Raw genomic sequence first — 445539 nt, 5'->3', positions numbered from 1 at the left:
GGGCGGGCGGTTGACGTACGCCGTCCGGGCCGATGATGGGCTGCGCTCGCTGCCGTTTCCGCCCTCGCTGCTGATCACCCTGGTTGAGAACGCGATCAAGCACGGCATCGAACCACGCCCAGGCGCCGGCCACGTCGCGGTGATGGCGGAGCGTGTCGACGAGCGCCTGCGTGTCCGTGTCATCGACGACGGCGCAGGCCTGCAGCCGGGACTGAGCACGGGTGTTGGCCTGGCGAACGTGCGCGAACAACTGGCGGCGCGCCATGGTGCCCAGGCAACGTTCTCGTTGATCACGCGTGCGGAAGGACGCGGCGTTTGCGCCGAGATCCGGCTGCCGATAGGGTCGCCGGCATGAATCCGGTCACCGCGCTGATCGCCGAAGACGAAGCCCCGCAGCGGCGTGCGCTGCAGCAGCAGCTGCGCGCGGCGTGGCCGGAGCTGGACGTGGTGGCCGTCTGCGAGGACGGCGTGTCCGCGCTGGAAGCCGTCGCGGAACATCGTCCGCAGGTCGCCTTCCTCGATATCCGCATGCCGGGCGTCAGTGGCTTGGACGTGGCGCGCCAGGTCGTCGCGCAGGGCGGGCTGGTCGTCTTCACCACGGCCTACGAGGACTACGCGATCCGTGCGTTCGAGGCCGGCGCCGCCGACTACCTGCTCAAGCCGGTGCAGGATGCGCGCCTCGAACAGGCGGTGGCGCGTGTGCGCGAACGCCTGGCCGACGCGCGTGCGCCGGACCTGCGCACATTGATCGACGATCTGGAAGCACGCCTGCGTCCGCAGGGCGACCGGCTGATCCGCTGGATCACCGCGAGTGTCGGCGACAGCGTGCGCATGATCGCCATCGACGATGTGCTGTTCTTCCAGGCGCAGGACAAGTACGTGCGCGTAGTCACCGCCGTCGACGAGGCGATCATCCGCATGCCGCTGAAAGAACTGCTGGGCGGGCTGGATCCGGACGTGTTCTGGCAGGTGCATCGTGGCGTGCTGGTGCGTGTGCAGGCGATCGACCGCGTGCGCAAGGACGAACTCGGCCGCCACCAGCTCAGCGTGAAGGGGCGCGACGATGTGCTGCCGGTCAGTGGCGCGTTCCAGCAGCGCTTCCGCGGCATGTAGGGGCGTCAGCCGAACAGGTCGTCCGCTTTTGCCAGCGCGCCTTCCAGTTCCAGCAGGAACCGCTTGGTCGGCAGGCCGCCGCCGAAACCGGTCAATGAGCCGTCCGCGCCGATCACGCGATGGCAGGGCAGCACGATCGGCAGCGGATTGCGCCCGTTCGCCGCACCGACCGCGCGCATCGCGGTCGGCTTGCCGACCCGCTGCGCCAGTTGTGCATAGCTGATCGTTTCGCCGTAGCCGATGCGGGCCAACGTCATCCACACCGTGCGCTGGAAGTCGGTGCCGCGCGGCGCCAGCGGCAGGTCGAACACCTGGCGTTCCGCTGCGAAGTATTCGTCCAGTTGCCGGGCCGCCAGGTCGATCAACGCGTGGTCGCCTTCGGTCCATCCGTGCCGGTCGGCAGGATGCCGGTTGCGCGGGAACTCGATCGCATGCAGGCCGGCATCGGTCGCGGCGACGGTGAGCAGGCCGACGGGGCTGTCGAGGTGGCGGTAGAGGATCATGATCGAGAGGATAGAGGAGCAACGTGAGGTTGCGTGGGAGCGACGTAAGTCGCGATGGGGTGTCGGTAAAGCCTCATCGCGACTTACGTCGCTCCCACGGCCTTCAGGGATTTTGGTGGCGGCATGCTGCCCTTCCACACATGGATCACCGCATACGCCCGCCACGGGCGCCAGGCTTCCGCGCGCGCGGTCAGCGCCTTCGCGGTCATGCGTACGCCATCGGTCGGTACGGCCTTCTGCAGCACCAGGTCGTCGGCAGGGAACGCGTCCGGATGGCCGAGCGCACGCAGCGCCATGTAGTGCGCGGTCCATGGGCCGATGCCGGGCAGTGCGACCCAACGCGAGGTGAAATCCTCCAGTGTCCGTTCGGGAAGGAAATCGACGCGGCCTTCCAGCAGGGCGCGCGACAGTCCCCGGATCGTGTCGGCGCGCGCGCGGGTCAGGCCGATCTCGGTCAGGTCGACATCGACCAGCCGGTCCGGCGTCGGAAACAGGTGCGTCAGTCCCTCCGCTCCCAGCGCCAGCGGCGTGCCATGCCGCTGCGCCAAGCGTGCGGTCAACGTGCGCGCGGCTGCGACGCTGACCTGCTGGCCGATCACCGCCCGTACCGCGATCTCGAAACCGTCCCAGCCGCTCGGCAGTCGCAGGCCCGGGCGAGCTTCCAGCAGCGGGCGCAGGCGTGCATCGTCGCCGAGTGCCTGTGCGATGACATGCGGATCCGCATCCAGGTCGAACATGCGGCGCAGCCGATGCACGATGCCCAGCAACTGCGCAGGTGCGGCGCCATGCAGTTCCAGCCTGAGCGCGTGCGCATCGCCGCCCCATGCGCTGACACGCAGCCAGCCCGGCGCATCGGCGGTGCCGATCACGCGCCGGTAGCTGCGTTCGTCCACGACTTCCACGCCGGGCAGCGCACGTCCGCGCAGGAAATCCAGCATCGCCGCGAGGTCGTAGGGCGGGCGATACCCCAGTCGCAGCGTCACTCCGTCGTGCGCCGGTGGCACGTCGCGCTTGCGCAGCTCGCGCGGCGCCATGCGGTACTCCTCGCGGAACGCGGTGTTGAAGCGGGTCAGGCTGCCGAAGCCGGACGCCAGCGCGACCTGCGTGATCGGCAACGTGGTTTCGGTCAGCAGCTGCTTGGCGAACAGCAGCCGGCGCGTGCCGTGCACTTCGTTCGGCGTCGCGCCAAGCCGTTCGCTGAAAAGGCGACGCAACTGCCGTTCGCCCAGGCCGACCTTGCCCGCCAAGTCCGCGAGCGGCGCGTCGACCAGCGCGCCCTGGTCGATCATCTTCAATGCGCGAGCGACGACATCGTCGCCACGCCGCCATGCGCCGTCGCCTGGCGCGAGTTCCGGGCGACAGCGCAGGCAGGGGCGGAAGCCCGCTGCTTCCGCGGCCGCCGCATGGCGGTAATAGACGATGTTCGTCGGCTTCGGCGCAGGGGCCGGGCAGACCGGCCGGCAGTAGATCCGCGTGCTGGTGACGGCGGTGAAGAACAGCCCGTCGAAGCGTGCGTCGCGGCTCAGTCGCGCCTGTTCGCAGACGCGCGGATCGGGCAGGGCGGAGGTGTCGACGGCGGGCATATGCGCAGGCTAGCACCGGCCCCGTGCACGGACTCGCCGTTTCCGGACATCAATGCGCGGGGGCCGTCCGCGGCGTCAGTACGGGCGTGAACACGTCGGCCGAACCGTCATTGCGTGCCGGCGTGACGCCCAGCAGCTTCGCCAGCAGCGGATAGACATCGACGTTGTCGAACGCAGGCAGCGTGGCGCCGAGACGGAAGCTCGGGCCGGCGGCCACGAACACCGCGCGCATCGACGGCAGCGCATTGTCGTAACCGTGCGAACCCCGGTTCAGGCGATCCTTGGGCGTGCGCGCCAGCTGTTCGGCGGGCAGCGCGTTCCAGCCCTCGTCGAACTGGCAGACGATCGCCGGCACGCGCGGATGCGCGCCGTAATGCCAGCGGGCCGGCAGGTCCTGCTTGCGCCAGCATTCGTAGTGGTCTTGGCGGCCGAGCAGGCGCTGCGCAGTGGACGCTTCATGGCCCGCGCGCGGATTGAAGCCGATCACCTGACCCGTGCTCACCGCTTCGGCCTGTTCGATCGTGGCCATGTCCTCGATCGCGATGTACTGGTCCGGTTGCACCGGCGCCATGCCGTGATCCGAGACCACGACGATGTCGGTCGATGCCCGCAGTCCACGCGCGTCCAGTGCCTGCACGATGCGCCCGATGGCGGCGTCCACTTCGCGGATCGCGGCCTGCGTCTCCGGCGCGTCCGGGCCCTTTTCGTGGCCGACGTTGTCGACGCGTTCGATGTACAGCGCTGCCAGGTGCGGGCGCGTGGCCGGCGGTTCGGTCATCCAGGCCGCGACCTGGTCGGCGCGCGCGGCGGAATCGATCTCCGGCGAGTACGGCTTCCAGCGCGTGGGTCGCAGGCCTTCGATCGGCGCGGCATTGCCCGGCCACGCCCAGACGGCGGTGCGCAGACCGGCCTTGCCGGCGGTGTTCCAGATCGGCTCGCCCTGCCACCAGCGCGCATCCGCGCCGGCGGCCTTGTCGGCCACCTTGAAACCGCCCACGGTCTCGTCGCGCATGCTGTTGTGGATGATGCCGTGGCGGTCCGGGCGCAGGCCGGTGACCAGGGTGAAGTGGTTCGGGAATGTCAGCACCGGGTAGGAGGGATTCATCCACGCGGCCCGCACGCCGTCGCGCGCGAGCGCATCCAGAACGGGGGTGTTGCCGCGGCCCAGGGCGCTGGCCGGCAGGCCGTCGACGGAGATCAGGACGACGCTGTGCGGTGCGGGCGGCGTCGTGGAGGGAGCGGAGGGGGTGGTGGTGCAGCCGGCCGTCCACAGCAGGGCGGCCAGCACCGTCACCCTGACCAATGGCAGGCGCATGCGGTACGGACAGAAGCTGAAATCGCGTACAGCTTGGCAGACTCCGGGAACATCCGCATGACACGGTCGCTTCGACTTTCGTCCGCCCTGCTGCTGGTCTGCGTCATCGCCCCGGTCCATGCGGTCGCACCCGAGGATATCCGCAAGGCCGAATGCGCCGTCTGGCAGCGTGAACTGGACTTCGCCCGCTCGGTCGCCGACCACGATGCCGTCGCGTTCGCCGAACACCTGCATCCGGACGCCGCGTTCGGCGTCAGCGGCAAGCCGACCCGCGGCCGTGAGGCGATCACCCGCGAATGGGCCGGCCTGATCGATGGCTCCGCGCTGGTCCTGCGCTGGTATCCCGCCGTCGTCACCCTGGGTGGCGACGGCCGCACCGCCTATTCCAGCGGGCCGGCGCTGTACGAGGACCCGAAGACCGGGGCCACGCGACTGGGCCGCTTCGGCTCGGTCTGGCAGCGCGGCGATGACGGCATCTGGCGCGTGCTGTTCGACGACGGCATCCCGCCGCAACCGGCCGACGCCGCGGCCGTGCAACGCTTCCGCGACGGCGAAGGCGACGCCTGTCCCGCTGCCTGAGGCCGGCCTAAACGCAGGGCGTTGCCAGGGTGCCGCCCGCAGGCGGGAGGCGTATCGTGAAGTCACATTCACACCCGGGAGCCGCCCATGAAACGCCTTCCCCTGATGCTGGCCCTGGCGGTCAGCCTGGCCGCCGCGACTGCGCAGGCGCAGACCACCGCCGAACCGGCCCCGACCCCCGCGCCGGCCGTTGCAGAGCAAACGCAGGGGGCGGCCTCTGACGCGCAGACGCCCGTGGCGGCCGTCGAAAAGAAGCGCCTGTCCGACGAAAATTGCCTGCGCCACACCGGCAGCCGCATCACCCAGCGCGACGGCAAGCCACGCTGCACCGGTCAGCCGGGCCGCGTCTACAGCAAGGACGACATCGACAGCACCGGTCACACCAACCTGGCCGATGCGTTGCGTGCGCTCGACCCGGCGCTGAACTGATCCCTGTCGTGTGAGCCGCCTCGCGCGCGATGCGCGGGAGGCGGGCGACTCAGCAATCGTCGGAGCGACCTGCGGCGTAGCGCAGCCCGCGCGCCAGTTGGGCGAGGACGTTCTCGTTCGCGTAGACCTTCGCGTCGTGCCCGAGCCCGGTGTACCAGCTGCGGCCACCGTCGAAGGCATGGCACCACGTGATCGGGTGATCGTCGCCCATCTCTCCGCCGTCGTAGTCGCGCTCGTCCACCGTGGCGACGACGTGCACGCGAGGTCGCGGATTCGCACGGTAGTTGTAGAGCTCATCGGTGATCGGCCAGCGTGCACCGACGGGTTTTCCGTCGTGTTCCGGCTGCACGTGCGTCGACTGCAGTCCCGGCGGATGGTGCCTGAAGTAGGCACCGACCAGTCGCCCGTACCACGGCCAGTCGTACTCGGTATCCGCTGCGGCATGCACGCCGAGGAAGCCGCCGCCGTCGCGCACGAAGCCTTCCATCGCCGCCTGCTGCGCTTCGTCCAGCACGTCGCCGGTGGTACTGGCGAACACCACCACGCGGTAGCGTGCCAGGTTGCCGACGGTGAAGACCTTCGCATCCTCGGTATGGTCGGCCACCATGCCGGCCTCACCCGCCAGCGTCTTCAACGTCGCCACGGCGGTGGGAATGGCGTCGTGGCGGAAGCCTGCCGTCTTGGTGAAGACCAGCACGCGCTCGGGTGGCGCGGCGGATGCCGGCGGCATCAGCAGCAGGCTGGCGAGCGCCAGGGCGGCGGCGACGGTGCGGAAGGCATTCATGGCCGGATTCTGCCACGCGGGCCATCGCGCACCGCAGCATGGCCATCGCTCGCGCCGGATGGGGCCTGGCGCCGATAATGGCGGCCAATCTGCATCTGGAACCCGCCATGTCCGATCCTCGCCACGATCCGTCCCGCGTCATCCGCGCCCCGCGCGGCGCCACGCTCACCTGCAAGTCCTGGCTCAGCGAAGCGCCGTACCGGATGCTGCAGAACAACCTGGATGCGGAAGTGGCGGAAGATCCCACGTCGCTCGTGGTCTACGGCGGCATCGGCCGTGCCGCGCGCGACTGGGCCTGCTACGACGCCATCCTGAAATCGCTGCGCGAACTCGACGACAACGAGACGCTGCTGGTGCAGTCGGGCAAGCCGGTCGGCGTGTTCCCCACGCACGCCGATGCCCCGCGCGTGCTGATCGCCAACTCCAACCTGGTGCCGCACTGGGCCACGTGGGAGCACTTCAACGAACTCGACAGGAAGGGCCTGGCGATGTACGGCCAGATGACGGCCGGGTCGTGGATCTACATCGGCAGCCAGGGCATCGTGCAGGGCACCTACGAGACCTTCGTCGAGATGGGGCGCCAGCACTACGGCGGCGACCTCACCGGCAAGTGGATCCTCACCGCCGGCCTCGGCGGCATGGGCGGCGCGCAGCCGCTGGCCGCGGCGCTGGCCGGCGCCAGCTCGCTCAACATCGAATGCCGCCAGTCCAGCATCGACATGCGCCTGCGCACGCGTTACGTGGACGAACAGGCCACCGATCTCGACGACGCGCTTGCCCGCATCGCGAAATACACGGCGACCGGCGAAGCGAAGTCCATCGCGCTGCTCGGCAACGCCGCCGAGATCCTGCCGGAACTGGTGAAGCGCGGCGTGCGTCCGGATGCGGTCACCGACCAGACCAGCGCGCACGATCCCGTGCACGGCTACCTGCCGATCGGCTGGACGGTCGAGCAGTGGCTGGCCGAACAGAAGGCCAATCCCGAACGCGTGCGCGATGCCGCCAAGCAGGCGATGCGCGTGCACGTCGAAGCGATGCTCGCGTTCCAGCAGATGGGCGTGCCGACGTTCGACTACGGCAACAACATCCGCCAGATGGCGTTCGATGAAGGGCTGAAGAACGCGTTCGATTTCCCGGGCTTCGTGCCGGCCTACGTGCGTCCGCTGTTCTGCCGCGGTGTGGGGCCGTTCCGCTGGGTCGCGTTGAGCGGCGATCCGGAGGACATCTACAAGACCGATGCCAAGGTGAAGGAACTGATTCCCGACGACGCGCACCTGCACCGCTGGCTGGACATGGCGCGCGAGCGCATCAGCTTCCAGGGCCTGCCGGCGCGCATCTGCTGGGTCGGCCTGGGCCTGCGCCACAAGCTCGGCCTGGCGTTCAACGAGATGGTGCGCAACGGCGAGCTGAAGGCGCCGGTGGTGATCGGCCGCGATCATCTGGACAGCGGCAGCGTGGCTTCGCCCAATCGCGAGACCGAGGCGATGAAGGACGGCAGCGATGCGGTGTCCGACTGGCCGCTGTTGAACGCGATGTTGAACGTCGCCGGCGGCGCCACCTGGGTGTCGCTGCACCACGGCGGCGGCGTGGGCATGGGCTACTCGCAGCACTCGGGCGTGGTCATCGTCTGCGATGGCAGCGAGGAGGCGGACAAGCGCATCGCCCGCGTGCTGTGGAACGATCCCGGCACCGGCGTCATGCGCCATGCCGATGCCGGCTACGACATCGCCGTGCAGTGCGCGAAGGAGCAGGGGCTGAAGCTGCCTATGGTGTGAGCGGCGCCGCTCGACGCAGCGTGGACCCGCGCGCGGGACGGCTGCCGCCGCCGTGATCGACCGCGCCCAAGCGGTCCGCAGGCCGTCTGGAAAAGAGCGAACTACGCGTTACACTCCCGGCGTCGATACGCGCTGGGGAGCGCCATGACGGAATGCAAGAGAAGCCGGCCGGTCTTCGCATGGCTGCTGGTGGCGGTGTTGTCGCTGTCCTTGCCTGCGACGGTGACGGCGCAGCCTGCGGCCGATCCGGCGGTATGGGGCATTTACGCGCGCCTGGTGGATACCGAATTCGCGGGCAACGGGGACTGGGCGTCGTGGCGATGGGGGCCGGACGACACGATCGTCGAGGGTCGCGCGATCCTGGCCAAGACCGTGATCCGCCCCGGTGCACGTGCGGGCGAGCTGGTCTCGGTCTACGGCGGCGGCCTGCACACGTTCGATGGACGCATCGGCCCCGACGGATCGGTCACCTGGATCCGTCGGGGTTCGTTCCTCAAGATGCCCTCGCGGGTGTCGATCGTCGATGGCCAGTACGTCGAGGAGGCGCTCAAGCTCGACAAGGACGACCAGATCGTCCGGGTGACCAAGACCCTGCGCTTCGAGCAGAAGCGAGGCCCCAGCGTGGCGACGGCAGGGGGGGAGCCCGTCCTGGCGTCGGTCGTGCCGTCGGCGGCGGCGCCTGCTGTTGCACTCCCGGAGCCGGCACCGAATCCCCCGCCACCCGCGGCGCCGCCTGCGCCGGCACCCGCGCCCGTCGCGAGCCCGACGCCGCCCAAATCCGGCCCGCGAACGCTGTCGCAGGCGGAGTTGGCCACGCTGCAGCAGCGTATCCAGGCCGACAGGGCGCGCCGTGCGCAGGCGCTCAGCCAGGAACAGGCTGCCGCCGAACAGCAGCGCCAACAGCTCAAACAGATGCAGCAGATGGCCGCGCTGGAAGAGGAATACTGGGAAGAGGAGGCGCCTGCACCGGCCCCGAACCTGGCGGCGGTCTTCCTCAATACCCTCGGCAGCGAAATGGCCAAGAACCAGGCCGAGCGCGACGCGCAGGATGCATTCATCCGCGATGTCCAGCGCCAGCAGGCCATGGCGATCGAGCGTCGCCAGCGCGAGGAGGAGCGCCAGCGCCGCGAGGCCGAGCGCGTCCGCCAGCAGGCCTCCGCACAGGCGGCCGCCCCGGCGCAGCGCGCGCCCAGCGCGGCGGAGGTCGCGCAGAAGGCGGAGCGGACGCAGGCCGCCGAGGCGCGCGAGCGCCAACTCGCCGAGCAGGCGGCGGCAGAGCGCGCGCGGCAGCAGCAACTGCGTGCGCAGCGTCAGCCAGCGGTGGCGTCCACGCCGGTCGTGCCGGGCCCACCCTCCACCGAAGCCGCCGCCAAACCGCTGCGCTTCGTCCTCAGCATCGGCCTGCTCAACAAGCCGGGCGATACCGTCAATCCCATGTGCTACTCGAACGTCATCACCCGTCCCGGACCACCGGGATGGGGCGCTCCCGGCTTCCTGCCACCCGGTTCGGGGCAGCAGGCGCACGACATCGTCCAGTCGTTCAAGGCGGCCTTCATCGCACGTTGTCGCGCCAGCGGCCGCGAGATCACCAGCGAAGGCAACTTCAACTATTCGTGGAACCAGAGCCAGGGCTCAGAGGCCGGCATGCAGGACGTGCGTCCGCGGCACCGGGAAGACGTGCTGGTGTCGTTGTGAAGAAGCGAGCCCATCATCGGAACATGCCAGGAAACGCCATGCCCAAGATCTCTGCCTTCGGCGTCGTGCTGGTCGCCACAACCCTGTGTCTCGTGTCGACGAACGCCGGGGCGCAGGGCGCCCAGACGGCCGAAGGCGCCCAGGCGTTCCTCGCCACGATGGCCAAGCGAGGCTTCGCCCGCGCCACCTTCCTCGACACGCTGGGCCGTCCCAATTACGTGGCGGGCACGCATACCGTCGAGATCAGCCGCATCAAGCTCTCCATCAAGGAAGAGAAGAGCACCAACGCGGTGGAGAAATCGCTGGGCGAGTTCGCGCTCACGGACCTCGCCTATGGCGATGCGCAGGGCACCGCCGATGCCTGCACGACCCGCATCGACGGCATCCAGATGCCCGCCAGCGCCTACGAACACAGCAGCACCTCATGGGAGGAGCCCGGTTTCATGGTGTCGGTGACGGTGATGAAGAACGAGTCGTGGAACTATACGGAAGGCTTCCGGAAGTTCGCCGGTCCCCACTTCATCGACTGGAGGCAGGCGCAGGTCGTGCGCAGCAACGATGGCGGCCGCATCGACGTGCGCGTGAAAGGCCAGGCGTTCGCCACGAACATCCTGTCGTTCGTGCCCGGCGACCCCGAGCTGGCCGATCGCATCGAGTACGCCGCCAAGTTCCTGCGGATGAGTTGCGACGAGGCGGCGGCCACCGGGTTCTGATGCCGGGCATCCGGCGAACCCTCGTGGCGCGCATGTCCGGAACAGGCGAAACGCCACGCGCGCTGCAGGGCGCCGCGTGCCGGCGCCACTCACTCACCGCGCGTCGATGCCCGGGTCGATGCGGGCCAGCTGTTCTTCCAGTTCCACCTGGCGCGAGATGTCGGTGAACACGCCGAACCACCCGCGACCTCCGTCGGCGGTCGTCCTGAGGACGGCGCGACTGGACACCCAGCGCCAGCGGTCGTCGAACCAGCGCAGGCGGAAGCGTGTCTCGAACGCATCCTGCGTCGGGATGGCCGCCAGCCACTCGGCATGCACGCGCATGCTGTCGTCCGGGTCCATGCGCGCGTACCAGGCGGCCATGCGCGCGTCCATCGTGCCGCCCTCGGGCTCGTGCGGCGCGGGGCTGATGTAGGTCAGCTTGCCGTCGCCGTCGCTGACCCAGGCCACGTTCGGCCCGAGTTCGACGGCGCCGCGGTAGATCGCTTCGCGCGCGCGCATCTCTTCCTCCGCATGCTTGCGGTCGGTGATGTCGATCGCGACGACCGACACGCCGATCGCCTGCGCCGTCTCGTCGGTGACGCAGGTGCCGACGACCAGGAAGGTCTCGTCGCGGTCCGGGAAGCGGAACTCGACGGTGGAGGTGGTGCCGTCGCCGAGGATCTGGCGCGACTCGCGCAGGATCCACTCGGCGATGCCCGGCGCATAGACCTGGGACACGTGCGCATCCACGATCTCGGACAGCGGCCGGCCCACCATGCGCGCGAACTCGGTGTTCGCCGCCGAGTACCGCATGTCCGGGCTGAGGAAGGCCAGGCCCACCGGCGCGCCCGTGTACAGCGATGACAGCTGGTGCTGGCGGAGATAGGGCGACAGCGGGGCGAGGCCCGTCGACAGCGTGCTTGCCGGCGTCGCGGCCAGCAGGGCGGTCACATCGTGGCTGGACATGGGCCGCCCGGTCAGCCAGCCCTGGGCGAAATCGCAGCCCAGCTCGCGCAGCACCGAGGCCTGCGCTTCGGTCTCCACGCCTTCGGCCACGACCGCGACCTCCAGGCTGTGCCCCAGGCCGATGACGGCCGACACGACCTTGCGGCTCTCGCGGTCGGTCGCCAAGCGCTGGATCAGGCTGCCGTCGATCTTCAGTTCGTCGAAGCCGAAGCGGCTCAACCGGACCAGGTTCGAGAAGCCGGTCCCGAAGTCGTCGAGCGCCACGCGGATACCGTGCGACTTCAGGTAACCCAGGGCCTTTTCCGCGGCCGCATCGTCCTCGATCAGCTCATCTTCGGTCATCTCGATGCAGACCCGCTCCTGCGGGAACGCCGAGCCGGAAATCGCTTCGACCAGCAGGCGCACGGCGGGCGCATCCTGCAGCAGCGAGGGAGGCACGTTGAACACCAGTCGCGGGACGCCGGGCCATGTGCTGGCTTCGGCGCAGGCGCGCCGGACCAGGTTCAGGGTCAGCAGTGGCAGCAGCGAGGCTTCCAGCGCGATCGGGATGAAGTCGCCCGGCGGCACCGGACCCAGCTCGGGATCGGTCCAGCGCGCCAGCACCTCCAGGCTGTGCACCGCACCGCTGCGCAGGCAGACGATGGGCTGGTACACGGGAAAGATCTTCTCGTGGCACACCGCATCCACGATCCGCTGCCTGAGTGCGTCGGCCTGTCGAGATCCTCGCATTTCCACGCAGTTCTCCCTTGCAGTCCGAACGCTGCCCGCCACGAACGACCGGCCCCTGGACAGGCATCGGCACGCGCCGCGCCGACGTGAGGCGCCGGAATCCCTTTCCTGCCGCCGGCAGGGCATCACCGTAACGTGTACGCCGGCGCGCAGGAAGCGTGGTCGGACGGACGGCGCAGGCACGCCACCGGGCCGGCACGGCCGTGCATTCCTCCCTGCGACCGCTGTTCGCCGAACGCCACCTCCACCAGCCCGCGCGGGTCGCGGTGGTCTGCTAGCGCTTGGCAGCGCCATGCCGGCCTTGTTCGTAGCGCCGTCCCAGCCAGAGCGCGAGCAGTGCCCATGCGAGCCCGAGCGGAATGGCCACGGCGGCCATGCCTCCCCAACCCGGCAGGGCGCGGCCGCCGAACGCGTCCAGCTGCGCACCGACGACATCACCCATCCGGTAGACGAACGTATCGATGAACGCCTTGGCCTTGTACTTGCCATCGCGTGCGACCCGCGTGAAAAGCAGCTCCCGGGCCGGACGCGCGACGCCGCGGTGCATCGTCCGGTTGATGGCCTCAAGCGCGAACAGGACGGCGATGCCGCCCTGCCATGCCAGCCCCGCGAACCCGAAGGCCGTGGCCAACGGCAGCGCGGCCAGCGCGGTCCCCGTGCGCAGGCGACGCCCCAGCCGGGTCGCCATGGCGCATTGCAGGACCAGGAACACGATCTGCGTCCACATGTCGATGCTCGCCAACATCGCCGCCATCGCATCCGCTCCGGCCGCGACCGTGCCGACCATCCGAAGCCGGGTGAGGTAGACCAGCGTGGCCATGACCGCCATCAGCAGCACGTAGCCCGCGATGCCCGCCAGATACCGCGACCGCATCACGGCACGCATGCCGTCCCATGCACCGCCGCTGATCGGTGCTGCATCGTCCGGTGGCCATGCCTCCGCTGGCCCGTTCGCCGCCACGCGCGCGGGCATGACGCGATCCAGCCGCCACGCGGCCAGCATGGCCAGTGCCAGGAACGCAGCCGACACCGGAAGCAGGTGGAGCGCGCCGAGCGGTTGCGCCAGCCGTGACGTCAGCCAGGATCCGAAGACCGCGCCCAGTGTGCCGCCCATTGCGACGAGCGCGAACAGGCGCGTCCCCTGTTCGCGGGTGAAGCGATCGACCACCAGCGCCCAGAACACCATGGTGCCGAACACATTGAGCACACTGAACCACACATAGAACGCCTGGCCGCCGCGTCCTTCCATGCCCGAGCCCGCAACCAGCAGCGCCCAGAACGCGATCAGCGTCGCCCCGAAAAAGCCGTAGGTCGTGGTGATGGCCCGCGCCCGCCGGACGCGGCCCACCAGCAGACCGAAGACGGGGTTGAGCGCCAGCGTCACCAGTGCGGTCACCATGAAAAGCAGGCGGACGCTTTCCATGCCTCCCGCCATGCCGGCGGCATCGCGCACGGGCCGCAGCAGCATCAAGGCCGACAGCACGAAGAAGAATCCGCAGGCCGCGGTCAGCAACGGGCCGCGCTCGTCGCGACGGACTTCGAAGACCGTCGTGATCCACCGCGCCACTATCGAGGGATGTCCAGCCAGCCACGACGATTGCTTCATGGGGGAATCGGATGAATGGGCGCGCCGCCGGCGCCGCGGCGTCTCCGCGCGGATGCAGGCGTTTGCCGGACGACGCGGCGTCAGGAGGACATCGTCAGCAGGCCGCTGGCGATGCGGCGGCCCCAGGCCCCCTGGATGAAGAGCCAGGTCACCAGCGCAACGAAGCTGCTCGCGAACAGCATCAGTGCGCCGGATCCGATGCTGGCCAGCGGGGTCGGTCGCGACCGCGTGGAGCGGATGACCCATTCGGCGACGACCAGATTGGGCAGGTAGAAGAAGAACGCCATGACGGCGTCGAACCAGCCCGTGAATCCCCGGCCGGTACCCACACCGCCGGCAACCAGGAACCAGGCGCCGTATTCCATCCGGTAGAGCCACGAGCCGATGGTCAGCGCGAACAGTCGAATGGCCCAGGCGCGGTGCTGCCCGAAACGGCCCGCACGCGCGTGGACGAACGCCAGCGCGGCACACACCACCATCAGGATGCCGTAGAGACCGAACCCGATGTCCATCACCGTGCCGCCCACGGTGCCCTTGGCGACGATGAAGAACAGGCCGCCGATGCCGGCCAGTGCGGCCGACGCCACGTAGAGGCGGCCGAGCCCGCGGTGCAGTGCGGGAACGCGGCGCCGCAGGTGACCGATGAACTGGATCGGGCCCAGCAGAAGCAGCACCGCGCCCGTCAGGAAGTGCACACCGATGGCGACGATGGCCATCGGTGTGGCGGGGTCGTGCAGTCCGGGCAGGGACTCGTTCCATCGTTCGCCGGCGCCTGCGAGCAGGGTGCCGCCGAAGAACGCCGCAATGTAGGTGGCGAAGACGACGCCACTGATCCAGCTGGTGGCGAACAGCAGGCCGCTGCCCCAGCGCGACACGGCATGCGCGGTCGCGCCATCGGCGGAGGCAGCGGGTGGTTCACCTCGATGTGCCGGGTCGATGCGGTCGTTCCGGTTGCGCGTCATGGCCTGCGATCAGTGGCCGGTCGTCGGAAAGTGCGCGCCAGTGAGCGTTTCGCTCAGTTCCCACAGGCGTGCGGCGGTCGCCGCATCGCGGGCGATGGCGGGAACAGTGGCCAGGCCCAGCGGGCCCGCCACTTCGTTCGGGCCGGTCGGACCGTAGTAGATGCCGCCCTGCGCGGTGGCTGCCGTCGCCGCGTACAGCGTGGGAATGGCGCCTTGTGCGGCGGTCTGGAAGTTCGCCCGGTTGCTGGACCACTGGCGCCCCTGCGGGCTGTCCAGGCCGGGACCTCGCGCTACCAGTTCGGTGACCGCCACGCCCGGATGCGCGGCCATGCTCTGGATGCCCCAGCCACCGGCCTCGCTGCGGCGCTGCAGTTCGAAGGCGAACATCAGGCAGGCCAGCTTCGACTGCGCATAGGTGGCCATGGGCTCGTATGCACCGGTCGACTGCAGGTCGTCGAGATCCAGCGTGCCGCGATGCACCGCGATGCTGGACAGCGTCACCACGCGCGGCGCGTCGCTCTTGCGCAGCAAAGGCAGCAGCTCGGCGGTCAGCAGGAAGTGGCCGGCGTAGTTGGTGGCGAACTGCATTTCCATGCCGTCGCCCGACACGCTGCGCGTCGGCGGCGCCATGATGGCTGCGTTGTTGATCAGGCCGTCCAGGCGGGGCAGGGAGGCGCGCAGGCGCTCGCCCAGGTCGCGGACCGACGACAGGCTGGACAGGTCGACAGCTTCGAACTCCACCCGCGCTGCAGGAACGTCCTGGCGGATCTTGTCGATCGCTTCCTGCCCGCGCTGCGCATTGCGCGCGGCGATCACCACGCGCGCACCGGCGGAAGCGAGCGCCTTGGCGTCCTCGAAGCCCATGCCGCTGGTGCCGCCGGTGACCACGAAGATGCGCCCCTGCTGCGATGGCATGTCGTCCGCGCTCCAGGCCGGTGGCGGCGGTGTCTGCGCAAACGCGTCGATGGTGACCACGCTGCCCAGCAGCAGGCCGAGGGCGGCGAGGCGACCCCGCCAGGAGGCCGGGACGGAGACGGGCGATGCGGTGCGTTGGTGGATCATGATCGATTCCTCAGGGGGAGTTGGAATGGGCCGTGCGCGAACATCGGGTGCAACGGCTCGAGCGCGGCGCCACGCGTATCTGCTGGCGACGCCGGTCGTCGTGTCGGCAAGGCGGCGACATCAAGCGCTGCCAGGCATCGACGTGGTGCGGTCATGGTCCGTCCCGCGTCGGCGACGGGCCGGGCATGCGCGACGCATGCGCGGGAGGAACAGGTAAACGGGACGGCGTTCCACGTGCTGCGGCAGCCCGGCGCGCCTGCGCATGCCCGAGCCATAGCGCCAGCGCCGCCCAGGCCAGCGCGAGCGGCACGACCACGCTGGCCAGTCCGCCAAGGGCCAGCCCGAGTCGTCCAAGTCCGCCTTCCGCCTGCGCACCGACGACATCGCCGGCGCGGTACATGAAGGTGTCCACAAAGGCCTTGGCCTTGTATTTCTCTTCGCGGCTGACCACGGTGAACAGCGCCTCGCGCGCCGGTCGGGTGATGCCGCGCTGCACGGCGCGGTTGGTGGCCTCCAGCAGCACCAGCACGACGAACGAGCCGTAGATCGCCAGCCCGACGAAGCCGAGCACCGTGGCGACGGGCAGGATGGCCAGCGCCACGCCCAGGCCGAACCGCTGGATCAGCTTGCCGGTCAGGGTGACCTGCAGCACCAGCACGGCAACCTGCGTCCACATGTCGATGTTGCCCAGGATCGCGGCGCGCGCATCCATGTCGTCGGCCACCGCCGCGACCATCTGCAGGCGCGTGAAGTAGATGAACGTGGCGAGCACGGTCATCAGCACGACATAGCCGGCGATCGCGGTGAGGTAGCGCGAGCGGAACACGGCTGCCAGGCCGGCCCAGGCGCTGCCGCCGATGCGTTCGTTTGCGACCGTAGCGTCCACGGGAGAGGCCGTCGCGCCGACCGTCGCGTTCCGGTCCGGCACCACGCGCACCAGCAGCGCCGCCATGGCCAGTGCCGCGAGCAGGAAGCCGCCCGCGACCAGCAACAGGCTCGGGGTTCCGAGTGGCACGGCCAGGCGCGATGTCAGCCACGGGCCGAAGATCGCGCCCAGCGTCCCGCCGACCGAGATCAGTGCGAAGAAGCGCTTGCCCTGGTCGCTGGTGAACCGGTCCGCCAGCAGCGCCCAGAACACCATGGTCACGAACAGGTTGAAGACGCTGAACCAGACGTAGAACACCTGGCCACTACGCTGGCCGACGGCCCCCGGCGCGAACACCAGCAACGCCCAGAATCCCACCAGGCTCAGCACGAAGAAGCCGTACGTGGCGCCGATGAACTGCAGCCGCCGCAAGCGTGCGACCAGCCAGCCGAACACCGGGTTCACCGCCAGCGTCGCCAAGGCGGTGCCGATGAACAGCCAGCGGATACTCTCGATGCCGCGCTCCATGCCCAGCGCGTCGCGCGCCGGCCGCAGCAGCATCAGCGCGGTCAGCACGCAGAAGAAGAACAGCGCGGCGATCAGGACCGGCGCGACTTCTTCGCGCCGGAGATTGAACGCGCGATAAGGCAAGCGTTGTCGGTGCGAGGGTGGCATCGCACTCCCGTTCATCGGCCGAGGTCCCGGACTGCGCTGTCTTGGCCACTCATTCGGCTGCGGCCGATGGGTAGTGCACGCCTGCCAGCGTCTCGCTGACGTTCCACAGGCGTGATGCGGCTTCGGTATCGGTCGCAGCCTCGGGAACACGGGCATGACCCAGCTCGCCACGTGCTTCCAGCAGGCCGGTCGGCCCGTAGTAGCGTCCGCCCTGCGCGTCCGGCGCCGTCGCGGCGTACAGCGTCGGCAACGCACCTTGTTCTGCCGTCTGGAAGAAACGCCACAGCACCGTGCTGCGGCCCTGCGACGGCAGCAGGTTGGTACGCGACAGGCCCGGGTGGCTTGCGATGCTGGCGATGCCCCAGCCCTGTGCGTCGCTGCGCCGCTGCAGCTCCTGCGCGAACATCAGGCATGCCAGCTTCGATTGCCGATAGGCCTGCGCCGTATCCCATTCGTGTTCGAACTGCAGGTCGTCGAAGTGGATTGCGCCTCGTCGTGCCGCGATGCTGGACAGGGTGACGACACGCGGAGCATCCGACTTGCGCAGCAGCGGCAACAGATCGGCCGTCAATGCGAAGTGGCCAAGATAGTTGGTCGCGAACTGCATCTCGAACCCGTCAGGTGTCGTGTCGCGCTGCGGCGGCTCCATGATGCCGGCGTTGTTGATCAGGCCATCCAGCCGTGGCAACGACAGGGCGAGGCGGCTTCCCAGTGCATGCACCGACGCCAGGTCGCCGAGGTCGAGTGCTTCGAAGCGCACGTTGGCGCCGGGCGCAGCCTGGCGGATGCTGGCGACCGCTTCTTCGCCGCGCTGCGGATTGCGTGCGGCAATGATGACCTCCGCACCGGCGGCGGCCAGCGCCTTGGCGCTTTCGAAGCCGATGCCGCTCGTACCGCCGGTGACCACGAAGATGCGTCCGGCCTGGGAAGGCATGTCGGCGGTGCTCCAGTCCGGCTTCGGCGCTGGCTGTCCGACGGTGCCGCTGGCGGCGCACGCGGAAAGCAGCAAGGCGCCGACGCTGGCGAGTATTGCGCTCCAATGGACGCGTCGACGCTGCCTCGCATGGGTAGGGGACGATGAAGGAACGGGATTCGCAAGCACTTCGGATACGAGCCGGTAGACCACGGTCGTTACCTCGCGGGAAAAGTGGTGGGGAGCCTGCAGGCCTTCAGCAGGTGAAGCACTGTGGGCCGCGGACTTTAAGAAGCGTTTAAGGCGGAAGCAGCCGAGTAATCAGTGCGTGCGATGCGCATGTCGATCAGTATTGGTAGGGACCAGCCATTGGCGTTCGTACGCCAAAGAGCGAGTCGCCCTGTCCTGGTGCCGCGTAGTCGCGCGGAGAAGATGCGACATCGCCCGGGAGCGTGGCGATGCAGCGGGCGAGTACGCTGCCCATGCTTCACCCGCAACGCTCACTCCAGCGGAATACGCCGGAGCACGTCGTCGTACGGCACCAGGTCGAGGAACGCGGTCACCTCCGCCGCACGAAGATTCTCCATCCGGAAGATCCAGACGTAGCTGTTCCGGTACGGCTGGCCATCGGCCGCGGTGGCCGCGCCGTCCCAATGGACGACGACATGATCGTCTTCGGCCCAGATGTGCTTCACCGTCGGTCGCATGGGCGACGACAGGCGCGCAGCGAACGGCGTGACCGCCTTGGCCAAGAACGCGTCGCGTCCTTCATAACGGCCGGCCATCGGACTGGTGCCCTTGATCGTCCACACCATGTCTCGCGCCAGCACGTCATCGAAGAAGGTCGCTCCGCCTGCGGCCCAGCGTGCGAATGCCTGTGTGATGAACTGCCTGTTGCGTTCGGTCATGGGGGTGTCCGTCGCGTGCGCCGGTGCAAGGCCGGATGCAAGCAGGATGATGGCGAGTACGGCGGGCGCCGCGACGTGTCGGAATTTCATCGTGAGGTCTCCTTCGGCGGTGGACGGTGTCGAACAGGATGGTTCTGCCGCCATAGCGGGTCAGTGCGCGGTGCTGGCGGTCGTTCGCGAGAATCGCGAGGCCAGCGTGTGGGACACCAGGCCGGCCGTGGTGCCGACGGTGCCCGCGCCGAACAGCTTTCCGACGCTTTCGAGCGAGGGCTCCAGGTGCGCGGCGAACCACGCCACCAAGCCGAGGAAGTAGCCCAGCAGATTGCTCATCACCGGCAGGCCGCGCAACGACACCACCAGGATCGCCACGCAGAAGACGATGATGGGCAGTGCCACGTCGGGCGTTGTCGCGCCCGACAGCGCCTGCAGGCCCAGTGTGGCCATCAGGCCAAGCACCAGGCCCGCGCCGACGCATGCGAGGTTCTCGATCGCGGCGCGCAAGGTCAGGCCGCGCGTGTAGAACGCGATCCAGCCGATGAACATCGCCCACACCGGCAGGGCCAGCGACAGGCTGATGGCGGCCGCGCCTGCGGCCGTCACTGCTGCGATCAGGGTTGTCAGGACATAGGTATTCCGCGGCATCGTCGTGTTCATGCTTCACTCCGGAATGGATGGGGAGGTGGGGCGGGCGTCGGCAACGACGGTGTCGTCGCCGATCGCGGCTCGGGTCATCCGTGGCGTTGCGGCCTGAGCAGGCTCTCCAGGCCCAGGTTGCGGTACATCTCGCGGCGCACGTGGTCGCCGACCGCATTCACTGCTTCGGCACCGTCCTGCGACGGATCGACATGCACGCGGAACGGGCGTTCTCCGTGCGGCAAGCCGACCACGCGGACGATGGCGGCCGCCACGTCGGCCACATCCGCATCCGCCGGTTCCAGCGACTTCAGACCTTCGAGGATCCGATCCGGCAGATCGGCATACGGACCGGTGTCGTACTCCGCCGCACGCGCGGCGTCCGCGGGCTTTCCCGAATGCGCGAAGTGGTTGGTGCCGGACGTGTAGGCCCCTGGCAGCACGATGGACGTCTCGATGCCCCAGCGCGACAACTCGGTGGAATAGGAGACCGCGACCGAATCCATCGCGGCCTTGGCGGCGAAGTACGGCGCGAGGTACGGCGGCGTTCCGCCGCGCGTGCTGCTGGAACCGACCCAGACCAGCAGGCCGTTGCGCTGCTGGCGCAGGTGCGGCAACACGGCGCGGTTCACGCGTTGCGTGCCGACGACGTTGACGTCGTACTGTTCGATGAACTGCTCGGGTGTGAACGCTTCGGTCGGGCCGAACACCATGTGCCCGGCGTTGTGCACGACCACGTCGATGCGGGAGGCTTCGCGCAGGATGTGCGCGATGGCGTGCCCGGTGGATATGTCGGACAGCACGTCCAGCTCCACCGTGCGCAGGTTTACGCCGTGCTCGTTGGCGTAACGTGTGGCGTCTTCCACCTGCGGCGCATTGCGGCCCTGCGTGTCGCGCATGCTGGCGTACACCGTGTGGCCCGCATCGGCGAGGCGGCGCGCGGTCAGCGCGCCGAAACCGGACGATGCGCCCGTGACCAGGATGATCTTCTTCATGTCGATGTCTCCAACGGGATGAGGGGGCTCAGACCATGCCGCCGTTGGCGCGCACGACCTGGCCGTTGATCCAGCCGCCGTCGGAGCCGACGAGGAACGACACGGCCGCGGCGATGTCGGCTGGCGTACCGAGGCGCTCGAGCGGATTCATCTTCGCCATGCGCTCGATCAGGTCGGGCGACTTGCCATCCAGGAACAGGTCGGTGGCCGTCGGCCCCGGTGCGATGGCATTGACGGTGATCGAACGGCCGCGCAGTTCCTTCGACAGGATCGCGGTCAGGGTCTCCACTGCCGCCTTGGTCGCGGCATACACGCCGTAGCTCTCCAGCTTCAGGCCGACCACGCTGGTGGACAGGTTGACGATGCGGCCACCGTCGCGCAGCCGGCGCGACGCCTGGCGAAGCGTGTTGAACGTACCCTTGAGGTTGATGGCGATCTGGCGGTCGAACAGCGCGTCGTCGCTGTCGGCCAACGTCGCCAGCTTCATGATGCCGGCGTTGTTGACCAGCACGTCCACACCGCCGAAGCGCGCTTCGGCCGCGTCGAACAGGCGCTGCACGGCGTCCGGGTCGGCGATGTCGGCCTGCAGGGCCACGGCATCGCCGCCGCTGGCGGCGATGCGTTCGACGATGGCGTCGGCATCCTGCCGGCGGCCGGCATAGTTGATGACCACGGCGTGGCCGTCGCGCGCCAGGCGTTCGGCGATGGCCGCGCCGATGCCGCGGGAGCTGCCGGTGACGATGGCGACCGGACGGGAGGGTTCGTTCATGGGGGGTCTCCACTTCGCGCCGGATTGGCGTGGGACCACCTTATTGGCGTTCTACTTCCGGATAATCAGGCACAATCCGGCATCACCATTCGGAAGTTCGGATAATGGATCGTTTCGATGCGATGAAGGTGTTCGCGCGGATCGTGGAGCGTCGCAGCTTCACGCGCGCCGCCGACGATCTGGCGTTGCCGCGGGCCACGGTCACCGATGCCATCAAGGCACTGGAGGCCCGGCTTGGCGTGCGGCTGCTGCAACGCACGACCCGGACGGTGACGCCGACGCTGGAGGGGGAGGCGTTCTATGGTCGCTGCCTGCGCCTGATCGCCGACGTCGAGGATGCCGAGAGCGCGTTCCGCGATGCGCGGCCGCACGGGCCGCTGCGCATCGACGTGCACGGCACGCTGGCACGTCATCTTCTGTTTCCCCGGCTGCCGGATTTTCTGGAGCGCTATCCGGAGATCGAACTCGACGTCGGCGAAGGCGACCGGTATGTCGACCTGGTACGCGAGGGCGTGGACTGTGCCGTGCGCGTGGGTGAGCTGCGCGACAGCGATCTCATCGCGCGGCGGCTGACGCAACTGCCCGAAGCGACAGCAGCGTCGCCGGCCTACTGCGAGCGTCTGGGCACGCCGGACACCATCGAATCGCTGGAGGCGGGCGGCCACGTCATGGTCGGTTTCAAGTCGTCTTCGCTGGGCGGACTGCTGCCGCTGGAGTTCCAGCGGCATGGGCGGGTCGAACTCGTGACCCTGCCGACGCGGGTGCGCGTGAGCGGCGCCGACTCCTACGTGGGTGCCGCGTTCGCGGGGTTCGGCATCATCCAGGCGCCGCGCTACCGGCTGGATGCCTATTTCTCCGAAGGCCGGCTGCTTCCGCTGCTCGAGGCTTACCCGCCGCTTCCCAGTCCGGTGTCGATCGTGTATCCGCGTACCCGGCTGCCATCGCCCCGGCTTCGGGCCTTCATCGGCTGGGCACAGGAGCTGTTCCTCCCGGCATGATGCGCCGGGATGCCGTGCGTTCCGTTACTGCGGCACGCGCCGCAGCTTCGACACGTCGTAGCCCAGCGCTTCGATCTGCTTCACCCGGGCCTGGTAGTCGGCTTCCGGAATCCGCGGCGTGCGCGCCATCAGCCACACGTAGTCGCGCTTGCTGCGGCCGACGATGGTCTGCTGGTAATCGGCATCGACCCAGGCGATGACGTACTCGGCCTGGATCGGCCAGACGAACTGCATGTCCCACACCGCGCCGCCGCCATCGGGCTTCACCGTGCCGACGGGGTGCATGGTCTTCTCCGGGCCATCCAGCGCGCCCTTGCGGAAGCGGAACGTGGTCTGGATGCGGCCGTCGGGCATGCGGGCGTAGGACTCCACCGCTTTGTAGGCCTCGCGCTCCGGGAATGACGGGATGTGGGCGATGACGTACCAGTCGCCCATGAAACGGTCCACGTCCACCGGTGCGGCGGTCGGGATGGAAGGCTTGACGTTGCCCGAGCGGCAGGCGGCGGTGGTCGCCACGACCAGGGCGAGCAGCACGAAGGGCAGGGTGCGCATGTCAGTGCTCCCTGGCCGGACGCTGGAAACGGTAGTGCGCCACCAGCCATTCCTGGCCATCGCGGTAGCCGAACAGTTCGGCGCAGGCCATCCAGAACATACGCCAGCGCTGGTTCCACAGCGCCGCGGCCTCGCCGTAGGCCTCGCGCAGCACCGCCATCACCGCGTCGCGGTTGGCGTCGTGCTGCGCCAGCCAGTGGTTGGCGGTGCGCTGGTAGTGGGTGCCGTCGAGCAGCCAGCGTTCCTGCAGTTTCAGGTGCTCCTGGAAGAACAGCAGCAGGTCGGCGGACGGCATCATGCCGCCGGTGAAGAAATGCCGGCCCATCCAGTTGTCCTCGCCCTGCGTCTCGAACGGGTACATCAGGTCGCGGTGGACGAAGATGTGCACGAACAGCGCGCCACCCGGTCGCAGCGCATCGTGGATGCGCCGCATCAGCGTCGCATGGTTGCTGACGTGTTCGAACATCTCCACCGACACGCAGCGGTCGAATGCCTGCGCCTCGAGCTGCAGCTGGTTGACGTCGCAGGTGATGACGCGCACGTTGCCCAGGCCGCGTTCGGCGCAGCGCGCTTCGATGAACTGGCGTTGCGAGTGCGAATTGGACACCGCGGTGATGCGTGCGTTCGGGTAGCGCTCGGCCATCCACAGCGTCAGCGACCCCCAGCCGCAACCCAGTTCCAGGATGTCCTGCCCGTCGGCCAGCGCGGCACGCTCGCCGTACAGGGACAGCATCGCCTCTTCGGCCTGATCCAGTGTTTCGGTTCCCGTCGGGTAGTAGCAACTGCTGTACTTGAGCCGGTGGCCCAGGCAGTGACGGAAGAAATCCGCCGGCAGTTCGTAATGCTGGCGGTTCGCGGCATCGGTATGCACGGCCAGCGCGCCCTGCCGGAGCGCGCGCAGGCGATGCGCGAGCAGCGCGGACTGCGCTTCCTGTCCGCCGTGGCGCTCGTCGCGCAGCCGCTGTGCGCACAGCTGACGGATGCCGTGGCGGACGAGTGCGTCGGGTAGCAGCCCGCGTTCGGCCAGGCCAAGCAGGCCGTGAGCGGCACGGTCGGCCGCCAGTTCTTCCACCATCGCGTTCATCGTGTCGCCTCCTTGGTGGCGGATTTGGGAAACCAGGGGAACAGCATCGGCGTGGTGCGCTGGTACTCGCGGTATGCCTCGCCCCGCGTGCGCAGTGCCTGCGCTTCGGTGTACGGAATGCCGCTGATCCAGCGAAGGAACACGTACATCACCACCGGCCCGCACCACGACAGCCACGCCCATGGCGAGCCGACGGCCAGGGCGATGTAGGCGAACCAGTGCAGCCATTCGAAGAAATAGTTGGGATGCCGGGAGTAGCGCCACAACCCTTCGCGGCAGGTGCTGCCGCGATTGGCCGGATCGGCGCGGAAGCGGGCCAGCTGGCGGTCGGCGATGGCCTCGCCGGCCACGCTGCCGATCCAGATCGCCGCTGCCAGCACGATCCACGGCCATGCGGTGTCGACCGGGCTGCGCGCGGCGGCGGCGAAAGGCAGGGCGAACAGCAGCACCAGCAACGCCTGCGCCATGAAGAACAGGAAGAACTTGCCCTGGTGCCCGTGCCAGTGTTCGCGCAGGTAGCGGTAGCGACCGTCTTCCGGTTCGCTGCGCACGCGATGCCACAGGTGCAGCGCCAGCCGCGCACCCCACAGGCCGCCGAGCACGGCCAGGGCGATGCGTGCGGGCACCGCGCCGTCGCCCAGCACGGCCAGCAGTACCGCGCTGCCGCCTACGCAGGCCGACCACAGCACATCGACTATGCCGGCGTTGTCGTGGCGCTTCTGCCACCACCAGCCGAGCGTCATCACGCCGGCGGCGAGCGCGGCGGCGAGGCCGAGGGCGCCAAGCGGGTTCATGCCGTCGCCCCGTGCGTGGGTCGCGCCATCAGCAGGTGCGACACGCCGATGGAACGTTCCAGGAATCCACCCTCGCAGTACGCCAGGTAGAACTCCCACAGGCGGATGAAGCGTTCGTCGAACCCCTGCGCGCGCACCTCCGGCAGGCGGGTCATGAAGCGGCGCCGCCACGCGCGCAGCGTGTAGGCGTACGACAAACCGAAGTCTTCCTGGTGGACGACCTGCAGGTCGCTGGCGCGGGTCTTGGCGCCGTACATCGCCTCCAGCGACGGAATGAAACTGCCCGGGAACACGAAGCGCTTGATGTAGTCCACCGAATCGCGCGCCTGCACGTAACGGTGGTCCTCGATGGTGATCGCCTGGAGCAAGGCCTGACCCCCGGGCCGCAGCAGGCTGCCGAGTTTTCCGAAGAAGGTGTCGAGGTACTGTGCGCCGATCGCCTCGATCATCTCGATCGACACCAGCTTGTCGTACGTACCCTGCAGGTCGCGGTAGTCCTGCAGCAGCAGGGTGACGTGGTCCTGCAGGCCGGCGGCGGCCACGCGCTGGCTGGCCAGCGCGTGCTGTTCGCGCGAGATCGTGGTGGTGGTGACGTGCGCGCCGTAGTGGCGCGCGGCGTGCAGGGCGAAACCGCCCCAACCGGTGCCGATCTCGATGACACGATCGTCGGGCCCCAGCGCCAGCTTGCGGCAGACGGCGTCCAGCTTGCGGTACGACGCCGTATCCAGATCGTCGTCCGGCGAAGCGAACATCGCCGACGAGTACATCAGGTCCGGCGACAGGAACAGCGCGAAGAAGTCGTTGCCCAGGTCGTAGTGCGCGGCGATGTTGCGGCGGCTGCCCTCGCGCGTGTTGCGGCGCAGTGCGTGCCAGCTGCGCAGCGCCCAGCCGCCCAGTCGCGCCAGCCCGCCTTCCATGCCGTCCAGCAGCGCCCGGTTGCGCACCAGCAGGCGCACCAGGCCCACCAGGTCGTCGCAGCGCCACTGGCCCTCTATCCACGACTCGCCCGCGCCGACGCTGCCCTGTGCCGCGACCGCGCGATAGAAGGCCGGATCGTCGATCCACAGGTGGACGGTCGGCAGCGCACCTTCGCCGGGCGTGCCGAAACGGTGCTCGCCCAGCGCGTCGCTGACCACCAGGACGCCATGGTCCAGCGCATCCAGGCGCGCCAGCAGCTGCGAGCGCAGCAGCCGGTCGAGCGCGCCATAGGACGGTGCAGCGGAAACGTCGACGATCTGGTTCATGGGGTCTCGCGGGCAAGAGGGGAGTGGTCGTAAACGGGCGTGCGTTTCAGCCACAGGCGCAGCGCCTGCCAGTGGATGCCGCCGATCACCTGCGCGGTCATCAGCGGGTAGCGCCACAGCACGCGTGCCAGCGAGGCGCCGTCCAAGGGTCGCCGCAGCAGCGTCAGCGTGGCGTCGAAGGCGCGCTGACCGCCGCGATCTACCTGCATGTGCACGCGCAGCGCCTCGTCGGGCGTGCCGAAGCGCCACTGGTAGGCACAGTCCATCGGCAGGAACGGCGAGACATGGAAGGCCTTGTCGAAGCCCCATTGCCAGCCGTCGCCGTACGGCACGCCATCGCGTACCGGCAGCACATAACTGTGGCGTTCGCGCCACGGCGTGTTGGTGATCTCCGCGACCACCGCCTCCAGCGTGGTGCCATCGGGCTGGAAGCAGTAGTAGAAGCTCACCGGATTGAAGACGTAGCCGCCGTAACGCAGGTGCGTGAGCAGGCGCACGGGGCCACGCGGGCGATGGCCTACGTCGCGTTCGACACGGTCGCGCACGGCGTCGGCCAGTGGCTGGTCGTGCGGTGCGAGGTAGTCGCTGCGGCGGAACTCGGCCAGGTTGCGGCGATCGACCGACCACAGCCAGCGCCGGTCGAACACGCGGTCCAGTTCGTCCAGGTCAAGATACAGCTGCGCCATGCGGTAGCGGAACGCGTGCGGCCGCGGCGTGTGGCGCCGGTGGCGCACCATGCCTTCGTAGACCGCGCTGGCCAGGGGTGTACTCACGCCGTCACCGCGTCCGCCGCGTATCGCGCGTCGGCATCGGCCGGCATCGCTTCCAGCGCGTCGACCACCTCGCGCGCACTGCGGATACCGTCTTCGTGGAAGCCCCATCCCCAGTAGGCACCCGCGAACCACGTGCGCCGGTGCCCCTGGATCTCTGCCTTGCGGCGCCGCGCCGCCACCATCGCATGGTCGTACACGGGGTGGCGGTAATGCATGCGGCGCAGGATCCGCGCGGGATCGATGGCGTCGCTGCGGTTGAGGGTCACCACGAACGGCTCGGGCGACTCCACGCCCTGCAGCAGGTTCATGCAATAGCTGACCGTACAGGGCGCGGATGGATCTCGCGGCACGTGCGCGTTCCATGCGGCCCACGCCTTGCGTCGGCGCGGCAGCAGGCGAGCGTCGGTATGCAGCACGGTGTCGTTGGACTGATAGCGGATGGCGCCCAGCACGCCGCGTTCGCGCGCGTCGGCATCGTGCAGCAGACGCAGCGCATCGTCGCTGTGGCAGGCCATCAGCACGTGATCGAAGCGTTCGGTGCCGGTGGCCGTGACGACGCCGACCTTGTCTTCGCATCGCAGCACGGCGTGCACCGGCGTGGCCACGCGCTCCTGCACGCGCCAGCGCTCGCGCAGCGCTGCGACGTATGTCGCCGAGCCGCCGGCGACCACGCGCCAGGGCGACCGCTCGCCCAGCGTCAGCATGTGGTGGTTGGCCATGAACTGCACCAGATACCGTGCCGGGAAGGCCAGGATGCCCTGCGGCGGCGAGGACCACAGCGCCGAGGCCATCGGCACCAGATGTTCATCGCGGAACGCATCGCCGTAGCCGCCCGCGCGCAGGTATTCCCCGAGCGTAGGGCCGGTGTCGTTGCCCTCCAGCAACGCGGGCGCTTCGCGATAGAAGCGTGCGAGATCGCGCAACATGCCCCAGAAGCGTGGCGACACCAGGTTGCGGCGCTGGCAGAACAGCGTGTCCAGCGAGGTCGCGTTGTACTCCATGCCGCTGCGTTCGCTGTGTACGGAGAAGCTCATCGTGGTCGGCTGCGACGCCACGCCCAGTTCGTCGAACAGGCCGCACAGCAACGGATAGTGGTCCGGGTTGAAGACGATGAAGCCGCTGTCGATCCGGTAGTCGCGTCCGGCCTGGTGGACCGTGTGCGTGTGGGTGTGTCCGCCCAGATAGTCGTTGGCCTCGAACAGCACCACGTCGTGCCGCTGCGACAGCCACCAGGCCGATGCCAGCCCGGCGATGCCCGATCCGATCACCGCGATCCGCATGCTCAGCGCCTCGCCTTGGCCAGCACCCAGGCGGGTACGGGCTTGAGATCGCGCACCAGCCCGAGCAGCGCCATCGCGCGCAGGCCATACCAGGTCAGGTCGATTTCCCACCAGCGGAAGCCCTGGCGCGCGGTGCCCGGGAAGAAGTGATGATTGTTGTGCCAGCCCTCGCCGAAGGTCAGCAGTGCCAGCCACAGGTTGTTGCGGCTGTCGTCGCGGGTATCGAAGCGACGCTTGCCGAAGCGGTGCGCCAGCGAGTTGATGGTGACCGTGGCATGGAACAGCACGACGGTCGAGATGAAGAAGCCCCAGACCAGCAGTTGCGGGCCGCTGGTATCGAGCGAAGGTGCGACCCGTTCCAGCAACGCGCCGAGCGCGTAGAGGCTGGCGGCAAGTACGACCGGCACGACGGTGTCGTATCGGTCCAGCCAGCGCAGCTCCGGATAGCGCGCCAGGTCAGGAATGCGCGACCAGTCGGTCCGGAAGCCTTCCCGGGTGAGGAACCAGCCGGCATGGCTGCGCCAGAACCCGTGCACGGTCGGGGAATGCGGGTCGGCGACCGTATCCGCATGGCGATGATGGTTGCGGTGGTGCGCGGCCCACCACAGCGGACCACGCTGCACGCTGGAGGCGCCGATCAGCGCGAACACGAACTGCAGCACGCGCGAGGTCTGGAACGTGCGGTGCGAAAAGTAGCGATGGTAGAAGCCGGTGATGGCGAACATCCGCACCGCGTACAGCGCCACCGCCACGATCACCGCCACCGGCGACACGCCCACCCAGAACACGGCGAGGCAGGCGAGGTGCAGCCCGACGAACGGCACCGCACGCAGCCAGTCGATCCGGTCGCCGCCGCCCTGGTCCTCGTCCGGCGACTGGGTGTCGAACCAGCGCCGCAGCGCCGCGATCCTGCGTGGCGCCGGCGGAAGAGGGGAGGAATCGCTGGCCGGCATCATGGAGTCTCGATCACTTGAACCCTTACTACGGACGAACGCCCGCATCGGATGCGTGAAGGACGCTCATGCCTGGCATTGGCGCACCAGCGGCGTGGCCAGCGCCTGCTGCAGCGCGCGCGCCTCCGCCGGCGCGGCCGGCTGCGGAAACACGATGCGCACGTCCTGATGCCGGCCCTTCGCATCGCGGATCGTGGCGATGCCGGCGAATTCGAGCAGGCGTTGGTCGGTCTCGGCATACGTCAGCTGCATCGTCGGTGCGACGAAGCCGTACCAGCGGTCCAGTTTCATCGACAGGCGCCGGGCCGCGACGCCGTTCCAGCGCACCTCGGGTCCCGGATCCAGGCGTACTGGCACGAAGTCGAAGCGGCTGGGCAGCAGGAACGGTTGCGTTACCGGCCGTCCCGCATTCAAGGCATCCCAGTGCAGGCGCACGCTGGCGTCGAACCCGGCATCGATCACCGCGCCGGTCGGTGCCGTCACGGTGCGCTCCTTCGCGCGGCCGCCCGCAGCCTCCTGGACGTAGACCACCCGCCCGCCCGCGGTGCTGCGGACCCCTTCGCGATAGCCGTCGCGCGCGTCCTCGAAGGCGAAGTCCGGCGCCTGGGCGGTGGGTCGTTCCACCACCATCTTGCGGGCGAACGCCCGACCGTCCGCACACCGGTACAGCACCAGGCGGCGCGCCGCGCCGTCCTGCCGGTAGCGCCAGTGCGACTCGCGGTAGAGCACGGCCTGCCCCTTGCGGGCGTAAGCGGTGGCCTCCTGGCGGGTTACCTCGGTCGTGGCGATTGCCCGAGGGACGGGCAGCAGCAGAACGGCCAGGGCAATCGGGAGGGCGGCGGGACGACAGGACATGGGCAGGATCCGTGGAAACATCGGCGGGTTGTACGCAGCCGCGCTCCCGCTGGATGCCTGGCGCCGTTCAGGCCGGCTGCATCCGAAGCCCGGTCATCTTCGTAGAGAGCGTCATCACGAACGCAGCGGGACCTGGCATACCATGCCCACCGACCTCACAAGGAGACCGTCGCCCCCTCGGGCGGCACGTCCGGTGTCCACCCCCACGCCCGTTCCGCGCGATGCCCACGACTGGACCGGCGACATGCTCGCCGTCGCCCGCGTGCGCTGCCGTGCCAGCTTCCTGCGCATCTACGACCACTTCATGCCGCGTCTTTGCCTCTACCTGCGCGGTCTGGGCTGTCCTGAAGCGGTCGCCGAAGAGTTGGGGCAGGAGGCGCTGCTGCGCCTGTGGCAGCGCGCCGACCGGTACGACCCGCAGCAGGGCGCGGTGTCGACCTGGCTGTTCCGGATCGGACGCAACCTGCATATCGACCGCATCCGGCGCGAACCGGGCTGGGTGCAGATCCTGGAGGATGCCGGTCCGGCGGCCGACGAGGAAGTGGCGCGTCCCTTCTCCTCCGCAGAGGACCACGCGGAGCATGCGCACCTGCAACGTCGCATCGACGACCTGCCGGCCGTGCAGGCACGGCTCATGCGCATGTCCTACTTCGAGGCCAAGAGCCACCAGGAAATCGCCGACGAGCTGCAGATGCCGCTGGGCACCGTGAAATCCCACCTGCGCCGTGCGTTCCTGCGGCTGCAGGGTCAAGTACGAGGTCAGTCGTGAACCCGCACCATCATCTCGATCCGTCCACCGTGGTCAGTTACGCCGCCGGCGCGCTGGCGGTGGAGGTGGCGATCGTGGCCGCCACCCATCTTGAGACCTGCGCGCACTGCCGCGCGCGCGTGGACGAAGCCGAGCGTGTCGGCGGACAGCTGGTCGAACAGCAGCAGCCCGCTGCCGTCGACGCTGCGCGCCTGGCCGGCCTGCGCGCGTCGATCCTCGAACGCCTCGACGAACCCCCGGCACCGGCCGCCGCCGCGCCGTCGCGTGCCGCGCCCTACGAGGACGACGATCGCCTGCCCACGCCGCTGCATGCCTACTTCGGCACCTCCTACCGCGCCCTCAAGTGGCGCTGGATGGCGCCGGGCGTGCACTGCATCCGCGCGCCTAACACCGGGAAGGGATCGCTGCTGCTGCTGAAGATCGGTCCGGGCCGCAGCATGCCCGTGCACAGCCACGGCGGCACCGAGCTGACCCAGATCCTGCGCGGCGCCTACCACGACGCACTCGGCCACTTCGCCCCCGGCGACGTCGCCGACCTGGACAGCGATGTCGAGCACCAGCCGGTCACGGTTCCAGGCACTGCCTGCATCTGCGTCTCCGCCCTGGATGCACCGCTGCGGTTCCCCGGTTGGTTCGCGCGCAAGCTGCAGCCGCTGTTCAAGCTGTGACGGCAGGCCGCGGCGCAACGTCGAGGGCAGCCGTCGCCACCTGCTGCCCTCGGTGTGAAAGATGAGGGCCGCTCGCGGGAACAGAGGCGTTGCGCCGTCTCACGCCGTGCACTGCGCGATGGCTAGACTCTCCGCATGCAACTGAAAGACAAGCTTGCGATCCTCGCCGATGCGGCCAAGTACGACGCGTCGTGCGCGTCGAGCGGCGCGGGCAAGCGACACTCGCTGGGCAAGGGTGGGATCGGCAGCACCGAGGGCATGGGCATCTGCCATTCGTACACGCCGGACGGGCGCTGCGTATCGCTGCTGAAGATCCTGCTGACCAATTTCTGCATCTACGACTGCGCCTACTGCGTCAATCGCGTCTCCAGCAACGTGCCGCGCGCGCGCTTTGCCACCGCCGAGGTGGTGCGGCTGACGCTGGAGTTCTACAAGCGCAACTACATCGAGGGCCTGTTCCTTTCCAGCGGCATCATCCGCAACGGCGACTACACGATGGAGCAGATGGTGGAAGTTGCGCGCAGCCTGCGCGAGGACCATCGCTTCGCCGGCTACATCCACCTGAAGACCATTCCCGAAGCGTCGCCGGAACTGCTCGCCGCTGCCGGTCGCTACGCCGACCGTCTGAGCATCAACGTCGAACTGCCGACCGAAGCCGGCCTGAAGCAGTTGGCGCCGCAGAAGGAGGCGCAGGGCATCCGCGATGCGATGGGCGAACTGCACTGGCGCATCCAGGCGGCGAAGCCGGACAGGAAAGAGGTGCAGCCGAAGCGGAAACGTCCGCCGAAGTTCGCGCCGGCCGGGCAGAGCACGCAGATGATCGTCGGTGCCGATGCCGCCGATGATCGCGCCATCCTGACCAGCAGCGATGCGCTGTATCGCCAGTTCCGCATGCGGCGCGTGTACTACTCCGCGTTCAGTCCGATCCCGGATGCCTCCACACAGCTGCCGCTGCGCGCTCCGCCGCTGCAGCGCGAACACCGCCTGTACCAGGCCGACTGGCTGCTGCGCTTCTACGGTTTCGACGTGAAGGAGATCGTCGACGACACCGCGACGCAGGGCGGCATGCTGGACCTGGACATCGATCCGAAGCTGGCGTGGGCGCTGCGCCACCCGGACCGGTTTCCGGTCGACCTCAACACGGCGCCACGCGAGATGTTGTTGCGTGTGCCGGGGCTTGGTGCGCGCAACGTGCAGCGCATCGTCGATTCGCGCCGGCAGGGCAGGCTGCGCGTGGCCGATCTGGCGCGCCTGCGGGCGCCGCTGCAGAAGGTGCTGCCGTTCGTCGTGCTGCTGGACCACCACCCGCGCCAGCGCCTGGACGATCCGGTGCGGCTGCGGCGCGAACTGGCGCCGGCGCCGCGCCAGGCCGACCTGTTCGGCTGAGGCGCACGATGTTCCGCGCCACCGTGATGCCTGCCTGGGACCTGGATGCCTGGCGCGCGCAGGCGCGACACGCGTGGGAAGCGGAATTGCCGCCCGACGCGGTCGAGTGGCAGGCCGATGCGCAGGGCGAACTGCTCGCGGCCGCGGGCGTGATCGAGCAGCCGGTGCAGCGGAAAGGCCTGTCGGTGCCGGCAGACTTCATGCCGTTCGCGGCCTCGGTGCTGTGCCACCGGGATGTGGGCCGGCACGCACTGCTGTATCGCCTGTTGTGGCGGATCGGCAACGGCGAACGCGCGCTGCTCGACCGTGCCACCGACGCCGACGTACACCGTGCGACGCGCTGGGCGCAGGCCGTGCGCCGCGACACGCACAAGATGAAGGCCTTCGTGCGGTTCCGTCAGATCGACGGCGAGGACGATGCCTATATCGCCTGGTTCGAACCCGACCATTACATCGTCGACCGGGTCGCGCCGTTCTTCATGCGACGCTTCGCCGGCATGCGCTGGGCGATCCTCACCCCGTATCGCAGCGTGCAATGGGATGGCGAGCAATTGTGGGCCGGCGAGGGCGCGCAGCGTTCCGACGCGCCTGCCGACGATGCCGAGGACGCGCTGTGGCGCACCTACTACGCCAACATCTTCAATCCCGCGCGCCTCAACACGCGGATGATGCGGCAGGAGATGCCGCAGAAGTACTGGAGACACCTGCCGGAAGCGCACCTGCTGCCGGACCTGATCCGTGAGGCCGGACGCCGCGTCCGCGAGATGGACGAGCGCGAAGCGCAAGCGCCGCGCCGACGGATTCCGGAGCGCAAACCGCCCTCGCGTTGACGAGGGCGGTCGCGCGTCTCCGGATCAGCCGTCGCTTGGCAGCGGCGCGTCGGGATGCACCAGGCCCGCACTGCGCAGGTCGTGCCAGAAGCCGGCAGGCACCACTTCCTTCAGCGCCGCGCTGTCCTCGGCGATGCGATCGGGCCGGCTGGCACCGGGAATGACCGCGGCGACGGCCGGATTCGCCAGCGCGAACTGCAGGCCGGCGGCCTTCATGCTGATGCCGTACCGGTCGGCGAGCGCCTTGATGCGCGCGACCTTGTCGAGGATCTGCGGCGTGGCCGGCGCGTATTCGAAGTTCGGACCGCCGACCAGCGCACCGGAACTGTAGGGGCCGCCGACGACGATGCCGAGACTGCGTTCGGCGACCTTCGGCATCACCCGCTGCAGGGCACGCCCATGGTCGAGCAGGGTATAGCGGCCGGCGAGCAGGAAGCCGTCCGGACGCGGCCCTTCCAGATCCAGCAGCAGTTCGATCGGCTCGACCCGGTTCACGCCCAGGCCCCAGGCCTTGAGGGTGCCTTCATCGCGCAGGCGATCCAGTGCCCGGAACGCGCCGGTGCGCGCCTGCTCGAACATCGACAGCCACTCGTCGCCGTAGAAGTCCTGCGCGACGTCGTGCACCCAGGCGATCTCGATGCGGTCGGTCTTCAGGCGTGTCAGGCTGTCATCGATCGAGCGCAGGGTGGCGTCGTAGGAATAGTCGTTGACGATGCGGTTCGGGCGTCCGTACTTGAACACCTCGCCTTTCTCGCCGAGGTCGCGCGCGCTGACGTCTTCGACGTCATCCAGGATCAGTCGGCCGACCTTGGTGCTGATGACGTAGGCGTCGCGTGGTTTGTCGGCAAGCGCCTCGCCCATGCGGATCTCGGCCAGGCCGGCGCCATAAAAGGGCGCATTGTCGAAATAGCGGATGCCATCGTGCCAGGCGGCGTCGACCGTGGCGCGCGCTTCGGCTTCCGGGATGTCGCGGAACATGTTGCCGAGCGGCGCGGTGCCGAAGCCGAGCTTGCCGGGGAGCAGGTCGTGGAGGGACATGGTGGACTCCTGAGGTTCTGGGTTGAGGGTGGAGGGCGGCGATCAGGCGACGTCCGCCTGCGGTGCGGTGAACTGCGTATAGCCTTCCGCGCCGCCGCCGAAGTAGCCGGCCGTCGGCGCATCGAACAGCGGCGTGTCCGTACGCAGGCGTTCGACCAGATCCGAATTGCCGATGAAGGGCTTGCCGAACGCGACCATGTCGGCGTGGCCGCCGGCCGTGGCGTCGAGCGCGCGCTGGCGGTCGTAGCCGTTGTTGGCGAGATAGGCGCCACCGAAGGCTTCGCGCAGCGCCTTCACGTCGAAGTCGTCGGCGCCGTTGCCCGCGTGCAACTGGCCTTCGACCACGTGCAGGTAGGCCAGTCCCAGCTCGCCGAGGCGACGCGCGACGTACAGGTGCGTCTCCATCGTGCGACTGTCCAGTGGCGTGTCGCCGATCGCGGTGGACAGCGGCGACAGGCGCAGGCCGACGCGGTCGGCGCCCCAGACCTCGGCCACCGCCGCGGTCGCTTCCAGCAGCAGGCGCGCGCAGTTCTCGACCGAACCGCCGTAGCGGTCGTCGCGGTGGTTGGTGCTGTCGCGCAGGAACTGCTCCAGCAGATAGCCGTTGGCGGCGTGCACTTCCACGCCATCGAAACCGGCGTCCTTCGCTCGCCGTGCGGCCTGGTGGTAATCGTCGACAATGCCGGCGATCTCCTCGGTGGCGAGGGCGCGCGGCATGGATGGCGGGGCGTAGCCGGCTTCGGTGAAGACATGGCCGCCGGCCTGGATCGCCGAGGGCGCGACCGGTGCAGCGCCGTCTTCCTGCAGACTGGTGTGCGACATGCGGCCCACGTGCCACAGCTGCACCACGATGCGACCGCCGGCGGCATGCACGGCATCGGTGACCGGCTTCCATGCCGCGACATGGGCATCGGTATACAGGCCCGGCGTGTAGGCGTAGCCGCGGCCCTGGCGGGAGATGTTGGTGGCCTCGGTGATGATCAGCCCGGCCGACGCGCGCTGGCCGTAGTAGTCCACGGCCAGCGGCGTCTGCACGCCGTCCATGCCGGCGCGCGAGCGGGTAAGCGGCGCCATGGCGATGCGGTTGCGGACCTCGATGGCGCCGAGGCGGGTCGGGGAAAACAGGGCGGCGGTGGACATGGGGCGGCTCCAGCGTGGGGTGGGTGGGAGGCGCCTTCGGTGGCTGGGCCTCGCCGGGATGGACGCAGGATGCGCGCCGGCAAGGCATACGGCAAATTTATCTGTTGAATTCCAGATATATGAAATTCAATATGACTGCATGCGCTACGACCTCAACCTGTTGCCCGTCTTCCTGGCGCTCATGGACGAACGCAGCGTGACCCGTGCCGCCGCACGCCTGGGCATCACCCAGCCCGCACTGTCGAATGCGCTGGTGCGGCTGCGCGAGATGCTGCAGGACCCGTTGTTCATCCGCGAGCGCTACGGGATGCAGCCGACGCAGAAGGCGGTGGAACTGGCGCCGGCCATCGCCGCCGCGCTGTCGCAGGTGGATGCGCTGGTGCTGGGCCAGCGGCAGTTCGATCCGGCGAAGGAGGAGCGTCTGTTCACGCTGGCACCGAACAGTTATTTCGAGTTCGTGCTGGTGCCGGCCATTGTGGCGCGACTGCGCGAGCGCGCTCCCGGCATCCGGCTGCGGCTGGTTCCGTTCGGCACCGACTTGGCGGAGACGGGCGCCATCTCCGGCGAAACCGCGATGGTGCTGGGCCGGTTTGTCGAGCCGCCGGACAATCTGGTGGTGCAGCACCTGGCCGACGACGGTCTGGCATGCGTGGTGCGCGCTAACCATCCCATGATCAACAAGCGTCTGTCGAAGGCGCAGTACGAGCAGTTGCGGCACGTCAACGTGGTGCCGCCGGGCAAGCTGCGCGCCGGCCTGTTCCAGGCGTTGGAGAGGCAGGGACTGCGGCGCGAGGTCGCCGTGTCGGTGACGCACTTCCTGTCGATCCCGGAGCTGGTGGCCGCGACCGACTACTGCGCCACGCTGCCGAAACTGATCTGCGCGCGACTCGCGCGCGATCCGCGTCTGAAGGTGCTGCCTACGCCGGTGGACCTGGGCACGTTCCCGCTGGAGATGGCATGGCACGTGCGCTACCGCCACGATCCGGCGCACCAGTGGCTGCGTGCGCTGGTCGCGGAGGCGGCGAAGGATGTCGCGCGAGGCGCGGCATCCCGTTGAACGGAATGCCGGCGCCCGTGCAGGACGACGGCCTCCGTCGATCGATCAGAACTTCCAGCCCACGCGGGCGTAGTAGAAGCCGCCGTTGAAGCCGTACGGCGAATGCACCGGATACGCCGCACCGGCGACCGACGCGCCCCACGGATTGTCGTCCGGCGTCTCGTCGAACAGGTTCTGCGCACCGACGTTGACGTACAGACCGGAGGGGAAGGTCCAGCCCACTTCGGCATCGACGATCAGCTTGCTGTCCTCGTAGATCGGCAGGCCACCGTCTTCAATGGTGATCGCGCCGCTGTCCAGGTGATCCTCGTACCACGAGCCGTAGTAGCCCAGGCGCAGGTTGGCGTGGAAGACCTCGCGCTGGTGGTTGACGCTGAAGTAGCCCTTGGTCTTCGGCAGCGATTCCTCGATCTTGTAGACGCGGGCTTCGTTGATGAAGTTGGGGTCGTAGCGGTCCACTTCGGTCTTGTTCCAGTTCACCGCGAGCGAATACGTGGTCTTGCCGCCGAAGTGCGCCGTCTCCACGCTGGTCACCAGGTCGACGCCGGTGGTGGTGGTGTCGAAGGCGTTGCCGAAGTAGGTCACCGAACTGAGCGATGCGGCTTCCGGATTGCCCGAGGCGACCAGGGCGTCGCGCTCGGCCGGTGTCAGCGCGAAGCTGGTGCTCAACGCGATGCGGTCTTCCACCTCGATGCGATAGCCGTCCACGGTCACCAGCCAGTCGCCGCTGCTCCACACCATGCCCAGCGACAGGTTCTTCGACTCCTCGGGCGTCAGGGCGCGTGCGCCCTTGAGGATCGCGATGGGGTTGGTCGGCGGCAGCGTCGCGATGTCCTCCAGCACGCTGCCGTTGAACGCCGTGCTGATCTGGCTGATGTTCGCCTGGCCGGGCGTGGGGGCGCGGAAGCCGGTGTTGTATGCGCCACGCAAGGCGAAGGTGTCGGACACGTCGAAACGCGCGGTCAGCTTGCCGTTGGTGGTGCTGCCGAAATCGTCGAAGTCTTCATGACGTACTGCGGCGGCCAGCAGCAACTGTTCGGTGAACTGCGCCTCCAGGTCCAGGTAGACCGCCCAGTTCTTGCGATCCCACTCGCCGGCCGTGCGCGGACTGAACCCGTTGAAGCCGTTCGAGCCCAGTGCGAAGCCCTGTTGCGTCAGCGGGCCGACCGCAGTGGAAGGACCGTCGCCGGCTTTCACCTCGAAACTCTCCTCGCGCCACTCCGCACCGGCCGACAGGCGCAGGGGCTGCGCGGTGAACGAGGTCTCGAAGTCGGTGCCGACGTCGAAATTCACGCCCTTCTCCATCTGCGTGTTGCCGCCGGGACTGAAGCGCAGGCCTTCCGGCTGCGCCGCACCGAGCGATGCGTTGACCGTGTTGTAGATGGTGAAGTCGATGTCGTTGCGGCCGTAGGTCACGCTGGCATCCCAATGCCAGCCGTTGCCCCACATGCCCTTGATGCCACCGACCACCGACAGGTCCTCCAGGCTGCCGCCGAAGCGCGGCGTGAAGCCGCCGGGCAGCGTCGAGAGGAAGGTGAAGCAGTTCGACGGCAGCGCCGAGACGGCCGAGCTGACCGTGCTGTACGGAATCAGGTTGCCGTTGGCGTCGCGCAACGCGATGGTCGGGCAGGTGCCGACGCCCGTGGTGTTGCCGATCAGCAGTGTTTCGCCGCCATCGTTGGAGTACACGCCGGAACGCGCGGTGGGATCGCGGAAGTAGAAACCGCCATCGACGTCGCGCTTCGCGTAGTTGCCGAACAGGTAGAGGTCGACGCTCTCGCCGGTGATGCCGAGGTTGCCGACGAACTTGAGGTCGTCGTTCACCTCCGGCGAACCCCAGATCTGCGCCGGGACGGGCACGCCGGGATAACCGGCGGCGATCGCGGCCGCCGCATCGTCGCGCTGCACGCTGCGCGAGGTGGCATCGGCATTGCGCCATTCGGCAGTGAACGTGGCGTAGCCGTTCGCGGTCAACGGCAGGCCGATCTGCGCCGAGTACTGGGTGGTGAAGCCGTCGCCTTCGTAGTACTGGCCGGCGAACGCTTCGAACGCGCCGCCTTCGCTGATCTTCTTCAGGCCGAAGTTGACCACGCCGGCGATGGCATCGGAGCCGTACTGGGCCGCCGCGCCGTCACGCAGCACTTCCACCTGCTCCAGTGCCATCGACGGGAACACCGAAAGATCCGGGCCTTGGGAGCCATCGGACAGCCCATGGCCGAGGAAGGTGATGACGGCCGAGCGATGGAAGCGCTTGCCGTTGACCAGCACCAGTGTGTTGTCCGGCGGCAGGCCACGCAGGTTGGCGGGACGCACCAGGCTGGCGGCGTCGTCGATCGGAATGGTGCTGACGTTGAACGAAGGCACGAGCACGCGCAGCTGGTCGAGTGCGTCGGTGGCGCCCTGGTTGCGGAATTCCTCGGCGCTGATGATGTCGATCGGCACGGCCGACGACGAGACGGTGCGGGGTTGGCCGCGACTGCCGAGGACCGACACCGTATCGAGCGTGGTGGCGTCCTCGGTGGATTGCGTGGTGGCCGGCGCGGCCGGCTCCGCGGTCTGCGCGATGGCGGTGCCGCTGCCCGCCAGCGTGGCGGCGATCAAGGCCCATCTGACGGCGGACGCCAGCGGCGTCCTGGAAACACGTGGGTACGGCTGCTCTCTCTTGCCCATGCGATGCGCCCCTGAATAGTGCGTTGGAAGTGGTGGATCCCTCTCGTGTGCGGGATGCAACGAATGAAGCGTTGTCCCAGGCACATCGGTAACCGGCGTAACGCTGTTGCGCAACAGCATCGGGTTACTCGAATCACCTTAGGCGGCGGCGAAGTGTGCGAAGTGAGGTGGCGATCACATGGCGACGCGCGACGACGCGAAAGTAATCGACGTTATTTCCAAAACACCCGTGTTTCCATACGGTTTTTCGACGACGCACTCGCGTGGTGCGCAACGCATCATTCCCGTGCGTGCACTGCTGAACGCGTGAATGAGGCGGATAAACAGATGCGGTCGCCGTGTTCGTACGGCGACGTGCGGCATGCCGTCTTCACGACGTACATCCGCGTCTCCGGTCGATGGTGTCGGCGCCGGAGCGGAACGTGTTCCGCTCCGGATGCCGCGATCAGGCGCGCAGGTCGACCACCGGCGTGAAGCCGCCATAGACCATGCGCTGGCCGTCGAACGGCATCGGCGTGTCGCCCTGGCTGGCGGGGTCCATGCGCGGGTCGTCCATCACCTGCTTGGTGCCGGCATCGCGAGAAGCCTTGTCGGGCCATTCGATCCACGAGAAGGCGACGTTCTCGCTCTCCTTGGCCTGCACGGCGCGGAAGAAGTCGGTCTGCGTGCCGTGCGGTACGTCGTCGCCCCAGGCCTCGATGATGCGCGCCGCGCCGTACTCCATGAAGATCGCGTCGAACGTGGCGGCGAAGTCGGTAAACGCCTCCTTGCCGTCCGCGGGTGCGGCAAGGATGAAGCCGTCCACGTACGACGACGGCGCGCCTTCCGGTCCCAACGTCACCGTGGGGACGAAGCCGCCGTAGATCAGCCGCTTGCCGTCGAACGGCATCGGATTGTTCTCGGGCGACATGCGCGGGTCGTCCATCATCTTCTTCATGCCGACATCGCGCGTGGCCTTGTCGGGCCATTCGATCCACGAGAACACCACGCTCTCATCCGCCTTCGCCTGCACGGTTCTGCGGAAATCGGTGACCTTGCCGTCGGGTACGTCGTCCTCCCAGCATTCGACCACGCGCGTCGCGCCCTGCTCGATGAAGACGGGATCGCCTAGGTTGGCGTGGTCGATGAACTTCTGCTTGTTGGCGGTGGGCACGGCGGCCACGAAACCATCGATGTACGGCATGGAAACCTCCGGGGATGCGGCACCGGCATGGCGCCTTCCTGAACGCGACGAGCGGGCCGGGCCGATTTCGACATCCCGCCCTCGCATCCCGTGCCCAACCTGCACGAGAGGGCGGAACAGTGGCGTGACGATCTCCGTGCACGCCGGCGGAGGGAACGGCTCAGCGCTGCAGGCAGTTCCGGTAGCGCTCGTCCACGCGGGTGGCGAACCAGGCGGTGGTCAGTTCGCGGGTGATCTTGGGGCTTTCCAGCCGGATGCCCGGAATCATGGCGCGTGGCAGGGGTTTCCCCGCACGCGCTTCGGCCAGGGCATAGACGCGTGCGTACAACTCGGTATCGCCGAAGTCGAGCCGGTTGCCGCGCTCCAGTGCATCGCGGATGGCGCGGTCGTCCATGCGCAACTCGGCCGCCAGCGTCCGCACCGCGCGCTCGGTCTGGCCGGGCCTGGTCAGTGGCGCCCCCGGAGTCAGCAGATCGCCATCGAGCGCGAGCGTGGCACCGGTCGCGATGCCGACCGCGCTCTGGAACGCCGCGTTGCGGCTGGCATACCAGCCGGCGTTGTAATCGGCGAAGCGGTGCACCTTGCGGGTGTAGGGCGTGTCGTAGCCCAGCAGATGGGCGATGCCGAAGTACAGGCCACCGCGTCGGGTGAACACTTCGTCGCGGATGCTGCCGTCGACCGGATAGGGATAGCCGGCGGCTTTCGATTCGGCGAACGGAATGCCGACCTGCATCGGGCCGCCGGTCTGCACCGGGTTGTAGTCCGCGAACAGGCGCTTGCCCAGCGGCACGCTGCCGATCATGTCCTGGTAGATGTCGCTGAGGTCGCGCTCGGTGCGCACCACGCGCAGGCGTTCGGCGTACGTGCGTCCGTCCGGTGAACGCAACGCCAGCGCGGCGTCGACAAGGAACGTCGGCACGTGCATGGCCGCGGCGCGACGGTCGATCTCGCCACGCGCGATCTTCGGCAGGTTGGCGACGGCAGGATTGGCGACGTAGCCCGATTCCTGTTCGGTGACGGCCAGCACCGCGCAGATGTTCTCGCTGTTCGGGGCGATGCGCTGTGCGGCGAATGCGGTTTCGATGTCGGCCGCCCAACGTTCCCGGTCGGCCACGGTGGCCGGCATCCGTCGCACGATCTCGCTGCGCGTGTCGGCGGGCGGTCGGGTCGGCGCGGGTGGTGCGGTGACGCAGCCGGCGAGCAGCAACGCGAGCCACGGTGCGATGTGGCGCAATGGACGACAGGTGGCAGGCAGGGTCATGCGCGCAGCATACGAAGCGCGCCGTCCGGATGCACCCGCGTGCAGCGCAGCGGTGGGCCGCCATGGATAATCGGGGCTCCCCCGATAGCCGCCGCCATGGACACTGCCCTCGACAATCCCTTCTGGTCGGCGCTGGATTCGATCCATCGCGAGGTCGCCCTGCGCTCCGGCGACGTGGCGCGCTACCCCGCGGCGTTCGCCCCGTTCCTGGGCGTCGCGTCCGTCGACACGGCGCCGGGGGACGCCTTCGACCTGCTGGTCGCGCCCGGCGAATCCGTCTACCTGCTCGGCATCGCGCCGGTATCGCCCGTGGGTTGGCGGCTGCAGGCCTTCCGTCCGCTGGCGCAGATGGTGTGCGACGCGCCGTTGCCGATGGCCGACGGCCCCGACATCGTGCCGCTCGGCGATGCGCAGCGCGAGGACGTGCTGGCGCTGACCGCGCTGGTGTACCCGCATTACTTCCGCGCACGCACGATGGACCTGGGTCGCTACTTCGACATCTACGAACAAGGCCGGCTCGCCGCGATGATCGGCGAGCGTCTGGGCAGCGCCGGTAGCCGCGAGATGAGCGCCATCTGCACGCATCCGGATTTCACCGGCCTTGGCTACGCACGGCATCTCACCGCATGGCTGACCAACGCGACGCTGGCGCGCGGCGTGCAGCCGTTCCTCCACGTCAGCCATGAGAATGCGCGCGCGAAAGCCCTGTACGAGCAACTCGGCTACCGGGTGCGGCGCGATATCGAGTTCTGGTCGCTCACGCGCGAGGGGCAGCAGCACACGCGCGGGAACGGTGCAGCTTCGTGAAGCGGATTTGACGCACCGTGCTGCCGGCAGGGGCTAAGGTCGCCGCTGGTTTTCAAGGAGCGCGCGCATGATCGAGATCCTGGCGAGCCCGCCGCACGTCGCGGCGTATCGCTTTACCGATGAACTCACCGGCGCCGACTACGACGCCTGCATCGCCGACCTCGAATCTCGGCTGGCGCGCTTCGAGCGCATCGCCGTGGTCAGCGACATCAGCGACCTGCATGGACAGGCACTGGAGGTGGTCGGCAAGGACCTGCGCTATGCGCTGTCCAGGCGTGGCGAGTACGACCGCTTCGCGCGCGCTGCGGTGGTCACCGACAAGCGCTGGTTGGTGACGGTCACCGGACTGGTGGACAGGGTGATGCCGCGGACGGAAATGCGCACCTTCGCACCCGAGGAACGGACCGTGGCCTTGGCGTGGGCGACAAACCTGGAGCCGGCGCCGCCGATGTCCTGATCGCTCAGGGGAACAGCGCCGCGCTGAGCACCGCGAGCGTCATCCCCAGGCCCATGAAGGCCAGGCGATGCAGCAGCGAGAACGGGGCAGGTGCGCGGTGCATGGCGGTATCCAAACCTGAGTGGCGCGAACGCGCCGTGAAGCCCCTGTATCCGATCAAACGCTGCGACCGGTGAGGACCGGCCAGCGTGCGTCAGGCAGGCATCGGACCGTCGTCCAGGTCGCCGTCGCTGCCTGACCCCGGCCAGTGTTGCGTCTCTTCCCAGGCTGCGATGGCTTCCAGCGCATCGTCACCACCGCATCATCGGCAGCGGCGAGAAGGGATGCCGATACAGGCGTTGCAGGGTGAACTGCAGCAGGCGGCGATGGAATCCCGCATCGGGAAACCTCACCCTGACCTCGTGCACCACGTCGCGGCTCAGGCCGAAGCGCAACACGCCGTTGCTGACGTCGATCCAGTCGGCACGCCGGAATGTCTCCACGCTCGCATGCGTGTCCGCTGGCATGCGCCGGATCCGGTGGTGATGGTCGATCATCGCGTCCACGTCCTCCTGCCACGCCGGCTTGCCGATCGCCTGCAGGTGGTTCCGGGCGAGCAGGCGCGACGGCGGCAGATAGTCGAAAGTGCGTGCCGTCCAGATGCCGAGGTCGTGGAATGCCACGGCGATGCAGAGCTTCTCCAGCGCCTCCGCATCGCCGGGCGCCAGCAGCCAGTAGAAATTCGCGACCCGGTATGCGTGATGGCGGTAGCCGGACGCATCGCTGCCGAGGTGCGGGACGTGCGCATGGAGCAGGGCATCCAGCGTGGGCAGCGACGTCAGCATGGCCGCTGCACGCCAGCGCTCAGGTCGCAGGATGGGCCAGCTGCACCCGCCCGCGGCGCAGTGCGCGTACCTGCAGGATCATGCCCACGAGGAACACGAGGAACGTCGCGCCTACCAGCTTCTGCAGCAGCGGATCCTGCGGACCCGACACCAGCGGTGCGCCGATCGGCACGCGCGTCAGCGTTTCGGTGAAGCCGGGGATGAAGTGGAAGTACACGGTCAGCGTGAAGGCCAGCGATGCCGCGACATGCCGCCACGAACCGAGCACGGCGTTGCGGCCCAGCAGCACCGCGACGGCGAGCACGATCAGGGTCAGTACGGTCAGGCCATGCGCTTCGCTCAGCTTGCCGGTGCGCATCAGGAAGAAGCTGGTCAGGCAGGTGGCGACGGTGAACCAGGTATAGGTCTTGCCCAGCGTGGTCGCATAGCGGATGTCGTGGTAGCGCAGCAGCGCGTACAGGCCGCCGAACAGCGACACGAGGCTGATGGCGGTGTGGAACCAGCCGAACGGCGTGATGTTGAGCATGGGATGTTCCTCAGGGAGCAGGCGGTGGCGGATCGGGAAGGTCGAACTGCATGAGGTTCCAGCGAGTGACGTCCTCCTCCCATTCGTCCCCCGCGACAGGCGTGAGCGGCAGGACGAGGTTGGCGACGATCATCCGCCGCCCCTGCACGACGGATGCGGCAGGGAACAGCAGCCCAAGCGGCGCGCCATTGGTCGCCACGCCGAGGAAGTCGCCGGCGCGATGGCGCACGCGGCCTCGCTCGTCCAGCGCCACGAGGGTGTCGATCTGGTTCGCCGCCACCCACAGCAGTCCCTGGCCGACGTAGACCTCGCCGCTGGCCGGGTCGACCGCGAGGCTCTCCGGATGACGGACCTCGCCAGGCAGCACGGCGAACGGCGTCACCCGCAGCCGCTCCGTCCCCGTCGCTGATGCCACGGTCGCGCAGGCGACCAGGCCTGCGAGACACAGGAGGGGAAGGAAGCGGCCGGGCATGCTGGACTCCAGCGGCGGGGGCAGCCTGCACGCTCGCATACCCCCGCCGGTGGGGCTTGTACCGACGTGCGGGCCGCACCCGTCGCGGACACGGAAACGCCGGCGCGAGGCCGGCGTCCGTGCTGTCGCAGGGCTGCGATGGATCAGCGGTTGTCGACGCTCCAGCCGCCGGCGCCGCGCGCCACCAGCGTGATGAAGCCGCCGGCGATGGCGATGTTCTTGAGGAACATGATCTGCTGGATCTGGTCGCCGAGGTTGCTGTGGAAGATCACCGCGCTGGCGATCGAGAACGCGGCAAGCAGGCTGGCGACGATGCGCGTGCGGTAGCCGGCGACGATGGCCACGCCGCCGACCACTTCCAGCGCGATGACCAGCGGCAGCAGGGCGCCGGGGACGCCGACCGATTCCATGTAGCCGGCGGTGCCGGCATAGGCGGCCAGCTTGCCGAGGCCGGAGATGACGAACAGTGATGCGAGCAGGGTGCGGCCGGCCAGGTCGGCGGCGCCGCGAAGGGCAGGGGTATGGGTGAGCGGGGCGGTAACGGTGGACATGATGGACTCCGGGGAACGAGGTAGGTGCAGCGGGTACGGGGCGCAGGTTAGGCCGTCGCCATGCATCCCGGAAGCCTATATATTTCGATGAAATCCATCGTCTGGAGCGATACATGCTCGACGCCGTTACCCTCGACCAGCTGCGCACCTTCGTCGCGGCGGCCGAGCAGGGCAGTTTTTCCGCCGCCGGACGCAAGCTGCGGCGTGCGCAATCCGTCGTCAGCCAGACGCTGGCCAACCTGGAGCTGCAACTCGGCGTCACCCTGTTCGACCGCAGCGCCCGCTATCCGCAGCTCACCGATGCCGGCCGCGCACTGCTGGTGGAAGCGCGCGCGGTCGCCGAGCGCATGGACACGTTCAAGGCCCGCGCACGGAGCGTCGCCGAGGGGCTGGAACCGGAACTGTCGGTGGCGATGGACGTCATGTTCCCGATGCAGGCGCTGACGCGCGCGGCCGCCCACAGCGGTACCGCCTTCCCGCACACGCCGTTGCGGTTGTATGTGGAAGTGCTGGGTGGCGTCATCCAGCCCGTGCTGGAGGGCGTCTGCGGGCTGGGCGTCGTCGGGTCGCTGCCCGAACTGCCCGACGCGCTGGCGGTTGAGCCGTTGCTGTCGGTTCCGCTGGTCACGGTGGTCGCACCCTCGCACGCGATGGCGGCCGTGCGCGGTGCAGTGCCGACGAAAACGCTGGTCGGGCACGTGCAGCTGGTGCTCACCGATCGCACGCCGTTGACCGCCGGCCGCGATTTCGCGGTGCAGTCGCCGCTGACGTGGCGTCTGGCGGACCTGGGCGCGAAGCATGCGTTCCTGCGCGCCGGGCTGGGCTGGGGCAACATGCCGCTGCATATCGTCGAAGAAGACCTCGCCGCGGGACGCCTGAAGCGCCTGCGCCTCGCCGACGCCGATCCGCGCTATGCGCAGATGCCGATGCGTGCGGTCTGGCGCAAGGACGCGCCGCCGGGCCCCGCGGGTCGCGCCTTCCTCGCGCAGCTGCGCGGAGAAGCTCGCTAACCACCCTTGTTCACGCGAGTGAATCCGCGACGACATCGCTGAAGCTGGTCGGCGCGATGTCAACGCGTGCGCGTACGGCGCGTTGAAACTCCTGTCGTACCCACGGAGCCCCAGCATGATCCGACGTGAAGCCGTCAGCGCCGCCAACCGGTTCGGGCTGGGTGCACGACCGGGGACGCTCGAACGCATCGACGATCCGCGCGCCTGGTTGCAGTCTCAGCTGGGCACGCCACCTGCGACGTCCCCGGCGGCACTGTCGTCCAGCGCGGACTACTTGCAGGCGGAGTACGACTATCTGCGCGAACGGCGCGAACGGCGCGAGATGCGTGAGGAAGGCAAGCCAGGCGAGGCGGCGATGGGATTCCGCGAACGCTTCGGCAGACAGCAGCAGGCGGAACTCGGATGGCGCTATCGCCAGGCGGTCGTGACCGAACAGGATTTCGTCGAACGGCTGGTACGGTTCTGGTCGAACCATTTCGCCGTTTCCGTCGACAAGCGCACGGCGACGCTCTACGCCGCACCGATGGAGCGCGAAGCGATCCGTCCGCATGCGACCGGCGATTTCGCCGACCTGCTGCTGGCGGTCGAGCGGCATCCGGCGATGCTGCGCTACCTCGACAACGTACGCTCGGTCGGCGAGCAGTCGCGGCTGGCCGAGCGGCAGCGGCGGCGCGCGCAGGACGATGCGGCGCCACGCGCCGGCCTGAACGAGAACCTCGCGCGCGAGATCCTGGAACTGCACACGCTCGGCGTCGACGGTGGCTACGCGCAGGACGACGTGCGCGAACTCGCGCGCGCGATCACCGGCTGGAGCGTGCCGGCGGCGCGAGGCCGCCAGGCCGGCGACGGCAATGCGAGCTTCCAGTTCCGTCCCAATGCGCACGAGGCCGGCACGCGCCAGGTGCTCGGCCGCCGCTACGCCGCCGACGGCGAGGCGCAGGGACGCGCGATCCTGCGCGACCTGGCCGTGCATCCGGCGACCGCACGCCACGTCTGCGGCAAGCTGGCGCGGCATTTCATCAGCGACACGCCGCCGCCGGCGGTGATCGAGCGCATGGCCGCCGCATGGCAGCGGCACGGCGGTGCGTTGCGGCCGGTGTACGCCGCATTGATCGACAGCGACGAGGCGTGGTCCGGCGATGCGCGGAAACTGAAGACGCCGGACGACTTCGTCGTGTCGACGCTGCGCAGTACCGGCACGGCGACGATCGCACAGCCGCGCGTGCTGGCCGGCCTGCTGGGCCGGCTGGGGCAACCGCCGTTCACGCCGCGCTCGCCGGAAGGCTTTGCCGATGCGGCCGCCGACTGGAGCGGCGCCGATGCGGTGTGGAAGCGCATCCAGGCCGCGCAGTCACTGGCGGAAACCGCTGCAGGCGAAGATCCCGATCCGCTGCGCACCGCGGCGGTCGTGTTCGGCGATGCGCCCGATGCCGACACGCTGACCGCCCTGCGGCGCGCGGAATCTCCTCGCGAGGGACTCGCCCTGCTGTTCGCCAGCCCCGCCTTCCAGTGGAGGACCTGACCATGTCGATCACCCGACGCCATTTCCTCACCGCCGGTGCGGCCGCCACCACGCTCAGCCTGTGGCCGCGTTTCGCGCAGGCGAGCGGACGCGGCGATACGCGCCTGCTGGTCGTGCTGTTGCGCGGTGGACTGGACGGCCTGCATGCGGTCGTCCCCACCGGCGATCCGCAGCACGCGACCTTGCGCGGTCGCCTGGCCGTGGCCGATGCGCGGCGGCTGGATGCGGATTTCGCTCTGCATCCGGCGCTGGCCTTCAGCCATGAGCTGTATGCGCGTCGCGAATGGATGCCCGTGCTCGCGGTGGCGCCGCCCTACCGGCAGCGCTCGCACTTCGAAGCGCAGGACAACCTGGAGAGCGGCACGGCCGCCACCGGCGGCGCGTCCGGCGGCTGGCTCAACCGCTGCGTGGCCGCGCTGCCGTCATCGCGTGCGCTGTCGGTCAGCACGGTGATGCCGCTGATCCTGCGTGGTCCGGCCGAGGCGACGACGTGGTCGCCGCCCTTGCCCGACGACGTCAATCCGATCCTGCTGCAGCGTCTGCAGACGCTCTATGCCGCCGATCCGAAGCTCGCGCATCCGTTCGAACAGGCGGTCGCCGCGCAGGGCATGCAGGCCGGCGGCAGCGTCGCGCGCCTGCCGCAGGCGATGGCCGCGGCGGCACGCTTCATGGCGGCGAACGGCGGGCCGCGCGTTGGTTTCGTCGAGAACACCGGCTGGGACACGCACGCGCAGCAGGGGCCGGTGCTGGCGCGCAAGCTGGCCGAACTCGACCAGGGCCTGCGCCAGTTCCATGACGGCATCGGCGAGGCGTGGTCGCGCACGGTGGTGGTGGTGGCCACGGAGTTCGGTCGTACCGCGGCGGTGAACGGCACCGGCGGTACCGACCACGGCACCGGCACGCTGGCGATGCTGGCCGGTGGCGCCGTCGCCGGCGGACGGGTCGCCGGCGATTGGCCTGGCCTGTCGCCATCGCAACTCAACGAAGGGCGCGACCTTCGCGCGACCGCTGACTTGCGCAGCGTGTTCAAGGGCGTGGTGGGCGATCACCTCGGCATCGCTCGCGCGACGCTCGACGGCCGCGTGTTCCCCGACAGCGGCGGCACGGCCGCGATGAACGGCCTGCTGCGCGGCTGAGCGTCAGCCCGCAGCGTGGCGCAGTTCGCCGCGCGCCAGCGTGGTGGCCTCGTCGACCTCCATCGGTCGGCCGAAGAAGTAGCCCTGCATCTCGTCGCAGCCCATCTGCTGCAATGCCTGCATCTGTTCGGACGTTTCCACGCCTTCGGCGATCGTGCGCATGCCCATCTCATGTGCGAGCACGAGGATGGTGCGCGCGATGGCGCGGTCGGTGCTTTCGGTGGCGATGCCGTCCACGAAGCTGCGGTCGATCTTGATGATGTCCAGCGGCAGGCGCTGCAGGTAGGACATGCTGGAATACCCCGTGCCGAAATCGTCCAGCGCCAGCCGCACGCCCAGCGCGTGCAGCGCCTGCAGCATGTCCTGCGCGGCGCCCATGTCTTCCACCAGCACGCTTTCGGTGAGTTCCAGCGTCAGCGCGTCGGCCGGCAGGTCATGGCGCTGAAGGCAGTCGGCGATCCACGGTGCCAGCGTGGGCTGGCCGAGCTGGCTGGGCGACAGGTTCACCGCCATGCCCAGCGTGCGCAGGCCCATGGCGCGCCAGCGCGCCAGCTGTTGGCACGCCTGCTCCAGCACGAAGTGGCCGATGTCCTCCATCAGCCCCGCGCTTTCCGCGAGCGGGATGAAGACCGACGGCGGCACGTCGCCCCAGGCGGGATGGCGCCAGCGCGCCAGTGCTTCGAACCCGGTGAGCTGCGACGAATCGCCGGCGACCACGGGCTGGTAGACCAGCCTCAACTGGCCCCGGGCGACGGCCTCGCGCAGTGCCGTAACGCGGCTCAGGCGGTCGCTGGTCTCCTGCTGCGTGGTGGCCGACGGCAGGCGCACCTGGTTGCGCCCCGCGCGCTTGGCCAGGTGGCGGGCGTCGTCGGCGCAGCGCAACAGCGTCTGCAGGTCGGCACCGTGCTCGGGTGCGTGCGCCAGGCCGATGCTGGCGGTGACCGTGAACGACGGGTGGGTGGAATACAGCGCGACCGGCTGTCCTACGGCGCGACGGATCTCTTCCGCGCACCGGTTGATCTGGTCGATGTCCATGTCGGGGAACAGCACCAGGAAGCCTTCGCCGCCGTAGCGGTACACGCCGCCCTGGCCCTCGCAGGCCGCGGAGATCCGCTGGCCCATCCTGCGCAGCACTTCGTCGCCGCCGTCGTGTCCGAACGAGTCGTTGACCATGCCGAAGCCGTCGAGATCGACGATCGCCAGGCCGTGCCCGTGCGCCGCCGGCGCGGCGATCCGCTCGGCGATGAGGCTGGCCTGCGCCGAGAATCGCGGCAGGCCGGTGGCGCTGTCCATCGCGGCCGCATCGTTGAGGCGACGCTGCGCATCGAGGCGGCGTTCGGTTTCCAGCAGCAGCGAGCGTGCGGTTTCCGCCGCTTCCGACGAGCGTCGGCGCGAGATGTCCAGCAGGAACAGCACGAAGGCGATCAGCAGGCCGCTGCTGAGGCCGCCGACCACCAGCGCGCGTGGCAGCGTGAACGAGGTCAGCGATGGCGGCGCCCACAGTTCCAGCTGCACGTCGTGACCCGGCAGCGAAACGCGTTCGATGGACAGCGGCGTGCCCTGCGGCTGCCCCTGTTCCACCGCCGGCATGCCCACGGCGGTAGCGCGCACCGGCCGGTCCGACAGCACCGCCTTGCTCAACGTCCTGACGAAATCGTCCAGCGCGATGAAGCCCTGCGTGCGGCGCCCTGCGGTGTCGACGGTGAGCCACCAGCCGCCCGCGACCGGCAGCAGGTGGCCCGCGTCCGCAACCGGCACGGGCGGCGAAGGGGCCACCGGCGCCTCGAACCCCGGCTGCACCCAGCGGAACTCGCGACCGTCGTCGCCCACGCTGCGGACCACGCGGAAGCCGGCGAAGGCACCGACCATGTCATGGACGTAGTGGTCGAACAGGGTCTCGGCGGCCTCCGGCGTGGCCGCGCTCAGGGACGCGGACAACTGGCGCAGCGCGCTGCGGCGCAGTTCGATGCCGCGCACGAACGTCGGCGTGGTGGTGGCCGTCTGCGTCTTCATGACGTTGCGCGCCATCGCATCGCGATCGCCGGACGCGGCCGTCCAGTACAGTCCGCCCAGCATCAGCGCCGCCGCCATCGGCAGCACGCCGAACATGCGTTCGCGCAGCGAGTTCTCGCCCGCCACCGCCAGCGCCAGGCCCAGCGCCACGATCTGGGCGGAGGCTGTCAGCGATATCTGGTAGATCGACAGGCCTTCCTGGTGATACGGCAACTGGATCAGCAGTCCCAGCGTCGCCATGCCTGCGACCGACGCCATCGCGATGCCGAGGCCGCGGGTGATGCCCCAGCGCACGCTTTCCCACCGCTGCAACGGCGATGGCAGCACGGCGACCGCCAGCCAGGCGGTCAGCACGCCGTAGTCGGTATAGCCACCGATCAGGGGCAGCGTCGGCCTCGGCAGCCAGCCCAACCGGTGCAGCAGCGTGTTGACGGGTGTGGTGATGCCGCCCAGCGTCTGCAACAGGGTGAACAGCAAAGGCACCGTGACCAGGGCCAGCACGATCCACGCGGCGCGCTCCTGTTCGCGCTGCCGCAGCAGCAGCGCGAAGGCGACGCCGGCGACGCACAGGGTGGAGATCGGTCGCATCGGCGGAAAGTCCACGCCCATCTTGCCGACCAGGCTGCCGGGCACGTGCCAGCCGATCAGCGCGATCACCGCGAACGCCAGGACGAAGGCGACCAGTTCGGTACTGATGTCCAGCGTGCGCCCTTCGCGCAGCGACGGCGTGTACACCAGCAGGAACATCGCCAGAGCCGACAGCGACAGCGCCCAGCCGATTTCCGGCACGCGGCTGCCGGCCTGCAGCGCGCCCAGTACCGGCTGCATCGCGAGCAGCAGCAGGGCGGCGGCGAAGACGCGCATGACGAATTCCGGCCAGAAACCGCGCCAGACCCGTGCCCAGGCGATCACCGTCGCCGCAATGAGCACCAGGCACGTACCCAGTGCGTGGAACTGCCACGCGTGCAGCAGGAGCAGGATGCTCAGCAGGCCCGCCACGGCCAGGCGGACAGGACGTTGTGTGTTGCGCCACGTGGCGATGGCCACCAGCACGCCGACCACCGGCACGCTGTCGTCGAGGAAATGGCCGCTGCCTGCATCCACCAGGGTCAGCGTGGCGGCCAGCAGCCACGCGAACGCGGCCGCAAAGCGCTGTGCCCATTGGACAGGCCGCCAAAGGTCCTGGTGTATTGCCAATGCATTCCCCTGCGGAGCCGACGCTCCGTGGCACTGTGATACCCAAATCACCTGCTGGCCGCAAGCGCGACCGTCCTCGTTCAGGAAGGGCAGGGCCCTTCGCCCGCAGGCGAGGCGCCGGTGTGGAAGAAATGCGTGTAGTGCAGGCCGGAAGTTCGTGGAAAGCGGCATTGTCATGCGGATGCGCACGTGTGACCTGCGTCAATCTTTGGCTGGCTGCGGTGTGCGATCGGGCGCCGCGTCCCATCGACCGGAGATGCCGCCCCCGGGCAGCGGCGCATTCAGCGACGTGCCGTCGAGGTTCGATTCATGCAGATCACGCCGCGTCGCACGCGTGCCGCATCCATGATCCGGTGGCTGCGATGTCGCGCGCTGCATGAACACGCGAATGACGTTGCGCCGGCCGCTTCCAGCGGGATACCGGTGGTCAGTTCGCCACCCTGTGCGAACAGGCCACACGGCTGCTGGCCGACGTCGTCCGCCTGGTCCGCGCCAACGCCGTATCCGGCGGGTCATCGATTGCGCCGGTGCGAAGCGCAGCGTGGTGAGGGGAGGCGAGCGGGACATCGTCTCCATGCCGCCGGTCGGTACGGCACGCAGGCCGCGGGCTGCGCTAGAGTGGCGGCCCTTCGCCCAGGAATGCGCTGCCATGCCGATCGAACTGAAAATGCTGGCCTGGTCCGTCGCCCTGGGCCTGGTGCACGTGTTGCTGGGCGCGGCGCTGACCACCCACCAGCGCGGGCTGAAGTGGAATGTCGGCGCACGCGATGCCGTGCTTCCGCCGCTGACCGGCGTGGCGGCCCGCACGGACCGCGCGCTGCGCAACTTCCTGGAGACGTTCCCGTTCTTCGCTGCCGCCGTCCTCGCGGTGGTGGTGCTCGACCGTGGCGATGCCACGACCGCCCTGGGTGCGCAGTGCTACTTCTGGGCGCGACTCCTTTATGTTCCTGTGTATGCGGCGGGCATTCCCTACGTGCGCACCGTGATCTGGGCCGTCTCGCTGTGGGGGCTGCTGCAGGTGCTGTGGGCGCTGTTGTGAGGCGAACCTGCGGTCCCGGGTTCATCGCACGGTGGGCCGGCGCGCGCGATTTGACCCTAGACTAGGTCGCCCCCCTCCATGCCAGGCCCTCGCGGCCTGGCGTCGCGCCGTGATCGACCGGATGCTGTCCCGCAAGCCCCATCTCGCCCTCGCTTCGCTGCTGATCGCTGTCCTGTTGGCCGCCTGTGGTCCGTCGGCTACCGAGGGTGCGCCCGATGCCGTGGCCGAGGCGCCGCCCGCATCGACCACCGATACGCCGGCCAGGCAGGCCGAGCGCGGCGACGGCGCGGTGTCGACCGGGCCGGTGGTGTCTGCGCCGGCAGACGCCCCGAACGCGGGCACGACGACCGACTGGCCGCTTTCGAAAGTGACTTCAGGCAAGGCCTGGATCAGCTGCCAGGCCGAATACAACACCGACGAGGGCGACGGCACCCCGCTGGAGTCGCTGGCGTTCTTCAGCGTGGTCGATGCGCTGTCGCCGTGCCAGAAGGGCGGGGTGCTGCGGCTGCGCTACCAGGGCAAGATCGCCGCCGATTTCACCGATCTGGTCACGCGGGTCGCCGACATCGCCGGCCGCATGGGCATCCACAAGCGCATCCTGGACCTCGATTCCGCCGGCGGACAGGTCGAGGATGCGATCCGGGCAGGCGACGCCATCGGCGCTGGCGGCTGGACCATCTGGGTGCGCGAGGGCTCGGTCTGCCACAGCGCCTGCGTGTTCGTGCTGGGCGCGGGCGACAACCGGATGATCTCCGGCAAGGTCGGCGTGCACCGCATCATCCGCATGAGCTCCACCGCCACCACCCGCGCCGAACTCAACGAGGAGCTGCGCGGCGTCTATGACCGCGTCAAGGACTACCTGTCCCGCAACGGCGTCGCGGTCGCGGTGGCCGACCTGATGATGACCGTGCCCAACCGCCGCCTGCGCCTGCTGAGCAAGGACGAACTGCAGGAGTACGGCCTGGACGGCACCAACGCCGCGCAGGACGACCTGGACCGCCTGCAGCTGATGCGCCGCTGCGGCGACGACTTCGTGATGCGCCGCGATGCCTTCATGCGCAGCTTCGACAGCACCTGCAAGAAGTCGGGCGCCGGGCTGGACGACATGCAGGCGTGCGGCCTGGAACTGCGTACGCAATTCGGCTTTCCGGATACCAGGTGCCCGGCGGACAGCCCGCTGTCCGAGTTCGACCGTATGGCCGATAGCGGTGATGAAGCGCCGGGCGAGCCGTCCGCTGCCGAGTCGCAGGATGCCTCTGGCTAGGTGAGCGCCCCGTATTCCTGCCGCACCCGCCACGGTCCCTGCGCGCATTGCTCGATGAGGGTGATGATGCGAAAGGTGGCGGTGAGGCCAGTCAGCAGGGGCGCGATCTCCGACAGGTCGAAGGTGGAGTCGGTGGCGTGGCGGGGATGCAGCAACGTGATGTGCGCGCCATGGACCTTGGCCGATGACCCCAGGATGGATTGCCTGACGCGCTGATAGCTATCCGTGCCGAGCGTCGGACGCAGCAGGATGGCACCATCGGCAAGGCGTTGCGGTCCGCTGAAGCGCATGGTGAAGGCGAACGCGCCGAGGTCCGCCAGGCGACGATCCACTACGTCCAGAGAAGGCAGCTCGTCATCCCGGCACAACGTGACGTGCGCGGGGACAAGAGCGTGTTGTCGCGGATCGAGTCGTTGCCTGATCGGCTCGACGATGGCTTGCTGTGCCGGCGGCAGGAACAGAGTGAGTTGGCGTCTGGTGGGTCTAGGCACGGTAGCTCCTGTCATCCAATGCGCGAATCGGGCCGCGCAGCGAAGCTGATCTCGACTGCCGGACGGCGCCGGGTGGACGGGAGTCCTACGGTCGTCCAGTAGACGGTGCGTGGGCATCCAATCGTGCCTGCAGCGCCGAGGACAGATCGCCCTCACCCGCGGGCAAGGCGCGTTCGCACTGCACCTCGGCCATGCCTCCGATCCACTGCTCGTAAGGCGACGTCTTGATCGTTGCGAAGTGCGTCCAGCCCGTGCTGGCGGGGTTGGCGGGCATGAACTCCCCGCACAGCAGGTAAGTCCGTTCGCCGGTGTCCTGCTCGGCGTAACGCACATGCACGTTCCGCACCTTGTCCAGCTTATGGCCTTGCGCCGCAAAGTCGGAGGCGGCCCATGTCAGCAGGGATGCTTGCACGTCGGGGGGAATGCGGTCGTTATTCGCCGCGTGTGCCGCAGTAGCAGCGCCGACGAGCGCGGCGCATGCGAGCGCCATCATCAATCCGGAACTGGACATGGTCTCTTCCTGGCGGGTGGGGACGAACGTAAGGATGGGTATCAGCAAGGATCGCCGGCGCACGGCAGGTTGCTGAAAGCTGCTTCTTGCACGCGCCAATGCTGCGCGCGGATTTCTCGGCACGTATGCCGCGGCGCCCCCTTCAGGGCGCGGCAACCACCCGGATTTCCACTGCGCCGACACGCACCACTTGGCCGGCACGGATCTTGGCGGTCTTGCGCAGTTCCACCGCACCATCCACCGCCACCGCACCGCTGGCCACGATCGCCTTGCCCTGGCCGCCGCTGTCGGCGATGCCGACCAGTTTCAGCAGCTGGTTGAGTTCCACGAAGTCGTGGCCGGCGTCCAGGTCGAAGTCGATGCGTTGCATGCACGCCAGTCTACGCGAGGGCCGCTCAGTCGGCTTCGAAGCGTGCAACCTCGTCGATCCGCGCCTGCGCACGCCGCAGGCTGCCGCCGGTGACGCTGTCCTCCATCGCCCTGGCCAGCCGCGGCCGCGAAGGATCGCGCGACCAGCGATGGAACCAGGCCGTCGCGGCCAGGCCCGCCACGCCCACGCCCAGGCCGATCCACACCAGCCCCGGCGCCTTCGCATACAGGTCGTTCCCACCCAGCCCGGCCAGCACCATCAGTAGCGGTACCCACAGGAACCACCACGGCAGCCCGGCGAGCATGCCGTTGACAAGGTAGGTGCGGCGTACGGTGGCGAGCCGCTTCTGGATGTCGACGACAGGCTGCGTGCAGTCGATCTCGCGGATGCGCAGCAGGGTCTGGCCGGCCATCGCGATCGTGGCGATACCGTACAACTGCACCACGATGCCGGCCGCGATCGTCGTCCATGGCAGTCCGCCGGACTGCCCGCCGCGGATCCACAGCAACGCCGCCAGCAGGAGGAAGGGAATGCCGAACAGCGTCTGCACCACCTGGCCCCAGAACAGCGGGCGCAGGCTGGACAGCGCCTTCTGCTTGCGTTGCTCCAGCAGCACATGGGTCTGCAGGGCGTCGTGGCGTTCCAGGCGGCGCGACAGCGTCTGCCAGGCGAGTTTCAGGTCATCGGGTTCCATGGCGGCGTTTCCGTGGGAAGAAGTCATCGGTCAGAGTTCCTGGCGCAGCCGCTGTTTCAGCCGGCCGATCTTGGTGGCGACGTTGGTTTCGCTCAGGCCGAGCACGTCGGCCATCTCGCGGTAGCTGCGGTCTTCCAGGTAGAGCAGCAGCAACGCACGGTCCAGCGGCGGCTGCGCCTGGATGAAGCGGTACAGCAGATCGACGTGCTGGCGGCCTTCGTGGTCGTGCGCCCGCGGGTCGGCCAGGTCGTGATGGTCCTCGTGCCAGGCCTCCGGCTGCATGCCGCGGGTACGGCTGCGGACGTGGGAGATGGCCACGTTCAGCGCGATCCGGTACATCCAGGTGGAGAACGGCCGCGCCGGGTCGTAGTCCGGCCAGGCGCGCCACAGCTGGGTGGCGATCTCCTGCACCAGGTCGTCGCGGTCGTCGGGGTGCCAGGCGTAGGTGCCGGCCACCTTCATCAGCACGCCGCGGTGCCGCTGCAGCAGCTGCGGGAAGTCCGTGGCGGCGTCCATGTCGGTCAGGCGGTTCATGATCGTGATCGTTCCCATCCCGGCACCCGGTGGATTGTGCGGTCTGGAAGGTGATTCGCCGGGGCCACGGAAAAATCACGGTCGGGACGCCCGGTTCGTGCTGCAGCGCGACAGGAGGCCCCCGAAGGCGCACAATACGCGGCTCGGCGTGCGGCTCCGCGACGCCACCGGAGTTCCCGCATGTCTACCGAATCCCCTTCGCCCGCCCCCCTCCTGTTCGCCGATCTCGGCCTGCCCGCGCCCGTCATGGCGGCGGTCACCGAGGTGGGCTACGAGACCCCGTCGCCGATCCAGGCGGCCACCATCCCCGCCATGCTGGCCGGCCGCGACGTGCTGGGCACGGCGCAGACCGGTACCGGCAAGACCGCCGCGTTCGCGCTGCCGGTGCTGGCCAACATCAAGCCCAACGCCACCAGCCCGCAGGCGCTGGTGCTGGCGCCGACGCGCGAGCTGGCGATCCAGGTGGCCGAGGCGTTCCAGAAGTACGCCGGCAAGATCCCCGGCTTCCACGTGCTGCCGATCTACGGCGGCCAGAGCTATTACCCGCAGCTGCAGGCGCTGAAGCGCGGCGTGCACGTCGTGGTCGGCACGCCCGGCCGCGTGATCGACCATCTCGAGCGCGGCTCGCTGGACCTGTCCGGCCTGACCACGCTGGTGCTGGACGAAGCCGACGAAATGCTGCGCATGGGCTTCATCGACGACGTCGAGACCGTGCTGAAGAAGACGCCGGAGACGCGCCAGGTGGCGCTGTTCTCGGCGACGATGCCGCCGGCCATCCGCCGCATCGCGCAGACCTACCTGAAGGAACCGGTCGAGGTGAACATCGCCTCGAAAACCACCACCTCGGCCAACATCCGCCAGCGCTACTGGTGGGTCAGCGGCATGCACAAGCTGGATGCGCTGACCCGCATCCTGGAAGTGGAACCGTTCGACGGCATGATCGTGTTCGCCCGCACCAAGGCGGCCACCGAAGAGCTCGCCGACAAGCTGCAGGCGCGCGGCCTGGCCGCCGCCGCCATCAACGGCGACATGCAGCAGGCGGCGCGCGAGAAGACCATCCAGCAGCTCAAGGACGGCAAGCTCGACATCCTCGTCGCCACCGACGTGGCCGCGCGCGGCCTGGACGTGGAGCGCATCAGCCACGTGCTGAACTACGACATCCCGTACGACACCGAAAGCTACGTGCACCGCATCGGCCGCACCGGCCGTGCCGGACGCGCCGGTGACGCCATCCTGTTCGTCACCCCGCGCGAGAAGGGCATGCTGCGCTCGATCGAGCGCGCCACCCGCCAGCCGATCGAAGAGATGCAGCTGCCCAGCGTGGAAGCGGTGAACGATCGCCGCGTGGAGAAGTTCCTGGCGCGCATCACCGACACGCTGGCGTCGGGCAAGGCCGGCGAATTCCGCGCGCTGATCGAGCGCTACGAGCGCGAGCAGAACGTGCCGGCGGTGGACATCGCCGCCGCGCTGGCGCAGCTGGTACAGGGCGACACGCCGCTGCTGCTGTCGCAGGAACGCACGCCGCGCGAACAGCGCCCGGTGCGCAGCGAGACCTACGGCAATGCGCCGCGCCGCGAGCGCGACGAGCGTCCGCGCCGCGACGACAGCCAGGGCGAACGCCCGGCACGCAGCTTCGACAAGCCGGAGCGCTCGAAGATCGAACGCCCCAACACCGACCGCCCGCGCGCCGACAAGGCACCGCGCAGTGCGCCCGAGGTCGGCATGGAGACCTACCGGATCGAAGTGGGTCATGCCCACGGCGTGAAGCCGGCCAACATCGTCGGCGCGATCGCCAACGAGGCCGGGCTGGAAAGCCGCTACATCGGCCGCATCGACATCCAGCACGACCACACCACGCTGGACCTGCCCGAAGGCATGCCGCGCGAGGTGCTGATGCACCTGAAGAAGGTCTGGGTGTCCGGCCAGCAGCTCCGCATCCACAAGCCGGGCGAGGGTGGTGGTGCCGGCGCGGGCGCTGCGCCGCCGCGCAAGTTCGGCGGGCCGGGCAAGGGCAAGCCGCGCGGCGACAAGCCGTTCGGCGCAGGCAAGCCGCACCGCAAGGGTCCGCCGCGCGAGTGACCGTTGATGTCCACCGGCGCGGACGTGCCGGGGAACGGAGCTGGGCCAGCGTGCCGGCATCGGGACATCCAGTGACGGCGCAGCCATCGCGTCGGCCGTGGCATGGAAATTGCATTTCGTAGGCGCACGCCAGCGCACCGGAGGTCGGTAAGCGGCGACGTACCGGAGTGTCAGTGAAGCGGAGCAGGGGGCGAATCGTCGGAATCACGGGGTGGCTGTGGCTGCTCGTGGCCCTGTCGTGCCCGGCGCTGGCCGCCCCCCAGGTCGGCCGCGACTACCTGGTCACCGGCGCACCCACGTCCGAACAGGCCCCGCAGCGTCACTGCACGCCCGAAATGCAGGCGGAACTGACCGAACGCGTCGAGATTCCCGCGCCGCCCGGCGGCTGGTCGGGCGCGCCGCAGGCGATCAACGTCTTCAACATCTTCGCCGGCGAGGTGCGCGTGCACCACGGCGACCGCGAGATCTGCGGGCGCATGCACGACGCGCGCACGCGCGACTCGCGCTTCCGTGCCGGCGTCGGCATGGTGGTGGTGCCCCCGGCCGGCAACCATGAGCCGATCCAGGTGGCCTGGGAAAAGCCGCTCAAACCCGGCTGGATCCCGACCGTGCGCATCGGCGCACCCAGCCCCGTGCAGCAGTTCGACACCGCGCGCCTGCTGGTGCGCACCGCCTGCGTGGCCATCGCCATCGCGCTGGCCTTCATGGCGTTGATGGGCTTCCTGAGCACGCGCGACCGCGTCTTCTTCGGTTACGCGCTGCTGTGCGCGTTGAGCGTGCTGGGGCAGTCGGTGCTGAGCGGCCTGAGCGGCTATCCCGAACCGTGGCTGCCGGTCGACGGGCAGGAAACCCGCTGGCTGGTGGCGTTCTCCTGCGTGGGCCTGCCGATCCTGCTGTACGTGATGTGGCTGCTGGTCGGCGGTGCACGCCTCTGGCCGAAAACCCAGCGCTGGCTGCCATGGTTTACCGCCGGCCTGTGTGCGCTGGCCGTGGCGGCGGCGTGGCTGCCGACCGCGGGCCTGTCGCGGCTGGCGACGGCGATGGACAGCGGCTTCGTGATGGGGGGCGTGGTGGTGTTCGCGCTGGGCGTTGCGCTGCTGCGCCGCCATCGTGCAGACGCCGTGCCGGCGATCGCCGCGGTGCTGCCGTTCCTGGCGATGGCGGCGATGGACCTGGCCGACAACTGCCTGCTGATCGAATACCGTGTCGAAGCCATCCAGCTCTCGATCACCTGGTTCCTGACCGTCAGCGCGTACGTGCTGAACCTGCGCCTGGGCCAGTTGCGCCGCCAGCGCGACGAGATGCGTGCGCTCGCCGACACCGACGAACTGACCGGCCTGCCCAACCGGCGCGCCGGCCTGAAGCGGCTGGAACAGCACATGCGCGACGCGCGCGCCAGCGACGACACGCTGGCGGTGGGTTTCCTGGACATCGACCTGTTCAAGCGCATCAACGACGTGCACGGGCACGAAGCCGGCGACCGCGTGCTGGTCGCGGTCGCGGCGACGCTGACCGCGGCGGTGCGCGATCCGGCGGACGTGATCCGCATGGGCGGCGAGGAGTTCCTGGTACTGCTGCCGGGCATCGGCGGCGCGACCGCGCGTGCACGGCTGGAGGCGATGCGGAGCCAGGTCAGCGCCGCAGGCGCGAGCCTGGGCGTCGACGGACTGGCCGTCACCGCCAGCATCGGCCTGGCCACGCTGATCACCGAAGATGCCGATGCCGCCTCGCTGCTGCGGCGCGCCGATGGCGCCATGTACCGTGCCAAGCACGCGGGGCGCGACCGCGTGGTCGATGCCGAGGCCGCGCGCGACGGCGAGGACTGATGCCGCGCAACCGCTGGTCGGCGCGACCTCCCCGGATCCGGCCTGGGTCCTCAAGCCATGCAGACAGCGGCCGATGAACGACGGCAGGGTCCGGCGCGGGAGCCTTCCTGCCGCGCGGACCAAGGGGAGCCATCAGTGGACAACGCAATAGCCAGGGACCGGGGACGACCCGGCCGTCAGGGCGACGATCGCGGGCTGCAGCGGCTGCCTGCACGCGTGGCGGCCCTGATCCTGCTGTCCGCGCTCGGCGCCCTGCTGACGGCCGCCGTGCTGGAGACGCAGGCAGGCGCGACGGCCTACATCATCGGCGAGAGCCACTGGTCCAAGGCCCAGCAGCGCGCCGTGCATGGCCTGTACCGCTATACCAGCCATGCGCAGCCCGCCGACCTCGCCGATGCACGCGCTGCGCTGCGCATCCCCCTCGGCGATCGCGACGGCCGGCTTGCGCTGGAGCGCGATCCCGTCGACCTCGCCGCCGCGCGTGCCGGGTTCCTGCAAGGCAACAATGCACCGGACGACATCGGGCGCCTGATCTGGATGTACCGCGTGCTGGGCGACGCACCATATTTCCGCGATTCGGTGCGCCTGTGGCGCGAAGCCGAGGTGGAACTGCAGCATCTCGTCACGCTCGCCGACGCTCTGGAAGCGGAGCAGGCGCGGGGTGCGCTCGATCCCGCCAGCATCCAGGCCTACCAGCGCCAGCTGATGGTGATCGACGCACGCGTGCGCCCCAAGGAACTGGCGTTCTCGCGTTCGCTCGCCGATGGCGCCAACTTCATGCGACGTGTGCTGCTGGCGCTGAGCGCGCTGGTGTTCGTCGTCCTGTGCGCCTATGCCCTGTATGTCGTGCGCAGCACCCTGCGTCGCGTGCGCGAGACGGAGAGCGAGTTCCGCATGGCCTTCCACCAGTCGATGGTGGGCATGCTCAAGCTGGACCGCGAGGGCCGCCTGACCCAGGCCAACGAAGCGCTCGCGCAGATCCTGGCACGACCGTTGCCGGAACTGCGCGGGCTGGGCCTGGCAGACGTGCTGCACGCCGACGACCTGCCGCGCGATACGGCGGGCGGCATCGACTGGGACCGCGTGTGCGAGCCGGGTGAGCGCCGTTTCCTGCGGCCCGGCGGCGACGTGCGCTGGGTGCGCTGGACCGCGTCCGTGGTGGACGCGCGCACGGGATGCGGCGAAGGCGTGTTCGTGCTGGCGGAAGACGTGTCCGAGGCGCACGAACTGGCCTGCGAGATCGCGCACCAGGCCAGCCACGACGAGCTGACCGGCCTGATCAACCGCCGCGAGATCGCGAGGCGGCTGGGCAGTGCCCTCGGCAGCGCACGCGGCTGCCGCCGGCGGCACACGCTGTGCTTCATCGACCTCGACCAGTTCAAGCTGGTCAACGACACCTGCGGCCACGAGGCCGGTGACCGCTTCCTGTGCCAGTTCGCCCAGCGCGTGGCCGCGCAACTGCGCCGCGACGACTGGGTGGGGCGGCTGGGCGGCGACGAGTTCGCCGTGCTGCTGCACGACACCACGCTGGAAGAAGCGGAGACGGCGATGGCGCGGATCCATGCCGCGCTCGGCGAGGACGCCTTCCGCTGGAACGGCCGCATGTTCGGCCTGAACTGCAGCATCGGCGTGGCCGAGATCAACGACGACGCGGTGGATGTCGACTGGTTGCTGCGCGCCGCCGACGCGGCGTGCTACGTGGCAAAGGAAGAGGGCCGCAACCGCATCCGCTGCTACCGCGATTCCGATCCCAGCCTGTCGCGCCGACGGCGCGAACTGGAGTGGGTCGCCCACACGCAGCTCGCCATCGCCGAACAGCGCCTGCTGCTGTACGCGCAGCGGATCGTTCCGCTGGCTGGCGAGGGACGCCTGCAGTACGAGGTGCTGGTGCGCCTGCGCGATCGCGAGGGCGAGGTGCATGCGCCGGGCGTCTTCCTGCCGGCGATGGAGCGTTATGGCCAGGGCATGGCGGTGGACCGCTTCGTGGTGGATGCGGTGTGCGGGTTCCTTTCACGGCATCCCGGCCATCTCGCTCAGGTGGAGCTGTGCCACGTGAACGTGTCCGCGCAGTCCATCGCGATCCGGCGTTCCTGGAACACGTCGGCCTGCTGCTGGACCGGCATCCGGGCGTCGCGATGCGGCTGTGCTTCGAGATCACCGAGACCGCGGTGATCGCCAATCTGGACGATGCCTGCCGCTTCATCGATGCGATGCGCGCGCGCGGTTGCCGGATCGCGCTGGACGACTTCGGCAGCGGCCTGTCGTCGTTCGCCTATCTCAAGCGCCTGCCGGTGGACATCCTGAAGATCGACGGCGCCTTCATCCGCGATCTCGCCCGCGGCGAGTCCGACCTGGCGCTGGTCCGTTCCATGAGCCAGATGGGCCAGGCGCTGGGCAAGGTCACGGTGGCGGAGTGGGTGGAAAGCGAGGCCGTGCTCGCGCAGCTGCGCGAGGTGGGCATCGGCTACGCGCAGGGCTATGCCGTCCATGTCCCGTGCCCGATCGGCGAACTCGTGGTCGACGAAACCGTGGACGCGGTGCCCGCCGGGGCGCTGGCCGAACCCGCCTGAGGCCCCCGCCGGGCGGCCGATCCCGGATAATGGCGGCATGACCACCCGCCTCAACAAACACATCGCCGAGACCGGCTTCTGTTCCCGCCGCGAGGCCGACCGCCTGATCGCCGAGCGCCGCGTGACCGTCAACGGCCTCGCGGCCGGCATGGGCGCGGTGGTGGGCGAGGGCGACGAAGTGCGTGTCGACGGCCAGTCGATCAAGCAGCGCGCCGCCAAGGCCGGCAAGCGCAAGCACGTGTACATCGTGCTCAACAAGCCGGTCGGCGTGACCTGCACCACCGAGTCGTCGGTGAAGGACAACATCGTCGACTTCATCGGCCACGAGCAGCGCATCTTCCCGATCGGCCGCCTCGACAAGGATTCGGAAGGACTGATCCTGCTGACCAGCAACGGCGACATCGTCAACCAGATCCTGCGCGCGGAGAACCGCCACGAGAAGGAATACCTGGTCGCGGTCAACAAGCCGGTGACCGACGAGTTCCTGCGCGGCATGGCGCGCGGCGTGCGCGTGCACGGGCAGATGACGCTGCCGTGCCGCACCAGCCGGATCGCCAAGTTCGGCTTCCGCATCACGCTGACGCAGGGCCTGAACCGGCAGATCCGGCTGATGGCGGCCGCGTTCGACTACCGCGTCACCCAGCTTCGGCGCGTGCGCATCGACAACGTGAAGCTCGGCGACCTGAAGGCCGGACGCTGGCGCAACCTCACCGACCAGGAACTGCGCGGCCTGCTGCCGCAGCAGGACACGTGGTGACGCGATAGCGTGACGACGGTCGCGTCAGTGCGGCTTACCTCGGCAGCACCCGCAGGCATACTGCGGCCGTCTTCTTTCCGGTAGACGGCATGAGCCGACCCCCCAAGCCCGACAACGAGGAAGCGCGCCTGGCGGCGCTGCACGGTTTCGACATCCTCGACAGCGAGCCCGAGCGCGCGTTCGACGACTTGGTCCGCATCGCCGCCGGCATCTGCGGCGTGCCGATGGCCGCGGTCACCCTGATCGACCGCGACCGCCAGTGGTTCAAGGCGCAGGTCGGCATGGGAAGCCCGGATCCCTCGCTCGACACCTCGTTCTGCGCGCACACGGTGCTGGATCCGACGGCCGCGACGGTGGTCCCTGACGCGACCCGCGACCACCGCTTCGCCGACAACCCGCTCGTGGCCACCGCCAACGGCATCCGTTTCTATGCGGGGGCACCGCTGGTGACGCAGGAGGGATTCGCGCTCGGCGCGTTGTGCGTGGTGGACGATCAACCGCATGAGCTCGCGCCGTTCCAGCTGCAGGCGCTGGATGCGCTGTCGCGGCAGATCGTGCAGTTGCTGGAACTGCGCCGCGTCAGCAAGCAGCTGCGACACCAGTTGCAGGAGCGCGCGTGGTACGAGCAGCAGATGCAGCATTACCAGGACCAGTTGGAACAGCAGAACGCCGACCTGTCCGAGCAGACGAAGACCGATCCGCTGACCGGGCTGCCGAACCGCCGCGCGTTCGCCGCCGCACTGGACGGCGCCATGCGGAAAGCCGCGCAGAGCGGCGATCCGCTCGCCGTCGCGGTGCTCGACGTGGACCACTTCAAGACCGTCAACGACCTCCATGGCCACGACGAGGGCGACCGCGTGCTGGTCGCGCTGGCCGACATGTTGAAGGCGCAGGCCGCGGGCCGCGGGATGGCGGCCCGCCACGGCGGCGAGGAGTTCGTGATCCTGATGCCGGGCGCCTCGCTGGAAGAGGCCCGCCTGCAGTGCGAGTTCATGCGCCAGGGCGTGGGCCTGCTGCCGATCGGCCTGCCGGTGTCGGTCAGCATCGGTCTGGCGGCACGCTCGCGCGACGATACGTCGGAGACGCTGTTCCGCCGCGCCGACCAGGCGCTGTACGAAGCCAAGCGCAGCGGCCGCGACCGGGTGGTGGCCGCCGCCTGATTTGATCCCGATCAATGCGGGCTGCGACCGGCGGCCGCATCGTGCCGGTGTCGGCGGCGCATCGTGCGCTCGCCCTGCATGCGGAGCACGACGATGAAGATCCTGTTGGCCGTGGATGGAAGCGAAGTGGGCCTGGCGGCGGTGCGTCAGCTGGTCGAGTTCGGCAAATCGCTGGCCGAGCCGCCGGAAGTGACCCTGTTCTATGCCGATCCGCCGCTGCTGCGTTCGGTTGCCCTGAACCTGGGCAAGGATGGCGTGGCGAGTTACCACGCGGAGAACGCCGCCTACGCGATGAGGAAGGCCCGCACGGCGCTCAAGCGCGCGCGGCTGCCGTTCCGTGAGACGTACCTGGTCGGGGAACCTGCCGAAAGCATCGTCAAGCAGGCGAAGGCATCGAAGGCCGACCTGATCGTCGTCGGCACGCATGGCCGCGGTGCGCTGAAGCAGTTGTTCGTCGGTTCGGTCGCCTTGAAGGTCATCGCGCTGAGCCCGGTGCCGGTGCTGGTCGCGCGCTGAGCGTCCGACGTCGACGACGGTTCAGTCGACGATGTTCTTGGCCTCGGAGGTGCCCAGCACTTCCGGGTGTTCGATGCGCTTCGGTCGCTGCACGAGCGGGTGCAGGAATACGGCGGCCAGGATGATGCCCACGCCCAGGTAGAACAGCGGCGTCAGTTCGCGCTGTTCGCCCAGCAGCACGATGGCCAGCAGGATGGCGTAGACCGGCTCCAGGTTGGTCACCAGTTGCACGCCGTACGCGCTCAGGTGCTTCAGCGCGACCAGCGACAGGGCGAAGGGCAGCAGCGTGCAGGCCAGCGAGAGCACGATCAGCAACGCGCCGTCCTTCAGGCCGGGCAACACGAACAGGTCGCCGGCGAAGGCGGGGAACAGCAGCGGCATCAGCGGCGCCAGCAGGGTCAGCAGCACCGTGCCAGCGCCCAGTTCCAGCCCGGTGATCGTCAGCGGCTCGCCGTGGTCGATCAGCCGCTTGTTGAGCGGGCCGAACACCGCCACCAGCAGCGCCGATAGCGCACCGACCAGCACGCCCAGGCGCATGCCGTCGGGAATCCCGCCGACCACCAGCGCCACGCCGGGCAGCACCGCAACACCGAACAGCAGTTCGCGCCAGGAGAACGGCCGCCGCGTCAGCCAGGGTTCGATCACCGAGGTGAAGGCCGGGGCCAGCGCGATGCAGGTCACCGCCACCGATGCGTTGGAGAGCTTGATGGCGCCATAGAAGGTCAGCCAGTGCAGCGCCACGATCAGGCCGATGCCGCAGTAGGCGAGGATCAGCTTCGGCGACATCGCGCGCAGCCCGCGCCAGACCCGCGGCAGGAAGGCGAGGGCGACCACCACGATCAGCATGCGCCACCACACCAGCGGCAGGGCGGACAGGCTGATCAGCTTGCCCAGGATCGGAGTGAAGCCCCACAGCAGCACGCACAGGTGGATCTGCAGTTGGGCTTTGGCGGTCGGGGTCATCGGCATGCGTGCATTGTCGCCGACGCCCGCATGGCTGGCGATGGCCGGCCGTGCACGGAACGTCCGTGGCTTGGGGACAGGCCCCTGCGGAATGACCATGCACGATCCCGCCCCGCTTACCCCCTTCGCACGCCGCGCACTGCTGGCGCTGGCACTGCTGGTGGCCGGCTCGCTGGCGGTGGAGTACCTGCTGCTGTTGCGCGCCACCTGGACGGAGCTGGGGCCGGTGTTGGGCAGCGTGCGCTACGTCAGCTACTTCACCATCCTCAGCAACCTCGCCGTGCTGCTGGTCTGCGTCTCGGCGCTCACCGGGTGGCCGGCGTTCTTCGCCCGCCCGGCCGTGCGGGGCGCGGTGACGCTCTACATCGCCCTCACCGGCGTGATCTATGCGCTGCTCCTGCGCGACACCTGGGAGCTGGAAGGTATCCTGCGCCTGACGGATGCCAGCCTGCACTACGTGGTGCCCGCGGTGTCCGTGCTGGCCTGGCTGGCGTCGCCCGGCCACGGCACCCTGCGGTGGCGGCTTGTGGTCTCGTGGCTGGCGTTCCCGGTCGTCTACCTGACCTGGGTACTGCTGCGCGGCGCGAGGTCGGGCGAGTACCCCTACCCCTTCCTGGATGTGGCGGAGCTCGGCCTGTCCGTCGTGCTGTTCAACGCACTCGTGCTGCTGGGGGTGTTCCTGGCTTCCGGCGGGATGCTGGTGGCCGTGGACAAGGTCGCCGCGCGCCGCCTGGCGTCTGCGCGCGCACCCACCTGACACCGGCTGGACGGCGTGCGCGTCGCGTGCGATGGTCGCGCGCCGCGCCTCGTGCGCCCGAGGACGCAGCACCGATGTCTGGCGAGGATTCCGTGTCGCTCCGCCCGTTCAACCGCCATGACGCGAGGACCCTGGGCCTGTCCGCGCTGGGCGGGGCGCTGGAGTTCTACGACTTCGTCGTCTTCGTGTTCTTCGCCAAGGCGCTGGGCGCGCTGTTCTTCCCGCCGGGGACCGAGCCGTGGCTGGCGCAGCTGCAGGTGTACGGCATCTTCGCCGCGGGGTATGTGGCGCGGCCGCTGGGCGGGATCGTGATGGCGCACTTCGGCGACCGGCTGGGACGCAAGCGCATGTTCACGCTGAGCGTCTTCATGATGTCGGTGCCGACGCTGCTGATCGGCCTGCTGCCGACGTATGCGCAGGTCGGGGTACTGGCACCACTCCTGCTGCTGGCGATGCGGCTGGTGCAGGGCATCGCGGTGGGCGGCGAGGTGCCGGGCGCGTGGGTCTTCGTCGCCGAGCACGTGCCGCGCCGTCGGGTTGGCATCGCCTGCGCCACCCTCACCGCGGGACTGACGGCCGGCATCCTGATCGGCTCGCTGCTGGCGGCATGGATCAACACGAGCTACACCCCGGACGAGGTGCGGGCCGGGATCTGGCGCGTGCCGTTCGTGCTGGGTGGCGTGTTCGGCTTCATCGCCGTGTGGCTGCGTCGCTGGCTGGAGGAAACGCCGGTGTTCGTGGAGATGCGCGAACGCAAACTTCTCGCGCGCCAGTTGCCGGTGAAGCAGGTGCTGGCCGCGCACCGTCCGGCTGTGCTGCTGTCGATGCTGGCGTCGTGGCAGCTGACGGCGGCCATCGTGGTCATCGTGCTGCTGACACCGACGCTGGTGCAAACCAGTTTCGGCATCGGTGCCGCTACCGCGTTCCATGGCAACAGCGTGGCGACACTGGCACTGATCGCCGGCTGCCTGGCGGCAGGCTGGACGGTGGATCGCTTCGGCGTGGGCCGCGCGCTGCTCGCCGGCTCGCTGGGATTGGGCGTGTCCGCGTATGCGCTCTACGGCGCACTGGTGTCGGGTCACCACGATCAGTTCGTGGCCTGGTACGCGCTGGCCGGCTTCTGCTGCGGCGTGACCGGGGTGACGCCGGCGTTGATGGTGGCCGCATTCCCGCCGGAAGTGCGCTTCACCGGCCTGTCGTTCTCGTACAACGTCGCCTACGCGGTGTTCGGCGGACTGACGCCGCCGATGATCGCGTGGCTGTCGACGGCGTGGGGCCCGATGGCGCCGGCGCACTACGTGGCCTTCACCTGTCTTGTCGGTATGGGTGTCGCGCTGCGGTGGCTCAGGCAGCCTGTGTCGCGATGAACCCGCTTTTGCAGGAGCGCCCATGGGGCGCGATGCGCTCTATTGGTGCGGCGCCAAGCGCAGAAGCATCGCGCCCATGGGACGCTCCTACAAAGAAGGGGGCTCCAGCTCGTGCGCGCGGCGCTGCTACAGCCGCCGGATCAGTTCCATCGCGGCGGCCGGATTGCGCTCCTTTGCACTGCTGATGAAGTAGACGAACACGTCGCGCCGCGGCAGCGCCGGTGCACGCTCGCCCACGTGCGGCAACTCGGCGATGTCTTCGCCGCGCGACCAGGCGCGTGCGCGCTCGGCCCACAGGTCCAGTTCCTTCGACGGATAACCGGTGTCGATCGGCTGCGAGCGCATCAGCCGCGCGTAGACGAAGTCGGCGGTGAGGTCGGCGAACGAGGGATAGTCGGTGGAATCGGTGAACACGGTCGCGACCTGATGGCGGCGCGCAAGCTCGATGAACTCCGCGTCCACCGCGGCAGGATCGCGGACCTCCAATGCATGCCGCAACGGTCGTCCGTCCATCGCGCGCGGCAGCAGCGTGAGGAAGCCATCGAGTTCCTCGGCATCGACGCGGCGTCCGGCTTCGAACTGCCAGACCAGCGGTCCGAGCTTTGCGCCGAGCTCGGCGATGCCGCCGACGAAGTCCTCCACCTGCGTCTGCATCGACGCCAGCGAGCGCGACTGCATGATGCGCTTGGGCGCCTTGGCGGAGAACACGAAACCGTCGGGCGTCTGGTCGCGCCAGTTCGCATAGGTCGCCGGCTTCTGCACCCCGTAGTACGTGCCGTTGATCTCGATGGCGGTCAGCTGGCGGCTGGCGTATTCCAGCTCGCGCCGCTGCACCAGCCCGGCCGGGTAGAAGTTGCTGCGCCAGGGCGCGAAGGTCCAGCCGCCGATGCCGACGCGGATGCCTTCGGTCGCGGTGGGCGGTGCGGAAGCGAAGAGGTCGGCCATGCGCGCCAGCATAGCCCGGCGCGTGTCGCGCCCGCGTTACCATGCGGTCAACCCGCGCCCTCGGAGATGCCGCATGACCTGGACCACGCCCGACCTCTGCGACCAGTTCCCCGACGTGCAGGTGGCCGAGCCGGTGTTCCGCAGCTTCGGCGGCCAGGCGCGTTTCGCCGGGCCGGCGGTGACGGTGCATTGCCTCAACGACAATTCGCGTGTGCGCGAACTGGCGGCGACGCCGGGCGAGGGCAGGGTGATCGTCGTCGATGGCGGTGGATCGCTGCGACGCGCGCTGCTGGGCGACATGATCGCGGCGAATGCGGTGAAGCACGGCTGGGCCGGCTTCCTGATCTTCGGCTGCGTGCGTGACGTGGAGATCCTGTCGACGCTGCCGCTGGGCGTGCTGGCGCTGGCCGCACACCCGATGAAGACGGATCGTCGCGACCTGGGCGAGATCGATGTGCCGGTCGCGTTCGCCGGCGTGTCGATCGCGCCAGGGGACTGGATCTATGCGGATGCCAATGGCGTGATCGTGGCGAGAACCCGGCTTCTGTAGGAGCGGGCCATGCCCGCGACGCCTTTCGCTGTTCCGGCATCGCGCCAAGCCGGGCAAGCTAGGCTTGGCGCAGAGCCGTACAAGCGCCAGGATCCGTAGAGCGGAGCTTGCTCCGCTGTTTTTGCTTCGGTGTTCGTGCGGAGCCGGGCAAGCTCGGCTTTACGGGATAGCGGTGCAGGCACGGGGCCGACGTAGAGCGGAGCTTGCTCTGCTGCTTTTGCTTCGGTGTTCGTGCGGAGCCGGGCAAGCTCGGCTTTACGGGATAGCGGTGCAGGCGCGGGACCGACGTAGAGCGGAGCTTGCTCCGCTGCTTTTGCTTCGGTGTTCGTGCGGAGCCGGGCAAGCTCGGCTCTACGGGGGTGTCGGCGGTGCGGTGAAGGCGCTGGACCCCCGCGTGCGCGGGGGTGACGTCGCGGCACAGGCGCGCTGGCGCGCGCGCCGCGACGTCACTTGATCGGTTCGTCCAGCATCAGCTGGCGCACGAAGCGCACCGGCGGCGCGCCGTACGACAGCACCTGGTCGTGGTACGCCTTCAGGTTGAACTGTGCGCCCTGCTTGGCCTCTGCGGCCTTGCGCAGGTCGAAGTGCTCCTGCACGCCGACGAAGTAGGTCGGCAGCTGCGCCGAGGTCAGCTGCGCGCGCGTCCACTTGCCCGCGGCTTCGCGTTCCTGCTGGAAGGTCTGGCGTACCATCAGGTCCATCGCCTGCTCGCGCGTCCAGCCGTCCACCTGCACGCCCTGGTCCAAGATCGCGTTGGCGATCGTGCGCAGGTAGAACTTCATCTGCACCAGGTGGAACAGCGGATCGTTGTCCAGGTAACCGGCGTCGGACATCATCTTCTCGGTGTACACCGCCCAACCCTCGGCGAACATGCCGGAGCGCAGCACCGCGCGCAGCGTCGACGGGAACTTGGCCGAGTGCCAGCCTTCCAGGTAGTGGCCCGGCGTGCCTTCGTGGATGCTCAGCAGGTGGATCATCCGGCTGTTGTATTCGCGCAGGAAGGAATCGACCTGCGTCTTGTCCCAGTCTTCCGGGATCGGCGACACGGCGTAGAAGGTCTTCAGATGCTTGTCGAGCGGGCCGGGCGAATCGCAATAGGCCACCGCGACGCCACGCTGGAATTCCGGCATCTCGATGATTTCCACCGGCGCGTCGGGCAGGGTGACCAGATCGTGCTTGCGCACGAACTCGGTGGCCTGCGCGAGTGCTGCTTCCGCGTCCGGCACGACCTTGTCGCGCGCGGGACGTTCGGCGTACGCCAGCTCGAGCGCGGCTTCGATGGCCTTCTGCTGTTCGTCGGCGGTCGGCGCTTCCGGCAGCGCGGGTGCGCCCGGCTTTTCCTTCAGCACGGTGCGCGCGATGCCGTACATCGCTTCGCGCACGCGCTTGAGTTCGCCTTCGGCGCGTTGCTTGATGTCGGCGCGCGACAGCGACGACAGCAGCGCGAACTGCAGCTTCTGGTCGTACAGCGTCTGGCCGATGCGGAAGTCGCCCTTCGCGTTCGGCACCAGCGTCTTGTCCAGCCAGGCCTGGTGCTCGGCGACCGCCTTCTTCAGAGCATCAATGGCGGTCTGCGCCTGCTGGCGGTCGGCCTCGGGCAGGTCCTTGAGGTTCGGCGTGATGAACGTATCGACGATGCTGAGGATGCCGGCGTTCTGCTTGGCGACGGTCTCGGCATGGATCTTCGGCACGCGCGCGGGGTCGAGGTTCTCGCGCGCCTGCGCGAGCAGCGCGGGAATCTTCTGCATGCGCGCGGTCGCCGACTTCAGGCGGTCCGGCAGCGGTGCGAATTCACGCGCCATCAGGCCGTAGATCGCGCCGCCGGCGACGTTGTTGTAGACCTGTGGGTCCCACGCCCAGCTCTCCAGCGTTTCCGCCGTCCAGATGTCGTACTGCAGCTGGTTGCGCAGGATGGCCGCATCGACCTGGTTCTCGCGCGACAGTGCGGTGACATCCATCGCATCCAGTTCGCCGAGGGTCTTCTTGCTGAAAGCGAGGCTCTTCTGCCGGCCGTCCGCGCTGAGGTCGTCCAGCTCTCCGTCGTACTTGTGCTCGCCGATCTGGGTGGCGCTGACCGGCGAGAGCTGCAGCCAGCCCTCGAGCGCACGCTTGGACAGGTCGGCGAAGGCGGCGTCGGCCTTGGCGGTATCCGTGGCCGTGGCGGCGGTATCCGCACCGGAGGCGGCGACGGGAGCTTCACTCTTCTGGCAGGCGGACAGCGAGGCCAGCAGGGCGGCGGCGAGCAGGGTCTTGCGCATGGGAATCCTGTTGCGGTGCAGGGTGGGTCGGGACCGACAGCATAGGCCGAAGGTCATGCCCGGACCCGTGCCATTCGATATACGCTGGCGCCCCCGGGCCAGGAGTCGCTGTCATGAAGCATGAAGGAAGCTGCCACTGCGGTCGTATCGCGTTTGAGGTCGAGGGCGATATCGGCGACGTGATCGATTGCAACTGCTCGCTGTGCCGTCGCCGTGGCGGCCTGCTGTGGTTCGTGCCGCGCGAGGCGCTGGTACTGAAGACGCCGGAAGGCGACCTGTCCACCTACACGTTCAACAAGCACCACATCCGTCACCACTTCTGCGCCGTGTGCGGCATCGCACCGTTCGGTGAAGCGGCGCATCCGAAGACCGGCATGCAGATGGCGGCGGTGAACGTGCGTTGCCTGCCCGACGTGGACCTGGCCGGTCTCAGGGTGAACCCGTTCGACGGGGCCGCGCTCTGACGGGGAAGGACCGGCGCAAGGAGAACATCATGCCTTCGTTGATATCGCTGGTACTGGCAGGAATGCTGCTCCCATCGTCCGCCCAGGCGGCGTGCCCGCCGGCAGGCACCGACGCGGCATCGCTGCGGTTGCTGCGCGAGCAGCGGTTCGTTGTCCCCGACGACGTGCGCGCCGCGTTGGTGGAGACGCTTCCCGCCTGCCTGTCCGATCCCGACCCGACGCTGCGCGACGGCGTCGCCTACGAGGCACTCAGTGCGTGGCTGCGTGCGGGACTGCTGGATGCCACCCAGCGGCGCACGCTGCGTGACCGCCTGTATGCCGTGCTGGAGGAAGACGATGCGAACGGCTTCGGTCGGCCCTTCGCCGCGTTGGTGTTGTCGGAGATCGCACGGACGGACCGTGTGGAACCCTGGATGTCGCCCAGCGAGCGCGATGGCATGGTGATGCATGCATCCGCGTATCTGTCGTCGGTGCGCGATTACCGTGGCTTCGACGCGACCGAAGGATGGCGGCACGGCGTGCCGCATGGTGCGGACTGGCTGATGCAGCTGGCGCTCAACGACCGCCTGGGTCCCGCCCAACTGGAGGCCTTGTTGCAGGCGGTCGCCGAGCAGGCGGTGCCTGAGAGTGCGCATGCCTATGTATTCGGCGAACCCGGGAGGCTGGCACGCCCCGTGCTTTATGCCGCCAGGCGCGGCGTGCTGGGCGAGGACGCGTGGATGCGCTGGTTCGCGGCATTGCCGCTCCGGCTGGGCAATCCGGATCACGCCTACGCGGATGCCGCCTGGCTGGCGCGCAGACACGACCTGATGGCCTTCCTGATGAGCGTCCATCTGGAGGCCGACCAGTCCAGCGACCCCAACATCCGTGCGCTGAAGCCGGCGGTGATCGCGGCGCTCAAGGCCGTGCCGTGACCGCTGGCCGCGTCATTCGCGGCCGCGTCCCAGGAAATCGTCCGGCATCGGTGGCAGCGGCGTGCGTTCGTCGCGCGCCTCTTCCTTCAGCCAGTCGATGAACACCTGCGCAGCGGCACTCGGCGGCCGATGCGCGGGATGCACCGCGTAATACGCGAACCGTGCCTTCAGCGCGGGACCCGGCAGCCGGACGAGTTCGTAGCGTTGCAGGTAAGGCTGCGCCACATGGCGACGTGCCAGTGCCGCGCCCACGCCATACACCGCGGCGCGCATCGCATCGGTGCTGTCGTTGAAGCTGTGCATCGGCGGCAGCCGCAGGCCGCGCACGCCGGCCGCGCGGAACCAGTCGCGCCAGCCCTGCAGCGCCAGGTCGGTGACCAGCGGCAACTGCGCGATGTGGCGCGGCTCCTGCACCGCATCGAGTCCGGGCAGGGCGGGCGAGGCGACCGGGAACAGCTCGTCGTCCATCAGGTGATGCGACGTCAGCCCGGCCCACTGCCCCGGACCATGGCGGATGCCGAGTTCAGGGCCGTCGTCGTCGAAACGCGTCAACGCAATGCCGGTGTCCACGTGCAGGCGCACATGCGGGTGGCGCGCGCAGAAGCGCGGCAGCCGCGGCAGCAGCCAGCAGTACGCCAGCGAGTGCAGCGTGGTGATGCGCAGGGTCGCGGTCTTGCCGGCCAACCGCAGGTGCGAGGCGACGGCGTCGATGTCGCCGAGCGCCGCATTGGCCGCGTCGGCCAACTGCCGGCCTTCGGCGGTGAGCTTCACCCCGCGTGCATGGCGCTGGAACAGCACCACCCCGAGCAGCCCCTCCAGCTTGCGTACGTGGTGGCTGACCGCGCTCGCGGTGAGGTGCAGTTCGTCGGCCGCGTGGGCGAAGTTCTGGTGGCGCGCGGCGGCCGCGAACACGCCGAGGGCGGGCAACAGGGCAGGGCGCAGGCTCATGGTCGCTCCAGGCACGAGCCAGATTTGTGGCTCGCCCGCATGCTACGCGCTTGTGGGCGCCTACGGGTGATCCAGAATGGTCCCAGTCACGAACGAGGGCTGCCGCGATGGCACAGGGAGACAGCATGGCCATGACCCCGCCGCAGGCACTGGAGCGCGACTGGCGTACCCCGCTGGAACTGCTGGTGCTGGGCGCGATCTGGGGCAGTTCGTTCCTCTTCATGCGCATCGCGGCCAACCCGTTCGGTCCGTTCGCGCTGGTGGAAGTGCGGCTCGCGCTCGGCGCGCTGGTCCTGCTGCCGTTCCTGTGGCGCGAGCGCGCGCACTTCCGCGCCGGCCTGTGGCCGAAGCTCGCGATCATTGGTGCGATCAACTCGGCCATTCCGTTCCTCCTGTTCGCCTGGGCCGCACAGCGCTCGCCGGCGGCGATCGGCGCCATCTGCAACGCGATGACGGTGCTGTTCGCCGCGATGGTCGGCTTCCTGTTCTTCGGCCAGAAGATCGGCCTGCGCCGCTCGCTGGCGTTGCTGGTCGGTTTCATCGGCGTGGTGGTGCTGGCGACCAGCAAGGCCGGCGGCCTGAGTGTCGGCGGTGCCGTCATGGCGGGCGCGACGGCGGCGCTGCTTTACGGTGTCGGCGTGAACCTGGTGCGCAAGCACCTGGCCGGTATTCCGCCCGCGGCCGCGGCGGCGGCGACATTGAGTTGCGCGGCGCTGTTGGTGCTGCCATTCGCGGCGACGCACTGGCCCACGCATGCGATCGGCGCCGGCCCATGGGGTGCGGCGATCGCCATCGGCGTTGTCTGCACCGGCTACGCCTTCCTGCTGTACTACCGGCTGATCCACCGCATCGGTCCCGCGCGCGCGGCGACGGTGACCTACCTGGTGCCGCTGTTCGGCGCCGGCTTCGCCTGGCTGTTCCTCAATGAGCCGGTGACGCCGGCGATGCTCGCGGCCGGCGCGCTGATCCTCGGGAGCGTGGCGGTGAGCCAGCGGGCGGCCTGAGCGTGTCGGCGGCTGTGATGGATGTTGTGGGAGCGACGTCAGTCGCGATCGCGTGCGATCGATCCGAGACCAACCCGTCGTAGGTCAGGCATCGCTTCTGCTGTATCGCGACTTACGTCGCTCCCACACCAAACACGATCAACGCTTCACTGCTTGGCCTCACGCACCGGCAGCGGCACGTTGCACAGGTCGATGTGGCCGGCGGTGCGTACGTACCAGTCGTCGCGGCGGTTGCGGCGCGCTTCGGTGGCGGCGGCGAAGGTCTTCGAGTCCGTGCGCAGCACCTGCAGCGGGACGCGTTCGTTCTCCGGCACGTCGCTGGCCAGGCGCACGGCGGTGATCGGCGTGCGCTCTTCGGCCTTCTCGTAGAAGCCCATCGGCTCGGGGCCGCGCGGGGTCGCGCTGAGCAGCTCCATGCCCTTCACCACGCGGCCGACCAGGGTGATGTTGCGGTCGAGCTGGCGCGGCGACTGGCCGGTGACCACATACAGCTCGCTGCCATTGCTGCTGTCCGGCGGGCCGCCGCGGCCGGCGCCGAGCGCGCCGTAGCAATGCGTCAGCCACGCCTCGCCTGCCTTCGGGTCGCGCGCGGCTGGAAAACCATCGACGAAACCCACCTGCGGCGCCCAGCCATCCACGTCGGGCAGTCGGGTGAACTCCAGTCCCGCCGACTTGCGCGCGAACTCGGCCGGCAGCTTCGTCTTCGCCGTGCCCAGCGATTTGGCCTTGGCGGTGTCGTCCGCGTCGGCATCGCCGAACTGGACGACGAAGTTGTCGTGCGAGCGGTAGATGGCCAAGCCGTTCCAGAATCCTTCGTGCGCCAGCGTGCGGATGTTGGCCACGTGTTCGGGTGCGAAGGCCGGCGCCAGTTCGATCACCACGCGGCCGCCGGGCACGTCCATGTACAGCGTGTTGGCCGGATCCAGCGTGCGCCAGTCCGCGTCGGGCGAGGCGTCGAGGATTTCCTTCGACGTCAGCGGCTTCGGTGGTTCGGCCGCCTGCAGCGTGGGCAGGGCGAGCAGGCAGGCGAGCAGCAACGGGAGACGGCGCATGGGCATTCCTGGGCACGGGATGCCCGGATTGTAGTGCGCCCGGCGCGCAGTCTGTCGTCCCGGTGACGAGAGATCAGGACTTGTAGTTCTTCGCGCGGTTGATGCCGAGCGCGATCAGCGTGCCCAGCGCACCCGACAGCAGGTAGGCGCCCAGCCACGACAGGCCGAAGTTGGCGCACAGACCCAACGCGACCAGGGGGGCGAAGCCGGCACCGATCAGCCAGGCCAGGTCGGAGGTCAGCGCGGCGCCGGTGTAGCGGTAGCGGCGACCGAAGTTGGCGGTGACCGCACCCGCGGCCTGGCCGTACGACAGACCGAGCAGGGCGAAGCCGATCAGGATGAAGGCGCCCTGGCCGACCGGGCCGCCCTCCATCAGCGTCGGGGCGAAGCCACTGAACATCGCGATGCCGACTGCCAGTCCGCCCAGCGTGCGCGCGCGACCGACACGGTCGGCGATCAGGCCCGAGACCACGATCGCGCCGGCGGCGATGAAGGCGCCGAGGATCTGCACCAGCAGGAAGCTGACGACCGATTGCTGCGAGTACAGCAGGATCCAAGACAGCGGGAAGATGGTGACGATGTGGAACAGCGCATAGCTGGCGAGTGCGGCGAACGCGCCGATCACCACGTGGCGGCCCTTGGCCTGGAACAGCTCGCGTATCGGCGTGGGTTCCAGTTCCAGCTCGCCCATCTTGTCCTGGTATTCGTCCGCGACCACGATGCGCAGGCGCGCGAACAGCGCCACCACGTTGATGGCGAACGCGACGAAGAACGGATAGCGCCAGCCCCAGGTCAGCAGGTCGGTTTCTTCCAGGTTGGCGTAGAGGAACGCGAACACGCCGGCGGCGACGATGAATCCGACCGGCGCACCCAGCTGGCCGAGCATGGCGTACCAGCCGCGGCGCTCCTTCGGTGCATTAAGTGCGAGCAGCGACGGCAGGCCATCCCACGAACCACCCAGCGCCAGGCCCTGCAGCACGCGCAGGAAGGCCAGCAGTGCGATCGAAGCGGCACCGAGTGAGGCGTAGCCCGGCAGGAACGCGATACCGGCCGTTGCGGTGCCCAGCAGGAACAGCGCGACGGTCAGCTTGAGTCCGCGACCCCAGCGATCCTGGATCTTCATCGACAGCATGGTGCCGAACGGACGCGCGACGAACGCCAGCGCGAACAGCGCGAACGACCATAGCGTTCCCTCCAGGCGGTCCACGAACGGGAAGAACACCGACGGGAAGATCAGCGCCGAGGCGATGCCGAAGACGAAGAAGTCGAAGTACTCGGACGCGCGCCCGATCACCACGCCGACGGCGATCTCGCCCGGGGCGACATCGGCATGGGCCTTGGTGCCATGGTCGTGGGTGGAAGTCGTGGGGCTGATGGACGCCATGGGAACGGGGCTGCCGGGTCGGACCAGGGGAAAGGTACGCCCATAGGGTCGCAGACCGCACCCGCCGTCGCGATAGGACAAAACGTCCAATACTCCGCGCAGGGCCGGCGCACTACATTGATCCAGATCAATCCGTAAGCCCCACGCCCATGTCCCTCATGCGCAGAGCCCTGCAGGCCGCCGTGGCGATGTCCGCCGCCGCCGTGCTGTCGGGGTGCAACCTGCAGGTCCTCAACCCCGCCGGCGACATCGCCGCCCGCCAGGGCCACCTGATCCTGGTGGCGACGGCGCTGATGCTGATCGTGATCATCCCGGTGATCGCGCTGACGTTCTGGTTCGCCTGGCGTTACCGCGCGTCGAACACGCAGGCCACCTACAAGCCCGACTGGGACCACTCCACGCAGCTGGAGCTGGTCATCTGGGGCGTGCCGCTGCTGATCATCATCGCGCTGGGTGCGGTGACGTGGATTGGCACGCACCTGCTGGATCCTTACCGTCCGCTGGGCCGTATCGCCGAAGGGCGGCCGGTGCCGGAAGCGGTCAAGCCGCTGGAAGTGCAGGTGGTCGCGCTGGATTGGAAATGGCTGTTCGTCTATCCGGAATACGGCGTCGCCTCGGTCAACCAGATGGCCGCGCCGGTCGACCGTCCGATCACCTTCCGCCTGACCTCGTCGTCGACGATGAATGCGTTCTACGTGCCGGCGCTGGCGGGCATGATCTACACGATGCCGGCGATGGAGACCAAGCTCCACGCGGTGATGAACAAGGCAGGCGACTACGAGGGCTTCTCGTCGCACTACAGCGGCGCAGGCTTCTCGCACATGCGCTTCCGTTTCCATGCGTTGTCCGATGAAGGCTTCGACCGCTGGATCGAAGAAACCCGTGCCGGCGGCCAGGCGCTGACCCGCGCCGAGTACCTGCAGCTCGAAGTGCCCAGTTCGCGCGAGCCATCGCGCCTGTATGCGTCCGTCGATGCCGGCCTGTTCGACGCGGTGGTGAACCGCTGCGTCGATACCGATCGCCTGTGCATGGATCAGATGATGGCCTACGACGCGATGGGCGGGCGCGGACTGGACAGCACCGATCCGCTGCAGCGGCCGCGTCGCGGCAACCTTGCCAGTGGCCCCTTCGTCCGTTCCGATCTCTGCACGGTCGAGACCGCGCAGGCCGCGGCCCGCATGTCGCCCATTACCACCGCTGGCGGTTTGAAGGCGCCCTGACGCGCTTCGCCGCCGCACCCCTGGATTCACCGGATTCGCCCGATGGCTTTTGATACCAGCACCGTCACGCACTCCCCGATCACCGGTCGCCTGGCCTGGGATGCGATTCCCATGCTGCACGACCCGATCATCGCCGCGACCTTCATCGGTACCTGCCTGGGTGGCCTGGCGCTGGTCGCGGTGATCACCCGGTACAAGCTGTGGGGCTGGCTGTGGCGCGAGTGGTTCACCAGCATCGACCACAAGAAGATCGGCATCATGTACATGGTGCTGGGCCTGGTGATGCTGCTGCGCGGTTTCGCCGACGCGATCATGATGCGCCTGCACCAGGCGATGGCCTTCGGCGACAACATGGGCTATCTGCCGCCGCACCACTACGACCAGATCTTCACCGCCCACGGCGTGATCATGATCTTCTTCGTGGCCATGCCGCTGGTCACCGGTCTGATGAACTACCTGGTGCCGCTGCAGATCGGCGCGCGCGACGTGGCGTTCCCGTTCCTCAACAACTTCAGCTTCTGGATGACCACCGCCGGCGCGGTGCTGGTCATGCTGTCGCTGTTCCTCGGCGAGTTCTCGACATCGGGCTGGCTGGCGCTGTCCAACCTGGGCAACCAGGATCCCGGGGTGGGACTCGACTACTACATCTGGGCGTTGCAGATCGCCGGCGTCGGTACGTTGTTATCAGGCGTCAACCTGCTGGTGACCATCCTCAAGATGCGTGCGCCCGGCATGGGCCTGATGAAGATGCCGGTGTTCACCTGGACGGCGCTGTGCACCAACGTGCTGATCGTGGTGTCGTTCCCGGTGCTGACCGCCGTGCTGGTGCTGATGACGCTGGACCGCTACGTCGGCACCAACTTCTTCACCACGGACCTTGGCGGCAACGCCATGCTGTACGTCAACCTGATCTGGATCTGGGGCCACCCGGAGGTCTACATCCTGATCCTGCCGCTGTTCGGCGTGTTCTCCGAGATCGTGTCCACGTATTCCGGCAAGCGCCTGTTCGGCTACTCGTCGATGGTCTACGCCACGGTCTGCATCACCGTGCTGTCGTACCTGGTGTGGCTGCACCACTTCTTCACCATGGGCTCGGGCGCCAGCGTCAACTCGTTCTTCGGCATCACCACGATGATCATCTCGATCCCGACGGGCGCGAAGATCTTCAACTGGCTGTTCACCATGTACCGCGGCCGCATCCGCTTCGAAGTGCCGATGCTGTGGACGATGGGCTTCATGGTGACTTTCGTGATCGGTGGCATGACCGGCGTGCTGCTGGCGGTGCCGCCGGCGGATTTCGTGCTGCACAACTCGCTGTTCCTGGTGGCGCACTTCCACAACGTCATCATCGGCGGCGTGGTGTTCGGCCTGTTCGCGGCGATGACGCACTGGTTCCCGAAGGCCTTCGGCTTCAAGCTCGACGACTTCTGGGGCAAGGTGTCGTTCTGGTTCTGGCTGGCCGGCTACTGGTTCGCGTTCACGCCGCTGTACGTGCTGGGGCTGATGGGCGTGACGCGCCGCATGAGCCACTTCGACGACCCGTCGCTGCAGATCTGGTTCCAGATCGCCGCCTTCGGCGCGGTGCTGGTGGCCATCGGCATCGCCGCGTTCCTGTTCTGCATCTACATCAGCTTCCGCCGCCGCGAACAACTGCGCGACCACACCGGCGATCCGTGGGGTGGTCGCACACTGGAGTGGTCCACGTCGTCGCCGCCGCCGGACTACAACTTCGCCTTTACCCCGGTCGTGCACGACACCGATGCGTGGACGGACATGAAGCAGCGCGGTTTCCAGCGTCCGCGTGACGGGTTCAAGGCGATCCACATGCCGCGCAATACCGGGGCCGGCGTCATCCTGTCGGTGCTGAGCACGCTGCTCGGCTTCGCGATGATCTGGCATGTGTGGTGGCTGGCGGGCGTGTCGCTGCTGGCGACGATCGTCTATGCGATCTGGCACAGCTTCGACCGAGACCGCGACTACTACATCCCGGCCGACGAGGTCGCGCGAACCGAGGCGGCGCGTACCGGACAGCTGGAACGCGCCCTGTTGAACCAAGGCCTTGCGGATCACGCCCATGTCTGAGTCCATCGCCCTCAATCGACCCGACGGCTCGCCGGTGTTCCTGGACACCGACGGCAGGCATCATCCGGAGAACGGCACGCTGCTGGGCTTCTGGATCTACCTGCTCAGCGACCTGATGATCTTCGGCAGCCTGTTCGCCACGTTCGGCGTGTTCTCCGGCAGCTACGCCGCCGGCCCGTCCGGTCGCGACCTGTTCCTGCCGAACCTGCACCTGATCGCGATCAACACCGGCATCCTCCTGGTGTCGTCGATCACCTACGGCTTCGCCATGCTGGCGATGTTCAAGCGCAACGCCCGCGCGACCATCGGCTGGCTGCTGGTCACCGGCCTGCTGGGCCTGGGCTTCCTGTCGATCGAGATCTACGAGTTCCACCACCTGATCCATCTCGGCGCGGGTCCGCAGCGCAGCGCGTTCCTGTCGGCGTTCTTCACCCTGGTCGGCACGCACGGCCTGCACGTGCTGTTCGGCGTCGTCTGGCTGGTCGTGCTGTGCATCCAGGTGTACAAGTGGGGTTTGAACCGGACCACCACGCGCCGCATCGCCTGCCTGTCGATGTTCTGGCATTTCCTGGACGTCGTCTGGATCGGCGTCTTCACCTTCGTCTACCTGATGGGCGTGCAGTGATGAGCCATCCTTCCTCCGATTCGCACCACGACGACGATTTCCTCGAGGACGGCATCCCGCACGCCAACCTCAAGGAATACGCGACAGGCTTCGTGCTGTCGGTCATCCTGACCGCGATCCCGTTCTGGCTGGTCATGGCCAAGGTACTGCCCACGCCCGCCATCACCACGCTGGTGATCCTGGCGTTCGCGATGGTCCAGGTCGTCGTGCACATGGTCTATTTCCTGCACATGAATCCGAAGTCGGAAGGCGGCTGGAACCTGTTCGCGCTGATCTTCACCGCGGTGCTGCTGGTGATCGTGCTGAGCGGTACCTTGTGGGTCATGCACAACATGAACACCAACATGATGCCGGGCACTCACGACATGCATCGGATGCAGGAAGCGGCCCAGAGCCTGCCGTGACCGCTTCGGCCACCGCGACACCGGTTCCGCCGCGCAGGCGGTGGCTGGTCGCGTTCGCCGTGTTGCTGGCGGGCGCGTTCTGCGGATTCATTGCGCTGGGCGTGTGGCAGGTGCAGCGGCTGGCGTGGAAGCACGAGTTGATCGCCCGCGTCGATGCGCGCATCCATGCGGCACCGGTGCCTGCGCCTTCGCGCGCGCAGTGGCCTGCCGTCAGCGACGCGAACGACAGTTACCGACGCGTGTCGGTCAGCGGGCGCTTCGTTCCCGGCAGCGAAACGCGCACGCAGGCCGTCACCGAGCTCGGCGGAGGGTTCTGGCTATTGCAGCCGTTGCACACCGACGGCGGCGATTACGTGCTGGTGAACCGCGGCTTCGTGCCGACCGGTGCGCCATCAGCGCCGGCGCCGGCAGGCCGGGTGTCGGTGCAGGGCCTGTTGCGCATCAGCGAACCGGAAGGCGGCTTCCTGCGCCACAACGTCCCGGGACAGGACCGCTGGTACTCGCGTGACGTCGCCGCCATCGTGCGGAAGCACGGCTTGCCTGCGGAACAGGTCGCGCCGTTCTTCATCGATGCGGACCGCGATGCGGCGTCGCGCGACTGGCCGCGCGGCGGCATGACGGTGGTGAAATTCCGCGACTCGCACCTGTCCTACGCGTTGACCTGGTTCGGACTGGCGCTGCTGACACTGCTGGCCGGCGGCCATCTGGTCGCGTCGGAGCGCCGATTGCGCCATGATCGGCGGCGAAACGACTCGCGCCCCGATCATGCACGCACCCACGAGCCAGGATGAGGTCGGCACCGCACGCAGGGCCTCCAACGTGAGCAGCTCCCGCGACCGGGCGGGGCTGCGCAACATGCAGCAGCTCATCCAGCTGCGCTGGATCGCCGTGGTGGGGCAGGTGGCCACCATTTTCGTGGTGCATCATGGCCTCGGCATCGCGCTGCCGCTGGGCCTGATGTGCGGCGTGCTGGCCGCGTTGGCCGTCTTCAACCTGGTAAGCCAGTTGTGGTGGCGACGGCGCGAGCACGTGTCGAGCACCGCTCTGCTGGTCGGCCTGCTGGTCGACGTTGCGTCGCTGACCATCCAGTTGTACCTGTCCGGGGGCATCACCAATCCGTTCGTCTTCCTCTACCTGCTGCAGGTCGTGCTGGGCACGGTGCTGCTGCGCGCCACCCTGAGCTGGGTGATCGCCGCCGCCGCCGCGCTGTGCATCACCGGACTGACGCTGGTGCGCACGCCGCTGGAACTGACGGTGGCACCGGCACGCGGGCTGGCCGATCACTATGTGCAGGGACTGCTGATCTGCTTCCTGCTGATCGCCGGCCTGCTGGTCGTGTTCATCACCCGCATCGGCCGCATCCTGCGCGAGCGCGATGCGCGCCTGGCGGAACTGCGCCAGCGCGCCGCCGAGGAAGATCACATCGTCCGCATGGGCCTGCTGGCCTCGGGCGCGGCGCATGAGCTCGGCACGCCGCTGTCCACGCTGTCGGTGATCCTGGGTGACTGGCAGCACCTGCCGACGATGGCCTCCGATGGCGAACTGCACAACGACGTGCTGGAAATGCAGGCGCAGGTGGCGCGCTGCAAGTCGATCGTCACCAACATCCTGCTCGCCGCCGGCGGACCTCGCGCCGAGGCGCCGACCGAGACCACGCTGCATGCCATGCTGGACGACCTGGCGGCCGAATGGCGCGACGCGCGCAATCCGCCGTCCTTCCGTTACAGCAACCGCTGCGACACGGATCCGGCCATCGTCTCGGATGTCGGCCTGCGGCAGATGGTCTTCAACGTGCTGGACAACGCGCTGGAATCGTCGCCGGAATGGGTGGCGATGGAGGCGCGCTGCGACGGCGACACGCTGGTGATCGAGATTAGCGACGCGGGCACGGGCTTCGTCGCCGACGTGCTGCAGCGGCTGGGTACCCCCTACAACACCAGCAAGGGGCGGCCGGGCGGCGGCCTGGGCCTGTTCCTGTCGGTGAATGTCGCGCGCACGCTGGGTGGTAGCCTGACGGCGAAGAACCGGCCGCAGGGCGGCGCCGTGGTCACGCTGTCGCTGCCGCTGGCCGCCATCGCCATCGAGGAGGACGACGATGATGAGCAAGACTGATCGCCGCCTGCTGATCGTCGAGGACGACGCAGCGTTCGCGCGCACGCTGGTCCGTTCGTTCGAGCGCCGTGGCTACCAGGTGCGCCATCTGGCCGGCGAGGATGGCATGCCGGCGCTGCTGGAGGACTTCGCGCCCACGCATGCGGTCGTCGACCTCAAGCTCGCCGCAGGTGCATCGGGCCTGTCCAGCGTGAAGCATCTGCATGCCTTCGACCCGGACATGGTCATCATCGTGCTGACCGGTTATGCCAGCATTGCCACCGCCGTGGAGGCGATCAAGCTGGGTGCGCGACATTACCTAGCCAAGCCGTCCAACACCGACGACATCGAGGCCGCCTTCCAGCGCGCCGCCGGCGACACCGAGGTGGAACTGACCGAGCGCACGACGTCGATCAAGACGCTCGAGTGGGAGCACATCCATGAAGCGCTGGCCGCCAGCGACTTCAACATCTCCGAGGCCGCGCGCCGGCTGGGACTGCACCGGCGCACGCTGGCACGCAAGCTCGAGAAGCGGCGGGTCAAATAGCAGGCCGCGGGTGCGTGCCCGCATCCACCCGCCACGGCGTCGCGTACCGGCATCAGTTCCCTCTGGTACGACGCGATGCGTCCCGAATCGAAACGGCTGATCTTCAACCTGCTGGGAAACCAGATCGTCTGGTTCATTGCTGTCATCGCCGCCGGACGCGGCCATGCCTGGCCCGGCGTGCTGGCGGCGGCGGTGTTCGTCTGCCTGCACCTGTGGAGCGTCGCTCGGCCCGCGGACGAGGTCCGTCTGGTGATGCTTGCCTTGCTGTGCGGACTGGTTATCGACGGCGTGGCGTCGGCGCAGGGCTGGGTGGTCTACCGCGCCGCGACCTTCGGTGGCTCGCTGGCGCCGCCATGGATCCTGGCCTTGTGGGCATCCCTGGCGGTCACGCTCAACACCGGCATGCGGGCGCTGCAGTCGCGGCTGTGGGCGGGCGTATTGCTCGGCGGCATCGGCGGACCGCTGGCCTATCTCGCGGCGGCGCGGGGATGGCAGGCCGCGGAGTTCGCCATGCCTGCGTGGCGGGGATGGACGTGGCTCGCGACCGCGTGGGCACTGGCCTTGCCGACGCTGCTGTGGGCGGCGCGGAGGTTGGCGGCACGAACGGCAGTGCGCTGAAGTCGAGCGCCTGCCGGTCGGGTGGATGACTACTGGCACATTCGCTATATCAAAGTTCGCAATAGCATCGTCTCCAACCTAGCGGGGGTCCCGCAGAGGGGGAGCGATGAACGAACCCGACATCCACCTGAAGAAGTTCCAGAAGGAGCTCAGCGCCGGCACCGTGTCGCTGGCCCTGCTGGCGGTCCTGGCCCGCGCTGGCGAGCCGCTGTACGGCTACCTGATCGCCAAGCAGCTGGAGCGCGTCGGCGACGGTGTGCTCAGCGGCAAGCAAAGCGCGCTGTACCCGGTACTGCGCAACCTGGAAGGCGGCGGGCTGCTGGACAGCTTCGTCGAACCCTCGGTGGCGGGGCCGCCCCGCCGCTACTACCGCATCACCGAAGCAGGGCGGCAGACCCTGCAGTCCTGGGCTGCCGCCTGGCGCGCCACCCGCGATTCCGTCGATTCCGTGCTTGAGGGGATTCCCGCATGAACACCACCACCGCCCCGGGCAGCCGCCTGCCCACCACCATTCCGGAATACCTCGATCAGCTGCGCGCCGCGCTGGCCGGTGCCGACAAGGCCATGATCCAGGACGCCGTCTACGACGCGGAGGAATACCTTCGCTCTGAGCTGGCGGAGAACCCCGGCAAGTCCGAAGCCGAGGTGATCGCCTCGGTCGCCGGCAGCTATGGCGCGCCTGAGGAAGTCGCCGACATCTATCGGGAAACCGAGGTAACGGTCGCCCGGGCGCTGCGCCCGCCGGTGCCGCCGAAGCGCAAGTCCGTGTTTGGTCGATTCTTCGGTGTCGCCGCCGATCCGCGCACGTACGGCGCGCTGTTCTACATGCTGCTGTCGGTCGTCACGGGTACGTTCTATTTCACCTGGGTCGTCACCGGCGCCAGCCTGTCGGTCGGCCTGTTGATCCTGATCATCGGCATTCCGCTGCTGCTGCTGTTCCTGATGTCGGTGCGGCTGCTGTCGCTGGTGGAAGGCCGCGTGGTGGAAGTGCTGCTCGGCGAGCGCATGCCGCGCCGGCCGCTGTACACGCAGCGCGACAAGCCATGGATGACACGCCTGAAGGAACTGTTCACCGATGGCCGCACGTGGACGGCGGCGCTGTACCTGCTGCTGATGCATCCGCTGGGCATCCTGTACTTCTCGGTGGCGATCACCTTGCTGGCGCTGTCGCTGGGCCTGATCGCGGCACCGGTGGCCTTCTTCCTGCCGCACGGCTACGCCTTCAGCTTCGGTGACTGGAACCTGGTGACGGAAGCGCCCTGGCTGCTGCCGCTGTTCTCCGTCGTCGGCTTCGTCCTGCTGTTCGCCACGCTGCATCTGGCACGCGTCGTCGGCCTCTTCCATGGCTGGCTGGCCAAGCATCTGCTGGTACGCACGCCGGTGGTGTGAGGATGCGACGTGGGAGCGACGTGAGTCGCGAATGAAAAAGGCCGCCCGGAAGGGCGGCCTTTTCTTGTGCCTTCACGGAGGCGGCGCTCCTGCGAAGGCTTCGCGACTGATGTCGCTCCCACAGGAGGGAATGCGTCAACCCGCGTACTTCGCGATGAAGTCGCGCACCTGCGGATACACCTGCTCGCGCCAGCGGCGGCCGCTGAAGATGCCGTAATGGCCGGCGCCCTCGACGGTCAGGTGCTTGTGGTGCGCCTTCGCGATGCCGGTGCAGAGGTCGTGCGCCGCGGCGGTCTGGCCCTGGCCCGAGATGTCGTCGAGTTCGCCCTCGATACTCATCAGTGCCGTCTTTTTGATGGCGCCGGGCGTAACCAGCTCGCCGTTGACCGTCCACTTGCCTCGCGGCAGCAGGAACTCCTGGAAGACCGTGCGGATGGTGTCCAGGTAGTACTCGGCCGGCATGTCGAGCACGGCGTTGTACTCGTCGTAGAACTTGCGGTGCGATTCGGCGTCCTGCTGGTCGCCCTTCACCAGGTCGGCATAGAAATCCCAGTGCGACATGAAGTGGCGGCTGGGGTTCATCGCGATGAAGCCGGCATGCTGCAGGAAGCCCGGATACACGCGGCGGCCCTCGCCCGGGTACGGCGACGGCACGGTATGGATCACGTTGTTCTCGAACCACGACAGCGGGTTGCGCGTGGCCAGGCTGTTGACCTCGGTGGGGCTGCTGCGCGCATCGATCGGGCCGCCCATCATTACCAGCGAGCGCGGCGTGGCTTCGCCGCGTGCGGCCATGAGCGACACCGCCGCCAACACCGGCACCGTCGGCTGGCAGACGCTGATCACGTGCAGGTTGTCCGCACCGATATGGCGGATGAACTCCTCCACGTAGGCGACGTAGTCGTCCAGGCTGAAGCTGCCCTCGGACTCGGGCACCATGCGCGCGTCCACCCAGTCGGTCACGTAGACCTTGTGGTCGCGCAGCAGCGTGCGCACCGTATCGCGCAGCAGGGTGGCGTGGTGGCCGGACAGCGGCGCGACCACCAGCACGATCGGGTCGTCCTTCAGTGCGGTGATGGTCGCGGCGTCGTCGGTGTAGCGCTTGAAGCGGAGCAGTCGGCAGAACGGCTTCCTGACGATCTCCTGTTCCACCACCGGCACGGTGCGGCCTTCGACTTCGACCTCGTGGATCTCCCAGGCCGGCTTCTCGTAGTCCTTGCCGATGCGGTAGATCAGCTCGTTGCCGGCGGCGATGCGCTCGGCACCCGGCACGTTGGACAGCCAACTGGTCGGGGCGGAGAAGATGCGCGCGTTCGCTTCGGCCATGTAGGCCAGCGGCGCCATCCATGCGCGTCCGAGTTCGTGCAGTTGGTACAGGGTCATGGCGGTCCGGAATCCCGATTTTGGTGCACAGTGCTGCGTCGCAGCATACCCCAAAGGCAGGGTCGCCGCGCGTGGCCTGTTCAGATTATCGGCCGATAATCCGCGGCCTCCAGTACCGCCACATCGCCTGCCAGGCGCGGCCCCAGCCAGCAGTGGTTGCCGATGGACTGAAACCCCTCGCCATTGAAGGCCTGCCGGTACCAGGCGGCCTTGCGCGGTTGGAAGCCGTCGTGGTCGCCTTCGAATTCGTCTTCCTTCGCGAACGTCTCCAGGAACGCCACGCCACCGCACAACTCCGCCAGCCCGGGCAGGCCGCGTTTCAGTTCGCGTGTCGGCACGTAGTGCAGCACGTCGGAACACACCAGCAGGTCGGCCGGCTCGCAGGGACGCAGGTACTGGAAGTCCTCGAAGCGTGCGTAGTGCAGGTTGCGCGTGCGCCCGAATCGCCGGACAGCGTACTCGCTGGCATCGAAGCCGAGGTACTGCAGCTTCGGCCGCAGCTTCAGCAGCGGCGCGCGCCACGCGCCTTCGCCGCAGCCGATGTCGAGCACGGTGCGGATCGGACGCTCCAGGTGGTACTCGGCCACCGCCACGGCCAGCGCCACCTTGCGCGCGAGGCGTGGCGCGCCACCGATGTCGCCGTCGCGGTACCAGCGCTGGAAGTAGTCGGCGTCGTAATGTTTGGTCATCGGGCACACGAGATTCGGGATGTGGGAGAGTGAGGCAGAAGGCGTTCGCTCGTCATCCCAGCGGTTTTCAACAGCCGAATGGCTGGTCACACTGGGATCCATTGTGCTGGTGCTCTTTCTGACCCGCATGGCGACAGCAGGATCAAGATGGGTTCCAGCTTACGCTGGAACGACGGGTCGCGATCCTCGACTCGAGCGGAGGCGCACCACGCCTCGATGCTGCAGCCGCGTATTTGCTCGTCATCCTGGCGAATGCCGGATCCGTCTGGCCGTTGCTTCCGTGGACGCGTGAGCGCAGCGCCAGAGTCGAGATGGGTTCCAGCGTGCGCTGGAACGACGGGACGGGGTCCTGCCCCGGCGTTCGCGTGCAGGCGTTGAAGTGTCCTTGCATCGGGCCGGCGCGTGTCTGCTCGTCATCCCGGCGAATGCCGGGATCCAGGTTGCCGTTGCTTCGGGGATGGGTAAGCGCAGCGGGAGAATCAAGATGGGCTCCGGCGTGCGTCGGAATGCCGGGGTCCCGGCATCCCTTCGGTTGGACAGCGCTCGTGGCAGTAGCGGAGAATTCCGCCTCATCCTTCCGAGCGACGGAGTCGGCCAGCGTGGACAAAGCCAGCCTTTACCTGTGGGTCAAGACCTTCCATCTCGTCTTTGTCATCGCCTGGATGGCGACGGTGTTCTACCTGCCACGCATCCTGGTCAACCTGGCCGAAACGACGGGGCAGGCCGACGTGCAGGCGCGCCTGCTGCTGATGGGGCGCCGGCTGTACGGCTTCGGCCACAGCATGTTCGGTATCGCGGTGATCCTGGGTGGCGTGCTCTGGCTTTACTTCGGTATCAGCGGCGGCTGGCTGCACGCCAAGCTGACGCTGGTCGCGCTGATGCTCGCGCACTTCATCGTCACCGGCCGCTGGCTGAAGGGCGTGGCGAAAGGAAAGTCGCTGCCTTCGCCGACGGCGCTGCGCTGGTTCAACGAACTGCCGCTGTTCGCGTTGATCGCTGTCGTCTGGCTGGTGCTGGCTAAGCCGTTCTGACATGGATCTTTCAGGCGGAAGGATTTCGGCGCGTTGTGATCTGGCGCCTGATCTCTCGCTGAGTCCATCTCTCCGCTCCATGTAGGAGCGCCCCATGGGCGCGATGCTCCCGTCGGATAGCCGGAAAGCATCGCGGGCATGGCGCGCTCCTACAGAAACGTTTCTGATCCCGTCGGGATCACTTCTTCTCGAAATCCCGCGGCTTCGGCAGTTCCACCGGCACGCCGTTCGCATCGCACGTCCCGGCCGCGCACAGGCGCGCGCGCAGCGCCGGCGCGGCCTGCACGATGAAGTGGTAGATGGTGTTCTGTTCGACGGTGCCGCGTACGGCCCCGCTGCCGGGGCCGATGGCCCAGATGCCGACGTCTTCGCCGCCGTGCGATTCCGACTTCAGCGGCACCAGCGCTTCCTGCAGGTAATCGGGGTGTTCCGTGTCGACATGGCTGAGGTCGGGGCGACCCTCAGACGGTTCGACGCTGCTCGGCGCATGCAGGAAGTGCTTCGGCCCGGCGGGCTGGCGATTGCTGGCGCCGGTGTAGCCGGGGCCGTTGGCATAGGTCAGCGTGGTGAAGGTCATGCCGGTCTGGTCACGGGCGAGATCACCCGGCGTGTCGTCTTCGCCGCCCTGGCCGCGCACCTTGCCGAGGATCGGATTGCCGCGCACCGGATAGCCGACGAAGTTGAGCGTGTGCGAGTGGTCGGCGGTGACCAGGATCAGCGTGTCGTCGCGCGACGTCGCATCCACCGCGGCCTGCACGGCATCCGACATCGCGACGGTTTCGTCGAGGGCGCGGTAGGCGTTGCCGTAGTGGTTGGCGTGGTCGATGCGTGCGCCTTCGACAAGCAGCACGAAGCCCTCGCGGTTGCGCGACAGAGTGCGGATGGCGACGCGCGTCAGGTCGGCCAGCGAAGGTTCGCCTTGGGCATCCTTGCGGCGGTCGTGCTCGAACTGCATGTGGTCGTACTCGAACAGGCCGAGCAGTTGCGGCGCGTCGGCGGCCGCTTCCAACTGCTGCGTGTTGGTGACGTAGGCGCCCTGCGGGTGCGCCTGCTGCCATTCGGCGATCAGGTTGCGGCCATCCAGGCGCTGGCCGACCTTGTCGTCCTCCTCGGGATCGCGCACGTCGACCGGCAGGAATTCGCCGCGCCCGCCGCCCAGCGCGACGGTGGGGCCTTTGCCGAAGCGTGCGGCAGCGAGCAACTGCTGTGCGATGTCCTTGCAGCCGGCCGCGATGGCTTCGGGCGGCAGGTCGGTGTCGTTTTCCCAGTCGCGGTGCGAGACGTGCGCATACGTCGCGGCCGGTGTCGCATGGGTGATGCGCGCGGTGGTGACGATGCCCGTGGACAGCCCGGCGCTGTCGGCGAGCGTCAGCCAGCTGAGCAGATCCTTGCTGCCGTCCGGCGTGCATTCGCCCTTGTGTCCGGCGGAGACGCCGATGGCGCCCATGTGCGATTTCACGCCGGTGGCGACGGCGGTCATGGTGCCGGCGGAGTCGGGCGTCTGCGAATTGGTGTTGTAGGTCTTGCTGAAGGCGGTATGCGGAAACCGCTCCCAGCTCAGCAGATTCTCTTCGCCGGGCGTGCCCTTGCGCTGGCCCTCGAAGATGCGCGCGGCGGCCACGGTGGTCAGGCTCATGCCGTCGCCGAGGAAGACGATGACGTTCTTCGCGCGACCCTGCATCGCGCCGTTCGACGCGGCCTTCGCCGCACCATTCCGATACCACCACTGCGGTGTCTCGCCCTGCGGGTGCGCGACGGCGGGGACATCGACGTGTGGCGCGTTGGTGCGGGAAGCCGGGGAGGACGACGTGCTGGCGCAGCCAGCCAGCGATACGGCCAGGAGCGCAGTCAGGAACGGGGGAAGCCGGTGCATCGAGTTTCCTTGTGGGACAGGGTGGTGCTTATCTTCATGACGCTGGAGCGGGTGGCGTCCTCAGTCGTCCGATCACGGACGCCATGGGCCACCCACGGCGGGTGGTGCGGTTCTTCGGGCGCCACCGCAGACAAGGTGCGCAATTATGCCGTCCAGGCAGTGTCCTGTTCATGACACCCGCCATTCCGCGCGCAGGGTCGCCGGCCGCGGGGCCTTGGGCTAAGGTGGCGCGTCCACCCGTGTGAGTCCCCCGGATGAAGCTGGTCTCGGCCTGGTTGAAGATCCCGTTCTGGCAGCGCGTCGTCGCCGGCTTCGTGCTGGGCGCGCTGGTGGGCTGGCTGATGGGGGCCGACGCGGAAACCTGGCTCAAGCCGCTGGGCGACCTCTACGTCACGCTGATCAAGATGATCGCGGTGCCGCTGGTGTTCTTTGCCGTGATCAATGCGGTCTCCAGCCTGCATGGACAGAAGTCTGTCGCGGCGCTCGGCGGGCGCACCTTCCTGTGGTTCGCGATCACCGCCGCGCTGGCCGTATGCGTGGGCCTTGCGGTGGGTTGGATCGTGCAGCCGGGCAAGGGGCTCACGGGTCTGATGACGGCACCCGACTACCAGGTGCGCGAAGTCCCCACGCCGGTGCAGGTGCTGTTGGACATCGTGCCGGCCAATCCGTTCAAGGCGCTGACCGACGGCAAGATCCTGCAGGTGATTTTCTTTGCGGGCCTGCTCGGCTTTGCGCTGGTCAAGCTGGGTGAGCGCAGTGCCGGCCTGCGCAAGCTGGCCGGCGAGGCCAGCGACACGATGGTGCAGGTCACGCGCTTCGTGCTGGAAATGACCCCGATCGGCACGTTCGGCCTGATCGGCAGCCTGGTCGGAACCTACGGTTTCGAGAAGCTGCTGCCGCTGGGCAGCTATATCGGCGCGCTGTATGTCGCGTGCGCGCTGCACATCGTCGTGGTGTACGGCAGCCTGTTGCTGGCGCATGGGCTGAACCCGTGGAAGTTCTTCCGCGGCGCCGCGCCCGGCATGCAGGTGGCGTTCGCCAGTTCGTCGAGCTTCGCGTCGATGCCGGTGGCGCTGCGCAGCGTCACCCACAACCTCGGCGTGGACAAGGACTATGCCGCGTTCGCCGTGCCGCTGGGCGCGAGCATCAAGATGGACGGCTGCGGCGCGATCTATCCGGCGCTGACGTCGGTCTTTGTGGCGCAGTACTTCGGCCTGGACCTGTCGGTCAACCAGTACTTCCTGATCCTGCTGGCCTCGGTGCTGGGCAGCTTCGGCACCGCCGGCGTGCCCGGTACCGCAACGGTGATGGTCACCGTAGTGCTGAGCGCGGCCAATCTGCCGCTGGAAGGCATCGGCCTGCTGGTGGCGATCGACCGCATCCTCGACATGATGCGCACGATGACCAACGTCACCGGCCAGATGCTGGTGCCCGTGCTGGTCGCGAAGGAGACCGGCCTGCTGGATCGCGAAGTCTACGAGCGTGCGTCCAGCAATGTGGGGCTCGCGGACGAAACCGCCCCGGCGCCATGAGTGACGCCGGGACGATCACGCTGGTCGAGTCGTTCCCCGATGTTGCGACGTATCGCCGTCTCCGCGTCGAGACTGGCCTGTCGCCCAAATCGCACGAAGCTGCCGAGCGTGGCCTGGCGAACACGCTGTATGGCGTCAGCCTGGTGAAGGCGGACGAGGTGATCGGCATGGGGCGCGTGGTCGGCGACAACGGCACGGTGTTCGCCATCGTCGACATCGCGGTGCTTCGCGACCACCAGGGGCAGGGGCTGGGCAAGCGGATCATGGCGGCGCTCGATGCCTGGCTGCGTGCCAACGCGCCCGCGTCTGCCTACGTCATGCTGATCGCGGATGGCGAAGCCAAACATCTGTACGCGCAGTTCGGCTTCGCCGACACCGCGCCGGCGTCCATCAGCATGGCCTACGTGGCGCGCGGACCCGTCGCTGACAGTTAGGCGTTGGACTCACGCGTGCCGCGCGACACCCACCAGGCGAACATCGCCGCCGTGATGAACATCAACAGGCTGTAGACCGCCGCCGGTACCGAGATGGTCGGGTTCTGCAGCACGTTGAGGGCGATGAAGATCGCCAGCGTGCCGTTGTGGATGCCGATCTCCATCGCGATGGCGATGGCCTGCTTTTTCGGCAGCCGCAACGCCAGCGGTGCGGCGTAACCGAAGCCCATGCTGGCGAGGTTGAACAGCAGGCAGGCCAGGCCGACGATGGCGAAGTAGCTGGTCAGCGTTGTCCATTCCTGTGCGACCGCGGCCACCACCAGCAGGGCGAGCACCAGCACGGAGAGCAGGCGGATCGGCTTCTCGGCCTTCGCCGCAAAGCCGGGCGCCTTCGCGCGCAGCAGCATGCCGATGGCCACCGGCAGCAGGATGATCGCGGCGACCTCGACCACTTTCTTCGTGGGCGGCGGCACGTACTGGCCGGCACCGAGGAAGTACTCCAGCGACAGGTTGAGGATCACCGGCAGCGTCAGCAGGCACAGCAGGCTGTTGATCGCGGTGAGCGTGATGTTCAGGGCCACGTCGCCGCGGGCGAGGTGGCTGTAGATGTTGGCGGTGGCGCCACCGGGCGAAGCGGCCAGCAGCATCAGGCCGACGGCGAGTTCGGCAGGCAGGCCGAAGCCTAGCGCCAGGCCGAACGCGACCCATGGCAACACCAGCGTCTGCAGCGCCAGACCGATCAGGACGGCACGCGGATAGCGCGCGACGCGGCGGAAGTCCTCGAGCGTCAGGCCAAGGCCGAGCCCGAGCATGATGATGCCCAGGGCCAGCGGCAGCAGAACATTGGTCAACAGTGAAGCCTGCATCGCGTACGACTCCCCTTCGGCGCAACGGACAGGTGGTGCGCGACGATCGACGCGCCTCCGGAGGATGGCGGCAACGTGTGATCGGGCGCAAGCTGCGGCGCACCGCGATCGTCGAACAGCATGAAGGCCGCACGGGGCGGCCTCCTGTCGACGCTGATCGGCGGTGGCGCGTTACATGGCGACGCGACGGCCGCTCAGGTAGCGATTCGCCCAGTAGCCGGTGATCAGGCTGTCCACGCGCACATCCTTGCCGCTGCTCGGCGAATGCAGGAAGCGGCCTTCACCGACATAGATGCCGACATGGTTGATGCGGCCCTTCAGACCGAAGAACACCAGGTCGCCCTGGCGCAGTTCGTCGCGTGCGGCGACCAGTTCCGCATCGGCCTTGGAGGCCATGTCGCGCGACACGCGCGGCAGTTCGATGCCCAGCGCGGTGCGGAAGACGTAGCCGACCAGCCCGCTGCAGTCGAAGCCGCTGTCGGGCGAGGTGCCGCCCCAGCGGTACGGCGTACCCATCAGCGCGAGCGCGCGCTGCAGGACGGCCTGGACCTTGCCCCCCTGCTGTTCCTGAGAAACCACGCCTTCCTTGCTCAGGTCGTACGCGGCCAGCAGCTTGCTGATGTCGCCTGCCACCATGGCGGAACGATCGACCAGCGGCAGCGTGTCGCTGGCGGCCAGGCGCGGGAGCAGGGCGGAGAGCGTGGCGGTGGCGGCTTCGGCCGCTTTTTCCTTGACGCTGGTGATGACGGGTTTGCTGGACGGTGCCGGGGTGGCCGCCACGACGTCGGGAGAAGCCTGGATTGACGCGGCGTCGACGTCGGCAGGCGCAGTCTGTGCCTGTGCAACGGATGCCATGGCGCACAGGCCAAGGCTGATGAGGAGTCGGGAAGCCCGCCGCGGCTTGCGGTGGGTGGCGGCTGGCTGGCCTGTCGGCAGGTCGTCGGTCGTCACGCGCGGGTCGGGTTTAACAAGTCAGGGGCGATAATGCCGGCTGATCGGCCCGATTTGGTTCATAAATCGTTATTTATTCGTTAAGCGTGAACGCTGCGCGTCACAGAGTTGACCGAATCCTAACGAAGCACGCGTTTCGCGCCGCTGTAGTGGTCCCGCCAGTAGGGCCCATCCAGGTGATCGAGCCGGACGGTGCCGCCCGTGCTGGGGGCGTGGACGAACCGGCCTTCCCCCACGTAGATGCCCACATGCGTCACGTTGCCCTTGCTGCCGAAGAAGACGAGGTCGGCCGGGGCGAGACGGCGCGGCTCGATCTTCGGGCCCTGTACCTGCGCCAGCTCACGCGAGGTGCGCGGCAGGCGCAGGTCCAGCATGTCCCGGTACACATAGGTCACCAGGCCACTGCAGTCGAAGCCTGACTCCGGGGTGTTTCCGCCATACCGGTAAGGGGTGCCGACCAGACCGATAGCACGCATCAGCACCGACGTCGCGGCCGCCGGGTCGTCGGCCTCCACTGCGGGCCACGCGCGCTGGGTCGGAGGCGGGGCGGGCTTGTGGGCCTGCGGTTTCGAGCCCCCGCAGCCGGCGAGGGCCAGCAGTACCGCGCAGAGCAGAGCGGTGGGCCACGGCCGAAGTGGCGCGGGCGTGGGCAAGCCGGGATAATGTCGGGCCTTCATCGCGGCGCATCTTCGCCGCATTCCCTTGCGGCCGACAAGCCGCCCCCGTCCTGCCCGTCGGCAGGCCCCGTCCAGAGTCCCGCATGAAAATCGCAAAAGACAGCGTCGTCCGTTTCCATTACACCGTGTCCGAAGCCGGCCAGGAGCCGATCGAAAGCTCCAAGGACCGTGAGCCGCTGGCGATCCTGATCGGTCACGGCAACATCATCCCGGGCTTGGAAAATGCCATGCAGGACCGCGAAGCCGGCGAGAGCTTCGGCGTGGACGTGGCGGCGGCCGATGCCTACGGCGAGCGCCGCGATGGCCTCAGCCAGCGCGTGCCCAAGAAGCACTTCGGCAACCAGCGCCTGGTGCCGGGCCAGCAGGTCGTGCTGCAGACCAACTTCGGTCCGCGCGCCGTGACCATCCAGAAGGTCGGCATGAGCGTGGTGGACGTGGACCTCAACCATCCGATGGCCGGCAAGGACCTGCACTTCGATGTGGAGATCGTGGAAGTCCGCGAAGCCAGCGCGGAAGAGATCGAGCACGGCCACGTGCACGGCGACGGCGGCCACCACCACTGAGTGGCGCGACATCGCGTGATCGACGGCCCGCGCATGCGGGCCGTTTCTTTTTGCGCGCCGGATGCAGCGGGACGCATGGTCTAATCGGTGCGACCAACAAGGGGAAGGGAATGACGGCGGCGATCACGGAGAACCTGGCACCGATCGCGGTGACCGAACGCATCGAGGCGATGGACGTGCTGCGCGGCTTCGCGCTGCTGGGCATCCTGCTGATGAACCTGGAAGGCTTCGTGGGACCGGTGATGGCGTCCGGCACGGGACTGGATCCCGCGCTCACCGGCATGGACCGCACCGTCGACCTGATGGTCTACGTGCTGGTGCAGGGCAAGTTCTACACGTTGTTCTCGCTGCTGTTCGGCATGGGCTTCGCGGTGATGTCGCAGCGCGCCGAGCAGGCAGGCAGGCCGTTCGCCGGCGCGTATTGGCGGCGCGGGCTGGTGCTGCTGGCCTTCGGCGTGTTCCACGGGGTCTTCATCTGGGCCGGCGACATCCTGGTGATGTACGCGCTGTGCTCCTTCCTGTTGCTGGCGCTGCGGCCGCTGCCTCCCCGCTGGTGCGTCTGGCTGGGACTGGCCGCGTATACCGTACCGATCGGCCTGATGTACCTGATGGGCGCGATGGGGTCGCTGCTCGGCGGCACCGAGGGCTGGGACACATTCGTTTCCGGGGCGGGCGAGAAGATGCGGGCGCTCATCGAGAGCGAGCGAGCGGCCTACGGCAGCGGTACCTATGCCGAGGCCACGTGGCAGCGCATGAAGAGCACCGTCATGGCGCTCAGCAACATCACCATGTTCGGCTTCATCGTGATCTGCATGTTCCTGCTGGGTGCATGGTTCGTGCGCAGCGGCGCCATCGTGCGGCCACGCGACTTCCCCCGTCTTTATGCCGGCCTGCGCTGGGTTGCCCTGCCGGTGGGCCTGGTCGCGATGCTGGGCTCGGTGGCGCTGGCGCCGACCATGGACGGCGTGACGTTCGATCTCCGCACCTCCACCGCCTTCGCACTGCAGATGCTCGCCAACCTGCTCATGTGCCTGGGCTATGTGGCGTGGATGGTGCGGGCGCTGGACACGCCGGCGTGGCGCCGTCCGCTGGGCTGGCTGGCACCGGCGGGCCGCATGGCGTTGACCAATTACCTGATGCAGTCGCTGGTGTGCACCTGGATTTTCTATGGCTATGGCCTGGGCTATTTCGAACAGTTGCCGCGCGCCTGGCAGCCGGTGTTCGGCCTGGCGCTGTTCGGCCTGCAGGTGCTGGTGAGCCACCTGTGGCTGTCGCGGTTCCGGTTCGGCCCGATGGAGTGGCTGTGGCGGTCCGCGACCTACCTGAAACCGCAGCCACTGAAGCTTCGAGCCGGCTGATTGCGACTAGACTGTGGGGGTGAATTCCCCCCACGACGACGTCCTCATCATCGGCGGCGGCGCCATCGGCCTGGCGACCGCGGCGGCGCTGCTGGAGGCCGGCCGCAGCGTGCGCATTCTCGACGCCGCCACGGTCGGCGGCGGTGCCTCGCACGGCAACTGCGGCACCATCACGCCCAGCCACGCCCCGCCACTGGCGGCGCCCGGCGTGGTGGCGCAGGCGCTGCGCTGGATGTTCACGCCGGATGCGCCGCTCTATCTCAAGCCCCGCATTGATCCCGCGCTGTGGCACTGGCTGCTGCGGTTCGCCGCGCGTTGCAACGTGCGCGACTGGCGGCAGAGCACGCAGGCGCGTGCGGCTTTGCTCAACGATTCGCGGACACGGCTTGTCGACTGGGCGGAGCGTTATCGCCTTGACTGCGAGTTTGAAGAGGAAGGCCTCGACTACGTCTTCCGCGATCCGCGCAAGTTCCAGCAGTACGTGGACGAGGCGGCGGTGCTGGCGGAGTTCGGCATCGCGACCGAGATGTTCGACGGCGCCGCTTACGAACGCGAGGAACCCGCCATGCTGCCCGGCGTCAGGGGCGCGATCCGTTTTCCCGGCGATGGACGCCTGCGACCGGACCGCTATGTCGCGGAGCTGGCGCGCGTGGTGCGCGAGCGTGGCGGGCTCATCGAGGAGCACTGCCGCGTCGAACGGCTGGAAGCGACGGCATCGGGCGTGCGCCTGACGACCTCGCAGGGGCGGCGCGAGGGGCGCGACGCGGTGATCGCACTCGGTGCCTGGACGCCCGCATTCGCGCGTACGCTGGGACTGAAGGCGCCCATCCAGCCAGGCAAGGGCTACTCGATCACCTACTCGCGTCCGTCGCTCGTGCCGCGCCATCCCATGGTGCTGAAGGACCGTTCGGTATGCGTGACAGTCTGGGACAGCGGGTTCCGGCTGGGCAGCACGATGGAGTTTTCCGGCCACGACGATACGCTCAACGAAACCCGGCTGGCAGCGCTGGAGCGCGGTGCAAGCGAGTTCCTGCGCGAACCGGTCGGCCCAGACGTGCAAGAGCGCTGGTGCGGCTGGCGGCCGATGACCTGGGACGACCTGCCGCTGCTGGGTCGCGCGCCGCGGTACGACCATGTCTGGATGGCCGCCGGCCACGGCATGCTGGGCATCAGCATGAGCGCGGCGACTGGCCAGTTGATGGCCGACCTGATGACCGGCCGCACACCGGCCTTCGACCCTTCGCCTTACCGACCGGAGCGATTCGCATGAAAGCCCAGGCATTCGACCTGATCGTGATCGGTGGTGGCTCGGGCGGGCTGGCCGGTGCATTCCGCGCGGCGTCCTACGGCGCGAAGGTCGCGCTGCTGGAGCCGAAGGAGCTTGGCGGCACCTGCGTCAACGTGGGCTGCGTGCCGAAGAAGGCGATGTGGCTGGCCGCCGAGCTGTCGCAGAAGATCGCGATGGCGTCGTCGCTCGGTTTCGACACCTCGACGCCCACGCTGGACTGGAAGGAATTCATCGTCCATCGCCAGCGCTACATCGCCGGTATCCACGCCAGCTACATGAAGCGGCTGGACGAGAGCGGCGTGGTGGTGATGCCGTGCCGTGGACGTCTGCTGGACGCGAACACCGTGGTCAACGCCGACGGCGTGCCGCTCAGCGCGAAGCACCTGCTGATCGCGACCGGTGGCCACCCGGTGCGGCCGGCCATCCCGGGCGCTGGCCTGGGCAAGGTATCCGACGACTTCTTCAGCCTGTGCGCCGCGCCGCCGCGCGTGGCGATCATCGGCGGGGGGTACGTGGCGGTCGAACTGGCCGGCGTGCTGCAGGCGCTGGGCAGCCAGGTGGAAGTGTTCGTGCGCGGGCCGCGCCTGCTGGACGGTTTCGATACGCAGATCACCGACGAGCTGGCCGCCGACATGCGCCAGCATGGCGTGCGACTGCATTTCGGCTATTCCGTCGCGGCGTTGGAGCGTGCGCCGGAGGATGGCGTCGTGTTGCTGGCCGAGGATGGCACGCGCACGGAGCGGTTCGACGAGGTGCTCTTCGCCACGGGCCGTCGCGCGACCACGCAAGGCATGGGGCTGGAGGCGGCCGGCGTGGCAGTCGATGCCAAGGCGTTCGTGCAGGTGGACGAGCGCCAGGACACGAACGTCGCCGGCATCCACGCGGTCGGCGACGTCACCGGGCAGGCGGCGCTGACGCCCGTCGCGATCGCGGCGGCGCGCAGGCTGATGGATCGCCTGTTCGGCGGACAGTCCGATGCGCGGCTGGATTACACGCGGATTCCCACCGTGGTGTTCTCGCATCCGCCGGTGGGGCAAGTGGGCCTGACCGAAGCGGCGGCGCGCGCGCAGCATGGCGACGACGTCACGGTGCTGACCACGCGCTTCCGTCCGATGCTGCATGCGCTGGCCGATTCGCCGCAGCGCAGCCTGTTCAAGCTGGTGCTGGTCGGCGCGGACAAGCGCGTCGTCGGCCTGCACCTGCTGGGCGAAGGTGCGGACGAGATGCTGCAGGGTTTCGCGGTGGCGCTGAAGAAGGGCATCACCCTGGCGGACCTGCACGACACCATGGCGATTCATCCCACCAGCGCCGAGGAAGTGGTGCTGATGCGGTGACCCGGGCTCTCCAGGCGCGGCGATACAATGGTGGCATGGACACCTTCACCCTGCATCGCGGCACCGCGCCGCTGTTCATCAGCCTGCCGCACAACGGCACGGCGCTTCCTGACGACATCGCGGCGCGCCTGACGCCGGAAGCGCGCCGTGTGCCGGACACCGACTGGCACGTGGCCGAGCTCTATGCGTTCGCGCGCGAGCTGGGTGCGTCCATCATCGTGCCGGCGTATTCGCGCTACGTGGTCGACCTGAACCGTCCCGAAGACGACGTCTCGCTCTATCCGGGCCAGAACACCACCGGCCTGTGCCCGATCGTGCGTTTCAGCGGCGATCCGGTCTATCTGCCCAAGCAGGAGCCGACGCCGGACGACATCGGCTCGCGTGTCGACGCCTACTGGAGGCCTTACCACGGTGCGCTGCGGGAAGAACTCACGCGCATCCGCGACGCGCATGGCCGCGCGGTGCTGTGGGAGGGCCACTCGATCCGCAGCGTGGCGCCGTTCCTGTTCGATGGCCGCCTGCCGGATTTCAATCTCGGCACGGCCGGCGGCACGAGCTGCTCGCCCGCCTTGCAGCAGGTGCTGGAAGCCGAACTGGCGGCGCAGTCGGACTTCAGCTTCGTCGTCAACGGGCGCTTCCGTGGCGGTTACATCACCCGCCACTATGCCGACGTCGCCCGCGGCATCCAGACCGTGCAGCTCGAGCTGGCGCAGCTCAACTACATGGACGAAGACACCTTCGCCTATCTGCCCGAGTGCGCGGCGCGGACGCAGGCGCTGATCCGGCGGTTGCTGGAACGCACGCTGGCGTGATGCGCTCGCGATGACGCGACCGAAGGCGGAAGACGAACTGGCGCAACCGCTCGACGTGGCGCCGGCGGAAGCGCTGGAGGCGCCGCATCCGCGGCCGGGCCTGCATGCCGTCAGCCGCGCCGGCCTGGTGCTCGCGGCGCTCGGCGCCATCGCGTTCTCGGGCAAGGCGATCATCGTCAAGCTGGGTTACCGCTATGGTGCGGACGCGGTAACGCTGCTCGCGTTGCGCATGCTGGTGGCGTTCCCGTTCTTCCTGATGATGGGGTTCTGGGCCGCCCGCCGCAGTGCGCGGCTGTCGAACGGGGATCGTCGGAAGATCGTGCTGCTGGGTTTCCTCGGTTACTACCTGGCCAGCTTCCTCGATTTTGCCGGCCTGGCCTATATCACCGCCACGCTGGAACGGCTGATTCTCTACCTGACCCCGACGCTGGTGGCGCTGATCGGCTGGCTGGCGTTCGGCAAACGGATCTCGCGGCGGCAGGCGCTGGCGCTGCTGGTCAGCTACGCGGGCGTGGCACTGGCGTTCGGGCACGACCTGCAGGCCGGTGGCTCCAACATCATGCTGGGTGGTGCGCTGGTGTTCGGCAGTGCGCTGGCCTATGCGTTGTACCTGGTCGGCAGCGGCGAACTGGTCGCGCGCGTCGGCGCGGTGCGGCTGACGGCCTATGCCAGCAGCGTGGCCAGCGTGCTGTGCCTTGCGCAGTTCGTCGTGCTGCGCCCGATGCAGGCCCTGGTGCTGCCGTGGGAGGTCTATGTGCTGTCGCTGGTCAACGGCACGCTGTGCACGGTGCTGCCGGTGCTTGCAGTGATGATGGCGGTGGCACGCATCGGTTCCGCCCTGGCCGCGCAGGTCGGCATGATAGGTCCGGTCTCGACCATCGTGCTGAGTCTGCTGTTGCTGGGGGAACCGATGGGTCCCTGGCAGGTAGCCGGCACCGTGCTGGTGATGGCGGGCGTGTTCGTGGTCTCGCAGCAGAAGACCGTCGCCCGCTGACCGGGCGCGCTAGGCGACGACGCTCGCGTCGGCCAGCCACTGGACCACGTGCGACAGCGCGTCGGCGTGGCTGTCGCCGGCCTGTCTTCGCTCGCGGTACCGTTCCAGCTGCGCATGCGCGCTGGTGCCGTTTTCCAGGATATGCCAGACGCGTTCGACCTGCGGCGCACAGCCCAGCGCGTCGATGTCATCGTCCAGCGCCTCCAGCGTGTTCTCCAGCATCTCGCGCGCCGATACCAGGCGATGGCTGCTGAGATCGATGAGGCCGGCGTCGAAGCCGTAACGCTGGGCGCGCCAGAGGTTCTCGGCGACGATCGCCTGGTCGCCCGCGTGCAGCCCGGCGTGCAGGGTGGGCCGACGTTCAAGGTGCCGCACGAGGCAGCGATACACCTGTGCGATGGCCAGTGCATCGCACAGGTCGGTACAGGCATCGGTGATGCGCAGCTCCAGCGTGGGAAACGCGAGCGACGGTCGCAGCGCCCACCAGAGGAAGCGCGCATCCTGGATCGCGCGGCCGTCGGTCATGCGCTGCACATAGTGCTCGTACTCGGCCTGGTTGCGGAACAGCGGCGGCAATCCCGTCCGCGGGATTTCCTGGTACGCGGTCTGCCGGTAGCCCATCAGGCCGGTGGCATGCCCCATCCAGAAAGGCGAGGAGGTGCTGAGCGCCAGCAGCAGGGGCAGGAAGGGTTGCATGCGCGCCATCAGTTCCACACGGCGGCCCGGATCCATCGGCTGCACATGCACGTGCAGGCCGCACAGCAGGTTGCGTTGCCCCAGCATCTGCAGTTCGCCCATCACCTGGTCGTAGTGGGGCTTGTCGGTGCTGCGTTGTCCGCGCCATTGCGCGGAGGGATGCGTGCCCGCCGCCAGGATGCCAAGCCCATGCCGGCGTGCGATGTCGCCCACGGTACGGCGCAGCGTACGCAGGTCCTGCTCGGCGGCATGCGGATCGTCGTGCACGGCGGTCTGCACTTCCACCTGGGTCTGCAGCATTTCGCTGCCGAAACGCGCGCCGAGCGCGTCGCGGCACTCGCTGAAGAAGCGTCGCGGCATGTGCCGCAGGCGGCGTCCGTTGCGGCGGATGAGGAAGTACTCCTCCTCCAGCCCGAACGTATAGGGATGTGCGTAGCGTTCCGCCGACATGGCCCGGTTATCGCATCGGAGGAGTGAACGCGGTGTTCAACGCCGCCGACGCTGCCCGGGCCGCCACAACGGCCCGGGTCGGTCACGGGCGGCGATCAGACTTCCAGCGACGCCAGATCGCCCTTCGCTTCAAGCCACGACTTGCGATCGCTGGCGCGCTTCTTCGCCAGCAGCATGTCCATCAGGCCGCGCGTCTGCAGGTCGTCGTCGACGGTCAGCTGCACCAGGCGGCGCGTGTCCGGGTGGATGGTGGACTCGCGCAGCTGCGAGGGATTCATCTCGCCCAGGCCCTTGAAGCGGGTGACGTTGACCTGGCCGCGGATCTTCTCGCGCTCGATCTTCTCCAGCAGCAGGCGCTTTTCTTCCTCGTCCAGCGCGTAGAACACCTGCTTGCCCACGTCGACGCGGAACAGCGGCGGCATCGCCACGAACACGTGGCCCGACGCGACCAGCGTGGGGAAGTGGCGCAGGAACAGCGCGGTCAGCAGGGTGGCGATGTGCAGGCCGTCCGAATCGGCGTCGGCCAGGATCACCACCTTGCCGTAGCGCAGCCCGCTGATGTCGTCCTTGCCGGGATCGCAGCCGATGGCCACGGCCAGGTCGTGCACTTCCTGCGAGGCCAGCACGCTGCCGGAGGCGACTTCCCACGTGTTGAGGATCTTGCCGCGCAGCGGCAGGATCGCCTGGAAATCCTTGTCGCGCGCCTGCTTGGCCGAGCCGCCGGCCGAATCGCCTTCCACCAGGAACAGCTCGGTGCGCGACAGGTCCTGGCTGATGCAGTCGGCGAGCTTGCCGGGCAGGGCAGGGCCCTGGGTGACCTTCTTGCGGACGACCTGCTTCTCGGTCTTCAGGCGCGCGCTGGCGCGCTCGATGGCGATCTGCGCGATCTTCTCGCCGAGGTCGACGTGCTGGTTCAGCCACAGGCTGAAGGCATCGTGCGCGGCGCCTTCGATGAAGCCGGCGGCCTGGCGCGAGGACAGGCGTTCCTTGGTCTGGCCGCTGAACTGCGGGTCGGTCATCTTCAGCGACAGCACGAAGGTCACGCGGTCCCACACGTCTTCCGGTGCGAGCTTGACGCCGCGCGGCAGCAGGTTGCGGAAGTCGCAGAACTCGCGCAGCGCATCGGTCAGGCCGCTGCGCAGGCCATTGACGTGCGTGCCGTGCTGCGCGGTGGGAATCAGGTTGACGTAGCTTTCCTGCACCAGCTCGCCTTCCGGCACCCAGGCCACGGCCCAGTCGACGACCTCGCTGTCCTTCTTCAGCTGGCCGACGAACAGTTCCGGCGGCAGCAGCTCGCGGCCGGCCATCTCGCCGCGCAGGTAGTCGCGCAGGCCGTCCTCGTAGTGCCAGCTGTCGCGCTCGCCGGTGGCTTCGTCGAACAGCGTGACGTTCAGCCCCGGGCACAGCACGGCCTTGGCGCGCAGCAGGTGCCGGAGCGCGCGCACGTTGAATTTCGGTGTGTCGAAATACTTCGGGTCGGCCCAGAAGCGGACGCGCGTACCCGTGTTCTTCTTGCCGACACTGCCGACCACTTCCAGCGGCGTGGCGCGGTCGCCGTTGCGGAAGGTGATGCGGTGTTCGCTGCCTTCGCGCTTGATATGGACTTCCACCAACGTGGACAGCGCGTTGACCACGCTGACGCCCACGCCGTGCAGGCCGCCGGAGAACGTGTAGTTCTTGTTGCTGAACTTGCCGCCGGCGTGCAGGCGGGTGAGGATCAGTTCCACGCCCGGAATCTTCTCCTCCGGGTGGATGTCCACGGGCATGCCGCGGCCGTCGTCGCTGACTTCGCAGCTGCCATCCTTGTACAGCGTGACCTCGATGCTGCCGGCGTGGCCGGCCAGCGCTTCGTCCACGGCGTTGTCGATGACTTCCTGCGCCAGGTGGTTCGGACGCGCGGTGTCGGTATACATGCCCGGCCGGCGCTTGACCGGGTCAAGGCCGGAAAGGACTTCGATGTCGGCGGCGTTGTAACGACTGCTCATGGGTCTTCAGGTTCTCGATACGGCGCGGCGCCCCGGGGCGCCGCAGGATGACGAAGGGCGGGAACAGTCGGCCACGGGGCCGTCGCAGGGCGCGCGACGCGCCGGGTGTCCTGTCTGGCCTTTCGGACCGGGCGGCAGTGTGCGGCCAGCACGGCTTTTTTTCCATGTTCAGTCGAGGGCCGGGCAGCGGACGCTAGGCTTGCGCCGTGGACATGGATGCCCTTGGGAACGCCATCCGGCGCCCCCAGATTCCCGCCATCCACGAGGAGCATTGCCATGAAGTCCCGCAACCTGTTGCTGCTGTCCGCCGCTGCCATCGGCGCGCTGTTCGCGGTCCAGGCGTTTGCCCAGTCCCGTACCGGTACGGAGGCCGACAAGCCGAAGCAGGACCAGTCCCAGACCAGTGACCCGTCCGATCCGGAGGCGAAGGCTCGCCGCCGTGCCGCCAACGAAGCCGCCGCCAAGCAGCGCAAGGCTGCCGAAGGCCAGCAGAAGAAGGCCGGCGAAGAAGACGAAGAGCGCAAGCCCTGACCATCGTCGTTACGCCCTGACCCTTGCTGCACAAGGGTTTCAGGCGCGCAGTCGACTCATTGACACCCCGCTTCGGCGGGGTGTCGCGCTTCCGGGCGACACGCGTTGCCTGTAGACTATGGCTTTCCGGAGCCCCGCCCATGACTCCCCTGATTTTCGTTACCGGCGGCGTTGTGTCCTCGCTAGGCAAGGGCATCGCCGCCGCTTCGCTTGCGTCCATTCTCGAAGCGCGTGGCCTGAAGGTCACGATGATGAAGCTGGACCCCTACATCAACGTCGACCCGGGCACCATGAGCCCGTTCCAGCACGGCGAGGTGTACGTCACCGACGACGGCGCCGAGACCGACCTGGACCTGGGCCACTACGAGCGCTTCGTGCGCACGCGCCTGAGCCGCAAGAATTCCGTCACCACCGGCCGGATCTACGAGAACGTGATCCGCAAGGAGCGCCGCGGCGACTACCTGGGCGCGACCGTCCAGGTCATTCCGCACATCACCGACGAGATCCGCCGCTGCATCGACGAGGCCACCGAGGGCTTCGACGTGGCGCTGGTGGAGATCGGCGGCACGGTCGGCGATATCGAATCGCTGCCGTTCCTCGAAGCCATCCGCCAGATCCGCACCGAGCGCGGTCCGGAGAAGGCGCTGTTCATGCACCTGACGCTGGTGCCGTACGTCGCTGCCGCGGGTGAGCTGAAGACCAAGCCGACCCAGCATTCGGTGAAGGAACTGCGTTCGATCGGTATCCAGCCCGACGTGCTGCTGTGCCGCTCGGAGCAGCCGATTCCGGATTCCGAGCGTCGCAAGATCTCGCTGTTCACCAACGTGCCCGAGCGCGCCGTCATCAGCGTGCCGGACGTGGACGTGCTGTACCGCATCCCGATGGGCCTGCACCGTCAGGGGCTGGACGAGATCGTGCTGCGCCAGTTCCGCATCGAGAACGCGCAGGCGGCCGATCTGTCCGAGTGGGAAGCTGCGGTCGATGCCACGCTGAACCCGCTGGACGAGGTGACCATCGCCGTCGTCGGCAAGTATGTCGACCACCAGGATGCGTACAAATCCGTCGGCGAGGCGTTGAAGCACGGCGGCCTGCGCCAGCGCACGCGCGTCAACCTGAAATGGATCGAGGCGCAGGAACTGGAAGGCACCGACATGGCCCTGCTGCAGGGCGTGGATGGCGTGCTGGTGCCCGGCGGCTTCGGCGACCGCGGTTTCGAAGGCAAGGTGCTGACCTCGCGTTTCGCACGCGAACAGAAGCTGCCGTACTTCGGCATCTGCTACGGCATGCAGGCGGCAGTGGTCGATTACGCCCGCCATGTTGCCGGGCTGGAGAACGCCAACAGCACCGAGAACGACAAGCAGTCGCCGCATCCGGTGATCGGCCTGATCACCGAGTGGCGCACGGCCGCCGGCGACGTCGAGAAGCGCGACGAGCGCTCCGACCTCGGCGGCACCATGCGCCTAGGTCTGCAGGAACAGCGTCTGAAGCCCGGAACGCTGGCGCGTGAGTTGTACGGCAAGGACGTGGTGGCCGAACGTCATCGCCACCGCTACGAATTCAACAACCGCTACCGCACGCAGCTGGAGGACGCCGGCCTGGTCATTTCCGCCAAGTCCATGGATGACCTGCTGGTGGAAATGGTGGAACTGCCGCGCACAGTGCATCCGTGGTTCCTGGCGTGCCAGGCGCATCCGGAGTTCCTGTCCACGCCGCGCGATGGCCATCCGCTGTTCGTCGGCTTCATCCGCGCCGCGCGCGAGAAGAAGGCGGGTGGCAAGCTGCTGAAGGAAGCGCGTGCTTGAATGATTGTTCCTTCTCCCTCCGGGAGAAGGTGCCCCGAAGGGGCGGATGAGGGTTCGGCGAAGTTCCAGATGTTCCAGCCTTCCTGATTCCGCCGTACCCTCACCCCAACCCCTCTCCCGGTGGGAGAGGGGCCCTGACCAAAGGTGAAGCAATGAAACTCTGTGGATTCGACGTCGGCCTCGACCAGCCCCTATTCCTGATCGCCGGTCCGTGCGTGATCGAGTCGATGCAGTTGCAGATCGATGTCGCCGGCCGTCTCAAGGAGATCACCGGCAAGCTGGGGATGAACTTCATCTTCAAGTCCAGCTTCGACAAGGCCAACCGCACCTCCGGCACCAGCTTCCGCGGCCCGGGCCTGGAAGAAGGTCTGAAGGTCCTCGACGCGGTGAAGAAGCAGGTCGGCGTGCCGGTCCTCACCGACGTGCACGAGTACACGCCGATGGACGAAGTCGCCGCCGTCGTCGACGTGCTGCAGACGCCTGCCTTCCTCGTGCGCCAGACCGACTTCATCAGGAAGGTCTGCTCGGCCGGCAAGCCGGTCAACATCAAGAAGGGCCAGTTCCTGTCGCCGTGGGACATGAAACCCGTGGTCGAGAAGGCCAAGTCCACCGGCAACCAGGACATCATGGTCTGCGAGCGTGGTGCGTCGTTCGGCTACAACAACCTGGTCAGCGACATGCGCTCGCTGAGCGTGATGCGCGACACCGGCTGCCCGGTGGTGTTCGATGCGACGCATTCGGTGCAGCTGCCGGGTGGGCAGGGCACCAGTTCCGGTGGCCAGCGCGAATTCGTGCCGGTGCTGGCGCGCGCGGCCGTCGCCGTCGGCGTGGCCGGCCTGTTCGCCGAGACGCATCCGGATCCGGCCAAGGCGCTGTCCGATGGCCCGAACGCCTGGCCGCTGGACAAGATGGAAGCGCTGCTGGAGACGCTGCTGGCGCTGGATTCGATCACCAAGAAGAACGGGTTCCTGGAGAGCTCGGTCTGATGGGATCGGCGAGCGGTCTATCCTGGGCGGTGCGGACGGCATCCTTAGGCCTGTTGCTGACCTTCGCAGGGGTTCCGCTTCGCGCGGAAGCATGCACGACGATCCCGCCCATGCGCGCGCCGCCGATCACCGAGCTGGTGCAGACGTCGGACGTGGTCGCCATCATCCATGTGGATCGCATCCATCCACTGACGGCCGAGGAAGCCGCCTTCACTGAGCGCGTCTTCAGTGATCCGCCGTTGAACGTACCGATCCGTCTGCCGAGCCAGTCCGCCGATGTCACCGTGATGCGCAGCCTGAAGGGAACGATCCCGAAAGGTGCGCCCATTGGTAGTGGCACCACCAGCTGCGATGTCGTGCTGATGGAAGGGCGCGATTACCTTATCTTTGCCCGGACGACGGCTGAGTCCGGCGACAAGATCGAGCCTCGTCACGGCACGTTGATGATCGACCAGGGCCCCGAAAGCCTTGCCGCCCTGGCGGAAGTCGAGCATTCCCTTTCATCCTCCAAACCGACCCCACCATGACCAACATCGCCAAGATCCACGCCCGCGAAATCCTCGATTCCCGCGGCAATCCCACCCTCGAAGCCGAGGTTACGCTGGAAGACGGCTCCTTCGGCCGCGCCATGGTGCCGTCCGGCGCCTCGACCGGCACCAAGGAAGCCGTCGAACTGCGCGATGGCGACAAGACCCGCTACCTGGGCAAGGGCGTGCGCAAGGCGGTGGAGAACGTCAACACGACGATCGCCACGGCGCTGAAGGGCTTCGATGCCATCGACCAGGAAGGCCTGGATCGCCGCCTGATCGACATCGATGGCACCGAAAACAAGGGCCGCCTGGGCGCGAACGCGCTGCTCGGCGTGTCGATGGCCAACGCCCATGCGGTGGCTGCCTCAAAGAAGCTTCCGCTGTGGCAGTACCTCGCCAACGGCAACGACGTCACCCTTCCGGTGCCGATGATGAACATCATCAACGGCGGCGCGCATGCAGACAACAACGTCGACTTCCAGGAGTTCATGGTGCTGCCGGTCGGCTTCGATTCGTTCGCCGAATCGCTGCGTGCCGGCACCGAGATCTTCCACTCGCTGAAGTCGGTGCTGAAGGGTCACGGCCTGAGTACGGCGGTCGGCGACGAGGGCGGTTTCGCTCCGGACTTCCGCAGCAATGTCGAAGCCTTGGACACCATTCTCGAGGCCATCGGCAAGGCCGGCTACACCGCCGGTGAGGACGTGCTGCTGGGCCTGGACGTGGCCTCCAGCGAGTTCTTCGACAACGGCAAGTACCACCTGGTCGGCGAGAACAAGCGCCTGACCAGCGAACAGTTCGTCGACTTCCTCGCCGACTGGGCCGCGCAGTACCCGATCATCACCATCGAGGACGGCCTGGCCGAGGACGACTGGGCGGGCTGGAAGCTGCTGACCGACCGCATCGGCAAGAAGGTGCAGCTGGTCGGCGACGACCTGTTCGTCACCAATCCGAAGATCTTCAAGGAAGGCATCGAGTCCGGCACCGCCAACGCGATCCTGATCAAGGTCAACCAGATCGGTACGCTGACCGAGACGCTGGAAGCCATCGCCATGGCGCACCATGCGAACTACGCGGCCGTCGTCTCGCACCGTTCGGGCGAAACCGAGGATACGACCATTGCCGATATCGCGGTCGCCACCACGGCGACGCAGATCAAGACCGGCTCGCTCTGCCGCAGTGACCGCGTCGCCAAGTACAACCAGCTGCTGCGCATCGAAGAGGCGCTCGGCGCCAAGGCGCGCTATGCCGGTCGCAACGCCTTCGTCTCGCTGAAGCAGTAATCCATGCGCAAGGCGCCCTGGCTCCTGCTGGTACTGGTACTGCTGCTGGGATGGCTCCAGTACAAGTTCTGGTTCGGTGTCGGCAGTTCGGGTCAGGTCGTCGCGCTGGAGCAGCAGGTCGAATCGCAGAAGCGCGAGAACGCCGGTTTGCAGGAACGCAACGACGCCCTGGCCGCCGAAGTCGAGGACCTCAAGTCCGGCGAGTCGGCGGTCGAGGAGCGGGCGCGCAGCGAACTGGGCATGATCAAGCCGGGCGAGAAGTTCTACCGGGTGGTCGAACCGGTGCCACCACCGCCCGTGACCGGCGGTGAAGGCAGCGATGGCGACGCCGCGGAGCCCTCGCCCTGATGGCCCGCATCTGGGCCGTCGTGCCCGCGGCCGGGCGCGGTACCCGCTTCGGTGGAGAACTCCCCAAGCAGTATCTGGTGGTGGACGGGCTGCCCTTGATCGCGCACACGCTGGCAGCGCTGTTCGCGCACGACGCCGTGGAAGGTGCGGTCGTGCCGGTGTCGGAGAACGATCCCGACTGGCCGCGTTGGACGGAGTTCGCCGGCAAGCCGGTGCACGCGTGCACTGGCGGTGCGAGCCGTGCCGCGTCCGTACTGGCGGGGTTGCGCGCCTTGCCGGACGACGTGCGCGCGGACGATTTCGTGCTGGTGCACGACGCCGCGCGCCCGAACCTGTCGCTGACCGACCTGTCCCAACTGCTGGAGCGTGGCCGCAACGATCCTGTCGGTGCGATCCTCGCCGCGCCCGTGCGCGATACCCTGAAGCGCGCCGGCGACGATGGCGGTATCGACGGCACGGAGCCGCGCGAGCGGTTGTGGCGAGCCTTCACCCCGCAACTGTTCCGTCGCCTGCAGCTGACACGGGCCTTGGAAGCCGCCACGGCCGACGGCATCGAGGTCACCGACGAGGCGATGGCGATGGAACGCCTCGGCCTGCGCCCGCTGTTGGTGGAAGGCTCCGAAAGCAACTTCAAGATCACCACGCCGGCGGACCTGGCCAGGTTCGCCTACGAACGGGCGCAGCGCGACCGCTGACGCGCCATCGGAAACAACATGTCCGACTCATTGAATATCCGCATCGGCCAGGGCTTCGATGTGCATGCCTTCGGCGACGGCGACCACGTCATGCTGGGTGGCGTCCGCGTCCCGCACGATCGCGGCGTGCTGGCGCACAGCGACGGCGATGTCGTGCTGCACGCGCTGTGCGACGCGATGCTCGGCGCGCTGGCGCTGGGCGATATCGGTCGGCATTTCCCGCCGTCGGACGATCGCTGGAAGGGCGCCGACAGCCGCGCCTTCGTCCGTCATTGCGACGCGCTGATCGGCGCGCGCGGCTGGCGCGTCGGCAATATCGACGTCACCGTGATCTGCGAGCGACCGAAGGTCGGTCCGCATGCCGATGCGATGCGCGCCTGCGTGGCGGAGGATCTGCGCCTCGATCTGGATGCGGTCAGCATCAAGGCGACCACCACGGAGAAGCTCGGCTTCACCGGACGCGGCGAAGGCATCGCGGCACAGGCCGTGGTACTGCTGGTGCGCGCATGAGCGAGGCGTTGCCGCGTGCGTTCGGCATGCCGGTACTGAGCGCGCGCATGCGTAGCGCGCCGGAAGATTTCGTCGTCGAAGAGCTGCCCGGTTTCGAACCCTCGGGCGAGGGAGAGCACCTGCTGCTGACCGTCGAGAAGCGCGGCATGAACACGGCGTTCGCCGCCAAGCGCATCGCCGCGTGGGCGGGGATCGCCGAGATGGGCGTGGGCTATGCCGGCCTCAAGGATCGCCACGCCGTCACCCGGCAGCGTTTCAGCGTGCACCTGCCGCGCAAGGTGGCGCCGGATCTGGCGACGCTCGGTTCCGACGAGCTGAAGGTGCTGGAATCGACCTGGCATTCGCGCAAGCTGCCGCGCGGCGCGCTTGCCGGCAACCGGTTCGAACTGGTGTTGCGCGATGTATCCGGCGACAACGAAGCCATCGAGGCGCGGCTGCGCGATGTCGCCGCGCATGGCCTGCCGAACTGGTTCGGCGAACAGCGCTTCGGGCGCGACGGTGGCAACGTGGCAGCGGCGCTGGCGATGTTCGCGGGGCGCCGGGTCAGGCGCGAACAGCGCTCGATCCTGATCTCGGCGGCGCGTTCCGAGCTGTTCAACCGCGTGCTGGCCGCGCGGCTGGCCGATGGCAGCTGGAATCGTGGCCTCGACGGCGAGGTCTGGATGCTGGCGGGCAGCCGCAGCGTGTTCGGGCCCGAAGCGTGGAGCGAGCCACTGGCGCAGCGACTCGAGGACTTCGACATCCATCCGACCGGGCCTCTGTGGGGCGCCGGCGAGCCGCGCACGCAGGCGGACGCCCGTGAACGCGAGGTGCTCGCGCTGCAGGGCGACGATGCGCTGGCGTTGCGGCAGGGGCTCGAGCGGGAAGGACTGCGACAGGAGCGTCGCGCGTTGCGCCTGCGGCCTGAAGGTCTGGCGTGGTCGTGGCCATCGCCCGATACGCTGCGCCTGTCGTTCTCGCTGCCGCCGGGAAGCTACGCCACCGCAGTGCTGCACGAGCTGGGAGAGGTTGTCGACGCAACGCAGGGCGACCGTCCGTCGGAACACGGCCGACGGCACTGGAAGCGTCCCAGCGCAGGCGTATAAGCGGGATCAGGTCCGCCGCGCGGCATATCTTCGACGTGCATCGGCGGGCCGGACCATCTTCCCCTGTGTCGGAGGGATCGCCATGAACGCCATGCTTCGCCTTGCCGTTGTCGTATCCACGTGTGGTCTGCTGGCCGCCTGCGCCAGTTCCGGAGGGACCGCATCCGCGCCACCGCCGGAGCAGCGAACGATGACCGCCGAACAGCAATACATCGCCTACGTGGAGCGCATCGCCAAGCGGCGCGGCATCCAGCTGACGTGGGTCAATCCGCCCCGCATCGAAGACAAGGCGGCGAGCAAACAGTAAGCAGTCAGGCATCCGGACACGGCTGCACGAGCCGCGTCCGGTCAGCGGTGCGCCAGCAGTACCAGTACCGCGCCTGTACCGCCCTGCGTGGGCGGCGCCGAGTGGAACGCCATCACGTCGGCACGCTGGCGCAGCATCCGGTCGACCAGGTTCTTCAGCACCGGCGCCTCACTGTCCGAGCGCTGCCCCTTGCCGTGGATCACCCGTACGCAGCCATGATCGTGCGCATGTGCGTCCGCGAGGAACCGGCGCAGCAATCCTTCCGCCTGCAGGGCGGTGGCGCCATGCAGGTCCAGTTCGTCCTGCACCGAGAACTGTCCGCGCTTGAGGCGCTGGAAGGCGCGCGGCGACAGCGCGTCGCGACGATAGCTCAGCACATCACCGGCCGCATGCGGATCCAGTGCCTTCAGGCCGCGCTGGAATTCGCTGCGCGCAGCGTGTTCGTCGCGGTCGGCCATGCGCGCGGCCGGTCGGGGCGGCGCCTTGCGCGGCGGTGGAGGCGCTTCCTGCAACCTGCGCACGTCGCCTATCGCGTCGCGGAACAACGCGGCGTCATCGTCATCGGGCGGCGTGGAGCGGGACATGCCATCAGCGTAGCGGCATTGCGACGTGACGCAAGCGCGGGAAGCCGTCGCGCGGTTCCGGTATCATGGGGCCGTCCCCGAGGAAACCCATGCGCGTACTGGTCAGCAACGACGACGGCGTCGACGCCCCCGGCATCCGAATCCTGGCAGAGGGCCTGCGCAGTGCGGGCCACGAAGTGTACGTGGTCGCTCCCGACCGCGACCGCTCCGGTGCCAGCAACTCGCTGACGCTCGACCTGCCGATCCGGCTGAAGCGCATCGACCACTACACCTGCAGCATCGCCGGCACGCCGACCGACTGCGTGCACCTTGCGCTGACAGGCATGCTGGAGTTCGAGCCGGACATCGTGGTGTCGGGCATCAACAACACCGCCAATCTGGGCGACGACGTCATCTACTCCGGCACCGTGTCGGCGGCGATGGAAGGCCGCTTCCTCGGCCTGCCGGCGGTGGCCATGTCGCTGGCCACCAAGAACCACGATGCGAAGCACTACGAGACCGCGGCGCGTGCCGCCGTGGAGATCGTGGCGCGCCTGAAGGCCGATCCGCTGCCCGCCGACACCATCCTCAACGTCAACGTGCCGGATCTGGCATGGAGCGACGTGCGCGGCTTCGAGGTCACGCGCCTGGGCAACCGGCACCGGTCCGAGGCTTGCGTTCCGCAACCGGATCCGCGCGGGCATACCGTGTACTGGATCGGTCCGGCCGGACGCGAGCAGGATGCGGGTCCAGGTACCGACTTCCATGCGGTGCGCACGGGCCACATCTCGATCACGCCCATCCACGTCGACCTGACCCGCTACCAGGCGCTGGAAAAGGTGGCGGGCTGGGTCGGTGGCCTGACCGCCGCGCTCGAGGGCTCGGCATGACGCCACGGTTGCGGTTGCAGCCCGAAGCGGTGGGCATGGGCATGACCTCGCAGCGTGTGCGCGACCGGCTGGTCGAGCGGCTGCGTGAGGCCGGCATCGCCGACGAGCGCGTGCTCAATGCCATCCGCACGCTGCCGCGCCATCTGTTCGTCGACGAGGCGCTCGCCACGCGCGCGTACGAAGACACCGCGCTGCCGATCGGGCACAGCCAGACCATCTCGCAGCCGTGGGTGGTGGCGAGGATGACCGAGGTGCTGCTGGAGACCGAGCCGAAGAAGGTCCTGGAAATCGGCACGGGCTCGGGCTACCAGGCGGCGGTGCTGGCCGTGCTGGGGCTGGAGGTCTACACCGTCGAGCGCATCGGCGACCTGCTTCGCCAGGCTCGCAAGCGCCTGCGCCAGATGGGCATGAACGTGCGCAGCAAGCACGACGACGGCCGCATCGGCTGGGCCGAGCACGGCCCCTACGACGCCATCATCGTCACCGCCGCGGCACCGGCGCTGGTGCCGGTACTGGTGGAACAGCTCGCCGTCGGCGGGCAACTCGTCGCCCCGGTCGGCGGCAGCGGTTCCCAGTCGCTGGTGCGGCTGGTGAAGCGCGCCGATGGCGGCGTCGAGGAAACCACGCTGGCGCCGGTGGTGTTCGTGCCGCTGTTGTCGGGCACCCTGGATTGAATGAAGTGACGAATTCTCCGCAGCACGATGGACTTCCTAACAGCCCGGCCTCGCTGGGCGAACAGGTGGCCGGCATCATCGAACGCCTGCCACCCGACAAGCTCAGCCTGGGCGAACTGCTGGATGTCTTCAGCGATGAAGGCCTGTTGCTGCTGACCATCCTGCTGACGCTGGTGTTCCTGATTCCGGTGTCGATCCCCGGCGTCAGTACCGTGTTCGGTGCGGCCATCCTGCTGGTCGGCGTGAGTCGCCTGTTCAATCGTCCGCTCTGGTTACCGCAACGGATCAAGGACAAGGCGTTGCCGGCCGACCGCCTGCGTCCCGGCCTGACCGCGGGCCTGGTGTGGGTGCGCCGCATGGAAAAGATCAGCCGCCCGCACCGGCTCCGTTTCTTCGTCGATGGGCCGGGGCAGGGCGTCATCAACAACCTCGCTTTCATCCTGGCCGCGCTGCTGCTGATGGCGCCCTTCGGATTCGTGCCATTCAGCAACACCCTGCCAGCCTTGGCGCTGCTGCTGTATGCCATCGGCTTCATCCAGCGCGACGGGGGCGCGATCCTGCTGGGCCATCTGGCCAACATCGGCACGATCGTCTACTTCAGCGTGCTGATCGGGGGCGGTGGCGTGGCGGCACGTGAACTGTTCCAGCGATTGACCGGCTGAGCCGTGCGGCTTCCGCCCTGTGAGGAAACGAACGAACGCATGACCACGACGCTCCGCTCCGGCCATCGCACCACGCGCGCCCTCGTGATCGGCATCGCCATGGCCGTGCTGGCCGCCTGTTCCACGACGGTGGTGCGCGAGCCCTCCGCTTCGTCGCCGGCGCGGCAGACCTCGCAGGGCAAGCCTGGCGCCACGGTCCGCGTGCAGCGGGGCGACACGCTGTACGGCATCGCGTTCCGCAATGGCGTGGACGTCAACGATCTTGCGCGCTGGAACAGCCTGTCGGCGCCGTACACGATCTATCCTGGCCAGTCGCTCAAGCTGTTCCCGGGCAGCGGCGTCAGCCGTCCTCCGGCGACGACCGCCACGACCACGCCGACGAAGCCGGCCACCGGCACGACAACGCGGCCGGTCCCGCCGCCCGCGCCGGTCACCCGACCCACAGCGCCGCCGGCTCCCGCGAGCAGTGGCTTCTCCTGGCGCTGGCCTGCTGATGGCCACCTGATCGGTCGCTTCGTGGCGGGCGACGCCAGCAAGCAGGGCGTGGACATCGCAGGCAGCAGCGGGCAGGCGGTGCGCGCCGCCGCGGACGGGGTGGTGGTGTATTCCGGTGCGGGCCTGGTGGGCTATGGCGAGTTGATCATCGTCAAGCACAGCGAGGCCTGGCTTTCGGCGTATGGCCACAACCGCAAGCGGCTCGTCAACGAAGGCCAGAGCGTCAAGGCCGGGCAGCAGATCGCGGAAATGGGCAGCAGTGGCGCGTCGCGCGAGATGCTGCACTTCGAGATCCGCCACAACGGCAAGCCGGTCGACCCGCTGCAGTACCTGCCGCCACGCTGAGCGGCATCACGTGCGCGCGGGTCGCCAGGGGAGCCGCCCGCTGGCGGCTGCTCCGGTTCGGCCAGGAGACCTGACGCACAACGACGTCCCCCGGCGGTAGTCCGTGCCCCATGTGCGGTGCCCGGCGGTGTCGATGTGGATCCTCGTCGGCGTGTAGAAGCCCAGGCCAATCCGCAGCGAAGGGCCTTGCCTGCGCCAGAATTCGCACAGCGCTTCGGTGCGGGTGTCGTCGGTCAGGTCGAAATCGAGGGCGTTGTTGCGAAGATGGCGGCTGCGTGTACTCCCGCCCGCGCACCGGTTCACCTCGGCGGAGCGGTAGCCAGAGCGGACGTTGCCGCCCTCGACGATTCCCATGCGCTCCAACTGTGCCACTACGCGTAGCGTCGGCACGATCTTGTCCGCATGCTCGCGTGGTGGCAGCAGGAACTCCGGGCCGCAGGTGCGCCAGCGGCGACTGGACCGCAACAGGGTGGACATCGGAACCACCTTGCCAACGCCGGCGCGGGCCAGGGTGCCTTCGTAGTCGGCCAGCGCCGTGGCGTCGGTGCTGCGTCGCCACGCCTCGTAACGCTGGGTGGCATCCGGCAGAAGGGGCGCACAGCCGGTGGTGGACAGGACGATGAGCAGCAGGAGCAGGCGCTGCAGCGTCACGCCGTGGTCAGCGTGGCGCCAACAGGAATCCGGCCACGACCTTGCGCGACTCACTGGCCAGCACGTTGAAGGTGCGGGCGGCCGCGGCGTTGGTCATGACTTCGAGTCCCACACCCTGGCGCAGGCAGGCGGCCATGACGGCGGCGGGCGGGAAGACCTGGCGTTCGCCCGTGCCCAACAGGACCACTTCCGGTTGCAGCGCGAGCAGCGGAAGCAGATCGTCCGGCGCCAGCGCAGCGCTGTCCTGGACCGGCCAGGCTTCGATGAGCTGCTGCGGCGAGAGGATGAAGCTGGATGACAGGGTGCGGTCGTTCACCCGGGCGACTTGGCCGTCGGCGGATCGCAGGGTGAAGGCGTAATCGGGAAGTTCGTGGCTGAGCTGCATGGCGGGCGGCCTGCGTGGCGGGCTCAGCCGCGCGGCAGCACGATCTGCCGGCGTTCCTTGCTGGGGCGGTACAGCACGGCGGTATGGCCGATCCGCTGCACCAGGGCAGCATCGGCCTGGTCGGCCAGCTCCCCGATCATGGCGTCGCGTGCCTCGCGGTCTTCACCGGCGACCTTGACCTTGACCAGTTCATGCTGCTCAAGCACCGCGTCCAGTTCGGCGATGAAGGCCGGCGTGATGCCCTTGTTCCCGATCTGCAGCAGCGCCTTCAGGTCGTGGGCCTGGCCGCGCAGGAAACGGGTCTGGGCAGCGGTCAGGACTACAGGCATGCGGCACGGTACGGGTCGAAAAGGGGGATCAGGGTATCATGGCGACCCCCACGAACGGCTCCGGCGGCTCCCGTCGCAGCGTGCCCGGAGACCTTGCCGACATGGCCACCCGCAGCAAGAGCAGCCAGCGCTGGCTCAAGGAACACTTCTCCGATCCCTACGTGAAGAAGGCCCAGGCCGAGGGCCTGCGTTCGCGTGCTGCCTACAAGCTGGAAGAACTGCTGGAGCGCGACAGCCTGCTCAAGCCCGGCATGGTGGTCGTCGACCTGGGCGCCGCGCCGGGCGGCTGGTCGCAGTTCGTCCGTCAGGCGATGGGTAACAGCGGCCGGGTGGTGGCCATGGACATCCTGGACATGCCCCCGCTGGCGGGCGTGGACTTCCTTCATGGGGATTTCAGGGAAGGCAGCGTCCTATCCCAGTTGGAAGCCATGCTGGACGGCGCGCCCGTGGACCTTGTGCTGTCCGATATGGCCCCCAATAAGAGTGGTGTGGATGCGGTGGACCAGCCGCGGATGATGCATCTGGCGGAGTTGGCGATGGAATTCGCCGACAGCCACCTGAAGCCGGGCGGGGCGTTCCTGATCAAGCTGTTCCAGGGCACCGGCTCCGACGACTACATCCGCGAGCTTCGCCGCCGCTATGACAAGGTGGCGATCCGCAAACCGGACGCGTCCCGCAAGCGTTCCCCCGAGGTGTACGCCCTGGGACAGGGCAAGCGGGCCCAGATCAAGTAAGGTGGCTTAACGTGCGAATGAGCAAAGAGGAACAGCGGAGCCGATGCGGATGAACGACCTGACCAAGAATCTGCTGCTGTGGGTAGTCGTCGCCGTCGTGCTGATGGTCGTCTTCCAGAGCTTCTCGCCCAAGGGTGCCAGCACCGCGGCCATGACCGGCGGTACCACCTATTCCACCTTCCTCGACCAGGTCGATGGCGGCAACGTCCAGCGCGTCGAATTCGGCGGCGATGCCCGCAGCGGCGTGGGCGAGATCACCTACACCCTGCGCAATGGCGACACCAAGACGATCAATGCGCCGTTCGACCGCGACCTGATCAACGTGCTGCGCAACAAGCAGGTCGAGATCATCCAGAAGGACCCGCCGAGCGGCCTGAGCCTGACGACCATCCTGCTGAACTTCCTGCCGGTGCTGCTGATCATCGGCTTCTGGATCTTCATCATGCGGCAGATGCAGGGCGGTGGCGGCGGCGCGAAGGGCGCGATGTCCTTCGGCAAGTCGCGCGCCAAGCTGCAGGGCGAGGACCAGGTGAAGGTCACCTTCGCCGACGTCGCCGGCTGCGATGAAGCGAAGGAGGAAGTCGGCGAACTCGTCGAGTTCCTGCGCGACCCCGGCAAGTTCCAGAAGCTCGGCGGCAAGATCCCGCGCGGCGTGCTGATGGTCGGCCAGCCCGGCACCGGCAAGACGCTGCTGGCCAAGGCCATCGCCGGCGAAGCCAAGGTGCCGTTCTTCAGCATCTCCGGTTCCGACTTCGTCGAGATGTTCGTCGGCGTCGGCGCCAGCCGCGTGCGCGACATGTTCGAGCAGGCCAAGAAGCACGCGCCCTGCATCATCTTCATCGACGAGATCGACGCCGTCGGCCGCCATCGTGGTGCCGGCCTGGGCGGCGGTCACGACGAGCGCGAGCAGACGCTGAACCAGTTGCTGGTCGAGATGGACGGCTTCGAGGGCGGCGAAGGCGTCATCGTGATCGCCGCGACCAACCGTCCCGACGTGCTGGATCCGGCGCTGCTGCGTCCGGGCCGCTTCGACCGCCAGGTCGTCGTGGGCCTGCCCGACGTGAAGGGCCGCGAGCAGATCCTGCGCGTGCACATGCGCAAGCTGCCGCTGGCCGACGACGTCGAGCCGATGGTGATCGCGCGCGGTACCCCGGGCTTCAGCGGTGCCGACCTGGCCAACCTCTGCAACGAGGCGGCGCTGTTCGCCGCGCGCGAGAACGCGAAGGAAGTCCGCATGGACCACTTCGACCGCGCCCGCGACAAGATCCTGATGGGCGCCGAGCGTCGTTCGATGGCGATGAGCGAAGACGAAAAGACGCTGACCGCCTACCACGAGGCTGGCCACGCCATCGTCGGCCGCCTGGTGCCGGAGCACGACCCGGTCTACAAGGTCACCATCATTCCGCGCGGTCGCGCGCTGGGCGTGACGATGTACCTGCCGGAAGGCGACAAGTACTCGCTGAACCGCGTGGCCATCGAATCGCAGCTGTGCTCGCTGTACGGCGGCCGCGTGGCCGAGGAACTGATCTTCGGTGCCGACAAGGTCACCACCGGTGCGTCCAACGACATCGAGCGCGCCACCAAGATGGCCCGCAACATGGTCACCAAGTGGGGCCTGAGCGACGAGATGGGCCCGATTGCCTATGGCGAGGAAGAGGACGAGGTGTTCCTAGGCCGCTCGGTCACCCAGCACAAGAACGTCTCCAACGAGACCGCGCGCAAGATCGACGAAGTCGTGCGCCTCATCCTGGACCGCGCGTACGCTCGGACCAAGACGATCCTCACCGACAACCTCGACAAGCTGCACACGATGTCCAACCTGCTGCTGCAGTACGAGACCATCGATGCGCCGCAGATCGACGCCATCATGGAAGGCCGCGATCCGCCGCCGCCGATGGGCTGGGGCAAGAACGGCAAGGACGACGACAAGTCCGAGTCGCGCCCGCTGCCGCCGATCGGCGGGCCCGCCGCGCAGACCTGATTCGCGGCGTTGCCAGCGTGATGACGAAAGGCCAGACTGGTGTCTGGCCTTTCTTTTTGGCCATGGCCATCGTCGGCAGGGGTGCCGAAGGGCCAACACGCCGACCACGGGGAGATGTCGTGAAAGGGGATGCCATGAAAGCGATCCGGAAGGGAGTCATGCTGCTCGGGTCCGTGTCGATGATGCCGTTTGCGCACGCCGCGGATTTCACTGCGCAGCGCTCCGTGCCATTCGCAGAGGATTCGATCGTCGCCGGAAACATCAAGCGGGAGTGCCCCATCGGCACCCAGCTGACCGATGCGCTGGTGCGCTTCGCCTCCGCCGGGGGCCATCGCGTTGAACTGGTGGAGACGCTGGACACCGCGTCGGGGCAGGCACTCAAGCTGGAATTCCATGACGCGCAGAGTGCGGGCAACGCCTGGATGGGCCATCGCAAGTCGGTCACCGTGAAAGGCTGGCTCTACCGCGATGGACAGCAGGTCGCGAAGTTCGTCGCGCGCCGGAACTCCGGAGGCGGATTCGCCGGCGGATTCAAGGGCTCATGTGCGGTGCTGGAACGGACCGTCAATGCCATCGGCAAGGACGTGGCGGGGTGGTTGAACAACCCGGTCGACGGTGGCCAACTCGGCGACCTTCGCTGACGCGACCTGCGCATCACAACGGGACCACGCTCATGTTCGACACCATACCTCAACTGGACTGCGCCGGCCGCATCCTCAAGCTGGACCGCCCGCAGGTGATGGGCATCGTCAACGTCACGCCGGATTCCTTCTCCGATGGCGGCGCGCACGACACCACCGACGCAGCCGTGGCGCATGCGCTTTCGCTGGTGGAGCAGGGCGCGGACCTGCTCGACATCGGTGGCGAGTCCACGCGGCCGGGCGCCGGCGAGGTGCCGCTGGAGGAGGAACTCCGTCGCGTGGTGCCGGTGATCGAGCAACTCGCCGCGCGCGTGGACGTGCCGATCAGCGTCGACACGTCCAAACCCGAGGTGATGCGTGCAGCCGTGCAGGCGGGCGCGGGCATGATCAACGACGTCTATGCGCTGCGCCGTGAGGGTGCACTCGACGCGGCGGCCGCGCTCGGCGTACCGGTGGTGCTGATGCATATGCAGGGGGAGCCGCGTTCCATGCAGGCCGCACCCGGGTACGACGATGTCGTCGGCGAGGTGCATCGCTTCCTCGCCGAGCGCATCTTCGCGGCCGAGATGTCGGGCATCGCGAAGCAGCGCATCGTCGTCGACCCGGGCTTCGGCTTCGGCAAGGACACCGCGCACAACCTGCAGCTGCTCGCACAGCTGCAGCGCTTCGTCGAACTCGGGGTGCCGGTGCTGGCCGGCCTGTCGCGCAAGCGCAGCATCGGCCAGCTCACCGGCCGCGACGTGCCGGCGGAGCGCGTGGCCGGATCGGTCGCCGCGCACCTGATCGCCGCGCAGCGCGGCGCGGCCATCGTGCGTGTGCACGATGTGGCGGCCACCGTGGATGCGCTGAAGGTCTGGAACGCCGTGGCCGCGGTACCGCTGCCGCGGCAGGCCGCCGTCGCACCGTCCATCCGCTGGCCCGACGACGACTGACGGAGGCCCAACAAAAAACCGCCAGGGGCATGCGCCGCTGGCGGTCAGGGTCGTGCATCGCCGGCGCCACGCGCCGGATCCTGCTCAACGGGTCAGGCTTGCGCGGGCCGTGCGCGGCGTCGTGGCGGTGCCGCGGGTCAGCGGACGCGTCTGCTCGATCACCGCCGAGGACAGCGTCTGGGTACTGGGAGCGCTGCCGGCGACGACCGGCTGCGACGTCGCGCTCGTGTTGCGGGTCGGCGTCAGTGGCTGCGAACCGTTGACGAGCGTCGGGCCGCCGCCGGTGGCCTGCTTCCACTGCCGCAGCAGCGCGCGCAGGGCTTCAGGCTTGTTGGTGGACTCCGCGCGGCTGACCTGGTTGACGCTGTTTTCGCCATGGCAGCCCGCACAGGTACGGATCTCGCCGGGCTGCATCGTCACCCACACGCGTTCGCGCACGACCGGTTCGCCGCTGGCGTCGGTGGTCTGCCAGGCAAGCGCGCGGTTGGCGGGAACGAACACCGCGGTCGAGCCGTCGGCGGCAATCTTGGTACTGCCCGCCGGCCCGCCCGTATTGGCCACGTTGTACTGGCTGCTGGCCATCGGCTGGGCGAGGACGCGGCGTCCTGCTTCCACGCCGGGATAGCCGCGGACCTGGTTGCCCTGCAGGATCTGGTAGTGGCTGATCTGGTAGACCTTGCCGGTGGCCTTCGCGGTTTTCACCCCACCCGGGACTTCCAGGTTGAAGGGCTGCTGCAGGTCACCGCGGTCGCGGCTGGTCTGGTTGCGGGTGACGAGCAACGACAGGTTGTTGGTCTTAAGCCAGTTGCGCAACGCCGCTTCGTCGACCTGCTCCTCGGCCAGCACGGCCCGCTCGGGGGCTTCCAGGGCCCAACTGCCGGCCGTGGGACGCTGGCGCGCGAGGACTTCCACCGGTTCGATTTCCCACAACAGGCCGTCGAAGCTCTGCAGGGTGTCCGGGCTCCACCACGAGAGCGTCTTGCGGACGCCCGAGGTCAGCGCACTGCCGGCGACCAGCATGTTCGATGCGTCGGTCCGCAACTGGTACAGCCGGAACTGGGTGGAGGTCTGCACCATCGGGCTGGTCGTGTAACTCGCCAGCAGCTGGCCGGTGCTGATCGGCAGCGGGTTGCGGAAGCGGCCCGCGGACAGGCTGTTGCTGACCGCCGCGGGCGACGCGTCCTCGAACACCATCTGCTCGGCGTTGAGCGTCGGCGCGCCGGTGAAGCGCACGATCTGGTCGCTGGTCATCGAACCGAACTCGCGCGCGTAGATGCCGTAGTACGTACCCGGCGTGCGGGGATCCTCGCGGATCTGGAAGATGCCGCCGTCGTTGCGGATGTACTTCTTGTTGGCGATGATCGAGGTGTTGGTGTTGTCCGACATCGCGCTATCGGTGGCGAACGAACGCTCGATGTAGCCGAACATCAGCTCGTGCCGGCCGATGTGGTTGAGCGTCAGCTCCTCGGTGCCGTCCTGGTTCATCTGCCACGGCGTGAACAGGTTGAAGGTGAACGCGTTGACGCGACCGTACGCCGCCGACGTCTGGCCCAGTCGCGATTCGGGGAAGTTCTCCGCCTGGCGCCCGATGTTGGCCGCGCCCGCTGCCTCGCTGGCGTAGTTGGTCGCGCCGAAGGTGCCGGCGTCGGCCTGCTGGTCGCGCTGCAGGTGGTCCCAGCGGGTGAAGATCACGCGTCCGTAGCTGTCGATCGTCGGCGAGAAGGCGCCGCTCGGCGTGTGGTTGAGCAGCCGCAGCTCGCCGGTGGAAGGCGTCAGGCTGTACAGGCCCACCAGCGTCGGCGTGCTCTCGTACTCGTCCAGCTGCGGATACAGGTGGGCTTCGCCGGTACGCGGGCGGTCCGATGCGAACAGGATGCGGTCGTCGCTGGCGTACAGGGGGGACACGTTGTTGTAGGTCGTCGGCTGGCCGGCGACCTTGGTGATCACCGCGGTCTGGCCCTGCGCCAGGTTGGCGACTTCATAGAGCTGCCAGCGCGTGTTGACGCTCTCGTACTGCTTGGTCGGCGCGCCGATCAGCATGCTGAAGACGGCCTTCTTGCCGTCCCAGTGCACCGTGGGCTCGCGCACGGCGATCGCATTCGCGCCCTGGCGGCCTTCCATGCCGAAGCCGGCTTCCCGGGTGAGGTTGCGCAGGGACCCATCGGGATAGCGGATCATCAGATCGCCGCCGCGCGGTACCGCGGCCATGTCGGTCATGTGGTTCGCGAACGCGGACAGCCGCCCGGCAAAAATGTCGCCGGCAGTAGGCACCTGGGCGACGAACATGATCGGCGTGGTGGGTGCCGAGGTCGCGACCGCGGCGCTGGCGGCGACGCGTGCCTCCGCGGCCTGCGCCGTGGCTTGGGCTGGCGCGCTGGCGGCGGTTGCCGTTTCCTCGACAAGGGGTTCGGAGCCGGTGCAGGCGGTCAGCAGGGTGCCGAGGGCCAGGATCAGCGCGGTGTTGCGCAGGACAACGAGCGTGTTTCGGATCATGCAGGCAAAGGTCTTCACGGGGGTGGCGTACACACCCCCAGGCATCGAGGATCCGTGTCGGCACGGATCCCTGGCGCATGGCAGCGGGTGCAGGTCTACGCTTCAGTCCGTCCTGCTTCCACATGTGGAAGCCCCCGTCGGACCGGATGAGCCGTAAAAAAGCGGCCCATCACGCGCCATCGCAGGATAAAGGGGTTTCTTCAAATAGCCAGCCCGGGTTTTCCATAACGCGGACTGCGCCACAAATCATCGGGACGCATTGCCCGCAGTGTGTGGGCCATCGCGATTGCCACGTGCGCCAGGTACGCGCTTGCCGACGTGCACTGACGTGGCGTGCGGCGTGTTGCCGATGCCGCGTCGGCGGTGGTGGCGTGCGACGGTTCCCTGCAGGCCTTGGCGGACCCGTGCGACCACATGTCGCTCCTCCGATGAAGCGCGGCCCGGCCCGGGAGTGGACCGTCCTCCCCGGATACCCCGTCGCGTGGGTTCGTCGCAGGGGGGCCTGCGCAGGGGTGCGACAATGACCACATGCCACTCGACGCCCGCCCGCTCGCCATCGCCATCATGGGCCCGACCGCGTCGGGCAAGACGGCGTTCGCGCTGGACGTGGCCGAGCGTTTCGGCGGGGAGATCGTCAGTGTCGACTCCGCGCTGGTCTATCGCGGCCTCGACATCGGGGCGGCCAAGCCGACGGCGGACGAACAGGCGCGCGTGCCACACCACCTGCTGGATGTGCGCGATCCCTGGCAGACGTATTCCGCCGCCGAGTTCGCGCAGGATGCACGACGCGCGATGGACGACATCGTCGCGCGCGGCCGCCTGCCGGTGCTGGCGGGCGGCACCGGCCTGTACTTCCAGGCCCTGCTCGAAGGCCTGGCCGAGATGCCCGCCGCCGACGCCGCACTGCGCGCCGACATCGCCGCGCAGGCGCAGGCCCGCGGCTGGCCCGCGCTGCATGCCGAACTGGCCCAGGTCGACCCCGCGGCGGCGGCCCGCATCCACGCCACCGACCCCCAGCGCATCCAGCGGGCGCTGGAGGTGTACCGCCTGACCGGCAGGCCGATCAGCCAGTGGCAGCAGGACACCCGCCGTGTGCGGCTGCCATTCCGGGTGCTGAAGCTGATCCTGGCGCCGAGCGACCGCGCCGTCCTGCACGACCGCATCGCGCGACGCTTCGACCTGATGCTGCAGCAGGGTTTCCTCGACGAAGTCCATCGCCTGCGCGCGCTGCCCGCCATGCAGGCGGTGGCCGCGCCGTTGGATCTGCCGGCGGTACGTGCCGTCGGCTATCGCCAGGCCTGGGAGTATCTGGACGGGCAGGGCAGTGCGGCGGAATTCCGCGAACGCGCCATCGCCGCCACGCGCCAGCTCGCCAAGCGCCAGCTGACCTGGCTGCGCGGGGAACTGGACGCGCGCTGGTTCGGTCCCGCCACCGATCGCGCCGGCCTGGACACGGCATTGCGGCTGTTCCTGCCCACTTCGTGAGCCGTTCGGCTCGCATTCTCCGGAATTGGGACCAGTTGCCGGACTCGGCAACGCCCCATCGGGTCGATGTTGTGTAACATCGGGGCTTCCGGGCGGCAGGGGAGCAGTTCGCCGGCCCGGTACGGCAGCACATACCTAACTATAAGAACGCAAGGCGGGAGTACGTCATGTCCAAGGGGCAATCCCTGCAGGATCCTTTCCTGAATGCACTGCGGCGCGAGCGCGTCCCGGTGTCGGTCTACCTGGTCAACGGCATCAAGCTGCAGGGCACCATCGAATCCTTCGACCAGTTCGTGGTCCTGCTGCGCAACACCGTCAGCCAGATGGTCTACAAGCACGCCATCTCCACCGTGGTGCCGGCGCGCAACGTGCGCGTGGGCCCGGGCGGCGGCTACGTGCAGCAGGGTGACGAGGACGCGGAAGGCGTCGACGACGAAACCGCGTGATAATGCGTGCCTCGATTGAAGAGGCACGACCCCATTGTTTGAAAGATCCCGCAAGGGCGAGCATGCGCTGCTGATCCAGCCGCATGCCGGCGGCCGTCCCGACGACGGCCTCACCGAAGAGTTCAGCGACCTGGCGCGCTCGGCCGGCGCCACCATCGCCGCGCTGCTCACCGCGCGCATCGACCGGCCCAATCCGTCCACGCTGATCGGCAGCGGCAAGCTGGAGGAAGTGAAGGCGGCCGCGGATGCCACCGGCGCCGACCTGATCCTGGTCAACTTCCCGCTGTCGCCGGGCCAGGAACGCAACCTGGAAAAGTTCCTGGAGCGCCGCGTGCTGGACCGCACCGGGCTGATCCTCGACATCTTCGCCCAGCGTGCGCGCAGCCACGAAGGCAAGCTGCAGGTGGAACTGGCGCAGCTGCGCCACATGGCCACGCGCCTGGTGCGCGGCTGGACCCACCTGGAACGCCAGCGCGGCGGTTCCATCGGCCTGCGCGGCCCCGGCGAAACCCAGCTGGAAACCGACCGCCGCCTGCTGCAGAAGCGCGTCGAGCAGTTGCAGAAGCGGCTGGAAAAAGTCGAAGTGCAGCGCACCCAGATGCGTCGCGCCCGCGTGCGCAGCGAACTGCCGCGCGTGGCGCTGGTGGGCTATACCAATGCCGGCAAGTCCACGCTGTTCAACGTGCTGACCGGTGCCGAGGCCTATGCGGCCGACCAGTTGTTCGCCACGCTGGACCCCACCGTCCGCCGCATCGACCTGCCCGGCGGTGCGGTGGTGCTGGCCGACACCGTCGGCTTCGTGCGCGACCTGCCGCACGAACTGGTCGCGGCATTCCGTTCCACGTTGAGCGAAGCGCGCGAGGCCGACCTGCTGCTGCATGTCATCGACGCCGCCGATCCGCACCGCGAGGAACGCATCGCGCAGGTCGACGAAGTGCTGCAGGAGATCGGCGCCGGCGACCTGCCGCAGATGCTGGTGTTCAACAAGATCGACCGCATCGAAGGCGCCGCACCGCGCCACGACCAGCCCGATCCCGGCGTCGAGGAAGGCGAGGCGCCCAGCGCCGGCATGGGCCGCGAACGCGTGTGGCTGTCCGCGCGCGACGGGCAGGGCATCGACCTGCTGCGCGGTGCACTGGCGCAGCGGCTGGGTTTCCAGCGGGTGCGCGGCGAACTGCACCTGCCGGCCAACTCCGCGCGCCTGCGCTCGCGCCTGCATGCGCTGGGCGCGGTGCTGGCCGAGGACTTCGAAGAGAACGGCTGGCGCGTCACCGTCGACCTCGCCCTGGCCGATGCCCAGCGGCTGGCTTCGCAGGCGGGCGGGCACCCGCTGGAAGCGTTGCTGCCGCAGGTGGAAAGGGAAGACTGGCAGTAGGGGTGCCTGCATCGGTTGTCGTGGGAGCGACGTAAGTCGCGAATGGGACGTGCATGGACTCGGCTGGGTCGGTAAAGCCATCGCGACTTACGTCGCTCCCACGACGGGTTGCTCGCTCCATGACCATCCGGCCTTGCCTCCCGGCCGGGCCGTCCCTATCTAGTAGAATCGAAACCTGCGCCGGCCCCGGCCGCGCGAATCTTTCAGAATGGAGTGGGCATGGCCTGGAACACCCCTGGCAGCGGCAGCGGCGGATCTGGCAACAACGGCAACCGGAACAACAACTGGAAGCCGCGCACCCCGCAGGGAGGCGGCGGCATCGGTGACGTGGTCGAACGCCTGCGTGGCCTGTTCGGCGGTGTCGGCGGCGGTGGCAATCCGCTGCGCTGGGTCCTGCTGGGCATCGGCCTGCTGGTGCTGTTCTCCAGCTTCCAGCTGATCGGCGAACAGGACCGCGGCGTCGTGCTGCGCTTCGGCCAGTACACGCGCACCATGCAGCCGGGCCCGAACTTCAAGTTCCCCTGGCCCATCGAGAGCGTCACCAAGGTCAACGCCACCGGCGTGCGCACCTTCAGCAACAGCCTGCCGGTGCTGACGCGCGACGAGAACATCATCACCGTGTCGTTCAACGTGCAGTACCGCGTCGGCGATCCCAAGCTCTTCCTGTTCGGCACCACCGACGCCACCCGCGTGCTGGAGCAGACCGCCCAGAGCGCCGTGCGCGAAGTGATCGGCCGCTCCGACCTGGACGCCGCCCTGAACAACCGTGGCCCGCTGTCCGCCACCGCCGGCACCGCGCTGCAGGCCTCGCTCGAGGCCTACCGCACCGGCCTGGTCGTCACCGAGCTGAGCCTGCAGGACGCGCGTCCGCCGGAAGCCGTCAAGCCGGCCTTCGACGAGGTCAACAGCGCGCAGCAGGAAAACGAACGCGTGGTCAGCCAGGCCCGCGCCTACGCCGCCAAGATCGTGCCCGAGGCGCGCGGCGACGCGCAGCAGATCCGCACCCAGGCCGAAGGCTACAAGACCGCCGCCATCGCCAAGGCGACCGGTGACGCCACCCGTTTCAGCCTGCTGCTGGACGAGTACCGCAACGCCCCGGAAGTCACCCGCAAGCGCCTGTGGCTGGATACCGTGCAGCAGGTGCTCGCCGGCAACCGCAAGGTGGTCGGCGGCGACAGCCGCCAGCTGATCTACGTGCCGATGGGCAACAGCGCCCAGGCCACGGCGCAGCCGCCGGCCGGCGTGATTCCCACCGAAGTGCTGCCGCAGGTCGAAAGCACTCCGTCCAGTTCCCGCAATTCGGCACGCAGCCCACGCCCGGCCGGCCGTGAGGAGGCGCAGCCATGAGGAATTCCCTGATCGTCGGCATCCTGGTGGCCGTGCTGCTGGGCCTGATGGGCTCGGTGTACGTGGTGCGCGAAGGGCAGGTCGGCCTGGTGCTCAACCTCGGCCGCGTGGTGCGCAGCGAGATCGGCCCCGGCCTGCACTTCAAGCTGCCGCTGGTGGAAACCGCGCGCGTCTTCGACCGCCGCTTCACCGCCAACGAGTTCCCGCCGGAGCGTTCGCTGACCTCCGAGCGCAAGGACGTCAGCGTCGACTTCATCGCCATCGGCTTCATCGTGAACGCGGCGGACTTCTACCGTGCCACCGGCGGCCAGGCCGAACTGGCCACCGAGCGCCTGGCGCCGATCATCAAGGAGTCGCTGCGCAACGAGATCAACTCGCGCACGCTGACCCAGCTGGTGTCGGGCAACCGCAACGAACTGATCGAGAAGCAGCTCCCCGCCATCAACGCCGGCGCCAAGAACCTGGGCATGCAGGTGGTGGACATCCGCTTCAAGCAGATCGATCTGCCCACTGACAGTGAAGTCATCGACCAGGTCTACAACCGCATGCGCGCCGAGCGCTCGCAGGTGGCCAGCGCCTTGCGTGCGCAGGGCGCCGAGCAGGCGCGGATCGTCGAGGCGCAGGCCAACCGCGATGTCGCGGTGCTGCTGGCCGAGGCCGAGCGCGACGCGCAGAAGCTGCGCGGTGAAGGCGATGCCGAAGCCGCCCGCATCTACGGCGAGGCCGCCGGTCGCGACGCCTCGTTCTACGCCTTCCAGCGCAGCCTCGAGGCCTACCGCGCCTCGTTCAAGGACGGGCAAGGCGTGATCGTGCTGGACAAGAACGACCCGTTCCTCCAGTACATGCGCAGCGATCGCTGAGCAGTCCTGCACCGGCCGCCCAAGGGCGGCCGGTTCCGTTCCACCGTCCGTAACGCCCGCCGCCATCGCCCGCCGCCGCGATGAAGGAAGCCTCCATGTCCGAACTCTGGTCCGCCCTCTGCCTGGTCGCCATCCTCGAAGGCCTGGTGCTGTTCGCCATTCCCGCCAGCTGGAAGCGCGCCGCGGTGCAGCTGCTGCGCATGTCCGACGGCCAGGTGCGCGCGGTGGGCGGGTTCATCGTGATCTTCGGGCTGACGTTGCTGTGGGTGGTGAAGCGCTGAGGGGGGCGTTTGCTGAGGGAAGAGCGCCCCTCATCCGGCCTTCGGCCACCTTCTCCCCGCTTCGCAGGGAGAAGGGAGCAATCAGGGCTTCGCTTTTCCTTCTTCCGCTTCGTGAAGAGGGAGCAATCAGGGCTTCGCTTTTTCCTTCTTCCTGCTTCGTAAGGAGGAGGAAGCGATCAGGGTTTCGCTGTTTCCTTCTCCCTGCGAAGCGGGGAGAAGGTGCCCGGAGGGCGGACGAGGGGCGAGCGCGGTGAGGATCGCCGTCAGCACCGCGTCCGTCTCGCGCAGCACGGTGTCGTTCCAGAAGCGTAGAACGCTGAAGCCTACGCGTTGCAGATAAGCGGTGCGAAACGCATCGTGCGCAATGCGCTCGAGATGCTGGCTCCCGTCCAGTTCGATCACCAGTCCAGCTTCCACGCAGGCGAAGTCGGCGAAGTAGGGGCCGATCCGGTGCTGGCGGCGGAATTTCCATCCCTGCAGGCGACGGTTGCGCAATCGCCACCACAGTCGCCGCTCGGCTTCGGTCTGCTCGCGGCGGAGGTGGCGTTCGCGTTCGTGGTCCAGGGTGCTGCGCATGGGCGGTCTCCGGTGGGTTGGAGACAGCGTCGTTGGCTGGGACCGTGCTGAGCATCGGGAAAGGGCGCGGGATCGGATAGGAAAGCGCCCCTCATCCGGCCTTCGGCCACCTTCTCCCCGCTTCGCAGGGAGAAGGGGAACCGGTGCTTGGTGTTTCCTTCTCCCCGCCTGCGGGGAGAAGGTGCCCGGAGGGCGGATGAGGGGCAGCGTTTCGCGCCGTTCCTGAACACGCCTGCTTTCCCCCGCCAGGGTAGCCCCCGTCCCCCTAAACCCGGATAATGCACAAAAGCCGGACGGGCTCCCTGCGTGGGAAGACCGCCGGCTTTTTCCGTGTCTGGACCTGGCGTGGCGGGCGGTTCCCCGATGGAGCCTGCCGGCATCAGTGGCGCCACCACCCAGCGCGACCCTTCCGGCGGCCCCGATGGCCGCCACCAATCGAGGAGTTACCCGTCATGGGTCAGTCAGTCGTCGTTCTCGGCGCCCAGTGGGGCGATGAAGGCAAGGGCAAGATCGTCGATCTGCTCACCGAGGAAATCGGGGCCGTCGTCCGTTTCCAGGGCGGCCACAATGCCGGCCACACGCTCGTCATCGGCGGCAAGAAGACCGTCCTGCACCTGATCCCGTCCGGCATCCTGCGCCCCGACGCGCTGTGCCTGATCGGCAACGGCGTGGTGCTGTCGCCGGCCGCGCTGATCAAGGAGATCGACGAACTGGAATCGGCCGGCGTGGAAGTGCGCTCGCGCCTGAAGATCTCCCCGGCCACGCCGCTGATCATGCCGTACCACATCGCCCTCGATCAGGCCCGCGAGAAGGCCGCCGGCGGCAAGGCCATCGGTACCACCGGCCGCGGCATCGGCCCGGCGTACGAAGACAAGGTGGCGCGTCGCGGCATCCGCGTGGCCGACCTGCATTACCCCAAGCAGCTGGAAGAACTGCTGCGCACGGCGCTGGATTACCACAACTTCGTGCTCACCAAGTACCTGGGTGTCGAGGCAGTCGACTTCCAGAAGACCTACGACGAAGCGCTCGCCTTCGGCGAGTACGTGCAGCCGATGAAGTCCGACGTGGCCGGCATCCTGCACGACCTGCGCAAGCAGGGTAAGCGCGTGCTGTTCGAAGGCGCGCAGGGTGCGCTGCTCGACATCGACCACGGCACCTATCCCTACGTCACCAGCTCCAACACCACCGTCGGCGGTGCGTTCGCCGGCACCGGCGTGGGTGCGGACGCGATCGACTACGTGCTGGGCATCTGCAAGGCCTACGCCACGCGCGTCGGCGGCGGTCCGTTCCCGACCGAACTGGACGACGACGTCGGTCAGGGCATCCGCGACCGCGGCCAGGAATACGGCGCCTCCACCGGCCGTCCGCGCCGCTGCGGCTGGATGGACATCGTCGCGCTGAAGCGCGCCGTCGCCATCAACGGCATCTCCGGCCTGTGCATCACCAAGCTCGACGTGCTGGACGGCATGAAGACGCTGAAGATCTGCATCGCGTACGAGTACCGCGGCAAGCGCACCGAATACGCGCCGCTGGATGCGGGCGGCTGGGAAGAGTGCACGCCGGTCTACCTGGAATTCCCGGGTTGGGACGAGAACACCCACGGCATCACCGAGTGGGACAAGCTGCCGCCGGCCGCGCGTGCCTACCTGCGCGCGCTGGAGGAACTGTCCGGCTGCCCGCTGGCCATCGTCAGCACCGGCCCGGACCGCGACCACACCATGGTGCTGCAGGATCCGTTCGCGTAACCGGTCATTCGTTCCGGCGCGCGTTGTCCTGTGACGCGACGCCGGCGCGACATATCAGGGGTGCACGGATGCACGCCGCAGTGAAAGGAAGCCCCGCGAGCGCGGGGCTTTTTTTGTGCGACGAGGGCTGGCCGCTTGGTGCGGCGTCCCGCTTGCAGATGTCCTCCTTCCCCTGGTTGCGACCGCGTCGGCCATTCCGTGCCGTCCGTGCGCGTGCGCGCCTGTTCCGCCGAGACGCTTCCCATGTACGAGCCCAACGACCCTGCGCACTACCACGACCTGGACGCGGACGACGCCGCGTCGGCCGCCACGCTTCTCGACCGTCGCGACCCCACGCCCGCGGACGATCCCGTCGCCTTGCGCTCGGGCCTGTCGCGCGCGCAGCTCGATACGCTGGAAACGATGGAGAGCTTCCACTGGCGGTTGGGCTTCGTGCGCTGGCCGGTGTTCAAGGCCGCCATCCCGGTGTTGTTCAACCGCGACGGCACGCGCTACGTGGTGATCCGCGAAGACGGCAGCATCGACGAGCGTCCCACGCTGCAGTTGCGGCAGTGACGCAGGCCCCGCGCCGCGGCGGCAGCGCGTTGGCGGCACAGGTCTTGCAACGTCATCACGCCCCTCAATGGCGGCCGTTCGCGGCCGTTACGGAGAGCAGGTGTCGCTGGTAACCGCTGGAGTCCCCCCATGTACCGTTCTGCCGCCCGAGCCGCCGTCATCACCGGGCCCTGGCCTTCCCCCGCGCCGACGAAGGCGCCCACCACGACCGAGCGCCGCCAGGCCGTGCCGGCGACGGACGCCGAGGCGCTGCGCGCGGGCCTGACGCCGGCGCAGCTGACGACGCTGGAAGCGCTGGAAATCTTCCAGTGGCGGCTCGCCTTCGTGCGGCGCCCGCTGTTCCAGGCGCCCATCCCCGTGCTGTTCGACCGCGGGGACACGCGCTACGTGGTCATCGAGGAAGACGGCACGCTCAACGAGCAGCCCACGCTGACCTTGCGCGCCTGAGCGGGCAGGGCGCGTCGACATGGCTGAACCGGCGCTACATCCGCCGGATCCATCCTCACGTTTTGTTCCTGTCGGCCGATACAGGGTGTAGCCCTGCGCGCGTCGACGGCGCGCGTGTACTTCCACGCCATCAGGAGCCCCCACCGGATGACGGACCCGCACCGCCCCCGCAACCCCACCGAGCCGGACGCCCCCGGCGCCGCTCCCCGCAGTCCCGAGCGCCGCAAGGGCGCGCCGAAGATGGACGACGCCACGCTGCTGGCCGGCCTCACCCCGGCACAGCAGGCGACCATCGAGACCATGGAAACCTTCCACTGGCGCCTGAAGTTCGTCCGCCGCCCGCTGTTCAAGACCCCCATCCCTGTGCTGTTCAACCGCGAGGGGGATCGCTATGTGGTGGTGAACGAGGATGGGACGATTGATGAGCAGCCGACGCTGACGTTGCGCGATTGAGGTCGTCGTAACGCATTCGAGCATCGCCCGTCACAGGCGTCCTCGCTGTTCGCGAATGGCGAACGCCACCACGACACAAGGCAGCGCCCGGCGCGCGCGATCCCCGCGTTCCCTTCTCTCCGTGTAACGGGAAGAAGGTGCCGAAGGCGGATGAGGGGCGCTCTTCAGTGAGCCACGCCTGGGCCGAAGAAGTTGGCCGTCAAGCGCATGTTCGCTCCGATTTCCGGGCGTTTTCGTTGAGCGGATGTGAACGTCGGCGTACAGTTCCCCGACCACGTAGGAGGGGAGCGCTGTGGCGGACGTCACCAAGGCCAGGACTGGCCAGCTGATTCGCAAGCTATTCGAGATTCTGATCGCCCAGCCAGATGGCATGAAGGCCGCGGATGCGCTGAAAGCGCTGGAGCAGGCAGTCAAGCTGACAGATTACGAGGCCGGGGACTATTCCTCGGGCGGGCGCCGCTTCGAGCGCATCGTCCGCTTTGCCACGGTCGCGTGCGTCAAAGCCGGCTGGTTGATCAAGCACAAGGGTGTCTGGTCGGTCAGTGATGAGGGTAGGACTGCATTCGCCGCCATCAAGGATGCGGAAGCGTTCTACCGTCAAGCCGAGAAGCTCTACTGGAAGTGGCGCAAGGCACAGCCTGCTGCGCTGGAAGAGGACCAAGCGGAGGAGGCGGCGGAGAAGTCCGCGGTCATCACGCTGGAGCAGGCGGAGGAAATGGCCTGGAAGGAGATCGAGGATTTCCTGGCCGAGATGCCGCCCTACGAGTTCCAGGATCTGGTCGCCGAACTGCTCAAGGCGATGGATTACCACGTGGCCTGGGTAGCGCCGTCAGGCAAGGATGGCGGAGTGGATGTTATCGCCTACAACGACCCGTTGGGCACGCGCCCGCCGCGCATCAAAGTGCAGGTCAAGCGCAACGCCAATTCGCCGCGGATCGATGTCATCGGCCTGCGCAGCTTCATGGCGGTGCTGGGAGAGGGCGATGTCGGCCTCTTCGTGGCGCTGTCCGGCTTCACCAAGGATGCGGAACTGGAAGCGCGCCAGTCGCACCGCCGCATCACCCTGCTCGATACCACCAAGCTGGTGGAGCTGTGGACCACGCATTACGCCAAGTTGGATGACGGCGCGCGGCGCAGGTTGCCGCTCAAGCCGGTGTGGTTTCTTGCCGGTGAAGACTAGGGCTTAAGCGACAGTCGTTGCCGTTGATCCATTTTCGATGCCGCGTACTGCGCATCGATACCAGAACTACAAGAATGAATATCAAGAACCACGAAGAGCTAAAAAGCACCATTTGGGAAATCGCCAATCGCCTGCGCGGCCCTTATCGTCCGCCTCAGTACCGTCTCGTCATGCTGCCGATGGTCGTGTTGCGTAGGCTTGACTGCGTGCTTGAGCCCACCAAGGACAAGGTGTTGAAGCAGCATGAAAAGCTTCTGGCGAAAGACACTCCCGAGAAAGCCTTGCACAGGCTGTTGGGAAAGGCGGCGGATCCCGACCGGCAGTATCCCTTGTACAACGTCAGTCAGTACACATTCGCCAAGCTACTGGGTGATGCGGAGAACATCGCGCCAAACCTGATCAACTACATCAACGGCTTCTCTCCGGATGCGCGTCGCATCTTTGAGCGGTTCAAGTTCACCGATCAGATCGAGAAATTGGATGCCAGCAATCGACTCTTCACCATCGTCAAGGCGATGGCGGAGGTCGACCTGCACCCCGATCGCATCGACAACTTGCAGATGGGGTACCTGTTCGAGCACTTGATCATGCGGTTCAACGAGCAGGCGAACGAAGAGGCTGGCGACCATTTCACGCCGCGCGAGGTCATTCGTTTGATGGCGAATCTGATCTACACCGGAGAGAAAGACGTTTACAAGTCGGGCATCTACCGGACCATCTATGACCCCACCTGTGGCACCGGCGGCATGCTGTCGGAATCGGAGAAGTTCATTCTCGCCCAGAATGCGCAGGCGAATCTGGCGTTGTACGGACAGGAATACAACGACGAATCCTGGGCCATCTGTTGTTCGGACATGCTGATCAAGGACGAGGACACCAGCAGCATCGTGCTCGGTGATACCTTGGGTGATGGCAAGACCAGGGACGGATTCGAGGGCGAGCGGTTCCACTACATGATGGCCAACCCTCCGTTCGGTGTGGAGTGGAAGGATCAGAAGGCGGTCGTCGAGAGGGAGCATGGCACCCATGGCTTCGGGGGGCGCTTCGGTGCCGGCCTGCCGGCCATCAATGACGGCTCGTTGCTGTTTCTGCAGCACATGATCCACAAGATGCATCCATACGCTGAAGATAGCGAAGACAAGCCGGGGTCCAAGATCGCCATCGTCTTCAACGGTTCGCCGCTGTTCTCTGGTGATGCAGGTTCCGGCCCGTCCAACATCCGTCGTTGGATCATCGAGAACGATTGGCTGGACGCCATCGTCGCCCTGCCGGATCAGTTGTTCTACAACACCGGCATCTACACTTACGTGTGGCTGGTGAGCAATCGCAAGCCCGTTGAGCGACGTGGCAAGGTGCAGCTGATCGACGGGACCCGCTTCTCCCGCAAGATGAAGAAGAGCCTCAACAACAAGCGCAACGAGATCGCGGATGAGCAGATCGAAGCGCTTACCCGACTGTACGGTAGCTACCGCGACGGGGAGACCGCTGAGGTGATCGTCGACCACAAGACCGGCGAGAAGGAGACCCGCGTGGTGTCCCGCATCTTCGAGAACCGCGACTTCGGCTTTCTCAAGGTGACGGTGGAGCGCCCGTTGCGCATGAATTTTGAAGCCAGCCCGGAGCGTATCGCGCGGCTCGATGAGCAGTCCGCATTCGCCGGTCTCACGACGTCGAAGAAGCGCAAGGATGAGAAGGCCGCGAAGCGGGAGATCGCAGAAGGGGAGGCTATGCAGCAGGCCATTCGAGACCTGCTTGCCGCGCTCGGTCGAAAAGGGCGTTACATGGATCGCGCTGTATTCGAGGCTGACCTTGCCAAGGCAGCGAAGAAGGCAAACATCAGTGTGCCGACCCCTATTCGCAAGGCCATCTTCAGCGCGCTGGGCGAGCGTGACTCCAAAGCCGAGATCTGTCGCAGCAAGGGTCTACCGGAAGCCGACAGCGAACTGCGCGACACGGAGAACATCCCGTTGCCAAAGGGCACGGCACTGCCTTTGCCGATGGCCTTCGGCCCAGACAAGCCCAACGACGCGCTGGTGGAGGCATTTCGCGACACGATCGAAGACTACATGGCGCGCGAAGTACTGCCGCATGTGGACGATGCCTGGGTGGACTACGGCAAGACCAAGGTCGGCTACGAGATTCCCGTCAACCGCCATTTCTATGTGTACAAACCGCCGCGTCCGCTGCCGGAGATCGAATCCGATATCCGTAAGCTGGAGGGCGAGATCGCCGGTCTGCTGAAAGGATTGCTGGCATGAGCAAGGATGTAACCATCACCGCGGAAGGTGAACTGCTGATCTATCCCGCTGGAGAGGGCCGTATCCGCGTGCTGTTGGCGGGCGAGACGGTCTGGCTGACCCAAGCCCAGATCGCGGCGTTGTACCAGACCACGCCGCAGAACATCACCCAGCACCTGAAGGCCCTCTACGCCGAGGGAGAATTGGATGAGTCGGCAACCTGTAAGGATTACTTACAAGTTCGTCAGGAGGGTGCTCGCACCGTCTCACGCCGACCCAAGCACTACAGCCTGGACGCCATCCTGGCCGTGGGCTACCGGGTTCGGTCGGCGCGCGGCACCGAGTTTCGCCAGTGGGCCACGGCGCGCTTGTCGGAATACCTGGTCAAGGGCTTCGTGCTGGACGACGAGCGGCTGAAGGGCCATGCGGGTCCGGTGGATCACTTCGACGAGCTGCTGGCGCGCATCCGCGAGATCCGCGCCAGCGAGTCCCGGGTATACCAGCGCATCCGGGAGATCTTCGCCATGGCGGTGGACTACCGCGAGGGCGAGGAGGACACGCAGCGGTTCTTTGCAATCATGCAGAACAAGATGCACTACGCGGCCACCGGTCTGACGGCGGCAGAAATCGTGCGCCAGCGCGCGGACGCGGCGCAGCCCAATATGGGGCTGAGCACCTGGAAGGGTGGGCGGGTGTTGAAGCAGGACGTATGCACCGCGAAGAACTATCTGGATGCGCGGGAGGTCGACACCCTCAATCGCATCACGGTGATGTTCCTGGATCAGGCAGAGTTCCGGGCGATGCGGCGGCAGGACATCCGGCTGGCGGACTGGGATGGTTTTCTGGACAAGTTCCTGCGCGACACAGAACTTCCCGTATTGGCGAACGCAGGCAAGGTCAGCCAGTCGCAGGCGAAGGATTGGGCCGAGCGTCAGTACGACGCTTTCTCCGAAAGGCGGAGGATGGAGGCAGAGCAGGTCGCAGAAGCCAGATACCTGGCTGACCTGCGGAGCGCAGCGGAGACGTTGAAGGCTGGCAGCGCAAATAAAACCAAGAAGAGATCGAGTAAGCCGCTCTCTGGAGGCGAGTCGTGATCTTCAATCCAGGCATGCCGGGGACGCGCCTTAAGTGGGCCTTCGAAAGCTGCAGGAATGGTGCGTGGGGTAGCGAGCCCGACGGTGAAAACGATGTTGTCTGTATCCGGGCGGCGGACTTCGATGGGCAGTCTGGCCGTTTGAACGCGGGTGAGCGTACGCTGCGGTCCGTTGACAAGACTGCGTTTGACAAAATTTCGCTGCAGCCCGGCGACCTGGTGATGGAGAAGTCTGGCGGCGGCGAGAAGCAATTGGTGGGTCGAACGGCGTTGTTCGATGATGATCGGCCCAGCGTGACGTCCAACTTTCTTGCCCGCTGTCGCCCTGCCGAAGAAGTCGATCCTGCTTTTCTCAACTATCTGATGCTGGCGATCTATGTGGGGCGGGGCACCTACCCGCATATCAAGCAGAGCACAGGAATCCAGAATCTTGACCTGGGTAGCTACCTGGATATGCGCGTCCGAATCCCGGGGCTGACCGTCCAGCAGCGCGTAGTCCGATTCCTTGACGAAAAGACCGCGCGCATTGATGCCCTGATCGAGAAGAAAAGGGTGCTACTGGATCGGCTGGCGGAAAAGCGTCAGACCATGATCACCCATGCTGTTACCAGCGGTCTGAATCCTGGTGTTCAGATGAAGCCATCCGGTGTCGAATGGCTTGGCGAGATACCTGCGCATTGGAATGTGCGAGGGCTTACGAAGTGCACCTGGCGCGTGGACTATCGGGGCGCGACGCCAGAAAAAGCGACTATTGGTGTTTTTCTTGTAACCGCCAAGAACATTAAGGGTGGGCGTATCGACTACGAGGCTTCGCAGGAGTTCGTCTCCGAGGACATCTACGAGCACGCAATGCGTCGCGGATTGCCGGCGATTGGCGATGTTCTCTTCACTACCGAAGCGCCATTGGGCGAAATCGCTCAGGTCGATAGGACGGATATTGCGCTTGCTCAACGAGTCATCAAGTTCTCGTCCTCCACGCGAGATCTGCACAATGATTACTTGGCATATTGGATGATGTGTTCACCGTTTCAGGCGCAGATACACAGTCGGTCAACTGGCTCAACTGCAATCGGACTGAAGGCCAGCAAGATCGTGGATCTGCCGTGTTTGCTGCCGCCGGTTGATGAGCAAATCGCCATCGCGAACGAGATCAAGGCTGGATTGGAAAGATTTAGGGAGGCTGAGGCTATGGTCGAAAGATCGCTAGACCAGCAAATCGAATACAGATCTTCCCTAGTCTCCGCCGCCGTCACCGGTAAGCTCCCCGAACTCAACGGATAAGGATTCCGCGCATGTCCGGCCACTCTGAACACGCCTTCGAAACTGCCATCGAAATCGGCTTACTAGCCAGCGGCGGCTACCAGAAACGTGTGCCGTCCGAGTATGACGAGGCGCTGGCGCTGTTCCCGGCGGATGTGATCGACTTTCTCAAGGACAGCCAGCCTGCGCGCTGGCAACAGTTGGAGGCGCTCCTCGGGGCTCGCACCGAAGCCATCGTGCTGGACGCTCTGGCCAAGGAACTGGAGATCAAGGGCGCGCTGCATGTGCTGCGCCACGGTTTCAAGTGCTACGGCAAAACCCTGCGCCTGGCCTACTTCCGCCCCAACTCCGGCATGAACCCCGAAGCGGCCGCCAAGTACGCGCACAACCGCCTGACCATCACCCGGCAGGTGGCTTTCACGTCCGTGCTCAAGCGACCGGACGGCAAGCCCCGGCGCTGCATCATCGACGTGACGCTGGCGGTCAACGGTCTGCCGGTGGTGACGGTGGAACTGAAGAACCCCCTGACCGGCCAGCGCGCCCGTGATGCCATCCATCAGTACCAGCATGACCGCGACGAGCGCGACCTGCTGTTCGCGTTCAAGCAGCGCGCACTGGTGCATTTTGCGGTGGACCCGGACGAAGCCTGGATGAGCACACGACTCAAGGGCAGGGAAACCGTGTTCCTGCCCTTCAATCGTGGCGACCAGCACGGCGCGGGCAATCCTCCGGTGCAAGGCAACTGGAAGACCCACTACCTGTGGGACGAAGTGCTGACGGCAGATAGCCTGCTCGACATCCTCCAGCGCTTCATGCACCTGGAGGTCAAGGAGCGTCAGATCAAGACCGACAAGGGGGTGCGCAGCGTCCGCAAGGAGGCCATGATCTTCCCGCGTTATCACCAGTTGGAAGCCGTGCGGCGACTGGTAGGACACGCGCGCGAGAAGGGAGCGGGACACAACTATCTGGTGCAGCATTCGGCCGGGTCCGGCAAGTCAAACTCCATCGCCTGGCTCGCGCATCGGCTGGCCAGCCTGCACGACGCCCAGGAAGAGAAGGTCTTCCATTCGGTGGTGGTGGTCACTGATCGCCGCGTACTTGACCAGCAGTTGCAGAACACCATCTACCAGTTCGAGCACAAAACGGGCGTGGTGGAAAAGATCGACGAGGACACCCGCCAGCTCGCCCGCGCGCTGTCGGCTGGCACGCCCATCATCATCAGTACGATCCAGAAGTTTCCGTTCATCGCCCGCGCGCTGGCGAGGCTCGAGGCCGATGGCGAGGAGGTCAGGATCGATACTGCCGGCAAGCGCTTTGCCGTGATCGTGGACGAAGCGCATTCCTCGCAGAGCGGTGAGACCGCCATGGCGCTGCGCGGCATGCTTAACCGGGATGGCATCGAGGCCGCGGTAGCCGCCCAGCTGTCCGACGAAGAAGATGACGATCTGGACGAGTCCACTCGTGCGGCCATCCTGCGCGAGGCCCAAAAGCGTGCGCGGCAACCCAATCTCAGCTTCTTCGCCTTCACCGCCACACCCAAGTTCAAGACCAAGGTGTTGTTCGATACGCCGGGGCCATCGGGAGAATCGCCGTTCCACGAATACAGCATGCGCCAAGCCATCGAAGAGGGCTTCATCATGGACGTGCTGGCCAACTACACCACCTACAAGCGCTTCTTCGGCCTGATCAAACAGGTTGAGGACGACCCGGAAGTGTCGCGAAAGCAGGCGGCGAAGGCGCTGACCCGTTACATGGAACTGCATCCGGTCAACATCGGGCAGGTCGTGTCGGTTATCGTCGAGCACTTCCGCGTGCATGTGATGCATGAGCTGGGCGGGCGCGCCAAGGCGATGGTGGTCACGGGTTCGCGATTGGCGGCGGTCAAATACAAGCTGGCCTTTGATCAGTACATCAAGGACAACGGCTACGAGGGTATCCGTTCGCTGGTGGCGTTCTCCGGCTCCGTAGAGGATCCGGAGGACCCCGGAGCGTCCTACACCGAAGTGTCGATGAATGACGGTTTGGCGGAAAGCGAACTGCCGGAAATGTTTGAGCGTGACGACTACCGCGTGCTGTTGGTGGCGGAGAAGTACCAGACAGGCTTCGACCAGCCGCTGTTGCAGACCATGTACGTGGTCAAGAAGCTCGCGGGTGTGCAGGCGGTGCAGACGTTGTCGCGCCTCAATCGCATGGCGCCGGGCAAGAAGCGGACGTTTGTACTGGACTTTGCCAACAAGGAAGAAGACATTCACAAAGCTTTCAAGCCCTACTACGAAAGCACGCCGATCAGCGATAACGCGGGTCCGGGGAAGCTGTCCGAACTGCAGCACAAGCTGCTGGCGCCCGCGATCTTTACGCCGGCGGACGTAGACGCCTTCGCGCAGGCTTGGTACCGGCCCAAACGCGAGCATTCGGGCAGCGACCACAAGCAGATGAATGCCGTGCTGGATGGCGTGGTGCAGCGTTTCAAGGCTCAGCCCGAGGAGAAGCGGGATGAGTTTCGAGGGCTCCTGACGGCCTACCGTAATCTCTATGCCTTCCTGTCGCAGATCGTCCCATATCAGGACACCGATCTGGAGAAGCTCTACACCTTCGTTCGCAATCTGGTGACCAAGCTGCCGTTGCAGGATGAAGGCAACGCGTTTGTATTGGATGATGAGGTAAGCCTGCGCTACTACCGGATGCAGCAGCTTACCGACGGTTCCATTGACCTGAGCAAAGGCGAATCGTATCCACTGAAAGGTCCAACCGATGTGGGAACTTCGCGCGTGGCGGATGAAGAGGTGCCACTGTCTAGTCTGGTGGAAAAGCTCAATGTGCGTTTCGGGACCGACTTCACCGAAGCCGATCAGTTGTTCTTCGATCAGATCAGAGTTTCGGCCGAAGCGAGCGATCAGGTCAGAGAGGCAGCCAAGGCGAACAACCTGGGTGATTTCACGTCGTATCTCGAACGAATGCTGGACGAGCTCTTCATCGAGCGGATGGAGGGTAACGAGGAGATTTTCTCGCGCGTGATGACGGATCGGGCATTCCGGCTCGCCGCTAGCGAGCATCTGGCATTTGATCTGTTCGAGAAGATTCGAGCGTCTCAACAGGACGGTGGCCCTCATTCGGGGATCTGATCAAAGATGTTGCGAGTTTTGCTTGCGATACCTACTAGTGGGGCACCAAGAAGCCTATACGCCTCTCAAGTAGTAGGCGCTGTCCTGAAAGGACGGGGTGAGACTAGATTTCTCTTGATCCCGTTCCCTAGCCAAGGAAGGAAACTCCAGTGAAAGCGAACCTCATCATGATCGCCGCCTTTACCGTCTCGCTGGCATGCAGCGCGGCCACCGTGTTCGGCGTGTTGATCTGGAAAGAGCGCATCCAACGTCGGTCGCCCCTGCATGGGCGACAGGTCGGGCATGTGCCTGGTCAACAACTCGTCAAACGGCACGGCGAAGCCGGTGACGGCATGCTGACCTCCGGTTTGCTGATGTATTTCTCCGCCCCCAGCATGCTGATGGCTTGGGCGCTGTTGCGCGTGCCTCCCGAGCGCCTGCGTCCGGATGGCACGACGTGGATCTACGCGCTCGGCGCCATCGTGATGTTCGCGTGGGGCGCTTATGGCTTCGTCAAGCACTTCAAGCACGCGCAGAACGCCAAGGATGGCTTGCTCGCTGAGCGAGTGACCGGCATGCAGTTGAATCGGCTGGTGGCAGAAGGATGTGTCGTGATGCACGACATGCCCGCCGAAAACTTCAATATCGACCACATCGTCATCGGCCCGCGAGCTGTGTATGCCGTGGAGACCAAATCGTTCCGGCGCCCGAAGGGGCAGGGCGAGAGAGAGGTCCACCGCGTCAGCTACGACGGCAAGGCGCTGCGCTTTGCCGACTTCGTCAACACGGATGCGGTGGTGCAGGCTGCGCGGCAAGCGCAATGGTTGAAGCGAAAGCTGCACGAGTCGCTGGGGATGGATATCCCCGTCGTGCCCGCGCTCGCTTTGCCAGGCTGGTTCATCGAACGCACCGACGTCGGCAAGGCGGCCGAAGTGGTTGTGTTCACTCCGATGGGCAAGGGGGCGGATTTCCTCGCGAGGGGCCAGGAACGTCTGGCGCCCGAGCACCGCAAGCTGATCGCGCAAGCGTTGGCGGTCAGGTATCCCGCGCTGTAGTCCATTGACTCAAGCCGCCAAGGGGGTAGCACGGCGCACTTGAGTCCGCTCTACGTCGTTGATGCCGAAAGGGTCGGAACGGGGCAGAACGCCCCACTTTCTCCAGCCCCTCAAGGACGACCATGCCCAGCTTCCACGACCCCCACTTCCAGTTCTCCATCGACATTCCCGACCACTGGCATTTCATGGCGGCCGCGTGGTCGCCGATCGAGCAGGCCAAGCGCGATGCTGGACCGGACGACTGGGTCCAGCTCGCGAACAAGCCGTTCTGCTGCGCCACGGCGGATCACCACATCGAAGGGCAGGAGCGTCCCAGGCTGCAGGTGACGGCACGCCCCTCTCGGATACCCGGCGACGCGGAGGCCAAGGCGCTGTCGGCATTCCAGGTGGAGCTGCTGCGCGACGAGCCGGAGAACTTCGTAGTCGAGCGGGCTACGCATGAAGCCGTGGTCGGCGGGCACCGCGCCAACTTCCTGCAGACCACCCACATCGCGCGCGCGGAGGCCGAGGACGTCGTGGTCGAGATCGGCGTGAGATGCCAGACCTACCTGGTGTTCACGCCGCGCTTCGCCCTGACCCTCTTCCTGTCCACCAGCGACGACCCCGCCTTCCCCGACGAAGCCGACTTCGACCGGATCATCGCGTCGGTACGCGTGGGCGGCTGACACCGCCAACCGGCGCGGACGCGTGCCTCAGCCCAGGCGGGCAGGGCGGAAGGGCGAGTATCGCCAGCGGACGGAGCGGCTTCTTCCCTCTCACAGTCGGCGCAGCGGCTCTCGCCGTCGGCGCTTACCCTCGCCCTAGACACTTCAAGCCTCTCCCGAGCGACTTTTTCCTTGCTGCGGTTCGCATGAAGCGTCGTTCGAGAGACTTCCTTGCCTCTCGCGAGACACTTCGAGCCGCTCGATAGCGGCGTTGAGCCGCTTGCCTCACACAAGAAGTCTCTTTCGAGAGGCTTCGCACCCTCTCGCAGTTCGAGAAAAGTCTCTCGCAAGAGGCTTCTCCGCCTCTCGCAGTTCGCATGAAGCCGCTCGAGAGAGACTTCGCCCCGCTTGCAGTTCGCGCAAAGCCTCTCGAATGAGGCTTGAACCCGCGCGATCCACGCTGTCTGCCTCTCTCACATTCATTAGTGTGACTAAACAGACATTAGCGTTCGACGCGTCGAAACGCGTGTGTGCCGCGCTAGGCTGCGGATGCCGGCCGGACCCGGCCGGTATCACAGAAAGGAATCGAGAGAGCACCATGAGCAAGAACCGCATCAGCATGAGTTTCGCGCCCGACACCCTGGAACGCATCGTCGGGTCGTTGACTGCCCTGGAACTGGATTTCGAAGCCCTGATCTCCCTCAGCAAGGAGGAGCGGCGCGACATCTTCCGCATGGGTGCCAAGTCGCAAGCGTTCTGCACCACCGCCCTCAACGTTGCCGAACAGCACTCCGGCATCATGCCGCGCGACTTCGACATCGCCGCGTTCCGCCAGGACCATGACGCACTGGAGGTCCTGCGTCCGATCTCCCTGCGGATCAGTCAGCTGAGCCAGCGCATCGCCGACAGCGAACTCGCGCTCGGCAGCGACCTGATGTCGGCCGCATTGGAGGTCTACGGCCTGGTGAAGGGCTCCGCCAAGGACAAGGGATTGGATGAAGCCCGTCGTCAGCTGGGCGAGCGATTCGAACGCAATGGACGCCGCCGCCCGACCGACGGAACGCAGCCCCCGAAGGTCTGAGACTCCCTGTTCCGAACGACGAAGGCCCCGCATCGCGGGGCCTTTTTGTTGGCCGTCGCCCGGCCACAGCCGCGCCCCAACGTCCGCCGCCGCGCCGTGCGTTACCCACCCGCGTGATCATCGTCCGCGCCCGTAACCGGGCCGAAGCGCATTACCCGCGGCGCGACCCGCGTACCGTTCGGCCAGCTGGCCGTCCAGGCAGACGACGTAGGTGTCGCCGGGCGCGGCGACGGGATCCGTGCCGCCGGTGAAGCGGGAGAACGCGGGCAGCACGGTCAGGCCCGGACGCATCAGGAAGGCGGGCCATCGGCCGGGCAGGCCGGGATAGCGCACGCGCGGATGGAGGTGGCCGGCGATCACATGCCCCGCATCGATCCTCGGCAGATGGCAGAGCCGGAACGGGCTGCGCGGGGTGTTCTCGTCCAGCAGCGCGAGGTGCCACGCCTCGGCCTGCCGGTGCAGCCGGCGGTCGTGGTTGCCCGCCACCACGGAAATGGGCAACGCCGCATGCGCCGCGCGCCAGGCCTGCCATTCCTGCTGCCACGCGCCACCGTCGGCGGCGCCGTGCAGGAAGTCGCCGAGCACGCACAGCTCGCGTGCGCCCGTCGCGTCGAGCAGCGCATGCAGCCGCGCCAGGTCCTCGCGCGTGCCGCCGCGGGGCACGGCAATGCCGCCACGCCGCAAGGCCTCGCCCTTGCCCAGGTGCAGGTCGGCGATGAACAGCACCGCCTCTGCGGGCCAGAACAGCGCCCGGTCCGCGAGCAGTTGCATCGGCTCGCCTGCCAGTTCGCGCACCAGGCTAGCGGCCATGCCGGCGCTCCAGCTGCTCCGCCGCCCGGCGCACGCGCACCTGCCAGTCCTCCGTGCTCAGGTGGCCGCGCATGCCGTCCGCCCACAGCGGGAACGCCAACGGCGTGAGGCTCTCGGGCTGTTCCACCACGATCGCCTGCGTCTGCAGCCGCCGCAGGGCCTCGTCGATGCCGGCCACCTGCAGGTCGTCTTCCAGCGCTTCGCGCCGCGCCAGCGCCAGCAGCAGGTGGCCGGGATCGTGCTGGGCCAGCACGTCGAACAGCAGGCCGCTCGACGCCTGCAACTGGCGCAGGCTGCGCGGCGCGCGGCCGGGCAGGGAGGGCGGCAGCAGGCCGGCCACGCGCGCGATGCCGCGGAACTGCCGGCGCGCCAGTTCGCCCAGGTTGGCGCCCTGCGTGAGGTCGTCGAGCAGGCCGTCCGGCGTCAGCAGGTCGCGCAGCGTATCGGCGTCCAGCGCCAGCGGCCGTTGCGGCGACAGCATGAAGCCCAGGTCGTTGGCCGACATGGCGAACGTGTTGGGCGCGCGACGGCCCAGCCGCCACGCCAGCAGCGCGGCGAGGCCCTCGTGCGTGCGCCGGCCGGCGAACGGGAAGACGAATAAGTGCTGCCCGTCGCGCCGGCGCACCGTTTCCACCAGCAGCAGGTCGGGCGACGGCATCCGGCTCAGCCGTGCCTGCACCTCCAGCAACGGCTGCAGCGCGCGCATCTCCGGCGATGTGCGGTCGTTGGCCAGCGTGGCGCAGACCTGCCCGGCCAGGCGCGTGGACAGCGGCATGCGCCCGCCCATCCAGCGCGGCACCACGCCGTCGCCCTGTTTCACCAGGCGCACGTAGGCGGTCATGTCCTGCAGCCGCACCAGTTCCAGCAGGCGGCCGGCGAAGCGGAACCGGTCGCCGGGCCGCAGCCGGCCCACGAACGCTTCCTCCACCGCACCCAGCCCACCGCCGCGCAGGAACTTGACCGAGACGTTGCCGTCGCTGGCGATGGTGCCGATGGCCAGGCGGTGGCGCAGGGCGACGGTGCGGTCGTGCACGCGGTACACGCCATCGTCGTCGCGCACCACGCGGCGGTACTCCGGATAGTGCTCGAGCGCGTCGCCGCCACGCACGACGAAATCGAGCACCCGCTGCCAGGTCGCGGCGTCGAGCGCGGCGAACGCCCCGGTCGTGCGGACCTCGTCGAACAGCGCCTCCGCCACGAAGCCGCCGCCCAGCGCGACGGTGACGCAGTGCTGCGCCAGCACGTCCAGCGGCAGGCGCGGCGGGTGGCGCACTTCCACCACGCCGTCGGCCATGGCGGTGCGGGTGGCGGCGTACTCCGCCAGTTCCAGCGCGTGCGTCGGCACACAGAGCACGTGGCCGGTTTCGCCCGGCCGGTGGCGCGCGCGCCCGGCACGCTGCAGCAGGCGCGCCACGCCCTTGGGACTGCCGATCTGGATCACCTGGTCCACGGACGGGAAGTCCACGCCCAGGTCGAGGCTGGAGGTCGCGACCACGCAGCGCAGGGTCGCCTCGCGCAAGCCCGCTTCCGCCAGCTGCCGTACGGCGGGGTTCAGCGACCCGTGGTGCAGCGCCAGCGTGCCGGCATCCTCCGGCCACACGGCGGCCAGCGCCTGGTGCCACAGCTCGGCATGCGCGCGCGTGTTGGTGAACAGCAGCGTCGTGCGCACGGCCATCACGCGCGCCATCACGCCGGCCAGCTGGCTCAGGCCGAGATGGCCGCTCCACGGGAAGCGGACGATGTCCCGCGGCAGCAGGGTCTCCAGGGTCATCGGCCGCGGCCGTGCGGCCGACAGCACCTGCGGCGGCACGCCCGGGGGCAGCAGCGCGCGGCAGGCATCGTCCAGGTTGCCCAGCGTCGCCGACAGCCCCCAGGTGCGCACCTGCGGCGACCACTGCCGCAGGCGCGCCAGTGCGAGCTGCGTCTGCACACCGCGCTTGCTGCCCATCAGCTCGTGCCATTCGTCGACCACGATGCAGCGCAGCGCGGCGAACATCGGCGCGGTGTCGGGATAACTCAGCAGCAGCGACAGCGACTCGGGCGTGGTGACCAGCACGTCCAGCTTGCCGCTGCGCGCCAGCCGCTTGTCGCGCGCACTGGCGTCGCCGGTGCGTTGCGCCACCGCCCACGGCAGGCCGAGCGCGTGCGCGGTGTCCGTCAGCGCGCGCGTGGTGTCCGATGCCAGCGCGCGCAGGGGCGTGATCCACAGCACGCGCAGCGGTCGCGGTGGATTGCGCTTCCGGCCCGTCGGGACAGGCGGCTCCGCCAGCGCCTCCAGCAACGGACCGCCGAAGGCCGCCAAGGTCTTGCCGCTGCCGGTGGGCGTGTGGATAAGGCCCGATTCGCCGGCCAGGTAGTGCCGCCACGCCTGCCGCTGGAACGGCAAGGGCGTCCAGCCACGCGCGGCGAACCAGTCCCGCAGGCGCGCGAGCGGCGTCACCGCGCCAGCGCCTTCAGCGTCGCCAGCCGGTCCGCCTCCGCGGCCGGCTTGTCGCGCCGCCAGCGCAGGATGCGCGGAAAGCGCACCGCGATGCCGGACTTGTGGCGGCTGCTGACGTTGACGCCTTCGAAGCCCAGCTCGAACACCTGTTCGGCCACCACCGAACGCACCGGGCCGAAGCGCTCGCGCGTGTGGGTGCGGATCCACTGGTCGAGCGCGAGGATCTCGGTGTCGTCCAGGCCGGAGTACGCCTTGGCGACCGGCACCAGCTCGCCGGCCTCGTCCCACACGCCGAACGTGTAGTCCGTGTACAGCGTGCTGCGCCGTCCGTGGCCGGCCTGCGCGTACAGCAGCACCGCATCGAGGGTGAGCGGATCGATCTTCCACTTCCACCAGTCGCCGCGCCGGCGTCCGCTGCGGTACGGCGAGTCGCGCCGCTTCACCATCAGGCCTTCCACGCCACGGCCACGCGAGGTCTCGCGCATCGCGGCGGCGTCGTCCCAGCTCGCGGCGCCCGCGTCCGGCGACAGCACCAGCCGCGGATCGCCGGTGGCCTCGAGCAGCTCGCGCAGGCGCTGCCGGCGCGCGTGCAGCGGCCACTCGCGCAGGTCGTCGCCGTCCAGCTCGAGCAGGTCGTAGGCGAGCACGCGCGCGGGGGCCGCCGCCAGATGCTTGGTGCCGGGACGCTTGCGCTGGATGCGCGTCTGCAACGCGGAGAAGGGCAGCGGCGCGTCGCCCTGCTGCCATGCGAGCAGTTCGCCATCGATCACCGCATCGCGCGGCAAGGCGCCGGCGGCGGCTTCGATCTCGGGGAAGCGGCCATCCAGCCGCTCTTCGCCGCGCGACCACAGCGCGACCTCGCCGCGGCGGCGGATGATCTGCAGGCGGATGCCGTCCCACTTCCACTCCAGCAGCCAGTCGCCGATGTCGCCCAGCTGCTCGACGGTGCCGTCCAGCGGCGAGGCCAGGAAGAACGGGTAGGGCTGTTCGCGGTCGCTGTCCTGCGCCTCGGTGGACAGCAGCGCGTCGAGGAACGCCGGTGTCGGCGGCCAGTCGCCGAGCATGCGCTGCGCGAGCAGGGCGATGGGAACCCCGGAGAGATCGGCCAGCGCCTGCTGCACCAGCCGCAGCGACACGCCGATGCGCAGCGCGCCGGTCAGCAGCTTGGTGAACACCAGGCGTTCGCCCTCGGGCAGCTGCATCCAGGCGTCGACCACCATGCGCCGTCGCGTGTCCGCGTCGGCGCCCGCCACCGGCAGCAGCCGCTGTTCGATCCAGGCATGCAGCGGCACGTCGGCCGCGGGCGACGGGGTCGGTGGAAGCAGCCACGCCAGCGTCTCGGCAAGATCGCCCACGTGCGAATAGCTGTCGTCGACCAGCCAGGCAGGCAAGCCTGCCACCTCGCCGCACCAGCTCCGCAGTTCGCCGCTGGCGGCGATGCGGCGCAGCTTGTTGCCGGCCAGCAGCCACAGGCCCCACGCGGCATCGGCGCGTGGCGTGGTCCGCACGTACGCGGCGATGGCGGCGCGCTTGTCCAGCGTGCCGGTGCTGTGCTCCAGCGTCTGGTAGAGCGCGGCGAAGGCTTTCATTCCTCGCCGCCGAAATCGGTGGAGAACGCGTGCGCGTCGTGGCCGCGCTCGCGCAGGTAGCGGATCAGTGCATCGGTGCTGCCATGGGTGGCGATCACCCGCCGCGCACCGGTCTGTTCGATGGTGTCCAGCAGCGCCGGCCAGTCGGCGTGGTCGGACAGCACGAAGCCGCGGTCGTAGTTGCGCCGCCGCCGGTTGCCGCGCAGGCGCATCCAGCCGGAGGCGAAGCCGTGCTCGGCATCGCGGAAGCGGCGTATCCACGTCGAGCCGGCCGCCGACGGCGGCGCGATGACCAACCGGCCGGCGTAATCCTTGCCCTTGGGCTGCTCGCCGACGGGCTCGGTCGCGATCAGGTCGATGCCGGCCTGGCGGTACACCTGCACGCCGGTATCGACCGCGCCATGCAGGAAGACCGGCGGTTCGTCGAAGCGCGCGAGCTCGGCCAGGATCCGCTGCGCCTTGCCCAGCGCATACGCGTACAGCACGGCGGTGCGTCCGCGTGCCGCGCAGGCGCGACGCCAGTCGACGATGCGTGCGACTTCCGCGCCGGTGTCGGGCCAGCGGTAGACGGGCAGGGCGAAGGTCGCTTCGGTGATGAAGACATCGCAGGGCACCACCTCGAAGGGCGCGCAGGTGGGGTCGGCTTGGCGCTTGTAGTCGCCGGAGGCGACCCAGACTCTGCCGTCCACCTCGATCCGCACCTGTGCCGAGCCCAGCACATGGCCGGCCGAATGCAGCGACACACGCGCCGAGCCCAGCTTGAAGGACTCGCCGTAGGCGTGCGGATGGAACGTCTGCTCGCCCAGCCGCCAGCGCAGCACCGGCATGCACTCGTGGACGGCGTGGTAACACCCCATGCCGATGCGGGCATGGTCGCCATGGCCATGGGTGATGACCGCCGTCGCGACCGGCCGCCAGGGGTCGATATGGAAATCGCCCGCCGGGCAATACAGGCCCTCGGGGCGAAGCTGGACGATGTCGCGGTCATGCACTGCCATCGGTCGGCATTCCAGGGCGAAGCGGGTGATGCGGACGTGATGCGGAGCGCCGCGCATTCATGCCGGCGCGACGGCCGCCGACACGGTGTTCACCAACATGACCCGCGGTGCACATCGCGGTCACGCGTCGCATGGAAGATCCGGTGCATGCCGTGCATCGCAGCGACGCGCCGTCATCGCGCTGCGTCGATCGCATGCCTCCCTTCGCCGACGTCCACCCTGGAGTTCCGATGGCCAGCCAGAAGAAGCCCGCCAAGTCCGCCCGCACGCCACGACCCGCCGCACGAGGCGCGGGCGACGAACGCCACGACAGCGCGGGCGGCAAGCATCCCGCGCTGACGACCAACCAGGGCATCCCGGTCGCGGACAACCAGAACTCGCTGCGCGCGGGTCCGCGCGGCCCCACCTTGCTGGAGGACTTCATCCTCCGCGAGAAGATCACCCACTTCGACCACGAGCGCATTCCGGAGCGGATCGTGCATGCGCGCGGCACGGCGGCGCATGGCTATTTCGAACTGAAGAAGTCGCTGGCCAAATTCACCACCGCGAAGGTGCTGACCGAGGTCGGCGTGCGCACGCCGGTGTTCACCCGCTTCTCCACCGTCGCCGGCGGTGCGGGCTCTGTCGACACGCCACGCGACGTGCGCGGCTTTGCGGTCAAGTTCTACACCGGCGAGGGCAACTGGGACCTGGTGGGCAACAACATCCCGGTGTTCTTCATCCAGGACGCGATGAAGTTCCCGGACGTGGTGCACTCGGTGAAGATGGAGCCCGACCGCGGCTTTCCGCAGGCGGGCAGCGCCCACGACACGTTCTGGGATTTCGTGTCGCTGACGCCCGAGACCATGCACATGATCATGTGGGCGATGAGCGACCGCACGATCCCGCGCTCGCTGCGCACCATCGAGGGCTTCGGCGTGCACAGCTTCCGGCTGCTGGATGCGCAGGGACGCTCGACCTTCGTGAAGTTCCACTGGCGGCCCGTGCTCGGCATCCAGTCCACGGTCTGGGACGAGGCGGTGAAGCTGCAGGCGGCCGACAACGACTTCCATCGCCGCGACCTGTTCGAGGCGATCCAGGCCGGCGCGTATCCGGCCTGGGATCTCGCCGTGCAGCTGTTCACCGAGGAACAGGCGGCAGAACTCCCGTTCGACCATCTCGACCCGACCAAGCTGATTCCCGAGGAAACCATTCCGCTGACCGTCATCGGTCGCATGGTGCTGGACCGCTGGCCGGACAACTTCTTCGCCGAGACCGAGCAGGTGGCGTACTGCCCCGCGAACATCGTGCCCGGCATCGATTTCAGCGACGACCCGCTGCTGCAGGGACGGCTGTTCTCCTACCTCGACACGCAGCTCTCGCGCCTGGGCGGCCCGAACTTCCACCAGATTCCGGTCAACGCGCCCAAGTGCCCGTTCGCCAACCTGCAGCGCGACGGGCACATGCAGATGGCGGTGCCGAAAGGCCGCGTCAACTACGAGCCGAGTTCGCTGCAGGCCGACGCGCCGCGCGAGACGCCCGCGGGGTTCCGCAGCCATGCCACGCCGGTGGAGCCGGGCGGCAAACAGCGGCTGCGCCCCGAATCGTTCGCCGACCACTACAGCCAGGCGCGCCTGTTCTTCCGCAGCCAGAGCGCGCACGAGCAGGCGCATCTCGCCTCGGCGCTGGTGTTCGAACTGTCGAAGGTGGAGACGCCGCATGTCCGCGAGGCGGTCGTCGGCCACCTGCGCCACATCGAGCAGGCGCTGGCCGAACGCGTGGCCCAGGGCCTGGGCATGGACGAGTTGCCGGAAGCGCCCGATGCCGCGGTGCCGCCCAAGGACATGCCGCCATCGCCGGCGCTGCGCATCATCGACCGCATGCGCGACACGCTGGAAGGACGCGCGGTCGGCCTGCTGGTCGACGACGGCTCCGACGCGAAGCGGGTCAAGGCGCTGCGCAAGGCGATCGAGCGCGAAGGCGCCACCGTGAAGATCGTCGCGCCGCGCCTCGGTGGCGCGACACTCGACGACGGCACGCGGTTGCCGGCCGACGGCCAGCTGGCCGGCACGCCGTCGGTGCTGTTCGACGCCGTGGCGCTGGTGCTCGATGCAGAGGCCGGCAAGCGCCTGGCGAAGGAAGCCGCCGCCGTGGACTTCGTGCGCGACGCCTTCGGCCACCTGAAGGCGATCGGTGTCGATGCCGGTGCGCAGGCGCTGCTCAAGGCCGCGGGCGCCGGCCGCGATGCGGGCGTGGTCGATGCCGACCTGACCGAGGCATTCCTCGCCGCGGCGCGGACACGCCAGTGGAGCCGCGAGAAAAAGGTCCGCACGCTGGCGTGATGGCGTCGCGCGCGTCGAGCCCGTCTACATGATTCCATCCACACGGAGATCCCCATGGACCACCTGACCGCCGGTTACACCTTCCTCGGCTTTTTCCTGCTCGCGCTCGGGCTGGTGCTCTCGATCCTCTGGATCCTGGTGCCGTTCGCGGTCTTCGGCATCAAGGGGCTGCTGCGGCGGCAGATCGAGGAGCAGCGCAGGACCAACGAGCTGCTGGCAACGGTCGCGCAGCGCCAGCAGATCGTCGCCGACACGTATGCGGCGGCGCCGGGCACGGTGGTGCGCGAACGGCCCGTCGTGCCGCCGCTCTGACGCGGCGCCTGCGTCAGCGCGGCACGCTGTCGCGCGCGTCCTGATAGTCCTGGTCGGGATCGGGACGACCGGTCCGCGGCGCGTCGGGCTGGTCGTGGTCCTTCCAGCGCGCCTTGTAGTTGCGATGCTTGTCGGGCGTATTGGCCTTCTCGCCGTCACTGTGCGGGTTGGGCTTCTGCGTCATCGGTCGGCTCATGGGGTCGGCTCCAGCGTGGACAGTGACGATTCCAGCGCCCGCGCAGTGATCATCGCGTGAGACAGGCGCGCCGCGGTTCACTCCCCGATCACGGGACGCGCGCGAAAAACAGGGTCATGACCGATGCCGCTTCCCCGTCCACACCGTCCACGTCCACCTCGCCCGGCGAACACCGCCTGACGCGTCGCGCCGCGATCCTGGGCTTCCTGTTCCGTTACCGCAAATCCGGCGTGTTCAACGGCCTGTCGCTGGAACCGGCGATGCTCGACGAGGATCTCGCCGACGACGGCAGTCCGGACAAGTTCGCCGACGAGCTGGAAGCGCTGGGTCCCACCTTCGTCAAGCTGGGGCAGATGCTGTCGACACGGCCGGACCTGGTGCCTGCGCCCTATGCGACGGCACTCGAGCGCATGCAGGAGAAGGTCACACCGGTGTCGTTCGACGTGATCCGCGAGCAGGTCGAGGACGCGCTCGGCGTGCGCATCAGCAAGGCCTACGCCAGCTTCGACGAGACGCCGCTCGGCTGCGCCTCGCTGGCGCAGGTCCATCGCGCGACGCTGCGCGACGGCCGCGAGGTGGCGGTGAAGGTGCAGCGGCCCGGCGTGGCGCAGCAGCTGATGGCCGATCTCGACCTGCTGCGCGGCATCACCAGCACCGCCGACCGCTTCACCGACGTGGGACGTCATGTGCGCTTCTCCGAATGGCTGGGCGAGTTCTCGCGCTCGCTCACCGCCGAACTCGACTACGTGGCGGAAGCGGAGAACCTGGAACGCTTCCGCGAACACCTGGCGCCGTTCCGCCAGCTGTGGGTGCCGGCGCCCGTCTGGGACTACACCGCCAAGCGCGTGCTGACGATGGAACTGGCCGACGGCCGCCGCGTAGACCAGATTTCCGGCCTGCGCCGTACCGAACAGGGCATGACGCCGCTGGCGGAAGACCTGCTGCGCGGCTACCTGGACCAGGTGTTCGTGCATGGCGAGATCCATGCCGATCCGCATCCCGGCAACCTGCGGGTGACGGAAGACGGACGCCTGGCGATCTTCGACCTGGGCATGGTCGCCAACGTGCCGCCGCGCCAGCGCGATCGCCTGCTCAAGCTGCTGTTCGCCGCCGTCGACGGGCGCGGCGAGCAGGTGGCGGAAGAGTGCATCGCCTTGGGCATCCGGCTGGAGGACTACGACGAGCCGCGCTTCCTGCGCGAGGTGGGGCAGCTGATCGCGCGCTATGGCGCGCACCAGGCGTCGATGTCGGAGGGCAGGGTGGTGCTGGACCTGGTGCGCATCGCCACCCAGTGCGGCCTGCGTCCGCCGCCGGAACTCAGCCTGCTCGGCAAGACGCTGCTCAACCTGGACACCGCCTGCCACCTGCTGGCACCCGATCTCGATACCAAGCGCGTGGTCGAGGACCAGCTGCAGCACGTGATGCGTGCGCGCCTGCGCAAGTCGCTGTCCTCGCCCAACCTGGCCAGCGAGATGATGGAAGTGCAGGCGCTGCTGCGCGACGGCCCGCGCAAGCTGTCCGACATCCTCTCGCTGGTCGCCGAGAACCGCTTCCAGATGCGGGTCACCGGCCTGGAGGAATCCCGACTGATGGAGAACCTGCAGAAGATCGCCAACCGCATCTCGGTCGGCGTCATCACCGCCGCGCTGATCCTGGCCTCGGCGATGATGATGCGCGTGCCGTCCTCGCACACGCTGTGGGGCTATCCCGTGGTGGCGCTGGTGCTGTTCCTGCTGGGCGTGGCGCTGGGCGGCGGCATCATCGTCAGTTCGCTGCTCAGCGATCATCGCGCCCGCTCGCGCGAGGAGCGCGGGCCGCGCTGAGGCCGTCGCCGAAAGCGATCAGCCCGTGGGGCCGCCCATCACCGGCAGCACGATGCCGTTGACGTACGAGGACATCACCGGCGAGGCGAGGAAGACGAAGGCCGGCGACAGTTCCTCCGGCTGCGCCGGGCGGCCCATCGCGCTGTCCTGGCCGAATTCCGCGACTTCTGCCCGAATCGGCGCCGGTGACGATCTTTGCGAACACGCGTCGGCATCGCGTGATCGCGACGGGCCTTCACGCCGACTCGACACCGGGTCGGGCAACTTCACCAAACTGAACTCCAACAGGTACTGCCATGTCCATGTCGGCTGTCGTCCTCATCATCGAAGACAACCGGAGCCTCGCCGAATCGGTGGGCTTCTACCTGGAAAGCCGCGGCATGGAGGTCGACTACGCGGCCGACGGCGCCGAGGGCTACCGGTTGGCCGTGGAGAACCGCTACGACGCCATCATCCTCGACGGCCATCTGCCGCGCATGGATGGCCTGGACGTGGTGCGGGCGCTGCGGCGCGAGGCGCGCATTTCCACGCCGATCATCATGGCGACCGGACGCGACACGCTCGACGACAAGCTCGCGGGCCTGGAGGACGGCGTGGACGACTACCTCACCAAGCCCTTCGCCACGCAGGAACTGGAAGCGCGGCTGCGCGCGGTGATCCGCCGCAACCGCAAGGAAGTGGCCAGGCAGGTGCTCAAGGTCGGCGATCTGTCGTTCGATCCCACCTGCCACCGCGTGCGGCGCGGCGACCGCGAACTCGAGCTGTCGCCGGTGTCGGCGAAGCTGCTGACCATCCTGATGCGGGAGTCGCCGCGCGTCGTATCCCGCCGCGAGATCGAGCGCGAACTGTGGGGCGACGATCTGCCCGATTCGGACGCCCTGCGCAGCCATCTCTACAACGTGCGCAAGGCCATCGACCGCGGGTTCGATACCCCGCTGCTGCATACGGTGCAGAGCGCGGGCTATCGCATCGCCGACCTGCCGCCGGGGCAGCGTCCGCCGCGCGTGGCGGCCGCGGTCGTCTAGTCGCTGCGCGGCGGTTCCGTTCGCCGAACCGATCGTCATTGGCATCGTGTGGCGTGCGTGGGTGGTTGCCTTCGTCGTTTGTTTTCCGCGCGGAGTGACGCCGTGCGATGGCGGGCTTGAGCCCGCCCTACGCGAACGCGCATGCGCCAACCGGGTATCGATCATTAACCGCAGGTGTGCGGCGCGCGCGTTTTCACGGCATTGCCACGCGCGCCGACGATAAGCTGAATGCGTCGCTGCTGGGTAGGAATACGCGTGGACAACTCGATGACGGCAGCCGGACCGGGCGATCCCCTGGAACAGCGCGTCCGCTTGTACGAGACGCTGCTGCAGGTCACGCCCGACCTGGTCTACATGTGGGATCTGCAACACCGCTTCACCTATGCCAATGCCGCCCTGCTCGCGATGTGGGGCATGACCTGGGACGAGGCCATCGGCAAGAACTGCCTGGAGATCGGCTACGAGCCGTGGCATGCGGCCATGCACGACCGCGAGATCGAGCAGGTCGTCGCCACCCGTCAGCCCGTGCGCGGCGACGTGCCGTTCAATGGCACCAACGGGCGCCGCATCTACGACTACCTGCTGATGCCGGTGATCGGCCCGGACGGCGAGGTGGAAGCGGTCGCCGGCACCACCCGCGACGTCACCGAGCGCAAGCTGCACGAGGATGCACGCCGTCGCAGCGAGGAGCGGCTGGCCGCGATGGTCGACGCCACCACAGACCTGGTCTACCGCACCAACGAGGACTGGAGCGAGGTGGACATCGTCGGCGGCAGCCTGCTGCTGGGCCGGCACGGCTCGCTGACCCCCGACTGGCTGGAGGTGCTGGTGCACCCCGACGACCGCGAACAGGTCCGCCATGCCATCGCCCATGCGCGCGCTACGCAGACGCCCTATGCGGCCGAGCACCGCATCCGCAACGACCGCGGCGACTGGTCGTGGGTATCCTCGCGCGCGGTACCCATCCGCCCGATCGGCGGCCAGGTCACCGAATGGTTCGGCGCGGCCACCGACATCAGCGAGCGCAAGCGCCACGAGGAACACCAGCGCCTGCTGCTCGCCGAACTCAACCACCGGGTCAAGAACACGCTGGCCATCGTTCAGTCGATCGCCCTGCAGACGCTGGGCACCAACGGCGACGCGTCGCCCGGGTACGACCGCTTCGAGGCCCGCCTGCACGCCTTGAGCCAGGCGCACGACATGCTGACCGTCAAGCAGTGGGTGCACGCGCCGCTGGAGGCGATCGTGCGCACGGCCATCGCGCCCTGCGCGGACGATCCCGGCCGTTTCACGCTGCAGGGCTTCCCCGTGGAACTGGAACCGCAACGCGCGCTGGCGCTGACCATGGCGCTGCACGAGCTGTTCACCAACGCGATGAAGTTCGGCGCACTGTCCACCGAAGGCGGGCACGTGGATATCCGCTGGACGCGCGAAACGCGCGACGGCGGAGAGTGCCTGGTGTTGCGCTGGGAGGAGCGCGGCGGACCGCCCGTGGTCGCCCCCACCCGGCGCGGCTTCGGCTCGCGCCTGATCGAACGCGGCCTGCGCCATGACCTGGGCGGCGATGTATCGCTCGATTTCCTGCCCACCGGCGTGACCTGCCGGATCACCGCCCCGCTTGCCACCGAAGGAGCCGCTGCATGACGCCGGAAGCCGACGCCAACCGTGTCTTCATTGTCGAAGACGAATTCATGCTGGTGATGCTGCTGGAGGACCTGCTGCCGACGCTGGGCTACGCGGTGGCCGGCAGCGCCGGGTCGGTGGAACAGGCACTGACGGACCTGGAGGCGAACGAGATCGACCTCGCGGTGGTGGACGTGAACCTGGCGGGCACCGAATCCTTCCCCGTCGCCGATGCGTTGCGCGAGCGTGGCATCCCGTTCCTCTTCACCACCGGTTACGGGCAGCAGGGCATGCCGGCGCGCTTCGCCGATACGCCGGTGCTGGCCAAGCCTTATCGCCGGCACGACATCCAGGCCGCACTGGAGCAGCTGCAGGCGACGCAATGAGGCATGCGCGCTACGACGACGCGATCGTCGTGGCGCTGCCGTGCTCGTAATTGATGCCCATCCGGCGCCCGAGCGCATGCAGGCGGCGCAGTACCGCCGAGCGCAGATGCATGGGCGCCTGCTCGTAGACCTGCATCCACAGGCTGCGAAGGAAGGCATGGGGATCGCCGATATCGGCGCCGGAGCGGATCAGGTTTTCGGCGTCGGACAGACGCGCATCGATGCGTTCTTGGCAGAGCATGTCGGGATGCTGGCGTCGCGTTCGTAAAGACACCGTAGGCATGGCGTGAGTGCGTTCAGCCGCCAGTCGTGCAAGCGCCCGAGCGTGACCGTGCGCTGAAAACGGCGGCCGCGCCGTCACGGATCGTCAACGTGCCGATGCACACGCTGGTCGCATGCCAGATGCGAGGACATCCCCCATGCAACGTACTCCCCGCGAGGTTCCGCCGCGCGCACCGACGGCCGTGGAGCGGCAACGCCGCCCCGCTGGACCGGTGGTGTCCGGCGAGTCGACCGGCAAGCGCACCAGCGACGAACGCAACGATCCGGCGGTGGAGCCGGACGCTGCGCAAGGCCGGCTCCACGACGATCGTTTCCCCCATGAACAGGATGCTCCATGACTCCCCTCGACAAGGCGCTGCGGCGCGAACTCACCATCGGTGACCAGGTGTACACGCTGACCATCGACCCCGCCGGCCTGAAACTGGTCGAGAAGGGCCGTCGCAACGGCGTGGAAGTGCGCTGGGCGGACTTCGTATCGGGCGACGCCGCACTTGCGGCGGCGTTGCAGGCGTCGACGTCGAAGACGTGAGCGCACGGCCGTGCCGTGCGCGGGAGAACATCATGCACGTTCCCGTCATCGCCCAAGGCACGCCGCAACCCAGCGAGCCGGGCAAACCCACGCAACCGGGCACGCCGACGCCGCCAGGCCAGCCGTCCGAACCCGGCAAGCCGAGCGAGCCGGGACGGCCGAGCGATCCGTATCGGCCCGAGGATCCCGCGGTACCACCCGTGCCGCGCGATCCCCGCGATCCGGACGACGTGCCGGGCGGCCCGGACCAGCCGCCTGACACCGGGATCCCTGTCGACGATCCGCGCGATCCGCGCAGCATCGCCGACTGACGCCACCGTGCGACGCGGCGAATCCTGGAGTATCCAATGACGTCACGCGTCGCGACATTCCGTGAGCAGAAAGGAGCGCGCATGCGACTTGCCGACTTCATAGAAGCGAACACCGGACGCATCCTCGATGACGCGGTGGAGTTCGCGATCACGCAGGCACCGGCGGGCGCCGGGCTGAACCTGAAACGCCTGCGCAACGATATTCCGCTGATCCTGCGTGCGATCGTGCTGGATCTGCGTACCGCGCAGAGTCCTGCGCAGCAGCGCGACAAGGCCGAGGGTCGTGCGCCCGCGGCGGTCGGGCCGGAATCGGCGGCGACCAGCCATGGCCGCAGCCGCGCGGACGACGGGTTCGGCGTCAACCAGATGATCGCCGAGTACCGCGCGTTGCGTGCGTCGGTGCTGCGCCTGTGGTCCGCCGACGAGGCGTTGGCCGCCCGTTCGGTCGAGGACATGATCCGCTTCAACGAAGCGATCGACCAGGCGGTGGCCGAATCGCTGGCGGAGTTCTCGCGCACGGTGGACTCGTGGCGCCATGTCTTTCTCGGTGCGCTGGGCCACGATCTGCGCGGACCGCTCAGTGCGGTCGTGGGCACCGCGGATCTGCTGGTGGACAGCACGAAGGGCACGCCCCATGCGCGCCAGGCCGAACGCATCCTCAGCGGTGGCATCCAACTGGGCCGCCTGGTGGACGGGCTGCTGGACTACAGCAAGAGCACGCTGGGCGGCGGCATGAATCTCCAGCGGTCCGCCTGCGATCTGGGTTCCGCACTCGCGGAAGAAATCGACCTCCTGCGCGTCTCGTTGCCCGATGCGCCCATCTCGCTGCAGGTCGAGGGCGACACGTGCGGCCACGTCGATGACGCGCGCATCCGCGAAGCGGTCCACAACCTGGTGACCAACGCGGCCAAGTACGGCGACGAAGGCGGCGCGATCGACGTGTCGCTGGTGGGTGCTGGCGACGGCATGGCGATCTCGGTCAGCAATGTCGGCGAGCCCGTGTCCGGCGATGCGCTCAACGACCTGTTCGATCCGTTGCGCCGTGGATCGAAAACGGCCCATAAGGGCGAGCACTCGAGCCTGGGGCTGGGGCTTTTCATCGTGCGCGAGATCGCACTCGCGCATGGCGGCGATGTGGCCGCGCGCTCGCACGATGGCAGGACGACGTTCGTCATCACGTTGCCGCGCAACGCAGGCGACGCGCGCTAGCGCAGGTCATCGTGCACGCGGCACGGTGAGGGTGTGGAACCGCCGGTTCATGTCGCATTGTCGTAATCGAGGTGTTTCGATCACGGTGCGCTCACCAACATGAGCCGAGTGCACATCGCGATCACTCCGGATGCGGAGTATCGGTACGACCCCGCGCATGCATGCTCACGCAGGTCCATGCGCGGAATGACGCGATGCACGTCGCATCTTCTTTCCTATCCAATACGGAGACAGTCCAGATGACACGCGATACTTCACAGCGGGATGCCAACCGCGATCCGATCAGTGGTGCACCCGGTTCGCACCCGGTCGGCGTGGGCGTCGGTGGCGCCGCCGGTGGCCTGGCGGCCGGTGCGGTGGCCGGCACGGTGTTCGGTCCCATCGGCACGCTGATCGGCGCCGCCGCCGGCACCGTCATCGGCGCGGCGGCAGGCAAGGGCGTGGCCGAACGCATCGATCCGACCGGCGAAGCCGACTACTGGCGCGAAACCGCACCCACGCGTCCGTACTATTCCGGCGAGCACGACTTCCAGCGCGACTATGCAGGCGTCTACCACGCCGGCGCAGTGGCACGCGGCGAGTATCCCGAGCAGTCGTGGGAAGAAACCGAGCGCCGCCTGCAGGCGGGCTGGGAAGCGCGCCGCGGCGAGTCCCGCCTGGACTGGGAGCGCGCGCGTCCCGCACTGCAGGACGCATGGGAACGCGCCGACCGTACGTACGATGCGTACGCGCGCACCGACGACACCTTCGCCCAGCGCTTCCAGACGGCGCCGTACCGGCAGGACGGCGACGCGTTCGACGACTACCGCTCGGCCTACCGTTACGGCACCTACGCGCGCAGCCAGTATGCGGATCGTCCCTGGGACGACAGCCTGTCGACCGATCTCGAGCGCGGCTGGGGCCGCTTCCGGGGCGGCTCGCGCCTGACCTGGGAACGCGCCAGGCATGCCGTAGCCGATGCCTTCACCCTGGACCGGCAGAAGCCGCACTGACGTTCCGCGCGCTGCGCTCCGTCGCATCACGGCGGAGTGCAGCGCCGTGTTCTTCCCTGCACAGGAGATCGATATGAGTGACTTACCCGTGGATGCACTGGTCGTCGTCGCCGACGGCGAGGGCGCGCGCATCTTCCGCAACCGCGGCGAAGACGGCGCGGTGTCGTTGCACCAGTACGACCTGCTCGAACTGATGAACGCGAACGATGAGGGGCCATCGGGCAGCGTGCCCGGCGAATCCACCAGCCGCCAGATCGACGAGGCGACCTTCGCCAAGCAGTTGGCGCGCGGATTGAACGACAGTGCGCTGAAGCAGCAGTACGAACACCTGGTGCTGGTCGCCGATCCGGCTACGCTGGGACGCGTGCGCCCATTGCTGCACAAGGAGGCCACGCAGCGGATCGTCGCGGAGATCGGCAAGGATCTGACCAACAGCCGGCTCGACGACATCGAACGGCTGCTCGCCCGGGACGCGTGACGTACCGCGCCGACTACGCGGCGGTCGAGCCTGCGCGGAGCACCGTCGATGCCATGGAGGGCATCGTGGTGCTCGAGTTCGGCGCGCCGTGGTGCGGGCATTGCCGGCTCGCCCAGCCCCTGCTGCGCGATTGGCTGGGCGATATGGCCGGCGTGACCCACCTCAAGATCGAGGACGGCAAGGGACGGGTGCTGGGACGCTCGTTCCGGGTAACGCGTTGGCCGACGGTGATCGTGCTGGACGGCGGGCGCGAGCTGGCGCGCGTGGTACGGCCGACGCGGGCGTCGGACCTCGCTCCGCTGCGAGAGGCGCTCGACGCGTAGCTGCACGGACATGCTCGGCGCACATCGGGAGTTCCGGTGACGGTGCCTGCCGGATGACGCGTGGACGTGTCAGCCTGTCAGCGGGCGTAGCGCGCGGGGGGTTCCTGCACCTTGCCGGTCGCCGACATCGTGATGCGCGGACGCAGCCATTCGGCGAATTCGGCTTCGCTGATGGTGCCTTCCGCAAGGCCCAGTGTCATCGCGTATTTCTCCTCATCACTGGCTGCAAGATCGCCTCCGTTGAGCCGGAGGAAAACGCGGTAGCAGACATGCGCGGTGCGCTTGTTGCCGTCGATGAAGGGATGGTTGCGAGCAATGCCGAACGCGAGTCCCGCCGCCAGATCGGCAAGGTCCGCAGGCGGATCGGCATAGGCATGGCGTTGTTGTGGGCGTGCCAGGGCGGCCTCCAGCAATCCTTCGTCGCGCACACCGCTGCCGCCGCCATGCTCGGCGAGTTGGCGGTCGTGGATGGCCAGTGCCAGCGTCCTGCTGATCCAGATGATCATCGTGTCCGCCTCTACTGTGCCAGCTTGTGCAGGACCTGACGGTCTTCGCGCATCACCTGCTCGGCGATGTCCATCTGCTCGGCCAGCGTGGGGTCGTAGACGGTCAGGCGGATGCCGTCGGGGGTTTCCAGCGCGTGCAGTTCGTCGCCCTTGTCCAGGCGCAGCCGCGCCAGCAGTTCGCGGGGCAGGATGACGCCGGCGGAATTGCCGATGGTGGTGATCTTGAGCTTCACGGAAGGTCTCCAGGCGTTATAACGGGTGTTATACGCGGGTGGAGGGGCGCCGGCAAGGACGCCACCATCACGCCGCACATCGAGCCCGCCGCGCAATGGGTCGGGTAGGAATGTGACAGCATCGGCACAATGGACCATGCTGGCGCCGGTGGTCGGCGTACCGCTTCATTCTTCAGGCGTCCGCGCCGTTAACCGGTCAGGAGACGAGCGGCAGGAACGTTCCATGGAATCAGGACTCATCGCGACCTATGTGCCGGAACTGGTGGCCACGTCGTTCGTCGTGGCCGTCGTGGCGTCGTATGCCGCGCTGAAGACCACCGGACGCATCCGCGCCAGCGATCCGGTCGCCCGCCGCTGGTGGCTGGCCGGCGGTGCGCTGGCGATGGGCATCGGCGTGTGGTCGATGCACTTCATCGGCATGCTGGCGCTGCGCCTGCCGATCCGGCTGGGCTATGACATCGGCATCACCCTGTTGTCGTTGCTGATGGCGGTGGCCGCCAGCGGCTATGCGCTGTGGCTGGTCACGCGCGACCACGTCACCCGCTTGCGGATGGTGAGCGGCGCCGTGGTGATGGGGTTGGGGATCGCTGCGATGCATTACGTCGGCATGGCGGCGATGCGGATGGATCCGGCCATCATCTACCGGCCGCTGTGGTTCAGCGCGTCGTTGCTGATCGCCATCGTCGCCGCCGGCGCGGCGCTGGTCATCGCGTACCGCCTGCGCGACAACGCGCACCACGAACGCCTGCATCGCCTGCTCGCCGCCGGCGTGATGGGCGTGGCGATCGTCGGCATGCACTACACCGGCATGGCGGCGGCGTATTTCCCCGCCGGTTCGATCTGCAGCGCGGCGCTGCGCGACGGGCTGTCGCCGGATTCGCTGGCCTGGCTGGTGGTGGTGGTGAACACCGCGGTGCTGGGCACGGCGATCGGTGCGAGCGCGCTGGACCGCCTGCTGCACGAGCGCACCGCGCGGCTGTCGGATTCGCTGCAGCTGGCCAACCGCCAGCTGACCCACCTGGCGATGCACGACGCGCTCACCGGACTGCCCAACCGGATGATGCTGACCGACCAATTGCAGGAGCGCATCGTGCGTGCGCAGCTGGCGGGCGAGCGGTTCGCGCTGCTGTTCATCGACCTGGATGGTTTCAAGGGGGTCAACGACGCCTTCGGCCACCATGTGGGCGATGCGCTGCTGGTGCGCGTGGCCGATACGCTGAGGCGCGTGGCGTCCGCCGACGACACGGTGGCGCGGCTGGGCGGCGACGAGTTCGTCATGGTCACGCGCGTGACGGAGGTCGGCGAGGCCACCGCGCGCGGCGAGCGTCTGCTGGCGGCGCTGGTGGAGTCGACGCGCCTGAAGGAGAACGACGACGTCGCGGTCAGCGCCAGCATCGGCATCGCGCACTATCCCGGCGACGGCGAGGACGCGCAGGCGATGATCGCGCACGCGGACGTGGCGATGTATTACATCAAGCAGGCCGGCCGCAACGGACTGGCGTTGTACGCGCCATCGATGGGCGAGGAAGTGCAGGGGCAGCTGCAGCTGACCTACGAACTGCGCAAGGCGCTGGAACGTGGGCAGCTGGTGCTGCACTACCAGCCGCAGGTGCGCGCGCTGGACAACGGCATGGCCGGCATGGAGGCGCTGGTGCGCTGGCAGCATCCGCGGCTGGGCCTGGTGATGCCGGACCGCTTCATCGCCCTGGCCGAGCGCGTGGGCCTGATCGTCGACCTGGGCCAGTGGGTGCTGGATGAAGCCTGCCGCCAGTGGGCCGTGTGGCGTCGTGCCGGCGCACGCGTGCCGACGGTGTCGGTGAACCTGTCGCCGGTGCAGGTGCGCGGCGACTGCCTGGTGGCGCAGGTCGCCTCGGCGATGCGCCGGCACGGCCTGCCGCCGGGCGCGCTGACGCTGGAGATCACCGAATCGATGGCGATGCTGGAGCCCGAGCGCACGGTGGCGGTCCTCACGCAGCTGGAAGCGGTAGGTGCGCGCATTTCGCTGGACGACTTCGGCACCGGCTACTCCAGCCTGTCCTATCTCGCCTACCTGCCTGCGCACGAGCTGAAGATCGACCGCCAGTTCGTGCGCCAGATGACCACCGGTTCGCGCCACGCCGCCATCGTGCAATCGGTGGTGATGCTGGGCCAGCAACTCGGCCTGGACGTGGTGGCCGAAGGCGTGGAGACGCCGGAACAGAAGCAGATGCTGGTGGCGATGGGCTGCAGCCGCCTGCAGGGCTACTACATCGGCAAGCCGCGCGCGGTCGAGGACATGCCCGCGCAGGTGCTGCAGGCGCAGCCGCCCGCGGCGTCGGGGACGCACGGGTAGGCGCGCCGCGGGGCGGGTTGAACACGCACATGCGCGCCGTTATGGTGCGGAAAGCCGGGACGGGGGTGCCGGTATACAGGGGGAACGACGTGGCGGACGACGCCGCAATCCAGAGCCGGCAGGCGACACGCGCCGCTGCGCACACGGGCGATGGCGTGGGAACGGCTGCGTTCCTGGCCGGGTTGGCGGAAGCCTGGCCATGCTTGCGCCGGATGCCCGGCGGACTGCTGTGCCGGGCACGCAAGTGCGGCCTGGTGGACGCGGGATGGCGCCGCGCGGGCACGTGCTGGCGGATGCATGGCCCCGGGGCGTGGACCTGGCCGCCGCTGCGAGCGCTCGTGCGCTGGGTGGACGCCAGCCTGCCCGTGTTCGCCGGCGTGTTCCTGCTGGCGCTGCTGTTCGACGTGGTCGAACCGTTCGGACTGGACAACGCAAGCAAGGCGCAGTCGCAACGCATCACCGCCCGCGTGCTGGCCCCGTTCTACCGCAGCGATGCGCAGGACCACATCGCAGTGGTGATGATCGACGACCACACGCTGGAGGCGCGTGGCGTGGGCTGGCCGCCGCAATACACGTATTACGACGAGGTGGTGAGGCGAATCCTGGCGCAGCGTCCGCGCGCGGTGTACCTGGATATCCTGATGCAGCAACGTCGCGACTACGACGACAGCTACGAGGATGCGCGCCTGGGCATCGGTGAGGAGGTCATGGCAGCAGGCATTCCGGTGTACTTCGGAGTGGCTGCGCCAGGCGGGCGCTCCCTCTTCTCCCAGGCCGGCGGCGCCCGCGACGTGGTGACGAGCTGGCAGGGCGCGGGCGGCGACTACCCCCTCAGCATCTACGGCGACTACATCAACGCGCAGGGGGCGGCGCTGGGTGCGCCGGGAGTGGCCGGCGCCGGCGCCGATGAGCGCAGCGTCGCATTGGCGCTGTACGAGGCCGCTTGCGGCGGGGCGCGCGCCGGTTGTACGGAGCCTGCGGCGGCCCTGTCGGCGCCTGCGCGCGCGCAACCCATGGCGGTGCAATGGGGCAGCACGCGCCCGCGCGGGCCGGCAGCCGTCGCCTGCACGCGCAGGGACGAGGTGGGCAACGGCGCGCGGATGGCGGTGTCGCTGCGGCTCCTGTGGGACAGCTTCAACAGTGGCCGCGACGAGCAGGTGGAAGATCGCAACCGGGAACGGTGCGCCTATACGTTCACCGTGTTCGAAGAGCAGTTGGACGAAGACGCGATGCGCGACGCGCTGGCCGATCGCGTGGTGCTGGTCGGTACCCACCTGACGGGGCTCAACGACCGCGTGCTGTCGCCGGTGCACCAGCAGATTCCCGGGGTGTACCTCCACGCGATGGCGCTGGACAACCTGATGACGTGGGGCGAGCGGCGCGCGCATCGCACCGAGGGCGCGAATCTGGCGTTGGCGCTGCTCAACGCCGTGCTGCTGTCGCTGGCGGCGGGCATGGTCCTGCTGGCCGTTCGCGGTACGACAAAGCGCATGGTGCTGATCGCCGTGCTGTCGGCGCTGCTGGGGATGGGCGTGGCGGTGTTTGCACAGTTGGCATGGCGGCAGCCGCCGCAGGACTGGATCGGCCTGCTGGGCCTCGCGCTGGCCGTGACGTACTACGTGGTGAACCTGGGGCAGCAACGCCCCCAAGGACAGGAGCAGGACGATGGGCAGGGCGAACAAGAAGGTGCGCGGTACGTGGGTGATGCTGGCGGTGCTGGTGGTGGCAACGACGGCATGGGCGTGGACGGAACCGTCCCCGTTGAAGGCCCGGGTGATCCAGGCCACCAGTGACCAGGTCGCCACCTTCGAACGGGACGGCGAACGCTTCAAGCGCACGGGCCTGCACGTGGCCGGTGTGGCGTTGGCCAATGCCGCCGTACTGGACGTCTCGCGCAAGGGATATGTACAGGTGCAGACCGCTGGCGGGGCGGTATGGGTGGACAAGCTGAAGCTGCGCATCGAGGGCGACCTGAGCCTGGCGCCGGGTGTGCGATGTGCGCCCCCGCGCACGGCCAGTGGCGTGACCGCCAGCCGCGACGCCGCCACCGCGGGGGTACGCGGCGCGGGCGAGGGCTGCCCGTGAAGACGCCACCGTCGAGCAGCCTGCTGCTCGCCTGCGTGCTGGGGCTGGCGATGCCCGCGCAAGCGGGCAAGCCGCTGATCAGCGACAAGGACATGGAACGCCTCAACCGCAACGCGCAACTGCTAGGCGGCGTGCTGCAGTCGTTCCGGCAGAACCGCACGATGACGCCGGTGGAGCGGCAGCGCTGGGCCTACGGCGTGATGCGCCACCCGCAACTGGATGGCGCGCTGGACCAGATGGTGCAGGAGCTTCGTCGCGCCGCCGGGTCCCGTGCGCCCGTCGCACGGGTGTACGTGATCCCTGACCCCACGTTCCAGGCCTATGCCGCCGAGGACGGCTCCATCTTCGTGGCGGCGGGCATGCTGCGGAGCCTGGAGAGCCGCGACGAGGTCGTCGCGCTGCTGGCCCACGAATATGCGCACGTACTGCGCAGGCATCCCGGCAAGAGCGCGCTGGAGACCGCCAAGGGTGTCGGCGCGGGCCTGACGTCGCTGTACCTGGACCGGCAGTACGCGAACGTCAGCGCCTCGCGACCTTCCACCGATTACATGCGCCACGCGCTGATGCGCGAGACCGCCATGCAGTCGGTGCAGGCCGGCATCGTGCCTACGCGCGCGCGCTCGCAGGAAGACGAAGCCGACCTGATGGGCACGGATCTGATGGTCGCGGCCGGCTACAACCCGATCGGCATGATGGACCTGCTGGGCCGGATGGCGCTGTGGGAACGGCAGCGCACACGCGCCGGCACCTCCGCCGCGCCTGCCGGGCAAGCGGGCGTTGCCGCCACCTTGGGGCGATACCTGCAGAACAGCGAGCAGGCACGCTCGGCGAAGCGCCGCCTCGACGACGGCAAGAGCGTGGACAACCTGATTGCTGCGCTGGTCGGCAGCACCCAGCAACGCGTGCAGCAGGCCAGCGGCAATACGCATCGCGATTCAGCGCTTCGGATCGAACGTGTGCGGGCGCATATCGAATCCCGGCACGCGGACCTTGAGCGCCCCGACATGCGTTCGCTGCCGTGGTCGGGGGACGCGGAGGTGGCCGCGGTGTTCGAGGCCACGCAATTGGCGCACGACGTGCTCGCCGCTGATACGACGCGCATGCCCCGCTCACAGCAGGATGCCGTGCTGCAGGCACTGGTGCGCGGGCCGGCGTCGGATACGCCGCTGGTGCGTTACACCGCGATGCGCCTCATGGAGCCGCAGATGGATCGCGACAAGGCGCTCCCCGCGCTGCAGGGAGAGCTCGGGCGGAGTGATTCGCTGTTCGCCCTTCACCAGCTGACGCTCGACATGGCCAGCCGCAGCAGCAACCGCGAGCAGGCATTGCAGGTGCTCGAGGTCAGCCGGAAGAGCCTGGGCGATCCTCCGGAGCTGTTGCCTTACGGCGTGCGCTTGAACCGGCGCGCCGGCAAGGCGGACGCCGCGCGGGTCTACGCGGCGCGGTGCGCAGGAAGTGGCGACGACCTGCTCAAGCGCGCCTGCCAGGACGAGATGTGATCCGGAAGCCCGCGTTGCCGTCCTGGGTGTGCATCGGCTCGCGTCAGCGATAGACGCGCTCGCAGCGACGCTCGACGATGCGGTCGCCCTTGTTCTCCTGGCTGTTGCCCTGCACCTTGCGGCCGATCGCGCCGCCGGCGACGGCACCACCCACGGTGGCGACCTTCTTGCCGTTGCCGCTGCCGACCTGGTTGCCGAGCAGGCCGCCGACGACGGCGCCGATCGCGGTACCGGCGACGCGGTTGGGATCGCGGCTGTTCTTCTGCACTTCGACGTTGCGGCATTCGACCTTGCTGCCGTCGCTGAAACGGCGGCCCTCGTCTTTCGGACCGTAGGTCTGCGCCGCGGCTGCGGACATCAGCGACATCAGGCCCAGCGACAGCAGGATGGGAGAAGTTTTCATGGCGTATCTCCTGGTGGGAATCGCCGTGCCAGCGTGGGCGGGCGCTCGCGAACGCGCGGTGAAATCGGCGGGCGTCGTTCACCTGCGGGTACGGCTGCCGTGACGCCTGCGCGACAAAGATGACGCACGGCTGACGGCGGCGGTGGTCGTTGACGGCGCGGCGACGCCCGTCGGCCTAGCGTGCGGCTATTCCAGACGAGGAAGCACGCCATGCATACGCCCGAGGAACTCGAGAAGAAACTGTGGAAGGCGATCAAGTCCGATCGCACGATGATGCTGGGCCTGGACGGCGTGGAGGACGGGCATACCCGCCCGATGACGGCGCTGCTCGAACACGAAGGGCGCGGACCGCTATGGATCTTCACCGCCACCGACAACCTGCTTGCACAGCGCACGCGGGAACCGCAGCGCGCCATCGCGACGTTCGCGTCCATGGGTCATGACGTCTTCGCCAGCCTGCAGGGCTCGCTGGTACGCGACGACGATCGCGCTGTGATCGAGCGTCTGTGGAATCCCTTCATCGCCGCCTGGTACGAGGACGGCAAGGACGATCCCAAGCTCGCGCTGCTGCGTTTCGACGCCGAGCACGCGGAAATCTGGCTCAACGAACACAGCCTGCTCGCCGGCGTGAAGATGCTGCTGGGTGTGGATCCCAAGGAAGATTACGGAGACAAGGTCGCTGAAGTGAACCTGCGCGGATAGGCCAAACGTCACGCCTTCCCCAACGCCACATGACTCGCGCGGGTGCGGAGGTGTCCGCACCCGCGCACCGGACGCGTGATCGGGGGAAACCGCAGCCGGAACAGGGGCCAGGATGCGGCGATCACCGACCGGATGTCATGCCCCATGTTGCTTTACTCGCAAGCCCATCTGCATACGTTGCTGGACCGCCTGGAAACCAGCGATGCCCGCGCCACCGGGCAGCTCGAAGCCCTTACCGTCTGGATCGCGGCCCTGGTCCAGAGCCACCCCGACGGCGAGCGCCTGCGCGCCGCCGCGCAGGCGCTCTCGGCGCGCAGTCCGTTCCGCGCGCTGTGCCAGTACCAGGAAGAAGTCGCCGCCTACGATGCCACGTTCTGCCAGCTGCAGTCGCTGGCGGCACCGGTCGATACCGGTCCCCGCACGTGTGCCCCGTTGCCGCCGAACGTATGAAGCGCGGCTCTCCCGATGCGGGGCGCCGTCGCGCACGCCGCCGTGATGACGGCACGGGGGCCGAGGTGGCGCCGCTGTGTGCGGCCAGCGTATTCGCCGCGGCAACGCTCGCCATCGCAACCCTCGGCGTACCCGATACATTGCGCACGATGACCGATACGGTGCCGAAGGATGCGGCATGCCATCCTGCTGCCATGCATCTAAACGACGACGACAACGCCCGCGGCTGACGCCACGCACGGGGATCGCGACGCAATGGTGAAGAGGGTACCGCGCCAGCGATCCGTTCACGGGGACGCACTTGCAGCCAAGCTGGACGAAGCTGAGGCTTCGCACAACGGTACCCTTGTGGTCGCCGTGGCTGTTTCACCTGGATCCGGCACGCCGCGGTTGCGGCATCGACCACGCCTGCAGTGTCGTGTTCCTTGTGCAAAGACGGCGTCAACGCATCGACCACGCAGCGCTGGAAGTGCGGGCCGAATCACAGGATGGCGTGAACCCGCGCTTTCCCGCGATCGGCATCGACGCCTGAAAGGACGGTTGAGGAGAGGAAGGCCTACTTCGCCTCCAGCTCCTTGCGCATGCGCGCGTAGTCGCGCCGGTACCGGCGCGCCAGTTGCGCCTTCTTCGTCGCGCTGAGGATGCGGCCGGAGACCTGGAAGAACTTCTTCTCCTCCTCGCGCAGGTGGTGATGCACCTTCTCCGACAGTTCGCGCGCCTTCTTCAGCCAGGCGGCTCGGCGGGGGTCGAGCGCCTGGATGTCCTCGACCAGTTCGTCGATCTCGTGGTGCTCGTGCAGCGCATGGCGCGAGGAGTTCAGGCCGCGGTCGTCCATCAGGATGGGCACGTAGAGGAAGCGCTCCTCGGCGGCGGCGTGCGCGGCCAGTTCGATGCGCAGTGCGGTGAACAGGTCCAGCCGTTCGCGCGTACCGGGCTTGGACCGCAGCAGGCGGCGGCACAGCGAGCGCTGCGTTTCGTGGCTTTCGTGCAGGGCATCGTAGATGGACTCGGGCATGGCACGCTCGCGGTGGCTGGCGGAGCGCCAGCGTCCGTCACCCGGTGTCGAGACCGCGTTAACGGCGCCTCGCGGACACTGGCTGTCCACAATCGGCAGGAATACTGCCGCGACCATCACCGGAGAAGGCTCCATGGAAACCAACGAACTGCATCGCGGTCGCCTGATCGACCATATCCAGCTGGTCGTGCGCGACCTGGAGGCCAGCCGTACCTTCTACGCCGCGGTGTTCGACGTGCTCGGCATTCCGATGGCCGGCGAGGGTGGCAACTACTTCTGGGCCGACGAGTTGTTCGTTTCCACCGCCGACAGCGAGGCGGCGGACGGCAAGCTCACCGGTCGCCATCACCTGGCGTTCCAGGCGCAGGACCGCGCGATGGTGGACCGCTTCCACGAGGTCGCACTGGCGCATGGCGGCAAGGACAACGGCGCGCCTGGCCTGCGCGACTACCACCCGGGTTACTACGGTGCGTTCGTGCTGGATCCGGACGGCAACAACATCGAAGCCGTCTACCACGGTGAAGCGAAACGCAGCGCGCCGTCGGTGAAGGTGGAGTTCTGACGCTTTCCGATGCCTTCTCCCCGCGAGGCGGAGAGAAAGGTGCCCGAATAGCCTGCGCCGTACCCGATACGGGGGCGGATGAGGGGCAAGCGCCGGTCGCGGGCCTGTGCACGCTGATGGAGCAGGGGTTGCTGGTGGAAGTCCTGCCACAGCACGTCGCCGAGCCGATGCCGGTGACGCTGCTGTATGCGCACCGCCGCCACTTGCCGCAGCGCGTGCAGGCGTTCATGGCGTGGCTGACGGAGACGACGAGGCCTTATCTGGATGCATGATCTCGACGCGTAGCCGTGATCTACACCGGTTGCCGGACCTGCGCGTCGGCGATGGCGCGGCGGTTCACCCGCACCGAAGAACGGGCCGTGAGCAGCGTCGACAACGGCCAGTTCCGTCGTGGCGCGATGTCAGCTGCGCATTGCGCTGGGTGTCGCCGCGTGCTGACGGGCGTAGCGACGCGGCGGCAGGCCGGTATGGCGGAGGAAAGCGGTGCTGAACGTGGCGGGCGAGCGGTAGCCGACCTGGTCGGCGGCGTCGGCCACGCTGACGCGACCCTCGCGCAACAACTCGCGGGCGCGCGCCATCCGCCAGTTCAGCAGATAGGCCATCGGCGCGACGCCGACCGCGCGACTGAAGCGTTCGAAGTACGCCGAGCGCGAAAGCGCGGCATGCCGGGCGAGTTCGGCGACGGTCCATGCATGCGCGGGCCGTGCGTGCAGTGCGCGCAGCGACGGCGCCAGGCGCGGATCGGCGAGGCCGCGCAGCAGGCCTGGCGGCGTGGTGGCGGCAGGCATGGCGCGAAGCGCTTCCACCAGCAGCAGGTCCACCAGTCTTGACAGCACCACGTCGCGCCCGGGACGGTCGTCATCGGCTTCATCGCCGAGCAGTGTCACCAGTTGCGAGAACCTCGGTACGCCACGCACATGCACCAGTGCGGGCAACAGCGCGGCCAGCAGGTCCGGCTCGTTCGCAGCGAAGCGGAACCAGCCGCCGAGCAGGCGTACGTCAGGCGGCCCGTCCTGGCGACCGTGGCGGATCGCCTGGTCCGGGGGCGGGTCGCGGACCGGGTCGATGTGGTGGGGCAACTGCGTGCGCCCGTCCGACAGCAGGAACCCCGGCGTCGCCGGCAGCAGGACGAAGTCGCCGGTTTCCAGCACCACCGGGGCCTGGCCATCTACCGCCAGCACGCACCGGCCTGCCTGGACAATGCAGAAGCTGGGCTCGCCGAACGGGCTGTACCGCACCGCCCAGGCACCGGCGGCGGTGATGCCCTTGGAGAACGCCGCCTGCGGGCGGAGCAGGCGGACGATGTCGGACAGTGGGTCGGACATATGGACGATCCAATAAGAAAAGTGGACGCAGGGCGATAGAGCGTCCGGCGATGCTCGCCTATCGTGGCCTCCCGATCAACGACCACGGACCCCTCCCATGAAGACTGTCCTCATCACCGGCTGTTCCTCCGGCTACGGCCTGGAGAGCGCCCGCCACTTCCACGCCCAGGGCTGGCACGTCATCGCCACCATGCGCACGCCGCGCCCGGAACTGCTGCCCAACGACGAACGCCTGCGCGTGCTGCCGCTGGATGTCACGCGGGCCGACAGCATCGCCGCCGCGCTGGAGGCGGCCGGGCCACTGGACGTGCTGGTCAACAACGCCGGGCTGGGGTTGTTCGGCGCGTTCGAGGCCACGCCGATGGCCACGGTGCGCGAGATCTTCGAGACCAACACCTTCGGCACGATGGCGATGACGCAGGCGGTGATCCCGCAGTTCCGCGCGCGCCGTGCGGGCACCCTCGTCAACGTCACCTCCAGCGCCACGCTGGCGCCGATGCCGCTGGTGGCGGCCTATACCGCCAGCAAGACGGCGATCGAAGGCTTCACCGCGTCGCTGGCGCACGAGCTGGGCGCGTTCGACGTGGCGGTGCGGCTGGTCGAACCGGGCTACGCACCCACCACGCGCTTCGCGGCCAATGGCGAAGAGCGCATGCGCGGCCTCGTGCCCGACGCGTATGCGCGCTACGCGCAGGAGGTGTTCGCCGGCTTCGCCGATGCGGATGCCTTCACGCTGGAAACCGATGTCGCGCAGGCCGTGTGGAATGCGGTCCACGACGCCAGCGGACTATGGCGTTTCCCCGCCGGCGCCGATGCGGTGGCGCTGGCCGCGGCCAGGCGCTGATCGGCGCTAAAAAAAGAAGCCCCGCATGGCGGGGCTTCTTGCTCACCCGTGGCGCGGCACTCAGGCCTCCACGTCTTCCTTGTACGCATCCACCGGGATGCAGGCGCACATGACGTTCTTGTCGCCGTAGACGTTGTCCACGCGCGAGACCGGCGGCCAGTACTTCTGCAGCTTCAGCGTGGCCAGCGGGAACGCGGCCAGTTCGCGCGGATAGGCGTGGGTCCATTCGCTGGCCATCACCATCGTCGCGGTATGCGGCGCATTGCGCAGCGGGTTGTCCTCGCGGTCCAGGCGGCCGTCCTCGACCGCGCGGATCTCCTCGCGGATCTCGATCATCGCGTCGATGAAGCGGTCCAGCTCGTGCTGCGATTCGCTTTCGGTCGGCTCGACCATCAGCGTGCCGGCCACCGGGAAGCTCAGCGTGGGCGCGTGGAAGCCGAAATCGATCAGGCGCTTGGCCACGTCCTCGGCGCTGATGCCGGTGCGGTCCTTGATCGGGCGCAGGTCGAGGATGCACTCGTGCGCTACCAGTCCGTTGCGGCCGGTGTAGAGCGTCTCGAAGTGCGGTTCCAGCCGCTTGGCGATGTAGTTGGCGTTGAGCAGCGCCACCTGGGTGGCCTTGCGCAGGCCGGCCGCGCCCATCAGCGTGATGTACATCCAGCTGATCGGCAGGATGCTGGCGCTGCCGAAGCTGGCCGCCGACACCATGCCCACGTCGCCTTCGCCACCCAGCTTCTTCGGCAGGTACGGCGCCAGGTGCGCCTTCACTGCGCACGGGCCCACGCCGGGACCGCCGCCACCGTGCGGAATGCAGAAGGTCTTGTGCAGGTTGAGGTGCGACACGTCCGAGCCCCACTTGCCGGGCTTGGCCACGCCGACCAGAGCGTTCATGTTGGCACCGTCGGTGTACACCTGGCCGCCGTGCTGGTGGACGATGTCGCAGATGGCGACCACGTCTTCCTCGAACACGCCGTGCGTGGACGGGTAGGTGATCATGATCGCGGCCAGGCGCTCGCTGTACTTCTCGGCGGCGCGGCGGATGTCCTCGACGTCGACGTTGCCGTTGGCGTCGCACTTGGTCACCACCACCTGCATGCCGCACATCTGCGCGCTCGCCGGGTTGGTGCCGTGCGCGGATTCGGGAATCAGGCAGATGTCGCGGTGGCCTTCGCCGCGCGCGCGGTGGTAGGCGCGGATCGCCAGCAGGCCGGCGTATTCGCCCTGTGCGCCGGAATTCGGCTGCAGGCTGACGGCGTCGTAGCCGGTGCATTCCACCAGCATGGCTTCCAGCTCGTCGATCAGCTGTGTGTAGCCCTGCGACTGGTCGGCCGGCGCGAGCGGATGGATGTTTCCGAACTCCGGCCAGGTCACCGGGATCATCTCGGCCGTGGCGTTGAGCTTCATGGTGCAGCTGCCCAGCGGGATCATGGTGCGGTCCAGCGCCAGGTCCTTGTCCGACAGCGCGCGCATGTAGCGCAGCAGTTCGTGTTCGCTGTGGTGCGTGTTGAACACCGGGTGGGTCAGGAAGTCGCTGGTGCGGCGCAGGGCGTCAGGAATCAGCGACGGCGCGCTGGCATCCAGCGCATCGACCGACGGCAGCGTGGCGCCTTCGCCGGCGAACACGCCCCACAACGCGTCGATGTCGGCGCGGGTGGTGGTTTCGTCCAGCGAGATGCACAGCGAACCGTTGTTGCGCACGCGCAGGTTGATGCGGGCGTCGCGGGCGCGCGCCAGGATCGCATCGCGCGCGTCGCCAGGTTCGATGCAGAGCGTGTCGAAGGCGCTGGCGTGCACGGCCGGATAGCCGAGCGTGCGCAGGCCGGCGGCGAGGATGGCGGTCAGGCGGGCGACGCGGCCGGCGATGCGCGCCAGGCCTTCGGGGCCGTGGTAGACGGCGTACATGCTGGCCATCACCGCCAGCAGCACCTGCGCGGTGCAGATGTTGGAGGTGGCCTTCTCGCGGCGGATGTGCTGCTCGCGCGTCTGCAGCGTCAGGCGGTAGGCCGGCTTGCCCTCGGCATCGACCGACACGCCGATCAGGCGGCCCGGCATGCTGCGCTTGTAGGCGTCGCGGCAGGCCATGAACGCGGCGTGCGGGCCGCCGAAACCGAACGGTACGCCGAAGCGCTGCGAGTTGCCGATGACGATGTCGGCGCCCATCTCGCCCGGCGGCTTCAGCAGGGTCAGCGCCAGCAGGTCGGTGGCGACGACGAACAGCGCGTTGTGCGCATGGATGGTGTCGGCGTCCTTGGACCATTCCTCCACCCAGCCGCTGGAGGCGGGGTACTGCACCAGCACGCCGAAGTAATCGCCGGCGGCCAGCTTCTCGTGGAAGGCATCGGTGGAACGCACGACGTCGACGGTGATGCCCAGCGGCTCGGCGCGGGTGGCCAGTACTTCGAGCGTCTGCGGGTGGGTGTCGCCGGCGACCAGGAACGTGTTCGACTTCGACTTGGCGGAGCGCTTGGCCAGCGTCATCGCTTCGGCGGCGGCGGTGGCTTCGTCCAGCAGCGAGGCGCTGGCGATCTCCATGCCGGTCAGGTCGGTGACCAGGGTCTGGAAGTTGATCAGGGCTTCCATGCGGCCCTGCGAGATTTCCGCCTGGTAAGGCGTGTAGGCGGTGTACCAGGCCGGATTCTCGAGGATGTTGCGCAGGATGACCTTCGGCGTGTGCGTGCCGTAGTAGCCCTGGCCGATGAAGCTGCGGAACACTTGGTTGCGGTCGGCGACGGCGCGGATCTTGGCCAGGGCCTCTTCCTCGTCGATCGGGGCGGGCAGGGCCAGCGGCTGCGCGGACTTGATGCTGCCGGGCACGATGGCGTCGGTCATCGCATCAAGCGACTCGTGGCCGACCACGCGCAGCATGTGCGCGATCTCGGCGTCGTTGGGGCCGATGTGGCGTTCGAGGAACGCGCCGTGGTGCTCGAGCTCGCGCAGGGAGGGGGTATTCGACATGGAAGGCATCCGGGAAGGGCAATGAGGACCGGGCGCGCGGAAACCGCGCGTGGTGTGCCCCTCTGTCCTTTTGCCTGAGAGTTTGGAAGCGCGCCGACGAGGAGGTCGCGTGCTTCGTGCCCCTTCGGCGCCGGCGCTGCCGCGTGGGCGGCCGGTCTCTCCAGAGTGTCGTTGCAGTGGTGGTATCGGGCCTGAGCGATTACGGGCGTTTGCGCCTTCGGCAGCACGTCGCGGGCGACGGGCTTCTCCCACCGGGTCTTGCCCGCGGAGTATAGCCCGGCGGGAGGGCCGGCCGGCGGTTTGGGCTTACCATGTGCGGCCCGGCGCGGCCTGTTCATGAAGCCCCGCCGCGCCCGTCCGGAGTTTTCCCGCAATGAGTGCCCCCCACACGATCTCGAACCGCCGCCTGGCCCTGCTGCTGGGTGGGCTGGCGATGTTCGGCCCGTTCTCCATCGACACCATCTTCCCGGCCTTCCCGGCCATCGGCGCGCAGCTGGGTGCCGACAAGGTGGCGATGCAGCAGACCATCAGCGTCTACCTGCTGACGTATGCGCTGATGAGCCTGGTGCACGGCCCGCTGTCGGACACCTTCGGCCGCCGGCGGGTGATCCTGGGTGGCCTGTTCGTCTTCCTGCTGGCCTCGGTGGGCTGCGCGCTGGCCACCGACATGGGCACGCTGCTGCTGTTCCGCGGCGTGCAGGGCCTGTCCGCCGGCGTCGGCTTCATCGTCGGACGCGCGGTGATCCGCGATGCGCGCGACGGGGACGACGCGCAACGGCTGATGAGCCAAGTGTCGATGATCTTCGGCATCGCGCCGGCGATCGCGCCGATCGTGGGTGGCTGGATACTCGGCTGGAGCGCGTGGCCGATGATCTTCTGGTTCCTGGCCGGGTTCTCGCTGCTGCTGATCGTCGCGGTGGTCGGCTGGCTGCCGGAGACGCATCCGCCAGAGGCGCGCCAGCCGGCATCGCCGCGCCACCTGCTGCGCGACTACGTGGGCATCGTGCGCAATCCGCGCTTCCTGCGGCTGGCGCTGGCCGGGTCGCTGAGCTTCGCCGGCCTGTTCCTGTACATCGCCTCGGCGCCGGCGTTCGTCATGGATCTGCTGCACCTGGACGAACAGCAGTTCGCCTGGCTGTTCCTGCCGACCATCGGTGGCATGGTGCTGGGCGCGTTCCTGTCCGGGCGCGCCGCCGGGCGCGTCGAAGGCACGCGGCTGGTGAAGCTCGGCTATGCCTGCATGGCGCTCGCGATGGTGGCCAACGTGGGCTACAGCGCCTGGGCCGGCGAGGACATCAAGGTGCCGTGGGCGGTGCTGCCGATGATGCTCGCCGCGCTCGGCGTGGCGCTGGTGTTCCCGATCCTGACGCTGGCCATCCTCGACATGTACCCGCGGCAGCGCGGTGCCGCTTCATCGCTGCAGGCGTTCAGCAACCTGATCGTCAATGCGGTGGTCGCCGGTGTGCTGTCGCCGCTGTTGAGCCATCATGGTCTGCACCTGGCGCTCGGCATGGCGGCCTTCACGCTGCTGGGCTGGCTGATGTGGCAATGGGAAGCGCGAGCGCACCGGCGTCGCCTGGCCTGTCCGCAGAATGCCGCTGCGCTGGAACCCACCGATCAACTCTGACCTTCCGCGAGAACTCCCATGTCGATCCAGTCCAAGGCCCGCCGCGAAGCGAAGAAGCGCAAGGCGATCAAGGCGCACAACCAGGCGCGCGCGAATGCGCCTGCCATCGAGCCGCATGCCGAACTGCGCAATCCGCAGGGCGACCTGCTGGCGGGCGTGGTGCGCCAGGCAGGGGTGTGGGTGCTGGGCATGGACGGCCGCATCGCCGGCAGTTCCGACAGCGCCGCCGAAGTGCTGGCGATGATCAAGCAGGCCGCCGCGCTGCACGAGGCGCAGGGCAATGCGGTGCGGCTGGTGTATTCCGACGAACTGCGCGACACCGCGGTGATTGAGGCCGCGGCGCAGGGCCTGACGCTGGAGCAGTTCGAGGAACAGCTGGCCGAGCAGATGAAGGACCGCAAGGCGGAGCCGGCGCCGGACGTGAACTGACGTTCCTGTTGATGTCAATGTGGGAGCGACGTAAGTCGCGATCATTTGATGTAATGCACCCGCTGACGTTGATTCGGCAATGACGCTGACCGACGATGCGGTTCCGCGTAGCTTCGTTCTTGCGATCGCGACTTACGTCGCCCCCACGCGCATGCTTCGACGCAACCAAGCGGTGAAGCAAGCGAGTGCCAACACCGGCACCCACACCCAGCGGAACTCCGACAGCAGCACGTCCACGCCGCGCGCGCTGAAGAAGCGGTTCGCGAGCGGCGACACCTCGATCACCCGCCACGGTGCGAAGTGGCGCGCCTCCGACCAGGGCCACAGCAGCGCGACGCCGAGGCCGCCGTCGGTCAGCATGTCGAGCAGCGGATGCGATGCGGCCGACAGCGCGATGAACAGGAATGCCTTCATGGCCGAAGTCCGGAGGCAGCGCGCACCGGTGGCGGCGAATGCACCGCAGGCCAGCGCGAACACCAGGGAATGGCTGGCGCCGCGATGGCCGAGTGCATGTGCGTATTCGATGCCGAGCTTGAAGGCGACGACGTCGGCGTCCGGCAGCATCGCGGCCAGCATGCCGGCACCGACCAGGCGGGGCGGGAGTCGTCTGCTGCCGAGCGCGAAGCCGGCCGCCAGGGGAATCAGCGCGTGGGTGAGGATGGTCGGCATGGGCTGGTCCGCAGGATGTCGCGCGCAGGTTCGCTGCGTTCCGTGTGCGCACGATGAAGCGGATGCGTGCGCAGAAAAAAGGCCGGCATGGGCCGGCCTTGTCTCCTTCGCGCGTGGGCTTCGCCTCAGCGCTCGAGCGTGCCTGCGCGCAGCGGTGTTGCCTGACCCGGGCGCTCACGGACGGCCGGAATCGTCGCGGTCGCAGGCACGGTTGCGGGCGTGGCCGGCGATGTCCGCGCGCCCTGACCCTGCGCGACGGCGCCGGCCGAGCGGACCAACGGCTGCGATGTGTTCTCGCGGACCGGATCGGCGGCGATCCATTGCTTGATCTGCGGGAAGACCAGGTCGAGGCGTGAATAGAGATCGCGATTGCCGGGCGTGGCGACACTGCCGCTGTTCGCGCAGGTCGCGCTGCCCTGGTGCAGGCCGCCGCGCAGCCGATAGCTGCCATCCCGGTAGATCGTGAACAGGCCGGATCCGCTGCTGCCGCGTTCGGTAGAGCCCGTCAGCCACGCGACGGCGTGGGAGTTGGGATATCCGGACACACTGGCCTGCCGCCCTTGCGACACTTTCTTGGCATCGCCGGCGGGATGGTGGATGGCAATCACCGGTGAGCTGGCCGCCAAGGGGCTGGCGTCCCAGCCGGCGAACGTCGCCGAGGCCGGCGGGGATCTGCGCAGCCGCAGCAGCATGGCGTCGGTAGCGACATCGTGGAACATCAGGTCGGCACCGCCTGTCAACGGAGCGCCCTTGACGGCATCGAGGGCGCCCCGGCACGTCGAGTTCTCGTAGCCCCAGTAGGTATTGAGGCTGGCGGCCACCTTTGCGCGATCCTGCAGGGGAACGCCGTCTTCACCGCCGGCAAAGCAATGATCGGCCGAGAAGAACCAGGGGACCTGCGTGGCGGGAGAGGTATCGTTGAGCAGCGTACCCGTGCACAGGTAGCTGGCCTGGATGCCGCCCGCCGTGTTGTAGACGTTGAACACCATGTGGGCGACGGCATTCTTCGCGTCGACATAGGCGGGGCCGAGCTCGTTGACGCGGCAGACCGTATCGAAGTTGCAGCTTTCCGATTCCCCGACCTTCCTGATGATTTTGAAGCCGGTCGTACTGTCGGCCATCAGGTGGGAAGCCTGCGGCGCCTGTACGGCCGCCTGCATCGCCGTGACATGGGCGGGACGATAGACCTCGATGATCTGCGTGGCGCCATCGGTCGCAGGCGACCAGTACATGCCTTGCGCATCGGCGAAGCGCTGTGCTTCGGCTGCCGTAACGGAGGTGATCACGTCGGCCGCGCGGGCGGACCCTCCGAAACGCAACTCGACCTGCGGGTGCAGGCGGTTGACCTGCAGCCCGACGCGAAGCGCTACGGCATCCGGCGAAGTGACGTGCAGGCGCGCGACGCTGCCGCCATCCCGGAGCGCGATCCAGCGCAGCGAGGGTGTCGTGCGCGCTACGCCTTCAGCGGACAGTTCGCGGCCGATGCCGATCTGGGTCGCCTTCGCGTGGGGCATGGCGTTGTACTGCTGCATCCTCAGCAGGCGCTGCAGTGCCATGTCGCGGTAGCTCAGGGAAACGGCGCTGCGCACCGGGAACGCATCCAGCTTCCATCGCGGCGCTGTCTGTGGGGATGTACGGCTGACTTCGGAGCCGGCCTGCATGTCCGTTGCGCTCACCAGACAAGGCAGTACGACGAGGAGGCACGTGAGCATGCCAAGAGAGAGCGTGTTCTTCATTCGCGTTACGTCCTTGTCTGGCATGGGATGCGTGGACGGGCGCCAGTAGCCCGTCCACGAGAGGCGCTCAGGACTTTGCGGGCGCAGCCGGTGCAGGTGCGGCGGGCACCTGCCAGCCGCACGTCTGGCCCTCGTTCTGCTGCTTCAGCCAGTCCTGCAGCGGGGCGAAGTACTCCAGCACCGCGCCGGCATCCATCTTCTCGCCGCCGGTGAGTTCCTTCAGCGTGGCCTGCCACGGCTGGCTGGCGCCCTTCTCCAGCATTGCCCAGAACTTCTGGCCCGCCGCCTTGTTGCCGTAGAAGCTGCAGTTGTACAGCGGACCCTGGTAGCCGGCCGCATCGCACAGGCCCTTGTAGAACTGGAACTGCAGCACGTGCGAGAGGAAGTAGCGCGTGTACGGCGTGTTGCCCGGCACGTGGTACTTCGCGCCCGGGTCGAAGAAGTCCTCGCCGCGCGCGGTCGCCGGCGCCACGCCCTGGTACTTGGCCTTCAGTTCCCACCAGGCCTTGTTGTAGTCGGCCGGCTTGATGCTGCCGTCGAACACGCCCCAGCGCCAGCGGTCGATCATCAGGCCGAACGGCATGAACGACACCTTCGCCAGCGCCATGCGCATCTGCGCGTTGATCAGCGCTTCGTTGCTCTGCGCGGTGGCATCGACCATGCCGATCGACTTCAGGTAGTCAGGCGTCATCGCCAGCACCATGGTGTCGCCGATGGCTTCGTGGAAGCCGTCGTGCGCGCCGGTCTGGAACAGCGGCGGCAGCTTGTTGTAGGCCAGGTAGTAATAGACGTGGCCCAACTCGTGGTAGATGGTGGTGAAGTCTTCCTCGTTCGGCTTGATGCACATCTTGGTGCGCACATCGCCGCTCATGTTCATGTCCCAGGCGCTGGCGTGGCAGACCACGTCGCGGTCCATCGGCTTGATGAACTGCGTCTTGGTCCAGTAGCTCTCCGGCAGCTTGGGCATGCCGAGGCTGGTGTAGAAGTCCTGCGCGCGTTCGGTCATCTGCCTGGCGACCTGCAGCTGCGCATCGCGCTCGGCCTTGAACAGCGCGTCCGTGCCCGGGCCGGGACCGGCCTTGGCCAGCGCGGCCTGGTAATCCGCCTGGTATTGCTTCTCCAGCGCGCCGGTGATGTCGAGGCTGCCGGCGTTCTTGTACGGTTCCAGCACGTCCCACAGGTTGCCCCAGTCCTGCTGCCACATGTTGCCCATCAGGTGCGCGGGCAGCAGGCCATTGACCTGGCCCTTCTCCACGCCGTACGTCGCCTGCAGCTTGGTGCGGGTGTAGCAGTGCAGCTGTTCGTACAGCGGCTTGACCTGGCCCCACAGGCGGTCGGTTTCGGCGGCGATCTCGGCAGGCGTCATGTCGTAGCCGCTGCGCCACATCTCGCCGGCGTCGGCGAAGCCCATTTCCTTCGAGCCCTCGTTCACCAGTTCGACGAAGCGTGTGTAGTCCTTGCGCATCGGCTGGGCGATCGTGTGCCAGCCCTGCCAGGCGTCGAGCTGCGCGTCGTAGTCGCGGCTGCTGCGCAGCACGTCCTCGAGCTCGCCCAGCTGGCGGCACTTCTTCGCATCGCCTTCGCCGGTGCAGTACGTGCCCGCGCCGTAGGTGCCTTCCATCTTCGTTGCGATCTGCGTCAGCTCGGCGAGCTTGGCGGGGTCCTTCGGCGCCGGCATCGCGGTGCCCAGCTTGAGCAACTGGATGGCGCGCGCGGTTTCCGGCGACATCGGCTGGCCTTCGAACTTCTTCGCCTGCTCGATCCAGTGGTTGAGCTGGGTCAGGTAACGCTCGTTGCCCTTGGCGGCCAGCAGCTGGCTGTCGTCGTTGATGTAGGTACTGGACAGCCATTGCGCGGCGGTCAGTTCCGGATACATCTTCTTGAGCTCGTCGTTGACGCGCGCGATGAACTGGTCGGCGGTCTCGCCCTTCGGCGCGGCCGGCGCAGCGGCCGTATCGGCGGCCGGCTCGTCCTTCTTGCAGGCGGCGAGCGTGGCGATGCCCACGCCGACGGCGAGGGCGAGCAGGAGGTGGCGATGCTTCACGGGACGTCCTTCAGGGCGCGGGCGCAGGAACCGGAAGGGTAGTGAGGGCAGGGCAGGGGGTGCAAGTGCGGTCGCCTGCTTCCCTGCAGGAGCGACGTCAGTCGCGACCGTCCACCTTCCGACGACGTGAAGGCCGGTGGATGCAGTTACGAAAGGCCTATGGGCGCCGATATCATGCGGTCGCGACTGACGTCGCTCCTGCAAGGTGCGCCCTCAGCGGTACGGCAGACCCCGTTCCCGCAGGAAGGTCCGCGCGTCCTCGGCGTCCTGCTCGAACCACGCCTGCGTGGAGCCCAGCCGGTAGGTGTATCCCCAGGCATCCATGTCGGCCATCAGGCGCGCGCGCCCTACACCGGGCAGTTCGCCGGCCAGGATGATCTGCAGGCAGCAGGTGGCGTCTTCCTCGATCACCGAGTCGGTGGCATCGGTATGCACCTGCGCGCGCCGTTCCGGCGGCAGGACGATCAGGTGGCAGGCCTCGTGCAGCATCGAATGCACGGGCGTATCACTGCGCACGAAGACGTTGTGGGCGATGACGCCGGCTTCGGGCTCGCCCCAGTAGCTGCCGGGGATCGGAGCATCATCATCGACGCGATGCAGTTGCAGGCCATGGGACGCGAGCAACGCATCGGCCGCGCCGGGCGGCAGGTCGCGTACCCGCATCACCCCGGCGTTCTCGGCGTTGGCAGCAGCGTCGTCGGGCATCATGGGTAGAGCGGAGCTCGCTCCGCTGCCTTTCGTCACGAACCGGGTCGTTCCGAGCGGAGCACGCTCCGCTCTGCGGCGCCTGTCAGGTCAGGCATTGCCTTCCGGCAGCGCCACCGAGATATCCAGCACGTCGTGGTCGCCGTCCTTGATCAGGTCGACCTTCACCGCGTCGACGTCGACGTTGACGTACTTCTTGATAACTTCCAGCAGCTCGCGGCGCAGCAGCGGCAGGTAGTCGGGAGCGCCACGCGAATTGCGTTCCTGCGCAATGATGATCTGCAGGCGGTTCTTGGCGGTCTCGGCGGTGTTCTTCTTGGTCTTGAGGAAATCGAACAGGCCCATGTTCAACCTCCGAACAACTTGGTGAAGAAACCCTTCTTCTCAAGGGTGATGAAGCGCATCGGGCGGTCTTCGCCCAGCAGACGGCCGACGGTGTCGTCGTAGGCCTGGCCGGCCGGCGACTCCAGGTCGAGGATGACCGGCTCGCCCTTGTTGGAGGCGTTGAGCACGTCGCCCGACTCGGGGATCACGCCCAGGGTCTTCAGCCCCAGCACGTCTTCCACGTCCTTGATGCTGAGCATCTCGCCGCCTTCCACGCGCGCGGGGTTGTAGCGGGTCAGCAGCAGGTTGGCCTTCAGCGGCTCGCCGTTCTCGGCGCGGCGGGTCTTGGAGTCCAGCAGGCCGAGGATGCGGTCGGAATCGCGCACCGAAGACACTTCCGGATTGACCACCACGATGGCCTGGTCGGCGAAGTACATGGCCAGGAACGCGCCCTTCTCGATGCCGGCCGGCGAGTCGCACACGACGTAGTCGAAGCCGTCGTCGGACAGGTCCTTCAGCACCTTCTCCACGCCTTCCTTGGTCAGTGCATCCTTGTCGCGCGTCTGCGAGGCGGCCAGCACGTACAGCGTCTCGAACCGCTTGTCCTTGATCAGCGCCTGCTTCAGCGTCGCCTCGCCCTGGGTGACGTTGACGAAGTCGTACACCACGCGGCGCTCGCAGCCCATGATGAGGTCGAGGTTGCGCAGGCCGACGTCGAAGTCGATGACCGCGACCTTCTTGCCGCGGCGCGCCAGGCCGCAGGCGATGCTGGCGCTGGTGGTGGTCTTGCCGACGCCGCCCTTGCCGGACGTGACTACGATGATTTCAGCCAACGGTGTTCTCCTTGGTCGTTCTTATGTTCGGTCGGCGCCGCGCGTCAGTCCTGCGCGACGATCTTGAGCTGGTCCTGGTCGAGCCAGATCTGCACGGCCTTGCCGCGCAGTTCCTTGGGTACTTCCTCCATCACCTTGTAGTGGCCGGCGATCGCGACCAGTTCGGCATGGAATTCACGGCAGAAGATGCGGGCGTCGGCGTTGCCGCGCGCGCCGGCGAGCGCACGGCCGCGCAGGGCGCCGTAGATGTGGATGGAGCCGTCGGAAATCACTTCGGCGCCGGCGCCCACGGTGCTCAGCACGGTCAGGTCGCGGTTCTCGGCATACAGCTGCTGGCCCGAGCGCACCGGCGTCTTCTGGACCAGGCCCGGCTTCGCGTCGGCGGCTTTCGCTGCCGGCGCGGGGGCGGCCTTGGCCGGGGCAGGTTCGGGTGCCGCACGTGCGGGGGCCGGCGCAGCTTGCGCCACCGGCTCGTATTGCGCGCGGAACTTGGCCAGCAGCGGCAGGCCGAGCTGTTCGGCCAGGGTTTCGGTCTCGCGGGTGCCGTAGGCCAGCGCCACCGGAATGACGCCTGCGCCGCGCAGGCCATCGATCAGCGCACGTGCGGTGTCCGCATCGGGTAGCCGGGTCAGGCCGCCGAAATCGACGATCACGGCGGCACGGCCGAACAGCTTGGGTGCGCGCTCGACACGCTCGCGCATTTCGCGGATCAGCTGGTCGACGTCGAGGGTGCGGATGCGGAGGTTGGCGATGCCGACCTGGCCGATCTTCAGTTCGCCGGCCTGTTCGTAGTCCATGGAAGCCCGGGTCACGCTCATGTACCGGTCGGCCGTTGCGCGCTGGCGTCGGCCAGCAGGCGGGTGCGGGCCCACGCGACGTCGGGCAGGGCATCACCGTAGGTCTCGCGCACCCACGGGTAACTGCAGAGTTCCTTCATCAGCATGCTCGCGCGCACTTCCGCCTCGGCCATGACGTTCTGGCCCACTTCGCGGAAGCCGAAGCTGCCATGGAACAGCAGGGCCGGATCGGCACCGTGGTCGAGGAAGACTTCACAGGCCAGTTGCGGATAGCGCAGCTCGGCGAAGCTCTGCACGTCGGCGTAGAACGCGCGGCCGACGCCGCCGCCGCGACGGCGGCTGGCCACGACGATGCGGTCGATGTAGAAGAACTGCGGGTAGCGCTCGCCGAACCAGGCGAAGTTGCTGCTGTCGTGCGCGGCGCCGGAGCCGAAGCCGACGAGGAAACCGGCGAGGTTGCCGTCGCGCTCGGCGACGCGGAAGTATTCGGCCGTCTCGTAGAAGCGGCGGACCTTGGCCGAATCCAGCGGCAGGATCGCCAGTCCGGCATTGTTGTTGAGGGCTAGGACGGAATCCAGCTCGTGCTCGCGCACGTCGCGGATGACAATCGACATTACCTGACTCCGAACGGGTCTTGCGGGGCGGCACGTGGCCGAGCGCGGATTATCGCATGCGGTCGCCGCCACCGGCGAGGCGCGGGTGAGCCGGGGATGAACCCGGCCACCTCACGTTCCAACGTCGGCATGACTTTAGTTGGGCCATGGATCCGGACGATTCCGCCTAAGATGCCCGGATGCTGGGACGACTGAGCCATACCCGCCTGCTGCGCGCCGCAGGCCTCTACACTTGGGCCCTGGTGGGAATTCCCATCATCCTGAACGTATGGGTGCTGCCGCCGTCCAGCGGAACGGACGGGCAGGGCGTGAACCTGCCGCTGACGGCCCTGTGCTACTTCAGTTTCGGCGGTGTCTACTGGCTTGCCACACGGGCCCTAGACGGCCGTCGCGACAGCCTGCCGGTGGCGTGGAACGTTCCGCTGGCGATGGTGCTGACGGCGACCGCCATCGGCGTGGGCTTCTATACCCAGACTGGCCTGGGCGCAGTGCTGCTGCTGATCATGGCCGGCGTGCTGCCCTGGCTGCTGGAATTGCGCTTCGCCGTGGCCTGGCTGCTCGCCGCGCACGTGCTGCTGGTGCCATCGTTCATGGCGCGCGACGACTTCAATTTCTGGGAAGCACTCTTCCAGTCCATGTTCTACGTGGGCTTCGCCGCTTTCGTGCTCATCACCACCTATGTGGCGCGCCAGCAGGCCCAGGCGCGCGAAGAACAGCGTCGGCTCAACGCGGAGCTGCGCGCCACGCGGGTGCTGCTGGCCGAAAGCGCCCGCGTCAACGAGCGCACCCGCATTTCGCGGGAGCTGCACGACCTGCTGGGCCACCACCTGACCGCGCTCAGCCTTAACCTGGAAGTCGCCGGGCACATGACCGAAGGGCGGGCGCAGGAGCATGTACGCCAGGCGCATACGCTGGCCCGGCTGCTCCTGACCGACGTGCGCGAGGCGGTCAGCCAGCTGCGCGACAGCGGATCGATCGACCTCGGCGCGGCGCTGCTGCCGCTGGCCGAGAAGGTGCCGTCGCTGGCCATCCACATGGACATCGAGGAGCCGCTGACCCTCGAGGACCCGCACCGCGCCCATGTGTTGCTCCGCTGCACCCAGGAGATCATCACCAACGCCGTGCGCCACGCCGGCGCCCGGCATCTCTGGCTGCACTGCCGGCGCGACGGCGCCCGGATACTGATCGACGCCCGCGACGACGGCGCCGGCAGCCAGCAGGTGGTGGCCGGCAACGGCCTGACCGGCATGCGCGAGCGCCTGGTCCAGTATGGCGGCGAGTTGCGCATCGAAACGCGGCCGGGGCATGGCTTCTGCCTGCATATCGCCTTGCCCGTCACCGAGGCGGCCCCCGCGCTCGCTCCCCTTTCCATTCCCCAACCCGAACCCACACCCGAGCTCAGCTCCGGAGGAACCCCGTGATCCGTGTCTGTCTGGTCGACGATCAAACCCTGGTGCGCCAGGGCATCCGCTCCCTGCTGGCGCTGGACGACGGCATCGAGGTCGTGGCCGAGGCCGCCGACGGCAAGCAGGCGGTGGACCTGGTCCCGCAGGTCAAGCCCGACGTGGTGTTGATGGACATGCGCATGCCGGTCATGTCGGGTCTCGAGGCCCTGCAGGCGCTGGCCCGCGCGGGCCAGCTGCCACCCACCATCATCCTGACCACCTTCGACGACGACCAGCTGGTGCTGGCCGGGCTGAAGGCGGGCGCCAAGGGCTACCTGCTGAAGGACGTCTCGCTGGAGCAACTGGTCGGCGCGATCCGTACGGTGGCCGACGGGGGCTCGCTGGTGCAGCCCGCCGTCACCCAGCGCCTGCTGTCCGGGCTGGAGCATATGCGCAACGAGTTCGTCAGCCTGGACCGCCCCGACCCGTTGACCGACCGCGAGACCGAAATCCTCCGCCTCATGGCCAGCGGCTTCTCCAACAAGGAGATCGCCAACTCGCTGGGCGTGGCCGAAGGCACCATCAAGAACCACGTCTCCAACATCCTTTCCAAGCTGGGCGTGCGCGACCGCACCCGGGCGGTGCTGAAGGCCTTCGAACTGCAGCTGGTCTGAGGAGAAGACGCTCTGCCTGACGTGGTGCTCGCGGCGACGCCGGGGCCGTAGCGAAGGCGTCCGGCCGCATTGCGGAAACGCCCGCCGTTGCAGCGCAGCAGGACTCCGGAGGCCGGCGCAGCATGCGCCCGCGTACGTCCCGGAGGAGGGCGGCCAACCGGTGTCAGATGGGCTGCCCGAAGCCCTGCAACCCTGCTAGGATGCGCGGTGCATTTTTTTCACGGCCGAGGCACCGGCCCCCGGAGACTCCTGAATGACCCGTTTGATCGAGTTCGTGATTGCGTTGGCGCTGGTTCTGGCGCTGTTTCTGGTGATCGGCCTGGTCCTGCCGTCCTCGCGCCAGCTGCAGGAAAGCATCGAGACCAACCGTCGCATGACCATCGTGTTCGACACGCTGAACAACGTGCGTCGTCTGAAGGACTGGAACCCGCTGATTCCGGGCGCGGCCAACGAGCTGAGCTACTCCGGCGGCGAAGACAACACGGGCGTCGGCGCCAAGGTGGACTTCAATTCCGCCAATGCGGCCTGGGGCCAGGGCAGCTGGGAAATCGTCGAGAGCGAGCGCCCCGCGCCGACCGGCGGCCCGGGCAAGATCGTCTACGCGATCGTCGACAAGCGCATGGGCACCGACAAGCGCAGCACCTTCGCGCTGGAGCCGAGCGGCAAGAACAACCGTAACGTCAAAGTTACGCAGAGCTATGAAGTCTCCTACGGCTTCAACCTGATCGGCCGTTATGCCGGCATGTACGTCAGCCGCCACGTCGGCGATGCCGTCAAGGCCGGCCTGGGCAAGCTGAGCAACATGCTGGCCACCGTGCCGAACATCGATTACCGCGAAGCGGGCAGTACGCTGACCGACCTCAAGATCGTCGACGTCCCGGCCGAGGACCTGCTGGTCGTCAACGCCGGCAACATCGACCGCAACAACGACGCCATCAAGGCCTCGATCAAGTCGAACCAGGAATGGATCAAGCGCGTGATGGACGCCAATGGCCTGGTCGCCGCCGGCCCGCTGCGCATCATCACCACCGACTTCGGCACCGAGAAGTACGCGTTCGACGTCGCCCAGCCGGTCCGCAAGGGCAGCGCCGCGCCGAAGGCCGACGCCGCCGCCGATGCCGCTCCGGTCACGCCGCCGTCGGCACCGGTCGCGTCCACGGGCGAACTGAAGGTCACCATTCCGTCCGGCGCGCCGGTGGAATACGTCCGCACGCAGGCCCGCAAGTCGGCTTACGGCAGCTACACCGGTTACATGTCGCAGCTGGACAACCAGCGCAATGCGCTGCGTGCCTGGGCGGTCACCGCCGGCCACGAAGTCGTCGACCGTCCGTACGAGTCCTGGAAGTCCGGCGTCGATGGCGCGTTCCTGGAAGACGGCAAGTTCGACGTCTACTGGGCGGTCAAGCAGTAAACCCTCCCGGACGCCTGTCCCGGATGATCCGCTCCATCCCAACGCGCCGCTTCATGCGGCGCGTTGCGTTTGTGGGGTGGCGGTTTCCGGGACGCGCGTCCTGTCGCTGGCAGGATGCCCGCCCGATCCCGGGACCACCAAGCCGATGAACTACGACCGACGCCAACGCAAACCCTCGTTCCTGGCCCTGACCGGTGGCCTGTTGGCGGCCGTCGCGGTGGGTCTGTCCGCCTACGCCTCGCACGGGGTCGCGACCGCACAGGCGCAATCGCACGTGCAGATGGCCGCGCTGTTCGCGTTCGGTCACGGACTGGCGCTCGCGGCGCTGGCGCCAGGCACCACGCGACGCCTTGGAACGGCGGCGCTCTGCCTGCTGCTGCTGGGCACGCTGTTGTTCGCGGGCAGCCTGGTGGGTGGGGCCCTCTTCGGCCTGCCGACGCGGCTGGCGCCCACCGGCGGCACGATGCTGATGCTGGGCTGGGTACTGTGGGCGGTCGACGCCATCCGGCGCTGAGGTCATGCCCCGGCATGCACGCGGCTTCGACACGGAGCACGCCTGGGACCACCTGACCCGGCGCGACCGCAAGCTGGGTGCGTGGATGAAGCGGATCGGCTACCTCGCGCCGCAGCCCACCTGGAAGAAGACCTTCGATCCGGTCGACGCACTGGCCAGGGCGATCCTGTACCAGCAACTGAGCGGCAAGGCGGCGGCGACCATCGTCGGTCGCGTCGAAACCGCCATCGCCAGCGCGCGCCTCCACGTCGACACCCTGGATCGCATCGACGACGCGGCACTGCGCGCCTGCGGCGTGTCCGGCAACAAGACGCTGGCGCTGCGTGATCTGGCGGCGCGCGAGCGGCGGGGCGAGATCCCCACGTTGCGGCAGATGTCGACGATGCACCAGGACGAGATCGTCGCCGCCCTGGTGCCCGTGCGCGGCATCGGCCGCTGGACGGTGGAAATGATGCTGATGTTCCGCCTCGGCCGCCCGGACGTGCTGCCGATCGATGATCTCGGCGTGCGCAAGGGCGCGCAGTTCGTCGACAGGCTCGACGCCATGCCCACGCCGAAGGAACTGGCGGCGCGTGGCGAGGCGTGGGGCCCGTACCGCACCTACGCCGCACAGTACCTGTGGCGCATCGCCGATGCCGGCATCGAGGCGAAGACGCCCACAAAGCGTTCGCAGGACTGATGCGACGCTAGGGGCTGGCGAGGTAACGATCCCACAGCAGGTTGCGGAACCGGTTGTCGGGATCGACGTCCCGCTTGATCGCCGCGAACCGGTCCGCTTGTGGGTAGGCGCGCGCGAACTGCTTTCGCGTGGCATGCAGCCGGTAAGGCAGGTAGTAGCGTCCGCCGTGGTCCAGTGCTGCGTCGATCAGCGCCCGCGTCCAGCCGACGGCGCGCGCATCCTGCCACGAGCGCTGCTTGTGGTAGAGCACGAAGCAGAACATGTCCTGGTCCGCCCAGCGCATCAGCGAGGTCGTATCCTCGGCCGCGTGCCGGATGGACACGTTGAGCACGTCGGCATCGGCGGCGCGCAGGATGGCACGCATCCGCGCGATGAACGGATGGAATGCGCCCGTCGGCACGAAGTATTCCTGCAGCAGGTAGGTCGACACCCGGCGTGTGCGCGGCTCGATCGAGGCTACGTCAAGGCTAGCCTCGCAGTTGCGCATGATCACGCGAGGCTCGGTCAGCAGGCGGCGCGTCATGTAGCGCTCGCGGAGCGCATCGCCGCCAGGCAGTTCGGTGGCCGACCAGATGAGGTTCTGTTCCCGGCTGTAGTCCAGGCCTTCCGGCACCAGGCGGCGCGTATCGGTCAGGGGTGCCGAGGTGCGCGACCACGTGATGGCCAGTGGCGCGTCGAAGTCGGGAGGTACCAGGTCGGCGTTGTGCATGACGACATCGCCCTTGCCCAGCACGTTCGCCCGGAACCAGTCCGGATACGCGTCGAGCGGCACCGCCGACACCGTTCGCGCGATACGCGTGTTGTGCGCGAGGTCCAGTTCGACTTCGGTGATCACGCCGAGGCCGCCGTAACCGCCGAGCGCCGCTGAGAACAGGGCCGGCTCGCGGTCACGGGACAGTTCATGCGTGCTTCCATCCGCCGTGACGAGTTGCAGGGCGCGGACCGTGCCGGCGATCGCGCTTTCCCCGATGTAGCGGCCATGGCAGTTCACCGATACCGAGCCGCCGACAGTGAAGTTGCTGTAGCTCTGCATGACCTTGACGGACAGGTCGTGCGGATCCAGCAGCGTCTGCAGGCGACGCCAGCGCATGCCGGCCTGCACGCGCACGATGCGCGCCACCGGGTCCATCCGGAGCAGCCGGTCCATGCCGGCCAGATCGAACTGCAGCGCCTCGGGCTCGCGTGTCTGCCCGCCCATGCTGAAGCGTGCGCCCGCGATGCAGACCGCGCCGCGCCAGGCGCGCATGGCGGCCACGACACCGGCGGTGGTCGTGGGTCGGACAATGCCGGCAAGACGGGTACTGTCCAGCCGGGCGATATCGCTGGCCGATCGCGCGGCGGAGTCCTCGACATCGCTGCAGGCCGGCAACCACGCGGCCGTGCCGGCGACGAGCGCGCAACGCAGCGCGTCGCGACGGTGCACGCCGGTCAGGCCGCCGGCCGATGGCACCAGTGCCACGGTTCGTAGACGATGCCGTGCGGATTGTCGCGCGGATAACTCATGGTGTAGCCGAAGTCGCCGGCGTGCCGCGTGAGCCAGGCGAAGGCGGGCGTGTTCTCGAAGGTGGTTTCGGCCGGCGGCTCGCCGGGCGTGCCGATATCGAGCGCGCAACCACCGTGGTGTTCGCTGTAGCCGGGTGCGGCGTTGACGGTGAGGATCTCTTCGACCGTCTGCCCGCGCGCCAGCTTGCGGTTAAAGATGCCGAGCTGGTAGTCGTGGCTGCGGTAGCCGGAGATCGCGTCGAGAACGATGCCTTCCCCGTAAGCCGCGCGCTGCATGGCGAGCCACCCGCGTGCAGCGGCGGTGGTCAGCCACAACGGCCTGCGATAGCGGTCGCGTCCGGCGAACGCCAGCGCGGCGGGTTCGGCGACCAGCGCCAGACCGCTGCGCTCGCCGTAGCGGTCGTCCAGTCCCAACGCGTGCAGCCGCTCCTGCAGCGCATGCAGCGGCAGCGTGCCCTGCGCATCCGCATCGAAGCCGCGCGTGGCGCCTTCAAGCCGGTCCAGCGCATCCCAGGCGTCGTCGAGTCCCGGTTCACGAATCAGGCCCGGCACCAGCGGATGAACCGCGTGCGTCGATACCGCAGCCAGGTAGCGGCCATCCTGCTTGCGGCGCAGCACGGTGTGCGCGCCGGCCAGCGCACGCGCATCGGCATTGCCGCGTGCGCGCAGCACGTCGGCAGGCCACAGCTCGATCTGCGCGGTATTGAGCAGCAGCGTCTTCAGCGGTCGGGTGGGCAGGCGTCGCATGCCCGCAGCTTAGCGATGCGGCGCGGGCGTCGCCAGTTCGCGCAGGCGCGCCAGCAGGTCGGCCGGGCGCGCCGGGCTCAACAGCACCATGTCGCCTCCACGCAGCGGCAGGGTGAGGACGCGGGTGCGATCGGTGACCAGGCAGAACGCCTTGGTGAGGTTGCGCAGGCGGAAATGACCGGCCTTGAAGCCCGGCAGGCTGAAGCCGTTGGTCTTCAGCATCGGCGCCAGGTCGGTGTGTTCCTCCAGACTCAGTACGCGCGCCTTGTCCAGGTCGATGGCTTCGACGGGCAGCTTCTTCGTATAGAACGTGGCGCGCACCTGCAGCTCGCGGTTGTCCAGCACGATCTGCCTGCGCCGCAGGGCGAGTGTCAACACAGCGCAGATGGCCATAACGAACGGAACCGCGAGCCATCCAGCGGCCGGTGGCGACGTGCGCGACTCCATCGTCATCGCGACGATGACGCCGCCGGTCGCGACGAGCATCGGCAGCCACAGCCACCAGGCAGCGTGGGATGCCAGTGGGGCGACGGGAAACTCCTGCGGATGCTGCATGGATGGGCTCCGTAAGCGGGGATCAGGCCGACTTCTTGAAGAACAGCCGCACCGAGATCTCGTGCTCGATGAAGAGCGTGCTGACCAGTTCCCAGCCCTGCTGGCTCATCTTGTCCAGCTCCTGCTGGATGCGGTCGGTGAGCTTGCCCGCGAACATCCGGTAGGGAACTTCGACGACCTTGTGGCTCCAGCGGTGGTTCATGGCGATTCCTTCTTGTCGGTGTCGTGGGCGCCGCCCTTCGGCAGCCGCCCGGCCTTGCGCAGCGCATCACGCAGCACGTATTCGATCTGGGCATTGAGCGAGCGCAGTTCGTCGTCCGCCCAGCGCTGCGCCGCCGCCAGCACTTCGGCGTTGATACGCAGCGGATAGGCCTTCTTGTCCGGCTTCTCGCTCACGGTTGCTTCCTGTTGCGGCGCAGCTGCAGCACCATCGAGACGATCAGCGCATTCACCATCACCACCATCGCGATCACGATGCCCTGCGCCCGACGGCCATCGTCACCGGCGAAGTAGACGCCGACCGCGCCGGCCTGGATCGCCAGGCCGACCAGCAGCCAGTGCAAGGCCTGCCCGCGCGAGCGGATGTCGTTCGCGCGGCTCATCCATGCGGCGACCAGCAGAGCGGGCAGGCCGGAGACGGCGAGGACCAGCGGGACCAGGGCATGCATGCCGGCGCGCCCGCGTCAGTAGATGGAGCCGGTGTTGACGATGGGCTGGGTGCCGCGCTCGCCGCACAGCACGACCAGCAGGTTGCTGACCATCTGCGCCTTGCGCTCTTCATCCAGCTTCACCACGTCGTTCTTCTGCAGCTCGGCCAGCGCCATCTCCACCATGCCGACCGCACCTGCGACGATGCGCGTGCGTGCCGCGATCACCGCGTTGGCCTGCTGGCGCTGCAGCATGGCCTGGGCGATTTCCGGTGCGTAGGCGAGGTGGCTGATGCGCGCCTCGATCACGTCCACGCCGGCCTTGCCCAGGCGCTCGGCGATCTGCTCCTGCAGGTGCTGGGAGATCTCCTGCGGGTGGCTGCGCAGGGCGATCTGGCCTTCCTCATGCTGGTCGTACGGATAGCTGGAGGCCATCGCGCGCAGCGCGGCTTCGGACTGGATGTGCACGAAGCTCTCGTAATCGTCGACGTTGAACACGGCCTCGGCCGAGTCGACCACCTGCCACACGATCACCGCGGCGATCTCGATCGGACTGCCATCCAGCTCGTTGACCTTCAGGCGGCTGCTTTCGAAGTTGCGGATGCGCAGCGACACCTTGCGCTTGCTGAAGAAGGGGTTGTTCCAGCGCAGGCCGTTGTCCTTCACCGTGCCGACGTACTTGCCGAACAGGCTGAGCACGGCCGACTGGTTGGGTTCCAGCTTGTACAGCCCGGCCATCAGGAACATCAGCACGAAGCCGAGCAGGGCGGCCACGCCCATGTAGGCGGGCTGCTTGTCGGCCGCGCCCGTGATGAAAATGGCGATGACCCCCAGGCCCAGCACCAGCAGGCCCAGCAGGGTCGGGATTCCGGGCAACGACGACTTGGCGTTCTCTTTCATGGTCTTGGTCTCAGGCGAGGATCACAGCAGCGACAGGCCGGCGCCTGCGGCAAGCAGGGCAGCGGAGAGAAGGAGCAGGCCGGGGACGACCCGGTGCGCCTGGGAGGGCCAGCGGCGCTGGATCTGGTGGATCACATGGAGCATGGCGGTTCCCCGGGTTGGCTTGCGATGATGTGAAAGATATCAATTTGATATCAAATGTCAATGCGTGTCTGCCGCCGCTCGTCGGCGCTCCCGTTACACTGGCGCCCCCTTTCAGGACCCGTGCGCATGACCACTCTTGGAACCCCGCTGTCCCCGTCCGCCACCCGCGTCCTGCTGCTGGGATCGGGCGAACTGGGCAAGGAAGTGGCCATCGAGCTGCAGCGCCTGGGCGTGGAAGTCATCGCCGCCGACCGCTACGCGGACGCGCCCGCCATGCAGGTGGCACATCGTTCCCATGTGCTGGACATGCTGGACCCGGCCGCGATCCGCGCGCTGATCGCGCAGGAGCAGCCCCACCTGGTGGTGCCGGAAATCGAGGCGATCCACACCGAAACCCTCGTCGCGCTGGAAGCCGAAGGCGCCGCGCGCGTCATCCCCACCGCGCGCGCCGCGCGACTGACGATGGACCGCGAAGGCATCCGCCGCCTGGCCGCCGAAACACTGGGCCTGCCGACGTCGCCGTACCGCTTCGTCGATACGCGCGAGGAATACGTCGAGGCGGTGCAGTCGATCGGCCTGCCCTGCGTGGTGAAGCCGGTGATGTCGTCCTCCGGCAAGGGCCAGAGCACGCTGCGCGGCGAGGCCGACATCGATGCGGCCTGGGACTACGCGCAGACCGGCGGTCGCGCCGGCGCGGGCCGCTGCATCGTCGAAGGCTTCATCGACTTCGACTACGAGATCACCCTGCTGACCGTGCGCCACGCCGGCGGCACTTCATTCTGCGATCCCATCGGCCACTGGCAGAAGGACGGCGACTACCGCGAAAGCTGGCAGCCACAGCCGATGTCGCCGCGCGCGCTGGAACGCGCGCAGCAGATCGCACGCGCGGTCACCGACGACCTGGGTGGCTGGGGCCTGTTCGGGGTGGAGCTGTTCGTGAAAGGCGACGAGGTGTGGTTCAGCGAAGTCTCGCCGCGCCCGCACGACACGGGACTGGTCACGCTGGTGTCGCAGGAGCTGTCGGAATTCGCGCTGCATGCGCGCGCCATCCTCGGTCTGCCGATCCCGGCGATCCGGCAGAGCGGTCCCTCCGCCTCCTGCGCGATGCTGGCGCACGGTCACGGCGTGCCGGTGTTCGGCAACGTCGAAGGCGCGTTGGCCGCGCCGGATACCGCCCTGCGGTTGTTCGGCAAGCCGCGCGTGGAAGGCCATCGCCGCGTTGGCGTGACGCTCGCGCGTGCGAACGAAGTCGACACCGCACGCGCCGTGGCGCGCGATGCGGCTGCGGCCATCACCATCGACCTGGCCTGAGGCGCACACCATGAACGGAGCGACGCCATGAATGGCAATACCGGCTATGCCGTCTTTTTCTTTCCGCAGGCGCTGGAAGCGCTGGGCGAAGCGATCAAGCCCTACCTCACCAGCCAGCCCGACGGTCCCCATATCTTCTGCAAGGAAATCGACACCGGCGGCGCCTTCACCGAGATGACGCTGGTCGGCAAGAACGCCGAAGGCCATGAGGTGCAGGTGGAACTGATGGTGCCCGGCAGCATGATCCGCATGATCGTGTCGGCACAGAACGAATCGCTGTTCGGGTTCGGTCCGCGTGTCGCCAACCCCGTCGTGGGAGCGACGTAAGTCGCGACGGCCCGCCGGTAGCGGGCTGAGGTTCGCGACGGGCGTAGCCCCGCCGGGCGCAAGCATGCCGCGCTAGAGGGTAAGGTCCACCCAGACCAGATGATGATCGCTGCCGTCGGCGATGGCGGCGTCGGCATGATCCTTCTTGGGCCAGAACACGCCGCTGCCTGTCAGGCTGAAACCGGTCGATGGCAGCACGTAGTCCAGCCGCAGCGCACCGTTGCGGCGGCCGAAGTCGCCGGTGACATGCGCAGGCGCACCGCGGCGCTCAAGCCCCTTGGCGGCGTATGCCAGCGCGGTCTCTTCACCGCCCTCGCTGCGTGGCGTGGCCATGCGCATGACGCGCGGGTGTTCAAGCAGCTCGACGATGGCCTCGTGCTGCCCGTCGCCATCGGCGGGATCGTTGTTGAGATCGCCGGCGATGACGAAGCGCGCATCGGCTGCCAGACCTCCGCAGTGTCCCTGGTCGTCGCAAAGCCAGGGCGCGTCGCCCGGCGTCAGGTATTCGCGCCACAGGCGGATCTCGTCGGCATTGCGCAGGCCGTTGCGGTTTTCCGGTCCGTCGAACACGGGAGGCGTGGGGTGCGAGACGAGGAAATGCACCACGCCGCCTGGCGTGCGCACCGGAACGTCCCAGTGCGACTTGGACGACAGGCGCAGCTGCTTCCAGATCGCGTCGGGATAGAACGCTTCGTGCGTGGTCGGATCCACGGGATTGGTGGCGCCCGGCACCGTGCTCCAGCGCAGCAACTGGAACGTGCGCACCTTCGTTTCGTCGATCGGGAAGCGCGACAGCACCAGCATGCCGTACTGGCCGGGATGCAGGCCGTAACCCCAGGCATCGTTGCCGCGTGCGCGGCCTTCGGTACCGACCTGGCCGTCGCGATCCAGGTCCAGGCCGCTCGGCACGCCGGTGTTCACCGGTGCGAGATAGCGGTACGGGTACCGCAGCGGCTCGCCGCCGCCCGGCTGGGCGATGCCGAGATAGCGCTGCTGGAACAGGTCGGCGGCACGATGCGCATCGTCGTAGTCGAACTCGTTCAACAGCACCAGGTCCGGCCGCACCTTTTGCAGCACCGCGGCGATCTTGCGTGCATGCGTGCTGTCGCCTTCGAGTTGCCGGATCACGCCGCCGGCATCATCGGAAAAGAGCGACGTGTTGTAGGTCGCCACGCGCATTGCCGCGAGCTGTCCGGCGGCAGGGGCCTCCAGCGTGGCGGGCGAACTGCAGGCGGCGAGGGTCATCGTGAGCAGGAGGGCAAGGGTACGCATGCGCGGATTCTGTCACGCCACCGTGACAGACGTAAAAACGGCGCCCCGGAAACCCGGGGCGCCGCAGGCTAACGACGAGTCGGCCCGGTGGAACGCTTAGAACGAGCAGCCCATCGCGGCGTACGCCGTCTTGGCCTGGTCCATCGCGGTCTTGCACTGCGCGGCCAGCGCCGTCTTGTCGGTCAGCGCAGCCCAGCCGGCCTTCGACTGCTCGATACCCTGCTTCATCATCTCGCGCTGGGCTTCCGGCACCTTGTCGCTGATGCAGGCGTAGACCTTTTCCAGGTACTGGTCGCACTCGGGCACGCCGGTGCCGGCTTCGACGGTATCCGTGGTGGCGGCAACGGCCTCGGTGGCGGCCGGGGCTTCGACGGCCGGTGCGTCGGCGACCGGAGTCGCTTCCTCGGCGGGCTTGCAGGCGGCCAGCGCGAGGGTGGTCAGCGCCGCGAGGGCAAGAATGTTGAACTTCATGACAACTCCAGACGATTGAGTGGATGTTCCAGGGCCGGCGCGCAGGGCGCGCCGGTGGCACATTCTGTGCAGCCGATCACGAAGTTGCTATTTACATTTACGTCTCACACTGGGCGCGTGGACGTGTTTCGACTCACAGATCCGCGCGGACCCAGCTACGCCCGTCGAAGCACTCGAGCGGTGAGAAGCGGCGCTTGTAATCCATCTTGCGGTGGCCGTCGATCCAGTAGCCGAGATACAGATGTGTATAGCCGTCGCGTCGCGCCCATTCGATCTGTCGCAGGATCGCCAGCGTGCCCAGGCTGCGCGATTCCAGTGCGGGATCGTAGAAGGTGTAGACGGCCGACAGCGCACCCGGAATGACGTCGGTCACCGCGACCGCCAGCAACTGTCCATCCTCGCGCAGTTCCACGAAGCGTCCGCGCGACCAGCTGCCCACCAGGAACTGGTCGAACTCCGTGGCGCCGTGGTCGTCCATGCCGCCGAGCGGATGCCGGGCCGCGAGATACCGCTGGTAGAGCGCCAGATGCTCCTCGTCGCGCAAGGCGGCGACGATCCGTGTTTCGACGCGCGCGTTGCGCGCCGCGCAGCGCCGCTGGCTGCGGTCGGGCGTGAAGTCGGCGACGGGAATGCGCACGGCCACGCAGGCGCGGCATTGCCGGCAGTGCGGCCGGTAGACGATGTCGCCCGAGCGGCGGAAGCCCCAGCCCAGCGCATCGGGATACAGCTGTGGCAAGCGCGGATCGCGCGGATCCAGCACCAGGTCGCGCGCAACGCGGTCGGGCCAGTAGCCGCAGGGATGCTCGCCGGTGTGGAACAGGCGCAGGTCGTCGAGCGATTGCGTGTTCTCGCCCATGTCACCCGGTCCAACGCGTGGCCAGCGGCCAGAACGCGAGTCCCGCCAGCGCACCGGCCACCGCGCCGGCGACCAGGTCGCGCGGCGTATGGCGTTGCAGCGCGAGGCGCGACCAGGCGACCGTGGCAGCGAAAAGCAACGCCACGAGCATCCACACCAGGCCCAGTTCGCGCAGCAGGCACGCGGCGAACACGACGAATGCCAGGTGCAACGACAGCTTGCACCAGCGTGCCGTCAGCATCGCCGCCAGGATCATGGCCGCGGACAGCGCGAGTCCCAGCGCGAACAGCGGTTGCCCGCCGCGCCAGGCGACCAGGATTGCGCCGCTGGCCAGCGCGATCAGCAGGAAGCGGTTCAACGTGCTGCGTTCGTGCGTCGCGCTGGCATCCACGTGCGCCCAGCGGCCGCGACGTACCTGCCACCACGAATAACCCATCACCAGCGCGGCGAATGCGCCGAAGCCGGCCGCCGACCACATCGCGGTGCGCGCATCTCCCTGCGCCAGCGCGATCGCCAGCACGGCCATCGGCAGCACCAGCATCGGGTGGCCGAAGATCGACAGCGCGCGGGCGAGGGGAATCGACATGCGGCCAGCATACTGCGACCCCGCCGTCGCGTGGATCGCGACCATCCGCTGCCTGAACGCGTCCGTCCGCGCGTCAACCCCGGGGATGCCGAGGCGTTTTCCCTGTCAGTGGCGCATCTGGCGCCGCGACCTCAGGAGAACACGATGAACCGCAAGACCCTGCTTTTCGTGGCCGTGCTGGCCGCCCTCGGCGCCGGATCCGCGTTCGCCGCCACGCAGGCCGGCGACGCCGCGAAGCCGGCGCGCGCGAGCCTCGACAAGAACAACGACGGCGCAATCGACAAGACCGAAGCCGCCGCGCATCCGCGCTTGGCCGAACGCTTTGCCGCCCTGGACAAGAACGGCGACGGCAAGCTGACGGCTGACGAGCGCCTGCAGCACAAGGGCATGCGTGGTCACGGTCGCCACGGTGGCCAGCGCCATGGCGACGGGTTCAAGAAGCTCGATACCGACGGCGATGGCCGCATCAGCAAGGCGGAAGCTGCCGCCGATCCGCGCTTCGCCGCCCGCTTCGATGCGATGGACGCCAACAAGGACGGCGTGATCGACCGCGCCGACCGTGAACTGCGCAGCAAGCAGCGCCGTGACGAATGGTTCGCCAAGGCCGACACCGACAAGGACGGCAAGCTCACCCGCGCCGAGATCGACCAGGCCGACGTCGCGCGCCGTGCCGAGTTCCAGCAGCGCATGCGGGCGCGCATGGACGAGCGTTTCGCGGCGATGGACGCGAACAAGGACGGCCGCCTGTCGCGCGACGAGATGAAGGACAAGGGCCGCTTCGCCGAGCGCTTCGATGCGCTGGACACCAACAAGGATGGGTTCCTGTCGAAGGAAGAACTGGCGGCGGGCCGTCCGACCCGACGCTGAGCTACGCGTCATCGCGCACCGGTCCTACGGGGCCGGTGCGCGCGCTGGCTAAAACGCCAAACGCCCGGTGCGCACCAGCACGAACAGGACCGCCCCCACTGCAAGCACACTGCTGAGCATGATTGCCTGCTTGCCGAAGACGTAACCGTAGCCGCGACGCCGGCTATGGTTCACAGGGTTGGCGAGCATTGGATCCATGATCCTCGGCAGGATGGCGAGATACTGGTAGTTGACTGCTGCCAACCCCACAACCGTGATGATCGCGACGGCTTGCCAGCCGGTGGTCAGCAGCGACGCCAACATCAGGCAGAACAGCCAGACAGAACCCGTTGTGGCGTTCAGCGCCATAAAGCGGCGCACCTGCAGGCGCTCCTGCGCGGTCTGGCAGAAACGCGCCAGGTACCACCAGGTGAAGGCGTAGCCGATGAGTCCGCCGATCACACCGCCTACCAGGCCACTGAGCGAAGCCGGATGCTGGGTGACCTGTTCGAAGATCACGCTCAGCGAGCCGCCCGCGACGCCACCGGTCACGCCGCCGGTGGTCAGTCCACCGGTGCTGATCTTCCCGATGAGGCCACTGCCCAGCACGCCGGATCCGATCGCCGTCGCCGCGCTGGCGGCCGGCATCGCACCGACCAGCCCACCCAGCACGATCATGGTGAAGGCCGCCGTCGGCGCCGTGGCGCGCGCGAATTCGCCGAACCTCTGCAGCAACTCGTCGCGGACCATCGCACGGGCACGCGACAGGCGCTTGCGGACGGCGGCGTCGCTCAGCCCGAGCAGGTCGGCGACCTGTTGCGAACTCTGGCCTTCGCGGTAGAACAGCAGCAGGGTCTCGCGGCTGTCCTCCGGCAGCGACGAGATGATCTCGGTGGCGACGAGTTCCTCTTCCGTCTGCAGCAGGCGTTCGGCAGGTGTGGGACCGGGATCGGCCGCCATGCCGATGGCGATCTCGGCCACTTCACCTGACATCGGACGGCCATGCTGCGCACGCAGCCAGTCGCGCGCCAGGTTGCGGGTGATCTGCCGCAGCCACGGCAGGAAGCTGGCGCTGTTCTTCAGCCGGTCCAGCTGTTGCCAGGCTTTGAGGAAGGCTTCCTGCGCGATGTCCTCGCTGGCCTGCACGTCGCGCGTGATCGCCAGCGCGATGGCGGTGACCGTGTTCTGGCAGGCATGCACGATGCGGCCATAGGCTTCCTGGCTGCCGCGCGTGGCGGCGGGAAGCTCGGTCTGCAGCATCAGGTCGAGGGCGAGTGCGTTCATGGCATCGGGGTCATCGAGGGAACCGATGACCCTGACGGGCCGGCGCGCAGGATGTGACCGGGCTCGGCGGCACCGCCCTCCAGGTCATGCGGGGCTCAGCCGCCACTGACGGGCTGGATGCGGATGCGTTCTTCCTCTTCTTCCGCCGGGGCGGGTTGGGCAGGCGGCGCCTGCTCCAGCTGAGGCTGCGGCACGGCGGCGGGTGGCGGCACCGGACGACGCAACCACATCACCACGGCCGCCAGTGCGATCAGCGCCAGCAGGATCAGGCGGATGCGCCAGGCCCACGAGCGCTGGGGCGTCGTCGCGTCCTGCGGGCTGGTGAACGTCAGCGTGGACGCGTAGCCGGGCCGTGTGGTTTCCAGCAGGCCGGCCTCGCGCAGCAGTTCGCGCGCGCGCGGCTGGTCGTCGGCGTGCCGCACCCACACTGCCGGCTGCAGCTGGGCCTTCACCGGCTCGGTATAGCTGAACTGCCCGCCACGCTTGCTGTGGTACGAGCGACCGTTGCTGATGTGCACGGGAATGCCGGCGTCGGTCAGCAGCTTGGCCACGCCTTCGACGGTTTCGATCCGCTGGCTGGAAAACACCTGCCGCATGCTTGTTCCTCAGTCTTTTGCCGGAACGGCGGAGGCCGCTTCGGCATCGGGCACCACGCGGATCAGGCCTTCCTGCGCGGTGCTGGCGACCAGCCGACCCTGGCGGTCGAAAATCTGCCCGCGCGCCAGCCCGCGCGAACCACTCGCGCTTGGGCTGTCGATGGAGTAGAGCAGCCAGTCGTCGGCGCGGAACGGGCGGTGGAACCACAGCGCGTGGTCCAGCGAGGCCATCTGCACGTTGGGCTGGTAGTAGCTGATGCCATGCGGATAGGTCGCCGTGCCCAGCAACTGGAAGTCGGAGGCGTAGGCGAGCAGGGCGCGGTGCAGTTCCGGCGAGTCGCCGACCGGTTCGCTCAACCGGAACCAGACCTGCTGGAACGGCGGACGCTTGGGCGGATTCAGCTCGTCGCGCGGATACACGTGGCGGAACTCGAACGGGCCGCGGCGCGACATCCAGCGCTGCACCTTGGGTGGCAGTGAGGCCATTACCTCGGCGGGGACTGGTGGCGCAGGCGCGATGTCTTCCGGCTGCGGCACTTCCGGCATCGACAACTGGTGTTCGGCGCCGTCCTCTTCGGCCTGGAACGAGGCCGCGCAGAAGAAGATCACGCGACCGTGCTGGATCGCGGTGACCCGGCGCACCGAGAAGCTGCCGCCGTCGCGCGTGCGGTCCACTTCGTAGACGATCGGCGCCTCGATGTTGCCCGCGCGCAGGAAGTAGGCATGCAGCGAGTGCGCGCGCCGGCTGCCGGAGCCGCCTTCCACCGTGGCCTGCGCGGCCGACAGGGCCTGGCCCAGCACCTGGCCGCCGAACACGTACTTGGTGCCGATATCGCGGCTCTGGCCACGGAACAGGTTGTCTTCCAGCCGCTCCAGCGACAGCAGTTCGATCAGCTCGGAGACGACGGGTTCGGGGGCTGGCACGGGAGGGCCTGGGATGCGTGGCGAGCGGCGATTATAGCCGCCGCCTGTGCGTGGACCCGTCAGGGCAGCAGGCGTCGCAGAGTGGTGGTGCGCAGGACCGCATCCCAGGGGAACAGCGGCCCCGGATCCATCTTGCGGTGGACGAGCACGTCCGGATCGTCGCTGGCGGGCTCGCAGGCAGTGTCGAGGTCTTCGTGGCCGGCGATGAAGCGCAGCGCGGGCAGTTCGCGCTGCAGGTCCGCCAGCAACACGCCCAGCGAGGCGAGCTGCGCGGCGGTGTAGGGCTCTTCCATCGTCTGGCTGCCGGTGGCGAGCCAGTGGGGATAACGGCCGGTGTTGACCAGTTCGATGCCGACCGAGCGCGGGTTGTAGCCGCGCACGTGGTGGGCGACACGCTCCGGACGCACGTAGACGTGTACGCTGCCGTCGCGATCGACGTAGTAATGACCGCTGTTGCCGGTGCCCGAGGCATGCAGGATACGCTCGCCGTACTCGCGCGCCATCGCCAGGTCAGGCAGCTCGGTGCAATGGATGACCACCAGGTCGATCCGGTCGAGCGGGCGCACCTCCAGCTTGTCCTCGTAGGGCAGGGGATCGACGATGCGGGCGAACATGGGAAGCTCGGTGCTCATGACCGGATGCTAGCAGGACCGGGCCGCAGCCCGGTCCGGTAAACTGGTGGCCTTCAATGTCCACGACGCGCGGGTTTCCCATGCCGCTCAATCCCGACTCTCCCTTGGCCAAACTGATGGCCACCCTGCCGCGCGCCGGCAAGGTGGAGTGGATCGGCCTGCGCCCGGCGCGCGACGAGGTGATGGTCGCCACCGAGGTCGTCGACGCCGAGACCGGCGCGGGTCTGGTCGGCGACCGTTACAAGGGCGGCAGCGGCAAGCGCGGCATCACCCTGATCCAGGCCGAACACCTGCCGGTCATCGCGGCGCTGGCGCAGCGTCCGGACCTGGCGCCTTCGCTGTTGCGCAGGAACGTGGTGGTCTCGGGCATTCCCCTGGTCGCGCTGAAAGGGCGTCGCTTCCGCATCGGCGACGCGGTGTTCGAAGGCACCGAGGACTGCGACCCCTGCTCGCGCATGGAGGACGCGCTCGGCGCCGGCGGCTACAACGCGATGCGCGGCCACGGTGGCCTGTGCGCGCGTATTGTCGAAGGCGGCACGTTCCGCCTCGGCGACGCAGTGGAGGCGCTGTGATGCGCGGTCACTGCATCCTGTCGCACGGGTTCGAGAGCGGTCCGGACGCGACCAAGGTCGCCGCCCTGGCCGACGTGGCCGAACGGCTGGGCTGGACACACGAGCGTCCCGACTACACCGACCTCGATGCGCGTCGCGACGTCAGTTCGCTGGGCGACGTGGTGGCGCGGTTGGAGCGGCTGCACCGTCTGGCGCAGGCGGCCGCCGCACGCGGTCCCGTGGTGCTGGCTGGTTCCAGTCTGGGCGGCTACATCGCCGGGCGGATTTCGCTGGAGGTGCCAGTGCGCGGCCTGTTCCTGATGGCGCCGGCAATCGCCATGGGGCCATTGCCGGCGCTGGATGCCGCGACCGTACCCATATCGATCATCCATGGCTGGGACGACGAACTGATCCCGGCGCAGGCGGTCGTCGACTGGGCGCTTCCACGCCGCGCGCGCCTGCTGCTGGTCAACGATTCGCATCGCCTGTCCGATCACGTGGCTGCTTCGGCGGAGGCGTTCGGGCAGTTACTCGCCCATCTTTGAAGGCCGTCATCCCGGCGAAGGCCGGGACCCAGCGACGCTGATCGCGGCGGGCAAAGTCACTGGGTCCCGGCCTTCGCCGGGGTGACGTTCATTACGAGGTTCCATCGTGAAATTTTTCGTCTCCTGCGCCAAGGGCCTGGAATACCTGCTTGCCGACGAGCTGCTCGCGCTCGGCGTGCCCAAGGCCACCGCGACCGTCGCCGGCGTCAATGCCGACGGCGAGCCGGTCGACGCGCAGCGTGCAGTGCTGTGGTCGCGGTTGGCCAGTCGCGTGCTGTGGCCGATCGCCGAGTTCGAGTGCCTCAACGAGCAGGCGCTGTACGACGGCGTGATGGCGCTGCCGTGGGAACAGCACACGCGGCCGGAACTGACGCTGGCGGTGGACGCCCACGTGTCCGGTGAAGCCATCACGCATGCGCGTTTCGCTGCGCAGCGCGTCAAGGATGCGGTGGTGGATCGCCTGCGCCAGCAGGGCATGGAACGGCCGTCGGTGGACGTGGAGCAGCCGGACGTCCGCATCAACCTGTCGTTGCGCAGGAACCGCGCGACGATCTCGATCGACCTGGGCGGCGGACCGATGCATCGCCGCGGCTGGCGGCAGGCGCAGAACGACGCGCCGCTGAAGGAGAACCTCGCCGCCGCGGTGCTGATGCGCGGCGGCTGGCCGGCGCTGTACCACGACGGTGGTGCACTGCTCGACCCGATGTGCGGCAGCGGCACGCTGCTGATCGAAGGCGCGCTGATGGCGGCCGACGTGGCGCCCGGCCTGCAACGGCACGGCAACGTACTGCCATCGCGCTGGCTGGGATTCGACGTGGAGGCGTGGCGCGCGCTGTTCGCCGAGGCGGTGCAGCGCGAAACGGAAGGACGCAAGGCGTTGCGGGCGGCGTTCTTCGGCAGCGACATCGACCTGGGCGCGATCCGCGCCGCCCGTGACAATGCGGTGCTCGCTGGGCTGGCCGGCCAGCTGCACTTCGAAGCACGCGACGTGGCGCAGTTGCCGGTGCAGGAGACGGCACGTGGCCTGGTGGTCTGCAATCCGCCCTACGACGAACGCCTCGCTGCCGATGCCGATCTCTACCGCGCACTGGGCGATGCCTTGCAACGGGCGGTGCCGCAGTGGCGCGCCAGCCTGCTGTGCGGCAATGCCGACCTGGGCTATGCGACCGGCCTGCGCGCGGGCAAGAAGTACCAGCTGTTCAATGGCGCGATCGAGTGTGCATTGATCGTCTGCGATCCGGTCGCCACGCCGGCGCGCGAGCCGCGCGAAGCGAAGCCGCTGTCGGACGGCGCGCAGATGGTCGCCAACCGGCTGCGCAAGAACCAGAAGAAGTTCAAGAACTGGCGCGCGCGTGACGGCGTCACCTGCTATCGCGTCTACGACGCCGATCTCCCCGAGTATGCCGCCGCCATCGACGTGTACCAGGAGGAGGGCGGCCAGGCGCGGACCTTCCTGCATGTGCAGGAATACGCCGCACCGGCCACCATTCCCGAACACGACGTGCGTCGTCGTTTCAGCGAGCTGCTGGCCGCCACCCGCGAGGTGTTCGGCGTGCCGCAGGAGCAGATCGCGGTGAAGTCGCGCGAGCGCGGCAAGGGCGGCTCCAAGTACGGCCGCATGCAGCAGCGCGACGAGTTCATCGTCGTGCGCGAATCCGGCGCGCTGCTGCGGGTCAACCTGTTCGACTATTTGGATACGGGGCTGTTCCTCGATCACCGCCCGCTGCGCCGTCGCATGGCGCAGGAAGCGCGCGGCAAGCGCTTCCTCAACCTGTTCTGCTACACCGGCGTGGCCAGCGTGCAGGCGGCGGTGGCCGGCGCTGCGACGACGACCAGTGTCGACCTGTCCGCGACCTACCTGCAGTGGTGCGCCGACAACCTGGCCGAGAACGGCCTGGGCGGTGCGAAGCACCGGCTGGTGCAGGCCGATGCGGTGCGCTGGCTGGAAGCGGAGCAGGCCGAGTACGACCTGGTGTTCTGCGATCCGCCGACGTTCTCCAATTCCGCGCGTGCCGATGATTTCGACGTGCAGAAGGAACAGGTGCGCCTGCTGCGCGCCGCGGTGGCCCGGCTGGCGCCGGGCGGCGTGCTGTACTTCAGCAACAACTTCCGCCGATTCAAGCTCGACGAGAATGCGGTGGCCGAGTTCGCGCGCTGCGAGGAGATCAGCGCGGGCACGATCCCGCCGGACTTCGAGCGCAACGCCCGCATCCACCGCGCGTGGCGGCTGACGCGGGCGTAGCGCGCAGCCCTGAGGGTCAGCCGACGATCAGGACGAAATCGCCGCGCTGAGAGGCCATCGACAGCGCCAGCGTGCTGTCGCGTGCGGCCAGGTCGGCGGCAGAGAGCGCCGTGCTCGGCGGATGCGCGCGGTAGCTGGCGTCGTCGGCCAGGGTGTCGCGCACCACGTAGCCCATCAGCACGTTGACCAGTTCGCCCAGCGCATCCACGGCGAGTTCGTCGTCGCACTGTTCGGGAGCGATGGACAGCAGTGAACAGGCGATCGCCTGCATCGTCGCACGACCGCAGCCGATCCCGATCAGCATGGACTGGCTGCCGGCTTCGATGCGCACATGCGCGGTGACCTCGCAGGCCTCCAGCGTGGCGGCATCGGCGATACCCGAGGCCTGGCACTGGCTGCCGACCAGGCGCGGGAACAGGCGGTTGCATACGCGGATCGCGCTGGTGGCCATGTCCGCCAGCGCGTGGCCGGCGATGCCGAGGGCGAGAGCATGGTTGGCTTCGTCCAGGTCGCGGCGATGCGCGACCAGTTCGCTTTCAAGCTGCTCCGCCGTCAACGTGCCCTGTTCGACGAGGATCTGCCCGAACAGCTTGCGGCCCTTCTTCTGCGCCGCCAGCAGCACGTCGAGCTGGCCGGCGTCGAGCAGGCCCATCTCCAGGGCGATGTCGCCGAAGCGGCGGTCCTCGGCGCGCTGGCGGTCGTTGATGCGGCGCGCCTGCGCGGCATCCAGCATCCGGTGGTGCACGGCGAGCTCACCGAGCAGGGGGTTGGAGGCTCGCTGCGCGTCGAGCGCGGCCAGCAGTTGCGCCGAGGTGATGGTGCCGCGTTCCAGCAGGAACTGGCCCAGGAATTTCGCTGCCATGGTGTGGTCTCGTACTGAAGAGGAAGGAGAACGTGCGCGCGGTCAGGCGACCGCTTCGTGCAGCACGCGATCCATCACCTCCGGATCGATGGGCTTCTGCAGGTAGGACTTCGCGCCCAGCTTAAGGCATTCCTCGATGTCCGCCTGCCCGCCCAGCGAGCTGAGGATCACTACCCGGGCAGCCGGGTCGAGCGACAGGATCTTGCCGAGCGCCTGTTTGCCGTCGCACTCCGGCATCACCAGGTCCATCAGCACCACGTCGGGCTTGAGGGCCTGGTACTGGCTGACGGCCTCGTTGCCGTTGCCGGCTTCGCCGACGACGTTGAAGCCGCAGTCTTCCAACTGGCGTGCCGCCAGCATGCGCAAGGCGCGCGAATCGTCGCACAGCAGGACGGTAGGACGTGACGACATGATGGTGGATCCCCCTGTTGGATCATGGAAAACCCCGCGTCGTCGTTCGACGCGGGTCGACATGTAGGCGTATCGGCCGGTCAGGGGAGATCTTGAGGTGCAGCGTACAGCGGCGGCGCGCCGCGGTCGGCCCGGGGGAGGACAGCCCGCCCGCGGCGCGCTCCGGTCAGAAGTCGAAACGTGCGGCGATCGACACGGGCACCGACACGCGCTTGCCGGTGTCGTTGATCGAACCCAGGCCCAGGCCACCGATGGCGCTGTCGTCGCCGCTCAGATCGGCCACGTAACGCACGCCGGCCTGCGCGGTGATGCTGAAGCTGTCGTTCACCGGAATCAGCACGCCGACATCGACGCCGGCGCTGGCGGCCCACTTCTTTTCGGTGAACGGCGCGTTGGCGATGGTGATGCCGGCATCCGGGATCTCGAACGTGGCGCGGATATCGTCGGTCTGCGTGGCGCCGAGGCGACCGGCGATGAACGGGCGCGTGTAGCCCGGCTCCATGAAGTAGTGGCGGTAGCCGGCTTCCACGGTCAGCGCCTTGTAGTCGCTGAAGGTGCCGTAGACGGGCAACGTGGTGTTGAGGGCGGGAACGAAGGCGCCACCGACCTGCACGGTACCCGGGTCGGTCTCGGTGCGGCGCACCTGGCCGAAGATCTCCGCGTTCTGGTTCAATCCATAGGCGAACTCGAGGCCGTAGCCCATCGCGTTGTCGTAGATGTCGGCATGCGAGCGCGACTGGATGCGCAACTCGGCACTGACGCCGGCGAGTGCGGGATTCAGCGGGCCGAGATCCGGCACCGGTGCGATCGCGCCGTCGTGCACGTCGCCGCTGACGGGCGTGTCGGTACCACCGAAGACGGACATGGACAGCTTGCCCTGTTCGGGGCCGGCGGCGTACGCGGGCGCGGCGAGCGCGAACGAAACGGCCAAGGCAAAGAGCGACTTCTTCATCGGGGGACTCCTCCAGGGGAAAGGCCGACACCATGCGTGTCGGATGCCGGCGATACGCAGGCGGAGTCGCGATGGATGCGTTGCGATGCATGCAACGTAAGTGCGCTTTTCTTCACGCCGCGTCGACACGGCGCGCGGCGTTCGCAGATTTCACGTGTCGTTCACTGCTCCGGACGCGCTTGGCCATCTTCCGGTTGCGCGACGCCGCGTGCGAGACGTTCCTCGACCCGGGTGAAGACCGATTGCTCGCCTGGAGGCGACGCGCCTGCATCGGTGGCGAAGTACGCCACGCCCGTTCCGTGCGTGCGATCCATCCACAGGCCAGAGCGCAGTGCGTAGGCATCGCCGGAATGGCCGACACGCGCCACGCCATCGCCGAAGAGATCGTCGCCGCAGCCGTCATGCGCGGTGGCGAGCGTCTGTACGGCAAGACCATAGCGGCAGAAAAACGCGCGCGGCTGGCCACCGCCGGTGTCTTCCTCGTGCGTGACGCCGTTGCCGCCGTCGAACGTCCACTGCGGGGCCGTCATCGCATCGACGCTGGCGGACGACAGCAGCCTCACGCCGTCGACCTCGCCATTGCCGAGGAACAGGCGGCCGATCTTCGCCAGCCCGTTCGCCGAGATGCGCAGCCCGCCCTGCGGCGAGAACAGGGCGCCGTTGTCGCCGGCTTTCCAGCGGGCGAGGTCGCAGTCCGCGCCTTCCTCGGTCACCACGGCACAGGCGGGTTTGCCGGCCCGGTTCTCGTCGCGCACCGGTGCGCCGTCGCGGTACAGCACGACCGCACGTGTGGCGGTGGCGGCGTCGCAGCTTTCCCAGTTGAAGCAGGCATCGAGCTTCAATGGTTCCAGCACCAGTCGGCGCATCAGCAGGTCGAAACGCTCACCGGTGACGTTCTCCATCGCCATCGCCACCAGCGGGAAGTTGAGGTTGGTGTAGCGAAAGTGCGTACCGGGCGCGTGCGTGTCGTCCCAGGCCTTGGGATCGTCGAGGATGCCTTTCAGCGGCTGGCCCAGGGGCGTGGCGTAGTAGCCGGCCGCATCGGTCAGGCTGGAACGGTGCGAGAGCAGCAGGCGCAGCGTGATCGGCGTGTCGGGGAACTGCGGGTGACGCAGCGTCCATCCCAGGTATGTCGAGACGTCGGTATCGAGATCGAGTTTGCCGGCCTCGACCAGGCGCATCACGCCGATCGTGGTCACCAGCTTGGAGATCGAGGCGACGCGCACCGGATCGTCGGCGGCGAGCTTGCGGCCGGTAGTCAGGTCCGCCATGCCTTCCACCTGCGTGCTTACGATGCCGTTGCGGTCGAAGGCGACGCGTACCTGCGCGACGGGCTCGCCTGCGGAAGCCGCCACCGACACGACCAGGCAGGCCAGGGGAAGCAGGATGCGGATACGACGGAAGGACATGCGCCAGCGCCTTGCGGGGACCGGCCCCGACTTTACTTCATCGTCGGCATCACGAACTCGGCCGCGTGCGTCTCCGGCCAGCGGGCGGTGATCGTCTTCAGCCGCGTATAGAAGCGCACGCCATCCGGGCCGTGCACGTGCAGCGGGCCGAAGATCGAGCGCTTCCAGCCGCCGAAGCTGTGGAAGGCCATCGGCACCGGGATCGGCACGTTGATGCCGACCATGCCGGCCTGCACACGGTGGGCGAACTCGCGCGCTGCACCGCCGTCGCGGGTGAACACGGCAGTGCCGTTGCCGTATTCGTGCTCGTTGACCAGGCGCAGCGCGGCATCGAGATCCGGTACGCGCATGACGCACAGTACCGGTCCGAAAATCTCTTCGCGATAGATCGTCATGTCGGGCGTGACGCGGTCGAACAGGCAGCCACCGAGGAAGAAGCCGTCCGCATGGCCGTCGACCACATGGCCGCGTCCATCGACGACGAGATCCGCGCCTTCCGCCACGCCGGCGTCGACATAACCACGCACCTTGTCGCGGTGTGCGCCGGTGACCAGCGGGCCCATTTCGGGGTCGAGGCAGCCGGGCCCTATCTTCAATGCGGCGACCTTCGGTGCGAGGTTCGCCACCAGCGCATCCGCGGTGGCGTCGCCCACGCAGACCGCCACGGAGATCGCCATGCAGCGCTCGCCGGCCGAGCCATAGCCGGCTCCCAGCAGTGCGGAGACCGCGCCGTCGAGATCGGCATCGGGCAGCACGACCATGTGGTTCTTCGCGCCGCCCAGCGCCTGCACGCGCTTGCCGTTGGCGGATCCGCGCGCGTAGATGTATTCGGCGATCGGGGTGGAGCCGACGAAACTCAACGCCTGCACGCGCGGCTCGTCCAGCAGCGCGTCCACCGCCACCTTGTCGCCGTGCACGACGTTGAACACGCCGTCCGGCAGACCCGCCTGCTTCAGCAGGTCGGCCATGAACAGCGCGGCGGATGGATCGCGTTCCGACGGCTTCAGTACGAAGGTGTTGCCACAGGCCAGGGCCACCGGGAACATCCACAGCGGCACCATCGCGGGGAAATTGAACGGGGTGATGCCGGCGACGACGCCGAGCGGCGCGTATTCGCTCCACGAATCGACATCGCGCCCGACGTTCATCGAGTGCTCGCCCTTGAGCAGGTGCGGAATGCCGCAGGCGAACTCGACCACTTCCAGCCCGCGCGTCACTTCGCCGCGGGCGTCGGAGAGCACCTTGCCGTGTTCGGAGGTGATGATCTTCGCGAGGTCGCCGGCGTGCCTCTCCAGCAGCTCCTTGAAGCGGAACATCACCCGCGCACGGTTCAGTGGCGTGGTGGCGGCCCAAGCAGGGAAAGCGGCGGACGCGGCGTCCACCGCCTGCTTCACGTCATCGACCGAGGCCAACGGCACGCGTGCGGTGACGGTGCCGGTGGCGGGGTCGTAGACATCGCCGAAGCGGCCGCCCGTGCCGGCGGCAGCGTGTCCGTTGATGAAGTGGGAAGTCGCTTCGGCCATGACGGACTACCTGGTGGAATCCCTCGCCCCGCGTGCGGGGAGAGGGTGCCCAAAGGGCGGGTGAGGGGCGACGGAGCCCGTGTCTTCAAAGGTGGCGCGGTGTTTCGAGTGTTCTGCTTTCCGGATGTTCGATCAGTCGGCTGCCACTGAGGCAACGAGTGCTCCGGCTGCCCCTCATCCGCCCTTCGGGCACCTTCTCCCCGCTTGCGCAGGGAGAAGGAACAGCGGGTTACGCCAGCGCTTCGCGCGCCGGCACGTAGGTGTAGCCGAGGTCGTCGGCGACGGCCTTGTAGGTCACCTTGCCGGCGTGCACGTTCAGGCCGTTGAGCAGGTGTTCGTCGTCCAACAGCGCCTGCTTCGCGCCCTTGTTCGCCAGTTGCACGGCGAAGGGCAGGGTGGCATTGGTCAGCGCGAACGTGGACGTGCGGGCGACGCCGCCCGGCATGTTGGCCACGCAGTAGTGGATGATGCCGTCCACTTCGTACGTCGGGTTCTGGTGGGTGGTGGCCTTCGAGGTCTCGAAGCAGCCGCCCTGGTCGATCGCCACGTCCACCAGCACCGAGCCGGGACGCATCAGCTTCAGCTGATCGCGCGAGACCAGCTTCGGCGCGGCGGCACCGGGAATCAGTACCGCACCGATCACCAGGTCGGTGTCGGGCAGGCGCTCTTCGATGGCGTCGCGGGTCGAGTAGATCGTGGTCAGCTGGTGGCCGTACAGCTCGTCCAAGTACTTCAGGCGGTCGAGCGAGCGGTCGAGGATGGTGACGTGCGCGTTCATACCCATCGCCATGCGCGCGGCATTGATGCCGACCACGCCGCCGCCGATCACCAGCACTTCCGCCGGCTTCACGCCGGGCACGCCGCCGAGCAGCACGCCGGAGCCGCCCTGCGCCTTCTCCAGTGCATGCGCGCCGGCCTGGATCGACATGCGGCCGGCCACTTCCGACATCGGCGCCAGCAGCGGCAGGCCGCCCTTGCGGTCGGTGACGGTTTCGTAGGCGATGCAGGTGGCGCCGGAGGCGACCAGCGCCTTGGTCTGTTCCGGATCGGGTGCGAGGTGCAGGTAGGTGTAGAGCACTTGGCCGGGGCGCAGCATGGCGCACTCGTTCGGCTGCGGCTCCTTGACCTTGATGATCATGTCGGCGCGGGCAAAGATCTCCGCGGCCGTGTCGACGATTTCCGCGCCGGCCTTGACGTACTGCTCATCGGTCAGGCCGATGGCCTTGCCGCCGTCGCGCTGGACGATGACCTGGTGGCCGTTGGCCACCAGCTCGCGGGCGCCGGACGGGGTAAGTCCGATGCGGTATTCGTGGTTTTTGATTTCCTTGGGGACGCCGATCAGCATGGTGCTCTCCAGTAGCGGGAAGGGGCTTCGCGCGAGGGGGAGCGCTGGTGCCGTTGATCCGTAATTTTACGCGGTTGCCCGTATGGTGTCCGCCAGGACATTCACGATCCGGTCGATGTGATCCTTTTCCACGATCAGCGGCGGCGACAGGGCGATGACGTCGCCGGTCACCCGGGTCAGGAGATGGCCTTCATGGAAGGCGCGGGCGAAGACGTCGTAGGCACGGGTGCCGGGCGCGCCGGCGCGCGGGGCGAGTTCGATGGCGCCGACCAGGCCGATGTTGCGGATGTCGATGATGTTCGGCAGTCCCTTCAGCGAGTGCAGCGCTTCCTGCCAGTAGTCGCCCAGCGACAAGGCCTTGTCGAACAGGCGTTCCTCTTCGTACGTATCCAGCGTGGCGAGCGCGGCGGCGCAGGCCAGCGGATGGCCGGAGTAGGTATAGCCATGGAACATGTCGATGGCATTGTCCGGCCCGTTCATGAAGGCGTCGAACAGCCGCTCGGACACGAAAGTGGCGCCCATCGGCACGCAGCCGTTGGTGATGCCCTTGGCCGCGGTGATCATGTCCGGGGTGACGCCGAAACGCTGCGCGCCGAAGGCGTGGCCGACGCGGCCGAAGCCGGTGATCACTTCGTCGAAGATCAGCAGGATCCCGTGCTTGTCGCAGATCTCGCGTAGGCGCTGCAGGTAGCCTTCCGGCGGGATGACGACGCCGGCCGAGCCCGAGACCGGCTCGACGATGACGGCAGCAATCGTCGAGGCGTCGTACAGCGCAATCTGGCGCTCGAGGTCCTCCGCCAGTTCGATGCCGTGCGGCGGCAGGCCCTTCGAGAACGCGTTGCGCGCCACGTCCAGCGTGTGGCGGATGTGCGAGACGGCCGGCAGGCCCGGACCGAACCATTTGCGGTTGTTCGGCAGGCCGCCGACGGACATGCCGCCGAAGCCGACGCCGTGGTAGCCCTTCTCGCGGCCGATGAAGCGCGTGCGCTGGCCTTCGCCACGCACGCGGTGGTAGGCCAGCGCGATCTTCAGTGCGCTGTCGACAGCTTCCGAGCCGGAGTTGCTGAAGAACACCTTGTTCAGATCGCCCGGCGCCAGTGCGGCCAGGCGCTCGGCCAGCTTGAACGGCAGCGGCGAGCTCATCGAGAAATTGGGCGCGAAGTCGAGCGTGCCGATCTGCTGCCTCACCGCCTCGACGATGCGCGGCCGCGCGTGTCCTGCATTGCAGCACCACAGGCCGGCGGTGGCGTCGAGCACCTCGTTGCCGTCGACGTCCTTGTAGTACATGCCGGACGCGCTGGCGAGCAGGCGCGGCTTGGCCTTGAACTGCTTGTTCGCTGTGAACGGCATCCAGAAATGGTCCAGCGAACCGGGCGCGTCCAGGTTCTGGCGCGCGTAGTGCTCGGCCAGGGCGGAGGGGGTGTCGTCAGCGCTCATCACGGCTCCGGGGCAAGGACTGGGCGCAGCTTAGCGCGTTGAAAAAACTTTACAACCGTGCCGAAGGTCGGATCTGACGTGTTTCGCCCATCCCGGCCGTCGTTGTTCATCGGGCTGAAGAATTGCCCGCGTGCCACGGATTGACCGGCCTGTCGCGGGGTGTAAAGTATCCCGCAACACTTCGGTCTTCCGGCAAGGATGGTGATGGACATCGGCGCACGCCTGCAACTGGTCCGCAAATCCAAAGACCTCAGCCAGCGCGAGCTGGCCAAACGCGTGGGCGTCACCAACAGCACCATCTCGCTGATCGAGCAGAACAAGGTCAGTCCGTCGGTCAGTTCGCTGAAGAAGGTGCTGGACGGCATCCCGATCTCCCTCGCCGACTTCTTCACCCTCGACCTCGAGAAGGGGCTGCCCGACAGCCCGTTCTACGTGGCCGACGAGCTGCCGGACGTGGGCAGCAACGGCATCCATTATTTCCTCGTCGGCCAGCATCGCCCGCAGCGGCAGATGTGCATCCTGCGCGAGGTGATGCCGCCGGGCAGCGACACCGGCGACAGCATGCTGGCGCACGACGGCGAGGAAGGCGGCGTGGTGATCGCCGGCGAGGTCGAGGTCACCGTCGGCGAGCAGGTCCGCGTGCTGAAGGCCGGCGAAGGCTATTACTTCGAGAGCCGCGTGCCGCACCGGTTCCGCAATGTCGGCGAGGTGGACGCGGTGATCGTCAGCGCGAATACGCCGGCGACGTTCTGAATGATTCAAGCCCCTCTCCCATCGGCGACCGGAGGAAGTCCCGTGGGAGAGAGGGGTTGGGGTGAGGGTCCGGCGAAGCCTGTGAGTTACCGGCGTCGTGGACTCCGCCGAACCCTCATCCGGCGCTTCGCGCCACCTTCTCCCGGTGGGAGAAGGGAAACCCAGCCAGGAGTTCCCATGACCGCACCCCGCACGCAACAGGACTGGCAGGCGATGGCCGCCGGTCTGTCGATCCGTACGCAGGCCTTCATCGACGGCAAGTACGTGGATGCCGCCAGCGGCAAGACCTTCGACTGCATCAGCCCGATCGACGGGCGCGTGCTGGGCCAGGTGGCCGACGGGCAGGAAGAGGACATCAACCGCGCCGTCGCCGCGGCGCGCCGCAGCTTCGAGGCGGGTGTCTGGTCGAACGCGCGCCCGACGCACCGCAAGAAGGTGCTGCTGAAGTTCACCCAGCTGATCGAGCGTTATGCGGACGAACTGGCACTGCTGGAATCGCTCGACATGGGCAAGCCGGTCAGCGATGCGCGCAGCGTCGATCTTGCCGCGACGATCCGCTGCATGGGCTGGACCGCCGAGGCGCTGGACAAGGTCTACGGCGAAGTTGCCGCCACCGGTCCGGACGAACTCGGCCTGATCACGCGCGAACCGCTGGGCGTGGTCGGCGCCATCGTGCCGTGGAACTTCCCGCTGCTGATGGCGTCGTGGAAGCTGGCGCCGGCGCTGGCGACGGGCAATTCCATCGTGCTGAAGCCGTCGGAGAAATCGCCGCTCACCGCGATCCGCCTGGCCGAGATCGCCATCGAGGCCGGTATCCCGGCCGGCGTGCTCAACGTGGTGCCGGGCTTCGGCAAGACCGCTGGCGAGCCGCTCGCGCTGCACATGGACGTGGACGGGTTGGTGTTCACCGGATCCACCGCGGTCGGCAAGCGGCTGCTGCAATGCGCCGGTCTGTCGAACATGAAACGCGCCTACATGGAGTGCGGCGGCAAAAGCCCGAACATCGTGTTCGCCGATGCGCACGATCTCGACGTCGCAGCGAAGGCGGCGGCGGGCGGCATCTTCTACAACCAGGGCGAGGTCTGCACCGCGGCGTCGCGGTTGCTGGTCGAACGCTCGATCAAGGACGAGTTCGTGGCCCGCGTGGTCGAGGCCGGCAAGGCGATGCGCCCGCGCCATCCGCTCGATCCCGGCGCGCCGATGGGTGCGATGGTCGACGAAGGGCAGACGCAGCGCGTGCTGGACTACATCGAGAAGGGCAAGGCCGAAGGTGCGCGCCTGGCGCTGGGCGGTACGCGCGCCGAGGTGGAAGCCGGCGGCTGCTACATCGAGCCGACCGTGTTCGACGACGTGGCGCACGAGCACACCATCAGCCGCGAGGAGATCTTCGGCCCGGTGCTGTCGGTGATCGCATTCGACAGCGAGGAAGAGGCGCTGCGGATGGCCAACGACAGCGAATACGGCCTGGCCGCCGGCGTGTGGACGCGGGACATCAGCCGCGCGCACCGCGTGGCGCGCAAGCTGCGTGCGGGCAGTGTGTGGGTGAACTACTGGGATGGCGGCGACATGACCGCCCCGTTCGGCGGCTACAAGCAGTCCGGCAACGGCCGCGACAAGTCGTTGCACGCCTTCGACAAGTACACCGAGATGAAGGCGACCTGGATCAACCTGGGTAGCTGAGCTACGGCGTTCCTTCTCCCCGCGAGGCGGGGACATGCTGTTCCTTCTCCCCGCGAGGCGGGGAGAAGGTGCCCAACGGGCGGATGAGGGGCGAGCGCGGTAACGAATCGGGCGCGCAGCTCTCGCATCTCCGTTCGCCCCTCACCCGCCCCCGTATCAAGTACGGGGCAGGCTCTTCGGGCACCCTTATCTCTTGCCGATCTGCCAGATTAGGTGCCGAGAGCCGGCGTGGTTGAGCGTCACACCTTGGGTGCTACGACCGCGGGAGAGCAAGCTCGCCACGCCGGAATCTCCCTGCACACGCCCGAACAGTTGCTCGAGTAGGCGCTCGTAACGATAAGGCTGGGCCGCAAGGGAGGACTCTCGACCCTGGCAGCTTACCGGAGATGGGCAATGGGATACGGCATAGGTCTTGATGTGTGCAAGGCATGGATCGACGCGCATGTGCACGGCATGGAGCGTCGGGCTCGATTTCCCAACACCGACACCGGGCTTGAGGCCCTGCGTCACTGGTTGGCCGAGGTGCCGGTACGCCAATGTGTGCTGGAAGCCACGGGAGGCTACGAGCAGCAGGCGCTGGATCGCCTGCATGCGGCCGGCGTGCCGATGGTGCGCATCAATCCCCGTCAGGGGCGTGACTTTGCCAAGGCCACCGGCCAGTTGGCCAAGACCGACGCGCTCGATGCCCAGATCCTGGCGCACATGGCGGCGGTGCTGGAACTGACGCCGTATCGCCCTGCACCGGCCTGGCAGCGCCGTCTGGCGCAATACCACCAGCGCCGCCTGGACGTGCAGCAGACCGTACAGCAGGAGCGCCAGCGACTGGAGCAGCTCACCGATCCCTGGCTGCGTCGGCAGACCTTGCTGGCCCTGGGTCGTAGTGAAGCCATGCTCAAGGCGCTGGACGCTCGCATCGCTCAGCAGGTAGCCGAGCAGCCCGGCCTGGCCGTGCTGGGCCAGATCAAGGGCGTTGGGCCTGTGCTGCGCTCTGCACTGGCCACGCAATTGCCCGAGCTGGGCCACCTCAGTGGCAAGGCCATCGCCAAGCTGGTGGGCGTGGCACCGCTGGCCTGCGACAGTGGCAACCTGCGCGGCGCACGCCGCATCTGGGGCGGCCGGGCAGGCCTTCGGGCCACGCTGTACATGGGCACGCTGACCGCCGTGCGCTACGAACCGACGCTGCGGTCCTTCTACCAATCGCTGCGCGATCGCGGCAAACCGGCCAAGGTCGCCTTGGTGGCCTCCATGCGAAAACTGCTGGTCATCCTTAACGCCCGCATGCGGGACCATCTGAACGCGTCCTGCTGCGCCTGAATCAAGACAGTTGCTCTCCCCGCAAGCAGGGAGAGGGACTTCCCATTGCGTACCAAAGGGTAATGGTTCTGCCAGAATCGCCCCGACCCACCGACCGGCCCGTCCATGAATGCCACCGCCGCTGCCTCCACGCCCACCAACTCGCCGGGGCGCGTGCTGTTCGCCAGTCTGATCGGCACCACCATCGAGTTCTTCGATTTCTACATCTACGCAACGGCGGCGGTGCTGGTGTTCCCGCACCTGTTCTTCCCGCAGGGCGACCCGACCACCGCGACGCTGCAGTCGTTCGCCACCTTCGCGCTGGCCTTCATCGCACGACCGGTGGGTTCGGCGCTGTTCGGCCACTTCGGCGACCGCATCGGCCGCAAGGCGACGTTGGTGGCGGCGTTGCTGACGATGGGCATTTCCACCGTGCTGATCGGCCTGCTGCCGACCTATGCGCAGGTCGGCATCGTGGCGCCGCTGCTGCTGGCGCTGTGCCGGCTGGGGCAGGGCATCGGCCTGGGCGGCGAATGGGGCGGGGCGGTGCTGCTGGCGACCGAGAACGCGCCGCCAGGAAAGCGCGCGTGGTACGGCATGTTTCCGCAGCTGGGCGCACCGCTCGGCTTCCTCTGCTCGACCGGCATCTTCCTGCTGCTGACCGAGGTGATGAGCGACGCGCAGTTCCTCGCCTGGGGCTGGCGCATCCCGTTCGTCGCCAGCGCAGTGCTGGTGTTCGTCGGCCTGTGGGTGCGGCTGAGCATCGCCGAGACGCCGGATTTCCAGAAGACGCTGGACCAGGAAGAGCGCGTCAAGGTGCCGATGCTGACCGCCGTGCGCGAGCATCCGTTCGCCCTGGTGACCGGCACGTTCGCGCTGGTCGCCACCTTCGTGCTGTTCTACCTGATGACGGTGTTCGCGCTGAGCTGGGGGACGTCGAAGCTGGGCTACACGCGCGAGCATTTCCTGATACTGCAGATGGTCGGCGTGCTGTTCTTCGCGCTGACCATCCCGGTATCGGCGCTGTACGCGGACCGGTTCGGCCGGCGCAACGCGATGATCGTTGCGACCCTGCTGATCATCGGCTTCGGTTTCGTGTTCGCGCCGCTGCTGGAATCGGGCAGCGATCTGGGCGTGCTGGCGTTCCTGGCATTGGGCCTGGGCGCGATGGGCCTGACCTACGGGCCGTGCGGCACGATCCTGGCGGAGATGTTTCCCACGGCCGTGCGCTACACGGGCGCATCGCTGGCGTTCAACCTGGCGGGCATCCTGGGCGCCTCGCCGGCACCGTACATCGCCACGCGACTCGGTGAGCGCTACGGGCTGGCGTCGGTGGGCTGGTATCTGGCGGCGATGGCCGCGATGACGCTGGTGGCGTTGCTGGTCATGCCGCGACGCAGTACGTCCCGTTAACCGAACAGGCGCTTCACGGTGCGGCTGAGCCAGCCGCCCTGCTGGTGGTCGCGGACGAACTGGTTGAGGTGGCGCTTCACCGAGTCCGCATAGGCCTTGTCGTCGTTGCGGATGTGGTTGAACAGCCAGCGCGACAGCATGCTGCGCAGCTCGTCCACGATGTCCTCGCCGGCCTCGAAGCGCAGGCGGTACTCGGACACGCGCTTGGTGAACACCTCGTGCACACGCTTGTGCGCGGCGCTGAACGGGTAGCCGGCTTCCTCCATCAGCTCTTCCTCGAAGGCGAAGTGCGACAGCGTGTAGTCGACCAGTTCGTCGATCACCTCGCCGACGGCGAAGCGTTCCATCGACTTCTGGGTCACGTGGAGGTGATTGATCATCTCCACGATGCGGCGATGCTGGCCATCGATGATGTCGATGCCCGTGTCCATGTCGTCCTGCCAGATCAGCAGTGTCATGTGCGGATTCCCCCTGCCGGCGGATGCCGGAATGCAGGGGGAATCTAGGTGCGCGCTCCCGTCGCGGCATTGATTCCGATCAATGTCGCATGCGGCCGACAGTCGCAGGGACCGGAATCGCAGGTGTGGGAGCGACGTAAGTCGCGAGCTTTTGTCTCAAAGACTGCAAAGCTCGCGACTTACGTCGCTCCCACAGGGATCGCAGTGGCGGCTTAGCCGCTCGATACCACCCGGTTCCGTCCACCCGCCTTGGCCAGGTACAGGCGCCGGTCGGCTTCGCTGATCAGGTGGTTGAGCGTCTGGCCGGGGAAGCGGGTACGGAACACGCCGATGCTGACGGTCATGCGCAGCTTGTGGCTGCCGACGTCGACTTCCAGGGCCTCGATGGCCGCGCGCAGCGACTCGAAGTACTCCACCGACTCGTGTTCGCCCAGGTACGGCACCAGCGCGCAGAACTCCTCGCCGCCGAAGCGGGCGATCAGGTCCTGCGTGCCGGCGTGGCGCGCGATGGCCTGGGCAGCCGCCTTCAGCGCGACGTCGCCGGCCTCGTGGCCGTAGCTGTCGTTGATGTGCTTGAAGTGGTCGATGTCGATGATCGCCGCCGTGACGGCCTGCTGGCGCCCCAGCGTGTTCGGCAGCAGCGCGTGGCATTCGGCGAGGAAGTGGCGGCGGTTCGGCAGGCCGGTCAGGAAGTCGCGGGTGGCGAGGTCCTGCAGCGTACCGATCAGTTCCAGCTGGTCGATGTTCTGCGACACGCGGCAGAAGAATTCCTCGCGCGAAAAGGGTTTATGCAGGAAGTCGTTGGCGCCGCTCTTCAGGAAACGCGGTACCAGGCTGCCGTCGCTGGTGCCGGAAATGCCGATGATCGCCAGGTGGTCGCGCGCATGCCGCGCACGCAGGCGGCGGGTGAATTCGTGGCCCTTCATGCCGGGCATTTCCTGGTCGACGATGGCCAGGCGGATGTCGGGATTCGCGTCCAGCATCGCCAGGCCGGCTTCACCGTCGGCCGCTTCCACCACGCGGAAGCCGTACATCGACAGCAGCGCCGCCGCATGCTGGCGGGCGGAACGGGAGTCGTCGACGATCAGCGCGGCGATGCGCCGGTTGCGCTCCAGGCGCTGCACCAGCCAGACCAGGTAGTCGATGCTGCCGGGCGTATTCTTGAGCACGTAGTCCACGACCTGCCGGCGCAGGACCTGTTCGCGCATCGCGTCGTCGTAGACGCCGCTGACCACGACCGTCGGCAACTGGCGCGACAGGAAGAACTCGACCACCTCGTCGTGGCTGCCATCGGCCAGCACCAGGCTGGTGACGACCATGAACCAGTCCGGATGCTTCTCCAGCGCCGTGCGTGCCTCGCCCAGCGTGGCCGCGTAGACCACGGGCAGGTTGAGCTTCTGCTCGATGGCCTCGCCGATCAGCCGCGCGTGCGTGCGCGAGTTCTCCACCACCAGGATGCGCTGGGGGAGAGGGGCGGCGTTGGCGATGGTGGGTGCGACGCGTTGCGGACTGGACATGCTCGGGGAGGCCGAGGAAGGTTTCCTGTCACGTCTATCGGCGCCTGCGGGCGGAACTTGAGAGCGGCGTCACGGAACAGGGCGCCGCGGTGGACGCCCTACCAGAGCGCGTCGCGCAGCTTGTACCAGGCCATGGCCGCAACCAGCAGCGGCGTGCGCAGGGCGCGGCCGCCGGGGAACGGGTGGTGGCGGATCTTCTCGAACAGGTCCAGCCGCTCCGACTGGCCGCGGATGGCCTCGGCCATCACCGTGCCCGCCAGTCCCGCCGCGATCAGGCCATGGCCGGAGAAGCCCTGCGCGAAATACAGGTTCGGCGACAACCGCCCCCAGTGCGGGGCGCGGTTGAGCGAGATGTCGATCATGCCACCCCACAGGTACTCGATGCCGACGTCGCGCAGCTGCGGGAAGACGCGGTGCATGCGCCGCGTCATCACGCCGCGCAGGTTGGGCGGGGTCATCGTCGAATAGCTGGCGCGCCCGCCGAACAGCAGGCGGTGGTCGCGGCCCAGGCGGAAGTAGTCCAGCGCCCAGTTGGTGTCGGCGACCGCCATGTCGTTGCGGATCAGGTCGCGCGCGCGCGCCTCGCCCAGCGGCGGCGTGGCGGCGATGTAGGTGCCCACCGGCATCATCCGGGACTCGAGTTCGGGCGCGATGCCGCGCAGCAAGGCATTGCCGGCCAGTATCGCGGTGTCGCAGACGACTTCGCCGTGTGCGGTCTTCAATACCGGGCGCGTTCCCCGCACGAGCTCCGTCACGCGGGAGCCCTCGAAGATGCGCACGCCGGCCGCCAGCGCCGCGCGCCCCAGCCCCAGCGCATAGGCGAGCGGGTGCAGGTGGCCGCTGACCGGATCGTACATCGCGCCCAGGTAACGGTCGCTGGCGAGTTCGCTGCGCAGGCGCTCGCGGTCCCACCACTGAACCGGATGGCCGTAGCGGGTGTTGAAGTCCTCGACGGCCTCTTCCACGTCGCGCTGCTGGCGCGGCTTGATCGGCACGGTGGCGTGGCCATCGCGCCAGTCGCAGTCGATGCCGTGCCGGTCGATGCGACCGCGCAGCCAGCGCAGGCCGTCCACCGACATGTCGAACATCTTCTTCGCGTCGTCGAAGCCGACCAGCGCTTCCAGCTTGGCCTCGCCACAGCCGAAGCCGGCGATGGCCTGGCCGCCGTTGCGGCCCGACGCGCCCCAGCCGATGCGCTCGGCCTCCAGCACGATGACCTTGTAGCCGGCTTCGGCCAGTTCCAGCGCTGCAGACAGGCCGGTATAGCCGGCGCCGAGGACGCAGACATCGGCGTCGATCCGGCCCTGCAGCACGGGTTGTGCGGGCAGCGGCGTGGCGCTGGCGGCGTACCAGCTGTCGGGATAAGTCAGCCTATCCTGAGTCGGGCTCATGACCGATCGATCCCGTCATTCCTGCGAAAGCAGGAATCCATCTTGCTGTTGATTTGTCGCTGTTGGGGCGCAAAAGCAACATGGATTCCGGCATGCGCCGGAATGACGATGGAAGGTGTGCATGCCATCCCCCTCACACCGACCGCAGATACCACGCGTACTCCAGATCCGTCACCTCGGTATAGAAGCTATGCATCTCCTTGAGCTTCTGCTGGCCGTAGATGTGCTGGAACGAGGTGCCGAACTGTTCGCGGATGAACTCGCTGCCCATGAACGACCCGATCGCCTCGCGCCAGAACGGCGTGCGGATCTCGGTCTGGTCGTAGGCGTTGCCGGTGATCGGCGGGCCGGGGTCGAAGCCCTGTTCGATGCCGTGCAGCATGCCGGCGAGCACCGCAGCGGTGACCAGGTAGATATTGGCGTCGGCGCCGGCGATGCGGTGCTCGATGCGCGTATTGGCTTCGTCGCTGTGCGGGATGCGCATGGCGACGGTGCGGTTGTTGTAGCCCCATACGTCGTTGAGCGGGACGAACGCATTCAGTACGAAGCGCCGGTAGCTGTTGGCGTGCGGCGCGAACAGCAGCAGCGCATCCTGGTCGCTGCGCTGCAGGCCACCGATGGCATGCTTCAGCGCGTCGGCCGGTGCTGAGGGCGGCGAGGCGAAGATGTTGCGGCCGTCGGCATCCAGCACGCTGGCGTGGATATGCATGCCGCTGCCCGCCTGTTCCGCGAAGGGCTTGGCCATGAAACTGGCCATCAGGCCCTGCTGCTGCGCGACCGCCTTGATCGCGCGCTTCAGGTAGATGGCGTCGTCGCAGGCGAGTAGCGCGTCGTCGCGGTGCTTGAGGTTGATCTCGAACTGGCCCGGCGCGTACTCCGCCACCGCGGTGTCGGCCGGGATGCGTTGCGCACGGCACGCCGCAGCGACCGCGTCGGTGAAGCCGCGGTAATCGTTGAGGTCTTCCATGTAGTAGACCTGCGTGCTGGTGTTGCGCTGGCCCGTCGCCGGGTTGATCGAGGTGCGCGGGCGCCCCGCATCGTCCATCCGCTGGTCGAACAGGTAGAACTCCAGTTCCACCGCGACCACCGGCTTCAGGCCGCGGGCGGCGTAGCGCGCCAGTACGCGCTTGAGCACTTCGCGCGGGTTCGCTTCGAACATGCCGCCCTGTGCGTCTTCCATGCTCAGCAGCAACTGCGCCGCGGGGCGGGGCGACCACGGCACCGGCCGCAGCGAGCCGGCTACGGGACGGCAGATGCGGTCCTCGTCGCCGATGTCGTAGCCCAACCCGGTTTCCTCCACCGTGTTGCCGGTGATGTCGGTGGCGATCAGCGACATCGGCAGGCACACGCCGTCGCGGTAGACCTTCTCCAGTGCGTCGCGGGTGATGCGCTTGCCGCGCAGCAGCCCGTTCATGTCCGGCAGCAGCAGGTCGACCTGCTCGCAATCGGGAAGCGCGGCCAGCGTGGCGGCGTCGTCATCGGGCAGGGAAGGCGCAGCGGAATCGGGGCGCATGGTGGTCATCCAGGAGGCTGCGGGGCAGCTTAGCAGAGCGGTCGATGCGTCAAGAATACTCAACGGAAGAATTTCAGTAACCGGTAGAAATGCCCGAAATTGGTGCCGCAGCGCACCATATCAGCGCCGAAAACGTCATTCGGCGGCGTCGTGTTGTAAAAATAAAACGGCCGGGTTAACTTGCAGACAAGCCACTTCGGGCTTCCTGCATGACCCCGCTGCCGCGGGTCGGTCTGCCGACCGACCACAAGCAAATCGGTGCGCATCCCTTTCTTGCCGTCGGCGAGAAGTACGTCCGCGCCGTGGTCGACGGGGCCGGTTGCCTGCCACTGCTGGTGCCCACGCTGGATCCCGTCCTACCGCTGCGCCAACTGCTCGATGGCCTCGACGGCTTGTTGCTGACCGGCGCGGTGAGCAACATCGAGCCGCATCACTACAGCGACGAATCCAGCTATGAGGGCAACCTGCTGGACCCGCGCCGCGATGCGACCAACCTGCCGCTGATTCCGCTCGCGATCGAGATGGGCGTGCCGGTGCTGGCGATCTGCCGGGGCTTCCAGGAAGTGAACGTGGCCTTCGGCGGCAGCCTGTACCAGAAGGTGCACGAGCAGCCCGGCTTCATGGATCACCGCGAGAACAAGGACGATCCGCTCGACGTGCAGTACGGGCCGGCGCACGACGTCGCACTGGTGCCCGGCGGGCTGCTTGCCACGCTGGTCGGCGATACGCAGGTCACCGTCAATTCGCTGCATGGCCAGGGCGTGCGCCGTCTGGGCGAAGGATTGGTGGTGGAAGCACAGGCGCCGGACGGGCTGATCGAGGCGTTCCGCCACGACGGATCGGCATTCATGCTGGCCGTGCAATGGCATCCGGAATGGAAGGTCACGGAAAATCCGTTCTACCTGGCCATCTTCCGCGCGTTCGGCGACGCGTGCCGCGCCCGCGCGGCAGGGAGGAAAGCGTGAAGCGGCGGCACCCGCCGCCATGGGAGGGCGGGCGCTGACGCGCCCGTACTGCAGGCGACCGGTATTCCACGCCGGCCTTTTCCTCCCAGGACCGTCATTCCCATGAGCCAGAAACAAGCGCAACGAAAAAAGAAGCAGGCCGACACCGCCGAACTGTCCGAAAGCTCGCTGCGGCGCTGGTTGAAGGAACGCAGCATCACCGAGGTCGAGTGCCTGGTGCCGGACATCACCGGCAATGCGCGCGGCAAGATCATCCCGGCCGACAAGTTCAGTCACGACTACGGCACGCGCCTGCCGGAAGGCATCTTCGCCACGACCGTCACCGGCGACTATCCGGACGATTACTACGAACTGACCTCGCCGTCGGACTCGGACATGTTCCTGCGTCCCGACCCGGACACGGTGCGGATGGTGCCGTGGGCCGCCGATCCCACCGCACAGGTCATCCACGACTGCTATACGAAGGAAGGCAAGCCGCACGAACTGGCGCCGCGCAACGTGTTGCGCCGCGTGCTGGCCGCCTACGAGAAGGAAGGCCTGCGCCCGGTCGTGGCGCCGGAGCTGGAATTCTTCTTGGTGCAGAAGAACACCGACCCCGACTTTCCGCTGCTGCCGCCGGCCGGCCGGTCCGGGCGACCCGAAACGGCGCGTCAGTCGTACTCGATCGACGCGGTGAACGAGTTCGACCCGATCCTCGACCTGATGTACGACTACTGCGAGGCGATGGAGCTGGACGTGGACACGCTGATCCACGAATCCGGTGCCGCGCAGCTCGAAGTCAACTTCACCCATGACGATGCGCTGTCGCGCGCCGACCAGGTATTCCTGTTCAAGCGCACCATGCGCGAGGCGGCGCTGCGCCACGGCGTGTACGCCACCTTCCTGGCCAAGCCGATGGAGAACGAGCCCGGCAGCGCCATGCATATCCACCAGAGCCTGCTGGACATCAGGACCGGCCGCAACGTGTTCACCGGAAAGTCGGAAGGCAAGGGCAGCAAGCTGTTCGGGCACTACCTGGCGGGCCTGCAGAAGTACGTGCCGATGGCGATGGCGTTCTTCGGCCCCAACGTCAATTCCTACCGCCGGCTGGCGCTTGGCCAGGTGGCGCCGATCAACGTGCAGTGGGGCTACGACAACCGCACCTGCGGCCTGCGCGTGCCGATGGACACGCCGGAGAACATGCGCGTGGAGAGTCGCTTCGCCGGTTCCGACGCCAACCCGTATCTCGCCATGGCCGGCACGCTGGCCTGCGGCCTGCTCGGCATCCGCGAGCAGCTCAAGCCGACCGAACCGCTGGCCAGCAGCGCGCAGGACGTCGGCTTCGAACTGCCACGTTCGCTGGGCGAGGCGCTGGACGAACTGGAGGGCTGCAAGCCGCTGCAGGAACTGATGGGCGCCCGCTTCGTGCGTGCGTACGTCTCGGTGAAGCGCAAGGAATACGAGACCTTCTTCCGCGTGATCAGTTCGTGGGAGCGGGAATTCCTGTTGTTGAACGTTTGACTGTTGTTTCCTTCTCCCGCCGGGAGAAGGTGGCGCGAAGCGCCGGATGAGGGTGCGGCGGAATCGGGATGGTTCACCACCGATGATTCCGCCGGACCCTCATCCCAACCCCTCTCCCGAAGGGAGAGGGGCTCAATAATTGGAGCTCACATGACCCAACTCGACACCCGCACCCTGCAGAAGCTCGACGCCGAGCACCACCTGCATCCGTTCAACGACAACGCAGCGCTGGCGAAGCGGGGCACGCGCATCCTGACCAGGGGAGAGGGGTGTTATGTCTGGGACGCCGACGGCAACCAGCTGCTCGATGCGTTCGCCGGCCTGTGGTGCGTCAACATCGGCTACGGGCGCAAGGAGCTGGGCGAGGTGGCGTCGAAGCAGATGACGCAGCTGGCGTACTACAACAGCTTCTTCCAGTGCACGACCGAGCCGACCATCGCGCTCGCGGCGAAGCTGGCGGAGCTCGCGCCAGGCGACCTCAACCATTCCTTCTTCGTCAATTCCGGCTCGGAAGCCAACGACACCATCCTGCGCATGGTCCGCCACTTCTGGGCGGTGCAGGATCAGCCGCAGAAGAACATCTTCATCGGCCGCCACGACGGCTACCACGGTACCACCATGGCCGGCGCCAGCCTCGGCGGCATGAAGGGCATGCACAAGCAGGGCGGTCTTCCGATTCCGGACATCCACCACATCGATCCGCCGTTCTGGTTCGCCGATGGCGGCGACCTGTCCGAGGACGAGTACGGCCTGGTCGCGGCGCGCCGGCTGGAACAGAAGATCCTCGAACTCGGCCCGGACCGCGTGGCGGCCTTCATCGGCGAGCCCATCATGGGCGCGATCGGCGTCTACATCCCGCCGAAGACCTACTGGCCCGAGATCGAGCGCATCTGCCGGCAGTACGACGTGCTGCTGGTGGCCGACGAAGTCATCTGCGGCTTCGGTCGTACCGGCGAGTGGTTCGGTTCGCAGTACTTCGGCTTCCAGCCGGACATCATGCCGATCGCCAAGGGCATCACCTCGGGCTACATCCCGCTGGGTGCGGCCATGTTCAACGACCGCGTGGCGAAGGTGCTGAAGGAGCAGGGCGGCGAACTGGCGCACGGCGCCACGTATTCCGGCCATCCGGTCTGCGCGGCGGTGGCGCTGGAGAACATCCGCATCCTGCAGGACGAGAAGATCGTCGAGACGGCGAAGAACGACATCGCGCCCTACCTGGCGCAGCGCTGGGCCGAACTGGGCGAGCACCGGCTGGTCGGACAGGCGCGCATCGCCGGCATGGTCGGTGCCCTGGAACTGGTGCCGGACAAGGGCAAGCGCGCGTTCTTCCCCGAGCGCGGCACGGTGGGCCCGCGCTGCCGCGATCACGCGCTGAAGCACGGGTTGATCCTGCGCGCGACCTGGGACGCCATGCTGCTCTCGCCGCCGCTGATCATCACCCGTGAGCAGGTCGACGAACTGTTCGACAAGACGTGGAGGGCGCTCAACGACACCGCGACGGACCTGGGCATGTGAGGTCACGGCATGGTCCGTGCGCTGCGTCACAGCGTCGCAGCCCCGGCGTATGATGGTTCCATCCCCCGATCCTGTTCCATGGAGACCCCGATGAAGCTCAAGACCCTCACCGTCATGCTGGCCGCCGCCGTGCTGGCCGCCTGTGGCGGCAATGACGACAAGGCCGCCGACGGCGCATCGTCGAAGACGCTCAACGTCTACAACTGGTCCGACTACATCGCCGAGGACACCATCCCGAACTTCGAGCAGCAGTCGGGCGTCAAGGTCACCTACGACGTGTTCGACAGCGACGAGATGGTCGAGACCAAGCTGCTGGCCGGCAGCAGCGGCTACGACGTGGTGGTGCCCTCGCTGAGCTTCCTCGGCCGGCAGATCCAGGCGGGCGTGTTCCTGCCGCTGGACAAGTCCAAGATCCCCAACCTGAAGAACGTCGACCCGAAGATGCTGGAGCGCATCGCGCTGCAGGATCCGGGCAACCAGTTCGCCGTGCCCTACCTGTGGGGCACCAGCGGCATCGGCTACAACGTCGACAAGATCAAGGCCATCTTCGGCGACACCACCGTGACCGGCAGCTGGGACGTGGTGTTCAAGCCGGAGAACGCGGCCAAGCTGAAGGACTGCGGCATCACCGTGCTGGACACGCCGTCGGAACTGATCCCGATCGCGCTGAACTACCTGGGCGAGGATCCGCACAGTTTCGACCCGGCCGTCATCGACAAGGCCGCGACGCTGCTGAAGACGATCCGTCCGTACATCCGCAACTTCCACTCGTCCTCGTACATCAACGATCTGGCCAACGGCGACGTGTGCCTCGTGGTCGGCTGGTCGGGCGACATCATCCAGGCGCGCGACCGCGCCGCCGAGTCGGGCAATGGCGTGAACGTGGCGTACTCCATTCCGAAGGAAGGCGCGCCGCAGTGGTTCGACATGCTGGCCATCCCGAAGGACGCCAAGCACGTCGACAACGCCTACGCCTTCATCAACTACCTGCTGGACCCGAAGGTCGCGGCGGCCAACACCAACTATGTGACCTATCCGAACCCGGTGCCGTCGTCGAAGCCGATGGTCGACAAGGCCATCGCGGATGATCCGACGATCTATCCGCCGGCGGACGTGGACGCGAAACTGTTCACCTTCGCGGTGCTGCCGCCGGAAGTGGATCGCCAGTACACCCGCATCTGGACGGAGCTGAAGACCGGGCGCTGAAACACACAAGGGCGCGTGCCGTGACGGACGCGCCCTTCGTCATCGTGGCATCGCCCGAGGGAGCGGGTGGCGCCACCGGGGAGGGGTGGGGAGCACGACGGCACGGAACCGGCCACAGCAATGACAGCACGCCCGCGGCGGCCCAGGCCGGTCCGGGACCACATCAAGGCGCCCTCGCGGGCCGAACGGAGAGAGATTGATGAAACTGCGCGTACTGGCAACCACCCTGGCCCTCTGTACCCTCGCCGCCTGCGGCGGGAAATCCGGCACTGAAGGCGGCACCGACACCGGTGGCGCCAAGCAGGTCAACGTCTACAACTGGTCGGACTACATCGCCGAAGACACCATCCCGAACTTCGAGAAGGCCACCGGCATCAAGGTGACCTACGACGTGTTCGACAGCAACGAGGTGCTGGAGACAAAGCTGCTGGCCGGCAGCAGCGGCTACGACGTGGTGGTGCCGACGATGAACTTCCTCGGCCGCCAGATCCAGGCCGGCGTGTTCCTGCCGCTGGACAAGAGCAAGATCCCCAACTACGCCAACCTGGACCCCGCCGTCATGAAGCGGCTGGAGAACCAGGACCCGGGCAACCAGTACGCCATTCCCTACATGTGGGGCACCACCGGCATCGGCTACAACGTCGACAAGGTCAAGGCCGCGTTCGGCAACACCGACATCGCCAACAGCCTGGACATCGTGTTCAAGCCGGAGAACATCAGCAAGCTCAAGGACTGCGGCGTGACGTTTCTCGATACGCCGTCCGAGATCATCCCGATCGCGCTGAACTACCTGGGCGAGGATCCGAACAGCCACGATCCGGCGGTGATCGACAAGGCGGCCGCGCTGCTGAAGACGATCCGCCCGTACATCACCAACTTCCATTCCTCGCAGTACATCGACGCGATGGCCAACGGCGACACCTGCCTGGTGGTCGGCTGGTCCGGCGACATCATCCAGGCGCGCGACCGCGCCGCCGACGCCAAGAACGGCGTCAACATCGCCTATGCCATCCCGAAGGAGGGCGCACCGCAGTGGTTCGACATGCTGGCCATCCCGAAGGACGCCAAGCACCTGGACGAGGCGTACGCCTTCATCAACAACCTGCTCGATCCGCAGGTGATGGCCAACAACTCCAACTTCATCAGCTATCCGAATGCCATTCCCAAGGCCAAGGCGCTGATGGACAAGTCGATCACCGACGATCCGACCATCTACCCGACGCCCGAGGTGGAAGCCAAGCTGTTCACCTTCGCCATCATTCCGCCGGAAGTGGACCGCCAGTACACCCGCATCTGGACCGAACTGAAGACCGGCAAGTAAGCGCCGCGACCGGGACGGACGGGGTCCGTCCTGGGACCGGCGATCGCATCCACCCACATCCACGCCGGCGCCCATGCAGCCCGGCGACCAGGGGATTTCCATGGCGGCAGAACAGGGCAACGGCGCGGCACAGAACGGCAAGGCGAATGCGCAGGAGTACCTGCGCATCGTCGACGTGCGCAAGGAGTTCGACGGGTTCGTCGCGGTGGACGACACCAACCTGACCATCCGCAAGGGCGAGATCTTCGCGCTGCTGGGCGGCTCGGGCAGCGGCAAGTCCACGCTGCTGCGCTGCCTGGCGGGGTTCGAGAAGCCCTCGTCGGGCAAGATCTACCTGGACGGGCAACTGCTCAACGACCTGCCGCCGTACGAGCGTCCGCTCAACATGATGTTCCAGTCGTACGCGCTGTTCCCGCACATGACGGTGGAACAGAACATCGCCTTCGGCCTGAAGCAGGACGGGCTGTCCAAGGACGCCATCAAGAAGCGGGTGGAAGAAATGCTGGCGCTGGTGCAGCTGGGCAAGCTGGCCAGGCGCAAGCCGCACCAGCTCTCTGGCGGCCAGCAGCAGCGCGTGGCGCTGGCGCGGTCGCTGGCCAAGGGGCCGAAGTTGCTGCTGCTCGACGAGCCGATGGGTGCGCTGGACAAGAAGCTGCGCTCGCAGATGCAGCTGGAACTGGTCAGCATCATCGAGAAGTCCGGCGTGACCTGCGTGATGGTCACCCACGACCAGGAAGAGGCCATGACCATGGCCACCCGCATCGCGCTGATGGACCAGGGCTGGATCCGCCAGGTCGGCACGCCGGACGAGATCTACGAGCAGCCGACCAGCCGCTTCGCCGCCGAGTTCATCGGGTCGGTCAATCTGATCGAGGGCGCGGTGGAGGAAGATGAAGCGAACTACGTCACCATCCGCTCGCCGCAGCTGCCGGACCCGATCTACATCGGCCATGGCATCTCCGGCTTCGAAGGCCAGGAGGTCGGCTTCGCGGTGCGTCCGGAGAAGCTGGGCATCGGCAAGAACGAACCGGCCCAGCCGCACAACAAGGCCAAGGGCGTGATCGAGGACATCGCCTACTTCGGCAGCCACTCGGTCTACCACGTGCGCCTGCCCAGCGGGTACAAGTTCATGGCCAACTTCGCCAACGTGCAGCGCTGGGCCAGCGAAGGGCTCACCTGGAACGACGAGGTCTGGGTGTGGTGGGGCGACAACGACGGCGTGGTGCTGACCTCATGAACATCCTCCGTTCCCTGGGCAAGCGCCTGCCGGGGCCGCGCTGGGGCGTGATCTCGGTGCCCTATGTCTGGCTGCTGCTGTTCTTCGCCATCCCGTTCCTGATCGTGCTGAAGATCTCGTTCGCCAAGCTGGCGATCGCGATGCCGCCGTATACGCCCATCCTCGAGTACATCGACGAAGCGCTGACGCTCAAGCTCAACCTGGGCAACTACGCGGCGCTGTTCACCGATTCGCAGTACGTGGCGGCCTACCTCAGCTCGATCAAGATCGCGGCCATCTCGACCTTCCTGGCCCTGCTGGTCGCCTATCCGATCGCCTACGTGATCGCGCGGCTGCCGCCCTCCACGCGAAACATCGCGATGATGCTGGTGGTGTTGCCGTCGTGGACCTCGTTCCTGATCCGCGTCTATGCCTGGATCGGCATCCTCAAGAACAACGGCCTGCTCAACAACCTGCTGATGAAGATCGGCCTCATCGACGAGCCGTTGCAGATCCTGTACACGCCGCTGGCGGCGTACATCGGCATCGTCTATTGCTACCTGCCGTTCATGGTGTTGCCGCTGTACACCAACCTGGTGAAGCACGACCAGCGCCTGCTGGAAGCGGCCTACGACCTCGGCGCCAAACCGTGGAAGGCGTTCTTCACCATCACGCTGCCGCTGTCCAAGGCCGGCATCATCGCCGGCTGCATGCTGGTGATGATTCCGGCGGTGGGCGAGTTCGTCATTCCCGAACTGCTCGGTGGTCCGGACACGCTGATGATCGGCCGCGTGCTGTGGGGCGAGTTCTTCAATAACCGCGACTGGCCGGCGGCATCGGCGGTGGCCATCGTCATGCTGATCCTGCTGCTGATCCCGATCCTGATCTTCAACCGGGTGCAGCAGCGCGAGATGGAAGGGAGGCTGACATGAGCCGCGCCGGACAACGCGCCGTCAACTGGACGGTGCTGGGGTTGGGATTCGCCTTCCTCTACATCCCGGTCTTCATCCTGATGGTGTATTCCTTCAACGAGTCCCGGCTGGCCACGGTGTGGTCCGGCTTCTCGTTCAAGTGGTACGTCGAACTGTTCCGCGACAAGCAGATGCTGGATGCCGCCTGGGTCAGCATCAAGGTGGCGTTCTGGACCGCGAGCGCCGCCGTGGTGTTGGGCACGATGGCCGCGCTGGTGATGACGCGCATGCGCCGGTTTCCGGGCAAGACGCTGTTCGGCGCGCTGATCACGGCGCCGCTGGTGATGCCCGAGGTGATCATCGGCCTGTCGATCCTGCTGATGTTCGTCTCGCTGGGGCAGGTGGTCGGCCTGCAGCCGCGCGGCATCCTGTCGATCTGGATCGCGCACGTGACCTTCACCCTGGCCTTCGTTACGGTGGTGGTGTCCTCGCGCCTGTCCGAACTGGACAAATCGCTGGAGGAAGCCGCGATGGACCTGGGGGCGAACCGGATCAAGGTGTTCTTCCTGATCACGCTGCCGATCATCGCGCCCGCGCTGGTGTCCGGCTGGCTGCTCGCCTTCACGCTGTCGCTCGACGACGTGGTGATCGCCAGCTTCGTCGCCGGTCCCAGTTCGACCACGCTGCCGATGAAGGTGTTCTCGTCGGTGCGCCTGGGCCTGAGCCCGAAGATCAACGCGCTCGCGACCCTGATGATCCTGGTGGTCAGCGTGGCGGCCTTCGTCGGCTGGTGGTTCATGGCGCGCGAGGAGAAGCGACGCCAGCGCGACATGCAGCTGGCGTTGCAGGACAACGGGTAGTCGGCGTCGTTGCCAGTGTCCGTCATCCCGGCGAACGCCGGGATCCTTGTTCCGTCATCCCAGCGAAAGCTGGGATCCACTTTGATTGTCGTGTGCACGTCCCGTAAATCAGGGGCAGAAGCAGGATGGATCCCAGCTTTCTCTGGGATGACGGTGGAACCTTTGGCGGCGGAGGAGCTGTCCCGCCACGGCGCCATAACGTCGCCGCCTCCAGAATCGTTTTCCTCTTCCGGCAGACCACGACCCAGAAGCCGCCATGACCGTCGAAACCGTCAATCCCGCGACCGGACAGGTCGAATATCGCCACGAACTGATGACCGCCGCACAGGTGGATGCCGTACTCGCGGCATCCTCGCAGGCCTTCCCCGCGTGGTCCGCGCTGTCGCTCGCCGAACGCGGCAAGGTGATGCGCGCGGTCGGCGCCGAACTGCGCCGTCGCCGCGATGACATCCAGCGCATCATGACCGCCGAGATGGGCAAGCTGCGCAAGGAAGCCCTGGCCGAAGTGGACAAGTGCGCGGGTGCCTGCGATTACTACGCCGACCATGCGGCCGACTACCTGCAGGACCAGCCGGTCGCGACCGATGGCCAGCGCAGCTACGTGCGCTACGAGCCGATCGGCTGCGTGCTGGCGGTGATGCCGTGGAACTTCCCGATCTGGCAGGTGTTCCGCTTCCTCGCGCCAGCCTTCATGGCCGGCAACGTCGCCGTGCTCAAGCACGCGAGCAACGTGCCGCGCTGCGCGGACGTGATCGCCGAGGTGCTGATGGCGGCGGGCCTGCCTGAAGGCGTGTTCGGTGTGCTGCACATCGACAACGACCAGGCCGCCGAGGTGATCCGCGATGCGCGCGTCGCCGCGGTGACGCTGACCGGCAGCGAGCGGGCGGGGCGTTCGGTCGCCTCCAATGCCGGCGGCCAGCTGAAGAAGAGCGTGATGGAACTGGGTGGCAGCGATGCCTTCATCGTGCTCGACGACGCGGATCTGGACAAGACGGTGGCCGGCGCAGTGGCCTCGCGCTTCGGCAATGCCGGGCAGACCTGCATCGCCGCCAAGCGCTTCATCGTGCAGGACGGCATCGCCGACGAGTTCGTGAAGCGCTTCGTCGAAGCCGCGGCGAAGCTGCAGCTCGGCGATCCGCAGGACGATGCGACCACGCTGGCGCCGATGGCGCGGCAGGACCTGCGCGACGAACTGCACAGGCAGGTGCAGGCCAGCGTCGCGAAAGGCGCGAGGGTGTTGCTGGGTGGCGAACCCGATCCGTCGCACGCGGGCTATCCGGCGTCGATCCTCGATGCCGTGGCCCCGGGTATGCCGGCCTACGACGAGGAGCTGTTCGGCCCCGTCGCCAGCATCCTGCGGGTGAAGGACGATGCCGAGGCCGTGCGCGTGGCCAACGACACCACGTTCGGTCTGGGCGGCAGCGTGTGGACGAAGGATGTCGAGCGCGGCAACCGCATCGCGCGCGAGTTGCAGGTCGGCGCCGCGTTCGTCAACGCGATCGTGCGCAGCGACGTGCGCCTGCCGTTCGGCGGCACCAAGCGCTCCGGCTTCGGGCGCGAACTGGCCGAACACGGCATCCACGAATTCATGAACATCAAGTCGGTCTATATCGCCTGATCGTTTGTAGGAGCGCCCTCGGGCGCGATGCTTCTGCCTTAGATCGTTGCCGAAGCAAGAGCATCGCGCCCAAGGGCGCTCCTACAACGATTGCCCGCTTCGATGGAACGGATGGTTACGGTGATTGCCGTTCCTAAGCGGTCGTGCCGGTGCCATCTTGTCGGCAGTTGAACTGGAGGCACCATGAGCACCCCGACCGATACCACGCCCGCCCGCGTGATCCGCACGATCCGCGGCCGCCCCACGTCCGACGGCGCCGGCGTCAAGCTGACGCGCGTCATCGGTGGCCCCGACCTGCCGGACCTGGATCCGTTCCTGCTGCTCGACGAGTTCGGTACCGACAAGGCCGAGGACTACCTCGCCGGCTTTCCCGAGCATCCGCACCGGGGCTTCGAGACCGTCACCTACATGCTCGACGGCCGCATGCGCCATCGCGACAACCATGGCAACGAAGGCCTGCTGACACCGGGCGCGGTGCAGTGGATGACCGCTGGCCGCGGGCTGGTGCATTCGGAGATGCCGGAGCAGGAGTCCGGCCGCATGCGCGGCTTCCAGCTGTGGGTGAACCTGCCGGCGCGCGACAAGATGACCGACCCGAAGTACCAGGAGTTCGACCCGGAGAAGATTCCGGTCGCGCATCCGGCCAAGGGTGTGGAGGTGAAGGTCATTGCCGGTCGCGTCGGCGACACGCAGGGTCCGATCTCGCAGCCGGCCACCGATCCGGTGTACCTCGACATCGCGCTGCAGCCCGGACATGCGTGGGACTACGTGCTGCCCGCGGGGCACAACGCGTTCGCCTACGTGTTCGAGGGCGCGGTGACGGTGGGCGAGGGTGACGAGGCGCGTCCGCTGGACACGCACGAGATGGGCGTGCTCGGTGGCGGCGATACGCTGCAGGTGCGGGCGGGAAGCCAGCCTGCGCGGCTGATCCTGGTGGCGGGGCGTCCGCTGCGCGAGCCGGTGATGCGCCACGGCCCGTTCGTCATGAACACGCGGCAGGAACTGATGCAGGCCTTCGTCGATTTCCAGGAAGGCCGGTTCTGAAGCAGAGGCGGCGGGAGAGCCTCCCGCCGCGGTGCGCGGTCGTCAGTTGCCGGCGGACAGCTGCGCGCCGGCACTGTGCACGTCGAGTTGGCGTGCCAGCGAGATCAGCGAACCGAGTTCTTCGGGCGACGCGGCATTGATCCACACCTGGGCGTAGCGGTCGTCGTCGTACTCGACCACGGCGATGCGCCGTGACGCCATCGCCGGCAGCGTCTCCTGCCCACCCAGGTTGGGCCGGTACCAGTACATTTTTTCGCCGGAGAACGTGCTTTCCTCCTCACGCAGGCGCCGTTCCAGGCTGATCCTGGGGTCGCGCGCGGTCAGCATCACGTTGAGCACCTGCCGGCCATCGTCGGTGGCCGCTTTGCAGGTGATGAAGCTCGCATCGACGCGCTGTTCCCAGGTGAGGCCGGCATTGGCCGGCAACGTCGGGCACGCCGGCGCGGTCTGCGCCCATGCGGCAACGGAAAAGAGGCTGAGGCCAACGGCAATCACGGTTTTCATGTCATCCCCTGGATCGGACGCCCGGGCGTGGGCGGTGCCGCGTCATTCGCGCACCGCAGCGGGCCGCACTGGCCCAGCATCCCCTTGCATGCCACGGTGACGACTGCCGTTTTCCCCCGGCAGTCGTCCCGACCTTAGCCCATGCTGCGTCGCAAAACAACGCGGCACGCGTGCGAACGGCGACCCCAGTCACATCGATCGCGCCGTCGGCGCCCGGCCAGGCCGGGCGCCGGACGCGTGGGTCAGTCGCGGTCGCGGCCCAGCCAGCCGTAGAGCATGCCGCCGATCAGGCCACCCAGGATGGGCGCCAGCCAGAACAGCCACAGCTGGCCGACAGCCGCGGGACCGGCGAACATCGCCACCGCCGTGGAGCGGGCCGGGTTCACCGAGGTATTGGTGACCGGGATGCTGATCAGGTGGATCAGGGTCAGCGCCAGGCCGATGGCGATGGGCGCGAAGCCCACCGGCGCGCGGCCATGGGTGGAGCCCATGATGACGATCAGGAAGAAGGCCGTGAGCACCACTTCGGTGAGGAAGGCGGCCGCGACCGAGAAGCCACCCGGCGACATCGCGCCGTAGCCGTTGCTGGCGAATGCGCCGGCCGCGTTCGGATCGACCGCGAAGCCGGGATGGCCGCTGGCGATCTGCCACAGGATGAAGCCTGCCGCCAGGCCGCCGATCACCTGCGCCACGATGTACGGCAGCAGGTCCTTCGCCGGGAATCGCCCGCCTGCCCACAGGCCGAGGCTGACCGCCGGATTGAAATGGCCGCCCGAGATGTGGCCGAACGCATAGGCGCCGGTCAGCACCGTCAGGCCGAACGCGAGCGCCACGCCCAGCAGGCCGATACCCAGCGGATTCCCGTCGCCCCCGAAGTTGGCGGCCAGCACCGCGCTGCCGCAACCGCCCAGGACCAGCCAGAACGTCCCCAGGAATTCCGCCGCGAGTCTCTTCGCCATCGCCATGTCAGCCCCCAATTTGTGTGCGCCCCGTCACATGACGGTGCGCGCACGATAGCCGAAGCGGCGCGCGGCAGATGTTTGCTTTGCGTTACGCCGCGCGCATTCGAACGCCAATGAAGTGCGTCTCACATTTGCGCGCCGACGGGCGGCGGACTCAGCGCTCCGGCAGCGGAATGAACTCGGTCTCGCCGGGGACGTGGCCGAAGCGGCCTTCCTGCCAGTCCTGCTTGGCCTGCTCGATCCGCTCCCTGGAACTGGAGACGAAGTTCCACCACAGGTGGCGCGGCGCATCCAGCGGTTCGCCGCCGAGCAGCATCGCCTTCACCGGCGTCTTCGCACGCAGGACCGGGCGGCTTCCGCGGTCGAAGACCACTAGGTGCTTCTCCGGCACGTCGGCACCGTCCACCTGCGCGTCGCCCTCCAGGATGTAGAGCGCGCGCTCGACGTGGCCACTGTCTATCTCGAACTCGGCATCCGGCTGCAGGTCGACGGCGACATTGAACGTGCCGCTGAACACCTTCACCGGCGACTCCTCGCCGTAGGCGCGTCCGGCGATCACGCGCAGTCGCGCACCGGCGCGTTCGATCACCGGCAGTAGCGCCGCGGTGTGGTGATGGAACTCGGGAGCGACCTCTTCGGCCGACTTCGGCAGCGCCACCCATGTCTGCATGCCGTGTACGTCGTGGCGGCCGGTACGGACATCGCCGGGCGTGCGCTCGGAATGCGCGATGCCGCGGCCGGCGGTCATCCAGTTGACGTCGCCCGGCGAGATCACCTGCTCGGACCCCAGCGTGTCCCGGTGGTGGATCGCGCCGGCCCACAGGAAGGTCACGGTGGCCAGGCCGATGTGCGGATGCGGGCGCACGTCGATGCCCAGGCCGGGCTCGAACACGGCCGGCCCCATGTGGTCGACGAACACGAACGGGCCGACGCTGCGGGCCTGCAGCGTGGGAACGGCGCGACGTACGTTGAAGCCGCCGCCGAGGTCGTGCACGCGGGGCGCGATGATCGTGGTCATGGGCAGGTCCTCCGGGAGAGGCGTGCAGGATCGCACGGGACGTCGGCCACGCCCGCGCCAGCGGAGAAACGGATTGTTGCGCGTGGATCAGCCGCGACGCGAGGCCAGCCGGTCGGCCAGCCTAGTCGGCTCGGGCAGGCGGTAGCCGCGCAGCGTGCGCAGCACCCGGTCCAGTGCGCCTTGCATCGAGACGCGATGGCCGGGCGAGACGATCAGCGGATTGCAGCGCGGCTTGCTGCGCAGCACCCAGCCGATATGGTCGCCGCGATGGACCAATGGCGTGTGTTCGCCCGCCGAAGGGCCGGGCGCTTCATGCTTGCCGCACAGCACGTTCTTCGCCACGCCGATGCTGGGCAGGCCGGTGGCCACGCCGAAGTGCGCGGCGATGCCGAGCCGGCGCGGATGGGCGATGCCCTGGCCGTCGACGAAGGCGAGATCGGGTGGGTGCGGCAGCCGTGCCAGCACGGCGACCAGCGCCGGCAGCTCGCGGAAACTCAGCAGCCCGGGCACGTAGGGCATGGAGGTCGGCATCCGCACGATCTCCGACGCGACCGGCTGCAGGGTGTCGGCCGCCAGCAGGATGGCGGCGGCGCGGGTGGTGGCTCCCTCGTCCTCGAAGCCGACATCGAAGCCCGCCAGCCAGCGCGGCGTCTCCCGTACGTCGTCGCGCAGGGACACCTCCGCCGCCAACCTTTCCTGCATCCGGCGCGCCTCGACGATGCTGCCGTCCCAGTCGCCGAACGCCGTACTCATGGCGACGATGGGGCACCGTAGCGCCCGACCTCCAGCGTCGCGCGGCCGTCGCTGCCGATGCGGACGATCGACAGGCGGTCGTACTCGCGGTCGTCCATCGGTGCCGTTTCGCAACCGCACAGCGCCGCCACCAGGTCCGGCACCGTGTTGCTGTGGCCGACCACGAGTACCGTGCCGCCACGATGCGACTGCTTCCATTGTGCGGCGATCTCGCTGGCCGGACCGCGCGCGTAGTACGCCGTGACCGGCAGCGCGCGGGCGTCGGCGCTGGGCTGCGCGGTCTGCTGCGTGCGGCGGTATTCGGTGGCGTACGCGGCCACCAGCGGCGCACCGCGCAGGCGCTCAGCCAGTGCGACGGCGCGCGCCTGGCCGACGGCGGAGAGGCTGGGATTCTCGGGATCGTCGGTCGCCTTTTCCGCATGGCGCACCACGATGAAGGTCAGCGGTGCCGACGCATCCTGCGTGGGCGCGGTGCTGCAGGCAGCCGCCAGCGAGGCCAGCAGCAGCGCGAAGGGAAGGCGGAACCGGTGCGGCAGGCGCATGGTGATCCTGGTGGCGGAGGGACGGAAGCCGAGCGTGCAACGGCCGCCATGGCGGCGCAAGCGGCGTCCTCACGGGGCGGCCGCTACGATAGGCGCCGATCCGTGAAGAGGGAGAGACCATGCGCAAGTGGCTGCGGCGACTGGGCATCGCCGTGCTCGTGCTGGGGGTAGCCTCCGGCGTGGCGCTGTACAGCTACGGCCGCTTCGCCGAGGGCGCGCGTGGCCCGGCATCGCAGGCGCTGCCGACCGCGGCCGATGCCACCACGCTCGACCGTGCCATCGCGCCGCTGCTGCGCGAGCGCGGCGGGCAGAGCGGCATGGCGCTGCTGTCGGACAACCTCGACGCGTTTACCGTGCGCGCCGCCACCGCGCGCGCCGCGGGCCGCAGCCTGGACCTGCAGTACTACATCTGGAACCACGACTTCACCGGCAACCTGCTGAGCTATGAAGTGCTGCGCGCTGCCGATCGCGGCGTGCGGGTCCGCCTGCTGCTGGACGACATGACCGCGCACGGCAAGGACTCGCACCTGGCGGCGCTGGACGCGCACGCGAACATCGAGGTGCGGCTGTTCAATCCTTCGCGCAGCCGCGCCGGCGTGCTCGGCCGCGCCACGGAGATGCTGCTGCGGCCGATGGCGATGAACCGCCGCATGCACAACAAGGCGTGGATCGCCGATGGCCGCGTGGCGGTGGTGGGCGGTCGCAATGTGGGTGACGAGTACTTCGATGCCGCCGCGCAGACCAACTTCATGGACCTGGATGCCGTGCTGATCGGGCCCGCTGTCGCGCAGACGTCGGCGATCTTCGACGACTTCTGGAACAGCGCCTCGGTGATCCCGTTGTCGGCCCTGACGACGGCAGAGCCCGATGCGCTGGAAAAACTGCGCGAGAATGGCGACGCCGGTTACCGGTCTGCCCAGGCGGCGGACTACGTCGCGCGGCTGCGCGGCACGCCCGGCGTGCGCGCGCTGGTCGGTGGCAACGCACTGCACTGGCTGGACGAAGTGGGCGTGTATTCCGACCCGGCCTCGAAGGGACAGGGCGAGGGACAGGGCCAGTGGCTGGTGCACCGGCTGGGCAGGGCGATGGGCGAGGCCAAGCGCGAGTTGCGCGTGATCTCGCCGTACTTCGTGCCGGGAACGGAGGGCACGCGCTGGCTGGTCGGCAAGCGCGCGGAAGGCGTCGATGTCAGCGTGCTGACCAACTCGCTGGCGGCCAACGACGTGATGGCGGTCCACGGTGGCTACGCCCCGTACCGCATGCCGTTGCTGGAGGGCGGCGTGGACCTGTTCGAACTGATGCCGCATGGGCAACAGGACAGCAGCCTGTTCGGTTCCAGCGGCGCCAGCCTGCACACCAAGGCATTCGCGGTGGATGGCGAAGGCGGCTTCATCGGGTCGTTCAATCTGGACCCGCGCTCGGTCAACCTCAACACCGAGATGGGCGTACTGTTCCGCGACCGCAGCGCGGCCGCGGCCCTGCTGCGCAGCTACGAGGCGAAGATCGCCGCCGACAGGAGCTATCGCGTGCGCCTGCAGGACGGCGCACTGCGCTGGGAGGATGCCTCGACGCAACCGCCGCGTGTCTGGGACCGCGAGCCGGAAGCCAGTGTCTGGCGTCGCTGGACCGCGCGCGCCGTAGGTTGGCTGCCGGTCGAATCGCAGCTGTAGCGCTCAGGCCTCGCGCAGCGCGGTATCGCGCATCAGGCGTTCGAACACGCGGAACACGTCCGCATCGATCTTCTCGTCCTGCTCCGCATGCAGGATGCGCATCGCCGCGTCGTGCGCGCGTCCTTCGGCATACGGACGCCGCGTCGTCATGGCATCGTAGCTGTCGGCCACGCGCAGGATGCGCGCGCCCAGCGGGATGGCGGCCCCGGAAAGGCCGTCGGGATAGCCGCTGCCGTCGATGGCTTCGTGGTGATGGCGGATCAGCGTGGCGACCGCATTCGCATGGGGATGCCCGCTTGCCAGGAAGATCCGTTCGCCGAGTTCGCTGTGTGCCTGGATCGACGGCCAGTCCTCGTCGGCGACCGGCCCGGTATGCAGCAACACGCGGTCCGGCACGCCGATCTTGCCGACGTCGTGGAAATGCGCGGCGAGCTCCAGCTGTTCGAGCTGGTCCGCATCCAGGTCGAAGCACTGTCCCAGCGTCCGCGCGATGCGACCGGTACGGTCGCAGTGGCCGCGCGTGTAGGCATCGCGCACTTCGATGGCCAGGGCCAGCGCTTCCAGGGAACAGGCAATGTCGCTGAAGTCCGGGGCGGGGTCGAAGGTCACGGGCTTTCTCGGAAGGAAAGGGGAGGGGAGGTGCTCGTCGTGCGTGGGCTCAACCCGGCGCCAACGTCATCAGCAGCGCCTTCGCCGCATTGAAGCGGTCGGGCGCGTCCGGCAGCGGCACCTTGATGCGCAGCTTGTCGGGTCCGTCCATGGTGTACAGCTTGGGTTGCTTCTGGATCAGCTGGATCACCGCCATCGGGTCGATCTTCGGCTTGGCCTCGAACACGATGCGGCCCCCGTGCTCGCCGAGCTCCAGCTTGCGGATGCCCATGTCGTTCGCGGCCAGTTTCAGTTCCGCGGTGGCGAACAGGTACTTGGCCGGATCCGGCAGCAAACCGAAGCGGTCGATCATCTCCACTTGCAGGTCGCGCAGTTCCTCCTTGTCGCGCGCGCTGCTGATGCGCTTGTACAGCGTCAGGCGCGTGTGCACGTCGGGCAGGTAGTCGTCGGGAATCAGCGACGGCACGTTCAGTTCGACCTCGGCGCCGCGTCGCTCCTGGCCCAGGTCGACGTCGGGCAGGTGGCCGGCCTTGATCGAGCGCACCGCGCGTTCCAGCAGTTCGGTGTACAGGCTGAAGCCGACCTCGGCCATCTGCCCGCTCTGGTCTTCGCCCAGCAGTTCGCCGGCGCCACGGATCTCCAGGTCGTGCGTGGCGAGGGTGAAGCCTGCGCCCAACTCGTCCATCGACGCGATCGCTTCCAGCCGGCGTTGCGCGTCGGCGGTGATGCTGCGCTTGTCCGGCACCACCAGGTAGGCATAGCTGCGATGGTGCGAACGGCCGACGCGGCCGCGCAGCTGGTGCAGCTGCGCCAGGCCGAACTTGTCGGCGCGGTTCATGATGATGGTGTTGGCGTTGGGGATGTCGATGCCCGACTCGATGATGGTCGTGCACAGCAGCACGTTGAAGCGCTGCTTCTGGAAATCCAGCATCACCTGTTCCAGCTCGCGCTCCGGCATCTGTCCGTGCGCCACGCCGATGCGCGCTTCCGGCACCAGCTCCTGCAGCTCGCGCTGCATGCGGCCGATGCTCTCGACGTCGTTGTGCAGGAAGTACACCTGGCCGCCACGCGACAGCTCGCGCTGGAAGGCTTCCTTCAGCAGCGCCGCATCCCACGGGGTCACGAAGGTCTGCACCGCCATGCGGTTGGCCGGCGGCGTGGCGATGATGGACAGGTCACGCAGACCGGCCATCGCCATGTTGAGCGTGCGCGGGATCGGCGTGGCGGTCAGCGTCAGCAGATGCACGTTGGCGCGCAGCGCCTTCAGGGCTTCCTTCTGGCGCACGCCGAAGCGCTGCTCTTCGTCCACTATCACCAGGCCGAGGTCCTTGAACTTCACGTCCGGCTGCAGCAGGCGGTGCGTGCCGACGATGACGTCCAGCGTGCCCTCGGCCAGCTTCTCCAGTTCCGCCTTGATCTCCTTGGCGGTCTTGAAGCGCGACAGCACCTCGACCTTCAACGGCCAGTCGGCGAAGCGGTCGCGGAAGTTGCGGTAGTGCTGCTCGGCCAGCAGCGTGGTCGGCACCAGCACGGCGACCTGCTTGCCGGCGCTGGCAGCGGCGAAGGCGGCGCGCACGGCGACTTCCGTCTTGCCGAAGCCGACGTCGCCGCACACCACGCGGTCCATCGGCTGGCTGCTGGCCAGGTCGCGGATCACCGATTCGATCGCGTGATGCTGGTCGGGCGTCTCCTCGAACGGGAAGCCGGCGGCGAACGGTTCGTACATCGCGCGGTCCAGGTGCAGGGCGAGGCCGGCACGGGCCTGCCGGCGCGCCTGGATCTCCAGCAGTTCGGCGGCAACGTCGCGGACTTTTTCCGCTGCCTTCTTCTTGGCCTTCGCCCAGGCTTCGCCGCCGAGCGAATGCAGCGGCGCGGTTTCCACCGACGCGCCCGAGTAGCGGCTGATCAGGTGCAGTTGCGCGACCGGCACATACAGGCGGTCGCCCTTGGCGTATTCGATCTCGAGGAACTCGCCCGGCATGCCGCCCACGTCCATCGCGATCAGGCCGCGATAACGGCCGACACCGTGATCCTCGTGGACGATGGGCGCGCCCTCGGTCAGTTCACCGAGGTCGCGGATGATCGCTTCCGGCTCGCGGCCGGTGCGCTTGCGGCGGTGCGCCTGCGTGGCGCGCTCCGGGAACAGCTGGCGCTCGGTGAGTACCGCGATGCGCGGATCGTCCAGCGCGAAGCCGTCGGCCAACGGGGCGACAGCGATGGCGAATCTGACCGCGTCATTCCCGCGCAGGCGGGAACCCAGTGCCTTTGCGCTTTCGTCGGTACCGCCCAACGTCGCTGGGTCCCCGCCTGCGCGGGGATGACGATCTGAAACAAACTCGGTGAAACTTCCGATCACCTCCGGCTTCAACTCCGCCGCCTGCAGCACTTCCAGCAAGGCCTCGCGACGACCGGGCGAGTCGGCGGCGATCAGCACGCGCCCGGGGTAGTGGCCGAGGAACGACTTCAGCGCCTCGCCGGCGGGTGCATCCTTCGCCGCCACCGGCAGCGGCGGCAACGGCTGTTCGCCCAGCGGCAGTGCATCGGCGTGACGGCTGTGCTGCGCACCGCAGACTTCGATGCGGGCGCGCTGGTTGAGCTGCTCGCGCAGGCCGTCCGGCGACAGGTACAGCTCGTCCGGCGGCAGCAGCGGACGTTCGATGTCGTGGCGGCGCTGCTCGTAGCGGTTGCGCGTCTGTGCCCAGAACGCCTCGGCCGCCTCACCGAAGCCCTCGGTCAGCACGGGCAACGCGGTCTGCTGCAGGTAGTCGAACAGGGTCGAGGTCTGGTCGAAGAACAGCGGCAGGTAGTACTCCACGCCGGCCGGCGCCAGGCCGGACTTCAGGTCCTGGTACAGCGCGCTGCGACGCGTGTCGACATCGAAGCGGTCGCGCAGCAGCGTCATCGCGCGCTCGACCGAGCGTTCGTCCAGCGGCACTTCGCGGCCGGGCAGCAGCTGCACGGCATCCGTCTTGTCGAGCGAGCGCTGGCTTTCCGGGTCGAAGTGACGGATCGAGTCGATGGTGTCGTCCAGCAGTTCGATGCGCAGCGGCGCCTCGGCGCCCATCGGGTAGACATCCAGCAGGCCGCCACGCACGGCGAAGTCGCCTGGGTCCAGTACCTGCGGCACGTGACGGTAGCTTGCCGCTTCCAGCCGGCGCTTCTCGGCGTCGAAGTCCAGCCGCTGGCCAACGCGGTAGTCGAAGCTGCCGCCGACGATGTGGCGCAGCGGCGACAGCCGTTGCATCAGGGTCTGCACCGGCACGATCACGATGCCGCGCACCAGCGTGGGCAGGCGGTGCAAGGCGGCCAGGCGCTGCGAGACGATGTCCGGATGCGGACTGAACTGGTCGTAGGGCAGGGTTTCCCAGTCGGGAAACGGCACCACGGGCAGGTCGGCGTCCGTGCCGAGCAGCGTATGCAGGTCGGCTTCCAACTGGTGCGCTTCGTGGTTGTCGCGCGCTACAACCAGCAGTGGGCCGTCGTGCGCATGGGCGGCAGCGGCGATGGACCACGCCAGCGCGGTCGGCGAGGCAGGTGCGCGCCACCAGGCGCGGGACTGGCCGCCACGGGGCAGCGGGGGAACGGGCAGGGGGCTTTTCTGGGCGTCGGTCATGGGTACACGGAACAACGGCAGCGCCGGACACCGTGGGGTGCCCAGCGCGAAGGGATGCGCAGTTTACCAAGCAGGCCCGTGCAAGCCGCTCACACGCCGCAACGGATCATTCCGCCGTCAGCGGGTCGATCACCTCGGCGACGACGGAAATACGGTCGACGGGGAAACCGCCACGGCGCGAATGCTCCAGCACAAGGTCTTCGTTCGGCGCGCGGTATACGCAATAGATCCTGTCGTCGGTAACGTAGCTGTGTTCCCACTGCACCCGCGGGCCCAGTTCGTCCAGGGCGCGGCATGACGCCTGCGAGACGGCCTTCAGTTCGTCCGGCGTCATCAGGCCTGCGCCTTCGACGTCGCGTTCGATCAGGTAACGGGGCATGCGGCCTCCCGGTGGCGCATCGCGAACAGCGCCCTCACCGGGAAACACGCGGGAAACAGCTGGTTTGGGCCGACCGCCGGTCGGCGCGGCTCAGGGACCGTCGTTCAGATCCAGCACCACGCGGACCAGGCCGGAGCCGTCGTTCTCGCGTACGCGCTTGAAGCCCAGCGATTCGGCCAGCGCAAGCATCGGCAGGTTGGTGTCGAGCACATCGCCGTACAGGCGGTCGAGCTTCTTCGAGCGTGCCCACTTGGCCAGTTTGCGCATCAGGTGGCGGCCCAGGCCCTGGCCGGCGATGAAGTGGCTGACCAGGATCGCGAACTCCGCATCGCGGGTGCGCGAGACCAGGGCCGCGCGCGCCACCGCGCCGACCAGCGCCTCGCCGGGCGGCAGCGCTTCGGCGGCGACCAGCGCGAACTCCGTGTTGGGGTCGGGGTGGGTCAGGCGCTGCGCCATTTCCGGCGTCAGCTCCTTCAGCGCGTACATGAAGCGGTGCCGGATCTCTTCCGGCCCCAGCAGCCCGAACGCGCCCTGGATGGGACCGGCGTCCTCGGGCCGGATCGGCCGGATCAGCAGTTCGCGCCCACTGGGCAGGCGGAAGTGTTCATGCCAGGGAGGAAGGCGTTTTGGCGCAGTCATGGCGTGATGCTCGCATGAAATCCGGAAAGGCCGCGAGGGCCGGGGCGCCGCCGGTTCAGGCCCCGTGGCGTTTGCCGCGCAGGCGCGAGACCGCCGTGACGACAGCCACCACCACCGCACCGGTGAGCACGCCGACGGCCGCGTTGAACAGGCTGCCCCACAGCCAGCCGAGTTCGCCCTCGGCATACGGCTGGATGAAATGATGCAGCGCCGGGATGCTGTGGACGAGGATGCCGCCGCCGACCAGGAACATCGCGGCGGTGCCGGCGATGGACAGGAACTTCATCAGGTACGGCGCGCTGTACAGGATGCCGCGGCCGAACGCGCGCTTGAACCGCGCCCAGCCGCTCTCGCGCTTGTCCGCGGCCAGCGCCAGGCCGGCGTCGTCCAGCTTCACGATGCCGCCGACCAGGCCGTACACGCCCACGGTCATGATGGCCGAGATCGCCACCAGCGTGAGCACCTGCTCGAGGAAGGTGCGGCCGGCCAGCGTGCCCAGCGAAATGACGATGATCTCCGCGGACAGGATGAAGTCGGTGCGGATCGCGCCGCGCACCTTGTCCTTCTCGAACGCCACCATGTCGACGTTGCCGTCCTGGATCGCGGCCACGCGCTCGGCATGGCGCTGTTCATCCTCGCCCTTGTGCAGGAACTTGTGCGCCAGCTTCTCCACGCCCTCGAAGCAGAGGAACGCGCCGCCCAGCATCATCAGCGGCGTCACCAGCGGGACGTTGTAGCCCTTGCCGTGCAGCCAGGTCTCCAGCGCGCTGATCGCCAGCGCGGCCGGCACCAGGATGGCCTTGTTGACCACCGAGCCCTTGGCCACCGCCCACACCACCGGCAGTTCGCGGTCGGCCTTGACGCCGGTGACCTGCTGTGCATTGAGCGCCAGGTCGTCGCCCAGCACGCCGGCCGTTTTCTTCGCCGCCACCTTGGTCATCACCGACACGTCGTCGAGCAGCGTGGCGATGTCGTCGATCAGGGCGAACAGGCTGGATCCGGCCATGGAAAGGTGTCGTGCAGGGAAAGGAGGGGGCGATTCTCGCACAGCCTTCCGGCGGTGCTGTGTGAGCGCGACGCGAGCGTCAGGTCGGCTGCCGCAGCCACTCGAGCCGATGGCTCGCGCCGGCTTCGCCCAGCGTGGAGGCGAGCACCGGCAGGACCGGGGCCAACGCCTGGTCCAGCTGCCACGGCGGATTGATCACCAGCATGCCGCTGCCGTTGAGGCGCAGGGGAGAGTCGTCGGGGCGCACCTGCAGTTCGGCGACGAACGCGCCCTTGGTCGGCAACGCGGCGGCCTTGCGGAAGAACGGTAGCAGGCTGCGCCGCTGCTTGATGGGGTACCACACCATGTAGGTGGCGGCCGGCCAGCGCTCCAGCGCATCGCGCAGCGATGCCAGGATCTGCGGGTACTCGGCGTCCTGCACTTCGTACGGCGGGTCGATCAGCACCAGCCCGCGGGCGATGCGCTGTTCGCCCACGCGCGGCGGCAGCAGTGCCTTCATCGCGGCGTAGCCATCGCGGGCATGCACGACGACGCGGTCGTCGTCGGCGAATACCTCGCGCAGCGCCTGCGCCTCTTCGGGCTGCAACTCGCACGCCGCCAGCCGGTCCTGCGCGCGCAACGCCTGCGCGACCAGCAGGGGTGAGCCGGGATAGGTGATCAGGGCGCCGACCGGATTGTTGGCGACTACTGCGCGCAGATAGCGCTCGGCCGGGTCGGGCAGCCGGGTGGCCCCCATCAGCTTGAACACGCCACCAGCGGCTTCCGAGGTCTTGCGGCTTTCCGCGCCGCCAAGCAGGTAGCGGCCGCGCCCGGCGTGGGTGTCGAGTACGAAGCACGGCGTGTCCTTGCGCTTCAGCGCATCGATGCAGGCCAGCACGACGATGTGCTTGAGGACGTCGGCATGGTTGCCGGCGTGGTAGGCATGGCGGTAATTCATGGCGCGCAGCATATATGCTTGCGCCATGCCCCGTGTACTGATTGCCGAAGACGAAACCGCCATCGCCGACGCCGTGCTGTATGCGCTGCGCAGTGAAGGCATCGAGGCCGACCACTGCCTGCTGGCGCGCGAGGTGGTGCCGCGCGTGCGCGCCGGCGGTGTCGACGTGGTGGTGCTGGACGTGGGCCTTCCCGATGCCAGCGGCTTCGATGTGTGCCGCGAACTGCGGGGCTTCAGCGACGTCCCGGTGATCTTCCTGACCGCACGCAACGACGAGATCGACCGCGTGCTCGGCCTGGAACTCGGCGCCGACGACTACGTCACCAAGCCGTTCTCGCCGCGCGAACTGGTGGCGCGCGTGCGTGCCCGCCTGCGTCGTGCCGGTGCCAGCGCGGCGCAGGCGAGCGCTGGCGACTGGGTCGCGCGCGGCGAGTTCGCGGTGGACCGAGACGGCCACCGTATCCGCTACCGCCAGCAGCTGCTGGACCTGACCCGCTACGAGTACGCCTTGCTGGACGCGCTGCTGCAGCGGCCCGGCGCCATCCTCAGCCGGGCCCAGCTGATGGACCGCGGCTGGGACAGCGATGCCGACAGCGCCGACCGTACCGTCGATACCCACGTGAAGACCCTGCGCGCCAAGCTGCGCGCCGCCGGTGCCGACCCCGACCCGATCCGCACGCACCGCGGGCTGGGTTACGCCATCGAGGCCTGAGATGCGGCTCGGGCTGAAGCTCGTCCTCGGCTTCTTCCTGATCGTCGGCATCGCCGCGTTCTTCGTGATGCGCGTGTTCGTCAACGAGGTGAAACCGGGCGTGCGCCAGGCGATGGAGTCGACGCTGGTCGACGCCGCCAACATGCTGGCCGAGATGGCCGCCGACGACCTGAAGGCAGGCCATATCGCCGACGGCGCCTTCGCCGGCAACGTCGCCGAAGCGCAGCAGCGCGACCCCAAGGCCTGGGTATGGCGCTTCCAGAAGCGCAGCGTGGATTACCGCGTCACCGTCACCGATGCGAAAGGCACGGTGGTATTCGATTCGCAGGGCCGCGACGTCGGCCGCGACAATTCGCGCTGGAACGACGTGTACCGCACCCTGCGTGGCGAGTACGGCGCGCGTTCCAGTGCGGAAGCGCCGGGCGACACGGCCAATACCGTCATGCATGTGGCGGCGCCCATCTACGATCCCGCCGACCGCGCCACGCTGATCGGCGTGCTGACGCTGTCGCAGCCGAACCGCAGCATCGAACCCTTCATCGTCGCCAGCCAGCGCAGCATCCTGCTGCGCGGCGCCTGGCTGATCGGCATTTCCGCATTGATCGGCGTGCTGATGACGTGGTGGCTGATGCGCGGCATCGGCGGCCTGAACCGCTATGCGCAGGCGGTCAGTGCCGGCGAGCCGGTCCCGCCGCCGCGACCGCGCACCGACGAGATCGGCGATCTCGGCCGCGCGCTGGAGACGATGCGCCGCAAGCTCGAGGGCAAGGCCTACGTCGAGCAGTACGTGCAGTCGCTGACGCACGAGATGAAGAGCCCGCTCGCCGCCATCCGCGGCGCGGCGGAACTGCTGCAGGAACCGCTGCCGGAGGCCGAGCGCCAGCGCTTCGCGCGCAACATCCAGACCCAGGAGCAGCGGCTGACCGAGACCATCGACAAGCTGCTGGCGCTGGCCGAGGTGGAGCAGCACGGCTGGTTGCAGCGGCGCGAACGCATCGACGTGGGTGCGCTCGCCGACGACGTGGTGCAGGACCTCGACGCGAAGCTGACGCCGCGGGACGTGACGGTCGAGCGCCTTCCGCAGGCCGGTACCTGGACGGTGGAAGGCGACGCCTTCCTGCTGCGCCGCGCGCTGACCAACCTGCTCGACAATGCCATCGCGTTCTCGCCGCGGGGCGGCAAGGTGGAACTGGCGGTCGTCGAGCATGACGGGCAGGTGCGTTTCGTCGTGCGGGACCGCGGTCCGGGTGTGCCCGATTACGCGCAGGAGCGGGTGTTCGAGCGCTTCTATTCGCTGCCACGCCCCGATGGCGGGCAGCGGAGTTCCGGCCTGGGCCTGCCGTTCGTACGTGAGGTGATGCGCCTGCACGGCGGCGAGGCCTCGCTGGCCAATCGCCCCGACGGCGGTGCGGAAGCGGTGATGTCGCTGCCGATGATCTGACGCGCTCATGTGTTCCCTTCTCCCCGCGAGCGGGGAGAAGGTGCCCGAAGGGCGGATGAGGGGCGCTTTCCCGTCGGATACCACAGCGCTGCCAGTGAGTTGAACGTTGGTCGTGCTCTGCAGTCACCGTCCACGGACTCCGTTCGTCCCTCACCCGCCGTTGGCACCCTCTCCCCGTAGAACGGGGAGAGGGACCATGACGAGCGTTAGCGCCACTTCACACAGCCTTCAAACACGCTCCCTGCCGGTTGCACCGAGCCACTGGACGATGCGTCCCGTATCCAACCGGGGCATCGACATGAAGTCATTGAAGTTGCTGTTGCGTTCCCTCACCGTCGGCGGGCTGGTCCTGCTGCTGCTCATTCCGCTGATGATGATCCGCGGCGTCATCCAGGACCGCGAGCTGTACCGTGCGCAGGCCGAGCATCGCGTCTCCCAGAGCATGGCCGGTCCCCAGCAGGTGGTCGGTCCCTTGCGTGTCGTGCCATGGCGCGAGGAGCGCGTCGTCAATGCCGTCAACGAGAACGGCAAGCCGGAGGTCCGCCGCGACGTGAAGGAAGGCTATCTGGTGCAGATGCCGACCAGCCTTGTGGTCGACGGCCGCCTGCAGCCGGGCGAGCGGCGCATCGGGCTGTACACCGTCAACGTCTACGAGTGGAAAGCCGCGATGAAGGCCGACTTCGCGCCGCTGCAGGTGCCGGCCGCGGACGGACGCAGCTACGGCCAGCCCTACGTCGTCGTCGGCATGGCCGACGTGCGCGGGCTGGTGGGGACGCCATCGCTGAAGGTGGATGGCGTGCCGCGCACGCTGGCGGCCGGCACGGGGGCGATGTCCTCGCGCATGGACGGCATCCATGCCCTGATCGGCACGCCCGGCGCGTCGCTGCCGGCCAGCAGGGCGCAACTCGAGATGACGCTGGCCGGTACCCAGTCGATCGGCATCGCACCGATCGCGGACAGCAACGACATCACGATGAGCTCGCCCTGGCGGCAGCCGTTGTTCGGCGGCCGCTTCCTGCCCAACAGCAAGACATTGGACGGTACCGGCTTCACCGCCCGCTGGCAGGTGTCGTCGCTGGCCAGTGCCGCGCAGAGCCAGCTCGAATCGGCGTCGGGCAAGCTGACGCAGCCGCCGTCGCTGGGCGCCACGCCATCGGAGTACGTCGCCGATGACGGCAGCGCGTCCGCCATCGACAGCGCCGTGGTCAGCCTGGTGGATACGGTGGACGTCTACACGCAGGTCGATCGCGCCAGCAAGTACGGCATCCTGTTCGTGGTGCTGACGTTCGTCGGTTTTGCCCTGTTCGAACTGATCAAGCGGCTGCCGATCCATCCGCTGCAATACCTGCTGGTCGGCCTGGCACTGGCGGTGTTCTTCCTGCTGCTGCTCAGCCTGTCCGAGCACATCGCGTTCTGGCAGGCCTACCTGGTCTCCGCCGCCGCATGCATCGGGTTGCAGTTCTTCTACCTGTCCGGCGTGCTGCAGAGCTGGCTGCGCGCCGCGGGCTTCGCCACGATGCTCACCGCGCTGTATGGCGTGCTCTACCTCCTGCTGAAGTCGGAGAACAACGCGCTGCTGATGGGCTCGCTGCTGCTGTTCGGTATCCTGGCCGTCATCATGTGGGTCACCCGCAAGGTCGACTGGTACGCGCTGGGCACCGAACTGCGCTGAGGCAGCAACGATGCTGGATCTCGCCACCCTGCACCGGCGCGCCTGCCGCGTGCTGCCGCCCCGGATCGACACCTGCCGCGTCGTGCTCGACGTGGCAGGCGAGGCGGGACTGACGGCGTTGCTGCTGCCGCTGCGCCACCGGCATCGCGGCACCATCGCATTCGAACTGTCATCCTCGACGCGGCAGGCGCTGGACGCGTGTCCACTGGTGTTCCTGCAGGACGCGTGCGTGGCCAGGGAAGGCCTCGCGCGCCACGGCGCGCCGCTTGCCTACGAAGCCTGGCGGCCGTTGCCGCAAGGGTCGTCGAACGGTTTCATCACCCGCAGTCGTGATGGCCGCGTGCGCCTGCAGCTCGATCCCGCACGGGGACTCGCGCTGTATGCGTGGGACGACCATCGCGGCGACACCTTCATCCACTGAGTTCGCCCCGGCCGGCGGCGTGCCCGGATCTCCACGGAGGGAGCCGGGCACGTCGCCGGCCTCTTTGCTTGTGCGGCATAAGCACATGAGCGCTGGTTATCAGTCCGAAGGTATAAGCAGCGATGAACCACGAACGGCGGCGCGTAAGCTCGTGATGATCTTTTGCCGGAGCCTGCGCATGCGTGTCCTCTCCCGTCTTCTGCTCCTCGGCCTGTCGTGCCTGGCCACGCCCGTGTTCGCCGCGGAGGTCGCTGCACCCCGCATCACCGTGATCTACGACGCCTTCGGCGACGATCCCGCGCTGGAGAAGGATTGGGGGTTCGCCGCGCTGGTCGAGGCCGGTGGCAAGCGCATCCTCTTCGACACCGGCAACGACGCGGCGATCTTCACGCGTAACGTGAAGTCGAAGAACATCGACCTGTCCAAGCTGGATGCCGTGGTGATGTCGCACCGCCACGCCGATCACATGGCGGGGCTGGCCGAGGTGTTGAAGGTCAATCCGCAGGTGCCGGTGTACGCGCCGCAGGAAGGCTTCGGCATCTACGGCTCGTCGCTGCCGTCCAGCTTCTACCGTAAGGATGCCGCGCTGCCGGCGCGCATGCGCTACTACGACGGCGAACCCGCCGAACGCCTGCAGTTCGGCCGTGCCTGGCCGACCGGCAACTTCAAGCCGCTGGCCGAGACCACCGAGATCGCGCCCGGTGTCTGGACGATCGCTGCTGTTTCCGATGCGCCGGGCACGCGCGAATTGCGCGAGCTGTCGCTGGCCATCCGTACCGACCAGGGCCTGGTGCTCGTGGTCGGCTGCTCGCACCCCGGCATTGCCCACATCGTCGATGCAGCGGCGAAGATCGATCCGCAGATCCACCTGGTGATCGGCGGCTTCCACTTCGTCAACGCAGACGACACCGCCATCGCCGGCCTGGTCGACGCCCTGAAGGCGCACGACATCCAGTACATCGCGCCCGGCCACTGCACCGGCGAGCCGACCTTCGCCGCATTGTTGAAAGCCTTCGGCGACCGCTACCTGTACGCAGGCGTCGGCGCGGTGCTCGACTTCGGCAAGGAGGGCGTGGCCTCGCGTCCGCGCGGCGTGGATCTGGGTGATGCCGACCGCGTGCAGTACCGGCTGCTGGCGCAGGACGGCGAACCCGCGCACCGGCACGTCGCGCACGCGCACTGAGGATGCGTCGCCGGCGCGGGAGGCATGCCGCTACACTGGCGGCATGACGCCTGCCTACACCATTGGCCTGTTCCGCGGGCCAGAGATCACCCCCTGGCTGGACGATGTCGCGCGCCTGCGCGTGGCGGTGTTCCGCGACTGGCCGTACCTGTACGACGGCGACCTCGACTTCGAACGCGATTATCTCGACGCCTATGCGCGTTCGGCCGAAAGCGTGTTCGTGCTGGCGATGGATGCCGGGCAGGTGGTCGGTGCGTCCACCGGCCTGCCGCTCGCCGACGATACCGAGGCCTTCCGTCAGCCCTTCGTCGACAGCGGCATGGACCCGGAAGACATCTTCTACTTTGGCGAATCCGTATTGCTGCCGGCCTACCGCGGCAACGGTATCGGCCACACGTTCTTCGACCTGCGCGAGGCGCATGCGCGTGCGTTGGGGCGGTTCGGCTGGACGGCGTTCTGCGCGGTGGACCGCGAATCGGACGATCCGCGCCGGCCCGACGGGCATCGCGGCAACGACGTGTTCTGGGACAAGCGCGGCTATACGCGCCAGCCCGGGATGACCATGCGGTTGGCGTGGAACGAGATCGGCCGCGGCGAGGTCGACCATGCGCTGACGTTCTGGCTACGCGGCCTGGAACCGATGCGGTGAAAGTCGCCGTCGCCAAGTACGCCATCCAGGCGCCCGCCGATTTCGCCGCGTTCGCCGACCGGCAGGCGCAGGTGCTGGGCGAGGCGGTCGCGCAGGGTGCGCGCATCGCGGTGCTGCCGGAATACCTGGCGCTGGAACTGGCTGCCACGTTCGATGCCGCCACCCAGGCCGATCTGCACGCCTCACTCCTCGCGATCCAGCGTTATCGTGACGACTGGCTCGCGCTGTACGCGCGGCTGGCGAAGGAACTCGACCTCCATATCGTCGCCGGCAGCTTTCTGCTGGCGCAGGGCGATGGCCGCTACCGTAACCGCAGCGACGTGTTCACGCCGCAGGGCGTGCACGCATGGCAGGACAAGCTGCAGCTGACCGGCTTCGAGAAGGGGCTGGGCGTCATCGACGGCGGCGATGCGGTGAAGGTGTTCGATCTGGCCGGCGTGCGCAGCGGCGTGTCCGTTTGTTACGACAGCGAATTCCCGCTGCCGGTGCGTGCGCAGGCGGAGGGCGGTGCGCGCCTGCTGCTGGTGCCGAGTTGCACCGATACCGAGGCCGGTGCGACCCGCGTGCGCGTCGGTTGCCTGGCGCGCGCGCTGGAGAACCGCCTCTTCGTCGCGCAGTCGGTGACCGCAGGGGAAGCGCCATGGAGTCCGGCACTCGACATCAACACCGGTGAGGCGGCGATCTTCGCCCCGATGGACCGCGGCCTGCCCGCCGATGGTGTGGTGGTGCAGACCGTCGGCGACCAGCCGTGGGCCATTGCCGATCTCGACCTCGAGGCGCTGGAGCGCAGTCGCACCGACGCGCAGGTGGCGAATGATCGCGACTGGGCGGGCCAGTTGCAGCCCGCCCTGGTGCGTGCCCGCGTCGAACGGCTGGACTGAGCGGCTGCGCCGCTCAGCGTTCCCAGCCGAACACCTCGGCCAGCGGCTTGTCGAACACGTCCGCGATGCGGAAGGCGCATTCCAGCGTGGGCGAATACTTGCCGGCCTCGATCGCGGCGATGGTCTGCCGCGTCACGCCGACACGCTTGCCCAGGTCGGCCTGCGTCATCTCGCCGGCCAGGAAACGCAGCGTGCGGATCTGGTTGGTGACGCGGGCCTCAGACACGCAGGCCTCGACGGTAGCCGTGGATCACCAAGCCGGCGTGCACGAGTTCGGCCGCGGCGATCGCCAGCAGCGTGGCGTGCACGATGGTCCAGCCACCGGTGGTGAACGGCATGACACAGCCCACCACGATGATGCCGGCCATCAGCACGTAGTAGGCGTAGACCGAGGCGCGCGAATCGATCCGGCGGTCGCGCTCGTCGATCGGCGTAGGCGTGCCGTCCTCCTCACGATGGCGGCCGAACACGGCGGTCAGCAGGGCGATCACGCCCAGCGACCCCAGCGCGATGGCGAGCAGGCCGATCCGCTGCCCCATGTGCATGGCGGCGACCGCGTCGGCATTGACCGAGACGTAGGTGAAGTAAATGGCGAAGACGACGACCAGCGCCGTCAGCCAGACCCAGGCGAAACGTTCCTTCGACAGCATTGCCGTACTCCCCGTTAGTGGATGGACGGGGGCAAGGTAAGCCTGCGCTTACTCAATGTCAATAATATATAACATTGAGTTACTAAAACGTAACTGAAGGTTCGCTCCGCTTGCCGCATCAGCCCAGCAGGCTGACGCCCGGCACCAGCCAGATCGACAGACCCGCCAGTGCCGACCCGATCACCGTCGCCGCCAGCACATCGCTCGGATAGTGCAGCCCCAGCACCACGCGCGAGGCCGCCACGCAGGCCGCGAACGGAATCAGCAGCGGCGCCAGCGCCGGGTAGTGCGCCAGCGCGACCACGGTGAAGGCCACCGCATGCAGGGTGTGCCCGGAGGGGAAGCTGAATTCGTCCAGCGGCGCGATCCAGGCGCGGATGCGCACGTCCGAGGCGAACGGCCGCGGCCGGCGCGTCCAGCGCTTCAAGGCCTTGTAGAGCGTCAGCGCGATCACGCCGGTGCCGGCAAGGTGCGCGGATGCCGCCAGTCCATCCAGGCCGTCGGCCACGATCAGCGCGGCCATCAGCACGTACCAGAACACTCCGTCGCCCAACCGGCTGACGATGGCGAAGAAGCGGCGTACGCCACTCCATTCGCCCCAGCGGTTGGCACGCAGGCACCAGCCGGTGTCCCGGCCCATGAAAGCATTACGCGGCGGCAGCGGACGCATGGTGGCTTCTCCGTGTCAGGGCGAGGTCGGTCAGCAACGCATCGAAGTCGGCGGCCACGCGGTCGGGGTGCAGGTCGCGCATCGCCGCGCTGGCGGCGTCACCCTGGGTCCGTCGCAGTGCGGCGTCGGCGGCCAGCCGCAATGCGGCGGCGACGAAGTCGTCGTCGTTCTCCACCGCCGCGCCGTGCTTCCCGTCGATCAGGTGCTCGCGCGCCGCGCCGTAGTTGAACGCGACCGTCGGCACGCCGCTGGCCATCGCTTCAAGGGTGACGTTGCCGAAGGTTTCGCTGTGGCTGGAGAACAGGAACAGGTCGCCGCTGGCGAAGTGCCGCGCCAGCGCTTCGCCGCGCTGCACACCGCAGAAGACGAAGTCGGGATGCTCCTGCGCCAGCCCTTCGCGCACCGGACCGTCGCCGACCCAGACGAACGTCGCGTTCGGCTGCACCTGCTGGATCGCGCGGAACGCGCGGACCGACAGCTCCAGGTTCTTTTCCGCGGCGATGCGACCGACGTAGATCACCGCGAGGTCGTCCGGACCGAGTCCCCACTCGGCGCGCAATGCGTCGTCGCGTTGCGAGGGATTGAAATGGCGCGCATCGACCGCGCGCGCCAACCGCACCACGCGATGGAATCCCTGCGACTGCAGGAACTCCGCCAGTTCGCGCGTCGGCACCAGCGTCGCATCGGCACCGTTGTGGAAGTGGCGCATCCAGCGCAGTGCGGTGTGCTGCAGGAAGCGCACGCCGTAGTCGCGCATGTAGTCATCGAAGCGGGTGTGGAAGCCGGTGGCCACCGGGATGCCCAGCCGACGCGCCGCGCGCAGCGCCGACCAGCCGAGGGGGCCTTCCGTGGCCACGTAGACGGCATCCGGTGGTGAAGCCTTCCATTGCGCAAGCAAGCGTCGCGTCGCGGGCAGGCCGAACTTCAGCCCCGGATAGCGGGGCAGGCTGGCACCGCGGACCAGCAGGGTGTCGTCGATCGCTGCTTCGTCGCCGGCCTGGCGTGGGCGGACGACGGGAACGTCGTGGCCGCGCTGGCGCAGGCCGGCCTCCAGTCCCTGCACGGTCAGGGCCACCCCGTTCACTTCCGGCGGATAGGTCTCGGTGACGATGGCAAAGCGCATGCGCGACTCCACGTTTTGCGCATGCTGGGCGTGCGAGGTGTCGCACGTGTGTCGATTGGGTGACCGCAGGATGACGGTGTGTAAGGCGACACGGTTCTGTTCATGCCCACCAGCCGAGGGCGGTCATCAGGCGCGAGACATCAGCCGTTCTTCGCTCGCAGGTAGGCGACCAGCGCGTTCGCATGGCCGTGGCCCAGCTTGTGTTCGTTCTTGAGGAAGGCGACCTGCTCCATGTGCTTCAGGTCCTTCACCGTCTCCAGCACGGCGAACCAGTGTGCGACGGGCTTGCCGTAGGTCTTTTCGATGGATGGGAAGTAGGAGGCGGGGCCTTTGACAGGCGGCGGGGTGGTCATGGCCTGTGCTCCGGTGCCGTCGGCAAATGCAGGTTGAAGGTGTTGCGGAAGACCACCACGCCCTCGTGCGAGCAGGTCATCGTGTCGACGACCACCTCATCGTCCGGTTCCCGCACCGCGAACACGTAGTACATCGGATTGAAGAAATGCCCTTGTTTTCCTTCCAGCGGGATGTCGAACGTGCTGGAGGTGACGTTCTCCGCGATGATTTCGCGGGGGTTTCCGGGCGAGGTAGGCCTGGAGTTCTCCGCTACGCAGTGCAGCACCGTTCGATCGGTGTCGGCGCGGTAATCGAACGAGAATCCGAACCAGCTGCAGTGCCGGGGCACGCCGTTGTAGGTGCAGCGTCCCTGATCGGTGACCAGGATGTCCTGCGTCTCGTGGCACACCCATCCTTCCGGTTTCCCGTCCGCTGCGGGGTTCATGCAGACGAGTCCTGCTTTCACCTTCGTGATGTCTACGGCCTGGCTCGGCAGGGCCAGCAAGAAAAGGCTGAAGATCAGGATGAAGCGCATGCAAGGTCCTTTTGCGGTGTGGATATGGAAGCGGGTTACGTGTGCTTGGACGCGGTGGTCGGTTTCCCGGCCACCAACCGATGTCCCAGCCAGGCCATCGGCAGGTAAGCGAGGACCAGGTCCGCGGCGGTGAACCACACCGGCGACGACAGCAGGGCGACGGCGGCGATGCCGCCCAGCAGGAAGCAGGCCCCGACCACCCACGCGGGTCCGCGGGTCCACCCGGGTGTGATCAGCGTGGCGACGAGGGCGCCGACCAGCGTGCCCACCGCGTGCGCCAGGAAGGGGAACAGGAAATGTCGGGGCTCGAACAGCGGCATCGCCGCCTTCAGGCCCTCGGTCGTCGTGGTGTCGACGCCGGCGGGCGGTGGGATGACATGTCCGCCGAGCGTGATCAGCGCCATGTTGGCGACGCTGCCGACGACTACGCCGACGACGACCGCCAGGATCAGACGGAACACGCGCTTCATGACAACCTCCGGCAAGGATGCGAGGGACTGCCCGTCGGCGTGGGGCCGGCCGTGACGGGAGGCGACTATAGCCGGATGGGCGGCCATGGCGGGCGATGCCGGGAATGCCGGCGTCGATACCACTGCCTGTGGCGTGCCATGGCGCCGGGTATGGCGCGGCATAGGCGGGCCTATGGACGCTGATACCGGTTGGTATCGATGCCGACAGACGGTGGTATCGACGCCCCGTCTCCAGGCATCGACGGCGGATGGTCCGGCGTGGTCCCGCCATGTCGATGGATGTCTCCCGCGATACGGAACGTGTGGCGGGTGATGCCATGCGGTATCGCCGATGAGACCGGTTGGTATCACCGCTTATGACCAATCCCATGACGCGCCATATCGCGCGCTGTCGCTGGCGACACCGCCGCGCTGTTCGGCGGGACATGCGGCGTGTCACACCCTGATGTCGCCTGTCGCAACGCGGTGCCGACGGGAGGTTCGCGGTCTGCGATGGGGTCACGGGTGATGCGCCGCTGCATCAAGGGCGGGAAAGCCTCTGTCGTCGCCGTGTCGCGGGCGTCGATGGACGCTGTCGCCGAGTATGCCGTGCGAAGCCGCGGGAATGGCGCGCGTAGCGCATGGCATCGCCGACGTGCGCCTCAGGGCGCAGCGTTGCGCCGGAACAGCGGTGCGACCAGCATCGCGCTGACGCCGCCCGTGAGTACGCCCATCACCGGGCCGGCGAAGATCGACAAGCCCATTGCGACGTATGCGGGCGCATCGCACGGCGACGCGCAGCCGGACGATGGCGCCATCGCGTGGGTGAGGACGACCAGTGTCAGCGCCCAGCCGCCGACGAAGCCGAGCAGGGCGGCGATGACGAGGGCGAGGATCTTCACCAGGTGCATGGTGGCGTGGTCCCGGTGGCGGAATGACGGTTGGCCGTTGCGAGCGTCAGTCGCCCGACGGCTCCACGACCACCGCGGTGCCGTAGCACAGCACCTCGGTCAGGCCGGCCATCACGTCGGTGGCGTCGTAGCGCACGGCGATGATGGCGTTGCCGCCGAGCATCCTCGCATGCTGCATCATGTCGAGGTATGTCGCGCTGCGCGCCTGTTCGCACAGTTCCGTGTAGATGGTGATGTTGCCGCCCAGCATGGTCTGCAGGCCGCCGAGGAAGTTGCCGATGATCGACCGCGACCGCACGGTGATGCCGCGCACCAGTCCCAGGCTGCGGACGATCCGGTAGCCGGGCAGCTCCATGGCGGTGGTCACCATCGCATCGTTCAAGGGCGGCGCGGCAGTGCGCGAGGCCGCATGGCCGTGGGTGTAGGAGGAAGAGGAGTTGTAGGGATCGGCCATGAGGTCTCGTCGGGTCGTGCGAGGCGCGGGGGGGATATCAGGGCGACATCGTACGGTCAGGGATGCAACTGCTGCTCGAGGTCCGTCACCGTCGCCTTCCAGTTCTGGAAATCCTCGGTGTCTTCCCAGAGCTCCCTGAGCTCTGAATTCTCGGCGAGGATGCGGCGCAGGGCGTTCACTGCCTGCTGACGCAGGTCGTCGTCGATCGTCGGACGGATGCGTGCCAGCCAGTCGGCCAGTCCATCCTCCTGCTGCGCTGCCAGCGTGGCGCGGCCCAGTGCGGCGGCGGCGATCTCCGCCGCCACGATGGCCAGCGCCGCATCCGGCGCTTCCACGTACTCGGTGGAGGTCAGCACGTTGTCCAGCACCTCGCGGATCAGCGACAGGTCACCGCTGTCCAGTACGTCGATCATGAAGTCTGCCGCGTCGTCGTTCTCGAAGGATCCGGTACCCCAAGTGCCCATGCCGTTCTCCTGCCTGCGATGCAAGTGGGCTAGTTGCCGTAGGTTCGCCAGTGCAGTACGCGGGCCTGCCGCGCGCTCACGCCGACGAAGCGGTACGTGGTGTGTTCCGCCGAACAGCGGAAGAACGCATACGACGTCCGCAGGCTTTCCTCATCCGGCCACCAGGAGCGTTCGAGCGGCGGGTCAAAGAGCTGCGCATACTCGATGGGTCGACACGTGTCGGGCAGGGTCAAGGCATCAGGATCTGGCAAAGCGAAAGCGAGCATGCTTATGTTGGTGTCGACATCGTGCGCCTCGTGGATGTCGGTCGCATCGTCCGGAAGCCACGGGGGGATCCAGCCGCTGTGGACGTAGCCAGCATCCCTGGCCTCTTCGGCCGTGGCGAAGTGGGCATCGGACAGCGTGTCCAGGCAGCCTGCCAGCAGCGTGCTGATGGCGACAAGTGTGAACGCCGACGCGCTAAGCCGGACATAAACCAGCCTGGCGATCGCCTGCGGGATGGTGTGGTTCAAGGCGCTCGCCCATCGCGTACGTCGGTTACGAAATCCAGCGCGTGATCGTTCTCGAAGGATCTCTGTACTCCACGTATCCATCTGTTGTCTCCAGTCCGGAATGCGCTGTGACCCGTGTGTGGCGAGCATTGTCAGCGCCGGCCGTGTGAGGCCTTGAAACGGTCCAGCAAATCGAAAAACAGCGCCATGGCCAAGCTGTCGTCCTGCTCGGTGCGGCTGATCGCGGCCTGCCAGTGCAACTGTCCGATGTCCAGGATGCCTTCCGGCGTGGTGAGCGAATGCCGTTCGTCCTCGTGTCCGGTCGCGGTCCGCACGAAGTCCGAAAAATGCATCAGGAAGAGCGTGTCGTGGTGGTCGTGGGTCCCGTGATCCATCAGTGCCGACTCGTATCCCTCGATGAAGGCGCACAGCGTGACGAAACCCGCGGGTTGAAGATGCATGCCGGGACGTCGCCTGACGCGTTCAAGTACGTCGAAAAGCGGCATGGTGGGGTCCTCGATCTGTCGGGTGCGGAGGAGGGGTGACGCTGCAAGAAGGGCAGGTCAGGGCGCGGTGGCATGCGCGGCACCGTTCCCGTCCTTGACGAAGTAGATCGTGCGGCCGGCCGGCACGTTCTCGAACAGCGTGAACTGGAACTTGGTGGTGCAGCGACAGGTGGCGACCGGACCGTCCGTCTTGAATGCCAGCTTCAGTGTCAACGTGCCCCAGTCCGGCACCACCTCGGGATCGGCGGGAACGACGCCGCAGGTGACGCCAGCCCAGCCCGTGACCACCAGGCGTTCGTTCTTGCGCTCCGCGACGAGTCTGTCGGGACCGTAGGGGTCGTGTTCGTCGTCGCAGGCGGCGATCCTGGTGAACTCGAACGACTCCGCCGCCCGCGCCACGGATGCAACACCGGCCAGCAACGCCATGGCGAATGCAACTCTCGCGGCGATCACACCCATACATCGTTCTCGGCCGTGTAGGCGCCGCCCGCATCGCCGGTATTCACCACGCCGCGTGGTTCCACCAGCATGATGCTGCATTCGTCGACGGCCACGGGCCGGTGCTCGACACCTCTGGGCACCACGTACATCTCGCCGGCCGACAGCGGAACGGCCTTGTCGCGGAACTCGAGCACCAGCGAGCCTTCGATCACGATGAAGACCTCGTCGGTATCCGCATGCGCATGCCAGACGAACTCGCCCTGCACCTTGGCCAGCTTGAACTGGTAGTCGTTCATCTCAGCGATCACGCGTGGCGACCAGTGGTCCGTGAAGCGGGCCAGTTTGTCTTTCAGGTTGATGGCGCTGTCTGGCATGGCATCCCTCGGTCCTCGGCAGGCTGTCCGCCGCGACGACGATGATAGGCGGGAAATGGCGGATGGTGCGGCGGGATAAGAGCCTTGCCATGAGCCGCGCGACCGACGCACGATCCACAAGCCGGTCTGGCCATGGAAGAATGCGTGCCGGGGACGTCGACGAGGGAAAGGCCGTGCGGAGAATCTGCGCCACGTTGGGGCTGTTGCTGGCGGCAGCGCCTGTGCCGGGTCGCGGCGAGGAGCGAGCGGCAGGGGAGCTGACGGTTGCGTATTACCCCGTCGGCGGCACGACAGCGAGGCAGATCTACCGGGAACTGGAGTCCAAGGGACCCCTGGACGAAGAAGGCCGTCGCTACCATGGCCTGGCGGAATGGCAGGTCGACTGGTCGTTCGGGCTGATGCCCTCGGGCAGCACCTGCGTGCTGACCGATGTGCAGGTCGATCTGCAGGGCAAGATCACGCTGCCGCAGTGGACGCCGGAAGGAAAGGTTTCGCGTGGCCTGGCCGATGAGTGGGCGCGCTACATCGAGGCGCTCCGCCGGCACGAGCACGGTCATTACATGTTCGGTGTACGGGCTGCGGAGGACATTCGCGCGCTGTCCAACTCGCTGGTGCCATCCGATTGCAAATCGATGAGCCGCCGCTTCAACAGCGAGGCAACGCGGATCCTCGATAAATACAGGCTGATGGACCGCATGTACGACGAGCGCACGGCGCATGGCGAGAAGGAGGGCGCCGTGCTCCAGGCGAAGTGAAGGAGGCCGCCTTTGGAGTTCAATCCTCGCTGCGCAGCCAGAACCAGCGCCAGGCGAGCGGCCCGGTCACGACGCAGACCAGGCCCAGCGCCAGCAACGTCGCCATCATCCATCCGGGAATCGCGCCGAGGCCCAGCACGCGCGGCCCCAGGAAGGCGAGTCCCGCCGCAAGGGGTAAGGACACCACGAACACCATGGCGGCGATCTGATAAAGCGGTTCGTTGTATCGGTTCGTCATCGATGTCCCTGCTGGATCGTGTGTTGTCCGGTTCGGGCAGGATACTGTTGCTGGAACGCACGCACTGCCGGCACGGCGCACAATGCCAGATTGTCGAGGGCGTCATTGAGCACATCCTGCAGCGGATGCCCGATCCCGACGTACGACCAGTCCGTCGGGTTGCCGTGGCCATCGCGCGAGCTCAGGAAGTACCTTGTGCCGTGCAGCACCGTGGGCATGATGGGGTCGTCAAAGGCGTGGCCGATGGGGATGCTCCGGCTTGCCAGATCGTTGTAGATGGCGGCCGCAGCAGGGCAGGTGGCATGGTCGACGAGGATTGAGCAACTATTGTTCCAACTGCCGACAGCCATGAGAATCTTGGGTGGTTCCACTGCTTGAGCGAAGACGCTGGTCCGGCCCTGCCTGAAGTGGACAAGAAATCCCGGATCGTCGCCGATGTCGGGAACGCGTCCGATCAGAACATCCGTAGGGTGCAGTTGCACGCCAACGTCTTCCGGCCATAACAACACTTCGGGCAGGCCAACGGGACGACATCCTTCGGTCGACAAAGACCCATAAGACTCCGCCGGAGGGGCGCTCGCGCATCCAACCAGCGGTAGGACCAACAGCAGCGTGATGATCTTCGTGGCACACACATGCATCAGTGCGGGGGCGTCGGACATGGGAGACATCCAGGTCAGAAGGAGGCGCGCGGGGCGTATGGGACCAGCGTACACATCGTCGGATACTTCGCCATGTAGCGCACGGGGACGATCGTGCCCGGAGCGAACCGCTTGGCCCGCGGCGAGATGGCGTTGTTGCAGGTGATCGGTTCCGGTTCGCCCTGCGGCGTGAAGCGGAAGTACACCAGCAGGTACTCGTCCCGCTCGTAGTACAGGATTTCCGCGTCGGCCAGCCGGCCCTCGCGCAGGACGAGTTCGCCCGCCTCTTTCTCCGCCCGCGACACACCGAGCATGAAGGCCACCACGAGCCAGGCCACCGGCAAGCCAAGGATCAGGAGGAGGGTCACGGCACCCGTCCACCACGCGCCGCCGTGAACAACGCATACCACTCCTCCCGGCTCAGCGTGACGTTATCTGCTGTGCAGCAGGCGGCCAGCCGGACGGGATCGGTGGTGCCGACGATGGGCTGGATGCCGGCGGGGTGGCGCAGCAGCCAGGCGAGCTGGATCGCTTCCGGCGTCACGCCTTTCTCTTCCGCCAGTTGGCGCAACAGCGTGGATGTCGTGCGGATCACCGGATCGGCGAACTCCGACGTGGTGGCGAGCTTGCCGCCCGCCAGCGGCGACCATGCCTGCACGCGGATGTCGTGCAGGCGGCAGTAGTCCAGCGTGCCGGCGGCCGAGGCGTAGACATGCCCGGTGGTGTTGGCGACCACGCCGTCGTCGATCAGGTGATGATGCAACAGACTGACCTCCACCTGGTTCGCCACCAGTGGCTGCCGCACATGACGGCGCAGCAACTCGATCTGTCCAGCCGTGTGGTTGCTGACGCCGAAGTGGCGCACCTTGCCGGCAGCATGCAGGTCGTCGAACGCACGGGCGACTTCTTCCGGTTCCACCAGCGCATCGGGACGGTGCAAAAGCAGCACATCCAGGCGGTCGACGCCGAGTCGCGCCAGGCTGCCGTCGACCGACGTCACGATATGCGCATGGCTGAAGTCGTAACGACCCGGTGTGCCGGGCGGATCGTCGGCGAAGCGGATGCCGCATTTCGACTGCAGCACCATGCGCTCGCGCAGGCTGGGCGAGGCGCGCAGCACATCGCCGAAGATCTGCTCGGACTTGCCGCGCGCATAGATGTCGGCGTGGTCGAACAGCGTGATGCCGCCGGCCAGCGCAGTTTCCACCAGCCGTTGCGCCTGGCGCCGCTCGTCCGCCGTGACCGGCGTGGCGTCCCAGGCGCGGCTGAGCTGCATGCAACCGTAGGCGATGCGCGACGCGGTCAGGCCGTCGGCGAGGGTGTAGGTCTTCATCGTGGGGTCGCGTATTGCCGGGAGGCTGCCATGATAGGGCCGCGACGCGGATCAGTAGCGTCGCCGCTCCGCCGCCAGCCGGCGGGCGAGCGCGTCGGCTTCGAGCGGGCGCGCCAGGTGGTAGCCCTGCACGTCGTCCACGCCGAGCGCCTGCAGCGCGGACAGCTCTGTCGCCGTCTCCACACCTTCGGCCACCACGTGCGACTGCGTCTGGCGGGCGAACTCGATGAGCGCGGCGGCGAGCGCACGGCGCGGCGAGTCGCTGTCGATGTCGCGGGTGAGGCTGAGGTCGAGCTTGATGATGTCGGGATGTATGGCCAGTACGTGCCGCATGCTGGCGTACCCGGCGCCCGCATCGTCCACCGCGATCCGCACGCCCGCCGCGCGCAGCGGAACGAGCCGTTCGTTGAGCAGCTTGTAGTCATCGACCAGGGAATGCTCGGTGATCTCCAGCACCACGCGGTGCGGATCCAGGTCGTCGATGTAGCCGTCGATGCCGCCGCTGATGATCGTTTGCGGCGATACGTTCAAAGCCACATAGAAGTCGCCCTCGACACCGCGCAAGCCGTCCAGGGCGGACAGGATGGCGTTGAGTTCCAAGCGCACCCCCAGGCCGATCTCGCGCGCTTCGGCGAACCACACGTCCGGCGTGCGGCGCGGTTCCAGCTCGAAGCGCGACAGGCATTCCACGCCGACGATGCGGCGCGCGCTGCTGCGGTAGATGGGTTGGTAGACCATGTGCGGCTGACCCATCTCCAGTACCGAGGTGATGCGGGCGACCTTTTCCTCGTGTGCCTGCACCGCATCCAGGTCGCCGTCGATCTGGTAGGCCAGCAGGTCCGCGAAGGCCCGCATCATGTGCAGGTCGCGCTGGCCCAGGGACAGGTTGGACGCCAGGCTGAAACAGCAGAAGGTGCCGTAGACGCGGCCATCGCGCAGCTGGATGGGCACGCTGAGGTGCGAGCCGATCGGAACGCGCTGCGTTTCCGGAATGCATTCGAGCGCGGGAACGGCGGCGGTGTCGGGAATCAGCTGCGGAATGCTGCCCTCGACCACGCGCATGCAGTAGCCCTCGTCGAGCGGGCTGGAGTCACCTGGCCGGATCGGCGCACGGTCGAGGCGGGTGACGACGTGCCGGAACACGCGGTGGCTGCCATGGAATTCGCTGACGAAGGCCACGTCCATGTCGAGGTGGCGGCGCACCGCATCCAGCAGGCGGTCGACGTTGCGTGCGATGGCGACGGCACCCGGGCCGCCTTCGAGCCAGGCATCGGTCAATGCGTCTTCCGGTTTCCTACTGTCGATCACGGGCTTCCTCCTGAAGGCGGGTACGCGATGGATAGTCGGCCACCGGTTCCGCTCCCGCCGCGGAGGCGGTCGGGGAGGCTGGCGTGGGGCAAGTCGGGTAGACCACGTCGCAGGACCGGGGCAGGCCGAGTGTAACCTCAAGTCACAGTTGGGGGAGTGCGCTTGGCGCCAAGTGCTGAACTGGACATCGGTGCGATGGTCTTCGGCCTGTGAAGCGGTATCGTTGCGCAGGCAATCGAGATGTCGTTATGCCGCCACGTCGATGATGCTGGTGCCCTGCAGCGCTATGCCACGAACGGCTTGAACGCGACGCCAAGGCCCTGCATGTCTTCCGGCTCGCCGACCAGGTCGGAGCGGAGCAGGGGGCGCGAGTCGATCCACTTCTTGCTGACCACCAGGTCCAGGCGATCGCCGCTGGCGGTGGCGTCCAGGCGCGGGATGGCCTCCGCGTCGTGCGAGCGGTGCAGCAGCACGGCCAGACGCAGCAGCGCGGCCTTGCGCTTGGCGCCCAGCAGCAGGCGGTCGGGCAGGGCGTCGAACGCGGTCTTCGGGACCCCACGGCGGTGCGTACGTACGAGCGCGGAGAGCACCTGCTGCTCCTGCCGGGAGAAGCCCTCGATGTCCGAATGTTCGAGCAGATAGGCACCGTGCACGTGGTACTGGCTGTGCGCGATGGCCAGGCCGATTTCGTGCAGGCGCGCGGCCCAGCCGAGCATGCGTGCATCGTCGTCGTCCAGGCCCCAGCTGTGCTCGACCTGTTCGAACAGGCGCATTGCGGTGGCTTCCACGCGCGCGGCCTGGAATTCGTCGATGCCGTAGCGCTGCATCAGCGCGGCGGTGGACAGGTCGCGCGGATCGTTGTCGCTGCCGCGGCCCAGCATGTCGTACAGGATGCCTTCGCGCATCGCTGCCTTGCTGACCATCAGCCGCTGCAGGCCCAGTGCTTCGAACGCGGCCTCCAGCACCAGCACGCCACCGGCGATGATGGGACGACGATCGTTGGACAGACCGGGCAGCTCGATGTCCTCGATGCGGTCCGCCTGCAACAGCTTGTCGCGCACCTGCGGCAGCGCCTCGGCGGTCACCGCACCCTTGGTGAGCTTCATCGCTGCGCAGATCTCGCCGATGGCCTTGGCCGTGCCGGACGAACCGATGGCCTCCTGCCAGCCGAGATTGCGGTAGACGCCGGCGAACTGCTGGAACTCCGCGCCGATCTCGGTCAGTGCTTCCTTCCAGCGCTTGCGCGAGAGCTTGCCGCCGGGGAAGAAACGACGCGTGCTGGCGATGCAGCCGGCCTGCAGGCTTTCGCGTTCCAGCGTCTCGAAGCCGCGGCCGATGATGAATTCCGTCGAGCCACCGCCGATGTCGATGACCAAGCGGCGCTGGCTCGTCTTCGGTGGCTGCGCGTGCGCCACGCCCAGGTAGATCAGGCGGGCCTCTTCGCGGCCGGACACCACTTCGATCGGTTTGCCGAGCGCGGCCTCCGCCGCGGCCAGGAAATCCTGCGGATCGCGCAGCTGGCGCACGGTGTTGGTGGCCAGCGCACGCACGCGCGCACCAGGAATGTCGCGGATGCGCTGGCCGAAGCGCGACAGGCAGTCGAGCGCGCGCTGCCGCGCCGCGGCCGACAGGCCGCCCTTGCCGTCCAGGCCATCGGCCATGCGCACGGTTTCGCGCAGGCGGTCGACCACGCGCAACTGGCCGAGCAGCGAGCGCGCGACGATCATGTGGAAACTGTTGGAGCCCAGGTCGATCGCGGCCAACAGGTCTCCGTCCTGGAGCGGCGGAGAAGTGGGGGAGGTCAGGGGCGCCATGCGACAAGTTTAGCCAATGGCGTCGCGCATTGCTTCACCGGGATGACACGCTGCGCCATCGCGCCGTGCGTCCATTGGTCGCATCACACCTTCGCCAGCAACGTGCCCTGTGCCGAATGCGGCGTGTCGTCGCCGGGCGTCAGTTTGAGGTAGCTGCCGTCGGCCTGCAGTTCCCAGGCATTGCAGTTGTCGTCCAGGTAGTTCTGCAGGCCCTCCTTGAACACGCGCGCGGCGAGATCCTTGTCGAGGATCGGGAAGCAGGTTTCCACGCGATGCAGCAGGTTGCGTTCCAGCCAGTCGGCGCTGGCGCAGTACAGCTCCGGCGCGCCGTCGTTGCCGAACCAGTAGAGCCGGCTGTGTTCGAGGAAGCGTCCGACGATGGAGCGCACGCGGATGTTGTCGGAGATGCCGGGGACACCCGGCCGCAGCGCACAGGCGCCGCGCACGATCAGGTCGATCCGCACGCCGGCCTGCGACGCCGCGTACAGCGCCCGGATGATGCGCGGTTCGTTGATGGCGTTGATCTTGGCGATGATGCGCGCCGGCTTGCCGGCCCTGGCGAGCTTGGCCTCGCGCTCGATCTTCTTGATCAGGCCCGGGTGCAGGGTGAAGGGCGATTGCAGCAGGCGCTTGAGCTTGGTCGTGGGCGCCAGGCCGGACAACTGCTGGAACAACAGATGCACGTCGTTGCCGATGTCCTGGTCGGCGGTGATCAGGCCGATGTCGGTGTACGCGCGCGCGGTGCCGCTGTGGTAGTTGCCGGTGCCCAGGTGCACGTAGCGGCGCAGCTTGCGTCCCTCGCGCCGCACGATCAGTAGCATCTTGGCGTGCGTCTTGTAGCCGACGACGCCGTAAACGACCTGCGCGCCGGCTTCCTGCAAGCGGTCGGCGACGCCGAGGTTGGCGTCCTCGTCGAAGCGCGCACGCAGTTCCACCACCACGGTCACGTCCTTTCCGTTGCGCGCGGCCTGCACCAGCGCCTCGACGATGGCCGAATCCTTGCCCGTGCGGTACAGCGTCTGCTTGATCGCCAACACGTCGGGATCCACCGCTGCCTGCTTGATGAGTTCCAGCACGGCGGCGAACGAGTCGAAGGGGTGGTGCAGCAACACGTCGTCGTCGGCCACCTTCTCGAAGATCGCCTCGCTGTCGCGCAGCGTGCGCGGGGTGAAGGCGGGGTATTTCAGTTCGGGGCGCTGCACCAGGTCGTAGACCTGGATGACGCGGTTGAGGTTGACCGGGCCGTTGATCGGGTACACCGCGTTGTCGGGCAGCGCGAAGTTCTGCAGCAGCTGGCGCACGATGGGCTTGGGGCAGTCGTGCGCGATCTCCAGCCGCACCGCGGGACGGTAGCCGCGGCCGACGAGTTCGTCGCGCAACGCCAGTGCCAGGTTCTCCACTTCCTCCTCATCGACCACCACTTCGGAGTTGCGGGTCACGCGGAACTGGTAGGAACCCTTCACTTCCATGCCCGGGAACAGTTCGTCCACGAACACCGACAGCACCGACGACAGCAGCACGAAGTCGTTCTCGCCACCGGACACGCGCTGTGGCAGGTGGATGATGCGCGGTAGCGAGCGCGGCGCGCGCACGATGGCCAGGTGCCCGGCGCGGCCGAACGCGTCCTTGCCCTTCAGCACGACGACGATGTTGAGCGACTTGTTGAGGATCTTGGGGAACGGGTGCGCCGGATCCAGGCCGAGCGGCGACAGCACCGGCATGATCTCGTTGCGGAAGTAGGCGCGCAGCCAGCGCGTCTGCCGCGCGTTCCAGCTGTCGCGGCCGAACACGCGCACGCCGGCCTCGGCCAGGCCGGGGCGCAGCACGTCGTTCCAGCACTTGTACTGCGCGTCGACCAGTTCGGCGGCGCGATCGTGGATCTTGTTGAGCACGGTGGCCGGACTCATGCCGTCCGCGCCGGGCGGCAGGCCGAAATCGAGCGCATGCCGCACGGTGGCGGCGCGGATCTCGAAGAACTCGTCGAGGTTGGTGCAGGAGATGCAGAGGAAGCGCAGGCGCTCCAGCAGCGGCACCGAGGGATCCTGCGCCTGCGCCAGCACGCGGAAGTTGAAGTCCAGCTGGGACAGCTCGCGGTTGAGGTAGAGCGCCGGGTCGCGCAGGGCGTCTTCGCCGGAGGCAGTGGCGGGCGTCGTGTCCAGGGCGGCGTTCATGCTTGCTGGCTGTCCGTAGTGAGGAGGGCGGGAGCGTCGAGGCGCCGTTCGACGCGATCGGCACCGAAATGGATGGAGAACACGCTGCCCTGGCCGACCTCGCTTTCGATCTCGAGGCGCGCCTGGTGCAGGTTCAGCACGTGCTTGACGATTGACAGGCCCAGGCCGGTGCCGCCGCTCTCGCGCGAACGGCTGGTGGAGACGCGGTAGAAGCGTTCGGTGATGCGCGGCAGGTGCGCGGTCGGGATGCCGTAGCCTGTGTCGCGCACGCTGAGCACCGCGCCGTCGCCCTCGCGCGCGAAGCGCACCGTGATCGTGCCGCCGGCCGGGGTGTAGCGTACGGCGTTGCTGACCAGGTTGGAGAAGGCGCTGTGCAGTTCCTTGTTGGAGCCGGACAGATCCACGTTGGCCTCGTCCTGGATCACGACCGTGTGGCGGCGCTGGCTCAGCGCTTCGGCTTCGCGCCGCAGCGTGGCCAGCATCGGCGCCATGGCCACGTTCTCGTCGGGCAGGCTGTCCTGTGCTTCCAGCCGCGACAGCGTCAGCAGGTCTTCCACCAGTTGGGTCATGCGCTGCGACTGCTTCTGCATCTCCGACAGCATGGGTGCCCAGTCCGGGTATTCGGTGGGCTCCAGCATGTCCAGGTATCCGTGCACGACGGTCAGCGGCGTGCGCAGTTCGTGCGAGACGTTGGCGACGAAGTCGCGACGCATCTGCTCCAGCCGCAGCAGCTTGCTGACGTCGCGCGCGACCAGCAGCCAGTACTCGTCGGAGTAGGGGATCAGCCGCAGGTTGAGGCGCAGGTGGGGATCCACCGGCGAGGCGGCATCCAGCATCGGTTCGGCATTGCGCCCGCCGGCCAGCCAGTGCGACATCGGCAGCGGCTGCAGGCGGTCGCCGACCGGGGCGCCGATGTCGGCAGGGTACTGCAGGCCCAGCAGGGTGCCGGCGGCCTTGTTGAACCACTGCACGCGCTGGCTGTTGCGTTCCACCACCACCACGCCGTCAGGCAGCGCGGCGGCGGCGGCGCGGTAGGCGCGCAGCATGTCGAGCAGGCGGCGCTTGCGCGTGCGCATCTCGGCCTGGCCGCGGAACAGCAGGCGGTCGAGCTCGTTCCAGACGCCACGGCCCCGGGCCGGTTCCATGCGCTGGCGGGCGGTCAGGCGCAGCAGGACCTTGCGCAGCCGCCAGTAGTGCCATGCGACCACGCCGAGCGCTGCGACGGTGACGACCGGCCAGACGTGGCCCAGCAACAGCCCGGCCACGACCGCCAGCGCGAGGATCAGCGCCAGCTGGCCGAGCGTCTTGAACCAGGCGGAGCGGATGTCGTGGGGCATGGACCGATTGTAGGCAGTTGTGTGTGACAGCAGGGATGGGGAAGGGGGGCGACTGGTTTTCCGTCATCCCGGCGCACGCCAGGATCCAGGGTGCCGTTGTGTCGTTCGTCGCTTCGGCGCTGGGCAGGCGACGTCAAGATCAGGATGAATCCCGGCGTGCGCCGGGATGACGGACGAGGACGCTGCGCGCGTCCGATTCCAGGACCCGATTCCTGCAACGACTTCACATGGCGGCCGAGAAGCGATAGCCCGAGCCGCGCACGGTCTGCACCATGTTTTCCAGGGCGTGCGGCTCGAGCGTCTTGCGCAGGCGGCGGATGTGCACGTCGACGGTCCGTTCCTCCACGTAGACGCTGCCGCCCCAGACGTGGTCGAGCAGTTGCGTGCGCGAATAGACGCGCTCCGGGTGCGTCATGAAGAAGTGGAGCAGGCGGTATTCGGTGGGGCCGATGGCGACCGGGGTGTCGCCGGCGAACACGCGATGGGCGGCGCCGTCGATGCGCAGGTTGCCGACGGCGACGCTGCCGTCCTCGTCATCGTCGCGCGAGCGGCGCATGACGGCGCGGATGCGCGCCAGCAGTTCGCGCGCGGAGAACGGCTTGACCACGTAGTCGTCGACGCCGGCCTCCAGCCCGCCGACCCGGTCGTTCTCCTCGCCGCGGGCGGTGAGCATGATGATCGGCACGTCGCGGGTCATGGCGTCCTTGCGCCAGCGGCGGGCCAGTTCCAGGCCGCTGGTGCCGGGCAGCATCCAGTCGAGGAGGATCAGGTCCGGCACGCGGTCGGCGATGGCGTTCTGGGCTTCACGGGCATCGCCGGCGTGGATCGGCTCGTAGTCGCCCTTGCGCAGGGCGAAGGCCACCATGTCGCGAATGGCGGGCTCGTCGTCGACGATCAGGATGTGCTTCTGCACGCAGGGTCCGGGGAGGGGAGGAGTGACCGCGCCAGTAGACGACAATTTTGTGACGTTTACATGACATGCCGCACGACTGTCATGCAGGCGGCCCGGTCGCTAGTCAGCGGCGTTCCATGTCCGGGTCGCGCACGCCCTGGCGCCGGAGTTCCAGCACTTCGGGCGTGATGCTGGCGATCCGGGCATCCACCCGGGCGCGGGCATAGAAATCCAGGTCGCCCTGCTTCTTGAGATTCTGCAACTGGATCAGCGCCTGCTCCGGCCGGCCGTTCAGGTAGGCGGCCTCTGCGTAAGCCTCGCCGGCACGGGCCGTGTCGCCGGCCAGCTCGTTGGCCCGGGCGAACTGCTGCTGGAACACCGGGTCGTCACCCGAGCGGGCCATCAGGGGCCGCAGGACGGCTTGGGCGCGTCGGCCCGCCTCGGCGCCCCCTTGCTCATTCAGCACCTTGGCGTAGGTGAGGGCGACCGGACGGTTCTGCGGATAGCGCTCCATCAGGGCATCGAACCGGCGGTTGGCCGCCGCCGCGTTGCCCGTGCGCGACTCCGCTTCGCCCAGCGACAGCGCCAGCCACAGGTTGTCGTCATGCTCGTCCGCCAGGCGCTGCAGCTCGGCCAGCGCGGTACGGGTATCGCCGCCCTGCAGATGGGCCACGGCCAGGCCATAACGTTCGGGTCCGGTCAGCGGCTTGCCGGCCTGGCGGCGCAGGGTTTCGTACTCGCGGACGGCGGCGGACGGCGTGCTGGCGCTCAGCGCGCGCAGGCGTTCGCGCGCCCAGTCGAACTGGCCGGTGTCGCCCTGGCGGAACGCCAGCGAGGGCAGGGTGACGGGAATCGGCAGCAGCGGGTTGTCGCTGCGGGTTTCCGGCAGGGTAATGGCGTTGCGGTCGAACCGCTCCACCCGCTCGCCGCCGGGCACGCTGGTGGTCGCCGTGACCTGGTTGCCCCGCATCTGGTCGGCACGCTGACGCGCTTCGCTGATGCGGGTGGTGGTGACCGGGTGGGTCTGCAGGTAGTCGGGGACCGATTCGCGCCCGCTCCCGCGTGCGACCCGGGTGGCCTGCTGCAGCTTGGCGAAGAAGCCGGCCATCGCATCGATGTCGTAGCCGGCACGGGACAGGGTGCGGATGCCGACGCGGTCGGCTTCGGATTCGTTGGAGCGGGTGTAGTCGATCTGGCGCTGCTGCATCAGCCCCATCGCCGAGGCGATGGCCGCCTGCGAGGCGTCGCCGCTGGAACTGCCGCCCGCCGCCTGCGCCAGCACGATGGCGCCCAGCATGCCGAGCAGGATCGGGATCTGGTCGCGCTGCGCGCGCTCCACGCCGCGCAGGACGTGCTGCTGGGTGACGTGGGCGATTTCGTGCGACAGCACCGCCGCCACTTCGTCCTCCCGGTCGGCGGTCAGCACCAGGCCGGCATTCATGCCGATGTAGCCGCCGAGCGTGGCGAAGGCGTTGATCTGCCGGTCGCGCATCATGAAGAAGGTGTACGGCTGTTGCGGATTGTCGCTGTCCGCGCCGAGCCGGCCGCCGACCCCCTGCAGCCAGTCGGTGACCAGCGGATCCTCCAGCAGGTAGCCGTAGTTGCGTAGCTCGCGCAGCATCATCCCGCCGTATTGCGCCTGGCGGGCCGGGGTCAGCAGTTCGCCCGCGGAGGAGCCGATGTCAGGCAGGCGGCTTTCCTGCGAAGAGGCCAGGGGCGCCGCAAGGGTCAGGGTCAGGACGGTGGCAAGCAGCAAGGGACGCAAACGTGGCTCCGTGGCGGATAATGGGCGTCTCGATCAGGATGACCGGTCGTCGATCCAGGCGAGTGAATACGTGGTTAACCGGACGGGTTCCGGTTCGCACTGTTCCACTGCGTTCACTGGAAGACGGCCCGACCTGCCCGATATCGGCTGGGACCTGTTTCCCTCCCTTTCGTTCTGGAGACCTCCCTTGAGCGACACCCCGCAGGGCGCCACGCCCGAAATCACCCTCTACAGCACCGCCATCTGTCCCTATTGCGTGGCGGCCAAGAATTTCCTCAAGAGCAAGGGTCAGACCTGGACCGAGGTGCGGATCGACCTGGACCCGGCCGAGCGCGAGAAGATGATCGCCAAGGCCAATCGCACCAGCGTGCCGCAGATCTTCGTGGGCGACGTGCACGTGGGTGGCTATGACGACATGATCGCCCTGCATCGCGCCGGCAAGCTGGAGCCGCTGCTGGCCGGAGGTGCCGCATGAGCGCCGCCGACGACAGCCAGGACCGGGTGAAGGCGTTCACCGACTTCCGCCAGCGCATGAACAAGCGCATCCTGGACGAGCCCAACCAGGTCGTCCGCCGCTTCTTCGCGCTGGACACGCAGACCTACCAGGCCGGCGCGCTGGACGTGAAGACCAAGGAGCTGCTGGGCCTGGTCGCCTCGATGGTGCTGCGCTGCGACGACTGCATCAGCTACCACGTCGCCCAGTGCAAGGAGGCCGGCGTGACGCGGGAGGAGTTCTTCGAAACCTTCTCGGTCGGCCTGGTCGTCGGCGGTTCCATCGTCATCCCGCACCTTCGCCGCGCGGTGGATTTCCTCGATCAGCTGGAAGGCGGACAGGCCGACGCGCCGGCCGCGCACGACCACGCCTGACAGCGCGCCGGGAGCCCCGGGAGACGGGCTCAGACCATGGTCGATTAGGGGACTTGCCGGCCGTTCGGGCATAATTGGCGGACAAATCTTCCCTTTCGCGCCCGTCGCGGCCTCGCCCGGCGCGTGCCCCTGTTCGGAAACCCCACTCAATGACCCAGACGATTACGGTCATCCGCGGCGACGGTATTGGCCCGGAGATCATGGACGCCACCCTGTACGTGCTGGACGCACTGAAGGTCGGCCTGACCTATGAAGACGCCGACGCCGGCCTGGTGGCGCTGGAGAAGCATGGCGACCTGCTGCCGCAGGCCACGCTGGATTCGATCCGCAGGAACGGCGTGGCGCTGAAGAGCCCGCTGACCACGCCGGTGGGCGAGGGCTTCAGCTCGATCAACGTCGCGCTGCGCCGCCACTTCGACCTGTACGCCAACGTGCGTCCGGCCAAGTCGTTCCCGAACACCAAGTCGCGCTTCGCCGATGGCGTGGATCTGATCACCGTGCGCGAGAACACCGAAGGCGCCTACATCGGTGAAGGCCAGTCGATTTCGGAAGACGGCGAAACCGCGCTGCTGACGCAGAAGATCACCCGCAAGGGCTCCGAGCGCATCGTGCGCTACGCCTACGACCTGGCCCGCAAGACCGGCCGCAAGAAGGTCACCATCGTCCACAAGGCGAACATCCTGAAGACCACTTCGGGCCTGTTCCTGAAGGTGGCACGCGAAGTGGCCGCGCAGTATCCCGAGATCCAGACCAACGAGATGATCGTGGACAACACCTGCATGCAGCTGGTGATGCGTCCGGAGCAGTTCGACATCATCGTCACCACCAACCTGTTCGGCGACATCATTTCCGACCTGTGCGCCGGTCTGGTCGGCGGCCTGGGCCTGGCCCCGGGCGCCAACATCGGTGCCGACGCGGCGATCTTCGAAGCCGTGCACGGCTCGGCGCCGGACATTGCCGGCAAGGGCATCGCCAATCCGTGCGCGCTGCTGCTGGGCGCGGCGCAGATGCTCGACCACCTGGGCCAGCCGGAGAAGGCCGAGCGCCTGCGTGCGGCGATCATCGCCACGCTGGAAGCGAAGGATTCGCTGACGCCGGACCTCGGTGGCGAGGGCAGCACGATGTCGTTCGCGAAGGCGATCGCCAGCCGCGTCTGATCGCGGTATCTGCGCATCTCCGCGCCAACATGCGCGGAGATGCGGTTTGGCCACCGGGATTCCCTGGGGTATCCTCGGTCCCATGTTCCTCATGACGCATGCCGTCGCGCCCGATGGGATCGCTGGCGGTCATTGACTGGACCATCGTCGCCACCTATCTGGTCGCGACATTGCTGGTAGGCGCCTGGGTGTCCCGCTCCGCGGGGCGCTCGCTCGAGTCGTACTTCGTCGCGGACCGTTCGCTGCCCTGGTGGTGGCTGGGAACCTCGATGGCGGCGACGACCTTCGCCGCCGATACGCCGCTGGTCGTGGCAGGGCTCGTCGCCAAGCATGGCGTGGCGGGCAACTGGCTGTGGTGGTCGTGGGCGATCTCGCATGTGTCGGTGGCGGTGGTGTTCGCCGCGCTGTGGCGCCGCTCGCGCGTGCTGACCGATGCCGAACTGATCGAGCTGCGCTACACCGGACGGTCCGGTGCCTGGCTGCGCGGCTTCAAGGCCGCTTTCTTCGCCATCCTCATCAACGCCATCATCCTGGGTTGGGTGGTGCGGGCGATGGTGAAGATCGCCGCGCCGTTCGTGGACTGGCAGGCGTTGCTGGGTGCAGGCGCGGTGGAAACCTTCGCGGCGGTGTGGCCGGCGGCGCTGCTGGTCGGTACGCCGAACGACACCATCACGGTGCTCGTGCTGTTCGGCGTGATCGGGGCGTATTCCAGCCTGGGGGGCATCCGCGGCGTGATCCTCACCGACCTGGTGCAGTTCGTCATGGCCCTCGCAGGCGGGGCGCTGTTCGCGTGGTTCGCCATCGAGCATGTCGGCGGCATGCAGGGATTGCGGGAAGGACTGGCGCAGCACTACGACGCGGAGGCCCTGCTGTCGTTCGTACCGGCACAGGATGCCGCCTGGCTGCCGGTGCACGTGTTCCTGATCTACATCGCCGTCCAGTGGTGGGCGCAGTACTACAGCGACGGCAGCGGCTATCTGGCGCAGCGGGTGTTCGCTGCGCGCGACGAGCGGCACGCCGTCGGCGGTGCGCTGTGGTTCGTCGTGTTGAATTACGCCGTGCGAACCTGGCCCTGGGTGCTGGTGGCGCTGGTCGCACTGCTGGTGTTTCCATTGGGCACGGCGGGCGAGGGGGCCGCCGCGGTGGTCGCGGCGGATCGTGAAATGGCGTACCCCGTCCTGATGGCGCAGTTGCTGCCGGCCGGCGCGCTGGGCCTGCTGTTCGCCTCGCTGCTGGCGGCCTTCATGAGCACGGTGGACACGCATCTCAACTGGGGTGCGAGTTACCTCACCCACGACCTCTACCGGCGCTTCGTGGATCCCGGGGCGAGCCAGGCGCGGCTGGTCTGGATCAGCCGGCTGTCGGTCATGCTGCTTACCGCGATGGGCGTCGTGGTGGCCTCCCGGATCGACAGCATCGAACAGGCGTGGCGCTTCTTCATCGCGTTGGGCGCCGGGCTGGGGCTGCCTTCGATGCTGCGCTGGTTCTGGTGGCGCGCCAATGCGTGGACCGAGATCGCCGGCATCGTCGCGGCGGTGACCTCGGCGATGGTCCTGTACCCGCTGTTTCCCGATGCGCGCCCGGAGCATCTGCTGGTGGCGATCGTGGCCATCGCGACGACGTCGGCGCTGGTGGCGACCTTTCTCACGCCACCGGTGCCCCGCGACCATCTGGCGGCGTTCACGCGACGGGTTCGCCCTCCCGGCTGGTGGCAGGACCTGCCGGGTGCAGCGCCCAAGATGGCCCTGGGGTGGCTGGGCGCCGCCTGGCTGGCGGGAAACGCGGGCGTGTTCGCGCTCATGTTCGGGATCGGCTACCTGCTACTCGGACCTCGCGCGAAGGGCGCCGTGCTGGCGCTAAGCGGCCTTTTCCTGCTCTGGGCGACGCTGCGTGCCAGCAAGCGCTTCCGCCTGGCAAGCGGACTGCGTAACGCATGAGCCGTTCCGGCGCAGCGTCCCGTTTTTGTTTGCGTATGTCCCACCCATGAGGTTGGATGCGAGGGAAAGGGCACGCACAATCCGCGGCCCACGCAGAAGGCCACGTTCATGTCCGTTCGCCCCAGCGCCGTCGCGCTGACGCCGCTCCTGCTGTTCCTGGCGCTGTTCTTCGGCGCGGGCCTCTATTTCACCGCGCAGGGCGAGGCCATGGGGTTCTACCAGTTGCGTGCCCCCGTCGCGATCCTGCCGGCGCTGGCGCTCGGCGTCTGGCTGGCCCGCCGGCGTGGTCTGCCGGCCCAGCAGACCCTGTTGCGCGGCATGGGCGACAGCAACGTGATGCTGATGTGCCTGATCTTCCTGCTGGCCGGTGCATTCGCCACGGTCTCCAAGGCGATCGGCGCGGTGGATGCGGTGGTGGCGTTGGGGCTGGGGGCGCTGCCCGCCAGCCTGATCCTGCCAGGCCTCTTCCTGGTGTCGGCGTTCGTCTCGCTCTCCATCGGCACCTCGATGGGTACCGTCGCCGCCGTCGTGCCGATCGCGCTGGGCGTGGCCGATGCCGCGGGCCTGGATCGCGTGCTGGTGGTGGGGGCGGTGCTGGGAGGCGCGATGTTCGGCGACAACCTGTCGATCATTTCCGACACCACCATCGCGGCCACCCGCAGCCAGGGCGCGGAGATGCGGGACAAGTTCCGCGAGAACTTCAAGATCGCGATGCCCGCGGGCATCGCGACGATCGTCCTGCTCGGCGCGTTGGGCGATGCGGCGCCGGTCGTCGCGCCGGATGCGGCATCGCCGTGGCTGGTGCTGCCCTATCTGGTGGTGCTCGGCCTGGCGTTGGCCGGCCTGGACGTGGTGCTGGTGCTGGGCATCGGCCTGGTGGTGTCCGGCGTGTTCGGCTTGGTGCTGGCGCAGGACTACGACGTGGTGTCCTTCGCCGGGGACATCTACCTGGGCTTCGAAAGCATGGTGGAAATCACCTTGTTGTCGATCCTGATCGGCGGGCTTGCGGCGCTGATCAAGGCGGCCGGCGGGCTGGACTGGCTGGCGCAGGTGATTGCGACGTTCGCCCGCGGCCGTACCGGTCGCCGTTCGGGCGAGATCAGTATCGCCGCGCTCGCGGCGGGTTCCGATGCGCTGACGGCGAACAACACCGTCGCCATCCTGGTCACCGGCAGCCTGGCCAGGGACATCGCGCAGCGCCACGGCATCAGCCCGCGACGCGCGGCCAGCGTGCTCGACATCTTCGCCTGCGTCGTCCAGGGCGTGCTGCCCTACGGTGCGCAGATCCTGCTGGCGGCGTCGCTGGCGGCCGTGTCGCCGCTGGCGCTGGCGGGCAGCGTGCAGTACTGCTGGCTGCTGGCCGTGTCGGCGCTGGCGTTCATGCTGTGGCCGTCGCGACGGAAAGTGCCGGCGGCGGAATGAAAACGGGGCGCCTGGGCGCCCCGTTTCCTCCGGGCCTGAAGACGGGAAGCGTCAGTCGCGCGACTGCAGCTTGGCCAGCAGGCGCAGGAATTCCAGGTACAGCCACACCAGCGTGACCATCAGGCCGAAACCCGCGTACCACTCCATGTACTTCGGTGCGCCGGCTTCCACGCCCGACTCGATGAAGTCGAAATCGAGCACCAGGTTCAGCGCGGCGATCACGATCACGAACAGGCTGAAGCCGATGCCGACGATGCCGCTCTCATGGATCAGCGGCACGTCCTTGCCGAACATGCGCAGCACCATCGACAGCAGGTAGACCAGCGCGATGCCGCCGGTGGCGGCCACCACGCCCAGCTTGAAGTTTTCCGTCGCCTTGATCAGACCGCTGCGGTAGGCCATCAGCAGCGCGAACAGCGTACCGAAGGTCAGCATCACCGCCTGGGTGACGATGCCTTCGTACATGTGGTTGTAGAGCGCGGAGATCGCACCCAGGAACAGTCCCTCGACCAGCGCGTAGAGCGGTGCGGTGACCGGCGCCCATTCCTTCTTGAAGATCGTCACCAGGGCCAGCACGAAGCCGCCGATCAGGCCGCCCCACAGATAGCCCATGCCGGTCGCACCCTCGGCCGTCACCTCGACCTGCGACCAGGCGAACGCACCCGTCAGCACCGCGAGCAGCAGCAGGATGCCGGTCTTGTTGACCGTGCCGTTGAGTGTCATCGCTTCGCCGTCGCGCGAGACGACCGACCCGCTGCCGAGGTCGAGGAAGGTGGATTCCTTCAATGCCGGATTGCCGCTGCGTACCATGGTTCCCTCATGTGGTTGCCGGACGTCTGTCCCCAGTGGCTGAGCATATCGCAAGCCATGGTCCATCACGTTTCGTTTGACAGCAGGGCCGCGGGTTCCGACAATACGCGGCCTCGTTGGCGTCCAGACGCCACGCCGGGACCCTCGTCGGGGTATAGCGCAGTCTGGTAGCGCATCTGGTTTGGGACCAGAGGGTCGGGGGTTCGAATCCCTCTACCCCGACCAGCAAGATGCACGGCCCACGTGTTCCGGCACGACGGGAATGCGACAATCCGGACCGGGCGCCCGTAGCTCAACCGGATAGAGCACCGGCCTTCTAAGCCGGCGGTTACAGGTTCGAGTCCTGTCGGGCGCGCCAAACACCGGTGCGGTCCCGGAGGATGCAGGTTTCAGTGGTGGCTGTAGCTCAGCTGGTTAGAGTACTGGATTGTGATTCCAGATGTCGGGGGTTCGAGTCCCCTCAGCCACCCCACTGATTCAAGGACGCCCGCGGTGCGGGGGTTCACAGAAAAAAGCGATGCGGTTACACTACGCGTCTGATGTTTCGGGGCCGTTAGCTCAGTTGGTAGAGCAGTTGACTCTTAATCAATAGGTCCAAGGTTCGAATCCTTGACGGCCCACCAAACCCGAGACGCCCGGCCGAAAGCCGGGCGTTTTTTTATTGCCGGCCGCGCCGCGTCGGCCGCTACAATGCGACGCGCACTGCGAAAGTGGCGGAATTGGTAGACGCACTGGATTTAGGTTCCAGCGGGTAACCCCCGTGAGGGTTCGAGTCCCTCCTTTCGCACCACGCTCCGACGGCGGGGCGCCGATATCGCCGCGGCAGGGCCGCATGGCCCGGGCCGGGGATCGGCGGGTCGAAGCGAGCCCGCCGCCATGAACCGTCCGCCCCGCTGGCAGCCTGCCCCGGAATCGGCGAAACTATCAAGTTCCGCCGGGAGGGCTTCATGCCTGCGTCCCAGGCGTCCCCGGATTATCAACATCGCCCCGGCCCAGCCGTGGCCGCAGGAGTCAGTGAGTATGCAAGTTTCGGTCGAATCGGTCGGCAACCTCGAGCGCCGCATGAGCTTCAGCCTGCCGGCGGAGCGTCTGGACACCCACATCGGCGGCCGCCTGCGCGAGCTGTCGCGCACCGCGCGCATCAAGGGCTTCCGCCCGGGCAAGGTGCCGGCCAAGGTCATCGAGCAGCGCTTCGGCGAGCAGGTGCGTGCCGAAGCCCTCGACGGCCTGCTGCGCGAGACCTTCAACAACGCCGTGCGCGACCAGGAACTGCAGCTGGCCGGCAACCCGCGCATCGAGAAGCAGGGCGAGGGCGAACTGGATTTCGTCGCCACGTTCGAAGTGGTTCCGGACTTCGGCGACGTCGACGTCGCCAAGCTCAATGTGGTGCGCAATACCGCCGAGGTCAGCGACGCCGATATCGACCAGATGATCGACAACCTGCGCATGCAGCGCCGCACCTTCCAGGTCGTCGAGCGTGGCGCGAAGGAAGGCGACCGTGTGTCGCTGGAAACCTGGTCGCAGGCGGGCGATGAGCGCATGCCGGCCGAAGGTTCCGAGAAGGGTGCCACCCTGATCGGTTCGGGCGTGATGTTCGGCGAGATCGAGCAGGCACTGATCGGCCTGGCCAAGGGCGACGAGAAGACCGTGTCGGTGGCGTTCCCGGCCGACTGGCGCGTACCGCAGCTGGCGGGCCGCCAGGTCGACGTGCACGTCAAGGTCACGGACGTGGCCGAGTCGGTGCTGCCCGAGGTCGATCGCGAGTTCATCCGCAGCTTCGGCGTGAAGAGCGGCGACGCCGAGCAGTTCCGCTCGGATATCCGCAGCAACCTCGAGCGCGAGCTGAAGGGCGCGCTGATGACCCGTCTGCGCCGTGAAGTGGGCGAGCAGCTGATCGCCGCCTACGCCCACGTCGAGATGCCGCCGCGCCTGGTCGAGAACGAGGCCCGCGTGATGGTCCAGCAGGCCGCCGAACAGGCTCGCCGCCAGGGCCAGAACGTGCAGGTTCCGGACAATGCCCACGAAGGTTTCCTGGATGCCGCCCGCAAGCGCGTCCTGGTCGGCCTGCTGGTGGGCGAAGTGGCCCGCCGCAACCAGCTCCGCCTGGACCCGAAGCGCCTGAACGAGACGCTGCGCCTGATCGCCTCGACCTACGAAGAGCCGGAGCAGGTCATTGAGTTGTACCGCAACGATCCCCAGTTGATGAACAGTCTGCAGGGTCGTGTGATGGAAGAGCAGGTGATCGACTGGATCGCCGAGCGCGCCCAGCACACCGAGCAGGCGCTTTCCTTCCAGGAAGCCATCCGCAACTGATCCGGGCGCCCCGCCCGGGCAGAAGGTCCGGCTATCCTAGGCCGGACCTTCCCTTGAACGACAGGCGCGAGAACCGATGAGCATTCAAACCCAAGCCCTCAACCTGGTGCCGATGGTGGTCGAACAGACCAGCCGCGGCGAGCGCGCCTACGACATCTATTCCCGCCTGCTCAAGGAGCGCGTGATCTTCCTGGTGGGCGGCGTGGATGACCACGTGGCGAACGTCATCGTGGCGCAGATGCTCTTCCTGGAAGCCGAGAATCCCGAGAAGGACATCAGCCTGTACATCAACTCGCCCGGTGGCGTGGTGACGGCCGGCATGGCCATCTACGACACCATGCAGTACATCAAGCCGGACGTCAGCACGATCTGTGTCGGCCAGGCGGCCAGCATGGGCGCGCTGCTGCTGGCGGCGGGCGCGAAGGGCAAGCGCTACGCGCTGCCCAATTCGCGCGTGATGATCCACCAGCCGCTGGGCGGCTTCCAAGGCCAGGCGACGGACATCGACATCCACGCCCGTGAGATCCTGACGCTGCGTGCGAAGCTGAACGCCATCCTGTCCCACCACACGGGCCAGTCGCTGGAAACCATCGAGCGGGACACCGAGCGCGACAACTTCAAGAGCGCGGCGGACTCGCAGGCCTACGGCCTGGTCGACCAGGTGCTCGAGCGCCGTCCGGAAGATTCCATCCAGTCGGCCTGACCGCCGGATTGCGGGTTTTCTGGCTCAAATCCCCCTGTTCACGGACCCGGCTGACAAGCCGGGACCGTGTGCTATTCTCCGACCGCAAGCCCCTCCGGGCAGGTTGAGCGACCGAGTAATACCAGCATGAGCGAAGATCGTCAGGGCCGTTCCGGCGACAGCACCAAAATCCTGTACTGCTCGTTCTGCGGCAAGAGCCAGCACGAGGTCCGCAAGCTGATCGCGGGCCCCAGCGTGTTCATCTGCGATGAGTGCGTGGAGCTGTGCAACGACATCATCCGCGAAGAGCTGGAGGAGAAGGCGCAGTCCGCCCGCAGCCACCTGCCCAAGCCGCGCGAGATCCTCGAGGTCCTGGACCAGTACGTGATCGGACAGAACCGCGCCAAGCGCACGCTGGCTGTTGCGGTCTACAACCACTACAAGCGCATCGAGAGCCGCAGCAAGAACGATGAGGTCGAACTGGCCAAGTCGAACATCCTGCTTGCCGGCCCGACCGGCTCGGGCAAGACGCTGCTGGCCGAGACGCTGGCGCGCCTGCTCAACGTGCCGTTCACCATCGCCGATGCCACCACGCTGACCGAAGCCGGCTACGTGGGCGAGGACGTCGAGAACATCATCCAGAAGCTGCTGCAGAAGTGCGACTACGACGTCGACAAGGCGCAGCAGGGCATCGTCTACATCGACGAGATCGACAAGATCTCGCGCAAGAGCGAGAACCCGTCGATCACCCGCGACGTGTCCGGCGAAGGCGTGCAGCAGGCGCTGCTGAAGCTGATCGAGGGCACCGTCGCCAGCGTTCCGCCGCAGGGTGGCCGCAAGCACCCGCAGCAGGAATTCCTGCAGGTCGACACCAGGAACATCCTGTTCATCTGCGGCGGTGCGTTCGCCGGCCTGGACAAGATCATCCAGCAGCGCAGCACCGAGGCTGGCGGCATCGGTTTCGGTGCCAAGGTGAAGAGCTCCGAGAAGAAGTCGGAAGTCGGCAAGGTCCTGTCCGAGGTCGAGCCGGAAGATTTGATCAAGTTCGGCCTGATCCCCGAATTCGTCGGTCGCCTGCCGGTGGTCGCCACGCTGGAAGAGCTTGACGAGGCCGCACTGGTCAAGATCCTCACCGAGCCGAAGAACGCGATCACCAAGCAGTTCAAGAAGCTATTCGAGATGGAGGGGGTGGAGATCGAGTTCCGCCCGGATGCGCTGTCGGCGATCGCCCGCAAGGCGCTGAAGCGCAAGACCGGCGCACGTGGTCTCCGCACCATCGTCGAATCGGTCCTGCTGGACACGATGTACGAGCTGCCGTCGCTGGAGAACGTCAGCAAGGTGGTCGTGGACGAGTCGGTGATCGAGCACAAGTCCGAGCCCTACCTGATCTACCAGAATCCGCCCGCCCCGAAGGTCGCATCGGCGGAGTGATCCGGCCCGCACGTTTCCACTGACAGGCGCCCTTGTGGCGCCTGTTCAGTTTTTGGCGGCGATTCGCAAGTCGCGGGTTCCATTGGGGTTTTGGCGACGCTCTTGCATCCCTACGGCGATGGCCCCATAACGGGCCCATTGGTGCCTGCGCACCCCTGCATTCCGCACTTGCTGGAGCCCCCATGCCCCGCCGTCCCCAGACTGAAATCCTCGACCTGCCGGTCCTGCCGCTACGCGACGTGGTGGTCTTTCCGCACATGGTCATCCCGCTGTTTGTCGGTCGCGACAAGTCTATGCGCGCGCTGGAGCAGGCGATGGAGGCCGACAAGCGCATCATCCTGCTTGCCCAGAAATCCGCGGAAACGGATGATCCTGCCGCCGCCGACCTGTATTCGGTCGGCACCCTCGCGCAGGTCCTGCAACTGCTGAAGCTGCCGGATGGCACCATCAAAGTGCTGGTCGAGGGCACGGCGCGCGTGAACGTGTCGAATGTCGTCGAACGCGACGGCTCGCTGTACGGACAGGGCGAAGAGATCGACTCCACCGATGCGCGGGAGCCGCGCGAGATCGAGGCCGTGGCGCGCTCGCTCATGGGCCTGTTCGAACAGTACGTCAAGACCAACCGCAAGCTGCCGCCGGAACTGCTGCAGACCCTGGCCGGCATCGACGAGCCGAGCCGGCTTGCCGATACGATCGCCGCGCACCTGGGTGTGCGCCTGAGCGACAAGCAGCGGCTACTGGAAACCATCGAGGTCGGCGAGCGGCTGGAGCTGCTGGTTGGCTTCGTCGATGGCGAGATCGACGTGCAGCAGCTGGAAAAGCGCATCCGCGGACGCGTGAAGTCGCAGATGGAGAAGAGCCAGCGCGAGTACTACCTCAACGAGCAGATGAAGGCCATCCAGAAGGAGCTGGGCGAACTCGACGAGGCGCCCAACGAACTGGAGGAACTGGCGCGCAAGATCGCCGACGCCGGCATGCCGAAGCCCGTGGAAACGAAAGCGCGCAACGAGCTCAACAAGCTGAAGCAGATGTCGCCGATGTCGGCCGAGGCGGCCGTGGTCCGCAACTATCTCGATTGGCTGCTTGGCGTGCCCTGGAACAAGCGCACCAAGGTGCGCAAGGATCTCAAGGTCGCGCAGGACACGCTGGACGCGGATCACTATGGTCTGGAGAAGGTCAAGGAACGCATCCTCGAATACCTCGCGGTCCAGTCGCGCGTGAAGAAGCTGCGCGGCCCGATCCTGTGCCTCGTCGGACCGCCGGGCGTGGGCAAGACCTCGCTGGGCCAGAGCATCGCCAAGGCGACCAACCGCAAGTTCGTACGCATGTCGCTGGGGGGCGTGCGCGACGAGGCGGAGATCCGCGGACATCGCCGGACCTACGTTGGCTCCATGCCGGGCCGCATCGTGCAGAACCTCAACAAGACCGGCAGCAAGAATCCGCTGTTCGTGCTGGACGAGATCGACAAGATGTCGATGGACTTCCGCGGCGACCCGTCGTCCGCGCTGCTCGAGGTGCTGGATCCGGAGCAGAACAACGCCTTCAACGATCACTACCTCGAAGTCGACCTGGACCTGTCCGAAGTGATGTTCGTCGCGACGTCGAACTCGCTGAACATCCCCGGCCCGTTGCTGGACCGCATGGAGGTCATCCGCATCCCCGGCTACACCGAGGACGAGAAGGTCAACATCGCGCAGCGCTACCTCGTGCCGAAGCAACTGAAGGCCAATGGACTTAAGGCAGACGAGCTGAAGATCGCCGAGAGCGCGATCCGCGATCTGGTCCGCTATTACACGCGCGAATCCGGCGTGCGCAATCTCGAGCGTGAAGTCGCCAAGATCTGCCGCAAGGTGGTCAAGGAGATCGCGCTGGCAGGTCCCAAGCCGGTCAAGAAGAAGGCGGCCGCCATGCAGGTCAGCTCGAAGAACCTGGAGAAGTACGCAGGCGTGCGTCGCTTCGACTTCGGCCGTGCCGAAGAGCAGAACGAGATCGGTCTCGTCACCGGACTGGCGTGGACCGAAGTGGGCGGCGACCTGCTGCAGATCGAGGTCGCGCTGGTGCCCGGCAAGGGCGGCATGCTGCTGACCGGTCAGCTCGGCGATGTGATGAAGGAGTCGGGTTCCGCGGCGATGTCCGTGGTGCGCGCTCGCGCGGCCAGCCTGGGCGTGGATGCGGAGTTCCTGCAGAAGCACGACGTGCACCTGCATGTGCCTGATGGCGCGACGCCGAAGGATGGTCCGAGCGCGGGTATCGCGATGGTCACCGCCCTGGTGTCCGCACTGACCAGAAACCCCGTGCGGGCGGACGTGGCGATGACGGGCGAGATCACGCTGCGGGGTCGCGTCACCGCCATCGGAGGCCTCAAGGAAAAGCTGTTGGCGGCGCTGCGTGGCGGCATCACCACCGTCATCATCCCCGACGAGAACAAGAAGGACCTGGCCGACATCCCCGCCAATGTCACCGATGGCATCCGGATCGTGCCGGTGAAGTGGATCGACGAGGTGCTCGATCTCGCGCTGGAGAAGCCGCTGACGCCAGTGCCGGTCACAGGCGGCGACGGTGGCGAGCGCGTGGTGCCGGCCACCAAGAAGGAGCGCGGCAAGGGGCCGCAGCAGCCCGGTGTGAAGCATTGAATGAGATGACGAATAACGCGTGTCATTGCCCGGAAACCCGCGTCACTGTTGGGTTTTCGGCTTGCGCGGCATTTTTCGCACTGGTATAACGGCGTCACCCGCATGCACGAAGCTACGCTTCGTAGCGCGTGGACATCACGGCCGGTTCCGTCTGGCGAGCGAAGCCAGAGGTTCCGGCCACTCATTCCGCGGTTGTGCCGCACAGGGAGTCACTCAATGAACAAAACCGAATTGATCGATGCCGTCGCCGACGAAGCCGAAGTGTCCAAGGCCGAAGCCGGCCGCGCCGTCGACGCCGTCATCTCCAGCATCACCAAGGCCCTCAAGAAGGGCGACAGCGTGACGCTGGTCGGCTTCGGCACCTTCCAGGTCCGCAAGCGCGCCGCACGCACGGGTCGCAACCCGAAGACCGGCGACACCATCAAGATCAAGGCGTCCAAGAATCCCGCGTTCAAGGCTGGCAAAGCCCTGAAGGATGCCGTAAACTAATCGACTCGCTGCCGATGGCAGGGTGCGATCACCCTGGGTGCTTAGCTCAGCGGTAGAGCGTCTCCCTTACACGGAGAGGGTCGGGGGTTCGAAACCCTCAGCACCCACCACATCGGGGCGGTGCAGGTTTAAAAATTTGTAAGATGGTCTAGCGGAAAGCGCTGAAATCGTCTTACAATGTTCGTCTCAGCGCGGAGTGGTAGTTCAGTCGGTTAGAATGCTGGCCTGTCACGCCGGAGGTCGCGGGTTCGAGTCCCGTCCACTCCGCCATTTACACCCAGAAAGCCCGCGAAAGCGGGCTTTCTGCTATGTGCGCCCATGCAGGCCGTCGGCGCCTGCGGGAGCCCATCGGCATTTCGCGTCCGTCGGGCGGCGAGACGCCGTCATCCCGGCAGGTTAAACTGCGCGGCTGAAAGAATTCGGGTCCCGTGCGCACATGCTGCAGAAACTCCGCGACAAAACCTCCGGCTGGGTCGCCAGCCTGATCCTGGGTCTGCTGATCATTCCGTTCGCCTTCGTTGGCGTGAACGAATACATGACCGGTGGCACCGCCGGCGACGTGGCGCTGGTCGAAGCGCCGCCGACGTGGTGGGAGTCGGCGCCCCAGTGGTGGCCGGTGTCGATGCTCTGGCAGCGCGAAGAAGTCACGCAGGAAGATTTCCGCGCCGCGTTCGAGCAGGCGCGCCAGCAGCAGCGGCAGGCGCTGGGTGACGCGTTCGATCCGCGCGAGTTCGAAAGTGCGGACAACAAGCGCAAAGTGCTGGACCAGTTGCTCGACCAGAAGGTGCTGGCGCTGGGCGCGAAGCGCGCAGGCATCGTCGTGGGCAACGCGGCCGTGCAGAAGATGATCGCGAGCGAGCCTGCGTTCCAGGTGGACGGCAAGTTCAGCCCCGAGCAGTACCAGATGCTGCTGGCATCGCAGGTGCCGGCGATCTCGCCGCTGCAGTTCCAGGAGCAGCAGCGCGAGCGCCTGCGCATGCTGCTGGTGCCGCAGGCCATCGGCGATTCCGACTTCGTGACCGAAGGAGAACAGGCGCGCATGTGGAAGCTGCTGGGCGAGACGCGCGATATCGGTATCGCGCTGCTGCCGCCGGTGGCCGAGGACACGGCCCCCGTCACCGAGGCGCAGGTCAAGGCGTGGTACGACGGTCACAAGAGCGATTTCAAGCAGCCCGAGCAAGTGTCGCTGGAGTACGTCGAGATCGATGGCGCGACACTGCCCGTCGCCGCGGCGCCCGACGAAGCGGCGCTGCGCAAGCGCTACGAAGCCGAAAAATCGCGCTTCATGTCGCCGGAGCAGCGGGTGGTCGCGCACATCCTGATCGCGGCCGACGCAGGCGCGGACGCCGCCACGCAGAAGAAAGCCGAGGAAAAGGCGGCTGCGCTGGCCAAGCAGGCGCGCGAAGGCGCCGACTTCGCCGCGCTGGCGCGCGCGAATTCGGACGATCCCGGCTCGAAGGATGCGGGCGGCGAACTGCCGCCGTTCGCGCAGGACGGTTCGATGGTCAAGCCGTTCGAGGACGCTGCGTTTGCCATGCAGGCCGGCGAGATCCGTGGGCCGGTCAAGAGCGACTTCGGCTATCACGTGCTGCAGCTGAAGCAGGTCAATCCCGGCACCGGTCGCAGCTTCGAGGAAGTGCGCGGCGAACTGGCGACGGAAGAGGCCAACAGCGAGCGCGACCGTGCGTTCAACGACTTGGCCGGACGCCTGGTCAATGAGACATTGAAGAACCCGACGGCGCTGGCGCCGGCGGCCGAAGCCATCGGCCTGCCGCTGCAGAAGGTCGGTCCGTTCTCGCAGAATGCGCCCCAGGGCATTGCGATGGTGCCGGCGGTACTGCGGGCAGCGTTCTCCGACACGCTGGTGCAGGACGGCACGATCAGCGATCCCATCGAGATCTCACCCAACCACAGCGTCGTCATCCGCGTGGCGCAGCACACGCCGGAACAGGCCTTGCCGCTGGACAAGGCGCGCGATGCCGTCGTGCTGGCCATCCGTGCGGACCGCCAGAACAAATCGGCGCTTGCCGCTGCTGATGCGCTGGTTGCGCGTGTGCAGAAGGGCGAGTCGTTGGCGACGGTCGCGACGGCCGAGGGTTTGCGTTTCAACGAACTGCCGGGTCTGCGCCGCGGCATGCCGATGCCGACGGCCGAGGCCAACGACGCGATCTTCGCGGCGGGTCGACCGGCGGAGGGCAAGGTGGTTGCCGGCAAGGTGGCGCTGGGCGACGGCGCCTACGCCGTGTTCACCGTCAACAAGGTGAGTGATGGTGTGATCGCGGAGATGCCCGCGGAAGAGCGCGCGACCATGCAGCAGCAGCTGACGCAGCTCAATGCCGGCATCGCGACGCAGGCTTACGTCGACGCATTGCGCAAGCGCTTCAAGGTGAAGGTGTTCGAAGAGCGCCTCTGAGTCGCCCGCGCCGCCAGGTACGATCCGAATCCCGCCACCCGGCGGGATTCTTCTTTTCGCGCGCCCTGCTCAATCGGCGTCGCTGTCCAGCTTCAGCACCATGCCTGGCCGCAGTACCGCGTTCGGCGCCAATCCATTGATCTGCAGTAGGTGCGCCGTCGTCATGCCGTTGCGACGCGCGATGGTCCAGGCGGAATCGCCGTTCCTGACCGTGTGCGTGCGGCCTGCGGAAGGCGGCCCGGTCCGCGTCTGGGGTTTCGTGGCCGCCTGCGCCATCGGTGCGTCTTCCAGCGCTGCGGTATCGGTGGCAGCCGCGCTTGTCGGTGCCAGCAGTTGTATCGGCTTGCCTGCCCGACTGAAGCGGCCGGCCAGTGCGGGATTGAGTCGCTTGAGCAGTGCGGCGGGCTGTTGCTGCGCCGTTGCCCACATGTCGAGGGTGGCGTCGCCGGGCAGGACATGCGCCGCCAGGCGCGGGACGGGACGGTCCATCTGCCGGAGCCAGGCGTCGCGGTCGTCCGCCTGCTGGAAGATGCAGGCGAGGGCGTGCAGTTTCTCCACGTATGCGTAGGTGATGCCCGACAGGCCCGGCAACTCGGCCGGGCGTGCGTTGCGCGCATTCATGCCGGCGCGCCGCATCGATTGCAGCACGCGGTACTCGCCGGCGTTGTAGGCCATCACGGCCAGCCGCCAGTCGCCGCCGAACATCCCGTGCAACGTCTTGAGATAGCGGACGGCGGCCTGGGTGGAATCCACCGGCGACAACCGGCCGTCATACCCCTCGCGCATCGGCACACCATGGTTGCGCGCGGTGATGCCGATGAACTGCCACAGCCCCGCCGGGCCTTGCGGATTGCGTGCGCCGGGCTTGTAGCCGCTTTCGACGAACGGAATCAGCGCGAATTCGGTAGGCAAATGCGCGTCCCGCAAGGCGTCGACCACGTAGCCGAACAGTGGCAGCACGTCGTCCTCGGCACGGGCCAACTGACCCGGCGCGTGGCTGAAATGCTTCTTCCAGCGGCCGTTGGTCGCCTCGCTGTCGCACTCAGGATCGGCGAGCCCATCGCGGAAGCGCTGGTAGATCTCCAGCCCGCTGCGCTGGTGGCTGGGGGGAACACTGGCCGGTTCGATCGGTGGCTGGGGTGGAACGGCCTGCGTCCCCGCCTGTGCCGGCGGATCGGCGGCGACCGCCGCCTGCGTCGCAACGGCAAGCCCGGCAGCCAGCAGGGCCAGGTGAAGGCGCTTGCGCTGTGTCATGCGCGGAAGTCGTTCTTCCACTGACGCAGCGTGGCGAACGTCTCCACGCGGTCGACCGGAGGGCGTCCCAGCCGATGGGACACCGCCGCGCGCACAGCCTCGGTGTCCACCCGCAGGAACGGATTGGTCGCGATCTCGCTGGCGAGCGAAACCGGCAGGGTGGGGCGGCCGGCCTGGCGCATGACGCGGGCTTCCTCGACGCGATGGCGCAAGGCCGGGTTATGGGGATCCACGGCGCTGGCGAACGCAGCATTGGCCAGCGTGTATTCGTGACCGCAACAGACCAGCGAGGCGTCGGGCAGCGCCGCGAGGCGCTCGAGCGATGCGAGCATCTGCGCCGGCGTGCCTTCGAACAGGCGACCGCAGCCCAGGCTGAAGAGGGTGTCCCCGCAGAACAAATGCGGTGGTCCGTCCGCGCCGCCGCCATGGAACGCGATGTGCGAGCGTGTATGGCCCGGCACGGCGAGCACGGACAGCCGCCAGTTCTTTACCGCGACGGTATCGCCGTCCCCGACGCGCTCGGTTGCGTCGGGGATGCGGTCGTCTTCGGGCGCGAACACCGGCAGGGTGGGCCAGCGCGCCCGCAGGGCTGCGATGCCGCCGGCATGGTCGGGATGATGATGGGTGACCAGCACCGCCGACGGCCACAGGCCGTTGCCGGTGGCGGCCAGGACGGGTGCCGCATCGCCGGGATCGATCACCAGCGCGTCGCCCTCATCGTCGACCAGCGCCCAGATGTAGTTGTCCTCGAAGGCGGGCAGGGCGAGCAGGCGCATCGGGGTGAGGACTCCGGGCAGGGAACGGACGCCCGGGGGCGGCGTCCTCTACAATCCGAACATGCCTGCGTTCGCGTTTACCCGTCAACCCGATGCCCTGGCGTGGTTCGGGTCCGAGCGGGGTGGGCCGATCCTGGCGTCGGAGCATGCCCGCATCAGCCAGGCACTGACCAGCCGGACACCCCAGCCATGGCTGTGGGTAGCGCCGGAAGGCGCCGACCCGTCGTCCCCTGCATCCCGCGCCCCGCCGACGCGCGGCGTTCGACTGCGCACCACGGCAGGCGCACATCGCCTGGCCGGCCAGGTCCGGTGCGGCCTGCCGCTGCCGCTGCCAACCGAAGCCATGGGGGTTATCGTGCTGCAGCACGTGCTGGATGCCGGTGATCCGCAACCGCTGCTGCAGGAGTGCTCGCGGGTGCTCGAGCCAGGGGGGCGGCTGTGGTTGTTCGTGCTGAATCCCTGGAGTCCATACCGCTTGCGCTGGCGTGGCGCCGGCCTGGTGCCGCGGGCATTGCCGCAATGGCGCCTGCAGCTGGCGGCCGCCGGCCTGGTCGTCTCCGAGCACGTCCTGCATTACGGCCCGGTGTGGAAGGGCGTGGCGGACGCCCCCGGCCATGGACCGGCGCCGCTCCGCGCCGCCCGTCTGCTCGAAGCGGAAAAGCGCGTCGCCGGCCTCATTCCCCCCTCACCGGTGGCGCGCGCCTGGCGCACCGCGCCCGCGGCCTGACTTTCGAACACGAGGACACATGAAGCACGTCAGCATCCATACCGATGGCTCCTGTCTGGGCAATCCCGGCCCCGGCGGCTGGGCCGCGCTCCTGCGCTACGGCGAGAAGGAGCGCGAGGTGGTCGGCGGCGAAGCGCAGACCACCAACAACCGCATGGAACTGATGGCGGCCATCGCGGCGCTGGAGGTGTTGACCGAAGGCTGCGAGGTCACCCTGCATATCGACTCGCAGTACGTCCGGCAGGGCATCACGGAGTGGATGCCGGGCTGGGTCCGGCGCGGCTGGAAGACCGCCGGCGGCGATCCGGTGAAGAACCGCGACCTGTGGGAGCGGCTGCATGCGGCGACCGGTCGCCACCGGATCGACTGGAAGTGGGTCAAGGGCCACAACGGCGATCCCGACAACGAACGCGTCGACGTGCTCGCGCGCAACGCTGCCGTGCGTTTCCGCAACGGAGCGGTGGCGTGACGCTGGCGATAGCGCCTGGCCAGCGCATCGCCGGGACGGCCCACCTGCAGTTGCACGCGATGTCCGATCGCGACGATGCCGACGTGGCACTGATGCTGGAACTGCTCAACGATCCCGCCTTCATCCGCAACATCGCCGATCGCGGCGTACGCACTCTGGAGCAGGCGCGCGATTACCTGCGCAACGGCGCACTGCGCAGCTACGCGCAACACGGGTTCGGCATGTATGCGATCCGGCGCACGGACACCGGCGACCTGATCGGCAACTGTGGGCTGGTCCGCCGCGACGGGCTGGACGGCCCCGACCTGGGATACGCATTGCTGCCGGCACATGCGGGACAGGGCTTCGCGCTCGAGGCCGCGCGGGCAGTCATCGCCGATGCCGGCAGCCGGCTCGGCCTCGCCCGCCTGCATGCCATCGTCAACCCCGACAACGCAGGCTCGATCCGGCTGTTGCAGAAACTGGGATTCGAATTCGACAGAATGATCGTGCTCCCCGCCATCGAACACGCGGTGGACCTGTTCCACCTGCACCTCTCCAAGGAAGCCACCGCCTGATGCGCCAGATCATCCTCGACACCGAAACCACCGGCCTGGAGTGGAAGAAGGGCAACCGCGTCGTCGAAATCGGCTGCGTCGAACTGCTGGAGCGCCGGCCCACCGGGCGCACCTACCACCAGTACATCAATCCGCAGCGCGAGTTCGAGCAGGGTGCGGCCGAAGTGACCGGCCTCAGCCTGGAGTTCCTGTCGGACAAGCCGCTGTTCGCGGCGATCGCCGACGAGTTCCTGGCCTTCATCGACGGGGCGGAACTGATCATCCACAACGCGGCGTTCGACGTCGGCTTCCTGGACTACGAACTGTCGCGGCTCGGCGAACACTACGGCCGCCTGACCGACCGCGTCACGGTGGAGGATTCGCTGTTGCTGGCGCGGCAGCGTTTTCCCGGCCAGCGCAATTCACTGGATGCGCTGTGCAAGCGCCTGGGTGTGGACAACACGCATCGCCAGTTGCACGGCGCGCTGCTCGACGCCCAGTTGCTGTGCGACGTCTACCTCAACCTGACCGCCGGCCAGCGCGAGATCGGCTTCGGCGGCGCCGAGGAAACCGCTGCGGGCGCATCGGCGGTCGTCGTCCACCAGTTCGATCCTGCGGTAGCGGGAGCACGGCCGCGCGTGACGGCATCCGCCGACGAACTGGCGGCGCACGAAGCCCGCCTGGCGACCCTGCGCAAAAAGGCCGGTGGCCGCTGCCTGTGGGATCCGCCGGTGTTCGAGGCCGGCTGACCGGCCCGTCGTCACTTAGTGGCAGCGCACCAGGATCGCGGTGACGTTGTCCGAACCGCCCCCGTCCAGCGCGGCCGCGATCAGCGTGTCGACGCATTCCTGCGCGCTGCAGTCGTCGTGCTTCAGCGTGGCGGCGATGCTGGGGTCGTCCACTTCTTCGGTCAGGCCGTCGCTGCACAGCAGCAGCTGCATGCCGGGACGCAGTTCGCCGGTCATGGTTTCCACGTTGAGGTGGTTGGGGTCGGTGACGCCCAGTGCCTGGGTGACGACATTGCGGTGCGGGTGGGTGCGGGCCTGCTCGCTGGTCAGCGCACCCTGGGCGATCAGTTCCTGCACGTAGCTGTGATCCTGGCTCAACTGGGCCAGCTGGCCCTCGCGCCACAGGTAGGCCCGGCTGTCGCCGACCCACGCCACCTCGAAGCGGTTGCCCTGGATGCGCGCGGCCACCACGGTGGTGCCCATCGGCAGGGTATCGTTGCGACGGCGGGACGTGCGGATGATCTCCTCGTCGGCGATCCGGATGGCCTGGGCCAGCGGCGTGCCATCGCGGATCTCGCGCACGATGGTCTCGCGCGCCAGCGCACTGGCGACTTCGCCGCACGCATGTCCACCCATGCCATCGGCCACCAGCCACAGGCCCAGCTCGCTGTCGCCGTAATAGGTGTCCTCGTTCAGCTCGCGCCTGAGGCCGACGTGGGAGATGTGGCCGAATTCGATCATGGTGCCCTGTCTGTGCGGACGGCGTTTTCCTATCCGCTCATACGCAATGATCCGGTTGGACAGGACATCGGACAAGGTCAACGGTCGCAACGGAGCCGCTCGGGTTCATCGACGTGCAGAGCGGGTGATGCTGCCAGGCACCGGCAGGGTCGCCGCGCTTGTCCGGATGCGGTCGGCCACGTATCATTCACGCCCCCGGGGAAGCCCGGGGCCACCGGAGAGGTGGCAGAGTGGTTGAATGTACCTGACTCGAAATCAGGCATACGTTAATAGCGTATCGAGGGTTCGAATCCCTCCCTCTCCGCCAGTTTCACACAAGCCCCCGCAAGGGGGCTTGTGCTTTTTGGGGATCGTCGACGGGATGCCCGCCGCCGCGGCGCTAGAATGGCCCCCTTTCGCCGGAGTCCCCCATGTCCGAGATCCTCGTGCCCGTGTCCTTCGGCGAGTTGCTGGACAAGATCGCCATCCTCCAGATCAAGTCCGAGCGCATGAGCGACCCGGCCAAGCTGGCGCACGTGCGCGATGAACTGGCCGCGCTGGAGAAGACCTGGATGGCGCATCCGGTGGCGGGCAACGACATCGTCGAACTGCGTGCCCAGCTCAAGGCGGTCAACGAGCGCCTGTGGGTGATCGAGGACGACGTGCGCCTGAAGGAGAAGGCGCAGGCGTTCGACGACGACTTCGTCCGCCTGGCCCGCAGCGTCTACTTCGAGAACGACGAGCGCGCCCGCATCAAGAAGGCGATCAACCTCGCCCTGGGCTCCGCCTACGTGGAAGAGAAGTCGTACCAGGACTACCGGGTCGCCGGCACGCCCTGACGATCCGCGTTCAGTCCGCGAGGTCGTCGCGGAACCTTTCGAAGGCAGCGATGCCATCGTCCACGGTAACCAGTTCCATCACTCCGTCGTGTTCGATCTTGGTGCCCCACTTGAGCTCGGCGGCCGGTTTGCCCTTGTAGCGGCGCGCCGCGTCGTCGTAGCGGTCCACGCAGTAGCGAACGGTGGAGTAGGGACCGCTGCGGCGCGGATTGCTGGCCGCGTGCAGGCCCAGCACCGCCGTGCCCATGGCATTGGCGATGTGCATGGGGCCGGAATCGGGCGTCATCACCAGGTCGGCGCGCGCCAGCAGGGCCGGCAGCTGCTTCAACGTGTCCTTGCCGACCAGATCCAGGGCCGGCGCCTGCATGGCGGCCATGATGGCGTCGGCGGTCTTCCGCTCCAGGTCGCTGCGCCCGCCGCACAGCACCACGCGCCAGCCCTGTGCGGCGGCATGGTCGGCGACAGCGGCGTAGCGGTCGGCGAACCAGTTGCGGCGCACATGGCTGGAGCAGGGCGAGATCACCAGCGTCCGCGTTCCGTCCGCGGGCCATTGCGCGGCGGCCCACGCATGCGCGTCGGCGGGCACCGGCAGGTCCCACACGACCTGGGTCTGCTTCAATCCCAGCGGTTCGCAGAAGCTGCCCATCGCGTCCAGCACATGGATGCCTGGGCGGTCGGGGATGCGCTCGTTGATGACCAGCCCGTGCAGGTCCTTCGAGCGGCTGCGGTCGTAGCCGATCCGGCGCCGTGCGGGAATGAAGGCCGACAGCAGGTTCGCGCGCAGGGCCACCTGCATCTGCAGCAGCGCGTCGAAGCGGCCCGGCATTTCCCCTCGCAGCGCACGCATGCCGGCCAGCCCGGTTTTCTTGTCATAGGTGTGGAAGGTGACGCCTTCCAGGCCTTCGAGCAGCTTGAAGCCGCCCTTGTCGATCACCCAGTGCAGGTGCAACTGCGGCCAGTGCCGCTGCAGGGTGCGCACCAGCGGCACGACATGGGTCACGTCACCGAGGGCGGACAGGCGCAGCAGGCACAATGAGGGGGGAATCGTGGACAAGTGTTGTTAGACTCGCTGGATGGTCGGTTTTGACGCTTCGGAATCCCTGACGCCGTTCCGCGAAGGCAGCGGATACGGTGCGATTCTGTTCGACCGCAAACACCTGCGGCAAGCGGATCCGGACTGGTTCGTGCCGGAGAAGTGGGGCGAGCGCGCCCGGCCGGTGGACAGCGGTGGCCGTGGCAGCGCCTGGTTCATCGATGCGCCTTCCAGCCAGTGCGTGCTGCGCCACTACCGGCGCGGCGGGCTGGCCGCGCGTTTCAGCCAGGACCGCTACTTGTGGCACGGCCCCGACCGGACCCGCAGCTTCGCCGAATTCCGCCTGACGCGCGCGCTGTTGGCGCGAGGGCTGCCGGTGCCGCGCCCGGTGGCGGCCAGCTATGTGCGCGACGGCATGTTCTACCGCGCCTCGATCCTGGTGGAACGGCTGATGGAGGTGCGCACGCTCGCCGACATCGCCGGGCAGGCCGAGGGGCACGCGCCGTGGGAAAGCACGGGCCGGCTGGTGGCGCGCTTCCATCGGGCCGGGTTGGACCACGCGGACCTCAACGCGCAGAACATCCTCTTCGACCCGAGCGGTCACGGCTGGCTGATCGATTTCGACCGCGGCCGCCTGCGCATTCCTGCGACGGCCTGGCGCGAACAGAATCTGGCGCGGCTTCGCCGTTCCCTGATCAAGCTGCGCGGTGCGCGCAGCGAGGAGGCGGTGGGTCAGGATTTCGCCCAGCTCCGCCGCGCCTACGACCACGCCTGGTCGCGGGGCTACTGAGATGGGCTGGACGCTGCGCTTCCTGGGCGTGGGTAATGCCGGCGCGGTCGAGCTTGGCTCGGCGATGGCGACGCTGGAACGCGACGGCGCGCCATGGCTGACGATCGACTGCGGCGGTGAAGGGCTGACCGCCTACCAGGCGCGTTACGACGGCATGCCCGATGCGGTGTTCATCACCCACGTGCACCTGGACCACGTCGCCGGCATGGAGCGGCTGTTCGTGGCCAGCTACTTCGATGAGGCGCGCGGCAAGGTCCGCCTGTACGTGCCGGCGCCGCTGGTGCCGGTGCTGCACCAGCGCATCGCCAGCTACCCGAATGTACTAGCCGAGGGCGGTGCGAACTTCTGGGACGCGTTCCAGCTGATTCCGGTCGGCGAGGCGTTCTGGCATGACGGGCAGCGGCTGGAGGTGTTCCCGGTCCGCCACCACTGGCCGGACACCGCGTTCGGGCTTCGTCTGCGCGGCAGCGTGGTGTGGACCGGCGATACGCGCCCGATTCCCGAGATGCTGGCGCGCCATGCCGACGCCGGCGAGGTGATCGCACACGACTGCGCGCTGCATGGCAATCCGTCGCACAGCGGCATCGACGACCTGGAGCGCGAGTATCCGGCGGCGTTGCTGGCGCGCTGCGTGCTGTACCACTACGCCAGCGTCGAGGACGCGGAGGCACTGCGCGCGCGCGGCCATCGCGTCGCGGAGGCGGGCGAGGGTCTTCCGCTGGTGGCGCCATTGCCGACCGTGCTGCCGTGAATCCGGTTCCGCTGCCGCACGATCTGCTGGGGCGTCCGCTGCACGACCTGCGCCTGTCGGTCATCGATGCCTGCAATTTCCGTTGCGGGTACTGCATGCCTGCCGACCGCGTGCCCGAGGACTACGGCACAGACGCCTCGCAACGGCTGTCCTTCGACGAGATCGACACGCTGGTGCGCGCCTTCGTGCGGCTGGGCACGCGCAAGCTGCGGCTGACCGGTGGCGAACCGCTGCTGCGCAAGCGCCTGCCCGAGCTGGTCCGCCGCCTGGCGGTGATTCCCGGGTTGGACGACATCGCCCTGACCACCAACGGCATGCTGCTCGCGCAGCATGCGCAGGCGCTGCACGAGGCGGGTCTGCGACGCATCACCGTCAGCCTGGACGCGCTGGATCCGCAGGTGTTCGCCGACATGTCGGGACGGCGGGGGCGGGTGGAGGATGTGCTGGCGGGTATCGATGCCGCGGTCGCGGCCGGTTTCCGGCGACTCAAGATCAATGCCGTGGTGCAGGGCGGCGTCAATGAGGACCAGGTGCTGCCACTGGTCGAGCGTTTCCGCGGCACCGGCCATGTGGTGCGCTTCATCGAGTTCATGGATGTCGGCGACAGCAATGACTGGCGCCGCGACCGCATGGTGCCCTCATCGGTGCTGCGCGATCGCATCGCCGCGCGCTGGCCGTTGCACCCGTTGCAGGCGGATTACCGCGGCGAGGTGGCCGAGCGCTACGGGTTCGACGATGGCGAGGGCGAAGTCGGTTTCGTCAGCTCCGTCAGCACGCCGTTCTGTGGCGACTGCCATCGCGCGCGCGTCTCCGCGGACGGGCGGCTGTTCACCTGCCTGTTCGCGGCGGACGGCGCCGACCTGCGCACCGTCGTCGCGCGGGGCGAGGATGCGCTCGCTGCGCATGTCGCCGACCTGTGGCGCGCCCGCGGCGACCGTTACAGCGAACTGCGCGGCAGCCCGGAAGTACGGGACCGCCGGCGCGTCGAGATGTATCTTATCGGCGGTTGAACCGCGCAGGATCCGCATGCCCCGCAAGACCCTGACCCATCTCGATGCCGATGGCCGACCGGCCATGGTGGACGTCTCCGGCAAGGCGTCGACCGCACGCGAAGCGCTGGCCACCTGTCGCGTGCGCTTTCCGGCGGATGTGGCGCGCGAGTTGAAGCGCACTGGCTTGCGCAGTGCGAAAGGGGGCATCGTGGACACCGCGATCATCGCCGGCACGATGGCGGTGAAACGCACGCACGAACTGATTCCGTTCTGCCATCCGTTGCCGATCGACGGCTGCCGCCTGGCGGTCGACTGGGATGGCGACGCCACGCTGCGCATCGACTGCCAGGTCCGCACGGTGCACCGCACCGGCGTGGAGATGGAGGCGCTGACCGGCGCCACCGTCGCCGCGTTGACGGTGTACGACATGTGCAAGGCGCTGTCGCATGCGATCGTGCTGGGACCGGCGAAGCTGGTGGGCAAGCGCGGTGGCAAGCGCGACGTGGGGCAGGTGCGATGACCCAGGTGACGCTGCTCTATTTCGCCAGCCTGCGCGAGCGTGCCGGGGTCGCCAGCGAAGCGATCACGACGGATGCGCCGGACCTGGCGGGCGTGTACGACGACGTGCAGGCGCGGCACGGCTTCACCTGGCCGCGCGAACACCTGCGGGTCGCGGTGGATGGCGAGTTCGCGCGCTGGAGCGACGCTCCGTCGGCGGGCAGCGAGATCGCTTTCATCCCGCCCGTGAGCGGGGGCTGAGCATGCCCGGCTTCCATCTGTCGGAGACGCCGATCGACATCGCCCCGCTGCGTGCCGGCGTACTCGACCCACGCGCCGGCGGCTACGCCAGCTTCGAGGGGTGGGTGCGCGACCATCATGCGGGGCGCGCCGTGGACGGTCTCGACTATGAGGCCTATGCCACGCTGGCCGAGCGCGAGGGCGAACGCATCATCGCCGAGGCCAAGGCGCGCTTCGACGTGATCGACGCCCGCTGCGTGCATCGCGTGGGCACGCTGGTCATCGGCGACTTGGCGGTCTGGGTCGGCGTGAGCGCGGCGCATCGTGGCGCAGCGTTCGACGCCTGCCGGTACATCATCGACGAGACGAAGCGGCGCGTACCCATCTGGAAGCGCGAGCACTACCGCGAGGGCGATGCCGACTGGCTGCATCCGATGGCGGAGGAGGCATGAGCGTGCTGCGCGCGTTGCTGTTCACTGCCGCACTGGCTGGGACGGCCGGCGCATCGTCGCCCGCGACGAAGGCGGCCGAGCTGCTGGTCGGCAACAAGTCGGCCGATACGGTCTGGCGCCTGTCGCTCCGCGACGGCCGCCGGATCGGCGAGTTCCGCACGGGCGAAGCGCCGCACGAGATCGCGGTCGCACCCGATGGCCGGTCGGCTGTGGTGACGAACTATGGCGAAGCGAAGACCGGCAGCACGCTGTCGGTACTCGACCTGGTGGGCGGCACGCCGACGCGGTCGATCGACCTGGGCCAGCATGGCGCGCCGCATGGGCTTCGCTTCCTGCCAGACGGCCGCCGCGTGCTGGTGACCACGGAGGCGTCGGCCAGTGTATTGATCGTGGATGTCGGCACGGGCGAGATCGAACGGGAGATCGAGGTCGGTGCCGGGACCGGCCACATGATCGCGGTGTCGCCCGACGGCCAGGCCGCCTACCTGACCAAGATCCAGGCCGGCACCGTGAGCCGGATCGACCTGGAGGCCGGCACGAAAACCGTCGAGCGGCCAGCAGGAAAGGGCGCGGAGGGCGTCGCGGTGCGGCCGGACGGCGCCGAGGTCTGGGTGACCAACCGCGAAGACGGCACGTTGACCGTGCACGATCCGCGCACGCTCGCAGTCAAGCGCCGGATGAGCAGCAAGGGATTCCCGATCCGCGTCGTGTTCTCGGCCGATGGCACGTTGGCCTTCGTCACCAACGCGCGTGCGGCAACGCTCGCCGTGTTCAATGCGCGCACCAAGGTGCCGGTCGCGACCATATCGCTGTCGCGCGACGACATGACCTACCAGCCCACGATGCTGGGCAGTGCCGCGCTGCCGATCGGTGTGGTGGCCGCAGCCGATCGTCCGCGGGCCTACGTGGCGATCAGCGGTGGCGACAGGATCGCCGTCATCGACACGCAGCGCTGGCAGGTGATCGACTACTGGGTCACTGGCCGTGAGCCGGATGCGCTGGGCATCGTCGCGGACTAGGGCGCCCCGCGGTACGTCCGCGACCATGGCGCCGATGCCGTCGCAACGGCAGCGGAGAGTGACTGGCCGATGCTTTAAAAGGCGGTAGCTCCGCCGCGACCCGCGGCATCTCCGCTGCGAGATATCGATGTCGCAACGGCAGGGATCAGTGAATTGCCAATGTCTGAAAAGGCGGTAGCCCCGCCGGCTGGCCTCGGCGCCCGCGTCGATCGATACCGTTGCTGCCGCGCCCCGCGATGCGTCCGTCACGATGTCGGTGATGCCGTCGCAACGGCCGGGGGCAATGAATTGCCAATGCCTGAAAAGGCGGTAGCCCCGCCGGCTGACCTCGGCGCCCGCGTCGATCGATACCGTTGCTGCCTTCCGGCCCTGGCGGGATTTTCGACCTAGCGTCGCGAGGGGCCGACGGGGCCACCATAGACACGAAACCGCGCCGGAGCGCGGTTCGTCGTCAACCCACCGTGGCGGGTTGCGATGGAACTGGCGGAGAGAGGGGGATTCGAACCCCCGAAGCGCGGTTTAGACGCTTACACACTTTCCAGGCGTGCTCCTTCAACCACTCGGACACCTCTCCGGGACCTGAACGTGACCAAGGCCGCTTTCAGGGGCGTGAATTCTAGCCTTCGCGGGGGTGCGGCCACAAGCGAAGCCGTGCGCGGGCCATCGGGCGGAGGGAGGACGGGCGGGGCGTGGCACAATGTCGGCATGTCCTACCTCGTCCTCGCCCGCAAGTGGCGTCCCAAGCGTTTCGCCGAGCTGGTGGGCCAGGAACACGTGGTCCGCGCGCTGACCAACGCGCTGGACAGTGGTCGCGTCCACCACGCGTTCCTGTTCACCGGCACGCGCGGCGTTGGCAAGACCACGATCGCCCGCATCTTCGCCAAGTCGCTGAACTGCGAGAAGGGCACCAGCGCCGATCCCTGCGGCCAGTGCCCGGCCTGCCTCGACATCGATGCCGGCCGCTACATCGACCTGCTGGAAATCGACGCCGCGTCGAACACCGGCGTGGACGATGTGCGCGAGGTGATCGAGAACGCGCAGTACATGCCGTCGCGCGGCAAGTTCAAGGTCTACCTGATCGACGAAGTGCACATGCTGTCGAAGGCGGCGTTCAACGCGCTGCTGAAGACGCTGGAAGAGCCGCCGGAGCACGTGAAGTTCCTGCTGGCGACCACCGACCCGCAGAAGCTGCCGGTCACCGTGCTGTCGCGCTGCCTGCAGTTCAACCTGAAGCGGCTGGACGAGGAGCAGATCCGCGGGCAGATGACGAAGATCCTCGGCGCCGAGGCGATCGAGGCCGATAGCGCCGCCATTGCCCAGCTCGCACGGGCGGCCGACGGTTCGCTGCGCGACGGCCTGTCGCTGCTCGACCAGGCCATTGCCTATGCCGGCGGCGCCCTGCGCGACGAGGGCGTGCGCACCATGCTCGGCACGGTGGACCGTACCCAGGTCAGCGCCATGCTCGCCGCCCTGGCGCAGGGCGATGGCGAGGAACTGTTGCAGGTAGTAGCGCGGCTGGCGGAGTTCTCGCCCGACTGGGGCGGCGTGCTTGATGCGCTGGCCGAGGCCTTGCACCGCATCCAGGTGCGTCAACTCGTGCCATCGGCCGATGTCGAGGCGGAAGGCGTCGATGTCGATGCATTCGCCGGACAGCTGCGGCCGGAAGTGGTGCAGCTCTGGTACCAGATGGCGATCAATGGCCGTCGCGACCTGCACCTGGCGCCCAGTGGGCGCGCGGGTTTCGAGATGAGCGTGCTACGCATGCTGGCTTTCCGGCCGGCGCAGCCGGGCGAGATGCGCGGCGAAGCGCGTACGTCTCCGGCCAGCGCGGCCGCGGCGGGAGCGGCTCCGGAGGCGCCGTCTCCGTCCGCACATGCGCCCGCCGCCGTGCACGCCAAGGCGCAGGTGTCCGTGATGCCGCCGCAGCAGATGGCACGCGAAGAGGTCCCGCTGCCGCGCGCGGCAGCCGATGATGCGCCGCCGTGGCTTCCCGCCGAAGCGATGAAGGCTCCGGTACCTTCAGTACCCGCACCTGCACCTGCGCCGGCACCGCCCGTGTCCGGCGCGTCGCCCTCGACGATGCCCATCGACATCGACATCGACATCGACATCGGCATCACCGATGCCGAGACGTGGCTGCACTTCGCCAGCACCTGCGGCCTCAAGGGCGTCGGCAAGCAGCTGGTCGACAACGTCGCCTTTGCCGGTTATGCGAACGGCACGCTGACGCTCGCGCTGGACAGCGGTTTCGACTACCTGCGCTCGGAGCGCACGCTCGGCGAACTCGGCGAGGCCATCGCCAGCCGCTACGGCGTGGCGCCGCGCCTTGCGTTCGCGACGACCACCGCCGATGGCGAAACACTGAAGCAGCGCAGCCACCGGCAGCGCGACGAGCGCCAGAACGTGGCCGAGGAAACCTTCATGAACCACCCGGACGTGCGGCAGCTGATGCAGCAGCATGGCGCCAGGCTCGTCCCGGATTCCATCCGACCTTACGAAGAGTGATCACGACATGCGTGGAAACATCGCCCAACTGATGCAGCAGGCGCAGAAGATGCAGGAGAACCTGCAGCGCGCCCAGGAAGAACTCGCCAAGCTGGAAGTCACCGGCAACGCCGGCGGCGGTATGGTCAGCGTGACCATGACCGGTGCCAAGGAGTGCCGCAAGGTTCGCATCGATCCTTCGCTGCTGTCGGATGCCGAGATGCTGGAAGACCTGATCGCGGCGGCATTCAACGACGCGTCCAACAAGGTCGATGCCGAGTCGAAGTCGCGCATGGGCGCCGCCACGGCCGGCATGCCGCTGCCGCCCGGCATGAAGATGCCGTTCTGATCTGCCGCTGGCATCGGTGACGGCATGTTCGCCGTCGCGGATGCCGAGACGATCATGTCCAGTCCGCTGCTCGACCAGCTCATCGAGTCGTTGCGTGTCCTGCCCGGCGTCGGGCAGAAGACGGCGCAGCGCATGGCCTACCACCTGCTCGACCGCGAGCGGGATGGCGGCAAGCGCCTGGCCGGCGTGCTGGCCGAGGCGCTAGACCAGATCGGCCACTGCGAGCAATGCCGCGATTTCACCGAAGGCGCGATCTGCACGCTCTGCGCGAGTGGCAGCCGGGACCGCCACCAACTCTGCATCGTCGAGTCGCCCTCGGATCGCCTGGCCATCGAGCAGGCCACCGGCTACCGGGGCGTCTATTTCGTCCTGCATGGCCGGCTGTCGCCGCTGGACGGCATCGGCCCGCGCGAACTGGGGCTGGATGCGTTGTCGGCGCGCCTGGCGCAGGGCGAAGTGACCGAGCTGATCATCGCCACCAATCCCACCGTCGAAGGTGAGGCCACTGCGCATTACCTGGCGCAGCTGGCGCGGCAGCAGGGCGTGCGGCCCAGCCGCCTGGCGCACGGCGTACCGCTGGGTGGCGAACTGGAATACGTGGACCGCGGCACGCTGGCGCACGCCTTCGGCGGCCGCAGCGAAATGACCTGACCGAACGAGCACGAGGACGCAACCGCATGACCGACACCATCTTCGCCAGGATCATCCGTCGAGAGATCCCGGCCACCATCGTCTACGAAGACGATGACGTCCTTGGCTTCAAGGACATCGCCCCGCAGGCGCCGGTGCACGTGCTCTTCATTCCCAAGAACGAGGCGATTCCCACGCTCGACGACGTGCGTCCGGAACAGGCGCACCTGATCGGCAAGCTGGCGTTGGCTGCGGCGCATTACGCGCGCAGCGAAGGATTCGCGGAAGACGGTTACCGCATCGTCATGAACTGCCGCGAGGACGGCGGGCAGACCGTGTTCCACATCCACCTGCACCTGCTCGCCGGGGCGCCGCTCGGCCGCTTCGGCACGCCGGGCTGAGCGCCCATCCACGCAATGGCGGGACAAGAAAAAGCCGCTCGATGAGCGGCTTTTCCGTTCGTTGCGACAGGGCGACTTACCACCAGCCCCAGCGGCCCCAGCGTGGGCCCCAGAAGGGGTCGTAATACGGATAGGGGCGGACGACTTCGACCTCGCGCACTTCCGGCCACAGGTAGACCACGTCGGCGGCGACGCGCGGCAGCTGGTAGTCGTAGTCGCCGATGCGGGTGCTTTCGTAGCCCTCGATCTTGCCGACGAAGGTCACTTCGCGGCCTTCGGCGAACACGGCCGGATCGTAGAAGCCGGCACGGCAGGCGATGAAGCGGCCGTCGGTGGCGTCGGGTGCCGTCGACATCGGCCGGCCGGTGGCATTGAGCGGCCGCGAGACGAGCTGGAAGCAGGTGGAGTTCTGGCCGGGCGTGGTGCTGATGATGCGCCCGCCCCAGCGGACCGGTGCACCGACCTGCGGCGCGCCGACGGAGTCGCGCGGATTGACCTGGGTGAAGCTGCCCTGCAACGGCGTGGGCGCCGTGGCGCAGGCGGAAAGCAGCGCGGCGGCTGCGACGACAGTGGCGAAGCGAAGGTTCATGGCCAGTCTCCAGCGGGTTATGGGCGGTGCCGGCGCAGGTCTTCGATCAGTGCGCGGTTGTCTCCCTCACCCGGAGCGTAGCGCGCATCGGCGAAACGCCGGCTGAGCGAGAGCAGGGGTTGGGCGGCCTGCTGCCGCGCGCTGGCGACACGCTGCGCCCAAGCGTCCGGGCTCTCATGCGGCGCCCGCCCGAGGCCGAGCCGGGCGTAGCGGGTGCCCAGCCGGTGCCAGGCGCGCAGCAGCGGATCGCGTTCGCGCTCGCCGCGCGCCAGCAGCCAGGCCATCCACGCGAGTGCGGCCAGTGCGAACAGGCCGAACAGCGCGGTCAACGCGGCGCTGCCGAGCCGCTTCGCACCGAAGCGCTCGAACATGCGCGCCTGCCGGGTGGCATCGAAGCCGAGGACCAGGTCGTTCCAGCCGCGGCGCAGCCAGTCGCCCACCTGGCCCAGATCGCCGACCCCGATCAGCTCGCCGACGGCGCCCATCGCGCCGCCCGCGCGCAGTCGATCCTCGAGCGTGTCGTAGATGCGTTCCGGCGCCACCGCCGCCGTGGGATCCACGCGCACCCAGCCGCGTTGCGGCAGCCACACCTCCGCCCAGGCATGCGCATCCATGTTGCGCACGATCCAGTAGCGCCCCAGCGGGTTGTAGACACCGCCCGCGTACCCCGTGACCACGCGCGCCGGCACGCCCGCCGAGCGCATCAGGAAGACGAACGACGAGCTGAAGTGTTCGCAGAATCCCTGTTGCTGGTCGAACAGGAATTCGTCGACGGTGTCGCGGCCGGGAAAAGGCGTGTCCAGCGTGTAGGCGAAATCGGCGCGGATCCACTGCAGCGCGCGTGCGACGATCGCGGCATCGTCGGTGCCCGCGTCCTGCCGCCACTGCGTACCCAGCGCACGGGTTCGCGGGTTGAATCCGGGGGGCAACCTCAGGGCCTGCTGCCGCAGCGATGCCGGCAGGTCCGCTTCGAACCGCGTGGGTGCTGACGATTGCAGCCGCCAGCGCGTCAACGCCGTGAGCGGCGTGGGCACCCGCACGCTGTAGTCGCGGCGCACCCACGTGCCCTCGGGCGTGGCGGTGGGCAGATCCAGCGCCACCAGGTCGCGACGTTCGGTCGGCTCTACGTCCATCTGGTAATCCCATACCACCGGCGCGCGTTCGGTGGCCGGCGTGAAAGGCGCTGCGTCCGCGCGCGCATCGCCGCGCGTCCAGGTGCGTCCGTCGAAATCCGGCAGCACCGGGCCACGCCAGTACATCTGGCTGGTAGGTGGGGTGGCGCCGAAGAACTGCACCCGCAGGGCAGGGGCTTCGTCGGCGATCAGGTCCAGGTAGCTGCCGGGCGTCATGTCGTCGCTGAGGCCGGGCTTGGCCAGTGCGCGCTCCGGTACGCCCCACAGCGGCGACGGGAAGCGCGGGAACAGCCAGAACGCCGCCAGCACCAGCGGCACGCCCAGTGCGACCAGCTTGCCGATCTCGCGTAGCTGCTGCAGCGGACGCGTGGTGCCTGCCAGCGAGGCTGCTTCCGCATCGGCGAGCCGGTGCAGGGCGACCAGCGCGCCCAGTACGCTGCCCAGGCCCAGCGCCATGCTCAGTGGGCCCTGGTCGAGCAGGAACGCGGCGAACGGCGCGAACAGCGCGAAACCGAGCAGACTGCGGTTGTCGCGCAGCGTGCGCGTTTCGGCGGGCTTGATCGCCAGCATGCCCGCCAGCAGCGCGCACCCGGTATCGCGGCCGAACTGCATGCCGGTGACGGACATCACCGCCGCCACCAGCGCCAGCGCCAGCAGCAGGCGCAGTACGCCGGGCAGGGGCCGGCGCCACGAGGCGAACGCCATCAGCACGGCGGTCGCACCGGTGCCCAGCGCCAGCGCCGGCGGCAACTGGACCAGCAGCGCCAGCAGACAGGCGCCGGTCGCGGCCAGCGTCCAGCGCCGGCTGCGGGCATCCAGCGTGGGCGCGTCAGCGTTCTTCATGCGGAAGCAGGGCGAGCGCGCGCAGACAGAGGTGGCGATGGGACGGGCCGTTGGAAGGTCCAAGGGGCGGCTGATCTGGCAGAGACAGGCGGTAGCGCAGACCCTCGCGTTCGGCGGCTTCCACCCAGTGGGCCAGGCGCTGGATGCGGCGTTCGTGCGGGAGCGAAGCCAGCGTGCTCCATTCCAGGTCCACGTCGCGGCCCAGCGGCTGCTCGTAGTCGCGCACCAGCAACTGGTCGCGGCGCGCCGACGGCTTCCACGCGATCGCGCGTCGCGCATCGCCGGCCCGATAGTTGCGCAACTGATGGACGTCCTCGCCCGCGGGATCCAGCCGCGCGCGGGTGCCGGCATGTCCGGCGTGCGGCAACGGAGGACCCTGCACTTCGGCAGCGGGATAGACCAGCAGCGGCGTTTCCGGCCACACCCAGGCCCAGGCCCGTGCGAGGCCGAGCGGTTGCGTCGTCGAGAGGCGCACGCGGTCCAGGTCGTACCAGCCGCGCCGCTCGGTCGGCAGCGGCAGCGCGATGACCTGGCTCTCCGACGGTGGCAGCGCCGCGTAGAGATGTTCGCCGACGGCCTCAAGACGCAGGCCGTGGCGCGTGCGCGCGTCGCGCGAGGCCAGCGCCACCTGCAGCAGCAGTGGCGTGCCGACGGGCACGGGCTCGGCCGACATCGCCTCGATGCGCAGGCCGGCCAGTTGCAGATGGGCGAAGATCAGGCTGGCCAGCGCGGTGGCGCCGAGCAGCAGCGCCAGCAGCAGGGCCGGATTGTTGTTGTAGTTCAACGCGCCCAGCAGCATCGCGAACACCAGCGCCGCGAAGAACAGGCCGAACCCGGTGGGCAGCACGTAGATGCGACGGCGGTCGAGGAACACCGGCAGCGCTTCGGGCCGGCGTGGCCGGGCCAGTCGTGCGAAGCGGCGGGCCAGCGTGAGCGTCACGCTCAATCCACCGGAACCGCACGCAGGATCGCCTCGGCCAGCGCGGGCGCCGACACGGCTTCCGCTTCCGGCACCAGGCGATGCGCGGCGACGGCGGCGAACAGGGCCTGCACGTCGTCCGGCAGTACATGCCGGCGGCCCAGCAGCAGTGCGAAGGCGCGCGCCGCGCGCAGCAGGGCGATGCCGGCGCGCGGCGACAGTCCGACGCGCACGCCGGGATGCTGGCGGCTGCGCGTGAGCAGTGCCTGCACGTAGTCGATCAGCGCATCGCTGGCGTGGATGCCGTTCACCGCCGCGCGCAACGCCAGTACGTCGTCGGTTGACAGCAGCGGCATGGCCTGCGCGATCATCATGCGGCGATCGCTGCCGGCCAGCAGCTCGCGCTCGGATTCGGCACTGGGGTAGCCCAGTGCCAGGCGCAGCAGGAAGCGGTCCAGTTGCGAATCGGGCAGCGGATACGTGCCGGAAAGATCCACGGGATTCTGCGTGGCGATGACGAAGAACGGTTGCGGCAGCGCATGGGTGACGCCGTCCAGGGTGACCTGGTGCTCGGCCATCGCCTCCAGCAGCGCGCTCTGCGTGCGCGGCGGCGCACGGTTGATCTCGTCCGCGAGCAACACGTTGGTGAACACCGGACCGGGATGGAAGGTGAAGGCCCGTGCCTGCGCGTCGTAGACCGACACGCCCAGCACGTCGGCGGGCAGCAGGTCGGAGGTGAACTGCACGCGCTGGAAACCCAGCCCGAGCGTGGCGGCCAGCGCATGCGCCAGGGTGGTCTTGCCCAGGCCCGGCAGGTCCTCGATCAGCAGGTGTCCGTCGGAGAGCAGGGCGACGAACGCGAGCTGCACCTCGCGCGACTTGCCGAGCACCAGCGAATTCACCTGCGCCTGCGCGCGGGTGAGGGCGTCGGACAGGCCTTCGGATAGCATAGGGCGGGTGCTGGGGATGGCGGACATCGCGCTCTCGGTTTCCGATCGTAGGTTGAGGGCAGTGTAGCGAGATGGACGAAGAACAACGCGCGCGACGATGGTTCCTTGCCGTGTGGGCGATCGTGACGGTGGTCAAGATCGCCATTGCCGCGCGCCTGCCACTGTTCGTGGACGAAGCCTTCTACTGGCAGGAAGGGCGGCATCTCGCCGCGGCCTATTCCGACCTGCCTGGATTGACCGCGTGGCTGACGCGGCTGGGCACCGACATCGGCGGCCACCAGGTGCTGGCGGTGCGCGCGCCGTTCCTGCTGATGGCGGCGCTGCTGCCGTGGCTGGTCGCGCGGAGTGCGGCGCACTGGTTCGGCGCGGCCGTCGGCTGGCAGGCGGCGCTGCTGGTCGTGCTGATGCCGCTGTCGGGCACGCTGGGCCTGCTCGCGCTGCCGGACGTGCCGATGGCGCTCGCCACCGTGCTGTGCGCGGATGCCGGTGCGCGCCTGTTGCGCGAAGTGGACGCCATGTCGGCCACCGAACTGGCGATCGGCCTCATGCTCGGTGCGCTCAGCCATTACCGTTTCATCGGTGTGATCGGCGTGGGACTGCTCGCGTTGCTCTGGTTGCCGGAAGGAAGGAAGGTGCTGCGCGACCCGCGCGTGTGGGTCGCGCTGGCGGCAGGCGTACTGGCGTGGGCGCCCTTGCTGGCCTGGAACCTCGAGTACGCCGACGCCGGCCTGCGTTTCCAGTTGCTGGATCGCCACCCGTGGAGCTTCCACGGCGACGGTTTCCGCTTCGTAGTGGTGCAGGCGGCGATGGCGACGCCGCTGCTGTTCTGGGCCATGCTCGTGGTCTGCCTGCGGGGCATCCGCAGCGATGGCAGCGCGGATACGGCGTGGCGCTACTTCGCGCTGCTGGGCGCGGTATCGACCCTGGGCTTCTTCGTGCTTGGCTTCTTCGCCGACAACGAGCGCGTCAGCTTCCACTGGCCGCTGCCGGGCTATCTCGCACTGCTCGTGGTGGTGCCGCTGCTGCTGCGGGAGTGGTCGCCCGCGCGCCGGCGCGCGACCTGGGGCCTCGCGGCGCTCGGCGCGGTGCTGATGCTCGGTTACTACGTGGCGGTCTCGTTGCCCGGTCTTCGTTTGCAGGTCGCAGGCAGCAAGTACTACCCGGAGAATTTCGCGGGCTGGAGTGCGCTGGCCACGGAGGTGCGCGACGTGCAGGCAGCCTTGCCGGAAGGCACGGTGCTGCTGGCGGACAACTTCAAGACCGGCGCCGAGCTGGGTTTCGCCCTGGGTGAGGCGGACATTCCCGTGCTCGACCACCCACTGAACCGCAAGCATGGGCGTGCGCCGCAGCTCCAGCTGTGGGGCCTGCATCACGACGGCGCGCGCGATGCGCCCACGCTGCTGGTCGTGGGCGCGACCGACGTGAAGTTCAGCGCACTGCTGGCCCACTACCAGCAGCTGTGCCGGATCGTCGGTCCGCTGCCGCCGCCACGCGTGGTGAACATCGACCATGGTGCACGGCGGTTCCTCCTGTTCGCGCTGCCCGCTGAACGCGAGCAGGGTGAATGCATCACGCCGGTCGTCGCCAACATCGACGTGCCCGCCGCGGGTGCGCGCGTGGACAGGCGCTTCCGAGTCGGTGGCTGGGCGGTGAAGGACGTCGTGGGCGTGGCGAAGGTCGAGGTGCTGCTCGATGACCGTGTCGTCGCGGTGGCCAGCGACGCCGGTGCCAACGAGTGGCTGCGTGGTTTCCTGAAGGACGCTTCGCGCGATCCGCGCATGCCGCGGGTCCAGTTCACGGCCGAGGTCGATGCCGGCGCCGTACCCGCCGGCCGGCATTGGCTGGGCTTGCGGGTGACCGGTGGCGACGGCAGCGTCGAAACCTGGGCCGAGCAGCCGGTGGAGATCCGCTGACGGTCAGGCTCAGGGCAGCTCGAAGCCGGCCTCGCGCAGCATCCTGGACACGGCGATCAACGGCAGGCCGACCAGCGCCGTGGGGTCCGTCGACTCGATGGCGTCGAACAGGGCGATCCCCAGCCCTTCAGACTTGAAGCTTCCGGCGCAGTCGAAAGGCTGCTCAGCGTCCACGTAACGCTCGATTTCGGCAGCGGAGAGGGGGCGAAAGCGGACAGTGGTGACATCCTGCGCCTGCAGGGTCACGCCGTCGCGGACCAGGCAGACGGCCGTATGGAAGCGCACCTGCCGGCCCGACATGGACGCCAGCTGGGTGAGGGCGGCCTCGCGGTGCCCGGGCTTGCCCAGAGGCTGTCCATCCAGCTCGGCCGCCTGGTCGGAGCCGATGACCCAGGCCCCCGGGTGCTGCCCGGCGATGACCTCGGCCTTCGCACGGGCCAGCCGGGCAGCCATGGCGGGCACGGACTCCCCGTCCAGGGGGGTCTCGTCCACCTCGGGACGCGCGATGTGGAGCGGCAGGCGCAGCCGTTCCAGCAGTTCGCGCCGGTAGCGGGAGGTGGAGGCGAGCATCAGCGGCATGGGGGTGGCACCGGCAGGACGGGGCGGGGGAGTCTGCCCGCCGGCAGGGCCAGCGGCAAGCCATCCTCGGCACCCGGGGTGGTTTGACAGTTCGGCGTTTGATCCTTAACATTCAGCGGCTTATGTCCGCGAATACGCCCGAGATGTTGGATGCTTGGCGCATGGTCGCGACCCGGCGCAGCTTTGAAGGCCGCCTGCCGTTGTCCTCGATGACGCGCTTGCAGGGCCTTCTTGTCGATACCGAAGGCGAGGTGCGTTACGCGATCGAGTTCGATCACGACGCGTTGCGGGTGCCTTACGTCGGGTTGCGGATCGAGGCCGAGCTGCCGCTGGTATGCCAGCGCAGCCTGCGGCGGTTCGTGTTGCCGGTGACGGTGGAGCAGCGCTTGGGGCTGGTGCGCAGCGAGGATGAGGAATCCGCGCTGCCGCCGGGCTACGAAGCCCTGCTGGTGCCGGAAGACGGCATGCTGCGCCCCGCCGACCTGGTGGAGGACGAACTGGTCCTCGCCGTGCCGGTGGTACCGGTGGATCCTGCATCCGAGGCCGTCGAAAGCGAATGGGCCGCGGACGAAGAAGAAGTGGCGAAGACCAGTCCGTTCGCGGCACTGGCCTCGCTGAAGAAGAACTAGCCGCTACCGCGGTCTGGCAACACGAACCGCAAGGTTCACCAACAGATAGAAGAGCTGGAGCAATCCCATGGCTGTGCAGAAATCCCGCGTCACCCCGTCCCGTCGTGGCCAGCGTCGTTCGCACGACGCGCTGACCGCCAAGCAGCTGTCGACCGACCCGACCACGGGCGAGATCCACCTGCGCCACCACGTGACCGCCGACGGCTACTACCGCGGCAAGAAGGTCATCGCCACCAAGACCTCGGCGGTCGAGGAAGATTGATCCGTGCGGCGCGCCCGGCAGGGCGCGCTTTCCGCATGATCGATGACAACCAGGGCCCGTCGTCGGGCCGGCAATGGGAGCGTGCATGAGCGAGCCGGGTAGCAAGGGGCGCATTTACGCGCGCATCGCCGGGACGGGCAGCTATCTGCCCGAAAAGGTGCTGACCAACGAGGACCTGTCGAAGCTGGTCGATACCAGCGACGAGTGGATCCAGTCCCGCACCGGCATCCGTGAGCGCCACATCGCCGCCGAAGGCGAAACCGCCGGCGACCTGGGCTACCAGGCCGCGCTGCGCGCACTCGAGGCCGCCGGCGTCGATGCCTCCGAGATCGACCTCATCGTGGTGGGCACCACCACCCCCGACCTGATCTTCCCGTCCACCGCCTGCTTGATCCAGGCGCGCCTGGGCGCGGGCGGCTGCGCGGCGCTGGACGTCAATGCGGCCTGTTCGGGCTTCATCTACGCACTGAGCGTGGCGGAAAAGTTCATCCGCTGCGGCGACGCAAAGACCGCGCTGGTGATCGGCACCGAAACGCTCAGCCGCATCGTCGACTGGACCGAGCGCACCACCTGCGTGCTGTTCGGCGACGGCGCGGGCGCGGCCGTGCTCAAGGCCGACACCGAGACCGGCATCCTCAGCACCCACCTGCATGCCGACGGCAGCAAGAAGGAACTGCTGTGGAATCCGGTCGGCGTTTCCACCGGATTCAAGGCGGACGAGCCGAACAACGGCATCCGCATCGAGATGAAGGGCAACGACGTGTTCAAGTACGCCGTCAAGGCGCTCGACAGCGTCGTCGACGAAACGCTCGACGCCAACGGCCTCGACAAGCACGACCTCGACTGGTTGATCCCGCACCAGGCCAACCTGCGCATCATCGAAGCCACGGCCAAGCGACTCGACATGTCGATGGACCAGGTCATCGTGACCGTCGACAAGCATGGCAACACCTCGTCCGGTTCGGTGCCGTTGGCGCTCGATACGGCGATCCGTTCGGGGCGCGTGCAGCGTGGCCAGTTGCTGCTGCTCGAAGCGTTCGGTGGTGGCTTCACCTGGGGCTCGGTGCTGGTGCGTTATTGAACCGGCTGCGACACGGATGAAAATGGAAGGCGATGCTGCAGAGCATCGCCTTCTTCATTTCGGGCAACGATCGTCTCGATGGCCCACAACGTCGCGCACGTTCGATGACGCACAGGCGCAGCGCGCATGCGACAGCGTCGCATGCGCATACGCCCCGGTACAGACAATCTAACGCGTTCGCCCGTATCATCGCCGCCTGATTTCACGCAGGGTGTCGCAGTGACTTCCACGCAACTCGCTTTCGTCTTCCCGGGCCAGGGCTCGCAGTCGGTCGGCATGCTGGCCGAGCTGTCCGAACTGTATCCGGTCGTGCGCGAGACGTTCGCCGAAGCCTCCGACGGCGCTGGCGTCGACCTGTGGGCGCTGTCGCAGGGCGGCCCCGACGAAATGCTCAACCGCACCGAATACACGCAGCCGGCGCTGCTCGCGGCCGGCATCGCGGTGTGGCGCGCGTGGCAGCAGCAGGGCGGGGCGCAGCCGTCCCAGCTGGCCGGCCATAGCCTGGGCGAGTACACCGCGCTGGTCGCCGCCGGTGCGTTGTCGTTGAAGGACGGCGCGCATCTCGTACGCCTGCGTGGCCAGTTGATGCAGGACGCGGCGCCGGCGGGCGTCGGCGCAATTGCGGCGGTGCTCGGCGCTGAAGACGCGATGGTGGCGGAGGTCTGCACGCAGGCGTCCGACAGCCGGATCGTCGTGCCGGCCAACTACAACTCGCCGGGCCAGATCGTGATCGGCGGCGACGCCGAAGCGGTCGACCGCGCGATCGCGCTGCTCACCGAGCGTGGTATCCGCAAGGTCGTGAAGCTGGCGGTCAGCGTGCCGTCGCATACGCCGCTGATGCGCGAAGCCGCCAATCGCCTCGCCGAAGTGATGGCGGGTCTCCACTGGCAGGCGCCGTCGCTGCCGGTCGTCCAGAACGTCGATGCGAACGTGCACGCCGGTATCGATGCGATCCGCGATGCGCTGGTGCGCCAGCTGTACCTGCCGGTGCGCTGGACCGAGTGCGTGCAGCTGCTGGCGTCGAACGGCGCCGCGCGCATTGCCGAGTGCGGGCCTGGCAAGGTGCTGGCCGGTCTGGTGAAGCGCATCGACAAGGGCCTGGATGCGCGCGCCATCGGTGGCGTCGGCGACTTCCAGGGCGCGCTCGCCGATTGGCGGGCCTGACGCGCGTCGCGTCCGCTCCCTTATCCTGATCCGCCGCGCGCGGAACATTCCGAGGACATCATCATGAGCAAGCCCCTGCAGGGTGAAATCGCACTGGTCACCGGCGCGAGCCGCGGCATCGGCGCGGCCATCGCCGACGAACTGGCCGCGCAGGGCGCGACGGTCATCGGCACGGCGACCACGGCCTCCGGTGCGCAGGCCATCGGCGAGCGCATGGCGGCGGCAGGTGGCCATGGCCGTGAACTGAACGTCACCGACGCCGGTGCGGTCGATGCCCTGATCGACGCGATCACCAAGGAATTCGGTGGTATCTCCATCCTGGTCAACAACGCCGGCATCACCCGCGACAACCTGCTGATGCGCATGAAGGACGAGGACTGGCAGGCCATCCTCGACACCAACCTCACCAGCGTCTACCGCACGTCGAAAGCGGTGATGCGCGGCATGATGAAAGCGCGCAAGGGCCGCATCATCAACATCGCCTCGGTGATCGGCGTGACCGGCAACGCGGGGCAGGCGAACTACGCCGCCGCCAAGGCCGGCATCATCGCGTTCTCGAAGTCGCTGGCGAAGGAGATCGGCAGCCGCGGCGTCACCGTCAACGTGGTCGCCCCCGGTTTCATCGCCACCGACATGACCAAGGACCTGCCGGAAGATACCAAGAAGGCGCTAGGCGAACAGATCGCATTGGGCCGCCTGGGCGAACCCGCCGACATCGCCAACGCGGTCGCCTTCCTCGCGGGTCCGGCCGCCGGCTACATCACCGGCGAGACCCTGCATGTCAACGGCGGCATGTACATGCCATAAGAATTAGCTGTAAGTGGTTGATTCGGTGGCGTTTGGCGATACCTGCCCGCCGCCGCCGGTTTCCACTACACTATCCCCGGTTTGCCTTCCCCCGCGTCGGCAGAATCCAACAAGTCACCCATCTCCGTCTGGAGCGAATCCATGAGCAGCATCGAAGAACGCGTCAAGAAAATCGTCGTCGAACAACTCGGCGTTAAGGAAGAAGAAGTCACCACCAGCGCATCGTTCGTCGATGACCTGGGCGCCGACTCGCTGGACACCGTTGAACTGGTGATGGCGCTTGAAGAAGAGTTCGAGTGCGAAATTCCGGACGAGGAAGCCGAGAAGATCACTTCGGTGCAGCAGGCCATCGACTACGTCAAGGCGCACGTCAAGGCGTAAGTCCGGCAGTTGCAGCAAACCGTGTCGGGGCCGCGCATGCGGCCCCGCGCGTATCCGGCCCCCATCCGCCCGCGTATTGCGGGACACGGCCGTCAAGATCCAAGAGGAATCCGATATGAGCCAGCGTCGTCGCGTCGTCGTCACCGGCATGGGCCTGGTGTCCCCCCTGGGCAATGACATGGCCAGCAGCTGGGACGGCATCGTCAACGGACGTTCGGGCCTGGGCCCGATCACCACCTTCGATACCGAGGGCTACAGCACGAAGATCGCGGGCGAGATCCGCGGGTTCGATCCCACGGCCTTCGTGTCGCCGAAGGACGTGAAGAAGATGGACTCGTTCATCCACTACGGCCTCGCCGCGTCGCTGATGGCGATGGACGACGCCGGCCTGGAAGTGACCGAGGCCAATGCCGAGCGCATCGGCGCGATCATCGGCGCCGGCATCGGCGGCATCCTCGGCATCGAGGAAACCGCGGTGAAGCTGCACGAAGGCGGTCCGCGCAAGATTTCCCCGTTCTACATCCCCAGCACCATCATCAACATGCTGCCGGGTCATCTGAGCATCATGAAGGGCCTGAAAGGCCCGGGCTATTCGGCAGTGTCCGCCTGTGCCACCTCGAACCATTCGATCGGCATCGCCATGCGCACCATCCAGTACGGCGACGCCGACGTGATGATCGCCGGCGGCGCCGAGCGCGGCTCGTCGCCGACCTCGGTTGGCGGGTTCTGCGCGATGAAGGCCATGTCCACACGCAACGACGATCCGACGCGCGCCTCGCGCCCGTGGGACAAGGACCGGGACGGTTTCGTACTGGGCGACGGCGCCGGCATCCTGGTGCTGGAGGAGTACGAACACGCCAAGGCGCGTGGCGCGCGCATCTACTGCGAACTGGCCGGGTTCGGCGCGTCGCAGGACGCGTTCCACATGACCGCGCCCAGCGAGAACGGCGAGGGTCCGGCGCGCTGCATGCGGTCGGCGCTGAAGGACGCTGGCCTCAATGCGGACCAGGTGGAATACCTCAACGCGCACGGCACCTCCACGCCACTGGGCGACCTGGCCGAGACGCTGGCCATGAAGCGCGCGCTGGGCGACCACGCGTACAGGATCATGGTCAGTTCCACCAAGTCGATGACCGGCCACCTGCTGGGCGCGGCCGGTGGCGCGGAAGCGATCTTCTCCGTGCTGGCCATCCACCACGGCATCATCCCGCCGACTATCAACCTGGATGAGCCGGGCGAAGGCTGCGATCTCGACTACGTGCCGAACATCGCGCGCGAGAAGAAGATCGATGTCGCGGTGTCGAACGGGTTCGGCTTCGGCGGCACCAACGGCACGCTGGTGTTCAAGCGGATCTGACGATGCATCCTTCTCCCTTCGGGAGAAGGTGGCGCGTAGCGCCGGATGAGGGTGCGGCGAAATCATCGTCCCCTGAACCATCGCGTCTTCTCCGCACCCTCACCCCAACCCCTCTCCCGGTGGGAGAGGGGCCAGGAACAGCATGATCGAAACCCGCGCCCTTCCCGCCGACACCGACCTGCTGGCCCTGCATGGTCTCGATCCGCAGCGCTATCCGGTGCTGCTGGAATCGGTGGCCTCCGGCACCGCGCAGGGACGCTGGGATTTCCTGCTGGTCGCCGACGGCACCGGTCTGCGCCTGGATACCGATGGCATCACCCGTGATATGCGGGGACATGTGGAGGCCGGCGATTTCCTGGCCGTGCTCGACCGCCACTGGCAGGCGCAGCGCACGCCACGCGAAGAGCCGCGCTGGCCGTTCCGTGGTGGCTGGGCGTTGCTGTTGGCCTATGAGCTGGCGCAGCAGGTGGAACCGGTCCTGCGTCTGCCCCACGGGCCGGCGACACAACCCGTGGCGCTCGCATTGCGTTGTCCTGCTGCGGTGCTGCGCGACCGCAGTACCGGCGATTGCGTGATCGTGGCGGAAGCCGGGCGGGGCGATCTGATCGCCCGGACCGACGACGACGTCGCGGGCATCGGCCAGATGCCGCCGCTGCCTGCCTGGCAGCCGCCGTCGCGTATCGATGAAGACGAGCCCCAGCGCTTCACCGACGGCGTGGATCGCATCCTCGACTACCTGCGCGCAGGCGACATCTTCCAGGTGAACCTGTCGCGTGCCTGGCAAGCGCGCTTCGAGGCGCCGCTCGATCCCGCCGCGCTGTATGCGCGGCTGCGCACTGCCAATCCCGCGCCGTTCGCAGGCCTCTTCGCCACGCCGGCGTGGACGGTGGTCAGCTCGTCGCCCGAGCGTCTGGTCTCGATACGCGGGGACGTGGTCGAAACCCGCCCGATCGCCGGCACGCGTCCACGCTTCGAGGGCGACGATGACGCCGCCCGCATCCGCGAACTGGTCGGCCATCCGAAGGAACGTGCCGAGCACGTCATGCTGATCGACCTGGAACGCAACGACCTGGGCCGCGTGTGCACGCCGGGCAGCGTGCAGGTCGACGAACTGATGACGGTGGAGAGCTACGCGCACGTGCACCATATCGTCAGCAACGTGCGCGGGCACCTGCGCGACGAGGCGACGCCGGGCGACGTCATCCGCGCGACCTTCCCCGGCGGCACCATCACCGGCTGCCCCAAGGTGCGCTGCATGCAGATCATCGCCGAGCTCGAGCAGGTGCCGCGTGGGGCGTATACCGGCGCCTTCGGCTGGCTGAACCGTGACGGCGATCTGGACCTGAACATCCTGATCCGCAGCGCCGAGGTCGTGGCCGATGGTACGGGCAGCGTGGCCCGATTCCGGACCGGTGCCGGCATCGTCGCCGACTCGATCCCCGACAGGGAGCTGGACGAGACACGCGCCAAGGCGCGAGGCATGCTGAAGGCGCTGGAAGGCTGATCGCTATGGCCTTCTCCCTGCGTCAGCGGGGAGAAGGTGCCCGAAGGGCGGATGAGGGGCGACGAAGGCAGGATGCTTGAATGCCGCAGCCCTGCTGACGCCGCCATCCATCGCGACTCCCTCGAAAAGCCGAACAGGGATGTGCTGGCTGCTGCTCCATCTGCCCTCATCCTCCCCCCGCCTACCTTCTCCCATGCGTGGGGAGAAGGGGTGCTTCACCGCGGCTGGACAGGGCCCGCCCACCGCCTGAGACGGCGACCGGGTATCCTGCACGGCCTGCTTCACACCCCGAGGATTGCGTGGCGTCAGCACTCAAGCGCGGTTGCCGCTTCATCGTCATCACCTTCGTCCTGCTGCTGGCCGTGGCGGTCGCCGCCGGGCTGTGGCTGTGGCAAGGCCATCGCGGCTTCGCGGACGCGCCCATCGGCGGCGTGGCGGCTGATGCGACGGTTGAGGTCGCGTCGGGCGATGCATTTCCGACGGTGTTGCGCAAACTGCGGGCGGAAGGGGTGTCCTCGGGTACCGACCTGCAATGGCGGCTGCTCGCACGCGAGACCAATACCGCCAGCCAGCTCAAGGTCGGCGAGTACGCGCTGGATCCCGCCCTGACGCCGCGCGAACTGCTCAAGCGCATGCGCGAAGGCCGCACGCTGCAGTACCGTGTCACCATCGTCGAGGGCTGGAACATCCGCCAGCTGCGCGCTGCGCTGCGCAACGCCACGCCGCTGCAGCAGAAGACCGCGGACATGAGCGATGCCGAACTGATGGCGGCGCTGGGCCACGAGGGGCAGCATCCGGAAGGCCGCTTCCTGCCGGAGACCTACGTCTACACGCGCAGCGAGTCCGACCTGGACGTGCTCAAGCGCGCGTACGTGGCGATGGAGAAGACGCTCGAGGGCGTCTGGCAGGCGCGTGCGCAGGACGTGCCGCTGCAATCGGCGGAAGAGGCGCTGATCCTGGCGTCCATCATCGAAAAGGAAACCGGCATCGCCGAGGAGCGTCCGGCCATCGCCGGCGTGTTCGCGCGCCGGCTGAAGCTCGGCATGCCGCTGCAGACCGATCCCACGGTCATCTACGGCATCGGCAGCAGCTACGACGGCAACATCCGCAAGCGCGACCTGCTGACCGATACGCCGTACAACACGTACACGCGAAAGGGCCTCACGCCGACGCCGATCGCCATGCCGGGTGCCGATGCACTGAAGGCGGCGGTGAATCCGGCCGACGGCAATACGCTGTTCTTCGTCGCCGTCGGCGATGGCAGCGGACGCCACATCTTCTCGGCCACGCTCGCCGAGCACAACGCGGCCGTCGCGCGCTATCTGGTCACGCGACGGGAAACGCTGCGCAAGGCGGAAGCGCCATGAGCGAGGCCCTGCTGTCGCAGCCGCGGCTGATCACGCTGGAAGGCGGCGAGGGTGCCGGCAAGACCAGCGCCATTGCGGCCATCCGTGACCGCCTGCAGGCCGCCGGCCATGATGTGGTGCTGACGCGCGAACCCGGCGGCACGCCGCTGGCCGAGCGCATCCGCGAACTGCTGCTCGGTGCACAGGACGAACCGCTGGCCGCCGAGACCGAATTGCTGCTGATGTTCGCGTCGCGCGCGCAGCACGTGCGTGAAGTCGTGCGCCCGGCGCTGCGACGCGGATCGTTCGTCATCAGCGACCGCTTCACCGATTCGAGCTACGCCTACCAGGGTGCCGGCCGCGGGCTGGATCCCGAATGGATCGCCGCGCTGGAACGTCGTGCGGTCGGCCTGAAACCGGGCCTGACGCTGCTGCTCGACCTCGACGTGCGCGAGGGCCGCGCGCGGACCGCCGGCCGCGACCTGTGGCCGGACCGCATCGAGAGCGAACAGGACGATTTCTTCGAACGCGTGCGTGCCGGTTTCCGTGCGCGCGCCGCCGCCGAACCGCAGCGCTTCCGCGTGATCGATGCGTCTCAGCCGCCCGCCGGTGTCGGCGCCGCGGTCGATACCGCCATCGGCGCCTACCTGCGCACGCTGACCGACAGCGACCTGGCATGACGACCGCGTTCTCACCCTGGCAGCAGCGCGCCTACGACCAGGCGGTCGCCGCTCTGGAATCGGGCCGCCTCGGCCACGGCCTGCTGGTCTGCGGCCCCGCCGGCCTCGGCAAGCGTGCCGTGCTCGACCGGCTGGCGCGCCGCGTGCTGGCGCAGCAGCGCGATGCGCAGGGTGAACCCGCGCCGGACGATCGCAGCGGGCGCCTGATCGACGCCGGCACGCATCCGGACCTGCAGGTCATCTCGTTCGTCGCTACCAAGGACGGCAGCAAGCTGCGCACCGAAATCGTCATCGACCAGATCCGCGAGGTGTCCCAGAAGCTGGCACTCACCCCGCAGTACGGTGGCGCGCAGGTGGCCCTGATCGATCCCGCCGACGCGATCAACCGCTCGGCCTGCAACGCGCTGCTGAAGACGCTGGAAGAGCCTGCGCCGAACCGCTACCTGTGGCTGGTCAGCGCGCAGCCGGCGCGCCTGCCCGCCACCATCCGCAGCCGTTGCCAGCGCATCGAGTTCCGATTGCCGCCGCGCGACGAAGCCCTTGCCTGGCTGCAGGCACAAGGCCATATGCCTGCCGATGCGGTACGCGCGCTGGACGCCGCGCGCGGCCATCCGGGCCTGGCCGACGACTGGCTGCGCAATGACGGCCTGGCGCTGCGCGAGGCGGTGGCACGCGATATGCAGCGGCTGGAGAAGGGCGAGATCGGTGTGGTCGAGACCGCACAGCGCTGGGCCAACGACGAGTTGGCCGACGCGCGGCTGCGCCATGCGGCCGACCTGGCGCTGGCGCAGGCGGGGACCGTCGGCTTGACCGATCCGGCCCGATTGAACAAGCTGGCCGCCTGGTTCGACGCCGCCAACCGCACCCGCGATCTCCTGCGGACCACGGTGCGCGGCGACCTGGCCATGGTGGAACTGCTGCTGGCCTGGGCCGGCGGCGATCGCGGACGCGCTGTCGGGGCGCGACGCTGACCGAAACACGGAGACGTCGATGAATGCAGCAGGTGGACGGCAGGGCATCCTGTCGCTGGCAGTGAAGGACAAGGCCGCGCTGTACAACGCCTACATGCCGTTCGTGAAGGGCGGCGGCATCTTCGTACCCACGCCCAAGCGCTACTTTCTAGGCGACGAGGTCTTCCTGCTGCTCACCCTGCCCGAATCCAGCGACCGCCTGCCGGTGGCCGGCAAGGTGGTGTGGGTGACGCCGGTCGGCGCGCAGGGCAACCGCGTGGCCGGCATCGGCGTGCAGTTCGCCGAGAACGGCGAGGGCGAAGCCATCAAGAACCGCATCGAGACGATGCTGGCCGGCAGCCTCAACGGTGAGAAGCCGACGCACACGATGTAAGCGCCCACGGCCCCCGATCGGGCCGTTGTGTCCGACACGTGCGCCAGGCGGGCGTTCCCGAGGGAGGAGTCGATGCACGGAATCAGGCCTGGCCTGCTGTGCCTGCTGCTCCCGACGACGATCGCGCTGTCGAAGGACATCGACATGAGCCCCTGCCAGTACGAATTCGACTTGACCAACGCGGCACTCGGCATGCGCGACGAGGGCGGACCTGGAGGCCACGCTGCCTCTGCGCGCAGAGACCCGGAACGACCCGCGCACGATCTTGCTGCACGCCATCGAGGACGGCCCCTGCTCCGAGGCGGTCCAGAAGCGCCTGTGAGGGCTGCGGCAGACCATCGGCATCGATTCCGTACGAGCGCGACGGTCCGTGCGCGAACGATCGGACCTCCGGCATGAGCGACAACCCCTACGCCCCGCCCGGGCCAGGCGAGCCGGGTTTGCGGATCGATCACTGGATCTATCTGCGCGCGTTCTTCATCGCGTTTGCCGCCGCGACGGTATCGATCATCGTCGTCGATACCGTGATTGAAGGCTACTACCACGGCAACGACATCACCAACGCCCGGCGATGGGCGGGCCTGCTGATTCGCGCGCCCATCGTCGCCGTCGTGCCAGGCGTGCTCGGAGGCCTCTGTGCGAAGTTGCACGTGGTGTTTGCAGGCCTCCTCGGCCTTGTCGCAGGCCCGATCGCCTGGTACGTCGTCGGTGCCTGAGCGCGGCGACGCCGTTCCGGCTAGCGCGCTGGCCGGATGGCCGGTGCATGCTGCGCCATCAGTTCGACGATCCAGTCGATGAAGACCCGCAGCTTGCGGCTGACATGGCGGCTGGGTGGGAACGCGACGTACATCGGCATCGGTTCCAGGTGCCACTCCTCGAACAGCGGCACCAGTTCGCCGCGCGCCACCGGCATGCGCGCCATGTACTGGGGCAGCCACAGCACGCCCAGGCCGGCGATGCCGGCGGCCAGGTAGGCATTGCCGTCGTCCACCGACAGCGCAAGACGGCCCTGTACGCGCAGTTCCTCATCGTCGCGACGCATCGGTGTCATCAAGGGGCTGCCGGTGCGCGAACTGCGATATCCCACGACGCGGTGCGCGGGCTCCTCCAGTGCCGACGGATGCGCGGGCGTGCCGGCGCGCGCCAGATAGGCGGGCGAGGCGTACACGCCGAGCAACAGGTCGCCGACGTGCCGCGCGCGCAAGGACGCGTCGGTGAGTTCGCCGCCGCGCACCACGCAGTCCACGTGCTCGTCGATCAGGTCGACCTTGCGGTCGCTGGCGCCTAGGTCGAGCCGGATGTCCGGATAACGCGCGTGGAATGCGGGCAGGGCGGGGACCAGGATGTGCAGGGCGAACGGGGCGGGCACATCCACGCGCAACCGGCCGCGTGGCGCCTCGGACGCGGTCGACAGGCTGGTCTCAACATCGTCCAGGTCGGCCAGCAGGCGGACGACGCGCTCGTAGTACGCGGCGCCGTCGGCGGTGGTGTTCACCTTGCGCGTGGTGCGGTGGAGCAGCTTCACCCGCAGGTGCGTTTCGAGCTGCTGCACCAGCTGGGTTACCCGCGTCCGGCTGGCCTGCAGCGTGTCGGCCGCGCTGGTGAAGCTGCCGGTTTCCACCACGCGGACGAAGGCCTGCATCGCATCGATGCGGTCCATGCGGACTCCTGGAGGAAGGGGAATTGTCCGGATTCTACAAACAGTGATCCCGCGATCGGCGTGTTTATCCGCCCGGAACCACTCTCTAGAGTGCCCTCCATGCAACGGGCCGCCGGCCCGCAGGAGATTCCCCATGAGCACGCGCGACGTCGTTTTCCCCGCTGGCCGCCAGGCCCTGTATGACCATCATCGCTATTCGGCCGCCGTGCGCTCGGATGGCTTCCTGTTCGTGTCCGGGACGGTGGGTAGCCGCGAGGATGGCTCGCCGGAGCCGGACTTCGAACAGCAGGTGCGGCTGGCCTTCAGCAACCTTCAGGCGATCCTGCATGCCGCCGGCGCCAGGCTGGACGACATCGTCGACGTGACCACCTTCCACACCGATCCGGAGCGCCAGTTCGACACCGTGCTGGCCGTCAAGAACGAGGTCTTTCCTGAAGCGCCCTATCCGACCTGGACCGCGATCGGCGTGAACTGGCTGGCCGGGTTCGATTTCGAGATCAAGGTCATCGCCCGCATCCCCGCGTGAGTCGTGCGCGTCACTCCGCCAGTGCGGCTTCCACGGCCGCAACGGCATGCAGGGCCGTGGTGTCGAACAACGGGACGCGCGCATCGTGCGCGGCCACCAGCAGGCCGATCTCGGTGCAACCCAGGATGATGGCCTCCGCGCCGCGCGCGACCAGGTCGTCCATGATGCGGCGATAGTGGTCGCGCGAGGCATCGCGGATCACGCCACGGCACAGCTCGTCGTAGATCACGTCATGAACGACGCAGCGGTCGTCCGCGGACGGCACGATGACCTCGAGGCCATGCCGTTCCTGCAGGCGCTGCCGGTAGAAGTCCTGCTCCATGGTGAAGCGGGTACCGAGCAGGCCGATGGTGCGATGGCCGGCCGCCAGAATGGACGCGGCGGTGGCGTCGGCGATGTGCAGCAACGGGATCGGCACGGCCGCTTCGATCTGCGGTGCCACCTTGTGCATGGTGTTGGTGCACAGCACCAGCAGGTCGGCACCGGCCCCCTGCAGGCGGCGCGCGGCGTCGGCCAGCCGTTCGCCCGCGGCATCCCAGTCGCCGTCGCGCTGCAACTGTTCGATCTCGTGGAAGTCGACGCTGTACAGCACCACCTTCGCCGAATGCAGTCTGCCCAACCGCGCCTTGATGCCTTCGTTGATCTGGCGGTAGTACGGCACCGTCGATTCCCAGCTCATCCCGCCGATCAGTCCGATCGTCTTCATGCGTGTTCCATCGCCCGTGTGTGCAGGCTGGGATTATGCGGGCTGACGCGCAGGCGAGGGTTGAGCGGTTTGAGCGGTGGGGGTCGGTTGCGTTGAAGGTGGTCCGATCCGTGTCGCTAGGTCGCGGCCTCGGCAGGATCGAACATCGACACGCCGCCGATGGTGGTCGCCGGCACTTCGTCCTGCAGGACGTCCCAGTGTTCGGCCAATCGGCCGTCTTCGATGCGGAAGATGTCCACCACCACCTGCGGCGCATCGCCCCAGCCGCGGATGCGCCCATGGATGGCGACGCGGTCGCCCTCGGCGATCATCATGCCGGGTTCGTAGTGCACGTCCGGCGACAGCGTTTCGACCAGCGACTGCAAGGCGTCGCGGCCCTGCGGGATATCCGGGTTGTGCTGGATGTAGTCGGCGGCATACAGCCGCGCGACGGCCGACGCATCACGGTGCTGGAACAGCGAGGTCATCGCGTCGAGCACCAGCGCCTTGTTGCGCTGCGGCCGATCATCGTTGGTCGCCACCGCAGGCCGCGTGACCGTGATCGTGCCGGTCATGCGCAGGAACGGCCCACCCGGCAGCGTCGCGTGCGAGTGGACCAGTCCGCGGTCGTAGTCCTGCACGTTCGTCACCGTCGCGCCGCTCTGCTCCTGCCAGCTGACGGCGAACAGGCTGTTGCCGAGCGGCACGACATGGATGTCGACCACCTCCGTGCGCGCGAATGGGCCGGCCTTGATCTCGAACCTGAGCTGCGTCAGCGACAGCAGCGTCAGGCTGACCCGGAAATCGGGATAGGCCACGTCCAGTTCCATCCCCACGGGGAAACCGTCCTGCGACATCGTCATCTTCCTTCGGGTACGTCATGGAACGAGGACGAGCGGATCCGGGACGGCCGTGCGCGCTGCGCCAGGTCGGCCCGGTCCCGTCGTCCCGGCGGGATCAGGCGGCCTTGCCGGGTACCGGCGTATTGAGCAGCTGCTGTTCCCACAGGTAGGCGATGCCGCTGCCCGCGGCGTGGTGCTTGAACACGTCGGTCAGCTCCGCGGCGTGCTCGGTGCGCGCCCAGTCGCGCTGCCATTCGGCGGCCAGCGCCACCCACGTCATCATGTTCGCGCCGGCCGCGATCATGCGCTGGATCGCCACCTGGTGCGCCTCGACGGACACGGCACCGCAGGCGTCGGTGATGACGGTGACGTCCCAGCCTTCGCCCAGCGCCTGGATCACCGGCATGGCCACGCAGATCTCGGTCCACAGGCCGGCGATGATCAACTGCTTGCGGCCCGTGGCCTTGACCACGTCCACCACCTTGCGGTCTTCCCAGGTGTTGATGAAGGTGCGGTCGATCACGTCCTGTTCCGGAAACACGTCGGTGATCTGCGGGAAGATCAGCCCGCCGCGCTCGGCGATGACGCTGGTCAGGATGGTGGGGACGTTGAACACTTTGGCGACTTTCGCCAGGGCGGTGGAATTGTTCACCACGGCCTGCGGATCGTGGCTGTTGAGGTTGGCCAACTGGTAGGGCTGGTGGTCGATGAGCACGACGACGGAGTCTTCGGGTCGGAGTAGCGATGCAAGGCCGTTGCGGAACGTCATGGGGGCATCCTGTGGTGAGGGAGATGGGCGAAGAACACGCATGCCAAGGCGGCGTGTTGCCGGCGGGAACCTTGTCATCCCGTTCCGCGACGCGGTAGCGCCGCCCCGCGCCAATCTGTGTCGCGCAACCCGGAACGCCCCGACGTGCCGGTTTGTGTCAGGCTGTAGTGCGCCAACAGGAACACCATCGTGGATATCGAGGAACTGCGCACCTTCGTGGAAGTCGCCGACGCCGGCGGCGTGTCGCCCGCCGCGCGCCGGCTGGGCGTCTCCAAGTCGATCGTCAGCCGGCGGTTGGCCAGGCTGGAAGAGGCGCTTGGCGCCCAGTTGCTGGCGCGCACCACCCGCGGTGCCGCGCTCACCGAGGCCGGCGCCATCTTCCGTGAGCATGCCGCGCGGGCCTGCAGCGAGATCGATACCGCCCGCGACACGATCCTGCCTGCAGGCGACCTGCGTGGCCGCCTGCGCGTGGCCGCACCACTGTCGTTCGGCCCGACCCACTTCGCGTCGGTGTTCGCGGAAATGGCGCGGCGCCATCCGCAGCTGCACGTGCATACCGCCTACAGCGACCGTTTCGTCGACATCGTCGCCGAGGGCTTCGATTGCGCCATCCGCGTGGGATACCTGCAGGATTCCAACCTGATCGCGCGACGCGTCGGGCCGCTGTACGGGAAGCTGGTCGCCAGCCCGGACTACCTGCGGACGCATGGCGCGCCTGAAACGCCCGACGACCTGGCCGATCACGAAGCGCTGATGCAGGGCACGGAGGCCTGGCAGTTCCTCGATGGCGATCGCGTCATCACCGTGCATCCACGGGGTCGCTTCAAGGCCGACAACGGCACCGCGTTGATCGCCGCCGCGGTCGCGGGCCTCGGCATCGGCTGGCTGCCCGACGGGCTCACCAACGAGTACGTCGCGTCCGGGGCACTGGTGCCGGTAATGACGCGCTATCCGCCACCGCCGGCCGGCATCTACGTCATCCGCCCGCCGGGTCCGCATCCCTCGTTGAAGGTGCGCGTGCTCACCGAACTGCTGATCGCGTGTTTCGACGAGGCACCGCATCTGGCGGATGTCGCAGGCTGAGCACCGGGGGCGTGGCGCAGCATGCGATGAGCATGGATCGGGACATGCTCCGCGAGACGGAACCTTCGTGCGTGCCGTCACGCGACAGGGGCGGCATGGGTGGCAGCGCTGCGAGGGTCGGGTGATGCGGAAAGAGACCAGGTCGCCCGTCCGCCTGCGCCCGTGTCGCTGTGCAGTGTCTATCCGTAGGTAAATAAGCACGGCGTCCATCGGATCCGCATATGGAAAACGACTCGATAATCAAGCCTGCGTGTTCACATCCGTGATGGCGGTCAAGGCGGCTGGTGGCCGATGAACGGCACATCCTCTGCGACGCAGGAAACACGCATGAATTCGCGTTTCTTCACGCCGCATCCACGTACGCCAATCTCAGGTAAAGGCGGTTCATGAGGGTCAAAACTCCGTCGGAAACGCCGTTATATTCCGACCTCCACCCGAAGGAGGATTCGAATGTTCAAGACCCAACATCACCTGTCGATGGCGCGTACGCTCGGCGTTGCGCTCGTCGCCGCCCTGAGCCTCTCCGCTTGCGCCACTTACGACGATGAGTTCGCAGGCATCAACTCGCGCCTCGACCAGCTCGACACGAAGGTGCAGGGCGCGGCCCAGAGCGCCGAATCCGCCAACCAGTCCGCCCAGCAGGCCAACCAGCGGCTGGACCAGATCGAAGGCCGCGTGCAGCGGCTCGAAACCGCGCCGCGCCGCGTGCCGCGCGGCTGATCGCGTTCGCGCCGCATGGCGTGAACCCCGGACCCGGTGGCCTTGCCCGGCCACCGGTCTCCTTGCCCGATCCGATGCCCGTTCCGAGGAGCCTCGCCATCCGCATGTACCTGCACCCTGCGATCCGGACCATGGGGGGCGCGCTGGCGTTCGCACTGGCGTTCGCCAGCTTCAGCGCGTCCAGCGCCGAGAAAGCCACGGCCGGGAAAGTCGCCGACGAAAAAGCCAGCGCCGACAACGCCAGTGTGCAAGTGGACAACGGCGCCGACCGGCTGCCACAGGGGCAGGACGTGTCCGACACGGTGATCCAACTCGCCGGCTGGGTTGTCGCAAGCAAGGACAACCAGGGCTATCCGTTCGTGATCATGGACAAGACTGCCGCGCAGATCCTGGTGTTCGGTGGCGACGGCCGTCTTCGTGGCGCGGCACCCGGACTCTTCGGTTCGGGGATCGGCGACCACACCGCGCCCGGTGTCGCCGGGCTCGCGCTTCGCGAAATTCCTGGACGGGATCGCACCACGCCCGCGGGGCGCTACGTCGGCGGTTACGGTCCGTCGATCGATGCCGGACGCGTGCTGTGGGTGGACTACGATTCCGCGGTCTCGATGCACCCCACCGCGACCGTGCCGGGCGAAAAGCGCGCCGAACGCCTGGCATCGCCTTCGCCGGACGACAATCGCGTGACCCACGGCTGCATCAACGTGGAGCCCGGGTTCTACGAGCAGATCGTCCGTCCGACGCTGGAAAAGGGTGGGGTGTTCTACATCCTGCCGGAGAAGGATTCGATGGCGGAGACTTTCCCGGAGTTCGAGCAGAGCCGGGCCGCCACGAAGGGCGGCAGCGGAAAACGCGCACGGTCTTCCCGCCGTTAAACGGCGTCACTCCCAGCCTGCAACGCGACGCCAGCCGCGCCAGGCGCGCGCGACTTCCGCGGCGTTTCCGTCGTGACCGGGAAAGGTTCGCGATCACCGCGGTGCTATCGGTTTCGATGCGCACGCAACGCGAGCGCCGGGCGCCTTCCGTTTTCTCGCCCACGCCGCATACGTCACCCTGACGGGCATCGATGCCCGGCGGCGCGTCGCGCGCAGGCTGGGCCGGCCGACGTCATACCCAAACAGCAGGGGCGAACAGACCCATCGACTGCGGGTCGGAACGTGCGTTGCGCTCCGTCCTGTTGCCTTGTCGAACGCGCATGACGTTCCGCGGGTCGCTTACGCAAGTGGGCGTGCGGCTGCGCTCAGTCCGTTCAATGCAGATCGGCCCTGGTTTGCGGGTCGACCCGGTGCGGGCGTCGACCGATGCCCGCGCGCACCGCCACCGAATGCTTCCGGATCGTCGCCGCGTGGCTTAAAGGCTTCTTAAAGTCGCGTGGCGACACTGCATCGCGGTTATCGCGCGATTCCGTCCTGCGCCGTGCCGCATGTCCGGCGCCGCTGGCGGTCCGCGCATCCGTCCTTCTCCCCAACGAGGCAACCGTCATGGCAGGCTGGACCACATCCGACATCCCGTCCCAACTCGGGCGAACCGTGCTTGTCACCGGAACAGGCGGCATCGGCTTCCATGTCGCCATGGCGATGGCGCGAGCCGGTGCCACGGTCATCGTGGCAGGCCGGAACGCCGCCAAGGGCGCGGCCGCCGTCGAGCAGATAAGCCGGTCGCTGCCCCGAGCACGGGTGCGCTTCGGGGCGGTCGATCTCGCCAACCTGGACTCGATCGAGACCTTTGCCGACACCGTGCTGCGCTCGCATGGCAGCCTGGACCTGCTGGTCAACAATGCGGCGGTGATGACGCCGCCCCAGCGGAAGGAAACCGCCGACGGGTTCGAGTTGCAGCTGGGCACCAACCATCTGGGCCACTTCGCGCTCACCGCGAGACTGCTGCCGCTGCTGCGCGAAGGGCGTGATGCGCGTGTGGTATCGCTGTCCAGCATTGCCGCGCGCAACGGTGCGATCGACTTCGACGACCTGCAGTCGCGCCGTCGTTACGTGCCGATGGCCGCCTACAGCCAGTCGAAGCTGGCGTGCCTGCTGTTCGCATTCGAGTTGCAACGGCGGAGTACGAAGGCGGGGTGGGGCATCCGGAGCATCGCGGCGCACCCGGGCATCTCGCGCACGGACCTGCTGCCCAACGGTGCAGGCCCCCGCAGTCCGCAGGCATTGGCCAGGCGCTATCTGTGGTTCCTGTTCCAGCCCGCCGAACAGGGCGCGTTGCCGCCGTTGTACGCCGCGACCGCGCCGACGGCACAGGCAGGCGGGTACTACGGTCCCGACACGTTGAGCGAGACACGCGGCCATCCGGTTCCGGCGAAGGTGCCGACGCAAGCGGAGGATGCCGGTGTCGCCGAGCGCCTGTGGCAGGAATCCGAGCGCCTGACGGGCACGACATTCGGCAGTCGCCACGCGCAAAGCGCGTAGCGCGCGAAGGCGCGGAGCCGCAGTCATTCCATCGTGCTGTGGCGCGGTCGGAAAAAAGGATCCTTGAGCGATCCTGGATCCACTGCGTCCAATGCCGGAACGGTACGTCTTGATGCGCAACGGCGATTGCCGCCATCGGAGGGTATAGTCGATCCGTCGTGGTCGGAACGATGGCGGGTTCACTGCACCTGCGCGGGCGATGCGGCATCCGGATGGCTTTCTTCCGCGAGGAGCGAAACGATGCGTAAGGGATCGCAGCTGTTGGTCGATGCGCTGGAGAACGAGGGCGTTGACCGCATCTTCGGCGTGCCGGGCGAGGAGAACCTCGACTTCCTCGAGTCGCTTCGCACCTCGCGCATCGAACTGGTGCTGACGCGCCACGAGCAGGCCGCTGCCTTCATGGCCGCCACGCATGGTCGACTGACCGGCAGGCCCGGCGTCTGCCTGGCGACGCTCGGCCCGGGCGCGTTGAATTTCTCGACGGGCGCCGCCTACGCCCACCTCGGTGCGATGCCGATGATCCTGATCACCGGCCAGAAGGCGGTGATGAGCGCCAGGCAGGCGCGTTTCCAGATCGTCGACATCGTCGCGTCGATGAAGCCGCTGACCAAGATGACGCGCCAGATCGTCAGCGCCGGGGCGATCCCGGCGACCGTGCGCGATGCGTTCCGCGTGGCGATGGACGAGCGGCCGGGTCCGGTGCACCTGGAACTGCCGGAGGACATCGCCGCCGAGGAGGTCGATGACGCGCCCGTCATTCCGATCCATCCGATCGAACGCGCCATCGCGCCGGAGACGGCGATCGACAGGGCCGTGCATGCGGTGCTCGCGGCCAAGCGGCCACTGGTGATGATCGGTGCGGCCGGCAGTCGCCCCTGGCTGGCCGATGCCCTGTCGGGCTTCGTGTCGCGCACCGGACTGCCCTTCTTCAACACGCAGATGGGCAAGGGTGCCGTCACCGGCGGCTCCAATCTCTACATGGGCACGGCGGCATTGTCGGAGGGCGATTACGTGCACGAAGCGGTTGCACGTGCCGACCTGATCGTCGCCATCGGCCATGACACCGTGGAGAAGCCGCCCTTCCTGATGCAGCACGCCGGCGGGCCGAAGGTCATCCATGTCGGCTTCCAGTCCGCCACCGTCGAACAGGTCTACCACCCGGACATCGAGGTGATCGGCGATATCGGCGCCTCGGTCACGGCGCTGGCCGAACGGCTCGAAGGCCGGTTGTCCGGCGATGCGGGCATGCTGGAACTGCGCCAGAAAATCCTCGCCCGCCTCAACGACCGCGCCGACGAGGACCGCTTCCCGCTCACGCCCCAGCGCATCGTCCACGATGTGCGCGAGGTCATGCCCGATGACGGCATCGTCTGCCTCGACAACGGCATGTACAAGATATGGTTCGCGCGCAACTACCGCACCCATGTCGCCAACACGCTGCTGCTCGACAACGCCCTGGCCACGATGGGCGCCGGCCTGCCGTCGGCGATGATGGCGGCGATGCTGTACCCGCAGCGGCGCGTCATGGCGGTCTGCGGCGACGGCGGCTTCATGATGAATTCGCAGGAGATGGAGACGGCCGTGCGGCTGGGGCTCAACCTGGTCGTGGTCATCCTCAACGACAGTGCCTACGGCATGATCCGCTGGAAGCAGGCGGTGGATGGATTCGAGGATTTCGGGATGCGCTTCGGCAACCCCGATTTCGTGCGGTATGCCCAGGCCTATGGCGCGAAGGGATCGCGGGTGACCTCGGCGGAGAGCCTGGTGCCGACCCTCGAGGCCGCGTTCGCCGGTGGCGGCGTGCATCTGGTCGACGTGCCGATCGACTATGCCGAGAACACGCGCGTGCTGGTCGATGAGCTGCGCAACCGCACGCCCGATCTGGACTGCAAATGAAACGGAGGAAGTCCCCATGCTGACGGTCGTACAGGCCTTCGACCGAGCACCGATCACGGAGCTCGCCACGGACGATGCGGCGGCACTGGAGCGCAAGCTGCATGCCGCGGAGCGCGTGTTCAAGCACCGCGACGGCTGGCTCAAGCCGCACCAGCGTGTGGCGATCCTGCGCAAGCTGGCGGCGCTGATGGACGCTAGGCGCGACCATCTCGCGATGCAGATCGCGCGCGAGGGCGGCAAGCCGTTGCCCGATGCCATCGTCGAAACCAATCGCGCGATCGATGGTGTGCACAATGCGGCCGACGAACTGCGCAATTTCGCCGGCCGCGAAATCCCGATGGGCCTGTCGGCCGCGGCGGAGAACCGCTGGGCGTTCACGACCAAGGAGCCGATCGGCATCGTGGCGGCGATCTCGGCGTTCAACCATCCGCTGAACCTGATCGTCCACCAGGTGGCGCCGGCGGTGGCGGTCGGCTGTCCGGTCATCATCAAGCCGGCGACGGCGACGCCGCTGTCCTGCCTGGAGTTCGTGGCGCTGCTGCACGAAGCAGGCCTGCCGGAACCCTGGTGCCAGACCTTCCTGCCCGACGGCAACGAACTCGCGGAGACACTGGCGACAGACCGGCGCATCGCCTTCCTCAGTTTCATCGGCTCCGCCCGGGTCGGCTGGTCGCTGCACGCCAAGCTCGCCCACGGCGCGCGTTCCGCGCTGGAACACGGTGGCGTCGCGCCGGCCGTCGTCGACCGCAGCGCCGATCTCGGAAGGATCATCGAACCGATCGTCAAAGGCGGCTACTACCATGCCGGCCAGGTCTGCGTGTCGACGCAGCGCGTGTTCGTGCACCAGGACATCGCCGACGACTTCACCGGGCAACTGATCGCACGTGTCGAGGCACTGCGCACGGGCGACCCGACACTGCAGGACACCGAGGTGGGGCCGCTGATCCTGCCGCGCGAAGCGGACCGGGTCGCGGAATGGATCGAAGAGGCCATCAAGGGCGGTGCGACGCTCGCGACCGGTGGAAAGCGCCTCTCCGCGACGACGCTGCAGCCGACGGTGCTGCTCGATCCGCCGGCCGATGCGCGGATATCGATGCAGGAGGTATTCGGTCCTGCGCTGGCGGTCTACCGCTACGACGACCTCGACGAGGCCATCGCCCGTGCCAATGCCTTGCCCACCGCGTTCCAGGCGAGCGTCTTCGCCCAGGACATCGGCGTAGCCATGCGCGCCGCGGACCGCCTGGACGCATCCGCCGTGATGATCAACGACCCCACCGCCTTCCGCACCGACTGGATGCCCTTCGCGGGACGCCGGGAATCCGGCTACGGTACCGGCGGCATTCCCTACACCATGCGCGACATGACGCAGGAAAAGATGATCCTCATGCGCAGGAGCTGAGGATTCCCGCGGGCCGGATTTCGGAAGGCGTCCGGCCACCGATCCCCAGAATGGGTGAGGCGCAGCGGGCCCGTTCGCTGCATGGATACAATCCTGTCCGGTACCGGAGGGTCATGTGTCCAGCGTGATTGCCACTGCGCGACGATGGGCCACGCTGTCGTGCCTGACATGCGTGCTGCTGCTGGCCCACACGGAACCGGCAGCGGCGACGTCATCCGGACTGGCCGCGTACCACCGCAGCACCTGGAGCCAGCAGGACGGCGCGCCGCCGGACATATGGGCCCTGGCGCAGGATCCCGGTGGCACGCTGTGGCTGGGCACGGGCATCGGCCTGTACCGCTTCGACGGCATCCATTTCGAGCGCTACAACGCGCCACAGGGCAACGGCTTCGCGTCCAGCAACATCACGGCCCTGTTGGCCGACTCGCGCGGCCGGCTGTGGATCGGTTTCTATCCCGGCGGCATCAGCGTGCTGGAGGCGGGCAGGTTGAAGCACTATCCGCCTTCGCCCGTGGTGCCGGCGGGACTGGTGATGCGGATCGCCGAGGACAGGGCGGGCCATATCTGGGTGCCGTCCTTCACGGGGCTCTACCGCTTCGACGGCGACCGCTGGCAGCGCGCCGACGCCGGCATGGGCTTTCCCTACCGGTACGCGGATGACGTCCTGGTGGACGCGAAAGGAACCGTGTGGGTCGCCGCAGGCGACACGCTGCTGAAGCTGCCCCCGGGCGCAGCCAGGTTCGAGCAGACCGGGGTCGCGACCGGCGCCTACACGTCGCTCCTGGAAGCGCCCGACGGAACGCTCTGGATCTCCGACGGCACGTACGGCACGCGCTCCATGCCCTCGCAGCCCAAGGCGTTCGGCGTCGGCCATTTCGCCAGCATGCGCCTGGACAGGAACGGCGCGTTGTGGGGAACCGACCGCCGCCGCGGCGGCCTTGCCCGCATCGCAGGCCTGGACCGGCTGCCCGCGGGATACGTACTCGGCGAGCAGGACATTGCGGAGACCATCCAGCGGCGCAATGGCCTGGCCTCGGATCGGGCGGTGCCGGTACTGGCCGACCGCGAGGGCAACATCTGGGTGGGCACCAACATGGGGCTGCACCGCTTCCGGCCGAGCAGCGTGCAGGTGTTGCAGGACGAACGGCTCAGCCAGAGCGGTGTCTACGGGATGGCGTTCTCGCCGACCCATGGGCTGCTGGTTTCAAGCGGACGGCAGCTCTACGGCGTCACCGACCGCGATCTGACGTTGCTCGCCAGCTCGGTCGGCAGGGGGATCTACGCGATACATGCCGCCGGTCCCAGGACTTACGTCTTCGCGTGGGACGGCGCGTACGAATACGCGGCCAAGGGCCTGCACGCACTGGCCATGCCGGGCACGGGCAATCTCGGTGCGGTGGCGGGCGACGGCGCCGGCGGCTTTTTCGCCATGCGCGAAGGCCAGGGACTGTTCCACTACGACGGGAAGACCTGGACGAGCATCGGGACGGGCGCCATTCCTCCCCATGGCGCCACATCGCTTCTCCGCGGCCCCGACGGATCGCTGTGGATAGGCTACAACGGCAGTCGAATCGTCCATTGGCGCGACGGCGCAGCCCGGGTCTTCGGGGCGAAGGAGGGGCTCGACATCGGCACGGTGTCCGCCCTGGAAAACATGGAGGAGGGCGTGCTGGCCGGTGGCGAGAGCGGTGTCGCCCTGCTTCGCGACGGACAGGTCCGGCCCCTGCGTACCACGGACCGGAATCGCCTGAGCGGCATCACGGGGCTCCTGCGCAGGCCGGGCGGCGACCTCTGGATGAATGGCGTCAACGGCATCTTCCACGTGTCGGCCGAGGAACTCGGGAAGGGCCTCGGGGGCGGACGTCTGGACGGTCGTCTCTACGACACCGCCGACGGCATGCCCGGCATTGCGCAGCAATCGACGTTGATGTCGACGATCGTCACCGATGGCGCGGGGCGGCTCTGGTTCTCGACCAACCAGGGCCTGGCGATGATCGATCCGGCAAAGCCATTCCACAATCCCGTCGCGCCGACGGTCGCCATCCGGGGGCTTGCCATCGGCGAGGTCGACTACGGGCGGGTCGACGGGAAGGCACTCCAGGCCGGCACCCGCGACATCCGCATCCGCTATGCGGCGAGCAGCCTGGCCTACCCGGAGCGGGTGCGCTTCCGCTACCGGCTGGATGGGCTGGATGCGGAGTGGCAGGACGCGGGACATCGCCGGGTCGCGTACTACACCAATCTCGGGCCCGGAAAGTACCGGTTCCGCGTCCAGGCCGCCAACGAGAGCGGCGTCTGGAGCAGCGGCGAAGCCACGATGGCGTTCTCCATCGCGCCGCGCTTCACGCAGACCTGGTGGTTCTTCGCTCTTTGCGCGACCGCTGCCGCGGCCCTCGTGTACTTCGTCCACAAGCTTCGGCTGAGGCGCATGTCCCGGCGCATGCGCATGCGGTTCGAAGAACGGCACCGCGAAAGGGAGCGCATCGCCAGGGACCTGCACGACACCCTGCTGCAGAGTTTTCACGGCCTGCTCCTGCGATTCCAGGCCGTTGCCAACCTGCTGGGCAGGGAAGACCCCATTCGTGCATCGCTGGAGCAGGTCATGGACCGCGGCGAGCAGGCCCTCGTCGAGGGGCGCGAGCGCGTGCAGTCCCTGCGGCAGGCGGAGGCCTCCGTGCCTGACGACCTGCCGCAGGCCTTCGCCAGCATCGGTCGCGAACTGAATCACGAGGATGCCGTCGACTTCAGCGTGGTCTCGAAGGACACGCTGCCGCCGTTGGACGCCGTCATCCGGGACGAGATCTACTGGATCGGGCGCGAAGCGCTCGGCAACGCCTTCCGGCACTCGGAGGCCGACAGGATCGACGTCGAGGTATCCGTGACGAACGGAAACATCCGGTTCCGTTTCAGCGATGACGGACGGGGCTTCAGCGAAGACGTTCTGCGTTCCGGCGGTCGCGACGGCCATTGGGGGCTGCGCGGCATGCGCGAACGGGCCATCGACATCGGTGCGGAACTGCGGATCTACAGCCGCCCGGGAAGCGGGACCCATGTCGAGCTGCTGGTGCCTTCGAGATCGAGATCGCGCAAGGGGCATGGAGGACCTGCGCATCGGGGAGCGTCACGGGAAGCGCTGCCATGAAGCGTCGCCTTTCCAGCGCCTGCCGGATCCCGGCGCGTGTTCGCCGCGTCTGCCGTGCACGCGACCACGTCGCTTCCGTGCCGCGGCTGTAACCGCCGGCCTAGCAGGAGGACAGGCCGCGTGACCGTACTGCGTTGCCCGGTGTCCGCCGCCATCACGTGATGGCGCGTGCCGGTGCATCGGGCCCGGGTCCGTGGCGGGCTGCGGCTTGTCCGGTTGTGCTCCGGCGCCTGCGGCCCTAGGATCGGCCGGACACACGCGCCAGCAGCGCTGCTGCCCGCGGCTCCGCCCCTCGTACAGCCTCGCTGAAGGAGCACCCGCATGACGGCGTTTCCCCGTGTCCTTGCGTTCCTCGGGTTGTCCATCGCCTCATCCTGCGCCTGGGGTCAATCGGGAGCGGCCGCGGAGGAGCGTGCGGACGCATGGCGCTTCCGGCTGACGCCCTATGTCTGGGGTTCGTCGACCGACGGTACATTCGCGCATGAACGACTGCCGGTGACGTTGCACACCTCCAAGAGTTTCAGCGACTCGCTGGAGGAACTCGATGCCGGCGCGATGGGTGCGTTCGAGGCGCGCAAGGGCCGGCACGGCCTGCTGCTGGACGGGCAGTTCGCCAAGCTCTCCACCACCGTGTACGCCCCGGTCGCCGGTACCGCACTGCCGGTGCGGTTGAAGACGCGCACCACCAGCGGACTGGTGGCATGGCGCTATGGCCTGGTCGAGCGCGAGCGCACGCATCTGGATCTGGTGGCTGGGGTACGCGTGTGGTCGGCGCGGGTGCGCATGGCCTACGCCGTGCCCGTGCCGACGCCGCCGCCGGTCCCGCAGCAGTACGCCGGCGAGCAGTCGCACCGCTGGGTGGATGCGCAGGTCGGCGTGAAGGGGCGGCACGGCTTCGCGAACGGCATGTTCGTCGGCGGCTGGGTGCTGGCCGGCGCCGGCGAGTCGGACCTGTCCACCGACGTCATGCTGCTGGCCGGCTACGACATCAACGAACGGTTCTCGCTGATCGCCGGCTACCGGCGGCTGACGACCGACTTCGAGACCTCCGGCGGCTTCCGCTTCGATACCACGATGCAAGGCCCCGGCCTTGGCGTGGAATACCGGTTCTGACCGCCATCATCGCGCCGCGCCCGCGGCCACAGGAGTGACGTCATGGGTATCGCACGTACCGCGCTGTGCACCGCCACGTTGATGCTGGGCCTCGGCGCCGCCAGCGCGCCCGCACGGGCAGCAACCGCCGATGCGGCATTGCGCGCCGCCGCCACGAAGGAGCAGGCCGCGGTCATCGACACGCTGCGCGACCTGGTGACGGTGGAATCCGGTTCGACCGACCACGAGGGCGTCGCCACGCTGATGACGTACCTGGACACGCGCCTGCGGGCGCTCGATGCCAAGGTCGACCGCGTGGCGTCGGCGAGCGGTGGACCCGACATGGTGCGTGGCGTCTTCACCGGGAAGGGCACGCTCAGGGTGATGCTGATCGCCCACGCCGACACCGTGTACGACCGCGGCATCCTGGCCAGGGAGCCGTACCACCGGAAGGGCAATCTGCTGTACGGCCCGGGCATCGCCGACGACAAGGGCGGGATCGCGGTGATCCTGCACGCGCTGGCGCTGTTGAAGGCGCGCGGCTGGAACGACTACGCCACCGTCACCGTGCTGTTCAATCCGGACGAGGAAATCGGCTCGCCCGGGTCCGGCGAAACCATCGCCACGCTGGCCGGGCAACAGGACGTGGTGCTGTCGTTCGAGCCATCGCCGGCCAAGGCGGTGATCGAACACGAAGGCGTGCTGCTGAGCGCGGCCGGCACGTCGCAGGTGCGGATGACGGTACAGGGTTTGTCCGCACACGCGGGTGCGGCGCCGGAGCAGGGCCGCAATGCCCTCATCGAGCTGTCGCACCAGCTGGTGCAGACCAGGGACGTGGCCACCGGCGTGCCCGGTGCGCAACTCAACTGGACCACGGCGAGCGCGGGCACCGCACGCAACCAGATTCCCGAGCGCGCCGAAGCCGGCGGCGATGCGCGCGTGATGCAGGCCGACAGCAACGACAACCTGCTGGCCGCCCTGCAGGCCAAGGTGAAGGAAAGCCAGCTGGTCCCGGATACCACCACCACGGTGACGCTGGAGCCGTTGCGTCCCATCTATGTAGCCGGCGAACGCGGTCGTGCGCTGGCCGACCTGGCACGCGACATATATGCCGAACTCGATGGCCGGCAACTGCTGATGCATCCGACCACCAACGGCGGCACCGATGCGGGCTTCGCCGGACGCTCCGGCAAGGCCGCGGTGCTGGAGGGGCTGGGACTGGCGGGGTGGGGCTACCACGCACGCAACGAATACATCGAGATCGACTCCATTCCGCCGCGCCTGTACCTCGCATCGCGGATGCTGATCGAGCTGGGCAAGCGCGCTTCGTCGCCTGCCCGGTGATCGCGCGGTCACTGGGACTGCGTACGTCTCCGTTTCGCCGAGCCCCTGCAAGAGGTCGGCCGTTGCGGTGAGACCTCCTTGTCTCTGACGTCATGGGGTGTGCGTCCGGGAACGCGCCTGACGACGGATCGCCGCATGCGTCATGGGCATGGTCGCCCATCGCAGTGAGGTCGGGACTCGTACTCTGACCTGTGCGTGCCGATGGGGTAGCGCGATCATCGCGGCGTGCGATGGACGGAGGCATGGCGTTCGATACCACCACAGGTCGCGCGACAAGACGTGCCACATGACGCGCCACCCTGCGCATGGTGGCGCGGGATATCCGTCGACGTGTCGGCCGATACCGTTCGGTATCGACGCACATGCCCCTGTGTATCGGCGATCACCTGCATGCCCATGGCGCGCGATGCCCGCGCGTATGACGCGTCATCATCTGCGGTATGGCGCACCTCATCCGGTGACATGGCGAACGATGCCAACTGGTATCGACGATGATGCCGGCTGGTATGTCGGTCCATGACCGCGCTGCTATCGCGCGATGATGTGGTGTATCGAACGCGGGTCGGTGTGATGCGATGCCTGCGGTATGCGGATGAAATGTTAGAGGTTTTTCCGTGTGCTGCGTCCTACAGTGGAGGCGTCTGCCAGAGGGCAGGCATCCCACTGACAAGGAACCAAGGAGAGGGTATGAGTCAAAACATCGTGGACATCATCTTCGACGATGAGGCATTGACGGATATCGACGGAGCGTTGACGACACTGGATACGCGGTTCGCGGGACTGGTGGCACTGGATCCGGTGAAGCGGCGCAGGTTGCACAAGATGGGTGACAAGTCGGAGGCGTTCTGCCGGTTGGCGGTCGATGTGCTGACGGCCAATCCGCAGATCCTGCCGGCGAACTTCGACCTGGCGGCGCTGCAGCGGGACGTCGCGGCGCTGGATGCGCTGCGGTTGCGCACGGTGCAGGTGATGCGCCTGTACCAGCGGATGCTGGATACGGAGATGGCCCTGGGCAGCGACATGATGTCGAACTCCGTGGAGGGCTATCGCCTGCTGTCACTGGCCGGCAAGGGCTCGGGACTGGACGGGCTGCGCAAGCAACTGGCGGTGCGGTTCAAGAACAAGCGGTCGAAGGAGGAGCGCGATGAGGCGGCCGACAAGGAGGGGGCGGCGGGACAGGATTGAGCCGGGCGTCGGCGCATGAAGTGAAGTGTTGTAAATGGATGGGGCCAACAGGCCCCATTCTTATGTGCCCCCATTGGCTGTCGCGCGATGGGCGTGGGTTGTCCGGTCGAACACGGCAGGGGGATCTGGTGCGGCGGGAGATGAGGCTGGGGTTCGAGTTAACTTCCTCCGCCCCTTCTTCTCTTCACATGGACCTTGAAAAATTGAACGGCGTCCCAATGTGAACAGAGTGGTGTGTCGCCAAGGGGGACGTTGCGCGCCGCTCAGGTTGTTCAGGCTTTCGTTCAGGTTGGTGCAGTAATTCCTGTGGATAACACTGTGGGTAGTGGTCAGTCTCAGGTTGTGAGACTAGATCTAGTGGTTGGCACTCGTGCCATCCGCTTGCTAATTTGTTAAAGGATGGTAGAATCGGAAACGATCCATCCCAAAAAGCGAACGCCTCGCTTGCAGGCGAGGCGTTCGGGTACAGCAACTACACAGATAAGGAGGAAAACGACAACCCGAAATCGGAACAAAACTGTCCAAGTTCGGATAGTGAAAACCTACGAAGCTGCGTGTCTTGGCAGACGCAGAAGTATAGCTTCAAAAGAGCTACTTCGTAAAGCATCTACGTAGGTCTTCCACTTTTCGGCCACAGGGCCATCTACGACCTCTTCTGTGGGGGCGTCGATGTTCCGTTGGACAGTCGTAGCGACTGTTTATCCAACGACCGAAGAGGTAATAGCCATGGCTAGTAAGAAGACCACTCAGAACCGCAGTGCGATCACCGGCAGATACGTCACGCCCGGGCACGCAAAAGCGCATAAGGCCACCACGGTTACCGAACGCACTGTTCGTAAGCCGTCGAAGTCGCGCGGGAAATGAGGAACCGGAGGGGCGGCCGAAAGGCCGCCCCTCTTTCATTCGTAGATTGCAAGAGGAAATAGAAACAAGATGAGTACCATCCCTAAGCTCTCTCCCGTTGTACCGAGACCGCGTCTTTCTGATCGCAATCTCGCACGATTCGTTCGCATGTCGGCAAGTCGGCAGATGCGATTTCTGCACGATCAGAAGTACCCGAAAGGCACGCCGCAAGTGTTCATGCAGCCGTACTACGCGAAAGCTATCGCGGGTATCCGTGATGTCATGAAGCGTGGGTTCCCGGGCATCATTGATGCACGCGCGAAGTTGCAGGGAATCGCACAGGAAACGCGGCGTAACAACTCGATGCGGGTGCTTGACTCCTTCGTCGCATCTCCCCACGCCAAGCGAAAGCTCAAGGTTATCTCGGGTCATCGCTATCAGGCGCACGTGCGTACTTTGGAGATCCGCTTCTCGCCGCATGTTGTGGCAATGGACGGCGCCGAGGTGCGCTACATCTACTTCCACGAGAAGGGGATGCAGTGTGACTCGGAGGAAGCGCGCTTGACGCTCGAGTTCGGCTACTGGGTGCTGAAGCAGAACGGCGTTGACGTGAAGCCGCATCAGTTTGAGCTGATCGACTTGTTCTCCGGTAAGTACTTCCAAGGTCAGCCGATGAGGCCTGCAACCTTGAAGATGCTGGACGAGTTGGCGCAGCACATCGAAGGTCAGTGGCCCACCATCGAACCGTAAAGCGCGGATATGGTCACGGGGCGTAGCGTCCGCTACGCCCCATTTCACCCAACATACTGGAGAACACCATGCTTCGTTTTGAAGTTTACGAGGATCGCGCGGGAGAGTGGCGTTGGACGCTTGTTGCGAACAACGGGAAAACCATTGCTGATTCCGGTGAAGGCTATGTGTCGGAGTACAACGCAATGCGCGCCGCGGCTCGCACCAAGGAGTTGGCGCCGCAGGCTCCTGTGAAGCGACCTGATGGAACAACGCTGCGTGAGGCGAAGGAAGTTGGCTACAGCGCAGACCCTTTCTAGCTCTCTGAGCGACTCAGTCACGATGCGATAGTCACAACGGGGAAATACATAGGGACGGTCGTCAAGAAGGATCGGCGATCCTGCTTGCATTCATCACAATATAGTTCGTTAACCGGGATGAATTTATGAATGAGAAGAACTATCTGCGTTTGATCGCTGCAATGATTGCAGAAATGCATCAGCAGGCTGACGTGGACGACGGAGTGAACTCGAAGCTCGTTGCCTCTGCCTTGTGGAATAAGCAGGACTGGGCGATTCTGTGGGAGCACGACTGGCTTCTAGAGGGCGAAGAGAACCCACCTGCGGTCTCATATGTTGTCGACGTTCTTGACATGTGGCGGTTCATTGAAACTGTTTACGAGCAGCTACCACAGCCTGAGAAGGATAGGCTGGCCGCTGAGGTGCCTTACGGCGCGGGGAACAATCCTCGCTTTGGAGGGTTCGACGGCAACAACGAGGGCAGATACATGGGAATTACCCGCATGCTTGTGGAGAGCATGGGGCGCTTTGATGAGTTCAAGGGAAGGGATTTGAACACACATTCGCCGACTGACCGTCGATATGGCGCGATGTTGAGAGCGTGGGAAGAGGCAAAAGCGAAGAACGGATCTGAGTTCTACCGGACGAGCAAGGCGGACGATTTGATCTCCATTCTCAGGGCTCCATATCGCGACTAACTGTCTGAGGTCATCACTGGGTCGGTAATGAGCAATCACATGGTGCGTTTGTATGAAGGGCAGCGCTGGGTAGTGCTGAGGTCGTTCTCGGCAAGAACTGCGCACCCCTATGATTCCGAAGTAAGGGAGAATGGACGTATAAATCACCCCTCCCTCGATCTGGTCGCTAGCCCAGACCTCGTTGATCGGGTGCCAGAGATAGCAGAATTTCCAGGGCTTCGAGCCGTACTCTGTGCTGCGAACCATCCCGAAGGGGAGGTGAGAAGCACACAGTGCGCGCCTGGCTTAGTGCAAAGATCGGATGGGAAGATATCGGCGGGCGCGGTGGTCAATCTAGCCCTGCTGCACGACACTGCAAATCTAGATCCGTCAAACTTGATCGATCTCGCAGCCCGTATAGCTCAAGCTCTCGGACCGCTGGATGAGTCGCTGGGCGTACGCTTGATTGTGGAGCCTTATCGAAGCTGGCAAGGGCAGGATGGCTATTGGAGCGTAGCCTTGGAGTTCGCTGGAATTGGAGATGACAAGCAATCAGCATGGGCTGCGGCGCATCGGTGCGCAGATTTGGTGGCAGAGGCGATCCGTACGGCTGCTAAGCAGCCAAAAACGATTGGCGCCGTCGCCAACTCCGGAGAGTGGCTGGCAAGAAGGTAGGACCGTCTCTCGGTAGCACGTAGGATGAGTTGAGCGAAGCGATACCCGTCTTCGTGATGTCGACACTCTGCGATCGATGGGTATCGCCCGCCGCTTAACCCATCCTACGAAATGCGCAGGCCCCACAAACGAAAAAACCCCGGAGGTCCGGGGTTTGATCGTGGTGCCGAAGGTGGGACTCGAACCCACACGGTTTTAAGGCCGGCGGATTTTGAGTGTTGTCGGCAGCGTGCATGTAACTGTTTGTTTTGGCGGAAATTTGACCGCAATTGCGCAATTGCGCAGTTACAAGTTATTGATTCTTCTAGTGTTTTTCGTTTCGCGGGCGTAACGTGCCGTAGCACGGGCGATGCGTGGTGTATCGCCGTCTACGGGCCAACTACGGGCCAAAACGCGCAACGCACTAGGAGGCTGCCATGGCTGTATACGAGTTCACCGACCCGCGAGAGATCGCCAAGCTAGAAGTGCCCGCCACTGGGTACCGCATCTACCGATACACGAAGGCGGCGGGCCTAGCTGTGCGTGTCGCCAGCAGCGGAAGTCGGCGCTACGTGTTCTGTTACATGTCCGACGAGGTAGACGGTCGAGGGGTACCGATCCAGCGGCGCATCTCGCTTGGGGTGAAGTGGTCGCGCTACGAATCGAACTGGGAGGAAGCCAAGCGTCTAGCCGACCTGCACCGGGGCCGCCTTGCCGAAGGCGTCGCGCCCGAGTCGCGGAAAGGCAAGCTGGTACGCCTACGCCAAGAGAAGCAGCAGGCGGAGCAGGAAATTACCGTTAGTCGCCTAATAGACCGCTACATCGCCGAATGGGCGCGTCCGCGTAAGCGCCGCTGGGACGAGGACGAGCGAAGGCTGGATAAGCATGTGCGACCTGTATGGGGCGACCGCAAAGTGAAGGACATTCGAAGGGCGGACGTGGATGCCCTTGTCGCGCCTGTAGCCCTAGGCAATGCCGACGACGGCACCCCAGCGCGGCCCGCCGAGGCGAACCACCGGCTCGCAGTTATCCGCAAGATGTTTAGCTTCGCAGTGGATAAGGGGATTATCGAATCCCACCCGTGCCTGCGAATGAAGGCTCCTGGCGGCAGGATTGCGGCACGGGACCGTGCATTGATCACTCCCAAAGAACTGCGATTGATTTGGAGAATTACCGATGGGAACGGACCTTGGGTACGTGCGCGGCCGGAGTCTTGGCCCCGCGATGTGGCATGGAATTCTCGTGGGCGAATGAGTCCCACAATCGCGGACTGCCTCCGGCTTGTACTCGCTACCGCCGTACGCGCACGTGAGGCAACGGACGCAGCTTGGTCTGAGTTTCAGCTCGATGAGGGCATTTGGGTAATACCGGGCAAGCGGACAAAGAACGGCCGAACTCATCTGGTGCCGTTATTGCCAGAGATTGTTGTATTGCTGTCGCGCCGGCGTGATGAAGTTCAGGGGGACTATGTTTTCCCGGGCCAAAGAGCGGGCACAGCACATATCAACGACAAGCATCTAAGCGAGGCGCTGGGGAATGCGTGTCGCCGACTGGCGCGGCTGGGACTACGGCCGTTCACCACGCACGACCTACGCCGAACGGTGGAAACGGGCATGGCCGCTGCGCGAGTGCCGAAGGAGTACCGCGATAGGGTGCTGAACCACGTGGATGCGAGTGTCGGCGGGAAGCACTACAACGTCCATGACTACAAGGACGAAAAGCGCGAGGCGCTGGAAAAGTGGGCGCGACGCCTGGAGTCGATGCTAGTCCCCGAGCGTAGTAACGTCGTTCCTCTGCGTGGGGTGGCGTGATGAGCGGATTCCGATATCAGAGCCTGAACTATTGGAAACGGTTAGCAAAGCTAGATCCGCTGCCTGCATTCATTCGGGACCACGGTGAGCCAGTAGTCGGCGACGTGCCGGAGGATTACATAGATTCACGGTACTTCAGCCCCTTGGCGCTGCATTGGGAAGTGTTGGCGCTGGACTACTTGGCCGATGGGTATCACCTGCGCGGCCCCGATGGGGAGTTGCTGGCGCGGATTGGTCACGCAAGGCGATACGGTCACTCTCCTTCACCGGCCGCTGCTACACAGTTCCGGCAAGCGATGGCCTATCGAGATATCCGGCGGCGAATGCCCGCAGCTTTGGAACGTAAGATGCGGCGGATGGGAATACCCTACGGTCCTGACTACGAGCCGCACGACGACATAGTTATTCCCAGCGCGGCTGAAGCCGCCTTCCGCGAAGTAGCAACCGATTTTGGTAAGACGCCTAGACAGGTTAAATCCCGCTACCACGACTGGCGGAGCGATCATGAGGCAATCTTTGGTACGCACTAGAGCGTTGTTGCGTACCGCTACGCGATGTTGCACTGGCCCCCACGCATTCACCCGTGGGGGTTTTCGTTATGCAAGGCCAAGAAAGCAGCATTCTTGAGGGGTATCTTACCCTCGACCAAACCGCCAACGAGCTTGGCATTCACGTCGTTACGCTGAAGCGGTGGAAGGCTCGCCGCTACGGCCCCCAGCCGGTGCGCGTGGGCGCTCGCTGGTACTACCGCCGCGACGACTGGCGTACGTTCTTCGATCAAGAGCAGGCCGCACCGAAGGGACGAAAGGTGCGCGCGTGAGCAATCGACAGGCAATCTCAAAGACGTTGGAACGCCTGCTCGCCGCAACGTCGGCCAAACCCGCAGGCAAGAACCAATGGAGCGCTCCGTGCCCGGCCCACGACGACAGCAGTCCATCGCTTTCAATAGGGTTGAAGAATGATTCCATCGGCCTAACCTGCCATGCCGGTTGCAGCGTGGACGCAATCTGCAAAGCGGTCGGAATTCAAGTGGCCGACCTTGGCGGTCGCCAGCGCGCAGCCAAGCCCGCAGCGAAGCCGAAACCGCTCACCGTCACCATTCCGCAACTCAGCGACGCCGAACTAGCCGAGGCGCGCACGGCGGCAGGCAAGTTAGGCCCGCACAAGCTGACGGGCTACCGACTAAAGTCGCTGTTCCCCTATCGCACCGCAAAAGGGGCCGTGTGGTGCTACCGCGCCCGGTACGACAACGCCAGCGGCGAAAAGCAAATTCTGCCCTTCCACTGGAACGGGGCCGACTGGGTAAAAGGGGAACCCCGTGTTCCGCGTGGCGGCAAACCGCTGTACTGCCTCCCCGAGACGCTGGCGACCGATGGCCCCGTGTTTGTGGTCGAAGGCGAGAAGTGTGTGAACGCCCTGCGTGCGCTGGAACTGGCTGCGACCACCAGTGGCGGCGCAAAAAGCGCAGGCAAGGCCGACTGGTCCCCACTGGCGGGCCGCAGCTGCATCATTTGGCCCGACAACGACGAACCCGGCGATGGCTACGCCGCCGACGTAGGCGAAGCGCTGGCGGCCCTAGGCTGCGCCGTAACCTGCATTGACCTGGCTGCGCTCGACCTACCCGGCGACGGGTACGACGCCGCCGACTGGCTGCAGGACAACCCGAAGGCCAAGGCGCGCGATGTGCTGGCGCTGCCGACAGTGGCACTCCGTGGCTCCGAACCGGAGGTCACGCTTATTCGCGCTGCCGACGTACAGGCGAAGCCGGTCGATTGGCTTTGGGATGGCTGGCTTGCGCGCTCCATGCTCCATATTCTTGCGGGCGATGGCGGCACGGGTAAGACGACGCTATCCCTATCGCTGGCCGCCGCAGTGTCGCAGGGTGGCCGTCTGCCTGATGGAACGAAAGCGGCGCAGGGCAACGTGCTGTTCTGGACCGGTGAGGACGCATTAGCCGAAGTGCTGATTCCCCGGCTGCAGGAAGCAGGCGCAGACATGACTAGGGTTTTCTTCGTCCGAGACGTGGGCGAAGGCCGTGAACGTCGTGCGTTCGACCCGGCGACCGATGTCTACGCGCTGGAACAGCAGGCCCGCCGCATTGGTGGCGTTGCCCTTGTCGTGGTGGACCCTATCGCGAGCGCCGTTGCCGGCGACAGCCACAAGAACACCGAAGTGCGCCGAGGACTGCAACCGCTAGTAGACCTCGGCGAAGCACTGGGCGCGGCTGTACTCGGCATCACCCACTTTTCCAAGAACAGTTCCAGCCGCCGCGCAACGGAACGCATCATCGGCTCAGTCGCGTTCAGTGCGCTGGCCCGCGTAAGCATGGTCACCGTAATGGGTAAGGACGGCGCGTGCCGATTCGTTCGATCTAAGAGTAACGTCGGACCGCAGGGTGACGGGTTTGAGTACAGGATCGAGGTGGCCGACCGTGAGCTCGACGGCAAAGCCACGAAGGTCTCAAGCGTCGCGTGGGGTGGGCCGCTGTACGGCCGCGCCGATGAGTTGCTGGAACAGGTAGAAGCCAAGCGACTGCAACGGGACGAAGCCTGCGACTGGCTCTACCAGTTGCTGAAGGGCGGTCCGATAACGTCGAAGGAACTGAAGGCGAAGGCCGCCGACGATGGAGTGGCATGGCGTACGGTTGAGCGGGCTAAGGAGCAACTGGACGTTATCGCCGAACGCCAAGGGGTGAAGGGCAAAGGGCGGGGCGTCGGGGACTGGATTTGGCGCTTGCCAGCATCCAGCCGCGAGGCTGCCGGGGTAGCCAAGGCATCTCCCCAACCGAAGCGGCCGGCGACCAAGTACTCCGGCTAGAATCATTCGCATGGCGAAGATTCCTCCTGGACCGAAAGACATAATGATCAACGGAAAGGTGGTCGGCCAGTACATCAGTACTGGCGACACCGAGCTGGATGTTCCGATTGCGCGAGCTAAGATGCGTGAGCTTGGCATTGTTTCACCGGACCTGCCTCTTTGGATGCACATTCGGCAGCAGGCCATCTACTTCCAAGATACTTGCGCGCTGCTATGGCGTACCGAACTGAAGCGCAAGCCTGACGAGCGGCCATTCACGCTAATTCCCTACGTAGTGAACACGGCGTTCTGCATCGAGCTTTACCTCAAGTGCCTCGCGCTTAGACACGGGAAGAAGCTGCGGGGCCATGAACTGCTGGAGCTTTACAAGGAACTACCGCCGCAAGCACTTGCGGACATTCAGGCAAGCATTCCCGACGCCTTGAAGGATGCGCCAATTGAGGGCGAGGCTGACGTCGCACAGTTCATGGCAGCGATGAATGACGTCTTCGTTCGTTGGCGATACGCCTACGAACACGAGGAGGTCGGCCAGCAGCGAATGGACATCATGCGATTCCTGCGAATGCTGATGTTCTACGCCTGCCGCAACGAAGTGCCGCCGCTACAGCAGTAGCGTGAACTGCCCGTGCTTGGAGGCCTCTTTAAGGCCGCCAACGTGATGCGCAAACCGTTTAACACCGCCACCGAAAACGGCCGCTTACCCCATGCCGTCCGGCGCAATATGCGGCGTTTTAAGGTCCGGGAGGCTGCGGCCCGCTAGGGTGGTGGCTGGTTGGGGCTGGGCGGGCCGTACAGCTCCGAAAGCGGGCGTTTTTGATCCGTCTACTGGGCTGGCCTAGGGGCAGGGCGGCGCAAAACGGCGACTTCCCGCCTGTTTCGGCCGGTGGGCTGCGCGTTCGGTAACACCGCCACGTACAAAATTTGGCGGCCTTAAACGTATTCGTCCCGGTTACGCGGGCGCTCCGTGCTCTGCATTGCACTAAGACCGCCAACCCCGCCAAGTACATGGCGGTCTTAAACAAACCCTATAAAACAAGGGGTTTGATATGTCTTTTATGTTTAAGGCCGCCAATATATGCGTGGTGCAATGTTTGGCGGTGTTGTCGTCCTGCCATGCGGCCAGCGGTCACACATCCTCCGGACGAGAACGCGTCACCCGACCCCGGAGAACGGAGCCGCGTTGATTACGCGCCTTACGTGTTAACCCCTGCGTACTCCGGTACCGCCGGAGTTTCGGCGTTGTTGTGATTGTTTTGGCCCGTAGTTGGCCCGTAACGCAAGGCGCGGCGCGTTTTCGCGGCTGGTACGCCAAAGCCGATGGCTTCGTACCACGCGGCGGCCCGAGCATCGGGGTACCTACCCCAGCCCGGAGGGCTATTCCATGCCGAACATCGACCCCGCCGTACAGGCCGCAGCCGACCGCGCTGTGCGTCGCGCCAACGCCCGACCCATCGCACCGGAGCCGCAGCGCACCGTGCTCTCCGAGGCTCTGCTAGAGGAGCGAATGAAGGACCACGGGCCAAGCCCGGAGGACCCGGCACTGAACGCCGGACGGGAGGTGCGGCGCGGCTCGAAAAATTCTGCGTCAAAAATTCAGCAAGACGTTATCAAGCTGCGACGCAATCCAACGGAGAACGCAGCACGGCTTGAAATAGCCGCCGGGGAACTTGCCCGAAAGGCTGCGGACAATCAGCTCGCGGTGATCGACGAGACCATCGAAATGTTCGACCGGCGCATCCGCGAAATGGACGCGGAAATCCAAGCGCTCCTGCAGCCGCCGACTGCCGAACTCCGTGCTCTGGCTCCCGAGATTCGCAATTACTTGCGTGGACTTTCGGAAAGTGAGCGGGACGATCTGCTTTCCCGAACGGGCAGCGACGACTACCACGCGCTGATGTATGCCGTGGCGAGCGCACCCGCTTGGATGAGTGGTGTCGCCGAGGGTCAGAAAATGGGAATCAAGGAAACGATCATCGCCCTGCGCAAGCCGGAATTGATTGCCATGCCGGCTCAGTACAAGCGAGAGCGCGAACTGCTGGCCCGGTGCCGCGCCGGTTTTGAAGAATCGATCAACGAGATGGTCGATTTTGAGTCCGTGGAGGCCCTGCGCTCGCTCGCAGGTGAATCCTGATGAGCCGCTACGACGAGGTGAGGCATTTGCTTCCGCCACGGGTGCAGCAGGCGCTGGAAAATGCGCGTCACGAACCGACACGCGAACGCCTGAATGGGTTCAGTTATCAGCTTCGGATGCATGAGCGTGACGTGGGGGTCCTTCGCGACAAAGTAGATGCCAGAGTCGACCGCCGAAGGCAGGAATATGCGAGGCGTGGGCTGACCCCGGACCATCGCGGGTTTGTTACGACCACTATGCGCGAAGAGCTGGAACTTCTTCACAAGTTGGAGTGCGGAGTCGCGGTGGCAGTGGAGGAATACAAGGTTCTTAAGGCGAAGGTGGAAGGCCATGGGACTTAAGGGAATCCGTTGCACGGTGTGCGATCACGCCGACCGCGCCAGCATAGAGCTAGGTGTCGCCAACAAGGTTCCGGCGCGGGTGCTCGCCAAGCGGTATGGTGTGCATCACGACGCGGTTTGGCGGCACGCGAAGAACCACATGCGGCCCGAACTGCACGCGCAGCTAATGACGCGTGGTCGCATGACCCCCGTGGAGCTGGAAAACCTGCGCGTTACCGAGTCGGAGGGCGTGCTACAGCATCTCGTGGCGGTGCGCGCTCGCATGTACAGCCTAATGGACGTTGCCGAACAGCAGGACGACTACAAGGCCGCCGCCGCTATCGGCGAGCGCATCGTAAAGAACCTAGAGACTACGGCGAAGCTGCTAGGCGACCTGAAAACCGGAACGGTTAACGTCACTAACAACCTGCTGGTGATGCCGGAGTTCCATGCGCTGCGTACTTCGATCATGCAGGCGTTGCGTGGTCACCCGGATGCGCGGGCCGATGTAGTGGCGGCGCTGCAACACTTCCAGTCGGCCGAGTTGCCGAACGTCGAAAGCGAGGAAGAACGCGAAGCGGCGGAGCCGACTCTGGCAAAGGCGCGCGAGGTAACGCGGCGCAGTCGCGCCAAACGCCAGGTCATCGAAGGGGAGGCGACTCGTGTCGGCACTGGCTCGTGACCTCTCACGAATGCTCGACCCCGCCAGCATCATGGCTGACGCTGGTATGCCTGCGGACCCGTGGCAGCGGGACGTACTGAACAGCGATGCACGGCGGATGCTGCTGCTTTGCTCGCGCCAGTCCGGGAAGTCCACTACTTGCGCATCGCTCGCGGTGAATCAAGCCATCTATGACCCCGGCCTTGTGCTGCTTATCGCGCCAGCCCAACGGCAGAGCGCTGAGTTGTTCCGCAAGGTCAACGAAGTCTACCGGGCGTTGCCGAACGTGCCCCGCATCGTGCAGGAAAGCGCCATGCGCATGGAACTGGCGAACGGCAGCCGCATCATCGCGTTGCCCGGTACCGAGGGCACCATCCGGGGGTATAGCGGTGCCAAGACTGTGATTGTGGACGAGGCGTCGCGTGTCGAGGATGCATTGTTCGCTGCCGTGCGCCCCATGCTGGCGACCACAAACGGCCGCTTCGTTGCGTTGACCACGCCCTATGGCAAGCGCGGATGGTTCTACGAGTCGTGGGCATTCGGCGAAGGCTGGCACCGCACGCAGGTAACCGCGCACGACTGCCCGCGCATCGATGCCGGGTGGCTGGCCGACGAAAAGCGGCTGATCGGCGACTGGCAGTTCCGGCAGGAGTATCTCTGCGAGTTTGTCGATACGGACGAACAATTCTTTTCCAGCGAGCTAATCGAAGCCGCTATCAGCCACGAGGTCGCCCCGCTGTGGAGCTAGAAACTACTTCCATGTTTGAAACGAAGGATCACCGACTGGGTGGTCCTATAACGCTGCTGCATAGGCGCAGCTACGCCGTCGGCATCGACGTAGGGCAGGCGCACGACCCGACCGCGATCTGTGTGGCGTCGAAAGTCGTCACGACGGCGATGAACCCGACGTTCGCTGAGTTGAACCCATATCCCCAGCCGCGTTACGAAGTGGCGCATCTCGAAAGGCTCCGGCTCGGAATGCCGTACCCCCAGCAGGTGGACCACCTGGAGGCACTGCTGGGCCGCAGCCCGCTAAACCGCCTACAGCCGCGCGTGCTGGTCGATTACACGGGCGTAGGCCGCCCTGTCTTTGACATGTTTGCCGGCCGCAGGCTGCTGCGCATGGCGCAGGGCGTGGTGATTACCGGCGGGCGCGAGGTTTCGGGCAACCGGGCAGGATGGTCGGTACCGAAAGGGGAACTGGTGTCGAAGCTGCAAGCCCTACTGCACTCGGGTGACCTTCGCATCGCTGCCAGTCTGCCCGATGCGGCAGTACTGGCCCGGGAACTGCAGGATTTTCGCGTGCGCTTTACCGAGGCGGGCAATGCCACGTTCAACGCCCGCGAAGGGGCGCACGACGACCTTGTTCTGGCTCTGGCGCTCGCTGTGTTCGGCTTGTCTCGGCCGGAGCCGGTGGACGCCGTGCGGGTGGCGTGGGCGAGGTGATACTAGTTCAGTGAGCGCAGCCGAATGTACTGCCGGAGAATCGGATTGACGAATTCGTAGACGCCCTGTCGTTCGGACACTCGCTCAAGTACAGGGCCTGACTTCTCTTCAACAAGTCGTGGGATTAGTTGATCCACGTACTCGATATCTAGGTCCATGGCATCTTGACGAGAATTTTTCAGCACGATTCTCCCAATCTCATCGGAGAACATGCTCTCCTCGCCCGATTGCTCGGCGAGTAAGTGAAGTAGAAGTTGTCTATCAGAAGACCTTCCGATGGCCCGCTGATAGGCCTGCTCAAGTGTCGGAAAACCTTCGCCGCGACCCAAGCGTTCTTTAACTTCAAGGACGATGTCCTCGTCTATCACTTTTGCTCCGCGAGCATTTGCAACGCTCACGCATTGTTTGCCAAGCAACTGTACGAAGTAGGGAAATCCCTGGCCCATATGAGCAATTAGCGGCGCAACCCCGGGCGTGAATTTTAGTTCGCCCTTAAACAGTTCTGCTGCACGCGTAATGATTGCTTCGGATTCACCCGGTTCCATCGGCTTAACTGGAAGAGTTCCTTGCTCAATCAGTCGCTCCACTGAGTTGTGATCTTTAACGAGATCGGAAAGATCTCTGCCAACGCCACATACAGCGAATTTTACTTCGGACGTTGTAAGTGACTTGATGAGAGATCCGATACCGTTCTTGTCTTTAATAACATCGAACTCGTCAAGAATTATCAGAATTCCATCGCGTTTCATTCGCTTCTTAACTTGGTTTGCGACTACAGAGTCAACAAAGTTGCGGAATGTCTGAACGATATCGTTGGGTACTACTTTTGCGTATTTCGTGCTCTCGATACCTTTCGCGCCCCAGTTGACTACTTTAAGGTCTGCCCCTGCTGATGTTTCTTTTGAGCGGGTGAATTCGATAATTTCTTTTCCATCATCTGGAACAAGGCGCAGCAAACTATCTTCTTCGTTCTGATCGTTGCATAAGCGAGAAAGAAGGTCTCGCCCATTCTCAATCATCGAATCGCAGGTATAGAAAACAGTCAAGTACCTTCTTGGGTTGTTGGGAATCAGATGGGCAAGTCCTGCTCGCTTGGCAACGGTGTAGTCACCGAGCGCCATTTGCTGTATCTGGCGGAGCAAAGATGACTTTCCTACGCCGCGCTTGCCATAGACGGAGATGAGGCCTGTGGCTGCATTGATTGAACTAATGCACTGCTCAATAAGTCGCGTGCGACCCACGAAGCGTTCCGGGTCTCGAATTACATCCGCTGTAAAACCAATCTCGGGGTCGATCATGGGTGCGCTCCAGATAGTGTTCTGAGAATCGCGGAGCTGTTTTCGCATGTCAACCGCGCTTCGCATTCTTCAATCTCAACTCGTGCGACTAGTGGCCGGAAGAATCGGCCTAGGCAATGTCGCCGGGGAGGGCTTTATGGATCGATGGAACTGGGTAGCGGTTCGGGCCTACGGCCCCGCCGCATTCGCGCTGCTGGTGGCGCTGGTGTCGGTGGCCGTGCTTTCGCAGTGGCAGGCAAGCCCGTTGCTGGCCGGGTTCGTGGTGCTGGGGCGCTGGGTGCCGCTGCTGGCGCTGGCGGCGACGCTGTGGCTGGTGGCTGCGCCGACGTACAGGCTGGTGCAGTGGCAGCGCGGCCAAGGGTTCGATTGCCCGCGTTGTGGCGGGCCGCTGGGGCACGAGCGCACGGGCTACGCCAGGCGGGGCGGTGCGTACCGGCGCTGCTATGCGTGCGGCGACAACGTGAACCACCGGCACTATGAGTAACGCCGCATAGCGCAGGTTACGGGCCAACTACGGGCCAAAACGTGTTGCAGAAAAACGAAGGGGTTAGGCCGCGAAGCCTAACCCCTTGTTTTATTTGGTGCCGAAGGTGGGACTCGAACCCACACGGTTTTAAGGCCGGCGGATTTTGAGTCCGCTGCGTCTACCATTCCGCCACTTCGGCGCGGACGCGGAGTATAGCCGAGCCCGGCCCCCGACCGACAGGCCCGGGGCTGGCCTCAGTTGACCTGGTCCGTCCCCAACAGCCGCTCGCCACGGCGCTGCCAGCCTTCGGCGCCGGCCTCTTCCTCCGGCGTGAAGATCCCGCAGCGGACCATCGTGCGCTGGTAGACGTGCAGGCTGACCGCGATGGCCTTGTCGCTCGGATTGCGGATGGTGTGGTACTCGTGCGGCGGAATCAGGCTGCCCGCCGAGCCCGTGCCGGCCTCGATCGTCCCCGCCGGGATGAAGCGGTAGCGCACGTCGTCGTGCTCGGCCAGCTCGTACTGGGTGATTTCCAGCCGCCCGCGCCACACGCCTTCCACGCACCACATGCCCGAATGATCGTGGATCTTGGTGCCCTGGCCCGGGCCCCACGTCATCGCGATCACGCTGTAGCCGTGCTCAGGACTGGTGTACAGCTCGCGGCGCGCGTAGTGGTCCGAGATCGGCTCCAGCACACAGGCCGGCAGGCTGACCTCCTCGTCGCAGATCAGTTCGCACAGCGACTTGCGCAACGCATCGGTGACGGCACGGTCGTCGCCCAGGGCGACGGCGGCATCCAGCGACGCGACCAGCTTGTCGGCGCCGGGGAAATCGAGGGTCATGGGATGGCCCGCTTGAGAATGTGCGGCCATTTTAGCTGGCTGGGGCGGGGAGGGGTTTTGCGGTGCGGGATGGGGGGCTTTTCCCTCGCCCCGCGCGCGGGGAGAGGGTGCCGAAGGCGGGTGAGGGGCGAGCGGAGTGGGAGCGCATCGGCGCGGGGACAGACACCGCGCTCGCCCCTCATCCGCCCCCGTATCGAGTACGGGGCAGGCTCTCCGGGCACCTTCTCCCCGCCCCGCGGGGAGAAGGGAAATGCAGGCGTCAGAGACTGCCCAGGAAGTCCGCCACCGCCGGCCCGAACCGCCCGAAATCCACCAGGAAGGCGTCGTGCCCCTGCGGCGATTCCAGCGGCAGGAACTCCGCCTGCGCCCCGCCGGCCGCCAGCCCTTCCGCGATCTGCTGCTGCTGTTGCAGCGGGAACAGGATGTCGGTGGTGGCGCCGATGGCCAGCGCCCGCTGCACGCGGAGCTTCGCCAGACCCTTCTCCACGTCGCCGTCCGCGTACTCGGCCAGATCGAACCAGTCCATCGACCGGCTGAGGTACAGATAGCAGTTGGGATCGAAGCGGCGCACGAAGCGGCGCGCATGGCCTTCCAGGTAACTCTCCACCTGGAACTCCAGCCCGAACGGCTCTTCGTCCGGGCGGTCCGACTCCAGCCGCACGCGACCGAAACGGCCATCCCATTCCAGCGCCGAGCGGTAGGTGATCACGCCTAGCTTGCGCGCCATGCGCATGCCGGATTCGGGGTACGTGTCGTCGTCGTACTGGCCGCCGTTCCAGTTGGGATCCAGCCGGATCGCCTCGCGCTGCAGCGAGCGGATGGCGATGGAGAACGGCAGCGCCTGCGCACTGCCCGAGATGTTGATGTGCGTGCGCGCCGCGCCCGGGTGCAGCAGCAGGTAGGCCAGCGCCGTCATGCCGCCCATCGAATTGCCGATGATGCAGGCCAACTGCTCGATGCCCAGCCCGCGCACCACGTCGAAGGCCGCGTTTGCGCCGTCTTCCGCCGACAGTTCGGGGAAGTCGAGGCGGTACAGCGCGCCGGTGTCGGGATTGATCGAGGCCGGACCGGTCGAACCCTTGCAGCTGCCCAGCGAGTTCACGCACACCACGAACCAGCGGTCGGTGTCGATCGGCTTGCCCGGCCCGAGCATCGCCTCCCACCAGCCTTCGGCCTCGTTGCCCGGATTGCGTGCCGCATGCGCATCCGGCGACAGCCCGGTGACGATCAGTACCGCGTTGTCGCGACGTTCGTTCAACGTGCCCCAGGTCTCGTACGCCATCCGCGCCCCGTGCAATGTCCCGCCACGTTTCATGCGGAACGGCGAGGGCAGGGGATGGAAGCGGGTGCCGGGGGGGATGAATTCGGTCATCGCGGCAGTGTAGGCAATGCGACGGGGCGACGCCATTTCATGGGTGAGTCGCGGTGTTGCATATTGGGCGGAAGCGCTCCGCTTTCCCCTCGCCCTGCGCAGCGGGGAGAGGGTGCCCAACGGGCGGGTGAGGGGCGAGCGGAGTGGGCGTCCTTGCGCTGCGATGGACTGTCAACGCGCGCCTATGACGAGGCGTGAAGGGTTCTGCGCGAAGAGCGCCCCTCATCCGGCCTTCGGCCACCTTCTCCCCGCTGCGCAGGGAGAAGGAAAAGCAGCGCTGCGGTGCGCTAGTGCGTTACGGCACCACGCGATCGATCATCAGCGTGTAGGTGTTGCCAGCCTTCACCTCAGCGGTGACGGCGGTGGCTTCCAGGTCGCCGGTCTGCGCGGCGGGGCCGTTGCCCTTGGCGATGCGGGCGACCAGTTGCACCTGCGGCAGCTGCGACAACTTCAGTGTCGGCATCGGGCTGTCGCCGTCGCCGAGCGGGACGGTGACCGGGAACGCCGATACCGGCAGGCGCTTGGCGGCGACCGGCATCGGTGGGCCGCCCACCTGGCGGGCGAACACGAACAGCGTGTCGCCCGGGGCCAACTTGTCCTTCAGTGCCGGTGCCAGGTCCACGGTCACCGTCAGCAGCGCAGGTGCCGTGTCGGCGACAGGCGTCGGTGCGGCGTCCGCCAGCGGCGGCAGGCCGGCCTCGGCGCGGGCTTCATTGATCTGCGTGCGGAGGGTGGCGGCGGTGTTGGGATCGACCTTGGCCAGCAGCGGCTCCCAGGTCTTGGCGGCTTCCGCGTGCTTGCCCTCCTGGCGCTGCGCCAGGCCGACGAACCACAGCGCACGCTGATGGTCGGGATTGATGGCGATGGCCTTGTCGAGCAGTGCGACCGCCTGCGCATCGAGCTTGCGGTCGGCGTTGTTGAACAGCCGTGCCTGCGCGGCTTCGACCAGCAGGTCGGCGTCGGTGGGCAGCAGCTGCACCGCGCGCTCGAATGCTTTCTGCGCATCGCCGTAGCGCTGCAGCGCGGCGTACGACTTGCCGAGCAGGCGCCAGCCTTCGGGTTCGTTCGGCTGCTTCTTCAGTTCGGCTTCCAGCTGCGCGACGGCGTCGTCCAGCGTGGCCGGCATCGGCGTGGCCGCCTGCGGCTCCAGTGCGGCCGGCGTGCCGACCGCGCGGTACAGCGCGAACGTGGCGATGCCCAGCGTCGCCACGCCGGCCAGCACCAGGCCGCGCGCATCGCGCCACAGCGGCCACAACACCGCCAGCAGCACGGCCAGGGACAGCACGATGGCGAGGATCACGAAAGCGGTCATCACCACTCCTGGTCGGTGTCGTCGGTGGCGGGCGCGGGTCGCTTCGAGCGCTTCGCCACGATCAGGCCGACCCACACGCCGCCGGCCAGCAGCAGGAACAGCGGGCCGAACCACAGGATGTAGGTGCCCGGCGCGACCTCGGGCTTGTACAGCACGAACTCGCCATAGCGGTCGACGAGGAACTGCTTCACCTGCGCGTCGTTCCTGCCCTGGCGCATCAGGTCCAGCACCTCGCGGCGCAGGTCATGCGCGATCTGCGCATTGGAATCGGCCAGCGACTGGTTCTGGCACATCACGCAGCGCAGCTCGGCGGTGAGCCTGTGGAAGCGCGCTTCCTCGGTGGCATCGATGAACTGCAGCGGAGTGGGATCGCTGGCCTGCGCGAACGCGGGGAGGGTGCAGAGCGCCAGCAGCAATGCGAGCACGCACCGTAGAGCCGAGCTTGCTCGGCTGCTCTTCGTTGCGGCATCGCGCAGCCGAGCAAGCTCGGCTCTACGGGGGAGCCGTGGTGTCGGGAATGCGCTCATCGACCGGCTTCGATCTTTTCCAGCGCCGGGATCAGCTGGTGGTCGATGATGGCCTGGTCGATCGCGCCGACGTGCTTCCAGCGGATGATGCCGTTGCCGTCGACCAGGAAGGTTTCCGGCGCGCCGTAGATGCCCCAGTCGATCGCGGTGCGGCCTTCCAGGTCGGCGACCACCATCATGTAGGGGTTGCCGAACTGCTCCAGCCAGCGCAGCGCGTCCTCGCGTTCGTCCTTGAGGTTGTAGCCGATGAAGCGCACGCGCTTGGTCAGCGCGAACTTCGTGAGGATCGGATGCTCGACGCGGCATTCCGGGCACCAGCTGCCCCACACGTTCATCACATAGGGCTGGCCGGCGAGGTCGGCGTTGGTGACGCGTCTGGCCGGGTCGTGCAGCAGCGGCAGCTCGAACGCAGGCGCGGGCTTGCCGATCAGCGGCGACGGCAGCGCGTCGCGGCCGGCACGGTCGGATTGCGATACGCCGTAGTACAGCAGGCCCATCAGGCCGACGAAGAACAGGCCGATGATGACCAGCGCGAACGTCAGCGCGCCACGCGAGCGTGGCGGCGACGGCGGGAGTTCGGAAGCGTTGTTCATGCGGGACGCGCCTCGGCATTCTTGTGGTTGCGGAACCGGCGGTCGACGGCGGTGACAAAGCCGCCCAGCGCCATCAGCGCGGCGCCGAGCCAGATCCAGCGGATGAAGGGTTTGAGGTGCACGCGCAGCGCCCAGGCCCCGTCGCCGAGGGGCTCGCCGATGGCGACGAACACGTCGCCCAGCAGCCCCGGCTTGATGCCGGCTTCGGTCATCACCTGGCCACCGCTGGCGTAGGCGCGCTTCTCCGGGTGCAGCAGGATCACCGGCTTGCCATCGCGCAGCACCTGCACGTGGCCACGGTCGGACAGGTAGTTGGGCCCCTGCGTTTCATCGACGCCCTGGAAATGGAAACCCCAGCGGCCGACCTCGACGGTCTGGCCCGGCTTCACCGCCAGTTCGCGCTGCACGTTGAGGCCTTCGACCAGCAGTGCGCCGACCAGGAACACCGCAATGCCGGTATGCGCCAGCGTCATGCCGAGCATCTCCGGGGTGAAACGGCCATTGGCGCGCAGGCGCTGCCAGAGGAAGCGCAACGTGCCCAGGCCGACCCAGGCCGCGCCGAGGATACCGGCGGCGACCTTAAGCTTGCCCTGCGGCGCCATGAAGTAGGCGATGACGGCCAGCACCAGCGCCAGCCCGGCCCACGGCAGCAGCATCGCGAAGGGTTTCGACAGGTTGTCGCGCTGCCACTTGGTGATCGGCCCGAACGGCACCAGCGCCACCAGCGGTGCCATCAGCACGATGAAGAGCAGGCTGAAGTAGGGCGGGCCGACCGAGATCTTGCCCAGGTCCAGCGCGTCGGCGATCAGCGGATACAGCGTGCCCAGCAGCACCATCGCGCAGGCCGCGGTCAGCAGCAGGTTGTTGGCCAGCAGCAGCGTCTCGCGCGAACTGGCGGCGAAGTACGACTTCTCCGATTCGCCGTCGGCCAGTTGCGGCGCGCGCAGCGCGTACAGCAGCAGCGAGCTGCCGATCACCACGCCGAGGAAGATCAGGATGAACACGCCGCGGGTGGGATCGGCGGCGAAGGCGTGCACGCTGGTGATCACGCCCGAGCGCACCAGGAACGTGCCCAGCAGCGACAGCGAGAACGCGGCGATGGCCAGCAGCAGCGTCCAGCCACGGAACGCGCCGCGCTTCTCGGTGACCGCCTGCGAGTGGATCAGCGCCGCGCCGACCAGCCACGGCATGAAGCTCGCGTTCTCGACCGGGTCCCAGAACCACCAGCCGCCCCAGCCCAGCTCGTAGTACGCCCACCAGCTGCCCAGCGCGATGCCCAGCGTCAGGAAGCCCCAGGCCACGTTCGTCCACGGCCGCGTCCAGCGCAGCCAGCGCGCATCGACGTGGCCGTCGAGCAGCGCGGCGATGGCGAACGCGAACGGCACCACGAAACCCACGTAGCCCACGTACAGCAGCGGCGGATGGATGATCATCCCCGGGTCCTGCAGCAGCGGGTTGAGGTCGCGGCCTTCGCCGGGCGAGGGCAGCAGGCGGACGAACGGATTGGAGGTGAAGATCAGGAAGGCGAGGAAGCCGATGGCCACCACGCCCATCACGCCGAGCACCCGCGCCATCACCACCTCGGGCAGGCGGCGCGAGAACAGCGCGACCGCGGCGGTCCACAGCGCCAGCACCAGCGCCCACAGCAGCAGCGAGCCTTCGTGCGAACCCCACACGGCGGTGTAGCGGTAGACCATCGGCAGCAGCGAGTTGGAATTGTCGGCGACGTACTTCACCGAGAAGTCCTGCTGCACGAATGCCACCGTCAATGCGATGAAGGCCAGCATCACCAGCCACAGCTGCGCATAGGCGGCCGGGCGTGCCACGTTCATCCAACTGGCCTTGTTGCGCTGCGCGCCGGCCAGCGGCAGCACCGACTGCAGGATGGCGACCAGCAGCGCCAGGATCAGCGCGATTTGTCCGAGTTCAGGGAGCATCAGTCATCCAGTTGCGGTGCGAACGGACGCAAAAGCGCCCCTCATCCGGCCTCCGGCCACCTTCTCCCCGCAGGCGGGGAGAAGGGAGCTTCCAGCAAGAGCAGTAGAAGTGGTGCTTTGGCTTGATCTCGCAAGGAGAGGCCACGTGCGCATTCCCTCTCCCTGCGCAGCGGGGAGAGGGTGCCGAAGGCGGGTGAGGGGCGAGCGGAGACGGGGCGGCGTCCGCAATCCGGGAAGAAGCAACGCGCGCGGTAGTTCGCGGGGCGCACGGAGAGCAACGGCAAAGGCGCCCCTCATCCGGCCTCCGGCCACCTTCTCCCCGCTGGCGGGGAGAAGGGAACAGATGGCATCGGCGGGGAAATGGCGCGGAGCGTGCGGGTCGAAGCGGTGTGCGTATTCCATTCCCTCTCCCTGCGCAGCGGGGAGAGGGTGCCGAAGGCGGGTGAGGGGCGAGCGGAGACGGGGGCGCGTCGAAGAGCCCGGCAGACTCAACAGGCGAAGGACTTCCCGTTGCGCAACGAGAGCAACGACAAAAGCGCCCCTCATCCGCCCTTCGGGCACCTTCTCCCCGCGCGCGGGGAGAAGGGAGTTGCAGGCAGGTGCGAGCATCAATTCGGCGACCCCGCCGGCGCGGCCTGCACATCGTGCTTCTGGTGCGCCTTGCCCATCTTGTCGGCGACTTCCTTCGGCATGTAGGCCTCGTCGTGTTTCGCCAACACGTCGGTGGCGACGAACACGCCGTCCTGCATGGAGCCGGTGGCGACCACGGCCTGTCCCTCGCGGAACAGGTCGGGGAGGATCTTGTCGTAGCGCACCGTCAGCTGCGCATCGCCATCGGTGACGCCGAAGTGCGAGACCAGCGAGCCGGGTTCGCGCTTGAACGAGTTCTTCTCGACCATGCCGCCGAGGCGGAAGCGGGATTCGCCGGCTTCGCCACGCAGCACTTCGGCCGGGGTGTACAGGTAGGCCACGTTGCGCTGCAGCGCCATCGCGATCAGCGTGGTGGCGATGCCGGCCACCACGACGGCAAGCAGCACGAACAGCAGGCGGCGACGGCGCACGGGATTCATCGGTCAGCGTTCCAGGTCGGCGGGGGCGGCGCTGCGGCGCGCATCGCGCGCCACGCGTTGGCGGACGGCGCGCAGTTCGCGGCGCACCTGCAGGCGCGGGGCCAGGAAGTCCCAGCCCAGCACGATGGCGAACACGGCGTACGCGCCGATGACGTATTCGAGGTAGCTCACGGCGCGGCCTCCTTCGTGGCGGCGAGTTTCGCCACCCAGTCCTTGCCGGCCTCGCGGCGCAGGTTGTCCGCGCGCGCGCGCGCCAGCAGCGAGCCGGCGAACCAGAACTTCGTCGCGATCAGCATCAGCACCAGCGGCAGGATCATGCTGTCGTCCATGCTGGACTCGCCGAACACGCGGATCGTCTGGCCCTGGTGCAGCGAGTTCCACCACACCACCGAGTAGCGGATCACCGGCAGGATCGCCACGCCGACGATGGCCAGCAGGCCGGCCGCACGCGCGGCATTGCGGCGGTCGTCGATGGCGCCGTACAGGCCCATCACGCCCAGGTAGAGGAACAGCAGGATCAGTTCGGTCGTCAGGCGCGGATCCCAGTCCCACCAGGTGCCCCACATCGGCTTGCCCCAGATGCTGCCGGTGGCCAGGGTGATGACGGTGAACGCGGCACCGGTCGGCGCGCAGGCCATCGCCAGGATCTCGCACAGCTTGATGCGCCAGACCAGTGCGATGGCCGCGTAGAACGCCATCAGGCCGAACACGAACATGCTCATCCACGCGCTGGGCACGTGGATGTAGAGGATGCGGAAGCTGTCGCCCTGCTGGTAGTCGGCCGGCACGACGAACAGCGCCTGCCACAGGCCAAGCCCGAGCAGCACGATCGCCGCCAGGTAGCACCACGGCGTCCAGCGCGCCGCGAAACGGTCGAAGTACGGAGGCGAACCGAGTTGGTGGAACCAGCGGACGAGAGGATTCATGCGGCGGCGGTCTTCAGGTCAGGGCGATGCGGATCGCCGCGGCGGCGGCCAGCGGCGCCAGCAGCAGCGAGAGCAACAGGCCGGCGGCCAGCCAGAGGAGGGCGCCGGAGGCATCCAGCCCTTGTGCGCTGGCGGCGACGGCACCCGCGCCGAACACCAGCACGGGCACGTACAGCGGCAACGCCAGCAGGGCCACAAGGATACCAGAGCGCCTCATGCCGACCGTCAGCGCGGCGACCACCGCACCGAGCAGGCTCAACAGCGGCGTGCCGAGCGCGAGCGTGGCCAGCAGCATCGGCAATTCGCTGCGCGGCAGGTGCAGCATCTCGCCGAGCAGCGGTGCGGCGAGCACCAGTGGCAGCGCGGTGGTGGCCCAGTGCGTCAGCACGCGCACCAGCACCAGCCAGGCCAGCGGCACCGGTGCGAGGATCCACTGTTCGAGCGAACCGTCCTCGGCATCGCCACGGAACAGCGTGTCCAGCGACAGCAGGCCGGCCAGCAGCACCGCCACCCACACCACCGCAGGCGCGACCTTCGACAGCACCAGCGGCGCGGTGCCCAGGCCGAGCGCGAACAGCACGACCACCAGCAGCGCGAACAACGCCGGCTGCAGCGCATCGCCACGGCGACGCCACAGCAGCTGCACGTCGCGCACGACGAGCGCGCGCGCGGTCTGGAACAGGGACGGCGCGGCGCTCAAGCGTCAGTCCCCATAAAGCAGCCCCTTCCCCCGCATGCGGGGGAAGGTTGGGATGGGGGCGAAACGTAGTCATGTGCCACGGCCATGGCACGGGAATTCCACATGCGTCGTCCCTGGATACCCGACACTTGATGCGGGAACGCGCCGGCGCATCGACGTGCGCCGGTCTGCCTCCACCCCAACCCTCCCCGGTGAACAGGGGAGGGGGCGGTATGCAGGGGAGTCGGGAACACCGCCCCCGGACTCATGCCGTGCCTCCCCGTTCCAGCACCAGCATCCGCGTCTGCACCGGCGGTGCGGCGTAGGCGCCGTGGGTCGTGACCAGTGCGGCGCCGCCGTCGCGCAGGTGCGCGGAGATCATCCGGTTCACCAGGGTGATGCCGTCCAGGTCGAGGTTGGCGTAGGGCTCGTCGAGCAGCCACAACGGTGAGGGCGACAGCCACAGGCGCGCCAGCGACAGGCGCTTCTTCTGCCCGGCGGAGAGCTGGCGGGCGAGGGCGTCCTCATAGCCGGCCAGGCCGACCATCGCCAGCGCATTGCCCGGCATCTGGCGCGCGCGGCGGCCATGCAGGCCGCAGAGGAAGTTGAGGTTCTCGAGCGTGTTCAGGTCCGCCTTCAGCGCCGGCAGATGACCCAGGTAGGCCATCGCATGCGCCCGGCGCGACGGCCCGGCGGGCTGGCCGTCGATGTCGATCTGCCCGGCATCGGCACGCAGCAGGCCGGCCAGCACGCGCAGCAGGGTGGTCTTGCCGACGCCGTTGCCGCCCTGCACCAGCAGCGCTTCGCCCGCATCCACGGCGAAATCCAGCGGCCCGAACACCGGCTCGTCGTTGCGCGAGAACGCCAGGGCGCGGGCGGCCAGCAACGGCGGGTGGCGGGAAGCGGCGTCGGTCATCGGATCGGGCGTTCCCGGGCGGGAGGCTGGGGTGTCCTGGCGGTTCAGCCGCCCATTCTAAACGGAGGTGCCGGCCCGGCCGCCTGCGACATACGGTCGCGGCGGGTAATCCGTGGTTACTGGCCCACCCAGTCGGTATACGGATCGCCGTCGGCCTGCGGCGGGCGCGGCCACATCATCCGCAGCCGCACCGGCGTATCGGCGGACCAGAACAGCGTGCCGCCCTGGCCGAATTCGCGGGCCAGCGCGTCGGCCTGCTCCGGGGTGGCGTCCAGCACCAGGCAGCCGTGTTCGACCATGCCGCCCTGGTTGTTGCAGCCCAGCGCGGGATGGAACGCCAGCCCCAGTGTGTGCAGGCGCGCGTGCAGGCGCTCCTGGGCCTCGTCGTTGAGATGCCGCGGCGTGTCGCCCGGCGGCGGATTCCACGCCGTGATGAACAGATAGCGGCTGGCGATGACCTGCCGCTCGACGTCCTCGGCGGTCATGCCGGTGCGGAACAGCCACTCCTGCCGGCCTACGCTGACGAAGTAGTGCGCGGCGGCCCAGGCGGTGGCCAGCCGCGCGCGTTCCTCTTCGGGGACATCCCCGGTTCCGGTGCCGTCGGCGGGAACGCTGTGTTCGGCCATGGCGGCATCATCGCGCGTAATGGCGAGCGCGTACACTCCGCCTTCCCCCTCATCGAGTACCTGAACCGGGATGTTCCAGCCCCAGACGAAGCTGCCCAAGGTGGGCACGACCATCTTCACCGTGATGTCGCAGCTGGCCGCCGAGCACGGCGCGGTCAACCTGGGGCAGGGTTTCCCCGATTTCGCGGTGCCGTCGCGGTTGATGGACGAACTGGACGCCGCCATGCGCGCCGGCCACAACCAGTACGCGCCGATGACCGGCGTGGCGCCGCTGCGCCAGGCCATCGCCGAGAAGGTGCTGCGTTGCTATGGCCGCCAGGTGGACCCGGACACCGAGATCACCGTGACCAGCGGCGCGACCGAGGCGCTGTTCAACGCCATCCATGCGGTGGTGCGTCCGGGCGAAGAGGTCATCGTGCTGGACCCGGCCTACGACAGCTACGAGCCTGCGATCGACCTGGCCGGCGCACGCGCCGTACACGTGCCGCTGGATCCGCAGACCTTCGCGGTGGACTGGGACCGCGTGCGCGCGGCCATCACGCCGAACACGCGCCTGCTGATCGTCAACAGCCCGCACAACCCGTCCGGCGCGATGTTCGACGCCGCCGACATCCGCGCGCTGTCCGCGCTGCTGGAAGGCACCGGCATCTACCTGATCTCGGACGAGGTGTACGAACACATCGTGTTCGACGGCCGTCGCCACGAATCCATCCTGCGTTATCCCGAGCTGGCGGCGCGCGCCTTCGTGGTGTCCAGTTTCGGCAAGACCTACCACTGCACCGGCTGGAAGATCGGCTATGCGATCGCGCCGCCGGCGTTGAGCGCGGAGTTCCGCAAGGTGCACCAGTACAACGTGTTCTGCACGTTCGCCCCGGCGCAACACGCCTTCGCTGCGATGATCCGGCAGGAACCGGAGCACTACGAGCAACTGGGCGAGTTCTACCAGGAAAAGCGCGACCGTTTCCGCGAGCAGCTGCTGGGCACGAAATTCAAGCCGCTGCCGGTGCCGGGCGGTTACTTCCAACTGGTGGATTATTCGGCGGTCAGCGATTTGCCGGATGCCGAGTTCGTGAAGTGGCTGACCATCGAGCATGGCGTCACGGCCATTCCGCTGTCGCCGTTCTACGAGACGCCGCCGGCCGGGCAACGCCTGGCAAGGTTGTGCTTCGCGAAGAACGAGGCGACGCTGGATGCGGCGATCGCGCGGTTGAAAGCACTCTGATCGTCGTCCCAGCGAAGGCTGGGACCCATGGGCTTCTGCTTCGCTGTTCACTGGAAAGCGGCAAAGCCAATGGATCCCAGCTTGCGCTGGGATGACGTGGAAAACATTGCGATCGTCGTCATGCCGATGGCGGTCTGGAGACAGAACCCATGCAGGACCTCCGCATTTCCCTCGTCCAGGGCGAGACGCGCTGGCACGACCCGGCGGGCAACCGCGACTACTACGGCGGTCTGATCGCGCCGTTGGCGGGGCAGAGCGATCTGGTGATCCTGCCGGAGACCTTCACCAGCGGCTTCAGCAACGAGGCGATCGACCAGGCCGAAGGCATGGAGGGCGCCACCGTGGCGTGGATCCGCGAGCAGGCGGCGAAGCTCGATGCCGCCGTCACCGGCAGCGTGCAGTTGCGCACGGCGGAGGGCGTGTTCAACCGCCTGCTGTTCGCAACGCCCGATGGCGAGCTGCAGACCTACGACAAGCGCCATCTGTTCCGCTACGCCAACGAACACAAGCGCTACGCCGCCGGGCGCGATCGGCTGACGGTGGAGTGGAAGGGCTGGCGGATCAATCCGCTGGTCTGCTACGACCTGCGCTTCCCCGTGTTCGCACGCAACCGCTACGACGTGGAGCGTGCCGGTCAGCTGGATTTCGATCTGCAGCTGTTCGTGGCGAACTGGCCGGCGGCACGGGCGTATCCGTGGAAGACGCTGCTGCGGGCGCGGGCGATCGAGAATCTGTGCTACGTGGCGGCGGTGAATCGTGCGGGCACGGATGGCAACGGACACGAGTACAGCGGTGACAGTGCGGTCATCGACATGCTGGGGCAGCCGATGGTGGAGTTGCCGGCGGGCGAGGGCGTGGTGACCACGGTGATCTCGGAGGAGGCGCTGGCGGCGCATCGGGAGCGGTTCCCGGCGATGCTGGATGCGGACCGGTTCGAGTTGCGCTAAGTCGAGCGCCTCTCCTCGAAGTTAAGTCCGTCGAGGTGGAGTTGAGTCCCTCTCCCGTCGGGAGAGGGGTTGGGGTGAGGGGCAACGGAGTCCTGTTCTCCAGGTCGCCATTGGCTGTCACCACGTCCGCGACGGCATTGTTTTCATGGCCTCGCGGGATAATTTTTCACTCCGTAGACATGGCGCCGCTCGCCGCGGAGGCCCTACTTTCTTTGCTTGTGCAAAGAAAGTAGGCAAAGAAAGCACACCCCGGCGGTCCGCCCGCCGCACGCGGCGGGTGCGCAGTCCCGGCAGGAATTTTCGTGCGGGGCATCCCCGTATCGAGTACGGGGCAGGCTCTGCCCCGTACGAAAACGGCGCACGTCCTGTGCGCCGCCCTGCGGGTTTTACCCGCCGTGACTGCCGGACCTCAGGGGCCCCAAGAGCCGCTTTCGCTGTTGCTCACGCTTTCCGGGTCCCCATGAGGCATGGCGAGTGGGCCGGGCAAAACCCGAAGGGCGCCGTCATGGATGACGGCGTTTCCGTATGGCACATGGATGTGCCTTACGGAAATTCCCGGCCCACTTGCGGACCCGGAGCGAAGCGCAGGGCGTGCCGCCTCGGGCGTGTTTCTTTGGTTCCTTTCTTTGCACGAGCAAAGAAAGGAATGCCTCCGCGGCGAGCGGCACCATGTTCCAGACAACCAAGATCGATCCTGCAAGGCCATGAAAAAAGCCATCGCGGATCTTGCCGCCACCACGTCAAGCCCCAAAACAACGACTTCGTTGCCCCTCACCCCAACCCCTCTCCCGGTGGGAGAGGGGCTTAGCCTGCCTTCTGCGGCAGGATCTGGCACACCGCCTGGCACATCACCAGCACGCGCCCCGCGTCGTCACGTACTTCGCCGGCGAGGAACAGCTGGTTGCGCGTGCGCTCTACCAATTTCGCATGACAGGTGATGTGCGTCAGGTCTGGCGTCACCGGGCGCAGGTACTGCGTGTTGAGCGATGTCGTGACGCTCGGCGGTGCGATCAGGTACGAGAACGGCCCCAGCGTGTTGTCCAGCGCCGCCACGATGAAACCGCCCTGCATGTACCCGATCGGATTCTGGTAGCGAGCCAGTACCGGGAAACGCATCGCCAGCGACTGGCCTTCCACGTACTCGAGCGGCTCGCCCTGCATGTCGAGCAGGCAGGGTGGCGGGATCTGCAGTGGGGCGCCGGCCGGGAGCCGGGCAAGCAGCAGGGCGTTGATGTCGGTTGTGACGTCGCTCATCGGGTGAAGCTCAGTTCGAACGAGGTGAAGAACGGCGCACGCGGTGGCGGGGACAGTGCGCTGCTGGCGATCTGCTTCTGCACGCAGATCGCCAGCGGGGTGCCGCCTTCGCGCCAGGTGCGCACCACCTTGCCGGTCGTATCCAGTTCCGCCACGACCACGAACGGCGAGGTGTCCGCTGTCGGCGTGGCGCAACCGGCGATGGCGGCTTCCAGTGCTACGCCCTGCGCATCGCGCATGGCGCTGGCTTGGGCGGCGGGCAACGAGGCTTCGTCCGTATCCGCGCGCTGCTTGGCGCTCGCATAGTCCGCAGGCGACTGCGCATGCGCCAGCGAGGCGCAGCACAGCGCACAGACGAGCAGGAGGCGTCGCATCACCGTGCTCACGGCGCCTGCGGCGCTTCGATGCGCCAGACCTTGCCGTCGTCCTCGTCGGTGAGGACATAGACGCTGCCGTCGGCCGCCACGCGCACATCGCGCACGCGTTCGCCGATCTCGTTGAGCAGGCGTTCTTCGCCGACGATCCTGTCGCCGTCCAGGGTCAGGCGGATCAGGTTGCGCTCGGCCAGCGCGCCGAGGAACAGGCTGTCGTTCCAGGGGCTGTCTGCCTTGCCGGTGAGGAAGGCCATGCCGGAGACGCCGGGCGACTTCTCCCACAGGTGGTAGGGCTGTTCCATCCCGTCCTTGGCCTTGCCTTCCGCTTCCGGGATCGGTTGGCCCGAGTAGTTGATGCCGTAGGTGATGATCGGCCAGCCGTAGTTCTTGCCGGCTTCCGGCAGGTTGATCTCGTCGCCGCCGCGCGGTCCGTGCTCGCTCTGCCAGATCTTGCCGGTGCGGGGATCGCGCGCCATGCCCTGCATGTTGCGGTGGCCGTAGCTGTAGATCTCGGGGCGCGCGTCGGCGCGGCCAACGAACGGGTTGTCCTGCGGCACGCTGCCGTCCAGGTTCAGGCGCACCAGCTTGCCCTGCAGCTTGCCGAGGTCCTGCGCGGTCGGGCGCTGGTTGCGCTCGCCCTGGCTGACGAAGACATGGCCTGCATCGTCGAACACGATGCGCGAACCGAAGTGGTTGGGGCCTTCAAGCTTGGGTTCCTGCCGGTAGATGACCTTGACGTCCGCCAGCGTGTCGCCGGACAGCGTGCCGTAGGCGACAGCGGTGCCGGCCGTGCCGTTGTCGCCGGGCTCGGCGTAACTCAGGTAGATGCGACGGCTGCTGGCGAAATCCGGTGCCAGCACGACGTCGAGCAGGCCGCCCTGGCCGGTGGCCCACACCTTGGGCACGCCGGCGATGGGCGCGGACACCGCGCCATCGGCGCCGACGCGGCGCAGTTGTCCGCTGCGCTCGGTGACCAGCATGGCGCCGTCGGGCAGGAACGCGAGGCTCCACGGATGGTCCAGCCCGCTCGCCACGCGGGTCACGCGGATCTGGCCCTTGGCGCTGGCCAGTGTCTGCGAAGGCTGGCTGGCCGGTGCGGCTTGCGCAGCGGCCGGCGCAGCCCCTTTCGCAGCATCGCCGCTGGCGGAGGAATCGCAGGCGGCCAACGGCAGCGCGAGGAGGAGGGCGGTGGCGAGTCGGTGGTGGGCGTTGCGCAACGTCGTGTCTCCTGTGGGGGAAAGATCAGCGGTAACCCGCGGCCTGCAGTTCGAACAGTTCGGCGTAACGGCCGCCGGCGGCCATCAGTTGTTCGTGCGTGCCACTGGCTTCCAGGCGGCCCTGGTCGAGGACCAGGATGCGGTCGGCCATGCGGACGCTGGAGAAGCGGTGCGAGATCAGCACCGCGGTCCGATTGTCCGACAATTCCTTGAAGCGTTGGAAGACCTCGAACTCCGAACGCGCATCCAGCGCCGCGGTCGGTTCATCCAGGATCATCACCTGCGCGTCGCGCATGTAGGCGCGCGCGATGGCGATCTTCTGCCACTGGCCGCCCGACAGGTCGACGCTGTTCTTGAACCGGCGGCCGACCAGCTGGTCGTAGCCACGCGGCAGGCCGGCGATGACCTCGTCGGCCATCGCGCGCGCGGCGGCGGCGCGTACGCGTGCCTGGTCGTCCATCGCCTCGATGCGGCCCACGCCGATGTTCTCGCCGGCGGTGAGGTGGTAGCGGACGAAGTCCTGGAAGATCACACCGATGTTGGCGCGCAGGTCGTCGAGGTCGTACTCGCGCAGGTCGCGCCCGTCCAGCAGGATGCGGCCTTCGTCCGGGTCGTACAGGCGCGCGAGCAGTTTGACCAGCGTGGTCTTGCCGGCGCCGTTCTCGCCCACCAGCGCCAGCACTTCGCCGGCCTGCAGTTCGAAGTCGAGATGGCGCACGGCCCAACGTTCCGCATCCGGATAGCGGAAGCCGACGTTCTCGAAGACGAAGCCCTGCGTGATCGGGCGCGGGATCGGCACGGCATCGGCGGGCGAGGTGATCTCCGCTTCTATCTCGAAGAACGAGAACAGGTCGTCCAGGTACAGCGCCTGGCCGGCCACCTGCGAGAAGCCGATCAGCAGGCCTTCCAGCAACTGGCGCAGGCGCAGGAAGCTGCCGGCGAGGAACGTCAGGTCGCCGATGCTGAAGTCGCCACGCACCGTGCGCCAGGCGATATAGCCGTAGGCCACGTAGTAGCCCAGCGTGCCGAGCGCGGCGAGTACCGTGCCCCACAGTGCACGCCGGCGCGCCAGTGCGCGGTTGGCAAGGAAGAACTTGTCCGCCAGCGCGCGGTAGCGTTCGATCAGGAAACGGTGGAGGTTGAAGATCTTCACCTCCTTCGCCGTTTCCACGCTGGCGCCCATCTGGCGCAGGTACTCCAGCTGGCGCCGTTCGGGCGTCCACTGGAAGTTGAGCGAATAGCCCAGCGCATTGAAGTGCGCCTCGCCGACGAAGGCCGGGATCAGCGCCAGTGCCAGCAGCGCGATCAGCCACGGTGCATAGACCAGCAGGCCGGCGGCGAAGGCGACCACGGTGATCGCATCCTGCACCTGGCCGAACAGCTGGCTCATCAGGTTCATGCGGCCCATCGTCTGGCGGCGCGCGCGGTCGAGCTTGTCCTGCAGGTCGGGATCTTCGAAATCCTCGAGGTCCAGCGTGGCCGCGTGTTCCATCAGCCGCACGCTCGTCGCGTTGGTGAACAGCTCCGACAGCAGGGCGTCGGCGTAGCTCACCAGCCGGCCAAGCAGGTCGGAACCGATGGCCAGTGCGAATTCCAGCGCCAGCAGCGTCGCCAGCGTGTCGAGCTGCCCGCTGCGCCACGCGTCGCCCAGCGAACCGAAGTCCAGGCCCAGGCCGACCAGGCGGATGGCCTCGTCGATGATCAGCTTGGCGATGTACAGCGTCACCACCGGCACGAACGCGCGCAGCAGGCGCAGGCCAAGGCTCGCCAGTGTCAGCGGTCGGCTGGTCTGCCAGATCTGGCGCAGGAACGGACCGAGGTTGCGCATCGCATCGAAGCGCTCGCGCAGGTTGGGCGTGGGGCTGGCGGTGCTGCGCGGAGAGGGCATCGGCGTTGGGTTGGCGGCGGCGGAGCCGCGATGCGGGTAATCTAGCCCAACTGACAGGGGGTCAAGATGAAGAAGTTCATCGTCGCCGCGTGCCTGCTGCTGGCGGGCGGGCATGCGGTCGCTATGGAGAAAGTTTCGTACCAGGCGAAGCAACTCGCACAGCAGGAGGGACGAGCGCGTGTTGTGGTGCTGATGGATGAACGTGGTCCTGGCGTCGCAGGCGCATTGCGCAATGCCGTGATCACGAAGGAGCAGCATGTGCGTGGTCGCGCCGATGCGGTGCTGGGATCGCTGCCCGGAAGCGGGTATCGGCTGCACCGCCGTTTTAGCCGGGTGCCGGCCATGGTGATCGAGGCGGACGCCGATACGCTGCGCCGGCTGGAGCGCAACGTATGGGTGCGCAAGGTGGACATCGACCGTGGCGGCACTGGCGGTGCGGTCGCAGCGGACGAAAGCTCGGTGCTCAATCGCGTCGACCTGTTGCAGGGGGTTGGCCTGGACGGGAGCGGCATCAAAGTCGCCGTCGTCGATACCGGGATCGATACGGATCACGCGGATCTGGTGCCGCGTGTGGTGGCGCAGCAGTGCTTCTGTTCGTCCATCTCCGGCAGTGGTGGATGCTGTCCCAACGGGCAGGCCAGCCAGTCGGGCGCCGGGGCCGCGGAAGACGACCACGGCCATGGCACCAATGTGGCGGGCATCATGGTGGGCGCTGGCAACGTCGCGCCACGGGGCGCGTTGCCGGCCTCGCAACTGGTCGCCCTCAAGGTCATGGACGGTGACAATGGCTTCTGCTGCATGTCGGACGTCGTGGCTGCGCTGGACTGGATCGCGACGCATCACCCCGATACTGATGTGGTGAATCTCAGCCTGGGATCGTCGGACCTGTTTCCGGGCAGTTGCGATGCTTCGGCGTCCTATCTGACGGCATTGAAGATCTCGGTCGACAACCTGATGTCGCAAGGCACCGTCGTGGTCGCCTCCAGCGGCAACCAGGGCGATCTGCAGCGGATGTCGGCGCCCGCCTGCCTCAGCAACGTCCTGGGCGTCGCGGCGACCTGGGACATGCCGGGCGGTGCGACGACGTTCCTGGGATGCACGGAGACATCGCGCTCCCCCTACCAGCCCACCTGCTTCAGCAACCGCAGTACCACGACCTCGCTGTTCGCGGCCGGCGCGTTCGTCCGTTCCACGGGCGTGAATGGGGGCGTGTCGACGTATGGCGGAACCTCGCAGGCCGCGCCCATGGTTGCCGCCTGCGCGGGCGCCTTGCATCAGGCGGCGCCACGGGCGACCGTCACCCAGCGCATGGACGCCCTGCGCCTGTCCCAGGCGCGCCTCGCCGACCCTGCAACGGGACGCACCTATCCCTTCCTAGACTGCATCGATGCAGCACGCCTGCTGGATCCGGCCCGCTTCCTGGTGCGCGTGAACGGTGCGCAGCCGTTGATTCCGGGGCGTCCTGCGCAGTCATTGCCTGCAGCGGTCATCCCGGTGTTGAAGCCCGCCCGCGCGAACCCGCAACCACGCACGGACGACATTCGCGGCGTGCGGGAGCGCCAGCTGATCCGTTGACAGTTGCGCGCAAGGATGCCGACGGCCGCGACGACGGGTGTCATCGCATTGCAACGGCGGGGCCCAGCGGTTGGATGTCGAGCGACTGGCCCGGCTCGACACGTTCGCCGCCACGCACGATCAGGCGGTCGCCTGCGGCGACGCCGCCGCTGACTTCGACCAGTCCATCCACTTCGGCGCCGGTCTTCACCGGGACGCGTTCGGCCTTGCCGGCGGTGTCCACGCGCATGACGAAGTCGCCCTCGCGGCGCAGGACCACCGCGTCGCGTGGCACCGCGACCACGGTACGCGTTTCCGCGCTGGGCAGGCCCACGTCCACGGCGGTGCCGACCGGAATGTCCAGGCCCTGCACGGCGATGCGCAGCTCCAGCTGGCGCGAGGCTTCGTCGCCCACGGGTACCAGCGCGCTGACGGGATAGGTGGCTTCTTCGCCCGCGCTGCGCACGCGTACGTCGGTGCCGGCGCCCAGGTGCCGGGCGAGGTCAACCGGTGCGCGCACGCGGACTTCCTGCGCGCCGATGTCCACCAGGCGTGCCACCGAGCCGCCGGTGACCAGGTATTCGCCGAGCTGGGTGTGGCGCTCCGCCACGATGCCATCGAACGGCGCACGGATCACCATCTGCGTGCGCTGGTGGCGGGTCTGCGCCAGCTGTGCCAGCACGCGTACGCGTTCCTGCACCAGCACGTCGCGGTCGGCGCGCAACTGCTCGTACTGCGCGCGGGCGATGTTCTGCTGTGCCGCCAGTTGGGCGTAACGCTGCTCCTGCCGGTTGGCGAGCGCCAGCTGGGCCTGGATGCGGGCCAGATCCGCTTGTCCTTCCTGCTCGCGCAGGCGCAGCGCGGTGTCGTCGAGCACCGCCAGCGCGTCGCCCTTGCGCACGCGCTGGCCGATCTCCGACACCTCGACGACGCGACCATCGTGCTCGCCCGCCACGCGGGCGTCACGGCGGCTGATGACGCTGCCCGGCGACCAGTGGCGCGGCGCGAACGCCGTGTTGACCGCGGGGGCCACGCTGACGATGGCAGGCGGCGCGTCCGGCTTCGTGGAAGGTGCGCTGGCGTCGGCGTCCCGTTTCACCAGGGGGAGGGCGAGGACGCCGGCCAGCGCGATGGCGATGAGCAGTTTGGGCAGGGAACGCATGGGGATTCTCCGGAGCAGGGGTCAGGAAACGGCATGGGGAAGGGAGGCATCGGCGCTGTCTTCCGCGCGACGCGGTGCGCGTTCGCCCGCCAGGCGCAGCAGCGCCGGCACCAGCACGACGGTGAACAGCAGGCTCAGCGCGACGCCGCCGACGGACACGGCAGCCAGGCCGCGGTAGATCACCGCGCCGGGGCCAGGGTTGATCGCCATCGGCAATGCGCCCAGCACGCCGGTGAGCGCGGCGATCAGGATCGGGCGCAGCCGCTGGTCCAGCGCCTGCTTCAGCGCGTCGTCCAGCGAAGCCCCGGCGGCCTGCGCTTCGCGCGTCTGCGCGACCAGCAGGATGGCGTTGTTGATCACCATGCCCAGCAGCATGATGAAGCCGATCATCGACAGCAGGTCCAGCGTCTGGCCCGCCGCGAGATCCAGCACGCGCAGGCCGGCAACCCCGCCCAGCACGGCCATCGGCAGTGTCGCCATGACGAAGGCGCTGTCGCGCAGCGACTTGAACATCGCCGCCATCAGCATGAACAGCACCACCAGCGCCAGGGCGAAGTTGGTGCCCATGCTGCGCACCACTTCGCCCAGTCGGTCCGCGCTGCCGGAGATGCGGATGGCGGCGTCGGGCGGCAGCGCGTCGCGCAGGGAGGGCACGATCTCGTCGTTGACGATGTCCAGCGCCTCTTCCAGCGACATCGTCGCCGGCGGATCGACGGTGAGCGTCACCGTGCGGCGGCGGTCGATGCGGCGCAGCTGGTTCGGCGCCAGCACCGTGTCAACCTGCGCGAGGGAGGCCAGGCCCAGCACGCCGCCCTGCGGTGTCGCCAGCGGCGCGGCGCCGAGGCGTTCGACATCGTCGCCGCGGTTGCTGCGCAGGATGATGGCCAGGCGGCGGTCGCCGTCGAAATGCTCGCCCAGCCACTGGCCATCGCCGAGCACGCGCACGACGGTCCCGAGTTCCGGACGCCGCCAGCCGACCTCTGCCAGCCGGCGGTCATCGGGCCGGATGCGCAGTTCGGGCGTGCCTGCATCCGCATTCGGCCATGCCTGCACGTTGGCGCCGGCGAACCGCTCGGACAGCCGCTTGCGTCCGGCTTCCGCCGCACGCGTCAGCGCGTCGCCGTCGCCATGCTGCAGGTGGATCGCGATGGCGCGGGCCGAGCCGCCGAAGCTGCCGAAGAGTTCGCCTTCGCTGGCGAACGCGCGCGTGTCCGGGAAGCCGACGACGATCTCGTCGCGGACGATGCGTTCCAGTTCGCCGATGTCGTCCGGAACGACGACGCGTGCGCCCAGTGTGCCGCCACCGGGCCACAGGTTGAGGTACCAGTTGCTGAGCTGCGGGCCCTTCTCGCCGTCCATGTAGGGCCGCATGCGTTCCAGGATGACCGGCGCGATCTCGCGGTTGACGCGTTCCGGGCTCATGCCGGGCGGGAAGTTGAAGAAGGCGTCGACGGCGGCCCGCTTCACCGGCGGCAGGTAGTCGATCTGCGGCATCAGCAGCGCCGCCAGCAACGCCGGTGCCAGGACCAGCGCGCCGATCCAGGCCCACTGGCGCCGGCGGCCTTCGGTGACGCGCAGCGCCCAGTCGCTGATGCGCGACCAGGCGCGGTGCTGCGCGGCATCACCGGGACGCGTGCGCAGCCAGGTGCCGGCGGCGGCGGGCAGCACGGTGACGGCGACCAGCAGCGAGATGCCGACGGCGATCGAGATGGTCAGCGCCAGGTCGGCGAACAGCTGGCCTTCCACGTCGTCCATGAAGATCACCGGCAGGAACACCGCGACCGTGGTCAGCGTGGAGGCCATCAGCGCGCCGCCGACCTGGCGCGTGCCTTCCAGCGCGGCGCGGCCGGCGGGCAGGCCGTCCTCGCGCAGGCGCACGATGTTCTCCGCCACCACCACCGCCGCATCCATCACCATGCCCACGGCGAAAGCGAGGCCGGCGAGCGAGATGACGTTGAGGCTGCGGCCCGTCAGCTGCAGCACGATGAAGGTCGCCAGCAGCGAGATGGGGATCGCGCAGGCGATCAGCGCGGTGGCGCGCACGTCGCGCAGGAACCACCACAGGCAGCCTATCGCCAGCAGCACGCCGGCGGTGAGGCTGCCGGACAACAGGCCGAGCGCGCGGTTGATGAAGACCGACGCGTCGAAGCTCTGGGCGATGTCCAGGCCCAGCGGTTTCAGTTCCTCTTCGCGCACGTCGGCGACGACGCGTTTCACTTCGTCCAGCGTATCGAGCACGTTGGCGCCGCTCGCGCGCAGGATGCGCAGGCCGATCGCGGGATTGCCGTTCTGGTAGGCGAAGAAGCGCTGCTCGGGCCGCTTCACTTCCACCGCCGCCACATCGCCCAGCCGCACCGGACGCCCGTCGCGCCAGGCGAGGATCAGGTCGCCCATCGCCTGGGGCGAATAGCGTCCCGCGAAACGCAGTACGTATTCGCGGCGGCCGGCCTCCACCACGCCGCCGGAGACGTCGGTGGCGCGCGCCGCGACCGCGGCGACATCCGGCACCTCGATGCCGAGCGCCGCAGCGCGCTCCAGGTCCAGGGTGATGGTCAGCTCGTCTTCGGCGCCGCCGTTGATCTCGACACCGGCCACGCCGTCGACCGAGGTCAGGCGCGGGACGATGCGGTCCTCGATCAGCTGCCGGTAGTCGAGGATGTCGCCGCTCGTACCCGGCAGCTTCTGGATGAAGAAGAACGTCAGCGAGTTGTTGGCGTTGTCGGCGCCGGCCTGCACGACGGGCGGCGTGGCGTCGCGCGGCAGCGGCTGCAGGCGGTTCATCCGCGACAGCACTTCCACCAGCATCGCGTCCATGTCGCTGCCGACGGCGAAGGTCAGGTTGATGAAGCTGTTGCCGGCGTTGACGTTGGAGGCCATTTCCTCCAGCCCGGGCAATCCCTGCATCACCGCCTCGATGGGCTCGACGATCTCCGATTCCATCTCCTGCGGCGACGCGGCGCGCCAGGACGTCTGGATGGACATCTGCGGCCGTTCGATGTCGGGAAACAGCTGCAGCGGCAGCTTGCCCAGGCTCATCAGGCCGAACGCGCAGACCATCGCCACGACGACCGCGACAGCGGCCGGATTGCGCAGGGAAGCGTCGGTGAGTTTCATCGTGCGGGTCCGCGTGGTGGTCGGCGGTGCGCACGATGCGCGCGTCTTCTATGGCGGTTATGGCCCGGAAGTCATGCGATGGGTCGGGTTGCGGCGAGCGGTGAAGTGCGCGCGGCGAACGGAGTCCTGACATTCTCGATTACGCCACGCATCCACGGGATCCAAGCGTCGTCATCCCAGCGAACGCTGGGATCCATTTGCTCCAGCCAGTAGTCGAGATGAAGGAGCAACAGCAACATGGGTCCTAGCGTTCGCTGGGACGACGGGGCTATCTGGATTACGCAGCCGGTAGCGGAACGTTTCGCGATACTGCGATCACAGCAGCATCGCCAGCTTGTCGCGATGGCTGCGCGACAGCTTCAGTTCCTGGCCGCAGTCGAGCCGCAGGAAGCTTTCGCCGTTGGTATGCGGACGCATCTCGACGACGCGGCGCGCGTTGACGATGGTGGAGCGGTGGATGCGCGGGAAGCGCTGCGGGTCGAGCTGCTTCTCCAGCTCGCGCATGGTCGCGCGGAGGATCAGGGTGGTGCCGTTCGGTGCATCGCCGTCGGTGTGGATGCACATGTAGTCGCCGGCGGCATCGATCCAGCGGATGCTGTGCAGGTCGACGCGCACGGTGCGGCCGCCATCGCGCACGGCAAGCTTCTCCTCGCGCCGCAGCAGGTCCAATGCGTCTGGTTTGAGCGCTTCGTCCAGGTCCAGCGGTGGACGGCCGCTAAGCTCACCCAGCAGCCCGAGCAGATGCGCGCAATGGCCACTGGCCTCGCGTTGCGCACGCGCCTGGCGTACGCGGACCAGTGCCTGCGTGAGGCGGGATTCTTCCACCGGCTTGAGCAGGTAGTCGGTCGCCGAGGCCTCGAAGGCGCGGATGGCGTAGTGGTCGTAGGCGGTGACGAAGACCACGAGCGGCATTTCGCTGGCGGGGATCGTGCGCAGGGTCTGGAAGCCGTCCATGCCCGGCATCTGCACGTCGAGGAACATCAGGTCCGGGCGATGCTCGCGCAGGCCGGCGATGGCGGCTTCGCCGTCGCCGTACTGGCCGACGATCTCGACGTCCGGATGGGCGGCCAGGCGGATCTCGAGTCCGCGGCGGGCGAGGGGTTCGTCGTCGACCACGATGGCGCGCAGGGGCGCGGATGGGGTGGCATCCATGCGTCAGTCCCCCAGCATCTGCGAGGTCTCGAACGGCAGCCGCAGCGTCACTTCAATGCCGCGTTCGAGGTTGCGCACGGAGAAACCGCTGGCCTCGCCGTACAGCACATGCAGCCGTTCGCGCGTGTTGCGCAGGCCCACGCCCTTGCCCGGCGGCAACTGGTCGCCTTCGAGGGCGCTGCAGCCCGGGCCGTCGTCGGTCACCCGCAACACCAGCTGGTCGCCATCGCGTTCGGCCGCGATCCGTAGCAGGCCTCCGGCGACCTGCTTGGCGACCGCGTACTTGATGGCGTTCTCCACCAGCGGCTGCAGCAGCAGGCTGGGCAGCAGGGCACGCCAGCAGTTTTCGTCGATGGCGGTCTCGATGCGCAGGCGCTCGGCGAAGCGGATCTTCTCGATGTCCAGGTACAGCGTCAGTGCATCCAGTTCCTGCCGCAGGGTGACGCGCTGCATCGGGTCGTTGTCCAGCGAGTGGCGCAGGAACGAGGACAGTCCCTGCACCATGCGGTTGGCGGTGGCGTTGTCGCGGTCCAGGATCAGCGTGGAGATGGCGTTGAGCGTGTTGAACAGGAAGTGCGGATTCAACTGGTAGCGCAGCATCTTCAGCTGCGCCTGGTGGGCCATGCTGCGGGCGGCGAGCGCGCGCGCGGTTTCGTCCTGCAGCTGCTGGTAGTACTTGATGCCCATGTAGGCGCCGACCCACGCCAGCAGCACGTAGATGTAGCCCAGCGAGTAGGCGATGAATTCCAGCTGCGTGGTCGGCTTGCAGGTCTCACAGAAGTCGACCAGCACTTCGCGGGTGACGAAATCGATGACGGCCGAGCTGGCCAGGATCAGCGGCACCATCAGCGCCAGCAGGCGGCGTGGCGGCAGGCTCCAGCAGCTTTTCAGCACGTAGCGCAGGCCCAGCGTGACCAGCGCGCCCATGGTCGCGGCGGTGGCCGGCACGACCCAGTAGCCGGACGGCTTGCCGTGGGCGACCGCGTACAGGCAGCCCTGCGCGACGTACGCACCCCAGCCGGTCAGGTGCAGCAGCCAGAAGACGTGCTGGCGCGACAGGCTCAGCGGATGGGAGGTGGCGATGGCCATGGTGTCGATCGGAACGCAGGTGGCGCCATGCTACCGCCCCGGCCGCTGGCAGCCCTCACGGTTGGTCGGCCCCGCGGCACGCTTGGGCGCATCCGCCGGTCACGTCAACGGTCCGGGCGGTTCGCCGTCGCCACCGGACTGCAGGGCGACCGGCAGGTGCCAGCCATAGGTCACCGCCATCATGCGCAGCCCGAAGCAGAGCCCCGCGCCGACCAGCGCACAGGGCAATGCCGGGAGCGCCAGCCAGTGGCCCAGTGCCACCACCAGCGCGCCGACCAGCGCAGCGACCGCGTACAGTTCGGCGCGCAGCACCAACGGTACCTGCGCCAGCAGCACGTCGCGCGCGACGCCGCCGCCAATGCCGGTGAGCATGCCCATCGCCGCCGCCATCGGCGGGGAAATGCCGTATTCCAGTGCCTTCTGCGTACCCGCCACGGCGAACAGCGCAAGCCCCATGGCATCGAACATGCGGACCGGATGATGGAGCTTCTCGATCAGCGGTGCGCGGAAGAAGGTCACGATGCCTGCGGCGAGTGAAGTGACCGGATAGCGCCAGTCGCTGAGCGCCGCCGGCGGCGTGGCACCGATCAGCAGGTCGCGGGTGATGCCGCCGGCGGTGGCCGCGATGAACGACAGCACCAGCACGCCGAAGATGTCCAGACGGCGGCGCACGCCGAGTGTTGCACCACTGAGCGCGAACACGAACGTGCCGACCAGGTCGAGGATGAGGACGAGGGTATCCATGCCGGCATTGTGCCGCCGGCATGGCGCGCCCGCGAGCGCCGGTCAGGCCAGGATCGGCTGCATGCCGACACCCAGGCGGTTCCAGGCGTTGATGATGGCCACCGCCATGGTCAGTTCGGCGATGCCGTGTTCGTCGAAATGCTCCTTCAGCGCCTCGTAAGTGGCGTCGGCCGGTGCGCCGGAAGGCAGGGTGGTCAGCTGTTCCGCCCACGCCAGCGCGGCACCCTCGCGGGCGTCGAAGAAACGGCTGTCGCGCCAGCCGGCCAGCGTGTGCAGCTTGCGCGGTTCCACGCCGGCCTTGACCAGGGCACTGCTGTGCATGTCCATGCAGTAGGCGCAGCCGTTGATCTGCGAGACGCGCAGGAACACCAGTTCCAGGAATTCCTTGCCCAGCACGCCGTCGTGCACGGCGGTACTGGTGGCATAGAGACCGCGGAAGGCCTCGGGGACGTGCTTGGGATAGTCGACGCGATGGAACTTCATGCTCATGGCAGGGCCTCAATGGCGGCCACGATGGCCACCTTCGCTACCAGGACGCGCCACCGTCCTGCGCCGTGACACCCACACCCAATTTGTCCGGATTGGCGAGAGTGAAGAGCTCGCTGATCTGTTCGCCATCGCTGATCGCGACCATCACCGCGGTCAATCGGCCATCGCGGTAGCGCAGGATCGCAGGCTCGCCGTTGACGGCCCCCATGCGCCAGGTGATCGCCGGATCCTGCCGGCGATAGGCCGCCCAGAACAGGCGCGCGATGCGCACCGCGCCCAGCAATGGGCGGATGACGGCCGCCACCTTGCCGCCGCCATCGGACACCAGCCGCGCGTCCTCGCGCAGCAGCGCGGCGATCGCGGGCTGATCGCCGCGGCGAGCAGCGTGCATGAAGCGCTCCAGCAGGCGCCGATGGTTTTCAGGTGCCACGTCGAAACGCGGTCGCCCCGCCTGCACGCGTTCGCGGGCGCGATGCACCATCTGCCGGCAGTTGGCCTCGCTCTGACCCAGCAGCAGCGCGATCTGCGCATAGTCGTAGTCGAAGGCCTCCTTCAGCAGGAAGGCGGCGCGTTCCTCAGGGCCCAGTCGCTCCAGCACCGCCAGGAAGGCCAGCGACACCTGTTCGGCGACCTCGGTCGCGTGTTCGGGGGTCGGGGACTCGTCGATCTCGGCGGGTTCGGGCAGCCAGGGACCGATGTAGTGCTCGCGCTGCACGCGCGCCGCGCGCAGGCGGTCGATGCCCAGGCGGGTGGCGGCGGTGACCAGCCAGGCTTCGGCATCGCGGATACCGCTGCGGTCGGTCTGCTGCCAGCGCAGCCAGGTGTCCTGGACGACGTCCTCGGCGTCGCTGCGGCTGCCGAGCAGGCGGTAGGACAGCGCAAACAGGCGGGGACGGTGGGTTTCGAAGGTGGTTTCGGCGTTCATGCGACCAAAGACGGGGCAGGACGGCGTTGCGTGACAGCCGGGCAGGGCGTCACTTTGGCCTAAAATGGCCGCTTCCGCCCGCTACCCCACCGGCAGCCCCCGGCTTTACGTCCCATGACCTCGATCAAGCAAGAAGACCTCATCCAGTCCATCGCCGACGGCCTGCAGTACATCAGCTACTACCACCCGGTCGACTACATCAAAAGCCTCGCCTCCGCGTATGAGCGCGAGGAATCCCCGGCGGCCAAGGACGCCATCGCCCAGATCCTGATCAACTCGCGCATGTGCGCCGAGGGCCATCGCCCGATCTGCCAGGACACCGGCATCGTCACCGTCTTCCTCGAGATCGGCATGGACGTGCGCTGGGACGACGCCACGATGGGTGTGGAGGACATGGTCCACGAAGGCGTGCGCCGCGCCTACAACCACCCGGACAACAAGCTGCGCGCCAGCGTGCTGGCCGATCCGGCCGGCAAGCGCACCAACACGAAGGACAACACGCCGGGCGTGGTCAACGTGAAGGTCGTGCCGGGCAACACTGTCGACGTCATCGTCGCCGCCAAGGGCGGTGGTTCGGAAGCGAAGTCGAAGTTCGCCATGCTCAACCCGTCCGACTCCATCGTCGACTGGGTGCTGAAGACCGTGCCGACGATGGGCGCCGGCTGGTGCCCGCCGGGCATGCTCGGCATCGGCATCGGCGGTACCGCCGAGAAGGCGATGCTGCTGGCGAAGGAATCGCTGATGGAGGCGATCGATATCACCGAGCTGCAGGCCCGCGGCGCGAGCAATCGTGCCGAAGAGCTGCGCTTGGAGCTGTACGAGAAGGTCAATGCGCTCGGCATCGGTGCGCAGGGCCTCGGCGGCCTGACCACCGTGCTCGACATCAAGGTCAAGGATTACCCGACCCATGCGGCCAACCTGCCGGTGGCGATGATCCCGAACTGCGCCGCCACGCGCCATGCGCACTTCACCCTCGACGGCAGCGGCCCGGTGATGCTGGATCCGCCGTCGCTGGAAGACTGGCCCGAACTGACCTATGACGCGTCGAAGGGCCGCCGTGTCGACCTCGACACGCTGACGCCGGCCGATGTCGCCAGCTGGAAGCCGGGCGAGGTGCTGCTGCTCAACGGCAAGCTGCTGACCGGCCGCGACGCGGCGCACAAGCGCATGGTCGACATGCTCAACAAGGGCGAGCCGCTGCCGGTCGATCTGAAGGGCCGCTTCATCTATTACGTCGGCCCGGTCGATCCGGTGCGCGAAGAGGTCGTCGGCCCTGCCGGCCCGACCACCGCCACGCGCATGGACAAGTTCACCGAACAGGTGCTGGCGCAGACCGGCCTGCTGGGCATGGTCGGCAAGGCCGAGCGTGGCCCGACCGCCATCGAGGCGATTCGGAAGCACCAGTCGGCCTACCTGATGGCAGTGGGCGGCGCGGCCTATCTGGTGTCGAAGGCGATCAAGGCGGCGAAGGTCGTCGGCTTCGCCGATCTGGGCATGGAAGCGATCTACGAGTTCACCGTGCAGGACATGCCGGTGACCGTGGCCGTCGATTCGCAGGGCACCTCGGTGCACCAGACCGGCCCGAAGGAATGGCAGGCGCGGATCGGGAAGATTCCGGTGGTGGTGGCCTGACGCTGTTTCCTTCTCCCCTCGGGAGAAGGTGCCCGAAGGGCGGATGAGGGTAAGGCGGAGTCAGGATGCTCGAGCCATTCGGACTTTCGTCGCCCCTCACCCCAACCCCTCTCCCGCAGGGAGAGGGGCTTCAACCTCAGAGGCCCATGAATGTCGACAACCCTCTACTACTCCCGCAGCACCGCCAGTCTGGTCGTCCACTGGCTGCTGATCGAACTGGGCATCCCACACGAGCTGCACGAACTGGACTTCGACAAGCGCGACCAGAAGTCCGACGACTACCTGAAGCTCAATCCCGCCGGTGTGGTGCCCACGCTGGTGATGGACGGGCAGGTCATCACCGAGACGGCGGCGATCCTGATGCATCTCGCCGATACGCATCCGCGCGCGGACCTCGCGCCGGCGGTGGCGACCACCCAGCGGGCGCAGTACTACCGCTGGATGCTGTTCTGCGCCAACACGCTGATGCCGGCCTACCGGGCGTGGTTCTACCCGGACGAGATCGCCGGTGAAGCCAATATCCCGGCTTCGCAGGATCACGCCCGCGCCAAGCTGGAAAAGGCTTGGGGACAGGTGGCCGATCACCTGGAAGCGCATGGCCCTTATCTTCTCGGCGCACAGCGCAGCGCGGCCGACTTCCTGCTGACCATGCTGATGCGCTGGTCGCGCAACATGCCCAAGCCCACCGACACCTGGCCGGTGCTGCGAGCATACGCCCAGCGCATGAAGGCGCTGCCGAGTTTCAGGGAAGTCTATGCCCGTGAGGGGCTGACGGACTGGACGTGATCGGGCTGCGCGTTGTGGGAGCGACGCAAGTCGCGAAGCTCCGGGATGGAATCCACGTGGGCCGATGGAAAAAGCTCGCGACTTACGTCGCTCCCACAGTGATCACCGCGTCGGATCAGTCCACGTATTCGTCGAACTTCTTGCCGCCCTGGAACGGCATCAGGTGCTGGCGCAGGATGCCGCGCGGCACCGTCTCCAGCTTCATCACGCCGTACTCCTCCGGCCAGTCTTCCTGCTTCGGCGGCAGCTTGAACGTGCCCATCAGCATGTCGACCAGCGGCAGGTGGATGGCGTAGTTCACGTCCAGGTAGTCCTTGTGCCGCGCGTGATGCCAGTGGTGGTAGCGCGGCAGCACCAGCAGGTACTCCAGCCAGCCGAAGCGGACGCCGAGGTTGGCATGCGCCAGCACGGCTTGCAGGCCAACCAGGATCACGTACGCGTTCACCGCCGGCGTCGAGAAGCCGAGGATCAGCAGCGGCAGCAGCACCGCGCTGCGGGTCAGCACGATCTCGACGATATGGATGCGCGAACCGGCCAGCCAGTCCATTTCGCGGCTGGAATGGTGCACGGCATGGAAGCGCCAGAGCCACGGGATGTTGTGGTACGCGCGATGCAGCAGTGCTTGCGCCAGGTCGGCCACGAACACCGCGATCAGGAACTGCGCCCACACCGGCAGCGACTGGATCGCATCCTTCAGCGCCGGAAACGCCGCCAGCCCGGCGATGGTCGACGTGGATGCGGTCACCAGGATCAGGATGAACTGCACCAGCATGTGGCTCATGAAGAAGTAGGTGACGTCGGTGCGCCATCCCGGGCGCAGCGGCGAAATGCGGCGCTTGCCCAGGTAGTGCTCCAGCGGCACGAACACCAGCGCCGAAAAGAATAGCGAGATGACGAACCAGTCCAGGCCCAGCGAATACGGTGTCTTGCCGATCGCGTCGAACTGCACGTTGGTGCCACCCAGCAGCACGGCGAGCGTGGCGCTGCCGACGCCGATCAGGGCGATGCGCTTGTTGCGGTCGCGCAGGATGGCCCACGTACCCATCGCGAACGCCGCGGCCAGTCCCACCAGCAGCAGGTGGCGGGCGAACTGTTCGTTGTAGGCCGCGCGGAACTCCTTGCTGGTCAGCAGTTCCGGGAAGTGGAAGCAGGCCACCGCCATCAGGCTGAGCAGGCCGAGCAGGGCGGATGAGTAGGCGAAGAACGAGCGGCGTTGGCGTGACATGAAGCGTCCTGGCAGGCGGTGCGAATCCTGCGCAGGATCTTACGTCAGGCGAGACGGTTTCCGGCCGCATCGACGACCGGTTCGCCGTCTTCCTTGCTGAAGGCGCCGCGCTGCGGCTGCGGCAGGATATCCAGCACGACTTCCGAAGGACGGCACAGCTTCGTGCCCAGCGCCGTGACCACGATCGGCCGGTTGATCAGCACCGGATGCGCCAGCATGGCGTCGATCAGGGCATCGTCGCCGGCATCGGCGAGGCCGAGCTCCGCATAGGCGTTCTCTTTCGCGCGGACGACATCCCGGACGGGAACGGCCATCGCCTGGATCAGCGCCAGCAGCGTGGTGCGGTCGGGAGGCGTCTTCAGGTACTCGATCACACGGGGTTCGATGCCCGCATTGCGGATCAGGCCCAGTGTGTTGCGCGAGGTGCCGCAGGCCGGGTTGTGGTAGATCGTCACCTCGTCCATCAGTACCAGTCCAGCAGCGAGATGCCCAGGCCCACGTACGTGGCCTTGTGGTTGTAGTCGATCAGGCTTTCGCCATAGCCATGGAAGACCTGCACGTGGCCGCGGAAGGCGCGATTGATCGGGAAGCCGTAGTCCACCTGCACGGCGCCGTGCGATTCGTCGCCACCGCGCAGCGAATGCCGGCCCAGCACCGTGAAGACATGGCCATTGCGCGCATAGGTCAGCATCGCGTCTCCTCGGCCGATGTAGTTCTCGATATCGGGGTTGTCGTCGTCGTTGCCGTCCGGAATTCTGTACCACGGCCGCAGCACCAGCGCCCAGTTCTCGCGGTCCAGGCCGACGGTGGCGATGACGCGGTTCCAGCTGCGCGACAGCGGATCGCCGCGGCCGTTGGACTGGTGGTTCAGCGCGATGCCGGTCATGCGGCCCTTCCAGCCCGCGATGCTGTAGTTGTTGCGGAACACCAGCATCACTTCCGGCTCGTAGTTGGTCTCGCGGAATGGGCGCGACTCCTCGCCGTTGTAGACCTGCCAGCGCGAGCTCTGGGTATACGCGCCCCAGATGTCGCCATTGTCGCCGAACACGTTTTCCGCGAACTTGGTCTTGAAGCTCAGCTGGAATTTCGCCTCGATATCCTGCAGTTCCTGCGCTTCGGTAACCGTGTTGTCCGGGTTGGGAGACGACGGCATCTCGTTGACCTGGCTGGTCCAGAACGCCGGCAGCAGGTACATGGGCTTGTACGCGCGCAACTGGAACACGCCGAGCTTGGAGTCCTTGGCCAGTTCCCAGCGGCTGTCGAGCAGCGATCCGCGGCCCGCGTTGGCGATCAGGTCGGCTTCGGCCGCCTCGTCGACCCGGAACCAGGCGCCCATCCGCCGCCGGGCGCGCTCGCTCAACGGCAGATCGGCGGCCTTGGCGGCTTCCGCGTCGGCGCGGGCCGCTGCACGCGCCTGCTCGCGAGCCTGCGCCTCGGCCTCCTTGGCTGCGCGCGCCTGTTCGTCGGCGGTCCGCGTGTCGCGGGCACTCCTGCCCAGCGCCTGGTCGTAGCACGCCAGGCGCGCGGCATCGTTCTCCAGCAGGAAGCAGGCTTCGGCCGAGGGAGTGGCCGGCGCGTCCTGTGCCTGCGCGGCGAACGAGAGGGAAACGCCGATGGCCAGCGGCAGGAGTCGGGCGCGATGCGTCATGCGGGGCTCGATGGGAGGGGCGAGTGGGGAGCGGTATTCTGCCAGCCGTGGACGCGAAGGCGCGTCGACATGGCCTCAGAAGATCCAGGCGAACACGAACAGCCCGAGCATCGCGAAGGTCAGGCCCAGCTTCAGCACCACGCCCAGCACGATGCCCAGCCAGGTACCCAGGCCGACCTTGGCGGCCTGCCCGACATCCCGCCCATGCCACAGCTCGCCCGCCAGCGCGCCGATGAAGGGTCCGGCCAGCAGGCCGATGGGCATGAAGAACAGGCCGGCGAACGTACCGATCACCGTGCCCCATAGCGCCTTGCGGCTCGCCCCGACCCGCTGCGCCCCGATCGCGGTGGAGAAGATGTCGGCGGCGAAGGACAGGGCGGTCAGCAGTCCCAGGACGACCAGGGTCACCCAGCCGATCTGCTGGAAATCGCCTGCCCACGCCGCCAGCAGCATGCCGGCGAACACCAGCGGCAGGCCGGGCAGGGCGGGCAGGATCACGCCGGCGACGCCCACCAGGATCAGCACCACCGCCAGGGCGTAATAGAGCATCTGGATGTCCAATCAAATCTCCTAGGGAATCAATGGGTTGCCGGGGGCTTGACTTTTCCGTTCAAGCGTTTGCATTTTGCCAAATGCCGGGTTACCGTGCGCTCGCTGCCGTTGCCAAGGTCACCGTGAATCGTGGCCTGATGGGGTAGATCCATGATCCGCTGCATCCTTGTACCTCGCTTCCTCCTTGCAACCAGCCGCCCAGCAGGCGTAACCACCACCCGTTTCAAGGAGCAAGTAGATGTCTGATCGTGAAACCGGAACCGTCAAATGGTTCAACGATGCCAAGGGCTTCGGCTTCATCAGCCGCGAGAATGGTGAAGACGTGTTCGTGCATTTCCGTGCCATCCAGACCCAGGGCTTCAAGAGCCTGAAGGAAGGCCAGAAGGTCAGCTTCACCGTCGTGCAGGGCCAGAAGGGCCTGCAGGCCGACGCCGTGCAGCCGGTCTGATCCGGAAGTCGCCGAACCGCGCTACGGCGCGTGCTCCGCAAGAAAAAGCCCGGCGATCGCCGGGCTTTTTCTTTGTCCTCGTGAATCACGGCAGGATCAACGGATCACCACGCGTCCGTTCTGGATGCGGACGTAGGTGTTTTCGCGCACACCCGCGAGATCGTGCTGGTTGATCGTCACCCGGCGGCCATCGTCCATGCGGACGGTGATGTTGTACGTATCGCCGGTGGTGCGGTTCTGGATCGCGTTGCCCGCCGCCGCGCCCGCGACGGCACCGGCGACGGTGGAAACATTCTTGTTGCCTTCGCTGCCACCGGTGCGGTCGGAAATCTGGCGGCCGGCGACCGCGCCCACGATGCCGCCCAAGACCGCGCCCGTGGCGGACGGAGCACTACGACCGGATGGCACCACATCGATGCGCTCGACGATGCCGCAGTCGGCGCAATAGCGATTGGCCGGGGAGCTGCCATAGCCGCCGCTGTTGTAACCGCCACCGCTGTAGCCCGGCGAGGTGGCGCAACCGGCAAGGGCGACGGTAGCCGTCAGGCCGATGGCGAGCAGTCGGAAATTCATGGGTGCCTCCTGGGGATGGTGGGACCGTCGTGCGTTGCGGTCCCTTCGCGGCGCATGCTCCCTATCCCCACGTGAACACGATGACAATCGGGCCGCTTTCGCGGCCCGGATGTCAGCAGCGATTCAGTCGTTCCGCACGTGTCAGCCGCGGAAGTCCTGATGGCAGGCCTTGCAGTCGGCGCCCACTTTCTCGACCAGCGCGCCAGCCGCGGCGCAGTCGGTCGGAGGTGCGCCCAGGGCCGCGTCGAGGTCTGCGCGGAACTGGCTGGTGTGCGTCCTGAAGCGCTGGTCGTCGGCGATACCCGGGAAGGCCATGTCCAGGTCGTTCGCCATTGCGCGCAGCGTGCGCACATGGGGAATGGTGTCGGTGGCCGCACAGCGGTTCTGCTTGACCTTGTCGGCCAGGAGCCCGGAATGCTTGGCCATGACGTGCATGACGCTGTCCGGGAAGGGGTCCTGCCGCGCCTGGATGGCACGCAATGCCATGACCGTGCAGATGGCGCCCACCACCAGGCCGATGAGGAACAGGAACAGGTAACGCGAGGCGGCGGACGGCTTCTTGGTCTCGGGCTGGCTGGCCATGCGGCGGGCTCCTTGTGGATGACGCCGCGATAGTACGACGCCCGTCACGGTTTGCGCCACGGCTTACACTGGTGACATGAAGAAAGAACTCCGGGACCGGTTCGCCGGCATCGACCGACTGTATGGGGTGGGCGCGGTGGAGCGCCATGCGGCGGCGCGCGTGGCGGTGGTGGGCATGGGCGGCGTCGGCTCGTGGGTGGTGGAGGCGCTCGCGCGCTCGGGTATCGGCCATCTGACGCTGATCGATGCCGATGACATCTGCGTGTCCAACACCAATCGCCAGTTGCCTGCGCTGGACGGGCAGTACGGGCGGAACAAGGCCGAGGCGATGGCCGAGCGCTGCCGCGCGATCAATCCGCTCATCGAGGTCGAGGCGGTGCCGCAGTTCCTCACGTCGAGCAACATGGCGGATCTCCTGGATCGGAGGTTCGATCTGGTGCTCGATGCCTGCGACAGCTTCCGGGTCAAGGTGGAAATGATCGCCTGGTGCCGCCGGCGCAAGCTGCCGATCGTGGTGTCGGGCTCGGCGGGCGGGCGTACCGATCCCACCCAGATCCGGCTGCGCGACCTGTCGCGCACGGAGCACGACGCATTGCTCGCGCTCGTGCGCAAGAAGCTCCGCGCCGAATTCAACTTCCCGAAGAACAAGGACCGCTACTTCAGCGTCCAGGCCGTCTATTCGCTGGAAAACGTCAGGTATCCGCAGGCCGATGGCAGCGTCTGTGGTCTGCGTCCGCAGTTGGGCGCGGATGCCGCGCTGAAACTGGACTGTGGGGTTGGCCTGGGGGCCGCCACCCACATCACCGGCGCCTTCGCATTCGCGATGGTGGGCAAGGCGCTGGAACTGCTGGCCAAGCCAGCCAAAACAAGCGTCAGTCAGACGTCAGCCTGAAAAGGCGCTCGGCGTTGCGCGTCGTCGCCGCGGCGATCTCGTCCGATGACTGGCCGCGAAGTTCCGCGATCACGTCACGGACGGCCGGGAGCCGTGATGGCTCGTTGCGTTGCCCACGGATGCCCGCGTCAGGCTGGTCCGGTGCATCGGTTTCCAGCAGCAGGAAATCAAGCGGCATGGTGCGAGCGAGCGTGCGCAGGCGGTTCGCGCGTTCATACGTGACCGGTCCGCCCAGGCCGATCAGGAAGCCCGACTGCCAAAGCTGACGTGCCTGCTCGGGGCTACCCGAAAAACTGTGCACCACGCCGCGCAGGCGTCCGACGCGCCTGATCGATGCGATGACCGCATCCACCGCGCGTCGCGCGTGCACGATCAACGGCAGGTCGAACTCGCGCGCCAAGTGAAGTTGTCCGTCGAAATAGCGCTGCTGCTCGTCGCGGTCCAGCCCCTCGACGAAGAAGTCCAGCCCGCATTCGCCGACCGCCACGGGCCGCTCGCGCTCGATCCAGTCGCGCAGGGCGTCCAGATGCTCGGGCCGGTGCTCTGCCAGGTACATCGGGTGCAAGCCGTAAGCCGGAAACAACCCTGCCGCCGACGCGCAGACATCGCGCAGCTTGGGCCAGGTCGACGCCGTGACGGCAGGCACGACCTGGCGCGTCACGCCGGCAGCGCGTGCCCGAGCCAATGCGGCCTCGCGATCCGCGTCGAACTCGGGCGCGTCGAAATGGCTGTGGCTGTCGACCAGCATGTTTCAGCGTTGCGATGGTTCGATGGCGGGCGGCGGTTCCTTGCGTCGCTTCCAGTTGGCCAGCAGCAAGGTGCCCAGGCCAAACAGGATCTCGTCGACGAACGGGAACGGATCGGGCAGGAAAAGCGTGACCAGGAAGAGCGCTGCCGTGATCTTGAACAAGGTGGGATAGCGCAGCTTTCTGGCCCACTCGAGCAGGGGCAGGAGTAGCGGATTCGGCATGGCGGAAGCTCGTCAAAGCGGGGGATGGGTGCGACGCTAGCATGATCGGCACGTGGTGGAGTCGTTCATTTTTTGTTGTTTTTCAGCGCCGTTCGCCGGTACTTGGTTCAGGTTCGAGGTGGTGCAATGATCACCACGATGAATCGGGGACCGCCCGACATGGAGGCAGCGATGAAGAGCAATACCACTACGATTCTGGTCGCCGTCGGCGCGCTGCTGGTGGGTGGCGTGGCCACCGCCGCGTTCCTCAAGGGGGGCGACAAGAGCCCTGCCGAGCAGGGGGGGCTGGTGACGGCAGCGGACGGCACGCTGGTCGCGGACGACGTGGCGGCGACGGGCAACGAAATCCCGACGGGCTCGCTGCAATACGCCTCGGTCGTGAAGGCCGATCCGATCACCAGTTCCGAGAAGCTCTACGCGACCGTCATCGGCACCGAGGCGGTACGCGAAACCACCCACACCAGCACGCCGCGTGAGGTCTGCAATGACGTGGTCGTGCAGGAGCGCCTGCCCGAGCGCGACGGCAACGTCGGCGGCACGGTCGCCGGCGCCGTCATCGGCGGCCTGCTGGGCAATCAGGTCGGCGGCGGCAATGGCAAGAAGGCAGCGACCGTGGCTGGCGCGGTGGCCGGTGGCGCCATCGGCAACCAGGTCGACAAGCGCCACGTGGGTGGCCGCGTGGTCAACCGCACCGAGCGCCAGTGCCACACCGAGAATGCGACGTCCGAATCCTCGCGCGTGACCGGCTACAACGTCACCTACCGCAACCCGGACGGCACCACCGGCACCATGCGGATGGACAGCAAGCCGGGTTCGCGGATCGCGATGGGCACCACCGACAAGGTCATCGGTTACGACGTGACCTACCGCTTCGAGGGCCAGGACAAGACCATCCGCCTGGACCAGAAGCCGGGCGACCGCCTGCCGGTGATCGATGGCCAGGTGGTGACGCAGACCGCCAGCGTCGACGCGCCCGGCAAGGGCTGACGCGCCGGCCCCGCAACGGGCCTGCGTTTCAACGTGGCACCCCGCAAAGGCCGGCGTTTCGCCGGCCTTTGCTTTGCGGACTGGCGCTTACCGGTATCAAGGGGCACCGCATACAATGCGATGAATGACTCCCGCCGGTTGAAGCGCAATGGCCCTGAACCCGTACGACCTGTTCGATGTCCGTTCCCTCCTGAGCGAAGAGGAGCGCGCCGTCCAGGATGCGGTGGCCCGCTTCACCGACGAGCGCGTGCGCCCGATCATCGGCGACGCCTTCGACCAGGGGCGCTTCCCGAAGGAACTGGTGCCCGAGATCGCCGAACTGGGCCTGCTCGGCTCGTCGCTGCCCGAGAAGTACGGCTGCGCCGGCCTCAACGCGGTCAGCTACGGCCTGATCTGCCAGGAGCTGGAGCGCGGCGACAGCGGCATCCGCAGCTTCGTCAGCGTGCAGTCCTCGCTGTGCATGTACCCCATCTACGCTTACGGCAGCGAAGAGCAGCGTCAGCGCTGGCTGCCCGACATGGCGGCCGGCAAGGTCATCGGCTGCTTCGGCCTGACCGAGCCGCATGGCGGCTCCGATCCAGCCAACATGAAGACCCATGCGCGCCGCGACGGCGATGACTGGGTCATCAATGGCTCCAAGATGTGGATCACCAACGGCAATCTGGCCGACATCGCCATCGTCTGGGCGCAGACCGACGAAGGCATCCAGGGCTTCCTGCTCGAGAAGGGCATGACCGGGTTCACCGCGCAGGAGATCAAGCACAAGATGAGCCTGCGCGCCTCGGTCACCAGCGCGCTGTTCTTCGACAACGTGCGCGTGCCGGACAGCAGTCGCTTGCCCAACGTGAAGGGATTGAAGGGCCCGCTGGGCTGCCTGACGCAGGCGCGCTATGGCATCACCTGGGGCCCGATTGGCGCGGCCATCGCCTGCCTGGACGAAGTGCTGGCCTACACGAAGGAGCGCATCCTGTTCGACCGCCCCGTGGCGGCGACCCAGAGCGCGCAGATCAAGATGGCCGAGATGGCCCGCCGCATCACCCTGGCACAGCTGCTGTCGTTGCAGCTGGGTCGCCTGAAGGACGCCGGCACCATGGCGCCGCAGCAGGTATCGCTGGCGAAGTGGAACAACTGCCGCATGGCCATCGACATCGCGCGCGAATGCCGCGACCTGCTCGGCGGCGCTGGCATCACCACCGAGCACGCCGCGATCCGCCATGCGCTCAATCTGGAATCGGTGATCACCTACGAAGGCACGGAAACCGTGCACCAGTTGGTGATCGGCCGTGAGCTGACGGGTATCAACGCGTTCTGACATCGACCGCTCCCGGAAGCGGGAGCGGATGCGAGGCAAGTCGGGCGTCGTCGCTCGTGTCTGGTCATTCCGATGGGATGGTGCGGTATCGATGGATCTTTCCGGTCTCCAGCTCGAAACCCCACGCCTGCTGCTGCGCCTGCCGCGGCAAGCCGACTACGAATGCTGGGCGACGTTCGCCGCCGATGAAGAAGCCACTCGCTATATCGGCGGCGTGATGGCGCGCTCACCGGCATGGCGCAGCCTGGCAGCCACGCTGGGCAGCTGGCATCTGCAGGGCTTCGGCATGTTCTCGGTGATCGAGAAGTCGAGTGGTCGCTGGGTGGGGCGCGTCGGCCCCTGGCAACCCGAAGGCTGGCCGGGCAAGGAAGTGGGCTGGAGCATCGCCCGCGAGGCCTGGGGGAGGGGCTATGCGCCGGAGGCAGCCGCCGCGAGCATCGGTTGGGCGTTCGATCAACTGGGCTGGGGCGAGGTGATCCATACCATCGATCCCGACAACGCCAACTCGAAAACCGTCGCCGCCAAACTGGGTTCGACGTATCAGCGGATGGACCGGCTGCCCGAGCCGCATCACGAGAAGCCGGTGGAAGTCTGGGGCCAGACGTGCGCGCAATGGCAATTGCGTGGGGCCACGCATTCGTGACAGAAACTTCCGTGCTCCGTGCAGGCCTGCAGGATGCCTTGCCCGAGTTGGCGCGGACGTTCCGCGATCCTTGGTGGATCATCGGCAGCGCCGCGATGGCGCTGACCGGTGTGCCCGACATCGCGCCGCAGGATATCGACGTGCTGTGCAGTCGCGAAGATGCGCTCCGGTTGCAGGCGGCATGGATGCCGCACGCCGATCTCGCTTACCGCCCGCAGGATGAGGCGCGTTTCCGCTCCACGTTCGCTCGCTTCACGCACCTGCCGATGCCGCTGGAAGTGATGGGCGACCTCGAGGTGATGACGGCGGAGGGTTGGCGTCCGCTGCAGGTGCTGGACGACACCATCGTCGGGTTCGATGCCCATGCCGTCCGCGTGCCGACCTTTGAGGAACAGCAACGCATCTTCACCCTGTTCGGTCGCCCGAAAGACCTGGCCAAGGCCGCCCGCATCGCCGCATTCCAGGAGGACCGTCATGTCGCCTGAGTCCGTCACCGTCCACGGCATGTCCACCTCCGGCAACTGCCACAAGGTGCGCCTGCTGCTGGAGCAGTTGGATCGTCCCTACGCATGGATCGAGGTCGACAGCGCGAATGGCGCGACGCGCACGCCGGCGTACCTTGCGAAGAACCCCAACGGCAAGGTGCCGATGCTCGAGCGTGCCGGTGGCGGCGTCCTCGTCGAGTCCGACGCGATCCTGTGCTGGCTGGCAGAGGGGACGCCGATGCTGCCTGCCGACGCCTGGCAGCGGGCGCAGGCGTTGAGCTGGCTGTTCTTCGAGCAGTACAGCCACGAGCCGTACATCGCGGTCGCGCGCTTCATCCGGGGCTGGACACCCGTGGATTCTCGGCGCAGAGCCGACCTGCCGCGCCTGATCGAGCGCGGAGGACAGGCGCTGTCCGTCATGGAGAAGCACCTGCTGCGCGCGGCGTGGTTCACCGGCGACACCTATGGCGTCGCCGATATCGCGCTGTTCGCCTACACCCATTGTGCGGAGGACGGGGGTTTCGACCTGTCCGCCTATCCGCGCATCACCGACTGGCTGGCGCGCGTACGCGCCACGCCGGGTTTCGTTCCTATGCCGGGCGTGAGCGACGAGGTCGCGGCGCGCCTGGCGTTTTCCCGAGCCTGAGCGAACACATGACTGCCAACCCGATTCCGGCCCGCATGAAGGGCCTCAACCGCGCCGAGATCTGCGACCAGAACTTCATCGAGTTCGTGAAGGAGTGGAACGGACGGGTCGGCGCGACGACGGCGGCCGGCGACGCCATCCTGCCCGGCAGTGCGCTGGATGCGCGCAGCTTCATCGAACTGCTCGAATCCCAGTTGATCTCGCGCCACCTGGACCTGATGGCGCGCGTGCTGCGCGTGCAGAACAAGGTCTTCTACACCATCGGCAGTTCCGGCCACGAAGGCAATGCGATGGTCGCGCGGCTGACGCGGCATACCGATCCGGCCTTCCTGCACTACCGCAGTGGCGGCTTCATGGCCGAGCGTTTCCGCAAGCTGCCTGGCATGGATCCGGTGATGGATTCCGCGTTGAGCTTCGCGGCGAGCGCCGAGGACCCCGCGTCCGGTGGACGCCACAAGGTGTGGGGCAGCAAGCCGTTGTGGGTGCTGCCGCAGACGTCCACCATCGCATCGCACCTGCCGAAGGCGCTGGGCACGGCGGTGGCCATCGAGCAGGCGCGCCGCATCGGCCATGCGTTGCCCATCCCCAACGACAGCATCGCGATCTGCTCGTTCGGCGACGCCTCCAGCAACCATGCCACGGCGCAGACCGCGTTCAATGCGGCGGCGTGGACGGCCTACCAGAAGCTGCCGGCGCCGGTGCTGTTCGTCTGCGAGGACAACGGCATCGGCATCTCGGTGAAGACCCCGGATGGCTGGATCGGCCGCAACTTCCGCGACCGCAAGGACCTGGACTACTTCCACGCCGATGGCCTGGACCTGGCCACCGGCTACGGCCAGGTGCAGGCGGCGGTCGAGCATTGCCGTCGCACGCGTCGGCCCACCTTCCTGCACCTGCGCACCACGCGGATCATGGGGCACGCCGGTACCGACTTCGAGATCGAATGGCGTCCGCTGGAAGAACTGTGCGCGGTGGAGGCGACCGACCCGCTGCTGCGCTCGGCCGCGATCGCGCTGGAATCCGGCCTGCTGTCGAAGGATGCGCTGTTGGCGCTGTACGAAACCACCCGCAAGCGCTGCTTCGCCGCTGCAGAGGATGCGGACTGCCGCCCGCGCATCACCACGCTGGAACACGTGATGGCCCCGTTGGCGCCGTACACACCGGCTGCCGTGGAAAAGGAAGCGGCGCGCGTCGCACCGCACGAGAAGCGCGTCGCCGCGTTCGGCAGCGAGGACAAGCTGCCGGAGAAGCTGCCGCCACGCCACCTGGCCATCCAGATCAACAACGCGCTGCACGACCTGTTCTGCAAGTACCCGGAGACGCTGCTGTTCGGTGAGGACGTGGCGCAGAAGGGCGGCGTCTACACGGTGACCAAGGGTCTGCAGAAGGCCTTCAAGGGCACGCGCGTGTTCAACACGTTGCTGGACGAGACCATGATCCTCGGCCTGGCGCAGGGCTATGCGAACCTGGGCATGTTGCCGATCCCGGAGATCCAGTACCTGGCGTACTTCCACAACGCCTGCGACCAGATCCGTGGCGAGGCCGCCAGCCTGCAGTTCTTCAGCAACAACCAGTACCGCAATCCGATGGTGGTACGCATCGCCGGGCTGGGCTACCAGCGCGGCTTCGGCGGGCACTTCCACAACGACAACTCGATCACCGCGCTGCGCGACATCCCTGGCCTGGTGGTCGGCTGCCCGTCGCGTGGCGACGATGCGGCCACCATGCTGCGCACGCTGGCGGCGCTGGCGAAGGTCGATGGGCGTGTCAGCGTGTTCCTGGAGCCGATCGCGCTGTACATGACCAAGGACCTGCACGAAGCCGGCGACGGCCAGTGGCTGTTCCCGTATCCGGCGCAGGACGAGGCGATGCCGCTGGGCGAAGGCCGGGTCTACGGCGCGGACGCGGACGATCTGGTCGTCTTCACCTACGGCAACGGCGTGCCGATGAGCCTGCGCGCCGCGCGCAGCATCGAAATGAAGCACGGGTGGAAGGTGCGCGTGGTCGATCTGCGCTGGCTGGTGCCACTCAATGCGACCTTCATCGCCGAGCAGGCGAAAACGGCGAAGCGCATCCTGGTCGTCGACGAGGGTCGGCACGCGGCCGGGGTAGGCGAGGGCGTCATCACGGCGATCGCGGAGGCGGGCTACCGTGCGCGTCCGTTCCAGCGCGTGGTGGGTGCGGATACGTACACCCCGCTGGCCGGCGCAGCCTTCCTGGTGCTGCCCGGCGACGAGGACATCGTCGCAGCGGCCGACCGGCTGGCATGATGTCCCTCCCCACACGCTGAGGAACGGACATGCCCACGCCCCGCATCGGCCTCATCATCGGCAGCCTGCGCGCCGGCTCGTTCAATCGTCAGCTGGCCGGCGCCGTGCAGGCGTTGGCCGGCGACCGCTTCGTGTTCGACGAGATCGGCATTGCCGACCTGCCGCTGTACGACCAGGACGACGATGCGGACTTCCCCGCCGCGGGCCTGCGCTTCAAGCAGCAGGTGGAAGCCTGCGACGCGCTGCTGTTCGTCACCCCGGAGTACAACCGCTCCATCCCGGGGGTGCTGAAGAACGCCATCGACATCGGCACCCGCCCGGGCGGCAGCAATTCGTTCGCCGGCAAGCGCGCCGGCGTGATCGGCACGTCGCCCGGTGCGCACGGCACGGTGTCGGCCCAGCAGCATTTGCGCAACGTGCTGGCGGCGGTGGACGTCGCGGTGCTGCCGCAGCCGGAGATCGCCATCCAGTACCGCGAAGGCCAGATCGACGCGGGCGGCACCATCACGGACGAGCGTCTGCGGCGGCGCCTGCAGTCGTTCCTCGACCGCTACGAGGCGTGGCTCGCCGCGTAGCGTGCGCCGTGCGCACGAATCATGACCCGTGATGGTTCGCGTGACCGTGCGCATGGCGCACGCTACGGTCGCAGGAGTTCCAAGCCGTCGCGCAGGCGCTGCAGGGGATTCCGGTCCAGTGGCCGTTCGTCGGCCAGCGTGCGCGCCAGCATGCGTCGGAATGGGGTGAGCCGCCGGCCGGCCCGCAGGACGGTTTCGCGGACGACGCGCGCGGGCGCCCCGTCGTTGGTGTAAAGCTCCACGATCGCGCGGGTCGCCAGGTAGAGCGGGCGCGATCCACGACGATGACGACGCTCATAGCGCGCCAGTCCCTCCGCGCAGCCCAGGTCGCCGCCGCAGCGCAGCGCTTCGCGCGCCATGTCGGCCAGCCGTTCCACGCTGCCCAGCCCCAGGTTGAAGCCATGCGCCGTCACCGGATGCATGCCCACCGCCGCGTCGCCCACCAGGGCGAAGCGGCGTCCGACGAAGCGGCGTGCGTACACACCGACCAGTGGATAGACGTGCCGGCTGCTCTCCAGCCGCATGTTACCGAGGCGGTGCCCGTAGCGCTGCTCCATCTCGCGGGCGAAGGCCTCCACGTCCAGCGCCGCGAGCCGCCTCGCTGCGCTGTCGGGCAGGGTGACCACGACCGAGGCCTGGTGTTCCTGCAACGGCAGCAACGCGAGCGTCTGTCCGTGGCCGAACCACTCCCACGCCACACCCTGGTGCGGCTGTTCGTGATGCATGCGGCAGACCAGCATGCTCTTGCCGAAATCGTACTGGTCGGCGCCGATGCCCATCGCGCGGCGTGTCTCGGAGAACCGGCTGTCGGCCGCCACCAGCAGCGGTGCCTCCAGTCGCAGGCCATCGCTCAGCGTCACGCAGGCATGGTCGTCGGTGGTGCGGACTGCATGGATGCGCGCGCTGTCGAACAGGTCCAGGCCGGGCAGGGCGCACACGGCCTTCCATGCGGCTTCGCGAATGCGGTGATTGGGCACCAGCATGCCCAGTTCCGGCGTACCGGCGAGGCCGGCATCGATCCGCATGTCGTGCAGGCAGTCGCCCTCCATCACGCGTGCCGCGCGCAACGGCGAGCAGGCGTCGTCCGGCAGGTGCTGCCAGATGCCGAGGTCGCGCAGAAGTCGCATCGAGGCATGGGTCAGCGCGATCTCGCGGCCGTCGAACGCGGGTTCGGCGATCGCGGCGCGCGGCTGGCGCTCCACCACGGCGACTTTCAGGTCGAGATCGCACAGGGCCTTGGCCAGGCAGAGACCGGCCGGACCGGCGCCGATGATGATGACGTCATGGTGCATGCGCATGCCTTCTGCTCAGGGACTGGAGCAGTCTAGGTCTGCGTGCATCGGCGTCATTGACGTGGATCAATCGACGCGCGGAACGGGCTCAGCGGCGCAGTCCGTCCAGCAGCGGCTGTCGTGCCAGCAGGTGGTCATCCGCCATCAGGTCGGTGCCCGCATGCTCCAGCGGCATCACCGCCAGCAGCACGCTGCCCGCTACGTCGGATGCGACGCAGGCGACTTCGCCCACATCGCGCTCGCCTTCGCGCACCGGCGTGCCGTCGGTGACCGTGCCCATGGCGGAGAAGCACTGCAGTGAGCGCTTCGCCTTGCCGAGGAAATGCGTGCGGGCCACGATTTCCTGGCCCGGGTAGCAGCCCTTCTTGACGCTGTAGGCGGACAGGCGGTCGAGCGCGAGTTGCTGGGGTGTCCACTGTTCGCGCTGCGACGCGGGCAGGCGGGGCAGGCCGTGGCGCAGGTCGGCGACCTGCCATGCGGCCTGCAAGGCAGGATCCTCGGCAGCGGCAGCACCGATGTGCCACGTGCGCGGTCCGCCATCGCCACCGAGATTGAATTCGAGCGCGTCATCCGTCGCGTCCAGCGCGGCGCCCGACGCGCGGGCGGGCGCGGCGAACGTGGCGTTGACGGCGATGCCGGCGGGGACTTCGATCTTCAACTTTCGTCTAAACACGAATCGCCGCAGTGCCTCGGCGAACAGGTCGGCGGGAAAGTCGGGCAGTACGAGCCACAGGGTCTCGTCCGTCCTCCTGGCGAGCGCGAACACCGCAATCACCCGCCCTTTGGGCGTCAGCCACGCATTCCACTGCCAGTGCCCGGGCGCCAGCGACACGACATCGTTGGCGAACTGCGCATGGGCGAATGCCACGGCATCCGGGCCTTCCAGCACCACGAGCGCGTGGTCGGGCAGGGCGAAAAGCGGTGGACTGGTACGGGAAAGGTTGTCAGCCAAGGGGGCGGGGATTAAAATTTTGTGCGTTGCGAGACCGCCATGATAGGTCAAACTCCCCCGATTCCCGACCACGATCCCGGAACACAGCCATCCGAACCCACGCCGCCGACACCGGGCGAAGGTGGCGGAACCGCGGCCGTGCAGAAGGAGATCGGCGGACGCGACGGGCCCGAGCCCACGCGTTACGGGGATTGGGAAAAGAACGGGCGCTGCATCGATTTCTGAGCAGTGCACGTAAAGCCAACGCGGTCCTGACCGCCCAGCCGAGACAACGAGCGCAACGAATGGCGACTCCACAACGTCCGCTTTCCCCCCACCTCCAGGTCTACCGCTGGCAGATCCAGATGGTGACGTCGATCCTGCATCGCGCCACGGGGGTCATCCTCGCCGGCGGCGCCCTGGTGATCACCGCAGGCCTGGTGGCACTGATGATCGGCCCCGATGCCTGGAACTGCGTCACCGGCCTTGCCGGCGCCTGGTACGGCCAGCTGTTCCTGTTCGGCTGGACCTGGGCCTTCGCCTACCACCTGTGCAACGGCATCCGCCACATCGTGCAGGACTTCGCCATCGGCTACCGCATCGCCACGTTCGTGCGCAGCAGCTGGCTGTCGGTGATCGGCAGCCTGGTCATCACCGCCCTGGTGTGGGCGTACGTGCTGCTGGGAGGTGGCGCATGAGCGACTTCCGTACCCCCATCAAGAATGCGCGCGGCCTGGGCTCGGCGAAGACCGGTACCGAGCACTTCGTGCACCAGCGCCTGACCGCCACCGCGCTGGTCGCGCTGACCATCTGGTTCCTGATGTTCGTGCTGAGCCTGATGGGTGCCGACTACGTCACCGCCACCGCCGCCATCGCCAAGCCGTGGAACGCGATGCTGCTGGTCGGCTTCCTGGTCGCCATGTTCTGGCATGCGCAGCTGGGCCTTCAGGTCATCCTGGAGGACTACATCCACAACTCGCTGCTCGCGCTCGCCGTGCAGACCACCGTCAAGTTCATCGCCGTGTTGGGCGCCATCGTGAGCGTCTTCGCCGTGGCCCGCATCGCGCTGGGGAATTGAGCCGCATGTCCGCTTACAAGATCACCGAACACAAGTACGACATGGTCGTGGTGGGCGCCGGCGGTGCCGGCCTGCGCGCGACCTTCGGCCTGGCCGCCAAGGGCCTGCAGACCGTCTGCCTGACCAAGGTCTTCCCGACCCGCTCGCACACCGTGGCGGCGCAGGGCGGCATTTCCGCCGCGCTCGGCAACATGGGCGAGGACGACTGGCGCTACCACTTCTACGACACCATCAAGGGCTCGGACTGGCTGGGCGACCAGGACGCCATCGAGTACATGTGCCGCGAGGCCATCCCGGCCATCATCGAGCTGGAGCATTACGGCGTGCCGTTCTCCCGCACCGAGGAGGGCAAGATCTACCAGCGCCCGTTCGGTGGCATGACCACCCGGTACGGCGAAGGTCCGCCGGCCCAGCGCACCTGCGCCGCGGCCGACCGCACCGGCCACGCCATGCTGCACACGCTGTACCAGCAGTCGCTGGCGCACGATGCGCGCTTCATGGTCGAGTACTTCGCGCTGGACCTGATCTTCGACGAGGAAGGCGCCTGCCGCGGCGTGCTCGCGCTGGATATGGCGACCGGCACGCTGCACCTGTTCCGTGCCCACGGCGTGGTGCTGGCCACCGGCGGCTACGGCCGCGCGTACTTCTCGGCGACCTCGGCCCACACCTGCACCGGCGACGGTGGCGGCATGGTGATGCGTGCGGGCCTGCCGATGCAGGACATGGAGTTCGTGCAGTTCCATCCCACCGGCATCTACGGTGCGGGCTGCCTGATCACCGAAGGCGTCCGTGGTGAAGGCGGTATCCTGCGCAACAGCAACGGCGAGCGCTTCATGGAGCGCTATGCGCCGCACTACAAGGACCTGGCCTCGCGCGACGTGGTCAGCCGTTCGATGACCATCGAGATCCGCGAAGGCCGCGGCGTCGGCGAGCACAAGGACCACATCCTGCTCGACCTGACCCACCTGGGCCCGGAAGTGATCAACGAGAAGCTGCCCGGCATCGCCGAGAGCGCCCACATCTTCGCGGGCGTGGATGTGACCAAGCAGCCCATCCCGGTCATCCCGACCGTGCACTACAACATGGGTGGCATCCCGACCAATTACCACGGCGAAGTGGTGCGCAAGGTCGGCGACAACCCGGATGCGGTCGTGCCGGGCCTGTACGCGATCGGCGAGGCCGCCTGCGTGTCGGTGCATGGCGCCAACCGCCTGGGCTCCAACTCGCTGCTCGACCTGGTGGTATTCGGTCGTGCGGTGGCCAACCGCTGCGCCGAGACCATCAAGAGCGGTGCGTCGCACAAGCCGCTCGCCGGCGACGCCTGCGACAAGGCGCTCTCGCACCTGGACAAGCTGCGCAACGCCAACGGCGGCACGCCGACGTCGGTGATCCGCGACAACATGCAGCGCACGATGCAGGCCGATGCCGCCGTCTTCCGCACCAGCAAGACGCTGAAGGAAGGCTGCGACAAGATGGCCGACATCTTCTCCAGCTTCCAGGACGTCAAGGTCAGCGACCGCTCGCTGATCTGGAACTCGGACCTGATCGAAACCTACGAGCTGCACAACCTGCTGCTCAGCGCGGTCGCCACGATCAATTCGGCCGAACAGCGCCATGAAAGCCGCGGCGCGCACGCGCACGAGGACTTCCCGGAACGCGACGACGTCAACTGGCAGAAACACACGCTGGTCAACGTCGCCGACGACGGTACGTGCAGCTTCGATTTCCGCCCCGTGCACATGTACACGCTCAGCAAGGACGTGGATGTGGTGCCGCCCAAGCCACGCGTTTACTGAGCCCGGGAGACCTGACACATGGCCGAATTTTCGCTCCCGAAGAACTCGCGCGTCACCAAGGGCAAGCACTTCCCCGCGAAGGGCGCCAAGCGCGTGCGCACCTTCAAGGTGTACCGCTGGAACCCGGACGACGGCGCCAACCCGCGCACGGATACGTACGAGATCGATCTCGACAAGTGCGGTCCGATGGTCCTGGACGCGCTGATCAAGATCAAGAACGAGATCGATCCCACGCTGACGTTCCGTCGTTCGTGCCGCGAAGGCATCTGCGGTTCGTGCGCGATGAACATCGACGGCACCAACACGCTGGCCTGCACCAAGGCCATCGGCGACTGCGGCAAGGCCGAAGTACCGATCTATCCGCTGCCGCACATGGACGTGGTGAAGGATCTGGTCCCGGACCTGACCCACTTCTACGCGCAGTACGCGTCGATCAAGCCGTGGATCCGCACACAGACCCCTGCACCGCCGGACCGCGAGCGCCTGCAGTCGCCGGAGGACCGCAAGAAGCTGGACGGCCTATACGAATGCATCCTGTGCGCGTGCTGCTCGACCAGCTGCCCGAGCTACTGGTGGAACGGCGAGCGCTATCTGGGTCCGGCGATCCTGCTGCAGGCCTACCGCTGGATCATCGACTCGCGCGACGAGGACACCGGTGCGCGCCTGGACGATCTGGAAGATCCGTTCAAGCTCTACCGCTGCCACACCATCATGAACTGCGCCCGGACCTGCCCGAAGGGCCTGAACCCGGCGCTGGCGATCGCCGAGATCAAGAAGCTGATGATGGCGCGTCGCGCCTGATCGCATGGGCGATGCACCTGCCACGGCGATCCTCTGGCCTGCGGTGGCGATGGCCGGCCTGACCTTCCTGGTGTGGGTCAGGCTGTACCAGCTGCGGCTCGGCGAAATGGCGCGCAAGCGCATCGACGCGCAGCAGCTGGCCAACGCGGCCGATTCGGTGCGCCTGCTGGTCGACACGCGCGCCTCGGACAACTTCCGCAACCTGTTCGAACTGCCGGTGCTGTTCTACGCAGGCGTACTGCTTGCCGCGCAGATCGGTGTTTCCGATGCCGGCTCGATCACGCTGGCCTGGGCCTTCGTCGCGTTGCGCGCAGTACACAGCGTGGTCCACTGCACGTACAACCACGTCATGACCCGCTTCGTGGTCTATGCGCTGGCCACGCTGGTGTTGATCGCGTTCTGGGTGCGCCTGGCGCTGGCGCTGGCCGCGGCATGAGCGACGATCCCGAACTGAAGCGCATCCGCTGGCGTTGCCGGCGCGGCATGCGCGAACTGGACCAGCTGTTCGGTCGTTACCTCGATCGCAGCTGGGCGTCCGAATCCGAACCGCAGCGCGTGGTTTTCCTACGGCTGCTCGATTGCGAGGACGATAAGCTCTGGCGCTGGTTCATGGGCTATGAGCAGTGTCCCGATGCGGAACTCGCCGCGCTGGTCGAACGGATCCGTCAATTGCCGGCTTGAGTGGCGGCCATCGCGCCTGCTGCAGGCGCTGTTGATCCTCCTGGGCGTACTGGGCGCCGTCTCCGTGCTGGCGTGCGAGATGCCGCGTCCATTTGCATGGCCCATCGCCATCGGCGCGCTGGCGTACGGCGGCTGGCGGGCGCGCAGGGAAGGACGCAAGCCGAGCCGTGCATTCTGGTTCCCCGGCAACGCGCGGACGCCGACCGTCGACGGCGAGCCGATGCACGAGGCGCACCTGCAGTGGCGCGGCCCGCTGGCGTTCCTGCGCTGGCGCGAGCGCGGAACCCGCCGCTGGCGCCGCGCCGCCTGGTGGCCGGATACGCTGCCGGCCCGGCAGCGGCGTGAACTCCGGCTTGCTGCGGGCGAGGGGGACGCTGGGCGGCACCGGAGGGATCGGGCACCATAGGCCCATGTTCAAACCCATTCCTGTCGCCATCGGCCTGCGCTATCTCCGCGCCAAGCGCCGCAACGGTTTCATTTCCTTCATCTCGCTCGCCTCGGTGCTCGGCATCGCGCTGGGCGTGATGATCCTGATCACCACGCTGTCGGTGATGAGCGGCTTCCAGCGCGAGATCCGTGATCGCCTGCTGCAGGCCACCGCCCACGCGACGGTCAGCGGCGCGGGCGAGGCGATGCAGGACTGGCCGCATGCAACCAAGGTCGCGATGGCCGACTCCCGCGTCTCGGGCGCCGCGCCCTTCATCCACGTGCAGGCCATGCTCACCGGCAATGCCGATCCGCAGGGCGCGCTGGTGACGGGCATCCTGCCGGGCGAGGAGCCGAAGGTCTCGGTGATCGGCGACAAGATGAAGGCGGGCAAGCTGGATTCGCTGCAGCCGGGCGAGTTCCACATCCTGCTCGGGCAGGAACTGGCCGCCTGGCTGCGGGTCGGCGTCGGCGACAGCGTCGTCGTCACCGCCGGCGATTTCCAGGGCACGCCGATGGGCGCGATGCCCAAGATCAAGCGCTTCACTGTCAGCGGCATTTTTTCGGTCGGCCACAACGACGTCGACCGCAACCTGGCGCTGGTCCACATGGGCGACCTGCAGCGCGTGCTGCGGATGGGCGAGGGCGTCACCGGCGTGCGGCTGAAATTGCACGACATGTACCAGTCCTGGGACGTGGCGCGCGACCTGGCGTTGCGCCTGCAGGGTCCGTACCGCATCAGCGACTGGACCAGCGAGAACGCCAACCTCTATCACTCGCTGAAGATGGAGAAGACGGTGATGGGCATCCTGCTGTCCTTCATCATCCTGATGGGCGCGTTCTCGCTGGTGAACTCGCAGGTGATGCTGGTCACCGACAAGCAGGCGGACATCGCCATCCTGCGCACGCTGGGCCTGACGCCGCGCGGCGTCATGCAGGTCTTCATGGTGCAGGGCGTGCTGATCGGCGTGATGGGCACCGTGCTGGGCGTGGTCGGCGGCATCCTGCTGACCATCAACCTCGAGTACATCCTCGCGGCCATCGAGGCCGTGTTCAAGGTGACGCTGCTGCCGCCGGACGTGTACTACATCACCGGCTTGCCCTACGAACTGAGCGGCAGCGAAGTCGTGGTGATCGCCGCCGTGGCGCTGACGATGAGTTTCCTGGCCACGTTGTACCCGGCGTGGCGCGCTGCCCGCACCCAGCCCGCGGAGGCGTTGCGCTATGAATGAGTCCATCCGTTCCGCCGTGGTCCACGCCGAGGCGCTGGGCAAGACCTACGCCGAAGGCACGCTGCGCACGCCGGTGTTCGATGGCCTGGAGCTCAACGTGCAGCCCGGCGAGACCGTGGCCATCGTCGGGGCGTCAGGCGCCGGCAAGAGCACGCTGCTGCATCTGCTCGGCGGGCTGGACACGCCGACCTCGGGCGAGGTGTACGTCGCCGGACAGAAGATGTCGTCGCTGTCCGATGCTGCGCGCGGCCAGTTGCGCAACCGTTCGCTCGGTTTCGTCTACCAGTTCCATCACCTGCTGCCCGAATTCACCGCGCTGGAGAACGTCATGATGCCGGTGATGCTGGGTGGCGCCGGTGCGGATGCCGCATCGGCGAAGGCGAAGGCGTTGCTGGAATCGGTCGGTCTCGGCCATCGCCTGGCGCACAAGCCGGGCGAGTTGTCCGGTGGCGAGCGCCAGCGTGCTGCAGTCGCACGCGCGCTGGTCAACCAGCCAGCCTGCGTGCTGGGCGACGAACCGACCGGCAATCTGGACGAGAAGACCGCGGCCACCGTGTTCGACCTGATGCTGGATCTCAACCGGGCCCAGAAGACCAGTCTGGTGCTGGTGACGCACGACCGTCGCCTGGCGCGCCGACTGGACCGCGTGCTGGAACTCCACGAAGGCAAGCTGCGCGAACTGGCGCACGACGCGGTCTGAGGCAGGCCGCCGAGTCGGCGGCGTGCTGGATGGCTTCTAATGGCTTTCCGACGTCTACGCCGAGCTTCTGGCTCAAATGTACGGCAGAGGCTTTGAAAGGCGCTACGCGCAGAGCGGCGGCTGAGTGTCTACAGAACTCTGGCCGGTCCACTTTTTTTAAAAGGTCATGCTCGAGCTTGAGTTGCTCGTACTGCCGCTTGATCTTGCGCAGCGCCTTCAGCTCGGCTGCCGTCGACGGATCCACCGGTGCACCCTTGGTCACGATAACGCCCTCCCGCGCGAGTCTTCGCCAACGAGACAGCATGAAGGGATGGATGTAAAGCGACTGGGCAACATCGCTGACCCGCACGCCGGGCTGCTGGCTCAAACGCACGGCAGAGGCTTTGAAGGCGTCGCTGTAGCGATGGGTGGTTCTGGGGCCTGGCTTGGGCATTGGGACACTCCTGAGGGTTAGATCAAGGTGTCCACTAAACCGTAGGAACTACCGGTTCGGCTTGAATGAATTGTTAGCGCCCATCTGCAGGAAGCGACTCCCTGATCCATGGGCTATCTTGGTCTTGCCGCTCTGCAACGTATCCGCATCCCAGATCAGCGCAGTCATTGACAGTTGGATCGCGGTTGGTCAAATGCCCAACGCCGACATTGTAGAAGTCGTCGTCGCCGTGATCGGTGTAACCGCACGCGAAGTTCCAGCCATCTTTGTCGTGTGCCACGAGTAAGATTGGCCTTGAGGCCTCAAACACGTGGCTGCAGATGATGACTCCAAAATTCGATGGAGAGAACGACATGGGCGCTAACACCGGAATTAAGCCGACCCGCGAAGCGGGTGGCAGTTCCTACGAAAAAGTGGACACCAATTCTCTAGCGGCACTGCTCGAACTCCACCGGTGATCGATAGCCCAGCGCCGAGTGCAGGCGCTGGTGGTTGTAGAACTGGATGTAGTCGTTGATCGCCGAGCGGAGCGCGCGTTCACTGTCGAAGCGGTGGCGGTGATACATGTCCGACTTCATCGACTTGTTCCATGACTCCATGTGCGCGTTGTCGTTCATGCGACGCGGCCGGTTGACAGACTGCACCAGCCCGGACCGTCTCAGTCGCTGCCTGAAGTCGTTGGCCATGAACTCGATGCCGCGGTCACTGTGGAACAGCGTATCGCAGGCCGGCGTGCGTGTGCGCAGGGCGGCAGTCAGGGCGCGACGGGTCAGCGAGGCCGTGCGTTCGGATCCCAGCGACCAGCCCAGCAGGCGGCGGGAGTAGCGATCCATCACGGTGGCCAGATACCGCCATTGGCCGGCGACCTTGAGGTAGGTGACATCGCCGACCCACACCTGATCCTGTCGTTGGCAGGGCTGCTCGTGCGCGCGGCTCGGGACGCTGTCCAGAAACCGCGCCAGGCCGGGGCGACGGCGGTACAGGCGGGCCGAACAGGCACGCACGCCTTCCTGCCGCATCAGCCTTTCGACCCGGCGTCGTCCGATCGGCTCTCCCTGTCGCCGGAGGGCGGCATGCACCCGGGGACTGCCATAGGTCTGTCGGCTGGCCTCATGCACCTGGCGGATCTTCTCTATCAGCGAGGCGTCCTCGATCCGGCGATCACTCACCGGTCGCCGAGCCCAGGCGTAGTAGCCGGCGGCACTGACCCGGTAAAGGCGGCACATCGCCCTCACCGGACAGGTTTCCTTGTGGTGTTCGATGAAGGCGAAGATTTCGCTTTTCGATCGGAAGTGAACGCGATCGCTTTTTTTAAAAGGTCATGCTCGAGCTTGAGTTGCTCGTACTGCCGCTTGATCTTGCGCAGCGCCTTCAGCTCGGCTGCCGTCGACGGATCCACCGGTGCACCCTTGGTCACGATAACGCCCTCCCGCGCGAGTCTTCGCCAACGAGACAGCATGAAGGGATGGATGTAAAGCGACTGGGCGACATCGCCGACCCGTACGCCGGGCTGCTGGCTCAAACGCACGGCAGAGGCTTTGAAGGCATCGCTGTAGCGATGGATGGTTCTGGGGCCTGGCTTTGGCATTGGGACACTCCTGAGGGTTAGGTCGGGGTGTCCACTAAACCGTAGGAACTACCGGTTCGGCTTGAATGAATTGTTAGGCCGTTGGCCCGGAAACGCCAAGCCCGGCGACCACGAATGCAACGGCCTGCTCAACACTACTTGCGACAAGCCGATCAGTTGGCCCGGAGCCTTCAAACAAGAACGGGCAGGTGCCGGAACTGGACTCAAGTTGCACCTCTATGTCAGTAGTCGGATGGCGGAAGAACCACAAGCCGTCGTCGTCTGCCCCTGGATGCAAGACGGTCAGTTGCGCTGCGGAGATGTCAGGATGCGACACGTGCAGCTGAGCAATGATTGCGTCAATGTCGCGCACTCCGTCTCCTGCGGCCTAACACCTAGTAGACCCCATAAATGGGGTGATAACGCCGAGTATTGAGTCTTGGCGGAGCGGCGTCAATCGGGGATTTCCCACGTGACATCAACGTGTTGCCTGATGGCGGCACGTGGGGTCGGCTGCGAGGCTGGGTGCGTTATTCGCATGGATGCGGTGTCATGGATTATCAGCCGAAGGATGGGGTGATATCGGGGGAAGACGGAACGTCGCGGCTGCTGGATGCGGCCGTCAGGCGGATGCGGGTGGCGCATTACAGCCTGCGTACGGAGCGGGCGTACCTGGGGTGGATAAGAAGGTTTCTGCTTGCCCATCCGCGGCGCGATCCACGCGTGCTGGGTGCCGTCCAGGTCGAGGCATTCCTGACCGGGCTGGCGGTCGAGGGCAGGGTAGCGGCGAGTACGCAGAACCAGGCGCTCGCCGCGATCCTGTTCCTCTATCGCGACGTGCTCGGCGTGAAGCTCGCCTGGATGGACGACGTGGTACGGGCGAAACGGCCGCAGCGATTGCCGACGGTGCTGTCGCAGCAGGAAGTGCGGGCGCTGCTGGCGCACCTGGAAGGGCGCATGGCGGTGCTGGCGAAGTTGCTGTACGGCACCGGCATGCGGTTGATGGAGGGCGTGCGGCTGCGGGTGAAGGATGTGGACTTCGCCCGCAACGAGATCACCGTGCGCGAGGGCAAGGGTGGCAAGGACCGGCGGACGATGCTGCCGGGTTCGCTGGTGCCCATGCTGGTTGCCGAGATCGAGCGGGTGCAGGTGCTGCACCAGCAGGACCTGGCCGGTGGCGCAGGCGAGGTGTGGTTGCCGCACGCGCTGGCGCGCAAATATCCCGCTGCGGCGCGAGAGCTGGGATGGCAGTACGTTTTTCCAGCACGCACCATCAGCCTGGATCCGCGCGACGGGCGATGGCGGCGGCATCATCTGGACGAAGCGATGCTGTCGCGGGCGCTGAAGCGCGCACAGTTGGCGGCGGGCATCGCCAAGCCGGTCACCGCGCATACGCTGCGGCATTCGTTCGCCACGCACCTGATCGAAAGTGGCTACGACATCCGCACCGTGCAGGAACTGCTCGGGCACAAGGATGTCGCCACGACGCAGATCTATACGCATGTCCTCAATCGCGGCGCGGGCGCAGTGCTCAGCCCGCTGGATCGCTGAGGTGGAGCGGGCGAACAGGAACGCACCGGCGCCGATGGGCCTGGCATGCGTGGCCGCGCTGCTGGCCGGGATGGTTGCGGCGCTGTGGTCGCCTGCGTTGCCATCGCAGGTTCTGCTGTGGGTGCTGCTCGTCCTGGGCTTGGCCGGATGGTGCGTGCCGTCGCGTGCACGGTGGATCGGTGCGGGCCTTGCGGGCGTGGCATGGGCGGGGTTGCACGCCACATGGAGCCTGGGCGCGCAGTTGCCGGTGGCGTGGGAAGGACACGAAGTCACGGTCACCGGCCGCGTCGTCGGCCTGCCCGAACCGCAGGCGCGCCGCACCCGCTTCCTGTTCCGTGTCGACGACGAAGGGCGACAACCGGCGCCGCTGCAGGGGCGCTTGCTGAGGCTGGCGTGGTACGACGAGTTCGGTGCCACCGGGCCGGGACCGAGAACGCAACTGGGAGCCGGCGAGCGGTGGCGCTTGCGTGTCCGCGTAAGGGCGCCGCGCGGACTCGCCAATCCCGGCGGCGTGGATACCGAGCGCTACGCGGCGGCGCAGCGCATCAGCGCCATGGGGTATGTGCGGGATGCGGCAGTGGCCGAACGGCTGTGGCCGGCAGCGGGGATCGATGGCTGGCGCAGCCGCATGTCCGCGCGCATCGCGGACCAGGTGCCGGACCGGCATGCGCGCTTCGTGCAGGCGTTGGCGCTGGGCGATACACGAGGACTCGATGACCGGGACTGGCAGGTGCTTCGCGCCACCGGGCTGACGCACCTCATCGCGATCTCCGGCTTCCATGTCGGCATGGTCGCCGGCGCGTGTGCATTGGCTGTCGCCGGCCTGTGGTGGCTGGTGCCGGCGCTGGCCCGCCATGTTCCCCGTCCGCAGGCGGCGGGTGCCGCCGCCCTGGTCAGTGCATTGGGCTATGCCGCAGTGGCGGGATTCGCGTTGCCGACGGTGCGGACGGTACTGATGATCGCGGTGGTGGTGCTGGCACGGCTGGCGCGCCGCCACATCCGCCTGGTGGATACGCTCGCCCTCGCGATGCTGGCGGTGCTGCTCTTCGATCCCTTGTCGTTGCTGGCGGCTGGCTTCTGGTTGAGCTTCGGCGGTGTGGCCTGGCTGGCATGGTGCCTGCCGTCGTCGCTGCACTGGGCGAAGGCCTTCCTGCCTGCGCAGGGGGTCGCCACCGTGGGGTTGTTGCCGTTCACCGCGGTGCTGTTCGGCCAGGCGTCGCTCGCCGGTCCGCTGGCGAACCTGCTGGCCATTCCGTGGTGGAGCCTGGTGGTTGTGCCGCTTTCGCTGGTGGGGACGGGTCTCGAAGCCTTGCTGCCGGGCACGGGCAGCTGGGCGTGGCGGGCGGCGTCGGCGTGCTTTGCGCCGAGCTGGCAGCTGTTCGAGCGGGTCGCGCAGCATCCTTATGCACTGTGGTGGTTGCCGGAGAGTCCGGCGTGGGCACTGTGGCTGGCGCTCGCGGGCGGCTTCTGGCTGTTGCTGCCGCGTGGCGTACCCGGCAAGTCGCTTGCCTTGCTGTTGTGGTTGCCGCTGCTGTGGCCGGACCGCGAACGGCCGCGCGAAGGCGAGGTGGAACTGGTGGTGATCGACGTGGGGCAGGGCCTGTCCGCGCTGGTGCGCACGGCCAACCATGCGCTGTTGTTCGATGCGGGGCCGGCGGTCGAAGAGGGATTCGATGCCGGCGAGCGCGCCGTGGTGCCGGCGCTGCGCGCGCTCGGCGTGCCGCGGCTGCATGCGCTGGTGGTCAGCCATGGCGACAACGATCATGCCGGCGGCGTCGATGCGGTGCGCGCCAGCCTGCCGGTACGCACGGTCCTGGCGCCGCCTGGCAGTCCAGTGGACACACACGCCGCCTGCATCGCCGGTGCGTCGTGGCACTGGGATGGCGTGCGCTTCCGGTTCCTGCATCCGGGCCTGCACTTTCCATACCTCGGCAATGAGGCGAGCTGCGTGCTGAGGGTGGAGACGCCGCACGGTGGCCTGCTGCTGCCGGGGGATATCGGCGCCGTCATCGAGCGTGGGCTGGTCCATCGCGATGCGGACGCCCTGCGGGCCGACGTGGTCGTGCTGCCGCATCACGGCAGCGCGGGGTCCTCGGATCCGGCCTTTGTCGCGGCCACCTCGCCCCGATTGGTGCTGAACGCCAGTGGCGCCGGCAACCGTTTCGGTCATCCACGCGCCGACGTCGTGGCCCGCTGGCGCCGGCGCGGGGCCGAAGTGCTGGATACGCAGTCCGGCGGTGCGCTTCGCGTGTGGCTGGGCGCGAATGGACTGCAGGTGCGTGAACGGCGTCACGACCGGGCACGCTGGTGGGACGCCGTGCGGCGCCAGCAGGCCGGTGGGCTATCCTATCGGCTGGAAGAAGGACGGCCCGATGCGCCGGAGGACTGAACGTGCTGGAACTGGTGAAGGCCGGCGGTTGGCCGATGATCCCGCTGCTGCTGCTCGGCGTGCTGGCACTGGCCATCGTGGTGGAACGTTTCTGGTCGCTGCGCCGCAAGGAGATCCTGCCGCCCGGGCTGGGCGAGGAAGTCCGCGCCTGGGCCGGCCGTGGCCAGCTGGAGCCCGCCCACATCGAGTCCCTGCGCCGCAACTCGCCGCTGGGTGAACTGCTGGCTGCGGCGCTGGACGTCCGCAACAAGCCGCGCGACCAGATACGCGAGCGCATCGAGGACACCGGCCGCCATGTGGTCCACCGCATGGAGAAGTTCCTCAACGCGCTGGGCAGCATCGCCTCGGCGGGCCCGTTGCTGGGCCTGCTGGGCACCGTGGTCGGCATGATCCAGATGTTCCTGGGCATCCAGGACAGTGGCGTTGGCGACGTCAACGCGCTGGCGGGCGGTATCGGCAAGGCGCTGGTGTGCGCGGCGGCCGGCATGATCGTGGCCATCCCGGCGTTGCTGTTCCATCGCTATTTCCGCGGCAAGGTCACCGGTTACGTGATGGAGATGGAGAAGGAAGCCACGGCGTTGGTCGACGCGCTGGAAGCCCGCCATCCGCGCGCCGCCGCCCGTCCTGCCGGCGCCGTCGCGACGCCGACCAACGCCTGAGGCCGGCGCATGCGCATCCGCGACGACCGTTCGCAGGAAGAACCCGAGATCAACCTGGTGCCGTTGATCGACGTGATCCTGGTGCTGATCATCTTCTTCGTCATCACCACCACCTTCGATGCGCGCTCGATGCTGCAGCTGCAGCTGCCGAGCGCGGCCGGCGAACCGGTGGCCGCGCAGGTGAAGGCGCTCAGTGTGCTGGTCAATGCCGATGGGCGTTACTTCGTCGACGAGCATGAAGTGTTGCGGCCCGACATCGACGCGCTGAAGCAGACCCTGCAGCAGGTCGCCGGCAGCGACCGCAGCCGCCCGGTGCTGCTGCGCGCCGATGCCCGCACGCCGCACCAGGCGGTGGTCACGGCGCTGGATGCGCTGGGCCAGCTGGGCTTCCGCAAGGTCAACATCGCCACCGCGCCGGAGGCGCAGAAGTGACCGCGACGGATTCGCCCTGGCAGGTCTACAAGCGGTTGCTCGGCTTCGCCAGGGCGTATCGCGGGCTGCTGGCGCTGGCAGCGCTGGGCGCCCTGCTGGAGGCGGCCGCAGGTAGCGGCTTCCTGGTGCTGATGAGCCCGATCACCAACAACCTGGTGACGCCGCAGGACATCAACCAGTGGATGCCCCTGGCGATCATCGGCCTGTTCGTCGTCCGCGGCATCGCGGGTTACATCACCGACATGAGCATGGGCAAGGCGGCGCGCAGCATCTCGCGCGACCTGCGGGTGAAAGTGCTGGCGAAATACCTGCGCCTGCCGGGTCAGCGCTTCGACAGTGAACCGGTTCCGTCGATGCTGGTTCGCCTGGGCTCCGACAGCGACCAGGTGTCGCAGGCCGCGATCGACGCCATGAAGGTGATGGTCCAGCAATCGCTTCAGGTGATCGGCGCCCTGGGCGTCATGCTCTGGTACAGCTGGCAGGTGACGCTGACCATCCTGGTGCTGGCACCGCCGCTGGCGTGGGTCATGGACAAGGTCGCCAAGCGCTACCGCCGCATCAGCCACCGCATCCAGGAAAGCGCCGGCCACATGTTGCAGGCCGCCGACCAGACGCTGTCCAACCAGCAGGAAGTGAAGGTCTACGGAGCCCAGTCGGTCGAGATGGCCCGCTATTCCTCGTTGGCCAACACCAACCTCAGCCTGTCGATGAAGGTGGAATCGACCCGCGCCATTTCGTCGGCCACCGTGCAGTTGATGGGGGCGACGGGGCTGGCGGCGCTGTTGTTCATCGCCGGCCGGGAAGCGATGGCGGGCCGGCTGACGGCCGGCGATTTCGTCTCGCTGATGACCTCGATGATGGCCATCATCCCCGCGCTCAAGCAGCTGACCAACGTGCAGAACATGCTGCAGCGGGGCGTCGCGTCCGCGCAGCGGCTGTTCTCGGTGCTGGATGCCGACGACGAGAAGGACGCGGGCACGCGACCGCTGGACCGCGCACAGGGCCTGCTGGAATTCCGCGACATCACCACGCGCTATCCGGGCCAGAGCCGGCCCGCGCTGGAAGGCATCAGCTTCACCGCGCGCCCCGGTACCGTCACCGCCATCGTCGGTCGCTCCGGCAGCGGCAAGTCCACGCTGATCAAGCTGATCCCGCGCTTCTACGAGGCCGAGTCCGGCAGCATCCTCCTCGACGGCCATCCGCTGCAGGACTATCGCCTGGCCGACCTGCGCCGGCAGATCGCGCTGGTGGGGCAGCAGGTGATGCTCTTCGACGGTACCGTCGCCGCCAATGTCGCCTACGGCGAGCTGCAGGGCGCGGATGCCGCGACGATGGATGATGCCGTGCGTGGCGCCAACGCGATGGAATTCGTGCAGGAACTGCCGGAGGGCATGCAGGCGCCGATCGGCAACAAGGGCGGGCGCCTGTCGGGCGGCCAGCGCCAGCGTTTGGCGATCGCGCGCGCGATGCTGAAGGATGCGCCGATCCTGATCCTGGATGAGGCCACCGCCGCGCTCGACAACGAATCCGAGCGCCTGGTGCAGAACGCGCTGCAGAGGCTGATGCCCGACCGCACCACGCTGGTCATCGCGCACCGCCTGTCGACCATCGAGCATGCCGACCAGGTGCTGGTGCTGGACCAGGGCCGGCTGGTGGAGCAGGGCACGCATGCCGAACTGCTCGCACGCGGCGGCCTGTATGCCCATCTCTACCAGATGCAGTTCCGCGAGGGCGAGGCGGGGTGAGCCGCCGCACGATGCCCCAGCCGCCGGACTACTGGTTCGGCGATGGTCCGGTGCCATGGTGGGCGCGGGCGCTCTCGACGATCTATGCCGGCCTGATCGCACTGCGCGTGCGCCTGCACCGCATCGGCCTGCTGCGCAGTCACCGCATCGGTGTGCCCGTGATCGTCGTGGGCAATGTCACGGCCGGCGGCACCGGCAAGACGCCACTGACCATCGCCCTGGTCGAACGCTTGCGCGCGGCTGGCTTCAAGCCGGGCGTGGCCAGCCGCGGCTACGGCCGCACCGGTGAGGGAGAGGCGCGCTGGGTGGATGCCGCGACGCCTCCTGCCGAGGGCGGCGACGAACCCGTGCTCATCGCCCGCCACACCGGCACCCGCGTGCGCGTGGACCGCGACCGTGTCGCGGCGGCGAAGGCGCTGGTGGCGGCCGGGTGCGATGTGGTCATCTGCGACGACGGGCTGCAGCACTACCGCCTGCGGCGCGACGTGGAGATCGAAGTGATCGACGGTGCGCGCCGCTACGGCAACGGTCGGCTGATGCCGGCCGGCCCGTTGCGCGAGCCGGCGTCCCGCGCGGCGGCGTGCGACTTCCGCGTGGTCAACCTGCCGGACGCGGACGTTGCAGCGCAGTTCGGCGAATGGCCCATGCACCTGCAGGCCGACGATGCGCTGCCGTTGCGCGGCGGCCGGCCGAAGCCGTTGTCGGCGTTCGCGGGCCAGCGCGTGCATGCGGTTGCCGGCATCGGCAATCCGGCCCGCTTTTTCGGCATGCTGCGCCAGCACGGGCTCGGTGTCGTGCCGCACGCGTTCGCGGACCACCACGACTATCGCGCCGAGGATTTTGCGTTCGGCAGCGAGCTGCCGGTGCTGATGACCGAGAAGGACGCGGTGAAGTGCGTCGCGTTCGCCAACGCGTGGTTCTACAGCGTGCCGGTCGCGGCAAAACTGCCCGAAGCGTTCTGGATCGCCCTGCTGGAGAAGCTCGGGTCGTCCACGAACGCCGTTGCGAAGTAGTACCCACTCTCCGACCCGGATACGGATCCCGATGACCGATTTCATCGTCGCCATTCCCGCCCGTTATGCCGCCTCCCGCCTGCCGGGCAAGCCGCTGCGGCTGCTCGGCGGCACGCCGCTGGTCGTGCACGTCGCCCGGCGTGCCCTCGCGGCGGGCGCCCGCGAGGTCTGGGTGGCCACCGACGACGCGCGCATCGTCGACGCCTTGCAGGACAGCGGGGTGCGCGTGGCGATGACCTCCGAGCGGCATGCCTCCGGCAGCGACCGCCTCGCCGAGTGCGCCGACATCGCTGGCTGGACCGATGATGCGCTGGTGGTGAACCTGCAGGGCGACGAGCCGTTCGCGCCGCCCGCCGGCATCCGTGCTGTCGCCGACACGCTGGCCGCCAGCGGGGCGGAGATGGCGACGCTGGCCGTCCCGGTCGGTGACGCGGCGACCCTGTTCGATCCCAATGCGGTCAAGCTGGTGCGCGCGGCCAACGGCGATGCGCTGTACTTCAGTCGCGCGCCCATTCCGTGGCACCGCGATGCGTTCGCGCAGTCGCGCGACACGCTGCCGCCCGGGCAGTGGCTGCGGCATATCGGCATCTATGCTTACCGCGCCGGTTTCCTGCGCCGTTTCTCCACGATGCCGCCAGGCCGGCTGGAACAGGTGGAATCGCTCGAGCAGTTGCGGGTGCTGGAAGCCGGCCATCGCATCGCCGTGGCGATGACGCCGGAACCCTTTCCGCCGGGCGTCGACACGCCTGAAGACCTCGCGCGCGCCGAGGCCATCCTGCAGGCACGCGCGTGAACCTGCTGGTCGTCTGCCTCGGCAACATCTGCCGCTCGCCGATGGCGGAAGGCGCGCTGCACGCACGCCTGGCCACTTCGCCGCTGGCCGGTCGTGTGCGCGTCGATTCTGCGGGGACCGGTGGCTGGCATGCGGGCGAACCGCCGGACCGTCGCGCCATCGCCTGTGCCCGCGGCCATGGCGTGGACATCAGCGGACAGCGCGCACGTCAGCTGTCCGCGCGCGACTTCGAGGCATTCGACTGGATCCTGTGCGCCGACCGCGGCAACGTCCGCGACGTCATGCGCGTGGCGCCGACGGTGCCGGGCGCGCGCGTCGCCCTGCTGCTGGAGTGGGCCGGCATCGACGCGGCGGGGGAGGTGCCGGACCCTTACACGGGCGGGCCGGAGGACTTCGAGCAGGTGTGGCGACTGGTCGATTCCGCGGCACAGGCGGTCGTGGCCAGACTCGCCGTGAACTGAGACTGCGGCATAATCAAGGACGATGACCGACATGACCCTGGCTCCCGAACTGCCGCGTGGCCTGCAGTGGCTGAACGCGCCATCGACCTCGCTGCACGAGCAGCGCGGACGCATCGTCGCGCTGGCCTTCGTCAACAGCGCCTCGGCCTGGTGTGCCCAGCGGCTGAACGACCTGGCCGTGCTGCAGGCCCGCTATCTGGGTCGCCTGCAGGCGCTGGCCGTGCATGTGCCGCGCTTCGACAGCGAGCGCGACCCGCAGGCCGCGCTCAAGCGGCTGCGTCGCCATGGATTGTCGCTGCCGCTCGCACATGACGGCGACTGGGTCGCCTGGCAGCGTTTCGGCGTGGAGTCCTGGCCGACCGTCCTGCTGATCGACGGCGAGGGCCACGTCCGGCACCGTGCCGTGGGGGCGGAGGGACTGGCGGATCTGGAACGCCAGATAGCGCGGCTTTGCGATGGTCTGCAGGTACCGCCGGACGACGACTTCCGTCCCTTCCGCGAGACCCGTCCGGAGCCGCGGATGCCGTTGTGCTTCCCGACCGGCCTGGTCGCCACGCCCGACCGCCTGTTCGTGGCCGACAGCGGCCATCACCGCGTACTGGAGTGCAACCACCATGGCCGGGTGATCCGGCAGTTCGGCATGGGCACCCCGGACTTCGCCGACGGCGAATTGAACCATGCCGCCTTCCGCCGCCCACAGGGGCTGGCGCTGGTGCGCGAATCGCTCTACGTGGCCGATACCGGCAACCATGCCCTGCGGCGCATCAACCTGCCGACCAGCACCGTCGACACGCTGTGCGGCAATGGCCGTGCGGGCGAACCGACGGAAGGCGTTGTCACCGCACCACGCGACGTGGCGCTGCACCAGCCGCAGGCGATCGTGGTGAACAACAACCAGATCTTCATGGCGATGGCGGGCGACAACCGGATCTGGAGCTACGACCTGGGAACGCGCGAGATCCGCGCACGCGCGGGCTCCGGGCAGCTCGACGTCCGGGACGGAAGCGGCCCGATGGCGGCGTTCGCGCAGCCGGCCAGCCTCACGGCCGCACTGCAGACCCTGTACGTATGCGATGCCGTGGGTTCGGCCGTGCGGTCGCTGCAATTGCGCGGCGACACGGTGCAGACGCTGCTCGGGCAGGGCGCCTGGAGTTTCGGCGACGAGGACGGACCACGCGACCGTGCCCGGCTGCAGCATCCGCAGGCGCTGGCATCGAGCCCCGATTCGCCGGTCATGTGGATTGCCGACAGTGGCAACGGCACCCTGCGCACGCTGCGGCTGGGCGGCGGCGAACTGGCCACCATCGCGTTGCCGCGGCGCCTGCAGGGTCCGGCCGGCCTGTCCGTGGCGGCGGGCGCGGTGTGGATCGCCGAGACCGATGCCCATGCGATGCTGCGCTACGATATCGCCACCGGCGAACTGAGCCACGTTCCGATCGACGAATGAGCGGCAGTCCCCAGGCGGAATTCGACGGCAAGGCGTTCGCGGCCGGCCTGAGCACCGCGCCAGGCGTGTACCGCATGTACGCGGCCGATGACGCGCTGCTCTACGTCGGCAAGGCCGGCGCGCTGCGCAAGCGCGTGGCCAGCTACTTCAACAGCTCGCCCAAGTCGCCGCGCATCCTGTCGATGCTGTCCCAGGTCGTGCGGATGGACGTCACCGTCACCCGTACCGAAGCCGAAGCGCTGCTGCTGGAAAACCAGCTGATCAAGTCGCTGACGCCGCGCTACAACGTGCTGCTGCGTGACGACAAGAGCTATCCCTACGTGCTGCTCACGCGCGAGGAATGGCCCCGGATCGGCTTCCATCGCGGCGCGCGCGCGTTGCCAGGGCGTTACTTCGGTCCCTATCCCAGCGCCGGTGCGGTCCGCGAGACGTTGAACCTGATGCAGAAGCTGTTCCGCATCCGCAACTGCGAGGACAGCGTGTTTCGCAACCGCTCGCGGCCATGCCTGCAGTACCAGATCGGCCGCTGCAGCGCGCCGTGCGTGGGACTGGTGCCGGAAGCCGACTACGCGGAAGCCGCGCGCCGCGCGACGCTGTTCCTCGACGGGCGCAGCGACGAACTAACGCGCGAGCTGGGCAGTGCGATGGAGCAGGCCAGCGCGAACCTGGAATTCGAACAGGCCGCGCGGCTGCGCGATCTGGTCGCATCGATCCGCAGCTTGCAGGCGCGCCAGTACGTGGACGGCCACGCCGCCGACCTCGACGTGCTGGCCTGCGCCATGCAGGGCAGCCAGGCCTGCGTGCTGCTGCTCGCCTTCCGCGACGGCCGCAACCTGGGCACGCGCACCTTCTTCCCGAAGACCAACGGCGAGGATTCGGCAGAGGAAGTCCTCGGCGCCTTCGTGTCGCAGTACTACGCCGAACAGCCGGCACCGCAGGAAATCGTCCTCGATCGCGAGATTCCCGAGGCAGAGCTGATCGAGCATGCATTGGCGGCCGCGGCGGGGCGCAAGGTGCAGCTGAAATGGAACGTCCGCAGCGAGCGCGCGGGTTACCTGGACCTGGCCAAACGCAACGCCGAGATCGCGCTGGTGACCGAGCTCGGCAGCCGCAACGCGCAGACCGCACGCAGCGAGGCGCTGAAGGAACTGCTGGGCCTGCCGGAAGTGGCCAAACGCATCGAGTGCTTCGACATCAGCCATACGATGGGCGAAGCGACCGTGGCGTCCTGCGTCGTGTTCGATGCCAATGGCGCGGTGCGTTCGCAGTACCGTCGCTACAACATCACGGGGATCACGCCGGGCGACGATTTCGCCGCCATGCACCAGGCCATCGAGCGGCGGTTCCGGCGCGCGGTGGAAGAGGGCGGCGTGCTGCCCGATGTGCTGCTGATCGACGGTGGCGCGGGGCAGCTCGCGCAGGCGCAGGCCGCCCTGGCCGACCTGGGCGTGGACGGCGTCACGCTGGTGGGCGTGGCCAAGGGCGTGGAGCGCCGCGCCGGGCACGAGGCGCTGGTGCTGCCCGATGGGCGCGAACTGCGCCCGGGTGCGGCGTCGCCGGCGCTGCAGCTGATCCAGCAGGTGCGCGACGAAGCGCACCGGTTCGCGATCACCGGCCATCGCGGCAAGCGGCAGAAGGCGCGCATGACCAGCAAGCTGGAGGATATCCCCGGCATCGGACCGCGCCGGCGTGCGAGCCTGCTCAAGCATTTCGGCGGACTGGCCGGGCTGAAGGCGGCCGGCGCCGACGAGATCGCCCGCGTCGACGGCGTGAACGCCGCACTGGCCGAGCGAATCTACGCTAACCTGCACGGGCTGCCGTCCCCCGAGGCAGGAAAAGAGTAAGCCTGCGATGAAGTTGACCGTTCCCACCTGGCTCACGCTGCTGCGGATCGTGCTGATCCCGGTGCTGGTGCTGGTGTTCTACCTGCCGTATTCGTGGACCAACTTCGCGGCGGCCTTCATCTTCGTGCTGGCGGCGGTGACCGACTGGCTGGATGGCTGGATCGCGCGTCGCTACCACCTGTATTCCGCGTTCGGTGCGTTTCTCGACCCCGTCGCCGACAAGCTGATGGTGGCGGTCTCGCTGTTCCTGATCGTGCAGGACAACCCCACCATGTGGATGGCGATCTGGGCGGCGGTCATCGTCGGTCGCGAGATCGCGGTCTCCGCATTGCGCGAATGGATGGCGGAGCTTGGCCAGCGCGCCACGGTGAAAGTCGCCGCGCTGGGCAAGATCAAGACCATCGTGCAGATGGTGGCGCTGTCCTGCCTGCTGTACGCCTCCACGCCGGGCGACCAGTCGCTGGCGGATATCTGGATGGGGCGGTGGGTGTTCCTGTTGGGCGACTGGCTGTTGGCGATCGCGGCCTTGCTGACCCTGTGGTCGGGCATCCAGTACCTGCTCGCGGCATGGCCGATCCTGCGCGACGGCGACAAAAAGCCTGTTGACATGCCAGAACAAGACGCTACAATTTCGTCTCTCTCGACGCGGGAATAGCTCAGTTGGTAGAGCACGACCTTGCCAAGGTCGGGGTCGAGGGTTCGAGTCCCTTTTCCCGCTCCAGTTTTTCGTCCTGAGAGGGACGGTCCACCAAACCCCGTTCGCGGGGTTTTGTGTTGTAGGGCGCCTTGAAAACGTGCCTTGATTGCGCCAGTCTGGCGCGGTCGCCATCGGCCTGGTGGCAGAGTGGTTATGCAGCGGACTGCAAATCCGCGTACGCCGGTTCAATTCCGACCCAGGCCTCCAAAACCAGAAGGACCGCAAGGGACTTCAACGCGGGAATAGCTCAGTTGGTAGAGCACGACCTTGCCAAGGTCGGGGTCGAGGGTTCGAGTCCCTTTTCCCGCTCCATACAGGCTCCTCGTGAGCACGCACGAAGCCCCGCATGCGGGGCTTCGTCGTTCCTGTGGCCCGGCAACGCTGCCGCTTTCCAAGACGGCGGCGCTGAGGCAGGCTATCCACGGGCCCGGATGGCGAAACTGGTAGACGCATCGGACTTAAAATCCGCCGGCCGCAAGGCCATGCCGGTTCGATTCCGGCTCCGGGCACCACCGCGTCGTCGTTACCTCAGCGCTGACGCTTCTTCTCTTCCTCGCGCACCTTGCGGCGCACGAACAGCGCGACGAAGACGCTGATCCCCACCATGACGATGCTGCCGCCGATGGCGAGCCAGCCGACGGGCTCCATGAAGATCTCGCGCAGGATCGGATGCATGACGTGTTCTCCCCGGTTGTGGTGGCGCCAACGTCGCATCGCCCGCCTGCGCGGGCATTGATCCGGATCAACCCTGGGTGTCCGCATGCGGCATGCCGTCGCAGGGCATGGCATAGAATCATCGCTGGCCCACGGGAGACTGCCGATGCAGCGTTACCTCGCCTATGCCGCCAGCATCGTGCTGGCCCTCGTCTCGTTGTCGCTGGCGCCGACATGGCCGGCCGCGTGGTGGGGCGTCGCCGTCTTCGGTGCGCTGGCGCTGCTCGGTACGTGGGACGTGCTGCAGACGCGAAGCACGCTGCGCCGCAACTATCCCGTGCTGGCGCATTTCCGCTACGGGCTGGAATCGGTCGGTCCGGAGATCCGCCAGTACTTCATCGAAGGCGACACGGCCGAAGTTCCGTTTTCGCGCCAGCAGCGCGCGCTGGTCTACCAGCGCGCGAAAGGCGTCAGCGACGTCGTGCCGTTCGGCAGCCAGCAGGACGTCTATGGCGTGGACTACGAGTGGATAAACCATTCGATGGCGCCTTCGAGCGTGGACTCGCACGACTTCCGCGTGGTGATCGGCGCGGGCACCGCGCAACCGTATTCGGCGAGCGTGTTCAACATCTCGGCGATGAGTTTCGGTTCGCTGTCGGCGAATGCAGTTCGCGCGTTGAACGAGGGTGCTCGCCGCGGCAACTTCTACCACGACACCGGCGAGGGTTCGATTTCGTCGTATCACCGCGAAAAGGGCGGGGACCTGGTCTGGGAAATCGGCTCGGGCTACTTCGGATGCCGCGACGAGCAGGGGCGCTTCAGCGAGGAGCGCTTCATCGAGAACGCCCGCTCGCCGCAGGTGAAGATGATCGAGGTGAAGCTGTCGCAGGGCGCCAAGCCCGGCCACGGTGGCGTGCTGCCGGCTGCCAAGGTCAGCGCCGAGATTTCGGCCACGCGCGGGGTGCCGATGGGGCACGACTGCGTGTCGCCTGCGAAGCACTCGGCGTTCTCCACGCCGGTCGAACTGCTGCAGTTCGTCGCCCGGCTGCGCGAGCTCTCGGGCGGCAAGCCGACCGGCTTCAAGCTGGCGATCGGGCACCCCTGGGAATGGTTCGGCATCGCCAAGGCCATGCATGAGACCGGGCTGCTGCCGGATTTCATTGTCGTGGACGGGGCCGAAGGCGGCACGGGCGCCGCGCCGGCCGAGTTCATTGACCATGTCGGCGTGCCGATGCACGAGGCGCTGCTGCTGGTCCACAACACGCTGGTCGGCCTGAACCTGCGCGACCGCATCCGGATCGGCGCCGCCGGCAGGATCATCAGCGGATTCGACATCGCCCGCACGATGGCGATGGGTGCGGACTGGTGCAATGCCGGCCGCGGCTTCATGTTCGCGCTGGGTTGCATCCAGGCGCAGAGCTGCCACAACGACCGCTGCCCGACCGGCGTCGCCACCCAGGACCCGAAGCGCTGGAAGCACCTGGACGTGCCCGACAAGTCGGTGCGCGTGCAGCAGTTCCACGACAACACGCTCAAGGCGCTGCGCGACATGCTGTGCGCGGCGGGACTGGAGCATCCGCAGCAGCTGGGGCCGGAGCACATCCTGCGGCGGGTGTCGCCGATCGAGGTGCGGTCGCTGGCCGCGCTGTACAAGTTCCTGGAGCCCGGCGAACTGCTGGACCGGGTGCCGACGCATGCGGTGTTCCGCGACTTCTGGCCGGATGCGCGCAGCGACGCATTCGCGCCGCCACGCCGGGTCAGCGCCCTCTGTGATACCAAGGACCGGTAACCGGCGGACGCGTTGACCCGCCCCCCGGTCCGCGGCTATCATTCGCGCCCCGATGATTTCGGGCGGTTAGCTCAGCGGTAGAGCACTGCTTTCACACGGCAGGGGTCACAAGTTCGAAACTTGTACCGCCCACCAGTTCCAGCGAAAAGCCCGGCCTTTGGTCGGGCTTTTTCGTGTCCGCTCCCGGCGCTTTCCGCGGGGCGCGGCGACCACGTCCGGCAGATGCGTGGAACGCGCGCATAAGTGCTTGTTTCCCCGGCTGAAACGGTCGGTCTGGCGCGTCCGCTGTGATACACTCCACAGGTTGCAGAACCCGCCGGAATCCCCGCCTGTCGCTGCCTCGCCGGCCTACGCCGGCTAGGCCCGTTTTGGCCGCGATTCAGGCCCGAGACAACCTGAGAAACACGGAACCCGAATGGCCGATACCGCCAAGGAAATCATCCCCGTCAACCTCGAAGACGAGATGCGTCGCAGCTATCTCGATTACGCGATGAGCGTGATCGTGGGGCGCGCGCTCCCGGATGTCCGCGATGGCCTGAAGCCCGTCCACCGGCGCGTGCTGTTCGCGATGAACGAACTGGGCAACCACGCCAACAAGCCGCACGTGAAGTCCGCCCGCATCGTCGGTGACGTGATCGGTAAGTACCACCCGCACGGCGACCAGTCCGTCTACGACACGCTGGTGCGCATGGCGCAGCCGTTCTCGCTGCGCTACATGCTGGTCGACGGCCAGGGCAACTTCGGTTCGGTCGACGGCGACTCCGCCGCCGCCATGCGTTACACCGAAGCCCGCATGGCCAAGCTCACCCATGAGTTGCTGGCGGACATCGACAAGGAAACCGTCGATTTCCAGCCCAATTACGACGAGAAGGAACAGGAGCCGACGGTCCTGCCGACGCGCTTCCCGAACCTGCTGGTCAACGGGTCGGCCGGCATCGCGGTGGGCATGGCCACCAACATCCCGCCGCACAACCTGTCGGAAGTGGTCAACGGCCTGATCGCACTGATCGACAATCCGGAACTGGATGTCGACGCGCTGATGCAGTACATCCCGGGCCCGGACTTCCCAACCGGCGGCATCATCAACGGCACCGCCGGGATCGTCGCCGGCTATCGCACCGGTCGTGGCCGCGTTCGCATGCGCGCCAAGGCCGACATCGAGGTCAACGACGACAACGGCCGCGAGTCGATCATCGTCACCGAGATCCCGTACCAGGTGAACAAGGCGCGGCTGATCGAGAAGATCGCCGAGCTGGTGAAGGAGAAGAAGCTCGAAGGCATCAGCGAGCTGCGCGACGAGTCCGACAAGGACGGCATGCGCATCTACATCGAGGTCAAGCGCGGCGAGTCGGCCGAGGTCGTCCTCAACAACCTGTACCTGCAGACGCCGATGGAGTCGGTGTTCGGCATCAACATGGTCGCGCTGGTCGACGGCCGGCCGCAGTTGCTCAACCTGAAGCAGATGCTGGAAGCGTTCGTGCGCCACCGCCGCGAAGTGGTGACCCGCCGGACCATCTTCGAACTGCGCAAGGCGCGCAACCGGGCCCACATCCTGGAAGGCCTGACGGTCGCGCTCGCCAACATCGACGAGATGATCGAGCTGATCAAGACGTCGGCCAACCCGCAGGAAGCGCGCGAGCGCATGCTGGCGAAGACGTGGGAGCCGGGCCTGGTGGGCTCGCTGCTCGCCGCGGCCGGTGCCGAGGCGTCGCGTCCGGAAGACCTGCCTGCCGCCATCGGTTTCGTCGACGGCCGCTACCAGCTGAGCGAGGCCCAGGCCACGCAGATCCTGGAGATGCGCCTGCACCGCCTGACCGGCCTGGAGCAGGAAAAGCTGACCGAGGAATACCGGCTGCTGCTGGAGACCATCGCCGGCCTGATCCGCATCCTCGAGAATCCGGACGTGCTGCTGCAGGTGATCCGCGACGAGCTGCTGAACGTGAAGGCCGAGTTCGGCGACGAGCGCCGCAGCGAGATCCGCCACAGCGAGGAAGACCTCGACATCCTCGACCTGATCGCGCCGGAAGACATGGTGGTCACGCTGTCGCACGCCGGTTACGCCAAACGGCAGCCGGCCAGCGCCTATCGCGCGCAGAAGCGCGGTGGCCGTGGCCGCAGTGCGGCGGCGACCAAGGAAGAGGATTTCATCGACCAGCTGTGGCTGGTCAACACGCACGACACGCTGCTCACCTTCACCAGCAGCGGCAAGGTGTTCTGGCTGCCGGTGTACCAGTTGCCGGAAGCGGGTTCCAACGCGCGCGGCCGGCCGATCATCAACTGGATCCCGCTGGAAGCCGGCGAGAAGGTGCAGGCGGTGGTGCCGGTGCGCGACTACGAGGACGGCAAGTTCGTCTTCTTCGCCACGAAGAACGGCACGGTCAAGAAGACCCCGCTTACCGAGTTCGCGTTCAAGCTGGCGCGCGGCAAGATCGCGATCAACCTGGACGAAGGCGATGCGCTGGTCGGCGTGGCGCTGACCGATGGCGAGCGCGACGTCATGCTGTTCGCCTCCAACGGGCGCGCCGTGCGCTTCTCCGAAGCACTGGTGCGCGCCATGGGCCGTACCGCCACCGGTGTGCGCGGCATGCGGCTGGTCGCAGGCGCGGATGCGGAAGCCGAAGGCGAGCAGGACGAAGGCGAGGCCGGCGATACCGATGGCGTGCCGTCGATTCCGGAAGCGGGCTCCGAGGTGGTCAGCCTGGTCGTCGTCGATGGCGACGGCGACATCCTGACCGCCAGCGAGCGTGGCTACGGCAAGCGCACCCCCGTCGCGGACTACCCGCGCAAGGGCCGCGGCACGCGCGGCGTGATCGCGCTGAAGACCACCGAGCGCAATGGTCGGCTGGTCGGTGCCATCCAGTTGTCCGACCACCACGAGGTCCTGCTGATCTCCGACGGCGGCACGCTGGTGCGCACCCGTGCGGCGGAAATCTCGCAGGTCGGCCGCAACACCCAGGGCGTCACCCTGATGCGCCTGTCCGACGGCGAAGCCCTGCAGGCGGTGGAGCGCCTGGATGCCTCGCTGGACGACGAGGAGGCTGGCGAGGGTGTCGTGGGTACCGTGCCGGCGGCGCCCGAAGCCACGGACACACCGCCGGAGGCCTGACCGTCGATTCACATGAAAGCGCGCGCGGTTTGACCGCGCCGCTTTCATCCCTGCGTTCTATACTGCCGGTACGACCACGGCAGGGAACGGCACATGGGATCGGCAAGTCGCAACACCCGCAACGCGCGCAGCCACTGGATGCGCGCGTTTTTTATTGGCCTGATGGCAGCGACGGCGCTCGCCGGCTGCAAGCGCAACGAATCCGGGCAGCTGCCCGAGGCCAGCGGCGAGCCGATCAAGGCGCAGGCCGCCAAGGTGGACGGCTTCGCACTGGTGGGCGCCTATCCCGACCAGCATGACGGCGACCTCGCCATCGCGCTGGAATTCAGCCGGCCACTGGTCAGTTCGCAGGACTTCGACACGCTGCTGGTGGTGAAGGATGCCAACGGCGCCGCGGTGAAGGGCAGCTGGGTGCTGGACGACAAAGGCCTCATCCTGCGCTTCCCGTCGGTGGAAGCGGCCAAGGATTACGAGGTCACCCTGAAGGCCGGGCTGTCCGCCGCCGACGGCACGCGTCTGGGCAGGGATGACACGCACAAGGTGCATACGGGTGAACTCGACCCGGCGGTGGGCTTCGCCTCGCAGGGCAGCGTGCTGCCGGCGCGCGAGAGCCGCGGCCTGCCGGTGGTGTCGATCAACGTGCCGGAAGTGGACGTGGAGTTCCTGCGCGTCACCGAGAAGCAGTTGCCGAAGTTCTTCGCCGAGTACCAGCGCGGCGGTCGCCGCGGCAGCTGGGACCTGGACAGCGAGTACGGCGACAGCACGCCGCTGGGCAAGCTGGCCGAACCGGTCTACCTCAACCGCTTCGTGCTCGGCGGCAAGCCCAACGAGCGCGTACTGACCTACCTGCCGATCCAGGACATCCGCGAACTGCAGGATCCCGGCCTGTATTTCGCGGTGATGAAGCGCACCGGCAAGTTCGCCGGCGAATTCGAGACCGCCTTCTTCACCGTCAGCGACATCGGCCTGCATACCCGGGCTTACAAGGACAAGCTGTTCGTCCACACCGCCTCGTTGCGGGACGGTTCGGCCACCGGCAGCGTCGAACTGAAGGTGCTGGACGCCCGTGGCGAAGCCATCCTGGCCGGCAAGACCGACGGCAACGGCAATGCGCTGCTGAACTACACGCTGGACGCCGGCCACGTGCTGGTCGCCACGCGCGGCAAGGACGTGTCGATGCTGCCGTTCAACCAGCCGGCGCTCGACCTGTCCGAGTTCGCCGTCGCCGGCCGCGAGCAGGCGTGGTTCGACGTGTTCGCCTGGTCGGGCCGCGACCTGTACCGCCCCGGCGAGACGGTGCGCATCTCCGCACTGCTGCGCGACAACGACGGCAAGCCGGTACCGGCGCCGAAGCAGGGCGGCGGCCAGCCGGTGTTCCTGCGCCTGAAGCAGCCCGACGGCAAGGTCTTCCGCGAGACACGCCTGCAGCCGGGCGCGCAGGGCTATTTCAGCTTCGAGCAGGCGATCCCGGTGGAAGCGCCGACGGGTCGCTGGCAGGTGGAGTTCCGCACCGATCCGGCCAGCAAGGAAGCGGTGCAGGGCATGACGCTGCGCATCGAGGAGTTCCTGCCCGAGCGCATGAAGCTGGACCTGGACGCGTCGCCGGTGCTGAAGCCGGGCCAGCCGCTCAAGCTGAAGGCGACGGCGGCCTACCTGTACGGTGCGCCGGCCAGCGGCAACCGCTTCACCGCCAAGCTCGCGGTGTCGGTGGAACAGCACCCGTTGGAACAACTGCCGGGCTATTTCTTCGGCGATCCGACCATGGAACTGCCGAAGGAAGCCAAGGATGTCATCGACACGACGCTGGCCGACAACGGTGTGCTGGAAGAGGACATCGCACTGCCCGCAGAAGCCAAGCCGCGCAGCCCGATCGCCGCCATCGTCTCCGGCAGTGTCTACGAGACCGGCGGCCGTACGGTCAATCGCACGCTCAAGCGCGTGCTGTGGCCGGCCGACGCGCTGGTCGGCATCCGTCCCCTGTTCGACGACAAGGACGGCGCCGATGCCAACGCGAACGCAGGCTTCGAAGTCGTGCGCATGGATGCCGCCGGCAAGCCGCAACCCGGCAAGGGACTGAAGGCCACGCTGGTGCGCGAACTGCGCGACTACCACTGGAACCATTCCGATGATGGCGGCTGGGACTACGACTTCACCCGCCGTTTCGAGAACAAGGACACGCGCACGCTGGATGTCGGCACGGGCGCGTCGAAGATCGACTTCCCGGTGGAGTGGGGCGAGTACCGGCTGGACGTGTTCGATCCGGCCACCGGCCTGACCACGCGCTATCCGTTCCGCGCCGGCTGGAGCTGGGACGACCAGAACCGCGGGCTGGATGCGCGTCCCGACAAGGTCAAGCTGGCGCTGGACAGGACGGGCTACAAGGCGGGCGACACGTTGAAGGTCACCGTCACCCCGCCGCATGCTGGCAAGGGCCTGCTGATGGTCGAGAGCGATCGCATGCTGTACGTGCAGGCGATCGATGCCAAGCCGGGCAGCACGTTCTCGATTCCCGTCACCAAGGACTGGGAGCGCCACGACGTCTACGTCACCGCGCTGGTGTTCCGCGGCGGTTCGGCGCCCAGCAAGATCACGCCGGCACGCGCGGTCGGCGTGGCGCACGTGCCGATGGACCGCCGCGACCGGCGCGTCGCCGTCGGTCTGTCCGTGCCCAAGCAGATGCGTCCGGAACAGAACCTGCCGGTCACGGTCAGCGTGCCGGAACTCGCGGGCCAGACCGCGCACGTCACCGTGTCGGCGGTGGACGTGGGCATCCTCAACATCACCCGCTTCCCGGTGCCGGACGCCAACGCGCAGTTCTTCGCACAGCGCCGGCTGGGCGTGGATGCCTACGACATCTACGGTCGGGTGATCGAAAGCTTCGAAGGCGGCAGCGCGAAGATGCGCTTCGGCGGCGACATGGCGCTGTCGGCCCTGCCGCAGGCGAAGCGGCCGACTTCGCGCGTGCAGACGGTGGACCTGTTCTCCGGTCCGGTGAAACTGGACGGCAAGGGCAATGCCCGAGTCGCGCTGAAGGTGCCGGACTTCAACGGCACGCTGCGCGTGTCGGCACTGGTCTATTCGGACACGCGCTACGGCAACCGCGACCGCGAAACCGTCGTGCGTGCGCCGATCGTGGCCGAAGCCAGTCTGCCGCGCGTGCTGGCGCCGGGTGACAGGAGCACGGTGACGCTGGATGTTCAGAACTTCACCGGCAAGGTCGGCGCGTTCAAGGTGCTGGTGAATGGCGAAGGTCCGCTCAACATCAGCGAAGGCAGCAAGACGGCCGATCTTTCCGTCGACGCCAAGCGCACGCTGACGTTCCCGATCACCGCGGGTGAGGGCTATACGACGGCGCAGGTGCGGGTGCGGGTGGAAGGCAACGGCTTCAAGGTCGACCGCCGCTACGACGTGCCGGTGCGCGCAGGCTGGCCCGCGGTCCTGCGCTCGCGCACGCAGGTGCTGGACAGCCTGGTGCCGGTGGAGATGGGCGCGGGCTTCGCCGACGGACTGATGCCAGGCTCGGTGACCGCGCGCATGACCGTCTCCGCGCTGCCGCCGATTCCGTTCGCCAGTGCGCTGAAGGGCGCGCTGGAGTATCCGTACGGCTGCGCCGAGCAGACCACCAGCAAGGGCTACGCCGCGCTGGAACTGGACGACGCCACGGCCAAGCTGCTCGGCATCGACGGGTTGGAAGTGAAGAAGCGTCGCGAACGCATGGAGGGCGCCTTCGGACGGCTGGCCTCGATGCAGGTGGCGAACGGCCACTTCTCGATGTGGGGCAACGACGACTACATCAATCCGGGCCTGACGCCGTACATCGCCGAGTTCCTGCTGGACGCGCGCGAAGGCGGTTTCGCCGTGCCGGACGCGGTGCTGCAGAAGGCCCTGACCCGGTTGAACGAGGATCTGCTCGCCGGTGGTGCGCAGTTCTACGGCTACGACCGCCGCGACCACCTCAAGTTCGCCAACCAGGCCTACGCCGGCTACGTGCTCGCCCGCGTCAACCGTGCCCCGCTGGGCACGCTGCGCGCGCTGTACGACAACGAGCGTGGCAAGACGCTCACCGGCCTGCCGCTGGTGCACCTGGGCATCGCGCTGTCGCTGCAGGGCGACAAGACGCGCGGCGCGAAGGCGATCGCGGAGGGGTTCGCCAAGACCGGCGACCGTCCGGAGTATCTCGGCGACTACGGCACACGCCTGCGCGACGACGCACTGATGATCGCGCTGGTGCACGAGCGCAAGCTGGCCAAGCCGGAATACGACCGCCGTGCGATCTCGCTGGGTCGCGAACTGGATGCCCGCCGCAACAGCGGCTGGATGTGGCTGAGCACGCAGGAGCAGGTGGCGCTGGCGCGCCTTGGCAAGGCGCTGATGGTCGACCAGAAGAAGCTGGTGTCCGGCCAGTGGAGCATCGGTGGCGATGCCGAAACGATCGCGCCGGTCCGTCTGTTCGGCCGCAGCGTCGACTACACGGCGCTCGCGCGTGGCCTGCGCTTCACGCCGGAAGGTTCGCCGCCGTTGTACGCGTCGCTGGACGTCGCCGGCATCCCGCGCAGCGCGCCGGCACCGGACGATCGCCAGATCGGCATCGAGCGCCGCTACTACACGACCGACGGGCAGGAATGGAAGGGCGGCACGCTGAAGGAAGGCGAGGCATTGATCGTACGCGTCGGCATCACCGCCAACGTCGCGATCCCGGATGCGCTGTTCACCGACTTGCTGCCGGCCGGCCTGGAGATCGAGAACTTCAACCTCGGCGACGCCAAGCAATGGGCGGACGTCGTGGTCGACGGCATCTCGATCAGCGACCGTGGCAGCGCGGCGGACGTCAAGCACGAGGAGTTCCGCGACGACCGTTATGTCGCCGCGCTGAAACTGGATCGCCGCAACACGGCCAAGCTGTTCTACCTGGTCCGCGCAGTGACGCCGGGCACGTACACCGTTCCGCCGTCGCTGGTCGAGGACATGTACCGTCCGGACATCCGCGGTGTGGGCCGGGCCTCGCCGGCGACGATCACGGTGGTGCAGCCATAACGCGCGTATTCCCTTGCCGTCATCCCGGCGAAAGCCGGGATCCATCCTGATCTTCTGTACCGTCTGCCATGAAGGTGTGGAGCAGGATCAAACTGGATTCCAGCGTGCGCTGGAATGACGGGCATCGTAGCCGCCGCTGGCTGTCCTGGCTGCGGTGGTCGACGGTGGTCGTGCTGGTTGCGGTACTGGCGCTAGATCTCGCCTTCCCGCCCCCGCTGCCGAAAAACCGCGATACCAGCACGCTGGTCGTGGCGCGCGACGGTACGCCGCTACGCGCCTTCGCCGACCGCGACGGCGTGTGGCGTTATCCCGCTACCCCGGACACGGTATCGCCGCTCTACCTGCAGGCGTTGCTGAATTACGAGGACCGCTGGTTCTGGAAGCATCCTGGCGTGAATCCATGGGCGCTGCTGCGCGCCGCCGGCCAGTTCGTCCGCCACGGACGCGTGGTGTCCGGCGGCTCCACGCTGACCATGCAGGTCGCACGCATGCTGGACCGCCACTCGCGTACGCCGTGGGGCAAGGCCAAGCAGATGCTGCGCGCGGTGCAGCTGGAAGCGCACCTGTCCAAGCGCGAGATCCTGACCCTCTACCTGGAGCGCGCGCCATTCGGCGGCACCATCGAAGGCGTGGATGCGGCGAGTTGGGCCTACCTCGGCAAGCCGGCCTCGCGCCTGTCGCATGCCGAGGCCGCGCTGCTGGCAGTACTGCCGCAATCGCCCAGCCGATTGCGCCCGGATCGCCACCCCGATGCCGCCCGCGTCGCACGCGACAAGGTGCTGCAGCGCATGGCCGACCTCGGCGTCTGGTCGAAGCCCGAGGTCGACGATGCCCGCATCGAGCCCGTCGTCGCGCGCAGCCTGCAGGCGCCGTTGAGCGCGGCGCTGCTGGCCGAACGCCTGAGACGCCAGCAGCCGCGCGCCTCACGCATCACCTCGACCATCGACGCCAGCCTGCAGCGCACGCTGGAGGAGCGCGTGCAAGGCTATTTCTCCACGCTGCCGGCGCGTACGTCCGCCGCGTTGCTGGTGGTCGACAACGCCACGATGGAAGCGCGCGCCTACGTCGGCTCGGTGGCGTTCGGCGATCGCGAGCGCCTGGGGCATGTCGACATGGTGCAGGCATGGCGCTCGCCGGGATCGACGCTGAAGCCGTTCCTGTACGGGCTGGCGCTGGACGATGGCCTGATCCATTCCGAAAGCCTGCTGATCGATGCGCCGCAGTCGTTCGGCGGTTACCGCCCGGGCAACTTCGACGCTGCCTTCAACGGTCCGGTCAGCGCTGCCGACGCGCTGCGCCTGTCGCTCAACGTGCCGGCGGTGGACCTGCTGGACCGCATCGGTCCGGCGCGCTTCTCCGCGCGGCTGGCGAACAACGGCCTGGTGTTGCGCTATCCGCGCGGCGCGCAGCCGAACCTGTCGCTGATCCTTGGTGGTACCGGCGCACGGCTGGAAGACTTGGTGGGTGCGTACGCGGGCTTGAACCGCGGCGGACTGTCGGGCCGCGTGCGCTACACCGCGCAGGATCCGGCATCCGACCGTCGCCTGCTGTCGCCCGGTGCCGCGTGGATCATCCGCGAGGTACTGGAAGCGCATCCGCGTCCCGGATACGGAAGCGGCGTGCTCGATACCGGCAGCCGTCCGCGCGTGGCCTGGAAGACCGGCACGAGCTACGGCTTCCGCGACGCGTGGGCGCTCGGCAACACGCGCCGCTACACGGTCGGCGTATGGGTGGGCCGGCCCGACGGCACGCCGCTGCCCGGCCAGTACGGCGCGGTCACCGCGCTGCCGTTGATGTTCGAAGTGATCGACAGCCTGCCGCGCGCGCAGGGCGACGCGGGTCCGCTGCCGCCGCCCGCCGGCGTGGCCGAACAGGCGATCTGCTGGCCGTTGGGAACGTTGGCGGAAGCCGAAACGCCTGCGCTGTGCCAGCGCAAGCGCGATGCCTGGACGCTGGGCGGCAGCGTGCCGCCGACGTTCGCCGAGCGTGACGCACGCTTGTGGAGCGCGGGCCGCGAGCGCTTCGAAGTGGATGCGCGTACTGGCCTGCGCCTCTCGGGCGAATGCACGCACGCGCACGAAGCACGCAGTACGGAGATCGCACGCTGGCCGGCGCTCGCATCGCCCTGGTTGCCGCAGCGCGAACGTGCGGCATCGCGCCTGCCGCCACTCTCCCCGGATTGCCAACCCGACGGCCGCGATGCTGCCGAGGAGCTCCGCATCGACGGTCTCAACGATCTCGCCACGCTGGCCCGCGCCCCCGGCAGCGAGCACGGCGTGCGCCTGCAACTGCGTGCGCTCGGCACCGACACACGCGTGCAGTGGCTGCTGGACGGGCGCTGGATCGCGGAGACGCGCGGCGCGCAGGCGTTCCAGCAGGAGTTCGCGGAGGCCGGCGAGCACCAGCTGACCGCACTTGCCGACAGTGGCGCGTGGGCGAGGGTGCGTTTCACCGTGTTGCGGTAGCTAAGGCGACGCGGTCCGTGAACTTTGTAGGAGCGGGCCATGCCCGCGATGCTTTTCCGTGGAATGTAGAAAGGCATCGCGCCCGAGGGCGCTCCTACAGGATGCGAGACGCGTCGCCTCAGCCCAGCTGTTCCAGCACGTGTTCCGCACCCGACACCTTGTACTCGCCCGGTGCTTCGACGAACACGTGCTTCACCACGCCGTCTTCCGCATACAGTGCGAAGCGCTTGGCGCGCACGCCCATGCCATAGGCGCTGGCGTCCATCTCCAGGCCCAGCGCCTTGGCCAGGTCGGCGTTGCCGTCGGCCAGCATCTGCAGGCCGTCCGGCACGTGCTGGGTCTTGCCCCAGGCCTGCATCACGAACGGGTCGTTGACCGACACGCAGAAGACCTCGATGCCGCGGCTGCGGAAGTCGTCGAAATGCTGCACGTAGCTGGGCAGGTGCTTCTCCGAGCAGGTCGGGGTGAAGGCACCAGGGACGGCGAACAGAACGACCTTGCGGCCGTCGAACAGGGTGGTGGTATCGACCGTCTCGACGCCCTCGCGGATGCGCTTGAGGGTCACTTCGGGAATGCGCTCGCCGACCTGGATGCTCATGGGATTGCCTTGTCTGGATGGAAACTGAATCCAGTGTAGCGCGGCCGTGTCGTGATGCCGTCACGGCCTTGAAACGGCTGGGCGTGCGCCTATTTTTCCGGCCATCGGCGCCGCCGTGGTGGCGCCCCTTCCCGAGGAGACACCGAGATGAGCATCGTGCAGTACAACCCCTGGGGCAACGCCCGCGGCCTGCAGGACGAGATCAAGCAGGTCTTCGACCGCTTCCTGGGCGAAGCCGACGCCGACCAGTCCAATG

General features: G+C 67.6%; 442 protein-coding genes, 15 tRNA genes, 1 other RNA gene, 10 pseudogenes and 1 riboswitch (2 of these 469 only partly in view). Of the genes and pseudogenes, 269 read left to right on the top strand and 199 right to left on the bottom strand.

The annotated features are described in order from the left end of the window. Together ACGHX3_RS13905 and ACGHX3_RS13900 are read left to right on the top strand one after the other, a co-directional pair. On the top strand, nt 1-355 hold the 3' end of the coding sequence (locus tag ACGHX3_RS13905; protein ID WP_394695333.1) for a sensor histidine kinase. 869 nt of this gene lie to the left of the window's left edge; only the last 355 of its 1224 coding nucleotides appear in the window; its start codon lies beyond the left edge, outside the window; it ends in the stop codon at nt 353-355. Then, nucleotides 352-1113 carry a LytR/AlgR family response regulator transcription factor gene (locus tag ACGHX3_RS13900; protein ID WP_394695332.1) on the top strand — a complete coding sequence of 254 codons (762 nt, stop codon included), beginning with the start codon at nt 352-354 and terminating at the stop codon, nt 1111-1113. Before ACGHX3_RS13905 ends, ACGHX3_RS13900 begins: the two co-directional genes overlap by 4 nt. Before the next feature lie 5 nt (nt 1114-1118). Here ACGHX3_RS13900 and ACGHX3_RS13895 read toward each other — a convergent pair whose 3' ends face one another. The 3 genes from ACGHX3_RS13895 to ACGHX3_RS13885 all read right to left on the bottom strand — a co-directional run bounded on the left by ACGHX3_RS13895 (nt 1119) and on the right by ACGHX3_RS13885 (nt 4514). After that, nucleotides 1119-1616, bottom strand: a complete 498-nt coding sequence (locus ACGHX3_RS13895) for a methylated-DNA--[protein]-cysteine S-methyltransferase (RefSeq protein ID WP_394695331.1) — start codon at nt 1614-1616, stop codon at nt 1119-1121. Nucleotides 1617-1699: 83 nt separating this feature from the next. Further along, nucleotides 1700-3199 carry an AlkA N-terminal domain-containing protein gene (locus ACGHX3_RS13890; RefSeq protein WP_394695330.1) on the bottom strand — a complete coding sequence of 500 codons (1500 nt, stop codon included), beginning with the start codon at nt 3197-3199 and terminating at the stop codon, nt 1700-1702. Nucleotides 3200-3248: 49 nt separating this feature from the next. Beyond that, the gene (locus ACGHX3_RS13885) at nt 3249-4514 is read right to left on the bottom strand and encodes an ectonucleotide pyrophosphatase/phosphodiesterase (protein WP_394695329.1); all 1266 of its coding nucleotides are present in this window, start codon (nt 4512-4514) and stop codon (nt 3249-3251) included. A gap of 57 nt (nt 4515-4571) precedes the next feature. On the opposite strand from ACGHX3_RS13885, the gene ACGHX3_RS13880 reads away from it, so the two are divergent. Then, complete coding sequence (locus tag ACGHX3_RS13880) at nt 4572-5093, top strand: YybH family protein (protein WP_394695328.1); 522 nt, start codon at nt 4572-4574, stop codon at nt 5091-5093. Between the two features lie 87 nt (nt 5094-5180). Continuing rightward, nucleotides 5181-5522, top strand: a complete 342-nt coding sequence (locus tag ACGHX3_RS13875) for a hypothetical protein (protein WP_394695327.1) — start codon at nt 5181-5183, stop codon at nt 5520-5522. A 49-nt stretch (nt 5523-5571) separates the two neighbouring features. Here the strand turns inward: ACGHX3_RS13875 and ACGHX3_RS13870 are convergent, their stop codons facing one another. Further along, nucleotides 5572-6306 carry a ThuA domain-containing protein gene (locus ACGHX3_RS13870; RefSeq protein ID WP_394695326.1) on the bottom strand — a complete coding sequence of 245 codons (735 nt, stop codon included), beginning with the start codon at nt 6304-6306 and terminating at the stop codon, nt 5572-5574. A 107-nt stretch (nt 6307-6413) separates the two neighbouring features. Between ACGHX3_RS13870 and hutU the strand changes: the two genes are divergently transcribed. From hutU to ACGHX3_RS13855, 3 genes are all read left to right on the top strand, one after another. Continuing rightward, a complete protein-coding gene (gene hutU, locus ACGHX3_RS13865) occupies nt 6414-8081 on the top strand; it encodes a urocanate hydratase (protein ID WP_394695325.1) in 1668 nt (555 codons plus the stop codon). A gap of 144 nt (nt 8082-8225) precedes the next feature. After that, nucleotides 8226-9776 carry a hypothetical protein gene (locus tag ACGHX3_RS13860; RefSeq protein ID WP_394695324.1) on the top strand — a complete coding sequence of 517 codons (1551 nt, stop codon included), beginning with the start codon at nt 8226-8228 and terminating at the stop codon, nt 9774-9776. Nucleotides 9777-9814: 38 nt separating this feature from the next. Next, the gene (locus ACGHX3_RS13855; RefSeq protein WP_162339017.1) at nt 9815-10489 is read left to right on the top strand and encodes a hypothetical protein; all 675 of its coding nucleotides are present in this window, start codon (nt 9815-9817) and stop codon (nt 10487-10489) included. A 93-nt stretch (nt 10490-10582) separates the two neighbouring features. Here the strand turns inward: ACGHX3_RS13855 and ACGHX3_RS13850 are convergent, their stop codons facing one another. From ACGHX3_RS13850 to ACGHX3_RS13805, 10 genes are all read right to left on the bottom strand, one after another. Then, complete coding sequence (locus tag ACGHX3_RS13850) at nt 10583-12091, bottom strand: EAL domain-containing protein (RefSeq protein WP_394695323.1); 1509 nt, start codon at nt 12089-12091, stop codon at nt 10583-10585. A 349-nt stretch (nt 12092-12440) separates the two neighbouring features. Then, nucleotides 12441-13772 carry an NTP/NDP exchange transporter gene (locus ACGHX3_RS13845; protein WP_394695322.1) on the bottom strand — a complete coding sequence of 444 codons (1332 nt, stop codon included), beginning with the start codon at nt 13770-13772 and terminating at the stop codon, nt 12441-12443. An 80-nt stretch (nt 13773-13852) separates the two neighbouring features. Then, on the bottom strand, nt 13853-14734 hold the full coding sequence (locus ACGHX3_RS13840; protein WP_394695321.1) for a DUF2306 domain-containing protein: 882 nt from the start codon (nt 14732-14734) through the stop codon (nt 13853-13855). A gap of 9 nt (nt 14735-14743) precedes the next feature. Beyond that, nucleotides 14744-15796 carry an SDR family oxidoreductase gene (locus ACGHX3_RS13835; RefSeq protein WP_394695320.1) on the bottom strand — a complete coding sequence of 351 codons (1053 nt, stop codon included), beginning with the start codon at nt 15794-15796 and terminating at the stop codon, nt 14744-14746. Between the two features lie 151 nt (nt 15797-15947). Further along, a complete protein-coding gene (locus ACGHX3_RS13830; RefSeq protein WP_394695319.1) occupies nt 15948-17312 on the bottom strand; it encodes an NTP/NDP exchange transporter in 1365 nt (454 codons plus the stop codon). 73 nt (nt 17313-17385) lie between these two features. Further along, nucleotides 17386-18270 carry an SDR family oxidoreductase gene (locus ACGHX3_RS13825; protein ID WP_394695318.1) on the bottom strand — a complete coding sequence of 295 codons (885 nt, stop codon included), beginning with the start codon at nt 18268-18270 and terminating at the stop codon, nt 17386-17388. 479 nt (nt 18271-18749) lie between these two features. Beyond that, on the bottom strand, nt 18750-19247 hold the full coding sequence (locus ACGHX3_RS13820) for a nuclear transport factor 2 family protein (RefSeq protein ID WP_394695317.1): 498 nt from the start codon (nt 19245-19247) through the stop codon (nt 18750-18752). Between the two features lie 60 nt (nt 19248-19307). Further along, nucleotides 19308-19811 (bottom strand): DUF1097 domain-containing protein, encoded by a 504-nt coding sequence (locus tag ACGHX3_RS13815; RefSeq protein ID WP_394695316.1) that lies wholly within the window; start codon nt 19809-19811, stop codon nt 19308-19310. 74 nt (nt 19812-19885) lie between these two features. Next, nucleotides 19886-20785 (bottom strand): SDR family oxidoreductase, encoded by a 900-nt coding sequence (locus tag ACGHX3_RS13810; protein WP_394695315.1) that lies wholly within the window; start codon nt 20783-20785, stop codon nt 19886-19888. A gap of 28 nt (nt 20786-20813) precedes the next feature. Then, nucleotides 20814-21554: an SDR family oxidoreductase gene (locus ACGHX3_RS13805; protein ID WP_394695314.1), complete on the bottom strand. Its 741-nt coding sequence runs from the start codon at nt 21552-21554 to the stop codon at nt 20814-20816. A gap of 104 nt (nt 21555-21658) precedes the next feature. On the opposite strand from ACGHX3_RS13805, the gene ACGHX3_RS13800 reads away from it, so the two are divergent. Continuing rightward, nucleotides 21659-22552: a LysR substrate-binding domain-containing protein gene (locus ACGHX3_RS13800; RefSeq protein ID WP_394695313.1), complete on the top strand. Its 894-nt coding sequence runs from the start codon at nt 21659-21661 to the stop codon at nt 22550-22552. Between the two features lie 24 nt (nt 22553-22576). On the opposite strand, the gene ACGHX3_RS13795 is transcribed toward ACGHX3_RS13800, so the two are convergent. The 8 genes from ACGHX3_RS13795 to ACGHX3_RS13760 all read right to left on the bottom strand — a co-directional run bounded on the left by ACGHX3_RS13795 (nt 22577) and on the right by ACGHX3_RS13760 (nt 30087). Then, the gene (locus ACGHX3_RS13795) at nt 22577-23104 is read right to left on the bottom strand and encodes a lipocalin family protein (protein WP_162339029.1); all 528 of its coding nucleotides are present in this window, start codon (nt 23102-23104) and stop codon (nt 22577-22579) included. 1 nt (nt 23105) lies between these two features. Continuing rightward, nucleotides 23106-24188: a class I SAM-dependent methyltransferase gene (locus ACGHX3_RS13790; RefSeq protein WP_394695312.1), complete on the bottom strand. Its 1083-nt coding sequence runs from the start codon at nt 24186-24188 to the stop codon at nt 23106-23108. Then, complete coding sequence (locus ACGHX3_RS13785; protein WP_394695311.1) at nt 24185-24982, bottom strand: DUF1295 domain-containing protein; 798 nt, start codon at nt 24980-24982, stop codon at nt 24185-24187. Before ACGHX3_RS13785 ends, ACGHX3_RS13790 begins: the two co-directional genes overlap by 4 nt. Further along, nucleotides 24979-26226 carry a class I SAM-dependent methyltransferase gene (locus tag ACGHX3_RS13780; protein ID WP_394695310.1) on the bottom strand — a complete coding sequence of 416 codons (1248 nt, stop codon included), beginning with the start codon at nt 26224-26226 and terminating at the stop codon, nt 24979-24981. Before ACGHX3_RS13780 ends, ACGHX3_RS13785 begins: the two co-directional genes overlap by 4 nt. Further along, the gene (locus ACGHX3_RS13775) at nt 26223-27107 is read right to left on the bottom strand and encodes a DUF1365 domain-containing protein (RefSeq protein ID WP_394695309.1); all 885 of its coding nucleotides are present in this window, start codon (nt 27105-27107) and stop codon (nt 26223-26225) included. The genes ACGHX3_RS13780 and ACGHX3_RS13775 overlap by 4 nt, the downstream gene beginning before the upstream one ends. After that, entirely contained in the window at nt 26996-28279 is a 1284-nt protein-coding gene (locus ACGHX3_RS13770; RefSeq protein ID WP_394695308.1) for an NAD(P)/FAD-dependent oxidoreductase, read from the bottom strand. Before ACGHX3_RS13770 ends, ACGHX3_RS13775 begins: the two co-directional genes overlap by 112 nt. A 2-nt stretch (nt 28280-28281) precedes the next feature. Further along, nucleotides 28282-29178 carry an acyl-CoA desaturase gene (locus tag ACGHX3_RS13765; protein ID WP_394697297.1) on the bottom strand — a complete coding sequence of 299 codons (897 nt, stop codon included), beginning with the start codon at nt 29176-29178 and terminating at the stop codon, nt 28282-28284. A 120-nt stretch (nt 29179-29298) separates the two neighbouring features. After that, on the bottom strand, nt 29299-30087 hold the full coding sequence (locus ACGHX3_RS13760; protein ID WP_394695307.1) for a hypothetical protein: 789 nt from the start codon (nt 30085-30087) through the stop codon (nt 29299-29301). 142 nt (nt 30088-30229) lie between these two features. Between ACGHX3_RS13760 and ACGHX3_RS13755 the strand changes: the two genes are divergently transcribed. The 4 genes and pseudogenes from ACGHX3_RS13755 to ACGHX3_RS13740 all read left to right on the top strand — a co-directional run. Beyond that, the gene (locus ACGHX3_RS13755) at nt 30230-30856 is read left to right on the top strand and encodes a sigma-70 family RNA polymerase sigma factor (protein WP_394697296.1); all 627 of its coding nucleotides are present in this window, start codon (nt 30230-30232) and stop codon (nt 30854-30856) included. After that, nucleotides 30853-31524, top strand: coding sequence for a ChrR family anti-sigma-E factor (locus ACGHX3_RS13750; RefSeq protein WP_213600487.1), 672 nt, complete (start codon nt 30853-30855; stop codon nt 31522-31524). Before ACGHX3_RS13755 ends, ACGHX3_RS13750 begins: the two co-directional genes overlap by 4 nt. Before the next feature lie 135 nt (nt 31525-31659). Further along, on the top strand, nt 31660-32910 hold the full coding sequence (locus ACGHX3_RS13745; RefSeq protein WP_213600486.1) for a putative DNA modification/repair radical SAM protein: 1251 nt from the start codon (nt 31660-31662) through the stop codon (nt 32908-32910). A gap of 8 nt (nt 32911-32918) precedes the next feature. Continuing rightward, nucleotides 32919-33731: pseudogene (locus ACGHX3_RS13740) on the top strand (TIGR03915 family putative DNA repair protein); the annotation flags it as partial. A 33-nt stretch (nt 33732-33764) separates the two neighbouring features. Here ACGHX3_RS13740 and ACGHX3_RS13735 read toward each other — a convergent pair. Then, nucleotides 33765-34778 (bottom strand): aldo/keto reductase, encoded by a 1014-nt coding sequence (locus ACGHX3_RS13735; protein WP_394695306.1) that lies wholly within the window; start codon nt 34776-34778, stop codon nt 33765-33767. A gap of 42 nt (nt 34779-34820) precedes the next feature. Further along, entirely contained in the window at nt 34821-35918 is a 1098-nt protein-coding gene (locus ACGHX3_RS13730; protein WP_394695305.1) for an alkene reductase, read from the bottom strand. A 139-nt stretch (nt 35919-36057) separates the two neighbouring features. Here ACGHX3_RS13730 and ACGHX3_RS13725 point away from each other — a divergent pair, with 139 nt between their 5' ends. Then, complete coding sequence (locus ACGHX3_RS13725; protein WP_394695304.1) at nt 36058-36975, top strand: LysR family transcriptional regulator; 918 nt, start codon at nt 36058-36060, stop codon at nt 36973-36975. Nucleotides 36976-37020: 45 nt separating this feature from the next. Here ACGHX3_RS13725 and ACGHX3_RS13720 read toward each other — a convergent pair whose 3' ends face one another. Further along, nucleotides 37021-39576, bottom strand: a complete 2556-nt coding sequence (locus tag ACGHX3_RS13720; RefSeq protein ID WP_394695303.1) for a TonB-dependent receptor plug domain-containing protein — start codon at nt 39574-39576, stop codon at nt 37021-37023. A gap of 247 nt (nt 39577-39823) precedes the next feature. On the opposite strand from ACGHX3_RS13720, the gene ACGHX3_RS13715 reads away from it, so the two are divergent. After that, on the top strand, nt 39824-39955 hold the full coding sequence (locus ACGHX3_RS13715; RefSeq protein WP_394695302.1) for a hypothetical protein: 132 nt from the start codon (nt 39824-39826) through the stop codon (nt 39953-39955). A 135-nt stretch (nt 39956-40090) separates the two neighbouring features. Here the strand turns inward: ACGHX3_RS13715 and ACGHX3_RS13710 are convergent, their stop codons facing one another. The 3 genes and pseudogenes from ACGHX3_RS13710 to ACGHX3_RS13700 all read right to left on the bottom strand — a co-directional run bounded on the left by ACGHX3_RS13710 (nt 40091) and on the right by ACGHX3_RS13700 (nt 42089). Next, nucleotides 40091-40480 (bottom strand): DUF1428 domain-containing protein, encoded by a 390-nt coding sequence (locus tag ACGHX3_RS13710; RefSeq protein WP_394697295.1) that lies wholly within the window; start codon nt 40478-40480, stop codon nt 40091-40093. Beyond that, a pseudogene (locus ACGHX3_RS13705) lies at nt 40475-40828 on the bottom strand (DUF1428 domain-containing protein); the annotation flags it as partial. The gene ACGHX3_RS13710 and the pseudogene ACGHX3_RS13705, both read right to left, overlap by 6 nt. Before the next feature lie 160 nt (nt 40829-40988). Next, complete coding sequence (locus ACGHX3_RS13700) at nt 40989-42089, bottom strand: DUF1615 domain-containing protein (protein WP_394695301.1); 1101 nt, start codon at nt 42087-42089, stop codon at nt 40989-40991. Between the two features lie 96 nt (nt 42090-42185). On the opposite strand from ACGHX3_RS13700, the gene ACGHX3_RS13695 reads away from it, so the two are divergent. Both ACGHX3_RS13695 and ACGHX3_RS13690 read left to right on the top strand, forming a co-directional pair. Further along, a complete protein-coding gene (locus ACGHX3_RS13695) occupies nt 42186-42896 on the top strand; it encodes a GNAT family N-acetyltransferase (protein ID WP_394695300.1) in 711 nt (236 codons plus the stop codon). Between the two features lie 67 nt (nt 42897-42963). Continuing rightward, nucleotides 42964-43353, top strand: a complete 390-nt coding sequence (locus ACGHX3_RS13690; protein WP_394695299.1) for an STAS/SEC14 domain-containing protein — start codon at nt 42964-42966, stop codon at nt 43351-43353. A 290-nt stretch (nt 43354-43643) separates the two neighbouring features. Here the strand turns inward: ACGHX3_RS13690 and ACGHX3_RS13685 are convergent, their stop codons facing one another. The 4 genes from ACGHX3_RS13685 to ACGHX3_RS13670 all read right to left on the bottom strand — a co-directional run bounded on the left by ACGHX3_RS13685 (nt 43644) and on the right by ACGHX3_RS13670 (nt 45726). Continuing rightward, nucleotides 43644-44177 (bottom strand): hypothetical protein, encoded by a 534-nt coding sequence (locus ACGHX3_RS13685; protein ID WP_394695298.1) that lies wholly within the window; start codon nt 44175-44177, stop codon nt 43644-43646. Between the two features lie 19 nt (nt 44178-44196). Further along, nucleotides 44197-44703, bottom strand: coding sequence for a hypothetical protein (locus ACGHX3_RS13680; protein WP_394695297.1), 507 nt, complete (start codon nt 44701-44703; stop codon nt 44197-44199). A 10-nt stretch (nt 44704-44713) separates the two neighbouring features. After that, nucleotides 44714-45175, bottom strand: coding sequence for a hypothetical protein (locus ACGHX3_RS13675; RefSeq protein ID WP_394695296.1), 462 nt, complete (start codon nt 45173-45175; stop codon nt 44714-44716). 143 nt (nt 45176-45318) lie between these two features. Beyond that, nucleotides 45319-45726: a DoxX family protein gene (locus tag ACGHX3_RS13670; protein ID WP_394695295.1), complete on the bottom strand. Its 408-nt coding sequence runs from the start codon at nt 45724-45726 to the stop codon at nt 45319-45321. A 113-nt stretch (nt 45727-45839) separates the two neighbouring features. Here ACGHX3_RS13670 and ACGHX3_RS13665 point away from each other — a divergent pair, with 113 nt between their 5' ends. The 3 genes from ACGHX3_RS13665 to ACGHX3_RS13655 all read left to right on the top strand — a co-directional run bounded on the left by ACGHX3_RS13665 (nt 45840) and on the right by ACGHX3_RS13655 (nt 49394). Continuing rightward, nucleotides 45840-46736, top strand: coding sequence for a LysR family transcriptional regulator (locus tag ACGHX3_RS13665; protein ID WP_394695294.1), 897 nt, complete (start codon nt 45840-45842; stop codon nt 46734-46736). Nucleotides 46737-46851: 115 nt separating this feature from the next. Next, nucleotides 46852-48258: a DUF1800 family protein gene (locus tag ACGHX3_RS13660; protein ID WP_394695293.1), complete on the top strand. Its 1407-nt coding sequence runs from the start codon at nt 46852-46854 to the stop codon at nt 48256-48258. 2 nt (nt 48259-48260) lie between these two features. Next, nucleotides 48261-49394, top strand: a complete 1134-nt coding sequence (locus ACGHX3_RS13655) for a DUF1501 domain-containing protein (RefSeq protein ID WP_394695292.1) — start codon at nt 48261-48263, stop codon at nt 49392-49394. A gap of 3 nt (nt 49395-49397) precedes the next feature. Here the strand turns inward: ACGHX3_RS13655 and ACGHX3_RS13650 are convergent, their stop codons facing one another. Beyond that, entirely contained in the window at nt 49398-52604 is a 3207-nt protein-coding gene (locus ACGHX3_RS13650) for a putative bifunctional diguanylate cyclase/phosphodiesterase (RefSeq protein ID WP_394695291.1), read from the bottom strand. A gap of 649 nt (nt 52605-53253) precedes the next feature. Between ACGHX3_RS13650 and ACGHX3_RS13645 the strand changes: the two genes are divergently transcribed. Together ACGHX3_RS13645 and ACGHX3_RS13640 are read left to right on the top strand one after the other, a co-directional pair. After that, nucleotides 53254-53643 (top strand): MAPEG family protein, encoded by a 390-nt coding sequence (locus ACGHX3_RS13645; RefSeq protein ID WP_213600473.1) that lies wholly within the window; start codon nt 53254-53256, stop codon nt 53641-53643. A 109-nt stretch (nt 53644-53752) separates the two neighbouring features. Further along, the gene (locus ACGHX3_RS13640; protein ID WP_394695290.1) at nt 53753-54907 is read left to right on the top strand and encodes a hypothetical protein; all 1155 of its coding nucleotides are present in this window, start codon (nt 53753-53755) and stop codon (nt 54905-54907) included. Here the strand turns inward: ACGHX3_RS13640 and ACGHX3_RS13635 are convergent. The 5 genes from ACGHX3_RS13635 to ACGHX3_RS13615 form a co-directional block, all read right to left on the bottom strand. Further along, on the bottom strand, nt 54904-55398 hold the full coding sequence (locus ACGHX3_RS13635; protein WP_394695289.1) for a 2'-5' RNA ligase family protein: 495 nt from the start codon (nt 55396-55398) through the stop codon (nt 54904-54906). The genes ACGHX3_RS13640 and ACGHX3_RS13635 overlap by 4 nt on opposite strands. Nucleotides 55399-55483: 85 nt before the next feature. Continuing rightward, nucleotides 55484-55909, bottom strand: coding sequence for a hypothetical protein (locus ACGHX3_RS13630; RefSeq protein ID WP_213600470.1), 426 nt, complete (start codon nt 55907-55909; stop codon nt 55484-55486). A 142-nt stretch (nt 55910-56051) separates the two neighbouring features. Next, nucleotides 56052-56279: an RNA-binding S4 domain-containing protein gene (locus ACGHX3_RS13625; protein ID WP_313929600.1), complete on the bottom strand. Its 228-nt coding sequence runs from the start codon at nt 56277-56279 to the stop codon at nt 56052-56054. A 25-nt stretch (nt 56280-56304) separates the two neighbouring features. Next, nucleotides 56305-56973, bottom strand: a complete 669-nt coding sequence (locus ACGHX3_RS13620) for a serine/threonine protein kinase (RefSeq protein WP_394695288.1) — start codon at nt 56971-56973, stop codon at nt 56305-56307. Nucleotides 56974-57003: 30 nt separating this feature from the next. Further along, the gene (locus ACGHX3_RS13615; RefSeq protein ID WP_394695287.1) at nt 57004-57507 is read right to left on the bottom strand and encodes an RNA polymerase sigma factor; all 504 of its coding nucleotides are present in this window, start codon (nt 57505-57507) and stop codon (nt 57004-57006) included. A gap of 180 nt (nt 57508-57687) precedes the next feature. Here ACGHX3_RS13615 and ACGHX3_RS13610 point away from each other — a divergent pair, with 180 nt between their 5' ends. The 6 genes and pseudogenes from ACGHX3_RS13610 (at nt 57688) to ACGHX3_RS13585 (ending at nt 66415) form a co-directional block, all read left to right on the top strand. After that, nucleotides 57688-59586 carry a DEAD/DEAH box helicase gene (locus ACGHX3_RS13610; RefSeq protein ID WP_394695286.1) on the top strand — a complete coding sequence of 633 codons (1899 nt, stop codon included), beginning with the start codon at nt 57688-57690 and terminating at the stop codon, nt 59584-59586. A 173-nt stretch (nt 59587-59759) separates the two neighbouring features. Further along, the gene (locus ACGHX3_RS13605; RefSeq protein ID WP_394695285.1) at nt 59760-61412 is read left to right on the top strand and encodes a diguanylate cyclase domain-containing protein; all 1653 of its coding nucleotides are present in this window, start codon (nt 59760-59762) and stop codon (nt 61410-61412) included. 57 nt (nt 61413-61469) lie between these two features. Next, nucleotides 61470-63982 (top strand): annotated as a pseudogene (locus ACGHX3_RS13600) (putative bifunctional diguanylate cyclase/phosphodiesterase). Nucleotides 63983-64019: 37 nt separating this feature from the next. Beyond that, nucleotides 64020-64739 (top strand): pseudouridine synthase, encoded by a 720-nt coding sequence (locus ACGHX3_RS13595; RefSeq protein ID WP_213600464.1) that lies wholly within the window; start codon nt 64020-64022, stop codon nt 64737-64739. A gap of 89 nt (nt 64740-64828) precedes the next feature. After that, a complete protein-coding gene (locus ACGHX3_RS13590) occupies nt 64829-65899 on the top strand; it encodes a GGDEF domain-containing protein (protein ID WP_394695284.1) in 1071 nt (356 codons plus the stop codon). Between the two features lie 93 nt (nt 65900-65992). Beyond that, nucleotides 65993-66415: a universal stress protein gene (locus ACGHX3_RS13585; protein WP_394695283.1), complete on the top strand. Its 423-nt coding sequence runs from the start codon at nt 65993-65995 to the stop codon at nt 66413-66415. Nucleotides 66416-66436: 21 nt separating this feature from the next. On the opposite strand, the gene ACGHX3_RS13580 is transcribed toward ACGHX3_RS13585, so the two are convergent. Beyond that, nucleotides 66437-67384: a DMT family transporter gene (locus tag ACGHX3_RS13580; protein WP_394697294.1), complete on the bottom strand. Its 948-nt coding sequence runs from the start codon at nt 67382-67384 to the stop codon at nt 66437-66439. 91 nt (nt 67385-67475) lie between these two features. Between ACGHX3_RS13580 and ACGHX3_RS13575 the strand changes: the two genes are divergently transcribed. Continuing rightward, entirely contained in the window at nt 67476-68135 is a 660-nt protein-coding gene (locus ACGHX3_RS13575) for a Pr6Pr family membrane protein (RefSeq protein ID WP_162338607.1), read from the top strand. Between the two features lie 74 nt (nt 68136-68209). Further along, nucleotides 68210-69502 carry an MFS transporter gene (locus ACGHX3_RS13570; protein WP_394695282.1) on the top strand — a complete coding sequence of 431 codons (1293 nt, stop codon included), beginning with the start codon at nt 68210-68212 and terminating at the stop codon, nt 69500-69502. A gap of 126 nt (nt 69503-69628) precedes the next feature. Here the strand turns inward: ACGHX3_RS13570 and ACGHX3_RS13565 are convergent, their stop codons facing one another. Continuing rightward, a complete protein-coding gene (locus ACGHX3_RS13565; protein ID WP_394695281.1) occupies nt 69629-70447 on the bottom strand; it encodes a DUF72 domain-containing protein in 819 nt (272 codons plus the stop codon). A 73-nt stretch (nt 70448-70520) separates the two neighbouring features. Between ACGHX3_RS13565 and rraA the strand changes: the two genes are divergently transcribed. Next, nucleotides 70521-70997 carry a ribonuclease E activity regulator RraA gene (rraA, locus tag ACGHX3_RS13560; protein WP_394695280.1) on the top strand — a complete coding sequence of 159 codons (477 nt, stop codon included), beginning with the start codon at nt 70521-70523 and terminating at the stop codon, nt 70995-70997. Nucleotides 70998-71443: 446 nt separating this feature from the next. Here rraA and ACGHX3_RS13555 read toward each other — a convergent pair whose 3' ends face one another. Continuing rightward, nucleotides 71444-73255, bottom strand: a complete 1812-nt coding sequence (locus ACGHX3_RS13555) for a DUF885 domain-containing protein (protein ID WP_394695279.1) — start codon at nt 73253-73255, stop codon at nt 71444-71446. Nucleotides 73256-73368: 113 nt separating this feature from the next. Between ACGHX3_RS13555 and ACGHX3_RS13550 the strand changes: the two genes are divergently transcribed. Further along, a complete protein-coding gene (locus tag ACGHX3_RS13550) occupies nt 73369-73719 on the top strand; it encodes a GFA family protein (RefSeq protein ID WP_162338612.1) in 351 nt (116 codons plus the stop codon). Between the two features lie 29 nt (nt 73720-73748). Continuing rightward, nucleotides 73749-74633 (top strand): DUF2785 domain-containing protein, encoded by an 885-nt coding sequence (locus tag ACGHX3_RS13545; RefSeq protein WP_162338613.1) that lies wholly within the window; start codon nt 73749-73751, stop codon nt 74631-74633. A 12-nt stretch (nt 74634-74645) separates the two neighbouring features. On the opposite strand, the gene ACGHX3_RS13540 is transcribed toward ACGHX3_RS13545, so the two are convergent. Continuing rightward, nucleotides 74646-75581, bottom strand: a complete 936-nt coding sequence (locus ACGHX3_RS13540; protein ID WP_213600454.1) for a LysR substrate-binding domain-containing protein — start codon at nt 75579-75581, stop codon at nt 74646-74648. A 125-nt stretch (nt 75582-75706) separates the two neighbouring features. Between ACGHX3_RS13540 and ACGHX3_RS13535 the strand changes: the two genes are divergently transcribed. Next, nucleotides 75707-76585, top strand: a complete 879-nt coding sequence (locus tag ACGHX3_RS13535) for a DMT family transporter (protein WP_313929612.1) — start codon at nt 75707-75709, stop codon at nt 76583-76585. 146 nt (nt 76586-76731) lie between these two features. Here ACGHX3_RS13535 and ACGHX3_RS13530 read toward each other — a convergent pair whose 3' ends face one another. Next, nucleotides 76732-77643, bottom strand: coding sequence for a peptidylprolyl isomerase (locus ACGHX3_RS13530; RefSeq protein ID WP_313929613.1), 912 nt, complete (start codon nt 77641-77643; stop codon nt 76732-76734). A 67-nt stretch (nt 77644-77710) separates the two neighbouring features. Then, on the bottom strand, nt 77711-79021 hold the full coding sequence (locus tag ACGHX3_RS13525) for an MFS transporter (RefSeq protein WP_213600451.1): 1311 nt from the start codon (nt 79019-79021) through the stop codon (nt 77711-77713). 158 nt (nt 79022-79179) lie between these two features. Here ACGHX3_RS13525 and cyoA point away from each other — a divergent pair, with 158 nt between their 5' ends. The 10 genes from cyoA to ACGHX3_RS13475 all read left to right on the top strand — a co-directional run bounded on the left by cyoA (nt 79180) and on the right by ACGHX3_RS13475 (nt 87997). Continuing rightward, nucleotides 79180-80241: a ubiquinol oxidase subunit II gene (gene cyoA / locus ACGHX3_RS13520; RefSeq protein ID WP_238391293.1), complete on the top strand. Its 1062-nt coding sequence runs from the start codon at nt 79180-79182 to the stop codon at nt 80239-80241. Between the two features lie 42 nt (nt 80242-80283). Beyond that, nucleotides 80284-82323, top strand: a complete 2040-nt coding sequence (cyoB, locus tag ACGHX3_RS13515; protein WP_394695278.1) for a cytochrome o ubiquinol oxidase subunit I — start codon at nt 80284-80286, stop codon at nt 82321-82323. Beyond that, nucleotides 82316-82948, top strand: coding sequence for a cytochrome o ubiquinol oxidase subunit III (gene cyoC, locus ACGHX3_RS13510; RefSeq protein WP_394695277.1), 633 nt, complete (start codon nt 82316-82318; stop codon nt 82946-82948). Before cyoB ends, cyoC begins: the two co-directional genes overlap by 8 nt. After that, nucleotides 82948-83352 (top strand): cytochrome o ubiquinol oxidase subunit IV, encoded by a 405-nt coding sequence (cyoD, locus tag ACGHX3_RS13505; RefSeq protein ID WP_162338620.1) that lies wholly within the window; start codon nt 82948-82950, stop codon nt 83350-83352. Before cyoC ends, cyoD begins: the two co-directional genes overlap by 1 nt. Next, nucleotides 83349-84143 carry an SURF1 family protein gene (locus ACGHX3_RS13500; protein ID WP_394695276.1) on the top strand — a complete coding sequence of 265 codons (795 nt, stop codon included), beginning with the start codon at nt 83349-83351 and terminating at the stop codon, nt 84141-84143. The genes cyoD and ACGHX3_RS13500 overlap by 4 nt, the downstream gene beginning before the upstream one ends. Before the next feature lie 28 nt (nt 84144-84171). Next, entirely contained in the window at nt 84172-85464 is a 1293-nt protein-coding gene (locus tag ACGHX3_RS13495) for an ATP-binding protein (protein WP_394695275.1), read from the top strand. After that, nucleotides 85451-85990, top strand: a complete 540-nt coding sequence (locus tag ACGHX3_RS13490; protein ID WP_394695274.1) for a response regulator transcription factor — start codon at nt 85451-85453, stop codon at nt 85988-85990. Before ACGHX3_RS13495 ends, ACGHX3_RS13490 begins: the two co-directional genes overlap by 14 nt. Before the next feature lie 75 nt (nt 85991-86065). Then, nucleotides 86066-86608, top strand: a complete 543-nt coding sequence (locus tag ACGHX3_RS13485; protein WP_313929619.1) for a DUF2878 domain-containing protein — start codon at nt 86066-86068, stop codon at nt 86606-86608. Between the two features lie 106 nt (nt 86609-86714). Next, entirely contained in the window at nt 86715-87080 is a 366-nt protein-coding gene (locus ACGHX3_RS13480) for a PadR family transcriptional regulator (RefSeq protein ID WP_062355736.1), read from the top strand. Beyond that, a complete protein-coding gene (locus ACGHX3_RS13475) occupies nt 87077-87997 on the top strand; it encodes a sensor domain-containing protein (RefSeq protein WP_394695273.1) in 921 nt (306 codons plus the stop codon). The genes ACGHX3_RS13480 and ACGHX3_RS13475 overlap by 4 nt, the downstream gene beginning before the upstream one ends. A gap of 144 nt (nt 87998-88141) precedes the next feature. Here the strand turns inward: ACGHX3_RS13475 and ACGHX3_RS13470 are convergent. Beyond that, nucleotides 88142-89380: pseudogene (locus ACGHX3_RS13470) on the bottom strand (polyhydroxyalkanoate depolymerase); the annotation flags it as partial. A gap of 80 nt (nt 89381-89460) precedes the next feature. Beyond that, a complete protein-coding gene (locus ACGHX3_RS13465; RefSeq protein ID WP_394695272.1) occupies nt 89461-90069 on the bottom strand; it encodes a class I SAM-dependent DNA methyltransferase in 609 nt (202 codons plus the stop codon). A 662-nt stretch (nt 90070-90731) separates the two neighbouring features. Here ACGHX3_RS13465 and ACGHX3_RS13460 point away from each other — a divergent pair. Beyond that, nucleotides 90732-91100: a CopD family protein gene (locus ACGHX3_RS13460; RefSeq protein WP_238391299.1), complete on the top strand. Its 369-nt coding sequence runs from the start codon at nt 90732-90734 to the stop codon at nt 91098-91100. A 178-nt stretch (nt 91101-91278) separates the two neighbouring features. Here ACGHX3_RS13460 and ACGHX3_RS13455 read toward each other — a convergent pair whose 3' ends face one another. Beyond that, the gene (locus ACGHX3_RS13455) at nt 91279-92973 is read right to left on the bottom strand and encodes an alkaline phosphatase (RefSeq protein WP_394695271.1); all 1695 of its coding nucleotides are present in this window, start codon (nt 92971-92973) and stop codon (nt 91279-91281) included. Between the two features lie 254 nt (nt 92974-93227). Here ACGHX3_RS13455 and ACGHX3_RS13450 point away from each other — a divergent pair, with 254 nt between their 5' ends. Both ACGHX3_RS13450 and ACGHX3_RS13445 read left to right on the top strand, forming a co-directional pair. Then, the gene (locus ACGHX3_RS13450) at nt 93228-94505 is read left to right on the top strand and encodes a dicarboxylate/amino acid:cation symporter (protein ID WP_162338630.1); all 1278 of its coding nucleotides are present in this window, start codon (nt 93228-93230) and stop codon (nt 94503-94505) included. Continuing rightward, complete coding sequence (locus tag ACGHX3_RS13445; RefSeq protein WP_394695270.1) at nt 94502-94939, top strand: GNAT family N-acetyltransferase; 438 nt, start codon at nt 94502-94504, stop codon at nt 94937-94939. Before ACGHX3_RS13450 ends, ACGHX3_RS13445 begins: the two co-directional genes overlap by 4 nt. Here the strand turns inward: ACGHX3_RS13445 and ACGHX3_RS13440 are convergent. The 3 genes from ACGHX3_RS13440 to ACGHX3_RS13430 form a co-directional block, all read right to left on the bottom strand. After that, nucleotides 94936-95790, bottom strand: a complete 855-nt coding sequence (locus ACGHX3_RS13440; RefSeq protein WP_394695269.1) for a bile acid:sodium symporter family protein — start codon at nt 95788-95790, stop codon at nt 94936-94938. The two genes, ACGHX3_RS13445 and ACGHX3_RS13440, sit on opposite strands and share 4 nt — an antisense overlap. Before the next feature lie 186 nt (nt 95791-95976). Continuing rightward, on the bottom strand, nt 95977-96756 hold the full coding sequence (locus ACGHX3_RS13435) for a C40 family peptidase (protein WP_238391295.1): 780 nt from the start codon (nt 96754-96756) through the stop codon (nt 95977-95979). A 119-nt stretch (nt 96757-96875) separates the two neighbouring features. Further along, entirely contained in the window at nt 96876-97433 is a 558-nt protein-coding gene (locus tag ACGHX3_RS13430; RefSeq protein ID WP_313929632.1) for a C40 family peptidase, read from the bottom strand. 83 nt (nt 97434-97516) lie between these two features. On the opposite strand from ACGHX3_RS13430, the gene ACGHX3_RS13425 reads away from it, so the two are divergent. The 6 genes from ACGHX3_RS13425 (at nt 97517) to ACGHX3_RS13400 (ending at nt 103782) form a co-directional block, all read left to right on the top strand. Then, complete coding sequence (locus ACGHX3_RS13425; protein ID WP_162338634.1) at nt 97517-97996, top strand: peptidylprolyl isomerase; 480 nt, start codon at nt 97517-97519, stop codon at nt 97994-97996. 110 nt (nt 97997-98106) lie between these two features. After that, complete coding sequence (locus tag ACGHX3_RS13420) at nt 98107-99354, top strand: DUF418 domain-containing protein (protein WP_394695268.1); 1248 nt, start codon at nt 98107-98109, stop codon at nt 99352-99354. Nucleotides 99355-99373: 19 nt separating this feature from the next. Beyond that, on the top strand, nt 99374-100624 hold the full coding sequence (locus tag ACGHX3_RS13415; protein ID WP_394695267.1) for an NAD(P)/FAD-dependent oxidoreductase: 1251 nt from the start codon (nt 99374-99376) through the stop codon (nt 100622-100624). Then, nucleotides 100621-101976, top strand: coding sequence for a glutathione-disulfide reductase (gene gorA / locus ACGHX3_RS13410; RefSeq protein WP_394695266.1), 1356 nt, complete (start codon nt 100621-100623; stop codon nt 101974-101976). The genes ACGHX3_RS13415 and gorA overlap by 4 nt, the downstream gene beginning before the upstream one ends. A 35-nt stretch (nt 101977-102011) precedes the next feature. Beyond that, nucleotides 102012-102788 (top strand): N-formylglutamate deformylase, encoded by a 777-nt coding sequence (gene hutG / locus ACGHX3_RS13405; protein ID WP_394695265.1) that lies wholly within the window; start codon nt 102012-102014, stop codon nt 102786-102788. Between the two features lie 10 nt (nt 102789-102798). Next, nucleotides 102799-103782, top strand: coding sequence for a DMT family transporter (locus ACGHX3_RS13400; protein WP_394695264.1), 984 nt, complete (start codon nt 102799-102801; stop codon nt 103780-103782). Between the two features lie 9 nt (nt 103783-103791). On the opposite strand, the gene ACGHX3_RS13395 is transcribed toward ACGHX3_RS13400, so the two are convergent. Beyond that, nucleotides 103792-104928, bottom strand: a complete 1137-nt coding sequence (locus tag ACGHX3_RS13395; protein ID WP_394695263.1) for a carboxylate-amine ligase — start codon at nt 104926-104928, stop codon at nt 103792-103794. Between the two features lie 95 nt (nt 104929-105023). After that, nucleotides 105024-106913 carry a DNA topoisomerase IV subunit B gene (gene parE, locus ACGHX3_RS13390; protein WP_162336207.1) on the bottom strand — a complete coding sequence of 630 codons (1890 nt, stop codon included), beginning with the start codon at nt 106911-106913 and terminating at the stop codon, nt 105024-105026. A 276-nt stretch (nt 106914-107189) separates the two neighbouring features. Here parE and ACGHX3_RS13385 point away from each other — a divergent pair, with 276 nt between their 5' ends. The 10 genes from ACGHX3_RS13385 to ACGHX3_RS13340 all read left to right on the top strand — a co-directional run bounded on the left by ACGHX3_RS13385 (nt 107190) and on the right by ACGHX3_RS13340 (nt 114987). Then, a complete protein-coding gene (locus ACGHX3_RS13385; protein WP_162336208.1) occupies nt 107190-107444 on the top strand; it encodes a hypothetical protein in 255 nt (84 codons plus the stop codon). Between the two features lie 140 nt (nt 107445-107584). After that, entirely contained in the window at nt 107585-109246 is a 1662-nt protein-coding gene (locus tag ACGHX3_RS13380) for a CTP synthase (RefSeq protein WP_162336209.1), read from the top strand. A 152-nt stretch (nt 109247-109398) separates the two neighbouring features. Next, a complete protein-coding gene (gene kdsA / locus ACGHX3_RS13375) occupies nt 109399-110232 on the top strand; it encodes a 3-deoxy-8-phosphooctulonate synthase (RefSeq protein ID WP_162336210.1) in 834 nt (277 codons plus the stop codon). A gap of 110 nt (nt 110233-110342) precedes the next feature. Continuing rightward, complete coding sequence (locus ACGHX3_RS13370; protein WP_394695262.1) at nt 110343-110759, top strand: hypothetical protein; 417 nt, start codon at nt 110343-110345, stop codon at nt 110757-110759. Next, on the top strand, nt 110756-112042 hold the full coding sequence (gene eno / locus ACGHX3_RS13365) for a phosphopyruvate hydratase (protein WP_162336212.1): 1287 nt from the start codon (nt 110756-110758) through the stop codon (nt 112040-112042). The genes ACGHX3_RS13370 and eno overlap by 4 nt, the downstream gene beginning before the upstream one ends. Before the next feature lie 3 nt (nt 112043-112045). Next, the gene (gene ftsB, locus ACGHX3_RS13360; protein WP_213600431.1) at nt 112046-112390 is read left to right on the top strand and encodes a cell division protein FtsB; all 345 of its coding nucleotides are present in this window, start codon (nt 112046-112048) and stop codon (nt 112388-112390) included. Continuing rightward, nucleotides 112390-113085, top strand: a complete 696-nt coding sequence (gene ispD, locus ACGHX3_RS13355; RefSeq protein WP_394695261.1) for a 2-C-methyl-D-erythritol 4-phosphate cytidylyltransferase — start codon at nt 112390-112392, stop codon at nt 113083-113085. The genes ftsB and ispD overlap by 1 nt, the downstream gene beginning before the upstream one ends. 18 nt (nt 113086-113103) lie before the next feature. Then, nucleotides 113104-113595, top strand: coding sequence for a 2-C-methyl-D-erythritol 2,4-cyclodiphosphate synthase (gene ispF / locus ACGHX3_RS13350; RefSeq protein ID WP_394695260.1), 492 nt, complete (start codon nt 113104-113106; stop codon nt 113593-113595). Beyond that, nucleotides 113592-114680, top strand: coding sequence for a tRNA pseudouridine(13) synthase TruD (gene truD / locus ACGHX3_RS13345; protein WP_394695259.1), 1089 nt, complete (start codon nt 113592-113594; stop codon nt 114678-114680). Before ispF ends, truD begins: the two co-directional genes overlap by 4 nt. An 82-nt stretch (nt 114681-114762) precedes the next feature. Further along, complete coding sequence (locus ACGHX3_RS13340; RefSeq protein ID WP_394695258.1) at nt 114763-114987, top strand: hypothetical protein; 225 nt, start codon at nt 114763-114765, stop codon at nt 114985-114987. A gap of 41 nt (nt 114988-115028) precedes the next feature. Here the strand turns inward: ACGHX3_RS13340 and ACGHX3_RS13335 are convergent, their stop codons facing one another. Further along, the gene (locus tag ACGHX3_RS13335) at nt 115029-115571 is read right to left on the bottom strand and encodes a Smr/MutS family protein (RefSeq protein WP_394695257.1); all 543 of its coding nucleotides are present in this window, start codon (nt 115569-115571) and stop codon (nt 115029-115031) included. 89 nt (nt 115572-115660) lie between these two features. On the opposite strand from ACGHX3_RS13335, the gene surE reads away from it, so the two are divergent. From surE to ACGHX3_RS13315, 4 genes are read left to right on the top strand one after another with little or no spacing between them, the layout of a single operon-like run. Continuing rightward, a complete protein-coding gene (gene surE, locus ACGHX3_RS13330; protein ID WP_394695256.1) occupies nt 115661-116440 on the top strand; it encodes a 5'/3'-nucleotidase SurE in 780 nt (259 codons plus the stop codon). Next, complete coding sequence (locus ACGHX3_RS13325; RefSeq protein WP_394695255.1) at nt 116437-117114, top strand: protein-L-isoaspartate(D-aspartate) O-methyltransferase; 678 nt, start codon at nt 116437-116439, stop codon at nt 117112-117114. The genes surE and ACGHX3_RS13325 overlap by 4 nt, the downstream gene beginning before the upstream one ends. A 5-nt stretch (nt 117115-117119) precedes the next feature. Continuing rightward, the gene (locus ACGHX3_RS13320) at nt 117120-117776 is read left to right on the top strand and encodes an exopolysaccharide biosynthesis protein (RefSeq protein ID WP_394695254.1); all 657 of its coding nucleotides are present in this window, start codon (nt 117120-117122) and stop codon (nt 117774-117776) included. Between the two features lie 39 nt (nt 117777-117815). Further along, nucleotides 117816-118616 carry a peptidoglycan DD-metalloendopeptidase family protein gene (locus ACGHX3_RS13315; protein WP_394695253.1) on the top strand — a complete coding sequence of 267 codons (801 nt, stop codon included), beginning with the start codon at nt 117816-117818 and terminating at the stop codon, nt 118614-118616. A gap of 6 nt (nt 118617-118622) precedes the next feature. Here the strand turns inward: ACGHX3_RS13315 and ACGHX3_RS13310 are convergent, their stop codons facing one another. From ACGHX3_RS13310 to yhbY, 3 genes are read right to left on the bottom strand one after another with little or no spacing between them, the layout of a single operon-like run. Next, nucleotides 118623-119267 carry a D-Ala-D-Ala carboxypeptidase family metallohydrolase gene (locus tag ACGHX3_RS13310; RefSeq protein WP_394695252.1) on the bottom strand — a complete coding sequence of 215 codons (645 nt, stop codon included), beginning with the start codon at nt 119265-119267 and terminating at the stop codon, nt 118623-118625. 7 nt (nt 119268-119274) lie between these two features. After that, nucleotides 119275-119652, bottom strand: a complete 378-nt coding sequence (locus ACGHX3_RS13305; protein ID WP_394695251.1) for an Mth938-like domain-containing protein — start codon at nt 119650-119652, stop codon at nt 119275-119277. A 23-nt stretch (nt 119653-119675) separates the two neighbouring features. Beyond that, nucleotides 119676-119981 carry a ribosome assembly RNA-binding protein YhbY gene (gene yhbY, locus ACGHX3_RS13300; RefSeq protein WP_162336226.1) on the bottom strand — a complete coding sequence of 102 codons (306 nt, stop codon included), beginning with the start codon at nt 119979-119981 and terminating at the stop codon, nt 119676-119678. 101 nt (nt 119982-120082) lie between these two features. Between yhbY and rlmE the strand changes: the two genes are divergently transcribed. Genes rlmE through folP form a run of 4 tightly spaced genes read left to right on the top strand, consistent with a single transcriptional unit; the run spans nt 120083 to nt 124269 of the window. Continuing rightward, nucleotides 120083-120715: a 23S rRNA (uridine(2552)-2'-O)-methyltransferase RlmE gene (gene rlmE / locus ACGHX3_RS13295; RefSeq protein ID WP_394695250.1), complete on the top strand. Its 633-nt coding sequence runs from the start codon at nt 120083-120085 to the stop codon at nt 120713-120715. 49 nt (nt 120716-120764) lie between these two features. After that, nucleotides 120765-122696: an ATP-dependent zinc metalloprotease FtsH gene (ftsH, locus tag ACGHX3_RS13290; RefSeq protein ID WP_162336228.1), complete on the top strand. Its 1932-nt coding sequence runs from the start codon at nt 120765-120767 to the stop codon at nt 122694-122696. A 20-nt stretch (nt 122697-122716) separates the two neighbouring features. After that, on the top strand, nt 122717-123337 hold the full coding sequence (locus ACGHX3_RS13285; RefSeq protein WP_394695249.1) for a hypothetical protein: 621 nt from the start codon (nt 122717-122719) through the stop codon (nt 123335-123337). 32 nt (nt 123338-123369) lie between these two features. Further along, nucleotides 123370-124269 (top strand): dihydropteroate synthase, encoded by a 900-nt coding sequence (gene folP, locus ACGHX3_RS13280; protein WP_394695248.1) that lies wholly within the window; start codon nt 123370-123372, stop codon nt 124267-124269. Between the two features lie 84 nt (nt 124270-124353). Here folP and ACGHX3_RS13275 read toward each other — a convergent pair whose 3' ends face one another. After that, nucleotides 124354-126762 carry a hypothetical protein gene (locus tag ACGHX3_RS13275; protein WP_394695247.1) on the bottom strand — a complete coding sequence of 803 codons (2409 nt, stop codon included), beginning with the start codon at nt 126760-126762 and terminating at the stop codon, nt 124354-124356. 528 nt (nt 126763-127290) lie between these two features. Between ACGHX3_RS13275 and miaA the strand changes: the two genes are divergently transcribed. The 6 genes from miaA (at nt 127291) to ACGHX3_RS13245 (ending at nt 132556) form a co-directional block, all read left to right on the top strand. Further along, complete coding sequence (miaA, locus tag ACGHX3_RS13270) at nt 127291-128247, top strand: tRNA (adenosine(37)-N6)-dimethylallyltransferase MiaA (protein WP_394695246.1); 957 nt, start codon at nt 127291-127293, stop codon at nt 128245-128247. 167 nt (nt 128248-128414) lie between these two features. Next, a complete protein-coding gene (gene hfq, locus ACGHX3_RS13265; RefSeq protein WP_162336232.1) occupies nt 128415-128693 on the top strand; it encodes an RNA chaperone Hfq in 279 nt (92 codons plus the stop codon). A gap of 34 nt (nt 128694-128727) precedes the next feature. Next, nucleotides 128728-130068 (top strand): ribosome rescue GTPase HflX, encoded by a 1341-nt coding sequence (gene hflX / locus ACGHX3_RS13260; RefSeq protein ID WP_213600418.1) that lies wholly within the window; start codon nt 128728-128730, stop codon nt 130066-130068. 219 nt (nt 130069-130287) lie between these two features. Then, complete coding sequence (gene hflK, locus ACGHX3_RS13255) at nt 130288-131415, top strand: FtsH protease activity modulator HflK (protein ID WP_394695245.1); 1128 nt, start codon at nt 130288-130290, stop codon at nt 131413-131415. Then, the gene (hflC, locus tag ACGHX3_RS13250) at nt 131412-132275 is read left to right on the top strand and encodes a protease modulator HflC (protein WP_394695244.1); all 864 of its coding nucleotides are present in this window, start codon (nt 131412-131414) and stop codon (nt 132273-132275) included. The genes hflK and hflC overlap by 4 nt, the downstream gene beginning before the upstream one ends. A gap of 95 nt (nt 132276-132370) precedes the next feature. Continuing rightward, complete coding sequence (locus tag ACGHX3_RS13245; RefSeq protein WP_394695243.1) at nt 132371-132556, top strand: DUF2065 domain-containing protein; 186 nt, start codon at nt 132371-132373, stop codon at nt 132554-132556. Between the two features lie 222 nt (nt 132557-132778). Here the strand turns inward: ACGHX3_RS13245 and ACGHX3_RS13240 are convergent. Beyond that, a pseudogene (locus ACGHX3_RS13240) lies at nt 132779-133132 on the bottom strand (endonuclease domain-containing protein); the annotation flags it as partial. Nucleotides 133133-133584: 452 nt separating this feature from the next. Between ACGHX3_RS13240 and ACGHX3_RS13235 the strand changes: the two are divergent. The 12 genes from ACGHX3_RS13235 to ACGHX3_RS13180 all read left to right on the top strand — a co-directional run bounded on the left by ACGHX3_RS13235 (nt 133585) and on the right by ACGHX3_RS13180 (nt 147983). Beyond that, nucleotides 133585-134877 carry an adenylosuccinate synthase gene (locus tag ACGHX3_RS13235; protein WP_162336238.1) on the top strand — a complete coding sequence of 431 codons (1293 nt, stop codon included), beginning with the start codon at nt 133585-133587 and terminating at the stop codon, nt 134875-134877. A 243-nt stretch (nt 134878-135120) separates the two neighbouring features. After that, on the top strand, nt 135121-135432 hold the full coding sequence (locus ACGHX3_RS13230) for a hypothetical protein (protein WP_313929661.1): 312 nt from the start codon (nt 135121-135123) through the stop codon (nt 135430-135432). 129 nt (nt 135433-135561) lie between these two features. Next, the gene (locus ACGHX3_RS13225; RefSeq protein ID WP_394695242.1) at nt 135562-135879 is read left to right on the top strand and encodes a hypothetical protein; all 318 of its coding nucleotides are present in this window, start codon (nt 135562-135564) and stop codon (nt 135877-135879) included. A 147-nt stretch (nt 135880-136026) separates the two neighbouring features. After that, nucleotides 136027-136332, top strand: coding sequence for a hypothetical protein (locus ACGHX3_RS13220; protein WP_394695241.1), 306 nt, complete (start codon nt 136027-136029; stop codon nt 136330-136332). Nucleotides 136333-136624: 292 nt separating this feature from the next. Further along, a complete protein-coding gene (locus tag ACGHX3_RS13215) occupies nt 136625-137512 on the top strand; it encodes a restriction endonuclease (protein ID WP_394695240.1) in 888 nt (295 codons plus the stop codon). A gap of 74 nt (nt 137513-137586) precedes the next feature. Beyond that, on the top strand, nt 137587-139770 hold the full coding sequence (locus ACGHX3_RS13210) for an N-6 DNA methylase (protein WP_394695239.1): 2184 nt from the start codon (nt 137587-137589) through the stop codon (nt 139768-139770). Then, on the top strand, nt 139767-140843 hold the full coding sequence (locus tag ACGHX3_RS13205; RefSeq protein WP_394695238.1) for a virulence RhuM family protein: 1077 nt from the start codon (nt 139767-139769) through the stop codon (nt 140841-140843). Before ACGHX3_RS13210 ends, ACGHX3_RS13205 begins: the two co-directional genes overlap by 4 nt. Beyond that, nucleotides 140840-142123, top strand: coding sequence for a hypothetical protein (locus ACGHX3_RS13200; protein ID WP_394695237.1), 1284 nt, complete (start codon nt 140840-140842; stop codon nt 142121-142123). The genes ACGHX3_RS13205 and ACGHX3_RS13200 overlap by 4 nt, the downstream gene beginning before the upstream one ends. Before the next feature lie 389 nt (nt 142124-142512). Continuing rightward, nucleotides 142513-145224 (top strand): type I restriction endonuclease subunit R, encoded by a 2712-nt coding sequence (locus tag ACGHX3_RS13195; protein WP_394697293.1) that lies wholly within the window; start codon nt 142513-142515, stop codon nt 145222-145224. A gap of 149 nt (nt 145225-145373) precedes the next feature. Beyond that, entirely contained in the window at nt 145374-146258 is an 885-nt protein-coding gene (locus ACGHX3_RS13190) for a nuclease-related domain-containing protein (protein ID WP_394695236.1), read from the top strand. Between the two features lie 122 nt (nt 146259-146380). After that, the gene (locus tag ACGHX3_RS13185) at nt 146381-146923 is read left to right on the top strand and encodes a hypothetical protein (protein WP_394695235.1); all 543 of its coding nucleotides are present in this window, start codon (nt 146381-146383) and stop codon (nt 146921-146923) included. Nucleotides 146924-147500: 577 nt separating this feature from the next. Then, nucleotides 147501-147983, top strand: coding sequence for a hypothetical protein (locus ACGHX3_RS13180; protein WP_394695234.1), 483 nt, complete (start codon nt 147501-147503; stop codon nt 147981-147983). Nucleotides 147984-148100: 117 nt separating this feature from the next. On the opposite strand, the gene pdeM is transcribed toward ACGHX3_RS13180, so the two are convergent. From pdeM to ACGHX3_RS13160, 4 genes are read right to left on the bottom strand one after another with little or no spacing between them, the layout of a single operon-like run. Beyond that, nucleotides 148101-148793: a ligase-associated DNA damage response endonuclease PdeM gene (gene pdeM, locus ACGHX3_RS13175; protein ID WP_394695233.1), complete on the bottom strand. Its 693-nt coding sequence runs from the start codon at nt 148791-148793 to the stop codon at nt 148101-148103. After that, nucleotides 148783-151233 (bottom strand): ligase-associated DNA damage response DEXH box helicase, encoded by a 2451-nt coding sequence (locus tag ACGHX3_RS13170; protein WP_394695232.1) that lies wholly within the window; start codon nt 151231-151233, stop codon nt 148783-148785. The genes pdeM and ACGHX3_RS13170 overlap by 11 nt, the downstream gene beginning before the upstream one ends. After that, the gene (locus ACGHX3_RS13165; protein ID WP_394695231.1) at nt 151230-152822 is read right to left on the bottom strand and encodes an ATP-dependent DNA ligase; all 1593 of its coding nucleotides are present in this window, start codon (nt 152820-152822) and stop codon (nt 151230-151232) included. The genes ACGHX3_RS13170 and ACGHX3_RS13165 overlap by 4 nt, the downstream gene beginning before the upstream one ends. Continuing rightward, nucleotides 152819-153820, bottom strand: a complete 1002-nt coding sequence (locus ACGHX3_RS13160) for a ligase-associated DNA damage response exonuclease (protein ID WP_394695230.1) — start codon at nt 153818-153820, stop codon at nt 152819-152821. The genes ACGHX3_RS13165 and ACGHX3_RS13160 overlap by 4 nt, the downstream gene beginning before the upstream one ends. A gap of 230 nt (nt 153821-154050) precedes the next feature. Between ACGHX3_RS13160 and ACGHX3_RS13155 the strand changes: the two genes are divergently transcribed. After that, nucleotides 154051-156141 (top strand): catalase, encoded by a 2091-nt coding sequence (locus tag ACGHX3_RS13155; protein ID WP_394695229.1) that lies wholly within the window; start codon nt 154051-154053, stop codon nt 156139-156141. A 54-nt stretch (nt 156142-156195) separates the two neighbouring features. Beyond that, nucleotides 156196-156453 carry a hypothetical protein gene (locus tag ACGHX3_RS13150; protein ID WP_394695228.1) on the top strand — a complete coding sequence of 86 codons (258 nt, stop codon included), beginning with the start codon at nt 156196-156198 and terminating at the stop codon, nt 156451-156453. Between the two features lie 13 nt (nt 156454-156466). Here the strand turns inward: ACGHX3_RS13150 and ACGHX3_RS13145 are convergent, their stop codons facing one another. Continuing rightward, the gene (locus tag ACGHX3_RS13145) at nt 156467-156649 is read right to left on the bottom strand and encodes a hypothetical protein (protein WP_394695227.1); all 183 of its coding nucleotides are present in this window, start codon (nt 156647-156649) and stop codon (nt 156467-156469) included. Between the two features lie 116 nt (nt 156650-156765). Between ACGHX3_RS13145 and ACGHX3_RS13140 the strand changes: the two genes are divergently transcribed. Beyond that, nucleotides 156766-158472 carry an ABC1 kinase family protein gene (locus ACGHX3_RS13140; protein ID WP_394695226.1) on the top strand — a complete coding sequence of 569 codons (1707 nt, stop codon included), beginning with the start codon at nt 156766-156768 and terminating at the stop codon, nt 158470-158472. Between the two features lie 18 nt (nt 158473-158490). Here ACGHX3_RS13140 and ACGHX3_RS13135 read toward each other — a convergent pair. Continuing rightward, nucleotides 158491-158661 (bottom strand): annotated as a pseudogene (locus ACGHX3_RS13135) (short-chain dehydrogenase); the annotation flags it as partial. 107 nt (nt 158662-158768) lie between these two features. Here ACGHX3_RS13135 and ACGHX3_RS13130 point away from each other — a divergent pair. The 4 genes and pseudogenes from ACGHX3_RS13130 to ACGHX3_RS13115 all read left to right on the top strand — a co-directional run bounded on the left by ACGHX3_RS13130 (nt 158769) and on the right by ACGHX3_RS13115 (nt 161506). After that, nucleotides 158769-159497: a response regulator transcription factor gene (locus tag ACGHX3_RS13130; protein WP_213602730.1), complete on the top strand. Its 729-nt coding sequence runs from the start codon at nt 158769-158771 to the stop codon at nt 159495-159497. A 267-nt stretch (nt 159498-159764) separates the two neighbouring features. Further along, nucleotides 159765-160145: pseudogene (locus ACGHX3_RS13125) on the top strand (PAS domain-containing protein); the annotation flags it as partial. A 54-nt stretch (nt 160146-160199) separates the two neighbouring features. Beyond that, nucleotides 160200-161141, top strand: a complete 942-nt coding sequence (locus tag ACGHX3_RS13120) for a sensor histidine kinase (RefSeq protein WP_238391144.1) — start codon at nt 160200-160202, stop codon at nt 161139-161141. After that, a complete protein-coding gene (locus ACGHX3_RS13115) occupies nt 161138-161506 on the top strand; it encodes a response regulator (RefSeq protein WP_162336249.1) in 369 nt (122 codons plus the stop codon). Before ACGHX3_RS13120 ends, ACGHX3_RS13115 begins: the two co-directional genes overlap by 4 nt. A gap of 10 nt (nt 161507-161516) precedes the next feature. On the opposite strand, the gene ACGHX3_RS13110 is transcribed toward ACGHX3_RS13115, so the two are convergent. Continuing rightward, on the bottom strand, nt 161517-161747 hold the full coding sequence (locus tag ACGHX3_RS13110; protein ID WP_162336250.1) for a hypothetical protein: 231 nt from the start codon (nt 161745-161747) through the stop codon (nt 161517-161519). A gap of 178 nt (nt 161748-161925) precedes the next feature. Between ACGHX3_RS13110 and ACGHX3_RS13105 the strand changes: the two genes are divergently transcribed. The 7 genes from ACGHX3_RS13105 to ACGHX3_RS13075 all read left to right on the top strand — a co-directional run bounded on the left by ACGHX3_RS13105 (nt 161926) and on the right by ACGHX3_RS13075 (nt 165630). Then, the gene (locus ACGHX3_RS13105; RefSeq protein ID WP_394695225.1) at nt 161926-162126 is read left to right on the top strand and encodes a hypothetical protein; all 201 of its coding nucleotides are present in this window, start codon (nt 161926-161928) and stop codon (nt 162124-162126) included. Beyond that, nucleotides 162123-162317, top strand: coding sequence for a hypothetical protein (locus ACGHX3_RS13100; protein ID WP_313928472.1), 195 nt, complete (start codon nt 162123-162125; stop codon nt 162315-162317). The genes ACGHX3_RS13105 and ACGHX3_RS13100 overlap by 4 nt, the downstream gene beginning before the upstream one ends. Nucleotides 162318-162349: 32 nt before the next feature. After that, nucleotides 162350-162628, top strand: a complete 279-nt coding sequence (locus ACGHX3_RS13095; protein WP_162336252.1) for a hypothetical protein — start codon at nt 162350-162352, stop codon at nt 162626-162628. A gap of 81 nt (nt 162629-162709) precedes the next feature. Further along, nucleotides 162710-163837 carry a sensor histidine kinase gene (locus ACGHX3_RS13090; protein ID WP_394695224.1) on the top strand — a complete coding sequence of 376 codons (1128 nt, stop codon included), beginning with the start codon at nt 162710-162712 and terminating at the stop codon, nt 163835-163837. Between the two features lie 239 nt (nt 163838-164076). Further along, the gene (locus tag ACGHX3_RS13085; RefSeq protein ID WP_394695223.1) at nt 164077-164829 is read left to right on the top strand and encodes a hypothetical protein; all 753 of its coding nucleotides are present in this window, start codon (nt 164077-164079) and stop codon (nt 164827-164829) included. A gap of 73 nt (nt 164830-164902) precedes the next feature. Beyond that, a complete protein-coding gene (locus tag ACGHX3_RS13080) occupies nt 164903-165307 on the top strand; it encodes a host attachment family protein (RefSeq protein ID WP_394695222.1) in 405 nt (134 codons plus the stop codon). Nucleotides 165308-165360: 53 nt separating this feature from the next. Continuing rightward, a complete protein-coding gene (locus ACGHX3_RS13075; protein WP_394697292.1) occupies nt 165361-165630 on the top strand; it encodes a thioredoxin family protein in 270 nt (89 codons plus the stop codon). Between the two features lie 77 nt (nt 165631-165707). Here ACGHX3_RS13075 and ACGHX3_RS13070 read toward each other — a convergent pair whose 3' ends face one another. Beyond that, the gene (locus ACGHX3_RS13070) at nt 165708-166136 is read right to left on the bottom strand and encodes a type II toxin-antitoxin system death-on-curing family toxin (RefSeq protein ID WP_162336256.1); all 429 of its coding nucleotides are present in this window, start codon (nt 166134-166136) and stop codon (nt 165708-165710) included. A gap of 11 nt (nt 166137-166147) precedes the next feature. Beyond that, nucleotides 166148-166369, bottom strand: a complete 222-nt coding sequence (locus ACGHX3_RS13065; protein ID WP_162336257.1) for an AbrB/MazE/SpoVT family DNA-binding domain-containing protein — start codon at nt 166367-166369, stop codon at nt 166148-166150. A gap of 223 nt (nt 166370-166592) precedes the next feature. On the opposite strand from ACGHX3_RS13065, the gene ACGHX3_RS13060 reads away from it, so the two are divergent. From ACGHX3_RS13060 to ACGHX3_RS13045, 4 genes are all read left to right on the top strand, one after another. Further along, the gene (locus tag ACGHX3_RS13060) at nt 166593-168701 is read left to right on the top strand and encodes a putative bifunctional diguanylate cyclase/phosphodiesterase (RefSeq protein WP_394695221.1); all 2109 of its coding nucleotides are present in this window, start codon (nt 166593-166595) and stop codon (nt 168699-168701) included. A gap of 89 nt (nt 168702-168790) precedes the next feature. Then, a complete protein-coding gene (locus tag ACGHX3_RS13055) occupies nt 168791-170494 on the top strand; it encodes a CHASE2 domain-containing protein (protein ID WP_394695220.1) in 1704 nt (567 codons plus the stop codon). Then, the gene (locus tag ACGHX3_RS13050; protein ID WP_394695219.1) at nt 170475-170786 is read left to right on the top strand and encodes a hypothetical protein; all 312 of its coding nucleotides are present in this window, start codon (nt 170475-170477) and stop codon (nt 170784-170786) included. The genes ACGHX3_RS13055 and ACGHX3_RS13050 overlap by 20 nt, the downstream gene beginning before the upstream one ends. Further along, the gene (locus tag ACGHX3_RS13045; RefSeq protein ID WP_394695218.1) at nt 170783-172285 is read left to right on the top strand and encodes a M48 family metallopeptidase; all 1503 of its coding nucleotides are present in this window, start codon (nt 170783-170785) and stop codon (nt 172283-172285) included. The genes ACGHX3_RS13050 and ACGHX3_RS13045 overlap by 4 nt, the downstream gene beginning before the upstream one ends. A gap of 43 nt (nt 172286-172328) precedes the next feature. Here the strand turns inward: ACGHX3_RS13045 and ACGHX3_RS13040 are convergent, their stop codons facing one another. Further along, a complete protein-coding gene (locus tag ACGHX3_RS13040) occupies nt 172329-172688 on the bottom strand; it encodes a glycine zipper 2TM domain-containing protein (RefSeq protein ID WP_394695217.1) in 360 nt (119 codons plus the stop codon). A gap of 210 nt (nt 172689-172898) precedes the next feature. Here ACGHX3_RS13040 and ACGHX3_RS13035 point away from each other — a divergent pair, with 210 nt between their 5' ends. The 4 genes from ACGHX3_RS13035 to ACGHX3_RS13020 all read left to right on the top strand — a co-directional run bounded on the left by ACGHX3_RS13035 (nt 172899) and on the right by ACGHX3_RS13020 (nt 174372). Beyond that, on the top strand, nt 172899-173390 hold the full coding sequence (locus tag ACGHX3_RS13035; RefSeq protein WP_213602768.1) for a pyridoxamine 5'-phosphate oxidase family protein: 492 nt from the start codon (nt 172899-172901) through the stop codon (nt 173388-173390). Nucleotides 173391-173534: 144 nt separating this feature from the next. Further along, entirely contained in the window at nt 173535-173840 is a 306-nt protein-coding gene (locus ACGHX3_RS13030) for a hypothetical protein (protein WP_162336262.1), read from the top strand. Continuing rightward, the gene (locus ACGHX3_RS13025) at nt 173837-174070 is read left to right on the top strand and encodes a hypothetical protein (protein ID WP_394695216.1); all 234 of its coding nucleotides are present in this window, start codon (nt 173837-173839) and stop codon (nt 174068-174070) included. Before ACGHX3_RS13030 ends, ACGHX3_RS13025 begins: the two co-directional genes overlap by 4 nt. A 116-nt stretch (nt 174071-174186) precedes the next feature. Further along, nucleotides 174187-174372, top strand: coding sequence for a hypothetical protein (locus tag ACGHX3_RS13020; RefSeq protein WP_394695215.1), 186 nt, complete (start codon nt 174187-174189; stop codon nt 174370-174372). Nucleotides 174373-174396: 24 nt separating this feature from the next. Here the strand turns inward: ACGHX3_RS13020 and ACGHX3_RS13015 are convergent, their stop codons facing one another. Then, complete coding sequence (locus tag ACGHX3_RS13015) at nt 174397-174855, bottom strand: hemerythrin domain-containing protein (protein ID WP_213602779.1); 459 nt, start codon at nt 174853-174855, stop codon at nt 174397-174399. Between the two features lie 133 nt (nt 174856-174988). On the opposite strand from ACGHX3_RS13015, the gene ACGHX3_RS13010 reads away from it, so the two are divergent. Both ACGHX3_RS13010 and ACGHX3_RS13005 read left to right on the top strand, forming a co-directional pair. Next, a complete protein-coding gene (locus ACGHX3_RS13010) occupies nt 174989-175417 on the top strand; it encodes a VOC family protein (protein WP_162336265.1) in 429 nt (142 codons plus the stop codon). A gap of 134 nt (nt 175418-175551) precedes the next feature. Then, nucleotides 175552-175689: a hypothetical protein gene (locus ACGHX3_RS13005; protein WP_394695214.1), complete on the top strand. Its 138-nt coding sequence runs from the start codon at nt 175552-175554 to the stop codon at nt 175687-175689. 129 nt (nt 175690-175818) lie between these two features. Here ACGHX3_RS13005 and ACGHX3_RS13000 read toward each other — a convergent pair whose 3' ends face one another. Further along, entirely contained in the window at nt 175819-176742 is a 924-nt protein-coding gene (locus tag ACGHX3_RS13000) for an AraC family transcriptional regulator (protein ID WP_394695213.1), read from the bottom strand. Between the two features lie 97 nt (nt 176743-176839). Here ACGHX3_RS13000 and ACGHX3_RS12995 point away from each other — a divergent pair, with 97 nt between their 5' ends. Continuing rightward, nucleotides 176840-177586, top strand: coding sequence for an SDR family oxidoreductase (locus ACGHX3_RS12995; RefSeq protein WP_394695212.1), 747 nt, complete (start codon nt 176840-176842; stop codon nt 177584-177586). A gap of 60 nt (nt 177587-177646) precedes the next feature. Here ACGHX3_RS12995 and gcvP read toward each other — a convergent pair whose 3' ends face one another. Then, nucleotides 177647-180550: an aminomethyl-transferring glycine dehydrogenase gene (gene gcvP / locus ACGHX3_RS12990; protein WP_394695211.1), complete on the bottom strand. Its 2904-nt coding sequence runs from the start codon at nt 180548-180550 to the stop codon at nt 177647-177649. Between the two features lie 43 nt (nt 180551-180593). Then, nucleotides 180594-180715, bottom strand: a riboswitch (glycine riboswitch). Between the two features lie 199 nt (nt 180716-180914). On the opposite strand from gcvP, the gene ACGHX3_RS12985 reads away from it, so the two are divergent. Both ACGHX3_RS12985 and ACGHX3_RS12980 read left to right on the top strand, forming a co-directional pair. Continuing rightward, nucleotides 180915-182168 (top strand): multidrug effflux MFS transporter, encoded by a 1254-nt coding sequence (locus tag ACGHX3_RS12985; RefSeq protein WP_394695210.1) that lies wholly within the window; start codon nt 180915-180917, stop codon nt 182166-182168. Between the two features lie 18 nt (nt 182169-182186). Beyond that, on the top strand, nt 182187-182597 hold the full coding sequence (locus ACGHX3_RS12980; RefSeq protein ID WP_162336270.1) for a hypothetical protein: 411 nt from the start codon (nt 182187-182189) through the stop codon (nt 182595-182597). A gap of 132 nt (nt 182598-182729) precedes the next feature. Here ACGHX3_RS12980 and ACGHX3_RS12975 read toward each other — a convergent pair whose 3' ends face one another. The 8 genes from ACGHX3_RS12975 to ACGHX3_RS12940 form a co-directional block, all read right to left on the bottom strand. Continuing rightward, on the bottom strand, nt 182730-183266 hold the full coding sequence (locus tag ACGHX3_RS12975; RefSeq protein ID WP_394695209.1) for a metal-dependent hydrolase: 537 nt from the start codon (nt 183264-183266) through the stop codon (nt 182730-182732). Nucleotides 183267-183391: 125 nt separating this feature from the next. After that, entirely contained in the window at nt 183392-184255 is an 864-nt protein-coding gene (locus ACGHX3_RS12970) for a trypsin-like serine peptidase (protein ID WP_394697291.1), read from the bottom strand. Between the two features lie 814 nt (nt 184256-185069). After that, entirely contained in the window at nt 185070-187046 is a 1977-nt protein-coding gene (locus ACGHX3_RS12965) for a M2 family metallopeptidase (RefSeq protein ID WP_394695208.1), read from the bottom strand. Nucleotides 187047-187259: 213 nt separating this feature from the next. Continuing rightward, nucleotides 187260-187709, bottom strand: coding sequence for a hypothetical protein (locus ACGHX3_RS12960; protein ID WP_394697290.1), 450 nt, complete (start codon nt 187707-187709; stop codon nt 187260-187262). A 132-nt stretch (nt 187710-187841) separates the two neighbouring features. Beyond that, on the bottom strand, nt 187842-188096 hold the full coding sequence (gene minE, locus ACGHX3_RS12955) for a cell division topological specificity factor MinE (RefSeq protein WP_162336275.1): 255 nt from the start codon (nt 188094-188096) through the stop codon (nt 187842-187844). A gap of 2 nt (nt 188097-188098) precedes the next feature. Beyond that, entirely contained in the window at nt 188099-188908 is an 810-nt protein-coding gene (gene minD, locus ACGHX3_RS12950; protein ID WP_162336276.1) for a septum site-determining protein MinD, read from the bottom strand. Nucleotides 188909-188952: 44 nt separating this feature from the next. Beyond that, the gene (gene minC / locus ACGHX3_RS12945) at nt 188953-189726 is read right to left on the bottom strand and encodes a septum site-determining protein MinC (RefSeq protein ID WP_249720336.1); all 774 of its coding nucleotides are present in this window, start codon (nt 189724-189726) and stop codon (nt 188953-188955) included. After that, a complete protein-coding gene (locus ACGHX3_RS12940; RefSeq protein ID WP_213602799.1) occupies nt 189723-190319 on the bottom strand; it encodes a GNAT family N-acetyltransferase in 597 nt (198 codons plus the stop codon). Before ACGHX3_RS12940 ends, minC begins: the two co-directional genes overlap by 4 nt. 179 nt (nt 190320-190498) lie before the next feature. Between ACGHX3_RS12940 and ACGHX3_RS12935 the strand changes: the two genes are divergently transcribed. The 5 genes from ACGHX3_RS12935 (at nt 190499) to ACGHX3_RS12915 (ending at nt 194982) form a co-directional block, all read left to right on the top strand. After that, a complete protein-coding gene (locus tag ACGHX3_RS12935) occupies nt 190499-191740 on the top strand; it encodes a sensor histidine kinase (protein WP_394695207.1) in 1242 nt (413 codons plus the stop codon). Beyond that, nucleotides 191737-192378 (top strand): response regulator transcription factor, encoded by a 642-nt coding sequence (locus ACGHX3_RS12930; RefSeq protein ID WP_162109974.1) that lies wholly within the window; start codon nt 191737-191739, stop codon nt 192376-192378. Before ACGHX3_RS12935 ends, ACGHX3_RS12930 begins: the two co-directional genes overlap by 4 nt. A 253-nt stretch (nt 192379-192631) precedes the next feature. Beyond that, complete coding sequence (locus ACGHX3_RS12925; RefSeq protein WP_162336279.1) at nt 192632-193789, top strand: polyketide cyclase; 1158 nt, start codon at nt 192632-192634, stop codon at nt 193787-193789. Between the two features lie 145 nt (nt 193790-193934). Further along, a complete protein-coding gene (locus tag ACGHX3_RS12920) occupies nt 193935-194303 on the top strand; it encodes a DUF423 domain-containing protein (RefSeq protein WP_313928454.1) in 369 nt (122 codons plus the stop codon). A 4-nt stretch (nt 194304-194307) separates the two neighbouring features. After that, nucleotides 194308-194982: a DNA-3-methyladenine glycosylase family protein gene (locus ACGHX3_RS12915; RefSeq protein ID WP_394695206.1), complete on the top strand. Its 675-nt coding sequence runs from the start codon at nt 194308-194310 to the stop codon at nt 194980-194982. Between the two features lie 7 nt (nt 194983-194989). On the opposite strand, the gene ACGHX3_RS12910 is transcribed toward ACGHX3_RS12915, so the two are convergent. Genes ACGHX3_RS12910 through ACGHX3_RS12875 form a run of 8 tightly spaced genes read right to left on the bottom strand, consistent with a single transcriptional unit; the run spans nt 194990 to nt 199478 of the window. Continuing rightward, a complete protein-coding gene (locus tag ACGHX3_RS12910; protein ID WP_394695205.1) occupies nt 194990-196441 on the bottom strand; it encodes an FAD-binding protein in 1452 nt (483 codons plus the stop codon). Next, nucleotides 196411-197232: a M15 family metallopeptidase gene (locus ACGHX3_RS12905; RefSeq protein WP_394695204.1), complete on the bottom strand. Its 822-nt coding sequence runs from the start codon at nt 197230-197232 to the stop codon at nt 196411-196413. The genes ACGHX3_RS12910 and ACGHX3_RS12905 overlap by 31 nt, the downstream gene beginning before the upstream one ends. Nucleotides 197233-197241: 9 nt before the next feature. Further along, on the bottom strand, nt 197242-197787 hold the full coding sequence (locus ACGHX3_RS12900; RefSeq protein ID WP_394695203.1) for a PH domain-containing protein: 546 nt from the start codon (nt 197785-197787) through the stop codon (nt 197242-197244). Between the two features lie 22 nt (nt 197788-197809). After that, the gene (locus tag ACGHX3_RS12895) at nt 197810-197989 is read right to left on the bottom strand and encodes a DUF4177 domain-containing protein (protein ID WP_394695202.1); all 180 of its coding nucleotides are present in this window, start codon (nt 197987-197989) and stop codon (nt 197810-197812) included. Then, on the bottom strand, nt 197986-198183 hold the full coding sequence (locus tag ACGHX3_RS12890) for an Arc family DNA binding domain-containing protein (protein WP_213602817.1): 198 nt from the start codon (nt 198181-198183) through the stop codon (nt 197986-197988). The genes ACGHX3_RS12895 and ACGHX3_RS12890 overlap by 4 nt, the downstream gene beginning before the upstream one ends. Beyond that, nucleotides 198180-198455, bottom strand: a complete 276-nt coding sequence (locus ACGHX3_RS12885; protein ID WP_394695201.1) for a hypothetical protein — start codon at nt 198453-198455, stop codon at nt 198180-198182. The genes ACGHX3_RS12890 and ACGHX3_RS12885 overlap by 4 nt, the downstream gene beginning before the upstream one ends. Nucleotides 198456-198470: 15 nt before the next feature. Next, nucleotides 198471-199334 (bottom strand): SPFH domain-containing protein, encoded by an 864-nt coding sequence (locus ACGHX3_RS12880; protein WP_394695200.1) that lies wholly within the window; start codon nt 199332-199334, stop codon nt 198471-198473. A 21-nt stretch (nt 199335-199355) separates the two neighbouring features. Continuing rightward, nucleotides 199356-199478: a hypothetical protein gene (locus ACGHX3_RS12875; RefSeq protein WP_283771849.1), complete on the bottom strand. Its 123-nt coding sequence runs from the start codon at nt 199476-199478 to the stop codon at nt 199356-199358. Nucleotides 199479-199604: 126 nt separating this feature from the next. On the opposite strand from ACGHX3_RS12875, the gene purT reads away from it, so the two are divergent. Next, nucleotides 199605-200789 carry a formate-dependent phosphoribosylglycinamide formyltransferase gene (gene purT, locus ACGHX3_RS12870; RefSeq protein WP_394695199.1) on the top strand — a complete coding sequence of 395 codons (1185 nt, stop codon included), beginning with the start codon at nt 199605-199607 and terminating at the stop codon, nt 200787-200789. 27 nt (nt 200790-200816) lie between these two features. Then, nucleotides 200817-201116 carry a hypothetical protein gene (locus ACGHX3_RS12865; RefSeq protein ID WP_162336289.1) on the top strand — a complete coding sequence of 100 codons (300 nt, stop codon included), beginning with the start codon at nt 200817-200819 and terminating at the stop codon, nt 201114-201116. Nucleotides 201117-201188: 72 nt separating this feature from the next. Here ACGHX3_RS12865 and ACGHX3_RS12860 read toward each other — a convergent pair whose 3' ends face one another. The 4 genes from ACGHX3_RS12860 to ACGHX3_RS12845 form a co-directional block, all read right to left on the bottom strand. Further along, nucleotides 201189-202388, bottom strand: coding sequence for an endonuclease/exonuclease/phosphatase family protein (locus tag ACGHX3_RS12860; protein ID WP_394695198.1), 1200 nt, complete (start codon nt 202386-202388; stop codon nt 201189-201191). A 96-nt stretch (nt 202389-202484) separates the two neighbouring features. Further along, nucleotides 202485-202859: a hypothetical protein gene (locus tag ACGHX3_RS12855; protein WP_213602840.1), complete on the bottom strand. Its 375-nt coding sequence runs from the start codon at nt 202857-202859 to the stop codon at nt 202485-202487. Nucleotides 202860-202992: 133 nt separating this feature from the next. Further along, on the bottom strand, nt 202993-203715 hold the full coding sequence (locus tag ACGHX3_RS12850) for an arginyltransferase (protein WP_213602842.1): 723 nt from the start codon (nt 203713-203715) through the stop codon (nt 202993-202995). Between the two features lies 1 nt (nt 203716). Beyond that, nucleotides 203717-204301 (bottom strand): phosphatase PAP2 family protein, encoded by a 585-nt coding sequence (locus tag ACGHX3_RS12845; protein ID WP_394695197.1) that lies wholly within the window; start codon nt 204299-204301, stop codon nt 203717-203719. 144 nt (nt 204302-204445) lie between these two features. Here ACGHX3_RS12845 and ACGHX3_RS12840 point away from each other — a divergent pair. Together ACGHX3_RS12840 and ACGHX3_RS12835 are read left to right on the top strand one after the other, a co-directional pair. After that, nucleotides 204446-204955, top strand: a pseudogene (locus ACGHX3_RS12840) (EF-hand domain-containing protein); the annotation flags it as partial. A gap of 33 nt (nt 204956-204988) precedes the next feature. Continuing rightward, nucleotides 204989-205168, top strand: a complete 180-nt coding sequence (locus ACGHX3_RS12835) for a hypothetical protein (protein WP_394697289.1) — start codon at nt 204989-204991, stop codon at nt 205166-205168. A 48-nt stretch (nt 205169-205216) separates the two neighbouring features. Here ACGHX3_RS12835 and ACGHX3_RS12830 read toward each other — a convergent pair whose 3' ends face one another. From ACGHX3_RS12830 to ACGHX3_RS12815, 4 genes are all read right to left on the bottom strand, one after another. Next, the gene (locus tag ACGHX3_RS12830) at nt 205217-206431 is read right to left on the bottom strand and encodes an RNA polymerase sigma factor (RefSeq protein WP_394695196.1); all 1215 of its coding nucleotides are present in this window, start codon (nt 206429-206431) and stop codon (nt 205217-205219) included. A 95-nt stretch (nt 206432-206526) separates the two neighbouring features. Continuing rightward, nucleotides 206527-207027: a putative signal transducing protein gene (locus ACGHX3_RS12825; RefSeq protein ID WP_394695195.1), complete on the bottom strand. Its 501-nt coding sequence runs from the start codon at nt 207025-207027 to the stop codon at nt 206527-206529. Nucleotides 207028-207036: 9 nt separating this feature from the next. Then, a complete protein-coding gene (gene tesB / locus ACGHX3_RS12820; RefSeq protein ID WP_162336298.1) occupies nt 207037-207951 on the bottom strand; it encodes an acyl-CoA thioesterase II in 915 nt (304 codons plus the stop codon). Between the two features lie 59 nt (nt 207952-208010). Next, nucleotides 208011-208583: an N-acetylmuramoyl-L-alanine amidase gene (locus ACGHX3_RS12815; RefSeq protein ID WP_394695194.1), complete on the bottom strand. Its 573-nt coding sequence runs from the start codon at nt 208581-208583 to the stop codon at nt 208011-208013. Nucleotides 208584-208663: 80 nt separating this feature from the next. On the opposite strand from ACGHX3_RS12815, the gene ACGHX3_RS12810 reads away from it, so the two are divergent. The 3 genes from ACGHX3_RS12810 to rlmKL all read left to right on the top strand — a co-directional run bounded on the left by ACGHX3_RS12810 (nt 208664) and on the right by rlmKL (nt 211921). Further along, entirely contained in the window at nt 208664-209155 is a 492-nt protein-coding gene (locus tag ACGHX3_RS12810; protein ID WP_394697288.1) for an MOSC domain-containing protein, read from the top strand. Further along, nucleotides 209152-209679 (top strand): YqiA/YcfP family alpha/beta fold hydrolase, encoded by a 528-nt coding sequence (locus tag ACGHX3_RS12805; protein WP_394695193.1) that lies wholly within the window; start codon nt 209152-209154, stop codon nt 209677-209679. The genes ACGHX3_RS12810 and ACGHX3_RS12805 overlap by 4 nt, the downstream gene beginning before the upstream one ends. A gap of 106 nt (nt 209680-209785) precedes the next feature. Further along, nucleotides 209786-211921 carry a bifunctional 23S rRNA (guanine(2069)-N(7))-methyltransferase RlmK/23S rRNA (guanine(2445)-N(2))-methyltransferase RlmL gene (gene rlmKL / locus ACGHX3_RS12800; protein WP_394695192.1) on the top strand — a complete coding sequence of 712 codons (2136 nt, stop codon included), beginning with the start codon at nt 209786-209788 and terminating at the stop codon, nt 211919-211921. A gap of 16 nt (nt 211922-211937) precedes the next feature. Here the strand turns inward: rlmKL and ACGHX3_RS12795 are convergent, their stop codons facing one another. The 7 genes from ACGHX3_RS12795 to ACGHX3_RS12765 form a co-directional block, all read right to left on the bottom strand. Beyond that, nucleotides 211938-212783 (bottom strand): chemotaxis protein CheX, encoded by an 846-nt coding sequence (locus tag ACGHX3_RS12795; protein WP_213602862.1) that lies wholly within the window; start codon nt 212781-212783, stop codon nt 211938-211940. Between the two features lie 42 nt (nt 212784-212825). Further along, nucleotides 212826-213194, bottom strand: coding sequence for a response regulator (locus tag ACGHX3_RS12790; RefSeq protein WP_238391138.1), 369 nt, complete (start codon nt 213192-213194; stop codon nt 212826-212828). 166 nt (nt 213195-213360) lie between these two features. Beyond that, nucleotides 213361-214146 (bottom strand): hypothetical protein, encoded by a 786-nt coding sequence (locus tag ACGHX3_RS12785; RefSeq protein WP_394695191.1) that lies wholly within the window; start codon nt 214144-214146, stop codon nt 213361-213363. Nucleotides 214147-214307: 161 nt separating this feature from the next. Then, nucleotides 214308-215555 (bottom strand): serine hydrolase domain-containing protein, encoded by a 1248-nt coding sequence (locus tag ACGHX3_RS12780; RefSeq protein ID WP_394695190.1) that lies wholly within the window; start codon nt 215553-215555, stop codon nt 214308-214310. Between the two features lie 32 nt (nt 215556-215587). After that, the gene (locus ACGHX3_RS12775; protein ID WP_394695189.1) at nt 215588-217078 is read right to left on the bottom strand and encodes a CoA-acylating methylmalonate-semialdehyde dehydrogenase; all 1491 of its coding nucleotides are present in this window, start codon (nt 217076-217078) and stop codon (nt 215588-215590) included. A gap of 229 nt (nt 217079-217307) precedes the next feature. Continuing rightward, nucleotides 217308-218423, bottom strand: a complete 1116-nt coding sequence (gene ald / locus ACGHX3_RS12770; RefSeq protein WP_379608555.1) for an alanine dehydrogenase — start codon at nt 218421-218423, stop codon at nt 217308-217310. Between the two features lie 66 nt (nt 218424-218489). Next, complete coding sequence (locus ACGHX3_RS12765) at nt 218490-219860, bottom strand: aspartate aminotransferase family protein (protein WP_394695188.1); 1371 nt, start codon at nt 219858-219860, stop codon at nt 218490-218492. Nucleotides 219861-220064: 204 nt separating this feature from the next. Between ACGHX3_RS12765 and ACGHX3_RS12760 the strand changes: the two genes are divergently transcribed. The 4 genes from ACGHX3_RS12760 to ACGHX3_RS12745 all read left to right on the top strand — a co-directional run bounded on the left by ACGHX3_RS12760 (nt 220065) and on the right by ACGHX3_RS12745 (nt 224999). Beyond that, entirely contained in the window at nt 220065-220613 is a 549-nt protein-coding gene (locus tag ACGHX3_RS12760) for a cupin domain-containing protein (RefSeq protein WP_162336308.1), read from the top strand. A gap of 177 nt (nt 220614-220790) precedes the next feature. After that, nucleotides 220791-222293, top strand: coding sequence for an aldehyde dehydrogenase (locus ACGHX3_RS12755; RefSeq protein WP_394695187.1), 1503 nt, complete (start codon nt 220791-220793; stop codon nt 222291-222293). 393 nt (nt 222294-222686) lie between these two features. Next, the gene (locus ACGHX3_RS12750; protein ID WP_313928692.1) at nt 222687-223607 is read left to right on the top strand and encodes a transposase; all 921 of its coding nucleotides are present in this window, start codon (nt 222687-222689) and stop codon (nt 223605-223607) included. Between the two features lie 105 nt (nt 223608-223712). Beyond that, nucleotides 223713-224999: an MFS transporter gene (locus ACGHX3_RS12745; RefSeq protein WP_394695186.1), complete on the top strand. Its 1287-nt coding sequence runs from the start codon at nt 223713-223715 to the stop codon at nt 224997-224999. On the opposite strand, the gene ACGHX3_RS12740 is transcribed toward ACGHX3_RS12745, so the two are convergent. From ACGHX3_RS12740 to ACGHX3_RS12725, 4 genes are all read right to left on the bottom strand, one after another. Further along, nucleotides 224996-225457, bottom strand: coding sequence for a bacteriohemerythrin (locus ACGHX3_RS12740; protein WP_162336311.1), 462 nt, complete (start codon nt 225455-225457; stop codon nt 224996-224998). The two genes, ACGHX3_RS12745 and ACGHX3_RS12740, sit on opposite strands and share 4 nt — an antisense overlap. 212 nt (nt 225458-225669) lie before the next feature. Continuing rightward, the gene (locus ACGHX3_RS12735) at nt 225670-226974 is read right to left on the bottom strand and encodes a diguanylate cyclase (protein ID WP_394695185.1); all 1305 of its coding nucleotides are present in this window, start codon (nt 226972-226974) and stop codon (nt 225670-225672) included. A gap of 98 nt (nt 226975-227072) precedes the next feature. Continuing rightward, nucleotides 227073-228365: an NAD(P)/FAD-dependent oxidoreductase gene (locus ACGHX3_RS12730; RefSeq protein ID WP_394695184.1), complete on the bottom strand. Its 1293-nt coding sequence runs from the start codon at nt 228363-228365 to the stop codon at nt 227073-227075. 133 nt (nt 228366-228498) lie between these two features. After that, entirely contained in the window at nt 228499-229878 is a 1380-nt protein-coding gene (locus ACGHX3_RS12725) for a glutamine synthetase family protein (RefSeq protein WP_394695183.1), read from the bottom strand. A gap of 209 nt (nt 229879-230087) precedes the next feature. On the opposite strand from ACGHX3_RS12725, the gene ACGHX3_RS12720 reads away from it, so the two are divergent. The 10 genes from ACGHX3_RS12720 (at nt 230088) to ACGHX3_RS12675 (ending at nt 242034) form a co-directional block, all read left to right on the top strand. Continuing rightward, on the top strand, nt 230088-230843 hold the full coding sequence (locus tag ACGHX3_RS12720; RefSeq protein ID WP_394695182.1) for a gamma-glutamyl-gamma-aminobutyrate hydrolase family protein: 756 nt from the start codon (nt 230088-230090) through the stop codon (nt 230841-230843). A 102-nt stretch (nt 230844-230945) separates the two neighbouring features. Further along, nucleotides 230946-232343, top strand: a complete 1398-nt coding sequence (locus tag ACGHX3_RS12715; protein ID WP_162336316.1) for a glutamine synthetase family protein — start codon at nt 230946-230948, stop codon at nt 232341-232343. Between the two features lie 150 nt (nt 232344-232493). After that, a complete protein-coding gene (locus tag ACGHX3_RS12710; RefSeq protein ID WP_394695181.1) occupies nt 232494-233858 on the top strand; it encodes an aspartate aminotransferase family protein in 1365 nt (454 codons plus the stop codon). A gap of 90 nt (nt 233859-233948) precedes the next feature. Continuing rightward, complete coding sequence (locus ACGHX3_RS12705; RefSeq protein WP_394695180.1) at nt 233949-235064, top strand: polyamine ABC transporter substrate-binding protein; 1116 nt, start codon at nt 233949-233951, stop codon at nt 235062-235064. Between the two features lie 199 nt (nt 235065-235263). Beyond that, nucleotides 235264-236385 (top strand): polyamine ABC transporter substrate-binding protein, encoded by a 1122-nt coding sequence (locus tag ACGHX3_RS12700; RefSeq protein WP_394695179.1) that lies wholly within the window; start codon nt 235264-235266, stop codon nt 236383-236385. A 100-nt stretch (nt 236386-236485) separates the two neighbouring features. After that, nucleotides 236486-237622, top strand: a complete 1137-nt coding sequence (locus tag ACGHX3_RS12695) for an ABC transporter ATP-binding protein (protein WP_394695178.1) — start codon at nt 236486-236488, stop codon at nt 237620-237622. Beyond that, nucleotides 237619-238533 carry an ABC transporter permease subunit gene (locus ACGHX3_RS12690; RefSeq protein ID WP_394695177.1) on the top strand — a complete coding sequence of 305 codons (915 nt, stop codon included), beginning with the start codon at nt 237619-237621 and terminating at the stop codon, nt 238531-238533. Before ACGHX3_RS12695 ends, ACGHX3_RS12690 begins: the two co-directional genes overlap by 4 nt. After that, nucleotides 238530-239372 carry an ABC transporter permease subunit gene (locus tag ACGHX3_RS12685; protein WP_394695176.1) on the top strand — a complete coding sequence of 281 codons (843 nt, stop codon included), beginning with the start codon at nt 238530-238532 and terminating at the stop codon, nt 239370-239372. Before ACGHX3_RS12690 ends, ACGHX3_RS12685 begins: the two co-directional genes overlap by 4 nt. 256 nt (nt 239373-239628) lie before the next feature. Beyond that, entirely contained in the window at nt 239629-240990 is a 1362-nt protein-coding gene (locus ACGHX3_RS12680; protein WP_394695175.1) for an NAD-dependent succinate-semialdehyde dehydrogenase, read from the top strand. A gap of 183 nt (nt 240991-241173) precedes the next feature. Further along, on the top strand, nt 241174-242034 hold the full coding sequence (locus ACGHX3_RS12675; protein ID WP_394695174.1) for a pirin family protein: 861 nt from the start codon (nt 241174-241176) through the stop codon (nt 242032-242034). Between the two features lie 42 nt (nt 242035-242076). Here the strand turns inward: ACGHX3_RS12675 and ACGHX3_RS12670 are convergent, their stop codons facing one another. The 5 genes from ACGHX3_RS12670 to ACGHX3_RS12650 form a co-directional block, all read right to left on the bottom strand. Continuing rightward, nucleotides 242077-242538 carry a hypothetical protein gene (locus ACGHX3_RS12670; RefSeq protein ID WP_394695173.1) on the bottom strand — a complete coding sequence of 154 codons (462 nt, stop codon included), beginning with the start codon at nt 242536-242538 and terminating at the stop codon, nt 242077-242079. A 242-nt stretch (nt 242539-242780) separates the two neighbouring features. After that, the gene (gene aqpZ, locus ACGHX3_RS12665; RefSeq protein WP_162336326.1) at nt 242781-243503 is read right to left on the bottom strand and encodes an aquaporin Z; all 723 of its coding nucleotides are present in this window, start codon (nt 243501-243503) and stop codon (nt 242781-242783) included. A gap of 151 nt (nt 243504-243654) precedes the next feature. Next, on the bottom strand, nt 243655-244518 hold the full coding sequence (locus ACGHX3_RS12660; protein WP_394695172.1) for a pirin family protein: 864 nt from the start codon (nt 244516-244518) through the stop codon (nt 243655-243657). Nucleotides 244519-244605: 87 nt separating this feature from the next. After that, nucleotides 244606-245271 (bottom strand): deoxyribonuclease V, encoded by a 666-nt coding sequence (nfi, locus tag ACGHX3_RS12655; protein WP_162336328.1) that lies wholly within the window; start codon nt 245269-245271, stop codon nt 244606-244608. Next, the gene (locus ACGHX3_RS12650; protein WP_379608554.1) at nt 245268-245813 is read right to left on the bottom strand and encodes a histidine phosphatase family protein; all 546 of its coding nucleotides are present in this window, start codon (nt 245811-245813) and stop codon (nt 245268-245270) included. Before ACGHX3_RS12650 ends, nfi begins: the two co-directional genes overlap by 4 nt. Before the next feature lie 119 nt (nt 245814-245932). Between ACGHX3_RS12650 and ACGHX3_RS12645 the strand changes: the two genes are divergently transcribed. Beyond that, nucleotides 245933-247483 carry a phospholipase D family protein gene (locus ACGHX3_RS12645; protein ID WP_162336330.1) on the top strand — a complete coding sequence of 517 codons (1551 nt, stop codon included), beginning with the start codon at nt 245933-245935 and terminating at the stop codon, nt 247481-247483. 3 nt (nt 247484-247486) lie between these two features. Here the strand turns inward: ACGHX3_RS12645 and ACGHX3_RS12640 are convergent, their stop codons facing one another. The 6 genes from ACGHX3_RS12640 to ACGHX3_RS12615 form a co-directional block, all read right to left on the bottom strand. After that, nucleotides 247487-248092 carry an HD-GYP domain-containing protein gene (locus tag ACGHX3_RS12640; RefSeq protein ID WP_162336331.1) on the bottom strand — a complete coding sequence of 202 codons (606 nt, stop codon included), beginning with the start codon at nt 248090-248092 and terminating at the stop codon, nt 247487-247489. A gap of 49 nt (nt 248093-248141) precedes the next feature. Then, entirely contained in the window at nt 248142-251705 is a 3564-nt protein-coding gene (gene mfd, locus ACGHX3_RS12635) for a transcription-repair coupling factor (RefSeq protein WP_162336332.1), read from the bottom strand. 106 nt (nt 251706-251811) lie between these two features. Then, nucleotides 251812-252084 carry a DUF4242 domain-containing protein gene (locus tag ACGHX3_RS12630; protein ID WP_394695171.1) on the bottom strand — a complete coding sequence of 91 codons (273 nt, stop codon included), beginning with the start codon at nt 252082-252084 and terminating at the stop codon, nt 251812-251814. A 90-nt stretch (nt 252085-252174) separates the two neighbouring features. Then, entirely contained in the window at nt 252175-252723 is a 549-nt protein-coding gene (locus ACGHX3_RS12625; protein ID WP_162336334.1) for a GNAT family N-acetyltransferase, read from the bottom strand. A gap of 55 nt (nt 252724-252778) precedes the next feature. Continuing rightward, nucleotides 252779-253729, bottom strand: coding sequence for a DUF808 domain-containing protein (locus ACGHX3_RS12620; protein WP_394695170.1), 951 nt, complete (start codon nt 253727-253729; stop codon nt 252779-252781). A gap of 79 nt (nt 253730-253808) precedes the next feature. Next, nucleotides 253809-254666, bottom strand: coding sequence for a 23S rRNA (adenine(2030)-N(6))-methyltransferase RlmJ (locus ACGHX3_RS12615; RefSeq protein ID WP_394697287.1), 858 nt, complete (start codon nt 254664-254666; stop codon nt 253809-253811). A gap of 25 nt (nt 254667-254691) precedes the next feature. Here ACGHX3_RS12615 and creB point away from each other — a divergent pair, with 25 nt between their 5' ends. The 7 genes from creB to ACGHX3_RS12580 all read left to right on the top strand — a co-directional run bounded on the left by creB (nt 254692) and on the right by ACGHX3_RS12580 (nt 261625). Beyond that, complete coding sequence (gene creB / locus ACGHX3_RS12610; RefSeq protein ID WP_379608553.1) at nt 254692-255378, top strand: two-component system response regulator CreB; 687 nt, start codon at nt 254692-254694, stop codon at nt 255376-255378. A 1-nt stretch (nt 255379) separates the two neighbouring features. Next, entirely contained in the window at nt 255380-256819 is a 1440-nt protein-coding gene (gene creC, locus ACGHX3_RS12605) for a two-component system sensor histidine kinase CreC (protein ID WP_394695169.1), read from the top strand. A 298-nt stretch (nt 256820-257117) separates the two neighbouring features. Next, nucleotides 257118-258491, top strand: coding sequence for a cell envelope integrity protein CreD (creD, locus tag ACGHX3_RS12600; protein ID WP_394695168.1), 1374 nt, complete (start codon nt 257118-257120; stop codon nt 258489-258491). Nucleotides 258492-258501: 10 nt separating this feature from the next. Continuing rightward, nucleotides 258502-258912: a hypothetical protein gene (locus ACGHX3_RS12595; protein WP_313927567.1), complete on the top strand. Its 411-nt coding sequence runs from the start codon at nt 258502-258504 to the stop codon at nt 258910-258912. A gap of 178 nt (nt 258913-259090) precedes the next feature. Further along, nucleotides 259091-260095: an MBL fold metallo-hydrolase gene (locus tag ACGHX3_RS12590; protein WP_394695167.1), complete on the top strand. Its 1005-nt coding sequence runs from the start codon at nt 259091-259093 to the stop codon at nt 260093-260095. A gap of 43 nt (nt 260096-260138) precedes the next feature. Further along, entirely contained in the window at nt 260139-260744 is a 606-nt protein-coding gene (locus ACGHX3_RS12585; RefSeq protein WP_162336342.1) for a GNAT family N-acetyltransferase, read from the top strand. Then, nucleotides 260741-261625 carry a carbon-nitrogen hydrolase family protein gene (locus ACGHX3_RS12580; protein ID WP_394695166.1) on the top strand — a complete coding sequence of 295 codons (885 nt, stop codon included), beginning with the start codon at nt 260741-260743 and terminating at the stop codon, nt 261623-261625. Before ACGHX3_RS12585 ends, ACGHX3_RS12580 begins: the two co-directional genes overlap by 4 nt. Before the next feature lie 13 nt (nt 261626-261638). On the opposite strand, the gene ACGHX3_RS12575 is transcribed toward ACGHX3_RS12580, so the two are convergent. The 14 genes from ACGHX3_RS12575 to ACGHX3_RS12510 all read right to left on the bottom strand — a co-directional run bounded on the left by ACGHX3_RS12575 (nt 261639) and on the right by ACGHX3_RS12510 (nt 269026). Beyond that, nucleotides 261639-261851 carry a helix-turn-helix transcriptional regulator gene (locus ACGHX3_RS12575; protein WP_162336344.1) on the bottom strand — a complete coding sequence of 71 codons (213 nt, stop codon included), beginning with the start codon at nt 261849-261851 and terminating at the stop codon, nt 261639-261641. Then, on the bottom strand, nt 261844-262275 hold the full coding sequence (locus tag ACGHX3_RS12570; protein WP_313927571.1) for a hypothetical protein: 432 nt from the start codon (nt 262273-262275) through the stop codon (nt 261844-261846). The genes ACGHX3_RS12575 and ACGHX3_RS12570 overlap by 8 nt, the downstream gene beginning before the upstream one ends. 118 nt (nt 262276-262393) lie before the next feature. Then, on the bottom strand, nt 262394-262945 hold the full coding sequence (locus tag ACGHX3_RS12565) for a phosphatase PAP2 family protein (RefSeq protein ID WP_394695165.1): 552 nt from the start codon (nt 262943-262945) through the stop codon (nt 262394-262396). After that, a complete protein-coding gene (locus ACGHX3_RS12560) occupies nt 262923-264068 on the bottom strand; it encodes a glycosyltransferase family 4 protein (protein WP_394695164.1) in 1146 nt (381 codons plus the stop codon). The genes ACGHX3_RS12565 and ACGHX3_RS12560 overlap by 23 nt, the downstream gene beginning before the upstream one ends. Nucleotides 264069-264208: 140 nt before the next feature. Beyond that, the gene (locus ACGHX3_RS12555) at nt 264209-264421 is read right to left on the bottom strand and encodes a DUF4287 domain-containing protein (protein ID WP_394695163.1); all 213 of its coding nucleotides are present in this window, start codon (nt 264419-264421) and stop codon (nt 264209-264211) included. After that, on the bottom strand, nt 264418-264936 hold the full coding sequence (locus ACGHX3_RS12550; protein ID WP_394695162.1) for a hypothetical protein: 519 nt from the start codon (nt 264934-264936) through the stop codon (nt 264418-264420). Before ACGHX3_RS12550 ends, ACGHX3_RS12555 begins: the two co-directional genes overlap by 4 nt. Before the next feature lie 35 nt (nt 264937-264971). Beyond that, nucleotides 264972-265406 carry a hypothetical protein gene (locus tag ACGHX3_RS12545; RefSeq protein WP_394695161.1) on the bottom strand — a complete coding sequence of 145 codons (435 nt, stop codon included), beginning with the start codon at nt 265404-265406 and terminating at the stop codon, nt 264972-264974. A gap of 641 nt (nt 265407-266047) precedes the next feature. Continuing rightward, a complete protein-coding gene (locus tag ACGHX3_RS12540) occupies nt 266048-266296 on the bottom strand; it encodes a hypothetical protein (protein WP_394695160.1) in 249 nt (82 codons plus the stop codon). 46 nt (nt 266297-266342) lie between these two features. Beyond that, nucleotides 266343-266750 carry a YbjQ family protein gene (locus tag ACGHX3_RS12535; RefSeq protein ID WP_394695159.1) on the bottom strand — a complete coding sequence of 136 codons (408 nt, stop codon included), beginning with the start codon at nt 266748-266750 and terminating at the stop codon, nt 266343-266345. 56 nt (nt 266751-266806) lie between these two features. Then, on the bottom strand, nt 266807-267214 hold the full coding sequence (locus tag ACGHX3_RS12530; protein WP_394695158.1) for a DUF4259 domain-containing protein: 408 nt from the start codon (nt 267212-267214) through the stop codon (nt 266807-266809). Between the two features lie 29 nt (nt 267215-267243). Beyond that, complete coding sequence (locus ACGHX3_RS12525; RefSeq protein WP_394695157.1) at nt 267244-267726, bottom strand: hypothetical protein; 483 nt, start codon at nt 267724-267726, stop codon at nt 267244-267246. 131 nt (nt 267727-267857) lie between these two features. Next, nucleotides 267858-268166 carry a hypothetical protein gene (locus ACGHX3_RS12520; RefSeq protein ID WP_394695156.1) on the bottom strand — a complete coding sequence of 103 codons (309 nt, stop codon included), beginning with the start codon at nt 268164-268166 and terminating at the stop codon, nt 267858-267860. Between the two features lie 102 nt (nt 268167-268268). Beyond that, nucleotides 268269-268670, bottom strand: coding sequence for a hypothetical protein (locus ACGHX3_RS12515; RefSeq protein WP_394695155.1), 402 nt, complete (start codon nt 268668-268670; stop codon nt 268269-268271). Continuing rightward, complete coding sequence (locus ACGHX3_RS12510; RefSeq protein WP_394695154.1) at nt 268661-269026, bottom strand: cupin domain-containing protein; 366 nt, start codon at nt 269024-269026, stop codon at nt 268661-268663. The genes ACGHX3_RS12515 and ACGHX3_RS12510 overlap by 10 nt, the downstream gene beginning before the upstream one ends. Nucleotides 269027-269115: 89 nt before the next feature. Between ACGHX3_RS12510 and ACGHX3_RS12505 the strand changes: the two genes are divergently transcribed. Continuing rightward, complete coding sequence (locus ACGHX3_RS12505; RefSeq protein WP_394695153.1) at nt 269116-269781, top strand: DUF922 domain-containing protein; 666 nt, start codon at nt 269116-269118, stop codon at nt 269779-269781. A 19-nt stretch (nt 269782-269800) separates the two neighbouring features. On the opposite strand, the gene ACGHX3_RS12500 is transcribed toward ACGHX3_RS12505, so the two are convergent. From ACGHX3_RS12500 to ACGHX3_RS12455, 10 genes are all read right to left on the bottom strand, one after another. Beyond that, complete coding sequence (locus tag ACGHX3_RS12500; RefSeq protein ID WP_394695152.1) at nt 269801-270019, bottom strand: hypothetical protein; 219 nt, start codon at nt 270017-270019, stop codon at nt 269801-269803. Beyond that, on the bottom strand, nt 270016-270681 hold the full coding sequence (locus ACGHX3_RS12495) for a hypothetical protein (protein WP_394695151.1): 666 nt from the start codon (nt 270679-270681) through the stop codon (nt 270016-270018). Before ACGHX3_RS12495 ends, ACGHX3_RS12500 begins: the two co-directional genes overlap by 4 nt. 14 nt (nt 270682-270695) lie before the next feature. Continuing rightward, a complete protein-coding gene (locus ACGHX3_RS12490) occupies nt 270696-271028 on the bottom strand; it encodes a hypothetical protein (RefSeq protein ID WP_394695150.1) in 333 nt (110 codons plus the stop codon). Further along, on the bottom strand, nt 271025-271993 hold the full coding sequence (locus tag ACGHX3_RS12485) for an aldo/keto reductase family oxidoreductase (protein WP_394695149.1): 969 nt from the start codon (nt 271991-271993) through the stop codon (nt 271025-271027). The genes ACGHX3_RS12490 and ACGHX3_RS12485 overlap by 4 nt, the downstream gene beginning before the upstream one ends. 51 nt (nt 271994-272044) lie before the next feature. Continuing rightward, nucleotides 272045-273301: an EAL domain-containing protein gene (locus tag ACGHX3_RS12480; protein WP_202924104.1), complete on the bottom strand. Its 1257-nt coding sequence runs from the start codon at nt 273299-273301 to the stop codon at nt 272045-272047. A 284-nt stretch (nt 273302-273585) separates the two neighbouring features. Continuing rightward, on the bottom strand, nt 273586-275115 hold the full coding sequence (gene ppx / locus ACGHX3_RS12475; protein ID WP_308442936.1) for an exopolyphosphatase: 1530 nt from the start codon (nt 275113-275115) through the stop codon (nt 273586-273588). Nucleotides 275116-275198: 83 nt separating this feature from the next. Then, nucleotides 275199-277286: a polyphosphate kinase 1 gene (ppk1, locus tag ACGHX3_RS12470; RefSeq protein ID WP_394695148.1), complete on the bottom strand. Its 2088-nt coding sequence runs from the start codon at nt 277284-277286 to the stop codon at nt 275199-275201. Continuing rightward, nucleotides 277283-278623 carry a phosphate regulon sensor histidine kinase PhoR gene (phoR, locus tag ACGHX3_RS12465; protein WP_394695147.1) on the bottom strand — a complete coding sequence of 447 codons (1341 nt, stop codon included), beginning with the start codon at nt 278621-278623 and terminating at the stop codon, nt 277283-277285. The genes ppk1 and phoR overlap by 4 nt, the downstream gene beginning before the upstream one ends. 223 nt (nt 278624-278846) lie before the next feature. After that, nucleotides 278847-279536, bottom strand: coding sequence for a phosphate regulon transcriptional regulator PhoB (phoB, locus tag ACGHX3_RS12460; RefSeq protein WP_162336355.1), 690 nt, complete (start codon nt 279534-279536; stop codon nt 278847-278849). Nucleotides 279537-279639: 103 nt separating this feature from the next. Continuing rightward, nucleotides 279640-281280, bottom strand: coding sequence for a M48 family metalloprotease (locus ACGHX3_RS12455; RefSeq protein ID WP_394695146.1), 1641 nt, complete (start codon nt 281278-281280; stop codon nt 279640-279642). A 187-nt stretch (nt 281281-281467) separates the two neighbouring features. Here ACGHX3_RS12455 and grxC point away from each other — a divergent pair, with 187 nt between their 5' ends. From grxC to ACGHX3_RS12430, 5 genes are all read left to right on the top strand, one after another. Beyond that, nucleotides 281468-281755, top strand: a complete 288-nt coding sequence (gene grxC / locus ACGHX3_RS12450; protein ID WP_313927584.1) for a glutaredoxin 3 — start codon at nt 281468-281470, stop codon at nt 281753-281755. After that, nucleotides 281752-282147: a carboxymuconolactone decarboxylase family protein gene (locus ACGHX3_RS12445; RefSeq protein ID WP_213602979.1), complete on the top strand. Its 396-nt coding sequence runs from the start codon at nt 281752-281754 to the stop codon at nt 282145-282147. Before grxC ends, ACGHX3_RS12445 begins: the two co-directional genes overlap by 4 nt. 149 nt (nt 282148-282296) lie before the next feature. Further along, on the top strand, nt 282297-283304 hold the full coding sequence (locus ACGHX3_RS12440; RefSeq protein WP_162336359.1) for an isocitrate dehydrogenase: 1008 nt from the start codon (nt 282297-282299) through the stop codon (nt 283302-283304). 98 nt (nt 283305-283402) lie between these two features. Beyond that, a complete protein-coding gene (locus ACGHX3_RS12435) occupies nt 283403-285241 on the top strand; it encodes a sodium:solute symporter family protein (RefSeq protein ID WP_394695145.1) in 1839 nt (612 codons plus the stop codon). 108 nt (nt 285242-285349) lie between these two features. Beyond that, nucleotides 285350-286663: a Na+/H+ antiporter NhaC family protein gene (locus ACGHX3_RS12430; RefSeq protein ID WP_394695144.1), complete on the top strand. Its 1314-nt coding sequence runs from the start codon at nt 285350-285352 to the stop codon at nt 286661-286663. 51 nt (nt 286664-286714) lie between these two features. Here the strand turns inward: ACGHX3_RS12430 and ACGHX3_RS12425 are convergent, their stop codons facing one another. Further along, nucleotides 286715-287473, bottom strand: a complete 759-nt coding sequence (locus ACGHX3_RS12425) for a Bax inhibitor-1/YccA family protein (RefSeq protein WP_313927587.1) — start codon at nt 287471-287473, stop codon at nt 286715-286717. Nucleotides 287474-287621: 148 nt separating this feature from the next. On the opposite strand from ACGHX3_RS12425, the gene ACGHX3_RS12420 reads away from it, so the two are divergent. From ACGHX3_RS12420 to ACGHX3_RS12360, 13 genes are all read left to right on the top strand, one after another. Beyond that, nucleotides 287622-287698 (top strand) — tRNA-Pro (locus tag ACGHX3_RS12420). A gap of 56 nt (nt 287699-287754) precedes the next feature. Further along, nucleotides 287755-287831 (top strand) — tRNA-Arg (locus tag ACGHX3_RS12415). 37 nt (nt 287832-287868) lie between these two features. Further along, nucleotides 287869-287945 (top strand) — tRNA-His (locus ACGHX3_RS12410). A gap of 75 nt (nt 287946-288020) precedes the next feature. Then, nucleotides 288021-288096 (top strand) — tRNA-Lys (locus ACGHX3_RS12405). 81 nt (nt 288097-288177) lie between these two features. Further along, nucleotides 288178-288263 (top strand) — tRNA-Leu (locus tag ACGHX3_RS12400). Nucleotides 288264-288493: 230 nt separating this feature from the next. Further along, nucleotides 288494-289786, top strand: coding sequence for a trigger factor (tig, locus tag ACGHX3_RS12395; protein ID WP_394695143.1), 1293 nt, complete (start codon nt 288494-288496; stop codon nt 289784-289786). 76 nt (nt 289787-289862) lie between these two features. After that, complete coding sequence (gene clpP / locus ACGHX3_RS12390) at nt 289863-290489, top strand: ATP-dependent Clp endopeptidase proteolytic subunit ClpP (RefSeq protein ID WP_162336364.1); 627 nt, start codon at nt 289863-289865, stop codon at nt 290487-290489. A 126-nt stretch (nt 290490-290615) separates the two neighbouring features. Next, nucleotides 290616-291899 carry an ATP-dependent Clp protease ATP-binding subunit ClpX gene (gene clpX, locus ACGHX3_RS12385; protein WP_394695142.1) on the top strand — a complete coding sequence of 428 codons (1284 nt, stop codon included), beginning with the start codon at nt 290616-290618 and terminating at the stop codon, nt 291897-291899. 182 nt (nt 291900-292081) lie between these two features. After that, nucleotides 292082-294532, top strand: a complete 2451-nt coding sequence (gene lon / locus ACGHX3_RS12380) for an endopeptidase La (RefSeq protein WP_394695141.1) — start codon at nt 292082-292084, stop codon at nt 294530-294532. Between the two features lie 216 nt (nt 294533-294748). Continuing rightward, nucleotides 294749-295021 (top strand): HU family DNA-binding protein, encoded by a 273-nt coding sequence (locus ACGHX3_RS12375; protein WP_055941990.1) that lies wholly within the window; start codon nt 294749-294751, stop codon nt 295019-295021. Between the two features lie 35 nt (nt 295022-295056). After that, nucleotides 295057-295131, top strand: a tRNA-Val gene (locus ACGHX3_RS12370). An 83-nt stretch (nt 295132-295214) separates the two neighbouring features. Continuing rightward, nucleotides 295215-295291: transfer RNA gene (locus ACGHX3_RS12365), tRNA-Asp, on the top strand. Nucleotides 295292-295457: 166 nt separating this feature from the next. After that, nucleotides 295458-297434 (top strand): peptidyl-prolyl cis-trans isomerase, encoded by a 1977-nt coding sequence (locus tag ACGHX3_RS12360; RefSeq protein ID WP_394695140.1) that lies wholly within the window; start codon nt 295458-295460, stop codon nt 297432-297434. A 69-nt stretch (nt 297435-297503) separates the two neighbouring features. Here the strand turns inward: ACGHX3_RS12360 and ACGHX3_RS12355 are convergent, their stop codons facing one another. Together ACGHX3_RS12355 and gloB are read right to left on the bottom strand one after the other, a co-directional pair. Continuing rightward, nucleotides 297504-298688, bottom strand: coding sequence for a transglycosylase SLT domain-containing protein (locus tag ACGHX3_RS12355; protein WP_394695139.1), 1185 nt, complete (start codon nt 298686-298688; stop codon nt 297504-297506). Then, a complete protein-coding gene (gene gloB / locus ACGHX3_RS12350) occupies nt 298685-299464 on the bottom strand; it encodes a hydroxyacylglutathione hydrolase (RefSeq protein ID WP_394695138.1) in 780 nt (259 codons plus the stop codon). The genes ACGHX3_RS12355 and gloB overlap by 4 nt, the downstream gene beginning before the upstream one ends. A gap of 61 nt (nt 299465-299525) precedes the next feature. Here gloB and ACGHX3_RS12345 point away from each other — a divergent pair, with 61 nt between their 5' ends. From ACGHX3_RS12345 to dnaQ, 4 genes are read left to right on the top strand one after another with little or no spacing between them, the layout of a single operon-like run. Next, complete coding sequence (locus ACGHX3_RS12345; RefSeq protein ID WP_313927593.1) at nt 299526-300191, top strand: class I SAM-dependent methyltransferase; 666 nt, start codon at nt 299526-299528, stop codon at nt 300189-300191. Between the two features lie 19 nt (nt 300192-300210). Further along, on the top strand, nt 300211-300660 hold the full coding sequence (gene rnhA, locus ACGHX3_RS12340; protein ID WP_162336371.1) for a ribonuclease HI: 450 nt from the start codon (nt 300211-300213) through the stop codon (nt 300658-300660). Next, nucleotides 300657-301217 (top strand): GNAT family N-acetyltransferase, encoded by a 561-nt coding sequence (locus tag ACGHX3_RS12335; protein WP_394695137.1) that lies wholly within the window; start codon nt 300657-300659, stop codon nt 301215-301217. The genes rnhA and ACGHX3_RS12335 overlap by 4 nt, the downstream gene beginning before the upstream one ends. Further along, a complete protein-coding gene (gene dnaQ / locus ACGHX3_RS12330; RefSeq protein ID WP_394695136.1) occupies nt 301217-301945 on the top strand; it encodes a DNA polymerase III subunit epsilon in 729 nt (242 codons plus the stop codon). The genes ACGHX3_RS12335 and dnaQ overlap by 1 nt, the downstream gene beginning before the upstream one ends. A gap of 15 nt (nt 301946-301960) precedes the next feature. Here the strand turns inward: dnaQ and ACGHX3_RS12325 are convergent, their stop codons facing one another. Beyond that, entirely contained in the window at nt 301961-302665 is a 705-nt protein-coding gene (locus ACGHX3_RS12325; RefSeq protein ID WP_055942014.1) for a PP2C family serine/threonine-protein phosphatase, read from the bottom strand. A gap of 216 nt (nt 302666-302881) precedes the next feature. On the opposite strand from ACGHX3_RS12325, the gene ACGHX3_RS12320 reads away from it, so the two are divergent. Both ACGHX3_RS12320 and ACGHX3_RS12315 read left to right on the top strand, forming a co-directional pair. Then, nucleotides 302882-302972 (top strand) — tRNA-Ser (locus ACGHX3_RS12320). 103 nt (nt 302973-303075) lie between these two features. Then, complete coding sequence (locus ACGHX3_RS12315; protein WP_162336373.1) at nt 303076-303483, top strand: DUF6165 family protein; 408 nt, start codon at nt 303076-303078, stop codon at nt 303481-303483. A 10-nt stretch (nt 303484-303493) separates the two neighbouring features. Here ACGHX3_RS12315 and ACGHX3_RS12310 read toward each other — a convergent pair whose 3' ends face one another. Further along, nucleotides 303494-304528, bottom strand: coding sequence for a glycosyltransferase family 9 protein (locus ACGHX3_RS12310; protein ID WP_394697286.1), 1035 nt, complete (start codon nt 304526-304528; stop codon nt 303494-303496). A 28-nt stretch (nt 304529-304556) separates the two neighbouring features. Here ACGHX3_RS12310 and ACGHX3_RS12305 point away from each other — a divergent pair, with 28 nt between their 5' ends. The 7 genes from ACGHX3_RS12305 to ACGHX3_RS12275 are packed head-to-tail and all read left to right on the top strand — an operon-like array spanning nt 304557 to nt 309258. Continuing rightward, entirely contained in the window at nt 304557-305306 is a 750-nt protein-coding gene (locus ACGHX3_RS12305; RefSeq protein WP_162336374.1) for a 3-deoxy-D-manno-octulosonic acid kinase, read from the top strand. A 1-nt stretch (nt 305307) separates the two neighbouring features. Further along, nucleotides 305308-306057: an MBL fold metallo-hydrolase gene (locus ACGHX3_RS12300; RefSeq protein ID WP_394695135.1), complete on the top strand. Its 750-nt coding sequence runs from the start codon at nt 305308-305310 to the stop codon at nt 306055-306057. Continuing rightward, the gene (gene moaA, locus ACGHX3_RS12295) at nt 306054-307067 is read left to right on the top strand and encodes a GTP 3',8-cyclase MoaA (protein WP_394695134.1); all 1014 of its coding nucleotides are present in this window, start codon (nt 306054-306056) and stop codon (nt 307065-307067) included. The genes ACGHX3_RS12300 and moaA overlap by 4 nt, the downstream gene beginning before the upstream one ends. Nucleotides 307068-307083: 16 nt before the next feature. After that, a complete protein-coding gene (gene moaC, locus ACGHX3_RS12290; protein ID WP_162336376.1) occupies nt 307084-307569 on the top strand; it encodes a cyclic pyranopterin monophosphate synthase MoaC in 486 nt (161 codons plus the stop codon). Then, nucleotides 307566-307808: a MoaD/ThiS family protein gene (locus ACGHX3_RS12285; protein ID WP_213604871.1), complete on the top strand. Its 243-nt coding sequence runs from the start codon at nt 307566-307568 to the stop codon at nt 307806-307808. The genes moaC and ACGHX3_RS12285 overlap by 4 nt, the downstream gene beginning before the upstream one ends. 2 nt (nt 307809-307810) lie before the next feature. Continuing rightward, a complete protein-coding gene (locus tag ACGHX3_RS12280) occupies nt 307811-308239 on the top strand; it encodes a molybdenum cofactor biosynthesis protein MoaE (protein ID WP_394695133.1) in 429 nt (142 codons plus the stop codon). Beyond that, nucleotides 308236-309258, top strand: a complete 1023-nt coding sequence (locus ACGHX3_RS12275; RefSeq protein WP_394695132.1) for a beta-propeller fold lactonase family protein — start codon at nt 308236-308238, stop codon at nt 309256-309258. The genes ACGHX3_RS12280 and ACGHX3_RS12275 overlap by 4 nt, the downstream gene beginning before the upstream one ends. 312 nt (nt 309259-309570) lie before the next feature. On the opposite strand, the gene ffs is transcribed toward ACGHX3_RS12275, so the two are convergent. Beyond that, an RNA gene (ffs, locus tag ACGHX3_RS12270) (signal recognition particle sRNA small type) lies at nt 309571-309667 on the bottom strand. 72 nt (nt 309668-309739) lie between these two features. Continuing rightward, a tRNA-Ser gene (locus tag ACGHX3_RS12265) sits at nt 309740-309832 on the bottom strand. A 131-nt stretch (nt 309833-309963) separates the two neighbouring features. Between ACGHX3_RS12265 and dnaX the strand changes: the two genes are divergently transcribed. The 4 genes from dnaX to ACGHX3_RS12245 are packed head-to-tail and all read left to right on the top strand — an operon-like array spanning nt 309964 to nt 313122. Continuing rightward, nucleotides 309964-311763 (top strand): DNA polymerase III subunit gamma/tau, encoded by a 1800-nt coding sequence (dnaX, locus tag ACGHX3_RS12260; protein ID WP_394695131.1) that lies wholly within the window; start codon nt 309964-309966, stop codon nt 311761-311763. A 7-nt stretch (nt 311764-311770) separates the two neighbouring features. Next, nucleotides 311771-312091 carry a YbaB/EbfC family nucleoid-associated protein gene (locus ACGHX3_RS12255; protein ID WP_162336381.1) on the top strand — a complete coding sequence of 107 codons (321 nt, stop codon included), beginning with the start codon at nt 311771-311773 and terminating at the stop codon, nt 312089-312091. Nucleotides 312092-312145: 54 nt separating this feature from the next. Then, nucleotides 312146-312742, top strand: a complete 597-nt coding sequence (gene recR, locus ACGHX3_RS12250; RefSeq protein WP_394697285.1) for a recombination mediator RecR — start codon at nt 312146-312148, stop codon at nt 312740-312742. Between the two features lie 26 nt (nt 312743-312768). After that, nucleotides 312769-313122, top strand: a complete 354-nt coding sequence (locus tag ACGHX3_RS12245) for a histidine triad nucleotide-binding protein (RefSeq protein ID WP_162336382.1) — start codon at nt 312769-312771, stop codon at nt 313120-313122. 76 nt (nt 313123-313198) lie between these two features. Here ACGHX3_RS12245 and ACGHX3_RS12240 read toward each other — a convergent pair whose 3' ends face one another. From ACGHX3_RS12240 to ACGHX3_RS12225, 4 genes are read right to left on the bottom strand one after another with little or no spacing between them, the layout of a single operon-like run. Further along, the gene (locus tag ACGHX3_RS12240) at nt 313199-313711 is read right to left on the bottom strand and encodes a Slp family lipoprotein (RefSeq protein WP_162336383.1); all 513 of its coding nucleotides are present in this window, start codon (nt 313709-313711) and stop codon (nt 313199-313201) included. A 17-nt stretch (nt 313712-313728) separates the two neighbouring features. Further along, complete coding sequence (locus tag ACGHX3_RS12235) at nt 313729-315687, bottom strand: DUF3488 and DUF4129 domain-containing transglutaminase family protein (protein WP_394695130.1); 1959 nt, start codon at nt 315685-315687, stop codon at nt 313729-313731. Beyond that, nucleotides 315674-316615: a DUF58 domain-containing protein gene (locus ACGHX3_RS12230; RefSeq protein ID WP_394697284.1), complete on the bottom strand. Its 942-nt coding sequence runs from the start codon at nt 316613-316615 to the stop codon at nt 315674-315676. Before ACGHX3_RS12230 ends, ACGHX3_RS12235 begins: the two co-directional genes overlap by 14 nt. 14 nt (nt 316616-316629) lie before the next feature. Continuing rightward, nucleotides 316630-317583, bottom strand: coding sequence for an AAA family ATPase (locus tag ACGHX3_RS12225; protein WP_394695129.1), 954 nt, complete (start codon nt 317581-317583; stop codon nt 316630-316632). A 44-nt stretch (nt 317584-317627) separates the two neighbouring features. Between ACGHX3_RS12225 and ACGHX3_RS12220 the strand changes: the two genes are divergently transcribed. Beyond that, nucleotides 317628-319469, top strand: a complete 1842-nt coding sequence (locus ACGHX3_RS12220) for an ArnT family glycosyltransferase (protein ID WP_394695128.1) — start codon at nt 317628-317630, stop codon at nt 319467-319469. A 9-nt stretch (nt 319470-319478) separates the two neighbouring features. Here the strand turns inward: ACGHX3_RS12220 and ACGHX3_RS12215 are convergent, their stop codons facing one another. After that, nucleotides 319479-320048 (bottom strand): Maf family protein, encoded by a 570-nt coding sequence (locus tag ACGHX3_RS12215; protein WP_394695127.1) that lies wholly within the window; start codon nt 320046-320048, stop codon nt 319479-319481. A 122-nt stretch (nt 320049-320170) separates the two neighbouring features. On the opposite strand from ACGHX3_RS12215, the gene ACGHX3_RS12210 reads away from it, so the two are divergent. From ACGHX3_RS12210 to ACGHX3_RS12150, 13 genes are all read left to right on the top strand, one after another. After that, nucleotides 320171-320677 (top strand): YceD family protein, encoded by a 507-nt coding sequence (locus tag ACGHX3_RS12210; protein WP_213604880.1) that lies wholly within the window; start codon nt 320171-320173, stop codon nt 320675-320677. 67 nt (nt 320678-320744) lie between these two features. Further along, the gene (gene rpmF, locus ACGHX3_RS12205) at nt 320745-320939 is read left to right on the top strand and encodes a 50S ribosomal protein L32 (RefSeq protein WP_162336389.1); all 195 of its coding nucleotides are present in this window, start codon (nt 320745-320747) and stop codon (nt 320937-320939) included. Between the two features lie 85 nt (nt 320940-321024). Then, nucleotides 321025-322020 (top strand): beta-ketoacyl-ACP synthase III, encoded by a 996-nt coding sequence (locus ACGHX3_RS12200; RefSeq protein WP_162336390.1) that lies wholly within the window; start codon nt 321025-321027, stop codon nt 322018-322020. A 219-nt stretch (nt 322021-322239) separates the two neighbouring features. Beyond that, nucleotides 322240-323184 carry an ACP S-malonyltransferase gene (gene fabD / locus ACGHX3_RS12195; RefSeq protein ID WP_394695126.1) on the top strand — a complete coding sequence of 315 codons (945 nt, stop codon included), beginning with the start codon at nt 322240-322242 and terminating at the stop codon, nt 323182-323184. 63 nt (nt 323185-323247) lie between these two features. After that, nucleotides 323248-323991 (top strand): 3-oxoacyl-ACP reductase FabG, encoded by a 744-nt coding sequence (gene fabG, locus ACGHX3_RS12190; RefSeq protein ID WP_394695125.1) that lies wholly within the window; start codon nt 323248-323250, stop codon nt 323989-323991. 141 nt (nt 323992-324132) lie between these two features. Further along, nucleotides 324133-324372: an acyl carrier protein gene (gene acpP, locus ACGHX3_RS12185; RefSeq protein ID WP_014161144.1), complete on the top strand. Its 240-nt coding sequence runs from the start codon at nt 324133-324135 to the stop codon at nt 324370-324372. Nucleotides 324373-324520: 148 nt separating this feature from the next. Continuing rightward, complete coding sequence (gene fabF / locus ACGHX3_RS12180) at nt 324521-325729, top strand: beta-ketoacyl-ACP synthase II (protein WP_238391147.1); 1209 nt, start codon at nt 324521-324523, stop codon at nt 325727-325729. A 142-nt stretch (nt 325730-325871) separates the two neighbouring features. Beyond that, nucleotides 325872-327233, top strand: coding sequence for an aminodeoxychorismate synthase component I (locus tag ACGHX3_RS12175; protein ID WP_394695124.1), 1362 nt, complete (start codon nt 325872-325874; stop codon nt 327231-327233). Nucleotides 327234-327532: 299 nt separating this feature from the next. Beyond that, a complete protein-coding gene (gene mltG, locus ACGHX3_RS12170; RefSeq protein ID WP_394695123.1) occupies nt 327533-328600 on the top strand; it encodes an endolytic transglycosylase MltG in 1068 nt (355 codons plus the stop codon). Beyond that, the gene (gene tmk / locus ACGHX3_RS12165; RefSeq protein WP_162336396.1) at nt 328597-329259 is read left to right on the top strand and encodes a dTMP kinase; all 663 of its coding nucleotides are present in this window, start codon (nt 328597-328599) and stop codon (nt 329257-329259) included. Before mltG ends, tmk begins: the two co-directional genes overlap by 4 nt. Beyond that, nucleotides 329256-330230, top strand: a complete 975-nt coding sequence (locus ACGHX3_RS12160) for a DNA polymerase III subunit delta' (RefSeq protein WP_394695122.1) — start codon at nt 329256-329258, stop codon at nt 330228-330230. Before tmk ends, ACGHX3_RS12160 begins: the two co-directional genes overlap by 4 nt. A gap of 19 nt (nt 330231-330249) precedes the next feature. Beyond that, nucleotides 330250-330603, top strand: a complete 354-nt coding sequence (locus ACGHX3_RS12155; RefSeq protein ID WP_162336398.1) for a PilZ domain-containing protein — start codon at nt 330250-330252, stop codon at nt 330601-330603. A gap of 395 nt (nt 330604-330998) precedes the next feature. After that, nucleotides 330999-331319, top strand: coding sequence for a hypothetical protein (locus ACGHX3_RS12150; RefSeq protein WP_394695121.1), 321 nt, complete (start codon nt 330999-331001; stop codon nt 331317-331319). Nucleotides 331320-331339: 20 nt separating this feature from the next. Here the strand turns inward: ACGHX3_RS12150 and ACGHX3_RS12145 are convergent, their stop codons facing one another. Then, complete coding sequence (locus ACGHX3_RS12145) at nt 331340-332263, bottom strand: LysR substrate-binding domain-containing protein (protein WP_394695120.1); 924 nt, start codon at nt 332261-332263, stop codon at nt 331340-331342. A 133-nt stretch (nt 332264-332396) separates the two neighbouring features. Here ACGHX3_RS12145 and ACGHX3_RS12140 point away from each other — a divergent pair, with 133 nt between their 5' ends. Beyond that, nucleotides 332397-332789 carry a RidA family protein gene (locus ACGHX3_RS12140; protein WP_394695119.1) on the top strand — a complete coding sequence of 131 codons (393 nt, stop codon included), beginning with the start codon at nt 332397-332399 and terminating at the stop codon, nt 332787-332789. A 10-nt stretch (nt 332790-332799) separates the two neighbouring features. Here ACGHX3_RS12140 and ACGHX3_RS12135 read toward each other — a convergent pair whose 3' ends face one another. The 3 genes from ACGHX3_RS12135 to ACGHX3_RS12125 form a co-directional block, all read right to left on the bottom strand. Next, nucleotides 332800-333495, bottom strand: coding sequence for an aspartate/glutamate racemase family protein (locus tag ACGHX3_RS12135; RefSeq protein WP_394695118.1), 696 nt, complete (start codon nt 333493-333495; stop codon nt 332800-332802). 116 nt (nt 333496-333611) lie between these two features. Further along, nucleotides 333612-334331: a MoaF-related domain-containing protein gene (locus ACGHX3_RS12130; RefSeq protein WP_394695117.1), complete on the bottom strand. Its 720-nt coding sequence runs from the start codon at nt 334329-334331 to the stop codon at nt 333612-333614. A 100-nt stretch (nt 334332-334431) separates the two neighbouring features. Next, nucleotides 334432-335085, bottom strand: a complete 654-nt coding sequence (locus tag ACGHX3_RS12125; RefSeq protein WP_313928366.1) for a hydrolase — start codon at nt 335083-335085, stop codon at nt 334432-334434. A 189-nt stretch (nt 335086-335274) separates the two neighbouring features. Here ACGHX3_RS12125 and ACGHX3_RS12120 point away from each other — a divergent pair, with 189 nt between their 5' ends. The 9 genes from ACGHX3_RS12120 to ACGHX3_RS12080 all read left to right on the top strand — a co-directional run bounded on the left by ACGHX3_RS12120 (nt 335275) and on the right by ACGHX3_RS12080 (nt 348175). Further along, nucleotides 335275-336168, top strand: a complete 894-nt coding sequence (locus ACGHX3_RS12120; RefSeq protein ID WP_213604893.1) for a LysR family transcriptional regulator — start codon at nt 335275-335277, stop codon at nt 336166-336168. A gap of 450 nt (nt 336169-336618) precedes the next feature. Beyond that, the gene (locus ACGHX3_RS12115) at nt 336619-336888 is read left to right on the top strand and encodes a hypothetical protein (protein ID WP_162336405.1); all 270 of its coding nucleotides are present in this window, start codon (nt 336619-336621) and stop codon (nt 336886-336888) included. A 104-nt stretch (nt 336889-336992) separates the two neighbouring features. Continuing rightward, on the top strand, nt 336993-337760 hold the full coding sequence (locus tag ACGHX3_RS12110; protein ID WP_394695116.1) for a hypothetical protein: 768 nt from the start codon (nt 336993-336995) through the stop codon (nt 337758-337760). Nucleotides 337761-338186: 426 nt separating this feature from the next. Further along, nucleotides 338187-339302, top strand: coding sequence for an SDR family oxidoreductase (locus tag ACGHX3_RS12105; protein ID WP_394695115.1), 1116 nt, complete (start codon nt 338187-338189; stop codon nt 339300-339302). A 240-nt stretch (nt 339303-339542) separates the two neighbouring features. Beyond that, nucleotides 339543-341198 carry an acetolactate synthase large subunit gene (locus tag ACGHX3_RS12100; RefSeq protein ID WP_162336407.1) on the top strand — a complete coding sequence of 552 codons (1656 nt, stop codon included), beginning with the start codon at nt 339543-339545 and terminating at the stop codon, nt 341196-341198. A gap of 16 nt (nt 341199-341214) precedes the next feature. After that, nucleotides 341215-342597: an aldehyde dehydrogenase family protein gene (locus ACGHX3_RS12095; RefSeq protein ID WP_394695114.1), complete on the top strand. Its 1383-nt coding sequence runs from the start codon at nt 341215-341217 to the stop codon at nt 342595-342597. Between the two features lie 115 nt (nt 342598-342712). Further along, nucleotides 342713-345739: a two-component regulator propeller domain-containing protein gene (locus ACGHX3_RS12090; RefSeq protein ID WP_394695113.1), complete on the top strand. Its 3027-nt coding sequence runs from the start codon at nt 342713-342715 to the stop codon at nt 345737-345739. Nucleotides 345740-346060: 321 nt separating this feature from the next. Beyond that, on the top strand, nt 346061-346852 hold the full coding sequence (locus ACGHX3_RS12085) for a hypothetical protein (protein ID WP_394695112.1): 792 nt from the start codon (nt 346061-346063) through the stop codon (nt 346850-346852). Between the two features lie 42 nt (nt 346853-346894). Next, nucleotides 346895-348175, top strand: coding sequence for a glutamate carboxypeptidase (locus ACGHX3_RS12080; protein ID WP_394695111.1), 1281 nt, complete (start codon nt 346895-346897; stop codon nt 348173-348175). A 215-nt stretch (nt 348176-348390) separates the two neighbouring features. Here the strand turns inward: ACGHX3_RS12080 and ACGHX3_RS12075 are convergent, their stop codons facing one another. After that, a complete protein-coding gene (locus tag ACGHX3_RS12075) occupies nt 348391-348693 on the bottom strand; it encodes a hypothetical protein (RefSeq protein WP_394695110.1) in 303 nt (100 codons plus the stop codon). Nucleotides 348694-348862: 169 nt separating this feature from the next. On the opposite strand from ACGHX3_RS12075, the gene ACGHX3_RS12070 reads away from it, so the two are divergent. The 14 genes from ACGHX3_RS12070 (at nt 348863) to ACGHX3_RS12005 (ending at nt 361748) form a co-directional block, all read left to right on the top strand. Next, nucleotides 348863-349360: a hypothetical protein gene (locus tag ACGHX3_RS12070; RefSeq protein ID WP_394695109.1), complete on the top strand. Its 498-nt coding sequence runs from the start codon at nt 348863-348865 to the stop codon at nt 349358-349360. Between the two features lie 933 nt (nt 349361-350293). Beyond that, nucleotides 350294-350953: a hypothetical protein gene (locus tag ACGHX3_RS12065; RefSeq protein ID WP_394695108.1), complete on the top strand. Its 660-nt coding sequence runs from the start codon at nt 350294-350296 to the stop codon at nt 350951-350953. Nucleotides 350954-351021: 68 nt separating this feature from the next. Beyond that, complete coding sequence (locus ACGHX3_RS12060; RefSeq protein WP_394695107.1) at nt 351022-351252, top strand: YegP family protein; 231 nt, start codon at nt 351022-351024, stop codon at nt 351250-351252. Between the two features lie 125 nt (nt 351253-351377). After that, nucleotides 351378-351929: a YfbU family protein gene (locus ACGHX3_RS12055; protein WP_394695106.1), complete on the top strand. Its 552-nt coding sequence runs from the start codon at nt 351378-351380 to the stop codon at nt 351927-351929. 1070 nt (nt 351930-352999) lie between these two features. Further along, nucleotides 353000-354373, top strand: coding sequence for a tyrosine-type recombinase/integrase (locus ACGHX3_RS12050; RefSeq protein WP_394695105.1), 1374 nt, complete (start codon nt 353000-353002; stop codon nt 354371-354373). Beyond that, nucleotides 354373-354903 (top strand): hypothetical protein, encoded by a 531-nt coding sequence (locus ACGHX3_RS12045; RefSeq protein ID WP_394695104.1) that lies wholly within the window; start codon nt 354373-354375, stop codon nt 354901-354903. The genes ACGHX3_RS12050 and ACGHX3_RS12045 overlap by 1 nt, the downstream gene beginning before the upstream one ends. Nucleotides 354904-354971: 68 nt before the next feature. Then, nucleotides 354972-355193, top strand: coding sequence for a helix-turn-helix transcriptional regulator (locus ACGHX3_RS12040; protein ID WP_394695103.1), 222 nt, complete (start codon nt 354972-354974; stop codon nt 355191-355193). Next, complete coding sequence (locus tag ACGHX3_RS12035; RefSeq protein WP_394695102.1) at nt 355190-357190, top strand: AAA family ATPase; 2001 nt, start codon at nt 355190-355192, stop codon at nt 357188-357190. The genes ACGHX3_RS12040 and ACGHX3_RS12035 overlap by 4 nt, the downstream gene beginning before the upstream one ends. Before the next feature lie 10 nt (nt 357191-357200). Then, nucleotides 357201-357803, top strand: coding sequence for a hypothetical protein (locus ACGHX3_RS12030; RefSeq protein WP_394695101.1), 603 nt, complete (start codon nt 357201-357203; stop codon nt 357801-357803). A 768-nt stretch (nt 357804-358571) separates the two neighbouring features. Then, nucleotides 358572-359321 carry a hypothetical protein gene (locus ACGHX3_RS12025; RefSeq protein ID WP_394695100.1) on the top strand — a complete coding sequence of 250 codons (750 nt, stop codon included), beginning with the start codon at nt 358572-358574 and terminating at the stop codon, nt 359319-359321. Beyond that, entirely contained in the window at nt 359321-359662 is a 342-nt protein-coding gene (locus ACGHX3_RS12020) for a hypothetical protein (RefSeq protein ID WP_394695099.1), read from the top strand. Before ACGHX3_RS12025 ends, ACGHX3_RS12020 begins: the two co-directional genes overlap by 1 nt. After that, nucleotides 359652-360323 (top strand): hypothetical protein, encoded by a 672-nt coding sequence (locus ACGHX3_RS12015; protein WP_394695098.1) that lies wholly within the window; start codon nt 359652-359654, stop codon nt 360321-360323. The genes ACGHX3_RS12020 and ACGHX3_RS12015 overlap by 11 nt, the downstream gene beginning before the upstream one ends. Before the next feature lie 10 nt (nt 360324-360333). After that, complete coding sequence (locus tag ACGHX3_RS12010; protein ID WP_394695097.1) at nt 360334-361050, top strand: phage terminase large subunit; 717 nt, start codon at nt 360334-360336, stop codon at nt 361048-361050. A gap of 11 nt (nt 361051-361061) precedes the next feature. Then, entirely contained in the window at nt 361062-361748 is a 687-nt protein-coding gene (locus ACGHX3_RS12005; protein WP_394695096.1) for a hypothetical protein, read from the top strand. 2 nt (nt 361749-361750) lie between these two features. Here the strand turns inward: ACGHX3_RS12005 and ACGHX3_RS12000 are convergent, their stop codons facing one another. Further along, complete coding sequence (locus tag ACGHX3_RS12000; RefSeq protein ID WP_394695095.1) at nt 361751-363046, bottom strand: hypothetical protein; 1296 nt, start codon at nt 363044-363046, stop codon at nt 361751-361753. A 136-nt stretch (nt 363047-363182) separates the two neighbouring features. On the opposite strand from ACGHX3_RS12000, the gene ACGHX3_RS11995 reads away from it, so the two are divergent. After that, nucleotides 363183-363530, top strand: coding sequence for a hypothetical protein (locus tag ACGHX3_RS11995; RefSeq protein WP_394695094.1), 348 nt, complete (start codon nt 363183-363185; stop codon nt 363528-363530). A 95-nt stretch (nt 363531-363625) separates the two neighbouring features. On the opposite strand, the gene ACGHX3_RS11990 is transcribed toward ACGHX3_RS11995, so the two are convergent. The 13 genes from ACGHX3_RS11990 to ACGHX3_RS11930 form a co-directional block, all read right to left on the bottom strand. Then, nucleotides 363626-363711: transfer RNA gene (locus tag ACGHX3_RS11990), tRNA-Leu, on the bottom strand. Between the two features lie 55 nt (nt 363712-363766). Next, nucleotides 363767-364354 (bottom strand): cysteine dioxygenase family protein, encoded by a 588-nt coding sequence (locus ACGHX3_RS11985; protein ID WP_213604900.1) that lies wholly within the window; start codon nt 364352-364354, stop codon nt 363767-363769. Between the two features lie 259 nt (nt 364355-364613). After that, entirely contained in the window at nt 364614-365726 is a 1113-nt protein-coding gene (locus tag ACGHX3_RS11980; protein ID WP_394695093.1) for a homoserine O-acetyltransferase, read from the bottom strand. A 295-nt stretch (nt 365727-366021) separates the two neighbouring features. Then, nucleotides 366022-367038, bottom strand: a complete 1017-nt coding sequence (locus ACGHX3_RS11975; RefSeq protein ID WP_313928350.1) for a tetratricopeptide repeat protein — start codon at nt 367036-367038, stop codon at nt 366022-366024. After that, entirely contained in the window at nt 367038-367463 is a 426-nt protein-coding gene (locus ACGHX3_RS11970) for a cytochrome c-type biogenesis protein (RefSeq protein ID WP_394695092.1), read from the bottom strand. The genes ACGHX3_RS11975 and ACGHX3_RS11970 overlap by 1 nt, the downstream gene beginning before the upstream one ends. A 98-nt stretch (nt 367464-367561) precedes the next feature. Next, nucleotides 367562-368062 carry a DsbE family thiol:disulfide interchange protein gene (locus ACGHX3_RS11965; RefSeq protein WP_394697283.1) on the bottom strand — a complete coding sequence of 167 codons (501 nt, stop codon included), beginning with the start codon at nt 368060-368062 and terminating at the stop codon, nt 367562-367564. Nucleotides 368063-368154: 92 nt separating this feature from the next. Beyond that, nucleotides 368155-370095, bottom strand: coding sequence for a heme lyase CcmF/NrfE family subunit (locus ACGHX3_RS11960; protein ID WP_394695091.1), 1941 nt, complete (start codon nt 370093-370095; stop codon nt 368155-368157). Between the two features lie 608 nt (nt 370096-370703). Continuing rightward, complete coding sequence (gene ccmE, locus ACGHX3_RS11955; protein ID WP_394695090.1) at nt 370704-371165, bottom strand: cytochrome c maturation protein CcmE; 462 nt, start codon at nt 371163-371165, stop codon at nt 370704-370706. 3 nt (nt 371166-371168) lie between these two features. Then, nucleotides 371169-371336 carry a heme exporter protein CcmD gene (ccmD, locus tag ACGHX3_RS11950; protein WP_162336423.1) on the bottom strand — a complete coding sequence of 56 codons (168 nt, stop codon included), beginning with the start codon at nt 371334-371336 and terminating at the stop codon, nt 371169-371171. Next, the gene (locus ACGHX3_RS11945) at nt 371333-372091 is read right to left on the bottom strand and encodes a heme ABC transporter permease (protein WP_394695089.1); all 759 of its coding nucleotides are present in this window, start codon (nt 372089-372091) and stop codon (nt 371333-371335) included. Before ACGHX3_RS11945 ends, ccmD begins: the two co-directional genes overlap by 4 nt. Before the next feature lie 13 nt (nt 372092-372104). Then, nucleotides 372105-372791 (bottom strand): heme exporter protein CcmB, encoded by a 687-nt coding sequence (ccmB, locus tag ACGHX3_RS11940; protein ID WP_394695088.1) that lies wholly within the window; start codon nt 372789-372791, stop codon nt 372105-372107. Between the two features lie 244 nt (nt 372792-373035). Further along, complete coding sequence (gene ccmA / locus ACGHX3_RS11935) at nt 373036-373686, bottom strand: heme ABC exporter ATP-binding protein CcmA (protein ID WP_394695087.1); 651 nt, start codon at nt 373684-373686, stop codon at nt 373036-373038. 116 nt (nt 373687-373802) lie between these two features. Then, a complete protein-coding gene (locus ACGHX3_RS11930) occupies nt 373803-374312 on the bottom strand; it encodes a DUF3293 domain-containing protein (RefSeq protein ID WP_213602656.1) in 510 nt (169 codons plus the stop codon). 70 nt (nt 374313-374382) lie between these two features. Between ACGHX3_RS11930 and ACGHX3_RS11925 the strand changes: the two genes are divergently transcribed. Continuing rightward, on the top strand, nt 374383-375534 hold the full coding sequence (locus ACGHX3_RS11925; RefSeq protein ID WP_394695086.1) for a pyridoxal phosphate-dependent aminotransferase: 1152 nt from the start codon (nt 374383-374385) through the stop codon (nt 375532-375534). 149 nt (nt 375535-375683) lie between these two features. Next, entirely contained in the window at nt 375684-376481 is a 798-nt protein-coding gene (locus tag ACGHX3_RS11920) for an amidohydrolase (RefSeq protein ID WP_394695085.1), read from the top strand. Between the two features lie 804 nt (nt 376482-377285). Here ACGHX3_RS11920 and ACGHX3_RS11915 read toward each other — a convergent pair. The 4 genes from ACGHX3_RS11915 to ACGHX3_RS11900 are packed head-to-tail and all read right to left on the bottom strand — an operon-like array spanning nt 377286 to nt 381214. Next, on the bottom strand, nt 377286-377735 hold the full coding sequence (locus ACGHX3_RS11915) for a PaaI family thioesterase (RefSeq protein WP_394695084.1): 450 nt from the start codon (nt 377733-377735) through the stop codon (nt 377286-377288). Then, nucleotides 377732-378109 (bottom strand): hypothetical protein, encoded by a 378-nt coding sequence (locus ACGHX3_RS11910; RefSeq protein ID WP_394695083.1) that lies wholly within the window; start codon nt 378107-378109, stop codon nt 377732-377734. The genes ACGHX3_RS11915 and ACGHX3_RS11910 overlap by 4 nt, the downstream gene beginning before the upstream one ends. Before the next feature lie 8 nt (nt 378110-378117). Then, nucleotides 378118-379326, bottom strand: a complete 1209-nt coding sequence (locus ACGHX3_RS11905; protein ID WP_394695082.1) for a PQQ-dependent sugar dehydrogenase — start codon at nt 379324-379326, stop codon at nt 378118-378120. Nucleotides 379327-379351: 25 nt separating this feature from the next. Further along, on the bottom strand, nt 379352-381214 hold the full coding sequence (locus ACGHX3_RS11900; protein WP_394695081.1) for an ABC transporter ATP-binding protein: 1863 nt from the start codon (nt 381212-381214) through the stop codon (nt 379352-379354). A gap of 66 nt (nt 381215-381280) precedes the next feature. Between ACGHX3_RS11900 and ACGHX3_RS11895 the strand changes: the two genes are divergently transcribed. Next, nucleotides 381281-382789, top strand: a complete 1509-nt coding sequence (locus ACGHX3_RS11895; protein ID WP_394695080.1) for a S8 family peptidase — start codon at nt 381281-381283, stop codon at nt 382787-382789. A gap of 40 nt (nt 382790-382829) precedes the next feature. Here the strand turns inward: ACGHX3_RS11895 and ACGHX3_RS11890 are convergent, their stop codons facing one another. The 7 genes from ACGHX3_RS11890 to ACGHX3_RS11860 form a co-directional block, all read right to left on the bottom strand. Then, nucleotides 382830-383930 (bottom strand): efflux RND transporter periplasmic adaptor subunit, encoded by a 1101-nt coding sequence (locus ACGHX3_RS11890; protein ID WP_162336432.1) that lies wholly within the window; start codon nt 383928-383930, stop codon nt 382830-382832. Between the two features lie 21 nt (nt 383931-383951). Next, nucleotides 383952-387044 carry an efflux RND transporter permease subunit gene (locus tag ACGHX3_RS11885; protein WP_394695079.1) on the bottom strand — a complete coding sequence of 1031 codons (3093 nt, stop codon included), beginning with the start codon at nt 387042-387044 and terminating at the stop codon, nt 383952-383954. A 315-nt stretch (nt 387045-387359) separates the two neighbouring features. Further along, entirely contained in the window at nt 387360-388196 is an 837-nt protein-coding gene (locus ACGHX3_RS11880; protein ID WP_313928821.1) for a LytTR family DNA-binding domain-containing protein, read from the bottom strand. A gap of 3 nt (nt 388197-388199) precedes the next feature. Next, nucleotides 388200-389285, bottom strand: a complete 1086-nt coding sequence (locus ACGHX3_RS11875) for a sensor histidine kinase (RefSeq protein ID WP_394695078.1) — start codon at nt 389283-389285, stop codon at nt 388200-388202. Between the two features lie 99 nt (nt 389286-389384). Next, entirely contained in the window at nt 389385-390029 is a 645-nt protein-coding gene (locus tag ACGHX3_RS11870; protein ID WP_162336436.1) for a trimeric intracellular cation channel family protein, read from the bottom strand. Between the two features lie 42 nt (nt 390030-390071). Then, nucleotides 390072-390512 (bottom strand): carboxymuconolactone decarboxylase family protein, encoded by a 441-nt coding sequence (locus tag ACGHX3_RS11865; protein WP_394697282.1) that lies wholly within the window; start codon nt 390510-390512, stop codon nt 390072-390074. A gap of 43 nt (nt 390513-390555) precedes the next feature. Continuing rightward, on the bottom strand, nt 390556-391443 hold the full coding sequence (locus tag ACGHX3_RS11860) for an RNA polymerase sigma-70 factor (protein WP_394695077.1): 888 nt from the start codon (nt 391441-391443) through the stop codon (nt 390556-390558). Nucleotides 391444-391557: 114 nt separating this feature from the next. On the opposite strand from ACGHX3_RS11860, the gene ACGHX3_RS11855 reads away from it, so the two are divergent. Continuing rightward, nucleotides 391558-393075: a fumarate hydratase gene (locus ACGHX3_RS11855; RefSeq protein WP_394695076.1), complete on the top strand. Its 1518-nt coding sequence runs from the start codon at nt 391558-391560 to the stop codon at nt 393073-393075. A gap of 150 nt (nt 393076-393225) precedes the next feature. Next, nucleotides 393226-393861 (top strand): glutathione S-transferase family protein, encoded by a 636-nt coding sequence (locus ACGHX3_RS11850; RefSeq protein ID WP_394695075.1) that lies wholly within the window; start codon nt 393226-393228, stop codon nt 393859-393861. Between the two features lie 115 nt (nt 393862-393976). Here ACGHX3_RS11850 and ACGHX3_RS11845 read toward each other — a convergent pair whose 3' ends face one another. The 4 genes from ACGHX3_RS11845 to ACGHX3_RS11830 form a co-directional block, all read right to left on the bottom strand. Then, nucleotides 393977-395086: a sterol desaturase family protein gene (locus ACGHX3_RS11845; protein WP_394695074.1), complete on the bottom strand. Its 1110-nt coding sequence runs from the start codon at nt 395084-395086 to the stop codon at nt 393977-393979. Nucleotides 395087-395130: 44 nt separating this feature from the next. Then, nucleotides 395131-395550, bottom strand: a complete 420-nt coding sequence (gene arsC / locus ACGHX3_RS11840) for an arsenate reductase (glutaredoxin) (protein ID WP_394695073.1) — start codon at nt 395548-395550, stop codon at nt 395131-395133. After that, nucleotides 395550-396734 (bottom strand): phospholipase A, encoded by a 1185-nt coding sequence (locus tag ACGHX3_RS11835; RefSeq protein ID WP_394695072.1) that lies wholly within the window; start codon nt 396732-396734, stop codon nt 395550-395552. Before ACGHX3_RS11835 ends, arsC begins: the two co-directional genes overlap by 1 nt. A 75-nt stretch (nt 396735-396809) precedes the next feature. Continuing rightward, nucleotides 396810-397295 carry a DUF456 domain-containing protein gene (locus tag ACGHX3_RS11830; protein WP_162336443.1) on the bottom strand — a complete coding sequence of 162 codons (486 nt, stop codon included), beginning with the start codon at nt 397293-397295 and terminating at the stop codon, nt 396810-396812. Between the two features lie 229 nt (nt 397296-397524). On the opposite strand from ACGHX3_RS11830, the gene ACGHX3_RS11825 reads away from it, so the two are divergent. Next, nucleotides 397525-397734 (top strand): cold-shock protein, encoded by a 210-nt coding sequence (locus ACGHX3_RS11825; RefSeq protein ID WP_055944114.1) that lies wholly within the window; start codon nt 397525-397527, stop codon nt 397732-397734. A 96-nt stretch (nt 397735-397830) separates the two neighbouring features. Here ACGHX3_RS11825 and ACGHX3_RS11820 read toward each other — a convergent pair whose 3' ends face one another. After that, a complete protein-coding gene (locus ACGHX3_RS11820; RefSeq protein ID WP_394695071.1) occupies nt 397831-398307 on the bottom strand; it encodes a glycine zipper 2TM domain-containing protein in 477 nt (158 codons plus the stop codon). Between the two features lie 141 nt (nt 398308-398448). After that, nucleotides 398449-398889, bottom strand: coding sequence for a cytochrome c (locus ACGHX3_RS11815; RefSeq protein WP_162336445.1), 441 nt, complete (start codon nt 398887-398889; stop codon nt 398449-398451). A 76-nt stretch (nt 398890-398965) separates the two neighbouring features. Here ACGHX3_RS11815 and ACGHX3_RS11810 point away from each other — a divergent pair, with 76 nt between their 5' ends. Next, nucleotides 398966-399781 carry a ThiF family adenylyltransferase gene (locus ACGHX3_RS11810; protein WP_394695070.1) on the top strand — a complete coding sequence of 272 codons (816 nt, stop codon included), beginning with the start codon at nt 398966-398968 and terminating at the stop codon, nt 399779-399781. Here the strand turns inward: ACGHX3_RS11810 and ACGHX3_RS11805 are convergent. Both ACGHX3_RS11805 and ACGHX3_RS11800 read right to left on the bottom strand, forming a co-directional pair. Beyond that, nucleotides 399762-400529 carry a TatD family hydrolase gene (locus ACGHX3_RS11805; RefSeq protein ID WP_394695069.1) on the bottom strand — a complete coding sequence of 256 codons (768 nt, stop codon included), beginning with the start codon at nt 400527-400529 and terminating at the stop codon, nt 399762-399764. The two genes, ACGHX3_RS11810 and ACGHX3_RS11805, sit on opposite strands and share 20 nt — an antisense overlap. A 3-nt stretch (nt 400530-400532) precedes the next feature. Beyond that, entirely contained in the window at nt 400533-400751 is a 219-nt protein-coding gene (locus ACGHX3_RS11800; protein ID WP_162336448.1) for a DUF6116 family protein, read from the bottom strand. A gap of 171 nt (nt 400752-400922) precedes the next feature. On the opposite strand from ACGHX3_RS11800, the gene ACGHX3_RS11795 reads away from it, so the two are divergent. The 7 genes from ACGHX3_RS11795 to ACGHX3_RS11765 all read left to right on the top strand — a co-directional run bounded on the left by ACGHX3_RS11795 (nt 400923) and on the right by ACGHX3_RS11765 (nt 407669). Then, nucleotides 400923-401738: a glycine zipper 2TM domain-containing protein gene (locus ACGHX3_RS11795; RefSeq protein ID WP_162336449.1), complete on the top strand. Its 816-nt coding sequence runs from the start codon at nt 400923-400925 to the stop codon at nt 401736-401738. A gap of 148 nt (nt 401739-401886) precedes the next feature. Then, on the top strand, nt 401887-403050 hold the full coding sequence (locus tag ACGHX3_RS11790; RefSeq protein ID WP_394695068.1) for an acyl-CoA dehydrogenase family protein: 1164 nt from the start codon (nt 401887-401889) through the stop codon (nt 403048-403050). Between the two features lie 91 nt (nt 403051-403141). Next, nucleotides 403142-403693, top strand: a complete 552-nt coding sequence (locus tag ACGHX3_RS11785) for a GNAT family N-acetyltransferase (RefSeq protein WP_394697281.1) — start codon at nt 403142-403144, stop codon at nt 403691-403693. An 11-nt stretch (nt 403694-403704) separates the two neighbouring features. Beyond that, nucleotides 403705-404178: a hypothetical protein gene (locus tag ACGHX3_RS11780; protein WP_394695067.1), complete on the top strand. Its 474-nt coding sequence runs from the start codon at nt 403705-403707 to the stop codon at nt 404176-404178. Then, entirely contained in the window at nt 404168-404824 is a 657-nt protein-coding gene (locus ACGHX3_RS11775; protein WP_394695066.1) for a glutathione S-transferase family protein, read from the top strand. Before ACGHX3_RS11780 ends, ACGHX3_RS11775 begins: the two co-directional genes overlap by 11 nt. Before the next feature lie 8 nt (nt 404825-404832). Beyond that, nucleotides 404833-407094, top strand: a complete 2262-nt coding sequence (locus ACGHX3_RS11770) for a thiamine pyrophosphate-dependent enzyme (protein WP_394695065.1) — start codon at nt 404833-404835, stop codon at nt 407092-407094. Nucleotides 407095-407123: 29 nt separating this feature from the next. Then, nucleotides 407124-407669: an NADPH-dependent FMN reductase gene (locus ACGHX3_RS11765; protein ID WP_394695064.1), complete on the top strand. Its 546-nt coding sequence runs from the start codon at nt 407124-407126 to the stop codon at nt 407667-407669. A gap of 62 nt (nt 407670-407731) precedes the next feature. Here the strand turns inward: ACGHX3_RS11765 and ubiM are convergent, their stop codons facing one another. Together ubiM and ACGHX3_RS11755 are read right to left on the bottom strand one after the other, a co-directional pair. Next, nucleotides 407732-408961, bottom strand: coding sequence for a 5-demethoxyubiquinol-8 5-hydroxylase UbiM (gene ubiM / locus ACGHX3_RS11760; protein WP_394697280.1), 1230 nt, complete (start codon nt 408959-408961; stop codon nt 407732-407734). An 88-nt stretch (nt 408962-409049) separates the two neighbouring features. Next, the gene (locus tag ACGHX3_RS11755; RefSeq protein ID WP_394695063.1) at nt 409050-409913 is read right to left on the bottom strand and encodes a YgfZ/GcvT domain-containing protein; all 864 of its coding nucleotides are present in this window, start codon (nt 409911-409913) and stop codon (nt 409050-409052) included. 39 nt (nt 409914-409952) lie between these two features. Here ACGHX3_RS11755 and ACGHX3_RS11750 point away from each other — a divergent pair, with 39 nt between their 5' ends. The 10 genes from ACGHX3_RS11750 to lolD are packed head-to-tail and all read left to right on the top strand — an operon-like array spanning nt 409953 to nt 416606. Next, nucleotides 409953-410138 (top strand): DUF1674 domain-containing protein, encoded by a 186-nt coding sequence (locus ACGHX3_RS11750; protein WP_313928804.1) that lies wholly within the window; start codon nt 409953-409955, stop codon nt 410136-410138. A 59-nt stretch (nt 410139-410197) separates the two neighbouring features. Further along, on the top strand, nt 410198-410590 hold the full coding sequence (sdhC, locus tag ACGHX3_RS11745) for a succinate dehydrogenase, cytochrome b556 subunit (protein WP_313928803.1): 393 nt from the start codon (nt 410198-410200) through the stop codon (nt 410588-410590). Then, entirely contained in the window at nt 410587-410970 is a 384-nt protein-coding gene (sdhD, locus tag ACGHX3_RS11740) for a succinate dehydrogenase, hydrophobic membrane anchor protein (RefSeq protein ID WP_394695062.1), read from the top strand. The genes sdhC and sdhD overlap by 4 nt, the downstream gene beginning before the upstream one ends. A 5-nt stretch (nt 410971-410975) precedes the next feature. Further along, the gene (gene sdhA, locus ACGHX3_RS11735; RefSeq protein WP_394695061.1) at nt 410976-412766 is read left to right on the top strand and encodes a succinate dehydrogenase flavoprotein subunit; all 1791 of its coding nucleotides are present in this window, start codon (nt 410976-410978) and stop codon (nt 412764-412766) included. 18 nt (nt 412767-412784) lie between these two features. Beyond that, the gene (locus ACGHX3_RS11730; RefSeq protein ID WP_162336461.1) at nt 412785-413567 is read left to right on the top strand and encodes a succinate dehydrogenase iron-sulfur subunit; all 783 of its coding nucleotides are present in this window, start codon (nt 412785-412787) and stop codon (nt 413565-413567) included. A gap of 4 nt (nt 413568-413571) precedes the next feature. Beyond that, nucleotides 413572-414003 carry an MAPEG family protein gene (locus tag ACGHX3_RS11725; RefSeq protein ID WP_394695060.1) on the top strand — a complete coding sequence of 144 codons (432 nt, stop codon included), beginning with the start codon at nt 413572-413574 and terminating at the stop codon, nt 414001-414003. Next, a complete protein-coding gene (locus ACGHX3_RS11720) occupies nt 414000-414248 on the top strand; it encodes a succinate dehydrogenase assembly factor 2 (protein ID WP_313928801.1) in 249 nt (82 codons plus the stop codon). Before ACGHX3_RS11725 ends, ACGHX3_RS11720 begins: the two co-directional genes overlap by 4 nt. Beyond that, nucleotides 414199-414654, top strand: a complete 456-nt coding sequence (locus ACGHX3_RS11715; RefSeq protein WP_394695059.1) for a hypothetical protein — start codon at nt 414199-414201, stop codon at nt 414652-414654. The genes ACGHX3_RS11720 and ACGHX3_RS11715 overlap by 50 nt, the downstream gene beginning before the upstream one ends. 4 nt (nt 414655-414658) lie before the next feature. After that, on the top strand, nt 414659-415906 hold the full coding sequence (locus ACGHX3_RS11710; protein ID WP_394695058.1) for a lipoprotein-releasing ABC transporter permease subunit: 1248 nt from the start codon (nt 414659-414661) through the stop codon (nt 415904-415906). After that, nucleotides 415899-416606: a lipoprotein-releasing ABC transporter ATP-binding protein LolD gene (lolD, locus tag ACGHX3_RS11705; protein ID WP_162336466.1), complete on the top strand. Its 708-nt coding sequence runs from the start codon at nt 415899-415901 to the stop codon at nt 416604-416606. The genes ACGHX3_RS11710 and lolD overlap by 8 nt, the downstream gene beginning before the upstream one ends. A 259-nt stretch (nt 416607-416865) precedes the next feature. On the opposite strand, the pseudogene ACGHX3_RS11700 reads toward lolD, so the two are convergent. From ACGHX3_RS11700 to ACGHX3_RS11685, 4 genes and pseudogenes are all read right to left on the bottom strand, one after another. After that, a pseudogene (locus ACGHX3_RS11700) lies at nt 416866-417039 on the bottom strand (transposase); the annotation flags it as partial. A 428-nt stretch (nt 417040-417467) separates the two neighbouring features. Next, the gene (locus ACGHX3_RS11695; protein WP_394697279.1) at nt 417468-418301 is read right to left on the bottom strand and encodes an IS3 family transposase; all 834 of its coding nucleotides are present in this window, start codon (nt 418299-418301) and stop codon (nt 417468-417470) included. Further along, nucleotides 418271-418627 (bottom strand): transposase, encoded by a 357-nt coding sequence (locus ACGHX3_RS11690; protein ID WP_213605476.1) that lies wholly within the window; start codon nt 418625-418627, stop codon nt 418271-418273. The genes ACGHX3_RS11695 and ACGHX3_RS11690 overlap by 31 nt, the downstream gene beginning before the upstream one ends. Before the next feature lie 73 nt (nt 418628-418700). Continuing rightward, complete coding sequence (locus tag ACGHX3_RS11685; RefSeq protein WP_394695057.1) at nt 418701-418979, bottom strand: hypothetical protein; 279 nt, start codon at nt 418977-418979, stop codon at nt 418701-418703. A gap of 179 nt (nt 418980-419158) precedes the next feature. Between ACGHX3_RS11685 and ACGHX3_RS11680 the strand changes: the two genes are divergently transcribed. The 15 genes and pseudogenes from ACGHX3_RS11680 to ACGHX3_RS11610 all read left to right on the top strand — a co-directional run bounded on the left by ACGHX3_RS11680 (nt 419159) and on the right by ACGHX3_RS11610 (nt 432149). Then, the gene (locus ACGHX3_RS11680) at nt 419159-420157 is read left to right on the top strand and encodes an integron integrase (RefSeq protein ID WP_394695056.1); all 999 of its coding nucleotides are present in this window, start codon (nt 419159-419161) and stop codon (nt 420155-420157) included. Continuing rightward, nucleotides 420108-422655: pseudogene (locus tag ACGHX3_RS11675) on the top strand (DNA internalization-related competence protein ComEC/Rec2); the annotation flags it as partial. The gene ACGHX3_RS11680 and the pseudogene ACGHX3_RS11675, both read left to right, overlap by 50 nt. Further along, the gene (locus ACGHX3_RS11670; protein WP_394695055.1) at nt 422549-423205 is read left to right on the top strand and encodes a MotA/TolQ/ExbB proton channel family protein; all 657 of its coding nucleotides are present in this window, start codon (nt 422549-422551) and stop codon (nt 423203-423205) included. The pseudogene ACGHX3_RS11675 and the gene ACGHX3_RS11670, both read left to right, overlap by 107 nt. 9 nt (nt 423206-423214) lie before the next feature. After that, the gene (locus tag ACGHX3_RS11665) at nt 423215-423637 is read left to right on the top strand and encodes a biopolymer transporter ExbD (RefSeq protein ID WP_162337229.1); all 423 of its coding nucleotides are present in this window, start codon (nt 423215-423217) and stop codon (nt 423635-423637) included. Beyond that, a complete protein-coding gene (gene msbA / locus ACGHX3_RS11660) occupies nt 423634-425382 on the top strand; it encodes a lipid A export permease/ATP-binding protein MsbA (RefSeq protein WP_162337230.1) in 1749 nt (582 codons plus the stop codon). The genes ACGHX3_RS11665 and msbA overlap by 4 nt, the downstream gene beginning before the upstream one ends. Beyond that, nucleotides 425379-426395, top strand: coding sequence for a tetraacyldisaccharide 4'-kinase (lpxK, locus tag ACGHX3_RS11655; protein WP_394695054.1), 1017 nt, complete (start codon nt 425379-425381; stop codon nt 426393-426395). Before msbA ends, lpxK begins: the two co-directional genes overlap by 4 nt. A 31-nt stretch (nt 426396-426426) precedes the next feature. Next, nucleotides 426427-427188, top strand: a complete 762-nt coding sequence (gene kdsB, locus ACGHX3_RS11650) for a 3-deoxy-manno-octulosonate cytidylyltransferase (protein ID WP_213602568.1) — start codon at nt 426427-426429, stop codon at nt 427186-427188. Next, nucleotides 427185-427649: a low molecular weight protein-tyrosine-phosphatase gene (locus ACGHX3_RS11645; protein ID WP_394695053.1), complete on the top strand. Its 465-nt coding sequence runs from the start codon at nt 427185-427187 to the stop codon at nt 427647-427649. The genes kdsB and ACGHX3_RS11645 overlap by 4 nt, the downstream gene beginning before the upstream one ends. Before the next feature lie 31 nt (nt 427650-427680). Next, on the top strand, nt 427681-429096 hold the full coding sequence (locus tag ACGHX3_RS11640) for a hypothetical protein (RefSeq protein WP_394695052.1): 1416 nt from the start codon (nt 427681-427683) through the stop codon (nt 429094-429096). Next, nucleotides 429093-430940, top strand: a complete 1848-nt coding sequence (gene uvrC, locus ACGHX3_RS11635) for an excinuclease ABC subunit UvrC (protein ID WP_394695051.1) — start codon at nt 429093-429095, stop codon at nt 430938-430940. The genes ACGHX3_RS11640 and uvrC overlap by 4 nt, the downstream gene beginning before the upstream one ends. Before the next feature lie 7 nt (nt 430941-430947). After that, the gene (pgsA, locus tag ACGHX3_RS11630; protein WP_162337236.1) at nt 430948-431595 is read left to right on the top strand and encodes a CDP-diacylglycerol--glycerol-3-phosphate 3-phosphatidyltransferase; all 648 of its coding nucleotides are present in this window, start codon (nt 430948-430950) and stop codon (nt 431593-431595) included. Next, a tRNA-Gly gene (locus ACGHX3_RS11625) sits at nt 431586-431661 on the top strand. Before pgsA ends, ACGHX3_RS11625 begins: the two co-directional genes overlap by 10 nt. A gap of 109 nt (nt 431662-431770) precedes the next feature. Further along, a tRNA-Cys gene (locus ACGHX3_RS11620) sits at nt 431771-431844 on the top strand. 29 nt (nt 431845-431873) lie between these two features. After that, nucleotides 431874-431949, top strand: a tRNA-Gly gene (locus ACGHX3_RS11615). A 113-nt stretch (nt 431950-432062) separates the two neighbouring features. Next, nucleotides 432063-432149: transfer RNA gene (locus tag ACGHX3_RS11610), tRNA-Leu, on the top strand. 16 nt (nt 432150-432165) lie between these two features. Here ACGHX3_RS11610 and ACGHX3_RS11605 read toward each other — a convergent pair. Then, nucleotides 432166-432312, bottom strand: a complete 147-nt coding sequence (locus tag ACGHX3_RS11605; protein ID WP_162337237.1) for a hypothetical protein — start codon at nt 432310-432312, stop codon at nt 432166-432168. Between the two features lie 145 nt (nt 432313-432457). Between ACGHX3_RS11605 and ACGHX3_RS11600 the strand changes: the two genes are divergently transcribed. The 5 genes from ACGHX3_RS11600 to pbpC all read left to right on the top strand — a co-directional run bounded on the left by ACGHX3_RS11600 (nt 432458) and on the right by pbpC (nt 444685). Further along, nucleotides 432458-434080: an FMN-binding glutamate synthase family protein gene (locus tag ACGHX3_RS11600; RefSeq protein ID WP_394695050.1), complete on the top strand. Its 1623-nt coding sequence runs from the start codon at nt 432458-432460 to the stop codon at nt 434078-434080. A gap of 60 nt (nt 434081-434140) precedes the next feature. Then, nucleotides 434141-434215: transfer RNA gene (locus tag ACGHX3_RS11595), tRNA-Val, on the top strand. Nucleotides 434216-434495: 280 nt separating this feature from the next. Beyond that, a complete protein-coding gene (gene gyrA / locus ACGHX3_RS11590; RefSeq protein ID WP_394695049.1) occupies nt 434496-437186 on the top strand; it encodes a DNA gyrase subunit A in 2691 nt (896 codons plus the stop codon). A gap of 138 nt (nt 437187-437324) precedes the next feature. Then, nucleotides 437325-442220 (top strand): MG2 domain-containing protein, encoded by a 4896-nt coding sequence (locus ACGHX3_RS11585; RefSeq protein ID WP_394697278.1) that lies wholly within the window; start codon nt 437325-437327, stop codon nt 442218-442220. A gap of 68 nt (nt 442221-442288) precedes the next feature. Continuing rightward, a complete protein-coding gene (pbpC, locus tag ACGHX3_RS11580) occupies nt 442289-444685 on the top strand; it encodes a penicillin-binding protein 1C (RefSeq protein ID WP_394695048.1) in 2397 nt (798 codons plus the stop codon). Between the two features lie 118 nt (nt 444686-444803). On the opposite strand, the gene ACGHX3_RS11575 is transcribed toward pbpC, so the two are convergent. Beyond that, nucleotides 444804-445283 (bottom strand): peroxiredoxin, encoded by a 480-nt coding sequence (locus ACGHX3_RS11575; RefSeq protein WP_162337242.1) that lies wholly within the window; start codon nt 445281-445283, stop codon nt 444804-444806. Nucleotides 445284-445430: 147 nt separating this feature from the next. On the opposite strand from ACGHX3_RS11575, the gene ACGHX3_RS11570 reads away from it, so the two are divergent. Then, nucleotides 445431-445539, top strand: the 5' portion of a protein-coding gene (locus tag ACGHX3_RS11570) for an Hsp20/alpha crystallin family protein (protein WP_394695047.1). It continues 335 nt past the right edge of the window; only the first 109 of its 444 coding nucleotides appear in the window; the start codon lies at nt 445431-445433; the stop codon falls past the right edge of the window.

The sequence above is a fragment of the Pseudoxanthomonas japonensis genome (assembly GCF_043632995.1).
GTDB lineage: Bacteria > Pseudomonadota > Gammaproteobacteria > Xanthomonadales > Xanthomonadaceae > Pseudoxanthomonas_A > Pseudoxanthomonas_A japonensis.
The sequence above is the reverse complement of the archived record's forward strand: the minus strand, read 5'-3'. Positions and strand labels throughout refer to the sequence as shown.

Excerpts from the sequence above, each read along its gene's own strand:
- ACGHX3_RS13900 (WP_394695332.1), top strand. The coding sequence starts at position 352 with ATGAATCCGGTCACCGCGCTGATCGCCGAAGACGAAGCCCCGCAGCGG.
- ACGHX3_RS13895 (WP_394695331.1), bottom strand. The coding sequence starts at position 1,616 with ATGATCCTCTACCGCCACCTCGACAGCCCCGTCGGCCTGCTCACCGTC.
- ACGHX3_RS13890 (WP_394695330.1), bottom strand. The coding sequence starts at position 3,199 with ATGCCCGCCGTCGACACCTCCGCCCTGCCCGATCCGCGCGTCTGCGAA.
- ACGHX3_RS13885 (WP_394695329.1), bottom strand. The coding sequence starts at position 4,514 with ATGCGCCTGCCATTGGTCAGGGTGACGGTGCTGGCCGCCCTGCTGTGG.
- ACGHX3_RS13880 (WP_394695328.1), top strand. The coding sequence starts at position 4,572 with ATGACACGGTCGCTTCGACTTTCGTCCGCCCTGCTGCTGGTCTGCGTC.
- ACGHX3_RS13875 (WP_394695327.1), top strand. The coding sequence starts at position 5,181 with ATGAAACGCCTTCCCCTGATGCTGGCCCTGGCGGTCAGCCTGGCCGCC.
- ACGHX3_RS13870 (WP_394695326.1), bottom strand. The coding sequence starts at position 6,306 with ATGAATGCCTTCCGCACCGTCGCCGCCGCCCTGGCGCTCGCCAGCCTG.
- hutU (WP_394695325.1), top strand. The coding sequence starts at position 6,414 with ATGTCCGATCCTCGCCACGATCCGTCCCGCGTCATCCGCGCCCCGCGC.
- ACGHX3_RS13860 (WP_394695324.1), top strand. The coding sequence starts at position 8,226 with ATGACGGAATGCAAGAGAAGCCGGCCGGTCTTCGCATGGCTGCTGGTG.
- ACGHX3_RS13855 (WP_162339017.1), top strand. The coding sequence starts at position 9,815 with ATGCCCAAGATCTCTGCCTTCGGCGTCGTGCTGGTCGCCACAACCCTG.
- ACGHX3_RS13845 (WP_394695322.1), bottom strand. The coding sequence starts at position 13,772 with ATGAAGCAATCGTCGTGGCTGGCTGGACATCCCTCGATAGTGGCGCGG.
- ACGHX3_RS13840 (WP_394695321.1), bottom strand. The coding sequence starts at position 14,734 with ATGACGCGCAACCGGAACGACCGCATCGACCCGGCACATCGAGGTGAA.
- ACGHX3_RS13835 (WP_394695320.1), bottom strand. The coding sequence starts at position 15,796 with ATGATCCACCAACGCACCGCATCGCCCGTCTCCGTCCCGGCCTCCTGG.
- ACGHX3_RS13825 (WP_394695318.1), bottom strand. The coding sequence starts at position 18,270 with ATGCCTTCCCAGGCCGGACGCATCTTCGTGGTCACCGGCGGTACGAGC.
- ACGHX3_RS13820 (WP_394695317.1), bottom strand. The coding sequence starts at position 19,247 with ATGAAATTCCGACACGTCGCGGCGCCCGCCGTACTCGCCATCATCCTG.
- ACGHX3_RS13815 (WP_394695316.1), bottom strand. The coding sequence starts at position 19,811 with ATGAACACGACGATGCCGCGGAATACCTATGTCCTGACAACCCTGATC.
- ACGHX3_RS13810 (WP_394695315.1), bottom strand. The coding sequence starts at position 20,785 with ATGAAGAAGATCATCCTGGTCACGGGCGCATCGTCCGGTTTCGGCGCG.
- ACGHX3_RS13805 (WP_394695314.1), bottom strand. The coding sequence starts at position 21,554 with ATGAACGAACCCTCCCGTCCGGTCGCCATCGTCACCGGCAGCTCCCGC.
- ACGHX3_RS13800 (WP_394695313.1), top strand. The coding sequence starts at position 21,659 with ATGGATCGTTTCGATGCGATGAAGGTGTTCGCGCGGATCGTGGAGCGT.
- ACGHX3_RS13795 (WP_162339029.1), bottom strand. The coding sequence starts at position 23,104 with ATGCGCACCCTGCCCTTCGTGCTGCTCGCCCTGGTCGTGGCGACCACC.
- ACGHX3_RS13790 (WP_394695312.1), bottom strand. The coding sequence starts at position 24,188 with ATGAACGCGATGGTGGAAGAACTGGCGGCCGACCGTGCCGCTCACGGC.
- ACGHX3_RS13785 (WP_394695311.1), bottom strand. The coding sequence starts at position 24,982 with ATGAACCCGCTTGGCGCCCTCGGCCTCGCCGCCGCGCTCGCCGCCGGC.
- ACGHX3_RS13780 (WP_394695310.1), bottom strand. The coding sequence starts at position 26,226 with ATGAACCAGATCGTCGACGTTTCCGCTGCACCGTCCTATGGCGCGCTC.
- ACGHX3_RS13775 (WP_394695309.1), bottom strand. The coding sequence starts at position 27,107 with ATGGGGCTTCCACGAAGACGGTATCCGCAGTGCGCGCGAGGTGGTCGA.
- ACGHX3_RS13770 (WP_394695308.1), bottom strand. The coding sequence starts at position 28,279 with ATGCGGATCGCGGTGATCGGATCGGGCATCGCCGGGCTGGCATCGGCC.
- ACGHX3_RS13760 (WP_394695307.1), bottom strand. The coding sequence starts at position 30,087 with ATGTCCTGTCGTCCCGCCGCCCTCCCGATTGCCCTGGCCGTTCTGCTG.
- ACGHX3_RS13755 (WP_394697296.1), top strand. The coding sequence starts at position 30,230 with ATGCCCACCGACCTCACAAGGAGACCGTCGCCCCCTCGGGCGGCACGT.
- ACGHX3_RS13745 (WP_213600486.1), top strand. The coding sequence starts at position 31,660 with ATGCAACTGAAAGACAAGCTTGCGATCCTCGCCGATGCGGCCAAGTAC.
- ACGHX3_RS13735 (WP_394695306.1), bottom strand. The coding sequence starts at position 34,778 with ATGTCCCTCCACGACCTGCTCCCCGGCAAGCTCGGCTTCGGCACCGCG.
- ACGHX3_RS13730 (WP_394695305.1), bottom strand. The coding sequence starts at position 35,918 with ATGTCCACCGCCGCCCTGTTTTCCCCGACCCGCCTCGGCGCCATCGAG.
- ACGHX3_RS13725 (WP_394695304.1), top strand. The coding sequence starts at position 36,058 with ATGCGCTACGACCTCAACCTGTTGCCCGTCTTCCTGGCGCTCATGGAC.
- ACGHX3_RS13715 (WP_394695302.1), top strand. The coding sequence starts at position 39,824 with ATGGCGACGCGCGACGACGCGAAAGTAATCGACGTTATTTCCAAAACA.
- ACGHX3_RS13700 (WP_394695301.1), bottom strand. The coding sequence starts at position 42,089 with ATGACCCTGCCTGCCACCTGTCGTCCATTGCGCCACATCGCACCGTGG.
- ACGHX3_RS13695 (WP_394695300.1), top strand. The coding sequence starts at position 42,186 with ATGGACACTGCCCTCGACAATCCCTTCTGGTCGGCGCTGGATTCGATC.
- ACGHX3_RS13690 (WP_394695299.1), top strand. The coding sequence starts at position 42,964 with ATGATCGAGATCCTGGCGAGCCCGCCGCACGTCGCGGCGTATCGCTTT.
- ACGHX3_RS13685 (WP_394695298.1), bottom strand. The coding sequence starts at position 44,177 with ATGCTGACGTCGCTGCCCACGCTGGATGCCCTGCTCCATGCGCACGTC.
- ACGHX3_RS13680 (WP_394695297.1), bottom strand. The coding sequence starts at position 44,703 with ATGCTCAACATCACGCCGTTCGGCTGGTTCCACACCGCCATCAGCCTC.
- ACGHX3_RS13675 (WP_394695296.1), bottom strand. The coding sequence starts at position 45,175 with ATGCCCGGCCGCTTCCTTCCCCTCCTGTGTCTCGCAGGCCTGGTCGCC.
- ACGHX3_RS13670 (WP_394695295.1), bottom strand. The coding sequence starts at position 45,726 with ATGTCCACCGTTACCGCCCCGCTCACCCATACCCCTGCCCTTCGCGGC.
- ACGHX3_RS13665 (WP_394695294.1), top strand. The coding sequence starts at position 45,840 with ATGCTCGACGCCGTTACCCTCGACCAGCTGCGCACCTTCGTCGCGGCG.
- ACGHX3_RS13660 (WP_394695293.1), top strand. The coding sequence starts at position 46,852 with ATGATCCGACGTGAAGCCGTCAGCGCCGCCAACCGGTTCGGGCTGGGT.
- ACGHX3_RS13655 (WP_394695292.1), top strand. The coding sequence starts at position 48,261 with ATGTCGATCACCCGACGCCATTTCCTCACCGCCGGTGCGGCCGCCACC.
- ACGHX3_RS13645 (WP_213600473.1), top strand. The coding sequence starts at position 53,254 with ATGCCGATCGAACTGAAAATGCTGGCCTGGTCCGTCGCCCTGGGCCTG.
- ACGHX3_RS13630 (WP_213600470.1), bottom strand. The coding sequence starts at position 55,909 with ATGTCCAGTTCCGGATTGATGATGGCGCTCGCATGCGCCGCGCTCGTC.
- ACGHX3_RS13625 (WP_313929600.1), bottom strand. The coding sequence starts at position 56,279 with ATGCAACGCATCGACTTCGACCTGGACGCCGGCCACGACTTCGTGGAA.
- ACGHX3_RS13620 (WP_394695288.1), bottom strand. The coding sequence starts at position 56,973 with ATGGAACCCGATGACCTGAAACTCGCCTGGCAGACGCTGTCGCGCCGC.
- ACGHX3_RS13615 (WP_394695287.1), bottom strand. The coding sequence starts at position 57,507 with ATGAACCGCCTGACCGACATGGACGCCGCCACGGACTTCCCGCAGCTG.
- ACGHX3_RS13610 (WP_394695286.1), top strand. The coding sequence starts at position 57,688 with ATGTCTACCGAATCCCCTTCGCCCGCCCCCCTCCTGTTCGCCGATCTC.
- ACGHX3_RS13595 (WP_213600464.1), top strand. The coding sequence starts at position 64,020 with ATGACCACCCGCCTCAACAAACACATCGCCGAGACCGGCTTCTGTTCC.
- ACGHX3_RS13590 (WP_394695284.1), top strand. The coding sequence starts at position 64,829 with ATGAGCCGACCCCCCAAGCCCGACAACGAGGAAGCGCGCCTGGCGGCG.
- ACGHX3_RS13585 (WP_394695283.1), top strand. The coding sequence starts at position 65,993 with ATGAAGATCCTGTTGGCCGTGGATGGAAGCGAAGTGGGCCTGGCGGCG.
- ACGHX3_RS13580 (WP_394697294.1), bottom strand. The coding sequence starts at position 67,384 with ATGCCGATGACCCCGACCGCCAAAGCCCAACTGCAGATCCACCTGTGC.
- ACGHX3_RS13575 (WP_162338607.1), top strand. The coding sequence starts at position 67,476 with ATGCACGATCCCGCCCCGCTTACCCCCTTCGCACGCCGCGCACTGCTG.
- ACGHX3_RS13570 (WP_394695282.1), top strand. The coding sequence starts at position 68,210 with ATGTCTGGCGAGGATTCCGTGTCGCTCCGCCCGTTCAACCGCCATGAC.
- ACGHX3_RS13565 (WP_394695281.1), bottom strand. The coding sequence starts at position 70,447 with ATGGCCGACCTCTTCGCTTCCGCACCGCCCACCGCGACCGAAGGCATC.
- rraA (WP_394695280.1), top strand. The coding sequence starts at position 70,521 with ATGACCTGGACCACGCCCGACCTCTGCGACCAGTTCCCCGACGTGCAG.
- ACGHX3_RS13555 (WP_394695279.1), bottom strand. The coding sequence starts at position 73,255 with ATGCGCAAGACCCTGCTCGCCGCCGCCCTGCTGGCCTCGCTGTCCGCC.
- ACGHX3_RS13550 (WP_162338612.1), top strand. The coding sequence starts at position 73,369 with ATGAAGCATGAAGGAAGCTGCCACTGCGGTCGTATCGCGTTTGAGGTC.
- ACGHX3_RS13545 (WP_162338613.1), top strand. The coding sequence starts at position 73,749 with ATGCCTTCGTTGATATCGCTGGTACTGGCAGGAATGCTGCTCCCATCG.
- ACGHX3_RS13540 (WP_213600454.1), bottom strand. The coding sequence starts at position 75,581 with ATGAGCCTGCGCCCTGCCCTGTTGCCCGCCCTCGGCGTGTTCGCGGCC.
- ACGHX3_RS13535 (WP_313929612.1), top strand. The coding sequence starts at position 75,707 with ATGGCCATGACCCCGCCGCAGGCACTGGAGCGCGACTGGCGTACCCCG.
- ACGHX3_RS13530 (WP_313929613.1), bottom strand. The coding sequence starts at position 77,643 with ATGCCCATGCGCCGTCTCCCGTTGCTGCTCGCCTGCCTGCTCGCCCTG.
- ACGHX3_RS13525 (WP_213600451.1), bottom strand. The coding sequence starts at position 79,021 with ATGGCGTCCATCAGCCCCACGACTTCCACCCACGACCATGGCACCAAG.
- cyoA (WP_238391293.1), top strand. The coding sequence starts at position 79,180 with ATGCGCAGAGCCCTGCAGGCCGCCGTGGCGATGTCCGCCGCCGCCGTG.
- cyoB (WP_394695278.1), top strand. The coding sequence starts at position 80,284 with ATGGCTTTTGATACCAGCACCGTCACGCACTCCCCGATCACCGGTCGC.
- cyoC (WP_394695277.1), top strand. The coding sequence starts at position 82,316 with ATGTCTGAGTCCATCGCCCTCAATCGACCCGACGGCTCGCCGGTGTTC.
- cyoD (WP_162338620.1), top strand. The coding sequence starts at position 82,948 with ATGAGCCATCCTTCCTCCGATTCGCACCACGACGACGATTTCCTCGAG.
- ACGHX3_RS13490 (WP_394695274.1), top strand. The coding sequence starts at position 85,451 with ATGAGCAAGACTGATCGCCGCCTGCTGATCGTCGAGGACGACGCAGCG.
- ACGHX3_RS13485 (WP_313929619.1), top strand. The coding sequence starts at position 86,066 with ATGCGTCCCGAATCGAAACGGCTGATCTTCAACCTGCTGGGAAACCAG.
- ACGHX3_RS13480 (WP_062355736.1), top strand. The coding sequence starts at position 86,715 with ATGAACGAACCCGACATCCACCTGAAGAAGTTCCAGAAGGAGCTCAGC.
- ACGHX3_RS13475 (WP_394695273.1), top strand. The coding sequence starts at position 87,077 with ATGAACACCACCACCGCCCCGGGCAGCCGCCTGCCCACCACCATTCCG.
- ACGHX3_RS13465 (WP_394695272.1), bottom strand. The coding sequence starts at position 90,069 with ATGACCAAACATTACGACGCCGACTACTTCCAGCGCTGGTACCGCGAC.
- ACGHX3_RS13460 (WP_238391299.1), top strand. The coding sequence starts at position 90,732 with ATGGCGACGGTGTTCTACCTGCCACGCATCCTGGTCAACCTGGCCGAA.
- ACGHX3_RS13455 (WP_394695271.1), bottom strand. The coding sequence starts at position 92,973 with ATGCACCGGCTTCCCCCGTTCCTGACTGCGCTCCTGGCCGTATCGCTG.
- ACGHX3_RS13450 (WP_162338630.1), top strand. The coding sequence starts at position 93,228 with ATGAAGCTGGTCTCGGCCTGGTTGAAGATCCCGTTCTGGCAGCGCGTC.
- ACGHX3_RS13445 (WP_394695270.1), top strand. The coding sequence starts at position 94,502 with ATGAGTGACGCCGGGACGATCACGCTGGTCGAGTCGTTCCCCGATGTT.
- ACGHX3_RS13430 (WP_313929632.1), bottom strand. The coding sequence starts at position 97,433 with ATGAAGGCCCGACATTATCCCGGCTTGCCCACGCCCGCGCCACTTCGG.
- ACGHX3_RS13425 (WP_162338634.1), top strand. The coding sequence starts at position 97,517 with ATGAAAATCGCAAAAGACAGCGTCGTCCGTTTCCATTACACCGTGTCC.
- ACGHX3_RS13420 (WP_394695268.1), top strand. The coding sequence starts at position 98,107 with ATGACGGCGGCGATCACGGAGAACCTGGCACCGATCGCGGTGACCGAA.
- gorA (WP_394695266.1), top strand. The coding sequence starts at position 100,621 with ATGAAAGCCCAGGCATTCGACCTGATCGTGATCGGTGGTGGCTCGGGC.
- hutG (WP_394695265.1), top strand. The coding sequence starts at position 102,012 with ATGGACACCTTCACCCTGCATCGCGGCACCGCGCCGCTGTTCATCAGC.
- ACGHX3_RS13400 (WP_394695264.1), top strand. The coding sequence starts at position 102,799 with ATGACGCGACCGAAGGCGGAAGACGAACTGGCGCAACCGCTCGACGTG.
- ACGHX3_RS13395 (WP_394695263.1), bottom strand. The coding sequence starts at position 104,928 with ATGTCGGCGGAACGCTACGCACATCCCTATACGTTCGGGCTGGAGGAG.
- parE (WP_162336207.1), bottom strand. The coding sequence starts at position 106,913 with ATGAGCAGTCGTTACAACGCCGCCGACATCGAAGTCCTTTCCGGCCTT.
- ACGHX3_RS13385 (WP_162336208.1), top strand. The coding sequence starts at position 107,190 with ATGAAGTCCCGCAACCTGTTGCTGCTGTCCGCCGCTGCCATCGGCGCG.
- ACGHX3_RS13380 (WP_162336209.1), top strand. The coding sequence starts at position 107,585 with ATGACTCCCCTGATTTTCGTTACCGGCGGCGTTGTGTCCTCGCTAGGC.
- kdsA (WP_162336210.1), top strand. The coding sequence starts at position 109,399 with ATGAAACTCTGTGGATTCGACGTCGGCCTCGACCAGCCCCTATTCCTG.
- ACGHX3_RS13370 (WP_394695262.1), top strand. The coding sequence starts at position 110,343 with ATGCGCGCGCCGCCGATCACCGAGCTGGTGCAGACGTCGGACGTGGTC.
- eno (WP_162336212.1), top strand. The coding sequence starts at position 110,756 with ATGACCAACATCGCCAAGATCCACGCCCGCGAAATCCTCGATTCCCGC.
- ftsB (WP_213600431.1), top strand. The coding sequence starts at position 112,046 with ATGCGCAAGGCGCCCTGGCTCCTGCTGGTACTGGTACTGCTGCTGGGA.
- ispD (WP_394695261.1), top strand. The coding sequence starts at position 112,390 with ATGGCCCGCATCTGGGCCGTCGTGCCCGCGGCCGGGCGCGGTACCCGC.
- ispF (WP_394695260.1), top strand. The coding sequence starts at position 113,104 with ATGTCCGACTCATTGAATATCCGCATCGGCCAGGGCTTCGATGTGCAT.
- truD (WP_394695259.1), top strand. The coding sequence starts at position 113,592 with ATGAGCGAGGCGTTGCCGCGTGCGTTCGGCATGCCGGTACTGAGCGCG.
- ACGHX3_RS13340 (WP_394695258.1), top strand. The coding sequence starts at position 114,763 with ATGAACGCCATGCTTCGCCTTGCCGTTGTCGTATCCACGTGTGGTCTG.
- ACGHX3_RS13335 (WP_394695257.1), bottom strand. The coding sequence starts at position 115,571 with ATGTCCCGCTCCACGCCGCCCGATGACGATGACGCCGCGTTGTTCCGC.
- surE (WP_394695256.1), top strand. The coding sequence starts at position 115,661 with ATGCGCGTACTGGTCAGCAACGACGACGGCGTCGACGCCCCCGGCATC.
- ACGHX3_RS13325 (WP_394695255.1), top strand. The coding sequence starts at position 116,437 with ATGACGCCACGGTTGCGGTTGCAGCCCGAAGCGGTGGGCATGGGCATG.
- ACGHX3_RS13315 (WP_394695253.1), top strand. The coding sequence starts at position 117,816 with ATGACCACGACGCTCCGCTCCGGCCATCGCACCACGCGCGCCCTCGTG.
- ACGHX3_RS13305 (WP_394695251.1), bottom strand. The coding sequence starts at position 119,652 with ATGCAGCTCAGCCACGAACTTCCCGATTACGCCTTCACCCTGCGATCC.
- yhbY (WP_162336226.1), bottom strand. The coding sequence starts at position 119,981 with ATGCCTGTAGTCCTGACCGCTGCCCAGACCCGTTTCCTGCGCGGCCAG.
- rlmE (WP_394695250.1), top strand. The coding sequence starts at position 120,083 with ATGGCCACCCGCAGCAAGAGCAGCCAGCGCTGGCTCAAGGAACACTTC.
- ftsH (WP_162336228.1), top strand. The coding sequence starts at position 120,765 with ATGAACGACCTGACCAAGAATCTGCTGCTGTGGGTAGTCGTCGCCGTC.
- ACGHX3_RS13285 (WP_394695249.1), top strand. The coding sequence starts at position 122,717 with ATGACGAAAGGCCAGACTGGTGTCTGGCCTTTCTTTTTGGCCATGGCC.
- folP (WP_394695248.1), top strand. The coding sequence starts at position 123,370 with ATGTTCGACACCATACCTCAACTGGACTGCGCCGGCCGCATCCTCAAG.
- ACGHX3_RS13275 (WP_394695247.1), bottom strand. The coding sequence starts at position 126,762 with ATGATCCGAAACACGCTCGTTGTCCTGCGCAACACCGCGCTGATCCTG.
- miaA (WP_394695246.1), top strand. The coding sequence starts at position 127,291 with ATGCCACTCGACGCCCGCCCGCTCGCCATCGCCATCATGGGCCCGACC.
- hfq (WP_162336232.1), top strand. The coding sequence starts at position 128,415 with ATGTCCAAGGGGCAATCCCTGCAGGATCCTTTCCTGAATGCACTGCGG.
- hflK (WP_394695245.1), top strand. The coding sequence starts at position 130,288 with ATGGCCTGGAACACCCCTGGCAGCGGCAGCGGCGGATCTGGCAACAAC.
- hflC (WP_394695244.1), top strand. The coding sequence starts at position 131,412 with ATGAGGAATTCCCTGATCGTCGGCATCCTGGTGGCCGTGCTGCTGGGC.
- ACGHX3_RS13245 (WP_394695243.1), top strand. The coding sequence starts at position 132,371 with ATGTCCGAACTCTGGTCCGCCCTCTGCCTGGTCGCCATCCTCGAAGGC.
- ACGHX3_RS13235 (WP_162336238.1), top strand. The coding sequence starts at position 133,585 with ATGGGTCAGTCAGTCGTCGTTCTCGGCGCCCAGTGGGGCGATGAAGGC.
- ACGHX3_RS13230 (WP_313929661.1), top strand. The coding sequence starts at position 135,121 with ATGTACGAGCCCAACGACCCTGCGCACTACCACGACCTGGACGCGGAC.
- ACGHX3_RS13225 (WP_394695242.1), top strand. The coding sequence starts at position 135,562 with ATGTACCGTTCTGCCGCCCGAGCCGCCGTCATCACCGGGCCCTGGCCT.
- ACGHX3_RS13220 (WP_394695241.1), top strand. The coding sequence starts at position 136,027 with ATGACGGACCCGCACCGCCCCCGCAACCCCACCGAGCCGGACGCCCCC.
- ACGHX3_RS13210 (WP_394695239.1), top strand. The coding sequence starts at position 137,587 with ATGAATATCAAGAACCACGAAGAGCTAAAAAGCACCATTTGGGAAATC.
- ACGHX3_RS13205 (WP_394695238.1), top strand. The coding sequence starts at position 139,767 with ATGAGCAAGGATGTAACCATCACCGCGGAAGGTGAACTGCTGATCTAT.
- ACGHX3_RS13185 (WP_394695235.1), top strand. The coding sequence starts at position 146,381 with ATGCCCAGCTTCCACGACCCCCACTTCCAGTTCTCCATCGACATTCCC.
- ACGHX3_RS13180 (WP_394695234.1), top strand. The coding sequence starts at position 147,501 with ATGAGCAAGAACCGCATCAGCATGAGTTTCGCGCCCGACACCCTGGAA.
- pdeM (WP_394695233.1), bottom strand. The coding sequence starts at position 148,793 with ATGGCCGCTAGCCTGGTGCGCGAACTGGCAGGCGAGCCGATGCAACTG.
- ACGHX3_RS13165 (WP_394695231.1), bottom strand. The coding sequence starts at position 152,822 with ATGAAAGCCTTCGCCGCGCTCTACCAGACGCTGGAGCACAGCACCGGC.
- ACGHX3_RS13160 (WP_394695230.1), bottom strand. The coding sequence starts at position 153,820 with ATGGCAGTGCATGACCGCGACATCGTCCAGCTTCGCCCCGAGGGCCTG.
- ACGHX3_RS13155 (WP_394695229.1), top strand. The coding sequence starts at position 154,051 with ATGGCCAGCCAGAAGAAGCCCGCCAAGTCCGCCCGCACGCCACGACCC.
- ACGHX3_RS13150 (WP_394695228.1), top strand. The coding sequence starts at position 156,196 with ATGGACCACCTGACCGCCGGTTACACCTTCCTCGGCTTTTTCCTGCTC.
- ACGHX3_RS13145 (WP_394695227.1), bottom strand. The coding sequence starts at position 156,649 with ATGAGCCGACCGATGACGCAGAAGCCCAACCCGCACAGTGACGGCGAG.
- ACGHX3_RS13140 (WP_394695226.1), top strand. The coding sequence starts at position 156,766 with ATGACCGATGCCGCTTCCCCGTCCACACCGTCCACGTCCACCTCGCCC.
- ACGHX3_RS13130 (WP_213602730.1), top strand. The coding sequence starts at position 158,769 with ATGTCCATGTCGGCTGTCGTCCTCATCATCGAAGACAACCGGAGCCTC.
- ACGHX3_RS13120 (WP_238391144.1), top strand. The coding sequence starts at position 160,200 with ATGGTCGACGCCACCACAGACCTGGTCTACCGCACCAACGAGGACTGG.
- ACGHX3_RS13115 (WP_162336249.1), top strand. The coding sequence starts at position 161,138 with ATGACGCCGGAAGCCGACGCCAACCGTGTCTTCATTGTCGAAGACGAA.
- ACGHX3_RS13110 (WP_162336250.1), bottom strand. The coding sequence starts at position 161,747 with ATGCTCTGCCAAGAACGCATCGATGCGCGTCTGTCCGACGCCGAAAAC.
- ACGHX3_RS13105 (WP_394695225.1), top strand. The coding sequence starts at position 161,926 with ATGCAACGTACTCCCCGCGAGGTTCCGCCGCGCGCACCGACGGCCGTG.
- ACGHX3_RS13100 (WP_313928472.1), top strand. The coding sequence starts at position 162,123 with ATGACTCCCCTCGACAAGGCGCTGCGGCGCGAACTCACCATCGGTGAC.
- ACGHX3_RS13095 (WP_162336252.1), top strand. The coding sequence starts at position 162,350 with ATGCACGTTCCCGTCATCGCCCAAGGCACGCCGCAACCCAGCGAGCCG.
- ACGHX3_RS13090 (WP_394695224.1), top strand. The coding sequence starts at position 162,710 with ATGCGACTTGCCGACTTCATAGAAGCGAACACCGGACGCATCCTCGAT.
- ACGHX3_RS13085 (WP_394695223.1), top strand. The coding sequence starts at position 164,077 with ATGACACGCGATACTTCACAGCGGGATGCCAACCGCGATCCGATCAGT.
- ACGHX3_RS13080 (WP_394695222.1), top strand. The coding sequence starts at position 164,903 with ATGAGTGACTTACCCGTGGATGCACTGGTCGTCGTCGCCGACGGCGAG.
- ACGHX3_RS13075 (WP_394697292.1), top strand. The coding sequence starts at position 165,361 with ATGGAGGGCATCGTGGTGCTCGAGTTCGGCGCGCCGTGGTGCGGGCAT.
- ACGHX3_RS13070 (WP_162336256.1), bottom strand. The coding sequence starts at position 166,136 with ATGATCATCTGGATCAGCAGGACGCTGGCACTGGCCATCCACGACCGC.
- ACGHX3_RS13060 (WP_394695221.1), top strand. The coding sequence starts at position 166,593 with ATGGAATCAGGACTCATCGCGACCTATGTGCCGGAACTGGTGGCCACG.
- ACGHX3_RS13040 (WP_394695217.1), bottom strand. The coding sequence starts at position 172,688 with ATGAAAACTTCTCCCATCCTGCTGTCGCTGGGCCTGATGTCGCTGATG.
- ACGHX3_RS13035 (WP_213602768.1), top strand. The coding sequence starts at position 172,899 with ATGCATACGCCCGAGGAACTCGAGAAGAAACTGTGGAAGGCGATCAAG.
- ACGHX3_RS13030 (WP_162336262.1), top strand. The coding sequence starts at position 173,535 with ATGTTGCTTTACTCGCAAGCCCATCTGCATACGTTGCTGGACCGCCTG.
- ACGHX3_RS13025 (WP_394695216.1), top strand. The coding sequence starts at position 173,837 with ATGAAGCGCGGCTCTCCCGATGCGGGGCGCCGTCGCGCACGCCGCCGT.
- ACGHX3_RS13015 (WP_213602779.1), bottom strand. The coding sequence starts at position 174,855 with ATGCCCGAGTCCATCTACGATGCCCTGCACGAAAGCCACGAAACGCAG.
- ACGHX3_RS13010 (WP_162336265.1), top strand. The coding sequence starts at position 174,989 with ATGGAAACCAACGAACTGCATCGCGGTCGCCTGATCGACCATATCCAG.
- ACGHX3_RS13000 (WP_394695213.1), bottom strand. The coding sequence starts at position 176,742 with ATGTCCGACCCACTGTCCGACATCGTCCGCCTGCTCCGCCCGCAGGCG.
- ACGHX3_RS12995 (WP_394695212.1), top strand. The coding sequence starts at position 176,840 with ATGAAGACTGTCCTCATCACCGGCTGTTCCTCCGGCTACGGCCTGGAG.
- gcvP (WP_394695211.1), bottom strand. The coding sequence starts at position 180,550 with ATGCCTTCCATGTCGAATACCCCCTCCCTGCGCGAGCTCGAGCACCAC.
- ACGHX3_RS12985 (WP_394695210.1), top strand. The coding sequence starts at position 180,915 with ATGAGTGCCCCCCACACGATCTCGAACCGCCGCCTGGCCCTGCTGCTG.
- ACGHX3_RS12980 (WP_162336270.1), top strand. The coding sequence starts at position 182,187 with ATGTCGATCCAGTCCAAGGCCCGCCGCGAAGCGAAGAAGCGCAAGGCG.
- ACGHX3_RS12975 (WP_394695209.1), bottom strand. The coding sequence starts at position 183,266 with ATGCCGACCATCCTCACCCACGCGCTGATTCCCCTGGCGGCCGGCTTC.
- ACGHX3_RS12970 (WP_394697291.1), bottom strand. The coding sequence starts at position 184,255 with ATGGTGTTCAACGTCTACAACACGGCGGGCGGCATCCAGGCCAGCTAC.
- ACGHX3_RS12960 (WP_394697290.1), bottom strand. The coding sequence starts at position 187,709 with ATGCGGGTACGCGACCTGCCGCCCGGCGCGGCCGATGCGTTGCTCGCG.
- minE (WP_162336275.1), bottom strand. The coding sequence starts at position 188,096 with ATGGGCCTGTTCGATTTCCTCAAGACCAAGAAGAACACCGCCGAGACC.
- minC (WP_249720336.1), bottom strand. The coding sequence starts at position 189,726 with ATGAGCGTGACCCGGGCTTCCATGGACTACGAACAGGCCGGCGAACTG.
- ACGHX3_RS12940 (WP_213602799.1), bottom strand. The coding sequence starts at position 190,319 with ATGTCGATTGTCATCCGCGACGTGCGCGAGCACGAGCTGGATTCCGTC.
- ACGHX3_RS12935 (WP_394695207.1), top strand. The coding sequence starts at position 190,499 with ATGCTGGGACGACTGAGCCATACCCGCCTGCTGCGCGCCGCAGGCCTC.
- ACGHX3_RS12925 (WP_162336279.1), top strand. The coding sequence starts at position 192,632 with ATGACCCGTTTGATCGAGTTCGTGATTGCGTTGGCGCTGGTTCTGGCG.
- ACGHX3_RS12920 (WP_313928454.1), top strand. The coding sequence starts at position 193,935 with ATGAACTACGACCGACGCCAACGCAAACCCTCGTTCCTGGCCCTGACC.
- ACGHX3_RS12915 (WP_394695206.1), top strand. The coding sequence starts at position 194,308 with ATGCCCCGGCATGCACGCGGCTTCGACACGGAGCACGCCTGGGACCAC.
- ACGHX3_RS12905 (WP_394695204.1), bottom strand. The coding sequence starts at position 197,232 with ATGCGACGCCTGCCCACCCGACCGCTGAAGACGCTGCTGCTCAATACC.
- ACGHX3_RS12900 (WP_394695203.1), bottom strand. The coding sequence starts at position 197,787 with ATGCAGCATCCGCAGGAGTTTCCCGTCGCCCCACTGGCATCCCACGCT.
- ACGHX3_RS12895 (WP_394695202.1), bottom strand. The coding sequence starts at position 197,989 with ATGAACCACCGCTGGAGCCACAAGGTCGTCGAAGTTCCCTACCGGATG.
- ACGHX3_RS12885 (WP_394695201.1), bottom strand. The coding sequence starts at position 198,455 with ATGCATGCCCTGGTCCCGCTGGTCCTCGCCGTCTCCGGCCTGCCCGCT.
- ACGHX3_RS12880 (WP_394695200.1), bottom strand. The coding sequence starts at position 199,334 with ATGAAAGAGAACGCCAAGTCGTCGTTGCCCGGAATCCCGACCCTGCTG.
- ACGHX3_RS12875 (WP_283771849.1), bottom strand. The coding sequence starts at position 199,478 with ATGCTCCATGTGATCCACCAGATCCAGCGCCGCTGGCCCTCCCAGGCG.
- purT (WP_394695199.1), top strand. The coding sequence starts at position 199,605 with ATGACCACTCTTGGAACCCCGCTGTCCCCGTCCGCCACCCGCGTCCTG.
- ACGHX3_RS12865 (WP_162336289.1), top strand. The coding sequence starts at position 200,817 with ATGAATGGCAATACCGGCTATGCCGTCTTTTTCTTTCCGCAGGCGCTG.
- ACGHX3_RS12860 (WP_394695198.1), bottom strand. The coding sequence starts at position 202,388 with ATGCGTACCCTTGCCCTCCTGCTCACGATGACCCTCGCCGCCTGCAGT.
- ACGHX3_RS12855 (WP_213602840.1), bottom strand. The coding sequence starts at position 202,859 with ATGAAGTTCAACATTCTTGCCCTCGCGGCGCTGACCACCCTCGCGCTG.
- ACGHX3_RS12850 (WP_213602842.1), bottom strand. The coding sequence starts at position 203,715 with ATGGGCGAGAACACGCAATCGCTCGACGACCTGCGCCTGTTCCACACC.
- ACGHX3_RS12845 (WP_394695197.1), bottom strand. The coding sequence starts at position 204,301 with ATGTCGATTCCCCTCGCCCGCGCGCTGTCGATCTTCGGCCACCCGATG.
- ACGHX3_RS12835 (WP_394697289.1), top strand. The coding sequence starts at position 204,989 with ATGCGGGCGCGCATGGACGAGCGTTTCGCGGCGATGGACGCGAACAAG.
- ACGHX3_RS12830 (WP_394695196.1), bottom strand. The coding sequence starts at position 206,431 with ATGAACGCACTCGCCCTCGACCTGATGCTGCAGACCGAGCTTCCCGCC.
- ACGHX3_RS12825 (WP_394695195.1), bottom strand. The coding sequence starts at position 207,027 with ATGCGGCAGGTGTTTTCCAGCCAGCGGATCGAAACCGTCGAAGGCGTG.
- ACGHX3_RS12815 (WP_394695194.1), bottom strand. The coding sequence starts at position 208,583 with ATGAGCACCGAGCTTCCCATGTTCGCCCGCATCGTCGATCCCCTGCCC.
- ACGHX3_RS12810 (WP_394697288.1), top strand. The coding sequence starts at position 208,664 with ATGCCGCTCAATCCCGACTCTCCCTTGGCCAAACTGATGGCCACCCTG.
- ACGHX3_RS12795 (WP_213602862.1), bottom strand. The coding sequence starts at position 212,783 with ATGGCAGCGAAATTCCTGGGCCAGTTCCTGCTGGAACGCGGCACCATC.
- ACGHX3_RS12790 (WP_238391138.1), bottom strand. The coding sequence starts at position 213,194 with ATGTCGTCACGTCCTACCGTCCTGCTGTGCGACGATTCGCGCGCCTTG.
- ACGHX3_RS12785 (WP_394695191.1), bottom strand. The coding sequence starts at position 214,146 with ATGAAGAAGTCGCTCTTTGCCTTGGCCGTTTCGTTCGCGCTCGCCGCG.
- ACGHX3_RS12780 (WP_394695190.1), bottom strand. The coding sequence starts at position 215,555 with ATGTCCTTCCGTCGTATCCGCATCCTGCTTCCCCTGGCCTGCCTGGTC.
- ACGHX3_RS12775 (WP_394695189.1), bottom strand. The coding sequence starts at position 217,078 with ATGGCCGAAGCGACTTCCCACTTCATCAACGGACACGCTGCCGCCGGC.
- ald (WP_379608555.1), bottom strand. The coding sequence starts at position 218,423 with ATGCTGATCGGCGTCCCCAAGGAAATCAAAAACCACGAATACCGCATC.
- ACGHX3_RS12765 (WP_394695188.1), bottom strand. The coding sequence starts at position 219,860 with ATGAGCGCTGACGACACCCCCTCCGCCCTGGCCGAGCACTACGCGCGC.
- ACGHX3_RS12760 (WP_162336308.1), top strand. The coding sequence starts at position 220,065 with ATGGACATCGGCGCACGCCTGCAACTGGTCCGCAAATCCAAAGACCTC.
- ACGHX3_RS12755 (WP_394695187.1), top strand. The coding sequence starts at position 220,791 with ATGACCGCACCCCGCACGCAACAGGACTGGCAGGCGATGGCCGCCGGT.
- ACGHX3_RS12750 (WP_313928692.1), top strand. The coding sequence starts at position 222,687 with ATGGGATACGGCATAGGTCTTGATGTGTGCAAGGCATGGATCGACGCG.
- ACGHX3_RS12745 (WP_394695186.1), top strand. The coding sequence starts at position 223,713 with ATGAATGCCACCGCCGCTGCCTCCACGCCCACCAACTCGCCGGGGCGC.
- ACGHX3_RS12740 (WP_162336311.1), bottom strand. The coding sequence starts at position 225,457 with ATGACACTGCTGATCTGGCAGGACGACATGGACACGGGCATCGACATC.
- ACGHX3_RS12735 (WP_394695185.1), bottom strand. The coding sequence starts at position 226,974 with ATGTCCAGTCCGCAACGCGTCGCACCCACCATCGCCAACGCCGCCCCT.
- ACGHX3_RS12730 (WP_394695184.1), bottom strand. The coding sequence starts at position 228,365 with ATGAGCCCGACTCAGGATAGGCTGACTTATCCCGACAGCTGGTACGCC.
- ACGHX3_RS12725 (WP_394695183.1), bottom strand. The coding sequence starts at position 229,878 with ATGCGCCCCGATTCCGCTGCGCCTTCCCTGCCCGATGACGACGCCGCC.
- ACGHX3_RS12720 (WP_394695182.1), top strand. The coding sequence starts at position 230,088 with ATGACCCCGCTGCCGCGGGTCGGTCTGCCGACCGACCACAAGCAAATC.
- ACGHX3_RS12715 (WP_162336316.1), top strand. The coding sequence starts at position 230,946 with ATGAGCCAGAAACAAGCGCAACGAAAAAAGAAGCAGGCCGACACCGCC.
- ACGHX3_RS12710 (WP_394695181.1), top strand. The coding sequence starts at position 232,494 with ATGACCCAACTCGACACCCGCACCCTGCAGAAGCTCGACGCCGAGCAC.
- ACGHX3_RS12705 (WP_394695180.1), top strand. The coding sequence starts at position 233,949 with ATGAAGCTCAAGACCCTCACCGTCATGCTGGCCGCCGCCGTGCTGGCC.
- ACGHX3_RS12700 (WP_394695179.1), top strand. The coding sequence starts at position 235,264 with ATGAAACTGCGCGTACTGGCAACCACCCTGGCCCTCTGTACCCTCGCC.
- ACGHX3_RS12695 (WP_394695178.1), top strand. The coding sequence starts at position 236,486 with ATGGCGGCAGAACAGGGCAACGGCGCGGCACAGAACGGCAAGGCGAAT.
- ACGHX3_RS12690 (WP_394695177.1), top strand. The coding sequence starts at position 237,619 with ATGAACATCCTCCGTTCCCTGGGCAAGCGCCTGCCGGGGCCGCGCTGG.
- ACGHX3_RS12685 (WP_394695176.1), top strand. The coding sequence starts at position 238,530 with ATGAGCCGCGCCGGACAACGCGCCGTCAACTGGACGGTGCTGGGGTTG.
- ACGHX3_RS12680 (WP_394695175.1), top strand. The coding sequence starts at position 239,629 with ATGACCGTCGAAACCGTCAATCCCGCGACCGGACAGGTCGAATATCGC.
- ACGHX3_RS12675 (WP_394695174.1), top strand. The coding sequence starts at position 241,174 with ATGAGCACCCCGACCGATACCACGCCCGCCCGCGTGATCCGCACGATC.
- ACGHX3_RS12670 (WP_394695173.1), bottom strand. The coding sequence starts at position 242,538 with ATGAAAACCGTGATTGCCGTTGGCCTCAGCCTCTTTTCCGTTGCCGCA.
- aqpZ (WP_162336326.1), bottom strand. The coding sequence starts at position 243,503 with ATGGCGATGGCGAAGAGACTCGCGGCGGAATTCCTGGGGACGTTCTGG.
- ACGHX3_RS12660 (WP_394695172.1), bottom strand. The coding sequence starts at position 244,518 with ATGACCACGATCATCGCGCCCCGCGTGCACGACCTCGGCGGCGGCTTC.
- nfi (WP_162336328.1), bottom strand. The coding sequence starts at position 245,271 with ATGAGTACGGCGTTCGGCGACTGGGACGGCAGCATCGTCGAGGCGCGC.
- ACGHX3_RS12650 (WP_379608554.1), bottom strand. The coding sequence starts at position 245,813 with ATGCGCCTGCCGCACCGGTTCCGCCTTCCCTTCGCGCTGCTGCTGGCC.
- ACGHX3_RS12645 (WP_162336330.1), top strand. The coding sequence starts at position 245,933 with ATGCGCAAGTGGCTGCGGCGACTGGGCATCGCCGTGCTCGTGCTGGGG.
- mfd (WP_162336332.1), bottom strand. The coding sequence starts at position 251,705 with ATGACCGACGCCCAGAAAAGCCCCCTGCCCGTTCCCCCGCTGCCCCGT.
- ACGHX3_RS12630 (WP_394695171.1), bottom strand. The coding sequence starts at position 252,084 with ATGCCCCGTTACCTGATCGAACGCGACGTCGAAGGCGCAGGCCTGATG.
- ACGHX3_RS12625 (WP_162336334.1), bottom strand. The coding sequence starts at position 252,723 with ATGACTGCGCCAAAACGCCTTCCTCCCTGGCATGAACACTTCCGCCTG.
- ACGHX3_RS12620 (WP_394695170.1), bottom strand. The coding sequence starts at position 253,729 with ATGGCCGGATCCAGCCTGTTCGCCCTGATCGACGACATCGCCACGCTG.
- ACGHX3_RS12615 (WP_394697287.1), bottom strand. The coding sequence starts at position 254,666 with ATGAATTACCGCCATGCCTACCACGCCGGCAACCATGCCGACGTCCTC.
- creB (WP_379608553.1), top strand. The coding sequence starts at position 254,692 with ATGCCCCGTGTACTGATTGCCGAAGACGAAACCGCCATCGCCGACGCC.
- creC (WP_394695169.1), top strand. The coding sequence starts at position 255,380 with ATGCGGCTCGGGCTGAAGCTCGTCCTCGGCTTCTTCCTGATCGTCGGC.
- creD (WP_394695168.1), top strand. The coding sequence starts at position 257,118 with ATGAAGTCATTGAAGTTGCTGTTGCGTTCCCTCACCGTCGGCGGGCTG.
- ACGHX3_RS12595 (WP_313927567.1), top strand. The coding sequence starts at position 258,502 with ATGCTGGATCTCGCCACCCTGCACCGGCGCGCCTGCCGCGTGCTGCCG.
- ACGHX3_RS12590 (WP_394695167.1), top strand. The coding sequence starts at position 259,091 with ATGCGTGTCCTCTCCCGTCTTCTGCTCCTCGGCCTGTCGTGCCTGGCC.
- ACGHX3_RS12585 (WP_162336342.1), top strand. The coding sequence starts at position 260,139 with ATGACGCCTGCCTACACCATTGGCCTGTTCCGCGGGCCAGAGATCACC.
- ACGHX3_RS12570 (WP_313927571.1), bottom strand. The coding sequence starts at position 262,275 with ATGCTGTCGAAGGAACGTTTCGCCTGGGTCTGGCTGACGGCGCTGGTC.
- ACGHX3_RS12565 (WP_394695165.1), bottom strand. The coding sequence starts at position 262,945 with ATGCGTCCGCTGCCGCCGCGTAATGCTTTCATGGGCCGGGACACCGGC.
- ACGHX3_RS12560 (WP_394695164.1), bottom strand. The coding sequence starts at position 264,068 with ATGCGCTTTGCCATCGTCACCGAGACCTATCCGCCGGAAGTGAACGGG.
- ACGHX3_RS12555 (WP_394695163.1), bottom strand. The coding sequence starts at position 264,421 with ATGACCACCCCGCCGCCTGTCAAAGGCCCCGCCTCCTACTTCCCATCC.
- ACGHX3_RS12550 (WP_394695162.1), bottom strand. The coding sequence starts at position 264,936 with ATGCGCTTCATCCTGATCTTCAGCCTTTTCTTGCTGGCCCTGCCGAGC.
- ACGHX3_RS12545 (WP_394695161.1), bottom strand. The coding sequence starts at position 265,406 with ATGAAGCGCGTGTTCCGTCTGATCCTGGCGGTCGTCGTCGGCGTAGTC.
- ACGHX3_RS12540 (WP_394695160.1), bottom strand. The coding sequence starts at position 266,296 with ATGCACCTGGTGAAGATCCTCGCCCTCGTCATCGCCGCCCTGCTCGGC.
- ACGHX3_RS12535 (WP_394695159.1), bottom strand. The coding sequence starts at position 266,750 with ATGGCCGATCCCTACAACTCCTCTTCCTCCTACACCCACGGCCATGCG.
- ACGHX3_RS12530 (WP_394695158.1), bottom strand. The coding sequence starts at position 267,214 with ATGGGCACTTGGGGTACCGGATCCTTCGAGAACGACGACGCGGCAGAC.
- ACGHX3_RS12520 (WP_394695156.1), bottom strand. The coding sequence starts at position 268,166 with ATGCATCTTCAACCCGCGGGTTTCGTCACGCTGTGCGCCTTCATCGAG.
- ACGHX3_RS12515 (WP_394695155.1), bottom strand. The coding sequence starts at position 268,670 with ATGGGTGTGATCGCCGCGAGAGTTGCATTCGCCATGGCGTTGCTGGCC.
- ACGHX3_RS12510 (WP_394695154.1), bottom strand. The coding sequence starts at position 269,026 with ATGCCAGACAGCGCCATCAACCTGAAAGACAAACTGGCCCGCTTCACG.
- ACGHX3_RS12505 (WP_394695153.1), top strand. The coding sequence starts at position 269,116 with ATGAGCCGCGCGACCGACGCACGATCCACAAGCCGGTCTGGCCATGGA.
- ACGHX3_RS12500 (WP_394695152.1), bottom strand. The coding sequence starts at position 270,019 with ATGACGAACCGATACAACGAACCGCTTTATCAGATCGCCGCCATGGTG.
- ACGHX3_RS12495 (WP_394695151.1), bottom strand. The coding sequence starts at position 270,681 with ATGTCCGACGCCCCCGCACTGATGCATGTGTGTGCCACGAAGATCATC.
- ACGHX3_RS12485 (WP_394695149.1), bottom strand. The coding sequence starts at position 271,993 with ATGAAGACCTACACCCTCGCCGACGGCCTGACCGCGTCGCGCATCGCC.
- ppx (WP_308442936.1), bottom strand. The coding sequence starts at position 275,115 with ATGGCGCCCCTGACCTCCCCCACTTCTCCGCCGCTCCAGGACGGAGAC.
- ppk1 (WP_394695148.1), bottom strand. The coding sequence starts at position 277,286 with ATGAACGCCGCCCTGGACACGACGCCCGCCACTGCCTCCGGCGAAGAC.
- phoR (WP_394695147.1), bottom strand. The coding sequence starts at position 278,623 with ATGCCCCACGACATCCGCTCCGCCTGGTTCAAGACGCTCGGCCAGCTG.
- ACGHX3_RS12445 (WP_213602979.1), top strand. The coding sequence starts at position 281,752 with ATGAGCGCCGCCGACGACAGCCAGGACCGGGTGAAGGCGTTCACCGAC.
- ACGHX3_RS12440 (WP_162336359.1), top strand. The coding sequence starts at position 282,297 with ATGACCCAGACGATTACGGTCATCCGCGGCGACGGTATTGGCCCGGAG.
- ACGHX3_RS12435 (WP_394695145.1), top strand. The coding sequence starts at position 283,403 with ATGCCGTCGCGCCCGATGGGATCGCTGGCGGTCATTGACTGGACCATC.
- ACGHX3_RS12430 (WP_394695144.1), top strand. The coding sequence starts at position 285,350 with ATGTCCGTTCGCCCCAGCGCCGTCGCGCTGACGCCGCTCCTGCTGTTC.
- ACGHX3_RS12425 (WP_313927587.1), bottom strand. The coding sequence starts at position 287,473 with ATGGTACGCAGCGGCAATCCGGCATTGAAGGAATCCACCTTCCTCGAC.
- tig (WP_394695143.1), top strand. The coding sequence starts at position 288,494 with ATGCAAGTTTCGGTCGAATCGGTCGGCAACCTCGAGCGCCGCATGAGC.
- clpP (WP_162336364.1), top strand. The coding sequence starts at position 289,863 with ATGAGCATTCAAACCCAAGCCCTCAACCTGGTGCCGATGGTGGTCGAA.
- clpX (WP_394695142.1), top strand. The coding sequence starts at position 290,616 with ATGAGCGAAGATCGTCAGGGCCGTTCCGGCGACAGCACCAAAATCCTG.
- lon (WP_394695141.1), top strand. The coding sequence starts at position 292,082 with ATGCCCCGCCGTCCCCAGACTGAAATCCTCGACCTGCCGGTCCTGCCG.
- ACGHX3_RS12375 (WP_055941990.1), top strand. The coding sequence starts at position 294,749 with ATGAACAAAACCGAATTGATCGATGCCGTCGCCGACGAAGCCGAAGTG.
- ACGHX3_RS12360 (WP_394695140.1), top strand. The coding sequence starts at position 295,458 with ATGCTGCAGAAACTCCGCGACAAAACCTCCGGCTGGGTCGCCAGCCTG.
- ACGHX3_RS12355 (WP_394695139.1), bottom strand. The coding sequence starts at position 298,688 with ATGACACAGCGCAAGCGCCTTCACCTGGCCCTGCTGGCTGCCGGGCTT.
- gloB (WP_394695138.1), bottom strand. The coding sequence starts at position 299,464 with ATGCGCCTGCTCGCCCTGCCCGCCTTCGAGGACAACTACATCTGGGCG.
- ACGHX3_RS12345 (WP_313927593.1), top strand. The coding sequence starts at position 299,526 with ATGCCTGCGTTCGCGTTTACCCGTCAACCCGATGCCCTGGCGTGGTTC.
- rnhA (WP_162336371.1), top strand. The coding sequence starts at position 300,211 with ATGAAGCACGTCAGCATCCATACCGATGGCTCCTGTCTGGGCAATCCC.
- dnaQ (WP_394695136.1), top strand. The coding sequence starts at position 301,217 with ATGCGCCAGATCATCCTCGACACCGAAACCACCGGCCTGGAGTGGAAG.
- ACGHX3_RS12325 (WP_055942014.1), bottom strand. The coding sequence starts at position 302,665 with ATGATCGAATTCGGCCACATCTCCCACGTCGGCCTCAGGCGCGAGCTG.
- ACGHX3_RS12315 (WP_162336373.1), top strand. The coding sequence starts at position 303,076 with ATGTCCGAGATCCTCGTGCCCGTGTCCTTCGGCGAGTTGCTGGACAAG.
- ACGHX3_RS12305 (WP_162336374.1), top strand. The coding sequence starts at position 304,557 with ATGGTCGGTTTTGACGCTTCGGAATCCCTGACGCCGTTCCGCGAAGGC.
- ACGHX3_RS12300 (WP_394695135.1), top strand. The coding sequence starts at position 305,308 with ATGGGCTGGACGCTGCGCTTCCTGGGCGTGGGTAATGCCGGCGCGGTC.
- moaC (WP_162336376.1), top strand. The coding sequence starts at position 307,084 with ATGCCCCGCAAGACCCTGACCCATCTCGATGCCGATGGCCGACCGGCC.
- ACGHX3_RS12285 (WP_213604871.1), top strand. The coding sequence starts at position 307,566 with ATGACCCAGGTGACGCTGCTCTATTTCGCCAGCCTGCGCGAGCGTGCC.
- ACGHX3_RS12280 (WP_394695133.1), top strand. The coding sequence starts at position 307,811 with ATGCCCGGCTTCCATCTGTCGGAGACGCCGATCGACATCGCCCCGCTG.
- ACGHX3_RS12275 (WP_394695132.1), top strand. The coding sequence starts at position 308,236 with ATGAGCGTGCTGCGCGCGTTGCTGTTCACTGCCGCACTGGCTGGGACG.
- dnaX (WP_394695131.1), top strand. The coding sequence starts at position 309,964 with ATGTCCTACCTCGTCCTCGCCCGCAAGTGGCGTCCCAAGCGTTTCGCC.
- ACGHX3_RS12255 (WP_162336381.1), top strand. The coding sequence starts at position 311,771 with ATGCGTGGAAACATCGCCCAACTGATGCAGCAGGCGCAGAAGATGCAG.
- recR (WP_394697285.1), top strand. The coding sequence starts at position 312,146 with ATGTCCAGTCCGCTGCTCGACCAGCTCATCGAGTCGTTGCGTGTCCTG.
- ACGHX3_RS12245 (WP_162336382.1), top strand. The coding sequence starts at position 312,769 with ATGACCGACACCATCTTCGCCAGGATCATCCGTCGAGAGATCCCGGCC.
- ACGHX3_RS12240 (WP_162336383.1), bottom strand. The coding sequence starts at position 313,711 with ATGAACCTTCGCTTCGCCACTGTCGTCGCAGCCGCCGCGCTGCTTTCC.
- ACGHX3_RS12235 (WP_394695130.1), bottom strand. The coding sequence starts at position 315,687 with ATGAAGAACGCTGACGCGCCCACGCTGGATGCCCGCAGCCGGCGCTGG.
- ACGHX3_RS12225 (WP_394695129.1), bottom strand. The coding sequence starts at position 317,583 with ATGTCCGCCATCCCCAGCACCCGCCCTATGCTATCCGAAGGCCTGTCC.
- ACGHX3_RS12220 (WP_394695128.1), top strand. The coding sequence starts at position 317,628 with ATGGACGAAGAACAACGCGCGCGACGATGGTTCCTTGCCGTGTGGGCG.
- ACGHX3_RS12215 (WP_394695127.1), bottom strand. The coding sequence starts at position 320,048 with ATGCCGCTGATGCTCGCCTCCACCTCCCGCTACCGGCGCGAACTGCTG.
- ACGHX3_RS12210 (WP_213604880.1), top strand. The coding sequence starts at position 320,171 with ATGTCCGCGAATACGCCCGAGATGTTGGATGCTTGGCGCATGGTCGCG.
- rpmF (WP_162336389.1), top strand. The coding sequence starts at position 320,745 with ATGGCTGTGCAGAAATCCCGCGTCACCCCGTCCCGTCGTGGCCAGCGT.
- ACGHX3_RS12200 (WP_162336390.1), top strand. The coding sequence starts at position 321,025 with ATGAGCGAGCCGGGTAGCAAGGGGCGCATTTACGCGCGCATCGCCGGG.
- fabG (WP_394695125.1), top strand. The coding sequence starts at position 323,248 with ATGAGCAAGCCCCTGCAGGGTGAAATCGCACTGGTCACCGGCGCGAGC.
- acpP (WP_014161144.1), top strand. The coding sequence starts at position 324,133 with ATGAGCAGCATCGAAGAACGCGTCAAGAAAATCGTCGTCGAACAACTC.
- fabF (WP_238391147.1), top strand. The coding sequence starts at position 324,521 with ATGGGCCTGGTGTCCCCCCTGGGCAATGACATGGCCAGCAGCTGGGAC.
- ACGHX3_RS12175 (WP_394695124.1), top strand. The coding sequence starts at position 325,872 with ATGATCGAAACCCGCGCCCTTCCCGCCGACACCGACCTGCTGGCCCTG.
- tmk (WP_162336396.1), top strand. The coding sequence starts at position 328,597 with ATGAGCGAGGCCCTGCTGTCGCAGCCGCGGCTGATCACGCTGGAAGGC.
- ACGHX3_RS12160 (WP_394695122.1), top strand. The coding sequence starts at position 329,256 with ATGACGACCGCGTTCTCACCCTGGCAGCAGCGCGCCTACGACCAGGCG.
- ACGHX3_RS12155 (WP_162336398.1), top strand. The coding sequence starts at position 330,250 with ATGAATGCAGCAGGTGGACGGCAGGGCATCCTGTCGCTGGCAGTGAAG.
- ACGHX3_RS12150 (WP_394695121.1), top strand. The coding sequence starts at position 330,999 with ATGAGCGACAACCCCTACGCCCCGCCCGGGCCAGGCGAGCCGGGTTTG.
- ACGHX3_RS12145 (WP_394695120.1), bottom strand. The coding sequence starts at position 332,263 with ATGGACCGCATCGATGCGATGCAGGCCTTCGTCCGCGTGGTGGAAACC.
- ACGHX3_RS12140 (WP_394695119.1), top strand. The coding sequence starts at position 332,397 with ATGAGCACGCGCGACGTCGTTTTCCCCGCTGGCCGCCAGGCCCTGTAT.
- ACGHX3_RS12135 (WP_394695118.1), bottom strand. The coding sequence starts at position 333,495 with ATGAAGACGATCGGACTGATCGGCGGGATGAGCTGGGAATCGACGGTG.
- ACGHX3_RS12130 (WP_394695117.1), bottom strand. The coding sequence starts at position 334,331 with ATGTCGCAGGACGGTTTCCCCGTGGGGATGGAACTGGACGTGGCCTAT.
- ACGHX3_RS12125 (WP_313928366.1), bottom strand. The coding sequence starts at position 335,085 with ATGACGTTCCGCAACGGCCTTGCATCGCTACTCCGACCCGAAGACTCC.
- ACGHX3_RS12115 (WP_162336405.1), top strand. The coding sequence starts at position 336,619 with ATGTTCAAGACCCAACATCACCTGTCGATGGCGCGTACGCTCGGCGTT.
- ACGHX3_RS12110 (WP_394695116.1), top strand. The coding sequence starts at position 336,993 with ATGTACCTGCACCCTGCGATCCGGACCATGGGGGGCGCGCTGGCGTTC.
- ACGHX3_RS12105 (WP_394695115.1), top strand. The coding sequence starts at position 338,187 with ATGCCCGCGCGCACCGCCACCGAATGCTTCCGGATCGTCGCCGCGTGG.
- ACGHX3_RS12100 (WP_162336407.1), top strand. The coding sequence starts at position 339,543 with ATGCGTAAGGGATCGCAGCTGTTGGTCGATGCGCTGGAGAACGAGGGC.
- ACGHX3_RS12095 (WP_394695114.1), top strand. The coding sequence starts at position 341,215 with ATGCTGACGGTCGTACAGGCCTTCGACCGAGCACCGATCACGGAGCTC.
- ACGHX3_RS12085 (WP_394695112.1), top strand. The coding sequence starts at position 346,061 with ATGACGGCGTTTCCCCGTGTCCTTGCGTTCCTCGGGTTGTCCATCGCC.
- ACGHX3_RS12080 (WP_394695111.1), top strand. The coding sequence starts at position 346,895 with ATGGGTATCGCACGTACCGCGCTGTGCACCGCCACGTTGATGCTGGGC.
- ACGHX3_RS12075 (WP_394695110.1), bottom strand. The coding sequence starts at position 348,693 with ATGGACCGACATACCAGCCGGCATCATCGTCGATACCAGTTGGCATCG.
- ACGHX3_RS12070 (WP_394695109.1), top strand. The coding sequence starts at position 348,863 with ATGAGTCAAAACATCGTGGACATCATCTTCGACGATGAGGCATTGACG.
- ACGHX3_RS12065 (WP_394695108.1), top strand. The coding sequence starts at position 350,294 with ATGAGTACCATCCCTAAGCTCTCTCCCGTTGTACCGAGACCGCGTCTT.
- ACGHX3_RS12060 (WP_394695107.1), top strand. The coding sequence starts at position 351,022 with ATGCTTCGTTTTGAAGTTTACGAGGATCGCGCGGGAGAGTGGCGTTGG.
- ACGHX3_RS12055 (WP_394695106.1), top strand. The coding sequence starts at position 351,378 with ATGAATGAGAAGAACTATCTGCGTTTGATCGCTGCAATGATTGCAGAA.
- ACGHX3_RS12050 (WP_394695105.1), top strand. The coding sequence starts at position 353,000 with ATGGCTGTATACGAGTTCACCGACCCGCGAGAGATCGCCAAGCTAGAA.
- ACGHX3_RS12045 (WP_394695104.1), top strand. The coding sequence starts at position 354,373 with ATGAGCGGATTCCGATATCAGAGCCTGAACTATTGGAAACGGTTAGCA.
- ACGHX3_RS12040 (WP_394695103.1), top strand. The coding sequence starts at position 354,972 with ATGCAAGGCCAAGAAAGCAGCATTCTTGAGGGGTATCTTACCCTCGAC.
- ACGHX3_RS12030 (WP_394695101.1), top strand. The coding sequence starts at position 357,201 with ATGGCGAAGATTCCTCCTGGACCGAAAGACATAATGATCAACGGAAAG.
- ACGHX3_RS12025 (WP_394695100.1), top strand. The coding sequence starts at position 358,572 with ATGCCGAACATCGACCCCGCCGTACAGGCCGCAGCCGACCGCGCTGTG.
- ACGHX3_RS12020 (WP_394695099.1), top strand. The coding sequence starts at position 359,321 with ATGAGCCGCTACGACGAGGTGAGGCATTTGCTTCCGCCACGGGTGCAG.
- ACGHX3_RS12015 (WP_394695098.1), top strand. The coding sequence starts at position 359,652 with ATGGGACTTAAGGGAATCCGTTGCACGGTGTGCGATCACGCCGACCGC.
- ACGHX3_RS12010 (WP_394695097.1), top strand. The coding sequence starts at position 360,334 with ATGCTCGACCCCGCCAGCATCATGGCTGACGCTGGTATGCCTGCGGAC.
- ACGHX3_RS12005 (WP_394695096.1), top strand. The coding sequence starts at position 361,062 with ATGTTTGAAACGAAGGATCACCGACTGGGTGGTCCTATAACGCTGCTG.
- ACGHX3_RS12000 (WP_394695095.1), bottom strand. The coding sequence starts at position 363,046 with ATGATCGACCCCGAGATTGGTTTTACAGCGGATGTAATTCGAGACCCG.
- ACGHX3_RS11995 (WP_394695094.1), top strand. The coding sequence starts at position 363,183 with ATGGATCGATGGAACTGGGTAGCGGTTCGGGCCTACGGCCCCGCCGCA.
- ACGHX3_RS11985 (WP_213604900.1), bottom strand. The coding sequence starts at position 364,354 with ATGACCCTCGATTTCCCCGGCGCCGACAAGCTGGTCGCGTCGCTGGAT.
- ACGHX3_RS11980 (WP_394695093.1), bottom strand. The coding sequence starts at position 365,726 with ATGACCGAATTCATCCCCCCCGGCACCCGCTTCCATCCCCTGCCCTCG.
- ACGHX3_RS11975 (WP_313928350.1), bottom strand. The coding sequence starts at position 367,038 with ATGACCGCTTTCGTGATCCTCGCCATCGTGCTGTCCCTGGCCGTGCTG.
- ACGHX3_RS11965 (WP_394697283.1), bottom strand. The coding sequence starts at position 368,062 with ATGGGCCTGCTGTACTACGGCGTATCGCAATCCGACCGTGCCGGCCGC.
- ACGHX3_RS11960 (WP_394695091.1), bottom strand. The coding sequence starts at position 370,095 with ATGCTCCCTGAACTCGGACAAATCGCGCTGATCCTGGCGCTGCTGGTC.
- ccmE (WP_394695090.1), bottom strand. The coding sequence starts at position 371,165 with ATGAATCCCGTGCGCCGTCGCCGCCTGCTGTTCGTGCTGCTTGCCGTC.
- ACGHX3_RS11945 (WP_394695089.1), bottom strand. The coding sequence starts at position 372,091 with ATGAATCCTCTCGTCCGCTGGTTCCACCAACTCGGTTCGCCTCCGTAC.
- ccmA (WP_394695087.1), bottom strand. The coding sequence starts at position 373,686 with ATGACCGACGCCGCTTCCCGCCACCCGCCGTTGCTGGCCGCCCGCGCC.
- ACGHX3_RS11930 (WP_213602656.1), bottom strand. The coding sequence starts at position 374,312 with ATGGCCGAACACAGCGTTCCCGCCGACGGCACCGGAACCGGGGATGTC.
- ACGHX3_RS11925 (WP_394695086.1), top strand. The coding sequence starts at position 374,383 with ATGTTCCAGCCCCAGACGAAGCTGCCCAAGGTGGGCACGACCATCTTC.
- ACGHX3_RS11920 (WP_394695085.1), top strand. The coding sequence starts at position 375,684 with ATGCAGGACCTCCGCATTTCCCTCGTCCAGGGCGAGACGCGCTGGCAC.
- ACGHX3_RS11915 (WP_394695084.1), bottom strand. The coding sequence starts at position 377,735 with ATGAGCGACGTCACAACCGACATCAACGCCCTGCTGCTTGCCCGGCTC.
- ACGHX3_RS11910 (WP_394695083.1), bottom strand. The coding sequence starts at position 378,109 with ATGCGACGCCTCCTGCTCGTCTGTGCGCTGTGCTGCGCCTCGCTGGCG.
- ACGHX3_RS11900 (WP_394695081.1), bottom strand. The coding sequence starts at position 381,214 with ATGCCCTCTCCGCGCAGCACCGCCAGCCCCACGCCCAACCTGCGCGAG.
- ACGHX3_RS11895 (WP_394695080.1), top strand. The coding sequence starts at position 381,281 with ATGAAGAAGTTCATCGTCGCCGCGTGCCTGCTGCTGGCGGGCGGGCAT.
- ACGHX3_RS11890 (WP_162336432.1), bottom strand. The coding sequence starts at position 383,930 with ATGCGTTCCCTGCCCAAACTGCTCATCGCCATCGCGCTGGCCGGCGTC.
- ACGHX3_RS11885 (WP_394695079.1), bottom strand. The coding sequence starts at position 387,044 with ATGAAACTCACCGACGCTTCCCTGCGCAATCCGGCCGCTGTCGCGGTC.
- ACGHX3_RS11880 (WP_313928821.1), bottom strand. The coding sequence starts at position 388,196 with ATGGATGCCACCCCATCCGCGCCCCTGCGCGCCATCGTGGTCGACGAC.
- ACGHX3_RS11875 (WP_394695078.1), bottom strand. The coding sequence starts at position 389,285 with ATGGCCATCGCCACCTCCCATCCGCTGAGCCTGTCGCGCCAGCACGTC.
- ACGHX3_RS11870 (WP_162336436.1), bottom strand. The coding sequence starts at position 390,029 with ATGGATACCCTCGTCCTCATCCTCGACCTGGTCGGCACGTTCGTGTTC.
- ACGHX3_RS11865 (WP_394697282.1), bottom strand. The coding sequence starts at position 390,512 with ATGAAGTTCCATCGCGTCGACTATCCCAAGCACGTCCCCGAGGCCTTC.
- ACGHX3_RS11860 (WP_394695077.1), bottom strand. The coding sequence starts at position 391,443 with ATGAACGCCGAAACCACCTTCGAAACCCACCGTCCCCGCCTGTTTGCG.
- ACGHX3_RS11855 (WP_394695076.1), top strand. The coding sequence starts at position 391,558 with ATGACCTCGATCAAGCAAGAAGACCTCATCCAGTCCATCGCCGACGGC.
- ACGHX3_RS11850 (WP_394695075.1), top strand. The coding sequence starts at position 393,226 with ATGTCGACAACCCTCTACTACTCCCGCAGCACCGCCAGTCTGGTCGTC.
- ACGHX3_RS11845 (WP_394695074.1), bottom strand. The coding sequence starts at position 395,086 with ATGTCACGCCAACGCCGCTCGTTCTTCGCCTACTCATCCGCCCTGCTC.
- arsC (WP_394695073.1), bottom strand. The coding sequence starts at position 395,550 with ATGGACGAGGTGACGATCTACCACAACCCGGCCTGCGGCACCTCGCGC.
- ACGHX3_RS11835 (WP_394695072.1), bottom strand. The coding sequence starts at position 396,734 with ATGACGCATCGCGCCCGACTCCTGCCGCTGGCCATCGGCGTTTCCCTC.
- ACGHX3_RS11825 (WP_055944114.1), top strand. The coding sequence starts at position 397,525 with ATGTCTGATCGTGAAACCGGAACCGTCAAATGGTTCAACGATGCCAAG.
- ACGHX3_RS11820 (WP_394695071.1), bottom strand. The coding sequence starts at position 398,307 with ATGAATTTCCGACTGCTCGCCATCGGCCTGACGGCTACCGTCGCCCTT.
- ACGHX3_RS11815 (WP_162336445.1), bottom strand. The coding sequence starts at position 398,889 with ATGGCCAGCCAGCCCGAGACCAAGAAGCCGTCCGCCGCCTCGCGTTAC.
- ACGHX3_RS11810 (WP_394695070.1), top strand. The coding sequence starts at position 398,966 with ATGAAGAAAGAACTCCGGGACCGGTTCGCCGGCATCGACCGACTGTAT.
- ACGHX3_RS11805 (WP_394695069.1), bottom strand. The coding sequence starts at position 400,529 with ATGCTGGTCGACAGCCACAGCCATTTCGACGCGCCCGAGTTCGACGCG.
- ACGHX3_RS11800 (WP_162336448.1), bottom strand. The coding sequence starts at position 400,751 with ATGCCGAATCCGCTACTCCTGCCCCTGCTCGAGTGGGCCAGAAAGCTG.
- ACGHX3_RS11795 (WP_162336449.1), top strand. The coding sequence starts at position 400,923 with ATGAAGAGCAATACCACTACGATTCTGGTCGCCGTCGGCGCGCTGCTG.
- ACGHX3_RS11790 (WP_394695068.1), top strand. The coding sequence starts at position 401,887 with ATGGCCCTGAACCCGTACGACCTGTTCGATGTCCGTTCCCTCCTGAGC.
- ACGHX3_RS11785 (WP_394697281.1), top strand. The coding sequence starts at position 403,142 with ATGGATCTTTCCGGTCTCCAGCTCGAAACCCCACGCCTGCTGCTGCGC.
- ACGHX3_RS11775 (WP_394695066.1), top strand. The coding sequence starts at position 404,168 with ATGTCGCCTGAGTCCGTCACCGTCCACGGCATGTCCACCTCCGGCAAC.
- ACGHX3_RS11770 (WP_394695065.1), top strand. The coding sequence starts at position 404,833 with ATGACTGCCAACCCGATTCCGGCCCGCATGAAGGGCCTCAACCGCGCC.
- ACGHX3_RS11765 (WP_394695064.1), top strand. The coding sequence starts at position 407,124 with ATGCCCACGCCCCGCATCGGCCTCATCATCGGCAGCCTGCGCGCCGGC.
- ubiM (WP_394697280.1), bottom strand. The coding sequence starts at position 408,961 with ATGCACCATGACGTCATCATCATCGGCGCCGGTCCGGCCGGTCTCTGC.
- ACGHX3_RS11750 (WP_313928804.1), top strand. The coding sequence starts at position 409,953 with ATGATAGGTCAAACTCCCCCGATTCCCGACCACGATCCCGGAACACAG.
- sdhC (WP_313928803.1), top strand. The coding sequence starts at position 410,198 with ATGGCGACTCCACAACGTCCGCTTTCCCCCCACCTCCAGGTCTACCGC.
- sdhD (WP_394695062.1), top strand. The coding sequence starts at position 410,587 with ATGAGCGACTTCCGTACCCCCATCAAGAATGCGCGCGGCCTGGGCTCG.
- sdhA (WP_394695061.1), top strand. The coding sequence starts at position 410,976 with ATGTCCGCTTACAAGATCACCGAACACAAGTACGACATGGTCGTGGTG.
- ACGHX3_RS11730 (WP_162336461.1), top strand. The coding sequence starts at position 412,785 with ATGGCCGAATTTTCGCTCCCGAAGAACTCGCGCGTCACCAAGGGCAAG.
- ACGHX3_RS11725 (WP_394695060.1), top strand. The coding sequence starts at position 413,572 with ATGGGCGATGCACCTGCCACGGCGATCCTCTGGCCTGCGGTGGCGATG.
- ACGHX3_RS11720 (WP_313928801.1), top strand. The coding sequence starts at position 414,000 with ATGAGCGACGATCCCGAACTGAAGCGCATCCGCTGGCGTTGCCGGCGC.
- ACGHX3_RS11715 (WP_394695059.1), top strand. The coding sequence starts at position 414,199 with ATGCGGAACTCGCCGCGCTGGTCGAACGGATCCGTCAATTGCCGGCTT.
- ACGHX3_RS11710 (WP_394695058.1), top strand. The coding sequence starts at position 414,659 with ATGTTCAAACCCATTCCTGTCGCCATCGGCCTGCGCTATCTCCGCGCC.
- lolD (WP_162336466.1), top strand. The coding sequence starts at position 415,899 with ATGAATGAGTCCATCCGTTCCGCCGTGGTCCACGCCGAGGCGCTGGGC.
- ACGHX3_RS11690 (WP_213605476.1), bottom strand. The coding sequence starts at position 418,627 with ATGCCAAAGCCAGGCCCCAGAACCATCCATCGCTACAGCGATGCCTTC.
- ACGHX3_RS11680 (WP_394695056.1), top strand. The coding sequence starts at position 419,159 with ATGGATTATCAGCCGAAGGATGGGGTGATATCGGGGGAAGACGGAACG.
- ACGHX3_RS11665 (WP_162337229.1), top strand. The coding sequence starts at position 423,215 with ATGCGCATCCGCGACGACCGTTCGCAGGAAGAACCCGAGATCAACCTG.
- kdsB (WP_213602568.1), top strand. The coding sequence starts at position 426,427 with ATGACCGATTTCATCGTCGCCATTCCCGCCCGTTATGCCGCCTCCCGC.
- ACGHX3_RS11640 (WP_394695052.1), top strand. The coding sequence starts at position 427,681 with ATGACCCTGGCTCCCGAACTGCCGCGTGGCCTGCAGTGGCTGAACGCG.
- uvrC (WP_394695051.1), top strand. The coding sequence starts at position 429,093 with ATGAGCGGCAGTCCCCAGGCGGAATTCGACGGCAAGGCGTTCGCGGCC.
- pgsA (WP_162337236.1), top strand. The coding sequence starts at position 430,948 with ATGAAGTTGACCGTTCCCACCTGGCTCACGCTGCTGCGGATCGTGCTG.
- ACGHX3_RS11605 (WP_162337237.1), bottom strand. The coding sequence starts at position 432,312 with ATGCATCCGATCCTGCGCGAGATCTTCATGGAGCCCGTCGGCTGGCTC.
- ACGHX3_RS11600 (WP_394695050.1), top strand. The coding sequence starts at position 432,458 with ATGCAGCGTTACCTCGCCTATGCCGCCAGCATCGTGCTGGCCCTCGTC.
- gyrA (WP_394695049.1), top strand. The coding sequence starts at position 434,496 with ATGGCCGATACCGCCAAGGAAATCATCCCCGTCAACCTCGAAGACGAG.
- ACGHX3_RS11585 (WP_394697278.1), top strand. The coding sequence starts at position 437,325 with ATGCGCGCGTTTTTTATTGGCCTGATGGCAGCGACGGCGCTCGCCGGC.
- pbpC (WP_394695048.1), top strand. The coding sequence starts at position 442,289 with ATGAAGGTGTGGAGCAGGATCAAACTGGATTCCAGCGTGCGCTGGAAT.
- ACGHX3_RS11575 (WP_162337242.1), bottom strand. The coding sequence starts at position 445,283 with ATGAGCATCCAGGTCGGCGAGCGCATTCCCGAAGTGACCCTCAAGCGC.